This window comes from Arthrobacter sp. EPSL27 (assembly GCF_001512305.1).
GTDB lineage: Bacteria > Actinomycetota > Actinomycetes > Actinomycetales > Micrococcaceae > Arthrobacter.
This window is the reverse complement of the sequence record NZ_LNUT01000005.1, coordinates 1,048,975-1,500,934: the sequence shown is the minus strand read 5'-3', so window position 1 is coordinate 1,500,934 and position 451,960 is coordinate 1,048,975. Positions and strand designations below refer to the sequence as shown.

Below are 451,960 nucleotides of genomic sequence, written 5' to 3'. Positions count from 1 at the left end.
GTAGGCCAGCCCCAAGACCAGGCTGGCAAGGGCCAGGAAGCGCAAGGCAGTTCCTGCTTGGCGGAGGTAACCGGTGAGGGTGTTCATGCGGGCGCGCTCCTAGCCGATTCCGGGAATGAGGGAGATGATCAGGTCGATGATCTTGATGCCGATGAAGGGGGCCACGAGCCCGCCGAGGCCGTAGACCAGCAGGTTCCGGCCGAGGGCCCGGTTGGCGGACACGGCCCGGTATTTCACGCCGCGCAGGGCCAGCGGGACCAGGGCAATGATGATCAGGGCATTGAAGATCACGGCGGAAAGTATCGCCGAGGCGGGCGTGGCCAGGCCCATGATGTTCAGCAGCCCCAGGCCCGGGAAGGCCGCGGTGAACAGGGCCGGAACGATCGCGAAGTACTTCGCGACGTCGTTCGCTACGGAAAAGGTGGTCAGCGCCCCCCGGGTGATGAGCAGCTGCTTGCCGATGCCGACGATATTGATGAGTTTGGTGGGGTCGGAGTCAAGATCCACCATGTTGGCGGCGTCCTTCGCGGCCGGGGTGCCTGAGTTCATCGCGACGCCCACGTCCGCCGCGGCCAGTGCCGGGGCGTCATTGGTGCCGTCCCCGGTCATCGCCACGAGACGCCCCTCGGACTGCTCCTTCTTGATGACCGCGAGTTTGTCCTCGGGGGTTGCTTCGGCCAGGAAGTCATCGACCCCGGCCTCCGTGGCGATCGCCTTGGCGGTGATGGGGTTGTCGCCGGTGATCATCACCGTCCGGATGCCCATTTGCCGCAGCTCGGCGAAGCGGGCGTGCATGCCCGGTTTGACGACGTCGGCCAGGTGGACGGTGCCCAGGACCTCCGCGGTGCCGCCTGAGCCCACCTGCGCGACCAGCAGGGGCGTGCCGCCCTGGGCTGAGATTTCGTTCACGCGGTGCTCGACGTCCGCCGGGATATGGCCGCCGTAGTCGGCAACGAAGGCCGACACCGTGGACGCGGCACCTTTGCGGATCTGCTGCCCGTCGAGGTCAAGCCCGCTCATGCGCGTGCTGGCGCTGAAGGGCACCACGGTGACATCGCCGGAGCTGCGTTGGAGGGTGGCCAGGTCGGCCCCGGTGATTCCCTTGTCCGCGGCGAGGTCCACGATGGACCGGCCCTCGGGGGTTTCATCGGCCAGGCTGCAGATCCGGGCCGCTTCCATGAGCCGGCTCCCCTCCACCTGGCCGGCGGGGAAGAAATTGACGGCCCGGCGGTTGCCGTAGGTGATGGTGCCGGTCTTGTCCAGCAAAAGGGTGGTGATGTCCCCTGCGGTCTCGACGGCGCGGCCGGACGTGGCCAGGACGTTGTGCTGGACCAGGCGGTCCATGCCCGCGATGCCGATGGCCGGCACCAGGGCGCCGATGGTGGTGGGGATCAGGCAGACCAGCAGGGCCACCAGCACGATCGGGGACGGGGTGGCGCCGGCCAGCGCGGCGAACGGGGCCAGGGACATGGTGACGGCGAGGAACACGATGGTCAGGGACACCAGCAGCACGTGGAGCGCGATTTCGTTGGGGGTCTTCTGCCGGACGGCACCTTCGACCAGCTTGATCATCCGGTCGATGAACGTTTGTCCCGGCGCTGCCGTGATGCGGACGACGATCCGGTCCGAGAGGACCCGGGTGCCGCCGGTCACCGAGGACCGGTCCCCGCCTGATTCGCGGATTACCGGGGCTGACTCGCCGGTGATGGTTGATTCGTCGACACTGGCCAGGCCCTCGATGATTTCGCCGTCCGAGGGGATCACGTCGCCGGCTTCGCAGATAACGACGTCGCCCTGCCGCAGCTCGGTTCCGGGGACCTCCCGGGCGGTGCCGTCAGCCTGCCGGAGCCGGGCCTGGACACCCTGGCGGCTGGCCCGGAGGCTGTCGGCCTGGGCCTTGCCCCGGCCCTCGGCGATGGATTCGGACAGGGTGCCGAAGAGGACGGTGAGCCAGAGCCAGACGGTGACGGCGGCGCCGAACACCGAGGGCCGGTACACCGAGATCGCGGTGCACAGGGCGGCGCCCACCAGCACGGTGAACATGACCGGGGAGTGGATCATCTGCCGCGGGGAGAGTTTCCGGACCGCGAGCGGCAGCGCGGCGGCGACGGACCGGAGCGTCAGTTTGGCCGGTGCCTTGGTGTGGTGCTTGTGTTCGCCGGGGGTGCCGAGGGGGTTGCCGTCGGCGTAGGTGGCGGCGGCGGTGTCCGTACTGGACCGGGTCATGTCAGGAGTCCTTCTGCGAGGGGGCCGAGGGCGAGGGCCGGGAAATAGCTCAGGGCGGTCAGGATCACTGTCACGCCCAGCAGCAGGCCGCAGAACAGCGGGCCGTGCGTGGGGACGGTTCCGGCGGAGACGGGAATCTGTCCCTGCCGGGCGAGGGAGCCGGCGAGGGCTAGGACCAGGGCAATCGGAAGGAAGCGGCCCAGCAGCATGGCCAGGCCCATCATGACCGAGAGAAGCGGGCCCGAGGTGGTGATGCCGCCGAACGCGGAGCCGTTGTTGTTCGCCCCGGAGGTGAAGGCGTAGAGCACTTCACTGAAGTGGTGCGGCCCGGTTGCCGGGGCATTGGCCAGGATGCCCGGCAGCAGGACCGTGATGCCGGCCAGCGCGAGCACCAGGACCGGTGTCACCAGGATGTACAAGGCGGCGAGCTTCATTTCCGTGGGGCCGATCTTTTTGCCCAGGTATTCCGGGGTGCGCCCGACCATGAGGCCCGCGATGAAGACGGAGATGATGGACAGGATCAGCAGGCCATAGAGTCCGGAACCGGTTCCGCCGGGGGCCACCTCGCCGAGCATCATGTTCACCATGGCGACGCCGCCGGCCAGCGGCGGCAGGGAATCGTGGGCGGTGTTCACCGCGCCGGTGGAGGTCAGGGTGGTGGACGCGGCGAAGATCGCGCCGGGCACCGGTCCGAAGCGCTGTTCAAAGCCCTCGCCCAGCCCGCCGGCCGCCGCCGTCGCTGTTCCCTGGCCGGATGCCACGGCCCAGCCCATCAGCGAAACGGAGGCCAGCCACAGGGTGCCCATCACTGCGGCCACTGTGTAGCCCTGCTTCTGGTCGCCCACCATCCTGCCGAAGGCGTAGGGCAGAGCCGAGGGAATGAGCAGGAGCAGGAACACCTCGAAGAGGCTGATGAGGGCGTTGGGGTTCTCGAACGGGTGGGCGGAGTTGGCATTGAAGTACCCGCCGCCGTTGGTCCCGAGCACTTTGATGGCCTCCTGGGATGCGACCGGCCCGCCGGGGATGCTCTGGCTGATTCCCGCCGCCTGGTTGGTGACGCCGGTGGCCCAGAAGTTCTGCACCACCCCGCCCAGGACCAACACCACTGCCGCGACGAACGCGATCGGCAGCAGGATCCGGAATGATGTCCGGGCCAGGTCCACCCAAAAGTTGCCCAGCCGCTGCGTCCCGGTGCGGGCAATGCCGCGGATGAGGGCGACGGCGACGACGATGCCGACGGCGGCGGAGAGGAAGTTCTGTACCGCGAGCAGGCACATCTGTACAAAAATGCCGACCGTGGTTTCCGGGACGTAGGCCTGCCAGTTCGTGTTGGTGACAAAGGAGATGGCGGTGTTCATCGCCACCCACGGATCCACCCCCGGCAGGGAACCGCTGCCGGGCAGGATGCCCTGCAGCCGTTGGAGGGCGAAAACGGCCAGAATGGAGACAGCCGAGAATGCCAGGACGCTGCGCAGGTACACGGACCAGGTCTGTTCCGTGCCGGCGTCGATCCCGGCCAGCCGGTAGAACAGCCGCTCGGGCCGGCTGGATGTGGTTCCTTCGAAGACCCGGGCCAGGTAGATGCCGAAAGGCTTGTGCAGGGCCGCCAGGACGACGAGAAGTGCCGCCACCTGGACCACAAAGGACATGTAGTTGAAGGTCACGGTTCCCTCACCACTTCTCGGGGTGGATAAGGACCGCCAGGAGGTAGCCGAAGAGGCCCAGCCCGGCAATCAGCAGGGCGAGCCACATGACCGCGTCGGCGCTCATCTTCCGCCCTCCGTCCGGTCCCCGGCGCTGCCGACCATCCCGGCCAGGGCGTGGCCGATCCACATCACGAACCCCATGGCCGCCACAAGAATTCCGATAACAGCCACATCGGCCATTGCAGGTTCCTTTCGTCTGCGCCCCGTCTGCGGGGCTATATCCAGTCAAGTCCTCCGCTGGGACCAAAGCGCAGGGACTAACGGATCCTTAATGCCGGCGGGCCGGATCTTGACGAATTCTTGACACTGCACCAACGACAAACGCCCCTCCCGAGAAATTTCCCGGGAAAGGCGTTTGTGGTCTTGGGGAAAGCATGGCGGCCGGCTGGCCGGTGCTGCTGTCCGGAGTATTTAGAGCGGGCGGATGTTCTCAGCCTGCGGGCCCTTCGGGCCCTGGGTGACGTCGAACTCGACCTTCTGGTTCTCGTCCAGGGAGCGGTAGCCGCTGGTGGCGATTGCCGAGTAGTGGGCGAAAACGTCGGCCGACCCGTCATCCGGGGCAATGAAGCCAAAACCCTTTTCGGCGTTGAACCATTTAACTGTGCCTGTAGCCATGCCATATCCTTCTGAAATGCTGCTGATCTCCGGCGGCCCGGAGGCCAACGGCTGCGGAGACATTCGTCCGCTGTTGCCCAACCTACGGGGCGCGGGCCCGCGGTGCAAGAGTCCAGCGGGGGCATTTCGTCCTGTCCCGGGGCTATAGTCGGGGCACCATGACAACAATTTCGGTGGTGATCCCGACCAGGAACGACGCCGGCATGCTCGCCGTCTGCCTCGCCGCGCTCGCCGGCCAGACCCGCCCTGCGGACGAAATCGTTGTTGTGGACAACGCCAGCACGGACAACACCGCCGAGGTGTGCGCCGCCGCGGGCGTCCGCCGGATCGCCGCCGACCTTCCGGGCATCGCCGCCTCGACGGCCCGCGGGTTCGATGAGGCCCGCTCCGAGCTGATCGCCCGGCTGGACACCGACTCCGTCCCGCCGCCCGACTGGCTGGAACGGATCGTGGCCGTCCTTGAGGACGCGGGTCCGCTGTCCGCGGTGTCCGGCCCGGGCGACTTCTACGGCGAAAACCGCTTCGCCCGGTGGCTGGGCACGAAGGCCTACATTCCCGGGTATTTCTGGGCGGTGGGATGGCTGCTGGGGCATCCGCCGCTGTTCGGCTCGAATTTCGCCCTGCGCTCCGGCGTCTGGGACCGGATCCGGGACTCGGTCCACCGGGGTGTTCCGCCCGTCCACGACGATCTCGACATCTCGTACCAGATCCCGCCCGAGGTGACCGTGATCGCCGACCCCACGCTGCGCGTGCAGGTGTCCGCGCGGCCGCTGGCGAGCTGGTCCGCCGTCGGGCGCCGCCTGTCCATGGCGTGGACGACGTTCCGGATCGAATTCCGCGGGGAGAACCCTTTCCGCCGGCGCCGGCGGCGGCAGCAGTGGGCGCGGGACCACGCCGGCTAGAGGGAGCCGTACAGCGCGATCAGGTCCCGGCTCATCTGGTGCGGGGAGGTTTCGCTGGGGCTGTGCCCGCCCCGGTACACCGCGATCCGGGCGCCGATGGCCTGGGCGAAGCGGCGGTGCAGGGCCAGCGGCCAGAGATCGTGCTCGCCGACGGCGACGAACTTGGGCAGCGACGCCGCGGCCAGATCGGCCCTCGCATCCGGTGCGTGCTGCATCAGGCCGAAGATGTCGCGCACGGAACTCCGGCGCGTGAACCGGAACCGGTATTTCACAAACCTGATCCGGCCGGGCGGGACGTGGACCACGTTGCTGCGGATGCCCCAGATCATCAGCGCGGCCCCGACCCGGGGGCCGGCCCAGCCGCTGAACCGGCCGATGCGCTGAACCCCGCGGAAGGCCTGGCCCGGCTCCGGCGGGCAGCTGAGCAGGGTGAGGCTCCGGAACTTCTCCGGCCGGCGGAGGTAGGCGAGCTGGGCCACGATCGCGGCGAACGAATACCCGACGACGTGGACCGGCCCGTCCTCGGCGTCGAGCATCGCAATGAGGTCGTTGGTGAACAAGTCGTAGTCGTAGTGCTTGCGGGGCGGGACGAGGTTTTCCGGGCCGGCCGCGGCGGATTCGAACTGCCCGGCGATGTCGCAGCTCAGCACGAAGTATCCGGCGGCGGCGAGCTCGGGCAGCATCAGCACAAAGTCTTCCTTGGAACCGGTGGCCCCCGGGATCAGGAGGACCCGGGGGTTGCCCGGCGTGCCCATGGACAGCGTGGCAAGGGTTCCGCTGGGGGCATCGAAGGTGCCCCGCACGGCGCCGTCGGGCAGCGCGGCCCAGTCCACGTCGCCCAGGGCGGCGTCCCGCCGGGCGGCTTCATCGACCAGCGCGGATCCGAACCCAACAGGTTCCGGGTTGTCGTGTGCGTTGCTGTCGGCAAACACCATGGACTTAACATAGCCCGGCTCCGGCGGCGCCGGGCTGGGGCTGGCAGCCTCAGGCCACTTTCCGCACAAAGGCGTGCAGCCGCCGGTACACTTCCTGCGATTCCGGGTAGCGGAAGTTCTGCTGCCACGTGTGTTCGGTGTTCGGGCTGTCCCAGTCGTAGATCAGGCTGTCCACATGCACGGAATGCGCGCGCAGGCGGGCAATGAAGTTCAGGTTGGCGGCGTAGAAGAAGTCCCGCTCGGAGGTGGTGACAAAGACGGGCGGGAACCGGGAATCCAGCCACTCGATCGGGGAGAGGAAGGCCGCCCCGGTGCGGAGGTCTTCCAGCGGGTCCGTGCCGCGGCTTGGGCCTCCCCGGCTGCGCCGGCCGTAGCCAAGCCCCGGGAGCAGCATGCGGATGAAGTTCAGGCTCAGCACAAACCCTTTTTCGAAGAAGACGGAAAAGTCCACCACACTGCAGTGCTGGACCAGTCCCTTGACATGGGATGCGGGCATGGCCGGGGTGAGGCCGTGGTGCCGCGCCAGGTCCGGCTGGAAACTGGCCGCGGTGAGCAGGGCGGCGATCTGGCCGCCGGCGGAATCCCCGCCGAGCACCAGCCGGGTGGGGTCGCCGCCGTAGCCGGCTATGTTCTGCCGGACCCAGGCCAGCGCGGCGTTGGCGTCCGCCAGGACGTGGGCCATCTGGAAGCGGGGCGCCTTCCGGTAGTTCACATTCACCACCACCATGCCGCCCTCCGCCTGGCTGGCGCAGTACTTGGTCAGCGAGGACTTGTCCCCGGAGGTCCAGCCGCCGCCGTGGAAGTACACGTACACCGGCAGCGCTGCGGATCCGCCGTCGGTCCCGGCGGGGCGCTGCGGGGTGATGACATCGAGGCGGTGCGCCCGGATGCCGTCACCTACGAAATCGATGTCGTGGACGTAGTCGACGCCGGCGATCGGGTCGACGTTGAAGCGGGAGTTCTCACTGGCCTTCACCGAGTGCATCAGCACCCGCCAGGTCCATACCGGAACACGCTGCAGGAGGCTCCTGGCCCTGCGGGACAGCGCGCCGGAGCCGGCGGGCGGTGGTGTCCGCCGCTGGAAAAGCGGCATGTGATGCGCTGGCCGGCGGGCCAGGATGGTCATGGGTCCATTCTATCTGGCACACCTGTGCTACGGCTGTGCGGCGATGGTGCCCGCGGAACCGTCCACCGTGACCACCTGGCCGGTGCGCAGCCGCATGGTGGCGTCAGGGACGCCCACAACGGCGGGGATCCCGAACTCGCGCGCCACCACGGCCCCGTGGGAAATGACACCGCCCATCTCCATCACGAGGGCGCCAGCCGTCATGAACAGCGGCGTCCAGCCGGGGTCCGTCGAGGGGGCCACGAGGATTTCCCCGGGTTCCAGGTGTGCGCCCACCGGGTCGAGGATCACCCGTACCCTTCCGGTGGCGGTGCCGGCCGAGGCCGGGGTCCCGGCCAAGGCGCCGGCCGCCGGGGACTTCGCCATCATGGCGGCCTCGACGTCGGTGCCGTCGGACAGCAGCAGCCGGGGGATGCGCCGCCGTCGCAGTTCATTGGCATACAGCCGGCGGCGGCCGGCGATGATGTTGTGCAGGTCGGCGCCGCGCAGGCCGACGCGGATCTCGTCAAAGTCGAGGAAGAACACGTCGTCGGCGGCCGCCATGACGCCGGCCGCGGCCATGTCGGCACCGACCCGCAGCAGCTGGCGGTGCATTTCGCCAAGCACCATCACGATGTAGAACTTGGGCAGTTCGCGCAGTCCCGCCAGCTGCCGCACGCGGCGCAGGCTCAGCTCCAGGGCCCGGGCGCGCCACGGGCCCCGGACCCGCGCCTGCTCCACGAGGCTGCGGATCCGCTCTTCCGCATGTTCAGCGGCCCGGGCGAACTGCCGGTCGGGTGCCTGCTCCGGATCCTCGACGCGGAGGTAGTTGGAGATCATGCCGAGAATATGGTCGGGTTCCTCGGACCAGCGGGGCATGCCGAGGTCGATTTCCGCGACGGCGCGGTGGCCGTAGCGGGCCAGGAATCCGCGCACGCCGGACTGGGCCTGGGGCGGCAGCGTGCCGGCGAGGTAGGCTGCGGCCAACTCCTCGGGCGGCTTTGCCAGGAACTCCCCGCGCGAGACCGGGTCGTCGCCGATGGCGACGGACAGCTGCCAAAGTTCGAGGTCCATGTCGGTGGTGACGTTGTGGGGGAGCCCGCGCAGCACGGCTTCCAGTTCGCGGGGCGGCACAATGCCCCGCAGCAGCCGCCGGGCCACGGCCAGCATGATGTAGCCGGCGGACGGTCCCGGCAGGGTGGCCTGGATCAGCCCGTTGATGGTCCGGCCCAGGATCTGCTCGGTGTGGTCGAGCCGCCGGGCGGCGCTGGCCGGCTCGGCCAGGACCAAGCTGGCCTCGAGCTGGGTCCCGTAGTTCATGGCCCGGCGCAGCTCAGCGGCGGGCCGGAACACGGGACGGATGAGCGCGGGGATGAGGCCCGCCAGGAGGCCGAGGCTGGCGGTCTGTTCGGTGCTCCCCTTGCGGCGGGGCGGCGTGGGGGCGCTGCCTTTCCGGAGGGCATTGCGGATCGATGCCCGGACGGGGTGCTCGAGAACGCTGAATCTCGGGTCCTCCAGGAGCGCCGGCATCACGGCCCCGGACCTGCCGTCCGCCAGGGGGAGGACCCGCAGCAGGTACGCGCGGCCGGACTTGCTGCGGACCACGGCGGTCAGGTCCACGTACATCCGCAGGCCCGGGTTGGCGTACTTCCAGGGTCCCTTGCTGTTGCGCATCATCTCGAGGACGGTCAGCCCCAGCGGTGTGATCGGCCGGGTGAGGCCCTGGAACAGGGTGCCGCAGATGTACACCCGGGCGCCGGCCTCGGTACCGGCGGCGACGTCCCTGGGCTCGGGGAGCGGATACAGCGTGGTGATGGGACGTGACTGGGTGAGCCAGATCTTTCCGCCGGCGTCGATGGCCCATTCGATGTCCTGCGGTGCCCCGAAAAGGTGCTGGACGCCGTCCCCCAGTGCGGTGAGTTCCCGGAGCTGGGGGTCGGCCAGGCTGGGACCCCGTCCGGCGTCCGTCCCGCCAGGCGTCCTCTGCGTCACAACGGCTGTGGCGGTGTCCAGCACGAACTGGTCCGGGTTGACGGCGCCGGAGACCACGGCCTGGCCGGTGCCCTGGCTCGCGTTGATGACGGTTTCCGTCCGGGTGCCGGTGACGGGGTTCGCGGTGAACAAGACCCCGGCCGTGGCGGCGTCGACCATGGCCTGGACGACGACGGCGAGGCCGACGTCGCGGTTGCTGATGCCGTTGCCGGAGCGGTACGCCACCGCCCGCTCGCTCCACAGCGAGGCCCAGCAGCGCCGGACTGCCTCGACCACGGCGGCGGCGCCGACGACGTCGAGGTAGGAGTCCTGCTGGCCCGCGAAACTGGCGAACGGCAGGTCCTCCGCCGTGGCCGAGGACCGGACCGCCACCGGCACGTTGGCGCCCATGGTCTGGTAGGTTTTCCGGACCGCGGCATCCACGCCTGGCGGGATCGGTGCCTCCTCGATCAGGGTCCGGGCCCGCCGGGCGATCGGTCCCAGCGCCGCAGCGTCCGCCGCCGCGCGGGAATCCAACGAGTCGAGCTCGGCCGCGAGGTCAGCCAGGCCGGGCGGTGCCGCCAGCTGGTAGGCGACGGTTGTCAGGCAGAACCCGCGCGGCACCGGCAGCCCGGCCGCCACGAGCTTGCCGAGGTTCAGGGCTTTGCCGCCCACCAGCTGCAGGGGTACGGCGCCGGTCCCGCGGAGGTCCAGCACCAGTGGTTCTGCGGCACTGTCTGCAGAGTCCATGGCCCGGTCCTACGGGGTGTCCGCTGGAGCGCCGTCGTCCTCCCACATCACGTCCAGGTTCCGGAACACCGGCGGCCCGTCGCAGAGGGCGGCCATCCTGGCCGCGAACTCCGAGGTCTCAGGCCGGGCGGAGTTCTCCATGGCCGAGTCGTAGGAATCGAACTCGACGATGGTCAGGTACGTTCCGGGCCGGTCGCGGTCCGCGGTGGCAAGGATCCGGCGGAACGTGGGAGCGGTGCTTCCTTCGGTCCTGGACGGACGGCCCAGCGCTTCGATGTCCTCGATGCGGCTGGTCTGGAATTCGATGATCTGCACGAACCTGGCCATGACGGCTCCTCGACGGCGGCGGATGCTGATGGGCTTCACGCTAGACCTGGTGCCGTGGCAGTACAAGAGGCTTGCCGCCTGACCTGCCCCGCCGCCGTCGGGCCTGCCCTCAGGGGGTCAGCAGGACCTTGATGGCGCGGCGTTCGTCCATGGCGCGGTAGGCCTCGGCCGCGTCCTCAAGCGGCATCACGACGTCGAAAACCCGGCCCGGATTGATGGTGCCGGCGAGGACGTCGGCCAGCAGTTCCGGGATGTAGGTCCGCGCCGGAGCCATGCCGCCGCCGATCGAGATGTTCGTGTCGAAAAGGTAGCGCAGCGGGACTACATTGCCGCCGGTGGGGACGCCGACGAAGCCCAGCGCCCCGCCAGGGCGGGTGCTGTGCAGTGCCTGCTCCATGGATTCCTGGGTCCCCACGCACTCAAGGACGGAATCGGCCAGCACCCCGCCCAGCAGCTCGCGGACCTTGGCCACGCCGTCCTCCCCGCGCTCTTCGACGATGTCGGTGGCCCCGAATTCGCGGGCAATCGCCTGGCGGTCCGCGTGGCGGGACATCGCGATGATCCGCTCCGCACCGAGCCGCTTGGCGGCCAGGACCCCGCAGAGCCCGACGGCGCCGTCGCCCACCACCACAACGGTCCGGCCCGGGCCGGCCTTCGCGGCGAGGGCGGCGTGGTGGCCGGTGGCCATCACATCGGACAGGGTGAGCAGGCTCTTCCGGAGGACCTCATCCGGTGCCGTGACGCCGGGAACCTTGACCAGGGTGGAATCGGCCAGCGGGACGCGGACCGCCTGGCCCTGGCCGCCGTCGATCGCGTGGCCGGTGTCGTCCTTGCCGCCCCAGCCGGCCAGGTGGTCGCAGGCCACGGTGACGCCATTGAGGCACTGCGGGCAGGCCCCGCAGCTGACCACGAACGGCGCGATCACCAGGTCGCCCGCCGCCAGGCCAGTGACCCCGGAGCCGACGCTCTCCACGGTGCCGATGAATTCGTGGCCGATCGCTCGCGGTTCCTTCGTGGGCCGCACGCCGCGGTACGGCCACAGGTCCGAGCCGCAGACGCAGGACGCCGTGACCTTGACGACGGCGTCGGTGGGCAGCTGCACGGCGGGGTAGTCGCGGTCTTCGACCCGGATGTCGCCGGGGCCGTGAATGATGGTGGCGCGCATGGAAGCTCCTCAGGTTGTGGGCAGGCTTGGACCGAGTGTAATCCTCCGTGCCGGTGGGCCCTTGTGCTGGCCGCTGTCCCTGCCCTTGTATTGATCGCCAAGGGCACACGAACCTGCCGCGCCCGCCGCCGCGCGGGCGGCAGCCGCCTGAAAGGACCTGACATGACCTACGCGCTCCCCGTTGACAGCGCAGACCGGCCCATTACCGTCGTCGGCGGCGGAACCTTGGGCCGCCGCATTGCCCTGATGTTCTCGCTCCAGGGCGCCGAAGTGCGCGTCTACGACACCAGCATCGCCGTGGCCAGGGCCGCGCTGGAGTACGTCGCCACCCAGCGCCACCGCGCTGTGGAGGAACTCGGGGGCACCCCGGCGGTGCGGCTCGCGGCGAAGGACAACCTCGTGGACGCCCTGCGGGATTCGTGGCTGGTGGTCGAGTCCGTTCCGGACAAGCTAGGCCTCAAGCAGGCCATCTTTGCTGACCTGGACCAGCTGGCGGACCCGGATGCGGTGCTGGCCAGCAACTCCTCAGCGTACGCGTCCGCCGAATTCATTGGGGGAGTGGAGCATCCGGAGCGGGTCCTGAACATGCACTTCTACATGCCGCCGGACATGCGGTCGGTCGAGCTGATGTCCAGCGGCCACACCGACCCGCGGATCATGGAGCTGCTGATGGCCGAGCTGCCCAGGTATGCGCTGAAGCCTCACTTGGTGCGCCGGCAGAGTGCCGGCTTCATCTTCAACCGGATCTGGGCGGCCATCAAGCGCGAATCGCTCCTGGTGGTGGCCGAGGGCGTGGCCGAGCCGCGGGACGTGGACGCCCTGTTCGCGGACCTCTTCAAGTCCGAGGTCACCCCCTTCCGCTTTATGGACGAGGTGGGCCTGGACGTGGTCCTCGAGATTGAGAACCACTACTGCGAGCTGGCCGGGGTTGAGAACAAATCGGCCCCTCTGCTGGAGGACTACATCGCGAAGGGCTGGCTGGGGGTCAAGAGCGGCCGCGGTTTCTACAACGACTACGCCTGACCCTCCACCTAAAGCAACGCGGGGTCAGATGCAGCCCATAAACCCCTTCCGGATGGGCGGCATCTGACCCCGCGTTGGTTTGCATCAGAACCCCAGCGAAATACCGCCGTCCACGCGCAGTTCGATGCCCGTGACGTACGCGGATTCGTCGCTGGCCAGGAAGACGGCGGCGTTCGCCACGTCCCAGGCGGTGCCCATGTGGCCCATGGGGACCTGGGCGTGCCGTTTGCGGAGCATTTCCTCGCGCTGTCCGTCCGCGTAGGCTCCGGCGAGTTCGGCGGATTCCGTGACCATGGGGGTTTCCATGAGGCCCGGCAGGATCGCGTTGACGCGGACGTGCTTGGCGGCGTATTCGGCGGCGGTGGTGCGGCTCAGGTGGTTGAGGGCCGCCTTGGACGAGTAGTAGGTGGAGTACGGGACCCCCGTCCAGCGGATGCCTGCCAGCGAGGAGATGTTGATGATGGAGCCGCCGCCTTGGGCCACCATGTGCGGGATGACATGCTTCATGGTCAGGAACGGGCCTTTGAGGTTGATGGCGTGGACCCGGTCCCACTCAGCTTCGTCGAGTTCCACCACGCCGCCCACCCTGGCGATTCCGACGTTGTTGTCGAGGACGTCGATCCGGCCGAACTCGTCGATGATGCCCGCTACCGCGCGGCCCACCGCAGCGGAGTCGGTGACATCGAAAGCGAGGTGCCGCGCGGCGCCGCCCTCCTCCAGGATCAGCCGTTCGGTCTCCTTGGCAGCCGCCTCGTTGACGTCCGCGCACACCACCGTGGCGCCTTCGCGGGCGAAGGCGATGGCGGTGGCTTTTCCGTTGCCCATGCCGGGTGCGCTGGACCCCGCGCCCACGACGAGGGCAATTTTTCCTTGAAGTCTCGTAGACACTGCAGTTCTCCTAGATCTTGGTTTTTTGGTCGCGCCAGAAGGCTTCACGAATGGTTTTCTTGAGGACTTTTCCGTTGACGCTGCGGGGCAGCGCCGGGACGAGGTGCACCGTTTTGGGTGCCCGGATGCTGCCCAGCTCCTGTTTGCAAAGGGCAATGAGTTCCTGCTCCGTGACGGAGCTGTTCTCGTTGAGTTCGACGACGGCGGTCACCGCCTCGCCCCAGTCCGGGTGCGGCGACCCCACCACCGCGCAGTCCCGGACCGCCGGGTGGCCCCAGATCACTTGCTCCACTTCGCTTGGATAGACGTTGAAGCCGCCGGAAATGATGAGGTCCCGCCTCCGGTCCGTGAGATGGAGGTAGCCCTCATCGTCGAAGAACCCGATGTCGCCGGTGTGCAGCCAGCCGTCCCGGAGCGCCAGGGCAGTCTGCTCGGGATTTTTGTAATAGCCCTTCATGACGAGGTCGCCCCGGACACAGATTTCACCCGGTGTTCCGGGCGGGAGCGCCAGCCCGTCGTCGTCGCGCACTTCGACCTGGACCAAAGGATAGGGCCGCCCGCAGGATGACAACCGGGCGTCCGGAGCGATGGCGCCGTCGACGAAGTGCTCGTCGGGCCGGAGGAAGGTGACCGATGCGGGCGCCTCCATCTGGCCGTACAGCTCCATCATGACCGGGCCGATGGCGGTGAGCGCCTGCCGGAGTTTCTCCACGGACATCGGCGCGGCCCCGTAGATCAGGTAGCGCAGCGAGGACAGGTCGTGCGGGTATTCCTGCAGTACTTCCAGCAAGCGGTAAATGACGGTGGGCGGCAGGAAAAGGTCAGTGACCGCGTACTGTTCGATGGCCTCCAGCACGGCGTGCGGATTCGCTTTCGGGAGCACCACCACCGTGCCGCCCCGGGCTGTTGCGGCGAGGCTGAGCAGTCCGGCGGTGTGTGTCATCGGGGCGGCAGCGAGGTTGACCACCGTGTCTGCGGAGCCGTAGTGCGCGGCCATCATGAGGTGCGTCGCGAACGCGGACAGGCTCCTGTTGGTGTTCATGACGCCCTTCGGCAGGCCGGTGGTCCCGCCGGTCGGGGCCAGCGAAACAACGTCCTCCGGGGCCGGGTCCACGGCCGGCTTGGTGGCCGGGTGCGGGGCGATCCACTCCGCGAAGGAGGTGTCCGCCGGTCCGCTGCCGTCGGGTCCGAACCGGACCCAGTGCCGGACGGCGGGCAGGCTGTCGCGGAGCCGGCGGGCTTCCCCGGCCAGGCTGGAATGGTAGATCACCAGTTCCGCGTCGAAGGCCCCGAGCAACTGTGCGGTTTCGGCGGCCGGGCTGGCCGGGTTGGCCGGAATCCAGGTGTAGCCGGAGCGCCAGATGCCCAGGACGCAGATCCAGGCGAGGGGGTCATTGGGGGCAAGGACCGCAATCTTGGCCTGCGGAGTGAGACCGGAGGCCAGCAGCGCGTGGGCGATCCGGCAGGACAGTTCCCCGGCCTCGGTGAAGGTGTAGGCGGTGGCACCCTGGAGATACGCGATGCCGGTGGGGTTGGAACGCCAGCCGCGGTCGAAGAATCCGATGGCGCTCACTGCGGCAGTCCCGTCTTGTAGCTTTCTTTCAGTCCGAGGAAGACGGCCGTCGTGACCGCCGCGAGGATGGTCAGGTACCAGCCGAAGACGTCGATCATCTTCGCGTCGGCCAGCCAGGTGGCGACGTACGGTCCGGTGCCGCCGACCAGGGCCACACCCAGGGCGTAGGGCAGCCCGATTCCGGCGGCCCGGATCCGGGCGGGGAACAGTTCACACATCACAGCGGAGGTGATGGATGTGTAGCAGGCCAGCAGCGTCAGGGCCGCCATCTGGACCAGCAGCAGGCTCAGGAAGCTGTTCTGGAGGGAGTTCAGCAGCGGCAGCGTCAGCAGGGTGAATCCAATGCCGAACGTCAGCAGCAGGGGTTTGCGGCCGACCCGGTCCGAGAGGACGCCCATGACGGGCTGCAGGATCGCGAAGTAGGTCAACGAGATCAGCCCCACCAGGAGGCCGTCCTTCATGTCGAAGCCGACGGTGATGTGCGCATAGGTCGGCAGGTAGGACGTGAAGACGTAGAAGAAAAGCGTGGGTGCGGCGTTGATCGCGAAGACGAGGAGGCACTCCTTCGGATGGGTCCGCATGAACTCGAAGACGGAGGGCTTGGCCGCACGGGCGGCTGCTGCGTGGGTGGTGCCGGGTTCGGCGTCCTCGCTCACGAGCGTCTCCTCCGCGAACTGGCGGATGAACAGGCCGGCGGCGGCGCCGAGGGTGCCGATCGCGAACGGCACCCGCCAGCCCCATTCGCGCATGGCGTCGTCCGGCAGGCCCGCGACGAGCAGGGCAACCGAGCTGATCGCGGCAAGGTTGCCCAGCGTGGCACCGATGTACAGGAAGCTGGAGAAGAATCCCCGCCGGCCCTCCGGTGCGGATTCCACCAGGAATGTTGAGGAGGCGGCGAATTCTCCGCCGGTGGAAAGCCCCTGCAGGAGCCGGGCGACCACCAGAATCAGGGGAGAGAGCACCCCTACCTGCTCGTAAGTGGGAGCGATGGCCACCAGGAGGCTGCCCACGCCCATCAGCATTACGGTCGCGGTGAGCGCCTTCTTCCGGCCGAAGCGGTCTGCGACCATGCCGCCGAGGAAGCCTCCGAGGGGGCGCATAAAGAAGCCGACGGCGAAGATGGCCATGGCGCTGAGCAGCGGTACGATCGGGTCGCCCGTTTTGGGGAAAAACTGGGCGGAAAAGTACAGGGCCAGCATTGAGTAGACGTACCAGTCGAACCATTCGACGATGTTTCCGACGGTGGCGGCCGCCAGTTGGCGGGTCCTGCTGACAGGTGGTGCTGCGGTGATGACGCTCATCCGGTTGGCTCCCAGATCCGATGGTCCCGGACGATCAAGGGTGCGACGTCCGGACGGTCAGGTCACGGGTCAGCAGATCATCCGGCTGTGATGCAAACCACGTTACGGAGGCCCTGGTGCCCGGACTATGGAGCCAGCTCAAAGGGACGCAGACGGCGGTTGTGGATTCCTACAACGGCTCCGGCGTGCCGTCCTGGCACGCCTCGAAGGCCCAGCTGAGTTCCACGATGGTGTTGGTGGCGTCCAGGCGCGCCCCGGTGGCCTGCTCGAATTTCTGCAGGCGGTACCGCAGGGTGTTTTCGTGCACTGACATGGCCTTGGCTGCGGCCGAGATCCGGCGGTCATGGGCCAGGTAGCTGCGGACCGATTCCAGCACGATCCGGCCGAACTCGGCGTCTGCGGCGAAGGGCGCCAGGTAGCGCCGGCGCAGCACCGCCGTGACATCCGGGTCGCGGGCGGCGGTCCGCCAGGTGAGGTCCTCCAGGGAAAAGACGCCGCCGGACATCCGTTTCCAGGCGGCATCGAAGACCCGGTCGGCGCCCGCCTTGGACCGCGGCAGTTCCGCGAGCGGAAGGGCCGGGCCCAGCGCGACGGTGGCGTTGTTCCCTGGCAGTTCAGGCACCCCGGCTGCGAAGCCGAGGACGTCGCCGGCCCGTACGGTCAGCACGCCGTCGCCGGTCGGCATCTGGGCCGCCAGGGTGCGCAGCAGTTCATCGGGTGACACACCCTGCCGGGCCCGGGCGTGCACAGCGTGGAAGGCGCGTTGGGGATCGATGCCGAAGTCCGCCGAGCGCGTGCCCAGCTCCGAGCCGGCGAGCGATCCCGACAGCACAGCGCGCAGATACTCCTGGCGGAGCTCGTGGTCCCGCACGGCCTGCTGGACGCTGGATTCGCGGTAGGAATGGACCAGCGCTGCGGTATACGAGTCACTGACGCCCCACAGGACCCGGTGCGCCGCAAGGATTTCCCGGTCGCCAAGGCCCACATCGTGGGCTATATCGAGGAAACGGTCCTGGATCACGGCCATGGACAGCCGGTATCCCCGCAGGACATCCTCGATGCGCAGTCCTTGATGGAAGCGGACTTGGGCCACCCGGGCTTCCGGTGCGAGGTCCGAGGACGCGGGCACCATTCCCGACTTCACTGCGTGGATGGCCATCCGCAGGTTCTGCTCCACGGAGGAGCTGATGTCCGTCTCTGCCACGCCCCGGTAGCCGGGGACCTCGTCGAGGCACCGTTGAACGCTGGTGGCCTTGAGGTACTGGAGGTCTTGGAACAACAGGTCGGCGACATCTTCGATGCTTGATTCAGGCAATGTCCGCCTCGCACCAGACTTCGGTTCCGTCGGCTTTGTGGAGCATGGCGCGGTCGGCCGTGAACCAGTACCGGACCCAGAGAATCTGTCCGTCCGGGGTTGCCAGCTCAACTGACGCCACGGCCGGTTCACGGCCGGGCCGGCGCACCGTGACGGGTGCGCCGGCCGCCAAGCCGAGCCAGTTGGTCACCCAGACCATATCGGCGGGCTGCTTCTAGGCCGCTTCGAGGACGCTGACGTAGTTGGCGATGCCCACCCCGCCCATGTTCTGGACGGCGGCCCGGCGGGCCGTGGGCAGCTGCATGTCGCCGGCGGTGCCGGTGAGCTGCATCGCCGTGATGACGTGCTGGGAGACGCCGGTGGCGCCGACGGGGTGGCCCTTGGCCTTGAGCCCGCCGGAGACGTTGACGGGCAGTTTGCCGTCCTTGAAGACCCAGCCTTCCCGAACAGCGCGCGCCCCCTGCCCCGGCTCGGTCAGCCCCATGGCTTCGTACATGAGCAGTTCGGCGATGGTGAAGCAGTCGTGCACCTCGGCGAAGTCCAGGTCCTCCAGCCCGACGCCGGCCATCGCCAGCGCGCGCTGCCAGGAGGCCCTGGTCGCGGCGAACGCTGTGGGGTCGCGGCGCTCGGTGGGGAAGAAATCGTTGGCCTGGCCGAAGCCGGCAAGCCGGACCGGCGCAGTGGAACCCCCGGTCGGCGAGACGGACAGCACCACGGCCGCGGCGCCGTCGGACACGGGCGAGCAGTCGGTGCGGCGCAGCGGGTCGGCGACCATCGGGTTCTTGTCCGAGACCGTCTGGCAGAATTCCTCGCCGAGGTCCTTGCGGAGCTGGGCGTAGGGGTTGTCCACCCCGTTGCGGTGGTTCTTCGCCGCGATGCTGCCCAGCACGTCGGACAGGTTCCCGGCTGCGGCGCCGTAGCGCTTCTCGTAGTGCTTGGCGACCTCGGCGAAGAGGCCCGTGAAACCGGTGGTGGAGGCCTTGCCGGCCATGTCGTAGTCGGCGCCCAGCAGGGCCGCGCCCACGACGTCGGCCCCGGCCTGGGTCATCTTCTCCGCGCCGATGACCAGGACGGTCTTGGCGGTGCCGGCCAGCAGCGACTTGGTGCCCTGCTGGAAGGCGGCCGAGCCTGAGGCGCACGCGTTCTCCACGCGGGTGGACGGGACGTTGGCCAGCTGGTCCGAGACCTGCAGGGCCAGTGAGGACGGGAACGCCAGCGGCATCATGCCGGAGTTGAACTGGCCGAGGTAAATCTCGTCGATCTGGCCTGGCTCGATCCCGGCGTTGCCGATGGCCTCCGTGGCCACCTGCACGATCAGGGATTCCAGGGTCTCTTCCGTGAGTTTGCCGAAGCGGCTGTGGCCCCAGCCGGTCAGCAGGACATCCTTGCCGAACTGTTCCTTGAGGCTCATGCGCTGGCCCCTTCGAGTGTGCTGCCTTCCAGGGCGGGGGCTGCGTCGTTGCCGAGGGCGACGTCGAACTCCGCTTCGGTCTTTTCGCGGATCTCCTCCACGGTGACGCCCGGGGCGAGCCGGGTCAGCGTCAGCCGCCGGACGCCGCCTGTTTCTTGTTCAGGCTTGTCCAGGTCAAACACGGCAAGGTCGCTGATGATGCGGTCCACGCAGCTCAGCCCGGTCAGCGGCAGGGTGCATTCCTTGACGATCTTGGCGGTGCCGTCCTTGGCGTTGTGCTCGGTGAGGACCACGACGCGCGGGGTCCCGGCCACCAGGTCCATGGCGCCGCCCATGCCCTTGACCATCTTGCCGGGGATAGTCCAGTTGGCGAGGTCACCGTTGCCGGAGACCTGCATGGCGCCCAGGATGGCAACCTTCACGTGCCCGCCGCGGATCATGCCGAAGGACGTGGCCGAGTCGAAGATGCTGCCGCCGGGCAGGACCGTGACGGTCTGCTTGCCGGCGTTGATGAGGTCTGCGTCCTCCTCGCCCTCGTAGGGGAACGGGCCCATGCCGAGCAGGCCGTTTTCGCTCTGCAGGACGACGCGCACGCCGTCGCGCAGGTTGTTGGCGACCAGCGTGGGGATGCCGATGCCGAGGTTGACGTAATCGCCGTCGTTGAGTTCTTCGGCCGCGATGGCGGCCATTTCATTCCGGGTCCAAGCCATGGTGTTTCTCCTGAAAAGTGGTGGTGGCGGCGCTCAGGCCGGATTAGACGGTGACGGCGGATGCGGCAGTGTCAGCAGCCTCAGCGGCTGCCGCGCGGGGACGGACCGTCCGCTGTTCGATGTCCTTGACCCGGCTACTGGCCTGCACCAGGCGCTGGACGAAAACGCCCGGGGTGACAATGTGGTTGGGGTCCAGCTGCCCGGGCTCCACAATCACCTCTGCCTCAGCGACGGTCACGGCGCCGGCGGTGGCGACCACGGGGTTGAAGTTCTGCGCGGTGTAGCGGTAGATCAGGTTGCCGTCGGTGTCGGCGGTGTGGGCATGCACCAAAGCGACGTCGGCCTTGATGGCGCGCTCCTGGACGTACGTCTCGCCGTCGAACTCCGCCAGCGGCTTGCCTTCGGCGACGAGGGTGCCGACGCCGGTCTTGGTGTAGAACGCCGGGATGCCGGCGCCGCCGGCGCGGAGGCGCTCGGCCAGGGTGCCCTGCGGGGTGAACTCGACCTCGAGGTTGCCGGCGAGGTACTGCTCGGCGAAGAGCTTGTTTTCGCCCACGTAGGAAGCGATGACCTTGCGGACCTGGCCGCCTTCAATGAGAACGCCGAGCCCCTTCCCGTCGACGCCCATGTTGTTGGACACCACCGTGAGGTCCTTGACGCCGGAATCGCGGACGGCCTCGATCAGGTCAGCCGGGATGCCGCTGAGGCCAAAACCTCCGACGGCGAGCGTCATCCCGTCCCGCAGTACGTCCTGCAGCGCGGCCGCCGCTCCGGATTTCACCTTTGACATTGCATCTCCTCATTGAGCTCTTCTTGCTGTCCGGCTGGCAATCCACTTTGTGGACCGGCTCCCTGCTGAAGGAGCCTACGGGGCTAAATTGGAGGCTGTCAACGGGTGTTTCCGGCTCTTTGGGTGCCATTTTTACAGTGTGGACGCTAGGGTTGAGAGCATCCACATTATGGATACTTTGACGGGGTATGCGGCACTTTCGAGGGGTAACATGAGTTCAACACCGGTCCCGGGCGCACAGGTGGTCAGCCGCGTCGCGTCGCTGCTGCGCATCGTCGGGCGGACGCCTGCGGGGTCCCCGCTGGTGGAACTGGTGCGGGAATCCGGGCTGACCCGCCCCACCGTGCACCGGCTGCTGTCCTCGCTCGCCGCCGAGGGGCTGCTGGACCAGGACCGGCAGAGCGGCAACTGGGTGCTGGGGCCGGAGATCCTGCTGATGGGCTCCGTGGCCTCGGCGCGTTTCCCGCTGGAGGACATCGCCCGGCCGAGCCTGCGCCGGCTGGCCGAGGAAACCGGCGAAAGCGCGTTCTTCTCCATCCGGCGCGGCGCGGAAACGGTATGCCTGCTCCGCGAGGAGGGGAGCTTCCCGGTGCGGTCCTTTGTGCTGCACGAGGGTGTCCGCTTCCCGCTCGGCGTGGCGTCCGCGGGGACCGCCATCATGGCGTTCCTGCCCGCGGCGGAACAGGAGGAGCTGCTGGCGGACTGGGAAGCGCACGCGGGTTCCTTCGCGGCGGCCCACACCGTGCCGCTGGTCCGGGCCAACCTGGCCGCGACGCGGCAGGCCGGCTATTCGGTGAACCCGGGCCTGGTGCTGGAGGGCAGCTGGGGGATGGGGGCCGCCGTCTTCGACCAGCGCGGCCGCCCCGCGTGGGCGCTGTCGCTGACCGGGATTGAACCGCGCTTCAAGGGGGAACGGCAGGAGACACTCGGCCGCCTGCTCATGGAGGAAGCGCACCGGATCTCCACGCTGCTGCAGGGCCGCTAGTACCCCGCGAGGTGGCAGTTAACGCCCATGTTCCCGCGGGACATGGGCGTTAAGTGCCACCTCGACGGCGGTCCGGGGGCACTTTGCCACGGACACGCCGGGCTGCGCTGCCTGGGAAGGCCGTGCGGGGCTCAATGTGCCCCCGGAGCGCCGGCTACTTCCACCAGGTGTCGAAGATGGTGACCGGGACGGTGCGCTTGTGCCGGGTGCGGAGGTACTTCTGCTCGATGGATTCGGCCACGGCGTCCGGGACCTCGCGGCCCTCGAGGTAGTCGTCGATCTGGTCGTATGTCAGGCCCAGCTCGTCCTCGTCGGTGCGGCCGGGCTGGCCGTCCAGGAGGTCCGCCGTCGGGACCTTCTGCCAGACGCGGGCCGGGGCGCCGAGTTCGGCGAGCAGGGCCCGGTTCTGGCGTTTGTTGAGCCCGAACAGCGGCAGGATGTCCGCGCCGCCGTCACCGAACTTGGTGAAGAACCCGGTGACGGATTCCGCGCCGTGGTCGGTGCCGATTACCAGGTAGTTGTGCTCGCCGGCGAGGGCGTACTGCGCAATCATGCGGGTGCGGGCCTTGGTGTTGCCCTTGTGGAAGTCGGAGATTCCGTTGCCCACCGTCTTTTCGAACTCGTCCTCGAAGCCGTCCACGGCCGCGGAAATGTTGAACGTCCACTCGGTTTTCGCCTGGATGAAGTCCAGCGCGGCCTGGGCGTCCTGCTCATCGTGCTGCACGCCGTAGGGGAGGCGGACGGCGACGAAGTTGGCGTCCACGCCGTCGGCCGCGAGCTCCTCGACCGCCAGCTGGGCGAGCCGGCCGGCAAGGGAGGAATCCAGCCCGCCGGAGATTCCGAGGACAAAGCCCTTGGTGTGGGTGGCCAGAAGGTAGTCCTTCAGGAACGTGACGCGCTTGCGCACCTCCTCGGCGGGGTCGATCCGGGGCTGGACGCCCATTTCTTCGATGATCTTCGCCTGGAGTTCACGCATGACTCAAAGCCTAGCCAGCAGTGTCAACCGTGCTCAACTAAGTCCGTCGGCCGGCGTTGCGCGGGTCCCCGCCGCGCTTGTCCGAAACCGCCGCCCGCCGCCGAAACCGCCGCGCAAAACCCCTCCCGCGGGCGGCCTCCGCAGGCGTAGCGTATGGCCATGGAGAAGACCGGATGTGTGGTGGCCGGCGGCGGGCCGGCCGGGATGATGCTGGGACTGCTGCTGGCGCGGGCCGGCGTCCAGGTCACGGTGCTGGAGAAGCACGCGGACTTCTTCCGGGACTTCCGCGGGGACACCGTCCACGCCTCCACCATCCGGCTGATCGACGAGCTGGGCCTGGGCGAGGAGTTCCGCCGGCTCCCGCAGAGCCGGCTGAGCAACGTGGCTTTCCCGGTGCCCGGCGGTCCGCCCGTGACGATGGGCAACTTCGATGCGCTGCCCCCGCCGTACAACTACGTCGCCATGATGCCGCAGTGGGATTTCCTCAACTTCCTGGCCGACGCCGCCGCCCAGGAGCCCTGCTTCAGCCTGCGGATGGGCTGCAAGGCCACCTCGCTGGTGCGGAACGGCGGCCGGGTCAGGGGGGTCCACTACCGGACCGCCGACGGGGAGTCGGGGGAGATCCTGGCGGACGTGGTGGTCGCGACGGACGGGCGCCATTCCGCCCTGCGCAGCGCCGCCGGGCTGGCCCCGAAAGAGTACCCGGTGCCGTTCGACACCTGGTGGTTCCGGCTGCCGCGGCTCGCCTCCGAGCGCGGTGAGATCGCGGGAATTGTGCCGGCGTTCGGCCGCGGCGAGGCACTGCTGGCGCTCAACCGCACCGACTACTTCCAAATGGGCTACCTCGCGCCCAAAGGCACCGATGCCCGGATCCGGGCCGAGGGCGTTGAAGGCTTCCGGCGCCGGATCGCGGCACTCCGCCCTGATCTCACCGACCGGGTGGATGCCATCACGTCGCTGGAGGACCTGCACTGGCTGGACGTGCGCCTGGACCGGCTGCGCCGCTGGCACATCAACGGGATGCTCTGCATCGGGGACGCCGCCCACGCGATGTCCCCGGCCGGCGGCGTGGGGATCAACCTGGCAATCCAGGACGCCGTGGCCGCCGCGGACTGCCTGGCCCCGGCGTTGCTCCGCGGCCAGGTCACCCGAGCCGACCTGGCGAAAGTCGTCCGACGGCGGCGCCCGCCCACTGTCGTCGTGCAGACCGTGCAGCGGGTGATGCACCGGCTGCTGTTCGCACCGATCATGACCGGCACGCGGGCCGGGGCGCCGGCCGTCCTGCTGTTCCTGGCCCGGCACGTCCCGGCCGCCGGGAGGGTGGTCCCGCGCTTCGTCGCCTTCGGGCCGCGGCCCGAACACGCGCCCGCCTTCGCGCGCCGCGTCCCGTCCCCGCCATCGATTGCTCCGTAGCCGCCCTTTAGCGGCTCCAAAACGGCGGTATCGGAGCAATGGATGGGATATCAGCCGCGGGACGCCAGATACTCGATCAGTCCCTTGACCGTGGCCACCGCCGGGTAGTCCCGTTCCGGGATGTCGACGCCGGTGGCGGTGTCGATCGTCTCAATGAGCCGGAGGAAGTCCAGCGAGTCCAGCTCCAGGTCCTGCCGCAGCCGCGCGTCCTCGTCTACCTCGGCCAGGTCCACGTCCGGCGCCACCTTGCCGATCGCGGCCTGCACCGCGGACCGCGCGTCCTGTTCGTTCATGCTTCCTCCCGCATTCCGATCCGATTCCCGCTCCGGCCCAGGCTCACAGCTCCTCCGGTTTCTGCAGCAGCTCGTCAATGCGGGTCAGGTAGCGGCCCCCGCGCAGGCCGTCGCTGACCCGGTGATCGGCGGAGAGCGTCGCCGTCACGGCGGGGCGGACGCCCAGCATGCCGTCGTGCGCCCACGGCTGCTCCACCACCCGGCCCAGGCCCAGCATCGCGACCTGCGGCGGGTAGATCACACCGAAGACGCTGTCCACGCCCAAGTCCCCGAGGTTGGTCACCGTGATGGTGGGATCCGCCATTTCGGCCCGCTGCAGCCGCCCGGCGCGTGCCCGGCTCACCAGATCCCGCAACTGCTCCATCAGCACGTCCACGGCCAGGGTGTCCGCGTCGTGCAGCGCCGGGGCCACGATGCCGCCCTGCCGGAGGGACACCGCGACGCCGAGGTGCACGGATGCGCTGGGACGGAACCCGCCGTCGTCGTCGTAAAAGCCGTTGACCTCCGGCACGTCCCGGGCCGCGAGCGCAGCGGCCTTCAGCAGGAGCGCCGAGGCGACCAGCCGGGACGCCACCGGCCGCTGCGCGTTGACGGACTGCATCCAGGCGACAGCGGCCCGCAGGTCCAGGGTGGTGCTGAGGTAGTAATGCGGAATGGTCTTCTTCGACCGCGACATCAGGGCCCCCACCGCGCGGCGCAGGCTGGCGACGCGCTCGCGGGCTTCCGCGGTTTTACCCGCCGGCGGAGCCGCGGGCGGGGGTTGCTCCGGCGGGGGCGGCGGGGATACGACGGCGGCGGGTGCCGCGGCTTCCGGCCGGCCGCCCGCGGCTTGCTGCACGTCTGCCACGGTCACGGCGCCGTCCGGGCCGGTGCCGCTGACGGCGGACAGCTCGACGCCGAGTTCCGCGGCCAGCCGCCGCGCCCGAGGCGAGGACCGCACCCGCCCGGCGGACGGCCGCGCGGCGGCGGCGTGCTCCACGTCGGCCCGGGTGACCGCGCCGCCCTTGCCGGTGCCGTGGAGCCGGGCCGGATCCACGCCCAGCCGGTGCGCCAGATGCCGGACGGGCGGTGCGATGGGGGCAGCCTCCCCGGCAGGAGAGGGGCCCGGCGGCGGTGCTGCGGCCGACGGGCCCCTCTCCTGCCGGGGGGGCTGCCGCCCTCGCCTGTCTGTTTGCGGGCGTAAGTGTTGCCGGCTTTGGTGATGGGTCCTTGGTGGCGGGATTGGCCGGAGGAGTTCTCGCTGGGGACCAGCCCGAGGTAGGAGCCGATCGATGAACCGGTGAAGCGGGTCCAGTCACCGATTTCCACCGCGAGACCGAACGCGGTCGTGATCTGGATGCCACGCAGGCACATCAATGCCTCAATCACGGAGGTGTAGCGGCAGGCCGCGGCCGTGGCGGCGACCTGCTTGTCGATCCTCTTAAGGTGTCCGGCGAGGAGTTCAGCCTGCTCGACGTCGGTCTCGTAGGTGAACTGCAGTGCCGGTTCGGTAAAGCGTTGGCGATGCAGCCAGAGGCCGTGTTCCTTTGTCCACCTGGTCTCGTTGGGGTAGCGGATGCCGTGCCGCAGCAGGATAGCGTTCACGTGCTGGCGGGCGTGCGCGAGGTCTGTGGCCGAGCCCGAGCGCAGCCTGGACAGGTCTCGGAGGGCTTCTTCCTCCGGGTCCGGGATCCGGACCTCGGTGACTGAACCGACTGCGAGCATTTCGGCCAGCGCCCGGGCGTCACGCCGGTCGGTCTTGATCCGGTCCCCGGGTGCACGGAGCAGTTTCGAGGACGCCGCGATCACGCAGTCGATTCCCGCGGCCCGCAGGTACCGGGCCAGGACGAACCCGGTGGGGCCGGATTCGTAGACGACCTTGACCGGCGCCTCTAACCGGCGAATCCACTCCAGCACCATGGCCGGGTCAGCGCCCATGGTGTGCTTGTTGATTTCTCCGGTGTCCGGGTTCAGCGCGTGGCCTACGACGTTGACCGCGTGAACATCCAGACCAATGAAAGTATGCTCAAACATAGCCGGGACCTCCCAAACTTCGCATGTGGCACTACCATTGCATCCCCAAGAAGCCGCAAGGCCAAGGGATCCGTCAATGGCAACCCACGGACCCTGTGAAACAGAAGGCCCCGGCCTCTTGCCGTCATCTCGCCCCGTCCGGGACACAGGACATCACCGCCGGGATCAAGGCCCGCAGCGCCGCCCACGCAGACGGGCCACCGAATAGACCAAAGCCGGCGCTGCAGGGACCGCCCGGCGATAATGGCCGGTCCCGAACGCGGCAGGGCCCTGACCCCTCACGTCATATCGTCTAGCCGGAACCCCGTCGGCCGGAACCCCTCTGGCCGGAACCCTTAACCGCAGCCGCCGTCACTGTCCCTGGGCCCCCCCACCAGGCGACGGTGGCGGCGGCTGCTTCGCTGAGCGGGGTGGGCGTCAGGCCCAGGGCCGCTTCGCTGGCGCGCGAATCCAGTACGAAGGGGCGCTCAAACTGGTACAGCGTCTCGGCCAGTTCCCGCGTCCCGGGGGAGAACATGCCCATCGCGCGCAGCACCCAGCCTGGAACGGCCACGACGCGCGGCGCCGGGACACCGGCCGCCGCGGCGAACGCTGCGGCCATCTCCCGCTGGCTCAGCGCCGGGCCGGTGGGCGCGTGCCACACCCGGTTCCACCGGGAGGGCTCCTGCGCGGCCGCGATCATGGCGCGGGCCAGGTCGGGCACGTAGGTGAAGGAATGCGGCAGCCCGGCGTCGCCGATCACCATCAGAGTCTTGCCGGCCAAGACGGGCTTCACCATGCGCTCACCGGCATGTGCCGTCCGGACCCTGGGGCCGAAGAAATCCGACGCCGCCACGCTCACGGTGTCCGTCGCGGACGCCGCGCGGGCCTTGAGCAGCGCCGTCCGGATGCCCCGCTTGCCGCCCTGCGCCTCGCGCGGACCCTCCTCAGTCATGGGCCGGCCGGGCTCGCTGTAGGCGTACAGGCTCTCCGGAAAGACGACGACGGCGCCCGCCTCGCCCGCCGCGGCCAGCACGGTCTGCTCGGCGACGGGCAGCTCGGCAGCCCAGGCCTTGGCACTGTATTGCGAGCCGTGGATGCAGTGGAACACGGCTTTCGCGCCGCGGAACAGCTCCCCCAGGCGGGCAGGGTCCGAGACGTCCACGGCCGTTTTCTCCACGCGCGGGTGGTCGGGGCCGCTGCCGGAGCGGGTGAGGACCCGGGCCCGGTGGCCGGCCTCGGCAAGCTGTTCGGCGACACTCCAGCCCACCGGCCCGGCGCCGGTGACCACAAACAAGGCCGGGACCTCGGGGGATTCAAACTCTGGCACGGCGGTTCTTCCTTTCGTGGCGGGCCGGCATCGGCTAGCCCGGTAGTAGATTGCGAGAGCACTGCTCTCTGAATACAGAATGCGGCCGGCGGCGCCGGATGTCAAGAGCAGTGCTCACATTTGTTGACACTGCTCTTTTTGTGGCAAGCTGGAGCCGTGCCACAGACCCCCGCTTCTCCGTCCCCAAAGCCGCCCACGCCCCGTGAGCGGGCGCGGGCCAGGACCATTGAGGACATTGTGCGCCTTGGCCGGGAGCACCTGGCGGTCCACGGAGCCGCCGCCCTGTCCCTCCGCGCCGTTGCCCGGGACCTCGGCGTGGTCTCCTCGGCGGTGTACCGCTACGTGGAGAATCGTGAGGAGCTCCTGACCCTGCTGTTGATCGATGCCTACAACGAGCTTGGGGATGAGGTGGACGCTGCGGTGGGCGCCCTGCCCGAGGCGGACTTTGCCGGACGGTTCCGCGCGCTGGGCGAGGCGGTGCGGCGGTGGGCCCTGCGCGAGCCCGCCCGCTACGGCCTTCTCTTCGGCAGTCCCGTTCCCGGCTACCGCGCCCCGGCGGAGCGGACCACCGGGCCGGGCACGCGTGTGATCCGCGCCCTGATGGACATCCTCGACGGTGCCTACCGCGCCGGCCGGCTGGCGGCGCCCGATGACAGCGCGCCCGACGACCGGGCCGCCGTCGCCGCGCCCCTGGCCGCCGACCTGGCGGCCATCCGGACCGGCATGGGGCTCGCCGTTCCGGATGCACTGCTGGCCCGCGGCGCACTCGTCTGGACATCCCTGTTCGGTGCAATCAGTTTCGAGGTCTTCGGCCAGTATGGCGCGGACACCTTCGCGGCCCCGGATGATCTGTTCGCCCACCAACTGGCCCTGCTGGCGGGCCTCGCGGGACTCGCCCAGGCAGCATAGTTCCCCCGCTAGTTCCCCCGGCCAACCCCTGTTGCGGCCCGGCGCTGCTAGATAGACTGCCCCTGCGCCTGCCTGGGCGCGCCGAAGCTTCCAGGAAGGATCCAAACATGTCCGAAAACAGCGAGTTTGACCGCAAGGCAGCGGAGCCCGAGGCCGAGGCTGCCGAGGGCCAGTACGTCGAAGGCGACTACGGCACGGCAGGTGTCGCCGGTGAGAATCTGCCCGAGGCCGAAGAGGGGGAGTACCCCACCGGCGACTACGGAGCGGCAGGTGTCAGCGGCAGCACCGCCGTCGGCGCCGAAGAAGGGGATTACCCCGAGGGCGACTATGGCGCGTCGGGCGGGACCGCCGGGACGCCGTCGGCCGTCGAAGAGGGGGAGTATCCGGAAGGCGACTACGGCGCCGCCGGCACCGAGGGCTCCGGCACCCGGCACCCCGACCGCCGGGAGGGCACCCCGGGCGAGGCCGACCGCGACCGTCGCTGAATTTTCTTCGCGGTCAGCGAACGGGCCGGCAGTACGCAGGCCGGGTCGCGGGATGCGGCGGCCCGGCGTTGCCCCGGAATTCCGGGGTTAATAGTCGTTTCCGCGCCGGCGCGCTGCCGGCTTCAATCCAGAGTTGAGCGTAGGTCACTCAACTCTGGATTGACATTGAAACGTGCCTGAGTAAAGTTGAGTGCAGATCGCTCAATAACGTTCGGACCGGCTGATTCACGCATTGCGGTCCGCAGCTATCTCAGCAAGTTTCCACGGAAAGAAGGAAGCACCACATGTCACGTGCAGTAGGTATTGACCTCGGAACCACCAACTCTGTCGTCTCCGTTCTCGAAGGCGGCGAGCCCACCGTTATTGCCAACGCCGAGGGCGGCCGCACCACGCCGTCGGTCGTTGCTTTCTCCAAGTCCGGGGAAGTGCTGGTCGGCGAGATCGCCAAGCGCCAGGCCGTCAACAACATTGACCGCACCATCGCGTCCGTCAAGCGCCACATGGGTACCGACTGGACCGTCGGCATCGACGACAAGAAGTACACGGCGCAGGAAATCTCCGCCCGCATCCTCATGAAGCTGAAGAACGACGCCGAGTCCTACCTCGGCGAAAAGGTCACCGACGCCGTCGTCACCGTCCCGGCCTACTTCAACGACGCCCAGCGCCAGGCCACGAAGGAAGCCGGCGAGATCGCCGGCCTGAACGTCCTGCGCATCGTCAACGAGCCCACCGCGGCCGCCCTGGCCTACGGCCTGGACAAGGGCAAGGAAGACGAACTCATCCTCGTCTTTGACCTCGGCGGCGGAACCTTCGACGTCTCCCTCCTGGAGGTCGGCAAGGACGAAGACAACTTCTCCACCATCCAGGTCCGCGCCACCGCCGGCGACAACCACCTCGGCGGCGACGACTGGGACCAGCGCGTTGTTGACTACCTGCTGAACCAGCTCAAGGTCAAGGGCATCGACCTCTCCAAGGACAAGATCGCCCTGCAGCGCCTCCGCGAGGCATCGGAGCAGGCCAAGAAGGAACTGTCCTCCTCCTCCAGCACCAACGTCTCCCTCCAGTACCTGTCTGTCACCCCCGACGGCCCGGTCCACCTGGACGAGCAGCTGACCCGCGCCAAGTTCCAGGACCTCACCAAGGACCTGCTGGACCGCACCAAGAAGCCGTTCCAGGACGTCATCAAGGAAGCCGGCATCAAGCTCTCCGAGATCGACCACATCGTGCTCGTCGGCGGCTCCACCCGCATGCCGGCCGTCTACGACCTCGTCAAGGAACTGGCCGGCGGCAAGGAACCGAACAAGGGCGTCAACCCGGACGAGGTCGTCGCCGTCGGCGCCGCCCTGCAGGCCGGTGTGCTGAAGGGTGAGCGCAAGGACGTGCTCCTGATCGACGTCACCCCGCTGTCCCTGGGCATCGAAACCAAGGGTGGCATCATGACGCACCTGATCGAGCGCAACACGGCCATCCCCACCAAGCGGAGCGAGACCTTCACCACCGCGGATGACAACCAGCCGTCCGTGGCCATCCAGGTCTTCCAGGGCGAGCGTGAGTTCACCCGCGACAACAAGCCGCTGGGCACCTTCGAACTGACCGGCATTGCCCCGGCACCCCGCGGCGTCCCGCAGGTCGAGGTCACCTTCGACATCGACGCCAACGGCATTGTGCACGTGTCCGCCAAGGACAAGGGCACCGGCAAGGAACAGTCCATGACAATCACGGGCGGTTCCAGCCTCTCCAAGGAAGACATCGACCGCATGGTCCGGGACGCCGAGGAGCACGCAGCCGAGGACAAGGCCCGCCGCGAGGCAGCCGACACCCGCAACACGGCCGAGCAGCTCGCCTACTCCGTGGACAAGCTGATCGCCGACAACGCTGACAAGCTGCCGGAAGAGGTCAAGACCGAGGTCAAGGCCGACGTCGACGCCCTCAAGGCCGCCCTCGAAGGCACCGATGACGCCGCTGTGAAGACTGCGTTCGAGAAGCTCCAAGCTTCCCAGACGAAGCTCGGCGAAGCCATCTACGCCCAGGCCGGTTCCCCGGACGGCGCCGACGGCTCCACCGGCGTCCCCGCCGGTGACAAGGCAGCCGGCTCCGACGAGGACATCGTCGACGCCGAGATCGTTGACGAAGACGAGAAGAAGTAACCATGCCGCACCACGGTAACGAAGAAGAGCACGGTTCTTCCGAGAGCCGCCGCGACGCCAGCCAGGAGAACGAGCCGCAGAAGCCGATCATCCACGACAACCGCAAGGTTGATCCGAAGACCGGCCAGGCCCGCCACCCGGACCAGGAGCACGCCGAATCCGGGGATGCACTGTCCCAGGCGGAGGACATCCTCAACAGCGTTGAGGTGCCTGCGGAGGAATCCGTGGCCCAGGGTGCCAACGGGGCCGAAGCGGAGGAGCTCAGGAATGATCTCCGCCGCCTGCAGGCCGAGTACGTCAACTACCGCAAGCGCGTGGAACGCGACCGCGCCGTGGCAGGGGAGATGGCCGTCATCGGCGTCCTGAACTCCCTGCTCCCGGTGCTGGACGACGTCGACGCCGCCCGCCAGCACGGTGACCTCGCGGACGGACCGTTCGCCGCGATCGCCACCAAGCTCGAGGCTGCGCTGAAGACGTACGGCCTGGTGCGCATCGACGAGACCGGCGTGGAGTTCGACCCCACGATCCACGAGGCGCTCATCCAGCAGCCCGGCCAGGACATCGAGATCGACACCGTCAGCCAGGTCCTGCGCTCGGGCTACCGGGCAGGGGAGCGGGTCCTCCGCGCAGCACAGGTGATTGTGGCCGTACCGGCGTAGTCACCACCGCGCCTCCGCGGATGAGGGGGCCCCGCCCCTCCGCCGGGGGCCGAGGATCTACGATCCTCGGCCACCCGGCTCCGGCAGGCCCGATGCCACTCCCGGGCCCCCTCATCCGCTGCGGCGCTTCCGCGGTAATCTCGCCTTACGCATGTATTTTGAAAGGAAACGCCATTGGCTAGCCAAGATTGGGTGGACAAGGACTTTTACAAGATCCTTGGTGTCGCCAAGGACGCTTCCGACGCTGATATCAAGAAGGCTTACCGGAAGCTTGCCCGGCAGCACCACCCGGATACCAATGCGGGGAATGTTGCGTCGGAGAAGAAGTTCAAGGACATCTCCGAGGCGTACTCCGTGCTTTCCGATCCGGATGAGCGCCAGCAGTACGACGCCATCCGCGCCATGGGCGGGGGCGCCCGGTTTGCCCCCGGTGGCGGCGGGGCGGCCGGCGGGGCCGGGTTCGAGGACCTCTTCGGGGACCTGTTCACCGGCGGCGGAGGACGCCATTCCGGCGGCTACAGCACCTCCGGCGGCATTCCGCCGGAATTCGCCGACCTGTTCGGCGGGGCGGGCGGCTTCGGCGGGGGCCAGTCCTTCCAGCGCGGCCCGCAGAAGGGCGCGGACCGGACAGCGTCCACCTCCATTTCCTTTGCCGGGTCCATCCGCGGCACCACCATCGGCCTGCGCGAACCGGACGGCGAGGTCATCGACGTCCGCATCCCGGCCGGCATCAAAGACGGGCAGAAAGTCCGTGTCCGCGGCAAGGGCCAGTACGGCCCGGCCGGCAACGGGGACCTCATGGTCACCGTCTCGGTGAAGCCGCATGATTTCTACGTCCGCGACGGCGACAACCTGCGCATCCACGTCCCGGTCACCTTCCCGGAGGCAGCCCTGGGCGCCGACATCGAGGTCCCCACCATCGACGGCGACAAGGTCAGAGTGCGGGTCCCTGCCGGCACGCCGTCGGGCCGCACGCTCCGGGTCAAGGGCCGCGGCGTCAAGCACGCCAAGGCCACCGGCGACCTGCTGGTGACCATCGACGTCGCCGTCCCGCGGAAGCTGAACAAGGATGCGGAGGAAGCCGTCAAGGCCTTCGCCACGGCCACGGCCGGGGAAGATGTCCGCGCCGAACTGGCAGCCAAGGCCCGGCTCTAGGAACGGGTGCCTGGAATGGCCATCGATTACGAGCAGCCGATCTTCGTCATTTCCGTCGCCGCGGAACTGGCAGACATGCACCCCCAGACGCTGCGGCAGTACGACCGGCTGGGCATCGTCTCGCCCAGCCGCGCCCCCGGCAAGTCCCGGCGCTACTCGCAGCGGGACGTCAACATGCTCCGCGAGGTCCAGCGGCTGTCGCAGGAGGGTGTTTCCCTCGAGGGCATCAAGCGGATCCTCCAGCTGGAGAACCAGGTGGCCGCCCTCCAGCGGCGCGTCACCGAACTGACCGAGGAACTCAGCCGCCGTCCCCGCCCACTCGACTCCCGCATCTTCGCCGCCGGCGCCGCGGGCGACGTCGTCAGCCTGGCCCGCGGCCAGCGCCCCAGGGCCCGGTCCCAGGCCGTGGTTGTGTGGAGGCCGCGGAACGGCGACTGAGCCGTGCCCCCGCCGGGCAAGTAGTCGGCGGGCCCGGGGTGAGTACCCGCCCCCGCCTCCGCGTAGCGGCGGCCCGCAAAGACGGGTACAGCGTTTGCGTGACTTCGGACCCGCCCAGCCGTTTGAATTGTTCCGGCAGGAAATGCTGGCTCACAGCCAGTGCAACGACGGCAGCCGGGGGGCACCGCATGATTGTTCAATTTTCGCCGGGGGGAACGGCACCTGGACCCGCACTGATCGCGGGCAGGCCATGAATTCCGGACTGCAGCAACTGGCCATGTTCGCGGGCTCCCTCACGGGATCCATCCTGCTGACCCTGGGCCAGACCATCGTGGTCATCTGTGTCTGCTTCGACATGGTCCGCGCCCTGTCCGTGCCCAGGTCCCACAGCCGCTTCGTGGCGAACACCGTCTTCACCACCCTGGCCTGGCCCTCGATCCTCATTAGCGCGGTCAGCGTGCTGATCGACGCCGCCAGCGGAACCTGGCAGGACGTCGCTGCGGGGGTCTTCGTGATGGTGATGGTGATCTTCCGGTGGCGCCACGGCGGCGACGAGGACAGCTGGTGGAAGGGCAAGGGCAAGAAGCTGGCCGGCTGGTTCCGGCGCCAGGCTGCCTTCCGGCCCGCGCTGGCGCCGGCCGCAGCCTGAGCCTCAGTAGCTGGCGGGGGAACCGCCGCCCGGCTCAACCGCCGGGTCCGGCCGGACGTACTCGGCGGCAAGCGCCTCGGAGCCCCGCGCTAGCAGCGCCACATCGGCGCCCACCAGCACAAACGCCGCACCGGCGGCCAGGTACGCGCGGGCCGTTGCCGGGTTGAACGCGTTGACACCGGCCGGTTTTCCGGCCGCCGTGGCGGCGGCAAGGCACTGTTCGACGGCGGCGCGCACCTGGGGGTGTTCCTGCTGGCCCAGCAGGCCCATGGACGCGGCGAGGTCGGAGGGCCCCAGGAAGATGGCATCCACGCCGTCGACCGCCAGGATGTCCTCCACAGCGTCGACGGCCGCGGCCGATTCGATCTGGACCGTCACGCTGATGGTTTCGTTCGCGCGGGCGAGGTAGTCCGGGATCCGGTTCCAGCGCGCGGCGCGGGCCAGGGCGGAGCCCACACCCCGGACGCCGTGCGGCGGGTACCTGGTGGCGGCAACCGCGGCTTTGGCCTCGGCCGCCGAGTTCACCATGGGGACCAGCAGGTTTTGGACGCCGAGGTCCAGGTACTGCTTGATCAGGACGGTGTCGTTCACCGGGGGCCGCACCATCACGTGCACCGGGTAGCCGTGGACCGCCTGCAGCTGGGCCAGGATGGACTCCAGCCCGTTGGGGCTGTGCTCGGCGTCGACCAGCAGCCAGTCCAGCCCGGAGCCGGCGCAGAGTTCCGCCACCAGGGGGCTGCCCGAGCACACCCACATGCCGGCCAGGGCGCGGCCGGACGGGCCGGCCTGGCCGTGCAGGGCATCCCGGAACGTGGCGTCGGGCTCTACTCGAAGCGGCATGTGATGCTCCCCAGGGGTCCGTAGTCGGCGTGGACGGTATCGCCTTTGTACACCCAGAGCGGCCGCGTGAACGAGCCTGCCAGGATGATGTCGCCGGCCTTCATGCCGTCACCGTGGGCGGCGATCTTGTTGGCCAGCCAGTGCACCCCGTTGGCCGGGTGGTCCAGGACACCGGCGGCCACGCCTGTTTCCTCCACGGTCTGGTTCTTGTAGAGGATGGCGGAGACCCAGCGCAGGTCCACGGCGTCGGGCTTCACCGGGTTGCCGCCCACCACCATGGCGCCCATCGCGGCGTTGTCCGCGATGGTGTCCACGATGGTCCGGCCCTCCATCTCGATCCGGGAGTCCAGGATCTCGAGGGCCGGCACCACGTAGTCAGTGGCGTTCAGGACGTCGAAGATGGTGCAGCCGGGCCCGGCCAGGTCCTTCTTCAGCACAAACGCCAGTTCCACCTCCACCCGCGGGTGGGTGTACCGGTCCCACTCCACGGAGCACCCGGTCTCGAGCACCATGTCATCGAAGATGGCGCCGTAGTCCGGCTCGGTGATGCCCGTGGCGGCCTGCATGGCCTTGGAGGTGAGCCCGATCTTGCGGCCCACCAGCTTCCGGCCCGCGTCTTCGTTGCGCCGCCGCCAGAGCTGCTGCACGGCGTAGGAGTCCTCCACCGTCATGTCCGCGTAGCGGGCGGTCAGGCGGGGAACCGGGGTGCGGCTGCGGCCGGCCCCCAGCAGCTCGTCGGCGATGGCCTCGATCGTAGTGGCATCCAGCATGGCTACAGCTGCGCGCCGAGCTTGAAGCCGGTCTTTTCCCCGGCGTGGCCGTCCTCGTCCTTGCGGGTGTAGGAGAAGCCGTCGGCCCCCACGGTCACAGCCATCTCGGAGGCATCGGTCCGCTCAATGACAGGCTGCGGGTTGCCGTCGAGATCCAGCACCAGGGAGGCCTCGGTGTACCAGGACGGGACCACGGGGTTGCCCCACCAGTCGCGGCGCTGGTTGTCGTGCACGTCCCACGTGATGGTGGGGTTGTCCGGGTCGCCGGTGTAGTAGTCCTGCGTGTAGATCTCCACGCGGTGCCCGTCCGGGTCCAGGATGTACAGGTAGAAGGCGTTGGAGACGCCGTGCCGGCCGGGACCGCGTTCGATCCGGTCGCTGATGCGCAGGGCGCCCATCTTGTCGCAGATCTGGATGATGTTGTGCTTCTCGTGGGTGGCGAACGCGACGTGGTGCATGCGCGGGCCGTTGCCGCCGGTCAGGGCGGTGTCGTGCACGGTCTGCTTGCGGTGCATCCACGCGGCGTACGTGACGCCGTCGGAGTCCTGGATGTCCTCCGAGACGCGGAAGCCCAGGTCCTCCAGGTACTTCCGGCCGCGCGGGACGTCCGGAGTGACCTGGTTGAAGTGATCCAGGCGGACCAGCTCGCCCGCGGAGTACAGGTCGTAGCGCTGGGTGAGGCGTTCCACGTGCTCCACCTCGTAGAAGAACTCGTAGGGGAAGCCCAGCGGGTCCTCCACGCGGACGGCGTCGCCGATGCCCTTGGTGAAGCCGTCCTTGCGGCGCTCCACCCGGCAGCCCAGTTCCCGGTAGTACGTCTCGGCGGCGTCCACCTCGGCCGGGGACTTCACCCGGTACGCGAAGGCCGCGACGGCGGCGATGGGCCCCTTGCGGAGCACCAGGTTGTGGTGGATGAACTCCTCCAGGGAACGCAGGTAGATGGCGTCCTCGTCCTCCTCGGTGACGTGCAGGCCCAGGAGGTCCACGTAGAACTCGCGGGACTTGGCGAGGTCGGTGACCACAATCTCCATGTAGGCGCAGCGGACAATGTCCGGTGCCGGGACGGAAGGGGTGGGAACGAAGTTGGTCATGGGATTCTCTCTTCTTTGAAAGGGGTCTGGGGAAGGTCCGACGGCGGCCGGCGCGGCTCAGGCGCCGGGCTGTGTTCTAGGCGCCGAATTTGGGGGTGTGGCCGAACTTAGGAGTATGTACGGTGCCGAGCGTGATGTGGACGGCCTGCTGGTCGGTGTAGAAGTCGATCGAGCGGTAGCCGCCCTCGTGGCCCAGGCCGGAGGCCTTGACGCCGCCGAACGGGGTGCGCAGGTCGCGGACGTTGTGGCTGTTGAGCCACACCATGCCGGCCTCCACGTTCTGCGAGAAGTTGTGCGCGCGGGTCAGGTTTTGGGTCCAGATGTAGGCGGCAAGGCCGTACTTGGTGTTGTTCGCCAGGGCGAGGGCCTCGTCGTCGGAGTCGAACGGGGTGATGGCGACCACCGGGCCGAAGATCTCCTCCTGGAAGATCCGGGCGTCCGGGGCGACGTCGGCAAACACGGTCGGGGCGATGTAGTTGCCCTCCGGAAGGTGGTCAGGCCGTCCGCCGCCGGCCAGCAGCCGGCCCTCGGACTTGCCGATCTCCACGTAGGAGGCCACCTTGGCGTAGTGCTCCGGGTGGACCAGGGCGCCCACCTCGGTCTTGGGGTCGTGCGGGTCGCCGACCACGATGTCCTTGGCACGGGCGGCGTACTTCTCGCAGAATTCCTCGTACACGGCGCGTTCCACCAGGATCCGGGAGCCGGCGGTGCAACGCTCACCGTTGAGCGAGAAGACCCCGAACAGGGCGGAGTCGATCGCGGCGTCGAGGTCGGCGTCGGCGAACACAACGCAGGGGGACTTGCCGCCGAGCTCCATGGACAGGCCCTTGAGGTTGGCGGCGGCGTTGCGGAAGATCGTCTGGCCGGTGGTGGTCTCGCCGGTGAAGGAGATCAGCGGGACATCCGGGTGCTTCACCAGCGCGTCGCCGGCTTCCTCGCCCAGGCCGTTGACCAGGTTGAACACGCCGTCGGGCAGGCCCGCATCCTTGAAGATCTGCGCCCACAGCGAGGCCGACAGCGGGGTGAATTCCGCCGGCTTGAGCACCACCGTGTTGCCGGTGGCCAGCGCCGGGGCCAGCTTCCAGGACTCGAGCATGAACGGGGTGTTCCACGGCGTGATGAGGCCCGCGACGCCGATCGGCTTGCGGTTGACGTAGTTGATCTGGGAGCCGGGGACCTTCATGGCGTCGTCGAACTGGGCCACGATCAGGTCGGCGAAGAAGCGGAAGTTCTCGGCCGCGCGCAGGGCCTGGCCCTTGGCCTGGGTGATGGGCAGCCCGGTGTCGAAGGTCTCCAGTTCGGCGAGGCGGGCCTCCTGGGCTTCGACGGCGTCGGCGATCCTGTTCAGGACGCGGGCACGCTCGCGGGGCTTCATCTTCGGCCAGGGGCCGTTGGTGAACGCCTCGCAGGCGGCGGCGACGGCGAGGTCGATGTCTTCCTTCTGCCCGGCGGCGGCCGTGGCGTAGTTGGTGTTGGACACCGGATCGAGGACATCGAAGGTCTTGCCGCCAACGGAGTCAACGAACTTCCCGTTGATGTAGTGCTGGATGTGGGTGGGCAGGTCCTGGGGGACGTAGTGGGTGGCGGTTTCTGAGGCAGGGAACGTCATTGTTGTGTCTTCCTAACTGTGGCTTTGGGCGAGGTAAGCGTCCAGGGTGGCGGACCGGTGCAGGCGCGCGGCTTTCTCGATGGCGTCCGCGCCGGCGCCGGTTTCGATGAGGCCCAAGAGCGCCTCGTGTTCGTCGACGGACTGGTGGGCGCGGCCCGGGACGAAGCGGAACGTGGAGGACCGCAGCGCGGCCAGCCGGTTCCAGCCCCGGTGGACGAGGTCCAGGATGTGCGGGTTGGGGCAGTGTTCGAAGAGGATGCTGTGGAAGTCCTGGTTCAGGGCAGTGAACCGCACGGGGTCGAAGTGCTCCAGGCAGTTGCGCATCTCGGCGTTGACGGCGCGGGCACGGGCAATGTCCGCTGCCCCGACCAGCGGAGCCGACAGGGCCGTCGCAGCGCCTTCGATGATGCTCAGGGTCTGCATGGTGTACAGGTATTCGGTGGGGTCGATGCCGGCGACGGTGGCGCCGATGTTCCGCTCGAACGTGACCAGCCCCTCGGCTTCGAGCCGGCGGATGGCTTCGCGGACCGGCACCACGCTGACGCCCAGGTCCTCGGCGATTTTCGCCAGCACCAGCCGGTAGCCGGGGGAGTAGGTCCCGTCCACAATGCGTGCCTTGACGGCGGCATAGGCCTGCTCGGACTTGCTGGCCGGACGCGCGGCTGCTGCTGTCTCAGCCATGGGATTTAGCAGCTTCCCACTCTTCGTACTTGGTGCGCCATGCGGCGTTCAGCGGGTAGAGGCCGTCCACGCTGTGCCCCTGCTGCACCATCTCGGCGATGAAGGTCTCTTCGCGTTCCTGCGCGATGGAATCGTCCGCGAGCTCTTCCGCGAGGGCCGGGGGGATGACCAGGATGCCGTCGGAATCCGCCACGATGATGTCCCCGGGCTGCACGGTGGTGCCGCCGCAGGCGATGGTGATGTCCGTGTCCCACGGGATGTGCCGGCGGCCCAGGACGGCCGGGTGCGGATTGGCGTAGTAGGTGGGCATGTCCATCGCGGCCACGGCGGCGAAGTCGCGCACGCCGCCGTCGGTGATGACAGCGGCGGCGCCACGGACCTGCGCCCGGAGAGCCAGGATGTCGCCGATGGTGCCGGTGCCCTTTTCGCCGCGGGCCTCCATGACCAGGATCTCGCCCTCGTTGACGGAATCGATCGCCTTCTTCTGCGCGTTGAAGCCGCCGCCGTGGGTCTTGAAGAGGTCCTCGCGGTTGGGCACGTAGCGCAGGGTCCGGGCCAGGCCCACGATGCGTTTGTCCGGGCGGGTGGAGCTGAGGCCGTCGATGCTGACGTTGTTCAGGCCCCGCTTGCGCAGCTGGGAGGAGAGTGTGGCGGTGCAGACGCTTTCCAGCTTCGCCTTCAGTGCAGGGGAGAGGGCAGGCCCGACGGCGGCGGTCGAGTCCGCCGGGAGGCCCGCCGCTTCCCGGGAACCGTAGGCCTCTTCCCGCTGCAGGTCGTCGGTCTTGGGCCCGGCGCCGAAGTCCGCGAACGCCGTCGTGCCTTCCGTGACGGTGGTGACCAGCCGGCCGGTGGTGAGCGGCGCGCCGCCCGCGGCGTCCGGCGTCGTGCTGACTTCCACCTCGACGACGTCGCCCGGCGCGGCCACGGAGGCGCCGGCGGGCGTGCCGGTGAGGATGATGTCCCCCTCCTCGAGGGTGAGCAGCTGCGAGAGGTCCGCGATGAGCCGGGCGAACGGGAAGAGCAGGTCCTCGGTGGTGTCGTCCTGGACCAGTTCCTGGTTGTGCCAGGTGCGGATCCGGAGCCTGGCGGGGTCCACGGTGTCCGCGGCGATGAGTCCGGGGCCTACCGGGGTGAAGCCGTCGCCGCCTTTGGAGCGCAGGTTGGAGCCCTTGTCCGCGTAGCGGAGGTCGTACACGCCGAGGTCGTTGCTGGCGGTGACCCATTCGACGTGGCTCCAGGCGTCGTCGATGCCCACCCGGCGGGCGGGTTTGCCGATGATGAGGGCGATCTCGCCCTCATAGCCGAGGAGTTCGCAGCCGGCCGGGCGTTCCACGGAGGACGGAGCTGTAGCCGAGCCGGTGGCCAGGGAGGAGGATGGCTTCAGGAAGTACGAGGGCTGCTCCGGGGTGCGCCCGCGCTGCGCCGCACGGCTGGGGTAGTTGATGTGCACCGCGATGACTTTGCGGGCCGCGGCCAGAGTGCGGTCGGTGACGTGTTCCAAGAGCTACTCCTCATCGAGTACGAAATCGTATACGAAGACTATGGCCCGTGAGTGCGGGGCGCGTCAACCCCTGCTCCCGGCAGTACGAGCGGCTGCTAGCCGGCACCGCTTGTAACCTGCGTCATATCTGCCGTACAGTTTTTGGACAGCGCAGCATTTCTATAATCGAACGTCCTGTTCCATTATCGAACACAGTTGGACCCAAGACCACAGCTCCGGCCTCAGGCCGCCCACAACGAAGTGAGGAAAGCCCTTGCATTTCCACCACCACGGTTACGTATCCGGTGACCCGCGAGTCCAGCCGGCCGCCGGCGTCGGCATCAACCGTCCCGCGCAGCTCCCCGACGACGTGGACGTGCTCATTGTTGGCACCGGGCCGGCGGGCATGCTCACGGCGGCGCAGCTGTCCCAGTTCCCGGGCGTCACCACGCGGATCGTGGAGCGCCGCGGCGGCAGGCTGGCCATCGGCCAGGCCGACGGCATCCAGGCCCGGAGCGTCGAGACCTTCCAGGCATTCGGCTTCGCCGAGCGGATCATCGCCGAGGCCTACCGCATCACCGAGATGGCCTTCTGGAAGCCGGACCCCGCGGACCACTCCCGGATTGTCCGCGCCGCCCGCGCCGTGGACGACCCCGCCGGCATCTCCGAGTTCCCGCACCTGATCGTGAACCAGGCCCGGGTCCTGGACTATTTCGGCGAGTTCATGGCGAACTCGCCGGCCCGGATGGCGCCGGACTACGGCTATGAGTTCCGCGGCCTGGAGGTCACCGGCGAGGGGGACTACCCCGTCACCGTGACCCTGCTGCGCACGTCCGGCCCGGACGAAGGCCGGGAGGTCACCGTCAAGGCGAAGTACGTGGTGGGCGCGGACGGCGCCCGGAGCAAGGTGCGCGAGTCGATCGGCTGCACGTTGGCCGGCGACCAGGCCAACCACGCCTGGGGCGTCATGGACGTCCTGGCCAACACCGACTTCCCCGACATCCGCACCAAGTGCGCCATCCAGTCCGGTTCCGGCGGCAGCATCCTGCTGATCCCGCGGGAGGGCGGCCACCTCTTCCGGATGTACGTGGACCTCGGCGAGGTGGCACCGGGCGACGCCGGCGCCGTGCGCAGCACCACCATCGAGCAGATCATCGCCAAGGCGAACGCGATCATGCACCCCTACACGCTCGATGTGCGGAACGTCGCCTGGCACAGCGTGTACGAGGTGGGCCACCGCCTCACCGACCGGTTCGACGACGTCCTGCCGGAGGAGCGCGGCACCCGCACCCCGCGGGTGTTCATCACCGGCGACGCCTGCCACACGCACAGCGCCAAGGCCGGCCAGGGCATGAACGTCTCGATGCAGGACGGCTTCAACCTGGGCTGGAAGCTGGGCCATGTGCTGGAGGGCCGCAGCCCGGAGAGCCTGCTGGCCACCTACTCGGCGGAACGCCAGGTCATCGCCAAGAACCTCATCGACTTCGACAAAGAGTGGTCGACGCTGATGGCGAAGAAGCCCGAGGAGTTCAACAGCCCCTCCGAGCTCGAGGATTTCTACACCAGCACCGCAGAGTTCCCTGCCGGCTTCATGACCCAGTACGCCCCCTCCATGCTGGTCGCCGAGCCGGCGCACCAGGACCTGGCCGCCGGATTCCCCATCGGCAAGCGCTTCAAGTCCGCCCCCGTGGTGCGGGTCTGCGACACCAACCCGTTGCAGCTGGGCCACCAGGCCATGGCCGACGGGCGTTGGCGGATCTACGTCTTCGCCGACGCAGCCGCTGCCGGTGCGCCGTCGCCGGCCGCCGAATTCGCCGAGTGGCTTGCCGGCGCGCCGGACTCGCCGCTCGCCGCCACCCCCGAGGGTGCCGACGCCGACGCCTGGTTCGACGTGAAGGTCATCTACCAGCAGGACCACGCGTCCCTCGACATCGGGGCCGTGCCGGAGGTCTTCAAGCCGCAGGTGGGGCCGTTCCAGCTCAACTACCTGGAGAAGGTCTACGCCACCGATCCGGCGGCAGACATCTTCGAGCTGCGCGGCATCGACCGCGGCGGCGCGGTGGTGGTGGTGCGCCCGGACCAGTACGTGGCCAACGTCCTGCCCCTGACGGCCACGGCCGAGCTCGCCGCGTTCTTCGCACCCCTGCTGCGCACCGGCCACCGCGCCGCCGAGCTCCAGGACCACGCGGGCTAGGTCCCGGGGACCCGTGCCGTCGGGCCGCGGCTGCGACACGGCAGCGGCCCGGCGGCACGGCAAAGGCCCAGCGACACGGCAAAGGCCCTGTGACACGGAAACGGCCCAGCGCTGCGGGTACACCGCGGCGCCGGGCCGTTTGCGTGTCGCGGGACCGGACCCGCCGCGCACCGGGTCCGGTCAGCCGTTGATCACCTGCGGAACCCCCAGTGCCTTCAGGCCTTCGACGCCGAATTCCAGTCCGTAGCCCGACTGCTTGGCGCCGCCGAAGGGGATGCGCGGGTCCACGGCGCCGTGCTTGTTGATCCAGACAGTGCCGGCCTCGAGCCGGGCAGCGACTTTGCGGGCTTCCGCTGCGTCGGCGGACCAGACGGAGGCGCCGAGGCCGACGTCGAGCGCGTTCGCCATGGTGACCGCCTCGTCCACTGAGCTGTAACGGATGATCGGGAGTGCGGGGCCGAACTGTTCCTCCGCGACCAGCGGGTTGGTGTTGTCGATGTCGGCCACCAGGGTGGCGGGATAGAAGTGCCCGGGCTGGGCGGCGTCCGGGTCGCCGCCCACGAGAATCCTGGCCCCGGAATCCCGTGCCGCTTCCACCAGGCGGGACACGACGTCGTACTGCTGCCGGTTCTGCAGCGGGCCGAGGACGTTGTTCTCGTCCAGGCCGTTGCCCATCGGCATCGCGGCGGCGACCTCGGTGAGCGCGGCGCAGACGGCGTCGTAGATGTCCTCGTGCACGTAGAGGCGCTTGAGGGCGGCGCAGGTCTGGCCGGTGTTGATGAACGCGCCCCAGAACAGGCCTTCGGCGATGGTTGCGGGATCGGCGTCGGGCAGGACGATGCCGGCGTCGTTGCCGCCGAGTTCCAAGGTGAGGCGCTTGACGGTGTCGGCGGAGGATTTGATGATGGCTTTGCCGGTGGCGGTGGAGCCGGTGAACATGATCTTGCCGATGCCGGGGTGTCCGGCCAGGGCCTCACCGACGTCGCGGCCGCCGGAGACCACCGACAGGATGTCGTCGGGCAGTTCCTGGTTCAGGATGTGGACGAGGGCCAGGACGGACAGCGGGGTGTATTCCGAGGGTTTCACCACCACGGCGTTGCCCATCCGCAGGGCGGGGGCGAGCTGCCAGACTGTGATCATCATGGGCCAGTTCCAAGGGCCGATCGCGCCCACGACGCCGATGGGCCGGTAGTGCAGTTCGGCCCGGGTCTCGCCGTCGTCCACTACGGTTTCCGGGTCCAGCGCGGTGGTTGCGGCGACGCGGAGCCACGCGGCGCAGGCGCCAACCTCGAAGCGGGCGTTGGGACCGTTGAGCGGCTTGCCCTGCTCGCGGGAGAGCAGCCGGGCCAGTTCCTCGGCGGAGCGTTCGACGGCGTCGGCCGCCCGCAGGAGGGCAGCCGACCGGGCGTCGTGGCCCAGCGCGGCCCAGGCCGGCTGCGCGGCTGCGGCCGCGGCGACGGCCCGCTCAAGATCCTGGGCGGTGTGGACCGGCGCTTCGCCGACGGCGGTGCCGGTCGCGGGGTCGAGGATGGTCCGCGTTTCGCCGGACGCCGGGGCGATCGCGGCCAGGAGGGCATCGTAGGTTTCCATGGGTACTCCACATCGAGTAGTTGAGGCACTGGGGCATCTCCGAGTGTGCCCCGGGACCGGACCCGCGGTCTTGTCTTTGCGCGAAGTGCCGTTGACCCACTGCGAAGGATTACCCCTGCGCCGGATCCGTTGCGCTGGGGAACAACAACCGGTCACTGATCGACAAAGAGGTGACGGGTGTCACCTGCAAAGCTGAATGCCACGGTGCCAGGCGCCGCCCTATCCCAGACTCATGACCGTTAAGAAGGATCCGATGAGTATTTCAAATTCCACGTCCCGGACCGCAGTGTCCAGTCCCCGCACGGAGCACTCCACTGCGCTGCGCGCCGGCAGCGTTGGCGTGATGGGCATTCTGTTCTTTGTCCTGTCAGCCCAGGCGCCGCTGACCGGAATGGTCGGCGCAACACCGCTGGCCACGGCCCTGGGCAACGGCGCCGGCGCCCCCGGGGCGTATCTGGTGGTGGGGATTGTCATTGTGGTCTTTGCCGTCGGGTTCGTCGCGATGAGCCGGAAGATCCAGGCCAACGGCGCCTTCTACGCCTATGTGACGGCCGCCTTCGGGCGGAAGACCGGAGCGGGAGCCGCATGGCTCGCGCTCCTCGCGTACAGCACGGTCCAGGCCGCCATGTACGGGCTGTATGGCGCGGCGTTCTCGGGGCTCCTCGGATCCGCCGGGGTCATGGTTCCCTGGTGGCTGCTGGCTGTGGTCACCATGGCGGGCGTGCAGGTACTGGGATCCCTCAACATCGAACTCGGGGCAAGGGTCCTCGCGGTGCTCGTGGGGCTGGAGGTCGCCATCCTGCTGATGTTCGGCTTCACCGTGCTGTTGCGCGGCGGCGGCCCGGAGGGCATCAGCCTGGCGGCGTCGTTCTCTCCCGCGGCTATCGGGGCAGGGGCGCCCGGCGTGGCCATCATGTTCGCCGTCGCCTCCATGTTCGGCTTCGAATCCACGGCGATCTATTCTGCCGAAGCGAAGGACGCCCACCGCACGGTTGCCCGTGCCACGTACCTGTCCGTGGGTGTGATCGCCGTGTTCTTCTCCTTCATTTCGTGGATGCTGGTCAGCTACTACGGCCCGTCCCAGGTCATTGACGCCGCCGGCGCGGCCCTCGAATCGGGCGATTCGACCTCATTTGTGCTGACGCCGATGGTGGAGCTGTTCGGGCCGTGGGCTGGAACGGTCACCGGGGTCCTGCTGGTGACCTCCCTGCTGGCGGGCATCATCGCCTTCCACAACGGCATCAACCGCTACCTCCATTCGCTGGCACTGCGCGGCTCGATGCCCCGCAGCGTGGCCCGGACCAACCGGCACAAGGCCCCGGAAGTGGCCGCACGGATCCAGACCGGCATTGCGTTCCTGCTGGTGGCGCCCTTCGCTGTGCTGTCCCTGGACCCTGTCCTGACCCTCTTTTCCTGGTTCAGCGGGCTGGCCGTCGCGGCACTCCTGGTGCTGTACATGCTCTGCTCCCTGGCCGTCGTCGCATACTTCCGGCGCGAGAGGGTGCCGGGCCAGCTCTGGCAGACGGCGGTGGCGCCGGCGCTCGCCGCGGTGCTGCTGGGCTGGGTCCTGTCTCTGGTGGTCAGCAACTTCACCGCACTGATTGGCGGCAGCACCGAAACAGCGGTTGCCCTCCTGCTGGCAGTCCCCGTGGTGTTTGTTGCCGGTGTGCTCGTGGAAGTTGCCGTGGAGCGCAGGGCCGTGCGCACGGGCGCCGCCGTGTAGTTTACGGCCGCAGCCAGAAGGGGCGGTGCCGGATCTGTCCGGCACCGCCCCTTCTGCATTCTGCCGGCGCCTGAGGGCTCCGGGCCGGGTTCAGGCGCCGCGCCGCCAGTCGCTGGGGGAAACGTCGAAGGCATCGCGGAAGGAGCGGCTAAAGTGTGCGGCGTCCAGGAAGCCCCACCGGGCGGCCACAGCACCTACGGACTTCCCGGCGTGAAGCGGGTCCCGCAGTTCGCGGCGCGCCCCTTCCAGCCGCTGCGTCCTGATCCAGCTCGCCACCGTGGAGCCGGATTCATGGAAGACGTTGTGCAGGTGACGTGTGGAGATGAAATGGGCGGCCGCGATCGAAGCGGGCGAGAGCAGCGGATCGGCCAGGTGGGCGTCGATATATTCGCGGACCGAGGCCGCCAGCAGGGATTGTGGCCGCATGCGGTCGGCGGACATGTCCAGCTCCGAGTGGAGCATGGTGGAGACCAGATCGAGGGCATTGGCGGCCAGGCGGGACCCGCTGGGGCCGCTCAGCGCATCCAGGTTCTCCGCGAGGTGGGCAATGAACGGCCCCACGATCGCGGCGAGGCCGCCGTCGGACGCCATCCGTACGGCCGAAAGTTGTGCGATGCAGTCGGGTGGCAGGGACAAGGCGTCCCAGGGAAACATGACCACCATGAGCCGGGCGTCGCCCTCGAAGGCGAGCGTGTAGGGGCGGCTGGTGTCGTAGATGGAGAGATCTCCCGGCTGCAGGACGGCCTCGCGGTTGTCCTGGATGAGGAGCCCGGTGCCCTGCAGCTGCAGGTTGAGCTTGAAATAGCGCTGGTTCGACTGCGCAATCAGCGCCGGCGTGCGGTGGACCTCATGGCTGGTGGAGGAGACCTCGACGACGGCCACGCGGTCCAGCCGCCGGGCCCGCATGCGGCCGCGGAAGTTGTCCGTGTCGTCGCTCGAGGCTGCCAGCGGAACGAACGACTCCGCGACGAGGTGCTTCCAGTGGTCGAAAGATGTTGCCGTGCTGCTGCGGACGTCCTGTCCGGCCGGGCGGGGCGAGGGGTGGGCTGCAACTGCGGTCATAGAGAATCCTGACGCCGTCGTAATTCGAAAGGGCTGTGTCGTGGGACACAGTCCTTTCAGGGTAGCGCCGCACCCGGCGCATGTCATCTTTTTTCAACACTCGGCGAATAAAGGCCGAGAAGTGGGCGCTGGGCCTAGCGGGCCAGCAGGGTGAGGAAACCCTCTAGCTGGTCGGTCAGCCCCAGCTCCACCTGCCCTTCCGGGGCGAGCGCCGCCGCGACCTGCGCGCCGAGGAGCAGGTTGAGCAACTGCCCGGCCAGGGTGGCGTCGCCGACAGTGGTGGTGACAGCGCCGGCCTGGCGTGCCTCGGCAAGGAACTGCCGCATCGCGGCCAGCCACTGCTCCATTGAGTCCCGGTGGATCCGGGCCTTGTGGGGGTCGTTGATGGCCTTCTGCCAGAACGGGATGACAATCCGGGCTTCGTTGATCCGCTCCTCGTCGAGCGGCAGCACCTCGAGACAAAACACCCGCAGCGCCGCGAGTCCGGCCTGTCCGGCGGTGACCTCCCGGATGCGCTCGTTGGTGCGGTTGAAGACGTGCCCGAACGCAAAGGTCAGCAGGTCGTCCTTGGTGGGGAAGTATGGCTTGAGGGCGCCGTTTGCAAAGCCGGCCTCGAGGGCGATTTCCCGCATGGTGGCGCTTTCGATCCCCAGCCTGGCGATGGTCCGCCAGGTGGCGTCGACGAGCTCGAGCCGCCGCTGGTCGTGGTCGACGATCTTTGGCACGGTACTGCTCTCCAAATCATTTGCGCCGGACTCTTGTGGCACAGCTTACATTTCCGTATTCTCTACAACTATAGAAAATAAAGTTCCGACCCGCCGGGTCCCCGAACGAAGGCCGTCATCATGACCGCACCAACCGACATCCGCACGGAATCTAGTCCTTCCAGCGCGTACAGCCTCGCCGCGGGCACCGAAATCTCCGCAGTCCAGGCCATCCTGCGCACAGCGGGACTCCTCGGCGAGACCAAGCGAATCGCCTACCTGGGCCTGGTGGATCCCGCCAGGAATGCGCCGGCAGGCGCAGACGAACGCCGGTTCCGGGTCTTCGTCCATGACATCGCGGGAGGGCGGCCGGCTGACGTGACCGTCTCGGTGTCCAGCGGCACGGTGATTTCCGCCGTCGAACTCGACACGGCGGCGACCGGGGAGCTCCCTGTCCTGGAGGAGGAGTTCGAGGTGGTCGAGGCGCTTCTTGCCACGGACGAACGGTGGCTCAAGGCCCTGGCCAGCCGCGGCCTGGACGTCGGCAAGGTCCGGGTTGCCCCGCTGTCCGCCGGTGTCTTCGAATACCCGGAGGAGAGGGGACGCCGGATCCTCCGCGGCCTGGCCTTCGTGCAGGACTTCCCCGAGGACAGCGCCTGGGCTCACCCCGTGGACGGCCTTGTGGCGTACGTCGACGTCGTCAGCAGGGAAGTCACACAAGTGCTGGACACCGGCGTCTTCCCGATTCCGGCCGAGCACGGCAACTACACCGATCCGGAACTGACCGGCCCGCTGCGCACCACGCAGAAGCCCATCAACATCACCCAGCCCGACGGGCCCAGCTTCACAGTCACCGGCGGCAACCACGTTGAATGGGAGAAGTGGAGCGTGGACGTCGGCTTCGATGTCCGCGAAGGCGTGGTGCTGCACAACCTGGCCTTCCGGGACGGAGACCGCGTGCGTCCCATCATCAACCGCGCCTCCATCGCCGAGATGGTGGTCCCGTACGGGGACCCGTCGCCGGTCCGGTCATGGCAGAACTACTTCGACACCGGCGAATACCTGGTGGGCCAGTACGCCAACTCCCTGGAGCTGGGCTGCGACTGCCTCGGCGAGATTACCTACCTCAGCCCCGTCATCAGTGACGCCTTCGGCAACCCCCGGGAAATCCGCAACGGCATCTGCATGCACGAGGAGGACTGGGGCATCCTGGCCAAGCACAGCGACCTGTGGACGGGCATCAACTACACCCGCCGCAACCGCCGCCTGGTGATCTCCTTTTTCACCACCATCGGCAACTACGACTACGGCTTCTACTGGTACCTCTACCTCGACGGCACTATCGAATTCGAGGCCAAGGCCACCGGAGTGGTCTTCACCTCCGCCTTCCCGGAGGGCGGCTCGGACAACATCTCCCAGCTGGCCCCGGGTCTGGGCGCGCCGTTCCACCAGCACCTCTTCAGCGCGCGGCTGGACATGGCGGTCGACGGCTTCACCAACCGCGTCGAGGAGGAGGACGTGGTCCGCCAAGCGATGGGTGCGGGCAACGAGCGCGGCAACGCGTTCTCCCGGAAGCGGACAGTCCTGGCGCGCGAATCGGAAGCCGTCCGGGAAGCCGACGCGCGCAGCGGCAGGACCTGGATCATCTCCAACCCGGAATCACGCAACCGCCTGGGTGAACCAGTGGGCTACAAGCTGCACGCCCAGGGCCAGCCCACCCTGCTCGCCGACCCGGAGTCCTCCATCGCCCGGCGTGCCGCTTTTGCCACCAAGGACCTGTGGGTCACCCGGTTCGCGGAGGATGAGCGGTACCCCACCGGGGACTTCGTCAACCAGCACACCGGCGGGGCCGGACTGCCGGCCTACACCGCCCAGGACCGCGACATCGACGGACAGGACATCGTGGTGTGGCACACCTTCGGGCTGACGCACTTCCCCCGGGTCGAGGACTGGCCCATCATGCCCGTGGACACGGTGGGCTTCAAGCTCCGGCCCGAGGGGTTCTTCGACCGCAGCCCCGTGCTGGATGTGCCCGCGAGTGCACAGCCGGCCGGCGGCGGACACTGCCACAGCTAGGCCGATGCCGTGAGTGCCGCGGTCAGCGTGCGCGGCGGGGCCGCACCCGCCGTCCATTCCCGGATCTGCGCAGCGGTCACGGCAGCGTCGTGTCTGGCACACCTGTGGCTGGTCACCGGGAACCAGCACGGGATCTGGCTGAACCTGCTCATGCTGGCCATGGTTGCGGTGTGCCTCCCGTGCGCCGTGCATATCTGGCAGCACGGACGTGCCGCCGCCTTGCGCCGGGTAATGGCCTCGGCGCTGGCGATGACCGGGGTACATACGGTTCTGCTGCTCGGCGCCGGGGCGCAGGGTCACATGGGCCACGCTGCTGCTCCCGCATCAGCCGGGGCCGCGCCCTCGGGTGCCGGAGCGATGCTGGCAGTCATTGCGGTTGAACTTGCGACGGCGATGCTCGCCGCGACGCTCCTGGCCCGGCTCCGGGCCAGGAGCGTCCCCGCGGTCTGAGCGCCCCCTGGGCTGCCTCAGTTGGTGAACAGGCCGGCCAGGTCCTCGGCCGTGAGCGCTCCGCCGGACAGCGCGTCGCCCGACATGACGTCGGCGAACAGCTGGGACTTCCGGGCCTTGAGCGCCATGACCTTCTCCTCGATGGTGTCCTTCGCCACCAGCCGGTAGACCATCACGTTCCGGGCCTGCCCGATCCGGTGCGTGCGGTCCACCGCCTGCGCCTCCGAGGCCGGGTTCCACCACGGGTCCAGCAGGAACACGTAGTCCGCCTCGGTCAGGTTCAGGCCGAACCCGCCGGCCTTGAGGCTGATCAGGAAAACCGGGGCGGCGCCGTTCTTGAACTCATTGACGACGTCGGAGCGGTTCCGGGTGCCGCCGTCGAGGTAGCAGAACTCGATGTTCTCCTCGACAAGCCGCTCGCGGACCTTGCCCAGGAAGCCGGTGAACTGGCTGAAGATCAGGGCGCGGTGGCCTTCCGCCACGAGGTCCTCCAGTTGCTCGAAGAGGACATCGAGCTTGCTGGACCGGACGCCGGACAGCGAGGGGTCGATCAGTGACGGGTCCAGGCTGAGCTGCCGCAGCAGGGTGAGTGACTGGAAGATGGTGAAGCGGTTCTTGTTGACATCATCGATCAGGCCCAGGATCTTCTGGCGCTCCCGCTGCAGGTGCGTCTGGTAGACCTTCTGGTGCCGCGGGTTCAGCACCACTTCGAGGATCTGTTCCTGCTTCGGCGGCAGGTCGTGGATGACCTGCTCCTTGGTGCGCCGCATCATCAGCGGACGGACCCGGCGCCGGAGCTTGTCCAGCTGCGCCTTGTCACCGTTCTTCTCCACCGGTTTCTGGTAGTACTCGGCGAACCGTTTGGGGCTGGAGAAGAGGCCGGGCGCCACAATCGAGGTCAGGGCCCAGAACTCCATGAGGTTGTTCTCCAGCGGGGTGCCGGTGATGGCCAGTTTGAACGCCGCCGGAAGCTTCCGCGCGCACTGGTAGGCCTTGGACTGGTGGTTCTTGACGAACTGGGCCTCGTCCAGGACCAGGCCTGCCCATTCCTTGGATGCGTAGGCATCGTAGTCGATCCGGAACAAGGCGTACGAGGTGATGACGATGTCCGCGCCGGCCATCGCCTCGGCCGGGTCCGAACCGCTCTTGGCAAAGGTCTCGCCGATGGCCCGCACCGTGAGGCCGGGGGCGAACCGGGCGGTCTCGGCATCCCAGTTGCCCACCACACTCGTGGGGGCCACCACCAGGAACGGCGCATGGGGCGCAGTCCCGGGCACCGCGCCGTCCAAAGCAGCGCCGTCCGGGGTGGTGCCGGCGGGAGCACCGCCGTCGGGCGCTGCGGCCGGGTTCCGTGCCGCTTCCTTGGCGGCGCAGATCAGCGCGAGGGCCTGCACCGTCTTGCCCAGGCCCATGTCGTCGGCCAGCACCCCGCCGAGCCCGTGGCGGTAGAGGAAGCTGAGCCAGTTGAAGCCCTCCAGCTGGTAAGGGCGCAGCTCGGCGTTGAGCGTTGCCGGCAGCGGAAGGCCCTTCACGCCGCCTTCCAGCAGCCCGCCCACAGCCTCGCGCCAGGCCGCGGCCTGCTGGTCGACGATGCCGAGCTGGGCCAGTTCGTCCCAGAGGCCGGCCTGGAAGCGGCTGATCTGCAGCGGGGCGTCCTTGTTGTCCTGCAGCTCCCGGGCCTCCTCGATCAGGGCGCGGAGCTGGTGCAGTTCGGGCAGGTCAAGGGAAAAGTAGGCGCCGCTGGGGAGCAGCATCTTGGTCTGGCCGGCCGCCAGGGCCGAGAACACGGCCGCGAAGGACACCGGCTGGCCTTCCAGGGAAATCTGGATCCCCAGGTCGAACCAGTCCCGCTGTTCGGTGGCCTTGGTGGAGATGGACACCACCGGGGCCTCCTCGGCCTCCCGGTAGTCGGCAATCTCGCCGGAGGTGTCCACCGAGACGCCGGGGACCTTGCGGAGGTGGGGGAGCAGCTCCTCGGTGAAGGCCAAAGTATCGAGGCCGCTGAGTTCCGCCGTCGCCGCCAGCCGCGGGGTTCCCCAGCCGCCCGTGGCGGATTCGCCCAGCGCCGGCACCACGTCCCACGGCTGCCCCACGGCGTCCAGGATCCGGGCCTCGGCAGGGTCGTCCCGGTAGCCGTGGTCGCCGGGGTGGCGCCACAGCGGCTGGGCGGTGACGTGTGTGCCGGAGGTGTAATGCCACTCCCAGTGCAGCCGGACCCGGTGCCCGGCGCCGTAATTCGCCAGCAGGGACAGGGTGGGCACAGCCAGCTGGGGCAGTTCCACGGACTCGTCGGAGGCCGTGACGCGGGCGCTCTGCTTGAGTTTTGGGTAGAAACCGGTCAGGAAGCGGCTCTCGTCGCGGGCCGGAATGTGCAGCGTGGTCCCCGCCGTCACAAAACTCAGGAGCTCTTCGCTGAGGCCGCCCTCCAGCGGGGCCAGCGTGATGACGGAGTCTCCCGGTGCCACACCGGGCAGGGTGTCCGATCCGGACGTCAGGAAGATGCCGTGGGCCGGGCGGCCGATGGTCCCGACGGCGGCCGGGTCCACCACTTCCCCCTCGACCGTGATGGTGGGGGCGAGCGACAGCCCGCCGTCGCCGTCGCCCTCGGCCGGGACGGGTGTGGTCCGGTACCGGGTCAGGTTGAGTCCGACGGCGGCCGGCTGCTCCACGAGCCGCACGGGCTCGGAGCCACGGCTGTGGACCAGGGCGACGCCGACCTTCCGCGCCTCTGCCAGCAGGCTCCACAGGTTCTTGCCGGCGTAGGTGTTCAGGCCCAGCCACAGGCCGGTCCCGGCGTGCTGGCGGTTGGCCTGGGCGGTGTGCGAGCCGAGGAACTCCTGCATCCACTCGACGTGGGCCTGGTTGCACTCGCGCCGGTAGCTGAGGTAGCTCAGGGTGTTCCATGAGACGTCGCCGCGGATCCATTTGCCCTTGGCGCCCATGATGACGGGCCGGGCCTTCAGCTGGCGGACGCTGCGCAGCGGATCCCGGCGGCCGGTGTAGGAGAAGTGCGGGGCGGGTTCTTCGATCTCGAACTGGAGAGCCAGCGGGGTGCCGTTGGTGGACGGGGTGATGCCGGGCTGGGCGATGAGCGGGCTGAGGGCCTGTTCCCAGTCCGGGACCTCCGGCGCCGCGGCCTGCCGGGAGAGCCGGCTGACGTCGGCCGGGGCCAGCAGCTGGACCCGGATCGCCGGGTTGTCCTCGGCGGCAAACAGCAGCGCGGCCACGTGCTTGCAGTCCTTCCGGACCGGGCAGCTGCAGACGCCGACCGTGCAGCTCCAGCCGCCCGCCTTCCGGACCAGCTTCGCCGTCGTGGAGTACGGCGCGGGCGCCCCGCCGCGCACCTTGCCGAGCATGAGCCCGGTGGCGGCGTCAAAGGACATCCCGGACACGCGGCTTCCCATGGCGTACGCCAGTCCGGCCGCGAGGGAGCGGTCGTTGATCGCGGGAGTCTGTATTGCCAGTGCCGCACTCTCGTCCGGATGGGATGGCATGTGCGCACTACTTTCAGCAGTTGGTCATCTGATCCATCTTAGCGAGCCGGGGCGGCCACCCCGAACCTGCGACGACGGGACCAGGGCCGCAGCGCGTTCTCCGTCCGCTGAACCCACGCGAGAGAGGGGATCCCGGCTGGTGGCTGCGGGCTCTCTGCCTTCCGGTCAGGCTGCCAATGCTGTGTTGAAGAGGCGCCCGGCCAGCTGCAGCAGGGGTGCCGGTACGTCAGCGTCGTCGCCGTCGTGCCCGTGGCCGAGGAACACCACCGTCCCGCTGACGGTGTCCTCCAGCGGGACGCCTGCCTCGCGGATCAGCACCTCGGCCCGGGCATTCAGGGGCAGGGGAATGAAGTCCGCCTCGTCGTTCAGGAAGGCATGCCAGCCCGGGCCGGTGATGGCCCCGACGTTTCCTTCCACCAGGGTCTGCCGTGCGGGCAGGGATGTGTCGATCTCCTCAACCCGAATGGGGTGGCTAAGGCGGGGCGGAATAATCAGTGCATAACGTCTCTGGCGCATGACTGGGTCTTTCTGTGTCTGACCAACCAGCAATTTCTGCAGGCTGGAAAAATCGGTCGCACGGGAAATACCCGGCACCCGAAAAAGGAGTTATGTGGCGGCCCGGCGTTCACTGCTCTGCATTGCGCTAGGTGGCGGGAATTTAGGCAGAAGCCTGAATGGCGCGGGCGGACGGCCGCAGCTAGGAGTGGAGCGTCCGGCCGCCCGCGGATCTTTCCCCGCAGGGGCCGTGGGTCACCGCTGGTTTTTACGCGGCTTCACGAACAGAATGTCGCTGGATTCGCTTTTTGCCTTTTTGTCGGCTCTCTTTTCGAGAATCGACTTTCCCGTTTTCTTGACATTGCTGTTTCGGGGAGACTTTCCGGACAATGGAATCACGCCTTTCTAAACGCTATCTACCCATCACCATACCCACTTATATTTTTAAAGCCAGTCCATGAATTTTATTGCCGGTCTCCGTTCAGGGGTGGGGACGCGGGACACCCAAACTTCGCCGGACGTTCAGCTCGGGCTCGGCCGCAGCCCGGGCGGCGCAACGTACGTTGAAAGGGTTCGGAGCGGCACCCGCCTTCAGCAGTAAGGATCTTCTATGAGCAACGGCCTTTCCGCCAGCCTTCCCGCCGCCGGCTACGCGGCGGTCCTGCCGCTGGAGTGCATCAACGGCACCGACGCCGACGTCGTGGACGCGAACGTGGACGTGGTCAACACGATGTACGCGGAGCTGTTGGATGTCGGGGAGATCGCCCCGAACGCGCTGCGCAGCTACTACGTCGACTTCTACCTGACGCAGGCACTGAGCGGCGGGTTCGCCCAGTACGTGTTCAGCGCCCCCGAGCGCGAGGAGATCGACGAGTACGTCCGGGCCGGGCTGGAGGGGATGGGGGCCGCCGCGCACCTGGATCTCTTCAACCGCTCCGCGGCGGCCTTCGACTCGCTCTCCGAGGAAGAGGCGGACGCGTACCTTGACGGGGACGCGGAGCTGGACGGCGCCCCCAATGGCGGCGGTGGCGGCAGCACCGCCGCGGACGCCGTCCGGCTCCTGGACGAGCTCGACGGCGAGTTCGAAGCCCTGATGGGCACCGAAGACATCGTCGCGCTCAACGCCGCCTGGCTCCGGAGCCAGAGCGACCTCCTCGTCCTGGGCGAGGAGGAACTGGACCGCCACATCGCCGAGCGGGTGGCCCGGATCCCCAACCTGGCCGAACGCCAGGCCGAGGCAGACGAGGAGGTTCTGGCAGCCGTCGGATTTGAGGACCTGACCGACTGAGCCGAGGACCCGGCGTCGCCGGTCTCCCCTTCTAGCCGGCGGCGGTGATCATCTCGCCGGACGGTGCCACGAGATACCAGACGCCGCCGACGCCCTGGCCCGTGATGTCCCCGGCCGCGAGGTCCTTGGCGTAGTAGTACACCGGCATGCCGTTGATGGTCAGCTGTTTCTTGCCGTCGGGGGTGGCGATGGTGCCCACGGTGCCGGTGACGCCGTCGACCGTCGGGGTGTCAGCTGCGGCGAGGACCGGCGGCCACGCGTCGAGGCAGCCGCCGGTGCAGGCGCTGGTCCCGGAATCCTTGACGTCCTTCGTGTAGTAGTAAACGCTCATGCCCTTGCCGTCCACCACGATCTGGCCGGCGGAGGACTCGGCGACCTTGAGGTCCGCGGTGGCCGCGGCCGGGGCCGAACCCGGAGCCGACGTCGGCGGGGAAGCCGCTGCGCTGGTTGGGGCCGCCGTGGTCGAGTAAGCGGTGGTTCCGCCCGTGCCGGCACAGCCGGAGAGAAGGGCGGCGAGGGCCATAGCGGACAGGCCGACGCGGAGGTGCTTTTTCATCTGCTGCTCCTTGACTCGGATCCTTAAGCGGACCGGCCAATCGGCTCCGGCCGGCGCTAACCGTTACGACGCCGTCGGGGCCAGAATGGTTCACAGCGGGCCGGGTCGCGCCCCGGCGCCGGCCCGGATGAACTGTTCCGGCGATCTGCACGTCGTAGGGGCAGAAGCGCCGGAACCGACCGGCGCGGAAAGCGCAGCGCCAGGGACGACGCCAGGGAGGACGGCAATGCCGCTGGACGAAGACGTGGTGGCCGCGATCTACCGCGACCACGGGGCAGCCCTCAGGCGCTTCGTCCTGAGCGCCTGCCGGGATCCGCAACTGACGGAGGACATTGTGCAGGAGACCGTGCTGAAGGTCTGGCAGCAGGCGCCGCACATCACCGGAAGCCTGCGGAGCTATCTGTTCCGGACCGCCCGCAACATCATGATCGACAACTACCGCAAGGCCCAGCGGCGGCCCCAGGAAACAACGGACCGGGATTTGGCCGATCCGGCAGGCGGCGCCGAACGCGTCGACGAACTCCTCAACCGCGTCCTGATGGAAGAAGCGCTGCTGCGGCTCAGCGCCGAGCACCGGGATGTCCTGGTGGCCCTCCACTACCGCCGCTACACCGTGCAGGAGGCATCGGTCAGCTTGAACATCCCGAACGGAACAGTGAAGTCCCGGGCGTTCTACGCCGTACGGGCCCTGCGGACCATCCTCGACGAGATGGGGGTGCAGCGATGAGCGCCACGGACCCGCACCAGCTCCTCGGCGCCTACCTGCTGGGCGGCCTGGAACCGGCCGAGGCCGCCGCCTTTGAGGATCACCTGGGCCGCTGCGCTAACTGCCGGCGGGAGCTGGACGAGCTTGCCAGCCTGCCGGCACTGCTGGACGCGCTCCCAGTGCCCGACGCCGTTGCCCTCGCCACGGCGGCCGGGCGGGAACCGGCGGCGTCGGTTCCCGCGCCGGCTGCCGTGCCGCGGCGGCTGCTCGATGAGCTCTCCGCGCGGCGCCGGAAGATCCGGCTCCGGTGGACCGCGGCGCTGGCCGCGGGTGCCGCGGCGTGCCTCGCCCTGGGGATCCTGGCCGCGCCGTTGGTGAATCAGCCGCCCAAGCCGGATGCCAGCTACTCCGTCCAGGCCAGCAACGGGCTGCAGTTCACGGTGGGCATGGTGAAGAAGACCTGGGGCACCGAGCTCGCCGTCGACGGGCGGAGCCTCCCGGCGGACGGCACCCTCTCCCTCTGGGTGAAGGACAGCGACGGCGGCGAGGAACGCGCCTGCGCCTGGACGGCCACGCCCAGCGGCAGGGTACGGATCACCGGGGCCACGCCCGTGCAGCTGACCAACATCGCCAGCATCGAGATGCGGGACGGGCAGCAGCAGGCCATGGCCGTCATCACCGTCCCCCGCAGCTGACGGCAGGGTCCGGATGACGGTGCCGGAGCGCCTGAGGTGCGGGCCCTACATTTTGGCGAGTTTTGCCCGCACCATCATGAAAATGCCGTAGCAGATCAGGCCGATGCCGACGGCGGCCAGCATGTACATACCGAACGGCTGGTCGCGGAGGGCCTTCAGGCCGCCGTCGATCCCCGTCGATTCCTCGGGGTGCGCTTTGACGGTGGCGATGATGACCAGCAGCCCCACCAGCAGCAGGGCAACGCCTTTGGCCGCGTAGCCCACCACGCCCAGGACCGTCACCGCCGTCCGTGCCTTGGGCGACGCCGGGAGGCGGAGGTATTTGGCGAACGACTGGCGGAAGCCCCGGATGGCATACACAACCCCGGTGATCGCGATGGCCGCGCCGATGGCAATCAGGAGGGCGACGCCGCCGGGGGCCTTCATCATCGACGCCGTGAGGTTGCTCGTGGCGCTGCCCTGGTCCGAACCGGCACCGCTGGCGAAACTGAAGAAGGTGATGGCGAGCCCGGCGTACACGACGGCCTGGAGTGCGGCCTTGAGCTTTTTGGCCAGCTTCTTTTTGGCAGGCAGGTGCTCGAAATCGAAAATGGCGTCGCTGGTCTGCCAGATGGCGAGGGCCACGCACGCCGCGAACGAGGCCCACAGCAGCAGCGGGCCGGCCGGCTGGGTGGCGAGCTGCTGCACCGCCCCGCTGACGTCGGCCTTCCCTTCCCCGCCCATGGCGAGCCGGATGGCAACGACGCCGATGAGGAGGTGCAGGATCCCGCTCACGGCGAAACCGGCACGGGCCACGATCTCCAGGGCGCGGGAGTTGGTGATGTTTTCCGCGGCGTCCGTGGCGGATCTCAGTTCTTTTTTGATGGCGGGATTCCTCAGCTGGCTCGGTGGTTCGCCCGGGCTTCCGTTCCGCCCGGTTGGTGCATCTTCCGCAATCGTGCCACGCGGAGCCGCGCGGGAAAAGCACCCGCTGCGCCGGACCTGGAAAGGCGGCCGGACAAGGTCCCGCCGGAGCCGGAACCGCGCTACCGGCGGCGGTAGACCAGGTCGAAAATGAGCCGGCCCGCCTCGTGCGCTTTGCCCTCGAAGCTCGTCAGGATCCGGCCGTCGAACCGCGGCGCCCAGCCCCCGGTCTGGTCGATGCCCTCGTTGGGGCCGGTGTGTTCCGTGCTCACCGGCGCGCGGCCTTCCTTGACCGGGGCGCCGCCCACCAGGGATTCGACGCCGGATTCCCACACCTGGGTGAGGGGGCTGTCCGGGCCGCTGCGCTCGCCGTCGTGCAGGTTCTCAAAGTCGGTGGACCCGGACAGGACGTCCCGGACGTGGACGGCGTAGTTGGACCAGTCCGTCGCGATGCGCCAGATGCCCCCGGGCTTGAGGGCCCGCGATGCCAGCTCGGCGAAGGCCGGCTGGATGAGGCGGCGTTTGTGGTGCCGGGACTTGTGCCAGGGGTCGGGGAAGAAGACCCAAAGCTCTGTCACGGATCCGGCCGGCAGCATGGTGGCCAGCACCTCGGGGGCATTCGCCTCCACCACCCGGACGTTGGTCAGGCCTCGGCTGTTGATCTTGATCAGGGTGTTGGCCAGCCCCGGGGTGTAGACCTCCACGGCGAGGAAGTCCGTGTCCGGGTTCTCCTCGGCGGCGTGGCAGACGGCGTCGCCCAGGCCGGAACCGATTTCCACGATCAGCGGAGCCTTGCGGCCGAACTCGGCTTCGGCGTCGAAGACGTAGTCCGGGTGCACGGACGTGTTGGCGACGTGCCGGGGGACCTCCACGGCCCACCGGTCGGAGTGCTCCTCCCACGCAGCCTGCCGGCGGCCCTGCAGCCGGGTGCCGCGGCGCACAAAGCTGACCGGGCGGCCGCCGTAGGTGCCGAAGGAGGCCTGGCTGCCGGGGGTCACCGGGCGCGGCGGCTGTGGCGTTTCGGGGGATTCTGGGGTTTCGCTCATCCCTTCCAGAATAGTGGAGTTCCGCCGTCCGGCCGGGCGGGACCGGGTCAGCCGTTCCTGTCCGGGGGCCGTGGCAGACTGTCCGCATGACCGACGCAATACGCGAATACTGGGACACGCAGGCGAAGGATTTTGACCAGGAAGCCGACCACGGTCTGCGGGATCCGGCCGTCCGGCGGGCATGGGCGGACCTGATCCTGCCGCTCATTCCCGGGCCCGGCAGCGACGTGGCGGATCTGGGCTGCGGGACCGGCAGCCTGTCCCTCCTGCTGGCGGAGGCCGGCCACCGCGTCCGGGGCCTGGACCTCTCCGCCCGGATGGTGGAAGCGGCGCAGGCCAAAGCTGCCCGGGCTGCCGCTGCCGGCGGGTTTCCGCCCCAGGCGGCGGTGGACTTCCTGCAGGGTGACGCCTCGGAACCGCCGTACCCGCCGGCAAGCTGTGACGTGGTGCTGGCCCGGCACGTGGTGTGGGCGCTGCCGGATCAGGACGCGGCGCTGGGCCGCTGGGCCCGGCTCCTGCGCGGAACGGGAACCATGGTCCTGGTCGAGGGGCTGTGGGGTACCGGCGCCGGGATACCCGCCCAGGAGTGCCGGGACCTGGTGCTCCGGCACCGCCGCCATGCCGACGTCGTGCCGTTGACGGACCCGGCACTGTGGGGAAAGGAGATCAGCGACGAACGGTACCTGATCCTCAGCCGGAGCTGAGCGGACGCCCAGGGCGGCGGCGGGGGCTGTTGACAACTCCCGCGGCGCCCGGCCTGCCAGAATGGGTCCGTGACTGTACCGAAGAGCTCCCAGGACTCCACCGTCGGCGGCCTCAAGATCGAGGACGGCCGGGGCCTGCTGGTGGACGCCGAAATCGACGACGTCCCCGCGGCGGAACCCACCCGCGTGGCCGGCCGCCGCGCCCTGGCCTACCTGGGCGTCTGCCTGGTCCTGATCGGACTGAACCTCCGCACCGTGTTCTCCAGTTTCTCCGCGGTGCTTCCCGAGGTGACGGCCGACGCCGGGCTGCCCGGCTGGGCGGTGGTGGTCCTCACCACCGTGCCGGTGACGCTGCTGGGAGTCTTCGCGCCGCTGGCACCCGTACTGGCCCGCCGGTTCGGCGCCGAGCGGGTGCTGCTGGGCGCCATGGCGGTCCTGACCGCGGGGCTGCTGCTGCGCCCCCTCGAAGCGGGGGACGCCGGGCACCTCCCCGCGCTGCTGGCCGGGACAGCAGCATGCGGCGCCGCGATCTCGCTCTGCAACGTGCTGCTGCCCGGCCTGGTGAAACGCGACTTCCCGCACCGGCTGGGACTCATGGGCGGCCTCTACACCACGGCGATCTGCGCCTCCGCGGCCCTCGGCGCCGGATTCACGTATCCCGTTTTTGCCGCGACGGGCGACTGGACCGCGGCGCTGCGGTTCTGGGCGCTGCCCGCCGGCGTGGTCCTCCTGCTGTTCCTGCCGGTGGCCGTCCGGCAGCGCCACGGCCGCCAGCACGCGCTGCACGGCGGCGTGAACGTGTGGCGCTCGGCCATCGCCTGGCAGGTGACCATCTTTATGGTGCTGCAGGCCATGATGTCCTTCAGCGTCTTCGCCTGGCTGGCGCCGATCCTGCGCGAACGCGGCGTGGACGGCGGCACGGCCGGGCTGATCGTCTCCGTCTCGATCGTGCTGCAGATGCTGGGCTCCTTGTTTGCCCCGGCGCTCGCCACCCGGTTCCGGGACCAGCGCGGCATCAACACCGTGGTGGCGCTGATGACCGGCGCCGGCTTCGCGCTGAGCATCTTCGGCCCGCTGCAGCTCATCTGGCTGTGGACCGGGCTGCTGGGCCTGGGCCAGGGCAGCCTGACCGCCGTCGCGCTGACCATGATCATGGTCCGCACCCGCGACGGGCACACCGCCGCGCACCTGTCCGGCATGATGCAGGGCGTGGGCTACGGGGTGGGCTCCACCGGCACCCTGATGGTGGGGCAGCTGCACCAGGCCACGGGGTCCTTCGCGGCCGCCGGGGTGCTTTTCCTCGCCGTCGGGTCCCTGGCCGCGGTGTTCGGGTACCGCGCCGGGCGCGACCGCTACGTCGGCGGCTGACCCCGGGCACGCGGCACTCCAGTGCCCTACGGCCGCCGGACGTTCAGGTACCGGTCCACCAGATGGTCCGCAATGGCCAGGCACGACGTCGCCGCCGGTGAGGGCGCGTTCCGCAGCAGCGTCACGGGTCCTATCTGGTCCACGGCGAAATCGTCCAGCAGCGACCCGTCCCGGTCCCAGGCCTGCGCCCGGACGCCCGCCGCCGTCTTCGCCGTGAGGTCCGCCATGGCGAGTTCCGGGATGAAGCGCCTGGCCTTGCGGTAGTACAGGGTTTTGACCAACGACGCGCTGATCTCCTCCACCCCCATCCGCCAGTGTTTCTTCGCCAGCGGCCAGGCCCCGGGCCAGCGCAGCGACTCCCAGGTGTCCTTCGCCGACACCGCCCGCCACCCGTAGCCCTCGCGGGCCAGCGCCGGAACGGCATTGGGGCCCACGTGCACGTCGCCGTACACTCCGCGGGTGAAGTGCACGCCCAGGAACGGGAACCGCGGGTCCGGGACCGGGTAGATCATGCCCCGCACCAGGTCTGTCCGTTCCGGGCTGAGCGACCAGTATTCGCCCCGAAACGGCAGGATCTTCGGCGAGGGGTCAGCACCCACCAGGCGCGCCACGACGTCGGACTGCAGGCCGGCGCAGGCGATCACCCGGTCGAAGACGTGCTCCGACCCCGCCGCCACCACCAGCACAGTGCTCCCCGCCACGGCCATCGACACCACCTCCTGCCCCAGCAGGATGGTCCCGCCCGCGGCCCGGACGTCTTGGGCCAGCGCTTCGGTGATCGCCGCGAAATCGACGACGGCGGTGTGCGGCGAATGGACCGCTGCCACACCCGCCACGTGCGGCTCGATCTCGCGCAGCCGCGCGGCGCCGTCAAGCCGGGCCAGGCCGGGCACCCCGTTCGCCCGGGACCGGCGTTCGATCTCCGCGAGGGCCGGGAGCTCGGACTCGTCGACGGCGACCACCAGCTTCCCGGCTTCCCGGTAGGGCAGGTTCTTTTCCTGGCAGAACTCCCGCAGGGCTGACCGGCCGGCAACGCACAGGCGCGCCTTCAGTGACCCTTCCGCGTAGTACAGACCCGCATGCACGACGCCGGAGTTGTGGCCGGTCTGGTGGGCGGCCAGCCGGTGCTCCTTCTCGAAGACGGTGACCTCGCCGATCCCGGCCTGGGCCAGCGCCCGCGCCAGTGCGATTCCCACAATCCCGCCGCCAATGATGCCGATCCGTTCAGTCACGTCCTTGTGTCCTCTCGCCGTCTATGCCGCCGCGGTCTTCCGGGAAGTATAGAACCGCACGGTGCGGGTGCGCCCGGCCGCCGCCTGTGGCATGCTTCCCCTAAAGCCACCACCCCTCCAGAACTATCGATCAGGCCAGGCCCTTGCCCCGTACCGCCCCCGCCGCGACCCTCGAATCAGCCGGCATCTTCCACCGCGACTACGTCCTGGTGACGCTGGGCGCCTGCGCCCTGGTGTTCCTGGCCGCGTTCGAATCGCTGGCCGTCACCACCATCATGCCGGTGGTCAGCCGTGAGCTGGATGGCGCCGCCTTGTACGCCCTGGCGTTTGCCGGCCCGCTGGCCACCGGCGTTATCGGGATGGTGGCCGCCGGCAGCTGGTCCGACCGGCGCGGCCCGGTGGGGCCGCTGTACGCGTCCGTGGCCATGTTCGTGGTGGGCCTGCTGGTCGCGGGGACGGCGGAGACCATGCCGGCCCTCGTGGCGGGCCGGCTGGTGCAGGGCCTGGGCGGCGGGGCCATGACGGTGGCGCTGTATGTGGTGATCGCCCGGGTCTATCCGGCCGTGCTGCATCCGAAGATCTTCGCCGCGTTTTCCGCGGCCTGGGTGATCCCCTCGCTGGTGGGACCTTTTGCCGCCGGCATCGTGGCGCAGCTGCTCAGCTGGCACTGGGTGTTCCTGGGGGTCGTGGGCCTGGTGGTGCCGGCCCTGCTGATGATCGTGCCGGCCCTGCGCGGGCTGCACGGCACCCGCGACGGCGGAACAGGCGACGGCAAAACGAGCGATGGCGGAAACAACGCCGAAAGATACACTGCCGCGCCGGGGGACATGTCCGCCCCTGTACCGCGGAAAACCTCGGCCTCCGGCCGGCTGGCCTGGGCTGCGCTTGCGGCGCTCGCGGTGCTTGGCCTGAACCTGTCCGCCCGGCTCCCGGTGGCCGGCGGGTTCGTAGCCGTGGCCGCCGTCGTGGTGGCCCTCATCGCCGTCCGGCCACTGGTGCCGAGGGGGACCCTAACGGCCCGCCGGGGCCTCCCCAGCGTCATTCTTACGCGCGGCCTGGCCGCTGCGGCGTTCTTCGGCGCCGAGGTGTACCTGCCGTACCTCCTGGTGGAGCGGTACTCCTTCTCGCCCACCTTCGCCGGGCTGGCGCTCACGGGCGGCGCGGTGGCCTGGGCCGCTGGGTCCGCGGTCCAGGGCCGGCTGGGGCCGCGGCTGGATCACCGCCGCGCGGTCCGGACCGGAGCGGCCCTGGTCCTGGCCGCCGTCGTCCTGGTGCTCGTGACCACGCTCCTGGGCTGGCCCGCCGCCGTCGCGATTGCCGCGTGGATCCTCGCCGGAGCCGGCATGGGCCTGATGTATGCGCGCCTGAGCGTCATGACCCTGGCCCTGTCCACCAGGGACAACGAGGGTTTCAACAGCTCGGCGATGTCCATCTCGGATTCCCTGGGCGGGGCGCTGTCGCTCGCCACCACGGGAATCATCTTTGCGGCGTTCACGACGGCGGCGGCATCCTTCGCCGGTGTCTTCGCCCTGACGGCGCTGATCGGGGCCGCCGCCGTGGCGGTGGCCCCGCGGGTGGCCGGGCGCCGGTAAGGACCGGCGCCCGGCGCGTTGGTCAGCGAGCTGCGGTGACCGTCCCGGCGTCGCGCACTGCCTTCCACTCCGCGATCCGCGCCTGCTGCAGCGGCGTCTGGCGGTTGAAATACCAGGCGCCGCCGAGCAGCAGGAACCAGAGCGGCGCCACCAGTAGCGCCAGCCGGGTATCGTCGGCCTGGCCCAGCGCCACCAGCATAAAACCGAAGAACGCGAGCACCACGTAGGGCATAAAGCCCGAACCCGGCATCTTGAACTTCGACGCCGCGTGCAGCTCGGGCCGGCGGCGGCGGAACACGATGTAGCTGACCAGGATCATGGACCACACGAACATGGTCAGCACCGAGGCCACCGACGTGACGATGGTGAACGCGCCGATCACGGAATCGCCGGAGTAGAGCAGCACCAGCCCGGCCAGCAGGAAGATGCAGGAGAACAGCAGGGCGTTCTGCGGCACCTTGCGGATGCTCAGCTTGCCGAAGGCCTTCGGGGCGTTGCCGTCCTGGGCCAGGCCGTAGACCATGCGGGAGGTGGAGTAGATGCCGGAGTTGGCGCTGGAGGCCGCGGACGTCAGCACCACCAGGTTGATGACCACCGCGGCGATGCCGAGGCCGGCGAGGGTGAACATGCCGATGAACGGGCTGCTGCCGGGATCGATGCTGCGCCACGGGTTGACCGCCATGATGACCACCAGGGCGCCCACGTAGAACAGCAGCACCCGGATGGGGATGGAGTTGATGGCCCGCGGCAGGTTCTTTTCCGGGTTCTTGGTTTCAGCGGCCGCCGTGCCCACCAGTTCGATGCCGGCGAACGCGAAGATGGCGATCTGGAATCCGAGGATGAAGCCGAACATGCCGTGCGGGAACATGCCGCCGTCGTTCCAGATGTTGGAGAGGCTGGCCACCGCGCCGCTGGGGGAGGTGAAGTGCGTGGCGATCATAACGATGCCTGTGGCGATCAGGGCGAGGATGGCCACCACCTTGATGATGGCGAACCAGAATTCCGCCTCGCCAAAGGCCTTGACCGTGGGGAGGTTCAGCAGGATCAGCACCACCGGGGTGATGAGGGCCGGGATCCACAGCGGCGTGCCGGGGGCCAGTTTGTCCACGTACCCGGCGATCGCGACGATGTCGGCCACGCCCGTGACCACCCAGAAGAACCAGTAGGACCAGCCCGTGAAGAAGCCCGCCCAGGGGCCCAGCAGATCGCCGGCGAAGTCGCTGAAGGACTTGTAGCTGAGGTTCGAGAGCAGGAGTTCGCCCATGGCCCGCATAACGAAGAACAGCATGAAGCCGATGATCATGTAGACGAAAATGACGGACGGGCCGGCCAGGGAGATGGTTTTGCCGGAGCCCATGAACAGGCCGGTGCCGATGGCGCCGCCGATCGCCAGCAGCTGGATGTGCCGGTTGCCCAGGGCCCGGGCGAGGTGTGGTTCCTGGCCGTGGCTGCTGGCGGTGGATTCTGGTGCAGTGTTCGGGACAGCCGTGGTGGAGCGTTCAGACATGAGGCTTCTTCCTTGTTGCGGGCAGGCCGCCGGAGGACATTCCCGCGGCCCGCACGGATCCGTCGCAGGTGTGACGGAGCTAACACTTGGTGGGGTGGTTTAAGCGTAGGGGCGGGATCGGGGCAGATCCGCGGCGGCGGCTTCCGGCCGGCTGGTGGCGTCCGGCGCCCCTGCGGCGGGCGCGGCCTTGCCGTGACGCGGGAGGCGGCCCCTCACTGGCCGGCCCGCTGCGAAGTTTCCGGTTCGACACCTGTCGAGCATCCGCGGCCCATTTGTCGCCCTGTGTCCCATGTCATACGTAAAAACCCGCGGGGCCGTTCGCGAGGTCGACCGAAGCGCGCGGGGTCGCCGGAACGTTCCGTCGACCCCGCACGCTTCCGTCGCGTTCGAAGCCGGACGGGGTGCGGCAGGTGCCGCGCTCAGTGGGCGGCGAGGCGGGTGGCGCGCAGCACGGCGTCCGCCAGGGCGGCGGCCTCGCCGTCGGGCCCGGTGGCGCTGCGGTACCGGGTGTCGACGACGTCGAGCCGCCACTCGGGCGCTTCAATCCCCAGCTCGGCGGCCAGCTGTTCCGCCGTGTAGAACCGCTCAGTCCCGTGCTCGTGGTGCTTCCCCCATGGCGGCAGCCCCTCGGGGTGGTGGCCCACGATCAGCAGTGTGCCGCCGGTCCGCACCGCGGCGGCGGCCACCTGCAGCGCCTGCTGCCACGGCATCGCGGTGGAATGCAGGAACTGCGCCGTGACCAGATCGAAGAGCTCGCCAGGCACCCACGTGGCCAGATCCTGCTGCACCCACGTGATCTTCCCGCCCTGCCCGCGCTCCTCGGCATGCGCCTTGGCCCGCTCCAAAGCGACGCCGGAGACATCGACGGCGGTGACGGTCCAGCCGCGGCTGGCGAGCCAGATGGCGTCCGCACCCTCGCCGCAGCCCAGGTCGAGGGCCGTCCCGGGCGGCAGGGGCGCGGCCTCGGCGATCAGTTGCGGATTCGGCTCGCCGCTCCAGACCCGCTCCCGGCTTCGGTACATCTCGTCCCACATCTGGGCTGCGCCGTCGTCGCTGCCGGGCCCGGGGTGTGTCTGCTCAGTCATAAAAGTCCTCGCCGGTGGTGGGGTTGGGTTCCCTCATCATTGCAGGGCCCGGCACTCTGCAACAGGCGCGCGGCACCAGGCGCCCGGCGGCGCCCGAAACTGACACACGAAGATCACTCTGCCGAAACGCCCTTGAAACCTCGGTAGGGGAGGCTGGGGCCGGAAGCCGGAATGACACTGGGGTGGATCCGGGTCCACGGAAGGAGCAGGCCATGACCGTAGACGTTGGGCAGCAGGTGCAATCGTGTGAGGAGCTGTTGGTGGGGGACCAGATCGAGGCGTGGCACAACGGGAAACTCTTCCACCGGGGCAAGGTCATCCGCACGGTGGCGGACACTGACCTCTTCTGGATCCTGGACGAGCGGACCGGCACCAGGCGGCTGATCGACGCCGAGGTGCTGGTTGTCCGGCGGGTCCCGGTGCCTGCCGCAGCGGCCGGGCTGGGGGCATCCGGCGCGGACGTCAAGCGGGCGGCCGGACTGCCCGCGCAGGAGGCACGGAAGCCCGCAGCGGCGGGCCCGCACGTCCCGCTGTTCCACGCCCCCACCCTGGCTCCCTAGGCGCACTGGACCGGGAGGAAACCGGCCCGGGGCCGCCGGGATGATAGACTGGACAGACTTGATGTGCAGTGATGCCCACTTTGGTCTCCTTCAGAGACCGGCCCGGTTCACCAGCCGGACCGCCTGGCAGGTTCCCCCGGAATCCGCCAGGAAGTGGGATTTTTCATGTGAAGGGCACATCCTGCGTCGATGAACGCGTTCTATTTGGTCCCGGCCGCCGCCCACCCGGCAGCGGCGTGGTTGATCACCTGACTTTTCTTCGGCGAACCCCTGCGCCAACCGGTACGGGGGCCGATGTCTGCACGGACACCGCCTGAAAGACCTATAAAACTTATGACTACTTTTGCTGCCCTCGGCACGCCCAAGGCTCTCGCCGACACCCTCACCGCCCAGGGAATTGTTGAACCGTTCCCCATTCAGGTCAAGACCCTCCCGGACACCCTGGCCGGACGCGACGTCCTGGGCCGCGGCCGCACCGGCTCGGGCAAGACCATCGCCTTCGCCATCCCGCTCGTGGCACGCCTGGCCGAGCGCGAAGCCGGCTATTTCCGCAAGCCGGGCCGCCCCCTGGGCCTGGTCCTCGCACCGACCCGCGAGCTCGCCACCCAGATCAACGCCACCATTGAGCCGCTGGCCAAGGCCGCCGGCCTGACCACCACGGTGATTTACGGCGGCACCTCCCAGGCACGCCAGGAGAAGGCCCTGCGCGCCGGCGTCGACATCGTCATCGCCTGCCCCGGCCGCCTGGAGGACCTGATCCGCCAGCGCATCCTGACCCTTGAGGCCGTCGAGATCACCGTCCTGGACGAGGCCGACCACATGGCCGACCTCGGCTTCCTGCCGGTAGTCAAGAAGCTCATGGACATGACCCCCAGCCAGGGCCAGCGCCTCCTGTTCTCCGCCACCCTGGACAACGGCGTGGACAAGATCGTCCAGCGCTACCTGTCCAACCCGCTGACCCACTCCGTGGACGATCCGCAGGCCGCGGTGACCACCATGGAACACCACGTCCTGGTGGTCAACGACCAGACCGTCAAGAAGCAGCTGATCGTCGAGCTCGCCTCGGGCGCCGGCCGCCGCGTGCTCTTTATGCGCACCAAGCACCACGCCCGCAAGCTGGCCAAGACCCTCACCGACGCCGGCATCCCCGCCGTCGACCTGCACGGCAACCTGTCGCAGAACGCCCGTGACCGGAACCTCGCCGAGTTCTCCTCCGGCGACGTCCGGGTCCTGGTCGCCACCGACGTGGCCGCCCGCGGTGTCCACGTCGACGACGTCGAGCTGGTCATCCACGTGGATCCGCCCACGGAGCACAAGGCCTACCTGCACCGCTCGGGCCGCACCGCCCGCGCCGGTTCGGACGGCACCGTGGTGACGCTGACCCTCCCGGAGCAGCAGTCCGACGTCAAGAAGCTCATGAAGGCTGCCGGCGTTGACGTGAACTTCGAGCGCGTCACCGCCAACTCGCCGCTGGTCGCCGAACTGGTAGGCGAAATGGCCGACAAGATCGATCCGCGCACCCGCGCCGCACTGCTGGCCGCCAAGTTCAACCAGGGCGGCGGCACCTCCACCGGTGCCAACGCCGAGCGCAAGCGCGCCCGCCGCCAGGCTGCACCCACCGCGGGTGGCCGTGGCGGACGCGGCGGACGCGGACGGGTCTCCGCTGAGGCTCCCCGCACGGACCTCCCCCGCGCTGAACGCCGCGCTGCCGCTTACGAAGGCCAGGCCGCTGCCCGCAACGCAGCCGACCGTGCCGCGGAGCAGAACCAGGACCGGGCCGACGCCGAGCGCGCTGAGCGCCGCAACGCCCGGGGCCGCGGCCGTTCCACCGCCTACGCGCACCACAACGATGTCCCCTCCGCCGGCGGCCGCGCCTCGGCAGGACGCGGCTCCGACGGCCGCGCAGCAGACGCCCGGGGCGCTTCGGCTCCCCGCAGCGGCGCACCCCGCGGCGGTGCTCCCCGTACGGGCGGCGCCACCGGCGGCCAGCGCAGCGGGCGCCCGGCGACGGGCCAGCGTGCAGCTGCCGGCGCCACGGGCGGCCAGCGCGGCGGTGCCAAGTCCGGCGGCAGCGCACCGGTCTGGTCCTCCAACACCGGGGGCACCTCGGGCGGATCCTACGCAGGTGGCGGCAGCGGCCGTCCGGCACGCGGCAGCGGACCCCGCCGCGCGTCCGCTCCGGCGTCGAACGAACGCCGCGGCCGCTAAGCCCACGGTTTTCCGCTACACAAAGTAGCTCGCGCTACGCGAAATGCCGGACGCTACGGGAATACCGCGGCGACCGGCATTTCGCGCAGCGCAAATCACGAAGCGCAGCGCAAAAGCTACCAGCCGCGGGCGCGCCACTCCTCCAGGTGCGGCCGCTCCGCGCCCAGGGTGGTGGGCTTGCCGTGTCCCGGATGCACCACAGTGTCATCCGGATAGACGTCGAACAGCCGCTCGGTCACGTCGCTTAGCAGCTGGGCGAACCGGTCCGGGTCCTTCTGCGTGTTGCCCACCCCGCCCGGGAACAGCGAGTCGCCGGAAAAGATATGCGCCGGGCCCTCCGGGTCCTGGTACACCAGCGCGATCGACCCCGGGGTGTGGCCGCGCAGGTGCACTGCCGTCACGTCGAAGCCGTCGAAGTTGCCGACGTCCCCGTGATCCAGCAGCACATCCACCGGCACCGGCAGGTCCGGGGCATCATCCGTCCCGGCTGCCGTCTTCACCCCGGTCGCCTCCACCAGGGCCGGCAGCGCGCGGACGTGGTCCCAGTGCTGGTGGGTGGTGGCAATCAGCGCCAGGTTCGGCGTCGCGGACGTATCCACGGCGGCGTCGGCCAGCAGCCCCTGGATGGCGGCCAGATCATCGGCCGCATCAATCAGGAGCTGCGCACCGGAGGCTTTGCTGGTGAGCAGATACACGTTGTTGTCCATCTCGCTGACCGAAATCCGGCGGATGGTGATGTCACGTAACGAGTGAATGAGCGAGTCCATGGGCTTCAGTCTACGGACGGGCTATTCACGGCCCTGGGACACCCACCGCGGGTCCGCAGCCCGGGAGCCGACGACGGCGTCCGCCGCGGCGTCGAGCCGCTCCAGCTGCGCTGCGGTGAAGTCGAGGGCCAAAGCACCAAGGTTCTCGTCGATCCGTTCGGCCCTGCGGGTGCCGGGGATGGGGACCACGGGCAGTCCCAGCTTCCGGCCCTGCGCCAGCAGCCAGGCCAGGGCTACCTGGGCAGGAGTTGCAGCCTGCCCGGACACGGAGAGTTCAGCCGCGACGGCCTGCACGGCCGCCACCACTGCCTGGTTGGCGTCCAGCGCCGCCTCGGCGAAACGCGGGATGTTGCGGCGGAAGTCGTTGCTTCCCAGCTTCGACGCGTCCACGGTGCCGGTGAGGAATCCCCGGCCCAGCGGCGAATAGGGCACAAACCCCACGCCCAGATCGGCCGCGGCAGGAACCACGTTGCGTTCCACGTCGCGGCTCCAGATGGACCATTCGCTCTGGACTGCCGCGATCGGGTGGACACTGCTGGCTTCCTGCAGCTCCTCGGCCGTCACTTCAGACAGGCCGAGGTGCCGCACCTTGCCGGCCTGCACCAGCCCCGCCATGGCCTCCACGGTTTCCACTATCGGAACGCGGAGGTCACGGCGGTGCATGTAGTACAGGTCGATGGTGTCGGTGCCCAGCCGCTGCAGGCTCCGGTCCACGGCCTGCCGCACATAGTCGGCGTCGCCGCGGATGTCCGAGTAGCCGGTGGCCGGGGTGCCCACCAGGCCGAACTTGGTGGCCAGCTGGACCTCGCCGCGGCGGTCCTTGAGGAGCCGGGCGATCAGTTCTTCGTTGCTGCCGCCGCCGTAGATGTCCGCCGTGTCGATGAAGCTGACGCCGGAATCCACAGCGTGGTGCAGGGTCCGCAGGGCCTCAGCCGGGTCAACGTCGCCGTACACCGGGGTGAGGGCCATGCCCCCAAAACCCAGGGGACTGACTTCCAGGCCGTCGCCGAGCCGGACTGTCGCTGCATTCATGGGGGTCTCCATTCGCCGTTTTAGCCCCAACCCCGGTCCGCTCCGGGGTATTCCGACGCTCCTGCCCAGTTGCCGCCCGCGAGCCTGCAGCAACCACGGCGTGTCGCTGGGGGATTGACCCCCGGGGTGGAGTAACTGGGCAGGAGCGCCGGCGCTGCCTAGGACTTCCCCGCCGGGAGCAGTTTCAGGCCGGCCGCGCAGCCCACGATCCCGGCGATGAACAGTAGTTTGAGCGGGCTGGCGGGTTCGACGCCGGTCGCCATCGCCCAGCCCACCGTCAGCGCCGCGCCGATCCCCACCCAGACGGCGTAGGCGGTGCCGAGGGGGATGGTTTTGACGGCAAGTCCCAGCCCCACCATGCTCAGGGTGGCGGTGACCGCGAAGACGAGGGTGGGCAGGGGGCGGGTGAAGCCGTCGGAGAGGCCCAGGGCCGTGGCCCAGACCGCTTCCAGCACGGCGGAGGCGAGGAGGATGGTCCACGCCAGGGTGGCGGCCGGTGCCTTGGGGGTGCGGGTCGTTGCCATGGCTATGCCACCAGCTTCAGGCCGGCCACGCACACCACGATGCCGCCGAGCAGCAGGATCCGCGCCGCCGTCGGAGGCTCCACTTTGGTGGTCATGGCATAGGCGGAGGTGAGCACCACACCGACGCCCACCCAGACGGCGTAGGCGGTTCCCGTGGGGATCGACTGCATGGCGATGGCGAGTCCGCCGGTGCTGGCCAGCACGGAGATGAGGAAGACGGCGGCCGGGGCGATCCGGCGGCGGCCCGAAGCCTGCGCGGTCCGGTGCAGGGCTGCGGCCCAGACGGCTTCCAACGAGCCGGAAAGAATGAGAATTAACCACGACATGACAGCTCCTGTGGCCAGTCTTGTCGCGTGCCGGGTACTGAACCGTCGTCCGGAGGCCCGCCAGAAGGGGCCTTCATTCCAGCTTAGCAACGCCCCGTCGGAGGGTCGAACCCGCAAACAACCATCCACTGTTCCGTAACTGCCGTTTTGAGGGGTCAGAAGGGCCGTTACGGAGCAGTCGGTGAGGGAACGGCGCTGCTCCAGATCCGGAGCGCGCGGCCCACGGGGTAGGAGCTGCAGCCCTCCCCAGGCACGGCGAGGTCGCCCGCGGCGATCTCCGGGGCGGCCGAGGCGATGGCCCGGCCGTCGGCGTTCACCAGGGTGGCGCGGTCCCCGATCCGGCGCAGGCCCGGCACGGCGCCGCGCTCCAGCCGCTGCACGGTGACGTCCATCCCCACGATGCCCGCCACCGGGCCGTCCGGCCGGCAGAAGACCGGGTGCGTGAAGGTGAGGACGTACTCGTCCGTGCACAGGAAGTCCACGTACGGCCCGGTCACGTGGGCGCGCCCGGTTTCCACGGGGATGCGGAACCACTCGGATTTCACGTAGCGGCTGATGGAGTTGGGGCTGAAGTTGGCGAGGGCGTCCACGTGCTCCATCTCCTCGCCCTGCCACCAGGCGATGTAGCTGCGCTCCGGGCCCAGCAGCCCGGCATTGGCGAGGAAGCCCGCGCCGGCGGCGTAGCCGTCGGGAGCGCGCACCAGGTCCTCGACCACCGGCCGTATGAGCTGTCGACGGCGGTGCCGGTGACCTTGCCGGACAGCGCGGCCAGGGCCTCTCCCGCGTCCGCCGCCCACGCGGCCAGCCGGTCCTCGATCCCGGTGATGGCGGCGTCGATCTGCTCCGCGGCGTGGGCGGTGAGCGTGTCCGGGGCTGTTTCAGGCATCGGAGGTCCTTTGCTCGCAGGGAGGGGTCAGTAGCGTTTGGACTGCTCGTGCAGCAGCCAGTCGGTGGTGGCGGCCACCAGGGCTTTCACCGCGGTTTCCGCGGCGGCCGGCTGGTGGGATTCGACGGCGGCCGCCACCTCCTCGAGGAGCCCGGTGGTGGCCGTACGGTACCCGGGGTCGGCGCAGGGCAGGAGGGTGAGGGTGCCGAGGTCCGCCTGCAGCCGGATCAGCTCCCGGGCCAGCCGGGCCGAACGGGCGATGGCGGCCACCTCCAGGAGGAACTCGGAGAGGGCAAGCCGCCAGTGCAGCGGATCCTGGTCCGACGTCGGGATGAAGGACCGCAGCGTGGCCACGTCCGCGGCATCGGAGCGCCGGGCCGCGACGCTGGCGCAGGCGGCCGCGATGGCCTGGTAGTGCAGCCCCAGGTCGCTGATCTGCAGCCGGGTCAGTGCCCGCAGCTGGTCCAGGGCGCGGTCCCGGGACGGCAGGACGTCGTCCGCGATGAAGCTGCCGCCGCTGCGGCCCCGGACCGTGCGGATGATGCCCGAGCTCCGCAGCTGGGACAGGGCTTCGCGGGCGGTCACCGCGGAGACGCCCAGGGCGGCGGCGAGTTCCGTTTCGTTCGGCAGCCGCTGGCCGCTGGTGAGCAGCCCGGTTTCCACCGCCTGCTCGATCCGGCCGCAGACCTCGTCCACCAGGCCCCGGGATTTGATCGGGGTGAACACGGCCGCCAGGCTCCGGGAAGCGCCCTGCGGGGTCAGCAGCATCCGGGCCTCCCTGGCGGTCTGTGATCTGGTGTTCGGGCGGCGGGAGCGGCCGCCGTCGTCCGGTCCCTGCCATCCTATTCCCGGCATTTCCGGGGGTCTATACACAAAACCTATGGAGTAATAGTATTTGGCCCAGCAGCCTGTTGTGGCCTGGATCACACCCCGCTGTGTCGCAGCTACAACCATCCGGCAACGGAGTGAGGCGCACCCCATGACCGAAACGCTCGCCGCCGGCCGGCAGACGGAAACGGACGCGGTTCCGGCGATCCGCCTGCGGAAATTGACCAAGGAGTTCGGGGACACCGTCGCGGTCAACAACGTGGACCTGGACATCCGCCAGGGCGAATTCTTCTCCATGCTGGGGCCGTCGGGGTCCGGCAAAACCACGGTGCTGCGTCTGATCGCAGGCTTCGAGCTGCCCACCTCCGGGAGCATCGAGCTCGAGGGCAAGGACGTCACCGGCATGGCCCCCTTCGAGCGGGACCTCAACACCGTCTTCCAGGACTATGCCCTGTTCCCGCACATGTCCCTTATCGACAACGTGGCCTACGGCCTGCGCGTGCGCGGGGTGCCGAAGAAAGAACGCCAGGAACGGGCCCGGGAGGCCCTGGAGCGTGTGCAGCTGGGGAAGTTCGTCGGGCGCCGGCCCGCGCAGCTCTCCGGTGGCCAGCGCCAGCGCGTGGCCTTGGCCAGGGCGCTGGTGGTGCAGCCGAAAGTCCTGCTGCTGGACGAGCCGCTGGGTGCCCTGGACCTGAAACTCCGGCAGCAGATGCAGGTGGAACTCAAGGAACTGCAGCGCTCGCTCGGCATTACCTTCATCTTCGTCACCCACGACCAGGAGGAGGCACTGACCATGAGTGACCGGATCGGTGTCTTCAACAACGGCAGCCTGGAACAGATCGGCACCGCGCACGAGATCTACGAACGCCCCGCCGGCGCGTTTGTGGCCAACTTCGTCGGCACATCTAACATCTTCGACGCCGCCCACGCCCAGAAACTCTACGGCCGCGCGGAGCAGGTCTGCGTCCGGCCGGAACGGCTGCGCCTGTCCTGGACGGACGCGGCCCCGGAACCCCGGGCGGGCGTCACCTCCCGCCCCGGAACCGTCACCTCGCTCGTCTATGTGGGGCACGCCACCCAGGTGCGGGTGCAGCTCGACGACGGTCCCGCCGTCGTGGTCCTCACCCCGGAGTTGCTGACGGGCGGCGACGCGGACCTGCTGGACCGCCGCGTCACCGTGAGCTGGGACGACGCGGCCGCCGTCTGGCTGCCGTCCGGCGGTTCCTGACGCCGGCGCAGCGCCCAGCGGAGTCTGATTCACCCCTCCAACGAAAGGTAAGGATCATGGCATCAAGGAACAGGGCCGCCCGCGTTGTCGGGGTGGCCGCGGCGGCAGTCCTCGCACTGGCGGGCTGCGGCACCACCGGCGGGGGATCGGCCTCGCCGTCCGCGCAGCCGGTCAAGACGGAAATAGGCCAGGGGGAGGGGCAGCTCTCCATCCTCGCGTGGCCCGGCTACGTCGAGGACGGCAGCAACGATCCCGCTGTCAACTGGGTGGCGCCCTTCGAGGCCCAGACCGGGTGCAAGGTCAGCTTCAAGCCCTTCGGCACCTCGGACGAAGCGGTGACGCTGATGCGCACCGGCCAGTACGACGTCGTCTCCGCCTCGGGCGACGCGTCCCTGCGCCTGATTGCCGGCAACAATGTGGAGCCCGTCAACATGGACCTGCTGAAGAACTACGCCGACGTGTACCCGTTCCTCAAGGACAAGGCCTGGAACACCGTGGACGGCAAGAATTACGGCATGCCGCACGGCTGGGGCGCCAACCTCCTGATGTACTCCGTGGATGCCGTCACCCCGGCGCCCACGTCCTGGCGTGCCGTGTTCGACGACGCCGCGCAGCACAGCGGCAAGGTCACCGCGTACGACTCGCCGATCTACATCGCCGACGCCGCCGTGTACCTGATGGCCCACAAGCCGGAGCTCAACATCAAGAACCCCTACGCGCTGGACAAGGACCAGCTCGCGGCCGCGGTTGACCTGCTGAAGCAGCAGCGCCAGCACATCGGCGAGTACTGGAGCGACGTGGTCAAGGAAGTCCAGGCGTTTGCCAGCGGCAGCACGGTGGTCGGCACCACGTGGCAGGTGGGCGCCAACATCGCCACCGCGGACGGCGCCAACGTGCAGACGCTCCTCCCCGAAGAGGGCGCCACCGGCTGGTCGGACACGTGGATGATCAGCTCGCAGTCCAAGAACAAGAACTGCGCCTACCTCTGGCTGGACTACATCGCCAGCCCCGAGGCCAACGCGGCGGTGGCGGAGTACTTTGGTGAATCCCCGGCCAACCCCAAGGCCTGCGACCTGACCAAGGACAAGGCGCACTGCGAGACCTTCCACTCCGGTGACGAGGCCTACGCGCAGCAGATCTGGTACTGGACCACCCCGGTGGAGAAATGCCTGGACGGCCGGACGGACGTCAAGTGCACGGACTACGCGGAGTGGACGAAGGCCTGGACCGAGATCAAGGGCTGACATGACCCTCCAGACGCGGCACCCGGCCCCCGGCCCGGCCCCGGCGGCTGCCGCCGTGCCCCGGCCCAAGGCCCGCAGGTTCTCGGCGCTGCTGCACCGCTCGCCGAACCTGCGGCTGGCGGGGCTGGTCACCGCCCCCGCCGGCTGGCTGGTGCTCGTCTACATCGCCGCCCTGGCGGCCCTGCTGGTCACCGCGTTCTGGACCGTGGACACCTTCACCGGCAAGGTGTCCACGGAATGGACCACCGAGAACGTGGTGACGGTCCTGACCGACCCGGTCTACCAGCGGATCACCCTGCGCACGCTGTGGATCGCGATCGCCGTGACCCTGATCGACCTGGTCCTGGCGCTGCCCATGGCGTTCTTCATCGCCAAGGTGGCCAGCCCCCGCTGGCAGAAGCTGCTGGTGGTGGCCGTGCTGATGCCGCTGTGGGCCAGCTACCTGGTGAAGGCCTACGCCTGGCGGAACGTGCTCGCCGACGGCGGCCTGCTGGAGTGGCTGGGGACACCGGTGGGGCTGGAGTCGCCGGGGTACGGCGAAACCGCCGTGATCCTGACGCTGGCCTACATCTGGCTGCCGTTTATGATCCTGCCGATCTACGCGGGGTTCGAGCGGGTTCCCGATTCGCTGCTGGAGGCCTCCGGGGACCTGGGCGCGAAGCCGCTGGCCACCATGCGCCTGGTGATGTTCCCGCTGCTGGTCCCTTCCATCATTGCCGGAACCATCTTCACGTTCTCGCTCTCGCTGGGCGACTACATCACGGCCCAGATCGTCGGCGGCACCACGCAGATGCTCGGCACAGTGGTCTACGCGAACGTCGGGGCCGCGAACAACCTGCCCTTCGCGGCGGCCGTCTCGCTGGTCCCGATCGTGATCATCATGCTCTACCTATTCATCGTCCGGCGCTCCGGCGCCCTCAACAGCCTGTGAAGACTGTCAGCACCGATCAGGCGGCAGGAGCACCATGAGACTTTCCCGCAGCGCCAAAGTGGTTCTCGGCGTCATCACCGCACTGGTGTTCCTGTTCATCTACCTGCCGCTGCTGCTGGTGGTGGTGAACTCCTTCAACGCGGACCGGACCTTCGGCTGGCCGCCGAAGGGGTTCACCCTGGAATGGTGGGGGCGGGCCTTCGATTCACCCGGCGTCCGCGAGGCCGTGGTGTCCTCGCTCTGGGTGGCGGCGGTCTCGACCCTCATCTCCCTGGTGCTGGGGACACTCCTGGCGCTCGCCCTGCTGCGCTACAAGTTCTTCGGCCGGGACGTCATCAGCCTGCTGGTGATCCTGCCCATCGCACTGCCCGGCATCGTGACCGGCATCGCGCTGAACAACATGTTCACCACCATCCTTGGGGTCTCGCTGAGCATGTGGACCGTGGTGATCGCCCATGCCACGTTCTGCATGGTCACCGTGTTCAACAACGTCATTGCGCGGCTGCGCCGGATGCACGGCGGGCTGGAGGAGGCCTCGGCGGACCTGGGCGCCGGCGTGTTCACCACGTTCCGGCTGGTCACGTTCCCGCAGCTGCGCTCAGCACTCCTGGCCGGCGGCCTGCTGGCCTTCGCGCTGAGCTTCGACGAGATCATCGTGACCACTTTCACCATCGGCGCCGGGGACACCACCCTGCCGATCTGGATCCTGCAGAACCTCTTCCGGCCCAACCAGGCGCCGGTGGTCAACGTGGTCGCCGTCGTCCTGATCGTGGTGTCCATTGTGCCGATCTGGCTGGCCCAGCGCCTGTCCCAGGATTCGGTGGGCATCGGCGCCACCCGGGTGAAGGCGACTGAAGGCTAGTCCCCGACGGGGTCGATCGACACGACGGCCAGGAAGCCGCGGCCCAGGATCTCCGGGGTGCCGGCGTCGGAACCTACGACGGCGTCATAGCGCTCCAGTGCCGTCGGCTGCTCGTCGCCGCCGGTGCCCGCGGTTGCCTGGCCCTGCAGCAGGATCCCCAGCTGTCCCTCGAACACCGGGTGCGCCCGCTTCTTGGAGAGTTCGATGATGGAGGTGTACCCCTTGAACACGCCGGTGCGGGTGATGACGTTGAGGTCCCGGATGTTGCCGGTGGGCAGCGCTCCGGCGGCAGCGGCGTCGCCGGAGAACCGGTAGGGGCGGTACTTTTCGAGCGGGTGCTCGACGCCGTCGACGGTCAGCAGCAGCAGCTCGCCCTCCACCACGGTGAGGACGCGGTCCATTCCGGGGTACGCCGAGAAGTCGCCGGCCTTGGACACCTCGGCGATGCTCACCCGCCAGTCCCAGCCGCCGTCCGTCCCGGCCTGCGGGGAGGCGGAGCCGGGGTGCACGGCCACCTCGCGGGTCACCCCGCCGCCGTTGCGCCAGGGTTGGGCCTTCAGGTCGGCAAAGCGGATGATCTCCATGCCCCCACCCTATCCGCCGGGCCCGGCGGCGCCGAGGTGCGACGTTGCGCCCATGTCCCGCGCGAACATGGGCGTCATATGTCACCCCGGCGGGCCGGCAGGGCGCCGGCACGCCGGACTCCTTGCTACCGTCGAAGGCAGAAACGACGGAGACACCAACAGCCACCACAGCAGAAGGAGCGGGATGTTCGTCAAGGTATGCGGGCTCAGCACCCCGGAGTCGGTCCGGGCCGCGGCGGACGCCGGGGCGGACGCCGTCGGGTTCGTCCTGACCAGCAGCCCTCGCGAGGTGACGGCGGCGCAGGCACGGGAACTCCTGGCGTACGTCCCGGCCGGTCTTCCCGCCGTCGGCGTCTTCCGGCACGAGGCCGCGGCGGACGCCGTCGAACTGACCCGCGAGGCCGGGCTGGGTTGGGTGCAGCTCCACGGCGACCGGACGCCGGCGGATGTGCGCACTGTGCACGACGCCGGGCTGCGGCTGATCCGGGCCGTCACCATGTCCGCCGCGCCGGAGGCGTTCGCGGACTGGGGTGAGGACCTGCTCCTGATCGACGCCGCCGTTCCCGGCTCCGGCGAGGCCTGGGACTACGCCTCGGTCCGTGCCAAGGGGCTGGTTGGGCGCACCTGGCTCCTGGCCGGGGGCCTCGATCCGGCCAACGTCGCGGGCGCCGCCGCGCAGGCCGGCGCCTGGGGCGTGGACGTCTCCTCCGGCGTCGAGTCCTCCCGCGGGGTGAAGGACCTGGCCAAGATCCGGGACTTCGTGGCGGCGGCCAAGAACCCGGCGGCGGAAGGCTGACCTGCGACGCGCTGAGCGCTTCTGCTTCCTGACCGCCGGAATGCCGCCGCGGCTTAGGGTGTTGGCCCTGACATGAAGCGCATCGGATTTTTGTCCTTCGGGCACTGGGGCCCCGGGGAGGGCTCCCGCACCCGGACTGCCCGCGACGCCCTGCTGCAGGGCATCGAACTGGCCGTCGCCGCCGAGGAGCTGGGCGTGGACGGCGCGTTCTTCCGCGTGCACCACTTCGCCCGGCAGCAGGCCTCCCCGTTCCCGCTGCTGGCCGCCGTTGCCGCCCGGACCAGCCGGATCGAAATGGGAACCGGCGTGATCGACATGCGCTACGAAAACCCTCTCTACATGGCCGAGGAAGCCGCCGCGACGGACCTGATCAGCGGCGGGCGGCTGCAGCTCGGGATCAGCCGGGGTTCACCCGAACCCGCCCGCGACGGCGCCGCCGCGTTCGGCCACGTGCCGGCCGACGGGGAAACCGCCGCGGACATGGCCCGGCGGCACACCGCCGTGTTCCGCCGCGCCATCTCGGGCGCCGGAATGGCGGAGGCGGAGCCGCGCTACGCGGGCGGCGGGTCCGGGCTGCTGCCCGTCCAGCCGCATTCACCGGGCCTTGGCGAGCGGATCTGGTGGGGCGCCGGATCCCGGGCCACCGCCGTCTGGACCGCGGAACAGGGCATGAACCTGATGAGTTCCACGCTGCTCACCGAAGACACCGGCGTGCCCTTCGACCAGCTCCAGGCCGAGCAGATCAGCATGTTCCGGCAGGCGTGGGCCGACGCCGGTCACCAGCACCAGCCGCGCGTCTCGGTCAGCCGCAGCGTCCTGCCGATCGTGGACGACGAGGACCGGCGGTTCTTCGGCCTCAGCGCGTTGCGGGAAAAACGCGACCAGGTGGGGGTGATCGACGGGCTGGTGGCGCGCTTCGGCCGCAGCTACGTCGGCGCACCGGACGCCATCGCCGCGGACCTCGCCGCGGACGCGGCCGTCCAGGCCGCCGACACCCTGCTGCTCACCGTCCCCAACCAGCTGGGGGTCGACTTCAACGCCAAGCTGCTGGGCACCGTGGTCCGGCACATCGCCCCGGCCATCGGCTGGGCGCCGGCGGCGCGGCCGTAACCCGGCCGGCGGTTCCTCCCGACGGCGGGGTGCTGCCGCCGCCGGACGCCGGGAACCCTAGCCGGACCGGGCGGGCGTGGCTAGCATGGCTCCTTGGGGGAGTGCCCCGAAAGACCCGGCGGGCCCGGTCCGCCATCCACGCGAAGGAGACCGTTGTGACTCTGCCCGAAGGTTTGACCCCAGGCGTCTGGACGCTGGACATGTCCCACAGCGAGATCGGCTTCAGCGTCCGCCATGCAGGCATCAGCAAGGTCCGCGGCCGCTTCAACGAGGCCACGGCGGAGGCCCACGTCGGCAATTCCCTGGCCGAGTCCAGCCTGCATGCCAGCGTCAAGACTGCCAGCTTTGACTCCGGCGACGCCAACCGCGACGCCCACGTCCGCGGGGCGGACTTCTTCGACGTCGAGAAGTTTCCGGAGATGACCTTCCGTGCCACGGGCATCCGGGGAGACGGCGAGGACTACGTGCTTGCGGGCGACCTCACCATCCGCGGAGTCACCAAGCCGGTGGACCTCGAGGTCGAGTTCACCGGCGTCGCGGTGGACCCGTTCGGTGCCACCCGCGCCGGGTTCAGCGCGGAGGCCGAGATCAGCCGCAAGGAATTTGGCCTGACATGGAACGCCGCCCTCGAAGCCGGCGGGCTGCTGGTCAGCGACAAGGTCAAGATCAACGTCGACGCCGCCATGGTGAAGCAGGCGTAGCTAAAAGAGCAGGCAGCGGCCCGTCCAGCCTTGGGCTGGACGGGCCGCTGCCTGCGGTGACAGGTTGGCCTACCTGTTTCTTGCCATGGGCACCCCGATGCCTGGATCTATCTGATGGGGGCCCGCCGCGGACGGCCGGACGTCGAAGTCGAAGACAGCCGTCGGAATGTAGACCGTGGAACAGGAATTCGGGATGTCCACCACGCCGGACAGGCGTCCTTCGATGGGGACTGCACCCAGGATGATGTAGGCCTGCTCCTTGCTGTAGCCGAACTTGCTGAGGTAATCGATGGCGTGGAGGCAGGCCCGCTGGTAGGAAAGATGCGAGTCGAGGTAGCGCTGCTCGCCGTCAAGGGTTACGGACGTGCCGGAGAATGCCAGCCACTCACTGAACTGAGGGTCGACGTTACCGGGCATGAAGATGGCGTTCTCACTGACCCCGTAGGTTTCCATGCCGCCCTTAATGATCTCCACCCTGAGGTCGATGAATCCGCCCATCTCGATGGCACCGCAGAACGTGATCTCTCCATCGCCCTGCGAGAAGTGGAGGTCTCCCATGGAGAGATTGGCTCCGTCCACGAACACGGGATAGAAAATGCGGGTGCCCTTGGACATGTTCTTGATGTCCTGGTTACCGCCGTTCTCACGCGGAGGTGCGGTCCTGGCCGCTTCCGCCGCCACCCGGTCAAAGTCCGAGGAGGGAAGGTGGCCGAGGACTGCATGCGCGGCCTCGGGAGGCAGCGCCAGCGGGGGTACCCTGTTCGGATTCGTCGCGATCAGGTCTCCTTCGCGTTTGTTCCATTTGGCGAGGAGCTGAGCGGAGGGGGCCGTGCCCATCAGCCCGGGGTGGATCAGGCCCGTGAAAGAGACACCGGGTACGTGGCGGGATGTTGCGGTCTGCCCCGTGAAATCCCAGATGGCTTTGTAGGCGTCAGGGAACTGCTCGGTGAGGAAGCCTCCACCGTTGTTCGTGGCGAAAATGCCGGTATATCCCCAGCCTTGCCCAGCGAGAGGACCGGAGTCTTCCTGGGGAATCGGGCCGACGTCCAGAATGTCGACTACCAGCAGGTCCCCGGGTTTGGCTCCTTCGACGGCGAAGGGTCCGCTCAGTTTGTGCACGGTCAAAAGCGGCGCGTTGAGGATGTCCTCGGCGGAATCGTCGTTAACGATGGCCCCGTCGAACCATTCCCGGCAATCCACCCGGAAGGTATCTCCGGGTTTAATTGTCGCGACGGGCGGAATCTCAGGATGCCACCGGTTGTGCCCGATCTTTTCCTGGTCCTCAAATTTCTTGCTCGAGTCGAGGCTGAATATCTTCGCTGGCATTTCATCTCCTTGTTACTGGCGCCGTTTCCTGGTCGGTTAAGGACGCGGCAGCTTCTGGTGTAGCGGGTTGGATGAATACTGTTGGACGCGCCTGGGGGTGCCTGGGATCTGCGAGGTCACCACCTCAGGCTGATCGGCACTGCGATGGGTGGAGTCAATAAGCCGGAAGGCTGACGATCCGGTCTTGGACAGGTGCGGTGCGGTGAACAGTCGGCGCGACGGTTCCCCGCAGGAGGGGCAGGGCATGGTGGCCGGGGCGTCCCCGATCGGGTGCGATGCTTCGAAGCGTGAATTTTCGGGGCATCGGTACTCGTAGATGGCCATGAAGCTCCTGACTTTGTTCGGACGGCGAGATTAAGCGGCCGGTGCGACGCTCGCCGCCTGCCCGGGCTCTGCGCTGCTCCGCATCGACTTGCGGCCCAGGAAGTAGGCGCCCACCAGGGAGGCGACGGCAAGGGCCGCGACCCAAGCCGCGAGCGTGTTGTTGGTTTCGTAGCGGCCCAGGAGAAGGAGGAACGCGGGAATCGTGCCGGTGAGGTGGCTAATGAACACCGTGAACCACCCCGTCATCCTGGTAAGGGAGGACTTGTTCAGCCCCAGGAGCAGGAAGAACAGGGTCCAGAGGACAGCCCACACCCACCAGATGACGCCAAAAACGGGGTCGGCGGTAAGGGTGAACTGGAGGTACCCGATGACAACTGCGCAGACGGCGACGAACAGTGAAAACCATCCAAGGCCTTCACCGCTGATCCCTGTCATCTGCAGTATGCCCACATACAGATAGGTGAAACCGAAGAGGTAAAGTCCGGCGGCGCCGAAGATGACAGCAGGGTCGCCATTGGACTGCAGGATGATGAGGGTGGGGAATACCACTTGCATGGTGCCCACCAGGAAATTCAGGATTGCGGCCGATTTGCCCGGGATAATGCCCAGCAACATAAGGCCGTTGATAAATAAGACTGCCCCTACGTAAAGCAAACCCACGCTGCCCATGTAAGCTCCATCGCCGTATGAGTAACTCGTGCATTAGGAAATTTCCCGTCCAACTGCGGGCGGGAAAAACGCGGAATTCTAGGATGAAAGACACCCCTAGGCTAGTTGGCGCCCTATCAATGGACTAAGGACTTTGGACCTAGTTTGCCGCCCGGGGAAAGCCCCCAGGCCTGCCCGTGCAAGCTCAGGTCCTCAAAGGATCCTGCCCGTCATCAGGCCCGCCAAGGCAGCCGCCACGGACAACACCAGCGTGCCAAGTGCATTGATAAGGGCGAGTCCGCCCTGCTTCGCTTGGATGAGACGGACGGTTTCGACGTTGGCGGTGCTGAAGGTGGTGTACGCGCCGAGGAAGCCCGTGCCGAGAATCGTCTGCAGTTCAGCCGGCACCCGGTCCATCAGCACCCCGCCTGTTAGCAGGCCGAGCAGGAACGAGCCGCTGACATTGATGATCATGGTGGACACGGGCAGGGGAGTGAGGAACTTTGGCCGCACCAGACTGTCAAGAATGAACCTTGCGGCGGCGCCGGCGGCCCCGGCAAGAATCATCAGGAGTACGGTCACAGTTCCTCCTCGTCAAAATCGGGCCGTCTTGCCGGGTTCGGCGCCTCCGTCACGGAGCGGCGCTGGAGAGCCCGCTGATGGAAGGCTGCACCGCACCAGATTCCGGACCAGCTGGCAAGGGTGCCGCCGAATAGACTTGCCGCCAAATAAACAGCGACGCCAGCGCCGTTCCCGAGTGCCATCAGCCGGGTCATGTCGAGAGCCAGCGTGCTGTACGTGGTGAAAGCACCAAGGAAACCCGTCCCCGCCACCAGCCGGACGACGCGCCGCGTCCCGGTGTCCGGTCCGCCCCGATGCAGTGCCTCCAGCAGCACCCCGAGTGCCCAGGCCCCCGACAGGTTGACGGCCAGTGTGGCGACCGGCCAGCCGGACGGGACATGCAGCGCCTGCTCCACAACGTACCGAGAAAGCGCGCCCGCTCCTCCGCCCACCATGACAGCGGCGATGTAGGAGAGCCTTAAACCATAATGGCCTAACGCCATTCTGGACGGGGTCCCCTTCCCGGTCCCGGGCCCGTCCTCGGGGTCCAACGTGCCTGTACTCATCTGCCGTGACCTTTCTCCGTGTGGGCGGACCCAGAGTCGGCCAACTGGCAGCTGACCATTTAGAAGAGCAGCAGGACAAAGCCGCCCACGGTGGAAAGTAGCCCCACCCCGGTGAGGATCCAGCCCAGGGTCCAGGCGGCGTTGTCGTGCTTCGGCGGCGTCAGTCCCCAGCGGGACGGGTGGCACACGTCGTAGTAGAGGTCGACGTCGGACCCCACCACCAGGCCCTGCGACTCGGCCGCCGGCAGCAGCGAGCGGTGGTCGGCGTCGTGGTGGTCCGTCCAGCTGTACCCGGTGAACCCGCCGGCGCTGATCACCTTGGCGGTGGTCCCGGTCCACTCGCAGTGGCGGCGCCGGACCATCCAGCCCCAGGCCAGCAGCGGCACCCCCAGGATAAAGCCCACCCACGTCATCACTTCGAGAATGGGCCCCAGCAGGTCCACGACGCTTGTCACCCGGACGTCCCGCGGACCGTCAGCGGGAGATGCGCGAGCGGCGCAGGAAGAAGAGAACGCCCGCCCCCACCAGGACCAGGAGGCCCACGTAGAGCAGGAACTGCAGGGCCTTCACCGCAACGCCGAGAACCAGCAGGACAACGGCGACGATCAGGGCAATCTTCAGGAGTGCAGGCATGTACCCAGTATTAGGCCCTTTCCGGCGTTCTCAAAGCTCCCTGCCCGCGCCACCGTCACGGGACTTACTTCAGGAAATGTTCAGGGTGAACCCCTAGGCCGGATCGGGCCCCGGCGGGGGACAATGGAGCCATGAAGACACTGCTCAACCTCATCTGGCTGCTCTTCGGCGGGCTCTGGCTCGCGCTCGGATACTTTGTAGCCGGGATCATCTGCTGCCTGCTGGTCATCACCATCCCCTGGGGCCTGGCATCCTTCCGGATCGCGAACTACGCGCTGTGGCCGTTCGGGCGCACCGTGGTGGACCGGCCCGGCGGCACCGGCGTGTTTTCTCTGCTGGGGAACGTCATCTGGCTGCTTGTCGCTGGCATCTGGATCGCGATCGGCCATGTGGTGACCGCCTTTGCCATGGCTATCACCGTCATCGGCATCCCCCTGGCCATCGCCAACCTCAAGCTCATCCCGGTCTCGCTGATGCCGCTGGGCAAGCAGATCGTGCCGAGCGACCGGCCGTTCGTAACCACCTACAAGGCCTACCGCTAGACCGCATCAGAGGAGGACCGCCATGTCCGAGCATGCCAGCGCCCCAACGTCCGGCCCCGGCGGCGCCCCACCGGACGACGAGCTCATGCTGGTCATCACCCGCGAATTCCAGGCCCCCATAACCCGGGTGTGGTCCGCCCTCACCGACCCGGACCAGGCTCCGGCATGGTGGGGGCCGCGGGGCTTCCACGTTCCGCGCGAGAGCATCGACGCCGATCTGGAGATCGGCGGGCTATACCGGGCCTGCATGGTCCAGGACAGCACGGGGGAGGAGCGCTGGTGGAGCGGCGTCCACACGGACGTCGAACCGCCGGGCCTCCTCGTCTTCACCCACGCCTGGGACAAGCGCGACGGGACAAGAGGCTTCGAGACCGAGGTGACCCTCCGGCTGGACGAGATCGACGGCGGCACCCGGGTGACGTTTACCCAGGGTCCCTTCGACACGATCGACAGCCGCGACGCCCACGGCGTCGGCTGGCGCGAGTCCTTCGACCGCCTCGCCGAGCACCTCCGCCGCAGCTGATGGGCTCCGCGCCGCGGTTATCCCGTTAGCGTTTCAGTGCCGCGGATTCCCGCGTCTCGTAGCTGATGTTCTGCAGGTCCTCGTCCGCCTCATTAACCTGCAGGACGTAGCCGTCGGGGTCCGCGACGGTGAAGAATCGGCCGAACGTTTCGTCGATGATGACGGACGGGGCGAAGCCGGCCGAGGCCAGGCGCGCCGCAACGGTCTCCAGCTTTTCGTCGCTGGTGAACTGCAGCGACACCGCGCCGGCGTCGCGGTGGGTGCTGGGGGCTGCGGCGATATGCAGCCCCAGGCCGCCGCCGTCGCCGCGCATCTCGGCCCAGGTGCCGCTGGTGGCCGCAGCCTGCTCTGTGAGGCCGAGCATGGCGTAAAACCTGTTGGATGTCTCGATATCCCGCACGTAGCGGATGGGCGTGATTCTCATTTTTCCGGGCCTTCCTTGCTGTTGAGGACTTGCGTCAGAACTTGTTCCACATAGGCCGACAGGGACATGCCTTCTTCGATGGCGGCATGCTTGACCCGCTTTACCAGCGGCGCCGGCAGGTACACGTTAAACTGCGATTTCTCGACCATGGCTAGAATGCTAGCAATCTAGTGTCAGTCTGGATAGGGGTGGGACACGCCTATTCGAGTTCGTCCTGCAGGTTCCGCCTCGCCGCGTCGAGCCACAGTTCCCGGCCGCGCGGGGTGTGGAAGAGGGGCTTGAGCTGGAGCAGTTGGCGGACGACGGCGGCGCGTCCGGCGGCGAAGTCGTCGTCGCCGATGTGCGCGAAGTCCTGCCGGACTGCGGCCAGGTACCGGGCGTAGGCGTCCGGGGTTTCGCCGAGCACGGAGAGGTCGGCGTCGCTGAGCAGGGCCGCGGCTTCGTCGCCGGGATCCGGCCGGTGGTCGGCCGTCATCCGCACCAGGCGGGCCACCTCGTCCACCTCGGCCGCGGGGAGGCCGGCACGGGCCAGCCGGTCCTCGGCGAGCCGGGCCGACTCCTCCTCGTCCTGGCCCGCGATCCCGCGGTAGACGGCGTCGTGGAACCAGGCCGCGAGCAGCACCGTGCGGGGGAGGCCGGCAGGCTCCGTCAGCAGGTCCAGGGCCTCCAGCACCGCAAGCAGGTGGGTGCGGCCGTGGTAGTGCCGGTGTTCCTCGCCCCAGCGGTCCAGCAGGTCCAGGAACAGCGCATCATGGCCGGGCAGTGCGGCGTTCCAGCGGGTCAGCAGCGGAAGCTTCAGGGAACTGCTGCGCCGCCGGGCCGGGATCCGCAGGCCGCTGGCGATCAGTTTGCGGACCAGGACCCGCCCCTCAACCGGAACTGCCCCGGCCGCCACCAGCGCGCCGTACCGGGCTTCGGCGACGTCGTAATGGTCGCCGTCGAACGCCCGCTCCGGGATGCCGGCCGCCGCCGCGAAGGCATGCAGTTCCGCCAGTGAGGTGTCCGAGATCAGGTGCGAGAAATGCGTTCCGTGCGCCGGCCAGAGCGGAGGATCCAGGTAGAGGGCCATGGGGAAGTCTAAACCGGCGCCGGATCAGTCCTGGCTGGCGTCGGCGGCCGCGGTCTCGGACTGCTCCTCCGCCGGCGTCCGCTCGCCGCGCGGCTTGGAGCGCACGCCTTCGCCCTTTTCGTTCAGTTCGGTCTCATGTTCGGCCTCGGCGATGGCCGCGGCGGTGACGGGCTCCGCCGAGTTCCATGCCTTGATCGCGGCCCAGCCCACCGCGACGAGCGGGACGGCCAGGATCGCACCGATGATCCCGGCGAGGATGGTGCCGGCCGTGAGGGCGAGCAGGATGACGAGGGCGTGCACGTTGAGCGCCTGGCCCATCACCACGGGCTGGAGGAAGTTGCCCTCGAGCTGGTTCACCACGATCACCACGATGATGACGACCAGGGCCGCGACCGGACCGTTGGCCACCAGCGCAACCAGCGCGGCGAGGGCGCCGGCCAGGGTGGCGCCGATCAGCGGGATGAAGGCGCCGATGAACGTCAGCGCGGCCAGCGGAAGCGCCAGCGGCACCCCCATGATCACGAGCGCCAGTCCGATGAAGAACGCGTCCACGAAGGCCACGATCGAGGTTCCGCGCACGTAGCCGCCCAGCACGTTGAGGCTCCGCTCGCCGGCCAGGCGGGCCTTCACCAGCTTTTCGCCCTTGAAGGCCCGCAGCACAAACGCCCAGATGCGCTCGCCGTCCTTGAGGAAGAAGAACAGGATCACGGCCATCAGCAGGGCGCCGGTGATGAAGTTGCCGGCCGCGCTGAGCCCGGAGATGGCGCCCGCGCCCACCGTGCTGCTGGTGGCGAAGTCGATGGCGGCGTCACGGGCCTGCTGGATCTGCTGGTCATCGATGGGGAAGGGGCCGGTGCGGATGAAGTCGTAGACCCGGTCGAAGCCCTGCGTGGCCTTGCTGGCCAGCTCGTCGGACTGGCTCATGACGGCGAGGACGATCCCGGTGATCACGGCCCCGAACGCGACCAGGAGCACCACAAACGAGAGGGTGGTGGCCGCCGTGCTGGGCCAGCCCTTGCGGCGCAGCCAGTGGACAAAAGGCGCAATCGCGGCGGCGAGGATCAGCGCCAGCAGCGCCGGGATCACCACCAGCCGGACCTGGATCAGGCCATAGACCACCACCACTGTCAGCACCAGCAGCAGGAGCACCTGCGCGGTCCTGATGCTGGCTCGGCCCAGGCTGTCGCCCCAGGGGGATGTCTTCTCCGGACTGCCCATGCTGATGCTTCTCCCACTTTTCAATTGGTCACCTTACTGACCAACCGTCTCACAGCAGGGGCCGTTAGCCTGCGGGACGTGCCCGCGGGTCAGGACGCGGGCTGGATGTTCTGGTTGCCGCGGAAGGTGTTCTCCGGATCGAACTCCTTCTTCACCCGGGCCAGCCGGGCATAGTTCTCCTCCCCGAAGGCCGCCCGCACCCGGTCCTGGCCCTCGTCGCCGATGAAGTTCAGCCACACATCGCCGTTCGCGTACGGCGCGATGTCCTGGCGGAACCGTTTCACCCAGGCCTTGGCCTCCTGGCCGCCCTGGGGTGTTTCGCCGAGGCCGAAGGGGTGGGTCACCCAGCTGGCGTTCCGGTGCTGCAGCGGTGTGGCCGCCGCGGCCGGACCGCCCACGGCGCCGCCCCAGTGGGCAATCAGCTGCTGCGAACTCGGCCCGGGCAGGCTCCGGGCGGAATCGACGATCACGTCGAGGGCGTTGTCGGAGAGCTCATCATGGTAGTCCGCGCTCCAGTAGTTGTACTTGCCCGGCGGATCATCAAGCGAGCACTGGAAATCGGCGTAGTCGATGTCCTCCAGCAGGTCCAGGGCCGGCTTGAGCGCACGGTACGGGCCGGCGTGTTCGGCGCCTTCCGCGGCGTCGCCGGCGTAGAGGTAGACGACGGCGACAGCCATCTTGCCGACCATCGCCGCCGGCATGCCGGGCTCGGGCGGGACGGTCAGGTAGATGATGGCCCCGGTTTCCTCGTTGGGCGCCGCGAGCGCCACGTCACGGTAGGCGCGGCTGATCTCGGATGCGGCGTCGCCCGGCCACAGCATCAGCCCCGCGTGGACCTTGGGCCCCAGGGGGTGGAGGCCGAAAGTGAAGGATGTGGCGACGCCGAAGTTCCCGCCGCCGCCGTGCAGCGCCCAGAACAGCTCGGGGTTCTCCGTGGCGCGCGCGGTCACCTGCTCCCCGGACGCCGTCACCAGGTCCACGGAGATGAGGTGGTCACAGGCGAACCCGAAGGCGCGCTCCAGCCAGCCGGAGCCGCCGCCCAGCGTGAAGCCGGCCAGGCCCGTGGTGGACACGCGGCCGCCCGTGAGCGCGAGGCCGTGCTGCTGGGTGGCCAGGTCGAACTCGCCGCAGGTCAGGCCCGCCCCTGCGGTGACCGTGCGGGCGTCCGGGTCCACGGTGACGGATTTCATCGGCCGCACATCGACCACCAGGCCGCCGTCGTTCAGGGACATGCCGGCCACCGAGTGCCCGCCGGCGCGGACGGCGACGTCCAGGCCGTGCTCCCGGGCATACTTCAGGGCCTCGGCGACGCCGGCCGCGTCGCTGCAGGGGGCGATCACCGCCGGGCGGCGGTCGATCATGGCGTTGAACAGTGTCCGGGATTCGTCGTAGCCCGGGTCCTCAGGTTTGATCCACTTCACGGCGGTGCTCCTCGGCGACCGCGGCTCCACCCCTCGGGGAAATTTTAAGACCGGCAGGGCACCGGGGATAGGGCAGTACGGTCGCGGAAGCCGCCGGCGGATCATCAGGCTTTCCGAAAATGAGGGAACAAGCTGCTTGATGATCCGCAGATGCGGGCTAGAGTGGCTGCATGCCACATATCCGCGTCTCCGAGGCCGCCCGGTTCCTGGGCGTCAGTGACGACACCATCCGGCGCTGGACCGAGAACGGGAGCCTCACCCCGCACCGCGACGACGCCGGACGGCTGGCCGTCGACGGGCTGGAACTCGCGCGGCTTGCCCGCGGCCAGGCCCATCTTCCGGACGATCCGGCCAAGGCAGGCAGCTCGGCCCGCAACCGCTTCGTCGGCCTGGTCACCGGCATCACCGCGGACACCGTGATGGCGCAGGTGGAGCTGCAGTGCGGGCCGTTCCGGGTGGTGTCCCTGATGAGCAGCGAGGCCGTGCGGGAGCTGGGCCTGGAGCTCGGCTCGGTGGCGACCGCCGTCGTCAAGGCCACTACGGTGATCATCGAAACGCCGAAAGGCAAGGGGACCATATGAGCCCGGTGCGGAAGGCCTCCGCGCTGCTGCTGGCGGCCGCCCTGCCCCTGGCGCTCGCCGGCTGCGGCGGGGCTTCCGGCGGGGGAGCTGCGGGCGGCGGCACCACAGTCTCCGTGTTCGCCGCGGCGTCCCTGAAGGCCCCGTTCACGCAGCTCGCCGAGCAGTTCGAGGCGGACAACCCGGGCACCACCGTGACGCTCAGCTTCGCCGGCTCCTCCGACCTGGCCACCCAGATCAGCCAAGGTGCCCCCGCGGACGTGTTCGCCTCCGCGGACACAAAGAACATGGCCAAGCTGGGCGATGCCGGTCTGGTGGAAGGATCACCCCGGGCCTTCGCCACCAACGTCCTCACCATCGTTGTGCCCCCGGCCAACCCCGCATCGATCGGGTCCTTCGCGGATCTGGCCAACCCGGGGGTCAAGACCGTCATCTGCGCGGCGCAGGTCCCGTGCGGTGCCGCCGCCAAGACCCTGGAACAGGGCACCGGCACCACGCTGCAGCCCGTGAGTGAGGAATCGTCCGTCACCGACGTCCTCGGCAAGGTGGTCTCCGGGGAGGCCGACGCCGGTCTGGTCTACGTCACCGACGCCAAAGCCGCAGGGGACAAGGTGCGGGAGATCCGCTTCCCCGAAGCCGCAGAGGCCGTCAACACCTATCCCATCGCCGCGGTTCGGACCAGCAAGAACAAGGACGCCGCGGCCGCGTTCATTGCGGCCGTCACGGGATCCGAGGGCCAGCAGGTCCTCCGCGGCGCCGGCTTCGGAACCCCCTAGGGCCGCGTGGGACGCCCGAGAGGAAATGCCTACAGCGGGATTCCGCGCTGGGTGGTGGCGGTTGCCGCCGTCGGGGCGCTGCTGGTGCTGCTGCCGCTCGCTGCCATGGTGGCCCGGGTCAACTGGCCGCAGTTCATTCCGCTGGTCACGTCCGAGTCCTCCCTCACGGCGCTGGGGCTGAGCCTGCGCACCGCCACCGCGAGCACCGCCTTGTGTGTGCTGTTCGGTGTGCCGCTGGCCCTGGTGCTGGCCCGCGGCGACTTCCCCGGCCAGCGGCTGCTGCGGGCCTTCGTCCTGCTGCCGCTGGTGCTGCCGCCGGTGGTGGGCGGCCTCGCGCTGCTCTACGCGTTCGGCCGCCAGGGCCTGCTGGGCCGGAGTTTGGAAATCGCCGGCCTCCAGATCGCATTTTCGACGACGGCGGTGGTGCTGGCCCAGACGTTTGTGGCCCTGCCGTTCCTGGTGGTCAGCCTCGAGGGGGCGCTCCGCTCGGCAGGCAGCCGGTACGAGGCCGTCGCCGCGACCCTCGGGGCGCGCCCCACCACCGTGCTCCGCCGGGTCACGCTCCCGCTGGTCCTGCCCGGCCTCGCCTCGGGAGCCGTGCTCTCCTTCGCCCGGTGCCTGGGCGAGTTCGGTGCCACGCTCACCTTCGCCGGCAGCCTGCAGGGGGTCACCCGCACCCTGCCGCTGGAAATCTACCTGCAGCGCGAGGCCGACGCCGATGCCGCCGTCGCGCTGTCCCTGCTGCTGGTGGTGGTGGCGGTCGTCGTCGTCGGGCTCTCCTACCGCGGACCGGCACCCGCCGGGACCGGGAGCCGGCCGGCCCGCAGCGCCGGGGGACAGGGGACCGCATGACGTTCACTCTCGACGCCGTCCTGGCCGCCCGCCGCTTCGAGGTCTCGCTCAGCCTCGAGCCGGGCGAGACAGTTGCGGTGCTGGGACCCAACGGGGCGGGCAAATCCACCCTGCTTTCGGTGATCGCCGGGCTGGTCCGGCCGGACAGCGGCCGTGCCGAGGTGGACGGCCGCGTACTGTTCGAGCTTGGCGCCGGCATGCACACGTGGACCGCACCGCACCGCCGCGGTACCGCCCTGCTGGCCCAGGATCCGCTGCTGTTCCCGCACCTGAGCGTCCTGGAAAATGTCGCCTTCGGGCCCCGGAGTGCAGGCGTGCCCCGGAAGGAAGCCCGGGACCGGGCCCGGCACTGGCTGGCGGAGGTCGACGCCGGAGAGCTCGCCGGACGCAGGCCCGGGGAGCTCTCCGGCGGGCAGGCGCAGCGTGTGGCGGCCGCCCGGGCGCTGGCGGTGGATCCGGACGTGCTGCTGCTGGACGAGCCGTTGTCCGCGCTGGACATCCACGCGGCGCCGCTGCTGCGGCGCCTGCTCAAGAGGGTGCTGGCCGGGCGGCGGGCCGTGATTGTCACCCACGACGTCCTGGACGCGTACATGCTGGCGGACCGGGTGATTGTGCTGGAGGAGGGCCGGATCACCGAGGACGGGCCCACCCGGGACGTTCTCCGGCGGCCGCGAAGCCGCTTCGCCGCAGGCCTGGCCGGGCTGAACCTGGTGCCGGGCACTGTCACGGCAGGCGGCCTCCGGTCCGGCGACGGGCTCGATTTCGCCGGCCAGCACGACGACCCCCTGGCGCCCGGGCAGGCCGGGGTGGCCGCATTCCCGCCGTCGGCCGTGTCCGTGTTCCTGGACGAGGCGCACGGCAGCCCGCGGAACTCGTTCCGTGTCACGGTCACGGACCTGGAGCCGCACGGCGACCAGATCCGCGTCCGAGCCGGCGAGCTGTCCGCCGATGTCACCCCGGCAGCCTCCGCGGACCTTGGCCTGGCTCCCGGCCTTGAGGTCTACTTCGTGGTCAAGGCCGCAGCGGTATCCATCTATCCCGCGTAGGGGCGGATGCGGCCGGGGCCGTAGGGTGGAAGGGAACCCGCCCCCCCCAGCCAGGAGGATCTTCCGTGCAGTTCCAGTCAGCCCACGTCCAGCGACGCACCGCCTTGGTGGTGGGAGCAAGCGGCATCGCCGGTTCCGCCCTGGTGGACCTCCTCTCCGGCGCCGGATGGGACGTGCTGGCCATGTCCCGCGGCGGCGGCGCCGCCCGTCCCGGGGTGCGGCCGCTCAGCGCGGACCTTGGCTCGCCGGAGAGCCTGGCGGCTGCGCTGGCGGGGGAGAACCCCACACACGTGTTCTTCACTGCCTGGTCACGGCAGGCGACGGAGCGGGACAACATCGAGGTCAACGCGGCAATGCTGCGGAACCTGCTCGGCGCGCTGCGCGGCAGCCCGGTGGAACACGTCGCGCTGATGACCGGGCTGAAGCACTATTTGGGCCCGTTCGAGGCCTATGCCGCCGGGGAAATGCCGGACACCCCTTTCCACGAGGAGGAGCCGCGGCTGCCCGCGCCGAACTTCTACTATGCGCAGGAAGACGAACTGTGGGCCGCGGCGGAGCGGCAGGGCTTCACCTGGTCGGTGCACCGCGCCCACACGGTGATCGGCCATGCGGTGGGCAACGCCATGAACATGGGCCTCACGCTCGCCGTCCAGGCCTCACTCTGCAAGGAACTGGACCGGCCGTTTATCTTCCCCGGCTCGGAGACGCAGTGGAACTCCCTCACCGACATGACGGACAGCGGGCTGCTGGCGGAACACATGCTCTGGGCGGCCACCGCGGAGGGTGCGGGCAACCAGGCCTACAACATTGTCAACGGGGATGTGTTCCGCTGGCGCTGGATGTGGCCGCGGCTGGCGGCCTACTTCGGCGTCGAGCCGGTCGGTTTCGAGGGCGCGCCCCAGCCGCTGGAAGAGCAGATGAAGGACATGGAAGCAACGTGGGCCGGGCTGGCCGGCCGGCACGGGCTGGCCGAGCCGGATCTGTCCCGCGTCTCCTCGTGGTGGCACACCGACGGCGACCTGGGGCGCAACATCGAGGTGCTGGCCGACATGTCCAAGAGCCGGCTGGCCGGGTTCACCGGGTACCGCCGGACGCTGGACTCCTTCACGGAGCTCTTCGACCGCTTCCGGGCCGACCGGCTGATCCCCTAGCGCCGGCTGATCCCGTAGCCCGGGGCTAGTCTTTGCCGGCGCCGGCGGGGTCTGCCTGCCCGGTGGCGGCGGCCTTCCGGCGCACCGGGTGCTGGCTGACGATTGACACCCGGTTGAAGGCGTTCATGGCGATGGCGAGCCAGCTGACCGCGGCGAACTCGGCGTCGTTGAGGTGCTTGCGGGCCAGGCGGCCTTCGTGTTCCCGGGCGGCGGCGTCGGAGATGTTGGTGATCGCTTCGGCCAGGGTCAGGGCGGCGGCTTCCTTTTCGGTGAAGAGTCCGGTGTCCCGCCAGGCGGGAAGGACGGCCAGGCGCTGGGCGGTCTCGCCGTTTTTCACGGCGTCGCCCACGTGGAGGTCCAGGCAGTAGGCGCAGCCGTTGATCTGCGAGATGCGGACGTTCAGCAGCTCGATCAGGGTCTGGTCCAGGCCTGCTTCATCCGCGGCCTCCTTGGCTTTCAGGCCGAGCCCGTTGAGGGCGCGCCAGGCGGCCGGATGGGCCTTGTCAAGGAACACGGACCGGGTGGTGTGGGGCTGCGCTGCCGTCGTCTCATCCATGCTCCACAGCCTACCCACGGAAACGCCGGAAACCCTGCGTGACAAATCTGTCACACGTGTGACAAGATGCATGAACAGCGAAATTCCCTGCAGGAGCGGTCCCCCGGCCGCTCAACGGAGCTGGTCCGCAGACACCGGACCGGCACCCCACATCCGGCGGTCGGCTCCTTGGGGGAGCCGACCGCCGGACGGGTTTAATGCGGGCGGACCCCGGCGGGCCATCCAGGCCGACGAGCAGATCGCCGACTACATCCGCAAGACCCACAACACGGTGTACCACCCGGCCGGCACGGTGCGGATGGGCTCCGCCGAGGACCGGATGTCGCCGCTGGACCCCGAACTGCGGGTCAAGGGCGTCAGCGGACTGCGGGTGGCCGACGCCTCGGTCATGCCGGAGCTGACCACCGTCAACCCGAACATCACCACCATGATGATCGGCGAGCGGTGCGCCGAGCTGGTCCGGGAGGCCCGCGGGGCCTAACCCGCGCGGACATGCCCAGCTTTGCCCGCGGCCACCGGACATATTGGCATTATGTCCGGTGGCTGGGGCCAGCGGAGGGCATGTCCCGCGGTGGGGCTGCACGAGGGGAGGGCATGTCCAGTGGCGGCGGCTGCCGGAGAGCATGTCCCGGGTGGCATGTCCGGCGCTGACGGCTAGCGGAGGGCATGTCCCGTGGTGGTGTGGCACGCTCCGGCGATCGCTGCACCGGCGCGCGACATTGCGTCCGGGTCCCCGGCCACGATCACGCCGGCGAAGTTCCCGGCGTAGTCGCCCAGGTCCTCATGGACGGAGCCGACGACGGCGTACACAGGCCGGGTGCCGGACCTGGCCAGGATGGCGTCGATGATCTTGCCCTGCCCGGTCTGGGAGTCCAGGCGGCCCTCGCCGACCACCACCGCGCTGCAGCCTGCGACGTGGGCGTCAAAGTCCAGCAGGTCCAGCACGTAGTCGGCGCCGGAGACCAGTTCCGCCCCGTAACGCGCCCACATGCCGCCGGAGAATCCTCCGGCGGCCCCGGTGCGGTCCACGGCGCGGGGGTCCCGGCCGTGGTCGCGCAGGAAGTCCCGGGCCTGCTGCTCCAGCCGGCATGTCAGCTGTTCGACGGCGGCTGGCCCGGCGCCCTTTTGCAGGCCGAACACCCGCGCGGCGTCGCCGAAGCGGGTGGTGACGTCGCTCAGCACCACAACGTCGGCGCCCCGCAGCCCGCCAAGTTCATCGATCGCGGCGATAGCGCCTGAACCGCCGTCGGTGGTTGCGGACCCGCCGCACGCCACCAGGATCCGGCGGGCGCCCAGCCGGGCGGCCTCCGCCATCAGCACACCGGTGCCGCGGGTGCTGGCCATGACCGGATCCCGCCGCTGGGCAGTGGGCAGGTTCAGCCCGCTCGCGGCGGCCAGCTCGACGACGGCGGTGCCGTCCGCCGTCAGGCCGATCTCCGCCGCGACACCGTCGCCCCATGGCCCTACAGTGTCCAAGCCGACGCGCCGGGCGCCGAGTCCCCGGACCAGCACCTCAAAGGTCCCCTCGCCGCCGTCGGCCACGGGCAGCTCCGTGAACGCACCCCCGGCGGCGCGGATACCGGCGCCGATATGGCGGGATACCTCGACGGCGGTGTACGTCCCCTTGAAGCTGTCCGGGGCCACCAGGATGCTCACGGCTCAGAAACCGACCTGATCGCGGCCCTTGAGCTGCAGCATAGCGCGGGCCTCATCCGGGGTGGCAACCTCGAAGTTGAGGGCCTCGAGGATGGTCCGGATCCGGGAGACCTGTTCGGCGTTGGACTTGGCCAGCTGCCCGGGGCCGATCCACAGCGAGTCCTCCAGGCCGACCCTGACGTGCGAGCCCATGGCCGCGCCGATGGTGGCCAGCGGCATCTGGTTCTTGCCGGCGCCCAGGATGGACCATTCGTAGTCGTCACCGAAGAGCCTGTCGGCCGTGCGGCGCATGTGCAGCAGGTCCTCCGGGTGCGCGCCGATCCCGCCGAGCAGGCCGAAGACGGACTGGACGAACAGCGGGCCCCGGGCCAGGCCGCGGGAGTGGAAATGCGCCAGGTTGTTCAGGTGCGAGATGTCGTAGCACTCGAACTCGAAGCGGGTGCCGTTCGCGCTGCCGATCCCCAGGATGGTCTCGATGTCTTGGAAAGTGTTCTTGAAGACCAGGTCGCGGCTCTTTTCCAGGCCTTCCCGTTCCCACTCGTGGCCGAACTCGGTGAAGCGGTCCAGCATCGGGTAGAGACCGAAGTTCATCGACCCCATGTTGAGGGACGCGAGTTCCGGCTTGAACAGGGCCGCGGGTTGCATGCGTTCTTCGACGCTCATGTGCGGCGAGCCGCCGGTAGTGATGTTGATGACCGCGTCGGTGTTGCGCTTGAGCTTGTCCAGGATCGGGGCGAAATGCTCCGGGTCCTGCGACGGCCGGCCGTCCTTGGGGTCGCGGGCGTGCATGTGCACAATCGCGGCGCCCGCCTCGGCGGCGCCGATCGCGGCGTCGGCGATCTCGTCCGGGGAGACCGGAAGGTACGGGGACATGGACGGTGTGTGGATGGCGCCGGTGACGGCGCTGGTGATGATGACTTTGCGTGCAGCAGCCATGGGGTCGCTCCTTCGGGACTCAGTAAAGTTTTTCGGTGTTTCCGTCGACGGCCAGGGCCTGGCCGTTGACATTGCGGGCCATGTCGCTCGCGGCGAAGGCGGCCATGTTGGCGATGTCCTCGGCCTCGATCAACCGTCCCAGCGAGGACTGGTTGTGGTACAGCTCGGACACCCGGTCTTCGGGAAGGTCCAGCATCTGCGCCTTGGCGGCTATGACGGCGTCGATCCGGGGGCCGTTGACCGCGCCCGGGCAGATCGCGTTCACCCGGATCCGGTCCGGTCCGAGTTCGATTGCGAGGGTCTTGGTCAGCCCGATCACTGCCCACTTCGACGCCGAATAGGCGCTGCGGCCCGCCATGCCCAGCCGCCCGGCAGCGGAGGACAGGTTGACGATCGACGCGTCCCGGCCCTGGCGCAGCATGGGCAGGGCGTGCTTGATGCAGAAGAACTGCCCGTGGATATTGACGTCGAAGGTGGTCTTCCACGCGGCGGCGTCCAGCGATTCGAGGGGCCCGGTGGGGCCGGCGATGCCGGCGTTGTTGACCAGGATGTCCAGTCCGCCGAGTTCCGCCTGCACCGACGCCATGACGTCGCGGACCTGTTCCTCGTCGGAGACGTCGCTGAGGACGGCCGCGAAGCCGTTGACCCGGGCCTTTTCGACGGCGTCCGGGTCGATGTCCGTCACGAAGACGGTGGCGCCGAGGGTCTGGAACTTGGTGGCGATGGCCAGGCCGATGCCGTTGGCGCCGGCGGTGACCAGCACCCTTTTTGAGCTGAAGTCCATGAGAGTTTCCTTGCGTTTAGGGGGCCGTTCCTGCCGGCGCCGGCCTGAGGCGGGGCGCCGGCAGGAACGCCGGACGGTGTTGGCGCTTAGTGTGCGGCCGGGGCAAGCTCGGGCTTTTCCGCGCCGCGCTTGAGCATGAGGGAGAGCAGGGCGCCGACAATGCACATGCCGACGATGAACCAGAGCCCGGAGAGCTTGGAGCCGGTGGCGTCCTGCATCATGCCCATCACGTACGGACCGAGGAAGCCGCCGCAGAGACCGATGGTGTTGACGAACGCGATCCCGCCGGCGAGGGCGGCGCCGGTCAGGCGGGTGGCAGGGTAGGTGAAGAGGATCGGCTGCAGCGCAAAGAAGTTGAACGCGGCGAGGCAGAAGCCGATCATGCCGAGGACCGGGCCTCCGACGGCGCCGAGGGCGAAGCCGGAGACGATGCCGATCATGGTCCCGGTGACCAGCAAGCGGGAGCGCCGGCCGTCGGTGGCGAACCGGGGGATCAGCAGCGCGCCGGCGGCGGAGAAGATCCACGGAATGGCCGTCAGCAGGCCGATCTGCAACGGGTTGAGCTTGCCGTAGGTGCCGATGATGGACGGCAGGAAGTAGGACAGGGCGTAGACGGCGATCTGGTGGGTGAAGTAAATGCCGACGACGAGGAGGATCTGCTTGTCCCGGAGGATGTCGCGGAGGCGGTGGTTGCCGGACGCCTCGGCGCCCGCCTTTTCCTCGGCGGCGATGCGGGCTTCCAGATCGGCGGCTTCTTCGGGGGTGAGGAACGAGGCCTGCGTCGGCCGGTCCGGGAGCTTCTTCCAGACGACGTAGGCGAGGAGGCACGCGGGCAGGCCCTCGACGATGAACATCCACTGCCAGCCGTGCAGGCCGCCCAGGCCGTCCATGGTCAGCAGCAGCCCGCCGAGGGGCGCGCCGACGATGTTGGCGATAGAGACACCCAGCAGGAACATGCCGTTGGCCTTGGCCCGGTCCTTCACCACGAACCACTGGGTCAGGAAGTACATCACACCCGGAAAGAGCCCGGCCTCGGCGATGCCGAGCAGCATCCGCATGATGTAGAAGGACCACTCGCCCTGCACGAAGGCCATGCCGGCGGAAATAAGGCCCCACGTGATCATGATCCGCATGATCCAGAAGCGGGCGCCCACCTTGTGCATGATCAGGTTGGACGGAATCTCGGAGAGCGCGTAGGTCAGGAAGAACAGCCCGGCGCCGATGCCGTAGGCCGTGGCGGAGATGCCGAGGTCGATCTCCAGCCGGTCCTTGGCCATGCCGATGTTGGTGCGGTCCAGGAACGCCATAATGTAGGCGCCGATGAGCAGCGGCATGACTTTGCGCAGGATCACACCGTTAATTTCCCTGGGTGTGCGCATCTTCGTTGGTGCGGATACAACTGACATGGTCTTCGTCCTTGAATTGGTGGTCAGGAGGGTGGTGGGCAGCCCGGAGTCCGGGCAGCAGGGCAGGGGCCAGGGTGGCTGGCCGGGTGGAATGGGACGGTATGCGGGGTTAGCGGGAAGGCGGCGTGCAGCCGCAGGTCCGGCCGATATGGAGGCGGTGTCGGCACACTTTGGAGCTGTAACTGCCGGAGGGGGCTTCAATGCGTTTGAGCAGCAGCGCGAAGGCCTCGTGGGCCATTTCCTGCTGCGGCTGGACGATGCTGGTCAGGTTGATCAGCCCGGAGCGGCTGTGCGGGAGCCCGTCGCAGCCGGCGACGGCGACGTCCTCCGGGATCTTCAGCCCCTGGGCGAGGGCGTACTCCATGACGCCGATGGCCAGTTCGTCGCTGCCGCAGACCACGGCCTGGGGCGGGACTGCGGCGGAGAACAGCCGCTCCGCAGCCAGCCGGCCGCCTTCGTTGTTGACCCGGGTGCTGATTTTGCGGTCACCGCTGATGGTGATCCCAGCTGCGGCGGCGGTGCGGACAAATGCCTGCTCCCGTGCCAGCGACGCGGTGGAGAACCGCGGACCGATCACGGTGGCGATCTCAGTGAATCCGTGCCCCAGCATGTGCTGCATCAGCGTGGTCGCCGCGGCGTCGTCGTCGATCCCCACGAAGTCTGAATCGAGGAAGTCGGCCCGGCGGGAGAGGCATACGTACGGGATCCGGGCGGCCCGCAGGGTGCGGAGCGCGGTGGCGTCGTCCCGGAGCGATGCGGCCAGGATGACGCCGTCCACGTTGCGGTGCGCCAGGGTGGTGGTGACCTGGGCGAGCACATCCGGGTCGTCCTGGGTGGTGGCAACAAAGACTTCGTAGCCGGACTCAGCTGCTGCGGAGATGACTCCCTGGGCCCACCGCGGAAACATCGGGTTGATGATGTTGGGCAGGATCAGGCCGATCACCCGGGTCCGCTGCACGTCGGTGGACTGTGAGGACTTACGGGGCCTGAAGCCCAGTTCGTTCGCCACGTGGATGATGTGGCGTCGGGTTTCCGGCGAGACGCCGCCCTTGCCGTTGAGCACGTAGGACACCGCGGCGGGGGAGACCCCCGCGGCCCGGGCAACGGCGGCGGCCGATACCTGCGCAGCCGGGCGTTCGGCGGCAACACTCCTGGCATCTGCGCGCATACTGGCCCTCCTCCGCTTCGTTGTTGGTCGCTGTGACCTCAGTTACAGTAGGGAGGCCCGTTCGCGTTAAGCAACGTTAAGTGATTTCCCGCCTGCCCACGAACCGTCCGATGCGGCAGGCGCCGCAGGGACTCCGGCCCTAGACAGCTGTTTCGCCGTGGGCAAACATGGATCCGAACACCCCCGCCGGAAAGTTGAGTGGAGTACACTCAACTTTAAGATCAGCATGTTCCCGGAAGGAGCTCTCTTTGGACGCCAAATTCACCACCAAGAGCCAGGAGGCTCTCGCGGCTGCCGCCATGAACGCCTCGACGGCGGGGAACCCCCAGCTTGAACCCGCCCACCTGCTCAAGGCGCTGATGGACCAGCGCGAGGGCGTCGCCGTCGCGCTCCTGCGCGCCACCGGGGCGGACCCCGATTCGGTGAGCGTCCAGGCCAGCACCGCCATCAAAGCACTTCCGGCCACCTCCGGCAGTTCCGTGCAGCAGCCCCAGCTGTCCCGCACCGCCCTGCAGGCCATCAAGACCGCCCAGACCGAGGCCGAGCGGCTCGGCGACAGCTTTGTCTCCACCGAGCACCTCCTGCTGGGGCTCGCATCCGGCAGCGACGCCGTCGGCAAGCTGATGCGCGACGCCGGCGCCTCCCACGAGGCCCTGGTCGCCGCCCTGCCCGGCGTCCGCGGCGACCGCAAGGTGGACAACGCGGACCCCGAAAACTCCTTCCAGGCGCTGGAGAAGTACGGCACCGACCTCACTGCCATTGCCCGCTCCGGGAAACTGGACCCCGTGATCGGCCGCGACGCCGAGATCCGCCGCATCGTGCAGGTGCTCAGCCGCCGCACCAAGAACAACCCCGTCATCATCGGCGAGCCCGGCGTCGGCAAGACCGCCGTCGTCGAAGGGCTGGCCCAGCGGATCGTCGCCGGCGACGTCCCGGAAAGCCTGCGCGGCAAGACTTTGATCGCGCTGGACCTCGCCTCGATGGTGGCCGGCGCCAAGTACCGCGGCGAATTCGAGGAGCGGCTCAAGGCTGTTCTGGAGGAAATCAAGGGCTCCGAGGGCCAGATCGTCACCTTCATCGACGAGATCCACACCGTGGTGGGCGCCGGCGCGTCCGGGGACAGCTCCATGGACGCCGGCAACATGCTCAAGCCCATGCTGGCCCGCGGCGAGCTCCGGCTGATCGGCGCCACCACGCTGGACGAATACCGCGAAAACATCGAGAAGGACCCCGCCCTGGAGCGCCGCTTCCAGCAGGTCTTTGTCGGGGAACCGAGCGTGGAGGACACCATCGGCATCCTGCGCGGCCTCAAGGAACGCTACGAGGCCCACCACAAGGTGGCCATCGCCGACTCCGCGCTGGTCGCCGCCGCCACCCTCTCCAACCGCTACATCTCCGGCCGGCAGCTGCCGGACAAGGCGATCGACCTGGTGGACGAGGCCGCGTCACGGCTGCGCATGGAAATCGATTCCGCCCCGGAGGAGATCGACCAGCTGCGCCGTTCCGTGGACCGCCTCACCATGGAGGAGCTGGCCCTCGCCAACGAGACCGACCCCGCGTCGGTGGAACGGCTCGCCGCGATCCGCGCGGACATGGCGGACAAGAAGGAGGAACTGGCGGCGCTCAACGCCCGCTGGGAGGCCGAGAAGGCCGGCCTGAACCGGGTGGGTGACCTCAAGGCCCGCATCGACGAGCTGCGCTCCTCCGCCGAGAAGTTCCAGCGCGAGGGCGACCTCGAGGCCGCCTCACGGATCCTCTACGGCGAACTTCCCGCCCTGGAGCGGGAGCTCACCGCGGCCGCCGAAGCGGAATCGGCCCGGGTGGCCGGCGGCGGCGCCAAGCAGGACCTGATGGTCGCCGAGGAGGTCACCGCGGACGACATCGCCGAGGTGATCTCGGCCTGGACCGGCATCCCCGCCGGCCGGATGCTGCAGGGCGAGAGCCAGAAGCTGCTGGACATGGAACACGTCCTGGGCGAACGGCTGATCGGCCAGTCCAAAGCCGTCACCGCGGTCTCCGACGCCGTCCGCCGCGCCCGCGCCGGGGTCAGCGACCCCAACCGGCCCACCGGCTCCTTCCTGTTCCTCGGCCCCACCGGCGTCGGCAAGACCGAGCTTGCCAAGTCCCTCGCCGACTTCCTGTTCGACGACGAGCGCGCCATGGTGCGCATCGACATGTCCGAATACTCGGAGAAGCACTCCGTGGCCCGGCTGGTGGGCGCCCCTCCCGGCTACGTCGGCTACGAGGAGGGCGGCCAGCTCACCGAGGCCGTCCGCCGCCGCCCGTACTCCGTGCTGCTGCTGGATGAGGTGGAGAAGGCCCACCCCGAGGTCTTCGACATCCTCCTGCAGGTGCTCGACGACGGCCGCCTCACCGACGGCCAGGGCCGCACCGTGGACTTCCGCAACGTGATCCTGGTGCTCACCTCGAACCTGGGCAGCCAGTTCCTGGTGGACCCAGGCCTGGATGCCGAGGCCAAGAAGAAGGCCGTCATGGCCACGGTCCATGCCTCCTTCAAGCCGGAGTTCCTGAACCGGCTGGACGAGGTGGTGCTGTTCGACCCGCTGAGCGTCGAGGAACTGTCTCGGATCGTGGAGCTGCAGGTCAAGGAACTCGGGGAGCGCCTCAAGGGACGCCGGCTCAACCTCGAGGTCACCGAGGGTGCCCGCGCCTGGCTCGCCGTCACCGGCTTCGACCCGGCGTACGGCGCCCGGCCGCTGCGCCGCCTGGTGCAGCGCGAAATCGGCGACCGGCTGGCCAAGGCCATCCTGGCCGGCGAGATCGCCGACGGCGACACCGTGCTGGTGGATACCGCGCCCGATCTCACGGAGCTCACAATGGATGGTGTGCACGCCGGGGAGCGGCCCGACGGCGCCCCCACGGGCGGCGGGCTCTCCGTCCGCCGCAAGGTGTAGGCCCGCAGCCGGGGAGCCTCCCGTGCGATGAAAAAGGAACTGCCAGCCGGACGTGGTCCGGCTGGCAGTTCCTGTTTGGGGCTTACTTGGCCCGGGTGTCCCTAGGGGATCAGCGATTCCATAATGACGTTCCCGGAGTCCGCGGTGACGTAGCAGTCCACCCGGCGGTCGCCGTTGTCCCAGCTGGAGGAGCTGGGGTAGGCGTTGCGCTGTTTCAGCTCGTAGTTGGTGGCGGCGGCGGTCAGCTGCGCGCTGCGGCAGGTCTCGCGGCCTTTGTCCTTCAACGCATTCAACCCGGGGTAGCTGTCCGATTCCTGGTAGTGGTGCACCGCGATCAGCTGGGCCGAGTGCCCCGAGGAGCAGTCCACGATGGTGGACTGCGGGGCCTCCGGGTCGAAGTCCTTGAAGCAGTCGCCCGGCTGGAAGTCCAGCGCGCCCACGCCCTCCAGCGGGAGAGCGGCCCGGGGTGCGGGCGCGGACGACGTGGCGGCCGCGGCGGGGGATGCCTCCGCGACGGGCCGGTTGCTGCTGCCGCCCAGGGAGGTCAGCCACCAGATAAGGACACCCATGACGACGACGCCGGCCGCCGCGGCGCCCAGCTTCGCCAGGCTCTGGCTGCGCACCCAGCCGCCCAGCTGCGCCGTCTTGTCCGAGGCTGCCTTGCCGGCTCCGGCGAGGGCGCCGGCGGTTCCCGCGGCGGGCCGGGCTGCCGGCTCGGCGGTTGGTTCAGTGGCTGGCTCGGCGGGCTGGGCCGCTTCCGGGGGCGTGCGGGGTGCGGCAGCCGGTTCGGCCGCTGGCGGCGGTGTCACGGGCGCGGCGGCCGGCACGATCGGCGTCGCGGATGTAGGCGGCGTCGACGGTCGCGGCGGAATGGCAGAGGGGGCGGACCGTTCGCCGGGTCCGCCGGCAGGAGGAACCGCAGGCTTGCCGGCGTCGCCGTGCCTTTCGTTCTCTTCGGTCACTGGGAACTCACCACTTTCGTGCGTCTTGGCCGCGGCTGGACGCGCGGCGGCAGGACCCGTATCCGGAAGTCCACTTAGGAACTCTATCTAAGTTGCCGGGCGGGCTGCATGCCGCCGGGACGCCGTCGCGGGCCGCGGTGCGCGCCACACTGTCCACGGCGGCCGCCCCGGGGAGCAGTTGCAGCAGAAAGCATGTAATCTAGGTGTACGACAAATTGACCAAACATTCCGGGGCCTCACTAACGCCAATGGTGACCACCTCCGGTCCGAGTACAAAAGGGGGTCACGCCATGGGGCGCGGCCGTCAAAAGGCAAAAGCTACCAAGCAGGCTCGGGATATTAAGTACTATTCCCCGAACACTGACTACTCTGCGCTTCAGCGTGAGCTCAAGAGCTCAGAGCGTGCGCCGAGCCGTTTCTCGAATGAGCCGGTTGAGCCGGACTATTCGGCCTACGTGGACAAGTACGCGGACGATGTGGAAGAGGACGACGACGAGGTCCACACCCGTCGCATAGGTTAGTCGACACTTCTTTCCGGCATGCACTTCCGTCAGCGGATTGCCGACCACATGATTTCAGGCCCGTCGGCCACTCCCCGGAACGGGCGTGACCGGCGGGTTTTCTGCTGCCCGCGTCCGGGCTCCGCTCCACTATCCGGCACCGCCCCCACTATCCGGCACCGCCCCCACTTCCCGGAAGGATCTGCCATGACACTGCGCACGGGGTTCACTGAAGGCGAGGTCTGCTGGACGGACCTCCAGACCAGCGACGTCGAGGCGGCGAAAGCCTTCTACGCCGCGGTCTTCGGCTGGCGGTTCGAGGACCGTCCCACGCCGGACGGGCGCAGCTACGCGCAGGCGTTCCTGGGCGATGACCTGGTCACCGTGATCGCGCCCCAGAACCCGCACCAGCTGGCGGCCGGGGCCCAGCCGCAGTGGAACGTCTACTTCGCCGCGCCCGACGCCGGGGAGCTGGCCGAGAATCTGGTCCACGCCGGCGGGACCCTGGAGTTCGGCCCCGAGGCCGTGGCCGACACCGGGGTGATGGTCTTCTTCGCCCCGCCCGGCGGCGGCACCACGGGCGCCTGGCAGGCCGGCAGCCACTTCGGCACCGCGCGCGGCGGGGAAGCCGGTGCCCTCACCTGGGCCGAACTGCTGACGCCGGAGCCGCAGTCCGCCGTCGGATTCTTCCAGCACGTGTTCGGACACGGTGTGACTGAATACCCGCAGGACGACGGCGGCAAGTACTCCACGCTGATGGTGGACGGGGTGGAGGTGGCCGGGATTGCCGCGGTCCCGGCCGATGCCGAAGACACACTGAAACCGGGGTGGCAGGTGTACTTCGGGGTGCCCAGCGCCGCCGTTGCGGTCGCAGCGGCGGTGGCGGCCGGCGGCACCGTCCTCATCGAGGCGGACGACGCCGAGGAAGCAGGCACCATCGCCACCCTCGCGGACCCCCAGGGCGGAGTGTTCAGCGTCCTGGAGGTCTAACGGCGAGGGCCCCTGCCTGAGCTTGCGAAGGCTGGGAGCCGGTTGGGCCCACGCCGGCGAGGGCCCCTGCCTGAGCTTGCGAAGGCTGGGAGCCGGTGGGGACTAGGCGTAGGCGTTGACCATCCGGACGGCGCCGCCGTCGACGCCCTTGGCGCCTTGGACGTAGTCCGGGCCGGTCTTGATGATCGCGTCCGAGTCGTTCTCCACGGTGCCCATCACCCAGGCCGGCAGGCCGCGCTCGTTCAGGCGGTTCACCGCGGCGTCGGCCGCCTCGGGGGAAACGATCGCCACCATGCCCACACCGAGGTTCAGCGTGCGCTCCAGGTCGGCCAGCGGGACGTTGCCCAGCTCGGCGACCAGGCGGAAAATGGCGGGGAGCTGCCAGGTGGCGCGGTCCACGGTGGCCACCAAACCCTGCGGCAGGACGCGGGCCAGGTTGGCGGCGAGGCCTCCGCCGGTGACGTGGCTGAAGCCGTGCACGGCGCGGCCGGCCGCGGATCCGTCCACCGGGAAGGTGCGGGCCAGGTCCAGGCAGTCGGCAGCGTAGACGCGGGTCGGTTCCAGGAGTTCCTCGCCGAGGGTTCGGCTGAATTCGGACACGTGGCGGTCCAGGGCCCAGCCGGCGTGGTTGATGACGCGGCGCACCAGCGAGTAGCCGTTGGAGTGCAGCCCGGAGGAGGCCATACCGATCACCACGTCGCCGGCGCGGACGCGGTCCGGGCCCAGCAGGTCGGAGGCTTCGACAACACCGGTGGCGGCACCGGCGACGTCGTACTCGTGCTCGCCCAGGAGACCCGGGTGCTCGGCGGTTTCGCCGCCCACCAGGGCGGTGCCGGCAACGGAGCAGGCTGCTGCGATGCCGCGGACGATGTCCGCGATGCGCTCCGGGACAACCTTGCCGCAGGCAATGTAGTCGGTCATGTACAGCGGCTCGGCGCCCACCACCACGATGTCGTCGACCACCATGCCGACGAGGTCGAAGCCGATGGTGTCGTGGATGTCCATGGCCTGCGCAATGGCGACCTTGGTGCCGACGCCGTCGGTGGAGGTGGCCAGCAGCGGCCGTTTGTAGGTGAGCAGCTTGGAGACGTCGTACAGGCCGGCAAAGCCGCCGACGCCGCCGATCACCGACGAGTTGTGGGTCGCCTTGACGGCGTCCTTCATGAGTTCGACGGCGCGGTCGCCCGCTTCGACGTCGACGCCGGCGGAGGCGTAGGTGATGCCAACGGCGTTCTGGGCGGCGTTCATGTCAGCGGCCGGGGAGGCGGAAGTCATACTGGCTCTTTCTTGTCGGCTGTGGTGACGCGGTCGGCATCGGTGAGCAGTTCTTCGAATTCGGCGTCGGGTCCCGGATCGCAGCCCGTCGCCCCGGCCTTCGCGGCGGGGTCGGCGTCGGGGGCGGGAACGTCGTCGGAGGCGTCCGCAGCGGGGGCGGCGGCAGGTTTGGCGCCTGCCGTGCCGGCGGCGGGAAGTCCGCCGAGCTGTCCGACAGGGTCGGAACGTTCGAGCAGGTTCTTGCCCAGCTTGTCGGCGCCCGGGAGCTCGATCGGGTACTTGCCCGTGAAGCAGGCGGTGCAGAGGCGTTCGCGCGGCTGGCGGGTGGCGTCGATCATGCCGTCTTCGGAGATGTAGGCCAGCGAGTCGGCGCCGATCGCCTGGGAGATTTCCTCGATGGTGGCGCCGTTGGCGATCAGTTCGGCCCGGGACGCGAAGTCGATGCCGTAGAAGCACGGCCACTGCACGGGCGGCGAGGAGATTTTCACGTGCACGGACGCGGCGCCGGCTTCGCGGAGCATCCGGACGATCGCGCGCTGGGTGTTGCCGCGGACGATCGAGTCATCCACCACCACCACGCGCTTGCCGCGGATCACGGATTCCAGGGCGTTGAGCTTGAGCCGGATGCCCAGCTGGCGCAGGGTCTGCGACGGCTGGATGAATGTCCGGCCGACGTAGGCGTTCTTGACGAAGCCGTGCGCGAAGGGGATGCCGGATTCCTCGGCGTAGCCGACGGCGGCGGGGGTGCCGGATTCGGGGACCGGAATGACGAGGTCCGCTTCCTGGGTGTTCTCGCGGGCCAGCTGGCGGCCCATTTCCACCCGGGACTCGTACACGGAGCGGCCTGCGATGGAGGCGTCCGGGCGGGCGAGGTAGACGTATTCGAAGACGCAGCCGGCCGGCGTCGCCTCGGCGAAGCGCTGGGACCGGACCCCGTCCTCGTCGATCGCGATGAACTCGCCGGGTTCGATTTCCCGGATGAAGCTGGCGCCGACGGTGGCGAGGGCTGACTGCTCGGAGGCCACCACCCAGCCGCGTTCCAGCCGGCCCAGGCAGAGCGGGCGGATCCCGTAGGTGTCGCGGGCGGCGTAGAGGGTGCCCTCATCCATAAAGACGAAGCAGAAGCCGCCCTTGATCTTGGGCAGCAGGTCCATCGCGGTCTCTTCGAGCGACTTGCCCTCTTCGCCCTCCAGGAGGGCGGTGACCAGGGCGGTGTCCGAGGTGTTGCCCTGCTTCATTTCGCCGGTGAGCTGGCCGTCGTTGCGGTCCACGATCATGGCTTTGAGCTCGGCGGTGTTGGTCAGGTTGCCGTTGTGCGCCAGCGCCACGGTGCCGGTCGCAGTGGCGCCCAGGGTGGGCTGCGCGTTGGCCCAGTGGCTGGCGCCCGTGGTGGAGTACCGGCAGTGGCCCACGGCCAGGTGCCCGGTCAGGGTGTTCAGCGTGGTCTCGTCGAAGACCTGGGAGACAAGCCCCATGTCCTTGTAGACGTTGATCCGCTTGCCGTCGCTGGTGGCTATGCCAGCCGACTCCTGACCGCGGTGCTGCAGCGCGTACAGCCCGTAGTAGGTGAGTTTTGCCACCTCTTCGCCGGGAGCCCAGACTCCGAAGACGCCACATGCGTCCTGCGGGCCTTTTTCGCCAGAGAGAAGGTCATGAGAAAGTTTTCCATCGCCGCGTGCCACTGGTCGATTATCTCACGTTGTGCGCTAGGACTTTCCCGGCGCCCGGTTTATGACCTCAGGGGGTTCCGGACTGCGGCCGTTCAGGCCCCCGGCCGGTCCTCGGCGTCCGGCTCGGAATCCGGAACCGACTCGACGACGGCGCGCTTGGCCCGGCGCACGCTCATCCGGTCCAGGACCAGCGCGACGATGCCGCCCAGGATCACGCCGCCGGCGCCGCAGAGGATCATGAAGAAGCCGAACACCGCGCCGGAGTCGAAGCTCTCATCGCCCGGAAGTCCGTACGCGAGGAAGGCGGCGACTCCAAAGCCGACCAGCCCGCCCAGCACCAGGAACGGCACGTATTTCGGCGCCCGGCGCACAGTGATCTCGCGCCGTTCGGGGACGTGCTGCTCGTCTGGGGTGCCGGAGATTTCGGGGGTAGACATGCCGTTAAGCCTACTGCCCCTGGAGGCATTGCTACGGCCGATGCGGCGGGAGCACACTAGGGGTGGGGGAGGGCACGGACCAGCCAAGGAGCGCCATGTCAGCCTCAGCCGAGCAGATCGCCGAACAAGTCAGAAACGTCCAGCGCAGCACTTGGGACGAGTTCTCCGCCGGCTGGCGGAAATGGGACGCTGAACTTCTCGGCTGGCACGCCCCCTTCGGCGACGCCGTCATCGAGGAAGCCCGGCTCGGCCCGGACTACGTGGTCCTCGACGTTGCCGCCGGAACCGGAGAGCCGGGCCTCACCGCTGCCGTGCTTGTGCCGCACGGAAGCGTGGCCCTGCTGGACCTGTCCGCGGGGATGCTGCGGGTTGCCGTGGAGAAAGCTGCCGCACGCGGGCTGTCGAACGTGCATCCCGCCGTCGGGGACGCCGCCGCGCTGCCGTTTGTCGACGGATCGTTCGACGCCGTCCTGTGCCGGTTCGGGTTTATGTTCTTTCCCCGGATGTCCGCCGCGGTGGGAGAGATGGCGCGGGTGGCCAGGCCCGGCGCCCGGATCAGTGCCGCCGTCTGGGGCCGTGCCGCCGAGAACCCATGGGCCAGCCTGATCCTCGGCACCATCGCCCGACACACCGAGCTGCAGGTGCCGCCGTCGGGCACCCCCGGGCTGTTCCGCTGCGCCGCCCAGGGGTTCATGACCCGCATTTTCCGGGACGCCGGGCTGGTGGATGTGCGGGAGCGGAAGGTCAGCACGGACCTGGTCAAGGCGTCGCCGGAGCTGTACTGGGAGTTCATGACCGACATCGCCACCACCGCCGCGGTGGGCCTGGCGCGGGCGGACCAGGAATCCCGGGAGCTGATCCGCTCGGACGTCTTCCAGATGCTGAGCCGTTACGAGCACGACGGCGCCATCCGGCTGCGGTCCACGGCCACCATCGTGGCGGGCACCAAGCCGTAGCCGGAGGCGTCAGATGCCGAGGGCTTCCTTCAGCGCCGCGACGTGGCCCTGCGCCGTGACCTGGTACTGCGCCAGGCGGACGTTGCCCTCGGGGTCCAGGACCACGGTGGAGCGGACAATGCCTTCGGTGACCTCGCCGTTGACCAGCTTTTCGCCCCAGGCGCCGTACGCCAGCGCCACGGCGTGGTCCTCGTCGGACAGAAGCGGGAACGTGAGTGCGAAGTCTCCCGTGAACTCGGCCAGGGCCTCGGGGCCGTCGGGCGAGATGCCCAGCACCTCGTAGCCGGACCCCTGCAGCGAGGCCAGGCTGTCACGGAAGTCGCAGGCCTCGGTGGTGCAGCCGGGGGTGGCGGCCTTCGGGTAGAAGTACACAATGACGTTCTTGCCGCGGTAATCGGCCAGGGAAACCTTCTGGCCGGTGGCATCCGGGAGTGTGAACTCCGGGGCAGGGGTGCCGGGCTGCAGCTTGACGGTCAGGTTCGTGCTCATGGGGATCCTCCGGGGGTCTGTTGGGGTCGGTTTTGTGGCGCTGGGGGTCTGCTGAGGCACAACCACGGGTTCAGATGCTGTATTCCGCCGGACCGCGCACTTTGGTCCGGGGCCCGGGCATGAACTGGTAGCCGCCGCCGCGGACCGTGGCGATCGCATGCCGGCCGCGCCGCAGTTTGCGCCGCACCCGCCCCACGTACACGTCGATGGAACGGGAGGCCGCCGCGGAGGAGTCGAATGATTCGAGGAACAGCCGCAGCTCCTCCCGGCTGACCGTGCGCGAGCAGTTCTCCACGAGATAGCGCAGCAGCCTGAATTCGACGCCGGTCAGCGCCACCGGCCGGCCGTCCAGCTGCACCTCGCCGGCGGCCAGGTCCACGCACACCAGGGTGTCGGGACCTGCCGCCGGCGGGAGCAGGGTTCCGCCGCCAGCTTCCGGGGAGTCCTCCGGAAAGTCCGCGGCACCGGAAGCCACAGTCGGCTCCCGGGTTCCGCTGCCGGGTGTGGCTTCCGCCCCTCCTTGGGGGAGGGCCGGGGCAGCGGAGGTTGCAGCCCCGGCGGCGGGCCAAGCGTGGACTTCCGCCTCCGGGGCAATCTTCAGGGCGCGTGCCAGCAGCAGTTCCGCGGCGCGCGCCATCACGGCTTCGTCAATGTCCGGCCCGTGGCCCGGTGCAACCCAAACCGCCAGGCCGTGGGCCTTCAGCGCCGGGGCCGCGTTGGTGCGTGCCCCGGGACCCGGCAAACACATGCCGCGCGGGGAATGTACCTGGACAGCCATGGCGTTCCCCTAGACGCCGCCGCGGCGGATGAGCTTTCCGCCCGGGGTCCGGCCGTCGATCTCATGCCCGCGCAGGTATGTCTTGCGGACCACGCCGGAGAGCGCCTTGCCGTCGTACGGGGTGATGGGGTTCTTGTGCTTGAGCTTGGACACGTCCACCACAAAGGCTTCGTCCGGCGCGAAGACCGCGAAGTCGGCGTCGTACCCGACGGCCAGCTGGCCCTTGGTGGTGAGCCGGGCCAGGGCGGCGGGCTTCTCGGCCATCCAGGAGACCACCTGCTCCAGCGGGATGCCGCGGTGCCGGGCCTCGGTCCAGATCAGGGACAGGCCCAGCTGCAGCGAGGAGACCCCGCCCCACGCCACGGCGAAGTCGCCGTTGTCCAGGTCCTTGAGGTCAAGGGTGGACGGGGAGTGGTCGGAGACGATGCAGTCGATGGTTCCGTCCTCCAGCCCCTTCCACAGCAGCTCGCGGTTGGAGGCCTCACGGATGGGCGGGCAGCACTTGTAGGCGGTGGCGCCGTCGGGGATTTCCTCGGCCATCAGCGTGAGGTAGTGCGGGCAGGTCTCCACGGTGAGGCGGACGCCGTCGCGCTTGGCCGTCGCGATCATGGGGAGGGCGTCGGAGGAGGACAGGTGCAGGATGTGGGCGCGGGCACCGGTCCAGCGGGCGCGCTCGATGACCTCCGCGATGGCTTTGTTCTCGGCGCCGCGGGGCCGGGACGCCAGGAAGGTGGCGTAGTGGTCGCCGCCGGGGTGGGGCGCACGGTCGATCGCGTGGGAGTCCTCGGCGTGCACGATCATGAGGGAGTCGAAGGACTTGAGCTCGGCCATGTCCTCCTCCATCTCGTCCGCGTCCAGGTGCGGGAACTCGTCCACGCCGGAGTGCAGCAGGAAGCATTTGAACCCGAACACACCCTCGTCGTGCAGGGCGCGCAGCTCCGCCTTGTTGCCCGGCACGGCGCCGCCCCAGAACCCGACGTCCACGAACGCCTGGTCCTCGGCCACCTCGCGCTTGAGCTTGAGCCCTTCCACGGTGGTGGTGGGCGGGATGGAGTTCAGCGGCATGTCGATGATGGTGGTCACACCGCCGGCCGCGGCGGCCCGGGTGGCGGACGCGAAGCCCTCCCACTCGGTGCGGCCGGGCTCGTTGACGTGGACATGGGTGTCCACCAGGCCGGGGATGAGAGTCTCGTCGTCCGCGAGCTCGATCACCTCGCGGCCGGCAAGCCCGTTGCCGAGCGGCTCGAGGGCCACGATTTTGCCGCCGCGCACGCCCACCTCACGGGCCGCGATGCCGGCGGTGGTGAGGACGCGCCGGCCCCGGATGACCAGGTCAAAGCTTTCGTCAGACATTCAGGGGCTCCTTTGTGCCAGCAGTGTTTGCCGGGTGGTTGCCAGCCAGGGTGAGGCCGGCCAGGTCCGCGCCGATCAGCTTTCCCAGCTGTTCGAGCAGCGGCCCTGCCTGGGCTATACATAGTTCTACCTTGGCCTCCAGCGCGGTCAGCGGGTAGACCTGCCGGAAACCGGAATTGTTCTGTTGCTCCGGAGTGAGCGTGGTGCGGCCGCAGACGGCCACCGCCGGCACCCCGGCGCGCGCTGCAGCCCGCGCCACGCCAACCGGTGTTTTGCCGAGCAGGCTTTGTTCGTCCAGGCTGCCTTCTCCGGTGATCACCAGGTCCGCGCCGGCCAGCCGGTCGGCGAGCCCGGTGAATTCCAGCACGACGTCGATGCCCGGCCTGCGCGTCGCGGCCAGGACCGCGATGGCCGCATAGCCCACGCCGCCTGCCGCGCCGGCGCCGGGAGCCTCGGCCGCCTTCAGCGCGCGGGGGCCGATCTCGGCGGCGAGGACGTCCACAAAGCGGGTCAGGGCGGCGTCGAGGATGGCCACGTCCGCCGGGGTGGCGCCCTTCTGCGGGCCGAAGACCGCGGGGGCGCCGCCTGCTCCGAGCAGCGGGTTGTCCACGTCGCTGGCCAGGACGAAGCGGGCCTCGTCCAGCCGGGAATCAAAGCCCGAGAAGTCGATCCGGTCCAGGTCCGCGAGGGCGGCGCCGCCCGGCGGGAGTTCGCGGCCGGCGGCGTCCAGCAGCCGGGCGCCTAGCCCCTGCAGGACACCGGCGCCGCCGTCGGTGTTGGCGCTGCCGCCGACGCCGAGGATGATCTGCCGGCAGCCGGCGTCCAGTGCCGCCCGGATCAGCTCGCCGGTGCCGAGGCTGGTGGCACTCTTGGCGCTGGCGGAATCCGGCCGGCCGCCAGCGCCGCCGGAACTACCAGCGCCGCCGGAACTACCCGTGCCGCCCGGGAGTGCCGCCAGCCCGGAGGCCGCAGCCATCTCGATGACAGCCTCCCGCCCGCGGACCGCGAACTCCGCCCGGATCCGCTGCCCGGTGGGCCCGCTGACCAGGGCGCTGCGCCGGGCGAAGCCGGAGCCGACGGCGGCGTCGAGGGTTCCCTCGCCGCCGTCGGCCACGGGAATCCGGAGCACCTCCAGGTTGGAGCCGGTGGCCGCTTGGAGTCCTGCTTCGAGGCGCAGGGCCACCTCCGGGGCGGACAGCGAGCCCTTGAACTTGTCCGGAGCGATGACCACCCGCATCTCAGGCCTGCAGTGCCAGGATGGCGGTAGGGGCGTCCTCGCGGGTTTCGGCCAGCGCCTCGAACTCGTTGACGGCGTTGATTTCCACACCCATCGAGATGTTGGTGACCTTCTCCAGGATCACCTCGACCACCACGGGAACCTGGAACTCGCCGGCAAGCGCCTTGGCCTTGCCGAACGCGGACGCCAGGTCCTTGGGGTCCTCCACCCGGAGGGCCTTGCAGCCCAGTCCCTCGGCCACCTTGACGTGGTCCACGCCGTAGCCGCTGGCGTTCGCGGAGAGGTCCGTGGAGTTGATGTTCTCGAAGGCCAGGGAGACGTTCTGCTCCATGTTGAAGCCGCGCTGGGACTGGCGGATCAGGCCCAGGTACGAGTTGTTGACCACCACGTGGATGTACGGCAGGTTGAACTGCGCGCCGACGGCCAGCTCCTCGATCATGAACTGGAAGTCGTAGTCACCGGACAGGGCGACGACGGTCTGGTCCGGCTTGCCGCGCACGACGCCGAGGGCGGCCGGGGCGGTCCAGCCCAGCGGGCCGGCCTGGCCGGCGTTGATCCACTGCCGCGGTCCGAAGACGTGCAGCATCTGCGCGCCGGCGATCTGGGACAGGCCGATCGTGGACACGTACGTGGTGTCCTTGCCGAACGCCTTGTTCATCTCCTCGTACACGCGCTGCGGCTTGATGGGGATGTTCTCGAAGTGGGTCTTGCGGTGCATCGTGGCCTTGCGCTGCGCGCATTCGGCGGCCCAGCCGGAGTAGTCCGGCAGGGTTCCGGCGGCCTGGCGCTCCCGGGCCAGGTCCACCAGCCCCGTGAGGGCGGCACCGGCGTCGGAGGCGATGCCCAGGTCCGGGGAGAAGACGCGGCCGATCTGGGTGGGCTCGATGTCGATGTGCACGAACTTCCGGCCGGCGGTGTACGTGTCCAGGCCGCCGGTGTGGCGGTTGGCCCAGCGGTTGCCGATCCCGATGACGAAGTCGGACGCCAGCATGGTCTCGTTGCCGTAGCGGTGGCTGGTCTGCAGGCCCACCATGCCGGCCATGAGCGGGTGGTCGTCCGCGATCGCGCCCCAGCCCATCAGGGTGGGGATGACCGGAACGCCCAGCAGCTCGGCGAGCTCCACCAGCTGCGCGGACGCGCCGGCGTTGATGACGCCGCCGCCGGCCACGATCAGCGGGTGCTTGGCTGCGGTGAGCATGTCCAGTGCCTTCTCCAGCTGCCGGCGGCTGGCCGCGGGCTTCTCGACGGGCAGGGGCTCGTAGGTGTCGATGTCGAATTCGATCTCGGCCAGCTGCACGTCGATGGGCAGATCCAGCAGCACCGGGCCCGGGCGGCCGGAGCGCATCAGCTGGAACGCCTTCTGGAACGCGCCGGGGACCTGGCCGGGCTCCAGGATGGTCATGGCCATTTTGGTGACGGGCTTGGCTATGGATTCGATGTCCACGGCCTGGAAGTCTTCCTTGTGCAGCTTGGCCACGGGGGCCTGGCCGGTGATGCACAGCATGGGGATGGAATCGGCCCAGGCGGCGTAGAGGCCGGTGATCATGTCCGTGCCGGCGGGCCCGGAGGTGCCGATGCAGATGCCGATGTTCCCGTCCTGGGCCCGGCTGTAGCCGTCCGCCATGTGGCTGGCGCCTTCAACGTGGCGGGCCAGGGTGTGGCGGATGCCGCCGTGGTTCCGCATGGCGGAGTAGAAGGGGTTGATGGCCGCGCCTGGCAGGCCGAACGCCTCGGTGGCGCCCTCCTTTTCCAGGATGGCGATGGCAGCGTCTACGGTGCGCATCTTTGTCATGGGGTGCTCCTTGAAAGTCTGATTTTGGGTGTGCTGAAGGAAGGCCCGGCGGTCCGGGGGCACTTTGGCGTGCTTTTCGGCGGGAACGACGGCGGCTGGCCGGCGTTTCGTGTCAATGTGCCCCTCCCCGGAGGGAGTTGGGGGCGGGGCCTCGGGTGGGGAGGGGCTACTTCCGGCCGGAGAGCTGCAGGACCTGCTTGAAGAGTCCGGAGTGGTCCAGTGCGCCGTCGCCCTGGTTGACGGTGGCGGCGACAAGCTGGGCGGCGAGGGCGCCGAGGGGGACGGCGACGTTCGCCTCGCGGGCGGCGGAGGTGACGATGCCCAGGTCCTTGTGGTGCAGGGCCAGGCGGAAGCCGGGGTCGAAGTTGCGGTCCAGCATCTTCTGTCCCTTCTGGTCCAGGACCTTGGAGCCGGCCAGGCCGCCGCCGAGGACCTTGAGGGCCGCGTCCGTGTCCACCTCGTAGGCCTCGAGGAAGGCGATGGCCTCGGCCAGGACCTCGATGTTGACGGCGACAATCAGCTGGTTGGCTGCCTTGACGGTCTGGCCGGAGCCGGACGGGCCGACGTGGACGATGGTTTTGCCCACGGCGGTGAGGACATCCTGGGCGGCTTCGAAGTCCGCCGCGTCGCCGCCGACCATGATGGACAGGGCGGCGTCGATGGCGCCCTGTTCGCCTCCGGAGACCGGGGCATCGAGGGGGCGGATACCGGCGGCGGTGGCGTCGCCGGCGAGGCGCTTGGCGACGTCGGGCCGGATGCTGGACGCGTCGATCCACAGGGCGCCCCGCTTGGCGTTGGCGAAGACGCCGTCGGGGCCGCTCACCACGCCTTCGACATCGGGGGAGTCCGGCACCATGGTGATGACGACGTCGGCGTCCTTGACGGCCTCGGCGATGCTGGCGGCACCCTTGCCGCCTTCGGAGACGAGCTTGTCGATCTTGTCCTGGCTGCGGTTGAAGCCGGTGACGGTGTGGCTGGCGTTGACGAGGTTGATGGCCATGGGCAGGCCCATGATTCCGAGTCCGATGACTGCAACGTTGCTCATGAGGGTTCTCTTTCCTGAAGTCTGGGGGATGTTCTAGCGCGTGTGTGCTTTTTCGCGGATGGCCCAGGCGAAGGCGGTTTCCGCCGGTTCCTTGTATTCGAGGCCGATGTAGCCCTCGTAGCCCAGTTCGCGGCTGCGGGCGATCCACTCGCCGAGGGGAAGCTCACCGGTTCCGGGAGCCCCGCGGCCGGGGTTGTCGGCGATCTGGATGTGGCCGAAGTCTTTGGCGTGGTTCTCGATCACGGCGGCCACGTCGTCGCCGTTGACGGCGAGGTGGTAGAAGTCGGCGAGGAGTTTGATGTTCTCCGCGCCGGTTTCCTCCTTCACCCGGGCGATGACCTGCAGGGCGTCGTCCGCGGTGAGGAGCGGGTAGCGCGGGGCGCCGCTGACGGGTTCGAGCAGCACGGTCCCGCCGATGCCGGCGACGCCTGCGGCGGCGGCTGCGAGGTTGCGGACGGCCAGTTCGTCCTGGGCCTCCGGGGTCTGCCCGTCCTGCCGGTTGCCGTAGAGGGCGTTGAAGGCCTTGCAGCCCAGGCGCCCGCCGATGCCGGCGACGACGTCGATGTTGTCCTTGAACTCGGAGCAGCGGCCCTTCCAGGACACCAGGCCCCGGTCCCCGCCCGGCATGTCGCCGGCGTTGAAGTTGAGGCCGGTGAGCTGGACGCCGGCGTCGGTGATGGCCTGCTCGAAGCGGGTGACCTCGGCGTCGCCGGGGACGGACTCGGCGAACGGCCACCAGAACTCGACGGCGTCGAAACCGGCGGCCTTTGCCGCGGCGGGACGCTCGAGGAGGGGCAGTTCGGTCAGGAGGATGGAGCAGTTCACGGTGTAGGTCATGGCGGTGTCTTTCCGGTGAAGGCGGGAACTGGAACCCGGGCGGCGTTGCCCTGTGCGGTTTCCAGCTATTTCAAGTCATTCAACTTATTTCCGCTTTGTGGAATCTTAATTCTGCTTTATGAAAAGTCTAGGGAAGGTAGGGCAGGTGAGTCAAGGGGGTGACGGGCGGGGTGTGTCTATGACAGGGGATATCCCTAGCCCTTGGAGGGGTCCTTCCTGGCGGCCAGGCCCACGAGGGCGCCGACGGCAAGGCCAACCAGCAGGCCGGTGAAGGGCTTGTCGGCGCTGACCACGCCGATCACGAGGCCCAGGGCCGCGCCCACGAGCATGCCGATCCACAGGCGTTCGTATTTCACAGCCTCAGGCTAGCAACCGCTGCGCAAGGCACAAGGGGTCAGGGCACAAGGGGGCCAGCGCACAAGAGGGCGTGCACAAAGGGTCCGCCCCGCAGTGCGGAACGGACCCCGTGGTGCGGCCGGCTCTTAGGTGAGGCGGATCTGGCGGTTCATGTCCTTGTACAGCAGGTAGCGGAACTGGCCGGGACCACCGGCATAGCAGGCCTGCGGGCAGAAAGCGCGCAGCCACATGAAGTCGCCGGCCTCCACCTCAACCCAGTCGTTGTTGAGCAGGTACATAGCCTTGCCCTCCAGGACGTACAGGCCGTGCTCCATGACGTGGGTCTCCGGGAACGGAATGACCCCGCCCGGCTGGAACGTCACAATGTTCACCTGCATGTCATGGGCCAGATCGCTGGAATCAGTGAAGCGGGTGGTTTTCCAGGCGCCGTCGGTATCCGGCATCGCGGTGGGTTCCACCTCGGCATCACTGGTAACGAAGGACTTTGCCTCGTAACCCTCAAGCCGCTCGTAGGCCTTGCGGATCCATTGGAAGGAGACAATGTCATCCGAGACGTTCTCCAGACCCCATGTGGCACCGGCGGCCAGGTAGGCGTAGCCGCCTTCCTCAAGCTGGTGCAGTTCGCCGTCGAGGGTCAGGTTGACCTTGCCCTTGGTGACGAAGACAACTCCTTCAACACCTGCCTCGAACTCGGCCTTGGGGGCGCCGCCGCCGGGACCGATCTCAACGATCAGCTGCGAGAACGTGGTTGCAAACCCGGAGATCGGGCGGGCCAGGATCCAGGAGCGGGTGTTGGAGAAACCCGGCAGGGTGCTGGTCACGATGTCGGTCATGACGCCCTTGGGGATGACCGTGTAGGCCTCCGTGACGATGGCCCGTTCCGTGGTGAGGTGAGTCTGCGGCGGCAGTCCGCCCTGGGGGTAGTAGTACTTGCCCATCATTGGTCCTTACTTCGAAGTGGAGTGGGCCAGCCGGGGGTGGGCCAGCGCAGCAAGTTGGGGGAGTCCGACGCCGGCCATCGCCATTACTTCATCCGCGCCGACGGCGCCGCACTGGACGCCGCGCAGCACGAAGGCTGCCAGGGCGCGGGCCGTGGCCGGCTCGTCCATGACGCCCCCCGGGGTCTGTTCCACGTAGTTGCGGAGCCGGGCCGCGGCGGCGGGCAGGCCCTGCCGGTAGAAGGCGTAGGTGGCGGCGAAGCGGCTTGGCAGCTGGGCGGGGTGCAGGTCCCAGCCCTGGTAGTAGCCGCGCTCCAGCGAGCGGCGGACCAGCCGGCCGTGGAGCCGCCAGGCGTCCTGCACGCCGTCGCCGACGGGCATGACGTTGGTGGACCCGTCGGAGAGGCGGATGCCGGTGCCCGCGACGGCCAGCTGCATGACCTCTTTGGCGTAGTCCGCCACCGGGTGTTCCATGGACTGGTATTCCGCCGAGATCTGCAGCGACGCCGAATAGTCGTACGTGCCGTAGTGCAGCGCGCTGATCCGGCCGGGGACGGCGTGTGGCAGCTGCGCCACCGGGGACGTGCCGTCCGGGCCCAGGATCAGCTGCGGGGTTTCCACCTGCACCTCGAACCGCAGGCGCCCGGCTGGCAGGGAGTGGATTTCCTCCAGCCGGGACACTGCGTAGTCCATCGCCTGCACCTGGGCCACCGTGGTGACCTTGGGCAGGGTGAGCACCAGCCCCTCCGGCAGCTCGCCGGCCGCGGCCAGGCCGGAGACGAACAGGTCCAGGGTGCGCAGGCCGCGGGCGCGGGTGGGCGCCTCGAAGCACTTGAACCGGATCCCGATGAACGGCGGTGCGCTGCCGTCGGCCACCGCCGCGGCGACGGCGGCCGCTGCGGCGGAAGCGTCCGCGTCCTCCGCCTCGTCGCCCCGGTCGCCGTAGCCGTCCTCGAAGTCCAGCCGCAGGTCCTCGATGGGCTCGTTGCCGAGCTTTGCGGCCACGCGGGGCGCGACGGCGGCGGCCAGGTCAGCGTCCTGGCCAAGGAGCATGCCCAGCTGTTCCAGGCCGCCGTGGGCGTCGGCCGCGGCCAGCGCCTCGGCGCCCCAGCCGGCGGCGAAGCCGGGCGTGAAGCGGTCCGCCGGGACGTAGACGGTGTGCACCGGCTGGCGCGTGCCGTCGTCTCCCGGGTAGTTCCGCTCCAGCAGGAGGTCCGTGGCCGCCAGCCGGTCATCGATGTGCGCCAGGTCCGCGGCGGAGAGGGAGGGGGGTGCAGCCACGGCTCAGCCCACCAGTTCGTAGGCCGGCGTGGTGAGGAAGTCCGTGTAGTCCTCGGTGAGGCAGATGTCTGCAATGAGCTTGCTGGCGGGCAGGTAGTACTTCGCGAACGCGTCCTCTCCCACCTCGCCGCGGAGCTTCTCGGTTTCCTCTGCGAGGATGCCGGCCACCAGGTCCCGGGTCACGGTCCGCCCGGTGTCCGCGAGGACCACCTGGTTGCGGATCTGCTGCCAGACCTGCGAGCGGGAGATCTCCGCCGTCGCCGCGTCCTCCATCAGGTTGTGGATGGCGACGGCGCCGTTGCCGGAGATCCAGACCGCGGTGTAGGCGGTGGCCACGTACAGGTTCTGGCGGAGGCCCGCCTCGGTGACCGTGCCGCCGGCGGAGGCAATGTCCAGGAGCTGGTCCGCGGTGACGGAGACCTCCGGGCGCTGCCGGTCCACCTGGTTCGGGCGCTCGCCGAGGACGCCGTCGAACACTTCGCGGCACACCGGCACCAGGTCCGGGTGGGCCACCCAGGAGCCGTCGAAGCCGTCGTTCGCCTCGCGGGTCTTGTCCGCCCGCACCTTCTCGAACGCCTGGGCGGTGACCTCGGGTTCGCGGCGGTTGGGGATGACGGCGGCCATGCCGCCCATGGCGAAGGCGCCGCGGTGGTGGCAGGTCTTGACCAGCAGCTCGGTGTAGGCGCGCATAAACGGCGCCGTCATGGCCACGGTGGCGCGGTCCGGCAGCACAAAGCGCGCGCCGGCGTCGCGGAAGTACTTGATGATGCTGAACAGGTAGTCCCAGCGGCCGGCGTTCAGCCCGGAGGCGTGGTCGCGGAGTTCGTAAAGGATCTCGTCCATTTCGAAGGCTGCCGGGATGGTTTCGATGAGCACCGTGGCGCGGATGGTGCCCTGCGGGATCCCGAGGTAGTCCTGGGCGAAGACGAAGACGTCGTTCCAGAGCCGGGCCTCGAGGTGACTCTCCATCTTGGGCAGGTAGTAGTACGGCCCGTGGCCGTTCTCCAGCAGCTGCTTGGCGGTGTGGAAGAAGTGCAGGCCGAAGTCCACCAGGGCGCCCACGGTGTGCTCCTCGCCGATCAGCAGGTGCCGTTCGCTCATGTGCCAGCCGCGCGGGCGGGCCACCACGACGGCCAGCGGGGCGTCGGTTCGCAGCCTGTACTCCTTGCCGTCCGGGGCCGTGTAGGCCAGGGTCCCGGCCGCGGCGTCCCGGAGGTTCAGGATCGATTCGATCACGTTGGACCAGGTGGGGGTGCTGGCGTCCTCAAGGTCCGCAAGCCACACCTTGGCCCCGGAGTTCAGGGCGTTGATGGCCATCTTGGCCGGCGCGGCCGGTCCCGTCATCTCCACCCGGCGGTCCTGCAGGGCCGCCGGGGCCGGCGCCACGGTCCAGTCGCCCTCGCGGACGTCGCGGGTTTCCGGCAGGAAGTCGAGCCGGCCGGTGCGGGCCACCTCCTCGCGCTTGACCGCGCGGGCCTTGAGCAGCTCCCCGCGGGTGGCGGCGAACCGCTGGTGCAGTTCCTCAATGAAGGCCAGCGCCTCCGGGGTGAGGATCTCCTCCGCACGGTCGACGGGGCGGTGGGCTGAAATGGTGAGAGCCATGGTGGTCCTTTCCTGGTCTGTACAGCAGGCGGTGAATCAGGCGTGGGCGAGCGCGGGGGCCGGCGCCTGGGCGGCCGCGGCTACGGCAGCGGCGACGTCGGCGGCGACGTGCGGGTCGAAGACGCTGGGGATGATGTAGCTGGCGTTCAGCTCGTCGTCGGCCACGCGGTTGGCGATCGCCTCGGCGGCGGCCACCAGCATCCCGGGCGTGATGTCCGAGGCGCCCGCGTCCAGCAGTCCGCGGAAGAACCCTGGGAAGGCCAGCACGTTGTTGATCTGGTTGGGGAAGTCGCTGCGGCCGGTTGCCACGACAGCGGCGTGCCGGGACGCGACCACCGGGTCGATTTCCGGCGTGGGGTTGGCCATGGCGAACACAATAGCGTCCTTGGCCATCGATGCCACCTGCTCCTCGCCGATCACGTGCGGCGCGCTGACGCCGATGAACACGTCGGCTCCCTTGAGCGCCTCGTGCAGGGTGCCGGAGAAGCCCTGTTCGTTGGTGTTCTCGGCGATCCAGGTGCGGTGCTCGTCGTCGTACTGTTCGCCGAAGTGGATGGCGCCCGAGCGGCCGGCGGCGATGATGTTCCGGGCGCCCTGGGCCTTGAGCAGCTGGATGATGGCGGACCCGGCCGCGCCGACGCCCGAGACGACGATCCTGACCTCGGAGAGGTTCTTGCCCACAACGCGCAGGGCGTTGACCAGGGCGGCCAGGGTGACGATGGCGGTTCCGTGCTGGTCGTCGTGGAACACCGGGATGTCGAGTTCCTCGCGGAGCCGGTTTTCGATCTCGAAGCAGCGCGGGGCGGCGATGTCCTCGAGGTTGACGCCGCCGTAGACAGGGGCGAGGGCTTTGACGATCCGGATGATCTCCTCGGTGTCCTGGGTGTCCAGGCAGACCGGCCAGGCATCGACGTTGGCGAACTGCTTGAAAAGCGCCGCCTTGCCTTCCATGACCGGCAGCGCGGCGGCCGGGCCGATGTTGCCGAGGCCCAGCACGGCGGAGCCGTCGGTGACGACGGCGATCGTGTTGCGCTTGACGGTCAGGTTCCGGGCGGCGGCGGGGTCCTCGGCGATGGCCAGGCAGACGCGCGCCACACCGGGCGTGTAGGCGCGGGAGAGGTCGTCGCGGTTGCGCAGGGCCACCTTCGGGACCACCTCGAGCTTGCCGCCGAGGTGCATCAGGAAGGTGCGGTCGGAGACGTTGCGGACCGTGACGCCGTCGAGCGCGTTCAGTGCGTCCTTGACGCGGGCGGCGTGGTCATCGTCCGTGGTGTTGCAGGTGACGTCGACAACCAGGGTCTCGTGGTGGGACTCGGTGACGTCCAGGGCCGTGATGGCCGCTCCGGCGGCGCCGACGGCGGCGGCCAGTTCGCTGGTGGCGGTGAAGCTGGACGGTGCCTCCACGCGCAGGGTGATCGAATTTCCGGGGCTGGGATTCGCCATTGAATGTTCCTCCTGGTCGGCCCGCTGGCGGGCGTTCGCTCTCTAACTTATTTCGTATTATGGATATTATTATCTACTTTGTGGAAATACAAGCACCTACCACCAATGTGAACACTGCATCGACGGCGGCCGGGTGGTGCTGTATCTTGGGTCTTCTAAGCACTTTTTTCACCATGTGGATAAAAGTTGTCGCAAACGAACTCTCAGGAGACCCAAGCCATGGCGGAAAAAGCCACCGGAGGCGTGCAGTCCGTTGAACGCGTTTTCGAACTTCTGGAACTGATCACCGATGCCGGCGGCGACGTCACCCTCAGTGAACTGTCGTCCTCCACGGACCTGCCGCTGCCCACCATCCACCGGCTGCTGCGCACGCTGGTGACCCTGGGCTACATCCGGCAGCTGCCGAACCGCCGCTACGCGCTGGGCCCGCGCCTGATCCGGCTGGGCGAGGCCGCCAACAAGCAGCTGGGGGCGCTCGCCCGGCCGCAGCTGCAGTCCCTCGTGGAACGGCTCGGGGAAACCGCCAACATGGCGGTGCTGGACTCGGACATGGTGATGTACGTGGCGCAGGTCCCGTCCCTGCATTCGATGCGGATGATCACCGAGGTGGGCCGCCGCGGCTACATGCACGCCACCGGGATGGGCAAGGCCATCCTGGCCGAGCTGGACGACGAGACCGTGCGCGGCATTGTCACCCGGAAGGGTATGCCCACCCCCACGCCGAAGAGCATCGGTGACGTCGAGGCGCTCTTTGCGGACCTGAAGCTGATCCGGGACCGGGGCTACTCCATCGACGAGGAGGAGCAGGAGCTGGGTGTGCGCTGCTTCGCGATCGCCATCCCCAACGCGCCCACCCCGGCGGCGATCTCCGTATCCGGCCCGGTGTCCCGCGTGGACGAGGGCTTCGCGGACCGTGCGGTGCCGCTGCTGCGCGAGGCTGCGCTGGCCATTTCCCAGGACCTCAACAAGGGCTGACGCCCGGCCGTTCTGCGGTCCGCAAGCCACAACAGCGGCCCCTTCCCCGACCGGGGAAGGGGCCGCTGCCCTTACTGCGGCGGGGCCGCGCTCTGTCAGTGGTCGGATTTCGACGCCGACTCCACGGGGACTTCATTGCCGTCGCAGTCGATCAGCTTGCCGTTTTCGAAGCGGTCGCCGTCGGCCAGGCACTTGAGGTCCTGTTCCTTGACGATCCGTTCAGTGCCGGCCACAAACACCGACTGGTTGTCCGAGTTGCCGGCCTTGAGGTGGTTGAACAGCAGGTTCAGCACGATGGCCATCAGCGCGGCGGAGCTGATGCCGGAGTGGAAGATGGTGGCAAACCAGGACGGGAACTGGTCGTAGAACGCCGGGGCAGCAATCGGGATCATGCCGAAGCCGATGGACGCGGCCACCACGATTAGGTTCATGTTGTTCTTGTACTCCACCTTCGCCAGGGTCCGGATGCCGCTGGCGGCGACCGTGCCGAACAGGACCACGCCGGCGCCGCCGAGGACCGGGGTGGGCACCGCGGCGACCACCCGGCCGAGGACCGGCAGGAGGCCCAGGATGACCAGGATGAGGCCGCCGGCGCTGACCACAAAGCGGCTCTTGACGCCCGTGATGGCCACCAGCCCCACGTTCTGGGCGAAAGCGCTCTGGGTGAAGGAGTTGAAGAGCGGGGAGATGGCGCTGGAGAGCATGTCGGCCCGCAGGCCGTCGCCGATGCGCTTGGAGTCCACCTTGGTCCCGACTATCTCGCCGACGGCGATGATGTCCGCGGACGTCTCCGTCAGGGTCACCAGGATCACGATCAGCATCGAGATGATCGCCGCCACGTGGAACGTGGGCGGGCCGAAGGCGAACGGGGTGGGGAAGGCCACGATGTCGCCCTGGGTCACCTTGGAGAAGTCGGTCATGCCGGCGAAGAAGGCGATGACGGTGCCCAGCACCATGGCCAGCAGGATGGACAGCCGGGAGATGGTGGCGCTGCCCACCTTGCTCAGGAGCAGCACAATCGCCATGGTCACGGCCGCGAGGCCGATGTTGGCCACCGAGCCGTAGTTCGGTGCCGCCTTGTTGCCGCCCATGGCCCAGTTGGCGGCCACCGGCATCAGGGTCAGGCCGATCACGGTGATGACCGTTCCGGTGACCACCGGCGGGAAGAAGCGGATGATCTTGGAGAACAGGGGCGTGATCAGCAGGCCGATCACGGAGGCCGCGATCACCGAGCCGAAGACGGACTGGATGCCGCCGCCCTCGTCCACGATCGCCACCATGGTGGAGACGCCGGCGAAGGACACGCCCTGGACCAGCGGCAGCCGGGAGCCGAAGAACGGGATGCCGATGGTCTGGAGAATGGTGGCGAGGCCGCCCACAAAGAGGCAGGCCGCAATCAGGAGCCCGATTTCCTCCGACGGCATTCCGGCAGCCGCGCCGATGATCAGCGGGGGTGCGATGATGCCGCCGTACATCGTCAGGACGTGCTGCAGGCCGTAGGCGAAGGTGCTCCCGATCGGAAGCCGCTCGTCCTCGGGCCGGCCGGTGGTGGTGCTGCCGGAGCGGGACTTGACCGCCGACTGCTTCTTTTTCATGTTCATGGCAGACTTTCTTGGTTCATGGCAGACGTCTTTGTCTGGCTAACGGTGTCTGGCTAACAGATGTGGTTGGTGGGGCAGCCGCCGCCTGTTCCGCAGCCGGGCTGGTGCGGGGCCCCGGAACAGGCGGCGGTTCTTACAGTCGCGGCTCCGCAACGGCGGAGCCGGGAGGGTTTTCTAGCAGAAACCGGCGATGCCGGACCAGGCGATCTCGGCCGGTGCCGCGTTCTCGCGCTGGACCGTGGCCTCGATCAGGCCGTACGGGCGGTCGGCGGCGAAGAAGACCTCGTTCGGGTTGTCGAGGCCGAACGGCGAGAGGTCCACCAGGAAGTGGTGCTTGTTGGGCATCGAGAACTTGATTTCCTCGATGTCGCTGTGCGCCTCCAGGACCTTGGTGCCCATGTCGAACAGGGTCTGCTGCAGTGCGTGGGAGTACTTCTCGGTAAAGCCCTCCAGCAGGAGTGCCTTGACGTCGTCGTAGCTCTTGTTGAAGTCCAGGGAGTCGAAGTCCGTGCCGGTGCTGTAGCGCCAGCGGGCGGACACGTCGGTGGCCAGGATCCGGTCCGTGGTTTCCGGCAGGGTGGTGTACTTGTCCCGCGGATAGCCGACGAAGCCTGACTGGGTGGACTTGAGGACGGTCAGGTCCTTCAGCCCGGAGATGAGGTGCCGGTCGGCGCCGTCGCGGACCAGCACCGCGGTCCGGACCTCCTGGCCGTTGCGGACGAAGGAGTGGTCGTGCGCCGCGCCGTGGGCCTGGATGCGGTCCCAGCTGTAGGACTCCGCCTCCCACCGGCCGCCGGTCACCCAGTCAAAGCTGGAAGTGAAGTGGTCGCCGAGCCGGAGCAGGAAGGCCTCGGGGGAGCCGATGCCCTCCCTGGCGAACGCGTAGATGGTGTTCTTCTGCGTGTCCGTTGCCACGACGTGGCTGTTGTCGCCGTTGAGGTGGGCTGCGGCGAAGTCGCCGCGCAGCTGCGACGTGACGTTCAGGTCTTCGATCTCGTGGCGTGCCGTGTCGCGGGTGATCTTGACGACGCGGACTTCGGCCTTACCGTACTGGTTCTGTCCGAGGATGATCTTGTTGTTCATGGTGGGGTTCCCAACTTCCGGTATGTGGAATCAAATTCCCACATAGAAATTTCGTACGCGTTTCGCGTTCGTTTCTTTTCCCGCCGGCCCACAAAAAAGAGCCGACGTCAGTTGACGCCAGCTCATTACAACCCTGCCTGCTGCTCCCAGGTTACGTGACCTGCGCCACGAGTTAGCTTCAAGGCTAGCCCAGTCAAGCGGTGGTGTACATCACAATCTGAAAATTCCGATTGTGACCGGCGGCCGGGCGCGGCCGCGGCGCAGGCTCTTGACCGCCCGGCGCCGCGGCTCTAGCGTTTCCATACAGCAGAAAATAATTTTCAAATTACGGAAGTCGAGGAGTGTCATGCATCAGCAAACCCCAGGTGTCCAGGGCGGGGAGCCCGCGCAGGTCCCAGCCGAGCCCTACCATCCGCGCGGCGGCACGGATCCGGACTTCTACTTCCCGGCCGACCGCGGGCGCCGGCCCGGTCCCGTCTCGCGCTGGATGGGCCGGCTGGTGGCGGCCCGGTCTAACCGGCCACGAGCCTCCGCGCCGCGGCCGAGTGCTCGGCAATAAGCCCGGCCACGTCCAGCCCCGGGATCTGGCCGTCCACCACGCGCCACTGCCCGCCCACCATGACCCGGTCCGCCCGGTCCGCCGCGCACAGCAGCAGGGCCGCGACGGGGTCGTGGCTGCCGGAGAAGCGCAGGTCGTCCAGGGTGAAGAAGGCCAGGTCGGCCTGCGTGCCGGGGGCCAGCTGGCCCAGGTCCGGCCGGCCCAGCACCGCGGCGGAGCCCCGCGTGGCCCAGCCCAGGGCGCGCTCCACCGGAACCTGCGCGCCGTAGCGCAGCCGCTGCAGGTACAGTGCCTGCCGCGCCTCCAGAATCATGTTGGAGGCATCGTTCGACGCCGAGCCGTCCACGCCCAGCCCCACAGGGACCCCCGCGTCCTCCAGTTCCAGCACCCGCGCCGTCCCTGAGGCCAGCCGCATGTTGGAGGTGGGGCAGTGCGCGACGGCGGTGCCGGCGGCCCCCAGCGCAGCGATCTCGGCATCGGTGAAGTGGATTCCGTGGCCCAGCCAGGTCCGGCTGCCCAGCCACCCCACGCTGTCGAGGTAGTCCACGGTCCGCAGGCCGAACATCTCCCGGCAAAAGTCCTCCTCGTCCAAAGTTTCGGCGAGATGCGTGTGCAGCCGGACGTCATGCCGTTCCGCCAGTGTGGCGGTTTCCGCCATGATCTCCCGCGTCACCGAAAACGGTGAGCACGGGGCCAGCGCAATCTGGACCGTGGCGCCGTCGCCGCGCTGGTGGTAGTCCCGGATGAGGCGCTCGCTGTCCGCCAGGATCACCTCCGGCGGCTGCACCGTGGACTGCGGCGGCAGGCCGCCGTCGTCCTGGCCCAGGCTCATGGAGCCCCGGGTGAGGGTGGCGCGCATGCCGAGCGCCCGCACCGCCTGGACCTCGATGTCGATGGCGTCCTCCATGCCGTCCGGGAAGAGGTAGTGGTGGTCCGCCGCTGTGGTGCAGCCGGAGAGGAGGAGCTCCGCGAGCGCCACGGTGGCGGCCAGCTCCAGGTCCCGGGGCGTGAGCCGGGCCCAGACCGGGTAAAGGTTCTGCAGCCACGGGAAGAGCGGAGCGTTGGCCACCGGCCCCCAGGCCCGGGTGAGGGTCTGGTAGAAGTGGTGGTGGGTGTTGATGAGCCCCGGCAGCATCACGTGGCGGCCGGCGTCGAAGGTCTCCTGGCAGGGCGCCGCGGGCAGTTGCCCGGCCGCCAGCACTTCGACGATGACGCCGCCGCTCACCACCACTCCGCCGGAGGCGTCGAGGGTGTTGGCGGTAAAGGCGCCGAGGGGATTTTTGATCCAAAGCCGGGATTCGGGCGTGGGTGCGGGCATCATGGTGTCCTGTCTGGGAGCGGAATGGAATGCCAGCTCAGTGATGCCCTGTCTGCTGATCCAGGGTGCCGGCGCCGCGGCCGGTCGGGCCAGCCTAGGCAGGCCGCGGCTTCCGCGTCAATGGGCGCGCCGGGGGTGAGGACCCGGAAACATGAATTTCACATCACGAAATTAACTTTCCAAAAAGTGTGGCGCGGGCCACAGTGCGGTGCTACTCTCGATCTTGCCAAAGGCGGGCCCCCGGACTTCGGGGAAGCTATCTACCAGGCGCAACTTAACCTTCAAAAGCACATGCTGAAGCCTGGTAACCGTCGCAACTGGTCCTGTCTTTCCACCCCGGCGTACCGGCTTCCACCGCAAAAGGGAGTCGCATCATGAGCACCACTGTCACGGCCCAGGAACTTTTGGCCAGGTCCATCGAGTTGGCCACGGCCAACGTCCTCAACAGCGGGGGCCCGTTCGGCGCCGTCGTTGTCACCGCAGACGGGCAGACGTTCGACGGCGTCAACCGCGTCACCGCCACCAACGATCCCACCGCCCACGCGGAAGTCACGGCCATCCGCCGCGCGTGCAGCGAACTGGGCACCTTCGATCTTTCCGGCGCCACCCTCTACACCAGCTGCGAGCCGTGCCCCATGTGCCTGGCCTCTGCGCTGTGGGCACGCGTGGAGCGGGTGGTGTTCGCCGCGGACCGGCACGACGCCGCGTCCGTGGGCTTCGACGACGCCGTGTTCTACGAGTACTTCGAAAATGGCGAGCGCGATGCGCTGATGCCGGTGGCGAAACTGGAACTCGAGGACCCCCAGGCCCCGCCCATCCTCGAGCCGTTCACCACCTGGAACACGCTCGAATCCAGGATTGACTACTAGGTCCGGAGGCTGACATGACAATCCTGGACACCACTTCCGGCACCCCGCAGCACCCGGCAACGCCCGAGCCGCCGCAGGCGCCCAACTCCTTCCTGGACCGCTTCTTCGAGATCACCAAGCGCGGCTCCACCGTGGCCCGCGAGGTCCGCGGCGGCCTGGTCACGTTCTTCACCATGGCCTACATCGTCATCCTGAACCCCCTGATCCTTGGCGGTTTCAGCGCGGACAACGCCCCCACCGACGTCGCCGGGGGCTGGCTGTCCGCCGCGCAGGTGGGCGCCGTCACCGGCCTCACCGCCGGCGTCATGACCATCCTCTTCGGCCTGGTGGCCAACCTCCCGTTCGGGCTCGCCGCAGGGCTCGGCATCAACTCCTTCCTGGCGGTGGCCGTGATCCAGGAGGTCACGTGGGCCGAGGCCATGGGACTGGTGGTGATCAACGGCATCCTGATCGTCCTCTTCGGCGTCACCGGCGCCCGCACCGCGATCTTCCGCGCGGTGCCGAAGGAACTGAAAGCCGCCATCACCGTGGGCATCGGCCTGTTCATCGCCTTCATCGGCTTTGTGGACTCCGGCTTCGTCCGGGCCACCACGGCCGGGCCCCCGGTCCAGCTGGGCGACAACGGGTCCATCACCTCGGTGCCCACCATGGTGTTCATCGTCGGCCTGCTGGTCATGGGCGTGCTGGTGGCCCGCAAGGTCCAGGGCGGGCTGCTGATCGGCATCGTGGCCACCACGGTGCTGGCCGGAGTGGTCGAGGCGTTCCTGAAGATCGGCCCCGGCAGCGCGAGCAACCCCGGCGGCTGGCACCTCAACACCCCGGTCCTCTCCGGGCAGCTGGTGTCCGCCCCGGACCTGTCCCTGGTGGGACAGTTCGACATGTTCGGCGCCTTCGGCCGGATCGGCGGGCTGGCAGCGACCATGCTGGTCTTCACCCTGGTGTTCACCAACTTCTTTGATGCCATGGGCACCATGACCGGCCTGGCGAAAAGCGCCGGCGTGGCGCACAAGGACGGCACGTTCCCGCGGCTGAAGTCCGCCTTCGTGGTCGAGGGCCTGGGGGCGGTGGCCGGCGGCGCCACCTCAGGATCGTCCAACACGGTGTACATCGACTCCGCGGCCGGCATCGGCGAAGGCGCCCGCACCGGACTGGCCTCCGTGATCACCGGCCTGCTGTTCCTGGGCTCGATGTTCCTGACCCCGCTCACCTCCGTGGTGCCGCTGGAAGTTGCCGCAGCCGCCCTGGTGGTGGTGGGCGCCATGATGATGGCCCAGATCCGCGAGATCAAGTTCAGCAAGTTCTCCGTGGCGCTGCCGGCCTTCCTCACCATCGTCACCATGCCGCTGACCTACTCCATCGCCAACGGCATCGGCGTCGGGTTCATCTCCTGGGCCGTGATCAGCGCCTGCTCCGGGAAAGCCCGCAAGGTGCACCCGCTGATGTGGGTGGTCACCGCCGGCTTCCTGGTGTACTTCGCCCGCGGCTCCATCAACGCGCTGCTGGGCGCCTAGGAAACCCAGCGTCCCCGGTGCTTCCCCGGGGGGCTGGAGAGGAACAAGAATATGGACACCATCGCCGCGCAGGAAAAGGGGGTGCAGCAATGCTGGATCTGATGCCGTCGCTCAAGGACTGGCAGCCCGTCGTTGACGGCGTGCGCTGCGCCGTCGCCACGGTGGTCGGCGCCGCAGGGTCCGTCCCGCGGCCGCTGGGCACGTCCATGGTGGTCGCCGAAACCGGCGAGGTGTTGGGCAGCCTCTCCGGCGGCTGCGTCGAAGGGGCCGTGGTTGCGGCGGCCCTGGACGTGATGGCCGACGGCGGCACCCGCCGCGAGTTCTTCGGTTACAGCGACGCGGACGCGTTCGCCGTCGGGCTCACCTGCGGCGGGGAGCTGGAAGTCCACATCGAACCGCTGGGCTCTGCTGTGTGGATGGGCGCCGCTGAACCAATGGGCGCCGCCGGGGGCTCCGGGCTTGGACGCCTGGAGGTCCCGGCGGGTTCCGGCGCCGGCACCGCGCTCGCGCTGATCCGCAGGGTGGACGCCGGCGGCGCGGGCGCCGTGGTGGTCCAGGATCCGGCGCACTGGCGGGCGGAGGCGTCGGCGGACCTGGCGGCACTGCTGGGTCCGGCCGCCGCCGGTGCCGGGGCACTCGTCCAGGCCGCCGCCCAGCTGGAACCGCTGCTGCGCGGCGGCCGGAACGGGCTGGTCCGGTTTGCCCCGCCGGAGGGCTGCCTTTCCGGCACAGGCGTGCCACCACACCCAGGCCCGGAGCCCATCACCTTGCTGGTGGAGAGCCGGCTTCCCGCGCCCCGGATGCTGGTGTTCGGCGCCAACGACTTCGGCGCGGCCCTGGTGCCGGCCGCCCGGCTGCTGGGGTACCACGTGACCCTGTGCGACGCGCGGCCGGCCTTCACCAGCCAGGAGCGGTTCGCCGCCGCGGACCAGGTGGTCACCGCGTGGCCGCACCAGTACCTGGCCGCCGAGGCCGCCGCCGGACGGCTCGATCCCCGCACCGTCGTGTGTGTGCTCACCCACGACCCCAAGTTCGACATCCCGCTCCTGCAGGCAGCGCTGGGCCTGGACCTGGCGTACGTCGGGGCGATGGGATCGCGCCGCAGCCACGCCCAGCGGCTGGAGTCCCTGCACGCCGCGGGAGTCACCCCGGCGGACACCGGCCGGCTGCATTCACCCATCGGCCTGGACCTGGGCGCCGTCACCCCGGCCGAGGTGGCGGTCTCCATCACCGCAGAGCTGGTGGCCAGCCGGAACCGTACCGCCAGCGGCCAGCCCCTGAAACACGGGAGCGGGCCCATCCACCAGCGCGCGGGCCGCCCCCACCCGGCCGGCGGGCCCAGAACCGCGGTACCGGTACCGGCCGCGCCGCCGGCTGCGGCCCCGCACCACCGCAGCTTTCACCACGCCGCCGCGGGGCGCCCCGCCCCGCCGGCCCTGACCCCGCAACACCAGGAGATGCCATGGACATGAACACCATCGAGGCGGTGGTCCGCACCGCGGACCCGGCTGACTGGCAGCCCGGGGACGCCTGGCTGGCCGGCGGCACCGTGCTCTTTTCCTACGGCAGCTTCGCGTTCGGCCAGGAACCGCTGCGGCGGCTGCTGGACCTCGGCGCCACCGGCTGGCCGGCCATCACCGTGTCCGGATCCGGCATCGACCTCGCCGCTACCTGCACCATCGCCGAACTTTATGCGCTGCCGGACAGCGGCTCCGTGGCCGGCCTGGACTGGCCCGCGCTGCAACTGGTCCGGCCTTGCTGCGATTCGTTCGTGGCGTCCTTCAAGATCTGGAACATGTCCACCGTTGGCGGCAACCTCTGCACGTCCCTGCCGGCCGGACCCATGATTTCCCTCTGCGCGGCCCTCGACGGCGTGGCCACACTCCTCGGACCGGGCGGCGCCAGCCGCACCGTCCCGGTGGCGGAGTTCGTCACCGGCGACGCCCGGAACGCCCTGGCCCCCGGCGAGCTGCTCCGCAGTATCCACCTGCCCGCGCGGGCCCTGGCCTCCCGGGTGGCGTTCCGCCGCCTGTCGCTGAGCAACCTGGGCCGCTCCGGAGCGCTGCTGATCGGACGGCACGAGCGTGCGGAAGACGGTGCCGACGGCACCCTGGTGCTCACCGTCACCGCCGCCACCAAGCGGCCCGTGCAGCTGCGCCTCGCCGGCACCGGCGGCATTAGCGGCACCGGGATGCCGACGGCGGCCGACCTGGCCGCGGCACTCGACGCAGCCATCCCGGACGGGCTCTATCACGACGACATCCACGGCCTGCCCGCCTGGCGCAAGGACATGACCTACCGGCTCGCGGAGGAGATCCGCGCCGAACTGGCAGCCCCGGCAGACACCCCGCCGGCCCGCGTCTCGGGCGATTTCTGGCCCCCGGCGCCGGCAGCACCACAGGCTTCACCACAGCAGGAAGGGGCCTGACCATGGCCAACCAGATGGAAATCAACGGCGTTCCGGCGCAGGCCGAGCCCCGGCCCGGGCAGTGCCTGCGGACGTTCCTGCGCGAGCAGGGGAACATGGGCGTCAAAAAAGGGTGCGACGGCGGCGACTGCGGCGCGTGCACCGTGCACGTGGACGGCACGCCGGTGCACAGCTGCATCTACCCCGCCGTCCGTGCGGAGGGCCGGTCCGTCACCACCGTGGAAGGACTGGCCGGGACAACACCCGGCACGGACCTGCACCCGATGCAGCAGCAGTTCATGGAGCGCCAGGGCTTCCAGTGCGGGTTCTGCACCGCCGGCATGGTGATGACGGCGGCCACGTTCGACGACGAACAGAAGGCCAACCTGCCGCGGAACCTCAAGGGGAACCTGTGCCGCTGCACCGGCTATCGGGCCATCGCGGACGCGGTCTGCGGGGACGCCGCGCACGGGCACCCGGACCCCGCCGGGCACGGGTCCGGGATCGCGGGGGAGGGCCAGCCCGGCCCCCGCCCCGGCCAGCTGGGCGACGACGTCCCCGCGCCCGCCAGCCGGGCAGTGGTCACCGGCACGGCGCGCTACACTCTGGACGTCCCGGCGTCGGAGTATCCGGGGCTGCTGCACATGAAGCTCCTGCGCTCCCCGCACGCCCACGCCCGCGTCCTGTCCATCGACACCGCGGACGCCCTTCGGATTCCCGGCGTCGAGGCGGTCTTCACGCACCGGGACGCCCCCGCGCAGCTGTTCTCCACGGCACAGCACGAGCTCTACACCGACGATCCGGACGACACCCGGGTGCTCGATGACGTGGTCCGGTTCATCGGGCAGCGGGTGGCCGCCGTCGTCGCCGATTCCGTGGCCGCCGCGGAAGCCGGGGCACGGGCCCTGAAGGTGGAGTACCAGGTGCTGGACGCCGTCTTCACCCCGCAGGAGGCCATGCTGCCCGGCGCCCCCGCTCTCCACGGCGACAAGGACGCCGCCACAGCCCGCATCGGCCGGCCGGAGCAGAACGTCGTGGCCGAGCTGCACTCCGAACTGGGCGACGTCGCCGCGGCCTTCGCGGCAGCCGACTTCATCCACGAACAGACCTACCGCACCCAGCGGGTGCAGCACACGGCGCTGGAGACGCACGCCGCGATCGCCACGATCGACGACGACGGCCGGCTCCAGGTCCGCACGTCCAGCCAGGTGCCCTTCCTGGTCCGGCGCACCCTTGGCCGGCTCTTCGACCTGCCGGAGGACCGCATCAGGGTGGTCGCCGGTCGGGTGGGCGGCGGCTTCGGCGGCAAGCAGGAAGTCCTCACCGAGGACATCGTGGCCCTGGCCGCGCTGAAACTGCGGCGGCCCGTGCAGCTCGAGTTCACCCGGACCGAGCAGCTCACGGCCTCCACCACCCGGCACCCGTTCACCATCCAGCTCAAGGCCGCCGCCAGCAGCGCCGGAAAGCTGACCGCGCTGCAGCTGGAGGTGCTGACCAACGCCGGCGCCTACGGCAACCACTCCGTGGGGGTGATGTTCCACGGCTGCGGCGAATCCCTGGCCATCTACAACTGCGCCAACAAAAAAGTGGACGCGCACGCCGTGTACACCAACACGGTGCCGTCCGGCGCGTTCCGCGGGTACGGGCTCAGCCAGATGATCTTCGCGATCGAGTCCGCGGTGGACGAGCTCGCCGCCGGGATCGGCATGGACCCGATGGAGTTCCGCCGCCGCAACATGGTCCGCGAGGGCGACGACATGCTCTCCACCCACCCCGACCCGGAGGAGGACGTCCTCTACGGCAGCTACGGGCTGGACCAGTGCACCCGGCTGGTGCAGGACGCGCTGGCACGCGGCGCGGAACGCTATCGGAACGCCGGGCTGGCTGATCTCGGCCCGGACTGGGTCACCGGGGAAGGCTCGGCGCTGTCCATGATCGACACCGTCCCGCCGCGCGGCCACTTCGCGCATTCCAGGCTCCGGCTCCAGCCGGACGGGACCTACCGGGTGGATGTGGGCACCGCGGAGTTCGGCAACGGCACCACCACGGTGCACGCGCAGCTGGCCGCTACCGCCCTGTCCACCACCGCGGGCCGGATCACGGTGCGGCAGTCGGACACGGACCTGGTGGACCACGATTCCGGGGCGTTCGGCTCGGCCGGGACGGTGGTGGCCGGGAAGGCCACGCTGGCCGCTGCCGAGGACCTGGCGGTGCGGATCCGCGCGTTCGCCGCCGGGCTCCGGCAGGTCCAGGCTTCCGGGTGCGTGCTGGAGGATGACGCGGTCATCTGCGAGGGGACCCGGGTGCCGCTGGCGGAACTCCACAGCGCCGCCGAGGCGGCCGGCGTCGACCTTTCCGCCGAGGGGCACTGGGGCGGCACGCCGCGGTCTGTGGCGTTCAACGTGCACGGGTTCCGGGTGGCGGTGAACACCGGGACCGGGGAGCTGCGGATCCTGCAAAGCGTCCAGGCCGCCGACGCCGGCGTGGTGGTGAACCCGCGGCAGTGCCGCGGGCAGATCGAGGGCGGCATTGCGCAGGCGCTCGGCGCCGCGCTCTATGAGGAGGTCAAGGTGGACGACGCCGGCCGGGTCACCACCGACATCCTCCGGCAGTACCACATCCCGTCCTTCGCGGACGTGCCCCGCAGCGAGGTGTACTTCGCCGACACCAACGACAAGCTGGGCCCGCTGGGCGCGAAATCCATGAGCGAGAGCCCGTTCAACCCGGTGGCGCCGGCGCTGGCCAACGCCATCCGCAACGCCACGGGAATCCGGTTCGCGGACCTGCCCATCGCCCGGGACAAGATCTACCTGGGCCTGAAAGAAGCGGGCCTGGCCGCGGCCCGCTGAAACCAACGCGGGGTCAGCTACGGCCCAAGGAAGGCGCCCTCATGGACCGCGTCTGACCCCGCGTTGGTGCTACCGGCCTATAGTCGGATGATGGAACAGCGAATCTTGGGCAAAACCGGCCGGTCCGTCTCCGTCGTCGGACTGGGGACCTGGCAGCTTGGCGCGGACTGGGGAAAGGTGGACCCGGCGCAGGCCCGCGCGGTCCTGGCCGCCTGCGTGGACGCCGGCGTCACGTTCTTCGACACCGCGGACGTGTACGGCGACGGCCGCTGGATCGCGGCGCAGGACGGCGTCAGCACGGTGATCCCGGGTGCGCGCAGCGTGGACCAGGCCCGGGCCAACGCCGAGGCCGCCGGGGTCCGCGGGATCGACGCGACGTTCGACGTCGGGGTCCGGGAAATTTACGACAAGTACTTCCGCGCGTCCATCCACCCGCGCTGGTAGCCGCTTCTACACTCCAACGCGGCGGTCACTCCGGCGGATACCAGACCCGGGTGCCCTCCACGCGGGCGAACTTGGTCAGGGAATGGGGTTTGGCGGACGTGGCGGTCATGATGTCCAGGACCTCCACGTTCCGGACCAGGAGCGCGTCGCCGATCAGCGAGCGGTGGCAGCGCCAGGGGACGGCTTCGGCGCACATGATGGCCGCGTTGGCGGTCCGTCCGTGGTCCATCAGCTGCTCGACGGCGGCCGTGAAGTCTTCGGTCTGCATGTAGTCCGCGTATCCCCGGAAGGACGCGTTCCGCCAGGCGCCGTTGGGGCTGTCCTTCCGGGCATGCCGCAGCCCGCCGAGGGCCGCCATCCGCCGGTAGGTGATGCCGCGGGCGCGCACGCTCGCCGCCAGGGCGTCCGTGTTGAACTGGGGATTGTGCCGCGACTTCGGCACCGTGCGCACGTCAATCAGCCGTTTGATGCCGTGGGCCTCCAGGATGCCGATGAACTCGTCGATGGGGTGAGTGGAGTGGCCCACCGTGAAGATGGTCATGTCCGTCATGCCCCCATGCTAGGCCGGGGCGGGGGCCTGCGCCGCCGCCGGGGGCCGGGTCGTCCGGTGCCGGTAGTCTGGTGCACCGGCGGGCGGAGAAGGGGAAAGGAATGCGGTGACGTCATCCATTGACGCGTTTGTGGACCGGCTGGCTGCCGTGGACACGGGGCCTGCGTGCAACAACTTCTTCGACCACTCCGTGCCGGAGAACGCGCTGCGGCGGCGGAATCTGGGCATCTACCTGGGCGAGATGCAGGAGCGCGCCCCGACGGTCCTGCTGGTGGGGGAGGCGCCGGGGTTCCGGGGCATGCGGATCACTGGGGTTCCCTTCACCAACCGGACCATGTTCGAGGGCCCGGCGAACGCGCTGGGCCTGTTCGGGCCCGGCAAGGGCTACGTGCTGCCGGCGGATGCCGCCGGGGTGGCGGCCGAGCCCACCGCGACGGTGATGTGGCAGGTTCTGGCCGAACTGGGCGTCCTGCCCCTGCTCTGGAGCGCCTGCCCGTGGCACACCCACCAGCCCGGGCGGCCGCTGTCCAACCGCACGCCCAACGCCGCCGAAGCCGCTCTGGGTACGCCGTTCTGGCAGGCGCTCGCGGGCATGTTCCCCATCGAGACGGTGGTGGCGGTAGGGAATGTGGCGCACCGCAGCCTGCAGCGCAGCGGCGTGGACGCACCGAAAATCCGGCACCCCGCGCACGGAGGCAGGTCCGGCTTCAAGCAGGGCCTGGCGGGGCTGCTGCTCCCCGCCCGCTGACGCCGCGTTGCGTTTCCCCTTCCCGCATCGGGTCGGTCGGTCTCGACACGCTGAAGCGGGCGCTCCTAGGCTAGCTGAGGCAGAGGCAGAAGGGATGGCCGGCTGGGTCCAGGAAGACCCGGAAGGTCGTTCCCGGCTGGTGCTCGTGCTTGGTCGCGCCGAGCTCGAGCACTGCCGCCTCAGCCTCGTCGAGGTCATCGACGACGAGGTCGAGGTGCATCTGCTGCGGCACGTCTTGGCCGGGCCATTGCGGCGGCGTGAACGACTCCACCTTCTGGAAGTTGATTGAATCGCCGTACTCGGCGCGAACGGAGCTCCAGCCGTCGTCGCCCTGCTCGATATTCCAGTCGAGGAGGGCGCCGTAGAACTCCGCCAGGGTCTTGGGGTCCGGGCAGTCGAGAACGACGGCCGGGAAGCGTGCGATAGCCATGCCGCTCACTCTAGGCGTCGGAACGCCATAGAAACAGCAGATCGCGGCGGGGTTTTTAGGGCACCGCCGCGAACTGCCAACTCGACACCCCGCCGCCCGATGGCACTGGCACGGTCTTCGGGCACCCATTCCGGGTTGAGATGCTTCCCGAGGAAGGGTAAACCTGCCATCATTCAAGGAGGTCTCCTTGAATGAGTGATGGAAATGAACGGGCCAGCGGCGTTCCAGCCGGCCTATCCCGGGAGGTCTCAGATGGATTCTCTGACCCTGATTGGTGTCGTCCTTCTTACTGCGGTGCTTTGGATGACGTTTGTCTGCGGCATGCTTGCCCGTCTCGCTCGCTCTGAACGCCGCGCAGGGTTGAGAGCCCCGCGCACGGATTCGCATGTTATTGGGCGGAGGCATGGGACCGGAACCCCGAGGAGACCTAAACTGCGGCGGCGGACGACGCGGCAGGTCGTCATGCACCCTCCCAGGAAGCCACTACCCCAGTCGTCGCCCCGAAATCACGCTAGGCTCATGGCTGAAGTGCCGGAACGGGTTCCACCGATCAGGGATTCAAGATTCTTTCAAGGAAGGTCAATATGGGTGACGGAGAAAAAGCAGGGAAGCCGGTCCCAGACGAGCAGTTTGTTCACGGCGGCCAACACATCAAGGGACAGACCGACGACGTCTCGGCCAGGGACTCTTACCTTGCGGACATAGCCAACTCGATTGACCCGGACATGGGCACTCCGGAAGGGGGCTCTGACCCCGTGGAGCCGCAGACTCGGGAGTAACTGTGAGCTGATCCATCCGGGCCGGGAAAGGTGCACACCCAGCAAGTTTGGTTGAGGGGTGGCTTCAGTCGAGCAGGTGCAGCTGGTCCTTGGTGTCCAGGTCCTCGCCGCCGGAGAGGTCGCTGCAGTCCACCAGGTCGATGAGGTCCGGGTGGGCCTGCAGGAAGTGCCGGGCGCCGGCGTCGCCCGTTGCCGTCTCCGCAGCGCCGGCGCGGAGGCCGGCGTCCAGGAGCAGCGGGTGGCCCCGCCGGAGGATACCGTCCGGGCCGCGGTAAGCCGCAGCGGTCACCCGGCCGGGCCGGTGGGCCGCGATCAGCCGGGCCACCGTTTCCGGGGCCAGGCCGGGCTGGTCCACCAGGGCCATGAGCACGTGGTCCCCCGGGGCGGCCGCGGCGAGCCCCGCCCGGAACGAGCCGCCCATGCCGCCGGCCCAGTCCGGGTTCTCGATCACGCGGCACCGGCTGAGGTCGGCGGTGCCGCGGACCTCAGCCGCGCCGGCGCCGAGCACCGCCACCACCTCGCGGCAGCCGCCGTCGAGCAGCACGTCGGCCAGTACCTCAACGAGGGTGCGGCCGCGGAACGGCAGCAGCGCCTTGGGCCCGAGCCCCAGCCGCGTCCCCGCGCCCGCGGCGAGCAGCACCGCCGTCGTTGGTTGTGAGTCCGTCATGGACCCAGCCTATGCACCGGGTTGGCACTTCACGGCAGTCCCGGGCGGGAACACTGCCGCGAAGTGCGCACTCGGCGGGGTCAGGCGTCGCCGCCCGCGCCCCCGGTGGTGCCGGCCGTGACGTCCAGGAGCTTGTAGCGGTCCATGGCGTACGACGGCGCGCCCTCCTCCACCTCGCCCCTCGCCGCGAGCAGCTGCAGGGTCTTCACCACAATCGAGTGGGTGTCGTTCTTGAAGAAGCGGCGGGCGGCGGCGCGGGTGTCGGAGAACCCGAACCCGTCCGCACCGAGCGAGGCAAACTGGTGCGGCAGGAACTGGCGGATCTGGTCCGGCACCGCCTTCATGTAGTCGCTCACGGCCACGATCGGGCCCGTGGCCCCGGCCAGCTGCTGGGCGACGAACGGGACGCGGGCGGGCTGGCCGGGGTTGAGGAAGGCTTCCTCTTCGGCGGCCAGCCCGTCCCGGCGGAGCTCGTTCCAGGACGTGACGGACCAGACGTCGGCGGAGACGCCCCAGTCCTCGGCGAGGACGCGCTGGGCCTCGAGGGCCCAGGGGACGGAGACGCCGGAGGCCAGGATCTGGCTCTTGGGGCCTTCCAGGTCCGACGCCGACACCCGGTAGATGCCCTTCAGCACACCGTTGACGTCGAGGTTCTCAGGTTCGGCGGGCTGGAGGATGGGCTCGTTGTAGACCGTGAGGTAGTACATCAGGTTCCGGCCCGGGTCGTTGTCGGCCGGACCCGGACCGTACATCCGCTCCAGCCCGTCCCGGATGATGTGGCCCATTTCGTAGCCGTAGGCGGGGTCGTAGGTGACGACGGCGGGGTTGGTGGCGGCCAGGATGGGGGAGTGGCCGTCGGCGTGCTGCAGGCCTTCACCGGTGAGGGTGGTGCGGCCCGCGGTGGCGCCGATGATGAACCCGCGGGTCATCTGGTCCGCGGCGGCCCAGAAGGAATCGCCCGTGCGCTGGAAGCCGAACATCGAGTAGAAGACGTAGATCGGGATCAGCGGTTCGCCGTGCGTGGCGTAGGACGTGCCCGCCGCGGTGAACGCTGCCACCGCGCCGGCCTCGTTGATGCCCGGGTGGATCAGCTGGCCCTGGGCGGATTCCTTGTAGGCGAGCACCAGGTCCCGGTCCACCGAGAGATAGGCCTGGCCGTCGGGGTTGTAGATCTTCGCGGAGGGGAAGAACGCGTCCATGCCGAACGTGCGCGATTCATCCGGCACGATCGGGACAATGCGGTGGCCGAACTTCTTGTCCCGCAGCAGGTCCTTGAGCAGGCGCACAAACGCCATGGTGGTGGCGGCCTTCTGCTTCCCGGAGCCGCGGCGGGCCACCTCAAAGGTTTTCGGCTCAGGCAGCTCCACGGGGGCGTGGGCCGCCCGGCGTTCGGGGACGAAGCCGCCGAGGGCTTTACGGCGTTCCATGAGGTACTGGATTTCGGGGGCGTCCGGGCCGGGGTGGTAGTACGGGGGCCGGTAGGGGTCCGCTTCGAGCTGGTCATCGGTGATGGGGATGCGGAGGTGGTCACGGAAGGCTTTGAGGTCCGCGAGGGTGAGTTTCTTCATCTGGTGGGTCGCGTTGCGGCCCTCGAAGTGGGTGCCCAGGCCGTAGCCCTTGACCGTGTGGGCCAGGATGACGGTGGGTTTGCCCTTGAACTCGGTCGCGGCCTTGTACGCGGCATAGACCTTGTTGTAGTCGTGGCCGCCGCGCTTGAGGTTCCAGATCTGGTCATCGGTGAGGTCCTGGACCAGTTCCTTGGTCTGCGGGGTCTGCCCGAAGAAGTGCTCGCGGACGAACGCGCCGGACTCGGCCTTGTAGGTCTGGTAGTCCCCGTCGACGGTTTCGTTCATGATCTTCACGAGCGAGCCGTCCTCGTCCTTGGCGAGCAGGTCATCCCACTCCCGGCCCCAGACGACCTTGATCACGTTCCAGCCCGCGCCGCGGAAGAACGCCTCGAGTTCCTGCATGATCTTCCCGTTGCCCCGGACCGGTCCGTCCAGGCGCTGGAGGTTGCAGTTGATCACGAAGTTCAGGTTGTCGAGCTTGTCGTTCGCGGCCAGCTGGAGCAGGCCGCGGGACTCGGGCTCGTCCATTTCCCCGTCACCAAGGAACGCCCAGACCTGCTGGTCCGAGGTGTCCTTCAGGCCCCGGTTGTGCAGGTACCGGTTGGACTGGGCCTGGTAGATCGCGTTCATCGGACCGATGCCCATCGACACGGTCGGGAACTCCCAGAACTCCGGCATCAGCCGCGGGTGCGGGTACGAGGACAGCGCGTGGCCTTCCTTGGACTTCTCCTGCCGGAACCCGTCCAGGTCCTCCTCGGTCAACCGGCCTTCCATAAACGCCCGGGCGTACATGCCGGGGGAGGCGTGGCCCTGGAAAAAGACCTGGTCCCCGCCGCCGGGAGCGTCCTTGCCGCGGAAGAAGTGGTTGAACCCGACCTCATACAGGGTCGCAGCACCGGCATAGGTCGAGATGTGCCCGCCGACGCCGATATCCGAGCGCTGCGCCCGGTGCACCATGACCGCCGCGTTCCACCGCAGCCACGCCCGGTACTTCCGCTCAATCTCCTCGTCCCCGGGGAACGGCGCTTCCTGGTCCACCGGAATCGTGTTCACGTAATCCGTGGTGGTCACCATCGGAACACCCACACTCTGCGCACCCGCCCGCTGAAGCAGGCTCCGCATAATGTACTGGGCACGCTCCGTGCCCTGATCCTGAATCAAAGCATCCAGGGACTCCAGCCACTCGGCGGTCTCTTCCGGATCACGATCAGGCAGCTGGTTAGTCAACCCGCTGAGGATATGGGAGGTCTCTTCTCCTGCAGCCACGTCCAACCTCTCTTTCGTCGTTGAATGGCAGGTAGCGTTTTTCATTATGTGAGAAAACTTTTCTATAATTCGAGATTATCGAGGCCGGCGAAAGCCCGTCAAGGCAGGATGACGCATCCCCGTCGGCCGCGCAGTCACAATCGGTGCCTACGCTTGTCCGGCCTCCCCGGGGCACCGTTGTCTGCCGGCGTGGCCGCGGGTAGCTTGACAGGATGACTGACCGAGACGATTTTCTTCTGTGGGTCAAGACCACCCTGTATGGGGCCGAACTCGCCCTCCACAACGGCGACGCGGCACCGCGCCGGGCGATCTGGTCACGAAACGAGCCCGTCAGCGTCCTCGGCGCATGGCGCAATTCCTTCGGGCAAGCGGAACTGGAAGAACTCTTCAGCTACCTTGCCGAGAGTTTCTCCGACTGCACCTCTTACGCGTTCGAGCTCCAGGCGTACGACGTCGTGGGGGGCATGGCGTACACCGTAGGCCTGGAGCACACGGCCGCCTCCGTCGATGGAACGCCGCGCACCTACACTCTGCGCGCCACCCAGGTGTACCGGCGGGAAGACGGCGCGTGGAAGGTGGCCCACCGCCACGCTGACACGGTGGACGGCTGACCACCCGGACCACAGAACGAGCCCGGCAGCCAGGCGCACCGCTCAGGCGAGCAGCCGGCCCCAGCGCGGGTCCAGCAGCGGCGCGCCCGCCATGCTGAGGCAGTGCCACAGCGTCACCGCCACGGAGTCCAGCACGGGCACGCCCGTTGCCGCCTCGACCTCGGCGGTGATGTTGGCACCGTAGAGGTTGGTGCAGAGGTAAATGATGGCGTCCGGGCCGGACCCGGCAAGCTCCAAAGACCCGGGCCGCATCTCGGCGTCGGAGACCCGGGCAAAGGATTCGTTGTCGCTGAGGCCCAGGAACCGGTGGTCCACGGTCTTGATGCCCTCCCGGAGGTAGGACGCCATGATCTGTTCGTTGACGTCGCCGGTGTAGGGGGTGAAGAGCCCGATGCGGTCGGTGCCGAAGGCCCGGAACGCCTCCAGGTACGCCAGCGTGGAGGTGGTGGCCGGGATGCCGGTGGCGTCCGTGATCTCCGCGACCAGCCGGCGGTCGTGGTCGGCGCCGAGCCAGGATCCGGAGGTGCCGTTCCAGGCGATGACGTCCACGTCGGCCGTGGCGAGCAGTTCGGCGGCCTGACGCATGACGGCGGCGTCGAACTGCTTGTCCGAGGACTGGTCCAGGGCGATCCGGGTGACCGGGATCCGGGTGGAGTGGATGGTGACGTCGTCGCGGCTGCCGAGGATCCGGTAGCTCTGCGGTTCGAGGCAGGTGTTGGAGGACGGCACAATCATGCCGATGCGGGTGGGACGGGTTGCGGAAGGCATGGGTACTCCTAGCGGGCGGCCGGGGAGGCGCTGGCCTGGGCGGCGGGAATGAGGGCGGACGCGGTGGACTCCTGGTGTTCGCGGAACCCGAGGCGGGGCACGAACCGGCCCACGGGGCCGGGATCGTGGAACCCGCCCTGGTCCAGCACCACGCGTCCGGCGGAGACGACGACGGCGGGCCACCCGGTGAGGTTCCGGCCGTCGAACGGGGAGAAATCGGTGCCCATGTGGAGGGCGCCGCCGTCGACCGTGCGTTCCTCGGCCGGGTCGAAGACGACCAGGTCGGCATCGAACCCGGGCGCGATGGTGCCCTTGCCGGGCAGGGCGTTGATGCGGGCCGGGCCGGCGGAGAAGACTTCCACGAAGTCCTCCACGCGCGCCTCGGCGGAGGCGCCCATCAGGGCCGAGAACGTGACGGGCATCCGGGTTTCCACGCCCGGGAGCCCGTGCGGCATCTCGCGGATGTCGTCCGTGCGCTCCCGCTTCTGCGTGAGGTCGTAGCAGGAGTGGTCGGACGCGACGGTGTGGATGGCCCCGTCGGCCAGCCGTTCCCGGAGCGCGGCCACCGTCTCCGGGCTGCGCATGGGCGGGCAGCAGGCGTACCACTCCGGCACCCGCGATCCGTAGACGGTGTCGTCCAGGGTCAGGTAGTGCGGGCAGGTTTCGGAGTAGGCCTCCTGGCCGCGGCTGCGGGCCCCGCTGACCAGGTCGACGGCGCCGGGCGTGGACTGGTGCACAAAGTAGACGGGAGCGCCGGTGTACTCGGCCATGGCCAGGGTTTCCTTGACGGAGACTTCCTCGGCCAGTTCGGGGCGGGTGCGGTGCAGGTGTTCGACGCCGATCCGGCCGTCGTCCGCGTGCTGCGTGGTGCAGTCCGTGATGATGGGGTCGTGCTCGGCATGGATGTACGTGAGGCCGTCGAGGCGGACCATCTCGCGCATGACCTTCAGGATGGTGTCCCCGTCCGCCATGGTGGTGCCGCGGTTGGTGGTGTACATCTTGACGGACCGGACGCCCTCGGCGGCGAGCTGTTCCAGCTGCCAGGGCACGGTTTCGTCCCAGGTGATGACGGAGCCGTGCAGGGCGACGTCGCAGCGGGCGTCCCGGGCCAGTTCCTTCTTGTGCAGGACGGCCGCGAGCGGGGTTTCCCGGGCGTCGCGGGGGATGCCGAAGTCGATGATGGTGGTGGTGCCGCCCCACAGCGCTGCGGTGGAGGTGGTCTTGTAGTCGTCGAGGGTGCGGAACCGGCCGGTGACCTGGGCGACGTGGCAGTGCCCGTCGACCCCGCCGGGGATGATCAGCATGCCGGCGGCGTCGATGGTGCGGGTGGCGGCGGGGACGGGCCCGGCGGCGTTGGCGAGCCGTTCGATGCGGCCGTCCCGGACCACGATGTGGGCGTGCTGGCGGCCGAAGCTGTTGACCACGGTGCCATTGGCGATGACGAGTTCTGGGGTGTCGGACATCGGTGTCCTCCTAGAGAGAAGTAGCTGGTTGGCCGGCGTGGGCCGTGGTGTGTGCTGTGTTTTGCGTGGCGTTCTGCGCCGCGGTGAGGGCCGCGTCCAGGTGGGCGGAGAGGCCGCGGCGGGCCTTGGCCGGGGGCGCCGCGAAGGCGCCGGCGCGGTGCGGGCCGGAGTCGAGGGCCGCCACGGCTTCCGCCATCCGGATGCCGGCGGAGATGCCGTCCACCACCGGGACGCCGATCTGCCCGCGGAGCTCCCGGGCCAGGCCGGCGAGCGGCGCCCCGGCGAGGATCACGACGTCGGCCCCGTCCTCGGCGACGGCCTGGTGGCTGAGGGCCAGCAGGGTGGCCTTGAAATCCTGCTGCACGGAGGCGATGCCGTGAAGCGCCTCGTTGATGGAGCGGATGGAGGCGAGCCGCCCGCCGAGGCCGAAGCGTTCCACGCAGTCGCGGTACCAGGGCCGGATCCGGTCCGAGATGGCGATGATGGAGAACCGGTGGCCCTGCAGGGCGGCGGCGCAGAGGGCGGCCTCGGTGATCCCGATGACGGGGACGTCAGTGAGTTCCTTCAGCGCCGGCATCCCGGGGTCCCCGAAGGCGGCCACAACGACGGCGTCGATCCCGTGTTCAGGCCCCGCGTGCTCGGCGACGATCTCGGCGACGGCCCCCGCCGCGATCAGGGATTCGAAGCGGGTTTCGATGTACTCGACGCCGTACGCGGCGGTCCGGACCACGAGTTCGGTGCCGGGGGAGGCGGAGCGCAGTGCCTCCGCCTCGATCAGCGCGGTGACGTCGTCGCTGATGTTGGGGTTGATGACTAGGAGTTTCATAAGTTCTTCCGATGCAAGGCGGGTTCGGTCCGGCTGAAATCCTCCGGAAACTGTTCACGGTATTTGCCGATGTGCGACGCCGACTGGGCGGCGGCGCGCTCCGGGTCGCCGCTGGCGATGGCGGCGTAGAGGGCGCGGTGTTCCTCGATGAGTTCGGGCAGGTCGCTGACGTGGCGGAAGAGCCAGTGCATGCGGCCCTGGAGCGGTTCCAGCGCGGACTTGAGGAAGCCGTTGTCCGCGATCCGGGTGATGGCGTCGTGGAATTCGCTGTTGGCCCGGTGGGCCTCCATGACGGCGCCCTTGGCCAGGCAGCGGTCGGCCTCGTCCAGCATGGCCTGGAGGCCGCGGAGGTCCTCGGCGGTGGCGCGGGTGGCGGCCAGCCGGCAGGCCAGCACCTCGAGGGACTGCCGGACGTCGAACAGGTCCTCGACGTCCTTGGGGCTCAGGGTGCTGACCTCGGCGCCGCGGGCACCGCGGTCACTGATGAGCCCTTCCTGGCGCAGCATGCGCAGCGCTTCGCGGACGGGGAGGCGTGAGACGTTGAATTCGGCGGCGAGGTCGCGTTCCACCAGCCTGGTGCCGGGAACGTAGTGCCCTTCGAAGATCCTGTTGCGGAGGGTGTCCCGGACGGCCTCGCGGAGGGGGCGTTCTTTGTCCTGGGTGTCTTCTGCGGTGTGCATGGTTCTCCACTTTCGGTTCTTGTCTGGCATTGCGTTCCCGGCATCAGGAACAGGCGCGTGTGGCTAGCTTAGACAGGTAGCCGTTTGTTGTAGTTCAGGGTCAGGACGGAGGCTCCCATAACAATCGCGGATCCCACGAAGTACAGCAGCGCCCAGGTGTAGGAGCCGGTGGCGCCCACAATGAGGCCCACCGCGATCGGGGTCACGAAGCCGGAGATGTTGCCGCTGAAGTTCATCGCGCCGCCCAGGACGCCGGCGTTGGTGCGGCCGCCCAGGATGGACGGGATGCTCCAGAACAGGCCCACCCAGCGGAGGAAGAACATCACCACGGACAGGAGCACTACCGCCGTCGTCGGGTCCGCCACCACCGTGACGCCGATCAGGCCGCCGATCACCACCACGCTGGAGATGCCCAGGAGGGTGCGCATCACGCGGTTGGCGGAGGCGCCGGTGGACTGCCACTTGTCCGCGATGGTGCCGCCCAGGATCTCGCCGACGAAGCCGGCGCCGAAGATCACGAAGGTGGACCAGCCGATGGTCTTGAGGTCGAAGCCCTTGTCCTGCGCCAGGTAGAGCGGGCCCCAGGTCAGCAGGCCGTAGAAGACGCCGTTGAAGCCGAGCCAGCCGAAGCACATGGCCCAGAAGGAGCGGAATTTCAGGTAGGGCAGGAGGGCACGCTTGCCCTTGCTGCCATCGAGCTCGGCGGCGGCGTCTTCGGCCGCGTGGGAGGCCTCGATGTACTCGGCCTCGGCGTCATTGACCCCGCGGTGCTGGCGGGGGTTGTCGCGGACGTACCACCAGACGGCCAGGCCCATGAGGACCGTGGCGGCGCCGGCGATGATGAACGCGATGCGCCAGCTGCCGGTGGAGGCGATGAGGCCGGCGATGATGATGCCGCCGAGGCCCGCGCCCAGCGGAGCGCCGGCGTCGAGGATGGTGGCACCGCGTCCGCGCTCCGACTTGTGCATCCAGATGGCGTTGAGCTTGCCGCCGGCCGGCATAACGCCGGCTTCGGTGACGCCGATGCCCAGGCGGGCAATGAACATGCTGAGGAAGCCGCCGGCCATGCCGGAGGCCGCGGTGGCCGCGCCCCAGCCGACGCAGGACGCCGTCATGACTTTGCGGGGGCCGAACTTGTCAATGAGCAGGCCCACCGGGACCTGCATCAGGGCGTAGGTCCAGAAGAAGGCGGAGAGCAGGAGGCCCACCAGCTCGGGCGCCAGGTTGAATTCCTTCTGGATGATGGGGAGGGCTACCGAGATGGAGCCCCTGTCGATGTAGTTGACGGCGACCAGGACCAGCAGGAGCAGGAACATTTTCCAGCGGACGTTGGTGCGACGTTGCACGCCGTCCTTGCCGGTTTTGTCCTGCGGCAGCGGTACCGCGGTTTCGGTGTTAGGAAGTGACACAACTTCTCCTTTACAGAGAGGAAGAACTGCAGGCGGGGAAAAGACTTGGGTTTCGCGGGGGCGGGGCCAGTTGGTGGGGGTCCCCGGTCCGGTCCCGAAGCGCCGCTCGAATGGGGGTGCGGCGCGGGGATCATCTCGCGATCTTTTGGGATCCCAATTTGGGATCCCAAAATCAGAGTAGGAGTGACCCGCGCCACTGTCAAGGGATTGCGGCGGATTTGACCCACCTGCGCCAAATCACCGATTGTGACAAAGCAGCGCGGGGTCAGGCGCGGCCCATGGAGCCGCCCCGGATGGGCGATAGCTGCCCGCTATGGGCTGCGGGCACGCAAAAAGGGCCCGGTGCCCCGGGCCCTTCATGTGGTGGCGCGATGTACGGAGGTTCAGCTGCCCCGGTACGTGGAGTACGCGAACGGGCTCAGCAGCAGCGGCACGTGGTAGTGGGCCTCCGACTCCAGGATGCCGAAGGTGAGGATGACCTCGGGGAAGAACGTTTCGGTCCCGCTGTCGGCGAAGTACTTGCCCGTGTCGAAGGCCAGACGGTAGGTGCCCGTGGGCAGCCGATCCGGGCCCAGCTGCTTGATGCGGCCGTCCCCGTCCGTGGTGCCCTCGGCGATCTGGACCCAGCGCTCGCCGTCGAGCATGTGCAGGGTGACCGGGACGTCCGCCGCGGGCTTGCCGGAGCCGGTGTCGAGGATATGGGTGGTGACGTGGGACATGCTCATTGTTCAATCAGCCCTTCGAGTCGGAGCACCGCGATTTCCCGCAGCTGCTGCCCGATAATTTCCTGTTCTTTCTCCGGAGTGTGGCTGAGCCTCGTGTTGAGGGCCGCCAGGATCTCTTCGCGGCTGCGTCCGGCGGCGCGGATCAGGAACACTTGCCCGAACTTCTCCTCGTAGGCCCGGTTGCCGTCCGCCAGGGCCTGCGCGACGGCGGCATCGGCCTCGCCGAGTCCGGCCTGTTCCGCCTGGGACAGCTTGGCCTCCGTACTGTTTCCCTGGGCCCGCTCGCCGATCCGCGGGTGGTGCGCCAGGGCGGCGTCGATTTCGGCCGGGGCGAACGGGTTGGCCGTGCGGCGTCCGGCGTCGAGGAGCGCGTCGAGGCTGGGGTAGGGGCGGGCGTCGGCCAGGCCGTCAATCCAGCGCTGAATGTCCAGGCAGGGCCGGAGTGCGGCGGCGGCCTCGTCCCGGCCGGCCGCATTGAACTCTTTAAGGTGCATGAGGCGGATCCTCGTGTTTGATGCTGGCATCCACGGTGTAGGGCTATGCGGACAATGCATTCCGCATCATGGAACTGTTATTTCAGCATATGCAAAAAGTGAACCGTACCGGCCTGCCGGTGTCAACTCCCTGGCCCGCTTGATGACGTACCCGCGGGCCCGTTGGCGGCGTGGCCCTCCGCGCACCACGTTAGTGTGGGAAGCCTCCCTGTCCATGGATGAAAGGCAGTGTCATGAGAGATCCGAACGAACCAGGTGTCGACCCGGCCGGCCTTCGCGGGCCCGGCGACCCGGACGCCGTCGAGGCCCGCCAGCCGCACGCCGAACCGCACCAGGCAGGCAACATCCGCGAGGAACAGCTGACCCAGGCCGGGGGAACGGTGCCGGCCGCCTACGTGGGGTCCGGGGATCCGGACGCGGAGGACAAGCCCGAGGACGCCGCCGACGCGGGCACGTGGGACGACGAAATCTAGGCCCAGCTGAGCCGGCTGTCCGCGGCGGCAGCCGGCTCACAGCTTCCGCATAGCTGGCCTGGCTAGTGTGGACTGCCATGGAACAGACCACACCGCCCTCCGATTTGCGCGCCCCCGGCGCCCCCGGCGCCCGGCCTCCCCGCCGGATACGCGGCAGGTTGGCGATAACGGCAGCGGTGGCGCTGTGCGCAGTAGGGCTGGGGGCTGGCGTCAACGCCGTCGCGCACGCGCATACGACGGCGGCCGGCCAGCCGGCAGGCCAGGCGCCGGCCACCACACCACCGGCGTCCGCCGCGGCGCCCGCACCCTCCGCCATTGACGCGGAACTCGAGGCCGAGATCAATGCCGTGATCGACGCCAACAGCGACTACCAAGTGGGCGTCGCCGTCGTTGACGTGTCGGACGGCGCCGACCCAGCCGACGTCCACGAATACGGGGTGCAGGCGCCTTTTGTTGCGGCCAGCACCGCCAAAGTCCTGGCTGCCGAGGCCTACTACCACCAGGTCGAAACGGGGGAGGCTTCGCTGGACGACCCGCTGGGGGCGTACACCGCGGAGTTCCAGCTGCGGGCCATGATCCAGCAGAGCGACAACGACTCTTGGTCGCTGATCATGGACGCCGTGGGGCATGAGGAGCTGGCGGAGTACGCGGCGTCGATCGGCGTGGACTACGCCGCCACCAGCAACACGCTCACCCCCGCGGAGATGGCCCGCATCCTGGGCGGCCTGTACTCCGGGACGCTGCTGGAGCCCGCGGACACCGCCCAGCTGCTCTCCTACATGCAGGACACCAACAACGAGTCGCTCATCCCCGCCGCAGTCCCGGACGGCATCACCGTGTTCCATAAGTACGGGCTGCTGAACGGGGCGCTGCACGACGCCGGAATCCTCGCCAAGGACGGCAAGGCCTACGCCGTGGTGATCTACACCAAGGGCGCCGGCATGGAGAGCGTCCCCGCGCGGACTGAAGTCATCCACGACCTGACGTCCGCCGTCACGGGCGCATTGTTTTAGTCAGGCTGCGCCGCCCGGCGGTCCGGGGGCACTTTGGTGCCCTCCGGCGTCGCGATCCACGATGGCGGCGGCGTGTCCCGTGTCAATGTGCCCCCGGACGGCCGGTACCGGGGCCGGCACCGCCGCCAGCCGCCGTCGGGAGCCTGCAGCAGCAAGCGAGCCAGGGGACATGTCCCCTGGCTCGTGGTGCGCCGATGCGTGATCAGCGGTGGAGCCTGGCCACGTCACTCTTTTCCCAGCGGGTCCAATCGGACCAATGGTCGCTGTTGCCGCTGCGGACGCGGAAGGAAACCAGCTGGTAAACCTCCTCGCTGCCCCGGCGGTCCAGGTTCGGCACGCGGTCGTAGCTGTGAATCGTCACGGAGTCGTCACGGGGATCGAAGGACCTCCAGAACGTGGACTTCCCCAGGAAGTCGTCATTCCGGCCGCGGTCGTCTTCGAAGCGCAGCTGGCGGATCTCCACAGTCTTGTTGCCATTGCAGTCCACATAGATCCGGAAATCCACTCTGACTTTGCTTCTGTCCTTGTTGTCGTGCTTGATGGGCTTGAGCGGATCGACTGTGCAGCCGCGCTCGGAGGTTGAGGCAAAGGCTGGCCCGGCCGCTGCGACAGGTCCTCCGATGAGCCCCAGGGCGACGGCGGGAATCAGCGCGATCCTGGCCGCCCGGGAGCGGGTCTTTCTTGGTGGCTTGGTGATGGACATTGTCTTCGTTCTTCTGCCTGGAAACGCAATGTATAGCTCCGGACGGCGGCCGCCTGACCGCACCGCGGTGGCGCCGCGATCGAAGGCGGCGTGCCAGTCCAATGTGAAGTAGCCCGCCCGTACGGTGGGAGGCTCGAAGCCGGCGTCAACTCATATCGGTTGAGGGACCCGGTCCCTTAATCGTCGGACTGTTGCGGCTCCCGGGCAATAGGTCCCCGGGTGTCCGGGGTAGCCGGGCTGGCGGTCCGGGGGCACTTTGGTGTCCGCCGCCGTCGTAATGTAGGACGGCGGCGGCGTGTCCCGTGTCGATGTGCCCCCGGGCGGCCGGAGGGTGCCGCGAAAGCAGCCCCGGGCCGCTACTTGCCCAGGAACCCCAGCAGCGCCTCGTTGACCTCGGCGGCGTGGGTCCACAGCATGCCGTGCGGGGCGCCGTCGATCTCCACGTACTCGGCACTGGGCAGGGCCTTGGCGAACCGGCGGCCCGTGACGTCGATGGGCAGGATGTTGTCCGCGGTGCCGTGGACAATCAGCGCGGGGACGTCGATCTTGGGGATGTCGGCCCGGAAGTCGGTGAGCCAGGTGGGCTGCGCGGCCGCGGACGCGGTGGGGCCGCCCGAGGTGGCGAGGTTCCAGCCGGCGCGCATCACTTCCTCGGACAGCCGCGGCGTGCCCAGGAACGTGTCGCTGTTGTAGAAGTTCTTGAAGAAGTCGGTGAAGAACGCATACCGGTCCGCGGTGACGGCCTCCAGCAGGCCGTCGAACACGGACTGCGGGACGCCGTCGGGGTTGTCCTCCGTCTGCAGGACGTAGGGCTCCAGTGAGCCGAGGAACGCGGCCTTCGCCACCCGGGCCGAGCCGTAGGTGCCCAGGTAGCGGCCCACCTCGCCGGTGCCCATCGAGAAGCCCACCAGGACGGCGTCGTTCAGGTCCAGGGTGGTGAGCAGGGTGTTGAGGTCCGCGGCGAAGGTGTCGTAGTCATAGCCGTCGGTGGGCTTGCTGGACTTGCCGAACCCGCGGCGGTCGTACGTGATGACGCGGTAGCCGGCGCCCAGCAGGGCCGTGGTCTGCTTCTCCCAGGAGGATCCGTCCAGCGGGTAGCCGTGGATCAGCACCACCGGCTGCCCGGTGCCGTGGTCTTCGTAGTAGAGCTCGACGTCGGTGCTGTTTTCGGTTCCAACCTTGATGTAAGCCATGTCAGCGGTCCTCTCGGTACGGTGCGGAAGTCAGTGCGTGCGCGGCGCTGGTGCCACTGTACGGAACCAACGCCGGCAGGGAACAGGGTGTTCCCGCAGGTCCGCATTTTGCCGCGCATACCCCAGGGGGTATAGTAGGAAGGACGGACCTACCAACAAGGAGAACCAGATGTGCCGACAGGTTGCATGCAAGAAGTGCGGTAAGACCACTTGGGCCGGCTGCGGCCAGCACGTTGACCAGGTCATGCGCGGCGTCAAGAGCGCCGACCGCTGCAAGGGCCACGAGGGTGAAGCCAGCACCAAGACCGGCTTCTTCGCCAAGCTTTTCGGCCGCTAACCCGGTACTCCCTGCTGGACCGCGGAACCCCGTCGCACACCGTGCGGCGGGGTTCTGCGCGTTAACCCGCGGGCCGCTTAGCCCCGCAGCGCCGTCGCCACCACGTCGGTCAGCTGGTGGATCGCGGCCAGGCGTTCCTCGCTCTCGCCGTCCTCACCCCAGGTGTAGATGGTGAGCGCGTACGAGTGCTCGCCGCGGGTGAGGAGCGCGGCGTCGTGTACGTAGCCCTCCAGCTCGCCGTATTTGTGCTGCACGGTGATGTCCGGCCCGACGGCGGCCGGAATGAGCCGTTCGTTGTTGGTCTGCTGCATGTAGCCGAGCAGTTCCTGGGTGTGCTCCGCGTTTAGCAGGGTGCCGGCGGACAGTTGCGTGAGCACTGACGCCATCTCGGCGGCGGTCAGCAGGTTCTCTTCCGGGTCGTAGCTGATCCCGATCGAGGCGGCGTACTCAATCAGCTGCGGGTAGCCGATGTCCTGCATCAGCAGCAGCCAGGCGTCGTTGCTGCTCGCGTTGACCATCGCCTGGAGCTGGAACTGCGCGGTGTAGCTGCCCAGCGGCACGTCCAGCTCTTTCTCGCCGGTCTCCACCAGGTGGTAGTAAGCCGCCGCGGTGATGATTTTGGCGGTGCTGGCCGCGACGAATTCGGTGCCGTCGCCGTAGCTGCGCGGTTCGCCGCCGTGGGTGTCGGCGAGGACGACGCCGATACGGTAGGTGGCGTTTTCGGCCAGGATCCGGGCAATCCCGGCGTCAACGGTGTCAAGGTCGACGGCGGGCCGCGGGGGTTCCGCCGGCGGGGCCGCCGCCGCGGGCGGTTCCTCCCATTGGCTTTCGACGGCGGCCAGGAATCCGGTCCGCGGGTCCGGTCCCGTGCGGATCGCGGCGGCGGTGACCACGCCCAGCACCACAAGGACGGCGGCCGCCCAGACCAGGAGCAGTTTGCCCTGGGCGGTGACGGGCTGGGCGGCAGGACGGGGGGGTCCCGAGGGGTTCATGAAGCAGGGCCTTCCGGATGAAACTAGGGGGTTTCCTGCAATTTATGCCCGCCCGGGGGACATGTCCAAAGGCCGCGCGGTGCGCCGCGAAGGTGAGGGCAAACTCCCAGCTGGGCTTGCGCCGCCGTCGGGCGCGCCGCCCCCGCCGGCACCGTTAGGCTGGCAGCTATGCCGACGAATATCACCGTGAGCCTGCCGGACCCCACCCTGCGCGAGTACCTGACGCCCCGCCCGGAAGTGACCGTGCTCGAATGGGACCTGGCCGGCGAGCCGCCGGCGCCACGGATCGACATTGTGGTCCAGCCGTACATGGGCGGCACGGAGGTCCTGCGCGGGCTGGAACAGGTGGAGACCGGGCTGGTGCAGAGCCAGTCGATCGGCTACGACGGCGTCGCCGAGCAGCTGCCGGACGGGCGGGTGTTCGCCAACGCGGCCGGTGTGCACGAGACCTCCACGGCGGAGCTCACCCTTGCCCTGATCCTGGCCAGCCAGCGCGAGTTCCCGCGGCTGCTGGCGAACCAGCAGGAGGGGCGCTGGGAGACCCGGCCCACGGCCAGCCTGGCGGACCGGCGGGTGCTGATTGTGGGCTACGGCGGCGTGGGCAAGGCGATCGAGGACCGGCTGCTGCCGTTCGAGACCACCGTGACCCGGGTGGCCAGCCGCGCGCGGGAGGATGCCCGCGGCCACGTCCACGGCATCGGCGAGCTGCACAGCCTGCTCCCGGAACACGACATTGTGGTGGTGGGCGTGCCGCTGAGCGATGCCACCCGCCACCTGATCGACGACGCCTTCCTTGCGGCCATGCCCGACGGCGCGCTGCTGGTCAATGTGGCCCGCGGGCCGGTGGCGGACACCGACGCCCTGGTCAAGCACACCGGGGCGGGCCGGATCCGCGCCGCCCTGGACGTCACCGACCCCGAGCCACTGCCGCAGGACCACCCGCTGTGGCGGACCCCCGGCGTCATCATCAGCCCGCACGTGGGCGGCGCCAGCTCGGCCATGCGCCCGCGGATGGGGAAGCTGCTGCAGCGCCAGATCGACCTGATGCTGGCCGGCGAACCGCCGGTGAACGTGGTCCTGGGCGGGTAAGCGCCCGAACCGCGGGATGGGCTGAGACAGCTGCGCGCCGACAACACAGAAAAGGCGATGCCCAGGGAGGGCATCGCCTTTTCTGCCGTTTGCCTTGGCCGTTTACCCGATGAGGAGGGTGATAAGTCGCAGGGACGAAGCCACGATGGTGATCAGGCCGACGACTGCAAAGAAGTTCTGCCACCACTTGTTGCGGAGTTCGCCCATGACTGCCGTCTTGTTGCTCATGACGATCAGCAGGACGCCGAGCAGAGGCGCGATCAGCACGGTGAGGGACTGGGCGATGACAATCAGACCCACGGGTGAGGACTGGAATGAGAGGGTGATGATCAGTCCGAAGGCAAGGATCACACCCGTGACGATCCGGGCGGCGGGTGAGCCCGCCTTCGCTCCACGGCCCATGGCGTCGGAGAGCATGGTGCCGCCTGCTGTGGCGTTGGCGATCATCGAGGAGAACGCGGCGCCGGACAGGCCCAGCGCAAAGAGCATCGAGCCCACCGGCCCGGCGAGGGGTTCGAAGATGGAGGCCAGGGCGCCGATGGACGTCGCTTCGCCGCCGGTCTGGCCCAGCACGGAGGCTGCCACGAGGATGACCAGGGCGGTCATGATGCCGGGGGCGACGATCCCGGGAATGGTGTCGACAAGGGTGATGTCCCGGTAGTCGGCGCGGGTCCGCTTGTGTTCTTTGACGCCGTAGGAGGTGTAGAACGCGGCGTTGATCGAGAAGTTTGTGCCGACCAGCGCGACCACCAGGATCTCGCTCCCTGCGGGCAGCGAGGGAATGGCGCCTTCAAGGGCCCGGTACCAGTCGGGCTGGGCGACGACGGCGCTGGCCACGAACGCAACGGCCATGAGGGCGACGATGACCAGCAGGGCTTTTTCGACGATTCCGTAGACGTTGCGGAAGGCAAGGACGAGAGCGACCGCTGCTGTGCAAACGACGGTCCACAGGACAGGGGATCCCCCGAACACCAAGGACAGGCCGAGCCCGGAACCTACGGCGTTGCCGACCGAGAACATCAAGGTGATGCCAAAGACGCCGAGGCCGGCCAAGACGCCAAGCGGCCTGCCAAGGTGTTCCTTGATGGAAGTGATCAGGGACGTGGGTGTGGCGATGCCGAGCCGGACGCTCATGTCGGTGAAGAAGATCATGAGGATGGTGGAGACTGCGATGACCCAGACCAGGGTGTAGTCGTAGCGGCTGCCGGCCTGCACAGCGGTGGTGAGGTTGCCGGGGCCGAACTGCCAGGCGCCCACGACGAAGGCGGGGCCCATCAGGGCCAGGTAACCCAGGAAAGTGCGTTGTTTTTTCGTGGCGTCTTCGGCCTGGTGTCCTTGCTGGGTTGCCATCTGTTCTTCCCTGTGACCTGAGCGGCTGATGGTCTTATTCTGCTCGCGCATCGGCGAGTCCTCCTTCTACAGCGACATTGCTGGGGGCGTCGTTGGCCCGGGGTGGAGAGTAAAAAGCTGGGGCACAGGCGGCGGGCCAGGGGGCCCGCCGCCCGTGAGGACCCGTGATGGGTGGGGTCAGACGGCGGCGGTGGTGGTGACCTTGCCGATGTTTGCGGCGGCGAAGGCTTCCGCGATTTCGGTATCGGCGCCCTCGGTCAGGGGCAGGAGCGGGGTGCGCACTGTGGCGTGGTCCAGGATGCCCCGGTTCACGAGGCCCCACTTCAGGGCGACGGTGCCTTCCATGTGGGAGCCGCGGTGGTACACGTTCTTGGTGACCGGGAGCAGGCGCTCATGGATTGCGTGGGCGCGGGGGTAGTCCTGTGCTTTGCCGGCTTCGATGAGTTCGACGAGCAGCTCGGGGGCGATGTTGCCGTAGCCGACGAGGAGACCGTCGACATCGAACATTGTCGGCAGCAGGTACTCGTCGTGGCAGGACAGGATCTGCAGCTCCGGGTACGCGGCGCGCAGCGCAGGGATCTCCGTGTACCACCGGCGCATGTTCCGGACACCGTTCTTCGTGGCGAAGACGCCCTCCTGGCCGGCGATCTCCAGCTGAGTGTCGAGGTTGTAGCTCGCCTTGGTGTTGTCAGGGTACTGGAAGAGGATCAGCGGCAGGCCGGACTCTTCGTAGATCTCCTTGTAGCGCGACTGGGGTGCGCCGTCCTGGTATCCGAAGCGCAGCCACCCGTGGGAGGGGTAGACGAGACCGGCTGCCGCGCCGGCTTCGACGGCCTTCTTGGCCTCGAGGGCGGCGGTCTTGTTGCCCTCCTTGGTGATGCCGGCCACCACCGGTACACGGCCGTCGGTCGATGCCACGAACGCGCGGATCACGTCCAGCTGCTCCTCTTCGGTGAGGAACGTGCCTTCGCCGGCGTGCCCCAGGACGACGAGGCTCTTCACGCCCTCAATCGATCCGAGCCATGAACCCAGACGCTGGATTGCAGCGTAGTCGACAGCGCCATCTTCGGTGAACGGGGTGACAGGTGCGGGGCTGAGGCCGCGGAGATCGAGTGTCATAACAGCTACCTTCTTGTCTTCTTTGATGGTCGGTAGTCCCGCTAGCATGAGAACGTTTGCGGGAACGTTTTCATTCTGCAACGTGGTGCAGCTCACTGTCAAGAGAACGTTTTCATTCGAAGGGAATAGAGTGGTTCCAAGTACCACTCGCAGAGGAGCCCCGATGGAACCCGCAGCCGCCAATGTCACGCTGAGAGACGTCGCTGCCGCCAGCGGAGTGAGTGTTTCCACGGCCAGCCGTGCCCTCGACGAACGCGGCACAGCTTCCAGGTCCGCCGCCGCGGTCCATGTCCGCAAAGTGGCCGAGGAACTCGGTTACCGCAGGAACTCCTTCGCTTCCAGTCTCCGCCGCGGTGAAACCCGGACCCTGGGAGTCCTTGTGCCGCGGCTCAGCGATACCGTGATGGCCCTGATGTTTGAAGAACTCGAACGGGCAGCCGCCGACCGCGGCTATTTCGCGATGGTCGCTACCAGCGGGGACGAGCCGGACGATGAACGCCGGGCGGCCGAGACTCTGCTTGACCGTAATGTTGACGGACTCATCCTCGCGACAGCCCGCCTGGACGACGAGCTTCCCCGCCTCCTGCGGGAACGCCGGGTCACGCACGCGCTCGTTCTGCGCACCGACGGGAACAGCCCGTCCGCGCTGGGAGACGACGAGGTGGGCGGCTATCTGGCCGTCCGGCATCTGATCGACCTGGGGCATAGGGACATCGCAGTCGTGACGGGACCGTCGTTCACGTCCACAGCCGTCGGCCGCCTGGCCGGAGCCCGGCGGGCGCTGGACGAGGCAGGTCTCGGGCTGCCGGCGGAATGGGTGCAGGCCGGCGGCTACGGCATCGAAAACGGTCTCCTGACCGGGGAGCGCCTGCTCGGCGCGAGCCGCCGGCCGCAGGCAATATTCGCCGCCAACGACAATATTGCCTTGGGCGTCATCGCAGCGGCACACCGGCGCGGACTCACGGTCGGTTCCGATCTGGCGCTGGTCGGCTACAACGACACCCCGCTCTCGGCGATGTTGCCGACGCCCCTCACGTCCGTCCGGGTCCCTCTGGACCAGATCGCCAGGGCTGCCATCAGCCTTATCACCGAGCCGGACAAGGAGCCTCGAGTCCAAAAGTTCATGCCCACCCTCATTCCGCGGGAATCGAGCCGGCGCCCCAGAAGCGCCCCGGAGGATGCCGACTTAAGAAATGCCTGAGCTGCTTCTCGGTCCTGGAACCTCGTATGAGGCGGCGCTGGAGTGGGCCGCACGGATCGCGGCCGAGTGCCGTTGCGCGCAGACTCCTCCGGCGTTCGAGGTCGTCCACCCGGACGACGATCGAGCCTGTGGTCAACATCCTGTGGGATCAGGTTTTCTTGAGCTCCTCGGCAAGCATCACGATGATCCCGCTGGGACCGCGGACGTAGGAGAGCTTGTAGATGTCCTTGTAGGTCGCGACGCCGCGCAGTGGATAGCAGCCGTGCCGCGCGGCGATGTCTATGGCGTTGTCGATGCTGTCGACGGAGAACGCCACCCGGTGCATGCCGATTTCGTTGGGGCGGGTGGGCTCCGTCTCGATTGCCTCGGGGTGGAGGTACTCGAACAGCTCGAGCCGGCCCTGGCCGTCCGGCGTTTGCAGCATGGCGATCTTGGCGTGGTTGCCATCGACGCCGACGGCGATGTCCGTCCAATCGCCGCTGACCGTGTCCCGGCCTATCACGGTCAGTCCAAGGTCGGTGAAGAAAGCGATCGCGGCTTCGAGGTCGCGCACGGCGATGCCCACGTTCTCCAGTTTGATGCCCATGCGCTACAGGCTACCGAGACAGGGGACCCAATGCCGAGGTCCAAAGCCGCCAATTGGACCTGTAATACTCAGACGATGGCCGTCTCCTTTGAGTGCACAACGCACACAAGTCTCCCCAAATCAGAGTTGTTCGACCGCGCCCGCAGCATCGATGCCCATAAAGACTCCATGGCGAAGTCCCGTGAGGAAGCGATAGCCGGCGTGACAGCTGGCCTGATCTCCCTTGGCGAGGAGGTCACATGGCGGGCCTGGCACTTTGGCCTTCCGCTTCAAATGACCAGCCGCGTCACGGAAATGCAAGCGCCATACTATTTCGTGGATGAGCAGGTCAAAGGACCATTTCGGCGGTTCCGGCACAGGCACGAATTCACGGACAATGGGGCGGGCTCCACGATGATTGACCGAATCGAGTTCACGGCACCGTTCGGCCCGTTAGGGCGTTTGGCGGAAAAACTCGTGCTGGCCCGGTACCTAAAAAACCTGATCGAGGCGCGGGGGCGGCACCTCGCCGGCGGTAGGCCGGAATAGCCGGGTGAGGCCAGCCCGCACACGCAAGGGGGCTGGCCTCACCTCCCTAATGGTTGCCCAGTCGGGCGACCTCGAGGGCTTCTCGTACAGTCCTGGCCACGGCCGGTGCTTGCGCGAGGTCGGAGTGCACGCAGATGGACTGCGCGGTGACCGGCAGGAGTGTGCCGTCCACAGTCGTGACGGTCCCTTCCATCAAGGCCTGGAGTGTCCGGGAACGCACAGACTCCAACGGTCGTTCCTTGGGTTTCCGTTGCACGATGAGGTTCCCGTCTTTGCTGTAGTCGAGGTCGACGTAGAACTCGGGAACGAACGCTACCCCGCAGGCAGCGGCGGCCGTCTCGTGCGCCGTTCCTGCGAGCCCGTAGACGGGGACACCATACTGCCCGGCGACTTCACAGATTGCCCGCATAAGGTCCTCGTCGGTGGCGGCCATACCGAAGAGTGCCCCGTGGGGTTTGATGTGGTCCAGAGGCGTTCCGTGGGCCGCCAGGAAGCCCACAAGTGCGCCGACCTGATAACGCACCAGATCGCGGGCTTCCTCGGCGGTGATCGCCATCTTCCTGCGTCCGAAGCCGGTGATGTCCGGCAACCCGGGGTGGGCGCCGACCGTGACACCGGCCGCCGCCGCCGCCTGCACGGTGCGGTCCATAGTGCCGGGATCGCCAGCGTGCATGCCGCAGGCGACATTTACTGTGTCGACGATTTTTAGTATTTCCTCATCGTTGCCGAATGAGTGGATCCCGATGTCTTCACCCAGGTCCGAGTTGATGGTGATGGTGGTAGTCATGTCCTAGACCTCCGGCGCCGTACGTCCCTGCAGGGCCGCCTCGGAGGCCGCGGCGAGTGCCAGAAGTTCCCGCTCCCCATAGGGGACGGCCATGAACTCCAGGCCGACGGGCAGCCCCTCAGTAGTCTGCCCGGCCGGGATGGTGATCGCGGGGAACAGGAGCTGGGATGCGATGACGGTGTTGGTGGGGTACGTCAGGCAGGTCCAGCGGTCCGCAAAGATGTCCTCGCGTGTGGGTGCAGGAAGTTTGGCGTCCGGGAAGGCGATGGCGTCCAGCTTGTTCTTCGCCATGATGCCGATGACTTGTCGCTGGAACGCGGTCTGGGCGAGAAGGCGTTCCACGTAATGGGAATCATCGGTGGGCTGTTCCGGGCCAGCCACGATTGCCTCAAGGAGATCCAGCTTCTCGTGGTATTGCTTTGTCTCGATCAGGTGCCGCATGGAGGGAATCCCCACCGAGGGGCGGGCGCTGACGAAGTCGTTCATGTCGGACTGCGACCGCGTGGTGTAGAGCGAAGTGAAGCCCACCTGGTCCTCGAGGTTGTCGATTGTGATGTCGACGAGTTCGGCGCCGGCGGCGCCCAGGGACGCCAGCGCGTGTTCGATGGTGCTGTTGACGGCGGCTCCGTCAGGGTCGGAGTTGTCCCCAAACGCCTGGCGAAGGACCCCAAACCGCTTGCCGGTCAGAGTCGCGTCGTGGAGTGCGTCCGCGTAAGGACCGCCTTGACCTGCAATGACTGCAGCAGCGGTGTAATCATCGGCTTCGTCGAAGCCGACCATAACGTCGAGGATCCGCGCGGCGTCTTCGACGGTCCGGGTCATCGGCCCCGCGGTGTCCTGGGGTTTGACCAGGGAAGACATTCCGGCACGGCTGATCAGTCCGGGGGTGACGCGGAGCCCCACGAGGCCGCAGAAGGACGCGGGCAGGCGGATCGATCCTCCGGTGTCCTCGCCGATCCCCACGAGGGAGAGATTCGCCGCTACGGCCGCGGCGGTTCCGGAGGACGATCCTCCGGGATCGCGGGAGAGGTCGTAGGGGTTCTTCGTTACCCCACTGCGCGAGGAGGTCGAGAACCAGGACGTCGCGAAGTCCGGGAGCGTGGTCTTTCCCAGAATGATGGCACCGGCGTCACGGAGCTTGGCGATGGCGGTCGCGTCCTGCTCCGGCTGGTAGTCGCCGGAGGCGATGCTGCCGAACGTCGTGGGCAGGCCGGCGGTTTCGATCTGGTCCTTGACCACCACCGGGACACCGTGCAGCGGTCCCGTGAGCCGGCCGGTTTCGGCGAGTTCCTTGTCGAGCCGGCGGGCTTCGTCAACTGCTGTTTGCGAGACGGAAATCAGCGAGTTGAGTTCCGGGCCGGATCGGTCGATTCGTTCGATGCGGTCCAGGTAGGCCTTCACGAGGTCCTCGGAGGTGAATTCACCACTGAGGAAAGCCGCGTGGGCCTGGGCGACGGTCAGCTCTTCGATGGGGCGTTCAATGGCCATGGTTTCACTGTTCCTTACTGGTGGTGCGCAGGGAAGGGGGCGTGGGCTTCAGCCCGGGTTCGGCGGGCTGCGGCGCCCGTGGTGGGGGTAATCTCCGTTGAAGAATTCCATTGTCTAACATTCAACATACGAATTATTACCTTCGGGTTTGACGCTTGTAAAGGCTGTGTTTCCATTGATGGGAAGAAGGGGGCTACATGTCCGGATTCGAGCCCGTGCAGCTCGGGCGTAAAGATGCATCCGGGCAAATCGCCCGGCAGTTGAGGAACGCGATTTCGCAAGGAGTCTGGCAGCCCGGTGAACGCCTGCCGACCGAACAGGAACTTGCCGACACTTTCGACGTTGCCCGCGCAACGGCCCGCGAAGGGCTGAAGCTCCTGTCCGCGACAGGCCTCGTGGTGTCGGCGCGAGGCAGCAACGGCGGAACGTTTGTCGCCGTGCCGGACGCCGAGGAAGTCGCCGAACAGCTCAGCGACGCGATTCAACTCTGGTATCGCGCCGGAAACGTCACTGTCCAGGACGTCGATGAAGCCCGTTGGGTTCTTGAAATGCACTGCGTGGACCTGGCGGCCCGGCGCCGCACCGAAGATGACCTAGAGGCTATCCGCCGCCCGGTGGAGGCATCGAGGGACCTCAGTATCGACATGGCCAGCTGGCTGGACCTCGACCTCTTGTTCCACACGGCCATCACGAAAGCCGCGAAAAATAAGATCCTGGAGCTCGCCATGACCGCCGTGCATCTGGCCCGGCCGGCCACGAACTCGGTGTTCGTCTCGTTCCTGGACCGCAAAGCCGTGACCGACCAGCACGAGGCCATTTACCTGGCAATCGCCGCGGGCGACGCGCAGGGCGCGCAGGCGGCCTTCCAGCGACACGTCGGCTATCTCGATGCGACGCGAAAAGAAGCGCTGGATGAGACCGACGCTGCCGACGTCCTCGTGGCGACCCTGCCAGAGGTGCACCGAGGTTCATCTGAGAAACAGGGCAGCTGACAACCGCAACCCAGCGACCAGCAACGCTACGATCATGTGATGGCTCGACTTATCGCTCCGGACGCAAAATTCCACTCATCCTGGCTGGAGGGGTCTGAAGAGTTCGACGGCGCCCGCCGGGATGGTGGGGGCGCTGATGACTGGCCCCTGGAGGAACTCAGGGACTTTCAGTCATTCCGCCGCTTCGTCGCTTTCCTTCTCGAGGATGCGTGGCCTGGGACCCCACGGAAACCGGGGTACGTCCCTTGCACGTACCTGTGGATCGTTGACGGCGACACATTCCTAGGCTCGCTGGCCATCAGACACGAATTGACCGACTTCCTTCTCAACGAGGGCGGGCACATCGGCTACAGCGTGAGACCGTCGGCCCGGCGCCGCGGACACGCGTCAACTGCCCTGGCCGATGCCCTGCCGCTGGCCAGGGAACTTGGTATCTCCCGCGTTTTGATCACCTGCGATGAGGATAACCTCGGCTCCCGGGCGACGATTGAAAAGAACGGCGGCGTCTACGAGGACTCCCGCAACGGCAAGCGGCGATACTGGGCCAACACCGAACACTCGGGCGCACCCTAACCCCACCCGCAGGAGGGGTACCGTTGAGACGTTGCCGAACAGGTCGGCAGCCCATTCAGGAGGCGACGTGGTCGTAGCACCGGAGACCGTGGACGGCGGAAAAGGCAGCGTCGAACTGCGCGACGACGGCGTCGTGCACTTGCGGTGGCTGTCCGGGATCAGCATTGAGGTTGAGGACGCCAAAGCCGCGATGGCGAAAGTCAACGAGGTATGCCAGGGCGTGCCACACCCGATGCTGGTGGACATGGCAGCCGTTGCCTCGGTCAGCCGGGAAGCCAGGGGCATCTGGTCTATTCCCTGCGACGCCTCCCGCATCGCCCTGCTGGGGCGATCACCCGTAGACCGGGTACTGGCGAACTTCTTCCTCGGCGTCCATGTACCTCCCTGCCCCACCCGGTTCTTCAATTCCCGCAGCGAGGCAACGGACTGGCTCAATGCCGTCCGGTAATCCCGTTATTCCTTCCGGTGGGCCGCAGTCGGCGACAGGCCGGGTCCTCCGGCGCCAGCCCGCGTCGCGGGACGCATGAATCCAGTGGAAGGCTCTGAGGATCCCCGCCTGGAGCACTTGGTTGACGGCATTGTCCGGCTTGCCGCCGGAGAGCTGGACGCGCGCATCGAGCCCTCGGAACGAGGAGACGCCATTGACGCGGTCATTACCGGAGTCAACCTCTTGGCAGAGGAGCTCGGGCACATCTATACGGAGCTGGAGGAACGCGTGGCCGCCCGGACGGCCATGCTGCGCCGGACGCAGGTGGAGCTGGAGCACATGGCAAAGACCGACGCTCTTACCGGCTTGGCCAACAGGACCCTGCTCAACGAGCGGATTCAGGAGGCCATCCGGACCGGCACCGAGAGCGGTGGCGCACCGGCAGTCCTTGTCCTGGACCTCGATTCCTTCAAAGCCATCAACGACACCCTGGGCCACAGTGCCGGCGATGCCGTTCTGATCGAGGTTTCCCGCCGCCTTCGCTCCGTCGTCCGGGCTTCGGACACGGTCGCCAGGCTCGGAGGCGACGAATTCGCAGCGCTCATTACCGGAGCGGGCGCGGACGAAGTCATGCTCATTGCTCACCGGGTGTGGGAAGCCCTGCAGGAGAGCATCGACATCGGAACTGAAACGGTGTGGACCACCGCCAGCATCGGAATTTGCCTGCGCGACGGCGGCTACTCGGCAGAGGAAATGATGCGGGATGCCGATATTGCCATGTACCAGGCCAAAGCCCAAGGCCGGAACAAGGTACAGCTTTTCCACCCTGACATGCTCAACGCCGTTCAGGAACGGTCCCGGATCACCGCTGAACTGCGGACGGCAGCCGAGAGCGGCCAGCTGGCGTTGCTCTACCAGCCCGTGATTGAACTGGCCTCGGGCAAGGTCACCGGCGTCGAAGCCCTGATCCGGTGGCACCACCCCGTTCACGGAACCATCATGCCGGACAACTTCATCAGCATCGCCGAAGAGACAGGCCTGATCCTGGAGCTGGGGCGGTGGGTCCTGCACGAAGGGATAGCCCAACTGGGCCGGTGGAAACAACAGGCTCCTCAGCTGACGGACTTCCGCCTGCACATCAACCTTTCGGCTGCCGAGCTCCTCCGCAGCGATCTGGTCGGAGACGTCACCGGGACGCTGACCAGGAATGAGATCGAACCCTCCCGCCTGGTCCTGGAGATCACCGAGAGTGTCCTGATGTCCCGGAGGACGGTGGAACAGCAGGTGCTGGAGAAGCTCCGCGCCGTCGGGGTCGGACTGCAGATTGACGACTTCGGCACCGGCTACTCCTCCATCAGTTATCTCCGGGACCTCCCGGCGGACACCGTCAAGGTCGACCGTTCCCTGATCAACAACCTCGAAACGGACTCCCGCCAGCAGAAATTCGTCGCCGCCATCCTGCAGCTCATTTCAGCAGCGGAACTCGAGGCGATCGTCGAAGGCATCGAAACCGCCGGGCAGGCCGCCTCACTGCAGGCAATGGGCTGCCTGTACGGGCAGGGCTATTACTACGGACGCCCCGTTCCCGCCGCGGAGATACTTGCTCGAATCAGCCATTCGGAGCCCCAAATGTAAGGTGGTTTCATGTCGAAACTCTGGGACCGGATGCTGCTCGTCCCTACGGTTGTGCGCTTGGCCTCCCGCGCCCCCCGAAACCCGCATATCGCCTGGGAACAGTACTGGACCGGCATCCAAAACACCGGTCACGACGGCGACGTCCTCTGGGACTCAGACTCCCCGGCCGAACGCCGGCAGTACACGGACCTGGTCCTTGCGCACTTTGACCCGGCACTTCCCGTCATCGACGTCGGTTGCGGCAACGGTACGTACACCCGGTGGCTGGCCACGCTCTTTCCCAAGGTGATCGGCGTCGACGTCTCCGCCGGCGCCATTGCCAGGGCCACACGGGAAGCCCGGAACACCCCCAATTGCTCCTTCACCGTACTGGACGCCACACAGGAGGGTGCCGGGGACGTCCTCCTGAATAAGTGGGGACCCGCGAACGTCTTTGTCCGCGGGGTGTTTCACGTCCTGAAACCCAACAAACAGGCCGCGATGGTGGAAAACCTCAAGACGGTAGCCGGAACGACGGGGCGGGTGTTTCTGGCGGAAACCAACTTCCCCGGAAACAGCCTGGAGTACCTGGCGGAACTTGGTGCGACCAGTGAGCATGTGCCCGGCCAGCTGCAGCGGGCGCTGGAAAACCTGCCCCGCCCGGGACGCTTCGGCGCCCGTGAACGGCTGGCAGTCTTCCCCGAAACGGACTGGTGCATCCTCGCCGACGGGCCGGTCAACATCGAGGTTGTCGCCATGAACCCCGCCGGTCACCCGCAACGGGTGCCGGGCTACTTCGCCCTGGTGGCTCCCGCTGGTGCGGCGGGATCGGCTGGGCCGATTCAGCGCTGAATACGGGTCAATGCGATCTTCGCCCCTGAAGGGTCAGTGACGATGGCGACGTAGTGTCCGGGCGCACTTTCGACGGGCGGAAGAAGGACCTTTCCGCCCAGATCGACCACTTTTTCAAGGGCGGCGTCGAGATCCTCCGGCTCGAAATAAGGGACGATGTCGCCTGCTTTGAGCACCCCCACCACCGGTGCGAAACCGTTTTCAAGGTCCGGGAATCCTCCTTCGACGTTTTCCGTCCGGAAGCGTGTGTGGCCCCCGGCGCTCGTTTCGAAGCCGAGCACCCCCTCATAAAAAGCGGCCGAGCGGGCGGGGTCCAGGGCTGCGATATCCAAGAATCCAAGTGGAAGCATGTGAGAGAGCATAAGTCTGTCCATGCCACACTGTGGACAAGCTCTCTCTGGGTGTGTCCTTATTGAAGGGCTTGGCGCCAGCCGGACGGGCCGGCGCGCGAACATTTGGGGGTATTTGTGAAGCTCTTACTTACATCAGGCGGCGTGACGAACCTGAGCATCCATGCCGCGCTGGTGCAGCTTCTCGACAAGCCGGTCGACCAGTGCCACGCCCTGGTGATCCCGACAGCCCAGTGGGGCCACCCGATGTGCGGGCCGACGTCGGTGCGCGGCCTCCTGGCCGCCGGGCCCGGCTCCCGACATTTGTCCGGCCTCGGCTGGGCATCCCTGGGCGTCCTCGAGCTCACCGCGCTGCCCACCATCGGCGCGGATCGGTGGGTCCCGTGGGTCCGGGAAGCCGACGTGCTCCTGGTCGACGGCGGCGACGCGACGTACCTGTGCCACTGGATGCGGAAGTCCGGGCTGGCCGAGCTTTTGCCGTCGCTCCCCGACAAGGTGTGGGTAGGAGTGAGTGCCGGAAGCATGGTGATGACGCCCCGGATCGGGAAGTACTTCGTCGAGTGGCCGTCCGCGCCGGATGACCGGACCCTCGGGGTGGTGGACTTCTCGATCTTCCCGCACCTGGACGCCTTCCCGACCAACACGCCGGCCCACGCAGAGCGGTGGGCCGCTGATATCGGAGTTCCTTCCTATGCCATCGACGAGCAGACAGCGATCAAGGTCGTTGACGGCTCCGTCGAGGTGGTCTCCGAAGGGCAATGGACGAAGTTCGGGTGAATGCCAAGTCGGACCACGTCGGCTTAGGGCCGGTGCGCCGGACTCGAACGGCGACGCCGGCGCAGAGGATGACGGCGGCGCCTCCCAGGACTGTGGCCCAGGTGAGTTGTTCGTGGAGAAGGAGAACGGCCCAGAGAATGCTGAGGACAGGTTGGCTGAGTTGTACCTGGCTGACCTGTGCCATAGGGCCGATGGCGAGCCCGCGGTACCACGCGAAAAAGCCGAGGAACATGCTCACCACAGCCAGATAGACGAACGCGGCCCACTCGCTCGGGGTCCCATTGGGTGGCTGCTGCGCAACGGCCGTGACCGTCAGGCCGAGCATCAGCGGGGACGCGATCGCGAGTGCCCATGAGACGGTTTGCCATGCCCCGAGTTCGCGGGCGAGCAGGCCGCCTTCCGCGTATCCGATGGCAGCAGCCAGGACGGCCGCGAAGAGCAACAGGTCGGATGAGGTGGGGTGGGCGAGGCCACCGCCCTGCAGCGCGGCGAACCCGATCGCCACGGCGGTGCCGCCAGCCGCCACAATCCAGAACGAGATGGGGGGTCGTTCCTTGCCACGGACTGCCGCCATGACGGCAGTAGCAGCGGGCAGGAGCGCGATCACCACCGCGCCGTGACTGGCAGGCGCTGTCGTAAGGGCGAAGGAGGTCAGGAGCGGGAACCCGATGACGATACCGCCGGCGACGACGGCCAGCCGGATCCACTGGCCGCCGATAGGGAACCGTTGCCGAGTCAGAGCCAGTGCTGCGATAGCGAGGGCAGCGGCGATCACTGCCCGCCCCGATCCGATGAACAGAGGTGAGAGGCCGCCGACTGCTACACGGGTGAAGGGGACGGTGAAGGAGAACGCGAGAACGCCGAGCAAACCCCAGGCGAGTCCGGCCCGCGAAGTCAGTAGCACGGACAGCTTCTTGATGATAGCGCTATTATTAGGGTTCATGACCAACGATAGCAGTACGAGGATCGTGACAGCCCTGCGGGAGTGGATCGCGGGTGCTCCTGCCGGCGCGAAACTGCCGTCCACCCGCTCGTTGGTGTCCCGGTACCAGGCCAGCCCCGTCACCGTACAGAAAGCGCTGCGCACCCTGACCGGGTTGGGACTGATTGAGAGCAGGCCCGGAGTGGGTACCTTCATTCGGGCCGTCCGCACCGCCAAGCCCTCTGATTTCGGCTGGCAGACCGCCGCACTCGGATCCCCACGCAACCGATTCTCCACGTCGCCGGCCACGATGCGGCCCACACCCGTAGACGCGATCTCTCTCCATGGCGGATACCCCGACCGGGAGCTCCTGCCTGAACGCCTCGTCCGTGCTGCACTTGCGCGGGCAGGACGCAGTGACGCCGCGCTCACGCGTTCCCCTGTGGCCGGTCTGCCGGAGTTGCAGTCGTGGTTTGCCTCCGAACTGGCTACAGCCACCCCCGTTGGAGTGACTCCGCCCCTGGCCGGTGACGTGATCGTGCTGCCTGGCAGTCAAAGCGGGCTCAGCTCGATCTTCCGTGCCTTGGTCACCGATGGCCGGCCCCTGCTGATCGAGTCCCCTTCGTACTGGGGCGCGATCCTCGCCGCCGCACAGGCAGGTGTACGCCTGGTCCCGATCGCCTCCGGCCCTACGGGCCCTGACCCGGAGGACGTCGCCCAGGCTTTCGAAGAAACCGGTGCCCGAGCGTTCTATGTTCAACCGAACTACGCCAATCCCACCGGAACCCAGTGGTCGTCTGAGACCGGAGGTCAGATACTCGACGTGGCCAGGACCTACGGGGCGTTCCTCATTGAGGATGACTGGGCCCACGACTTCGGGATCACCACCGGCCCGGCACCGGTAGCGGCCCAGGATGACAACGGGCACGTCGTCTATATCCGGTCATTGACTAAGAGCGTGTCGCCAGCCCTCAGAGTAGCCGCGATCATCGCGCGCGGACCGGCACGGGAACGGATCATCGCGGACAGGGCCGCAACGTCCATGTACGTCAGCGGCGTCCTGCAGGCCGCTGCCCTGGACATCGTCACTCACCCCGGTTGGCAGACCCACCTCCGCGGGCTCCGTCATCAACTCCGATCCCGCCGAGATCTGCTCGTCGACAGCCTTAGCCAGCACGCGCCGCTCGCTCAATTCGCGGCGGTCCCACCCGGGGGGTTGAACCTCTGGGTCCGGCTCCCCGACACCACAGACCTGCCCTCCTTCACTCAAGAGTGCGAGGCAAATAACGTCCTGGTTGCACCCGGAAACGAATGGTTCCCCGCAGAGCCAACAGGACCTTTTGTACGCCTCAACTACTCCGGCCCCAACCCTGGCGCATACCCGGAAGCAGCCCGCGTTATCGGCCGAATACTGGAAAGAGGCAACAGCTAGAAACGCCCCGTGGCAGGCTAATCCCCATCGCGTTAAGACGCAGGTTGATTGAGGATCTGGTGCCCGGACTTCATAGCTTTATGTTCGTGGTGCGAGAATCGCGGCTCGGGTCCCGGCTAATAAGAGCCTGCCAAAATTGTTCGGTCTTCAGCGACACACTTCGGCAGGCAGCGGACAGGTACAGAGTATGAGTCATCTAACGAGGGCCCCTGATAGGGCGGACGCCTTCCGGTCGCTTTACGAATCCGCATACCCCGACCTTTTGAGGTTTGTTCAGCGGCGTACGGAACCGACAGGTGCGGAGGACGTTGTTGCAGAGGCTTTTCTCGTCGTTTGGAAACGCTTCTCCGAAGCACCAGGGAATGAAAGTGATGCCCGAGCCTGGGTTTTTGGGATCGCGCGGAATCTCCTTTTGAATGCCCGCCGTGGAGAACAACGGCGTCAGGCGCTCGGCGTTCGGCTGGCTGCAACAACAACTGAATTCTTCAGCGACTCGCATGCCGATCTGGTTGGTAATCGGGTAGATCTGAACCGCGCGTGGCAGCTTCTTTCGGAAGTTCACCAGGAGGCCATGGGACTCGCTGTGTTTGAGAACCTAGCCGCGCCGCAGGCAGCCAAGGTTCTGGGAATCTCCCCGGTGGCTTTCCGCCTGAGATTGAGTCGCGCCAGACGGGCGTTGCGGCTCCTCCTTGACCACCTCCCCCCTCATGCTTCCGAGACTTCGGCGGCATCACCTGAAAAGGCGGCAACGCTATGAAAAGTGATCAGCGAATCGACACACTTCTGCGCTCCATGGACGCCGCAGAACAAGGCTCAAGGCCGGACCCTGTGCGGGCAAAAGCGGACCTGGACCGCATACTCAGTGCTCACCAGGTCATTGGCTCCAACAGCACCATGCAAATCAGCCATGACCCCAGAAAACCCAGGACTCACCGCCGTCGACGCGCCATAGCTCTTGCAGGCCTAACAGCGGCAGTCACAGCTGGATTTGTCATCATGCCGGCACTCTCGGGTGGTGACCCTGCCTTCGCGACGTGGACGGCAGCACCCGGGACACTCACTGGCTCGGAACGCGACGACGCTGTCTCAGACTGCCGTAACTCGAAACAAAACGTAGGTGGAGGCATGTATTCCGCCGACCTTTCCGCGGCGGAAGTGGCCATTGCCGAGCGGCGGGGCGTCTGGGTTACGGTCGTCCTCAGCGGACGTGACGGTTTTGAAGCGACGTGCACCACCGATGCGTCGGCAGCCTGGTTCCGCAAAGGGATGATTGGCTCAATCGGTAAACCAACTAACGCCACGGCCCTTCCAGCCCGAGGTATCGCTGCTACTCAACTCGGAACTGGGACCATCGCGGACGAGCCCATCTCTATTGCATCAGGGCGCGTGGGAACCGATGTCACTGGCCTTTCCTACACCACCGCTGACAAGGTGAGCGTGGTCGCAACCGTGTCGAAGGGCCAATTCGCTTTTTGGCTTCCGGGGAACGAGCTGCAGAACGCGGTTGACCAGGGCGTGCCCGTGCACGTGACCTACAGCGATGGTTCCAGCGAAACCCAGTTGCTCAATTTCTGACCTCCTGGCGAAGCAGGGCTTCGGCGAAAGACAGTACCAGCCGGCGCCCTGTGCCCTGCTGAGGATCTTCAGACCTCATCCTCCAACCATGGACATCGGCAAGCCGCCCCCTTCAAAGGAGGGGACGATGCTGTCCAGCTGCCACCCATCCGCGGACGCCCGGAACGTGGCGAGCTGCGGAACCGCGTAGACCGAGGGGACGCTGCTGGGCCCGTTCGCCGCCGAGGCTTGGTGCTCCTCGGTCACTTCGTTGAAATGGACGCTCGCCGTCGACCCGGCCACCTCCACGGATTCCACCGTGATTTCCGTCGAAAAGTCCGTGTACCAAAAACCCTTTGATTTGAATCCGGCCTTTGACCGGGCCACCACTGGAAGGTCGCGCGCAAGCTTGGCCAGGTACGCCGCCGTCGCCTGCGTCTCGGCGAGCCGTGGAGCCGGGGGAGTGTCCAGGACGGTGCCGTTGCGGTCCTCAACAGCAGCCTGGATGATCGCCGTGAGTTCAGAGGATGAGGGGCTGGGCTCACTTGCTGCGGAGGATTCGACCGTCTCTGAACGGGCAGCAGGCTGACACCCGGAAAGAGCGAACCCAAGCACCAGCGCTATGGCGGCCCACATGTGGCGGTATGTCATCGTGTCCCCGTCGTCGATGTCCTCACAGCCTGCCCTGCCGGGATCATACGGTCAATGAGGCTGGTCATGCTGATGCCGTCACCCACGCGGCTCCGGCTGAGGGGCCCGCCCAAGGCCGAGCAGGGCAACGGCAGGGAACACCACTTCTCCGCCGCTGGTCATCGGCGCGACAAGGCGCAAGTATTCCTGCCGCATTGCGGACTGCATCGACGGCGACTGGCTGGTGACGATCTTGCCGATTCCACCGACGCCGCCCGCCGGGCCGGCCCACAGATCCTCAGCAGCGATGGCGAAGTCCCAAGCGAGTGTCTCCGTCTGCACCTCGTCCAGCCCGGCACCCACAAGCAGTTCACGCAATCCCTGCTCGGTGCGGCCAAAGTCCTTATCCGCGGGCAGTCGCTGCTGCGCCACGGCAACTGCCCCGCTGGCTTCCACCACGTCCGACCACAGCTCGTTTATGGCCGAGAGTTCGGAGGGCCAGATCGTCACAGCGACGACGCCACCCGGCCGGCAGACCCGCTTGAGGTCAGTCACGGCAGCTCGGGGGTCGCCCACGTGATTGACGACGAAATTTGCCATCACCGCGTCAAAAGTAGCCGGGGCAAGAGGCAGGGCCGGGACAGCCCCCACGAGCAGGTCTGCCTGCGGCGCCATTTCACGGGCCAAGGCGAGCATCCCGACGTCGGGATCGACGCCGGTCACCTCAGCACCCCGCCCAATGGCGAGGGCCGTGAGGTTCCCGGTTCCGCACCCCACGTCCGCCAAACGGCAACCTGCGAGTCTGCCTAAGACCGCTTCTGCCGCGTCCAGCAACGGCACAATTGCCCCGGCGCATAAGTGCGCAAAGCTCTGTGAGTACGGGCGGCCGACGCCGGCCCAATTGCCAGTGCCCCGTCGGTCGGCGCCAATGGTCGTCACGTGATATTCGCCCCCAGAGTATCCATCCGTTCCTCTAGGACAGTGTGGGCCATCACGGCTGAGACTGTTCCTCACGCCTTGAAGCGGCGCGTCGCGTGACGACGGCGGCCGTAGGGGATCGTTCAGCGGGCTCTGGACGGATGGGCCGGAACTACTCCAGCACTGCGACCATCTGTACGCGACGCCCGTACCTGGCAAGCTCGAGGCCGTCTTCAACATGGACCAGTTTGCGGTGGAAGTCAGTCGAAGGGGCCTCTTCCGCAAAACCGGCTCTCGAGTAGAAAGGCGCATTCCAGGGGACATCGGCATACGTACGCAGGGTCAACCGGGTATGCCCCCGTCCGCGGGCCTCTTCCTTCGCGGCGTCAACCAGCATGCGCCCATATCCGCGACGACCATATTCGGGTAAGACCGAAAGTTGCTCTAGATGGGCAATCTTGTCTGATTCAATGACGTGCACGAAACCCACGACAGCGCCTGTGTCGGTCGCTTCAGCGACCAGGATGTATCCGGGCTCTGACGCTCTCGAAGCGCCGGACGGGGCCGGCGGCCACTTCTCAGGAAGCAGCCAATCAATGAGAAGCCGATCGGCAGCGTTTTCGATCGTCTCGACTGCGGCGTAGTCGGCCGGTGTCGCGAAGCGGATTCGGGCGGTCACCAATGGATCATATGGTGACCGCACTTGATGGCGGCTCAACTGCAGACCGCCCGTAAGCCGGTTGTTCACCGGGCGTCTTGGGCCGGTAGACGTCTTACCGGACTCGACCCACCATTTAGCACGCGGCGTGGGCTCGTTTGCCCGGTTCTTGGCGCGGCCGCTAAAGGACCCTTCGGCGGGACACTTCCGGGCACACCATGATTCGCTGGGGTAGGTTTCTCTCATCGGGAGGACGCCCGGGCATGGAGGGGGACCATTGCAGACATCGAATAGGGGCCCGATCAGGGGACAGGCACCTGGCAGCTCGGGTCCTGCGACGGCGCCTCCGACCGTAACCCACCGGCCTGCATCGGCCCGACCGGTTGCTGCGGGCGTGTGGATGTGCGCCGCCGGGACTCTGACGTGGTTGTTGGCTGCCGGAGATCTCGATTCCGCGGCGCGCGCTGCACCTTGGCTGGCTCTTCTGTCCTGGGTTGCCTACGTGTCACAGTGGCGGCCCTGCCTACGTGTCGACAGCTCCGGATTTGAGGTGGTCAATGGTTGGAGCGACCACCGGATACCGTTTGGTGCCGCCACGGACATCGAGGTCCGGTTCACCGCGCTTATCTGGGCGGCCGGCAAAAAGTACGTGAGCTGGGGCGCGCCGACACCGCCGTCGGCATTCGGCTCCGGATTCCAGCACCAAGTGGACCTTAAGAGCCGTCCGTTCGCCGCACTTCCGAGTAACGAACGGATCAGCCAGCCGGAGACGAAGACCGGATGTGATGCCATCGTCGCCGCCTGGCAGGAAGCCCGCGCCGCCGGATTCAGCTCCACCCATGAGGCCGTTGTCTCTAGGTGGAACGCGCCTGTGATCATAGTTGGTTTGCTCGCGGCCGGCTCGGTGATCGCCGGAGCTTTGGTCTAACAGCCCCCTCAGACACGGCCGGATGGTCCCGGCGGGGTACGTCAACGGGAGGTGGTTAGCCCGCTCTCCGCAGGGTCGTCTTAAGGACGCGTCGAATAGACGTCAAGACAGGATGTAGCGGGGGGACTAGGCGACGCACAGAACTCCGGTGTTGCCGTCTTGGTCGGCGATCACGGTGAGCGATGGTGAGCCGCTGTCATCGACTACGGTCCCGCCCGCGGCGACGGCAGCGGCGATTCGCTGCTGGACGACTTCGGCCGCCACGTAGACCTCGACGTGGAACCGCTGGCTCGGCCGCTCTTGCCCCCGGCATTCCCAAACCACAGGTTCGGTACACGCCCGGTGGCGTCCCTGATTTCGTCACTGGGCGATCCGTGTCCTTGGGCCTCGGCGTCCCCGGTCAGCAGGGCAGCCCACACCGGCGCGATGGTCGCAGAGCGGGACGTATCGAGACCAAGTTCGACAACACTGACCGCGGCAGGGTTGGCGCCGATTTCGTGCTCGACGGCGATCTTACTGATCCGGTGCGCGAGGTCGACGTCCTGCCGGGTCACCCATTCGACGATGTGTTCCGTGCCCTCGCCGTCGCGGTAGACGGCGTCGGCGCTGACAATCTTGAGGTCAACGTAGCCTTTCCCGATCGACACGGTCGGGAAATGTCCAAGCGCATCTCCCGCCTCGCCTACCGCCGTGATGAATCGGGCACCGACGCCGAAGTCATCGACTAGATAGCGCGCGTGTAGTCCTTGGGCCAACTTGCGCCAGTCGGCCAGGCCGGCCTTGGCGATCTCTTCGTTGTTCAGCATGTCCATGTTCGGGCCCTCCACTTGTGGTTCAGTCTCAGCGCCGGAAACCACCAGCCACGAACTCCAGCCGCTACTGCCAACAGTAAAACCGATACCGAACCCGTCTTCAAGGGCAACCAGCGCCTGTAGCCATGCGGAGGATCCCTGCCCACGCGAGCATAGATGACGGGTGAAGTGGGTGGCGGATCTATCCCACCGTGTACTTAAAACCGCGGTGCGATCCAACGAATCCCAGTCGCTCGTAAAACCGGTGGGCGTCCTGACGTGCCTCGTCGGAAGTGAGTTGGACCAGCGACGCTGCCATCGCGGGGGCTGCACTGTCGGTGACCCAGCGCATCATGGCAGATCCGACACCTGCTGACCTGGTGTCACTGCGAACCCGGACGGCTTCAACCAGAAGCCGGGTAGACCCCCGCCGGGCCATGCCAGGGATGCGGGTGAGCTGCATGGTCGCTATGGATTCGTTTGCTTCGTTGACGACGACGAGGAGCTCGTTGGCTGGATCTGCGACTATCTCCGTCAACGCGGACTGGTAGGCGGCGGTGTCAGAGTTGTCGGCCTGATCTCCCCTCGCTGCGCTAATGGGGTCGTCCGCAAGCAGGCGCATCAGCGCGCTAAGGTCGTCGTCGATGGCTCTGCGCAGGGTGAACTCCCGGGCTTTTACTTGGAGGGGAACGGGTAAGTTCAGAGCACGAATCATCCACGTAGTCTCCCATCTCGCTGCAGGGCCTGGGCTGATCATCCACGGTCACGCCTCAAGTCGAACACTGGCACAGGCTGGAGGTTGGCATTCGTCAGCGCTGTGTGAGACCTCGGAGCACTTGTGGGCTGACAACCTCTGAACCGGGGCTTGGCCAACTCATGGCTAAGATCGGCGAAGAAGAAACTGCTGACTTGGGGGAGCACGAAACTGATCTTTGTTCCGATTCCGTCCCAGGCGGACGACGAATGACGCGGCGTGAAGCCTGGGGCGCGGCGCTTATTGCCCTGGGCGTTCTCGCCTTCTGGTGGGCAACGGCAATTTGGGCCGTTCCCGCCCAGGACTCCGCTGGCCGGCAGGTCGTGTTCTTCTACCAAGGTGTTTCCGGCTCCGCGATAACTGGATGGATTCAGCTGGTGAGTCTGCTGGGAGGCGCCGTGGGCTCGATCCTGCTTGCCTCCGCGCTGATCGGCCGCATCCGCAGACGACGGCTGAGGCGAAGCGTGGGCTGGGCAGCCTGCGCTGTCGCCATCCTCGCGGCGCCGTATTCGGCAGTGGTCGTTTTTTTCGCCTTTCTAGCCGCTATGGGTATCGGTGACGACGTCGAACTGACAGCCGCCACCGGCCAATCCGTACTCGTGACCCAGGACGGCTTCGATGGCGACGTCGTGGTGATCTATACCAAGTACGACCGGTTTCACTACGTCATGAACCGTCAAGCTGACGATCTGGCTGGTTTCCCGCGAGTCAAGGACCGGGACTGCCACCTTGTCGATCTGGACGGGCGCCTCCGGCTCACGTGTGGCGCAGACTCCGTGATCATCAACCCGACCTAGATGCTTCACTCATGGGCCCCGCGCTCCTGAGTTCATTCGCCGTTGGCTGTCGTCTCGATCCAATCGACTGCCTCGTCGGAAAGGTAAATACCCTCGGGTCCTTGCTCACCGAGCCACCAGGCGCCAGGTGTCGCAACGCCGCCGGCGGCCGCGATCTTGTCCACCACGTCCGGGGGAATGACGTCGCCATTGTTCGCAATCAGCCACGCCTGTGCCTCGGAGTCTAGATTCGGCCACCACTCGATTGTCTTCATCCCGTCATTGTTCACCCTGGTGCGCCCGATCGACAGTGGTTTTCATAGAGCGACGCTGCCAAACCGGGCCCCGCTCGGCGCCCGCCACGGGTCCGCCCTGAGAGGAACCCGTTCCCAACCCGGCCCCCGGACGTAAACTGACCTTCGGATTACTCGGCGGAACCCGTGGCTGGGAGTACGGATGCTCTGGAAACTGCTCGTCGAATACCTGCGGCCGCAGCGCGGGCTGCTGCTCGCCGTCGTCGTCTTCCAGCTGGCCGCCTCCATCGCCTCGCTGTACCTGCCCACCCTGAATGCGGACATCATCGACCAGGGCGTGGCGCGCGGGGACACGGACTACATCCTGCGCACCGGCGGGGTGATGCTGCTGGTCACGCTGCTGCAGATCGTCTGCACCATCGCCGCCGTGTACTTCGGTGCGAACGCCGCGATGGCGATGGGCCGGGACGTGCGCGGGGCGGTGTTCACCCGGGTGGCGGAATTCTCCGAGCAGGAAGTGTCCCGGTTCGGCGCGCCCAGCCTGATCACCCGCTCCACCAACGACGTCCAGCAGGTCCAGCAGCTGGTGCTCATGTCCGCCACGCTCATGGTCACCGCGCCCATGCTGAGCATCGGCGGCGTCATCATGGCCGTCCGGCAGGACCTGCAGCTGTCCTGGCTGATCGCCGTCAGCGTCCCCGTGCTGATGCTGGCGGTATGGCTCATCATCTCCCGGATGGTGCCGCTGTTCCGGCTGATGCAGACCCGGATCGACACGGTCAACCGGGTGCTCCGCGAACAGCTCACCGGCATCCGCGTGGTCCGCGCGTTCGTCCGCGAGGACATCGAAACCGCCCGGTTCGGCCGCGCCAACGAGGACGTCACGGACACCGCGCTGCGCGCCGGCCGGCTGATGGCGCTCGCGTTCCCCACCGTGATGCTGGTGCTGAACGTCTCCTCCGTGGCGGTGATCTGGTTCGGCGCGTTCCGGATCGAGGACGGGTCCATGCAGGTGGGCACCATGATCGCGTTCCTGAGTTACCTCATGCAGATCCTGATGTCCGTCATGATGGCCACGTTCATGGCCATCATGATCCCGCGCGCCGCCGTCTCCGCGGACCGGATCGGCGCGGTGCTGGGCACCGAGTCCAGCGTCCGGCCGCCCGCGCAGCCGGTCAGCCTCGCCGGCGCCGCCCGCGGCGAACTGGAAATGCGCGACGTCGGGTTCGCCTACCCGGGTGCTGAGGCGCCGGTCCTCTCCGATGTCAGCTTCACCGCCCGCGCCGGGCAGACGACGGCGATCATCGGCTCCACCGGGTCGGGCAAGACCACCCTGGTGAACCTCATGCCGCGGCTGTTCGACGCCACTTCCGGCACGGTGCTGATCGACGGTGTGGACGTCCGCCAGCTGCACCCGGACCTGCTCTGGGGGCACATCGGCCTGGTCCCGCAGAAGCCCTACCTGTTCTCCGGCACGGTCCGCAGCAACCTGCTCTACGGCAAACCCGACGCCACCGAGGACGAACTCTGGCGGGCGCTGGCCATCGCGCAGGCCGAGGACTTTGTCCGCGCCATGGAGGGCGGGCTGGACGCGCCCATCTCGCAGGGCGGCACCAACGTCTCCGGCGGACAGCGGCAGCGGATCGCCATTGCCCGGGCGCTGGTGAAACGGCCCGAGCTGTACATCTTTGACGACTCGTTTTCCTCGCTGGACACCGCCACGGACGCCCGGCTGCGGCAGGCGCTCAAGCAGCACACCGCCGGGGCCACCCTGGTGATCATCGCGCAGCGGGTCTCCAGCATTGTGGACGCGGACCAGATCCTGGTGCTCGACGACGGCAGGATCGTGGCGCACGGCACGCACCGGGAGCTGCTGGAGACCTCGGAGACGTACCGGGAGATTGTGAACTCCCAGCTGGCGGCGGAGGAGGCGGCATGAGCAAGGTCGAATCCCAGCGGCCGACGGCGGGCGGCGGCCCGGGTGCCGGCGGTACCGGCGGCGCCACCTCCGGTCCTTCGGCCTCCGGCCTGGCCGCCCCGGGCGCCGGCAGGGACGCCCCGCTGCGGATTCCGCGGCCGCGCGGCGGCCCCGGCCACGGCGGTCCGTTCGCCGGGATGAACGTCCCGGCCGAGAAGGCGCTGAACTTCGTCCCGTCCGCGAAACGGCTGCTGGGCGAACTCCGCCCCGAGCGGCTCTGGCTGACGCTGGTGCTGCTCCTCGCCGTCGTGAGCGTGACGTTCTCCGTGATCGGGCCGCGGCTGCTGGGGGAGGGCACCAACCTGATCTTCGCCGGCGTCGTGTCCCGGGACCTGCCCGCCGGGGTGAGCCAGGAGCAGCTGATCGCGCAGCTGCGGGCGGCGGGGGAAACCCAGAAGGCGGACATGCTCAGCGCCATGACGCTGACGCCCGGCGCCGGGATCGACTTCGCGGCGCTGGCCTCGGTGCTGCTGTGGGCGCTGGCGCTGTACGTGCTGGCGTCGGCGTTCATGTGGATGCAGGCGTACATCCTCAACGGCGTGGTGCAGCGCACCGTGTACCGGCTGCGCGAGCGGATCGAGGCGAAGATCAACCGGCTGCCGCTGCGCTATTTCGACACCGTGCAGCGCGGCGAGCTGCTCAGCCGGGTGACCAACGACGTCGACAATATTTCCCAGAGCCTGCAGCAGTCCATCAGCCAGGCGGTCACCTCGCTGCTGACCGTGGCCGGGGTGCTGGTGATGATGGTGATCCTCTCGCCGACGCTGGCGATCATCGCGCTGGTGACCATTCCGCTGACCCTGGTGACGACGGCGCTGATTGCCAAGCGCTCGCAGAAGCTGTTCGTGGCGCAGTGGAAGAACACCGGCGAGCTGAACGGCCAGATCGAGGAGACGTACACCGGGCACGCGCTGGTGAAGGTGTTCGGCCGGCAGGCCGAGGTGGAGGAGACGTTCCGGCAGAAGAACGCGGAGCTGTACCGGGCGAGCTTCGGCGCGCAGTTCATTTCCGGGCTGATCATGCCGGCCATGACGTTCATCGGGAACCTGGTCTATGTGGGGATCGCCGTGGTGGGCGGCCTGCAGGTGGCGTCCGGGGCGATGCAGCTGGGCGATGTGCAGGCGTTCATCCAGTACTCGCGGCAGTTCACCCAGCCGCTGGCCCAGCTGGGCTCGATGGCGAACCTGCTGCAGTCCGGGGTGGCGTCGGCCGAGCGGGTGTTCGAGCTGCTGGACACCGAGGAGCAGCTCACCGACCCGGATGTGCCGCTGAAGCCTGAGACGACGCGCGGGCGGCTGGTGTTCGAGGACGTGTCCTTCGCGTACTCGCCGGACAAGCCGCTGATCTCCTCGCTTTCTTTGGTGGCGGAGCCGGGGCAGACCGTGGCGATTGTGGGGCCCACCGGGGCGGGCAAGACCACCCTGGTGAACCTGATGATGCGCTTCTACGAGCTCGACGCCGGGCGGATCACGCTCGACGGCGTGGACGTGGCCCTGATGTCCCGGCACGAGCTGCGCTCGCGGATGGGCATGGTGCTGCAGGACACCTGGCTGTTCGGCGGGACCATCCGGGACAACATCGCCTACGGCCGGCCGGATGCGTCGGAGGCGGAGATCCTGGAGGCGGCGAGGGCGACGTACGTGGACCGGTTCGTGAAGTCGCTGCCGCAGGGCTACGACACGGTGCTCGACGACGAGGGCGGTAACGTCTCGGCGGGCGAGAAGCAGCTGCTGACCATCGCCCGGGCGTTCCTGGCCCGCCCGTCCGTGCTGATCCTGGACGAGGCCACGTCGTCTGTGGACACCCGGACCGAGGTGCTGGTGCAGAAAGCGATGAGCGCGTTGCGGTCCGACCGGACCTCGTTCGTCATTGCGCACCGCCTCTCCACCATCCGCGACGCCGACCTCATCCTGGTGATGGAGGCCGGCCGCATCGTGGAGCAGGGGACGCACGCGTCACTGCTGGAGGCCGGCGGGGCGTATGCGCGGCTGTACGAGGCCCAGTTCGCGGCCCCGGTGGCGGAAGTTTAGGACACGCAGCTAAAGGATCAACGAGTCCACTATCGAGAGGGCCGCCTTACATGTCGCCGCACGCCGAGGAAGGTGTCATCGGCTTTCCACCCGCGCGATCACGTTGGAGAGACCTTATGCCGGACCCTGGCGCTATCCGCGCCGGCCGCTCTATTTGGCGACCATTCATCTAGCATCAGGCTATGGCGCAACTATCGACGGACATGAGTGGCTTCGTCACGGCGCTCGTGCCCACGCTCTCCCGGAGCCTAGCCGAGGAGTTCAATGTCTTCCGGGTGATGCACCACGGCACCCACGAGAAGCAACTGTCCAACGTCTTCGCCTGGCTGCTTGCCACCGATGCGACTCACGCACTCGGCGATGCCTTCCAGCGCATCTTCCTCGAGAGAATCAACGCTGAGCTGCCGGCTGACAAGCAGTTGCCCTCCACCGGCTACCGCGTGGCCCAGGAAGTCGACACCAGAGGAGACGAGGAAGCCGCTGGCGGTCAGGCCGGCATGGACATCGCCGACCTCCTCCTCTCGCGAGAGGATGCCGCCGTCGTCGTCGAGAACTACGCGACGACCGATGGGCACGGTCACGACTACAACCGGTACCTCGCCCACGCTGTTGGGCCCGGGAGAGCGGCCGCAGTCGTTCTCCTCTGCCACCGCCGCGAGACCCACCGCCAGCAATATGGATGGGAACAGGCTGTTGTCGTCACCTATGCCGAGGTTCTAGGGGACCTCCACGCATACGTTAATCGCGATCCGTCGTGGCGTCAGCGACATCGTGAGCAGCTTTTCTTTATCCAGCAGATGATTGACCACTTCGTGGAAGGACCGGCGGCAGTGAACCTCGACGACCAGATCTCCTTCATCAAGGCCATGTGCGAGACCGGAGAGTCTGCACGTTACGGATATCGGCCGCAGGATCGTGCCGCCCAGGAGTTCGCCGATCTCATCGCCGAGCATGCGCGGCGGCAGCTGGAGGACAGCCGCAGGACCCTAGCCGCTGTTAAGGCCGGGCTGCGCAGCTTTGCACAGACGACGCTGACGGAGCAGGTGAACGAGACGGTAGAGAGCGGGCCGGTGACGAAGGTCGAGGCGAGGCTCGCCGGAAAATGGGAGTGGTGCGTCGCTATGCGCCGCGCTGATACGCAGCCGACGATCCTCCTCGTGTTCGGGCCCACTGCCGTCGTGGAAAACGAGCGGACGCCAGTGGTGGTGTCCGACCCTGACTACTCGCGAGTGTTCGTGACGCTTAGGACCGCGGGTCAGCAGGGCTTCGTGCGGATCGTGCAGACAGGCGTCAGCCTCGGTGAGGTCATCAACGGGCTGTCTCAGAACGATCACCGTCTGCGAGACGCCGTGCTGGCGGTGGCATCCGGAAGCTGACGGGGACTGGGGTATTTCGCAACCGACCCATCCATACCCGGCGTTGGGAGTTGAATCCAGGCCGCCTTTGTTGACCCAATTCCATGGGTCAGTCGCACCCTGTGGCTAGTTTGAAAAATACCCGCTATCGGCACGCAGTAAGTGAGTCACGGAGTCCCGTAACGACAAACTTCCGAGGCTTGTGTCTCATCGGTTTTCTGCCAGATGGCAATCGCTTAGTTCTCTGACCACGTTATCGATGCGACACGACACAGAGCGGCACTGCGGCCAACCATGCCTCTCGGTTTCAAGCAGCAATTCCCGCGCCTACACGCGGGGAAGTAAGCAAGCCGGCACCCAGCGTCGACGTTTAGGAGGCCACCGCAGCGAGGCTGATGCGGGGGCGGTCATGACCAGCAGGGACAACAGCGTGGCTCCCGCTGTGCGGCTGCAGGGAGCACAGCTCCCGAGTAAGCTGCTCGACATTGAACGCAGCACCTTTGCTTTTATCCGCCGTGGCCACGGGGCAAGTGCGATTTTGGGTCACACCTCTTGTCGCGCTGGACCAGCGCGGCGGCGCATTTCGGCGTGAAGGCCTTCTTTTGTCCTCTGTAAGCGCTGAGGGCGTCGCAGGTGAAAACGAGCAGGACGAAGCACTCAGCTGACACCTGACATCGTTGTCAGAGCTTTTTCGACTTTCTCTGAACTCTTGTTGGCTCGAGCTGTTTGCAGCTCTTCCAAAGCAATGTGACAGTGGTCATAGGCCATGGTGCCCACGGTCAAAGCGAAAGAGACCCCCAGCAGGAACACGGAAATCCAAACGGTTATCTCTATGATCGGCGTCGATATCGCACCTGAAGCCACCGTCAGGCACATGAACGTCGAAAGAGTCGCCCCGAAGACTGCTGCATATCTGACGCTCTGGAAGGCCAGCTTTGTCACCGCCTAAAAGACGGGTTTGTTTATCTTTCTGGTCCTGGGCATGACTCTACCTTCCAAAATCATGGCGATCATGAGCGTGGGAAAGACTTGAGCTACAAGGCCAGCAAAGGATTCCGAAATCAGCACTGACGAATTTTAGCCCAAAGTTGAGCGAGGATTTCAGCCCGCAAGGCCCTACGCATAGTGAACGACACCCTCACGACGCAATGCAGATCACGACCACGTTTGCACCGCCAACGCCCGGACGAACAGGCGGGGGACCCGATGAAGGAGTGAAGTACGGCATGATCCGCTTGGGACGACACTCGCGAAGCCTGAACTTATCCTAATGACGTCCTTTGCGTCTGGATGGTCGACTTTGAGGACTACGGCGGGCTCCTGACGGACCGAGTAGTAGATGGAGGAACGTCCTTCGATGTCGCCACGGGATATTTTGGAAGCACAACGTCGCGATTTGGCCACCCGGAATCTTCTTGTGCTGGTTACCTCCGAAGTACCCCCTTTGGCTGGGCTGGCAGGGCCGACCTCTTCGTGGTTCTTCTCGGCCGAGGGAGGGGGCTTCGTAGCTTCCAAGCTAATTAGCCGCTGTGGGGTTTGTAGCTAGATAAATGACTTTGGCTTGGCAGCAGATTCGGAGGCTCTCAGAGGAGACACCCGGCACGCTTCGATGGAGCGCGCCATAAGGCTTCGCGGCGGGGGAGGTTCAAGGACTGGCAATGCAGTTAGTAGCGTCAGATTCTGTTTTCAACGCGACCAACGCCGGTTATGAGACTTTAGTGGTCAGCGCCTGGTGCCCATCCGACCTCAAGTCAGATCTCCTGCACGCGACCTTGAGGTCTACCGAGATTTATCCGGTGGGGTCTCTTCGGCTGCCTGTGAGATCGGGCGGCGAAGTCGAGCCACGATGTCCTCAAGGTCGGAGTGAGGAACATCCGCTAAACGTAAAGCTCCGAAAATTAGCGTTCCAGGGTTTAGTAGCCGCTGAGTCGGCAGAGCGGATGAGGGTACTTCGATGCCATTTTCTAGGGTTTCGTAGCCCCCGTGAATAAAGTATCTGGACCCGAGGTCTAAGAGCTCCTTATGCAGTGACACGCTGTCCCAGTTATTGGCACCTTTTCCAAGTATGATCCCGGAAGTGTTCAGCTCCTCGAGGCTGGCCACCATCGAAAGAAGCTGGAGCTGCGTCCAAGTTAGAGCTTCGGCCGTTTTGATGAGCCAATGGGAGGCCGAGGGCGTCATGGCCGGATCGCAAGCAATGTATGCATAGGCATTTCCCAAATAGCGCAATTTGCGCTCCTCAGGATCTCGTTGGGCTGCCATGAGAACGGCTTCAAAGGTCTCTTGCGCTGGTGGAGGGAAACCACCGCGGGCCTCCCAGAATGAGTCCTGCCGGATGCTCATTCCATTACTGAGGTTGCGCTTCACAGCGGAGGTAGCGAAGACTACGGCCGATTCGACGCGGCGCCTGTCACGGGCACCTAAGACTCGAGACAGTACCGTGCGGCCTGTTTCTTCGAGGATGGGCCCGATGATCGCGCCTGTCATTGCCCCCTCGGGGCCAGCGATCGCCTGGCCGGCGATAGCGGCTGTCAGGGAACCGAATAGATTGCCGACTGGCGCGGCTATGCCCTCTGCGTTCGAGGCGGATCTGACCATGCTCTACTCGAACCCATTCTCATCAGCGATGTCGCCGGTGGCTATCCGCTCCGCGGTGGTCTCGTGAGCCGGGCTTTTGTCGGCCGCCAGAGATTGGGAAACGGTTCGCCACATTCCGCGTCCGCCATCGTCAAACCTGCGCAGCTCTCCGGTGCGGAGTGGCGTTCTGACAAGTGGCAGTCCGACATTTAGTCCCTGAGCCATTTCCTCGTCCCTGAGGAGGCGGCACTTCGGGTGTTCGGATGCTATCTGGGAAGTCATGGCTACTATCCTGCCCTAAGGCTGTTGTCAGCCGTCGCCACTATTTAAGCAGATGGTCAAGGTTGATCCGGAAGGTTTCGTGGCGCAGGCTAGGCCCTTATTGCTGCATCTGATGACGTACGCAGAGTACCGCTTGACGAAAGGTCCACGATCGGCAAACCGGTGAAGAAGCAGCGGGCTTGCCGTCGCTGTATCAGCGACCACGGAAACGCTCGCCAGCCGGTCCACCGGCAGCGACCCGACGCGAAGGGGAGCGGACGACGGCAGGTTCCCACCCGCCGTCGTCCGCTCCGCCCAGGCCGCTACCACGGCGGCCCGCAACCTACCTCAGTTCCAGAATCCCAGCGCGAACTCCGCGATCACCGTGGAGAGCAGGAACGAGGCCGTGATGGCCACCAGTCCCACCGGGATGATCTTCCAGCCGATGTTCTTCAGCAGCGGGATGTCCTTGCCCAGGGACAGGCCGGCCAGGGTCAGCATCACCGTGGCGATCGAGAGGAAGTCCACGGTCTTGACCGCGGCGGTCAGTGCCCCGGCGCCGAAGAACCACGGGCTGGAGATGTACGCGCCGATGGTGGTGATGAACACGATGGCGGAGATCTTCCTGGTGACCCTGGCCAGGCCGATGCTGACCAGGACCAGCGCCAGCAGGATGACGTAGCCCACCACGATGGACAGGCTGAGCCCCTTGGCTGCCACCGCAGCGGTGCCGATCCCCAGAACGGTCAGGACGGAGAGGGACAGCCACAGCGGCAGCTTGATCTCGGCGGAGGACTCGGCCACCCGCTCACGGAACCGCCGGTTTTCCTCCTCCTGCGCCGCCTCGCGCTCCACGTCCGCGGCACTGCGGGTTGACCCGGCGGCTCCGGCTGCAACCAGCTCGCGGCTCTCCTGCTTGCGGGTCAGGAACTTGTAGAACTTGTCTGCCAGCGGCAGCGCGAGGTAAATGCCAACATAGACGCCCAGGACGGTGGTGATGAGGTTGGATACGGCGGCCATGCCCAGGATCGCTTCCTGGTCCTCCGGGTAGGCGGCGGTGATGCTGGCGGCGGACGCGGCCATCATGGACCCTGACCCCACGCCGGCGCCCATGGCCAGCGCTAGCGGGTCGAAGATCTTCCAGTTGGCCACCAGCGATGTCAGCAGCGTGATGAACACGGCGCCAAACAGTGTGCCGAACACGTACATGGCCAGCACACCGCGGTACTGGTCTGAGTCCGGCCCGTACTTCTCGGACACCATGGCAAAGGACGGTTCACGGTCCAGCGAGAACGTGGCGCCCACGGTGGCCTTGCCCATCCGCAGAAGAACAGCCAGGGGCAACGCCAGCATGATGGTGCCCAGCAGATGGCCCACCTCCTGCAGCAGCAGCGCGGGGCCGGCCTTCAGCAGGGTCGGGAGGCTGGGGCCGATGTTGAACGCCAGCCGCGCCACAAGCAGCAGCACGGCCACGCCCACCAAAGCGGCGGCAACACGCTGCAGGTCGATGCCGAGCGGCTTGAATTTCTGGACTGACACCAGCAGGCCCAGGATCAGGCCCCACACCATGGGGAAGATGATGATGGCGCCGATGCCCAGGTCAATTTTGGCCTGGCCGATGAACTGCACGGCGAGGGCGATCACGAACGCCAAAGCGGCAATGGGGATGGTCAGCCGGGTGCCGGCCGTGTCGGTCCGGGCTGTGGTGACAGTGCTCATGATGCGCCTTCCTGGGTGAGAGTACGACGGCGGTACGCCGCGTGGGTGAAGCGTTGACGTTGGGTGGGGCTTGTGGCGGCCGCGGCGACGGTCCAGGCCAGCGCGGTGCCTGCCTCGAACATCACCCCGTACGCCGGGGGAGTGTCCGCCAGGGCCGCGAACGCGTGCGAATGAATGGGCACGTCCGCGCCGGGGATGCTCAGCCACGGATGCAGCGACGGGATGACCTGGGAAATATTGCCCATGTCCGTGGACCCGCCGCTGAGGCCGGCCGCCGGGGACGTGTCCTTGCCAAACACGTCCATGGCCGCGGTCCAGTGCGCGGCCAGGTCGTCGTCCTGGATCAGCGGCTCGTACAGCGGCTCGGTGTCCTCGAACGCCAGCGTGGTTCCGGTGGCGGTCGCCGCGCCTTCGAAGCAGCGCCGCACCCGTTCCAGCAGTGCCTCGAACTCAGGCATTGTGAAGGCCCGGCATTCGAACTCCACCACTGCCTTCTCCGGGATGATGTTGGTGACGTGCCCGGCCTCGGCCACGTAGCTGGCGATCCGGTGGTCGGAGGGGATCTGCTGGCGCAGCAGGCCGATCGCCACCTGGCTGAGGACGGCGGCGTCCGCGGCGTTCACGCCCAAGTGCGGTGCCGCCGCGGCATGGGCTGCCTTCCCGGTGAAGGTGGCCTTGTACCGGCCCACGGCCTGCGCGCTGGTGCCGGCCGGGTTGTAGGTGACCCCGTCCTGCACCGGGTGGACCATCAGAGCCAGGCCCACGCCGTCGAACGCGCCCCGCTCCAGCATCAGGGCCTTGCCGCCGCCGTGCTCCTCCGCGGGGGTGCCGATGGCCTTGAGGGTGATGCCCAGCTGGTCCACGTGCGGCAGCAGGGCCAGGGCGGCGGCGACGGACGCGCCGGCGATCAGGTTGTGCCCGCAGGCGTGCCCGATCCCCGGCAGCGCGTCGTACTCCACGCACAATGCGACCGTCAGATCGCCGTTTCCTGCCGAGGCGGTGAAAGCGGTAGGCAGGCCGCCGGTGCCGCGCTCCACCTCGAAGCCGGCCTCCGCCAGCAGGGCGGTGATGGCCTCCGCGGAGCGGACCTCCTCGAAGGAGACCTCCTTGAACCCGTGGATGTCCTTCGCCAGTGCCTCCACCCGGGGCTTCCAGCGCTCGACGCCGTCCGCCAGGGCAGCGCGCAGCTGATCTGCCGCTGTGGTTGTGTTAGTCGTATGCATGAATCTCCTAGTAGGACAGCGAGGGGAAGGGGGAGCCGGCGGAGCGAGTGGGCACCCACACGGCCTTGGTTTGCGTGTACTCGTCCAGGACGCCGGGGCCGGAGGAGCGGCCGTGGCCGGAATCCCCGAAACCTCCGAACGGGACCGCCACGTGGATGGTCTTGTACGCATTGATCCAGAACGTGCCGGCCTTGACCTCGCGGGCCACGTGATGGGCGCGGGACACATCCGAGGTCCACACTGCCCCGGCCAGGCCGAAGCTGGTGTTGTTGGCCCGGGCGATTGCCTCCGCCTCGGAATCGAACGCGTCCGCACCCACCACCGGGCCGAAGACCTCTGTGGTTTCCAGGCGGTTCTCCGGGGTGACGCCGTCCAGGAGGGTGGGCATCACCCAGTGCCCGCCTTTCAAGGCTGAGCCGCTCAGGGCTTCCGGCAACGCGGCTTCCGTGAGGCGGCGGCCGCCGTCGGACATGCCTGCTTCGATCAGGCCGCTGACCGTGGCGAACTGCTGCGGCGTGATGATCGGGCCCACCTCGGTGTCTGTGTCCAGCGGATCGCCCACCCGCAGCCGGGCAGCCTTGGCGGCCACCATCTGCACGAATTCCGCGTGCACGCTGCGCTCCACCAGGAGCCTGGAGCCGGCCACGCAGGACTGTCCGGCGCCCGAGAAGATGGCGGAGATGGCGCCTTCTGCGGCACGCTCCAGATCCGCGTCAGCGAACACGATGTTGGCGCTTTTGCCGCCGAGTTCCAGCAGGGCCGGGATGCCGGTCTGGGCCGCAGCGACCGCGACCCGGCGGCCGGTGGGGACGGAGCCGATGAAGCTGACCTTCCCCACGCGGCGGTCCGTGGTCAGCGCCGCGCCGACCGTCTGGCCCAGGCCTGCGGCCACATTGAACACGCCTGCCGGCAGGCCCGCCTCATGGGCGATCTGCGCAAGCCGGACCGAGGAGGCCGGAGTGAACTCGCTCGGCTTGATGATCACGGCGTTGCCAGCGGCAATCGGGGCGGCGGAGTTCCAGCCGGCCGTGAACAGGGGCGCGTTCCACGGGGTGATGGCGACGACGACGCCCCACGGCACGCGTTCGGTGTAGGTGTGCCAGTTGCCGGGCACGGGGATGGTCTGGCCCGTGAGCTTGTCCGCCCAGCCGGCGTAGTAGCCGAACATTTCCGCTACCTTGGCGGCTTCCGCCCGCGCGTCCCGGATGGGCTTGCCGGTGGTGGCTGATTCGAGGATGGCGAGTTCCTCGGCGTGCCGCTCCACGGCGCGGCTGACATTGCGGAGGATGGCGGCCCGCTCGAAGCCGTTCAGCCGTCCCCAGGCGGCGGCTCCCGCCGTCGCGCTTTGCAGGATGGCGTCGGCGCCCTCAGCGCCGGGGTCCGCGTAGGTGGCGAAAGGTTCGCCGGTTGCGGCGGCAGTGAGGGTGATGCTGTCACCGCCGCCGGTAGCGACGCGGCCGTCGACGAAGGCGCCGAGACCGGCCGGGAAGGCGGCGTCCAGGACTGACTTGGCGGTGGCTGCGGAGGACGATGTTGGTGCTGTGGTGATACTCAAGATATTGGTTCCTTTGGGGCGTCAGGCGGCCGGACGTTCAGGCTGCGGGATTGGAGGCGGGGGCGCCGGCGGGGGTGATGGCGGGGGCCACGGTGCGGGCGATCTCGGTGAAATCGGCGGTCGGCCCGAGCGCTGCCAAGGCATCCTGCCACTGGCTGGCGACGGCGGCCAGGAGTTCAGGCTTTTCCCCGATCTGTTCTGCGACGTCCACGGCGAGGGCGGCATCGCGGGCCATCAGGCCCATGGAGAAGCCGGAATCGTGGGTGCCGCTCAGCACCCAGTTGGGGTACATGTTGGCTGAGACCTTGCTGCCGCCGGAGGCGCCGCTGATGCTCGCCGCTGCGGTGGCGGGGTCGATGCCGTACGCCTTCGCTACGCCGAGGGCCTCGCCCACGGAAGCGAGGTTGGCCGCGGCCAGGACGTTGTTGAGGAGCTTGACCACGTTGCCGCTGCCCGGACCGCCGATATGGCTGTAGTTCCCGGAGGTAAGCGCGAGCAGCACGGGTTTGGCGGCTTTCAGGGCGGCATCCGTGGCGCCGACAAAGGCGCTGAGCGTGCCCGTGGCGGCGCCGTCCCGGCCGCCGGAGACGGGGGCGTCGACGAAGGCGGCGCCGTTGCTTTCCGCGAGCCGGGCCATGTGCTGGCTGGTGGCCGGTTCGGAGGTGGTGGTGTCAATGATGGCCACGGTTCCGGGGTCCGCCAGCAGCTGCGGCACTGTGGTTTCGACGATGCTGGCAGCGGGCAGGGACAGGACCGCATAGGGGGTGCCGGCGACGGCGGCCAGGCTGCCGGTGGTGGTGATGCCGGTTTTCTCGGCAGCTTTTCTCGCGGCTTCGGACGGGTCGAATCCTGTGACGCTCCAGCCCGCCCTGTGCAGGGTGGCGGCCATTGCGCCGCCCATGGCGCCGAGGCCGATCACGGCAACGCGGCGGTTTTTTGGCTCGTTCATAGTCGTACTCCTGGGGCCTAGGTGGTGGTGCTGTGTGGGTGTTGTGGGAGTTCTGCGGCAGTTAGTCGAGGTAGATGTCGAGGTCTTTCCAGAGCTGCTGGGTGCGGCGGATGGTGGCCCGGCTTCGCTCCGGGTGGGCGGCTTCCATGCCGGCCAGCAGACCGTAGACGAGGGAGTTCGCGGCGGTGACGGACTGGAAGAAGGAGATGCCTTCGGACGCCACCACCAGGAGGTGGTCTGCTGCGGTGGCCAGGCGGCCGCGGCGCAGGTCGCTGATGGCGATTACGGTGGCGCCCGCTTGCTTGGCGGCCTCGGCCGCGACGATGATCTGCTTCACCGAGCGCCACATGTTGATGACCACCATGACGTCTCCGGGTCCCAGGCTGTTGGTGCTCGACGCAAGATGGGGGCCGGCGCGGTTCTCCAAGGTGATGGGATAGCCCATGGTGGAGCCCAGATGCGCCATGACGCCGGCAGGACCGGCGAAGGAGCCGATGCCGACGACAGTGATGGACTTGGCTGCTGCCAGTGCGGAGATCGCCGCCTCGGCTTCCTCAGGGGTGTTGGAATCCAGTGTCAGGCGGAGGTTGTCGATGTCGTGGGTGATGGCCTCGTGGAGCGGGCTGCGCGTTTCACCGTGCACCGTGAGGGTGTCCTCGGTGGAGATCATCACCAGGTACCGGGAACGCAGTTCGCGCTGCAGATCCGGCCAGCCTCTGTACCCGAGGTGCTGCGCTGTGCGGACCACGGAGGAACTGTTCACGTCGGCGCGCTGGGCGATCTCGGCGATGTCCGCGTAGGAAGAGAGCTGCGGGTTGCGGGTGATGACCTCCACCACCCGGCTCTGGGCTTTGGTCAGCGGAAGGTCCGGCAGGGCGTCTCCGACCCAGGCGTGGGATCCGACCGGTCGCTCGCTGAAGTCTCCGGTACGGACATCGTCGGGGGCGGCATTGCTGTTCACGGGGAACCATTTCTGTAACGCAGATCACTCTGCAAGTAGGATTGCGTTAAACATACTCTGCAATTTCGCTTGCGGAAAGACTTCTGCGTTTCCGGAATGTAAAACCTGTTCCGGGGCCTCGGCAGCCGGGTTCAGGAAACCCCGCTAGACTCCCCGGCATGGGGGACGACGACACATCCGGGGAACGCAAAAGACCAAGGCGGGCACGGCTCTCTGCTGCCATCCTGCCTGTGGTGGGACTTGTCGCGGTGTTTGTGGGGTGCTTCGTCGCGTGGAGCAACGCGAACACTGAGACGATGGGCTGGTTTGCCTACGCCCCACTGAGCAATGAGGTCTTTACCGGCACCGGCATCGCTTTTGTAAGTCAAGGGACGCAGATCGGCCTGGCAGTGGCCATCGCCGGGCTGCTCGTTTTGGCGTTCTGGGCCGGCTACCGAATCGGCAGAAGAGCCACCCCGTAGAACCAGTTAGTCAGCGAGCCGCAGCCCTGGAGCTTCGAACGCCGCTTTCAGAATCCGCCCGCCGTAGTACAGACGAAACACAGCGCACCGCAGAGGCCCCCGCCCGTAGGCTGGTCAAATGCCTCGTTTTGCGCTTGATATTGACTCCGTTCCCCGCCCCGCCCGCGCCCAGGCCCTCCTGGATGCGGTGAACCAGCGGGTGGTCATTGCCGACGGGGCCATGGGGACCATGCTGCAGGACCGGGAACTGTCGCTCGAGGCCGACTTCCAGAACCTGGAGGGCTGCAACGAGATCCTCAACGACACCCGCCCGGACGTCATCGGGGACATCCACGATGCCTACTTTGCCGTGGGCATCGACGCCGTGGAAACCAACACCTTCGGCGCCAACTGGTCCAACCTGTCCGACTACGGCATCGATGACCGGATCGAGGAGCTTGCCCGCAAGGGTGCCCGGATCGCCCGCGACCGCGCCGAGGCGGCCGAAACAACAGACGGCCGCCTACGCTGGGTCCTCGGCTCCATGGGCCCGGGCACCAAGCTCCCCAGCCTGGGCCACACCAGCTACGACTACCTCAAGCAGACCTTCGCCCTGCAGGCCGGGGGCCTCATCGACGGGGGAGCGGACGCCTTCCTCATCGAGACCAGCCAGGATCTCCTGCAGACCAAAGCCGCGGTCAACGGCTGCAAGCAGGCCATCGTGACCCGCGGCGTCCGCCTGCCCATCTTCGTCGAGGTGACCGTCGAGACCACCGGCACCATGCTCATGGGCTCCGAAATCGGCGCCGCACTCACCGCGCTGGAGCCACTCGGCGTCGACGCCATCGGCCTGAACTGCGCCACCGGCCCGGACGAGATGAGCGAGCACCTCCGCCACCTCTCGAAACAGTCCTCCGTTGCCATCGCCTGCATGCCCAACGCCGGCCTGCCCATCCTCGGCGCCAACGGAGCGCACTACCCGCTGACCCCCACGGAACTCGCCACCGCGCACGAACAGTTCGTCCGCGAATTCGGCATCGGCCTGGTGGGCGGCTGCTGCGGTACGACGCCGGCGCACCTGGCCGCCGTCGTCGAGCGCCTTGCGCCCTTCCGTGCCAAAGCTGTGGTCACCGACGTGGGAACGCCGGCCCGCGTCCCCACCGAACGCGAGGCCGGTATCGCCTCCCTCTACCAGCACGTGAATTTCGACCAGGAGTCCGCGTACCTGGCGATCGGTGAGCGCACCAACGCGAACGGGTCCAAGGCGTTCCGCCAGGCCATGCTCGAGGAGCGCTGGGACGACTGCGTGGACATCGCCCGCGAGCAGATCCGCGTCGGAGCGCACCTGCTGGACGTCTGCATCGACTACGTGGGGCGCGACGGCGTCGCGGACATCAAGGAAGTGGTCTCGCGGTTCGCGTCGGCCTCCACCCTCCCGCTGGTGATCGACTCCACCGAGCCTCCCGTGCTGCAGGCCGGGCTCGAGCTCATCGGCGGCCGCCCGGTGGTCAACTCCGTCAACTACGAGGACGGCGACGGCCCGGACAGCCGCTTCGCGCGCATCATGCCGCTGGTGAAGGAGCACGGCACCGCCGTGATCGCGCTGACCATCGACGAGCAGGGCCAGGCCCGCACCACCGAGGGCAAGGTGGACATCGCCTCCCGCCTCATCGATGCCCTGGTGGGCGAATGGGGCATGCGCGTCGAGGACATCATTGTGGACGCCCTCACCTTCCCCATCGCCACCGGCCAGGAGGAGACCCGCCGCGACGGCATCGAGACCATCGAGGCCATCCGCCAGATCACCGCGAAGTATCCCGGCATCCACACCACGCTCGGCGTCTCCAACGTGTCCTTCGGCCTGAACCCGGCCGCGCGCATCGTCCTGAACTCGGTGTTCCTGCACGAGGCCGTGGAGGCGGGCCTCTCCAGCGGCATCATCGACGCCGCGAAGATCGTGCCGCTCGCGTCCCTGCCGGAGGAGCAGCGCAAGGTCGCCCTGGACCTCGTCTGGGACCGCCGCGACTACGACGCCGACGGCAACACCACGTACGATCCGCTGGCCATCATGCTGGACATGTTCGCCGGCGTCGACACCGCCGCGCTGAAGGACCAGCGCGCCGCCGAACTCGCGGCGCTGCCCACGGGCGCCCGCCTGGAGCGGCGGATCATCGACGGCGAGGGCAAGGGCCTGGAAGAGGACCTGGACCTGGCGCGCAGCGAGGGCATGACCCCGCTCGGCATCATCAACGACCACCTGCTCGAGGGCATGAAGGTGGTGGGCGAGCGCTTCGGCGCCGGCGAGATGCAGCTGCCGTTCGTGCTGCAGTCCGCCGAGGTGATGAAGAACGCCGTCGCCCTGCTGGAGCCGCACATGGAGAAATCCGACTCCTCCGGCAAGGGCACCATGGTGATCGCCACGGTGCGCGGGGACGTGCATGACATCGGCAAGAACCTGGTGGACATCATCCTCACCAACAACGGCTACAAAGTGGTCAATATCGGCATCAAGCAGGGCATCGCCGAGATCATGGCCGCCGCGGAGGAACACAACGCGGACGTGATCGGCATGTCCGGGCTGCTGGTGAAATCCACGGTGGTGATGAAGGAAAACCTGGCCGAGCTGCAGTCCCGCGGCCTGGCGAAGAAATGGCCTGTCATCCTCGGCGGCGCGGCCCTGACCCGTGCCTACGTGGAGCAGGACCTGGCAGAGCAGTTTGACGGCGTGGTCCGGTACGCCAAAGACGCCTTCGAGGGCCTGGCCCTCATGGAACCGCTGGTCCGCGTTGCCCGCGGTGCGTCCCCGGACGACGTCGGCCTGCCGGCCCTGAAGAAGCGCCTCCACAAGGGCGGCGCGAAGTTCACGGTCACCGAGCCGGAGGCCATGCCCGGCCGGTCCGACGTCGCCGCCGACAATCCCGTGCCCGCCCCGCCGTTCTGGGGCACGCGCATTGTGCGCGGCGTCTCGCTCCACGACTACGCCGCCTTCCTCGACGAGCGCGCCACGTTCATGGGCCAGTGGGGGCTCAAGCCGGGGCGCGGCGAGGACGGCGCCTCCTACGAGGAACTGGTGGAACGCGAGGGCCGGCCGCGGCTGCGGTACTGGCTGGACCGCATCCTGGCCGAGGGCATGCTGGACGCCTCCGTGGCGTACGGCTACTTCCCGGTGGTCTCCGAAGGGGAACAGGTGGTGGTGCTGCACCACGGGGAGGACCACGACGGCGTCCTGGGCACCGCAGGCCTGCTGGCCCCCGACGGCGGATCCGGCGGCCCGGTCGGCACCGACCGGCTGCGGTTCGACTTCCCGCGGCAGCGCCGCGACCGGCACCTGTGCCTGGCCGACTTCGTGAAGTCCCGCGAGTCGGGGCAGGTGGACGTCCTACCGGTGCAGCTGGTCACCGCCGGCTCGAAGATCGAGGAGTTCACGTCCAAGATGTTCGCCGCCAACCAGTACCGCGACTACTACGAGCTCAACGGCCTGGTGATGCAGCTGACCGAGGCCCTCGCCGAGTTCTGGCATGCGCGGATCCGCAAGGAGCTGGGCTTCGGGGCCGAGGAGCCGAAGGACACGGCAGGGTACTTCAAGCTGGACTACCGCGGTGCGCGGTTCTCGCTGGGCTACCCCGCGTGCCCGGACATGGAGGACCGCCGCAAGGTGACGGAACTGCTGAAGCCCGAGCGGATTGGCGTGGTCCTGAGCGACGAGCTGATGCTGCACCCCGAGCAGTCCACCGATGCGTTCGTGTTCCACCACCCGGAAGCGAAGTACTTCAAGGTGTGAGCAGCTGCCGGTCCCGGTCCTGAACTGATGGGTCGGGGACGGGGTGGGCCTCCGCGGCCTGCCCGCCGGAGCCGCCGGAGCTTCCGACGGCGGAGACCGGCTTGACCCGCCGGAGGGCGGCGAGAATGGCCCGTCCCACCACAGCGATGCCGATGATGGTGGTGACGGCACGCAGGGTGTCCCAGCCCGCCGTCGACGTCAGAAGCGAGTAGAGCAGGAAGCTGCTGAGATTGGTGGCCAGCGGCGCGCCGGGCACGTAGGAGATGCCGGTGCCCGTCCCCACCGCGAAGGGCCAGAACCACAGGTTGGTCAGCAGGCCGAACAGGTAGGACGCCACGGCGCCGTAGCCGCACAGCATCCACAGCTCGGCCTTGCCTCGCACCCGGCGGGGGAGCAGCCCGGCCCCGGCGCCCACCCACGCGCAGGCGAAAATCTGGAACGGCGTCCACGGCCCGATCCCGCCCCACACGGCGCTGGAGAGGGCAATCGTGGCGGCGCCCAGGAGCAGACCGAAGCGCGCACCGAAGGCGCGCCCGGCCAGGATCAGCAGGATAAAAACCGCCTCCACGCCCCCGACGCCGGTGCTCGCCACCCGCACCGCCGACCCGACGGCTGCCAGGACGCCGAGCAGCGCCACCGTGTGCGCCGAACGGACCGAGCCGTCCATGGACAGCACGACGGCAACCGCGGCCACGGGCGCCATGGCCAGCGCCGCGTAGGGGAGCGCCGCCGCGGCATCCGTGGGGAGCGCCGCGGCGAGCAGCGGCCAGCAGAAGGCGGCAAAGGCCAGGACGTTTGCGGCTGCGAGGACCACGAGCTCGGCGCCCCGCGGCATCCGGAGGCGGGGGATTCCTGTGGCGGCCGGAACCGACGGGTGGCGCTCGGCGAGTGCAGAGGCCCGAACCGAAAGTGGTGTGAACGGCGGTGCGGCGGGGACAGCAGCGCTGGCTTCCGCCGGGGCGGCGTCCGGCCCGGAGGCGGGGGCGACGCCGTCGCGCATCGGGAGGATCCGGGCACCCAGGCTGCGGGCAAAATCGAGGTCGTGGGTGGCGATCAGCACCGCCGCGCCGTCCTCCGCAGCGGCCCGCAGCGCCGCCGCGACCGCTGCGCGCGCCGCCGGATCGAGACCGCGGGTGGGCTCGTCGATCAGGAGCACCTGCGGGTCATCCGCGGTCTGCAGGGCGATGGCCAGGATCCGGCGTTCCCCGGCCGAGAGGTCCCGGGGATGCTCGTGCCCCATGGGCATCCGGACGTCCCCGCGCAGCCGCGCCAGGCGCGCCGCTGCCGACCCGGGCGCTGGCTGGCCGCCGTCCTTGCCCCGTACCCGACGCCGGTCTGCCGCGCGGAGCTCCGCCGCAATGGTGTCCCGGGTGAAGAGGTCGTCCGACGCGTCCGGCACGAGGGCCACCCGGCCGCCGTCGACCGTTCCGCCGTTCTCCGTTCCTTTACCGCGGGTTCCTTCTGCGTGTGTTCCTTCACCGAGCGCGAGCGCCACCAGGAGGGACGACTTCCCGGCGCCGTTCGGCCCCACCAGGGCCACGACTTCACCGCGCTGCAGGGTCAGTGAGGCGTCACGCACTAGCGGCCGGCCCTTGCGGTGCACCGCGAGGTTCGTCGCCGCCAGTACAGGCGCGAGGTCAGGATCTGGAGCCGGCGTCGAGTGCGCAAAAGCAGGGACCGGCGCGGACGGTGCGGCCCCCGGGACCAGGGCGCCGCCGTCGAGCGTCCACCAGGCGCCGGCAACGGGGACCAGCGGGTCCGCCCGGTGCTCCGCCACGACGACGCAGACATCCGCGTCGCGGGCGAGGGCGGTGAGCACGCCGATGACGCGGGTCCGGGCGGCGGTGTCCAGGTCGGCCAGAGGCTCGTCCACCAGGAGCAGGGCCGGGTGCTCCACCACCGCGGCGGCAATGGCCACGAGCGTCGCCTCACCTGCGGAGAGGGTGCTGATGTTCCGGTCCAGCAGGGCGGACACCCCGACCCGCTCGGCGACGTCGAGCACCCGGGCCCTGGCAGCAGCGGGCGCCGTACCGCGCAGCTCCAGGGCAAGCCCGATTTCGTCCCGGACCCGGGTGGTGGCGAAGGCGGCGCGGGGGTTCTGCAGGACGACGCCGATGAGGCCGGCGGTGTCGCGCGGCGGCGTGGCGACGCGGTCCGTCCCGGCGACGAGCACCGTGCCGGAGATATCGCCGCCGTCCACGTGCGAGAGGAGGCCCGCGATGCCCCGCAGGATGGTGGACTTGCCGGAGCCGGTGGGCCCGGTGATGACTGTGAGTGACCCGCGGGGCGGTGTGAACCCGGGGACGCGGATCCGGGTGCCGCCGATGCGGAACTGGGCGTCGCGGATGAGGACCGGGGCGCCGATACCCTGGCCGGGTTGGTGCGCCGCCCGGCTGCCGAAGCCGCGCAGCTCCAGGGCCGCGGCCACCCGGCCGGCGTGCTCAAGGGTGCGCTCCAGCACGGGCACCAGGACGCGGGGTCCGAAGCGTTCGCCCCGCAGCCGGAACGCCAGCCGGACGGAGGTGACGGCGTCGGACAGCGCGGGAAGCGCGGCCCAGGCCACCACGAGCATCCGGGCGATGCCCTGCGCGGGGCCGCGGCGGGCCAGATAAACGAAGCCACGGGACACGTCCACCCATGCGTTGAGCAGCCCGAACGCCAGGAACATCCCGGCGATGGGCAGGGCGGACAGCACCGCAGCCCACAGTCCGGGCGCCGTGACCGGGCCGAGGAGGACCACATGGGCGTATGGGGCGGGCAGCCGGAACGCCGGCAGGTCGAGCAAAACCGGGGCGCCGGTGGCGGCCCCATTGAAGAGGATGCGGTACATGACCCGCGCAGCGATGAACACGGCGGCGAGGGCCGCCGCGGCGCGTAACGGCGCGGGCCGGAAGGTCACGCTGCGGGCGCAGCCGGAGCGCCGTCGACGGTGTAGAGCAGTTCAAGGCTCTCGCCCGGGCCCACCTGCAGGGTGGCCAGGCCCTCCTGCGCGTAGGCCCAGTCGCCGGCGGCCGGCTTGACCCAGAGCGACCAGTAAGCGAAAGCGGCCGGCATCTTGCTGCAGTCTTCCCGGTACGTGCCGCCCTGGTGGGTGATGTCGAGGTCCGCGGCGGGCACACCGTTCACCCGGCACACCAGTTCGGTGGGGTATTCGGCTGTGCCGTCGGTTTTCACTTTGGCCTCGTCCAGCACCTTGGCGGCGGGGGTGGGCCCGTCCACGTCCACGCAGACGGATGTGTCGGCGGCGGCCTGCTTCAGGGCGCCCGAGTCGACGATGACCTTCACCCCGGCGCAGGGGCCGGCGGCGGCGCTGGACTCGGTGGCGGCACTCGATGAAGCCGGCGCGGAGGCGGTGGGCTGGGTTGCGGCCGGTGCGGAACAGGCGGCGAGGGCGAACAGGAGACCGGCGGCGGCGAGGGAGCCTGCGGCGGCGGTGCGGATCTGAGTCAAAGTCACCAGTCAAGGGTAGGACGTGGCCTGCCCGTATCCGGCGGCCGTCGCGTTGTATGACGTGAGGTCACGTGGCCCGCCACGGCCGCGAAATCGAAGCAGCCGGTCACCGGGCATCACTGCCGGTGACCGGCCGCCGCCAGTCCGCTAGGACCGTTGTTAACGCATTTGCCCCTACGGCACTAGGCGCCGGCGCGGCCCACCGGGGACCCCAGGGCTCGAGAGATCTCCTCCGCGGCGGCGATTGCCTGCGGCGCAAACTGCTCAATCGTGGAGCCGGGGTACTCAAGCTCAAGCGATGAGATCGACAGGCCATACATTACCCGGCCGAGGTGGTCCCGGATCGGAGTTGAGACGCACACCGTACCGCGCTCGTTCTCGCCGAGATCGAGCGCGTAACCGCGTTGACGCACGGTGGCCAGCTCTGTGCGCAGCTGTTCAGGATCCGTGATGGTCTTATCGGTGCGGGCCGGCAGACCGACCTCGGATATCAGCCGGTCCACCTGCTCGGGCGTCCAGCTCGCGATGACCGCCTTGCCCATGCCCGAGCAGTGCATCGGCATGGCCAGCCCTACGCGCGAAGCCATCCTGTAGGGCTTTGATGAGTCTTTGCGGATGACGTAGACCATCTCGAAATCGTTGGCGACGCCGACGTGAACCGTGCAGTTTACTTCGCGGACGAGCTTCTCGACGATGGGTTCGGCGATGAAGGAGATGTCGAGCCGGGAGATGGCCTTGCCGGCAATGCCGAGAAGACGGGAGCCGGGGTGGTAGCCGCGATCGCTATCGCCGGCCAGGAACTTCAACTCGGCCAGCGTCGCGAGAATGCGGTGCACCGTCGCCTTCGGCAGCCGGGTCTCCTCGACGATGTCGGTGAAGCGGTCGTAGAGGATTGCGGCTTCCAGCACCCGCAATGTCTTCTCACTCGCGCCCATCGACGGCGCCGGGCTCGTATCGAGCTCCGTGGGTTCCCTGGTCATGACCCGCATCATCTCATCTCACTTCAGCAATCGCGACGCCATCCATGTCGTCGAAGGCCTGGTTCTCCCCGGCCATCGCCCACACGAACGAGTAGTTAGAGGTCCCAACGCCGGAATGGATCGACCAAGACGGTGAGAGCACCAGACCCCCGTCGCCAACAAGCATATGACGGGTTTCGGACGGCTCCCCCATGAGGTGAACGACGCGGGCCTCCTCGGGTACATCGAAGTAGACGTAGAACTCTGTCCGGCGGTCGTGAGTGTGCGCCGGCATCGTGTTCCACATGCTGCCGGGGTGGAGCTGCGTGACGCCCATGACCACCTGGCAGCTGCGCACGCCGTCTTCGTGAATGTACTGGTTAATGGTCCTGCGATTAGAGGTCAGCGGATCCCCGAGCTCGCGGACGGTGCCCTGCCCGGGTGCGACCAGCGCCGTCGGGTAGGTGGCGTGCGCCGGGGCCGAGAAGCCGTAGAAGCGGGCGGGGGTCCCGGCGTCGTCCGACTCGAACACCACGTCCTTCACCCCGCGGCCCAGGTACAGGCACGCGCCGGTGGGCATGGCATGGCGCTCACCGTCTGCGTGGACGGCACCCGCCGCTCCTATGTTGACAATCCCGATCTCGCGATGATCGAGGAACTGCTCACTGCGAATTTCCGGCACGGTCTCGAGCCCGAGGGGAGCATGGGTCGGCACGGCGCCAACCGCCACCACCCGATCGTAGTGAGTAACAACGGTTCGTACGCTGCCGGGAACGAATAGATCCTCGATGAGGTAGCGGTCGCGCAACTGTTGCTGGGTGGCGCCTGGGATCTGCTCGGGGGATGTGGGGCCGTAGACGGCGGTCATGGTGTTCCTTCAGAAGGGGTTAGAGCAGACCCATGAGGCCGGGTAGCCACAGGGAAAGCTGGGGGACGAAAACGATGACGAACAGCAGCGCGATGAGCACCACAAGGAACGGCACCAGTTTGACGATCACGGGTTCCAGTTTGACCTTCGCGACCTGGGTTCCGACGAACAATACGGGCGCGGACGGCGGGGAGATCACCGCAATCGAGAGGTTGAAGACCATCACGATGCCGAAGTGCACCGGGTCGATGCCGTAGGAGACTGCGATGGGCAGGAAGATTGGCGTGAAAATCAGGATCGCCGGCGTGGGGTCGAGCGGAATGCCGATCAAGAGCAGCACCAGCATCATGATCAGCAGCACAACAACCTTCGAATCGGTCCACCCAAACAGTGAATCGGCGATCAGCTGCGGCAGGCGTGCATAGGTCATGACGTAGGACATGATCGTCGACACCGCAATCAGGAAGATGACGATCGCGCTGGTGCGTGTGGCGTCGAACAGGACCTTCGGTAGGTCTTTGAACGAAATGGTGCGGTAGAAGAAAGAGAGGAGCAGTGAATAGATGACGGCGACGGCGGAACCCTCCGTCGGCGTGAAGAAACCGGCGACAATACCGCCGATCGCCACAATAATGAGGCCCAGCGATGGTACCGCTCGGCCGAGTGTGACCAGAAAGACCGAGAACTTGGGCCAGGGCTCGCCCCGCAGTTCGGGGTGCCGCCGAGCGTAGCCGAAGCCGACGGCGGCACAGGCCAGGGCCCACAGGATGCCCGGGACGTACCCGGCGACGAACAACGCGCCAAGCGACGTGCCGCCGGCGGCGAGCGAGTAGACGATCAGCGTATTGCTCGGTGGGATCAGCATGCCGGCCGGGGCCGAGGCGATGTTTGCCGCTGCGCTGAAGGCGCGGTCATAGCCCGCCCGGCGCTGCATCGGAGCCATGGTGGAACCAACCGCGGCGGCGCTGGCGACGGCGGAACCGGACACAGAGCCGAAGATCGCGTTCGCTATCACGTTCGTTTGCACCAGCGGCGCCGGCGTGCGGCCCACGAGCACCCGCGCGAGGTTGATCAGCCGCTCGGCAATGCCGCCGTTGTTCATGATGACGCCGGCGAGAACGAAGAACGGGATGGCGAGCAGGGCGAACGAGTTGGTGCCGCCGATCATCTGCTGTGCGGCGGTGATGGCGCCGCGCTGGAAGTCCACGATGAGCAGCATGCACAGGGCGGACGGAAGCCCGATGGCGATGGAAACGGGAGCGCCGACTGCGAGCAGCAGCGCGAGGCCGCCGATGAGGATAAAGCTGATGGTGCCGGGATCAATCACAGTGCTGCCGCCTCAAGGTCCTCGTCGTTTTCCACGTGGCCGGCGTAGCGGCTCGAGAAGGTACCGACGATGTGGATGATCAGGTAAATGGTCAGCAGCACACCCGAAATGGGCAGGGCCAGGTAAAGCTGACCCTGCGTGAGGGGCAGCAGCGGATTCCGCTGCCCCCACGCAAGCATGGACTGCTGGATCCCGCCGTACACCATGACGTACAGCACGAACGCGAGCGTCGTGAGGTACGCGATGATGTCGGTGATGCGCTGAAGCGGCACGGGCAGCTTCGCCACCAGGAAGTCCATGATGACGTCGGCCTTCTCGCCGACGGCGATGGCGATTCCGATCAGGCTTACCCACACGAAGGTTTGCCGGGCGGCCTCCTCGGACCATGCGCTGGGCGCCCCTAGGACCAGCCGGGTAAAGACCTGCCAGGTAACCAGCAGCACCAGCAGCGCAGACAGGGCGACGCAGATCGCGCGGAGCGTGCCGTCCAGGCGCGCCCGGGCCGTAGTCATGTTCATTCGGGTCATCAGCCGCGAGCCGCCTCGATCGCGTCGTAAACCTTCTTTGCGAGATCGGACTTGACCAGGTCTTTATGCAGCGGGAGCGCGGCCTCACGGAAAGCCGTGACATCGGCGTCGCTGAACTTCGCGCCGGCCTTCTCGGCGGCGGTGACCGCTTCGTCGACGGCGGTGCCGAACAGCTTGAGCTCGGTGTCGACCGAGGTGGAGAACAGCTTCTCGAAGATCTTGCGGTCCTCTTCAGAGATGCGGTCCCACACGGACGGGCTTGTCACCAGGTAGTCGGGCATCATCAGGTGCTCAGTGCGTGAGTAAAAGGGTGCGATTTCATCGTGCGAGAGCGACGAGTAGATGAGCTCGTTGTTCTCCGCCCCGTCAAGCACGCCGGACTGGATTGCGGTGTAAACCTCGCCCTGCGCCATCGGCGTTCCGACGCCGCCCATCCGCTCCATCATGCGGACGTTGGTGTCCGAACCAATGACGCGGACTTTCTGGCCATTAAGGTCAGCAGGCTTGGTGACCGGGCCGGCGGTTGAATAAACGTTGCGGACGCCGCCGTGGTAGGCGGTGAGCACCTGGAGGTTGTCATCCTTCAGCGTGTCGTAGAGCGGCCCCGTGACCGCCGGGTCGTTAAGGACCTTCATCTGGTGCTCAGGCGATTCATACAGGTACGGCAGGTTGACCACGGAGAAGTCTGATTCGAAGTTTTCAAGCAGGCTGCCGGCGACGACGGCGAAGTCGATGGTGCCGGACTGCACCTGTTCAATCGTGGCGGCCTGGTCGCCAAGCGTCGCGTCCGTGTACAGCTGAAGCGAATACCGGCCGTCAGTCTGGGCCTTGAGTTCATCCGACATCTCCTGCAGCGCCTTCGCCTGAGGGTGGTTGGCGTCCTGGTTGAAGGCAACGCGGAGGACGGTACCGCCGCCTTGTCCTGAGGCACTCGAGCATGAAGCCAGTGACAATGCCGTCATCGCGGCTGCGCCCAGAACGGCGAGCATCCTTCTTCCCTGCATGGTTTTCTCCTCGTTGAGTAACTGTGAGTGGTGTGTGACTTGCGCCACCGGGGTGATCGAAGACTACTATAACCAAATAGAACTTAGTTGCACCAGATGGAACTTTAAGTGGAACATAGTTCCATAATCATTTTTTTCGGCGCGACGAAGGAGACGCAAGTGCGAGCAGCTAGATACATCGGCGGTCAAAAGATCGAGGTGGCCGGCGTTGAGGCCAGGCCCCCTGCGGCCGGCGAAGTGACGATCCGGGTCGCGTACAACGGAATTTGCGGCACGGACCTGCATATTGTGCAGGGTCATATGGATGCCCGGGTGGCCATGCCGGCGGTGATCGGCCACGAGATGAGCGGGGTCATCAGTGCGGTCGGTCCGGACGTGGACACGCTCAAGCTGGAGCAGCCGGTCACGGTCATGCCGCTGCGCTGGTGCGGAAAGTGCGCTTCCTGCCTTGCCGGCCATCAGCACATCTGCCAGCACCTCGACTTCGTGGGCATCGACTCGCCCGGCGCCCTTCAGGAGCAGTGGACTGTGCCGGCTTCCCTCGTGGTTCCGCTGCCTGACGGCGTCTCGCTCGAACACGCCGCACTCGTCGAGCCGCTGGCCGTCGCAGTGCACGATGTGCGGCGCTCGCGGCTCGTTCAAGGCGAGACCGCCGTCGTCATTGGCGGCGGGCCTATCGGCCAGCTCATCGCGATCGTGGCCCGCGCTGCAGGCGCCGAGGTCATCCTGGCGGAGCCCGACGGCGACCGCCGCGCATTCGCCGCAAAACAGGGCGCGATCGTCGTGGATCCCGTCGAGGGCGACCTCGCCGCCCTCGTCGAAGAGCACACCGGCGGCGCCGGAGCCGACGTCGTCTTTGAAGTCGCCGGCACTCGCGGGACCGCGCTCGACGCCACCCGGCACGCCCGCACCCGCGGCCGCGTGGTATTCGTCGCGATCCACCCCGAGCCGGTGCCCGTGGATCTCCATCGCATCTTCTGGCGCGAGCTGGAGGTGCTTGGGGCCCGTGTTTACGAGCGCGAGGATTTCGAGCGCGCCATCGCGCTTCTCGCCTCCGGAACCGTTCCGGCAGACGCCCTGATCACCCGCATCGTGCCCCTCGATAGCACTGCGGAAGCGTTCGATGCGCTGCTCTCAGCGTCCGCAATGAAGATTCTCGTAGACGTTCAGGGGGCCAGGGCATGACGGTCTCATTCGATCTCACAGGCACCACCGCCGTCGTCACCGGCGCCCGCCGCGGCATCGGCTTCGCGATGGCGGAGGGACTCGCGCAGGCGGGGGCTGACATCATCGCAGTGTCGGCCAGTCAGGAGGCGGACGGTGGCGCAATCGGGGCCCGCGTGCGCGAGCTGGGACGATCCTTCGAAGGCCACGCTGTTGACTTCCGTGACCGCGATGCCATCACCGCTTTCGGCGCGGCAGTACGGGATCGCGCCGACATCCTGGTGAACAACGCAGGGACCATCCGCCGATCGCCGGCCGCCGAGCATCCCCTTGAGTGGTGGGATGAAGTGCTGGATGTGAACCTGCGCAACCAGTTCGTACTCACGCAGGCCGTTGCAGCCGGCATGCTTGAGCGCGGCTACGGCCGCATCGTATTCACGGCAAGCCTTCTCAGCTTCCAGGGCGGCATCAACGTGCCGGGGTACACCGCAGCGAAGTCGGGCATTGCCGGTCTCGTGAAGGCCTTGAGTAACGAGTGGTCAGCACGCGGTGTCACGGTGAACGCGATCGCCCCCGGCTACATTGCCACCGACAACACCGCGGCGCTGCGCGCGGACGAGGAGCGCTCGCAGGCCATTCTCGACCGCATCCCGACAGGCCGGTGGGGTAGCGCCGAGGACCTCAAGGGCGCAACGGTGTTCCTTGCGAGCCCGTCGGCCGCCTATGTCACGGGCGTTACCCTGCCGGTTGACGGCGGATGGATGGCACGATGACGCTCGAGTTGAGCGGGGTTGTCCCGCTAGCGACCATCGACGACGCCCGGGCTGCCGATGTGCTCGCCGACGGCCTTGTCGCCGGTGGCCTGCCGGTGCTCGAGGTGGCGTTGCGTAACCAGTTTGGAATGGCCGCGATCGAGCGCATTGCCGCACGCGGCGACGTGCTTGTCGGAGCCGGAACTGTGCTTGACCGCGAGCAGCTGCAGCGCGCGCTCGACGCCGGTGCCGCGTTCGTCGTCGCGCCTGGCCTTGACGAGGAGATTGTCGAAGCCGCCCTGGCCGCGGGCGTTCCGGTGCTGCCGGGGGTGATGACGCCGAGCGATATCCAACGCGGCATCCGCCTCGGCCTTGACCAACTCAAGCTCTTCCCCGTCGGCGTCGCGGGCGGGCTCGCACTGCTCAACGCGCTGGCACCGGTCTTCCCCGGTGTGAGCTTCATGCCCAGCGGAGGGGTAAGCGCCGCGAATCTGGGCGAATATCTGGCGCACCCAGCTGTGTTCGCGGCCAGCGGCTCGTGGATTGCTGCACCCGCCCGCATCTCAGCGGGGGCCGAGGCCGTCGCCCAGGCTGCACGGGAAGCAGTCGCGCTTCAGGCCGAGACCGACCTGGGGGCCAAGCGATGAGCGTTGTCACACTCGGTGAATCTTTGGGGTTGCTTGTGGCCTCCCGGATCGGGCGGCTTGAGCTCGTGCCGACGATGGATCTGGGTTTTGGCGGAGCGGAGAGCAATGTTGCAATCGGCCTCGCACGCCTGGGCGTCCCAGTGACGTGGATGGGCCGGCTGGGCGACGACGCGCTTGGCCGCCTCATCGAGCGGGAACTGCGCGCCGAGGGCGTCACCTCCGCGGCGACCCACGATCCGACGGCACCCACCGCCCTCATGCTGAAGGAGCGCCCGGCGGAAGGTTCCAGCGCTGTTTCGTACTACCGTGCGGGCAGCGCAGGCTCCCGGCTGGGGCCCGAGCACCTCGACTTCGCCCGCATCCGGGAGGCTCGTATCCTGCACGTCACCGGCATCACGGCCGCGCTGGGTGCAGGTCCTCGCGCTGCGCTGGACGCCGCGATCGACGCCGCGGTCGACGGCGGCACCATCGTGTCGTTCGACGTGAACCACCGCTCGCGGCTCTGGGACCAGGCAGCGGCAGCCTCCGCGTACCGCGAAATTGCGGCCCGGGCCGACGTCGTCTTCGCAGGCGATAATGAGGCGGAACTACTCACCGGCGAACGCGAGCCGGAAGCGCAGGCAGCGGCAATCATCGAGCTGGGCCCAACGCAGGCGGTTGTGAAGCTCGGAGCCGAGGGTGCGTACGCTTTTGCCGATGGCTGCGCCGCGGAACAGCCCGCGTTCCCCGTACACGCCGTCGACACGGTCGGCGCCGGGGATGCATTCGTTGCTGGCTACCTGGCCGAACTCCTCGCCGGCGCGCCGCTCAGCGGGCGTCTCCGCACCGCCGCTGCCTGCGGCGCAGTCGCATGCACCGCGCCGGGCGACTGGGAAGCGGCGCCCGACCGTGCCGCGATCGCCCGGCTGTTGGGAGCCGGCGACCCCGTTCAACGCTGAGGCGCTGATGTCCCGGCACGAGCTGCGCTCCCGGATGGGCATGGTGCTGCAGGACACCCCGCGGTTGTACGAGGTGCAGTTCGCGGCTCTCGCCGCGGAGGTGTGATGGAATCTTCGGCTAGTGAAGCCTCTGACGGGCGCCCAATTGTGCTCCTGCACTTGGAGTGCACGGTGCGGGCCGGAAACGGCGGGTAACAACCTGGACCAGTGCGCTGGCCGTGTTGGGCGCAGGGCTCTGTAGGAGTCATACCGGTGGTCCAGGTGGCCCGTGCCGTGCCGCGGAGGACACAGCGATACATGCGGCCCTGTTGGAGTGCCCGGCTCTGTCTACACTTGAGTTGCGCCGGAGCAGACGCATGCATTCGACTCGGAGGGGAAGGATCATGACAGACCGCAGCGACTCAGAATCACCGGTAGAGCCTCCCGCGGAGATGAAACCAGACGTTGCGTCGCCAGACCAACGCGCCTCGTCCGGCTTCGAAGCCCAGACCGTAAGCTCCCGCAGCGCGGCCGACGTGCTGGAAGCGGTCAACGTCGCGGAGGCGGGCACCAGGGCGGAAGGGGACCACGCGCATCCGGAACAAGCCAAGAGCGGTGAGGCGCCCGTCGAGCAGGTTTACAACGACCCGGCAATGACGGGGGAGCAGCGAGTCGCTACCGGTGCTGCAACAACGACCGGCACAGGGCCGGGGCCGTCACCGGCCGAAGCCGGATCCGGCGGCGCTCAGTCCGTGGTCGGCGCGCGAGAGTGGGACCGACGTGCAGCGGGCGAGCCGCCGGCAGCCGGTGTGCCCTTCGAAACCGGAGCGGGTGGCTCAGGCCAGACGCAAGGCGACGCCTGACGCCTATTTCAGGCACGAGGACGGGGCCGGCAGGTCGAGACGCCGGCCCAGCAGGCTACTGCCCGTGCTCAACTTTCACTGGACGGGACTGCCAGCGGGACCAGTCCTCGCTGGTCGCTTCCGCGGCGGCCCGCAGCTGGGGAAGATGCTCTTTGACCAGCTTGTCGATGCTGGTTTCCTGTGCGTTGACGGTCACGTTCATGGAGGCGCGCACTGTGCCTGCCAGGTCAGTCACTCCAACTGAGACGGAGCGTACGCCGGGTGCCAGCTCCTCGTCTGCCAGAGCCCAGCCCTGTTCCCGCACTTCGGCGAGGATTTCCAGAACCCGGCTGTCGGGAATCTTTTTCCTCTCCGGCAGTCCGGACCGCGACGGTTCTTTTAGTACGTGCAGAGCAACCTCAGGTGGAAGCGCCGCCAGCAGGACCTTGCCCTGTGATGTCACCATGGCCGGAAAGCGGGTCCCGATGTCGACATTTAGCGTGATGAGCTTCGGGACGGCGACACGGGCAACGTAGACGATGTCTGAGCCGTCGAGCTGCGCCATGGAGGATGATTCCCCCGTCTGCTGCACGAGCCGCTCCAGGTGCGGCCGCGCCATATCCCACAACCCAAGGGACCCGACATATGCCATGCCGAGCTCCAGTACCTTGGGTGTCAGCGCGTGTACGCCGTCGCTCGCCCGCACGTAGCCGATCTCCTCGAGTGTCAGCAAGATCCGGCGCGCGGTTGGCCGCGCCAGGCCGGCAGCCTGCGCCACCTGCGTCAGGGTCATTTGCGGCAGTTCCGCTGAGAAGCAGCGTAGAACGTCGAGCCCTCGAGCCAGCGCCTCAATGAAATCGGGCCCTTGGCCGCGCTGTGACATGTTGTCCTCTCGATCCACGCCCAGCTGTGATGCTTGACACGTTTTCTTCTTGCGGCCATTCTATAAACATTCCCAAGCGGCGGACAAGTGTCCGCCTAGCGGACATATCGATTTACCCGCCAGCCGAAAGGACCCACCGTGATAAGCCCCCCAGCAGATCCCGGCGCATCGCCTCCCGCTCGTCCGCTCGACGGGGTCATCGTCGCAGACTTCTCCCGGATTCTGGCCGGCCCCTACGCAACGATGCTGCTTGCCGACCTGGGTGCGGAAGTCATCAAAGTTGAAAGCCCGGCCGGAGATGACACGCGCTCCTGGGTTCCGCCGGTCCGCGCCGACGGCGTCTCGACCTACTACGCGGCCATCAACCGCAACAAAAAATCCATCGTGCTCGACTTCAAGGACGAGGATGACCTGGCCGCCGCCCAAGCGCTGACCGCCCGTGCCGACGTCGTCATCGAAAACTTCAAACCAGGCGGGCTCAAGCGCTTCGGGCTGGACTACGACTCGGTGCGGGAGCGAAACGCTACGGTGGTCTACTGCTCCATCAGTGGCTTCGGAACGGCCGAGGGGGCATCGCTACCCGGCTATGATCTGATCGTTCAGGCCATGTCCGGCCTGATGAGCCTGACGGGTGATCCGGGCGGACCCGCATACCGTGCTGGGATCAGTGTCTTCGACGTGATGGCCGGACTGCATTCAGTCATCGGCATCCTCGCGGCCCTGAGGCACCGAGACAGCACCGGCGAAGGCCAGAGCATCGAGACCTCCCTCATGGCCTCCGCCATGAGTGGGCTGGTCAACCAAACCTCGGCATACGTGGCCGGTGGCGTGACCCCGCACCGGATGGGCAATGCGCACCCGAGTCTCTTCCCGTACGAACCGCTGCCCACCGCTGACGACGAGCTGATCATCACAGCTGGCAACAACACCCAGTTCCGCAAACTCTGCGCCGTACTGGGCATACCGCAGGTAGCCGAGGATCCCCGGTTTGCCGAGAACGCCGGCAGAACAGCGCTGAGAGAGGAACTGCGTCCCCTTCTGGTCGAACGCCTCAAAACACGTCCGGCTAGCTACTGGTTCGAAAAGCTGAACGAGGCGGGTGTCCCGAACGGCCCCATCAACTCAATCGGACAGGGCGTCGAATACGCCCGCAAGCTCGGCCTCAACCCGGTGGTCCAAGTTGGACCGGCATCGGCATCAGTGCCCGGGGTTCGCAATCCAATCAATTTCTCGGCAACACCACCGCGATACGACCTTGCCCCGCCCGCCCTGGGCGAACACAGCGACGAAGTGCGTGCATGGCTCGCTAGCGCTGTGAACGGCGGAACCCAGATGAATAAGGAACACGCATGACCGCCTCAGCAAGCCCCGACAACACGCAGTTTCCAACTTCGCTGGGAACCTCGACCGCCACCGAAATCCGGCTCCTGGGCCAGGACCTGGCCCAGGACCTGATGGGCAAGGTCAGCTTTGGAGAACTGGCATTCTGGCTTGTCGCCATGCGCCAGCCCAGCCCCGGCGAACTGCGCGTCTTCGAGTCGGTGCTCGTCGCCCTCGCGGACCATGGGTTCACCCCCACCGCCATCGCCGCCCGCCTCACCTACCTCAGCGCCCCGGATTCAATCCAGGGGGCAATGGCCGCAGGCCTGCTTGGCGGCGGCTCCCGCTTCCTGGGCGTGACCGAGGATTGCGCCCAATTTCTCGCCTGGACCCTCGCAGGACATCCCGGCGACCTCCCGGACACCGACGGTGGCTGGGACCAGATGGCCTTGGAAGCCATTCGGGCGCAGCGGGCGGCGGGTAAGTTCGTACCGGGTCTCGGCCACCCGAACCACAAGAACGGGGATCCCAGAACCCCGGTCCTGATTGGCATCGCTACAGAAGAAGGCCTCCGCGGACCGCACCTGCGTCTGTTTGAAGCCATCGGCCGGATGAGCGAGGCCGCCCTGGGGCGCCGTCTTCCGCTCAACGGTGCCGGCGTGTGCGGCGCAGCCCTCGCGGATCTCGGCCTGCCGCCGGAATTGCTTCGCGGATTCGCGCTTCTTGCCCGTGCTGCCGGGCTGCTGGGACAAATCGCCGAGGAACGGCGCAACCCCATCGCAAACGACATCTACATGACGGTGGACCGCAACGCCGTCTACGTTTCCCCCGACACCCAGCCTGCCTGAGCACCGACAAGGAGAGAAGACCATGGCTGATCTGACGGCCGTGCTGGCCAGCACTCATCATCCGTTCTACCTCAAAGCAACAACCGACCATTCCGAGCAGCGGATGCCTCACGCCGACGAATGGCAACGAAAAGTCGAGGCCTACCGCGAGACGCTCACCGCGGCCCGGCCCGATGTGCTGATTATGGTCGGCGCAGACCACTTCCACCAGTTCTTCCTGGACAACTACCCGACCTTTCTCATCGGGAAGCAGGAAAAATACGACGCGACCTTCTACAACGAGGAACGCGAGTTCGGCATTCCGAAGTACGTGCTCGACGGAGACATGGAACTGTCGAACTACATGCACCAGGGACTGCTGGACGCCGGCTTCGATTTCTCCTTCAGCCACGAACTCAAAATCGATCACTCCATCATCTGCCCAATCATCACGGTACGACCCGACGCGGACCTGCCCATCGTGCCGATTTACACGAACATCTTCGCTCCCCCGATGCCGTCTCCGAAGCGCTTCTGGGACCTTGGCAGGGCCATTCGCGGGATCATCGATGCCTACCCTTCCGACAAAAAGATCGCGGCCATTGGCACTGGCCACCTGTCGCTCGAACTCGGCGGCCCTAGGATGTTCGGTGACCATGGCCCTGATCCGGAGTTCGACGCCCGGGCCATCGAATGGCTCTCCACTGGCAACATCGACTCGGTCCTCGAGAACGTCACCCACGAATCAATGGCCTCGGCCGGCAACGCCACACACGGGTTCATGGACCTGATTCTCATGATGGGCATCGCCGGCCCCAGGGAGGCTGACTACGTCGACCAGCTGGATCTCTTCCACACCCGGGAGATGTTCATGACCTGGTACCCCAACAAAACTGAAGCGCTGGCGGCAGCTGCCGCGAGCGCGGCCGAGTCCTCCGGTGCCAGCCTCGGTCCGGTCTACGCCGCCAAGGATGGTGTGTCGGCATGAGCAAGTACTACGTCAACAAGTTCCTCTACTCCATCGACCGGGACCCTGAATGGGTAGCCAGGTACAAGGACGATCCGGCCGGCACCATTGACGCCTGGGAGAAGGAATGCGGCACTTGGCTCAACAGCGCCGAGAAGACGACATGGCTCTCCTTCACCGCCGAAGAGCGCCATGCCCTGGAAACCTACGACTACGAGTGGCTCTTCGCCTACGGGGCCCACTTCTTTCTCTATCTCACGCTCTTCATCGGCTTGTTTGATGAGGACTGGGCCCGCGAGCAGGGGCCTTTGTCCTACCAGCGCGAATGGGCCCGGCGGCTGGAGCCGTGGACCCATAAGGATTACCCCTCCGTAGCCCTCTAATCCACGCCGCCAAACGAGCCACCCGAACAGGAAGGAAGATAACGATGCTGGACACGGCCGTGCTCATATTCCGTTTCATTCTCGGCGCCATACTGTTTGCCCACGCGGCGCAGAAGTTGTTCGGCTGGTTCGGCGGCAACGGGCTGCGGCGCCAGGCCACGCTTTTCGAATCCCGTGGACTCAAGCCGGGCATTCCGATGGTCGCGATGGCCGGCACCTTGGAGTTGCTTGCCGCAGCGCTGCTGGCCGGCGGCCTGGCCACTCCGTTGGCCGCACTCATCGGCGCAGGCACCATGCTGGTAGCCGGCCTCACTATGCACCTGAACTCCGGCCGGTTTTGGAACTCGGCCGGAGGAGGTGAATACCCCTACGTCCTCGCCGCGGCGGCGGCGACCATAGGCATCGGCGGCTCCGGTCAGTATTCGCTCGACAGGATCCTTGCTTCAAGCTGGCCGCCACTGACGCCATGGCTGGAGCCTTCATGGATCCATGCCCTGGCCATACCCATTCTTGCGCTGGTGTCGGCCCTGCCGTTCGTGGCGCTGTTACGACGCGGACGGCACTAGCCCCCTCCCAACAATTCCCACCCGCACGAACGCGGGTAATGGCACAAAGGAGTGACATGAATACACCTACTGCTCTCCCGGCTCCGGGACAGCCAATCGTCTTCCGCAACGGCACCGTGTTGACGATGGACGGCTCCAGAAAGGTCCTCAACGGCGCCGACGTGCTCGTCATCGGTGAGGACATCGCAGGACTCGGCGAGCGCCTAGAGGTTCCCGAAGGGACCTTCGAAATCGACGCGGGCGGCGGTATCATCATGCCCGGCATGGTCGACACACATCGGCACATGTGGCAAACGGCCATGCGCGGATATGGCGCCGACTGGACGCTGACTCAATATTTTGTTTGGTATTACCTTGAACATGGCCGATCTTTCCGGCCCGAGGACATTGCAACGGGCAATCTTCTCTCGGCCTGGGACGCTCTCGACGCAGGTGTGACCACTAGTGTGGACTGGTCTCACGGCCTGAGCACCCTTGACCATGCCGAAGCCGCCCTTGACGCCCTCGAGAGCTCCGGCGGGCGCTTCGTTTTCGCCCCGGGGAACATTTTCGCCGGACCCTGGGAATGGTCCACCTCCGCAGACTTCAAGGATTTCGTCAACCGTCGCAACCGGCGAAGCGACATGCTGAAGTTCCAACTGGCCTTCGATGTCACGGGTGACCCAGCCTTTCCCGAAAAGGCCGCCTTCGAGGCAGCGAGGGAGCTGGGCCTGTCCGTGACTACGCATGCAGGCGTCTGGGGAGCCAGCAACGACGACGGCATCCGCCTTATGTACGAGCACGGCTTCATGGCTCCGGATAACGTCTACGTCCACGCCGCGACCCTGAGCGATGACTCCTACCAGCGGATCGCAGCAACAGGAGGATCTGTGTCGCTGTCCACCGAAAGCGAGCAAAGCTGCGGACAGGGTTATCCGCCCTCCTGGGTGCTGAGACAGCACAACATCCCGGTCTCATTGTCGATCGACACAAGCGTCTGGTTCAGCAGTGACCTCTTCACGGCTATGCGCACAACGCTTGGCGCCGACCGCTCCTACGAGCACATGCGTGCACACGAAGCTGGCAACACCGTCACGCACTCTGCCTTGCGCGCCGAGCACGTTGTGGACTGGGCGACCCGAGGCGGGGCGGCCGCCCTGGGCCTGGATCACGCCGTCGGGAGTATTGAACCGGGAAAGAAAGCTGACCTTGTTCTCCTGAAGAACGACTTCTCGCCGACATCCTTTCCTCTGATCAATCCCTACGGCCACGTTGCTCTCCAGGCCGGCCGGGGCGATGTTCACACGGTCCTGGTCAACGGACGGGTAGTGAAGAACCATCATCGGCTTGTTGGAGTCGATCTGGTCGCGCTGCGCGCGAAGATGGCCTCCACCGTGGAGCATCTGCAGTCCATGCTCGGGAAGGACGCCTGGGAACAGGGTATGAATCCGGATGTTCCGGAAACAAAGATCCTCGACAACCCCTACATGTACACGGACTACCGCAGCGCAACGACGCACAGCCAGCAACCGTAAAAACCCAGCAGTTCCGCACCGTCTATCCATTCCATTCGCACCCTCTTTAAGGAGAACTATGCCTTCCGACCTTGCGACCGGCTCACCGGCCCCGGACACTAAGAGCGCACAACGCCCGCTGGCGCCTGCGGCCATAGCCGTGGGCTTCACTGTGCTCTGCCTTTCGTGGATGCTCAACGCCATGGACCGGCAGGTCTTCTATCCGCTCCTGCCGGAGATCCGGGAGGACTTCGGCTTCACGCTGGAGCAGTCCGGGCTCCTGGCCACCGGATTCACCATCGGTTTGGCCGTCGCAGGCTTCCTCGCCGGCTTTGTCGTCGACCGGTTCGCCAGGAAAACCGTCATTGTCGGCAGTGTCCTGCTCTACTCCCTGGGGACCTTGGCTGTTCCTCTGGCGGCTGGATTCTTTGACATGGCTGGATACCGCATCATCTCTGGAGTCGGCGAAGGGGTGCAGGCAACGGCGCTGTACGCCCTGGTCGGGTCGTTCTTCTTCCATCGGCGGGCTTTTGCTGCCGGTTTCATTGGGGTTGCCTTCGGCGCCGGCATCTTCCTTGGTCCCATGGTGGGTGTGCCGTTCGCCGCCGCTTTTGGTAACTGGCGGGCTCCGTTCTTCCTCTTCGGTGGACTCGGCGTCCTGATGGCGGTGCTCATCCTGGTGACAGTTTCTCGCCGGATGTCGGAAACGAAGGCCGGCGGGGGATCCGCGTCCGAGCAATCGGACTTCAGCTACATGCCGGCCAGCCCCTACAACCGCAACACTCTCGGCTTCGGGATCGCATGCGTTGCCAGCGGAATCGTCTTCTACGGTTTCCTGGGTCTTTACCCGACGTTCCTCAGGGAAGAACTCGGCTTCGATGCCGGGCAGGCTGCACTGGCCGTCTCTATGTCCGGCATTGGAGCCATGCTGGCTCTGCTGGCCGGTTGGATGGGCGACAAATACAGCCAGAAATGGCTGCTCGTCGGATCATTTGCCGGAACCTCTGTGGTTGCGTTCCTGATGTATGTGGTCGTAACGGACGCCCTTGGCCAGTACATCTTGGCCTTCCTGATGGGAACACTTGCCAGCGGCTTTCTCTTTACCAACTGCTCCACCGCCATGCAACGCAGCGTACGGCCCGAGCATGTGGGCCGAGGACAGGGTCTGTTCATGCTGACTTACTACGTCGCAGCAGCGTTCTCCGGGCTATTGTTCGCCCGCTTGGTCGCTGTCGCTGACTGGGCCGGAGCCGGCATCTGGCAATTGTCAGTAGTGCCCCTCGCCGCCGCCGCAGCCCTGATGTTGGTGGACTCCAAAAAGATGATCCGCCGAGGATAGGAGCTGCAGAGGCCGCACAGCATTAGCTGAGGTGGTGCGAGAACTCGTTTTTCCGGCATGACGAAGGCCTCCTGGTGTGGAGCGGAGCCGTCCAAGGACGGTCGACACCCAGGAGGCCTTCGTATGCTGGAAAGCGATGCTCAGTTGGGTTCCTACTCGCGGTCGCTCACATTTCCCAGTCGGCTGCTTCCACATTTGCCTTTGAGGCCGAAATTAGAGATGTCCGGGAGCCCACTCCCGGCGCTGGCATCCGGTCGGCAGCGAAGGTGCCGGAGAACTCCTCTATGGCAGCGCGTCCCCTATGGAGCATGATGAGGACACGATCCTCATCGAATGCGCGGGAAGTGAGCATGCCTTGAGTTCGGTTCCGACTCGTCCGATTAATCGTGACGACGCATCAAAGCTCTTCGTTCGACTTCGCCGTAGGCATTGCGCCAGGTCAAACCTTTTCACCTGCTCCTGCACTGGGAGCTCAACCTTTAATTGCGGTGTTTCCCAGACCGGCAGGGCTGACAGCTGCATTCGCCGCCCTGACTCCTCTGAATCCAGGCAAGTCACCAGAGGTGAGCGGAAACGGGCCATCAATTTCGGCAGGGGCGTCCTAATTGATTCGTCCGAAAGCCGCCGAAGGTCCGTCCATTTGTCCATAGTCGGGCGTAAAACGACATAGGTCTATGCGTGTGCCGTGTTGGTGTGTAGCTACTGGGTTGCGCGGGTAATCCAGTCGGCCGTTACCTTAGCCCGCCCCGGCGGGGTGCGCTGGCAACCTTCAGCTTGCAGGGCGCGGTTAAGGCCCGCCATCCGGTATGGAAAACGCGCCCATTTCATTTCTGCCCCGTAACAAAGACACCAACGTCGATGGCTCTCCATAAATGCGCGTTCAGGAGCAGCCGGGCGTCGCCAGGGGGCCACTCTCGTTGGAACGGGCACCTAAACCAGCGGCCACGGGTAGCGCATGCCAGTGCGGTCAACCGGCAGCGCTCCCGCAACCAGCATCCGCTGCACGCGGCGCTGTAAGGCGGTGACTTCGTCGTCGTCGAGCAGTTCCGCCAGCTCAGCGGGGACGGCTTCGGCGAGCGGGGCGATGTCCGCCAGCAGGTCTTCCGGGATGGGCTCGCCGGCGAAGTCCCAGATCACGGTGCGGAGCTTGAAGGCCGCCGAGAAGCACAGCCCGTGGTCGATGCCCCAGATCCGGCCGCCGTCACCGCGCAGCACGTGGCCGCTCTTGCGGTCGGTGTTGTTGGCGACGAAGTCGAACAGGGCGATCCGGGCCAGCTCGGCGTGGGTCTCCGGGGCGTCCTCAAACAGGGTGAAGTAATGCTCCTGAAAGTCGCACGCGATGAACCACTGCAGCGACCCCGGGCCCATCGGAGCGTCCTCGCGGAGCACCGTCGGCGGGACGAACCCCCAGCCCAGCGCCTCGCTCAGCAGGTAGGCGGCGCGTTCGCGTTTGTAGAGCCCGGGCTCGAAATCGGAGAGCGGGCGTTCGCCGGCCTCCGGCTTGTACACCGCGTACCCCTCGTCCTCCCCGCAGGAAACCTGGACCAGGAACGTCTGGTTGCTGCTGCGCGGGAAGAGGCCCAGGGGCTCGATGCTGCCCTCGGTCAGCAGGGTCAGTTCGCGGCCGGGCACGGGCCCTCCCGCTTCACGAGCGTGGTCATGACGCCCGCAGCCCGCTGAGGGGTTCCGCCGTCGAGTTCACCATGTGCACCGCGGGATCCTGGCCCTCGATGAACGTGATGGCGGAGACCGAGCCCGGGCTGATCATGATCCGCTGGAACAGATCCAGCGGCGTGCCCAGGGCGTGGGCGACGGCGGCCTTGATGGGATCGGCGTGCGAGAAGCACACCACCACACCGCCGGCGTGGGCCGTGCACAGGGCCTCCATCGCTCCGACAATCCGGGCCTGCATCTCCGGGAAGCTCTCTCCGTCCGGGAAGCGGAACCGGGATGGGCTGTGCTGCACGGTCTGCCACTCCGGCAGGGCCGCCAGGTCCGCGATCGCGGAGCCGGTCCAGCCGCCGAAATCACACTCCAGCAGCCCGTCGTCGTGCTTCACCGGCAAGCCGGTGCGGGCCGCCGTCGGCTCCGCCGTCTCGCAGGCGCGCTCCAGCGGGGAGGAATACAGGGCGTCCACCGGCAGGCCGGCGAGCCGGTCAGCGACCCGTTCGGCCTGCTCGCGGCCGCGGTCGGAGAGGTGCAGCCCCGGCGCCCGGCCCGGCAGGACGGAGCCCGTGGTCGGCGTCTGGCCGTGGCGCACCAGGAGCAGGAGCGTGCCGTGGCGCGCGGGCGCCGGGGGAGGAGTGGATTCGTCTGCGGTTGCGGTAGCCATCAGCATCCAGCCTACGTCCGCACCAACGCGCAGTGCGCAGGAATCTCACAAAATCCCTCGATTCGCCGCCGGGTACAGGTCTACGGTGGAGGGGTGAATGATCGCCCCGAAATCTTCACCGTTGGTGAACTGCGTGCCTCCGGCCACGTCCACAAGGACCTGCGCCGCGAAATCCGCGACAACCTGCTGGCCGCGCTCGCCGCCGGCCGCGACCCCTGGCCCGGGATGTACGGCTTCAGCGGCACCGTCCTGCCGCAGCTGGAACGCGCCCTGCTGGCCGGGCACGACGTCGTCCTCCTCGGCGAACGCGGGCAGGGCAAGACCCGGCTGCTGCGCACCCTGGCCGGGCTGCTGGACGAGTGGTCGCCGGTGATCGAGGACTCCGAACTGAACGAACACCCCTACGAGCCCATCACCGAGCACTCCCGCGCACTGGCCCTCACCGAGGGGGACCGGCTCCGGGTGGCGTGGCGGCACCGGTCCGAACGGTACGTCGAAAAGCTCGCGACGCCGGACACCTCCGTCGCGGACCTGATCGGCGACGTCGACCCGATGCGGGTGGCCGAGGGCCGCCGCCTGGGCGACCCGGAAACCATCCACTACGGCCTGGTGCCGCGCTCCAACCGCGGCATCATCGCCATCAACGAACTCCCCGACCTCGCCGAGCGGATCCAGGTCTCCATGCTCAACGTGATGGAGGAACGCGACATCCAGATCCGCGGCTACGTGCTGCGGCTGCCGCTGGACGTCCTGGTGGTCGCGTCCGCCAATCCGGAGGACTACACCAACCGCGGCCGGATCATCACGCCGCTGCGGGACCGCTTCGGCGCCGAGATCCGCACGCACTACCCGATCGAGCTTGAGGACGAGGTGGCCGTCATCCGGCAGGAAGGCCACCTGGTGGCCGGCGTCCCGCCCGTCATCCTCGAGATCCTGGCCCGCTACACCCGGGCGCTGCGGCAGTCCCCGGCGATCAACCAGACCTCCGGGGTGTCCGCCCGGTTCGCGATCGCCGGCGCCGAAACCGTCGCCGCCGCGGCCCTGCGCCGGGCCAGCGTACGCGGCGAGGACGAGGCCGTGGCCCGGCTCATCGACCTCGACGCCGCCGTGGAGGTCCTCGCCGGAAAGATCGAGTTCGAGTCCGGCGAGGAAGGCCGGGAGCAGGACATCCTGGACCACCTGCTGCGGATGGCTACCGCCGAGGCCGTCCGGGCGCACTTCCACGGCCTCGACATGGGCGACCTCGTCGCCGCGCTGGATGGCCACACCACCGTCACCACTGGGGAGCTGGTCACCGCGCGGGAATTCCTGGAGGGGCTGCCGCCGCTCAACGGCTCCCGGCTTTATGACGACATCAGTGAGCGCCTCGGCGCGGAGAACGACGGGCAGCGCGCCGCCGCCGTCGAGCTGGCCCTGGAAGGGCTCTACCTCGCGCGGCGGATCTCCAAGGATTCCGACGACGAGGCCACGGTCTACGGCTGACGTCGGCCGACAGCACGGGAGGCTGCCATGAGCGTTCACCACCGGTCCCGGTACGGGCGGTATGCGGGCGGTCCAGACCCGCTGGCGCCGCCGGTGGACCTGGCCGAGGCGCTCGACGCCGTCGCCGAGGACGTGATGGCTGGCTACTCGCCCCGGCACGCCCTGCAGGAATACCTGCGCCGCGGCGGCCGCGACCGGGACGGCCTGGACCAGCTGGCCCGCCGGGTGCAGCAGCGGCGCAAGGACCTGCTGGGCAAGCACAAGCTGGACGGCACCCTCAACGAGGTCCAGAAACTGCTGGAGACCGCGGTGCTGGAGGAGCGGAAACAGCTGGCCCGTGATGTCCGGATGGACGACACGGACCGCGCGTTCCGGGAGATGCAGCTGCAGAACCTGCCCAGGTCCACGGCCGCGGCCGTCAACGAGCTCGCGTCCTATGACTGGCAGTCCAGCACCGCCCGGGAGGCCTACGAACAGATCAAGGACCTGCTGGGCCGCGAAGTCCTGGACCAGCGGTTCGCCGGCATGAAGCAGGCGCTGGAGGGTGCCACGGACGAGGACCGTGCCGCCGTCGCGCAGATGCTGGGCGACCTCAACGACCTCCTCGACAAGCACCGCCGCGGCGAGGACACGGATGCAGACTTCCAGGAGTTCATGGCCAAGCACGGCCAGTTCTTCCCGGAGAACCCGCAGTCGGTCGAGGAGCTGATCGACGCGCTCGCCCAGCGCGCGGCCGCCGCACAGCGGATGCTGCGTTCCATGTCCGCCGAGCAGCGCGAGGAACTGATGCAGCTCTCCGCCCAGGCATTCGGCTCGCCGGAGCTGATGGCACAGCTGGGCCAACTCGACGCAAACCTGCAGGCACTGCGCCCCGGCGAGGACTGGTCCGGCTCCGAACGTTTCGAGGGCGAGGAGGGGCTGGGGCTCGGCGACGGCACCGGGGTGCTGCAGGACCTCGCCGAACTGGACGAGCTCGCCGAGCAGCTGTCCCAGTCCTACAACGGCTCCCGCCTGGACGACCTGGATCTGGAGGCGCTGGCCCGCCAGCTGGGGCAGGACGCGGCCGTCTCCGCCCGAACGCTGGCGGAGATTGAAAAGGCCATGCACGACGGCGGCTTCCTCCAGCGGAACGCCGACGGGGACTTGAAGCTCTCGCCGCAGGCCATGCGCCGGCTGGGCCGGTCGCTGCTGCGGGACACCGCGAAGCAGCTCTCCGGCCGGCAGGGCCGACGGGACACCCGGGTGGCGGGGGCGGCGGGGGAGCAGACCGGCTCCAGCCGGCCGTGGGAGTTTGGCGACGCCGAGCCGTGGGACGTCACCCGCACCATCACCAACGCGATCCGCCGCACCATTGCCGACGGCGGCGACCCGCGCCGCGGCCTGCGCCTGGCCGTGGACGACATCGAGGTGACCGAAACGGAGGCCCGCACCCAGGCCGCCGTCGCGCTCTTGGTGGACGTGTCGTTTTCGATGGCCGCGGAGGGGCGCTGGGTGCCGATGAAACGCACCGCCCTCGCCCTGCACCACCTGGTGTCCACCAAGTTCCGCGGTGACCGGCTGCAGCTGATCAGCTTCGGCCGGTATGGGCAGTCGATGGACATCGGCGAGCTCACGGCCCTGCCGCCCTTCCGGGAGCAGGGCACCAACCTGCACCACGGTCTGCTGCTGGCCGGCCGGTTCTTCCGGCAGCACCCGTCCATGCAGCCGGTGCTGCTGGTGGTGACCGACGGCGAACCGACCGCACACCTGCTGGCCGACGGCGACTCGTGGTTCAACTATCCGCCTGATGCGGAGACCATCCGCATCACGGTGGCCGAGCTGGACCGGCTGGGGCGGGCCGGGGTGCAGGCCACCTTCTTCCGCCTGGGCAACGATCCCGGCCTGGAGCGCTTCATCCAGAAGCTGGCCCGCCGGATCGACGGCCGCGTGGTGGCGCCGGACACCGGGGACCTGGGCGCCGCCGTCGTCGGGGAGTACCTCCGGGCGCACTTCCGCGGCCGGCCGTTCGACGACGACTGGGCCGGATAGGCGGTCTGCGACCCTGTGAGTTCCGTAATCCAGGCGGACCTGGAGTTGAAACTGAGAGGCGGTTCTCCCATACTTCAGGGATGCGTCTTACTGAGCGAGACAACCAATCTTCAATGATCGCCCGGATTTCGGCCGTCGTTGGCGCCTTTCGGCCCGAGGAACCAGAGCTTTCCGCTTCCGAAATAGCCCGGCGGGTGGGCCTGCCGAAGGCGTCCATCGCGCGCATCGTCCGGGATCTGGCGGACTTCGATTTTCTAGAGCGGACCCCGGGCGGATACCGGGTCGGCATCAAGTGCTTCGAACTCGGCCAGTTGGCGCAAAAGCCCAAGGACCTTCGCCGGATGGCGCTGGCTACCATGGCCGATCTACGCCAGGCCACCGGGCTGACCGTCCAATTGGGGGTCCTCGACGGGTCGGACGTCGTGTACATCGAAATCCTCCGCGGAAAGCATGCCGATCTGGTGATTCCCTCAAGGGTCGGAGGAAGGGTAGCTTCATATGCCACGGCTGGAGGCAAGGCTCTCCTGGCATTCTCTGGCGACACGGTCCTTGAGCGGGCCCTCGCTGGTGGCGTGCGGAAGATCGGCCCCAACACGGTAGCAACAGAAGATGCGCTGCGCGCCGAACTGGCAACGGTGCGTGACCAAGGAATCGCCTATGAGCACGAAGAGTCCAGCGCCGGGCTGGCTTGCGCCGCGAGCCCGTTGCTGCGGGCAGACTCATCACCCATCGCCGCAATTTCCATCACTGCACCCGTGGGGACGATCGACATGAGGTTGGTTGGCCCCGCCGTCCAGGCGGCCACGCTGGGTTTGAACCGGCAGCTGCGAGCCAGCACTTTCCTCGGCCAGCTCTGACGGAAGGAAGGCCGTCCCGCGGGCGTGCGGGAGCCTGATGGGGCGTCTCTGTGAGCGAGACGGTCTTTTGACGCTCCGGGGTCGGGCCGCCCATAGTTTCGGGGACAGCCCGGAATGACGCGGATCACAACCTTCGTCCTGACGGGTTCAGACTATGAAGGAGTAACGGTGAAAGCTGCCGTCATGCATGCGCCCAATGAGCCGCTGAACGTGGTGGATCTTGCCCTCGACGCCCCGGGTCCCGGCGAGGTCCGGGTGAGGATCGAGGCGGCCGGTGTGTGCCACAGCGATGTGCATTACACGAACGGAGACCTCGGCTGCCGGACGCCGATCGTACTTGGCCACGAAGGCGCCGGCATCGTCGAAGAAATTGGCCCGGGCGTCAGTTCCGTCCGGCCGGGGGACAAAGTGGTTCTGACTTGGCGCCCGCGTTGTGGGCAGTGCGAGTTTTGTTCCAGCGGCAAACCGGCGCTCTGCGTTCAAGGCCGGGTGCACGGGGAGTCCAATGGGCTACTTCGAGGAGGCACCCGGCTCTCGCTCGACGATGAGCCGGTGCACCATCTGATGGGTGTCTCCTGCTTCGCCGAGGCATGCGTGGTATCGCAGGAATCAATAATCAAGATTCCCAATGACATCCCCTCGGAGATAGCGGCCATCGTCGGCTGCGCGGTCATCACGGGCATGGGTGTTGTCCTGAACCGGATGACGGGCGCCGCGGGCCAGGGAGTGCTGGTCATCGGTGCCGGGGGAGTCGGGCTTTCTGCCGTGATCGGCGCGGAACTCGTGGGCGCCTCGCCCATCATCGTGGCCGATATCGCGGACGACAAGCTCGATAAAGCCTTGGAACTCGGCGCTACTCACGTGATCAATTCCAGCACGGAAGATCTCGTAGCAGCGGTGAAGGCGATTACCGGCGACGGCGTCCAGTGGGTCATCGAAGCCATCGGGAAACAGGCCACCATCCAGCAGGCCATGGCCAGTTTGCGCACCGGGGGAACCACATTCGCCGTCGGGCTGGGTAATCCCAACGATGTGGTCAACGTCCCGCTCAACAACCTGGTGCAGTCCGAAAAGTCGTTGCAGGGCAGCCTGTACGGCTCGTCCAACACCGGGGTGCAGGTTCCGCAAATTCTAGAGCTATACCGCTCAGGAAGACTCCCGCTGGACAAGCTCCTTGGCGACACCTACCGGCTGGATCAAGTACAGGAAGCCCTCGCTGACCTCACTTCGGGGTCCGTCGGCCGCTCTGTCATCGTTCCGAACTAGCCGGTGTCTTCAACTGGCGGCTCTCTTTTTGATATTCAACAGTGGCGTTGGAATAGGAAATCATCTTGGAAACTCAAACAAAACTAGCACCTGCCCTAACCGTAACGAAGAAGGACAGGAGCAGGGCCCTGTGGGGCAGTGCGGTCGGCAGCACGATCGAATGGTACGACTATTTCCTGTACGGAACCATGTCCGGCATAGTCTTCGGCCCGCTGTTCTTTCCGTCAGAAGACGGCACGGTCAGCCAGCTTCTCTCGCTCGCAACCTTCGCCCTCGCCTTCCTGGTCCGCCCGCTCGGCGGGGTGATCTTCAGCCACATCGGTGACCGCATCGGGCGCAAGCAGACGCTCGTCGTCACGCTTACCCTCATGGGCGTTGCCACGGTTGCCATGGGTCTGCTGCCGACATACGCTGCCATCGGAGTGTGGGCGCCCATCCTTCTGACTGTCCTGCGCCTGATGCAGGGGCTCGCACTGGGCGGTGAATGGGGCGGGGGCCTGCTTCTGGCGGTTGAATACTCTCCCAAGGAAAGGCGCGGATTCTACGGCGCCGTTCCCCAGACTGGCGCTCTCCTTGGCCTGGCATTGGGCAACATCGCGACCGTTTTTGCAGACAGCATCTTCCCGCAAGAGCAGTTCCTGACTTTCGGCTGGCGCATCCCGTTCCTTCTGTCCGCTGTCCTGCTCGGTGTCGGCCTTTGGATCCGCCACCGCGTCGACGAGACGCCGTCGTTCCGCAAGGTCAAGGCAGAGGGCAGCGAGAAGCGCGTCCCCCTCATCGAGACGCTCCGGCACCACTGGCGGGCAGTTCTAATTGCCATGGGGGCCAAGGTTGTCGAGACCTCCACATTCTTCATCTTCGCCACCTTCACGGTTTCCTACGCCGTGTCGCTCGGATATGAGCGCAGCCAAGTCCTCACCACACTCCTCGTCACGGCGGTGCTCGGAGTTCCGTCGATGCTGGCCGCTGGTGCACTGTCCGACCGGATAGGCCGCAAGAAGGTGTTCCTCGCGGGGACCGTGGCCGTAATGGTGTTCATCCTGCCCTACCTCTGGCTGATCAATCAGCAGTCAGTCCTGCACTTGGCCATCGCATGCTTCTTCGGGTTCACGATTATTTGGCCCACCTATGGTGCACTTCTCGGGACGCTGATCGCTGAGAGCTTCACGCCGGACGTGCGGTACACCGGAGCCTCCCTCGGCTACCAGTTCGGCGCAACCATCGCCGGTGGCCCGGCCCCTCTGATCGCCACTGCCCTCATGGCCGCCTACAGCGGGAGTTTTGTTCCGGTGGGAATCTTCGTGATCGTCTGCGGCTGCGTCTCGCTTGTGGCAGTTTCGTTCTCAAAGGACCGGCACAACCAGGAACTGGACTAGCCCCTTCCGGGGCGGAGCCGTTGAGGGCTCCGCCCCGGATCCGCACCACTACCCACCCAATCGGCAACTGGCGACACCAGCACCGGCGCCCGGAGAAGAGCAGATCCTGTGACAGCAACCACCCACCCAGCAGCCGAGGTAATCAGGCGTGCCAAGGACAAACAGCCGACCTTCGGATTCTGGTCCGTCCTGGATGCGCCGGCGTCCAACGAACGGATCGCTCGGCTCGGATACGACTACGTGTGCCTGGACGCCCAGCACGGCCTGCTTGGATATGCAGGCATTCTGCAGAATCTGATGGCCATCGACGCCGGCCACGGGGCTGCCGGGGTCGTTCGGGTGGGGGCGAACGACGCAGCCGCCATTGGCCGGGCACTGGATGCCGGCGCCCGTGGAATTATCGTCCCGCTGGTCAACAATGCAGCGGAGGCCAGGGCCGCCGTCGCGGCAGCCCGCTACCCCCGTGCGGCCGGAACCGGGCAGCGCTCCTACGGCCCGATGCGGTCCGGGCTTCGGATTGGTCCGACGCCAGCCGAGGCGGACGAGGCCGTGCTCGTGCTCGTGATGGTGGAAACGGCAGAGGCACTCGCCAACCTCGACGACATCTGCGCAGTGGAAGACCTGGACGGCATTTACGTGGGACCCTACGATCTTTCGCTGGGACTCGGCGGAAAGTACCCACTCGACCCCGACGTCCAGGACTCGCTGGAGGACCGGCTGAAGCGCGCTCTCACTGCCGCCGAGGCTGCCGGGAAAATCGCCGGAATCCACACCCTGGATGCGGCCACCGCCCGGAGTCGTGCGCAGCAGGGCTTCACCTTCGTCACCGTCGCCACCGACCTCGTGGAACTGGAAAACGCCGCCGCCAGCCAGCTGGCCGAGGCGAAGGCCTAACCGCCCACCGGAAGAACGCCACCACGCACGAACCGGGCCCTGCGTGGCCACGCAACCAGATGACCTGCTGAATCAAGATCCTGAATTGGAGCCATACCCATGACCTTCCCGCAAACTAGACCGGAAGAACTCGAAAAGATCCTGGCCTCATCGGCCGCGGCCTCGGATGAATGGGCCGCGACGTCGCCCTCTGGCCGCGCGAAGGCACTGTCGGCAGTCGCCGATGCCTTGGACGAGGCCGCCCCGGACCTGATCCCGATCGCTCAGCGCGAGACCCACCTGGCAGAAGTACGGCTCCAGTCCGAGTTGAAGCGGACCACGTTCCAGTTGAGGCTCTTCGCAGAAGTCCTCGACGAGGGTTCCTACCTCGACGCGCGGATCGACCCTGCCGACGCGCAGTGGCCCATGGGCGCCCCGCGCCCCGATCTGCGGCGCGTTTTCATACCGCTGGGCCCCGTGGTTGTCTTCGCAGCGAGCAATTTTCCCTTCGCTTTCAGCACCGCGGGCGGAGACACCGCATCGGCCCTGGCAGCCGGGTGCTCAGTGGTCCTCAAGGTTCATTCCGGTCACCCTGACCTGTCGGAAGCCACCGGCCGGGTCATCACCGGCGCCCTAGCAGCGGCCGGTGCACCCTCCGGCCTCTTTTCCCTGGTTTTCGGAACGGACGCCGGCAGGAGCGCCCTCACCGATGCGCGCGTGAAGGCAGGGTCATTCACCGGGTCGATTTCCGCCGGCCGGGCGCTGCTGGACCTGGCCAACTCCCGTCCGGAGCCCATCCCGTTTTTCGCCGAGATGGGCAGCGTCAACCCCGTCTTCGTCACGCGCTCCGCTGCGGCGAACCGAGGGGAGGAGATAGCCCAGGGGTTCATCGGCTCGGTCGCGTCCAGTGCCGGCCAGCTCTGCACGAAGCCAGGCGTGTTGCTGGTGCCCGAGGACTCCGGAATTTTGGCTCACCTCAGCTCGCAGTCCTTGCCGGCTCCGGGCCCGCTCCTCAATGAACGCATCTTGACGGGCTTCATGGAGTCCCTCAAGCAAATGACGAACCACCCAGGCGTGAAAGTCCTCACTGAAGCGGCCGGTACAGCCGACCAACTGCCCACGTCCGCAATTCTCGCTACAACTGTCGAGGATCTCCTCCAGGACCCTGACACGCTGCTGGCCGAGTGCTTTGGCCCCGCATCCCTCGTGGTCACCTACCAGGATGAGGCTCAGCTCACCGCTGTGGCCCGTGTCCTGGAAGGGCAGCTGACGGCGACTGTTCACGGCGAGGCGGACGACGACGTGCAGGACCTAGTGCAGCACCTGGCCAAACGCGCTGGACGCCTGCTGTGGAACCAGTGGCCTACCGGCGTATCCGTCACCTACGCTCAGCAGCATGGCGGCCCGTACCCGGCGACCTCGGCTTCCCACAGTACGTCCGTGGGGACCGCCGCCATCACGCGTTTCCTCCGCCCGGTGGCATACCAGGGGTTCCCCCAGAACCTGCTGCCGGAGGCCATCCAAGACAAGAACTTGCTGGGCGTTCCCCATCGAATCAACGGCAGACTCGACGTGGGATAGTCAGTTCCACCGCTGCGGAAGTTCGCTTAAGAGCATCCGTATCCAGAACGGGGTAGGCGCCGGCGCAGTTTTCGTCGTGGGCGCCGTCCGCGCGGCATAACACCCCGAATGACCCTGGCCGTAGGTAAGGGGTGGACGCCGCGTTGCCGACTCCTCATGATGAAGCCATGACTTCCGGCGATCCTGCGGGCCACGGGCCGCGGCGGGCGACGGCGGACGACGCCGCCGTCGTCGCCCGGTTGCTTCATGATTTCAACACTGAGTTCTCGACGCCGACTCCCGGCGTTGGGGAGCTTCAAGCACGGTTGACCCAGCTCCTGGCGGGGGACGACGTAGTGGTCCTGCTGACCGGCGAGCCGGCGAGCGGGCTTGCGGTGCTGAGTTTCCGGCCCAACGTCTGGTACCAGGGGCCGGTCGCGATCCTCGACGAGCTTTACGTCCGCCCGGAGCTCCGCGGCCGCCGCCTCGGCAGTGCACTCCTGGACGCGGCCCTCGACCTGGTGCGCGGCCGGGGCGGTGAGCTCATGGAGATCAACGTGGACGGCGAGGACACCGACGCGCGCCGTTTCTACGAAGCACGCGGCTTCACCAACACCGAACCCAACCAGACGGATCCGATGCTTTACTACTATCGCGAGCTTTGAGAGGCAGGTCCTGGAAGGCTGGCTGAGGGAGCTACGGGCCTCAGCCCAGCAGGTCGTCCTGGTAGCACCAGCGCCAGTCCTCGCCCGGCTCGATACTCCGCATGACCGGGTGCCCGGTCGTTTCGAAGTGCCTGGAGGCATGGGTTCCGGTTGAGGAATCGCAGCACCCCACTTTGCCGCACGCCACGCACATCCGCAGGTGCACCGTCGTGGTGCCTTCCGTCCGGCAGCCCGCGCAGAAGGGGTCCACGGGGACCTCCGGAGACCGGGCCGACTCGAGGTGGGCGCATACCCCGCCCGGCCGCGCGATCCCTTCCCCGCCGCCCTCGCCGGAGGTGTCCACTTCGTCCAGCGCCAGGTCCAGCATGGATTCCTCAATATCCAGCTGGTCCAGTACTTCGCTGAGGACCTCGTGCGGGTACTCGCCGCCGCGCCTCATTTCCAGCACCTTGGCCCGTTCCGCTTCCAGCATGGCCAGCCGGAGCCGGGCGTAACGCGCGCTGGGAGTCGCTGTTTCCGCCGACGGGCGGCCGAGCCGTTCCCAGGCAGCGAGACCGCGCTCCTGGGTGCGCCGTTTCAGCATGGCCACCACCTCCGGTGGATCGTTCTCTGTCTGCAGTTCCTGCAGGCGGGCTACACCCGCGGCGGTGGCCAGCTGCACGAGCGAGGCCTGGTTCAGCGCGTCTTCGCGCGGGTCCGGGCCCTGGACTTTCAGGAACCGGACCAGCGCCGGAAGAGTGAACCCCTGCAGCGTCAGCGTGCCACCGACCACTACCAGGGCGGCGAGAATCAGGACCGAACGGTGCTCCAGATCCGCGGGCAGCACCAGCACGGCCGCCAAGGTGACCACTCCCCGCATCCCTGCCCAGGAGACAATCGCCGCGTACTGCCACGGAGGCGCCGGGTCCTTCCGCTGCACGGAGGGAATCAGGCGGGGCAGGTACGTTGCCGGGAAAACCCACACCGGCCGGAACACCAGCACCGCCAGCAGGATCAGAGCGCAGCCGGTCCAAATCCGCCCGGCACCCAGGGAATCGTCCTGGACGCCTTCGATGATGGTCCGCACCTGCAGCCCGATCAGCAGGAAGACCGAGTTTTCCAGTAGGAACTGCACCGTGTTCCAGTTGCTGCGCTGGCTCAGCCGGGCGGCGCCGTTGGGCATGGACGGCGCCTTGGTGCCCATCACCAATCCGGTAACGACGACGGCGAGGACGCCGGACGCGTGAATCGCCTCCGCGGGAAGGTAGGCAACGAGCGGCGCGACCAACGACGTCGAGGTGTTGATGGCGACGTTCCGGGTCCGCTTCCGGAGCTCGGTCAGCACGTACGCGGCTGCCATGCCCACCACCACCCCGCCCCCGGCCGCGAGCAGGAAGTCCGTGGCGATCCCCATCACGGACACCGACCCCGAGATGGCGGCGATGGAGGCCCGGAGGCAGATCAGGGCGGTGGCGTCGTTGACCAAGGATTCGCCCTCCAGAATGGTGACGATCCTGCGCGGCATCCCCACTTTCCTCGCGATGGCGGTCGCCGCGACGGCATCCGGCGGCGCCACAACCGCACCGAGGGCAATACAGGCAGCCAGGGGGATTTCCGGGAACAACCACCAGACCACAAAGCCCACGGCGAGTGTCCCGAAGATGACATAGCCCACCGACAGCAGTCCGATGGCGCGGAGGTTGGAGCTGAAATCGAAGAGCGATGTCCGCAGTGCCGCGGCGTACAGCAGAGGCGGCAGGAGTCCCACGAGGACCACCTCGGGGTTCAGCTCAATCACCGGGACGAAGGGGAGGAAGGAGCCGGCGACGCCGGCCAATACCAGCAGCAACGGAACGGATATGTTGAGTTTCCGGCCCAGCGCGCTGCCGGCGCAGACCACCGCGACGAAAACAAGGATTCCCAGCGCGATGTCCATTGGGACATTGTCTCAGCTGGAGGAAGAGGTGTCTGGGCCCGCGGGCCTTTTTCTGTGGCTTGCGGGTAAACCACGATGCCAATGCCAATGGTCCTCCCCGGTTCACCCGCCGGCCACCACCACGCCCTCCACCGTTCTCCCGCGACCAGCAGTCTTTTCACGCCCCCTTTTGCCCGGCGCCTTCCATGTGCCGGGCGGAGAATCCCCTGCACTCAAGGAGTACTCCGTGTTCGTGAAAAGCACGCTAGCCGCCTTCACCGTCTTGGCCTCCCTGGCCGGGACAGCAGCAGCCTCTGCCCCGGCGGAGGCAACCAAGCTGACTCCCGTCGTCGTCGGCCAGCCGCTCGCCCAGGCGCATGCGCACAACGACTATGAGCATGACCGCCCCCTGTTCGATGCGCTGGAGCATGGCTTCACCAGTGTGGAAGCGGACGTGTGGCTGGTGGACGGCGAGCTGCTGGTGGCCCACGACCGGGAGGATGCCCGGCCGGGCGTCACGCTCGAGAGCCTCTACCTCGACCCGCTCCAGGACCTGGTCCGCGGCCAAGGCCACAGCGTCTACCCGAAATGGGACGGCAGCCTGCAACTGCTCATCGACATCAAGAGCGACGGCGATTCCACCTACGCCGCCATCGAGCAGGAGCTGGCCGAGCACCGCGACATCATGAGCCGCTACAGCCACGGCACCACCAAGACCGGCCCGGTCACCGCGGTCATCAGCGGGAACCGCCCGCTCGCCACCATGCAGGCACAGGAGAAACGCTTCAGCTTCTACGATGGCCGCTCCGCAGACCTCACCTCCGGAAAGCCTGCCGGCCTGATGCCGCTGGTCAGCGACAACTGGACCAAGCTCTTCACCTGGCAGGGCGCGGGCCCCATGCCGGAGGCCGAGCGCGCCAAACTGCGCAACTACGTGGCCGAGGCGCACGCCAACGGCCACCGGGTCCGCTTCTGGGCCACCCCGGACATGCCCGGCATCGCGCGCGAAGCCGTCTGGAAAGAACTCTTCGACGCCGGCGTGGACCACATCAACACCGACCACCTCGCCGCGCTGCAGCAGTTCCTGACCGCCCGCGGCGCCTAACCGTGCACCTCAAGTCCCGGCCCGCTAAGACTAGGAATACCGGCATGCCTTCAAAGACCATCAAAACGACGACGGCGGCAGCCGTCCTGGCGCTCGGCCTCCTGGCAGCCCAGCCCGCCACCGCCGCCGACAACACCACGGGCGGCACCACGGGCGGCACCGCCGGCGGTGCCGCCGGCAACAAAGCGTTCACGTTCGGTGTGATCGGCGACATCCCGTACGGCGAGGCCGAAATCGCGAAGTTCCCCGCCCGCGTCCAGGACATCAACGCCGACAGCTCACTGAAGTTCGTCACCCACGTGGGAGACATCAAGAACGGATCGACGGTGTGCTCGGACGAGTACTTCGAGAACATCCGCGCACAGTTCGACACCCTCGAGCACCCGCTGGTCTACACCCCGGGCGACAACGAATGGGTGGACTGCCACCGCGCCAATAACGGCGCCTACAACCCGCTGGAACGGCTCGCCAAACTGCGGGAAGTCTTCTTCGACGACCCCGGAAAGACCTTGGGCGCCACCATGCCGGTCAAGACCCAGGCGGACCTCGGCCTGCCCGAAAACGCCCGCTTCACCCAGAGCCGGGTGGCGTTCTCCGTGCTGAACATCCAGGGCAGCAACAACTCGCTGCAGCCCTGGGCCGGCCTGGGCGAAACCTCAGCCACGCCCGAGCAGGCAGCCGAAGTGGAACACCGGACGGACGCAGTCCTGGCCCAGATCCGCGACACCTTCGCCGACGCCAAACGCCGCAACAACCGCGCCGTGGTCCTGATGACCCAGGCCGACATGTTCGACCCGTCCCTGCTCGCCGCCGCGGCCGCCAACCCGGGCACCGTGTCCGGCTTCCGCGACATCGTGCAGGCCATCGTCGAGGAAACCAACAGCTTCGATGCCCCGGTTTACCTCATCAACGGCGACAGCCACGTCTTCGCCGAGAACCAGCCGCTCGCGGAGGGATCACCCTGGCTGGACATCTACGGCGGGGGCGCCGCCGACGACCTGCAGCGCATCACCGTCGACGGATCAGCCAATGCCACCAACTACGTCAGGTTCACCGTCGCCGGCAACAGCGCCGACGGCGCGGACGTTCTGTCTTGGGAGAAGGTCCCCTTCAGCCAGTAGCGCTACGGGATTAGGGCTCCACGAGGACCAGAACGGTGTCCGGACGGACGCCGTCGTACTTCATCGCTTCGGCGGCCTCCTCGGACTCCATCATCCGCTGGAACGTTTCCATGTCGGGGACCTCGGCTATCAGCCCCACACGGTTGCTCTTGGCCGGGTCGACGAACGTCCGGACCGTCATGCCCAGCGGCCCCAGTATTTGTTCCCGTTTGGGTGAGCTGAGCCAGTGCTCAACATCGTCGACTTCGTGAAAGATCAATAAGGTTGGCATCGTTGCCTCTGCTTTCTGGGGTTGCGCCAGGAGCCGGGCTGGATAGGAGCCGCGTGGGACATCCTGATCTCGCTGAAGGTACCACGGCCCCGGATGCGGCGGTAGGAGCGATAATTCCAGGCCCCAGTGGCCGGCACCGCCAGCTTTAGTTGTCTCAGGTGGAGACGGGCACGATGTTGTGGTTGAGGCGGAACAGGTTGTCCGGGTCGAAGCGGTTCTTCAGCGCCACCAGCCGGTCATAGGTCTCCGGCCCGTAGGCCCGGCGTGCGGCCTCGACGGCGTCCTGGCCGGTTTCCGCGCCGAGGAAGTTGACGTATTCGCCGTGCTCGCCGAACGGCTGCATGAGGGCGTGGGCTTTCCGGGCGAAGGCGCTCAGCCGTTCGTCCTCCGCGGGGTCCTGCCAGAAGCCGTAGATGTTCAGCCAGTACTTGGCCGAGCGGTTGGGAAACGCTGTGGCCCGCTCCGGTACCCGCCCGAAGGCCCCTTCCATGTGGTGGACGTCGATCCCGGTCCCCATCCAGGTCACCTCAGAGGCGAATCCGACCAGGACGTCGACGGCGGCGTCGTCCAGCCGGGAGAACGACAGGTTCTTCCAGTACCCCCGCGAGCCTTTGGGAAACAGGCTGTCCATGGCGGACTGCCACTCCGGCCAGGCGGCGGGCGCGACTTCCTCCTCGTCCGGGGGCGCGGCGGTGCGAAGCTGCCCGATCAGCTCAAGCCCGGGCTGGTGGCCCTCCGAAGCCCAGGCGAAGCCGATGATCATCCACGGTTCGTCCCCCATCCCGAACTCGGGCGGGAGCACCAGGAAGGAGCTGATCGGGTTCATCTCCTCGGGCAGGTCCTGCGTCCACCGGCCGAACGCGCCCAGCGCACTCTTCCAGCGGGGCGGGCGGTAAAAGAAGTTCCCGCCCAGCACGGCTGCCGGCAGCGGCCGGGCGCGGAACGTGAAGGACGACACCACCCCGAAGTTCCCACCCCCGCCGCGCAGCCCCCAGAAAAGCTCGGGGTTCTCCTGTTCGCTGGCGTGCAGGTGCTCTCCGGTGGCGGTGACGACGTCGGCGGAGGCAAGGTTGTCCAGGCTCAGCCCGTTGGACCGGGTCAGCCAGCCCACCCCTCCGCCGAGGGTCAGTCCCGCGACGCCGGTGGCACTGATCACGCCCAGCGGCACGGCGAGGCCGTGCGCGGCGGTGGCCCGGTCGACGTCGGCCAGGGTGGCCCCGGGCCCGACCGTGACGAGCCGCTGCTCGACGTCGACCTCCACGCCGCGCAGCTGGCCCAGGTCCAGCACGAGGCCGCCGTCGACCGTGCCGTGGCCGGCAATGTTGTGCCCGCCACCGCGGACGGCGAGCGGCAGGCCGGTGTGCCGGGCGGTGTGCAGGACCGGATCGATGTCCCCTACGGCGCCGGCCCGGATGACGGCCCGAGGGCGCAGATCGATCATGCCGTTCCATACGGTCCGGGCCGCGTCGTACGCCGGGTCGTCGGGTTCGATCACCGCCCCTGCCAGGCGCCCGCGCAACTCTTCAAGGGCGCGGCCGACGTCGCTGCCCTGATCTTCCTGGTGCATGGTGCTCATTGATCTGCTGCTTCCGTGCCACGGGGTTCGCGCCCCTGGTTGGATACTGGGGGTCCAATAGTGGAATTGATCTCGCCGGAGTCGGCGCTGCAGGGTGATACTTCCAGCCGGCAGGGCACTGGAACGGTTCGCGGTGACCAAAGTATAGATTCGCCCGCGGCACCGGACAATGGTCCGCGGACACTGCCGGTGCTTGTCCCCACCGCTGGGCCGCCGGTCCTTTCAGCCCGCCCTAGGCACCCCGCACCCAGGCGAGTAGATTGCGAGTGGGCTGCCCGGCGGGGTTGCCGGTCGCGGTCCGCCGCCGGCGTTGCGGGACCGTTCAGCCGGCGGCCAACGAGACAGGAGGGTCGACATGGGGCGGCATGTAAAAGCCGGCGAACTGGAAATCTGGACGGAACAGGCCGGCGAGGGGCCGGATGTGCTGTTGATCGGCGGGCTGGGGGACACCGTGGAGTCCTGGCAGTTCCAGCTGGACGGGCTGGCGGAGCGCTACCGGATGACGGCGTTTGATAACCGGGGTGCCGGGCGCACGGCCATGCCGGAAGGCCAGCCCACCGTCGAAGCGATGGCGGACGACGCGGCCGGGGTGCTGCGCGGACTCGATATCTCCTCGGCACACGTTGCGGGGTTCTCCGGCGGCAGCATCATCGCGCAGGAACTCGCGCTCCGGCACCCGGAGCTGGTGCGGAGCCTGGTGCTGCAGAGCACGTGGTCCGCGATGGACCAGTACCTGAAGACGCTGGCCCGGTCCATCCACTGGCAGGCCGAGCTGGCACCGGACGAGCGCGCATTCCTGGAGTTCTTTTTCCTGCTCGTCTACACCCCGCGGGCACACAACAACGGAATGGTGGGCCAGATCATCGAGGGCGCTCTTGCCTTCCCGTATCAGCAGTCCACCGGGGATTTTCTGAGGTTCCTGGACGCGTTCATGGTCCACTCGACGGCAAGCCGACTGGGCCAGATCACCGCGCCCACCCTTGTCCTGGCCGGCGGGGTGGACCCGATGAGCCGGCCGGAACTCGGCGAGGACGTGGCGCGCCGCATCCCGGGTGCACAGTTCGAGGTGATGCCGGAGGAATCCCACCAGCCCTTCCAGGAGGTCCCGGACGAGTGGAATGCGCGCGTGGACCAGTTCTGGCAGGAGGCGGAGAGGCTGCACTCGGAGACTCGATGAAGCTGACCTGGTTGAAACCGCGGGCGCCGGCTGAGGGCCCACCCGTTCCGGCTCAGGCCGCGGGCGCCTTCCCCGGATCCTCGGCAGTTGTCCGCGCGTACGTCGCCGAGACGCGGCGGTAGACCGGGGTCAGGAAGGCCAGCAGGGCGGCGGCGAACATGATGATCCCGGCGGCCAGGAATACCAAGGCGATGCCGCGGGAGGTGCCCTCGCCCAGTAGCGGGGCCAGTTGGGAGGCGCCCTCTGGAGACCGGGCGTACGGGATGATCCAGAACTGGGCGATCGGCGCGATGAGGAACGCGGTGACCGGCGCCGCCGCCGACTCGAAGGCCATGGCGAATCCGAACACGCGGCCCTGCCGGTTCAGGGGCACCACCTGCTGGATGACCGTCTGCTCGGCGGCCTCGACAAAAGGCACCAGGACCAGGTAGAGCCAGATCCCGGCGATGTACAGCCATGCCCACTCGCGCAGCGTGAACACCGCACCCAGGGCGCCCATCAGGATTACCGCGATGAGCATGGTGCGCAGCGGATTGGAGCCGAGCCCGAACTTGCCGATCAATGCACCTCCCACGATGAATCCGGTGGCGCCCAGGGCGAAGTACGCTCCCCACAGTTCCACGGGGAACATTTCCAGGCCGTAGGGGTCCATCAGCGCCATGTAGACGCCGCCGATGAAGTTGTTGAACGTGGAGAACAGGATCAGCGCGAACAGCCCGGAAATGGCCAGCACCGCGGCGATCGAACCGCGCAGGTCGAAGCCGCCGTGCGCGTCCGTCGCTGCCGCGCGCACCTCCTCGGGCATGCGCAGCGTCAGCAGGTGCGCGAAGGCCAGCGCCGTGAGCGCCAGGGCCACCGCGATCGTCCAGCCCATGCCGAGCACCCCGACCGAGAGCCCCGAGAGCAGCGAGGTGACAATAAACATCAGGCCCTGCACCATTCCCACCAGCCCGTTGGCGTTGGCCCGCCGGTCCGGTTCGATAAGGATGGTGACCGTGGTGGAAAGGGCAATGTTGCGCATGTTTTCCACCACCGCGCCAACCAGGATGATCAGGGTGAAGATCCAGAACCAGGGCCGGGCAAGGTCCAGCAGCAGTGCAGACGGCGTCAGAAGGAACATAACCCCGGACAGCACGAACATCATCAGGGTAAAGGCGGCAGCGAAGCGCATCACCGCCAGCTTGCGGTAGCGGTCCACAAAGGTGCCGAAGCTGATGCTGGACAGCGCGATCAGGAGCATGTAGACACCGCCCACCACCCCGGTAGCGATCACGTTCCGCGTCTCCAGATAGACCCAGAAGGTCAGCGCGAACCAGAGGTAGCTGGTGGTGATGTTGGCAAGGGCCGTGTTCACCAGAATCCCGGCGAAAGTGCGGGACCGCTGTTCCGGACTGCGCCGCGAGGTGTCGACGGCGGTCCCGGACCGGCCCGGTTCCTGCTCGGTCATGCGTCCCAGTGTAATGACTGCAGGCCGTCCCGTCAGTGCCCGGGCCCTACGTGCTGAGGCTCCAATGAACGCGGATGGCCTCGGCGATCCGGGCCTCGGCGACGTCCACCCGGAACGCGACCGGCGCGGTCCCTGTTTCCTCGATGACCGCGTCCCGGTACACGCGGCCGCACGCGGGGCACAGGGTATGCAGGTCCTCATCGGCCGGCCAGGGGGCCAGTCCGGCCGGGACGGGGGTGTCCTCTCCGTTGTGCACAGGGATGCCCTCTGAGTTGCACTGGATCAGACCGTCTTTGCTGACGGTGTTGCCGCACACGCAGGTGATGGTGGTGACGTCATGGTCGACGACGTCGGCGGTTTCAGTGTCCATGAAAGGCTCCCCGGTGCTGGAAGAGGCGTAGTCCGCTTAGCTTATGCCTGTTGGGCCGTGCCGTCTCCCCGGAGCAGGCGCCTAGGCGCGGCCCTTGAGGATCAGGTTCCAGTAGACCTTGGGGAAGATGTCGCGGTCCACGACCCATGAGGCCCGGCTCTCCTTCCACGTCGGCACTTTCGGAATAGTCGGCTGGGGCCGGTACTGGTCATCGAACTCGGCGAAAACCACCGACGAGCGGGACACTGTGAAGGGGCACACGGAGTACCCGTCGTACTTCTGCGTCAGCGGCTTTCCGTCCCGGGCGGCCACCAGGTTCTTGGCCAGGACCTTGGTCTGCTTCCGCAGCGCACCGCCGGACTTGGAGTTGGTGGTGGCCGCGGCATCTCCCAGGGACCAGATGTTCGGAAATCGGACGTGCCGGAGGGTCTGCGGATCCACGTCCACAAATCCGCCCGGGTCGCCTGGCGCGGGCAGGTCCGTGTCCTTGAGCCAGTCCGGGGCGGACTGCGGCGGCACCGCATTGAGCACGTCGTAGTGCAGCTCCTCGGCCACCCCTGTGGCCGTCCGGATCAGCGCGTTCTGCGCGGGCGCATCCACCGACACCAGTTCACTGTTCAGCCGCAGCTCTATGCCGTACTCCGCGATCTTGCGGTTCAGCTCCTCGTCCACGCCGGGCACCCCGAATACGGTGGGGTAGGGCTGCACCATCACCACCCGGATGTCCTGGAGGACGCCCTGCTCCCGCCAGTAGTCGCACGCAAGGTACATCGGTTTCTGCGCGGCCCCGCCGCACTTGATGGGGCCGGAGGGCATGGTGAAGACGGCTGTCCCGGCCTTCAGCCCGCTGAGCAACCCCCATGCCTTGGCCGCCAGGGCGAACTCGTAGTGGGACGCACCGGCGGGGGAGTGGACAGCGTCCTCCAGGCCCGGGATCTTGTCCCAGTCCAGCTGCAGGCCGGGGCAGACCACCAGATGGCCGTACCGCAGCTGGCCGCCCGAGGCCAGCGACACCGAATTGTTTGCCGGGTCGATGCCCGCCGCGGTGTCCCGGATCCAGTTCACGCCCTCCGGCATGACGGCGTTCTGGGGCCGGACGGCTTCCGACGCCGTAGCCCTCCCGCCGGCGATGTGGGAGAACAGCGGCTGGTAATAATGGGTGTCCCCGGGCTCCACGACGGCCACATTCTTCACCCCATAGCGGCGGAGACGCGCAGCCAAGGAGATCCCGGCGTTGCCGCCGCCGACAATGAGGACTTCATAGTGCTGCCCGGCCACGGAGTTACTTCTTCTCAGTCAGGGCGGAGGCCTTATGCGCGGCCCGGGCGCCGGTCTTGTCGGACTCCACAACGTACTGCGGCTCGTCCTCACTGGCGCGGTGGGTGTTGCCGTCCAGCTCGAAGTCCTTGACCTTCTTCTCCACGATCTTGCCGTGGGTGGTGCCCTGTGGCGTGTTCCATTCCACGGGTGTGCCCTTGCTCAATGACTTGCTCAGTGACATCGGTGCTCCTTGGATAGCCGGCCCCGGCAGTCCGCGCATGGACGGCCTCCGGAGCCTCAATAGTAAGCATGATGATCTTTATTGCGTATCCTCCGCCTGTTTTCCATTGTGGTGGCTGCCCGGCTGCGCCACGATGTTCGTATGGACACTGAAACGCCGACGACGGCGGAGCTGAACCTTCCCCAGGCTTTCCTCCTTCTTGCCACGAACGACGACGACGGCACCCCTGAGGTGCCCATGTTCGCCCTCCGGACCACTCTGGCCGGCGCGATCCTGGCCGAGCTGGAGCTGATCGGCGCCATCGGGCTGCAGGGGAAGCACGTCAGGGCCACCGGCGAGGAGCCGCAGACCGAGCTGCAGCACGAGCTGGAGCTTATCCGCGGGAAATCCCGGCCGCACACGCCCAAGCGGTGGGTCTCCATGCTGGAGGGCCGCGCTGAGATGCAGCGGGTCTACGAGGGGATGGCGGCGCGGGGCATCGTGGAACACGTCGGCGAGAAGCACCTGGGCGTGTTCCGGAGCGTGCGCTACCCGGAGAAGGACCACGCCCCGGAGGCGGCGCTGCTGCAGAAGATTGAAGCGGCACTGGGCCCAACACTTTCGAACCCGGCGCCCTCGAAACCTGCGCCGTCGGAACCTGCGGCAGCCGACGCCACGGCGGCCGCCGCCGGTGCGCCGGACGCCACAACACCCGACGCCGGGGCGGTTCCCCCTGCCGAGGCTGCGGCCGGGGCGCCGGCTGCGGAGGCCCCGGATGCCAGGACCACCGCGCTGATCGCCCTGCTCCAGGCAGCCGGGCTGCTCGGCAGGCTGGTACCGCAGGCGGACAAGGTCCGGGCCAGCGAGCTGGCGAAGGACTACTGGCCTGCCCGTGCGGTGGAGGACGAGCTGCGCATGATCCGGCTGGCGGAGGAAGAGGAACCCGGCATCTGACGGTGCCGGGCATCGCTGAGGGCTGGCGCAACGATCCGCGGGCGCCCGCCCCCACCTTCCCAGGGGGTTGTCAGCCCGTGGCCAGGCTCCGCTTGAGGATCTTTCCGCTCGGCCCGAGGGGGAGCTCCTCGAGCAGCCGGATGACGCGCGGATACTTGTACGCGGCGAGCTGTGAGCTGGCGAACTCGATCAGCCCGGCCTCGGTGGCGGAGGCTCCCGCATCCAGCACGATCGCGGCCGCGACTTCCTGGCCGTGGACCTCGTGCGGGATCCCGTAGACGGCGGCGCTGACCACCTCCGGGTGGGTCAGCAGGATTTCCTCCACCTCGCGCGGGTAGACGTTGTAGCCGTTGCGGATGATCATGTCCTTTTTGCGGTCAACGATGGTGAGGTACCCGTCGTCGTCCTTCGTCCCCAGGTCCCCGGTGCGGAACCATCCGTCGACGATTGCCTCGGCGGTGGCTTCCGGCCGGTTCAGGTAGCCCTTCATCAGCAGGTGCCCGCGGATGACCAGCTCGCCCAGTTCGCCCGCGGGCAGCAGCTCGACGCTTTCGGCCGTTTCGGCGCGGGCGATCTCAATGTCGACACCCCAGATGGCCGTGCCGATGGTGCCGGGCCGGGGCGGGGTGCCGACGTGATTGAACGCAGCGACGGGGGAAGTTTCGGTCAGCCCGTATCCTTCGTGGATGTCGACGCCGAATACGTCCCGGAACTTGTCCATGACGGCCAGCGGGAGGGACGCCCCGCCGGAAATGCCGTAGCGGAGGGCGTCCGGCTGGACGTCCACGGTCTTGGCCGCTTCCAGCAGCGCCACGTACATGGTGGGCACCCCGAGGAAGACGTTCACGTGGTGCCTGGCCAACAGCTGGAGGGCTCCCTCGCCGCTGAAGCGGGGCATCAGCACGATGGTGACGCCCGCCCGCAGCCCGGCGTTGAGGACCACTGTCTGGCCGAAGGTGTGGAAGAGCGGGAGCCCGCCGAAGAGGACGTCGCCCGGTTTGAAGTCCATGACGGACGTCAGGATCACGGACGTCTGTTCCACCAGAGCGAAGTGCGTGCCGAGGGCGCCCTTGGGTTTGCCGGTGGTTCCGGATGTGTACAGGATGGTGGCGGTGTCCGAGGGCCGGCACGGGACATAGGTGGTGATCGGCTCGGCCGCGGCGGCTTCGGCTTCCAGCCGCGGCAGCGGGCCGCCGTCGTCCGGTGCCATCACGGTCAGGAGTTCGACGCCGGCACTGGCGGCGCCGGCGGCGCCTTCCGTCAGGAGCGGCGCGGCGCAGATCAGCATCCCGGCGCCGCTGTCCCGGAGCACGTAGTCGATCTCTCGTGCCTTGAGCAGGGCGTGCACCGGCACCACGATGGCGCCCAGCGACAGGATGGCGTAGTAGACCCGGGCGAAGTCCGGAACGTTGGGGATCAGCACGGCGACGGCGTCCCCTGGCCCGATGCCGCGTGCCCGCAGGGCCCCGGCGTAGGCGCAGGTCCCACGCCAGAGCTCGGCGTAACTGGTTTCCTCGTCCCCGACGATCAGGGCGGTGCGGTCCGGCGTCCGGCGCGCGGACTCGGCCAGGATGGCGGCGACGGAGATGGTGCCGAAGCCCTCTGCGGGGGTGGTGGTGTTCATGGCCTGCTTCTTCGTAGGGATGGTTATGCCTTCAGGATCAGGGCGTCGCCCTGGCCGCCGCCGCCGCAGAGCGCGACGACGCCGGTGCCCCCGCCGCGGCGCTTCAGCGCCAGCGCCTGATGCAGCACCAGGCGGGCGCCCGAGGCCCCGACCGGATGGCCGAGGGCGATGGCGCCGCCCTCGGCGTTGATGTCCTCCGGGTCGAGGCCCAGGTCCTGGGCGGACTGGAGGAGCACGGACGCGAAGGCTTCGTTGATCTCGACGAGGTCGAGTTCCTTCGCGGAGAGGCCTTCACGTTTGAGGGCGAGTTCAATGGCGCGGGCCGGCTGGGAATGCAGGGATCCGTCCGGTCCCGCTGTCTGGCCGTGGGCGCCGATTTCGGCAATCCACTCGAGCCCTGCCGCCTCGGCGGCTGCTTTGCTGGCGATCACCAGGGCGGCGGCGCCGTCAGAGAGCGGGGAGGAGGACCCTGCGGTGATGGTGGCCGTGTCCGCTTTGGAGAACGCGGGACGGAGCTGCGCCAGGGATTCGGCCGTGGTGTCCGGCCGGATACCTTCGTCGTGTTCAAGGGCCAGTGCGGGCCCCTTGCGTTGCGGCACCTCGATCGGGGCGATTTCCTCGGCGTAGACCCCGGCGGCGCGGGCCGCTTCGGCCCGCTGGTGGGAGCGGGCGGCCACGGCGTCCTGCGCTTCGCGGGTGATGCCGCGCTCGGCGTTCCCGGCGTCGGTGGCTTCGCCCATCAATTTGCCGCTGACCGGATCCTGCAGCCCGTCGTGGTTCAGCGAGTCGAGCATCGGAGCCTCCCCGATGACGACGCCGGCGCGGAGCCCGGGGACCAGGTGCGGGGCGTTGGTCATCGATTCCTGGCCGGCCGCAACGATGAAGTCCGCTTCCCCCGCGCGGATCATCCGGGCAGCGTCAATCACGGCGGTGAGCCCGGAGAGGCAGAGCTTGTTGATGGTCACGGTGGGCACGTCCCAGCCGATGCCCGCGGCCAGGCTTGCCTGCCGTGCCGGGCCCTGCCCGGCGCCGGCCTGGATGACCTGCCCGACAATGACCGCGTCGATCTGTTGCGGGGCGACGCCGGCCCGCTCCAGCGCTGAGCGGATGGCGTGCGCGCCGAGTTCGCTGGAGGAGAAGGGCGTGAGGCCGCCACGGAAGCGGCCGAAGGGGGTCCGGGCGCCGCTGAGGATGACGGGGACGTTGGCGTTCTGGTTCAAGAGAGGTCCTTTCGGGGTGGCCGGCGGGGGGACGGGGTGGATCACGCGAAGGCGGAGATGCCGGTGATGCCGCGCCCGATAATGAGCGCCTGCATGGTCTCGGTGCCTTCGTAGGTGTGGATGGCCTCGATGTCGGCCAGGTGCCGGGCGACGCGGTTTTCCAGCAGGATGCCGTTGCCGCCGAGGAGGTCACGGGCATTGGAGGCAATGCCGCGGGCAATGCGGGTACAGGTGTACTTCGCGAGCGAGGCCTGTTCGGGAGTGAGAGCGCCTGCTTCGTCCAGGCGGGTCATCTGGACCACCATCAGCTGCATGGTTGCCAGCTCGCTGAGCATCCGGGCCAGCCGCTCCTGCACGATCTGGGAGGCAGCCAGCGGCCGGCCGAACTGGACCCGCTGCTTGGCATACTGGACCGCGGTTTCGTAGCAGGCGGTGGCATGCCCGACGGCGGACCAGGCCACTCCCAGCCGGGTGGCCAGCAGCACCCGTGCGGTGTCCTTGAAGGTCCTGGCCCCCGGCAGGACGTTCTCCTGCGGGACGAAAACGTTCTCCAGCCGGATGTGGGCCTGCCAGATGGCCCGCAGGGCCAGCTTTCCCTCTATTTTGGTGGCCGAGTAGCCGGGTGAGTCCTGCGGGACCAGGTAGCCGTGAACCTGGCCGTCCTCGCCCCTGGCCCACACCACGCTTACCCCGCCGACAGAGCCGTTGCCGATCCACTTCTTTTCTCCGTTGAGCAGGAAGCCGCCGGCTGTGCCGGTGGCGGTGGATTCCAGCGCCACCGCGTCCGAGCCATGGGTGGGCTCCGTCAGTGCGAAGGCGGCGAATTCCTTGCCGGCGGCGACCGCCGGGAGCCAGCGCTCCTTCTGCCCGGCAGATCCGCACTCCGCGATGGAGCGCAGGGCCAGGCCGCCCTGGACGGCGATCATGGTTGCCACTGAGCCGTCGCCGCGGCTGATTTCCATGTTCACCAGGCCGGCAGCCATTCGGCTCATCGGGGGGAAACCGTCGACGGCGACACCGTCCCGCAGCAAATCCAGCTCGCCGAGGCGCCGGAGCAGGTGGACCGGGTAGTCGCCGCGCTCCCAGTAGCCGTTGATGACCGGAAGGACTTCATCCTGCACAAAGCCGCGGGCCCGGTCCCAGTAGGCGCGGTCGTCGTCGTCGATGCCGGCGAACACGGCGGCGGGGTCCGTGCCCAGGGCATCGGTCAGGACGTAGGCGGGTTCCACGGTGCCGGCGGGAAAGTGGCCTGCTGCTCCGTCAGCGGTGACCCCGGTAGCGGGCGACGTCGTCGTCATGTTCTGTCCTCTGTCTCGGCGCCGGGACCGGTTCGTCCGCGTGCTGTGGCTCACGCCACATCGATCAAGGATGCACTGAAACTGCGTTTCACGTCAAGAAACTCAGTTTCAAATGGTTGGTGTCAGTCCAGGGCGTCGCCGACCGCGCGCAGGATGGCGTCCTTGTCGGCGCCGCCGGCCAGGACCGTCACCACCACGGCCGGGGAGGCGGGCGCCGAGGGGCCGGTGCCGAGCAGTGCCGGCCGGAAGATCCCAGAGAGGGCGCGGAGTTCGTTCGCGAGCTCGGCTGACGTGTCCCGGTCCGCCGTCTCTGCGAGCTGGGCGGGTGCCGTGCGCAGCCACCGCCGGAGGAGCGCGTTGTGCACGGCAACCGCGGCGGCGGCGAAGGCGACGGCCGTGTATTCCCGCGTCCCGGCGTCGGGCAGTCGATCCAGCAGGTGCAGCACAAACGCCCGCTCGTACCGGTGGGAGGTGACCAGCTCCCGGTCCCGGAGCGCCGGCACAGCCTGCATCAGCTCGTAGCGGGCGCGGGATGTTTCCGGGTTCCGCAGGTGGTGGTTGAACACCAGCAGCGCGGCGTCCTCGATCGCTGCGGGCGGCTCCAGCATCGTTTCCGCCAGGCGGTCGGTCACCTGCCGCAGGATCCGCTCGTGGTCCGCGAAAACCACGTCCTCCTTGGACCCGAACTTCCGGAAGAAGGTGCTGCGGCTCATGCCCGCGGCATCTGCGAGGTCGTCAACCGACGTTGCGTCATAGCCCTGTTCGGCCAGCAGCCCGATAGCGGCGGCAGCGGGCCCGTCGGCGGCGTGGCGTGTCGGGTGCGAGATCATGCGCCGAAATGTAGCACAACCGGCGGGGCCGGCTTCTCCGGTCCGGCCTGCCTTAGGGACGGGCAGGATCCCTCCCCGCCTCGGCGGCGCCAGCGAGCCTCCCTTCAGGGGTATACCGGGAGGGGACCCTTTGATCCCGCGCGGCGGTCTACCCTTGAACGATGGATAACCGGGCTGAAGTGCGTGAGTTCCTGATGTCCCGCCGTGCACGGCTCACGCCGGAGGAAGCGGGCCTCGCGGCGGGCCCGAACCGTCGGGTGGCGGGGCTGCGGCGCAGCGAAGTCGCGCTGCTGGCCGACGTCAGCGTGGAGTATTACGCCAAGCTGGAGCGCGGCGCCATCGCCGGGGCGTCCGCGTCCGTGCTCGAATCCCTCGCCCGCGCCCTCCGGCTCGACGACACCGAACGGGCGCACCTCTTCGACCTTGCCCGCACAGCCGACGGCATCCCCACCTCCGGCCGGCCGCGCCGGCGCGCCACCGCCCAGTCCGGAGCGGCGCGGCCCAGCCTGCACTGGGCGCTGGACGCTTTCACCGAGGGCGTCGCCTTCGTCCGCGACCCGTACCAGAACGTCCTCGCGACAAACGCCCTGGGCCGAGCCTTCTACTCGCCGGTGATCGGCGACGGCGGCCGCACCCCCAACCTGGCCCGGTTCCAGTTCCTGGACCCGGCCTCCCGCGACTTCTACCCCGACTGGGAGCTGTTCGGCGAGATGTGCGTCGGCGTCATGCGCGCCGAAGCGGGCCGGGACCCGCACGACCGCACCATGCAGGACCTGGTCGGAGAGCTCTCGACACGCAGCGAGACATTCCGCGCCCTGTGGGGAGCGCACAATGTGCGCACCCACGGCACCGGAACCAAACGTTTCAACCACCCCGTGGCCGGCGAACTCACGCTGGCCTACGAGGAACTCGCCATCACCGCGGAGCCCGGCCTGGTGATGCTGGTCTACACCGCCGAGCCCGGCTCGCCCTCGGCGGAGCGGCTCCGCCTCCTGGCGAGCTGGGCCGCCAGCGGGGCCACGGCTGTCGAACGGCACTAAACCACCGGCTGACCGAGCCGGGGTGGTCGAAAAAGGTGTCGGCTACGGAGCTGCCTGCGTGCCAGAATCCTCACATGAATAAGGAACGCAGTGAACTGAAGAGCATCGGTTACGAGATCTTCATCGGCATCCTTTCGATCCTGTCGATCGTAAATCTCGTGCTCTTGTATGTTGTGCAGGACAGGTCGCTCGATACGGTGCTCACGGTGATGAATGGCATTTTCAGCGTGATATTCGTTGCCGACTTCCTCTACCGGATCATCACCGCGCCCTCGGCGGGCGCATATTTCTTCAGGCACTTTGGCTGGGCCGACCTGGTGGCCAGCGTGCCTTTGGCGCAGTTCAAGATCCTGCGCCTCTTCCGGATGGTCCGGGTCTACCGGCTGCTCCGCGGTGTCGGTACCCGCAGCGTCCGCCGTGCGCTCATCAGAGACCGGGCCGGTAGCTCCCTGTATGTGCTGCTGCTCATGGGAATTTTCGTGCTGGAATTCGGAAGCCTCATCATCCTCCGCGTCGAGCAGAACGCTCCGGGAGCGAACATCACCACCGCCTCGGACGCCATTTGGTACACGGTCGTCACGATCTCCACGGTGGGATACGGGGACCAATACCCGGTCACCGAAGCTGGCCGTCTGGTCGGGACAGCCGTCATCGTCGTCGGTGTCGGGATCTTCGGCACCTTCACCGGCTACCTGGCCAACTTCTTCCTGTCTCCCAGGAAGAAAGACTCCGCACCGCCCGTCTCTGCCACGGACACGAGCGCCTCCACGGTTGAAGGGCTTCGCCTGAGCCTCGAAGAGTCTGAGGCCAAGCTTGCCGAAATCAGAAAGCTGCTTGCCGGGCCAACACATTCCGGCTGATGGCGCAGCAGCAGGCCGGGTGCCAGACTTCAGCAATGGAGCCCATGGATTGCCTCATCATGTACGTGCCCACTGACGCTGCGCCCGCCGTGCGGCAGGCGATCGGCGACGCCGGCGCGGGCCGGCTGGGCAACTACTCGCACTGTTCGTTCAGCGCCGAGGGCACCGGGCGGTTTACGCCGCTGGCGGGCGCGACGCCGGCCATCGGCGCCGTCGGGTCCCCCGAGGAAGTTCCGGAGACCCGGATCGAGGCCATCTACCCGCGCTCCGGGCGCAACGCCGTCGTCGCCGCCGCCCTGGCAGCGCACCCCTACGAGACGCCGGCGTTCATGACCTTTCCCGTCGACACCAGCCTGCCGGAGGGAGCCGGCACGAGGCCTGAACCCTTCCCCGGGGGCAGGGGCTAGGGGGAGGGGTCGGCTTTGTGTTTCTCCGGCGCATCGCCGGTCACCGTGGCGCGGGCATCGCCGGCGTCGTGGCCGGCCTTCTTCTTGCCGAACGGCAGCACCTTCATCAGCGGCTGCACGATGGCCATGACCACAAGGCCCCAGGCGAGCCCGAGGACGGCCGAGCACAGGGTGTTCACAAGCCAGGCCAGCGAGCCGCCGACCACCGGGATCCCGGCGACGGGGTGCTCCAGGAGGTGGACCAGGTCGTAGGGTGCGTGCCAGCCGAGGTCGTAGGCGCCCTGCAGCATGATGTGGCCGCCCACCCACAGCATGGCGATCGTTCCGACGAAGGTGATGGCGGCCAGAACCTTGGGCATCCCCCGGACCAGCATTTCGCCGAAGCGCTTGGAGCCCGCGGAGTCCTTGGTGGTGAGGTGAATGCCAATGTCGTCCATCTTGACGATGAGGGCAACGGCGCCGTACACCAGCACAGTGATGGCGATCGCCACGGCGACGAGGATGAACGCCCGGACCCACAGGGACTCGTTTGCCACCTCGTTCATCGAGATGACCATGATCTCGCAGGACAGGATGAAGTCGGTGGTGATGGCGCCCTTGGTGACCCTGGCCTCGGCCTCCGGGCCCCGGTCCACCGCCGGCGAATCCTCCTCGGCCTCGTGGTGGCCGCGGAGCTTGTGCCAGACCTTCTCGGCGCCCTCGTAGCAGAGGTACGTGCCGCCCGCCATGAGAATGAACGGGATGGCCCCCGGGAGGAACGCGCTGATGAGCAGCAGTGCCGGCAGGATGATCAGCAGCTTGTTCCGGAGCGAGCCCCAGAAGATCTTCTTGATCATCGGCAGTTCGCGGGACGGGTCCGCCCCGGAGACGTACTGCGGGGTGACGGCGGCGTCGTCAATGACCACGCCAGCGGCCTTGGCTCCCGCCTTCGCCGCTCCGGCCGCGACGTCGTCCACCGAGGCGGCGGCGATCCTGGCCAGCGCCGCGACGTCGTCCAGCAGGGCTACAAGACCGCCGCTCACAGGTCGCTCCCGCAGTGCGTGAGGGCGGACGGCTGGGCGCGGTGGCCTCGGTCAAGGCGCGTGAATGGCATGTTCGGAATTATACGGTGGGGCCGCCGCCTAACGGCTGCTCACCTGCCCGAACCGCTTGGCGATGGGTGCCAGCACCAGCGGCCGGGCGGCGTACCACGCGGCTGCGGTGACGGCGATGGCGGCGGCGAAGAGCCAGAACCCCACCCAATTCACCTCGTCGGTGCCGGCGAACATGTGGTTCAGGTTGCGCAGCGCGCCGGTGGCAAACACCAGAAACACGTGGATGATGATGAACAGCACAAAGAACAGCATGGTGGGGAAGTGCAGCGCCCGCGCCGCCTCCACGGGGTAGATCCGGTTCAACGTCTTCGCGTCCTTCGGCCAGAACTCGCTCATGCGCGCGCCCGTGACCGCCGCCAGCGGGGCAGCGATGAACACCACCACGAAGTACATGAGCTGCTGGAGGCTGTTGTAGTTCACCCAGCCGTTCTCCACCGGCCAGTCCAGCGTCATGTACTGCAGGAGCGCGGAGAGCGCGTTCGGGAACACCTCCCAGCTCGTGGGCACAATCCGCATCCAGTGGCCGGAGGCAAACAGCAGCACCGCGAAAATGAGGCCGTTGGCCAGCCACAGAACATCGAGCGACTGGTGCAGCCACAGGGTGATGCTGATCTTCTTGCCGCCGCCCTTCGGCGTCCAGTACGCGGGCGGCTTCTGCTGCGTGCGCACCTGGTAGCCGGAGCGGATGATCAGCACCATCAGGAAGAAGTTCAGGAAGTGCGTCCACTGTGCCCACCACGGGAAGCCCGGCTCCGCGGTCTCGGGGAGGTGGTATTCGCCAGGGTACCGCTCAAGGAACTCCGGCACACCCGGCAGTGTGGTCACGCCGCGCGCGGCAAGGACCAGGATCGCTGCGGCGGCCACGGCGCCGAGTGCGAGGAGCACCACGCGCTTGATCCACTGGCCCAGGGTTCGGTTGCCGTAGAGCCTGGGTTCCGCTTTGGGTTTTGCGGGCGGTACGACGGCGGCGGGCCGGGCGGCGGGTGCTGCCGGCGGTGCCGGGGCGGCCGGCTCCTTCGCAGGCGCGGGGGCGGCCGGCTGCTCCGCAGGTGCCGGGGTGATGGTTGCTGCCGGCGCGGGTGATGCTGCGGGCGCGCTCGCGGCGGCCGGCTCCGCCTCGGGAACAGCCTCCTCCTTGGGAACAGCCTCCGCCGGGGTGGCGGCCGGGGCAGTCGCTTCGGGAGCCGCCGGGACGGCAGCGGCGGCCGGAGCAAAAGCTGCCGCTGGGGCGAGCCCGGCGGGCGGCCATGGTTCGCCGCCGGGGACGCGGGGAAGCCCGCGGCGCAGCGGAGTCGTTCCCGCCGTCGCCGTCGAGATGGCGGGCGCGGCAGAGGGTGCAACTGCAGGCGCCATCGCTGCCGTTGCTTCCGGAGTTTCGGCGGGAGTTGCGCTCGGCGCCGGTGGTGCGGCGGCTGCTGGCGCGGGCGCTGCCGCAACAGCGGAAGCTCCGGACAGGGGTGCTGCCGATACCGGGGCCGCGCCCGCGGGCGGCCACGGCTCGCCGCCGGGGACGCGCGGCAGGCCGCGGCGGAGCTGTCGCGGCGCGGCGGTGACCGGCCCTTCCTTGGCAAGAGGCGCCGTCGGGGTGGCCGGTCCTGCTGTTTCCGGAACGAGGTGTGCGGGGGCCTCACCCGCGGGCGGCCAGGGCTCGCCGCCCGGGACGCGCGGCAGGCCCCGCCGGATGGCCCGAGACAGAGTAGCCATCCTTACTTCTTCCGGGCCTCAAGGGCGCTGATCAGCTGGGGGACCACTTTGAACACGTCGCCCACCACACCGAAGTCGGCGATCTCGAAGATGGGTGCGTCCCCGTCCTTGTTGATGGCGACGATGGTCTTCGAGGTCTGCATGCCGGCCCGGTGCTGGATCGCACCGGAAATGCCGAGCGCGACATACAGCTGGGAGGACACGGATACCCCGGTCTGGCCCACCTGGTGCGCCGACGGGATGTAGCCGGCGTCCACCGCGGCGCGCGAGGCTCCCACGGCCGCCCCGAGGGTGTCGGCGAGCTGGCCCACGAGGGCAAACTGCTCCTCCGAGCCCAGGCCGCGGCCGCCCGCGACCACCTTGGCGGCACCGCGCAGCTCCGGCCGCGAGGAGGCCGCCACCACTTCCTCGAACGAGTCGATCCGGGCCGCCGGTTTCCCGGAGGGCGTCACGGCCAGGGTCTCGGATGCCTCCGGCTGGGCCGTGGCGCGCGCCTCGATGGAGCCCTGGCGGATTGTGATGACCGGCGCCCCGAAGGTGGCCGTTGCGGTCACGTTGTACGCGCCGCCGTAGACGGAGTGGTGCGCAACCACGCCCTCTTCATCGCGGGAGACGCCCACCGCGTCCACGCATACCGCTGCGCGTGCCCGGGCCGCGTACCGGCCGGCGAGGTCGCGGCCGTTCAGCGAATGCGACAGCAGGATTGCGTCCGGCCGCACCTGCTCCGCCGCGGCGGACAGTGCGTCCACGCCCGGCACTCCCAGCACGGACGGATCCGAGGTTTCAGCGATCAGGACGCGCGCGGCACCCAGGGCCGCGGCCTCCGCGGCGGCGGCACTCCCTGCGCCGGGCGCAGCCAGGACCAGGGCCACCGGCGTGCCGGCTGCGGCGGCAGCGCCGAAGAGGCCGGCAGCAGCCTTCTCAAGTTCGCCGGACCCCTGGGCTTCGACGACGACGAGGATTGCGTCACGAGGATAGTCAGTCATGATCGGTGTTCCTTACGCCAGTCGGTTTTCGATGAGGAAGTCGGCGAGTTTCTCGCCGGCGTCACCCTCGTCGAGGATCTTGATGCCCGCGGCCCGCGGAGGCTTCTCGGCGATGGTCAGCATGATGGAACGCGCAGCGTCCGGATCGTCGGCAGTGATCCCGAGGTTCGCCAGGGTGAGCACCTCGAGCGGCTTCTTCTTGGCGGCCATGATGCCTTTGAAGTTGGGGAAGCGGGGCCCGGGGAGCGCTTCGGTGATGGAGATGACGGCGGGCAGGTCCGCGGACACCTGCTGCACGCCGGATTCGACGGCCCTGGTGCCGGACACTGCGCCGTCGCTGATGTCCACGGCGCTGAGGCCCGTGGCGTGCGGCACGTCCAGCAGTTCCGCGAGCATCGCGGGAATCATGCCGCCGGATCCATCGGTGGAGACGTTGCCGGTGATCACCAGGTCGAACCCCATGCGGCGGACTGCTGCGGCGAGCGTGTCGGCGGTCAGCCCCAGATCGGCGCCCCGGAGTGCCTCGTCAGAGATGTGGGTGGCGCTTCCCGCGCCCATCGCCAGCGCCTTGCGGATGGTGGCCGTCGCACCCTCGGGCGCGACCGAAAGAACGGCGACGTCGGTGCCCTCGTGCGCGTCGGCATAGGTCAGGGCCAGTTCCAGGGCCCGTTCGCCGATCTCATCGATGACCGCGTCGCTGGCTGCGCGGTCTGCGAGGCCGGTTTCGAGGTTCAGTTTCCGGTCCCCGTAGGTGTCCGGGACTTCCTTGACTAGGACAACAATCTTCATTGATGGCTCTTCCTGTGGCGGGCACGTCTCGGTAGAGGCGCGCCGAATCTCACACGAGTCTACGAAAGTGTGGCCCGCTTGGCGGGCAGGGCGCGCATCGCGGGCGTGGCCGCCGGAGCCTGGCCGGGTTCCGGGGCGCGGCACCGCCGCCGCGCCCCGGAGGTGGTGTCAGGCCCGGGACCGCAGCACGGTGACCGAGCGGTCGCGGACAATCAGCGTGTCCGACTCAGCGGCCACCTGCTGCTCCGGATCGGTGGACAGGGCCAGCTCCCAGTCCTGCTGCGGCGCCCCCGGAACGGTGAACTCCACGCCGTTCTCCGCTGCGTTGAACAGCACGGCGAAGGCATCGGCGCCGTCGTGCTCAAGCACGAACGTGATGGCGCGGTGGTCCGCCGCCCAGTCCTCCTCGGTGAACCCTTCAGCGTCCGCCCGGAGGACCCCGACGGTGTCGGCGCTGCCGGCCTCCGGGGCGTGGCGGAACCAGTCCGGGCGCAGCGCCGGGTTGTCCCGCCGGAGCGCGATCAGGTCCTTCGTGAAGTCCAGCAGCCCGCCGTCGGTCTTGTTCCAGTCGAACCAGGAGATCTCGTCGTCCTGGCAGTAGGCGTTGTTGTTGCCGCCCTGGCTGCGGCCCATCTCGTCGCCGCCGAGGATCATGGGCACGCCGGCGGACAGCAACAAGGTGGTGAGGAAGTTCCGGCGCTGGCGGTCGCGGAGTTCGTTGACGCCGGGGTCATCGGTGGGGCCCTCGATGCCGTGGTTGGCCGAACGGTTGTCGCTTTCGCCGTCGTTGTTGTCCTCGCCGTTGGCCTCGTTGTGCTTCTCGTCGTAGGCCGTCAGGTCCGCCAGGGTGAAGCCGTCATGGGCGGTGATGAAGTTGACGCTGGAGACGGGCGCGCGGCGGCTGCCCTCGTAGACGTCCGGGCTGCCGAGGAAGCGCTGGGCGAAGTCGCCCAGGACGTTCTCGCCGCCGTGCCAGAAATCGCGGGCGTCGTCGCGGAACTTGCCGTTCCATTCGGACCAGTCGGCCGGGAATCCGCCCACCTGGTAGCCGGCGGTGTCCCAGGGCTCCGCGATCATCTTGACCGGCGCCAGTACCGGGTCCTGCTGGATGAGGGTGAGGAAGGCGCTGTGCAGCTCGGCGTCGCCGTCCTGCCTGGTCAGGGTGGTGGCCAGGTCGAAGCGGAAGCCGTCGACGTGCATTTCCGTCACCCAGTACCGCAGCGAGTCCATGATCAGTCCGAGGGCGGCCGGGTGGCCAACGTTGAGGCTGTTGCCCGTGCCCGTCGTGTCGAAGTACGCCGACTCCTCGCCTTCCACCAGCCGGTAGTAGGCGGCGTTGTCGATGCCCTTGAATGACAGGGTGGGGCCCATGTGGTTGCCCTCGGCCGTGTGGTTGTAGACGACGTCGAGGATGACCTCAAGCCCGGCCGCGTGCAGCGCCTTGACCATGGCCTTGAACTCGGCGACCTGGCCGCCGCCGTCGCCCGCGGAGCTGTAGTCGCCGTGCGGGGCGAAGAAGCCGATGCTGTTGTACCCCCAGTAGTTGCGCAGGCCCTTCTCCTCCAGGTGGCTGTCCTGGACGAACTGCTGCACCGGAAGAAGTTCGACGGCGGTCACGCCAAGATCCGTGAGGTGCTTGATGGCGGCCGGGTGAGCCATGCCGGCGTAGGTGCCGCGGATGTCCTCGGGGACGTCCGGGTGCTGCTCGGTGAAGCCCTTGACGTGGACCTCGTAGACCACGGTTTCCGCCAGCGGGGTGCGGGGCGCGACGTCGGGGGAGCCGGCGTCCCAGTCGAAGGACGGGTCCGTGACCACGCAGCGGGGCGTCGCGGGGGCCGAGTCCGTGGCGTCGAACGCGGCGGGGTCATTCAGGTCATGCGAAAACACGGCCTGGCCCCAGTCATAGCCGCCCTCCACGGCAGTGGCGTGCGGGTCCAGCAGCAGCTTGTTCACATTGTGGCGGAGCCCGGATTCGGGGTCCCAGGCGCCGTCGACCCGGATCCCGTAGCGGGTGCCGACTTCGACGCCGGGCACCACACCGTGGAAGACGTGCCCGGTGCGCTCCGGGAGTGACGTGCGGGTCTCGTTGCCCTCGCCGTCGAAGGCGCAGAATTCAACCGCGTCGGCGGTCTGCGAGTAGATGGCGACGTTGGCGCCGCCTTCGCGCAGCGTGACGCCCAGCGGGTACGGAAGGGAACGCGTGGCAGGAGCCGGAGTCATGCGATGCTCGTTTCTTTACAGGGTGGTCGAGTCCCTATAGTAAGCATGCTGACTAATGATCGACGACGCGGGCACCCTTGCGCGCGCATTTCCCGCCGCTACAGCAGGGGGTGGCGCTGGCCTTTCGGGTCCCGGGCTGCGGTGGTGGCGCGCTCGATGATCTCGTGGGCAATGGCGTAGACCTTGCGGTTGGTGTCCTGGCTCAGCTGGCTCATGAGCTCGTAGGCCTGGTCGGCGTCCACTCCGGTCCGTCCCATGAGGATTCCCTTGGCCTGTTCGATGGCCGCCCGGTTGAGGGCCGAAGCGGCCACCGCCTCGGTGGCGAGCTGGTGGCGGTCGGTGTGGATGGACTGCGTCAGGTCAACCACCACGCCCCAGACGCCGATGGGCGTGGTCCCGTCGAGGATGTAGTCCGCGGAAAACAGCAGTTTGTGCTGGTGGTCCTTGCGGTCGCGGATGGAGACGTAGATGGACGACGGGCCGCCCGTTTCGGCCACCCGGTCCCAGTAGGCCTGGACCTTGGGCCGGTCCTCCGGCTCGACGTGGGGGAGGACCGATTCCATGGACGGGACGATTTCGCCCGGTTCAAACCCGTACATGCGGTACAGGCCGTCCGACCAGCGGAATTCACCGTCGGCGAAGTAGTACTCAACCAGCCCCGTGGGGCAGTCGAGAAATTCTTCCGGGGGAACACTGCCCGCCACGGAACCGGGTTGCCTGCTCTGAGATGCCATTCAAGGGGCCGTTCGACGTGCTGCTGCCCCGGCTACCCCCTGCCAGGGCCTTACGGCACCAGAATATAGCAGGGATCATCCCCGGGCGGACGTCTCAGGGTCGGCTTGTATCCGGGGTGGTGTGCGAGGTCCTGCCGACTCCGCAATGTGATGCAGATCACTCAAATTCGACCGTGAGGAATGCGCGCCGGGCGCCGTCTTACCTATGACGGCGCTTCAAGGCGCCTTTCGCACAACGAACAGGAGTGAATGCCATGACCACGCAGACGCACACCCCCGCCGACGTTCAGGCCAAGACCGACGGCAAGACCGCAACGGCGAAGCCCACTCAGCCCGCCGGCAAGGACGGACGCGGCGCCACCACGGTGGTCGACGGCGTCGTGGCCAAGATCGCCGGCATCGCCATCCAGGAGATCGACGGTGTCCACGCCCTCGGCGGCGGTGCCGCCCGTGCCCTGGGCACCCTGCGCGAAAAGGTTGGCCAGAAGGACCTCACCCAGGGCGTCAGCGTCGAGGTCGGCCAGACCCAGGTGGCCGTCGACGTGACCCTGGTGGTCGAGTACCCGCACCCGCTCCAGCAGGTCGCGGACAACGCCCGCGACGCGGTCTACTCCGCCGTCGAGGACCTCGTGGGCATGGAGGTCACCGAGGTCAACATCAGCATCACCGACATCCACGTCCCCTCCGATGACGAGGACGCCGACGACGCCGAGCGCGAGCCGAGGGTCGCATGAGCCCCGCGGTAACCGGCATGGCCGCCGGGGCGGTCCTCGCCCTGGCGGCGCTGGCCTTCGGGTTCTGGGGACTGCTGCTGACCGGCCTGTTCATGGGCGCCGGGGCTGCGCTGGGACGGGCCGCCGAAGGCCGGCTGGACATCGCGGGAGTGATGGACGCCCTGCGCGGCAAGCGCTCGTCCTCATGACCCGCCCCGGCCACACCCGCATCACCCGGGCGGCCCTGCGGCACACCATCGAAGCCGTCGCCGCGCACGCCTTTCGTGTGCCGCGCCGGAACGTCACGGCGGACCTGGAGGACGACGCCGGCCGGCTCGCCGCCGCCGTCACCGTCCGGCTGGCGCTCCCGGCGCTGCTGGGCACCAGCCCGGAGTCCGGCCACGGCAGCCTCTTCGACCGGTCGCGGGCCGCCCGGGCAGCCATCGCCGCCCGTGGCCAGGAGCTCACCGGCCGGACCCTCGGCCGGATCGACATCCGGCTCAGCGGGTCGAAACCGGCACCCGCCGGCCGGGTGGACGGGACAACCGTGCCGTCCCCGGCGGCACCCATCAACCAGGAATCCACGCACCGGCAAAGGAGGGCGGCATGACACAGGAGCGATCGGTCCGGCGCCTGGTCCGGCGGGAAACCCACTCATCCCGGGCCGCGGCGTCCGCGCTGACGGCGGCGGTCATTGCCGTGGTGTTCCTCTGGCTGGCCCTCGAATCCTTGCTGGCGCTGCTGGGGCAGAACCCGGTGCTCGCCAGCCCCGGGCAGCTGGGCCAGTGGCTGGCAGGGCTGCCGGCCAACACCATCCCGGCCGGACTGGCCGCCGCCGGTGCAGGCCTGGCCATCCTGGGACTGGTCCTGCTCGGCGCCGCCCTGGCGGGCGGCCGCCGGCACCGGCGCGCCCTGCACAGCGACCGCAGCGCCGTTGTGGCGGATGACGAGGTCATCGCCGCCGCGGTGTCGCGGCGGGCGGGACTCGCCGCCGGGCTCAGCCCCGGGCAGGTGACCACCACGGTCTCCGGACGGTCTGTCCGGGTCCGGGTGCGCCCGACGTCGGGCCTGCCGGTGGACCGGGAAGCGGTCCAGGCAGCGGTCGACGGCGAACTGCGCGCCTACCAGCTGGACCGCCCGGTCTCGCCGACGGTCCAGATCATGAGGGAAGGAGCACTGGGACAGTGAGCAACACCAACAGGGCACTCAACCGCATCCTGCTGGCCCTTGCCGGGCTGGCGCTGCTGGCGGGCGGGGCGGCGCTCGCCGCCACCGGGCTCGTCCCGGTCGCCGCGGCAGCCTGGACGGACGCCGGCAACAGTCTTACGGGCCACCTCGGGGATGCCCTCGCCGCAGCACCGCTTCCCGGGCCGGCCCGCAGCTGGTGGGCCGTGGCCGGCGTCGCCGGGCTGGTCCTGGCCGCCGGGCTGTGCATCGCATGGCTCGCCTCGCAGGGCGGCGGCAGGACCCCGCGGCTTGCCCGCGAATCTGACGGGGACCGCGGCACCACCGTCGTGGACGCCGGACTCATCGGGGCGGCGGTGAGCCAGTCGCTGGAGGGCAACCGCCTGGTGCTGGGCTCCACGGTCTCGGCCTGGGGGAGCCGGCGCGGCACCGGGCTCCGGCTGCGGCTGCGGCTGCAGGCGCGCAAAGGAGCCTCTCCGCGGGAGCTGGCCGACACGGCCGAGGATCTGGTGCGCGGCATCGACGCCCTCCTGGGCCATCCGGTGCCGGTGCTGGTACGAATCACCGGCGGAGCCAAATCCGCGGTGGCCGGACCGGACCGCGCCCGGTAAGCCGCCTGCATTATCAACAGTCACAACACGCACAACAAGCAGAAAAGGAAACGAACGTCATGGGACTCGAGAACAAGGGCAACCCCACCGTCATCAACCACCTCGGCGCGGCCAAGGAGGCGGCCGGCAAGGTGACCGGCAACGAGGACCTCGAACGCCAGGGCCAGCGCGACCAGGCCCAGGCAAAGGTGCAGGAAGCCGGCGAGAAGGTCAAGGACGCGGCCGCCGGCATCGGCGACAACCTCAAAGACGCCGCCCGGAAGCTCAAGGACGGCCTCAGCAAGGACTAGGACGCGCGAAGGAGCCAGGGCGCGCGCCGCACCCCCGGCCTGATCCGGTGGCGGCGCCGCCCGGCCCGCCGCCACCGGCCCCTGAACCCCGCGATGAAAGCGACAGAGACGTGAATCCACCCCCGGCACCGCACCAGCTTGACCTGGTTCCGGATGCGCTGTTGGCGGGAAGGGCGGCCGACGGCGACACAGCGGCCTTTGAGGCCCTCGCCCGGCGCCACGGACCATTGATGCGGGCCAGCGCCCGCCGGCTCACCGGATCCCTGGCCGACGCCGACGACGTCGTGCAGGAATCGCTGATGCAGGCCTGGCGGCAGCTGGACACCCTCCGCGACCCGGCAGCGGTGAAGGGGTGGCTGCTGCGCATCACCGGAAGCCGCAGCGTCGACCACCTCCGCAGGCGTCGGCTGCACGCCGACGTCACCGAGGTGGAGGATACGGTGGATGCCGGAGCGGGGCGGCCCGGCAGCGCCGACCCCGAGTCGGCCGCCGTCAGCGGCTCACGGGTCGAGGCCCTGAAGGCGGCACTGGCTGCCCTCCCTGAGGAGCAGCGGCGATGTTGGGTGCTGAAGGAATTCAACGACCAGAGCTATGAGGACATTGCGCGGACCCTGAACATCAGCACCGCAAGCGTCCGAGGACGGCTGGCACGGGCGCGGATCACCCTGGCGCGCGAAATGGAGGCATGGCGATGAGCACACCCGGCGACACCCTCGGCTGCGGGCGCAGCCTGGCGGACCTGAGCGAATACCTGGACACCGGACGGACCTCCGATCCCGAGCATCTGGAGCAGTGTCCGGAGTGCCAGGCCGGCCTGGCCTCCTTGCGCAGGCTCTCTGCCCTGGGGCATGAACTGCTCGACGCCGACCTCACCGAGGCAGGCAGCGGCACCGACGACTGGATGCAGGCCATCCTGGGCAACCTGCGACTGGAGCTCCGTCCCGGCCGGAGCATCCCGGTCCGAGCCGATGACCCGGCGGATGTCCTCTCCGAAACGGAAGGCTCCGTCGCGGCGCTCATCCGGTCCATCGCGGACGGGCTGCCCGGCACCGCCGCGGGCAAGTGCCGGCTCTATGGGGACGTCACGGAGCCCGGCGCGCCGGTCACTGTCAGCGTCGAACTCGCCGTCGTGTACGGGCACCCCATGGAGGACCGCGCCGCCGCCCTGCGGTGGCAGCTGGCCGATGCCCTGGCCCGGCACACGGAACTGAACATCACGGCCATTGACGTCACCATCACCGATGTCCTGGAGCCTCCCGGCCCCCGGCCCGCCTCCGGCACCGCGCAGGCGGAGGACCCCCAGACCCCAGAGGAGAAGCCATGACCCAGCCTTCAGTACCCGGCGATGCCGTGGCCGCCGTGCCCTCCGGTGCAGAGTCTGGCGAGCAGCTGGCGGCTGAACTGCAGGAGGTCATCCGGGCGGTCGACGGCGTGACGGCCCTCTATCCGGCCCAGCCGCTGTGGCAGAGCATCGCCGGGGCCGTGGTCTCCGCCGTGACGGGGGAGCAGCCGGCCCTCGTGGCGCTCGCAGACTCCGGCGCCGGCCTCACGGTCAGGGCGCGGATCGGCGTGGACGCCACGCGGCCCGCGCCGGAGGTGGTCCGGGCCGCGGCGGGCGCTGTCCGGCAGTACCTCAGTCCGCGGCCCTGCGCCGTGCAGATTGTGGTGGCCCAGATTGTGGTGGCGCAGATCAGCGCCTGAGGCGCCGGGTTTAGCCCGGCAGCACACGGAAGCGCCTGTTTCGACGGCGCCGGGCGCCGTAGGCTATGGGCATCCATCACGCACCGAGGAGGCACCCATGCGCACGGCAACACCCACAGTGCAGGCCGTTCAGGTACGGCATCTTTCCGAGAATCTCATGTCCCAGCTCACGAAAGGGAGGGAGTGGGCCACCCCCGGGGTCGAGGCGGCACTGCAAAAAGCGATCGCAGGGCTCGATACCGGGGTTGAAGCTGCTTCCCCGAGGATCCAGGCCGGTCTGCGGCGGCTCGCTGACGAGCTCGCCGGCGGCGTCGAAACTCTGACTCCCCGTGTCCATGAGGGGCTGCACCGGGTGGCACCCAAAGTTGTCCCGGCGCCCGCCAAAGCGAAGTCGAGGCGGACGGCTTCCGGGAAAGCCTGGTTGATTGCCGCGGCGGTCGCAGTCGCAGTGACCGCGGGGGTGGCGGCCTGGCACTTCCTTCGGCCGGGAGATGAGGAGCCAGACTCATCCAGGATTGAGCGCTAGTCCAGGTTCACCGCGTCGCGGACTTCGCGACGCACCACCCTTTTGTTCTGGCTTGACGACTTTTCTCTTGTTTGCCGTGCTAAATCGAGCAGAGCCTGCGGGGCGTGGTGATTGCCGCTCATGTCGGTGAGGAGGGGCAGCTGTACCGGCAGGTAGCGCGCCGCGGCGCTTCGCCGATGCGTACGGAACAACTCAGGATTCGACGTCGGCCGCGGCAATCGCCCTGTCGGTGAGGATCGGCATCAGCCCGAGCAGCGCGAGGGTCAGCACTCCCATGATGCCGAACATGACCTGCAGGCCCAGCCACTGGGCCAGCAGGCCGCCCGCTGCCGCGCCGAGCGGCATGGTGCCCCACGCCAGCAGGCGGTAGGCACTGTTGACCCGGCCCAGAAGACGGTTGGGGGCAATGCGCTGGCGCAGGGATACGGTGATGACGTTCCACAGCACGATCAGCGCCCCGCCAACGAAGAAGAGTGGGCCAAGAATGTAGGGGTTGTTCGTGAGGGCCGGTGCGCCCACGAATAGTGCGCCGCCGAGGATCGTGAGGGCCAGGGACCTGGATCGGTCCAGCCTGGCTTCGACCCGTTCGGCGAGGAACGAGCCGGCGAAGGCGCCGAGGGCGGAGGTCGTCAAGAGAACGCCGAACCCCACCTCGGACAGTTTCATCGCCGATGCCGGGCCCACAGCGAACAGCACGAAGACCGCGAACGCCGCGTTGGACGCGAAGTTGAACACCCCTGTCATCACCGCGAGCGTCCGAAGAATCTTTTGGTTCCAGAGGAACCGCAATCCTTCACCGATGTCGAACCGCAGGGTGGTCTTCACCTCCCGCTCGGTCCGGAAGGCCCCCGGGACCAGGAACAGGGCACCGACGGCGGCCAGCCACAGTGCGGCCGGCGCGGCAAAGCCCGCGACGACGCCGATGGCCACCAGCAGCCCGCCCAGCGGGGGGCCGACGAACTGGTTTGCCGTGAGCTCTACGGCGTAGAGCCGGCCGTTGGCGCGTGACAGTTGGTCCCTGCGAACCAGCTGGGGCAGGATCGACTGCGCGGAGGTGTCGTACAGCGTTTCAGCCACACCCACCATCAGTGCGACAACGTACAGGGCCCAGATGGAGCCCAAATCCAGCAGGATGCCGGCCACCAGCAAAGCCGGCAGCACGGCGCGGCCGAGGTTCGCCCACATCATCAGCTTGCGCCGGTCCAGCCGGTCGGCCAGCGCCCCGGCGGTGAGGGCGAAGAGAAGCCACGGAAGCGTCGCTGCGACACTCAGTCCGGCGATCAGCGTGGGCGACTGCGTGAACTGGATGGCCAGCAGCGGCAGCGCGATCTTGAAGACGCCGTCCGCGAGGTTGGACAGCCCGGATGAGGTCCACAGCTTCCAGTAGGACGCACCCAGCGGGGCACCACTTTGTTCTTTCACCTGCGCGGCGGAACTGGTCATAGGTGAACCATTTCCTATTGATTGAGAAAATTCAAGGGGGTTGAATTAAGTACATCAGCTCGTAGGGTGGATGCATGACGGACGCAGCGCCGACGGGCGCGGACGAGAAAAAATCCGCCGCCAGCGCCCGGGAAATCAAGGCGCTGGCGCATCCGCTGCGCTTGAGGATCCTGCGCCTGTGCGGGCTCCACGAACTGACCAACAAGCAACTCGCCGACCGGCTGGGCCAGGACCCGGGCACGGTGCTGTATCACGTGCGGCAACTGCTCTCGGCTGGATTCCTCGAAGCCGCTGAGGTTCGCGCTGGGGAAAGCGGCGCGCTGGAGAAGCCCTACCGGTCCACGGGGCGGTCCTGGAATCTGGACACCGCCCTGGGCGAGGCGGGTCCCGGCGGACCGCTGGCGCCGGTCGAGGCGTTCCGGGAAGAGCTCGCGGAAGCAGGGCCGGATGCGCTCACCAGCCTCTCCCGCTTTGTCCTGCATCTTTCCGACCGGGACGCCGAAGACCTTATCCGGCGCATCGGTGCGGTTCTGGACGACTACACCGGCAGCGACCGGCAGCGGCGGGACCAGCCCGCCTACGGCGGCATCTTTGTCCTTCACCGGTCCCCGGACTAGGACGTTGTAGAACCGGCGTGCGGAAGGGCACTTGACAGTTGCAAAACGTTTTGGATACTGTGATCCACACAACAAGCAAAACGTTTTGCAAAGGACAGTCAATGGCGACGAAGATCGGCATCAGGGAAGTGGCCAAGGCCGCAGGGGTATCCGTCACCACGGTGTCCCACGCCCTCAATGACGCCACCAGTTCCCGCGTCAATGCCCAGACCCAGGAGCATGTGCGGGCTGTGGCCAGGGACCTGGGGTACGCCCCCAACCGGATGGCCAGCGGGCTCCGCAACCAGCGCTCGCAGATCCTGGGCCTGGTCAGCGACGAAATCACCACCACACCCTTCGCCGGGGCCATGATCCGCGGCGCCCAGGATGCCGCCTACGAGCGCGGCTACGTGCTGATGGTGGTCAACTCGGGCCTGGACCCGGAACTCGAAAACCGCGAAATCCGGACCCTGCAGCAGCACCAGGTGGACGGGATCGTCTACGCCCGGATGTACCACCAGGGAGTCAGCCTCCCGGAGGAACTGGGCACCCTCCCCACCGTCCTGCTCGACGCCGTCACGGCCGACCGGTCCATCTCGTCGGTGGTCCCGGACGAGGTGGCGGCGGCGGAAACAGCCGTGGGAACCCTCATTGCGGCCGGCCACACCCGGATCGGGATGCTGAACAACACCGACGACATCCCGGCCACCCATGGGCGGCTGCAAGGCTACCGGAACGCCCTGGAACGGCACGGCATCGGGTTCGACCCGGACCTGGTGACCACGGGGGTGGCCGAAACCCCCGCCGGGCGGGAAGCCGGACTGGAGCTGCTCCGGCGGCCGGACCGGCCAACCGGGCTGTTCTGTTTCAGCGACCGGGTGGCCATGGGCGCCTACCAGGCCGCTGCCGCGCTGGGGCTCCGCATCCCCGAGGACGTCTCCATCGTGGGAACGGACAACCTCGAACTGATCGCCGCGGCGCTCTGGCCGGGGCTCACCACCGTGGCGCTTCCGCACTATGAAATGGGGCGCTGGGCCGTCACCCGGCTCCTCGACGATATTGAAGGCCCCGCGGCGGCGCCCGTCCAGGCGGTGCTGTCCTGCCCGCTCATTGAGCGGGGGTCCGTCGGCCCGCCGCCGGGCTAGCCGCGCCAGCCCGGCACACCCACCTCCAGCGCAGACCCATCACCAGCACAGACCCATCCCGGATCCCGCAAAAAAGGGACGCAGCCGTTGCACCGGCCGCGTCCCCACGGACCCGGGCTGATCATCCGCGTACAAAACCAAGCAGAAAGACCCACCCATGAACAAGCGATTCACCCGGATCCTGGCCACCAGCATAACGGCGGCCGCCCTGATCGGCAGCCTCGGCGCCTGCGGCAAAGGCAGCGCCTCCGCCACGACCGAAGGCTCCAACGAAATCACCATGTGGACGCACAACGCCGGCAACCCGGAGGAGCTGGCTGCGATCCAGGGCGTTGTGGACTCCTACAACAGCAGCACCGGCGCCAAGGCCAAGATCAAGGTGCAGGCCTTCCCGCAGGACTCCTACAACGACTCCGTGGTCTCCGCCGCCGCAGCCGGCAAACTGCCCTGCATCGTGGACATCGACGGCCCCAACGTCCCCAACTGGGCGTGGGCCAAATACCTGACGCCGCTCAAGCTCTCCACCGACCTCTCCGCCCAGCTGCCCAGCACCGTGGCCACGTGGGAGGGCGAGACCTACGCGGTGGGCTACTACGACGTCGCGCTGGCCATGCTGGCCCGGGCCTCCGACCTTGAGGCCGCCGGCATCCGGGTGGCCACGGTGGAACAGCCCTGGACCAAGGACGAGTTCCAGGACGCGCTGACCAAGCTCAAGGCCCTCGGCAAGTGGGACTACCCGCTGGACATGGGCACCGCCGGCAGCGGCGAATGGCTGCCGTACGCCTACTCGCCGTTCCTGCAGTCCTTCGGCGCCGACCTCATCAACCGCGACGGCTTCCAGACGGCGGACGGCGTCCTCAACGGGGACAAGGCCGTGGCGTGGGCCGAATGGTTCCGCGGACTCGCGGACCAGGGCTTTATGGCCACCAAGAGCGGCAAGGACTCCACCCAGGACTTCCTGAACAACAAGAGCGGCCTGCTCTACACCGGGTCCTGGGCGGCGGACAAGGCCCGCGCGGCCCTGGGCGACGACCTGGTGGTCATGCCCACCGTGGACCTCGGCAACGGACCCAAGATCGGCGGGGCCTCCTGGCAGTGGGGCGTCACCGAAGGCTGCGCCAACACCGACGCCGCCATGGACTACCTCTCCTACTCGCTGCAGCCGGAGAACCTGGCCGCGGTGGCCAAGGCCACCGGCACCATCCCGGCCACGGATGCGGCCGCCGCACTGGTCCCCGCGTTCGCCGAGGGCGGCGCCAACCGGATCTTCATGGACTTCTCCCGGAACTACGCCGTGATGCGTCCCGAGACGCCCGCCTACCCCTTCATCGCCACCGAATACGGCAAGGCTGTCCAGGACGTCCTGGCCGGCGCCGACCCCCAGTCGGCCCTGGACAAGGCCGTCAAGGCCATCGACGCCAATATCAAGTCCAACGGCGGCTACAAGAACTAGCAGCCCTCCGCGGAGGACGGCGACGGCGGAACCCACCCGCCGTCGTCGTCCCCCCGGTGCTGCAGGTCAACGGAGAATCCCATGACAACCAGCCCTCTCGCCGCCCGTCCCCGCCCCGCCGCAGCGGCACCCGCGCCGCTGCCGTCCGCCCCGCGCCGCCGCCGGGCCGGTTTCCTGCGCGAACAGATCAGCGGCTGGGGCATGATCGCCCCCGCCGCGGTGCTGCTGCTGCTCTTTGTGTTCCTGCCGGCCATCCTGGGCTTCGGCCTGGCCTTCACCAACGCCCGGCTGATCTCGCCCCGCCCGGTGGAATTCGTCGGCACGGACAACTTCGCCCGGCTGTTCGCTGATCCCACCTTCTGGCGGGCCCTGCTGAACGTCACCTACTTCGCCGTGGTGGTGGTCCCGGTGCAGTCCGCGCTGGCCCTGGCCATGGCGCTGCTGATCAACAAGAAATTCCGCGGCGTGAACTTCTTCCGCACCGTCTACTTCCTGCCCGTGGTCACGTCCATGGTGGTGGTCTCCCTGCTGTGGCTGTTTATGTACCGCAAGGACGGCCTGATCAACGAGCTGCTGTCCACGTTCAGCTTCGGCCTCATCCAGGGCGCCGACTGGCTCAACGACCCCGCCACGGCCATGCCGGCCATCATTGCGCTGTCCATCTGGCAGGCCGCCGGATTCCACATGATCATCTGGCTCGCCGGCCTGCAGAGCATCTCCGGCGAACTGTACGAGGCCGCCCAGCTGGACGGCGCCAGCCGCTGGCACCAGTTCCGGTACGTCACGTGGCCGGGCCTGAAGCACACCCGCAGCTTGGTCCTGGTGACCATCACTATCCAGGCCTTGGGCCTCTTTGACCAGGTCAGCGTGATGACCCAGGGCGGGCCGCTGGATTCCACTACCACCATCATCTACGAGGCCGTCCGCTCCGGCTTCAAACAGCAGGAAACCTCCTACGCGTCCGCGATCTCCCTGGTTTTCTTCGTCCTGGTGCTGCTCATCTCAGCGGTGCAGCGCTACCTGACCCGAGAGAAGGACTGATGTGAAAAACTCCGTGCGCCTCAACTCAGCGGCCGCCATGCTGGTGCGGATCCTGTTCGCCGCCGTCGCCGCTTTCCCGATCGTGTTCATGCTGGTGTCCTCGCTCAAGCCGGACACCCAGATCTTCGGCGACATGTCCTCCGTGGCGGCGTTCCTGCCGGTTGGCAACATCTCGTTCGACAACTACGCGGCCGTGTTCGACCGGGTCCCGGCGGCCCGGTTCCTGGTCAACTCCATCGGCATCTCCGCCGTCACGGTGGTGCTGGGCATCTTCATCAACAGCCTCTGCGCCTTTGCCCTGTCCCGCATGGAAGTGCGCGGCAAGCGGGTGGTCTTCACCGTCATCCTGGCCACGCTGATCGTGCCGTTCCAGACCCTGGCCCTGCCCCTTGTCTGGTGGGTCAACCAGCTGCCTTACTTCGAACTCAACGGCTTCAGCCTGGAGATCTCCAAGGGCTGGCTGGATACCTATCAGGTGCAGATCATCCCGTTCATCGCCAACGCGTTCTCCATCTACCTGTACCACCAGTACTTCGAATCCATCCCCAAGGAACTGGATGAGGCCGCCCGCATCGACGGTGCCGGCTGGTTCAAGATCTACCGCCAGGTGGTCATGCCGCTGGCCGGCCCGGCCACCGCCACGGTGGCCATCCTGACGTTCCTGCCGGCCTGGAACTCCTACCTGTGGCCGCTCATGGTGGTCCAGTCCGAGGAACTCCGCCCGGTGATGATCGGCATCCAGTACTTCTTCCAGCTCAACGTCTCCTGGGGCGAAGTGATGGCCTACGCGTCCCTCATCACCGTTCCCGTGGTGGTCCTCTTTATCGCCTTCCAGCGCTCCTTCATCAACAGCATCGCCTCCAGCGGCGTCAAGGGCTGACGCCCGCCGCCCAGGCCCCCTTGAAAGCAGACAGCATCCCCATGACAACCACCACCGCGCTGGGCTGCCAGTACCGGCCGCAGCACCACTACACGGCCGACCGCAACTGGCTGAACGATCCCAACGGACTCCTCTACGCCAACGGCACCTACCACCTCTTCTACCAGCACAACCCGTCCGGAACCGTGTGGGGCAACATGTCCTGGGGGCACGCCACCTCCCCGGACCTGCTGCACTGGGACGAACAGCCCGTGGCCATCGCCTGCGACGAGCAGGAGGCCATCTTCTCCGGCTCCGCCGTGCTGGACCGGGACAACACCAGCGGCTTCGGCACGCCGGATAACCCGCCCCTGGTGGCCATCTACACCAGTGCCTACTCGCTGGCGTCCCCGCTGGCCGGCCGGCAGGCGCAGTCCCTGGCCTACAGCACCGACGGCGGCACCACGTGGACCAAGTACGTCGGGAACCCCGTGGCGGACCGCGGGTCCGCAGACTTCCGCGACCCCAAGGTCTTCTGGTACGACGGCGCCGCCGGCAGCTACTGGGTGATGGTGGCCGTGGAGGCGGTGGACCGCGAAGTTGTGCTCTACAAATCCGCCGACCTCAAGGCGTGGGAGTACCTCAGCACCTTCGGACCGGCGAACGCCACCGGGGGAGTCTGGGAATGCCCGGACCTGTTCGACCTGCCGGTGGACGGCGACGCCGGCAACACCCAGTGGGTGCTGGTGGTGAACCTCAACCCCGGCGGCATCGCCGGGGGCTCCGGCGGCCAGTACTTCCTGGGAACGTTCGACGGCGTCGCTTTCACGTCCGAGACCACGGTCACTGAGGGGCTCCAGGAGGATGACAGCCGCATGCCCGAATACGGGTGGCTGGACTGGGGGCGGGACTACTACGCGGCGGTTTCCTTCAGCAACGCCCCGGACGGGCGCCGGCGGATGATCGGCTGGATGAACAACTGGCAGTACGGCGCCGGCACGCCCACCAGCGGCTGGCGGAGCGCGATGTCCCTGGTGCGGGACGTCAGCCTGGCGACTCGCGGCAACCGCGTGGTGCTGGTGCAGGCCGCCGTGGATCCCTTCGACGGCGGAGCCCCGGTGTACAGCGACGCCGGCACAACCCTCGAGCCAGGAACGCACTGGCTGCCGGCCGAGGCCTCCGGCGACGTGCTGCGCATCGACGCCGAAATCGAACCCCGCGAAGCCAGAACGGTCGGGCTGCTGCTCCGGGCCGGCGGCGCCGAACAGACGGTCCTTTCCTACGAGCCCGGCACAGGTGTGCTGAGCCTGGACCGGACAGCGTCCGGCAACACCGGCTTCCACGAGACGTTCGCGTCGGTGGAAAGCGTGGCCGTGCCGCTGGAGGACGGCCGCCTGCGGCTGCGGATCTTCCTGGACCGCTGCTCGGTGGAGGTTTTCGCGCAGGACGGGCTGGCCACCATCACGGACCAGGTCTTCCCCGAGGAAGCCAGCACCTCGCTGGCTGTCTTCGCCGAGGGCGGTCCGGCCACCCTGGTGAGCCTCGATGTCGTCCGCTGATTATCGGTGATCCGGCGGCTGGATCCCGTGCCACCAAATTGAACCGCCCGCCCAGAGGGAAGGTCCCCCGCTTCCCGTGAGGGATGCGGGGGACCTTCCTTGGTGTTGACCTGTTCAGCGGTCCCTCCTGCGGAGGGCCTGCCGTTAGAGGATGGCGGTCATCTGGCTCCAGCCGCCGCCGAGGTCGATCCGCTTGAACCAGTCACCGGCACCGTTGTTCGGGTAGAGCCAGAGCTCCCCGGTGGTGTCCCGGGCGATGACGTCCGGCCGGTCGTCGCCGTTCATGTCGCCCGGAGCGGTGATGGCGTTCAGCGCGTTCCAGCCGCCGCCGAGGCTTTCCCGGGTGAACCATTCATTCTGGCCGTTGCCCGGGTAGTGCCACAGTTCGCCGCTGGAGTCGCGGGCGATCAGGTCCACGTTGCCGTCGGCGTCGAAGTCGCCGGGGGCCACGATGGAGCTCATGATGTTCCAGCCGGCGCCCAGGTCGACGCGGGTGAACCAGTCACCGGCACCGTTGTTCGGGTAGAGCCAGAGGCGTCCGCTGCTGTCCCGGGCGATGAGGTCCGGCCGGTCGTCCCCGTTGAAGTCACCCGGTGCAACGATGGAGGTCATCACGTTCCAGCCGCCGCCCAGGCTCTGCCGCTGCAGCCAGTCGCCGGTCCCGGTGCCCCGGTAGAGCCACAGCTGCCCGTTGGTGTCCCGGGCTATCACGTCCGCATCGCCGTCGCCATTGAAATCGCCGGCGCTGACGATCGAGGTCATCACGTTCCAGCCGCCGCCGAGGTTGATCCGGGTGAACCAGTCACCCGTCCCCGTGCCCGGGTACAGCCACAGCTGGCCGGACCCGTCCCGGGCGATCACATCGGTGTTGCCGTCATTGTTGAAGTCGTTCAGCCGCATCGATCCGCCGTCCGCGGGCGGATCGCCGCCGAGGGTGCGGTAGGAGAACCAGTAGCGCTTGGTGACGTTGTTGCTGGCCAGCACCACCAGGCCGGTCCTGTTGTTCACGCTCTGCTTGCTGGTGGTCACGTCGTTGATGTTGGCGGATGCGCCGTCCTGGATGATCGGCGTGCCCCGGCCCTCAGGGAAGACGGGGTTGTCCATGGATGCGGTCTTTTCGTAGATCGCGCCCGGTGTGCCGGAGAAGGCGCAGCCGCTGACGTCGCTGCTGGGCCCGGTGTGGAAGGCATGGATCTCGTTGTTCTCGGTGTCCAGGACGATCTGCGGGCGGGAAACACAGTCAGCCACCTTGGCGATCGTTGAGGTGGTGAAATTCCCCGTGCCGGGCCGGAACACCAGCAGCATGATCTCTGCCTGGTTGTCGTTGCCGGGGGCGTCGTTAAAACCAGTCTTGATGGCGGCGAAGACCCGGCCGGCGTTATCCGACTGGAGCGTCTTGACGTTGATGTGGTCGTCGGCGAGCTGGTTGCCCTTGACGGCGTCCTGCACCTTCCACGACGATGCGGCCGTAGCGTTGGTCCCGTCCGTGCGGGTGGCCCAGCGGACAGCACCGGTGAGCTGGTCACTCCACATGATGCCGATCTTGTCGCCGCCGTAGGCCACCACTGCCGAGATGTCGTCCGGTGCGAGGTTCGGGTTGCTCACGGGAAGCACGAACGGCGTGTTCCAGCCGGTTCCGCCGGCTCCGGAGCGGTTGACGTAGACGGTGTTGGTGTAACCGTCGGTCGCGTTGCCGGCGACCTGCGTCCAGGTGGCCCAGATGGCGCCGGTGCTGTCCTGGTCGATGGTCATCGACTCGCTGCTGTTGTTCATGATGGCGGTCGGAAAGCCGCTGTCCAGCTTGAACGTTCCGCCGGAGTAGCTGTAGCGGTAAAGCCTGGCCTGCTGGCCCGAAACCGACGGCACCGGGGTGGTGTCACCGGAAACCGCGGTGACGTGCGACGCGATGTAGAGGTGCGTGCCGTCCCACAGCGTGTCCGAGAGGGTGCTGGCACGGGTGTCGTTCGTGATGCCGGTGCTGACCCACTTCTTCGTGGCAACATCCAGCCGGTAGATCTGCCAGCCGGTGCCGGTGGTCCACATGTCCGCCCACCAGGAACCGTCATGCCACCACAGTTTGCTCTGCGGTTTGTCCGACGTCGGCGGGTTGCTCACCCCGGTAAAGCTGTTGCCGGCATAGCCGTAGTCCTGAGCAGCCGATGCGGGGCTGGTGACCCCCAGGACGCTTGCGGTCACTACTAGTGCCAGTACCAAGGTCTGGCTGAACCAGCGGACGGTACGTTTCATATTAATCGCCGTTTCCTTCACGCGTTGATCGCCTTTTCCATGGTTATTCTGCTGATTGGGTGCTACTGGCCACTTTCGTCGGCAGTGAAAAGATATTCTTCCGTTCTTGGAATTTTCTGCGTTCTTTCTTGGCGAAGAAAGAACTGCCATGGAATCCGCGATATTCCCCCTGGGCGCCCGGCTGAACGAGGCCCGAAAGTCCGCCCGCCCTGAACCCGCAACCGCCGTGGCACCCTCTGATATGGCTGCGGTGCACCCCAAAACTAAGACCTTGACAACCCGTCGGGGTACCTGACCAGTATCAGTACAAAAGTGATGAAACTCAACGAAATTTTTCCCACAAATTGGTGTCCGCGTAAACCAATTTCGGATGGCACGTGGTGCATAAGTAGGCTGCTCTTCAGGTCCAAGTAGCGGGGTGCGGACCATCCAAGTAATAGCCACCCGCGGCACGCCGTTCGGTCGCAGGCCGAACTAATTCCGGCGGATGCAGCCACCTCAGATCCGGCCGGCCCTATTCGCGGAGGCGGCAATTACGCCGGCGTCCGGGCACGCCGTGTATTTCGCTCCTGCGAAGTGCTGCGCTGTCCGCAGGCGGACGATGGCGGCCGGTCCGGTCGGGGCGCAATCGGGGGCCAAATCCCCGTTGTGGTGCCGGTGCACCTGGTCCACCATGAACCTATGGATGCTGAATCACCCCAGACAGTGGAGCTGAGCCTTCCCCAGGCCTTCCTCCTTTTGGCAACAAGCGACAAGGACGGCAAGCCTGAAGTGCCGGTCTTCGCGCTCAGGAGCGCTGTGGCAGGAGCGGTACTGGCCGAACTGGACCTGCTCGGCGCGATTGAGCTGCAGGGAAAACACGTCAAAGCGACCGGCGCCACCCCTGCTACGGACTTCCACCAGGAGCTGGAGCTCATCCGCGGCAAGTCCCGGCCGCACACTCCCAAGCAGTGGGTCTCCATCCTGGAAGGCCGCGCTGAAGTGCAGCGCATCTACGAGGGGATGGTGTCCCTGGGGATCGTGGAACATATCGGGGACAAACACCTCGGCCTGTTCAGGTCCACGCGGTATCCGGAGAAGAACCACGGCCCGGAAGCAGCGCTCCTGCAAAAGATCGAAGCGGCCCTCAGCGGAACGGCGTGGACTGCGGCAAAACCCGGGCCCGGGGAGCCGGAAACGGCTCCGCCCGAGGAAGCGCCCGTCGTCGACGCAACGCCCGAAGCGGCGGCCCCCACAACGGCGGCTGACGCCACCGCGTCCGACGCAGCGCCCGATGAGGTGAAGCCGGGGGAGGGTCCGGGTGCCGGCGCTCCCGATGCCAAGGCCGCCACCAACAACGCGCCGGATGCCAGGACCACGGCGCTGATCGCCCTGCTTCAGGCGGCCGGGCGGCTCGGCGGGCTGTTCCCGGGAGCGGATCCGGCCCGCGTCATGGCGCTGTCGACGGGCCATTGGCCGTCGCGTGCGGTGGACGACGAACTTCGTCTGACCCGGCTGGCGCAGGAAGAAGCCGCCACCTTGTGACGGTTCCGGTCAGAGCAGGCCGAGCTTGGTGAAGGCCGCCACCAGGCCTTCGTCCCGCGGCCGCGCCGCGAGGTGGTCCGCGATGGCCACCAGATCGGGGTGGGACCCCTCGATCGCGATGCCGACCCCGGCGAACGCGATCATGTCAAGGTCGTTGGCGCCGTCGCCGATCGCAACCGTGTCCTCGCGGGCGATGCCCAGGTGGGCGATGACGGCCGCGACGCCGTCGGCCTTGCTGATGCCGCGCTGGTAAAGCTCCCCGGCGTGCCGGCCCTCTTCGGCCACCGAATTGGCGACGACGGCGATCTCGCCGCCGATTTCCCTCACGAGGTGTTCCATGGAGACGGGGGACTCGAAGACCGAGACCTTGGCGAACGGCACGGATGCGCGGTCCTCAGTGGCCCGCAGGGCGTCAAGGATGGCGGACGAACCGACGGCGCCCTCGGGCGACTGCCGGAAGTGGGCATCGAGGATTTCCCGCAAGCGGCCCGCCGCGGCCGGGGGAACGTGCAGCGATTCCTGGGCCTCCAGGACGTACACGGCGTCGTTGACGTCCAGCGCCCGGACCGTCCGCGCGGCCAGGTCGGCCGGGAAGCGCCGGTCCACCAGCACCGTTCCTGCCACTTCTACGTACGCGCCGGCGCTGGCCACCAGGCCGTCGAACCCTGCGGCGAGGATGCTGTCCGGCAGCATTGACACCGGCCGCCCGGTGCACAGCAGCACCCGGTGGCCGGCATCCCGCGCCGCGCGGACGGCCCGCACATGGCCCTCGGGAACCACGCCATAGTCTGCATAAGTGCCGTCCACATCAAGGAAGACGGCCCGGACAGTTCCTGCGGTGCTTGGCGTTGCGCTCATGATTCCGGATTTTACCGACGGCGCCCCGCCCCGGCCGAACCGTGCCCCGCCGGTGGAACGGCCCCGGGTCTCAGCTGCCGCGCGGCGCAACTGCCGCTTCACGCCGGCCCGCAGGATCCCCGGTGCGCAGGCGTCTCCCGGGCGCCGCGGCCGGGAGGGTCAGGACGAACAGGCTGCCGGCAATCAGGGCGGCGCCGGCCCAGCCGAGAAGGGGAAGGCGTTCGCCCACCACCAGCACGGCGAGGACGGCCGCCACCACCGTCTCGGCGAGGGACAAGGTGGTGGCCGTGCTGGCGCGCACCCGGGCCAGGCCCCAGCCGAACAGCACGTAGCCCGCGAACATCGGCACGAGCGCCATGTACGCACCCACTGCGGCGTTCTGCCAGGACCCGACGAGGGGTGCGCCGGTGGCGGCGAGTACCGGCATGAGCAGCAGGCCGCCGGTTCCGAAGACGGCGCCCATCACGGCCCGCGAGGGCAGGCCTTCGTTGATCAGGCGGTGCGCGGCCCAGGAGTAGACGGCGTAGCTCAGCCCGGCCATCAGCCCCAAGGCGATGCCCGCCGGGGTGGACCATTCGCTGCCCGCCGCGGCGCCGGGGTGGCCGGCGTCGGCGATGCACAGCAGCGCGGCGCCGGTGACGCCGAGGGTTGCCCCCGCCGCCCACCGGCCCGTAAAGGGCCGCTTGTCCGCGACGCGTTCGATCACGGCGGAGGCAAGGGGCGCCGAACCGATGGACACCACGGTCCCCACCGCCACACCGGCCAGCTGCATGGAGGAGTAGAAGGCCAGCGGATACAGGGCGACGGACACGGCGCCCAGTCCCACCATGCGCCACCGCCCCCGCAGGAACGACCGATGGTCGGCCAGGGACCGGGTGGCGATCGCGGCCTGCAGCAGCCCGCCGAAGCCCATGGCCACTGCTCCGATCGCGAGCGGGCTCACGTCCGGGGCGAAGGTGGCTGCCGTGCCGGTGGTGCCCCAGAGGACAGAGGCGGCGAGGACGAACACCGCGCCCCACGCGGCGCCCTGGAATCCCGCCGGCCTCACAGGTCGCCGATCAGGCCGGCCGCGATCCGGCGGGCCTCCCGGAGGCAGGCGTCGTCTCCCTCCAGGCCGGCCCGGGCCATGGACCCTTCCAGGAGGAAAGCCAGGTGCCGGGCCAGGGACGCCGCCCGCTCGGGGGACTGCGGCAGAAGCCCTGTCACATGGCCGGCCAGCAGCGCTTCCACCTCTTCCTTGTGCCGCCGGACCGCTTCCCGTCCGGGATCGCCGGCGGGGAGCTCGGCTGCCGCATTCAGGAGGCCGCAGCCGCGGAAGCCCCGCTCGTAGGCGAAGCCGGCGTGGTCCGCGTAGGCGTCGAACACGGCCAGGACGCGGTCCGCGGGGGCGGAAGCGCCCTCCTCCCGTGCCCGGTACAGTTCCAGCCACTCCTCGTGGCGGGCGTGCAGGTACGCGGTCACCAGGTCGGCCTTCGATGAGAAGTTGTTGTAGAGGCTCTTCTTGGCCACGCCCGCCTCGGCGGTGATGGAGTCGATGCCCGTTCCCGCCAGGCCGTCGGCGTAGAAGCGCCGAGCCGCCGCCGCGAGCAGTGCCTCGCGGGCGGGCCTCCGGCGCGGGTTCGCGGGTGCATCCTGGCGCGGTGTCACGGCGGTCCTGACTCTTGACGGTAAGTAGGTAGGCCAGTCTACCTACCGCGCACGGCGTGCGAAAGGGTGAGCTGGCCGCTTGATCCGGAGTTAAACGAAAGGAGGACGACGGCGGGAGCTGACTCCCGCCGTCGTCCTCCGGCGTTTTCTGGCTGGCTGGGCCCGGGACCTACTGGTTCAGGCTGAGCGTAAAGGTGTTCGGGCCGCTGGCGTGGACGGCGATGTTGCTCTTGGCGGTGTTGTGGCGCTCCGACAGATCGTGGATCAGGGCGTCCAGCTCGTGGTGCATGGTGGCGCGGTCCCAGAGCTTGTGGGTAACGGAGTTGGGAGATTCAAACGTCATTGTTCAGTGCTTCCATTTCTAGATCCGGAGGTCCGGCTGCCGCACCGATGCGGAGCCGCCGAGGGCCAAACCAGGAACGCCTGAGACCTTGGGCAGCTCTGCGAGCTCACCGGTTTGGCCTCATTGCGTCCACCAGGATGGGTGCCCCTGATGTGCCGTGGCGCGCCGCGCCAGCGGATTCATCGGGGCTGCGCGGCGGAGACGTTGTCCCTGCCGTGCCTTTCCATAGTGCACAGCGCGGTGTGGGCGGCTCAAGCCAGATGTCAAAAATTGCGCGTGAGTCTCATCACAGGAGCGCCTTTGGGGCCGGCGGCGCACCCCGGACTGGCGCCTATGTCCCGGGCCGCCGGAAACGTGCCGCGGCAGAGTGCTTGCGGCTCAGGCCGCGTGCCGGAGCGGGCGCCACCGGCACCGGGCCGCCGGGCTCCGGCCCCGCGGCGGCAGCGGCACGCCCGTACTGCCCGGCCAGCGGCGCGGCGCTGAAACCGTGGGCCAGGACGCTGAGCAGGACGGTGGCCGTAATGACCGCCACCGCCTGGTCGGAGAGGGACCCCAGCGCTTCCAGCGCCAGCAGCGCGAAGACCAGCGACGCCAGTCCGCGCGGTCCGAACCACCCCACGAACAGGATGGTGCGCCGGTCCAGGCCGGCGCCCATCGAAGCCAGGGCCACCGGCAGCATGCGCACCACCGTGAGGCTGAGCACGGCGTACACCAGGGTGAGCGGAACGAAGTGGCCCAGCATCGTCGGAACCGCGATGGCCCCGAAAACCATCCAGACCAGCAACGACACCAGCCCGCCGACCTGCTCGACGAAGACCAGTTCGGCCGGCGCCCGCCGCCCGGCGCACGTTCCGAACGCCAGGCCGCCGCAGAACGCGGCGACGAATCCGTTGCCGCCCACGGCAAGGGCGGCGCTGTAGGCCAGCAGGCTCAGGGCAAGGACGCCGATCCCGGCGAAATCCTCGGCGCCCGTCCCGCGCCGACGGGCCACCCGCAGCAGCCACCCGCCGGCTGCGCCCGCCGCTGCGCCCACCCCGGCGCCGATCAGCAGTTCAACCGCCGCGCTCCCGGGGCCGGCAGCGCTTTCCAGCCCTGCGGCGGCGGCAGCACCGGTGATCGCCAGCATGACCACCGGCGTGGCGATCCCGTCGTTGAGGCCGCTCTCCACGGTGATCAGCTGCCGGATCCGCGAGGGCACGGCCGGATTAGTCACCACAGGGATCCCCAGCGCGGCGTCGGTCGGGGCCAGTGCCGCACCCACGAGGAGCGCCAGCCACAGCCCGAACTGGGGGAAGAACCAGGCCGCCAGGCCCCACCCGAACACAATCGTCAGCGGCAGGCCGATGCCCAGCAGCCGCACATAGCGGCCCACGTCCCGGCGCAGCTGCTGCAGGGGCAGGCGGGCGGCGTCGGAGAAGAGCACCCACACCAGGGTGATCTCAACAACGGGAGTGATGACGGGCGGCGGAGCGGAGCTGTCTACCAGTCCCGCCCACGCCAGGGCTGCGCCGACGCCGGTGAACACAATGGGTGCGGTCAGATCCGCCTTCTCCAGCCGCACTGACACCAGCGCCCACGCGAACAGGGCGGCGGTGACCAGGACTAGGACAATCAGGTCCATCGCGGATCCCTGCCCTTTATATCGCTGCCCGTTACGTCCGTGCCCGTTATTTCCGCGTCAGGTGTGCTGGCCTCGGCCATGCTCAATTTTAGGCGCGGCAGGCCAGCCGGGGCCCCGGCCCAAAGTCCCGGTGAAGCCGCCGGAAACCGTTACGGCAGGCGGGACGGCCGCAGCAGGCTGGGCGTGCCGGCGAGTGCCGGCTCCAGGGGAACGGGACTGACCAGGACAGCCGGCCCCCGGTGCAGCACGCCGTCGGAGAGCGGCTGGCAGCGCACCCCGCCCCGCCCGCGCATGGCGGCATGCGCCCCCGGCGCGAGCATCCGGTCCATCCACGCGCACGGGTGCGCGGGCCTCCCGGCATGGAACCGGACCAGAGCGCCGCCCGATTCGAGGGCGAAGTCGCCGCCCAGCAGCGGAGCCAGATGGGCGCCCCGGAGGACCACGTTGCGGCGGGCGAGGAGCGGGTCAAACGGCCCTGCGCCCAGTTCCGCGGACATCGCCTCGAGCGCCTCGACGGCGAGCAACGTGACCGCGGCGTCCATGTGCGCGGCCTTGCCGAAGAACCGGTCACCCACGATGCCCTTGCCGGCCACCACGTCCACCCGCTCCGCGTCCGCCGTCGGGACGTCCGCCGCGCCGTCGCGGGCACGCCCGAAGTAAGCATGGGCGGGCGAGACGAGCAGGTGCAGGATCTCGACGTCGTACCGGTAGTTTGCCGTCATGCCCCCAAACTATCCTCCCCGGAGCAGGCGGCGCAGCCGGGCGGTGAGCGTAACCTGAGGCTATGGACTCCGAGGTCCGGACCCTGCGTCTCACCACCGGCATCACGGTGCCCTGCCTGGTCCGCGGACGGGAAGACGCGCAGCCGCTGCTGCTGCTGCACGCCTGGGGCGAATCCCGCCGCAGCTTCGACCGCCTTGTGCCCCGGCTGACCGGCTTCCGGGTCTACGCTCCCGACCTCCGGGGCCAGGGCGACGCCGACAAACCGGCGGACGGCTATTCGCTCACCGAACAGGCCGGGGATGCCGCCGCGATCCTCGATGCCCTCGACGTGCCCCGGGCAGCCGTCCTCGGCTCCTCCAGCGGCGGCTACGTGGCACAGCAGCTCGCGGTCACGCACCCGGAGCGCGTCGCGGCGCTGGTCCTGGTGGGCTCTCCCCTGAGCCTGCGGGGACGGTGGTCCTTTATCGACGACGTCGGCCGCCTCACCGATCCCGTCAGCGAGGACTGGGTGCGCGACTCGCTGTCCTGGTTTCCTTTGCTGCATGCCGTGCCGCGGTGGTTCATCGAGGACCGGGTGCAGGACGGCGTCAAAATGCCCGCGCACGCCTGGAAAGGCATTCTGGCAGGCCTGTGTGCCGCCACACCGCCCACCGAATCGGGCAGCATCCGCGCCCCCGCCCTGATCCTGTGGGGAGCGCACGACGGCGTGCTGCCGCGGCGGCACCAGGAAGCCCTTGCCGCGCGGATCCCCGGCGCCGAGCTGAAGGTCTATCCCGCCGTCGGGCACCTGGTCCTGTGGGAGTGCCCCGACCAGGTGGCTGAGGATGCGGCTGCGTTTCTGAGATCGGCCGGCTGAGCCCCGCCGCGGTCAGCACCGGCTGTGGCGCAATCCAGTGGGTGGGAGCACAATGCGAAACATCAACAGAAAGAGGTGTGTAGGCCGTGGATGACTCCCATACCAACGAAGACGTGGTCCACCGGCTGGTCGGCTGCCTCAACGACCGGCGGGTTGAACTGATGGACGACCTGTTCCATGACGACGCGGTGATGCACTGGCCGCAATCCGGGGAAGTGGTGCGCGGCGCGGAGAACCGGAGGGCGATCTACGGCGCGTTCCCGCAGTTGCCCACCATCACGCCCCGCAGGCTGGTCAGCGGCGGGGACCTGGTGGTCCTCGAGGCGACCCTGGACTACGACGGCCCGAAGTACGAAACCGTCTTCATCTTCGAATTCCGGGACGGCAAAATCGCGAAGGAGACGGCGTACTGGAGCGAGGCCTTCGAGGCGCCCGCCTGGCGCGCCCAGTGGGTGGAGAAAACGTAGCAGGGTTCCGGGGATGCAATGATGGGCGCCATGAATATCGTCGAGTTTCTGGAAGCGCGCATCGCCGAGGAGGAAGCCGGCATCCGGGCCGGGTCGTTCGTTGTAGGCACCACCGAAATCCCGGAGGACGGCGGCGAAGCCAAGGGTTCCCTGGGGGAGCGGATGCAGGAAGAGTGCGCACAGAAACGGGCCATCATCGCCAGCTGGCAGGAAGCCGCCGACCTGGAGGGGATAGAGGATCCGGGCGAGGCCCAGGGGACTGTCGCCATTGCGCGCCGGGCCATGCTGACCATTCTCGCCGGATCGTACCGGGAGCACCCGGACTACGATCCGGGCTGGTCTCCGGACCTGCCCACTGACGTTCCTGGCGAAGCCGCCGGGGAGCCCGCGAAGCGGTAGGCACTAGCGGTAGACGCGGGCGGTAGCCCGGTTCTTATTCGGCGGTCGGGCGCTGCCGCTGCCGCTTGGTTGCGGAGCGACGTTCCTTGGCGGCGAGCCGGCGGCGGGTGGACCCCGCGGTGGGTTTGGTGGCCCGGCGGCGGGCGGGACCAGGGGCAAGGCCCTTAGCCACCAGGCCGGCGAGCTTGGCCAGGGCCAACTCCCGGTTGCGGAGCTGGGAGCGCCGCTCGGACGCCGTCACGGTGATCACCCCGGCTACCAGGCGGCCCTCGAGCCGTGTGGCCAGCAGCAGCCGCTGGGCATCCGACAGCACCGCCGAGTCCGCCACGCTCCATGAGAGCTCAACCCGGCTGTCCGAGGTGTTGACGTGCTGGCCGCCCGGCCCGGACGACCGCGAGAACCGCCACCCCAGTTCCGACGAAGGTATCGTGAGCGCGGGTGACACCTCCAGATCCATAACTACTAGCGTTGCACGATCGGGGCCGATCCGCTCGTGTAGAACTGAAACCATGACCCGAACCACGATGACCAGGCTGGCGGACGGCCGAGAGATCCTCTACTTCGACGACGCCGGCTCCGCCGAGCGGCCCGCCGCTTCCCTCGTGGACCACCGGGATCTGCCCGCCCGCCCCGACCCGGGCCAGCTGCGCTTCGACGCGCTCAGCCGCGAATGGGTGGCCATCGCCGCACACCGGCAGTCCCGCACGCACCTTCCGCCGGCGGACCAGTGCCCCATCTGCCCCACGACGCCGGCCAACCAGACCGAGATTCCGGCGCCGGACTACGACGTCGCCGTCTTCGAAAACCGGTTCCCCTCCCTCGGCCCCGACGTCAGCGAACTCCCGCCGGCCCCAGGCTGGGGAGCGAGCGCACCCGCCGTCGGCCGCTGCGAGGTGGTGGCCTTCACCCCGCAGCACACCGGAACCTTCGCCGACCTAGGCTGGCAGCGCGTCCGCACGGTGGTGGACGCCTGGGCCCACCGCACGGAGGCGCTCAGCGCGCTGCCCGGCATCCAGCAGGTCTTTCCCTTCGAGAACCGGGGCGCAGACATCGGAGTCACCCTGCACCACCCGCACGGGCAGATCTACGCCTACCCGTACGTCACGCCCCGCGGCGCGGTCCTGGCGGCCGCCGCCGCAGAATTCGCCGCGACGTCCGACGGCGGGGCGACCCTCACGTCCTCCCTGCTGCGGGCCGAACGGCACGACGGCAGCCGGATGGTGCTGGAAGGCGAACACTTCAGCGCCTACGTCCCCTTCGCGGCCCGCTGGCCGTTGGAAGTCCACCTCGTCCCGCACCGCCAGGTTCCGGACCTCGCCGCCCTGGACGGGGCGGAGCGCGATGAGCTCGCGGAGCTGTACCCGGAGCTGCTGAGGCGCTTCGACGCGCTCTACCCGACGACCACCCCGTACATTGCGGCCTGGCACCAGGCCCCGCTGGCGCCGGCACTGCGCCGGGACGGCCACCTGCACCTGCAGCTGACCTCGCCCCGCCGCGCCGCGGACAAGCTCAAATACCTGGCCGGGTCCGAAGCCGCCATGGGCGCCTTCATCAGCGACACCACCCCGGAATCCGTGGCCACCCGGCTTCGGGAAGTGGCCGGCGCGGCAGCCGCTGCGCGGGTGTCCTGACCGGCTACTGCCACACCCGCACGTAGTCCACCTTCACGCTGCTCGCCTCGCCGAACGCCTGGAGACCGGCCGCAGCGCCCACGTTCAGAAGCAGGTAGTGGGGGCTGTTGCCGTCACTCGTGACGTATGAGTGGACCAGCCGGCCGTCGTAGTAAACGTCGTTGGCCCCGTCTTTCCGGTGCACACCGTACGTGTGGTACGTCCCGGCCCGGCAGGCGGACAGCTTCTGGCTCTTCGACCACGCCGCCGAGTGGTAGACGCTCCACACTTCGCCGGCGAGGCCTTCTGCGATGTCGATCTCGCCGGTGTGGGGGAACTTCTGCCCCACAGTCCACCACGCCGGCCAGTTGGGGATCCCGGTCCTGCAGTTTCCCGGGAAAGCGATCCGCGCTTCGGCGTAGCCGCTGGTGAACGTGAAGCCGACGTGGCCGCGGACGCCGTCCTTGGGATTGGTGGAAAGCAGGGCGCCGGACTCTGCATCGCTGAGCTGGAGGACTGCTTCGCCGTTGGCAACCCTGATGTTCTTTGAACAGGTCTTGACGTTGTTCATCATGGATTTGGGGCTGCAGTCGTTGAACCAGTACGGGGTCCAGACTTTTTTGTTCAGGACGTCGAAGTTCTCGTCGAAGACCAGATTCCAGGAGCCGGGATCGCCGGGCGGGCCACTCCGCTGCTTGGTGCCCAGGACCGGGGTGACGTCCAGCAGATCAGCGTCAGCGGGAGAGGCCTCAGCGGGAGGAGCTTCGGCGGGCGGTGCCGCGGCCGCATCGGGGGCGGGCAGGTCCGCCGGGGCGCCGGCCGCGCTCTCCGGAGCGGGAGCGGCCACCGGCACGTCCGCTTCCAGGGCGACTGGTTTAGGTGGCACGGATTCCGATGCGGTGGTGCCCGGGTCGGAAGATGCCAGCGGAAGGGGGAGGACGGTCTGCGCTGCGCTGCCCGACAGCCCCGCCAGGATGAGAAGGGAGCAGAGCCAGGCCTTGGAGCGGCCTGTCGCGGTGAAAAGCACCCCCCGTGTCGGTGCGGGCTGCCGGTGCTGTGGCCCCCCGCCGGCCGGCGCCCACCCCGTGGTGTCTGGTTGCACGTTGGCCCTTCCGTCTACGACTCGACAAGCGGCCTGAGACCCGTCTGTTGGCTCAGGCTATAAGCGGGGGCGGCGCCAGGTCAGCAGTAACCGCTACCTGTCTCTTGGATTTCACCCCTCGGATCGGCCGCCCGGATTACTTGGTTCGCGGCCGTCCCGATCATCGCCAAACTGCTACGCTCCAGCTATCGGCCCTGCCGCCTACCAGCACCGTCCGGCGCCGGTAGGTGGAGCAGCAGCGGGGCTGCGACTGAGGAGACGCCATGACGGTTGCCGAAATCCAGGTGGACCAGCGGGTGATCGGGATTGATTCGCGCCGGTTCGCTTCGGTGGAGAAGGCGCTGGTGGAGCTGATCACCAACAGCGATGACAGCTACGCCCGGCTGGAGAAGACCGGGGACCCCGTGACCGGCGCCATCAGTGTCGGCTACGAACGGCACCACACCGGCGCCGTCCTGATGGTGACGGACCAGGCGGAGGGCATGTCCTTTGAAGCCGCTGCCCGCATCCTCACCTACGGCGGCGCGCACAGCCCCCTCTCCCGTGGCGAAGGCAACGGCCGCGGGTACTTCGGCCGCGGGCTGAAGCAGGCCATCTTCGGCCTGGGCCACGGTTGGATCGAGACCGTCAAGGACGGCCGTTTCACCCGGATCGACGTCTTCCGCGGGGAGAACGGCGGCTACCTTTACGACGACGGCGAGGAGGACCGCCGCGCGTTTCCCGCCGACTATGCCCGGCTCGGCATCCCCGGCGGCGCCGGGGACGGCACCCGGGTGACGATCGTCGTCGACAATCCCCATGTCACCATCACCCAGCACGCCACCCTCCTGGAGTCACTGTCCAACAACATCTATCTGCGGGACGTGCTGGAGCGCCGGGCCGTGGAGCTGGCGGCGGGCCGCAGCAGCGAGACCATCCGCTTCCACGAACCCCCGGCCATCCTCCTGCTCGGCCCGGAACAGCCGGGAAGCTTCAGCCACGAGGGGCAGGAGTTTCCCTTCACCCTCACCCTGAAACGGGCCAAGGACGTGGAGCTCACGCTCAAGGGCGACGAACGCACCAACGGCCTGGTGGTCCTCTCCGGAATGGCGGTGCTCGACTGCACACTGTTCGAGTACGAGAACCAGGTGGGGACCGAATACCTCTTCGGCACCGTGCGCTGCGCGGCGCTGACCGAGATGCTGGGCCGCGGCAAGGCCGTCATCAGCGACGAACGGGAGGGCCTGAACTTCAAAGACCCCTTCGTGGCGGCGTTCTCCCGGGCCGTCAGCACCATGATTGGCGGGGCCGTGCAGGCGGAGAAGGAGAAACTCGCGCATCTGGAACGGGCCACCACCTCCGGGCGCACCGCCGAGATGATCGAGCGGCTTCTGCAGCGCATGAGTGAGGCGGCCGTGGTGGACCTGGGTATCGAATCGTCCCCGGAAGCCGCCGGGGAAGCCCCTGCCGCGGAAGAACCGCAGGCCGCGCTGCGCTTCACCACCCCCTTCTATTACCGGAAGCCGGGCCGCCCGTTCCACGTCGCCCTGCTGGTCGATCCGGAACAACTGCCCGACGGCGCGCAGCTCACCTTCGCGCTCGACCTGCCGGAATCCATGCGGATCGAGCCGGAGCCCGTTGCCATATCCGTCGACTCCCTTGACGGCACCCGCCGGATCGAGTGGACGGTGACGGGGGACGCCGCGGGGGAGCGGGGCGAAATGACCGTCCGGGCCGGCGCGTACTGGGCCTGGTGCGAGATGGTGGTGGCCGAACAAGCCTCCGCGCGCAGCGATGCCCAGCCCCCGCATGCTGCCGTTATCCAGCCCGCCGCCCATCCGGCCGGCCATCCGGCGGCCCACCGGGTTCCCCGGGACCATGGCATGGACCTGTTCGTCGGCTACGAATTCCGGAACCTGCACAACGCCGCAGACCGGGCCGTGTACAGCGCTGCGGAGCGCAAGGTCATCATCAACACCGGCGCGCCCACCGTGCGGCTCTACGTCGACGGGCGCGGCCGCTTCCGTGATTCCGCGCGGCTGCTGCTCGCCGAACTGTTCATGGACGTGATTTCCGACGAGCTGGCGCGGCGCCGCCTCGAACAGCACGGGAACGCCGGGGACCTCGCGGCGTTCCACCGGGCCAAGCAGGACATCATCCGCCGGTTTGGCAGCGACATCCATTTGTCGTTCCTGAGCTGATCCACACCCCGCGGCGGCGCTCCAGCCGGTGCCGCTAGGGCTGCAGCGGCAGGAACAGGACCGTATAGATTCCCACCCCGGCAAGGACCACCACGCTGCCGGCGATGGCCGCCGTCCCCTTGACGTTCGCGGTCATTGCCGCGCCGCCGATGCCGCTGGCGTGATGGTGGTAGCGGCGCCGCTGCGTGAGTGCGATGCCGAGGGCGGCCAGCAGCGACGCCGCCATCAGGGTGCCGGTGAACCATCCGTGGAGGGGCATCCAGCGCAGGAAGATGCAGGCCGCCGTAACCAGCGTGAGGGCGGTCCGCCGCCAGGCGAGGTCCGTCCGTTCGGGCTGGAGCCCGGGATCGTTGTGCATCGCAGGCTGCCTGCTCCTCGCCACGGCTACGCCGGCCGCCAGATCACAAAACCAACCAGAACGGCGGCGACGAGGGCCCCGCCCACCGCCAGGATGGGGGCGATTACCGGCACCGGAAGCGACGTCTGGTGCCGCATGGCACGTTCCACGTTCACCCAACGGAAGAAGGACCCTCCGCCCGTCACCATCCCCAGCAGGAGCAGCAGCACGGCGACGGTCTTGCGGACGTCCGGCGTGAACAGGTCTGTTGTGAAGGCCTCGACGGCGATGCCGCCCGCCACCATGGCCAGCGACGTCCGGATCCAGGCCAAAAACGTGCGCTCGTTGGCCAGTGTGAACCGGGGATCCGGTTCGGTCCCGCCGTCCAGCACCCAGGCCGAGAACCCCCGGTGGCGGCGGTCCGGTGCCGGTTCCTCCGTGCCCGGTTCTGTCGCTGCCGGTTCTGTCGCTGCCGGTTCCGTTACTGCCGGTTCTGCCGCGGCGGCCTCCGGCCCGGAGCCGTCCGCGGCCTGCGGGAGCCCGGCGGGAGGCCCGCCGCGGTGCGGGGCATCAGGTGTCTCGTCGTGTGCAGTCATGATGTTCTCAGGATGCCACTCCGGGGAAAAATACCGCACATCATCGGGGTGGTCGCCACCGCTGGCGCGTTCCGAAAACCGCCGGCGCTGCGCCAAGTGGCCTGCGCTGCGCCAAAGCGCCGGCGCTGCCCGAGTACCGCGGCGTGGAGACTTTTGCGCAGCGCCAAACACCCCGCGCAGCGCTAGCCACGCCGCGCAGCGCCAGGCTCCCCACGCAGCGCCGGGCGCCCCGCGCAGCGCCCGGCACCTTGCGCAGTGCCAACTGCACCAACGCCGGTGCCGGGGGTCAGGTCCCGGGCACCCGCAGCACTTCGACGGAGGCCAGCAGGTACGGCACCGGGTCGGGATCGGTGCCCGCAGCCCAGCGCAGCCAGGCCTCAAAAGTCGCCGCCAGATAGGCGGCGCACAAGTAGCCGGCGGTGTCCTCGGGCACCCCGTGGTCCACCAGGAAGCGGCGCGCCAGCCCTTGCTGCGGCGCCAGCGAGGCATAGCTGCGGCTCGCAAGCTCGGGATGGTGGGCGATCAGGCGCAGCCGCCCCCGGGACACGGCAAGATCGGGGATTCCGGCCACCCCCGCAACGGCGGCGGCCCGCAGCCCCGCCAGGGCGTCGCCATCGGGGGCGTACTGACCGCCGGCAGCCTCCAGCACCAGCCCGGAGGCCCGGACCGCCGGCTCCATGCCGCCCCAGATGAGATCGGCTTTGCTGGCGAAATACCGGTACAGGCTCTTGCGCCCGATCCCGGCGGCGCTGGCGATGTCCTCCATCGACGTCTGCTCGTAGCCGTTCTCCGCGAAAAGCCGCAGGGCGATCCCCGCAATGGCATCGGGGTCGATGGTGGCCGGGCGGCCGGCGGTACGGGTGCCGGCAGGCTTGGGGTCTTGCGGAGACATCACCCCAGTATTCACCCTTTTATTATGACACAGCGTGTCATAAGCTGGGGCGACGTAGATCCGAACAGTCTGGAAGGACATCATGGGCAACGACGCTGCATGGCAGGAATCCATCACCCCGAACCGCTTCGCCGGCCAGACGGTCATCGTCACGGGCGCCGGATCGGGCATCGGCCTGGCAACGGCCCTGCGCGTGGCCAAGGAAGGCGGCAGGGTGATCGCCGCCGACATCAGTTCCGAGCGGCTGGACGCCCTGGTTTCCGGGAACCAGGGACTGGACCTCGTCCCCGTGGCCGGTGACATCTCCACCGAAGAGACCGTCGCCGCCGTCGTTGCTGCCGCTGGCGGCCGGGTGGACGCCCTCGCGAACGTCGCCGGCATCATGGACCACTTCGCTCCCGTCCACGAAGTCGACGACGACACGTGGGATCGGGTCTTCCGGATCAACGTGACCGCCCTGATGCGGCTGACCCGCGCGGTGGTCCCGTTGATGCTGGACGCCGGTGCGGGCTCGGTGGTGAACGTTGCCTCCGAAGCAGGCCTGCGGGGGTCGGCCGCCGGCGCCGCGTACACCGCGTCCAAGCACGCCGTCGTCGGCCTGACCAGGAACTCCGCCGTGATGTACGGGCCGAAGGGGTTGCGCTTCAACGCCGTCGCCCCCGGTGCCACCATCACCAATATTGAGGCCACCTGGGGCTCCCAGCTCGCCGCCGAACGCCTCGGCCCGCTGATGGGCGCGAACATCCCGGCCCCCGCCACCGCGGCGCAGCTGGCAGCCTCCATCACCTTCCTGCTCAGTGACGACGGCACCAACGTCAACGGTGCGGTCCTCGCGTCCGACGGCGGCTGGTCGGCTCTCTAGCCGGAGGCGCCGCAGCGGAGGACAACGGCGCGGAAAGCAGAAGGAGCGGACGACGGCGGGAAGGTTCCCGCCGTCGTCCGCTCGTTTGGTGCCAGGGTGTCAGCTGGCCGGTTTGAGGGCGGTGCGCCAGACGGCGACGGCTTTGGCGGTGTTGAAGGTCCAGGTGGCGGTGCCGGTGGCGCCTGCGGTGGCTTGGGTGGTGTCGGCTTGTTGGGCGATTTGTCCGTCGGTGGCTTCCCAGCGTTCGGTCCAGCCGGTGGGGGCGTTGGCTCCTGATGTTGAGCTGTCGAAGCCGACGCCGCCGATGAGGAGTGCGTTGTTGCTGGCGGTGGTGATGCTGGGGGCTGCGATGCTGCTGGCTGTGTAGGTGGTGTTGGTGGCGGTGGCGACGGTGCTGTCGAGCGGGGTGGTGTTGTTCACGCCGCGGTAGGCGGTGATGCCGCCGCCCCATTTGACGGCGGTGTTCAGGGTCCAGGTGTAGCTGGCGGGGTCGGAGGCGCCGACCACGCGGTAGTAGGCGAAGACGCGTGCGCCGCTGCTGATGGACAGGTTGTTCACGATGGGGGTCCAGCCCGAGGCGGTGGTGGCGGTGGGGTTCTTGTCTGCTGTGAAGGAGGCCACCAGGACGTCGCCGGCTGCGGTGCCGGCGGGTTTGTTCAGGGTCACGGAGGTGGTGGTCGCCGTGTTGTTGGTGGTGGTCGAGGCGACGGTGGTGATGGCCGCGGTGGTGGGCGGCGGAGTGGTGCCTGTGGTGACCGTGATGGTGCGGTTGGCTGATGTGGAGCCGCCGGCGTTGGTGGCGGTGAGGGTGGCGGTGTAGGTTCCGGCGGCGGTGTAGGTGTGGGAGGGGTTCTGGGCGGTGGAGGTTCCGCCGTCGCCGAAGTTCCACGCCCAGGAGGTCGGGGTGCCGGTGGAGGTGTCAGTGAAGTTTGTGGTCAGCGGGGCCGTGCCCGAGAGCGGGGACGCGGTGAACGACGCCACCGGCGCCGCCGGAGTGGTGCCTCCGGTGCCGGCGCCCGGTTTGAGGGCGGTGCGCCAGACGGCGACGGCTTTGGCGGTGTTGAAGGTCCAGGTGGCGGTGCCGGTGGCGCCTGCGGTGGCTTGGGTGGTGTCGGCTTGTTGGGCGATTTGTCCGTCGGTGGCTTCCCAGCGTTCGGTCCAGCCGGTGGGGGCGTTGGCTCCTGATGTTGAGCTGTCGAAGCCGACGCCGCCGATGAGGAGTGCGTTGTTGCTGGCGGTGGTGATGCTGGGGGCTGCGATGCTGCTGGCTGTGTAGGTGGTGTTGGTGGCGGTGGCGACGGTGCTGTCGAGCGGGGTGGTGTTGTTCACGCCGCGGTAGGCGGTGATGCCGCCGCCCCATTTGACGGCGGTGTTCAGGGTCCAGGTGTAGCTGGCGGGGTCGGAGGCGCCGACCACGCGGTAGTAGGCGAAGACGCGTGCGCCGCTGCTGATGGACAGGTTGTTCACGATGGGGGTCCAGCCCGAGGCGGTGGTGGCGGTGGGGTTCTTGTCTGCTGTGAAGGAGGCCACCAGGACGTCGCCGGCTGCGGTGCCGGCGGGTTTGTTCAGGGTCACGGAGGTGGTGGTCGCCGTGTTGTTGGTGGTGGTCGAGGCGACGGTGGTGATGGCCGCGGTGGTGGGCGGCGGAGTGGTGCCTGTGGTGACCGTGATGGTGCGGTTGGCTGATGTGGAGCCGCCGGCGTTGGTGGCGGTGAGGGTGGCGGTGTAGGTTCCGGCGGCGGTGTAGGTGTGGGAGGGGTTCTGGGCGGTGGAGGTTCCGCCGTCGCCGAAGTTCCACGCCCAGGAGGTCGGGGTGCCGGTGGAGGTGTCAGTGAAGTTTGTGGTCAGCGGGGCCGTGCCCGAGAGCGGGGACGCGGTGAACGACGCCACCGGCGCCGCCGGAGGAGGCGGGGGAGCGGTGCCCAGGGAGCGGTAAGCGAACCAGTAGCGCTTGGTGACATTGTTGCTGGCCAGCACCACCAGGCCGGTGGTGCTGTTTACGCTCTGCTTGCTGGTGGTCACGTCGTTCATGTTGGCGGATGCGCCGTCCTGGATCACCGGGGTGCCGCGTCCGGAGGGGAAGACAGGGTTGTCCATGGATGCGGTCTTTTCGTAGATCGCGCCCGGTGTGCCGGAGAAGGCGCAGCCGCTGACATCGGTCCCGGGTGCCGTGTGGAAGGCGTGCACCATGTTGTTCTGGGTGTCCAGGACGATCTGCGGGCGGGAAACACAATCGGCCACCGTGGCGATGGTGGACGTGGTGAAGGCGCCCGTGCCTGGCCGGAAGACCAGGAGCGAGAGCTGCGCCAGGCTTTGATTGCCGGCGGTGTCGTTGAGCCCTGTCTTGATCGCGGCGAAGACCCGGCCGGCGGTGTCGGACTGGAGTGTTTTGACGTTCAGGTGGTCATCGGCCAGGCCATTGCCACGGACTGCGTCCTGCACCCGCCACGACGACGTGGCGGTGGAGCTGGTGCCGTCCGTGCGGGTGGCCCAGCGGATGGCACCCAGGCGCTGGTCGCTCCACATCACCCCGATCTTGTTGCCGCCGTAGGCCACCACTGCCGAGATGTCGTCCGGGGCCGGATTCGGGTTGGTCACAGGAATCACGAAGGGCGTGTCCCAGCTGGTTCCGCCGGATGCGGAGCGGTTGACGTAGACGGTGTTGGTGAAGCCGCTGGTGGAGTTGCCGGCGACCTGCGTCCAGGTGGCCCAGATGGCGCCGGTGCTGTCCTGGTCGATGGTCATGGACTCGCTGCTGTTGTTCATGATGGTGGTCGGAAAACCGCTGTCCAGCTTGAACGTTCCGCCGGAGTAGCTGTAGCGGTAAAGCCTGGCCGGCTGCCCGGAGACGGAGGCCCGGGGTGCGGCGTCGGAAGACACGGCCACAACGTGGGAAGCGATGTACAGATGCGTGCCGTCCCAGAGCGTGTCCGCGAGCGTGCTGGCCCGGGTGTCATTGGTGATGCCGGTGCTGACCCAGGTCTTGGTGGCAACATCGAGCCGGTAGATCTGCCAGCCGGTGCCGGTGGTCCACATGTCCGCCCACCAGGAGCCGTCGTGCCACCAGAGCTTGCTCTGCGGCTTGTCCGACGTCGGCGCGTTGCTCACCCCCGTGTAGCTCACGCTGGGATAGCCGTAGTTCGCGGCAGCTGACGCGGTGCTGGTGATACCCAGGATGCTTCCCGTCACCACTACTGCCATTACCAGGGCCTGGCTAAGCCAGCGGACGGTACGTTTCATCTTGGACGCCGTTTCTTTTGCCGTTGATTGCCGTTTTTCCAGCGGGACTTTGGTGCGGTGCTTTTTCACGCGGAGGTTGCAGATCGCTCCCGACGAGACACATGTTAGCCACTAACCCTTTACTCGGGAAGTCCAATGTCCGCTATTTGCAAATATATTTCCGGGAATTTTGGTCCATGAAGTACAGTTTGAAGATTTCCCGAATGGCCCGGGGTCGCAGTCCAGGGCGCGCCCATAATCCCGTCCCCGGGGCGTGCAGCCTCCGCCGCCGGACCGGAAGGCGGGGCCGGCGGGAAGGTCTGGATCGCCCGGCATCAGGAGCGTAGGCTTCAGGTGTCGGAACGAAAGCCCTGAAAATCCCGGGATCTCAGGCATTGTGCCGCCGACCGAGTACACCGTTCCCCGCTGGCTGAGGCTGACCGAGTAGGCCGCCGCAAAGACCCAAGTAGGGCTGTCCGGGCGACGTGCTGAAGTGAACCCGCAACCAAGTAATAGCCACTCGTGACACAACATTGGGTGAACTTTAGGCTCTAGACAAGGCCACCATCGAATGGCAGCTGGGGTGTGGGGTTTCGCATAATTCCGACGACGGCGTTCCGCCTCGTCCTTTGGTTCTCATTCGCTGATGGTAAGAAATGTCGGCGTCCGAATTTGTCATGAAGTGGTGAGGCATTTGTCTATTCCTAATCTAGGCCCAAATTCGCTTCCCGCGATTAGTGATCCCTCTCCGCGGGCATCGGTCAGCGTAGTAATTCCCACACTGAACGAGGAAATGAACCTGCCCTGGGTTTTGCGGCGGATGCCCTCGTACGTTGATGAGGTGGTGATCGTCGACGGACGTTCCCACGACCACACCATCGACGTCGCGCGGGCACTGAGGGTCGACGTCGTGGTCGTGGCCGAGCCGAGGAAAGGCAAGGGAATCGCCGTCCGTGCCGGCTTCGCCGCCGCATCGGGGGACATCATCGTCATGCTGGATGCGGACGGGAGCATGGATCCGCAGGAAATCGGCTGGTTCGTTTCTCCCCTCCAGCACGACTACGACTTCGTCAAGGGATCGCGCTACGTCACCGGAGGCGGGTCAGAGGACCTCACCTGGCTGCGGAACACCGGCAACCGGGTCCTGACGGGGCTGGCGAACACCGTGCTGAGGAGCAACTACTCTGACCTTTGCTACGGATACATCGCGCTCCGCCGGGAATGTCTCGAGGTCCTCGAACTCGAATCCGACGGCTTCGAGATTGAAACCGAGCTGATAGTCCGCGCCGCCCGCGCCGGCCTCCGCATCGCTGAAGTGCCGAGCTTCGAGCTCGACCGCATCTCTGGAGCCTCAAACCTGCAGACGTTCCGAGACGGCTGGCGGGTGCTCCGCACACTGGCACGGGAATGCACCACCTGGGAAGCGCCCACCGCGGGCGCCAGGCCCGAGTCCCTCCGGCGGGTGAAGTACACGTATCCCAACGTCCGGGTTGCCCGCACACCCACCGATCCGTACAGCGTACTGACCTTGGCGGAAGGAGCCTAAGGTGCTCGACTTCAATTTCCGGCCGTCCGCTTCCGTCGTCATTTGTTCCTACACGGAGCAACGGTGGGACCTGCTGATGGACGTCATCGACTCCGTCCACGCCCAGACGCTGCAGCCCCGGCAGGTGATCGTTGTGGTGGACCACAACGAGGACCTGTACAAGCGGCTGGTGGCTGCCGTCCAGGACGTCACCCTGGTCGAAAGCACCGGCCTGCCGGGGCTGTCGGGGGCCCGCAACACCGGCGTGGGCCTGGCCACCTCGGAGATCGTGGCGTTCCTGGACGACGACGCCGTGGCTGCCCCGGACTGGCTCGAGAAGCTGACGGCGCTCTACGACGATTCCGACGTCCTGGGTGTCGGCGGCAAGGTTGAGCCCATCTGGGAGGGCGGCCGGCCCGGCCACTTCGGCCCGGAACTGGACTGGATTGTTGGCTGCAGCCACCGGGGCCTGCCGAAAGTCGCCTCGGAAGTGCGCAACGTGGTCGGCGCCAACATGTCGTTCCGGCTCCAGGTGCTCCAGCAAGTGGGCGGCTTCAACCTTTCCCTCGGCCGGCAAGGCACGAAACCGCTCGGGTGTGAAGAGACCGAGATCTGCATCCGGGCGGCCATCGGCTCCCCGGGTTCGCGGATCGTCTACGAACCGGCAGCCCTGGTGGGCCACCATGTTCCTGTCCAGCGGGGGACGTTCCGCTACATGCTCGAACGCTCCTGGTCGGAGGGAATCTCCAAAGCCCAGGTCAGCCACGTGGTGGGCCACAAACGCGCCTTGGGGCCGGAGCGGCGCTACGTGCGCAGCGTCCTGCCGCGGGCATTCTTCTCAGCGATTGCCAGCTGGAGCCGCGGGGCAGACCCGCAGGGATTGCAGCGGGCCGGTGCCTACGTGGCTGTTCTGGCCGTCACCGCCGCAGGCTACGTCCGCGGCCGCCGCCTGGCGCAAGGGTCCGGATCGCTCCTGACCGGCTCAACCCCTGTCCCTCACCGCCGCCTTCCCTGGAGGGAAGCCACGTGATTGAAGCCGGAAGCGAGATTTCAGTGGCAACCGAAGGCGCAGGACTGGATATAGCACCATCCATGGGAACGGAGGCCGTCCCCGACTGGCCCGGCGCCCTGTGGGTGGGTGCCGTCGATCTTGAGTCCCTCGCGGGTTACACCCACCTGAGGCTCCAGGACTCGGCCGGCTACCACCGTGCCCGCCTGCTGGTGCGCAGCGGATCGTCAGTCCGCGGTTTCATCGACGTCGATGCCCCGCATGGAGTCCTGGACCGCAGCGTCCTCGAAACGGCGGTGGAGGCACTGCCGCCGGCGGTTGCCGCCCAGACGTCGTCGACGCCGTCCATCACCGTGATCGTGTGCACCCGGGACCGCCCGGCCCTGCTGCGCGGGTCCCTGGCCGCCATTCTGCGCCTCGACTACCCGAATTTCGACGTGATCGTGGTGGACAACGGCGCCAGCACCGCCGAGACCCGGGACATGGTCCGGAACGAGTTCAACGACCCCCGGCTGACCCTGATCTCCGAGCCCCGGCCCGGTTTGTCCAACGCCCGGAACGCCGGCCTGCGCCATGCGCAAGGCGACATTGTTGCGTTCACGGACGACGATGTCGTCGTGGACGAGTTCTGGCTGCGGGGGATCGCCGCCGGCTTCGAACAGGCCCCCAATGTTGCCTGTGTGACCGGCCTGGTGCCGGCGGGGGAGCTGCGTTCCGCCGCCCAGGGATACTTCGACGAGCGTGTGAGCTGGTCCAAGATTGTGGCCCCGAAGGTCTTCACCATGGAGCATCCTCCGGCGGACCTTCCGACGTTCCCTTTTTGCGTCGGTGCCTTCGGCACAGGGGCGAACTTCGCACTCGATCGCCGGACGGCCCTGGCGCTGGGGTCGTTCGACCCGGCACTGGGGGTCGGAACGCGGACGGGCGGCGGCGAGGACATCGACATGTTCACCCGGGTCCTGATGGAGGGGCACGCGCTGGTGGTCCAGCCTTCCGCGATCGTCTGGCACCGCCACCGGGCCGAACTGGAAGACCTGATTGTGCAGGTCAGCGGATACGGCAAAGGACTGGGATCGTGGCTGACGAAAATTCTCCTGAACCCGCGTACGGCACGCCTGGCCATCGCCCGCGGCCCCCAGGGCGCGCTGCACTTCCTGAGGAACGCCCGCGGGCATTCCGTGGGGCAGGGTCCCGCCCCGGAGGAGACGGTTCCCCGGGACCCGCGGATTGCTAAGGCCCTGCGGGCTGAGCTCTTCTCCGTGGCGCGCGGACCGCTGAACTACCTTCTCGAGCGCCGGTCCGGGAGGGCAGGCAAGACGTAGAAGCGCTTTTCACTCTCCGGTTTCTGCCGATGATGGATCAAGGAAGTACCAGTCCTATGAGTCTCTTACTGCAAGACGAAACACCCACTCCCAAATCCCGGAAGTCGCCGGCCTTGGCGCTTCGGGCAGACAGGCCCTGGGATTTTGGTCTGGCGGTAGCCGGCGTCGTGCTGGCTGTCCTCATTCTGTTCGACCTGGGCGGCCCGGTGCTCGCACCCGTAACCCTCACCGGGTGCCTGGTGCTGCCAGGCTGGGTCCTGGTGAGACGTCTTCCCGACGCCGATCCCGCCGCACGCCTTGTCTGGACCGTCGTGATGAGCGCAGCCCTCTACACCGGCGTGGCCCTCATCATGGCGTGGACCCGGTTCTGGCATCCCCGGCCCGCGGCGGCTGCCATCCTGGTCGCGGCGTCAATCCTGATCGCGTTCTTCCCGCCCGGGATCGGTACCGGGCGGCATGCCATCTTCGGGCAGCCGGTCAGGCGCCGGCTGGACTGGCAGTCGGTACGGACCCTGGAGGTATTCCGGGGCCGGAGCCGCTCCACTTACGTGCCCTGGGCCGTTCTTGCGCTGGCCATGCTGGCCTGGGGTGTGGCGCTGTCCGTAACGGGGGAGAACCTCATCGGAGACAAGGGGCTGCTGACCACGTTCCCCCCGCTCTGGTACCTGGCCGCTGCCGCCGTCGTGGGGCTGTGCATCTGGGCGGTCGCGGCGCGGAAGATGGCGTCCAACATCTTCCTGGCGGCCGCCACCACCAGCCTGGTGGCCGTGCTCTACGCCTCCGCTGCCATGGTGGTCAGCGTCCCGCGCCTGCCCTGGTCCTACAAACACATCGCCGTCACGAACTACGTCGGCGCCCACGGCCAGGTGGACCCGCTGATCGACATCTACAACCGGTGGCCGGGGTTCTTCTCGGTCAGCGCCTTTATGGGCGAAGTCATCGGCTACCGCGATGCCGTGGACTATGCCTCCTGGGCAGAGTTCGGCTTCGCCCTGCTGGACGTGGTCATCCTTCTGGCCATCGCCCGCACCATCACAGCCAACCCGCGGATCTACTGGACCGCCACCCTGGTGTTCGCCTTCGGCAACTGGGTGAACCAGAACTACTACTCACCGCAGGCGTTCGCCTACACCTTCTATCTGACGATGTGCCTGATCGCGCTGACGTTCCTCCGCGGCACGCCCATCCGGCTGGCCACCATGCTGGAGGGAAAGCTGCAGGGACTGCAGCGGCGTTTCAGCCGGGGGCCCACGGCCCCGGAGCCCATGGCTGTCCACTCCTCCCGCGCGCTGGTCCTGCCAGCGGCGGCCGCGATCATCTTCCTGCAGGCCGTGACGGTTCCCAGCCACCAACTCACCCCGTACATGGCCATCCTGGCGCTGTTTCCGCTCTTTTTCCTCGGCTACTTCAGGCCCCGATGGGTCGGAGCGGTGCTGGTTGTCCTGGCCGTCGCCTACCTGCTGCCGAACCTCGACTATGTCGACAACAAATACGGGCTCTTCACCGGGTTCGATATCTTCAAGAACGCGAGTTACGACCTGCCGCGAGCCGGCGAAATGGAGGATTCGTCCCGCTGGCTGTCCCGCGCTCCGGATGCCCTCTCCATCATCGTCGGCCTGCTCGGGGTGGCCGGGTTCGTCCGGAACTTCCTCCGCGGCAACGTCCGGCAAACCCTGGTGGTCAGCTGGCTGGCCGTCGCGCCGTTGTTCTGGCTGGTGGGCCAGTCTTACGGCGGGGAAGCGAAGTTCCGGGTGTTCCTCTTCGCCCTGCCGTGGCTGGCGATCGGGGCGGCCTGGCTGTTCTGGGCAGGTCCCGTCCTGACCCGCAATGCGGCATTGGGGGCCACGGCGTCGCTGACGATTCTGGCCGTCCTGTTCACGATCGTGTATTTCCAGGCGGAATCGAAGTTCCGTGTCCCCAAGGAAGACGTGGTCGCCGCGCAATGGCTGGATGCCCGGGTGCAGGAGAAGGACGTCATTCTTGAGACCAATGCGTTCTTCCCGCTCCTGATCGGGCCGAACTACCCCAGTTTCCTGGAATGGGGCTCGGTCACTTCGCTGACCAAGTTCATCCAGGCATCCGACGGAAACGTGAACATGACGAGCGTGGAGGCCTACGCCACCAAGAACTGGAAGCCGGAGCGCATCTTTGTCGTCTTCTCGGACTCCCAGCGGGCGCAGGCGATCAAGGACAACCTGTTCGATCCAGAGATTCTCACCGCGCTGGAGCGGGAGGTCAGCGCAGGGGATAAGGCCGACCATGTATTCGACAACGGAGCCGTTCGGATCTACGAGATCAGAAAGACCGGCTAGCTTGGCCGGCGGGGCCGCAGTTCTGGCCAAAGTTGCCGTACTGGCCGTCGCAGCCGCCCTGGTGATCGCGGTGGGCGTGTACCTTGCGCGGGAGCCTGATCCCGCCCAGATGCCGGTGGGTGACCTTCCGGGCTGGAAGCAGACCGGCGCGCAGGACTTCACCGAGCCGGCCCGTGCGGGCGAGGTCGGCGACGTGTACGGCGCTGACATGCGTGGCTACCACGATCTGGAGGACACCTCAGGTGCGGGCATCTACACACCGGACTCCGTGCTGTCCGTCAGAAACGGCAAGCTCGACTACTTCCTGCACACGGCGGACGGGATTCCGCGGGTGGCGGCCCCCATCCCCTTCGGCTACCGCGGCCAGACCTACGGCCGGTACTCCATCCGGTTCCGGTCCGACACCCTCCCGGGCTACAAAATCGCGTTCCTGCTCTGGCCCACCAGCGATGACTGGATCGACGGCGAGATTGACTGGCCGGAGGGGGAACTGAACGGAAAGATGTACGGCGTTTCAGCCATCAAAGACTCCACCCTCAAGGGTCCGGCCCGGTTCGATCCGCCGACGAAGTACTACGCCCCGACTGACGCCACCGACTGGCACGTCGCCACGACGGAATGGACCCCCGGCAAGGTCAAGTGGTTCTGGGACGGGGCACTCGTCGGCGAGACCACCATGCCGGAAGGTGTCCCCACCACCGGCATGCGGTGGACACTGCAGGCCGAGACGAAGGACGGGGCTGACCAGGACCCGCCCAAACCGGAAACTTCGGGACACCTGGAAGTCGACTGGATCGTGCAATATGCCTACGCGCCTTAGCCCATGACTGCCTGCGACAGAAGGGAGGACCAGATGGACGGCACCAGCAGCGGCCAGCCCGACCCCGGGGAATGGGGCGGGGAGCAACCGGCCGTGCACCCCTCGATCGCGCAGGCGTTCCGGGCCCTTGACGGGGCGGGACTGCCCTGGGTGTTGCTGCGCGGGGAAGACGACCTTGCCCGCCCCGACGGCGACGTGGACCTCCTGGTCGCGGACGGGAGCGCCGAGCGGCTGGACGCGCTCCTGGCAGGCGCCGGTTTCCGGCGTGTGGTGGCGCGGGGACACGGCAGCCACCGGTTCTACTTCAGCTACGACGCCGCGGAGCACCTGTGGCTCAAACTGGATATCGTCTCGGAGATTTCCTTTGGCCCGTTCCAGCAGTGGCACACCCCCCTGGCCCGGGGCTGCCTGCAGCGGCGGATCCGCAACGGCCTGGTCTGGCTCCCGGCGACCACCGAGCAGGCGTGGCTCCAGCTCCTCCACATCATGTTGGACAAAGGCGGCGTCGTCCGGCCGGAGCGAAGGGAAACAGTCCGGGTGGCCGGGGCGCTGGCGTCCACCGACGATGTGATCGCCGCCTTCGTTGACCGGCAGGTGGGGCCCGGCACCGCTGCGGAGCTCCTGAAGCTGGCCCGGTCCGGCAGCTTTGAGGACTTTCCGGGCCCGGCGCTCCGCATGGCGGCGGCGCTGACCCGGAACGCACCCCTGCGCACGCGTGTGACGGCGGTACGGAACAGGGTGCTGCGCCTCATCAGCCCCACCGTCCAGGGGCGCGCCGGCCGGGGGATTGTGGTGGCCGCCGCCGGCCCCGACGCCGCGGCCCGGACGGTCCTGCTGCAGGGGCTGGGACAGAACTTTCCCGTTCCCAGCCGGTACCTGATGCTGGGCACGGGCCGGATTGGCAGGGCGCTGGCCGCCCGGTACCACTGCCTGCGGGGCCGGGTGGTTCTTCTGGACAGACCCGACGGCGCCACGCCGCGGCGCCCGGGCAGCGCCGGCGGACGGATCGGAACCGCCCTGGCGTCCGCGCTCACCCCGGAACCGGACCTGCTGTTGGTCCTGCATGCCCCGGCGGACCGGCCGCCCGGCGCGGGCGCTGCCCGAACGCGGGTCCTCGACGCCGCACAGCCCCCCGCGGCCATCCGGAGCGGGGCCACCGAGATCGTCTGGGGGCAGCTGGCCGGCTCCCCGCCGCCGGAAACAGGAGGGCACGGATGAATTTCATCGATTCCCTGCTGCGCGGGCACTACGAGGAGTGGCGCCTGGCGGAAACGGGGCTGGTCCCGGAGTGGGCCACCGTCCTGATCACGCCGCAGTTCACCACCTCCCGGCACGTCGTCGGACTGGTCTTCGCCGCCGGTGCCCGCCGTCCCAGCCTGGTGGTCAAAGTGCCGCGCTGCCCCGGCGACAACGAGGGAGTCCAACGCGAGGCGGACATGCTCCGCCAGCTCAGCGCGCGCAGCGGCGGGCAGGTGACGGGGATTCCCCGCGTCGTGGCAACCCTGGATGTGGGGGAGCGCACCGCCCTGGTGGAGACCGCGCTCACCGGGGCACCGCTGGATCCGCACCGGGTCGCCGCCGACCTGCCCGGCGCCGTCGCCCTCGGTGTGGACTTCGTGGACGCGCTGCCCTGCACCCGGACGGGACCGGACAACCGGGACTGGTACGAGCGGACGGTCGAACGCCCGCTGGAGGCCCTCGCCTCGCTGCTGCCCCGGGACACCGAGGTGCCGGCGCTGGTCCAGCGCACCCACCACCTGTTGAGCCCCCTCAAGCGCAGCCCGCTGCCGGCCGTCTTTGAACATGCCGACCTCAGCCACCCCAATCTGCTGGTGTGCCCGGACGGACGGCTCCAGGTCATGGACTGGGAAAGGGCGTCGCTGTACGGAGTGCCGGGGCACGACCTCGTCTTCTACCTCCAGTACCTCAGCGAGTCGGCTGACATGGCGTTCTCCCGGGTCGCGCAGCTGGCGGCGTTCGACAAGGCCTTCGGCCCCGGCGGGTGGGCGCTGGAGCCGCTCCGCGCACACCTGCTGCTCAGGGAAGTTGACCCCGACCTGCTCCCGCTGCTGGTCATCGCGACGTGGGCGCGGTCCGCCTCCACCCTGGCCTACCGCCTGGCCAGCGAAGACAGCCCGGAACCGGGGTCCGCCCAGCTGCGCACGGCCGTGCTGGAGGACCGGGACTTCTGGCTGTGGCGCCACGTGGTCGCCGCCGGGCTGAACTGAGCGGGCCGACCGGAGGGAACCGGCAGATGGCCTTGCCTACGCGTCGAATTCGGCGCCAGCCGGCGGCAGCGGATCAAGGCCCTGCTCCACCCGCTTCTGGGCCGCCACGACCTGGTTGACGTACCCTGTGAGCCGGTCCGCCGCGGCCCGGTAATCGTCGGGATCGGCCACCCTGACGATGGCTTGGACAAACAGCGTCCCGGTCTTCGCAGCGACCCGGAGGAAGTGTCCAGGGTCTGCGCCGTCCGCCCCGATGCTGGCCAGCACGGCGTAGGTGCCGTCCGCGTCCGTGAACGCCGAGGCACGCCTGTAGTTCGCCGTCGCGGTCCCGTCCACAACGGTCAGGCTGACAGGGGAACAATCCGGGAGTTTGAAGATGGTGGGGAAAGCAAGCGCCAGCACGTCGCCTCGGTCGGCGCTGACCACGAGATGGACGGGTTCCGCGCGGGTGCCGCTGAACGTCCCGGCCGCCGGCAAACCGTCTGACATCAGCATCGCCCACGCCAGGACGTCGGCGCAGCCGGACGGCGACACCTCGGCGGCGCCTGCTCCAAAGTGAAAGGACTGGGAAACGTCCCACAGGTCACCGCCGGTGAGGACATCTCCGATCTCCCCACCCGGCCCGGCCACGGAACCGGCCAGAGCTTCCACTTCCTCCTGGGAGAAGAGGCGCGCAGCGGGCGCGGGCGGAGCGCTCTTGCCCGGACCGGCGGCACCGGCGGCACCGGACGCACCGGAATCGCTTGCGGATCCGGTTTCCTCGCTGTCCGCCGGCGACGCCGGCGGCGCGGCGGACCCGGGGGCCAGCGGCGTGCAGGCTGTGAGCGGGCCCGAGGCTAAGGCGAATGCCAAGGCCGCAGCGACAGCACTTCGACGGAACTTCCCTGGCGCCACTGCGGTTCCCCCAAACCTAGAACAGAATTGTCCACATCCTATCCGCGCCGCAGGCACCGTCGAGGGCAGGCAGTTCCCGCAATTCGCCCCGCCGGGCACTTCACGAAATGATGTGTCCATGGAGAACACGGACCAGCAGCCATGGGTGAAGAACTACCAGCCGGGCGTCCCGGCCGAGATTGAGCTGCCCACGGAGTCGCTGGTCGCGATGCTGGAGCACTCCGTGGACGAGGCCGGCAAGGCTCCGGCGCTGGAGTTCTTCGGCCGCCGCACCAGCTACACCGAACTCGGCGAACAGGTCGACCGGGCCGCGGAGGGCCTGCGCCGCCTGGGCGTCCGCGCCGGTGACCGGGTGGCCCTCCTCCTGCCGAACTGCCCGCAGCACGTCGTGGCCTTCTACGCGGTGCTGCGCCTTGGCGCCGTCGTCGTCGAACACAACCCGCTGTACACGTCCCGGGAACTCCGCCACCAGTTCGAGGACCACCAGGCCCGCGTTGTCATCACCTGGGACAAGGCCGCGGCGGCCATCCGGAACTTCCCGTCCGACATTGAGATTGACCACGTTGTCTCCGTGAACCTCCTCGAGGCGTTCCCCGCCGCCAAACGCCTCGCCCTGCGCCTGCCGCTGAAGAAAGTGCGGGAGTCCCGCGACGCCCTCACCGCCCCGGCGCCGGGCACCATGCCGTGGAAGGACCTTCTGGGCCACGGCCGCATCGACCCCGGCCACCCCCGGCCCTCGGTCAATGATCTTGCCGCCATCCAGTACACTTCGGGAACCACCGGCCGTCCCAAAGGTGCCATGCTCACCCACTTCAACCTGTATTCCAACGCCCTGCAGGGCGAGGCGTGGATGCAGGGGGCGGAGTACCGCAAGGAGATTTTCTACGCGATCCTGCCGATGTTCCATGCGTTCGGCATGACCCTCTACCTCACCTACGGCATCCGCAAACAGGGCCTGCTGGTGCTCTTCCCGAAGTTTGATCCGGACCTGGTGCTGGGCGCCATGAAGAAGTCGCCGGCAACCGTCTACTGCGCGGTCCCGCCCATCTACGAGCGCACCGCCATGGCCGCGAAGGAGAAAGGCATCTCGCTGCGGTCCAGCAAATACTGCATTTCCGGCGCCATGAACCTGCCGGACCACGTGGTGGAACTCTGGGAGTCGGTCTCCGGCGGCCTTCTCGTGGAGGGCTACGGCATGACCGAGTCCTCGCCGGTGGCACTGGGCAACCCCTTCCACCCCACCCGGCGGAACGGCACCATCGGTGTGCCGTTCCCCTCGACCCGCATGAAGCTCGCCGACCTGGACGACCCCTCCGCCGAGGCCGCCCCGGGCCAGCCGGGGGAGCTGCTGCTGAAGGGCCCGCAGGTGTTCCAGGGGTACTGGAACAATCCCGAGGAAACAGCGAAGACCCTCACCCCCGACGGCTGGCTTCGCACCGGGGACGTCGTCACCGTGGACGACGACGGGTTCACCACCATCGTGGATCGGGCCAAAGAGCTCATCATCACGGGCGGGTTCAACGTCTCGCCCACCGAGGTGGAGTCGGTGCTGCGGCTGCACGCGGACGTCAAGGACGCCGCCGTCGTGGGCAAAACCCTGGAACGCGGCGGCGAGATGGTGGTCGCCGCCGTCGAGCTGGAACCCGGCACCACCTTGGACGAGGACGCCCTCCGCGCGCACTGCCGCGAGCACCTGGCCGGCTACAAAGTCCCCAAGCGGATCGTCGCCATACCGGACATGCCCCGCTCGATGCTTGGCAAGGTCCTCCGCAAGCAGGTCCGCGAACAGGTCCTCCCGGCGCTCTGACCCGCCGCGGCGAGTAGCACCACGTGGGCTGGTCCTGCGGCGCGAGTAGGCCTCCGGCGCCGGGGCCAGAGCCCGCTACTGGTGACACACCCTGTCCCGGATCGTAGGCTTCAGCTCAAGGTTCCGGCAGCGGCTGCCTGGTCACCGGTCAAGGAGGCTCACGCACATGGTTCAAACCGGCCGATCTGCCGTGCACCCGGCCGTGGCCAGGGCGTTCCGGGCGCTCGATGACTCGGGGCTGCCCTGGGTGCTGCTGCGCGGCGCGGATGATCTTGCCCGGCCGTCCGGCGATGTGGACATTCTGGTGGCCGGTGCCCTGCTGCCCGGACTCGACGGGCTGATGGCAGGAATCGGTCTGTGCCGCGTGCGCGCCACCGGGCACGGAAGCCACCGTTTCTATTTTGGCTATGACGACGACGGCGGCGGGCTGTGGCTGAAGCTGGACGTCGTCTCGGACATCTCCTTCGGGCCGTACCAGCAGTGGCGGACCCCGCTGGCTGCCGAATGCCTGGAGCGCCGGGTCCGGGACGGCGGCTGGTGGATGCCCGCCCCGGCCGACCAGGCCTGGCTGCAGCTGCTCCATCTCGCGCTGGACAAAGGGGAGATCCGGTCGCAGCGGCAGGACGCGGCCCGGACGGCCGCCGCCGTCGCGTCCGCCGGGGACCGGCTCGCCGCGTACCTGGACCAGCGCTCCGGAGCCGGCGCGGCCGCGGAGCTGCTGGACCTGGTCCGGTCCAACCGGTTCGACGACGTCCCCGCCCTGGCGGCCCGGCTGCGGTCCGGCTGGACCGCCGCGGCCCGGGTGCGCACGCCGCTGCGCGCGGTGTCCCACCGGGCGGCCCGCCAGCTCAGCCCGAGGCTCCCCGGCCGCGGCCTCGTGGTGGGCGTGATGGCCCCGGACGGTGCCGGCAAGACCACACTCCTCCACGGCCTGCGCGCGGACTTCCCCCTCCCCACGGCCTACGTCTACATGGGAATGTGGGGTGCCGGTCCCTGGGACGGGTGGCTGCACCGGGTCCCGGGCGGACGGACTGCCAAGAAGATGTTCCGGGTCCTCAAAGGCGGGGCGGCCGCCCGGTACCACCGCGCCCGCGGACGGGTGGTGCTGATGGACCGGGTGGCGTACGACGCCCTGCTGCCCGCCGCCGTCGATGATGCCGCGGCGGGGAGGCCCGCCCACAGCGCCGCCGGCAAGCCCAGGGTGGGGCTGTCCGACGCGCTGGCCGTGCGGCTCGGGGCGGCCCCGGACCTCCTGCTGGTCCTGGACGTGCCGGGGGAGGTGATGTTCGCGCGGAAGGGCGAGCACTCGGCGGAGATCCTGGAAAAGTGGCGGCAGGCATACCTGCGCCTGGCCGGGACACTGCCCGGCGCCCTGGTCCTCGACGCCGGCCAGTCACCGGAGGTGGTCCGGCGGCTGGCCACCCAGGCGGTGTGGCACCGGATCTGCCCCGACGCCGGAACGGACGACGCGGAAACCGCCGACGCCGGAACGGAGGACGCCGCGGCGCTCGCCCTCCACACGTGGCGGCTGCTGGACTGGCGTTTCCTGCTGCCCGTGCAGCCCCGCCGCGTGGGCTATGGCGGAGCGGTTGACCCGAAAACGGCCGCGGCGCTCCGCCTCCTGGACCCTGACGCCACGCGCGTGCAGGCGGGCCGCCCCGACGGACCGGAGACCTCGTTCGAGGTGGTGCTGCTCAGGGAGCCGGATCTGCCGCTCTTCGAGGACGCGGCGGCTGCGGTGCAGCCCGGCGGCTGGATGTGCGTCCAGGTGGAACGGTCGCTGCTGCGGCGGCAGGGTCCGCGGACGCTGGCGGGCTGGAAGCGCACGTTCGAGCGGCGCGGCTTCGAGGACGTCAACGTCTACTGGCACGCCACCACACTGGACAGCCCGGCCCGCCTCGTGCCCGTGGCGTCCCCCGCGGCGGTCCGGGACACGCTGTCCCAGCACGAGGGAGTCCGCTTCGGCCTGGCCAAGGCAGTCCTTGCGCGTGCGGCGCTGACGCTCCGGATGTTCGCTGTGGCTGTCCCGGCAGGGTCCGTCACGGGACGCCGGCCCGAGAGCTGAGCACCGCCGGGGTCCGGAGCACCCGGCACCCGGGCACCTCGACACCCCGGCACCCGGTACCCCGGCCCGCAGGCGGTCTCAGTGGCGGCGGAAGAGCTGCATCAGCTCATCGTGCAGGGGCCTGAATCCGAACCGGACAATCGCGTAGACCACTGCCACGGCCGTGGGGACCACCAGGAGCAGCGTGGTCACCCCGCCCAGGGCCGGAGCCGCCAGGATGCCCAGGCCCACCACCGCCACCGCAGCCCCGCACACCAGGCCGGGCGCCACCGCGCGGAGCAGTGCGCGTGCCCGGAGCTGGATGACCCGGGCAGCCACGAGCTGCATGCCGCAGGCGAACACCACGGCCGCGAGGAACTGTGCGCAGGCGATGCCCACGATTCCCCACTGGGTGGCGAACAGCAGGACCGGCAGCAGGACGGCCAGCCGGACCAGCGACACACCGATCGACAGGCCGGGCCGGCCGATGGCCTTGTAGACATCGTTGGCGCCGGCCCCCAGGGACCGGGCCGCTGCGTAGAGGGAGAGGAAGACGAGCGGCAGCACGGCGTCCATCCACTTCTCGCCGAAGACCAGGGGCACCAGGACAGGCGCCACCACCGCTAGCCCCACCCCCGTGGTGACCCCGTACAGGGACTGGATCCGGACGCTGGTCAGGTAGCCGGAGCGGAGCCTTTCCGGCTCGTTGCGCACCTGCGCGTACAGCGGGAACAGGACCGTGGACAGCACGAAGAAGACATTGATGATCAGCACCTCGGGGAGGCGGAAGGCCAGCGTGTAGTAGCCCAGCGCCTGCGCACCCAGGAACAGGCCGATGATGAGGTAGTCGATGTCGAAGATCAGCCGGGCCAGCAGGCTGCTGCCGGCGACCGGTGCGCCGTATTTCAGGTTCGCCTGCAGGGCCTCCGTGCCCACCCGCCAGATCTGCCACGGCGCATTCCTGCCCACCAGGACCCAGCACGTAACGGCGTAGGCCACGGACCCTGCCGCGGTTCCCACGGCCAGCGACCAGGCGCCGTGGCCGGTAAAGGCGAGGGAGAGGGTGACTGTGCCCATGGTGGCGGCGCGGATCACGGGGGCTGCGGTGAGTTTCTTGAACTGCAGGTCACGCCGCAGCAGGGCCTCGGGGACTGCACCCAGCGAGGTGGCCAGCACCGAGATGCCCAGGACCTGGACCAGGGGCGTCACGTCGGGGAGGTTGAAGAGGTCCGCGATCCACGGGGCGGCAAGGTAGGCGGCCAGGCCCAGGAGGGTGCCAAGGGCGGCGGAGATCAGCAGCGCGGACCTCGCGATCACTCCCGTGCGCGGCAGGTAGACCAGTGCCTGTGCCACGCCGGCGTCCGCAATGGTGTCCGCGTAGGCCATGAGGACCAGGGCCAGGGCCACCAGGCCGTATTCCTCGGGCGACAGCAGGCGCGCGAGCACGATGGTGGTGACCAGGACAATGATTCTCCCGCTCGCGAAAGCCAGTCCCTGCCAGATGGCGCCCCGGACTCCGGTGCGGGCGAGTTCCCCGGGAGCGTACGTCATGCCGGTGAGCTTCCCAGCGCCACTCCGGCGCTGCCCGGCCGGATCGCGCTGCGGAGTTCCTCCACGTATTCCTCGGCCACCGCCTTCCAAGTCCGGACGGCGGTGGCTTCCTGCTGTCCCTGCTCCGGCCGCGGCGCCGTCAACCGGTCCACGAGGTGCTGCACGAAACGTCCTGTGTCCCCTTCTACCGTCAGCAGAGGGTGCGGGTCCTGCTCCCGGGCGGCCACCGGCGTCGCCACGACGGGAAGGCCGGCCGCCAGCGCTTCACGGACCGAGTTCCTGATCCCCACGCCATGCTCGTCGGGGAAAGCGGCAACGTTGGCGGACTCGAAGACGTCCAAGACCGAAGGGACGTTTGCCAGGACCTCCACCCGCGGGCCGGCCAGGGCCAGGACCTCAGGTCCGGGACGGCGGCCGGCGAGGACAAAACGGGCTTCGGGCACCTGCTTCCAGACGAAGGGGGCGATGGTGCCGACCAGGACCTTCGCGGCGTCGATGTTCGGCCCGTAGTTCAGGCTGCCGACGAAGCAGGCCACGGGGCGGGCCTGGCGGGCGGCCGGGCGGCGGGCCGCCTCGGCCCCGTTGGGGATGCTCCGCACCGGGCGGCCCAGGCGCTGGGACCATTCCAGCGCGTCCTGCGCCCCCACGGTGAGAAGGCGGGCCCGTGCCGGCAGCCGCCGTTCGGCCCGCAGGGCCAGGCGCTCCCGCGCCCGGTACGCCGGCCGCAGGCGGCCCGCGATGGCGGTGTCCATCCCGGCCCTGATCGACCACGGGTCCACCGTCTGCAGCACCACCGGGCCGTGGACGTGGCGGGCGAGGAAGAGTGCGTGCGGGCCATGGATCAGGGTGGCATCGCTGTCCGCCGACAGCCTGGCCACGGTTGAGACAGCTTCGGCAGTGGCACGTTCATGTTTTCCGAGCCCCAGCAGCCCGCCGATGGACCGTACCAGCGCCGCATTGCGGCTCCGGGGCGCCAGGATGTGCACAGCTGCGCAGCGGCTGCGGATGTCTTCCGGGAGCCCCGCCGGTCCGGAGTACGTGAGGAGGGTGACGTCGACGTCGGCAGGCAGGTTCCGCAGCACCTCGTAGGAAATCATCGAGCTGCCGTCGCCGTGCACGGGGTCCCGGTTCGGCACACTTTCTGCAATATACAGAAGCCTCATTGCAGAAGTGTACTGGACCGGACCTGTGGACAGCCGGGGGCCGATCGGCCCTGTTTGCACCGGCCCGGCCAGCCAATATACCTGCCGGGACATGCACCCCGACGGCGGTCCCCGGCGGGAGGGGGAGGCCCCGCTGCGGGCGCCGTCCCTTGGCCGCCCCGGAGTTCGCTTTGCATACTGGAAGGAGGATCCGTACGGCCAGCCAGGGGGAGGGACACAATGGGCACCGAATCGGGCGGGGCGTTCCGGCGCCGGGTGGAGCGCGCAGCCGAACTCCGGGCGCTGAGGATGAGCGGGATGACGGTCCAGGAGGAAGAAGAGCTGGCCGCGGCCGAGGAGAAGGAACGGGAACTGCGCGCCAGGTTCGACGACGCGCAGCGGGCCGAGTACCTGATCCGCGACGCCATGGCCCAGGGGAAGTTCGACCACCTGAAGTACGCCGGCAAGCCCATCCCCGGGCTGGGGGAGAAGTACGACCCCGACTGGTGGGTCAAGGGCCTGATCCAGCGCGAAAACATCACCGGCATGGGACCGGCAGCGATCATGCTCCGCACCGAGGACGCCGGGCTGGACAGCCGGATCAGTGAACTGCACTCCGAGAAGCAGGTGCGCGAACTGCTGGAAGATTTCAATACGCGGGTGGTGAACGCCCGCCGGCAGCTTCAAGGCGGACCACCCGTGATCACCAAAACCCGTGATGTCGAGGCGGAGGTGCGGGCCTGGGCGGAGCGCCGTTCCGCGCTCGCGGCCGTCGCGGCGGAGCAGGAGGCGCGCCAGAAACCGGAAACCCGCCGCCGCTGGTGGCGGCGGATCTGGTCCGGTTCCTAGCCTGCTGCGCCCCTGCAGCGCGTCAATAGCTGCGCGTCAGTAGTCGGCGATCTGGGCCAGATTGCCGTAGTACTGCCCCTCGATGGGGCGGGACGGGTCACCGTCGAAGCCGAAGTCCTCGTGCTTCTGGTTGTATTCGGCCGTCAGCTCCAGGAACTGGGCCATCACTTCCTTGCCCGAGCCCTCGCAGGCCCCCTTGCTGATGCACAGGGCCAGCGAGCCGGCCACGGCGGGGCTGGCGAAACTGGTGCCATGGGCCACCCCGTATCCGCCCGGCGTCGTGGAGGTCACACAGACGCCCGGGGCCGCGATGGTGTGGTCCTGGTCCTCGGATTCGCTGGCGAAGTTGGAGAAGTACGCCGGCTGGTCATCCTTCTGGCCCCGCACCGACCAGTCCTCTGATCCGCAGAGCGGCTCAGCGAGACCTTCGGGCTTGCCGTCGAAGTCCGCGATCGCCGTCGCGGTCAGCACCTCGTCGTACGTGGCGGGAACGAACCCCGCGATGTCCTGGCCGGAGTTACCGGCAGCCACCGCGTAGGCGACACCGGCTTTGACGGAGCGGCACAAGGCGTAGTGCATCGGATCCGTGCCCTTGCCGCAGTTGGCGGTTTCCGTCCCCGGCCCGCCGATGCTGATGTTGGCCACCTGGATGTCGTTGTCCGGGTCGTCGTCGGTGCGCGTCGCCGTCACCCAGTCAATGGCGCAAATGAGCATGTCCTCCGTGATCACGCCGGCGTCATTCACCACGCGGATGGACCACAGCGGGGCGCCCGGGGCTGCGCCGATCACACCCAGATCGTTGTCCCTGGCGCCGATCACACCCGCCACCAGGGTGCCGTGCCCGACGTCGTCCGTCGGCGTCACCTCGGACGGTGAACCCGAGGAGCAGTCGACGCCGCCACGGACATTAAGGTCCGGATGGCTGGCATCGATGCCGCTGTCGATCACGGCCACGTTGACGTCGATGGAGTCCTGCTTCCACTGCTTCTTGCCGTCGGGAAGGCCCCCGCCCATCCTCAGCCACCAGAGCGGGGCGACCTGGGAGTCCGGTCCGGGGTCCGCAGGCTTCTCGAACTCCCGGGCCACGCTGACGAAATCAACGCCCGGATCTGCGGCGAGCCGGGCGGCAACGGATGGTGTCATGGTGGCGGCGTATCCGGTCACGGCGCTCCGGTACACCGTGGATACGGTGAGGCCATAGCTGCCCTGTTGCGTTGCGGCGGCGGTGCCGGCGTCAGCAACGCCGTCCTTCAGCACCACGATGTAGCGCTGTTCCTTCTCCGCGCCTGCAGAGGGAAGGGCTGCAGCGAGGCTGCCGCCCACCACCAGGCCCAACGCCGCGAGGCCGCCGATGAAGCCGCGCCAGCGGTGTTTCGAGGGGGGCGGAGGGGCTGCCTTGGCGGGATCCCGGCCCTGGCCCGCGGCTGCGGCCGCTTTGCGTGACGATCCCGTACGGCGGACGTGGCTGAACATACTGGCCTCCCTTAAGCGACTTCGCTAATGAGCGCCCCCCGCTCTTAGCTTAGGCCCGCGAATGGATAATTCACACGGACCTTGGAAAATTCTTGGAGGAAGAAACCGTCCCTAGGTGCGGAACCAGGCCTGGTCGAAATCGGGGTGGTCGTAATAGGGCAGGGCGAGCGCGGCCAGCGACTGCTCCATCCACTCCAGTGACTGCGGAATCCAGCCCGCGTCCTGGCCGGAGCCGCTGACCATCGCCGCCAGGGCCGACTGCCTGGCGGATTCCACGATGCGGATCAGGTGCCGTTTGGCCTCGCATTCGAGCAGCAGGCGCTGTTCATACCAGACGCCGGATTTTGAGAGGCTCCGGTCGCCAAGGAGGGCCCGTGCCGCGGCTTCGTCCTCGCCGATCCGCGCGGACAGGAAATCCACGATGTCCACACCGCGAGGATACGCGCGGTCACTGCCCGTCAACCAGCGCTGCCCGGCAACCAGCGCTGCCCGGCGGGAGAGACGTGCGCCTACCGCGCTGCCAGGTTTTCCGCCTCCTTCGGATCCACAAAATGGCAGGACCCTTCGTGCCGTTCCGGCAGGTCGCAGGTCCGGCCCGTCGGGAGGTGGACGTTGCCGCACCGGCCGGTGATGGCGACGTCCTCGCGGACGTGGGTGCTGCTCAGGTCCGGCCTGTTCTGGGAGTCCTCGTGGATCTGCGGGCCGGTGGAGAGGTTGTGGTCTGGACTGGTCATGTCTGCTGCTCCTTGAGAGGGTTGCCGTGCAGGGAGGGGTCAGTCCCGATGGGTCCGAAGAGCCAGTCTCACACCGCTGCGTTAACTGCGGGTTACCGTCCCGTTAGATCCCTGTCTCAGCCTCAGTGGACAACGGTACTTCCAGGAACCCGCCGTCGGCGTTCCATGCGCTCGCGGTCCCGAGGTGCCGGCTGAGCCGCTGCATCCGGTCCACGGCCTGCCGGGAGCCCTTGCCCGCCAGCCGGACCTGGAAGTCGGTGATCAAGGTGGGGTGCAGCCGCAGGGTCCGGGGCGTGCCGCCGTCCGCTTCGAGCAGGAAGATGAACGACTGGTCATTGCGTTCCACCGGGTCCACTGCGTAGTCGTCCACGAAGTCGCCGGCGCTGTAGATGATGGGCCTGTTCCGGAAGACCTCGATGCCGCGGAAGATGTGCGGGGAATGCCCGTAGATGACGTCGGCCCCTGCCTCCACGAGGGCCCTTGCCAGCGAGCGGTGTTCACCGGGCGCGCCCGAGCCCCAGTTGGGGCCCCAATGCGCCGACACGACCAGGATCTGGACCCGGGTTTTGGTCCGCCGCACCAGGTCCAGCAGGTCCGCCACCCTGCGGTCGGGATCCTCCACCGGAATGTAATAGACGCCGGGCCCGCCGTCCGCTTCCCAGTCCGGCTGGTTGTCGGTGAACGCAATGAGCCCGACGGCGGTCCCGCACACCCGGCGCACCGCGGGCCGGCGCGCGGCGTCCCCGTCCAGCCCGGCACCGGCGTGCAGGATGCCCGCCGCGTCGAGCACGGGAATCATCTCCCGGAAGGCGTCCGGCCCGTAGTCCAGGACGTGGTTGTTGGCCAGGGACACCATCCCGATGCCTGCGGCGCAGAGGCTCTTGACGTTCTTCGGGTCGGAACGGAAATGGAACACCTTCCCGGGTGCCGGCTCGCCGCCGTCGGCCAGGACGCATTCGAGGTTGGCGATTGTGAGATCCGCCTGGCCCAGTACGGACACCGTATCGCCCCAGACGTAGCCGGCCGGGGCGCGCCTCAGCCGCTGGTTCACCAGCCGCCCCAGCATGACGTCGCCCAGCAACGCAATCAGCATGGCAGTCCGCCCGCCGGCGCTTTTGAACAGCAGGCCGGGTCAGGACTCGTAGTTTTCCACCTGCTCCACGGGGCGGGGCTGGGCCTCATCCGGGTTCTCGCCGTACTGCGCCTTGGCCCGGCGCTGCCGCAGGAGGTCCCAGCACTGGTCCAGGTCCTCTTGGATCCGCTGCAGCCGGGCGTGGTCGGGTCCGTGCTCATAGTCCGGCGACGAGGACGGTGCCTTCTCGCGGAGATTTTGTTCCTCCTCGACCAGGGCCGAGATTTGATCCAGGATGCGTTGTTCGTCCATGACGGCCTTCTTCTTCGGTAGCAGTCTTTCGCGGGAGCAGTCCTCCCGCCAGCCTAGCGAGGCCGCCATGCCCTGGCCAGAGCCAATATGATCAGCTTGCTTATTATTTTCCGGCTTCCTAGAGTTGGTCGTGTACAGCATCAAACTCGTCAGAGGAGGACCTGTGTCCCAGCACAACATTGCCGGTAAGAAAGTTGCGTTCCTGCTCACCGACGGCGTGGAGCAGGTGGAGCTCACCAGCCCCTGGAACGCCGTCAAGGAGGCCGGTGGAGAGCCCACCCTCGTGGCCCCGAAGAGCGGGACGGTCCAGGGCTACGACGGCACGGACAAGGGCCAGACGTTCGACGTCGACCTGACCGCCGCCGAAGCCAATGCCGCCGATTTCCACGCCCTGGTCATCCCCGGCGGCGTGGTCAACGCGGACCACCTCCGCGCCGACAAGGACGCCCAGGCGTTCACCCGCGCGTTCTTCGAGCAGCACAAGCCGGTGGCGTCCATCTGCCACGGCCCCTGGCTGCTGATCGAGGCAGGGGTCCTGAACGGCCGGAGCCTCACCTCGTACCACACGCTCCAGACCGACCTGAAGAACGCCGGAGCCAACTGGAGCGACCAGGAAGTGGTGGTGGACCAGGGGCTGGTGACCAGCCGCAACCCCCACGACCTTCCCGCCTTCAACGACAAGCTGCTTGAGGAAATCGCAGAAGGCGAGCACGCAGGCCAGACGGCCTAAGAGCGGGCAGGGGGCCGGGCGGGGCGTGCGCTCCAGCCCGGCACCTACCCTGGACTCCTGATTTGGGGCAGGATGGCCATGTACACGTGCGCCGGCGGCCGCACCATGTCATCCGTCCATGGCATCCGCGCCGGCGTCCCTGCAGCAAGGAGTCCGGATATGACCACTCTCAACCCATACCTGAGCTTCCGCGACAACGCGAAGGAAGCCATGGCCTTTTACCAGTCGGTCTTCGGCGGCGAGCTCACCATGAGCACTTTCGGCGATTACAACGCCAGCGATGATGCCGCCGAGCAGGACAAAATTATGCACGCCATGCTGAGGACCGATGCGGGCATGGTCCTGATGGGCGCAGACACACCCAACAGCATGGAGTTCTCGCCCGGCAGCAGCATCTCCGTGTCCCTCAGCGGCTCGGACGAGGCCGAACTGCGCGGCTACTTCGACAAGCTCACCGACGGGGGCACTGTGACAGTGCCGATGGAGAAATCCCCGTGGGGCGACGTCTTTGGCATGTGCACGGACAAGTTCGGTACCGACTGGCTGGTCAACGTCGGCTCCGAACCGGGCCAGTCCTAGGCTGCAGGGGAGGCAGGCAATGAGCGAGAAGCTCCGTCTCACCCCCGAGGACGAGTTCCCGGAGGACCTCAGCAAGGTCGAAGACAAGGACCTGCAGGTCCTTGACAGCCAGGTCGAGCGCCAGCTGAACCATGAGTATCTGTCCGAGGGCGGACCCCACCCGGAGACCGAGTTCCGGCACTACGACCTCGATGAGGAGTTCACTGAACGGGACCAGGGCGGCGACTGAGGAGGCGAATCTGTCAGTATGCTTACTGGACGCTGACCGGCGGAGCAAAGTAAGCGCTGAACAGAAAAGAGCCACCATGACCAGGCCCGAACGCTTCGAGATCGAGGCGGGAGGCCATATCGGCCATGTTTTCGTCTCCAAGGCTGCCGCCGGCCCCAAGGCCGCCCGGGCCGCCGTCGTCCTGGTCCATGGCATCGGCGTCTCGCACCGCTACTACCGCAGGCTCCACGGCCTGCTGGCGGAAACCGGTGACACGTACTCGATCGACCTTCCCGGCTTCGGCGAGACCCCGCGGCCGGACCACACGCTGTCGGTCCCGGACCATGCAACGTACATCCTGGGCGCCCTCGAGCAGCTCGGGGTCCTGGACTTCGTCCTGGTGGGGCACTCGATGGGCGCCCAGTTTGCCGTGGAGACTGCCCTGCAGCAGCCCGGCCGGGTACCCCAGCTGGTGCTCATGGGCCCGGTGACCGATCCGCGGCGACGCACCGTCCTCCAGCAGGCCCTGGCCCTCGGCAAAGACAGCCTCTTCCACGAGAGCCCGTCCTCCAACGCCCTGGTCTTCACGGACTACCTGCGCTGCGGCCCGGGCTGGTACCTGAAGACCCTGCGCGTCATGATGGACTACCCCATCGAGGACCGGCTCGCCGGCGTTGCGGCGCCGGTCCTCGTGCTGCGCGGCGCCAGCGACCCTGTGGCCACGGCGGACTGGTGCCGCAGGCTGGCGGCCCGGGCTGTCCGGGCGACGCCGGTCGAGATTGAAGGGGCCGGTCACGTGGTGCAGCACAACCGCGCCGCTGAAGTGGCCGCAGCCATCCTGGACTTTGCCGCGGCCCACCCGGCGGCTCCGGAAACCCGGCAGGACCTCGGCGCGTGAGCGGGATCCTGCAGGCCGCCCGCTGGTGGGTCCAGGACTATCTCTACGCAGCCGGCCGGCAGGTCCTCGGCGCACTCTCGCGGACCCGGCCGGAGGAGTTCCTCGACGGACCCGGCCGGCCCGTCGTCGTGATTCCCGGCGTCTACGAGGACTGGCGCTTTATGCTGCCCCTGGTCCAGCGCCTGCACGGGGCCGGCCACCCGGTGCATGTGGTGGCGCTGCTGCGCCGGAACCGGCGCGCGGTGCCGAAGGCCGCGGACCTGATCGCGGCCTACATCCGGGACCATGACCTCAAGGACGCCGTGATCGTTGCGCACAGCAAAGGCGGCCTGATCGGAAAGTTCGTGATGATGCAGCTGGACCCCGAGCACCGCATCGCCGGCATGGTGGCGGTCTGCGCACCGTTCTCCGGTTCGCGGTACGCCTCGTTCATGCTGGTGCCGAGCCTCCGGGCTTTCTCGCCCCGGAGCGCCGTCACCCGGCAGCTCGCCCGCGAGGAACGCGTCAACGAGCACATCACCTCGGTCTACGGCCGTTTCGATCCCCACATCCCGGAAGGCAGTTCCCTCCCGGGGGCCCGGAACATCCAGCTGGACACCGCGGGCCACTTCCGGATCCTCGCGCAGGAGGACACCATCCGCACCATTCTGGATGTGGCGGCCGCGCCCTAGCCCGTCGGCCTAGACGTCGAAGTGCGTCCGGGCCGGGCCCTTGCCCAGCGATTCCACGACGCCGGCCGCCACGGCGTGCAGTTTGATGTTGCGCGCGCTGGAGGCCGCCTTGAGCAGTTCGAACGCCTCAGCCTGGCTGCAGCGGTTTTGCGCCATGATGATGCCCACCGCGACGTCGATACTGGTCCGGCTCTCCAGCGTGGCCTTCAGGTTCGCCGCCTTGTCGCTGTAGTGCGCGAACCGCACGGCCAGGCGCAGTGCCAGTGAGGTCTGGCTGACGAAGTCCCGGGCCAGCTCCATCGCCCGGCCATCGAACCGGCGGGGCCGGTGCGAGTACAGGTTGAGGGCCGCCCGGGTGTCGCCGTCGAGCAGGAACGGCAGGGCCAGGATGGAGCGAACGCCCTGTCCGCGGACCGTTTCGGCGAACTGCGGCCAGCGGGAGCACTCCTCGAGGTCCCGGACGTGGACGGTTTCCTGCTCCCGGGACGCTGTCACACAGGGGCCGTCGCCAAACGTGTACTGGATTTCGTCCATGGCCTGGGCGGCCGCGCTGCTGCTGGCCACCGTCGCGGCCTTGCGGTGCCGGAAGAGCGTGATCCCGCAAAGGATCTCGTCGCCGGGCTCCGACAGGCTGCGAGCGGAGACCCGCGCCAGTTCGCGCAGGAACTCCTCAACATCGGAGCTGCTGAGCACCAGTTCCTGCAGGTGCTGGTTGGTTGAAGTTGCCTCCGTGGAGGCTGCGGTTGATTCGCTAACCACTGTCTCGTCGTGCCGTTTCACTCAGGTCAATGCGACCCGGCCGGAGGCCTACCGTTGCGGAGAAAGGCAATAGTGGACGGCAGCCGGCCGGATCGAAGAACAATCCAACGGCCCGCTGCAGAACCGTACCGGAAAATTATATACAGCCGGTTCCGTCCTTCTGACCCAGAGTGCCACAACCCCGGCGCCCTCTTCACTGCGGCTCCACTGCGCCGCCTCTGCGGCTCTACCGAGCAGCCACGGGGGCCGGCCGGGGGCGGAACGAAAACGGGCATAAAGGCCCTCACCCCTTCCTGGTTCCTGGCAGATAGTGGGAGAGAGCGGCCAACTGGTCAATTTCCCAGCCTGCGGACTGCATGCCTGGACGGGTGCCACGGCCGAGATCTCCGATTGGAAAGCCGTACCGATGAGCATTTTCGAAGACAGGGTCGACGCCGGGAGGCATCTGGGGCGCAGGCTCTCGGACTTGCGGGGCCAGGACATCGTGGTCCTGGGCCTTCCCCGCGGCGGCGTCCCGGTGGCCTTCGAAGTGGCCGCAGCCCTCGACGCGCCGCTGGACGTGATCGTGGTCCGGAAACTGGGACTTCCCTACCAGCCCGAGCTGGCCATGGGCGCCATCGGGGAGGGCGGCGCCCGGGTGCTCGAAGAACGGGTCCTCGCCCATGCCCGGATCAGCGATGCGGAGCTGAAAGCTGTCGAGGACCGCGAACGCACCGTGCTGGAGAACCGGGTGGCACGGTTCCGGAAAGGCCGGACCCGCCAGGATCTGACGGGACGCATCGCGGTGATCGTCGACGACGGCATCGCCACCGGCTCCACGGCCAGGGTGGCCTGCCGGGTGGCCCGGCAGCTTGGTGCCGCGAGGGTCATCCTGGCAGTGCCGGTGGCCCCCGCCGATACCCTTGGCAGCCTGACCGAGCCCGACGAGGTGGTGTGCCTGGCCACCCCGCACCATTTCTCCGCGGTGGGTTACCACTACCGGGATTTCTCGCCCACCGAGGACGACGAGGTGGTGCAGCTGCTCGACGCCGCGGCCAAGCGCCTGCAGAATTCGCAGCCGGCCGCCCGAAAGACCGAACCGGCGGAAGAGTCCGCGGCCGAGTTCGAGGAGGAAGTCGAGATCCCGTCGCGCGGAATCCGGCTCCAGGGGCAGCTGCACCTGCCGGTCCCGGCCCGTGGCGTGGTGGTCTTCGCGCACGGCAGCGGGAGCAGCCGGCACAGCCCGCGGAACCGCTACGTGGCCGGCGTGCTCCAGCAGGCCGGCCTTGGAACCCTGCTCCTTGACCTGCTGACCCCCGCTGAGGAGCGGAACCGGGCCAACGTTTTCGACATCGAACTGCTGGCCCGCCGGCTGTCCGCTGCCACCGACTGGCTCTCCAGCCGGCGGGACACGGCGTCGTGCACCATTGGCTACTTCGGGGCGAGCACGGGCGCCGGGGCCGCGCTCTGGGCCGCCTCCGAACCGACCGCCCGGATCGACGCCGTGGTCTCCCGCGGCGGCCGCCCCGATCTGGCCGGCCCCCGGCTGTCCGCCGTGCGGGCGCCCACGCTCCTGATTGTGGGCAGCTACGACTACGAGGTGCTGGAGCTCAACCGCAAGGCGAAGTCCATGATGCGCTGCCCCAACCAGCTTGCCGTGGTGCAGGGTGCCACCCATCTCTTCGAGGAACCGGGTACGCTGGCGGCAGCTGCCATTCTCGCCCGGGACTGGTTTGTCGATTATCTTCTGCCGGCCACCGCTGGCCCCAAGGAGTAACTGCATGAGCTACACCCACACGGCCGTTGTCCCGCTGAGCTGGGAGGACGCCGTCGCGAAAACGCGCGAGGCGCTTGCCGGCCAGGGCTTCGGGATATTGTCCGAAATCGATGTGCGCGCCACATTTGCCGCCAAGCTCGGCGAGGAGGCCGCGGAAACGCTGGGGGACTACGTCATCCTCGGTGCCTGCAACCCGGGGCTCGCCAGCCGGGCGCTCGCGGCCGAGCCGGAACTCGGGGCGCTGCTGCCCTGCAACGTGGTGGTGCGCCGCGGACCGGGGGAGACGGCCACAACAGTCCAGGCCATCGATCCGCAAACCATGGTGCAGCTCAGCGGCACCCCCGCCGTCCGCGAGGTGGCGGACGACGCCGGCGCCCGGCTGCAGGCGGCCCTCGCCGTCCTCGCAGGTGACGCCTGACCCTTAGGCCCCGTGCACGTTGTGGTGGCCGCCGGTGCGGTGGCGGTAGGCGTAGACCAGCAGCGCCACCCCGGCGAGCACCAGGAGCACCGGAACGAAGAATTCGCTCGCGGTGAGCAGTGCCGTGGCCTGCAGGGCGAAAATCAGTCCCAACACGGCCAAGACCGCGGCTGGGATCAGCGGCCACTTCATCTTTGCCGGCACGGCATCCCCGGGGTCGCTGGGAACGCTGCCCAGCTGGGCCGGGCGGTGCTCCGGCCGGACGGGTATCAGTGACAACACCGCGAACGTGGCGGCCAGGCCCAGGAACAGGACCGCAGCCACCGCCATGCCCTGCCAGGCCGGCGGAAGGGCCACCACGAAGGACAGCGTCAGCATCACCCCGGCGGGGATCACCGCCCACCAGTTGGCGGGTTCGCGCACGTAGACCGCGGCGAACCCTGCGGCCATAAACAGGAACAGGAAGGCCCCGGCCCAGTGCGCCGCAGGGCCGGGCCAGAGCTGGGTGATCAGGATGACCGCGGCCAGTCCCCAGAACACCGAGCCGGGAATCGCTGCCCACCAGTTGTCGCGGCGGCGGAAGAACAGGACCAGGAAGGTGGTCCCGGCTGCGGCGAACATCAGCGGCCACACGAGGGCTGCGCTGTCGAGGATCCCCAGCAGATCAAGCAGCAGGAGCACACCGGCTGCCATCAGGGCGACACCGGCAATGATGCTGGTTTTGGCGGACTTCACCGTTGACCTCCCGGAATCCGGCGGGCGGCCGGCCACCGCCCTCAGTCATTAACGCTAGACCGGCAGGAGCCGGCCGACGTAGGGCACTAGGTCACGCACCCGCGCGGCCCTGGTGCGGCCCGTGCCCCTCGGCCCGGGACTTGATGCCCAGCAGCATCCGGCGTTCCATCAGGAACTGCAGGGGTTCCAGCGCCGGCCGGAGGAGCAGCCCCAGGGGCAGCGGCGCATAGTCGTACCGGGTCCGGGACAGCAGCCGCGTGGTGCGGGCACCGAGCGGCTGCAGGACAAACGTCCAGCCGCACTGCAGCCGGGGTCCGCCGGCAGCGGCTCCGGCCGGGACGGGGCCGCCGGTGCGCGGATCCATGGTGCCGCCAAGACCCAGCACGGACCCGGCTTCCAGCCGCCGGACCGGGATCGCGAGGCCGCGGCCCAGCGGAATGGCGTCGCCGACGTCGAGCTGCTGGAACTCAGGCAGGATCCGGTCGGCACTGACCATGCCGAGGCCCGCCGCGTTCTCCAGGACGTCGTAGCTGTACATTCCCCCGCGCCCTGAACCCAGCTGGACCAGCCAGGGCCACACGTCCGAGGCCGGTGCGTTGATGGTGACGGCGCGGGTGCTCTGCATCCGTGGCACCCGGACCAGCTCGTCTCCCGGGAGCGGCCCGGCGGCCTCCTGCGCGGTGGCACCCCAGCGGAGCAGCCGGGGCCGGGCGGCCAGGACGTAGCCGGCGGCGATGGCTGCAGCGGCAAGGGCCGCCGCGGGGCCGCGGAGGGAAGACGGCCGACGTGTCCGGCCCATGGTGCGGCCCGTTCCCTGCGGTGGTTCCGGGACCGGCCGGCGGTTCACCCGCGAGCCTGGGGATTGTCCGTACCTTCTCCGACCACCAGCACCGGGCAGTGGGCGTGGGCCACGCAGGCGCCGCTGACCGAGCCCATCACCTGCGGGAGGATACCGCCGCGGCCGCGGCGGCCCACCACCAGCAGTTGCGCATCGCGGCTCTCCTCCACCAGGACCTTGGCGGGGGACCCGAACTTCACGGTGCGGGTCAGTCCCTCCGGAACGGCGCCGCCGAAGGCGCGGTCCAGGGACTCATCGACAAGCCGTTTGGCCGTCTCCTCCAGCTGCGTGGTGGTGGGTGAGCTCTCTTCGGGCAGATGGGAGGCGAGGAAGTGGTCCGACGTGCCCAGGCACGTCACCACCTCCAGCGGCGCGCCCAGGCTTCCGGCCATGCGCCCGGCGAGCCGCAGCGCCGTCGTCGAGAAATCCGAACCGTCCACGCCCACGACTACCCGCTGGTCAGCGTTCATGGCCCCAGCCTGCCCGGGACAGCCGGCAGCGCCTAGGGCCAAAAGTCACGCGGCGCCGCGCCACCATTGCCCCGGGCCGTGCACTGCAGCCGCCCGCCCCCTAGGGTGGAACAAACCCCCGCCGTCGTAAGGAGTTCTGATGAGAGTCGCTGTTACCGGAGGAAACGGAAAACTGGGCCGCACTGTGGTCCGCCGGCTCAGGCAGGACGGCCACGAGGTGACCAGCCTGGACCGTACCGGCACGCGCGAGCCCGGGTTTGCCGAGGTGGACCTGCGCAACTACGGGCAGGTGGTGGATGTTTTCCTGGGCCTGGAGGACCGGCACTCCGGTCTTGATGCGGTGGTGCACCTGGCCGCGATCCCGGCCCCTGGCCTTGCCCCGGACGCCGCAACGTTCGAGAACAACATGCAGGCGACGTACAACGTGTTCCAGGCGGCCCGCCGGGCCGGGATCAAGAAGATTGTCTACGCCTCCAGTGAGACGGTGCTGGGACTGCCGTTCGACGTCGACCCGCCCTACATCCCGGTGGACGAGGAATACCCGGCCCGGCCGGAAAGCACGTACTCCCTGGTCAAGCACCTCGAGGAACAGATGGCGGTCCAGCTCACCCGCTGGGATCCGGAACTGAGCATTACCGGGCTGCGCTTCTCCAACGTCATGGACCCGGAGGACTACGAGGAATTCCCCGGCTTCGACGCCGACGCGCGGCTGCGCAAGTGGAACCTGTGGGGCTACATTGACGGCCGGGACGGCGCGCAAGCGGTGGCGCGCGCCCTGGAACACGGCACCCCGGGCTTCGAGGCCTTCATCATCGCCAACGCGGACACCGTGATGAGCCGCTCCAGCGCCAGCCTCGCCGCGGAGGTGTTCCCCGGCGTCCCGGTGACGAAGGAGCTCGGCGAGCACGAGACCCTGCTGTCGATCGACAAGGCCAAGCGGCTGCTTGGCTACGCGCCGGAGCACAGCTGGCGGAACTACCACCCGCTCCGCACCACTCCCACCGAAGACTGAGGAGGCGGTTATGCAGTACCGCACCCTTGGCACCAGCGGCGCAGTGGTGTCCGCCTATGCGCTGGGCACCATGACCTTCGGCGCCGAAGCCACTGAGGAAGAGTCCCACGCGATCCTCGACGGCTACGTCGCGGCGGGCGGCAACTTCATCGATACCGCTGACGTCTACAGCTCCGGGGCCTCGGAAGAGATCATCGGCCGCTGGCTTGCGGCACGCCCGGAGGCCGGCGGCCGTGTGCTGCTGGCCACCAAAGGCCGGTTCCCGATGGGCGCGGCGCCTAACGACGTCGGCAACTCGCGCCGGCACCTGAACCGCGCCCTTGACGATTCGCTGCGGCGCCTCGGCGTCGAGCAGATCGATTTGTACCAGCTGCACGCCTGGGACCCCGTCACGCCGCTGGAGGAGTCCCTCGGGTTTCTGCAGGACGCAGTCGCGGCCGGGAAAATCGCCTACTACGGCTTCTCGAACTTCCTGGGCTGGCAGCTGACCAAAGCCGTCCACGTGGCGCGAGCCCGCGGCTGGAACGGGCCGGTGACGCTGCAGCCGCAGTACAGCCTGCTGGTGCGGGAGATCGAGTCCGAGATAGTGCCGGCCGCGCTCGACGCCGGAATCGGCCTGCTGCCCTGGTCCCCGCTGGGCGGGGGCTGGCTTTCCGGGAAATATAAGCGGAACCAGCCGCCGGCCGGGGCGACCCGGCTGGGCGAAAATCCGGAGCGCGGCATGGAGGCCTGGGAAGCCCGTAATGCCGACCCGCGGACCTGGGACATCGTGGACGCGGTGCACGAGATCGCCCGGCACCACGAGGCCTCCGCGGCGCAGGTGGCCCTGGCGTGGCTGGCGGAACAGCCGGCCGTGTCCTCGGTGATTCTGGGTGTCCGCAGCACCGGGCAACTGGCCGACAACATGGCGGCCGCGGAACTGCAGCTCACGGAGGGTGAACTGATACGGCTGGACGAGGTGAGCCGGCCGCGCGTCGGCGTCTACCCGTACGGCCCCCTGGCCCGGGAGCAGCGGAGCCGGAAGCTCAGCGGCGGACGCTGAAAGCAAGGCGGGGTCACTTCGCGCCTATCCCACGGCCGGAGATGGGCGCGAAGTGACTCCGCGCCGGCTTTCCGGTGCGGCCGGCTGGTGGTGGCTGGACCAGATATCACCCATTTCCTCGGTGGACTGCTCCACAATCCGGCTCATCGCGGCGTGGGCTGCCGCTGCCTCGCCGCGCTGGATGGCACTGGCCACATCAACGTGCAGCTGCAGCGCCTCATGGTCCGGCAGGTGCGGCATCAGGCCATGCTCGGTGCGCCCGGTCAGGACCTCGGTGACCAGGCTGTGCAACTGCGAGAACATGGCATTTCCGGAAGCCTTGAGCACTGCGGCGTGGAATTCGATGTCCAGCCGGAGAAATTCGTCGTTGTCCCCGCGCTGGCCTGCCGCCCACAGCCGTGCCGCCTGGGACACCAGATCGCTGCCGGCATCCAGGGAGGCCCGCTCGGCGGCCAGCCGGGCGGCCTGGGGTTCCACCGCGCCGCGGAGTTCGTTCAGGGCCTGCAGCTGCTCCAGCCGCCGGGACGAGGCAAGCCGCCAGCGGATCACCTGGGGGTCGTAGGCGTTCCAGGAGTCTTCCGGCTGCACCACCGTGCCCAGCCGGCGGCGCGATTCCAGCATGCCCTTGGAGGAGAGCACCCGCGTGGCCTCCCGGACCACCGAGCGGGATACGCCGTGCTGCGCCTCGAGTTCGTCCAGCCGCAGGATCGAGTGCGGCGCCAGGGTCCCCTCGGCAATAGCGAGTCCCAGCTTCTGGACCAGCACGGAATGCAGGTCAGCCGAGGACTCCGCCTTTGGGGTTTTCATGAATAAATCATACTGGCGGTGCACAAGGGGTTGTTTAAGTATGCTTTATTTCTCTAAGATCGCTTCCAGAGCAGATGTAAAGATGCATTTGCGGCCGGCTGGACTGGAACGTCCGGCCCTGAAGAACCTAAGGGAGTCGTAATGAAGCGACGTTCGATCATGCAGTACGCGGCCGTTGCCGCAGCCCTGTCTCTGGGGCTCACCGCCTGCGGCGGTGGCAGCGGCAGCAGCGATGCCAAGGCCGCCGGCACCGTCCGGGTCACCCTGGCCAACCACGTCTGGACCGAGGGCATCAAGGCAGCCATCCCGGAATTCGAGAAGTCCAGCGGCCTCAAGGTTGAACTCACCCAGCTCGGTGAAGACCAGCTCTCGGACCAGTACAACGTCAAGCTCAACGCCGGCAGCGACGAGATCGACGTCATGATGTACCGCCCGCTGCAGGAGGGCAAGGCGTTCGCACAGAACGGCTACCTGGCAGACCTGACGTCCAAGGTCTCCTCGGACAGCACCTGGGACTGGAAGGACTACCAGGAGGGCCCGGTCAAGGCCACCACCGCTGACGGCAAGGTGGTGGGTGTCCCCATCATCACCGAACGCGAAGTGCTCTACTACCGCAAGGACCTGCTCCAGGCGGCGGGCCTTGAAGTGCCCAAGACCATGGAAGAGCTCGAGGCGGCAGCCAAGGCCATCAAGGCTTCCTCGCCGGACACCGCAGGGTTCGTCGCCCGCACCGGCAAGTCCGCCGCCGTCACCCAGTTCTCCAGCTTCCTGTACAGCTTCGGCGGCGACTTCACCGATGCCAGCGGCAAGTCCGCAGTCAACACGGACGAAGCCAAGGAGGCCTACGCTTTCTACGGCGGCCTGATCAAGAACTACGGCCCGGCCAACGTCAGCACCGACATGAGCTGGCCCGAGGCAATGGCCATCTTCACCCAGGGCAAGGCCGCTTTCTACACCGAGGCCGACTCGCTCTACAAGAACGCGACCGACCCGGCCAAGTCCAAGGTGGCCGACACCGTCGGCTTCGCCGCGCTGCCCGCCGGCCCTGCCGGCTCCAAGCCGTACAACATCCCGTCGTGGGGCCTGGCCGTCAACGAAGCCTCCGGCAACCAGGACAACGCCTGGAAGTTCATCCAGTGGGCCACCAGCAAGGAGCGCACCCTGGAAGCACAGAAGGCCGGCGTTCCCGGACCCCGCAGCTCCGTCTGGGCCGACCCCGCCGGCACGTCCACCTACCCGGCCGACCTGGCCGAGGCGATCGCCACCAGCGCCAAGAACGGCGTCGGACATGACCGTCCCCAGGTTGTCACGGTCGGCAAGGCCCGCGAAATCGTAGGCGGCCCGATCGTGGAAACCATCACCGGCGGCGACGCTTCCGCCGCCGCTGACACCGCCCACGACGCTTTCCAGAAGTTCCTGGACAGCGAAAAGAAGTAGCGCGGACAGCGCACCACGCGCCCTCCGCGCCCCCGGCCCGGGCGGGGCGGTAAACCAGCCGCCGCCCCGCCCGGCCAGCTCTTCACTTCACCCCCGACTCCTTAGGTGAACCATGTCTGTCTTGACTCCTCCCCGCAGCGCGCCGTCCCGGCCGCCCGCAGGCCGCAACGCCGGCTCCCGCGGCGCCCGCGAGAACTTCTCCGCCTGGGCCAACCGGCACCGCAAGTGGCTTTTCGCGGCCCCCGCGATGGTCTTCGTCGGCGTCCTGATCATCTTCCCGCTGGCCTGGACCCTCTACCTCAGCCTCACGGACTCGCAGGGCTCCGTGCGGGCCGCCTCCGACTTCGTCGGTTTTGAGAACTACGTGACGGTCCTGTCCGACGTCGAACGCTTCTGGCCCGCCGTAGGACGCACGCTGACCTTCACCGGGGTGGCGCTGGTCTGCGAAGTGGTCCTGGGCATGTGCATCGCGCTTCTGCTGTGGCGGCCGTTCCGCGGGGAAAAGTGGGTCCGGGTGGCGATCCTTCTCCCGCTCGTCGCCACCCCGGTGGCAGTGGGCATGATGTGGCGGCTGATCTTCGACCCCAACATCGGGTTCGTCAACCAGCTGCTCGGCATGGTCGGCATCCCGCCGCAGCCGTGGCTCTCCGGCCAGGACACCGCCCTGGGCACCACGATTTTCATGGACGTATGGCAGTGGACCCCCATGGTGGTGCTGATCCTGCTCGCCGGCCTGACCTCGCTGTCGGAGGAGCCTGACGAGGCAGCCCGCATGGACGGCGCCAACTCCTTCCAGCGCTTTTTCTACATCACGCTGCCGCTCATGATGCCGACCGTGATCGTTGCAATCCTGCTCCGGGGCATCGACGCCCTGAAGACCTTCGACATCCTCTACGCCACCAAAGGCAAGGGCGGCGGCTCGTTCCACGAGGTGGAGACCCTGAACGTCTACGCCTACGGACTGAGCTTCGACTACAACCAGTACGGGCTGTCCTCGGCCGTGCTGATCCTGTTCTTCATGATCATCATCGGCTCCATGTGGCTGCTGACCATGCGCAAGAAAGCGGCAAACAAATGACGGAACTGACCGCAAGCACGGAAACTCGAGAAGTCACCGGCCCCCGGACCGGCACGGCCGGCCCGGCGGCGCCGAACCCGCGGCGCCGCAAGCCCCTGGGCACCCGCGCCTACAAGGTGTTCCGCGTCGCCGCCCTGGTGGCCGTGGTGCTGTTCCTCGTGGCGCCCCTGGTCTGGATGCTCCTGGCATCCTTCAAGACCAACGTGGACATCTACGACACCGGCAAATCGTTCTTCTTCACCCCCACCGGGGAGAACTACGCGAACGTGCTGCAGCGCAACAACTACTTCGTGTTCATCTTCAACAGTTTCTGGGTGGCGTTCGTTTCCACGGCGCTGTCCCTGGTCCTCGGCGTCCCGGCGGCCTACGCCATGAGCCGCTTCACCATGCACCGCTCCGCCCTGGTGGTCCTGATGGCCCGTGTCATCCCCGGCGTCTCCCTGCTGGTGCCCTGGTACTACGTCTTCTCCAACCTGAAGATGGTGGGCGGCTTCGAGGTCCTGATCCTCAGCCACATGTTCGTCGCGCTGCCGCTGATCGTCTACATCATGATGAGCTACTTCGACTCGCTGCCCCTGGAGCTGGAGGAATCCGCGCAGGTGGACGGGCTCACCCCGATCGGCGCCTTCCGCCGCATCACCCTGCCGCTGTCCGTGGCGGGCATGGCCACGGCCGGCATCCTGTCCTTCATCTTCTCGTGGAACAACTTCATGTTCGCCCTGGTGCTCTCGGGCTCGAAGACCAAGACCCTCCCGGTCGCGATCTTCGACTTCGTCTCCTACGCCAGCATCGACTGGGGCGGACTCATGGCGGCCGCCACGGTGGTCACCGTTCCGATCATGATCATTGCGCTCTTCACGCAGAAGTACATCGTCTCCGGCATGACCGCCGGCGCAACCAAGGGCTAGGCCTCCTATGACACTCATCAGCAGGATCGAAACGTTCCTCATCGCCCCGCGCTGGCTCTTCGTCCGGATCGAAACCGACAGCGGGATCGTCGGCTGGGGCGAGGCCAGCTGCGAGGGCCGCAGCGAAACGGTCCGCACCGCCGTCGACCAGCTCTCCGAACTCCTCATCGGCAACGACGCGCTGCGGATCGAGGACCACTGGCAGGTCATGACCAAGGGCTCCTTCTACCGCGGCGGGCCTATCCTGGCCAGCGCCGTCTCCGGGCTGGACCAGGCCCTGTGGGACATCGCCGGCAAGCACTTCAACACCCCCGTCCACCAGCTCCTGGGCGGACATGTCCGCGACCGGATCCGGATGTACGGCTGGGTGGGCGGCGACGAGCCCAACGAGGTGGCCGACCAGATCAGCGCCCAGCTGGAGGTCGGGCTCACCGCCGTCAAGATGAACGCCAGCGGCCGCATGAGTCCGGTGGCCTCCGTCGCAGAGCTCGACGGCGTCGTCCGCCGCGTCGCCGCCGCCCGCGAGGTCCTCGGGGACCACCGAGATGTCGCCGTCGACTTCCACGGCCGCTTCAGCCTCGCCAACGCTCGAAGGGTGGCGCCGCTGCTGGAACCGTACCGGCCCTTCTTCCTCGAAGAGCCCGTGGTCCCGGAAAACACGCACCTGCTGCGCGAATTCACCTCGTCCACCACGACGCCGGTCTCCACCGGCGAGCGGCTCTACAGCCGGCAGGAATTCCTTCCCGCGCTGCAGGCCGGCATTGCAGTGGCGCAGCCGGACCTTTCGCACGCCGGCGGCATCACGGAGGTCCGCAAGATCGCCTCGCTCGCCGAAATCTACGAGGTGCAGCTCGCCCCGCACTGCCCGCTGGGCCCGCTGGCGCTGGCCGCCTGCCTGCAGGTGGGCTTCGCGACGCCCAACTTCCTGATCCAGGAACAGAGCATCGGCATCCACTACAACCAGGGCGCCGAAGTCCTGGACTACGTGGTGGACAAGTCGCCGCTGAAGTTCGTGGACGGGCACATCGAACGCCTGACCGGCCCGGGCCTGGGCATCGAAATCGACGAGGCCGTGGTCCGCGCCGCGGACAAGCGGGGCCACGCCTGGCGCGGGCCCGTCTGGCGGCACCCCGACGGAGCTTTCGCAGAATGGTGAACGACATGACGACAGAACTGACCCCCGAGCTTCTCCTCGCCGGAATCCGGGAGACCCGGCTCGTGGCAATCGTGCGCGGCACGGACGGCGGCGCGGCCGCGAAAGCGGCCCTCGCGGCGATGGAGGAGGGCTTCCGCTTCGTCGAAATCGCCCTCACCACGCCGGACGCCCTCACTGCGATCCGCACCGTCCGGGACACCGCCCCGGCGGGCTGCTTCGTCGGTGCGGGCACGGTGCTGACCGCCCAGGACGTGGACCTCGTGGCCCAAGCCGGCGGCCAGTTCATGGTCACTCCGGCGCTGGCCGAGTCCATCGATGCCTCCGCAGCACGGGGGATCCCGGTCCTGGCCGGAGCCCTGACACCCACCGAGGCGTACGAGGCGATGACCCGCGGCGCCACCGCGGTGAAGCTCTTCCCCGCGTCCATCGGCGGACCCGGCTACCTCAAGGCGCTCCGGGATCCCTTCCCGGGGATTCCCTTCATCGCCGTCGGCGGCGTGGGCATCGATGAGGCAACAGGGTACTGGCAGGCCGGGGCCGTGGCCGTCGGCCTGGGCGGACCGCTGTTCGGCGACTCCGCCTCCGGCGGGGACCTTGCCCCGATGCGTGCCCGGGCCGGCGCTTTTGTGGCGCTGGCAGCAGACTTCGCCCGCGCGGAGGCGGACGCCGCGGGGCACCCGCAGTGAGCGCCGACGTCCTCACCCTCGGGGAATCCATGGTGTCCCTGCGCTCCGCCGGGCCGCTGTCCGCCGGCGGAACACTGCACATGCATGTGGCCGGCGCGGAGTCCAACGTGGCGGTGGGGCTCGCACGGCTCGGCCACCGGGTGGCCTGGGCCGGCGTCGTCGGGTCCGACCCGCACGGCGAGTTCATCGTGCGGCAGCTCCGGGGCGAGGGCATCGGGGTGCAGCACCGTGAGGACGCCGCCCGCAGCACGGGGGTGATGTTCCTGGAGCAGCGCACCGCCGACGTCACCCGGGCGTTCTACTACCGTGCCGGTTCCGCCGGTTCCACGCTGGGCCGGGACGACGTCGACGCCGCCTTCCGCAGCGGCGCCCGGGTGCTGCACCTGACGGGCATCACCGCAGCCCTCAGCCAGGAGGCGCGGCGCGCCGTGGAGTACGCCGCCGCGCGGGCTGCCGGGGAAGGGCTGGAGGTCTCCCTCGACGTCAACTACCGCAGCAAGCTCTGGTCCCGCGACGAGGCCCGTGCCATCCTCACCCCGCTGGCTCTGCATGCCAGCATCATCATCGCCTCCGACGACGAACTCGGGTTGGTCGCCACCGGCGAAGGTGCAGTCACCGGCAGTGACGACGGCCCGGGGTGCAGCGGCGAAGCCGCCATGGCCGCCGAGCTCCTGGGCCGCGGCGTCCGCGACGTCGTGGTCAAACGCGGCGCCGCCGGTGCCGGCGTGTACACCGCGGCCGGCCGCTGGGAAGCACCGGCGGTGCCCGTCACCAGCATCGACACCGTCGGAGCCGGCGACGCCTTCACTGCCGGCTACCTGTCCGCCCTGCTCGACGGCGAGGACGCGGCCGGACGCCTGCACCGCGGTGCCCTCGCGGGTGCCTTCGCCGTCAGCACCACCGGGGACTGGGAGGGCCTGCCCCGCCGGGGAGAGCTCGCCCTGCTCGGCGCCACGCCCAGCGGAACCACCCAGCGCTAAGCACCGGCCGGAAGCTCCGGCCGCTTTCCCCTCAAGCCCACCACCGAAAGACTTGGACCACCCGTGAAAATCATTGCTGCTGAAGTCTTTGTGACCAGCCCGTCCCGGAACTTTGTGACCCTGCGGATCACCACTGAGGACGGCGTCACCGGCATCGGCGACGCGACCCTCAACGGGCGCGAGCTCGCCGTGGCCGCGTATTTGAAGGAGCACGTGGCGCAGTTGCTGATCGGGAAGGACCCGCACCGGATCGAGGATACGTGGCAGTTCCTGTACCGGTCCTCGTACTGGCGGCGGGGTCCGGTGACGATGGCTGCGATTGCTGCGGTGGACATGGCGTTGTGGGATATCAAGGGCAAGATGGCCGGGATGCCGGTGTACCAGTTGCTGGGCGGGGCGTCGCGGAACGGTTTGCGGGCCTACGGGCATGCCTCGGGCGCGGATCTGCCATCGTTGTTTGATTCGGTCCGGGAGCACCTGGAGCTGGGGTACAAATCGATCCGGATCCAGACGGCGGTGCCGGGGATCAAGGCTGTGTACGGGGTCGCGGCGCAGGCGCAGGCCTCGGGGGAGCGGTACGACTATGAGCCCGCCGGGCGGGGCGCGTTCCCGCTGGAGGAGGACTGGGATACCCGGGCGTACCTGCGGCACCTGCCCACGGTGTTTGAGGCGGTGCGGAATGAGTTCGGGTCGGAAATCCCGTTGCTGCATGACGGGCACCACCGGATGACGCCGATCCAGGCCGCGAAGCTGGGCAAGGCGCTGGAGCCTTATGACTTGTTCTGGCTGGAGGACTGCACGCCGGCGGAGAACCAGGAAGCGCTGCGCCTGGTCCGGCAGCACACCACCACCCCGCTGGCGATCGGGGAGATTTTCAACACCGTGTACGACTACCAGAGCATCATCAAGGAACAGCTGATCGATTACGTCCGTGCCGCGTCGACGCATTTCGGCGGGATCAGCCCGTTGAAGAAGGTCATGGACTTCGCCGCGCAGTACCAGATCAAGTCCGGGTTCCACGGACCCACCGATATTTCCCCGGTCGGGTTCGCCGCGCAGCTGCACGTGGGCCTGGCGATCCACAACTACGGGATCCAGGAGTACATGCAGCACTCGGATAAGACCAACGAGGTCTTCGAGCAGTCCATGACATTCGTGGACGGGTACCTGCACCCGGGTGACAAGCCGGGCATCGGCGTCGAATTCAACGAGGAAGCCGCTGCCGCGTTCCCGTACCAGCAGGCCTACCTGCCCTACAACCGCCTCGTCGACGGAACCGTCCACGACTGGTAACCCGCCACAACCGGTGACGGGCTACGGCTGCTCCACCGGCGTGTGACAAAAAGGTCCCGGGCGGGAGTCGATGCTCCGCCGCCCGGGACCTGGCTTTGTGTGCTGATTGAAGGAGCTGTGCGCTCCGTCAGGGCTCAGTCAATGAGCTCCCGGGTCATGCCGAACGGGACCTGGTCTGAGAGTGCCGCCGTGTAGTGGCCGGGCTTGTGGCGGGTGAGCAGGATGCCCTGCGTCCCGGTCTCCATGGCGATCTGCTGGAGCCCCCGTACGGCGTCTTCGAGCCGTTCGTCAAGGACCTGACGGCTTTCGACCTGGATATCAATGCACTCGGTTGTTGTGTTCATGGCTCTGTTCTTTCTTGGGTGGACTCGTCTTCCCCCAATAATTGAAGCGACAATAACGTCAGATTTATGGGCCCGTCAAATCCCCGCGCCGTACCTGAACGCTGTTTTCCGGACCTGCAATCCGCCCGGAACCGGCCCCGCGGCGCTGACCTGCGGTGACGCTCCCGCCGGATCGCCGCGGTGAGTGTGGGCGCTCCGGATCAGGCAGGGAACAGTGAAAGATGTTCGTGGACGCACCGGACGCTGCCATCCGCGGCGCGCCTGAACACGATCGTCTCCCGTTCGTCGCTCGTATGGCGTCCTCCTGCCGCGTCGGTCTGGACCGTCGTCACCACACGATGGGAGAAGACCGCGGCCGGCCCGAGGAGCTGGATGCGCTGATCCTGGCTGCTGCATGCGAGCACCTTCCAGCCCGATGCCAGCCACCCGTCCCAGAGGCCGCGGTAGGCGGACCGGGAGGCCGGGCTCTCCGTTTCCGGGTGGAAGATGAAGGTGGCATCCGGGCTGAAGGCGTCGAAGTAGGAATCAGTGTCGCAGAGCGCGAAAGCCGCTATCAGGGCCTCCGCCGCGTCCTGGACCTCCCGCAGGGTGAGGTCGACGTCCCCGGGAGCGGCGGCCGCCTTCGGCTGTGCGGCCGACACAGTCCGGGCGACGGCCCTGATGGGTGCCCCGTCGGCGTCAGGGATGCTCAGCGGAAAGAGGAAGATCTCGACCTCGGATCCCGAATCCAATGCGTCCTGAACCTGTTGGAGGCCCGCGAGGTTTTCCACGATGATGCAGCCGTTGCCAGCCAGAATGTCGTGGGCAGGGAAACCGTGGGCGGCCGCGGAAGCGGCTGAACCTGGATGGGGGCTGGGATCCACACTCAGGGCGTCCAGGCCCACGGCACGGTAGCCGCGGTCTACGATCAGCTGAGCGGCTCCGGCGTCGAGCCAGGGATGCTGCAGGTAGTCGCCGGTTCCCCATGCCTCGGCAAACCCGGTCCGCAGCAGGAGGAGCCGCGCGGGCATGCCGGGGCCCGGCGCAGAGGCCGGGGCAATCTCCGCGAGATGGCCCGCGGTAATGGGCTGCCCGCGTTTCACGCCGCGGACATCCACCATTTCGACGGTTCCGCTAAACACCTCGAGGGGCAGTTCGTCCAAGGAAGCCCAGCTGTCGCTGACATGACGGGGCGCGTCGACATGGGTACCCGAGTGGCTGCCGATGGCGAGGGAGAGCACGTTGGCGCCTTCTCCGGCCACCGTCAGGGCGGAACTGATAAGGACCTCGGGGTCCCCGGGGTAGACGGGCATGCCGGTGACCAGCGGAAAGCTGAGATCCATCCAGGTCACCGCTGGACCGCCATTTCCGCGTCGCGGTCACCTCGGCCGTGGTCCGTCGTGCCGATGTCATCCGTCGGCACAACGTTGCCTGCGGCGTCGCAGACCGGCGGCACGGCTGTGTTTTTCGACGGGATCCAGCGTGGGCCCGCGGCCGGGAACACGGCGCGCGGCTCGGGGAATGCCCACAGGAGGCTCAGGTAGAGCATGGCGGCCAGCACTACCGATGCCGGCAGGCTGATATCCAAGCCCCCGGCCAGATTTCCGAGCGGGCCCTGGAACTGGCCGGGAATGTTGACCATACTCAGGCCCGTCACGGCGCTGACCAGCCAGGCAACCATTCCGCGGGGGTTCCAGCCGTGGTTGAACCAGTACCGTCCACCGGTCTGGCGGCGGTTAAAGACCTGGAGGGCATCGGCGTCGTACCAGCCTCGTCGGGTGATGAAACCGATGATCATAACCACCATCCAGGGGGCAGTGCACGTGACGATCAAAGTGGCGAAGGTGGAGATGCTTTGCACCAGGTTGAATGCGAAGCGGCCGACAAAAATGAAGGCGATGGCCAGGACGCCGATGAACAGGGTGGCCTGCACGCGGTTGAAGCGCGGGAAGACACTGCTGAAGTCCAGCCCCGTACCGTAGAGAGAAGTTGCGCCCGTGGACATTCCTCCGATGAGGGCGATGGCGCAGAGCGGCACGAAATACCAGGCCGGAGATACAGCCAGCAGGCCGCCGACGTAGTTGGGGGCCGCGGGATCCATGAACTCCGGCGCCTTCGTGGCAATGATGGAAGCCGTGGCCAGTCCGAAGACGAATGGAACCAAGGTGGCCAGTTGGGCGAGGAGTGCGGCGCCCATCACCCGGCGCTTGGGGGTGCTGGAGGGGATGTAGCGTGCCCAGTCGCCCAGGAAAGCGCCAAAGGAGATCGGGTTGGACATCACGATCAAAGCGGCCCCGATGAAGGCTGGGACGAACCCTGCGATGCCCACGCCGTCGAATCCGGTTCCGAAGGCGCCCACAAAGTTCACGTTCAGGTCGCCAGCGAACGCTATGAAGCCAACGACAAAAAGCAGGGTGGCCGCCGTGACAGCGATCTTGTTGACGAGCAGCATGAACTTGAAGCCGTAGACGCAGACCGCGAGCACCAGAACCCCGAAGACCCCGTAGGCGATGGCGAACGAAGCCATTTCCTGCGGCAGGCCCACCAGCCGGTTCAGGCCGCCGACCAAGGCGTCGCCGGAACTCCAGACGGAAATGGAGAAAAACGCTGTGGCCGTCAGGAGTGACAGGAACGATCCGACAACCCGGCCGTGCACGCCCAGATGCGCGGAAGAGGATACAGCATTGTTGGTCCCGTTGGTGGGGCCGAAAACAGCCATCGGGGCCAGCAGGAGGGCGCCGACCACCAGCCCGGTGACGGTCGCGGCAAGGCCTTGCCAGAAGGAAAGGCCGAAAAGGATCGGAAAAGCACCCAGGAAGGCCGTAGCGAAGGTGTTGGCGCCTCCGAATGAGACCCGGAACAGGTCGAAGGGACTTGCGTTGCGGTCCTTCTCCGGGATCCGCTCGATGCCATAGGTCTCCACTTCGGTGACCTTGCCTCGCTTCGGTCCATCGGGGGCGGCAGTGCCGTGCTGTGCCTCGGACATAGTCTTCTCCATCCAGCTCATCAGAGTGAGTTGCTTAATAAGCATCACAAGTTGATTGGAAGGCTACATTGTGAATCGGCTCACAGCAAGGACGGGCTCCCCGCGCGGATTAGTGATGCCGCCAGGGCCGGCCTAGGTCACCACCATGAACTCTTCTGCCGGGTAACGAACTCCATTAACCTGCAGCTGCAGTGCGTGGCCGCCGGGATGGTGCACCCGTGTGGTCATCTGGCGGAAAGCATGACGCTTTGAAAACGTCCTGGACTCGCCGGGTGCGAGGACCGGCGTCCCGAGCTTGAACACCTTCTCCGCGAGGGTGCCGTTGGCCTTCCTGTAATGCACCGCGTAGTCGACGGCGAGCCGGGCCTCTGCGGGCCCGAGGTTGGAGATTTCAAAGTCGAAGCCGAGTTCCCCCGGCAGTTCGACGACGGTGCGCTCCAGTCGGGGCGGCGTGACGGCGATCGTGACCGGCGGGAACCCCAGGAGTTCCAGCGCACCGGGGTGGGCCTTCTTGAGCAGCGTGCGCAGCCCGTGCCGGACCACCTTGGGGGTGTTCTCATCCGGAGCGGCCATCCACCGCGCCGCGGTGGCGACCACCTCGTCAGGGGCATGGCGGGCCAGGTCGTTGAGGTGGTTGGCCACAGAGCGGCGGACGTCTTCCACCGGATCCCGGTACAGGGCGTAGAGGATGGGCAGCGTGGCGGCGGGCCGCCGGGTGATCTCCGGGACCCGGATCGCCCACGGCAGGTACGCGCGGGTGCCCTCGGTGGCCAGTCGGCGGACGTGCCAGTCCGGGTGGCTGGTCCAGCCCTGGATGACAGCCAGGGCGCGGTCCAGATCGGCGGCAAGGATGCGCCGGATGGCGAATTCAGCGGTGAGCCGCGGCGTCAGTTCGGCGAGCAGCGCCAGGCAGTCTTCGACGTCGTACTGCCCCGGTGAGGCAAGAGCCAGCGTGGATGCGGTCTCCGTGACAGGCCAGATCATCCAGCCGGTGAAGTCCGGATCAGCCAGCGAGCGGCGGAAGACGCCGGCCGTCTCCGTGTAGTCCGCGGGCAGGTCGGCCAGCAGGGCGTGGCTCAGGAGGTCGGTGCGTTCCCGCAGGCTCAGATCATCAAGCTGCGCGGCTGTGCTGGCAAGGTGGTCCAACCGGCACTCCGGTGCGGCTTTGGCGAGGATCCGCGCGAGGGATTCGACGACACGCGGGTTGATCAGTTCATTCATGGCGCCCATTGCCTCAGGCTACCGGGCGCCGTAGGAGGGCGGCCGCACCGGAACCGGGATATTCTTCACAAAGGAAGTGTGCTGGTACGGCGAGAAGGCGGATGCGGGAATGGCTGAAGATAGTACCGGGAAGTCGCCCGGCCGGTGGCGGGTTTTCCACGACAAGTTCGTGGTTGAGGAACGCTACATGGAGGCGCGGGACCGGAAGAACCTGTACCTGATCGCAATCGGACTCGTGATCGTCGGGGCCGTGCTGTTCTTCTCCATCCTTGCCAGCGTCCTGCAGCAGGGCGGCCTGACGGCGGGTGACGAACCCGTCCGTTCCTGGCTACTCACGCTCCGGTCCGAACCCCTCACGACCATCATGATCATCCTTGCGATCGTTTTCGGGCCCGTGGCGCTGCCGATCATCATCCTGGTGGTGACAGTTGCCTGGGGGCTGCTGGCCAAGCACGCTTGGCGGCCGATGCTCCTGGCTGGCGCCATGCTGACCGGTGTCATCCTCGCCCAGGTCATCGGGCGCGCCATCGACCGCCAGCGGCCGCCCGTGGACCTGATGCTCTTCGGCGCCGACTTCACCTTTTCCTTCCCGTCGGGCCACGTCCTGGGCGCGTGCGACTTCCTGCTGGTCAGCGCCTACCTGGTCTTCTCCCGCCACAGCAACCGCATGGCCGCCGTCGCCGGCTTTGCGCTGGCCGGCGTGGGGATCTTCTTCGCTGCTGTGAGCCGGCTCTACCTTGGCTATCACTGGCTGACCGACGCCTTCGCCTCCCTGTCCATCTCCTTCGTCATCCTGGGCGGCGTGATCGCCCTGGACACCTGGCGGACTGCCCGCATCCCCGGCGAGAAGATCACCGGGACGCTCTCGAAAGCCGACACCAGCCAGACCTAGGTTCCGGCCCGGGCCCGGGCCTGGACCTCGTACTGTCTTGTCTTGGGCCGGCGCGGGTGCCACAGTCGGGCCATGGCTACCGAAGAGGATGTCCGCCGCATGGCTCTGGCCCTGCCGGGCGTGGTGGAGCGCTCCAGCTGGGGCCGCCCCGCCTGGTTCGCGGCCACGCTCATGGCCCGGATCTGGGACGACGGGGTGCTCACGGTCAAGTCCGAGGAGCGCGAGGCTCTCGCCGGAACGGATCCGGACACATACTTCTGGACGGCGCACCACGAACGCTCGCCCCGGCTGGTCCTGGTGCGCCTGGACCGGATCGGCACCGAGGAACTGGGCGAACTCCTGATGGAATCCCACCGCATCGCCGGGGGCAAGGCCCCCGGGTGACTCTTGGGTCGGGGTGACTCCTGCCGCGGGTGCCTCCTTGCTCCGGACGCTAGGTCCGGCGCGAGCGGAGGCGCTGCAACTCGCTCCGGAGCCCGGCGTTGGCCTCTTCCAGTTCCAGCACTTTGGCCACCCCGGCGAGATTGAGCCCCTCTGCCAGGAGCTCGTTGATCCGCCGCAGCACGGCCAGGTCCGCGTTGCTGTACTGACGCGTTCCCCCGGCGGTGCGGTCCGGCGTCAGGAGACCCTTGCGCTCATAGAGCCTGATGTTCTGCTGCCCGGTCCCGACCAGCTGCGCCACCACGGAAATCGCGTAGACGCCCAGCTCCTGGCCACGATCTGCCACAGGTCCTCCCTCCTACTCTTCCGACCGCATCCCCCGGCGATTCCCCGAAAATCCTCTTGCATCATTCTGGCACTGGTGTTATAAAAAATCTATATCCACCACCACAGATAACCGGACGTGGATACACAAAAACTACAAAGCTCTCACGTGAAGGAGTGGGAAATGATGTTGATGCGTACGGACCCGTTCCGCGAACTGGACCGGCTGACCCAGCAGGTTCTGGGGACGGCGGCACGGCCTGCTGCGATGCCGATGGATGCGTGGCAGGAGGACGGCGAGTTCGTGGTCGCGTTCGATCTTCCCGGCGTCAATGTTGACTCGGTGGACCTTGATATTGAGCGCAACGTCCTGACGGTCCGGGCTGAGAGGCGCGATCCGACGCCGCCCAACGTAGAGCTGGTTGCCTCGGAGCGTCCGCGCGGCGTGTTCAGCCGCCAGTTGATCCTCGGCGACACCCTGGACACCGACAAGGTCAGGGCGCAATACTCCGACGGCGTACTGACCCTGCGCATCCCGGTGCACGAGCGCGCCAAGCCGCGGAAGATTGAAATCACGCACAACCAGGACAGGCTGCAGGAGATCGGGCAATAGCGGCGGCGGACGCCCGCCGTCCCGCCCGTCGCTGACAGCGGGGGACCCGTCGGCGCCGGCCGTTGCCGGCGTCCACGGGTCCCGCGCTGCCCCCACCGAATTGACCCCTGCCCCCACCGACTTGACCAGTGCAACAGGCCCCATTAAGCACAACCAAAGGAGGGTGGCCATGAGTGCATGGCGCCGCTACGATTCACATCTCATGCCGGTCTTCCACGAGCGCTTCGAGGCACGGTGGGGTGAGGGCACAGCCCCATTCCTCGACCCGGAAGCCCACGAGGCGCCACTTCCGCGGGCCCAGTGGATCAATGTCGATACCGGCGCAGCCCTCGCGGTGGTTCCCATCTGGACCGTCGATGACAACCAGCACCGCTCCTTCGGCGTGTTCTACCTGCCGCCCGCCGGCGACATCTGGGTGCTCCGGCCGGGATACACGAGCTATCTGGAACCAGCCGCGGACGACGCGGAACAGCTGCAGGCCCTGCGGAACGATGCCTTCAAAAAGGCCGTGGCGCACGCGAAGGAGTTCCTGTTCGGCCCGGAGGCCACGGCGTTCTAAACCCCGGGCGGGTGGCTTGTCGGTCAAGGACCGGCGTGCGCGCCGTCGTGGCGCAGGGCCTGCCGGAGGCCTAAAATCAGTCAACTGCCAAACTACATAAGGGACTCTCCTGATGAAAGCTTCCGCCAAGGACCTGGCTTCCCTCCTGCCGCCGCGTTTTACCCTCGGCGTAGCTACCGCAGCCTTCCAGATCGAAGGCGCTTTGGACGAGGACGGCCGCGGTCCCTCGGGCTGGGATGTGTTTGCTGCCAAACCCGGAGCCATCGTGGAGGACCACAGCCCCGTCGTGGCGTGCGACCACTACCACCGGATGCCCGAAGACGTCGCCCTGATGAAGGAACTGGGCATCGATTCGTACCGGTTCTCGCTGTCCTGGTCGCGGATTCAGCCCGGCGGCAGCGGCCCGGTCAACCCCGCCGGTCTTGATTTCTACGACCGCCTGATCGACCTCCTGCTGGCCAACGGCATCGCACCGATGGCCACCCTGTACCACTGGGACACGCCGCTGGAACTCGATGAAGCCGGCGGCTGGATGAACCGGGACACGGCCTACCGGCTGGGGGAGTTCGCCGCGATCGCCGCGGCCGCCTACGGAGACCGGGTGACGCGCTGGGTGACCGTCAACGAACCCGCCACCGTCAGCACCAACGGGTACATGCTGGGCATGCACGCGCCGGGCGAAGCGCTCATGCTGAAGGCCCTCCCCAGCGTCCACCACCAGCTCTTGGGCCACGGCCTGTCGCTCCAGGCGCTGCGGGCCGCCAACGTGCCCGGCGAAATCGGCATCACCAACGTCTATTCCCCGATGGTGCCCGCCTCGATCAACCCGCTGGACAAGCTCAGTGCCGGGCTCATGGACATGGCCCAGAACAGGCTCTACGCGGACCCGGTCCTGCTTGGCAAGTACCCCGACACCATCCGGGCCGCCACCTTCTTCTCCTCATTCAGCCCGTCCAGCGAGGACATGGAACTGATCTCGCAGCCGCTGGACTTCTACGGGCTCAATTACTACATGCCCACACGAGTGGCCTCCGGGCCCGGCGACGGCGCCGTGCCCAAGGGGATGGCCGAGGCCATGGGGGATGACCTGAGCGGCACTGCGCCCGGGGCCCCGTTCCACATTGCGTCCTTCCCGGACACGGAGATCACCGCGTACGGCTGGCCCATCAAACCGGAGTACATGGCCGTCGCCCTCGGAGAAATGTCCGAACGCTACCCCAACCTTCCCCCGGTCTACATCACCGAGGGCGGGGCCAGCTTCGAGGACCTTGAGATCCAGGACCCGGACGGCGGGCTCATCATCCCGGACGAGCGCCGGGTGCGCTATTTGGCGGACCACATTGCCACCGCCATTGAAGCGACCTCCCCCGGGGGCGCGGCCGAAGCGGTCGACCTGCGCGGCTACTACGTGTGGTCGCTGATGGACAACTTCGAATGGTCCGGCGGCTACAAGCAGCAGTTTGGCCTGCTGCACGTTGACCGCGAGACGCAGCACCGCACGAAAAAGGCCTCGTTCTACTGGCTCAAGGAAGTACTCGCCGCCCGGCACCGGGAGTCGGTGCCGGAGGCCCCGGCCGCCGGCGCCGCAGGAGTAAATTCCGACGCCGGGACGGTCCCTGGTGCCTTGCCAGTCCCCGACGCAGTGTCAGTCCCCGACGCCGGGCACCCCCAGCCGGCAGGTTAAAACTCCGCACACGTACTGGAGCGGGGAGGTCGTCCCTAGCGGTCTATTGCTTGGCGCAGGCCTCCCTCGGTTGCCCGGGGCTGGTGTCGCGCCTGCTCAAGCGGCGGTGAACTGGTACCAGTCGGGGAACGGATCCATGGGCGGTTCCATGCCGGGATCCCATCCGGGATCCTGGGGGTCCGTTTCCGGTTCAGATTCGTGGTCTGCGGTGAACTGAAACGAGTCAGCGAACGGGTCCGGAGGCGGTTCCATGTCGGCGCCCCATCCGGGGCCGGGAGGTAGTCCCGGTTCAATCAGGTCACCAGGGTCGCAGCCAGGGAACCTAGCCGCGAATTGTTCCCAGTCCGTACCGGGATCGGCAGCCCAGCCTTCATTCACGGGCGCGCCGGATTCCGGGATTTTTTCGGGGAGCGGGATGTTTTCCGGCCACTGGGGTGGTTCCCAGTCCTGTTGTTCGCTGGGGTAGGTCCGCCCGGTGGGTGAGGTCCAGCCCGGCGGGCTGGTCCTCGTGGCCCCGGCAGGCCTCCACGCGGTGGTGTGTTTGAGGCGGTGGTGTTTCCGGCACGGCTGGCCCAGGTTGCTGATCCCGGTGGTCCCGCCATCAGCCCACGCCAGCAAGTGGTCCGCTTCGTTGTCGAGCGAATGATTGTTGCAACTGGGGAACGAGCATTTGCCGTCGCGCAGCCCCAACCACTGCCGCAGGGCCTTCGTGACCCGGTAACTGGTCCGGCCGATCTCCAGCGGCGCCCCGTCCCGCGGATCCACCAGGACCCGGTGGAACGAATCCGCGCCGCCGGCCACCAGGCGCCGGGCCATGGACGGCGGAATCGGCCCGTACCCGCCCAGCATCGCCGGCTCCTCCGTCACCCCCAGAAGCGAGAACACCGGAACAGTAACCAGAACCTGCGCCCGCGGCACCGGCACACCCCCGGCAACGGCACTGCCGGCGCTGTTATCCCGGCTGCCGCCGATCCCGGTCCCGCCGTCTGAGTCACGCCCGTCGCCGTAGGCGATGCCGCCGCCGGTCCCGGTCCCCTCGGCGGGGGTCAGGCCAGGTATGTCGCCGGTGAGGAGGAGGGTGGCGGCGACGTCGGCGCGGAGCTGGGCGAGGGTCCGGGGCTCCTCGGGGCGTTGGAGGGCGCGGGCGTCCGCGGTGGTCCGGGCCCAGAGTGCGGACGCGGTGTCGGCCGGGAGGTAGGTGTTGAACCAGGCCATCCCGTCGCGGTCCGGGACGAACTCGACCCGCCGGTCCGCCGCGCACTTTTTGTGGCGGGTTTCGATGCTGACCGGGTGGTGGCGTTCCCGCCAGGTACGCGCCTTGGCGCGGAACCGGCCCGGGACAAGTTCTCCGGCCGGGCAGCCCCGGGCAGGGTCCGGTGCGGACGGGTCCAGGAAGTGCGCTTCCAGCGCCGCCGCCTCGGCCGCATCCAGATTCGCCGTCTCGTCCACCATGATCCGGGCGTGCTGCCACGAGAGGGTCCCGGCCTGCAGAGCTTTCAGGGTCAGCGGCAGCCTTTCCGTCAGCGCCACGCAGTCGGAAATCAGCGCCCCGGCGGTGCGTTCGGAGACGGTCATGGCACACGCGACCTCCGCGACCTCCGCCATCTCCTGCGCGCTGCTGGGCAGTTCCGGCGCCGCCAATGCCTTGGTCACGTCCAAATATTCCGCGGTGATCCGGGCCCGCAGCGCCGCGCTCCGCGCCTCCAGCCGCGCCAGCTCCGCGAAACCGTCCAGACAGGCATCCGCCCGTTCCCGCAACGGATCGGCACCCACCGGCACACCGCCCTCCGGCTGCGGATGGGCACCTGACAGCGGGCCGGACCCGCCGTCGGGCAAGCCGGAAGAAACCGCTCCAACAAGAGCATTCAGCGCAGCAGCGGACTCGGCGACGGCTCCCGCCGCCTCCCGGGTTTCCGTACTAAAAGCCGCGCTGCTTTCCATACCCCAACAATAAATCGAGGCTCAGACAATTTAGCGACCCGGCCGCCGTCGGACAGAACAGCGAGCTTCAGGCGGTCTAGAGAATTCCCAGGCCCTGCAGGCTTTTCGCCATTCCCGCACCGTCGGGGGAGTAGATCCACGGCACCTCGGACCCGGTGTGGTCGCCGGTCTCCGAGTGGCCGCCGGCAAGAACGGCTTCGCTGGCGGAGAGCTGCCGGATGCCGATGGCGGCGACCCGGTCGCCGTGCTGCTGGGCGAAGTGTGAATAGATGGCCTCGTCGTGCTGGCCGTTGTCGCCGAACAGCAGCCAGCGCATGTTCGGGAACTCCTCGGCGAGCAGTTCCAGGTTGCGGCGTTTGTGCTCCTGGCCGCTGCGGAACCAGCGGTCGTGGGTCAGGCCCCAGTCAGTGAGCAGCAGTGCGCCCTTGGGGTACATGTTGCGGGCGATAAAGCGTGCCAGCGTCGGGGCGGCGTTCCAAGGCCCGGTGGACAGGTAAATCACCGGGGCTTCCGGGTACTCCACCTTGATCCGGTCCAGCAGCACGGCCATTCCCGGCGTCGCCATCCGCGCGCGCTCGTTGAGCACAAAGGTGTTCCACAGCGCCAGGAAGGGCCGGGGGAGTGCGGTGACCATGATCGTGTCATCGATGTCGGACACGATCCCCAGCTTGGTGTCCGGGGAAATGACAAAAACCTCGGCCTTAGCGGCTTCGGTGCCTTCGGCGCGCAGGATGGCGGTATGCCAGCCCGGTTCCAGTTCCACCTCGACGACGGTGTCCACCAGTCCGCCGCGGTCCGCCTTCACCCGGGCGATCACCCCGCCGATCTCTATTTCCACCTCGGCGTACTGGATGGGCACGGACGTAAACGCCCGCCACCCGCGGATGTTCTGGTTGCCGTTCTGCGCGGCCTGCTCCGCCCGGCTGCCAGGGGTGGGCTTGCTGGTCAGCACCACCCGGCCAAGCACCCGGACCCAGGTTGTGGATCCGTAGCCCTGGTAAGCCACTGTTTTGGGGACGAAGTTCCAGCGGCGGGCGGTCTTTAGGCGGAAACCGTTGACGGTGTCCGAGACCCAGTGCGCCAGGCGGAACGCCCGGTTGCCGGTGACCGCTTGCTGCCCGGGTGGTTGCTGTGACGCCAATTCCATGCCCCCACTCTCCCACACACGCAAGCCCCGGCGGGGACTGTGTCCGGAATCGACGCCGTTCAGTCGCCGCCCACCAGGTGCTCCAACACCTGGGCATTACGCACGGCGTTCCCGCCGCCGTCGTTGTTGAAATACACGAAGACCTCCCGGCCGGACCAGCGCCACTCGCGGATCCGGTCCGCCCACCCTCGCAGCTCATCGTCCGAGTAGGAACCGCCGTAGAGGTGCTCCCAATCCGGGCCGTGCAGCCTCACGTAGAGAAAATCCGCGGTGGCGCGGAGCACGCACGGCAGTCCGGCGCCGCTCATGACGCAGTACGCGGCGCCGTGCCGTTCCAGCAGGGCATAGACCTCGGGTGCGTCCCAAGACGGGTGACGGAACTCCACACTGACGCGGACCCAGCCGGGCAGCGCCTCGAGGAAGTAGTCCAGCCGCGCGTCGTCCCGGGCGAAGTCCGGCGGAAGTTGCACCAGCAGCACCGCCCGCTTGTCGCCGAGCTCATGCCAGCACCGGGTGATCCGATCGATCCACACTTCCGGTGCGTACAGCTTCTTGCCGTGGGTCAGCCCGCGCGGGGCCTTGACGGACAGCAGGAACCCGGGCGGAAGGCGCCGGCGCCAGCTCGCGAAGGAGGCCTCGCGGGGCCAGCGGTAAAAGCTGGCATTGAGCTCCACCGTGGAGAAACGCGCGGCGTAGTGCGCCAGCCGGTCCCGGGCCGGCAGCCCGGGAGGGTACAGCACGTCCTCCCAGTGGTCGTAGCTCCAGCCGCTGGTGCCAATGTGCACGCCGCTGTTCATGCGGGCCGTCCCCGCTGCGGGCCCGGCCCGGGTGAGACCGCCCGTGCGGCGCCGGCCGGTGGGGTGGCGATGTTCCGCTGAAGCATGCTCTGGATCCTAGTCGGACGGAATCGTGTGTGGCACGCTAAGTCCCATGGCGCGCATTGAGGATTATGCGCTGGTCGGCGATCTGCACACGGGAGCCCTGATCAGCACCGAAGGCTCCATCGACTGGCTCTGCCTGCCCCGGTTCGATTCCCCGGCCTGCTTCAACGCCCTCCTGGACACGCCCAGGGCGGGGCGCTGGTTGCTGGCCCCGGAAGGCGGCGGGGAATGCACCCGCCGGCATTACCGCAAGGGCACCCTCATCCTCGAAACCGAATGGGAGACGCCGTCGGGCAAGGTCAAGGTCATCGACTTCATGCCGCCCCGCGACGGGGTGGCGGACCTCGTGCGGATTGTGGTGGGCGTCCGCGGGACGGTCCGGATGCGCGGCGAGCTGGTGCTGCGCTTCGACTACGGGCACATTGTCCCGTGGGTGCGCCACGACGCCTACGGGATCCACGCGATCGCCGGCCCGGATGCCGCGTATCTGGTGACCGAGGCGCCGCTGCGCGGCGAGCGGCTCAAGACCGTCAGCGACTTCACCGTCAGGGCGGGGGACCGGGTGCCGTTCGTGCTGACGTGGACGCCAAGCCACCTGGCCCGGCCCCGGAGGATCGACCCGGAACGGGTCCTGGAGTCCACCGAGGCCTTCTGGCAGCACTGGTCCTCCAAGTGCACGATTACCGGGCCCTACCGGGCGGATGTGCAGCGGTCGCTGATCACCCTGAAGGCGCTGACGTTCGCGCCCACCGGAGGCATCGTCGCGGCCGTGACGACGTCCCTGCCGGAGGAACTGGGCGGCCAACGGAACTGGGACTACCGCTTCTGCTGGCTCCGCGACGCCACCCTGACCCTCCAGGCGCTGCTCGCCGCGGGATACACGGAAGAGGCCGCATCGTGGCGTGACTGGCTGCTGCGGGCGGTGGCGGGGGACCCCAAGGACCTGCAGATCATGTACGGCATCCACGGCGAACGCCGGCTGCCCGAGGTGGAGCTGCCGTGGCTGCGGGGATACGAGAATTCCGCCCCCGTCCGGACCGGGAATGGCGCGGCGGGGCAGCTGCAGCTCGACGTCTGGGGCGAGGTGCTGGACTGCCTGTCGCTGACCCGGAACTCGCTGCTGACCAGCACCGACGAGTCCTGGGACGTGCAACTGGCTCTGATGGAGCACCTCGAGTCGGCCTGGGACCGTCCGGACAACGGGCTCTGGGAGATGCGCGGACCCCGGCGGCATTTCACCCACTCCAAGGTGATGGCCTGGGTGGCCGCGGACCGGATGGTCAAGGGCGTCCGGGATTTCGGCCTGCCCGGCCCCGCGGACCGCTGGGAAGAACTCCGCGAGACGATCCGTGCCGACGTGATGGCCAAAGGGTTCGACGCCGGCCGCAACACCTTCGTCCAGTCCTACGGCCGGCCCGAGCTCGACGCGAGCCTCCTGCTGATTCCCCGCGTCGGGTTCCTGCCCCCGGACGATCCGCGGGTGGTGGGCACCATCGACGCCGTCCAGCGCGAGCTCACCCATAACGGGTTCCTCCGCCGCTACAAGCCGGCGGAATGCGACGACGGACTCCCCGGCGAAGAAGGGGTATTCCTGGCGTGTTCGTTCTGGCTGGTTGAGGCGCTCCTCGGCGCCGGCCGGCGGCATGAGGCGCAGGAACTGTTCGACCGGCTGCTGGCGGTGCGCAACGACGTCGGGCTTCTCAGCGAGGAATGGAGCATCGAAGACGGGCGGCAGCTGGGGAACACCCCGCAGGCCTTCAGCCACTTCGCGCTGGTGATGAGTGCCCTGGAACTGCACGACGACGGTGTCCGCCGCAGCGACTCCCCTGTCTCCGGGCGCTGAGGGGGAGCGGCCGCCCGCGGGCCCCGGGTGTTCATCCAGACCCTAGATAAGTATACTTACTAATATCCCGCTCATTGGGGGGAGAGGACAAAGGAGTGTGCGATGGCAGGATATTTCGAGCTCGTGGACGCGCCCGACGGCGGCTACCGGATCCGCATGCTTGACGGCGGCGGAAGCCTGATGGCTGTCTCCGTCACCTTTCCCACCAAGAGGGCAGCCGTGGCCGGCATCGCCCAGGCGCGTGAAATCGCCGGCACCGGACTGATCCGCGACCGCAGCGCGGGCGGGCAGTCCGTGGTGCCGCCCTCACGTGTCACCCGGCGGACCGCAGGGGGCGCAGGCCGCTCCACCTCACTGGCCGGCGGGTCGCTGGCTGCCGGCAAACGCGCACGCGCCCACAACTAGGCTGCGCCCTTAGCTCGACTGGGATTCAGCACCCCGCTGTGGCGTCCGCCCGGGCCGACTGACATGCCGGGCAGTGCTGAGTAATCTGCCGGACCGCTTTGTCCCCGTCAGGCGGTGAACTTCCGCCACGTCTTGAGGAAGTCGGCCTCGGCCCGCGCAGCGATCCCTTCCTCCTTGGCGTGCAGCCGGCCGTAGGTGAAGCCGTTCTCGCCGCTGCGCAGCGACCGTGCGCCGAGCTCCACCAGCAGGGTCCGGGCCACCACGCTGTCCTGGAACTGGCCCAGGTCCGTCTGGATCCGGCGCGCCGCCTTGGCGGCCCGCCGGGCGTTCTTGGCGCCGCCTCCGCCGCCCAGGGATGCGGCCAGCTCGGCGGAATAGCGCAGCCGCTTGGCCGCCTTCCGGACTTCATGCAGCCCTTCGTCCCGGGTCGGTCGGTCCTCCTCCGCCGGCAGCGCCTCCACGGCCCGCCTCAGGCGGCCCTCATCCTTGGCGGCCAGCTTCCGGATGGTTTTCCGCGGGGGCCGGGACGCTTTCTCGGACAGGCTGCCGCCGTCGAGCCAGGTATCGAGGGCGGACAGCAGCTGCTTGTACCGCTGGCTGTTCAGCGCCTCCAGGGCGGCCTCAAAACCGGCGGCAGCGGCGGCATCGAGCTCCTCGTCGATCCGCGCGGGGGCCGGGCCGAGCACCAGCTCGTCGGGTTCCTCAGCCAGCAATTCCTTGAGGCGGGCCTGCACCACACCGGGGTCGCGGGCCGGGCCCAGTGCCCCTGAGAGCCAGCGCAGCTCGGACCGCAGCTCATCGGCGGAGCCCTTGGCGAACAAGGACCGGCCGGTCGCCAGCAGCGAGCGGAGCCGGCGGGCGGCGACGCGCATCTTGTGGATCGCTTCGGCGTCGTTTTTCCGGACCCCGGGTTCGTGCTGGCGCAGTTCTGCGGACTGCTCAGCGAGGTAGTCGAGCAGGGCCTCTCCAGCGGTGGTTGCCATGCTTCACTGTGCTGCACGGGGCTGCCCGGCGCAACCCCTCCGGCGGCCGGGGAGCGCGGACCGCCGGGCCCCGCCGAGATGTCATTTCACGGCAATGTTCGCGTGCAACACTGCCGTGAGGTGCCAACTCGGCATACGCTAGCCGGATGACACGACAGCATCTGCCCGGCCGAGTGGCCGTCGTCACCGGGGCGGGATCGGGAATCGGACGGGCGGTGGCGCGGCTCATGCTCGCCGACGGATACCGGGTGGTCCTGGCCGGCCGGCGGGAAGCGCAACTGCTGGAGACCGGGGCCGGGCATGCCCAGGCGTTCGCCGTTCCCTGCGATGTGACAGCGCCCGACGACGTCGAGCGGCTTTTCGCTGAAACTCTCCAGCGCTGGGGCCGCGTGGACGTGCTGTTCAACAACGCCGGGGTGTTCGGCCCCGCCGCCTCCGTGGACGAGATCAGCCTGGCGGACTGGGAGGCCACCCTGGCGGTCAACCTGACCGGGTCCATGCTGTGTGCCGCGGCCGCCGTCCGGGCCATGAAGGCCCAGTCGCCGCAGGGCGGGCGGATCATCAACAACGGCTCCATCTCGGCGCATGCGCCGCGGCCCCGGACGGTGGCCTATGCGGTGACCAAGCATGCCATGACCGGGCTGACCAAGAGCATTGACCTGGACGGCCGCGGCTTCGGCATCACGTGCGGTCAGATTGATATCGGCAACACGGCCACGGAGCTGATGGACACCATCGGCGTCGGCTCCGGGGCTGTCCAGGCCGACGGCAGCACCCGCGTGGAACCGACCTTCCCGGTCGAGGACGCCGCCCGGGCGGTGCTGCTGATGGCCGGCATGCCGTCCTCCGCGAGCGTCGGCTCCCTAGTGATCACGGCCGCCGGAATGCCGTTCATCGGTCGCGGCTAGTTTTACCGGCAGCAGCGTGGCCGCGCCTCCTAAACCGGGCCGCGCCTCCTAAAGCGGCAGCAGCCCTGACAGGTCGGCGCGCAGCCCGGAGGCCGCCACCCGTCCGGCGTCGACGGCTTCGGCCCAGCCCAGCCGGCCGCTGACCATTTCCAGCCACGTGCCGGCGTCGCACTCAATGACGTTCGGCGGGGTGCCGCGGGTATGCCGGGGGCCCTCCACACACTGCGTGACGCCGTACGGCGGGACGCGGACCTCCACGGAGTTCCCGGGTGCCCGGGCGGTGACCTCCTCCAGGGAGTAGCGCACCGCCGTCGCGAGCGTGGCGCGGGGGAGGGGCGCGGCGGCGGGGGCATCGGCCTGGCCGGGGTTGGCCTCCTGCCACGCAGCAAGGGCCGCGCGGCCCTCATCGAGCGCGATACGACGTCGTTGAACCACCACTGACTTGCCTCCCGGCTGTTTCAAAAGAGTTGCCGGCCCTCCGCTGGCCGGACCGATTCTGGAGCCAGCCTACCCCTGCCCCTTCAGACGGAGCCACGACCGATGCTCATTAGAAAGTTTTTCAACTATACGAAAAAACGATTAGCTTGAATATTAAGTAAACTGGATGTAGTTTTATGGCAGGTTCCCTCCCGGGATCGGGGCCCGGCGTCTTTTACGGCGGGGTGACGTGATGATCGGTTGGGGGAACCAGATGACGTCTTCAAGGCACCGCGGGTGGACTTTCATGCTGTTGGCGTCCGCGTTGGTTGCCGCACTGTCCGGAAGCCTGGCGACCGCACCGCAGGCTTCGGCGGACGAGGGGTGCGCGGCGGGAACCGCGATGAACGTCGTCGCGCACCAGGATGATGACCTGATTTTCCAGAACCCCATGCTTCTTTCGGCCATCCGTGACGGGTTGTGCGTGCGCACCGTCTACGTAACAGCCGGCGATGCCAATGACTCCGAGGACTACTGGAGTGCGCGGGAGGACGGGGTAAAGGCCGCCTACGCGCATCTCGCCGGGGTTCCGGACACCTGGTCTGTCTCGGACGCCGGGGTTGCGGGGCACCCGATTCCGGTGGCCACCCTGGACGGGGCGCCGCGGCTGTCGCTTACGTTTATGCGGCTGCCCGACGGGTACCGCGACGGGCGGGGCGGCTCCAACTACGGCAACCAGAGCCTGCAGAAGCTTTACACCGGCCTCATCGGCAATATTACGGCCGTCAACGGCTCCTCGTCATACACGCTGGCTGGACTCCAGGGCACCCTCCTGGCGCTGATAACCAGCTACCAGCCGGACCGGATTTCCACGCTGGACTTCGCCGGGACGTACGGCGACGGAGACCACAGCGATCACCACACTGTCGCCTACCTCGTGCACGCTGCCCACCAGCTGTACACAACGCCCCACACGATCACGGGCTACCAGGGCTATCCCAACAAAAAGCGCCCGTCTAACGTGGCCGACCCGGAACTGGCGGCCAAGACCGAAGCGTTTCTTGTGTACGCCCAGCACGATTCCAAGACCTGCACCACCGCCCTGGACTGTTCCACGAACTCGATCGGGGCGTGGCTATCCCGTTCCTATACGGTCGCAGTGCCTGCCGCCGTGCCGGTCGCCGCGAAAGAGGTGGCCGACGTTGAGGGGCCGGCCGCGGTCGCAGCGAACGTCGCGGCCACCGCGGCGGTGACGGCGAGTTCGGAGAACACCGCCTCGGGCCAGACCGCGGTCAAAGCCGTCGACGGCGTGATCGCCGGGCACCCCGTGGACGCCACCCGGGAATGGGCCACTCTCTCCGGGAAAGCCGGGAGTTACCTCAACCTCGCCTTCCCCGCCCCCGTTACCCTCAACAAGGTGGTCCTCTACGACCGGCCCAACACCAACGACCAGATCACCGGCGCCACCCTGACGTTCTCCGACGGCACCACCGTCCCGGTCCCGGCGCTGGAGAACACCGGCCAGGCCACCACCGTCACCTTCCCCGACCGCGCCACCACCAGCCTGCGCGTCACTGTCACCACCGTCAGCGGCACCACCCGGAACGTCGGCCTCGCCGAACTCCAGGCCTACCCCGGCACCGCCGCCACCCTCCCCTTCCCGGTCCCGGCACCTGCGAATGTGGCTGCCACCGCGGCGGTGAGTGCCAGCAGCGAGAACACTGCCACCGGCCAGGCCGCGGCCAAAGCCGTCGACGGCGTGATCGCCGGGCACCCCGTGGACGCGACCAAGGAATGGGCCACCGTGGGCGGGAAAGCTGGCAGTTACCTCAACCTCGCCTTCCCCGCCCCCGTCACTCTCAACAAGGTGGTGCTCTACGACCGGCCCAACACCAACGACCAGATCACCGGCGCCACCCTGACGTTCTCCGACGGCACGACCGTCCCGGTCCCGGCGCTGGAGAACACCGGCAAGGGCACCACCATCACCTTCTCCGACCGCGCCACCACCAGCCTGCGCGTCACCGTCACCACCGTCAGCGGCACCACCCGGAACGTCGGCCTCGCCGAACTCCAGGCCTACGCAAACTGACCGCCGCCGTCGAGCCCCCCTAAACAGCAACGCGGGGTCACCTACAGTCGGTCCCGGCGGACGGGACGGACCGTAAATGACCCCGCGTTGGGGTGTTGAGCCGGCGGCTCAGTCGAGCAGTGCCGAGACGGCCTGGCCAAGGCGGATTTTGCCCACCGGCCGGCCGCCGCCGAGTACGGGGGTCACGACTTTGTCCAGGACGCTGGCAACCTCGGGCACGTCCACCGCGCCTGCGGCTGCCAGCAGGGTCAGGCCGACGAGCGTGGTGGCGCGGATGTTGCCGTCGAGGATCTTGATCGCGACGGAGGCGCCCGCGGGGGTGGCCATTACCAGCACGCCTTCGGCGCCGATCTTGGCGAGGATGCCGAGGTCGTCCATGACGATGGTGTTGGACTCGCCCTTGCCCTGCACGGCCCACGGGTAGTCCAGCATTGAGGTCGCGATGGTGGCGGCGCGGGCGTTGGAGTTCTTGTCACCGGGAGCCTTGGCGAGCTTGGAGAAGGCCCGCGCGAGCCCGGTGAGGGATACCGCAGCCACCGGCGCCCCGCAGCCGTCGATGCCTAGGTGGGCGATGCTCTCGCCGCAGTATTCCTCGATGACGGAGCGGATGCGCTGCTGCAGCGGGTGGTTGGGTTCGAGGTAGCTGCGGGTGTCCCAGCCATTCTCGGTGCAGGCCCAGAGGAACGCGGCGTGCTTGCCGGAGCAGTTGAAGGCGAGCTTGGTCTGGCCGCGCTCGGTGCGGATCAGCCAGGTGCGCGCGGTCTCGTCCTCGGGCCAGGCGGCCGGGCACTGGAGTTGGTCCTCCTTGACGCCGGCGGCCTTCAGCATGCCTTCGACGACGTCCATGTGGTCGAGCGAGCCGACATGGCTGCCGCAGGCGATGGCAGCCTGGGCGCCGCGCAGGGGCACCCCGGACTGCATCGCGGCGAGAGCCTGGAGGGGTTTGAGCGTGGACCTGGCATAGATCGGCGTGGTGATGTCGCCCAGTTCGGTGACGACGCTGCCGTCCCCGGCGATCAGGACGGCGGAGCCGATGTGCCGGGACTCCACAAAGCCGCTGCGTTCAACGACTGCCAGTTCGACGGCGGAATCGACGGTGAAGGTGGCGTGCGCATTCAGGGGCATGCTGCAAGTCTATGGTGCCCGGCGGTGATAGCCGGTTATTCCACGGTCACCATCACCGACTGCCAGCCGGACGCGCCGTCGGGGACCGGATCCGCGCGCTGGTCCGTCTGGACCTCGCCGGTTCCGTCGGTGGCGCGGGCCTTGATGTAGTGCGGTCCCGGGGTGGCGTCCCAGTCGAAGGACCACTGGCGCCAGGTGATGACCGACGCCTCGTCGGCCAGTGTGGCCTCGGTCCAGGGGCCGTTGTCGATCTGCACCTCCACCTTGGTGATGCCGCGGGTCTGGGCCCAGGCGGTGCCGCCGATGGCGACGCGTCCGGCCGGGACCTTGGCGAAGGACTTCGGGACTTCCACCCGGGCCATGGTCTTGATGGGGCCGCGCTCTGACCAGCCGCGCTGCGTCCAGTAGGCCTTGCTGTCCGCGAACCGCGTGACTTCCAGGTCCACCACCCACTTGGTGGCCGACACGAAGCCGTAAAGGCCGGGAACCACCATCCGCACCGGGTAGCCGTGCTCCAGCGGGAGGGCCTCACCGTTCATCCCGATGGCCAGCATGGCGTCACGGTCGTCCTGCAGGACCTCCAGCGGGGTGGAGGCGCTGAAACCGTCGATTGAGGTGGAGAGCACCATGTCCGCGCCGTCCTTGGGCCGAGCCATGGCGAGCACGTCACGGATGGGCATGCCCAGCCATTTGGCGTTGCCGGCCAGGTTGCCGCCCACCGGGTTGGACACGCAGGTCAGGGAGACATGGGATTCAATCAGCTGCGCGTCCAGCAGGTCCTGGAAGCTCAGCCGGACCTCCTGCTCCACGAGGCCGTGGATCCGCAGCTCCCAGTCCTCGACGTTGATCTCCGGAACGCTGAGGGCGGTGTCGATGCGGTAGAAGTCGTTGTTGGGCGTGAGCCACGGCGTGACCCCGGGCGCAGCGGACTGCACGCCCGCGGGGACGGCGGCGGCAGGCTTCGCCGGAGCGGGGAGCTGCAGGGATTCGCGGGCCTGGGCGATGTTGCTACGGGCTGCGCTCAGCATGCGTCCGCCGGTGGCGGCGATGGCCGAGGCTGCGGCGGTGACGCCGGCCGCTGCGAAGAAGGTGCGGCGGCTGGTGGCGGGACGGTCCGGGTCCTTGGCAGCCAGGTCCGAATCCTGGTCCGGCCACTGCTGCATCCGCCACAGCCGCGAGATCAGGAAACGAAGTGCAATGAGCCCGGCCGCGGTGCCGACCAGGGTGGGAATGGCGTCCAGGGGCTTCACACCGGCCCGGGTCACCACGCTGGCGACGATCACGGCGCCCATGAGCAGCACGCCCGCAACGCCGAGGGCCCACTTGCGGTAGGCCACGATGCCGAGGACGCAGGCCAGCAGCAGGATGGTGACGGCCATGCCGACAAACAGGGCGAGCTTGTCGTTGGTGCCGAAGGTGGCGATCGCGAAATCCTTCAGCCAGGACGGCGTGAAATCGATGAAGGTCGAGCCGAGGGCGATCACCGGCGTCGCCCGCGCCGTAAAGAATGCGCCCAGCAGTTCCGCAACGGCCAGGACGACGCCGGCGGCCACCACCCCGGCGAGTGCGGCCAGGGCCGAGGGTCCGGACAGCCGCCTGCCGGGGGCGTGGTGGCCGGGTTGGTTCCGCGGGGCCGTCCCGGTGCCGGGCTGGTCCGCGCGGGGCGTCTGTGTGCTGGGCTTCTCCATACCCAGTCTTCGGCGCCGGACCCTCCGCGGATGGGCCGTCCTGCAGGCCAGTCACCGGGGGGACATGCGCATTCTTCGGGTCCGGTACCGGGGGACATGCCCATTCTTCAAGCCAGCCACCGGGGGACATGCCCATTCTTCGGGCCCGGCACCGGGGGACATGCCCATTCCTCGAGCCCGCGCGTGGACATACGGGCACTATGCCCAGCGGGTGCGGCCAGGGCGGGGCATGTCCCGCGGGGGTCACAGCTTAGGAGCCTGCCGGGTCCACAAAGTACCCTAGGGAACTGTGAAGGTACTTGTCATCGGCCCCGGCGGCCGCGAACACGCCATTGTCCGAGCCTTGCTTGCCGACCCGAACGTGTCCGAGGTCCACGCGGCCCCGGGGAACGCCGGCATCAGCAAACTGGTCCCCACACACGCCATTGACGCGAACAATCCCGACGCCGTCGCTGCCCTGGCAGCCAAGCTCGCCGTCGATCTTGTGGTGGTCGGCCCCGAGGCTCCGCTGGCCGCGGGCGTGTCCGACGCCGTCCGGGCCGTCGGGATCCCCGTGTTCGGCCCCAGCAAGGCCGCCGCGCAGCTGGAGGCCTCCAAGGCGTTCGCCAAGGAAGTGATGGCCGAAGCCGGCGTCCCCACCGCGATGGCCCGGGTGGCCAGCACCGCCGAGGAAGCCGCTGACGCGCTGGACACGTTCGGCGCCCCCTACGTGGTCAAGGACGACGGACTCGCCGCCGGCAAGGGCGTGGTGGTCACCCGCAACCGGGACGAGGCACTGGCCCACGCCCAGACCTGCTTCGACGCCGGCGGCACGGTGGTGATCGAGGAATTCCTCGACGGCCCGGAGGTCTCGATCTTCGTCCTCTGCGACGGCCGCAACACCGTGGCGCTGTCCCCGGCCCAGGACTTCAAACGCATCTACGACAACGACCAGGGCCCCAACACCGGAGGCATGGGCGCGTACACCCCGCTGGAGTGGGCCCCCGAAGGCCTCGTCCAGGAGGTCATCGACCGCGTCGCGCAGCCCACGGTCAACCAGATGGCCCACCGCGGCACCCCGTTCGTCGGCGTGCTGTTCGTCGGCCTGGCGCTGACCTCCCGCGGCACGCGTGTCATCGAGTTCAACGTCCGCTTCGGCGACCCGGAAACCCAGGCAGTCCTCGCCCGCCTCAAGACCCCCCTCGGCGGGCTGCTCATGGCCGCCGCCAAGGGGGAACTGGACAAGGTCCAGCCGCTGCGCTGGTCCAAGGAAACCGCCGTCGCCGTCGTCGTCGCCGCCGAAAACTACCCCGACGCGCCGCGCACCGGCGACCGCATCCGCGGCCTCAAGAAGGTCGAATCGATCGAAGGTGTCCACGTGATCCACGCCGGCACCAAGCTCGACGACGAAGGCAAAGTGGTGTCCGCCGGCGGACGGGTCCTCGCCGTGGTGGCGCTGGGCACCGACCTGGTGGAGGCCCGCGAGCGGGCGTACGACGGCGTCGAGCTGGTCCAGCTGGACGGCAGCCAGTTCCGCACCGACATCGGCGGCAAGGCGGCCCGCGGCGACATCAAGGTGCAGGCGCCCGGAGCCCCTGCCGCGACGAAAGCGCAGGCCTGAGCATGACGCAGCCCGAAACCCCCAATCCCGCCGCCGCGAAGGGCGGCCTGGATACCGCGACGCTGGACCTGTCCGGCTGGACGCACATCTACTCCGGCAAGGTCCGCGACCTCTATGTCCCGGCGGATCAGTCCATCACCGAGCGCATCGGCCAGGAGTGCGTCCTGGTGGTCGCCAGCGACCGCATCAGCGCCTTCGACCATGTCCTTGCCAGTGAAATCCCGGACAAGGGCCGCATCCTCACCCAGCTGAGCCTGTGGTGGTTCGAGCAGCTCGGCGTGGAGCACCATGTCCTGGCGTCCACCGTGGAGGCAGGGGTGCCCGCCGCCGTGGAGGGCCGGGCGATGATCTGCAAGAAGCTGGACATGTTCCCGGTCGAGTGCATCGCCCGCGGCTACCTCACGGGATCCGGCCTGCTGGAATACCGGGAGTCCGGCACGGTGTGCAGCATTCCGCTGCCGGCGGGCCTGGTGGACGGGTCCCGGCTCGAGGAGGCCATCTTCACGCCGTCCGCGAAGGCCGAGGTGGGCGAGCATGACGAGAACATCACGTACGACGCCGTCGTTGGGCTGGTGGGCGAGGACGTCGCGTCCCGCCTGCGCGAACTCACCCTGCTGATCTACACCAAGGCCGAGGAGATCGCCCGCGGCCGCGGGATCATCCTGGCGGATACGAAGGTGGAATTCGGTTTCGACGCCGCCACCGGCGTCATCACGCTCGGCGACGAGGTGCTCACCCCTGACTCCTCACGGTTCTGGGACGCCGCCACGTACGAGCCGGGCAAAGCACAGCCCTCCTACGACAAGCAGTATGTGCGCGACTGGCTGACCTCGGCCGAGTCCGGCTGGGACAAGTCCTCGGACACGCCGCCGCCGGCACTGCCGTCCGACGTCGTCGACCGCACCCGCGGCCGCTACGTCGAGGCGTTCGAGCTGCTCACCGGCCGGACGTTCCACTAACCGCCGGGGAGCAGGCCGCCTAGGTTCCGGAGGACGCGGCGGCCTGCGCCCGGCGCTGCGCCAGCCGGATTTCCAGCACGGCGTCCATCGCCTGCTGGACCCGGTCCGAGGCGCCGGCTGCGCTGAACTCGCGCTGGGCCTCTTCGAGGTAGACCAGGGCCTCGTCGGCTTCGCCCGCGGCCTTGAGTGCCTTGCCGAGCAGGAGGGCCACCTCGCCGGCGACATGCTTGGCGAGGGCGTCCTTTTCAGCGTGGATCTCGCGCAGCTTCTGCACGGCGGCCACAATGTCCCCGGTCAGGTAGAGCCAGCGCGCGCGGATGAACGCCACTTCGAGCTGGTCCGTTTTGTTGCCCCCGACGATGGAGAGCGCCAGTTCGGCGCGCTCGATCGACGACAGCGTCTCCGGCTCCACGATCCCGGAGGACAGGCGGACGGCGGCGGAGGCCTTGTTGAACCGCGCCCAGAGATCGATGTCGTTCGCGGGGGAGAGCAGCTGCGCCGCCCGCTCGTGGTACTTGATGCCCTCCTGGTAGTCGTGGCGCATAAAGGCCACGTTGCCGATCACCCAGGCCACCTCACCGGCGAGCTGGGTCATGGAGTGCTCGTCCATCTGCTCGTTCATGGCCTGGCAGTATTCCCACGCCTCATCCAGCCGGCCGCTCTCTGCCAGCGCGCCGATGAGGGCGCGCAGCGCGCCGATCACCAGGGTGGAGCCCTTCGGCAGTTCGGCGCAGAGCCGCACCGCTTCCTGCGCATGCCCGACGGCAACCGACAGCTGGCCCTGGCCGTGGCACACGGCGGCGAGCATCTGCCGGGCCCGGACGCCCAGGCCGGCCGATTCGGCGGCCATGGGGTGGTCCAGCAGCCGCTGGACCAGGTCCTGGCACTCTTTGAGCTGGCCCTGCTTCATGAGGCACTCGGCCTGCATGTAGCTCATGTTCCACCAGGCGCTGGTGTTCTTGGCTTCGAGGGCGATCTGGGCCGCGGCGGCGGCGTGGGTGGCGGCCAGGGCGTAGTCCCGCAGATCCCAGGCCTGCCGTGCGTACAGGCCCGCCAGCACGTATTCGGCGTCGCTGACGGACACCGGCTGGCTCCATGCCTCCAGGGCTTTGGGCGCGAGTTCCAGCCTGCGGGCCAGTTCCTCAATGACGTCGGCGGTCGGTTCGCGGCGTCCGGTCTCCAGCAGGGAGATGTAACTGGGCGAGTACAGGTCCCGGCCCAGTTCCGCTTGCGTCAGGCCGCGTTCGAGCCGTTCCGCTCGGAGTTTCTCCCCGAATCCGTTCCCCACGGGTTCCTCCTAATTCCGGACAGTCTTTGTACTAAATGCTTGACAGTCTCTGTGCAAGCCATTTTACAATGTATGTCAACAAGGGCTAGTGCTCGCTTTGTAATGTATCCGAATCGCGTTTCCGACTCGTATTGAGGAACCCACATGTTCAAGAAGATTGCAGCTTCTGTCGCCCTGGCGGGGGCGTTGGCTCTCTCCGCAACGGCTCCCGCAGTCCTGTCCGTAAGTGCCATCGGTAACTGGCCCGACCCCATGGGCAGCACTACCCTCTCAATCGGCAACTGGCCCGATCCCATGGGCTCCGGCAGCCTTTCTGCCATCGGCAACTGGCCGGACCCGATGACCTACTCCACGAACATCGGCAACTGGCCTGACCCGATGTAAAACCGACCCGATGTAACCCACAGCTTCCACGAAAGCCCCGGGGCACGCGCGAACCGTGTCCCGGGGCTTTCTGTTGCCCCAAAACCACTGGCTGCCCTTAGACCCCGCTGGCTGCTCTGATCCCGGCCGCGCCGCGTCCGTTCTGGCCGGAAACGCAGAAGAGGGCCTTCCGAATGGAAGACCCTCTTCTTGATTGGTCGGGATGACAGGATTTGAACCTGCGACCTCGTCGTCCCGAACGACGCGCGCTACCAAGCTGCGCCACATCCCGATCCGTTGCTTCAAAAGCAACTTCACAAGAGTATCGGATGGGGACCCGGATGTGAAATCGGGCCGGCGTCGTCCCTCAAAACACGCCGTAACGAAGGCCCCGGCAGGCTCAGACCAGCGAATCCCGCCAGGCGCCGTGCAGCTGCGCGAACCGGCCGCCGCCGCCGATCAGCTGTTCCGGGGTGCCGTCCTCGACCACGCGGCCGTCATGGACCACAAGCACCCGGTCGGCGGTCTCCACCGTGGAGAGGCGGTGCGCGATGATGAGGGCGGTCCGGCCGCCGTCGGCGCCCGCGCCCTGCAGCAGCCGTGCCAGGCCGTTCTGGACCAGCCGCTCGGACGGGATGTCCAGCGAGGACGTGGCCTCGTCCAGGATCAGCACGGCGGGCCGGGCCAGGAACGCCCGGGCGAAGCTGATCAGCTGCCGCTGCCCGGCGGAGACGCGGCCGCCGCGCTTGTTGACGTCCGTGTTGTAGCCCTCCGGCAGCTCCACGATGAAATCGTGCGCGCCCACGGCCCGGGCGGCGTCCTCGATCTCCTCCCGGGAGGCTCCCGGCCGGCCCAGAGCGATGTTGTCCGCGACGGAGCCGCTGAACAGGAACGCCTCCTGGGTGACCATCACAACGTTCCGGCGCAGGTCCGCCGTCGCAAGGTCCCGCAGGTCGACGCCGTCGAGCGTGAGGGACCCGGCGGAGACGTCGTAGAAGCGGGCGATCAGCTTGGCGAGGGTGGATTTGCCGGCGCCGGTCTGGCCCACCAGTGCCACGGTCTGGCCGGCGGGGACGTGCAGGTCCATGGCGGGGATGATGACCGGCCCGTCGCCGTAGCGGAATTCCACGCCCGCGAAATCGATGGTGCCCTTGACGTCGTGCAGGGCCACCGGGTTCTTGGGCGGGCGGACGGTGGGGACCTCCTCAAGCAGTCCGGAGACCTTTTCCAGTGCCGCCTGCGCGCTCTGGAAGGAGTTGTAGAACATGGCCATCTGGTCCACAGGCTGGAAGAAGCGTTTGGTGGACAGGATGAGGGCCAGCAGCACGCCGACGGCGAGCTCGCCGCTGAGCACGCGGAAGCCGCCGAACAGGAGGACGACGGCGACGCAGACGTTGCCGATCAGCACCAGGCCGGGCTGGAAGATGCCGTTGAGGTTGATGGAGCGGACGGTGACCTTGCGGTAGTCCTCGGAGAGTTCGGCGTAGCGCGCCGCGTTTTCGCGTTCCTTGCGGAAGGCCTTGACCGCGCGGATGCCGGTCATGGTCTCGACGAAGTGCACGATCAGCCGGGCCGAGACGACGCGGGATTCGCGGAACGCGATCTGCGAATGCTTCTGGTACCAGCGGGCCAGGAAGTACATCGGCACGCCGGCGGCCAGGACAAGGAGCCCGCTCCGCCAGTCGAGGGCGAACACGGTGACGGCGGTGAACACCATAAACAGCATCCCGGAGGCCAGCGAGCTCACCCCGGAGTCAAGAAGTTCGCGCAGCGCCTCGAGGTCCGAGGTCTGCCGGGCGATGATCCGGCCCGAGGTGTACTTTTCGTGGAATTCCAGGCTCAGCCGCTGCGTGTGCCGGAACACCCGTACCCGCAGGTCCAGCAGCATCGCCTGGCTCAGGCGCGCCGTCGACGTCACGTACAGGGCGGTGAGGCCCGCCGTCGCGACGGCGGCGGCCAGATAGGCGGCGCCGGTGAGCAGGAGGGGCAGGTTGTCGCCGGCCGTCAGCGCGGGGAGGGCCCGGTCGATGCCGAAGGCGATCAGCGCCGGGCCGGCGACGCGCGCCGCCTGGGACAGGACGACGGCGGCGATGGTCAGCCAGAACCGCCGGCGGACCGGGCGGATCAGGGACCGGAGCAGGGCCACGGAGCGGCGGCGGACGGTTTTGCTCTCGCTCTTGGACAGGTGCGCATTGTCCTCGTTCGCGGTGCCGAAGGTCGCGGTGCTCATCGGGAAACCTCCTCGGCGTTGAAATCTGACAGTTCCGAGTCGAGCAGTCCCGTGTCCAGGTCCCGCGGTTCGGGGTCGAGGCTGGCGATCACGTAGCGGTAGTGGCGGTTTTCCGCGAGCAGTTCGGCGTGGGTGCCGACGGCGGTGATGCGGCCGTCCTCCAGCAGCGCCACCCGGTCCGCCAGCGCCACGGTGGAAGGCCGGTGGGCCACGATCAGCGTGGTGGTGTCGGTGAGGACTTCCCGCAGCCTGGCCTCGACCAGTTCCTCGGTGTTGACGTCGAGGGCGGAGAGGGGATCGTCAAGGACCAGCACCCTGGGCCGGGCGGCGATGGCGCGGGCCAGGGCGATGCGCTGCCGCTGCCCGCCGGAGAGGCTGAGCCCCTCTTCGCCGATGAGGGTGTCCAGGCCGTCGGGGAGCGAATACGCAAAGTGGGCCTGGGCGACGTCGAGCGCCTCCTCGAGGGCCGCCTCGCGGCGTTCGTCGGACAGGCCCGCCGGGGCGCCGAGCAGGACGTTGTCGCGGACGGAGCTGGAGAACAGGGTGGTGTCCTCGAACGCGACGGCGACCACCCTGCGGAGGTCCTCGACGTCGAACTCGCGCAGGTCCACGCCGTCGATGGTGATGGCGCCGGCGGTGACGTCGTACAGGCGGGGAACCAGCTGCAGGAGGGCGCTCTTGCCGCTGCCGGTGACGCCCACCAGGGCCATGGTTTCGCCCGGCTTGATGTCCAGGCTGATGTCCTTGAGGATCGGCTTGTCCGGGGCGTCCTCGTAGGCGAAGGTGGCGTTGGTGAAGCTGAGGGCGCCTTTCAGCTCGGCGGGGCGGCGGGGCTGGCCGGGGCTGGTGATCGTGTTGGCCGAGTCCATCACCTCGAAGTGCCGGTCGACGGCGGTCTTGGCGGTGAGCGCCATGGCCAGCAGCATGCCGCAGAACTCCACCGGTGTGGCGATCACGGCGGCGGTGGCGAAGAACGCCACCAGGGCGCCGATGCTGAGTTCGCCGGTGGAGGCCAGCAGGATGCCCACCACCAGGCCGGCGCCGAGGGCCAGCTCGGGCAGGAGGGTCACCACCAGGCTGAATGTGGCAAGGTGCTTGGCCTTGGCAATCTCCGTCTGGCGGAGCTCCTCCGCCTGCTCGTTGAAGTTCTCCAGCGCCTCGCCGCTGCGGCCGAAGGCCTTGAGCACGCGGATCCCGTGCACCGACTCCTCCACCGTGGTGGCGAGGTCGCCGGCCTGGTCCTGGCTGCGGCGGGCCACCCGGCTGAAGCGGGTGCGGAACCGGAAGCCGTAGATCATGATGGGCACGGCGGCCGCGAGGAAGATCAGCGCCAGCTGCCAGCTCATGGAGAACATCACGGCGACGCCGATCACCACCGTCAGAGTGGTGACGACGAGCATGATCGCGCCGAAGGCCATCCAGCGGCGCAGGAAGTTCAGGTCCGTCATGGCTCGGGAAAGCAGCTGGCCCGAGCCCCAGCGGTCGTGGAAGGAAACGGTCAGGTCCTGCAGGTGGTCGTAGAGGCTCACCCGCATCCGGGTCTCCACCGTGGTGGCGGGGTTGATTACGAACTGCCGGCGCAGCGCGACCAGCCCGGCCTCCGCAACGCCCAGGCCCAGGATGATCAGGGAGGCGATCCAGACCGCGTCCGTGCTGCCGCCGGGCTGGAGGGATTCGTTGACCAGCACACGCAGCACCTGGGGGATGACCAGGGCCACCACGCTGGCGAGCAGGGCGCAGATCAGTCCCATTACCAGCCGCGGGATGATCGGCCTGACGTGGGGATAGAGACGGCTGATGGAGGAGAAAAAGGGGGTCTGCTTGGCCATGCCTGCTTCTTAAAACGCGGCCGCGCAATAACTAACGCGACTGGATGTAGTTTCCTGTAGCAACTACCCTAGGCCATCGAGTGACCGGGTTCACTTGAATTGGGGCAGCATCAGGATCTCGCCCAGTCATTACATTCCGCAATGGCTGCGGGCCCCCGCCGGGTGGACATGTCCCGTCGCGGACACGGAAAGAGGGCATAGGCCCACTATGTCCATCCCTGGGGTGCGGGGGAGGGCATGTCCCGTGGTGGCGGGTGGCCTAGGACCGCGCGGTGAGCGTGAGCAGGACGGCCTCGGGCTTGCAGGCGATCCGGACCGGGGCGAAGCGCGAGGTGCCGATGCCGCCGGAGACGTTCACCGGCGTCGTGCGCCCGTTGCTCTGCCAGTCGTGCAGGCCCTTGGCGCGCCAGGTGGGGAGGTCGCAGTTGGCCACAAGCGCGCCGAAGCCGGGAACACAGATCTGCCCGCCGTGGGTGTGCCCGGCCAGCAGGAGGTCGGCGCCGTCGTCGGTGAAATGGTCCAGAACGCGCTGGTACGGGGCGTGGATGACGGCGACCCGCAGGTGCGGCTTGGCGTCCTGGCCCTTGGTGCCGCGGGGCCAGCCGGCGTAGCGCTCCAGGCCCAGGTGGGGATCGTCGACGCCGGAAAAGTCCATGCGCAGCCCTTTGACCACCAGCGACTGGCAGCGGTTGGTCAGGTCCACCCAGCCGCCCATGCCGAAACCGGAGCGCAGTTTTGGCCAGTCCAGCTGAGCCGGTTCCTTGGGACGCGAGGACGGGCCCAGGAAGTAGGACGCCGGGTTCTTCATCCGCGGGGCGAAGTAGTCGTTCGAGCCCGGAACGAAGACGCCGGGGAACTTCATCAGCGGGCCGAGGGCCTCCAGCAGGGGATCCACGGCCTTCGTGTGGCTGAGGTTGTCGCCGGTGTTCACCACCAGGTCCGGCTTAAGGTCCGCCAGTGAGGACAGCCATTCGGCCTTCCGGTCCTGGCCCGGCACAAAGTGGATGTCGCTGAGGTGAAGGACCCGGATCGGGCCGAACCCGGCCGGCAGCACCGGCAGGGTCTCTTCGCGCAGGACGAACTGGTTCTTTTCCCATAGACCGTATCCGGTCATGGCGGCACCGGTCACGGCGCCGGCGGCGGCGGTGACGGCAAAGCCGCGCCCGATGCTCCGGGCGCGGCTTGCCAGCGACTCAAGCCCGGTCACGGCTTGGGCTCGTCTTGCTTCTTTTCCTGGCCAGGGGGAGCGGGCTCAGTGTTGCCCGGCTCGCTCGGCGCGGAACTGGAGGGTGCAGGAGTGGACTGGGTGGAAGGCCGCGGCGCGGGGGCCGGGCCGTTCACCAGGTTCGACGGCGGAGCCGGGAACGGGTCGGTGCCGTACGCCGGCGCCACCTGCAGCATGTAGTTCGAGAACTGCGGGCCGGCGATCATGTAACCGTCGATGGCCTTGTAGAACTTGCCGTTGAGGGTCAGGTTGCGGCCCGGCCGGTCCTGGCCGCCGAGTGCGTCGCCGAACCAGGAGGCCGTCGCCAGGCCGCTGGTGTAGCCCACAACCCAGGTGGAGTTGTTGGGGTCGTTGGTGCCGGTCTTGGCAGCAATAGGGAAGCTGGTGCGCGTCGAGATCCGCGGCTGGATCAGTGACCCGGAACCGCGGTTGAGGACTTCCTGCAGCGCCGAGTTCACGCCGCGGGCAACCTCCGGCTTGATGGCGTCCCGGCAGCTGGTGGCCTGTGCCGGCAGCTGGGCGCCGGTGGCGTCCGTGACGGACTCGATGGCGATCGGCTCGCAGTACTTGCCGTCGTTGGCGAACGTGGCGAACGCGCTGGCCATGGTCAGCGGCGACGTCTGGGTGGCGCCGAGCAGGTTCGACAGACGCGTCATGGGAACCGGCTCGTTGGTCTGGCCGGCGTGGATCCCGGCAGCGTCCACGATCTTCTGGATGCCGCAGAGGTCCACCTGCGCCGCCGTGGCGAAGGTCATGGTGTTGATCGAGTTCGCCAGGCCGTCGACGACGCTCATGTTCTTGTAGTAGCCGTCTTCGGCGTTCTGCAGGTCCTTGGCCGCGCCAAGGCGCTCCTCGGCGGTGTTGTACGCGCCGTCCACCGGGGTGGGGCAGGTGTTCTTCCACCGGTAGTTCAGCGGGTAGCGCCGCACGGCGCCGTTGAGGACGGTGTTCATGGACTTGCCCTCGTTGAGCCACTGGGCGAAGGTGAACGGCTTCATCGTGGAACCGGGCTGGAAGCCGCCCAGGCCGCCGAGGTCGTTGCCCTTGGCGTCCCGCATGTCCACGTTGAAGTTGATGACGTTGTTGAACTTGCCCTCGGCCTCAAGGAACTGCGTGTTCTGGGCCATGGAGATGATCTTGCCGGTGCCCGGCTGCACGGAGACCAGCGAGGCGCCCCACTTGTCGGGGTTGTCGCCGGCGGAGCCCTCCACCTGCGCTTGGGCCACGGCCTGGGCGTTCGGATCCAGGGTGGTCTTGATGGTCAGGCCGCCGCGGAAGACCTTCCGCTCACGCTCTTTCGCGTCGGCGCCGTAGGCCGGGTTGTTCAGGAGCAGGTGCAGCACGTAGTCGCAGAAGTAGGGGGCGGTTGCGGAGTACGCGCAGCCCTGGCGTGCCGGGGTGACCTTGGTTTCCACCGGGGTGGCGACGGCCGCATCGTAGTCGGCCTGCTGGATCTTGCCCTGGGAAAGCATGGACTGGAGCACCAGGTCGCGGCGGACCTTCGCGTTGTCCGGGTTGTTGATGGGGTCGTAGAACGACGGGCTGTTGACCAGGCCGGCCAGCAGTGCCGCCTGCGGCAGGGTCAGGTCCTTGGCGGTGGTGCTGAAGAAGAACTTGGACGCGGCCTCGATGCCGTAGGCGTCACGGTTGAAGAAGACGATGTTGAGGTAGCCCTCGAGGATCTCCTCCTTGGTGAACTTCTTCTCCAGGGCGATGGCGAGCTTCATTTCCCGCAGCTTGTCACCGACGCCCTTGTTCACACCGTTGAGGAGGACCTGGTCGCTCTTGCCCTCGGCCTCAAGGGAGGAGTTGATCACGTTGTTGACGTACTGCTGGGTAATGGTCGACGCGCCCTGGCGGTTGCCGCGGGCGGTGCTGACCAGGGCACGCATGATGCCGGTGGTGTCCACGCCGCCGTGCTCGTAGAAGCGGCTGTCCTCGATGGCGATCACGGCGTCCTTGACGTACGGCGACATCTGGTCAAGGGACACCCGGGTGCGGTTCTCCGCGAAGAGGTTGGCGATCACGCTGCCGTCGGAGGCCAGGATGGTGGTCGACTGGCTGGGCGGGTCCACCTGCAGTTCGGCCGGCAGGGTCTCGAAGAATTTGATCGATCCGCTGGCGGAGCTGCCGGTCACGGCAGCAGCAGGGACCAGCAGTCCCGCCACCAGGACGCCACAGATGGCGCTCACGCCCAGGAAAAGGAGGATCTTTCCGAGGGTGGTGGCCGTGTCAAATAAAGGGTTCTTACCAGTCGCCATGTTTTCCACTTTACCGGCAAGGACTAGGCTTTAGCTCATGACCAAATGGGAGTACGCCACGATTCCGCTCATTATTCACGCCACAAAGCAGATTTTGGACCAGTGGGGTGACGACGGCTGGGAGCTTGTGCAGGTGGTTCCGGGGCCTGACGGGAACGGCCTGGTTGCCTACCTGAAGAGGGAGAAGCAGTAGCCATGAGCACCCCCGCTTCTTCCGCTCCGGGCGCCGCAACGGCGTCCGGAACGCCGGGCTCCAGCACCGCCGGCGCGGGCGCGCCGTCCGCCGTCGAACAGCGCCTGGCCGAGCTTGGCCTGACCCTGCCGGAGGTAGCCGCGCCCGTCGCCGCCTACGTTCCCGCTGTGATTTCCGGCAACCACGTCTACACCTCCGGCCAGCTGCCGTTCATCGGCGGCAGCCTCGAGGCCACCGGCAAGGTGTCCTCCGGCACGGAAGGCGCCTCCGACGAGGCCACCGTGTCGCCGGAAGACGCCAAGCGCTACGCCGCCGTGTGCGCCGTCAACGCCCTGGCCGCCGTCAAGAGCGTCATCGGGGACCTGGACCGCATCACGCGGATCGTCAAGGTTGTGGGGTTCGTTGCCTCCGACCCGTCCTTCACCGGCCAGCCCGGTGTGATCAACGGCGCCTCCGAACTGCTGGGCCAGGTCCTGGGCGACGCCGGCCAGCACGCGCGGTCCGCCGTCGGTGTTGCCGTCCTTCCGCTCGACTCCCCGGTTGAAGTCGAACTGATCGCCGAATTCGCCTAGAAGGCCGGTCAGTTCCTTGCCTCAGTTAGCCCGACGACTGTTCGACCTCCCCCCGGATCTTGAGGGGGCAGCCCGCAGCTGGCTGGAACACGGCGAACGGACGCCCCGCGCGCCGCGGTTCGCTTCCTCCGTGGTGCTGCTCCGTGATTCGCCCACGGGCCTGGAGACCTGGCTGGGTTACCGGCCCGGCTCCTCGCCGCTGGGCGTCCTCGCCTTCCCGGGCGGGTCCCTGGAGGCGTCCGACGACGACGCCGTCGGCTGGCTGGGCCCCTCGCCGCAGCATTGGGCCGAGCAGATGGGGACCGCCGACGTCGGGCTGGCCCGCCGCCACGTGGTGGGCGCCATCCGCGAACTGTTCGAGGAAACCGGCGTCCTTCTCGCCGGGCCGGACCTGTCCACGACGGTGGAGGCGACGTCCACGCCCGAGTGGATGCGGGCCCGGGTGGCCGTGGCGGAGCAGGAGAAGTCGTTCACCGAGGTGCTCGCCAAGCGCGGGCTTTCGGTGCGGACGGACCTGCTGAAACCGCTGGTGAACTGGCTCAGCCCGGATTTCGCGCACCGCCGCTTCAACACCCGCTACTTCGCGGCCACGGTCCCGATGAACCAGCAGCCCTCATTGCTGGCCAGCAAGGGGATCTGGGGCCGTTGGGTGTGTGCCCGGAAGGTCATCGCCGAGCGGGAGACGTCCGCCCTTGGCGACGAGGTGGGCCAGGAGAACACCGTGGGCCTCAGGCTGGGGCAGCTGATGGTGCCCGGCTCGGAGATCATGCTCGAGAAGATGGCCTCCGCGAACGGCTGCATTGCCTACCTGAGCTACAAACGCAAGGCGCACGTCTACCAGCCGCGGCTCGTCGAGGAAAACGGTCAGATGATGCTGGAGGTCGAGGCCGCCAAGACCGTTGCCGGGGAACCCCAGCGCGAACGCTGACCCTGCCGGGAGCGGCACGCCGCCACCACTGGACATGCGCTCCGCGGGGATCATCCTGCCACTGGACATGCGCTCCGCGGGGACTATCCTGCCACTGGACATGCGCTCCTCCGGCCGCCGCCACTGGACATATTGGCGTTATGTCCACCCGCTGATTCTCAGGCTGGGCATGTCCCGCGGGGGTGGCGCGGATTAACGCCGAAGGCCGGCCCGTTCATCTGAACGGGCCGGCCTTCGGCGTTTGCTGTGGGTGAGGCTTAGCGGGAGCGCTGGCGGAGGCGCTGCATGTCGAGGATGACAACGGCGCGGGCCTCCAGGCGCAGCCAGCCGCGCTGCACGAATTCGGCGAGGGCCTTGTTGACCGTTTCGCGGGAGGCGCCGACCAGCTGGGCCAGTTCCTCCTGGGTGAGCTCGTGGGCCACCAGGACGCCGTCCGTGGCGGGGCGGCCGAAGCGGTCGGCCAGGTCCAGCAGCGCCTTGGCCACACGGCCCGGAACGTCGGAGAAGACCAGGTCGGACAGGGAGTCGTTGGTTCGGCGCAGTCGGCGGGCCAGGGCCTGCAGCAGCTGGGCCGATACCTCCGGGCGGGTGCGGAGCAGGGCGTTGAGGCTCTCGTTCTTCAGCCCGGCGAGGCGGGTTTCCGAGACGGCGGTTGCCGTGGCCGTACGCGGGCTCGGATCAAACAGGGCCATTTCGCCGAAGAGCTCGCCCGGGCCGAGGATCGCAAGCAGCGACTCGCGGCCGTCCGGGGACGTGCGTCCAAGCTTGACCTTGCCGGAGACGATGAAGTAGAGCTGGTCGCCCTGGTCGCCTTCCCGGAATACCGAGGCTCCGCGTGAGAGGTCCACCTCGGTGAGCTCGTCCGTCAGCAGACGGAACGCCTCGTCGTCGAGCGTGGCGAAAAGGGGTGCGCGGCGCAATACCTCGATATCCATAAAATCTCCTGACTAACTGTGTCGGCTGGGGCGCTCCAGCCATTGTTTCAGAATTTTCAGGCTTCTGTGACGTACTTGGCATCGAAACGCGCTGTACGTCGCTCCCGGGGCCGCGCGGGGGAGCTGGCGGTGGCCCGCTCCCGCCTCCGCCGGTGCACGGCAAACTGTCAGCGTGCGCCGGTAGAATTGGGGTTTACCCCCTTTAAGGAGCCTTGGTGTTCGGCTTGACCCTTTTGGACCTGGTGTTGATTGTGACGCTGCTGTCCTACCTGTTTCACGGCCTGCGCAACGGCTTTCTGGTGACGGTTGGCGGCATCGCGGGATTCGCCGCCGGTGCCGTTGCCGCCTTTGTGTCGGTCCCCGTCGTCAGCGGCCTGGTGGAGGACAGCGGCTGGCGCCTGACCGCCATCATCGCCACCGCCGTGCTGCTGATGCTCCTGGGCCACGGGCTGGGCACCGCAATCGGCCGCAGGGTCCGCAGCGTCGTCAAAATCAGCCCGCTGCGGTCCGTGGACCGGGTGGCCGGCGGAGGCGTCAACGTGGTGGTGTCCGCCCTGGTGATGTCGATGCTGGCCTTCAGCATCGGCGCGCTGGGTGTGCCCTTCGTCTCTCAGCCTCTGGCCGAGTCGAAGGTGATCCGCTTTATCGACGGCGTGACGCCCGTGCCCGTGAAGACCTCCATGGCCCAGCTCCGGTCGGCGGTGATCGGTGAGGGCATTCCCACCTTGTTCGAGGGCATCGGCGAGGGCCAGCCGGTGGCCATCCCCAACGCCAGCACTGACACCCCGGCTCTGAACCAGGCGGCGGCGTCGGTCCTGAAGATCGCCGGCACCGCGTACCAGTGCGGACAGAACCAGACCGGAACCGGGTTTGTGGTGTCGCCCGGCCGGGTGGTCACCAACGCCCACGTGGTGGCCGGCGTGCCGGAACCCGTTGTGGAGATCCCCGGCGGCGGCGCCCTGCCCGGCCGGGTGGTGTATTTCGACACCCAGCATGACCTCGCCGTCGTCGCCGTGGACGGCCTGCGCACCGCCCCGCTGGCACTCAGCGGCGACCTGGCCGCCGGCACCCCGGCCGCCTTTGCCGGGTACCCGCACGGCGGGCCGTTCCAGTCCAAACCTGCCACGGTGCAGGACATCGCGACGGTGCTGGTCCCGGACATCTACGGCAACAGCCCGCAGCCGGCCGACGTCTACCGCATTGCGGGGGACGTGCAGCCCGGCAACTCCGGCGGCCCGCTGCTGACCACCGACGGCCAGGTGGCAGGCGTGATCTTCGCCAAGGCCACGGGCGAGTCGGCGCTCGGCTACGCCGTCACCATGACGGACCTCGGTCCCGTCGCGGCGCAGGCTCCGGGCCTGTCCCGCGCCGTCTCGCCGGGCCAGTGCATCCAGAAATAAGCAGCAAGTACCGCCGCCGGCAGGCGAGGGAAACGCCGCGGCTGGCAGTACACGCCGGCATCCGCGGCTAGAGCCACTCCAGGCTCTGGCCGTGCGGGCCCGTGATCGCCACCGGCGTCCCGTTGTGCAGCAGCAGGAAACGGCCGCGGAGCCGTGCGTCGTCCATCTCCGGGACCACGCTGGAGCCGTCCGCCTGCATGACCACGGTGTGCCCCTCATTGGAGAGCCAGTGGCAGCCCCGGTCGGAAGCCAGCTGCGCCATGGTTCCGCGGAACCTGGCCCGCGCCGCCGCGTCGAGGTAGGCCAGGACGGCGCTGTGGAAGACCACCAGGGTGGCGTCCGGCGGCGCCTGCGCGGCCAGTGCCGTGAGCCGGTCGTTGAGGTCCCCGGCCACCAGCAGGGGAGGATCGGCCCGGGCCACCTCAAGGGCCCGGCGCAGCCGCTCGCGGCGGAATTCCTGCTCCGGCCAGATCAGCGCCTCCAGCCAGGCGACGTCGTCGGGATTCCGGACGTCGAGAGGGTTCAGGTCGATCCCGGCCCGCCACACCACCGCCGGAAGGCCGTCCGGGAGCGGTGCCGGGCCGGTAACGGTGCAGGCCAGGACCGGATAGCCGCCAGGGGCGGCGCCGGCCGGTGCCAGCCGGGTGGTCCCCGCACTGGTGGCGTACTCATAGCCGTAGCGGTCCGGATACAGGTTCAGCCCGGCCGATGCCCCGACCTCAATCAGGGCCAGCGGGCGCCCGCTTTCGGCCGCGATCTGCGCCAGGGAGGGCAGCAGGGTGGCGCAGCGGCCCGTCTCGTTGGTCTGGGTGGCGCGGGAGAGCACCGTCCGCGACACGTCAGCCCAGTGCGTATCCAGGAACGCCCGGAAGTCCGCATAGGGGCCAACCTGCGCGCCGAGGAAGCGGGCGGCCGCCAGCATCAGCAGGGGCTGGCGTTTGTTGTGCGGCCACTGGTCGATCCGCCGGAGCAGCTCCGGGTCGTCCGCGATGCCCACCGACCACTCGGCGTAGCAGGCTGAATTGCCGGGCGCGTCGACGGTGCCGAAGTGGCGGTACCACTGCGCTGTGTCCGGTTCAGCCGCGTTTGCCGCCGCGGCGGGATCGACGGCGGACATGTTCAGTCCCTGCTGGCCTGCAGCCCGGCGAGGTACTGGACGGCGAACCGGTAGCCCATGATCCCGGCACCCGCGATGACTGCCTTGCTGATGTCCGACAGGTAGGAGTGGTGCCGGAACTCCTCGCGGGCGTGGACGTTGGTGATGTGGACCTCGACGGCGGGCAGCTGCACCGCGGAGATGGCGTCCCGGATGGCCACCGATGTGTGCGTGTAGGCGCCGGCGTTGATGACGATGCCGAGGGCCTTGCCGCGGGCGGCGTGGATGGCGTCCACAAGGGCGCCCTCGTGGTTCGACTGGAAGCATTCGACGTCGAGGCCGTGGGCCGCGCCGGCGTCCTTGGCGAGCTGTTCGACGTCGGCCAGGGTGGCGGTGCCGTACTTCTCGGGTTCGCGGGTGCCGAGCAGGTTCAGGTTGGGCCCGTTGAGGACCAGGATGGTGCCGCGGCCGGCGCCGTCGGTGGTGGCTTCGCTCATGCCTGCCAATCTATCGCGATGTGCCGCGCGCCGCCGCCCCCCGGCACGCGGGCCTCACCGTGCCGCGAGCCGCTCGATCCGGCGCAGCGCCAGGGCGCACACCGGCAGGTACGCCGGAGCCCACCACGGAACCGTGAACGTCACCCGGCACCCGTTGCCCAGCGGAATGACCCGGTGGCCGGTCGCCGGGACCCCCGCAACAGACCACGCCCAGAACCGTCCGGGCTTAAACACAGTCACGGTGTACGGCAGCTTCACGCCCAGGACGGTGCGGACCGTGCCGCGGCTTCCGGGCGCAAGTCTCCGGGCCGCGGCAGGTTCCACGCCGGTGATCGACGGCCCCCACGCCGGCCATTGAGCGGTATCGGTGAGCAGGTCCCAGACGTCCTCCGCGGAGGCCGCGACCTGGCGCGAAACGCAAAATCTCACCGGGGCCGTCCGAGGACGGCGAGTGCGGCCCGGTGGCCGCTGACCAGGGCGCCCTGGATCGAGGCGGTCTCCCGGTGGTCGCCGCAGACGATCAGCCCGGACGGGCCCTCCACCGGCCGGGACCGCAGCGGCGGAGGCTGCACGGGCAGGGCCTGCTGGATTTCGTGCCTGGCCACCAGCTCCCACCCGGCCGTCGAGGAGCGGAAAAGGTCCCCGGCATGGCGGAGGACCTCCTCATCGGTTGGAACCGGCCGGCCCGGTCCCAGCAGCGCGGAGGTCTGGATCAGGTGCCGTCCGGCGGGCGCGTAGCTGGGTGCTGCGTTGGAAATCACGGCCGCGTTGACCAGCGGGCCGCGGGGCTGCGCGCGGCCGTCCACGTGGAGCATGTCCGACCCGCTGGGGGCCGTGGCGGCGGCGAACCAGTGCGTCAGCACGCCTTTCATGGCCGGCGCCCCGCCGCCGGCAAGCCTCGCGGCGTCGGCCGGATCCGTGGCGAGGACCACGTGGCGGGCCAGGAGGCTGGCGTCGGCGGCGGTGACCAGTGACCCGTTCCCGTGCGGAGTGACCGACTCCACCCGCGTCGAGGTGCGCACCGGGCTGGCCAGGGCTTTTCCCAGCTGCCGGGGGAGGGCCTGCATGCCGTCGCGCGGCAGTCCGGGCACCCCGGTCGCAAAGACGCGCACCAGTTCCAGGGCGAAGTCGTTGGAGGTGCTGCCCTCGTCCTCCAGCAGGACACCGGCGAGGAACTGGTCCAGCGCCCTGCGGAGGCCGCCGGAACATCCGGCCCGGTTCAAGGCCTCCCGCAGCGGACGGTCGGCGCCGGGCCGCCGCAGGCGGCCGGCAAACGCCGGGGCGGCCCAGCGCAGCAGCCCGGCGACAGAGCGGGGATCCAGCAGTCCGCTGCGCAGGGTCTGCAGGATCAGTCCCGGCTCGCGCACGGGGTGGGCGAGGACCTCGAGGGAGTTCTCCCCGCGGACCCGGATGCCGGCGCCGAACGGCTGCAGCGCCAGGGCGTCGACGTCGACGCACTCGCGCACTGCAGGGTAGGCGGGGTTCAGCACTTGGAACCCGCGGTCCACGAGGAAGCCGTCGATCCGGTCGGTCCGGATCCGGCCTCCGACATCGTCGGAGGCCTCCCACACCCGCACCTCGCGTCCGGCGGCCTCCAGGTCCCGCGCGCACTGCAGGCCGGCCAGGCCGGCGCCGACCACCAGAACGTCACATGTTTCCGTCATGGTGACATCATCCCGCGCCGGCCGGCCGGACCTGGCCTCCTACTTGCGCAGCGAGTGCGCGATCTGGGCCATAACGGTGTTGTCGGCCAGGGTGGTGGCGTCGCCCACCTCACGGCCTTCCGCCACGTCCTTGAGCAGGCGCCGCATGATCTTGCCGGAGCGGGTCTTGGGCAGCTCCGGGACCACCAGGATGGTGCGGGGCTTCGCGATCGGCCCGATCTCCTTGCCGACGTGGTTCCGCAGTTCCTGCACCATCGCGTCCCCGGTGTCCACGGCGTCGCCGCGCAGGATCACGAACGCGACGACGGCCTGGCCTGTGGTTTCGTCCGCGGCGCCCACGACGGCGGCCTCCGCGACGGCCGGGTGGGAGACGAGGGCGGATTCGATCTCGGCGGTGGAGAGGCGGTGGCCGGAAATGTTCATCACGTCATCCACGCGGCCCAGCAGCCAGATGTCGCCGTCGTCGTCCTTCTTGGCGCCGTCCCCGGCGAAGTACATGGTCTCGAACCGCGACCAGTAGGTCTCCTTGAAGCGTTCCGGGTCGCCCCAGATGCCGCGCAGCATGGCCGGCCACGGCTCGCGGATGACCAGGTAGCCGCCGGAGCCGTTCGGCACGGACTCGCCGAGCTCGTCCACAACGTCCACGGCGATGCCGGGCAGCGGCACCTGGGCGGAGCCGGGCTTGGTGGCCGTGACCCCGGGCAGCGGGGCGATCATCTGGGCGCCCGTCTCGGTCTGCCACCAGGTGTCCACGATGGGGGCCGGCGTGTCCTTCCGTTCGCCGTTCTTCCCGGCGTTGCCGCCGATTACCTCGCGGTACCACATCCACGCCTCGGGGTTGATGGGTTCGCCCACCGAGCCCAGGACGCGGATCGAGGAGAGGTCGGACTTCGCCGGGATCTCCTTGCCCCACTTCATGAACGTCCGGATCGCGGTGGGGGCGGTGTAGAGGATGGAGACCTTGTACTTCTCCACGATCTCCCACCAGCGGCCCTGGTGCGGGGAGTCCGGGGTGCCCTCGTACATCACCTGGGTGGCGCCGTTGATGAGCGGGGCGTAGGCGACGTAGGAGTGCCCGGTGATCCAGCCGACGTCGGCCGTGCACCAGTACACATCGGTTTCGGGCTTCAGGTCGAAGACGGCCTTGTGCGTGTAGGCGCCCTGGGTGAGGTAGCCGCCGGTGGTGTGCAGGATGCCCTTGGGTTTGCCCGTGGTGCCGGAGGTGTACAGGATGAACAGCGGGTGCTCGGAGTCATACCCGACGGCGGTGTGCTCGGCCGAGGCGGCCCCCACCGTGTCATCCCACCAGTGGTCGCGGCCCTCGTGCCAGTCGACGTCCTGGCCGTTGCGCTTGACGACCACCACGTTCTGGACGGAGTGCCCGTCATGGGACAGCGCTTCATCGACGGCCGGCTTCAAGGCGCTGGGCTTGCCGCGGCGGTAGGTGCCGTCGGCGGTGACCACGAGCTTGGCCTCGGCGTCATCGATCCTGGAGCGGAGCGCCTCGGCGGAGAACCCGCCGAAGACCACGGAGTGGATGGCGCCGATCCGGGCGCAGGCCAGCAGCGTGATGACGGCCTCGGGAATCATCGGCAGGTACACGGCCACACGGTCGCCCTTGGCCACGCCGAGGGACTCGAAGGCGTTCGCGGCCTTCTTCACCTCTTCGGTGAGCTGCGCGTAGGTGTAGGTGCGGGTGTCACCCGGTTCGCCCTCGAAGTAGATGGCCACCCGGTCGCCGTTGCCGGCCTCGACGTGCCGGTCCAGGGCGTTGTAGGCGGCGTTGATCTCGCCGCCGACGAACCACTTGGCGAAGGGCGGCGTGGACCAGTCCAGCGTCTGGGTGAAATCCTTGCTCCAGCTCAGGAGTTCGCGGGCCTGCTTCGCCCAGAAGGCGGGCCTGTCGGCGTCGGCCTCGGCGTAGTCCGCGGCGGTGACCACCGCGTTGGCGGCGAACTCGGGGGACGGGGCGAACTTGCGGTTCTCCTGCGACAGGTTTTCGAAGGCATCGCCCTCGGGGGCCTGCGTCGTCGTGGAGCCGGGGGTCTGCTGGGACATGGTGAACCTCATCATTCATCGATCCGTGCTGCGCGGCCCGTCCGATCCTCCCGGCGCCGTGCCGCGTGCGCGGCATCGGGCATCGGCTGGTCACGGACGTGCCGCAAAGAGCTGTTCCGAAATACACACTAACGCCTGGGGCCGCGGCAACGTGTGCCGCGTCACATGGGGAGCCGTGAGCGGTGTTTGTTAAGCGCCGAATGGCGGCGGTACTGGGCGCGGGGCTCTGGCGCGGCCGGTGTCCTTCGGCCAGACTGATGCCAGGATTCCTAGCTGACGGTGGGAAAAGCATGCAACGCAGAAAGCCCGTTCCGGCCGCCCTGGCCTGCACCCTCGCGGCCGGCCTGGTGCTGGGGGCGGCGGGATGCGCCGGGTCGAACAGCGTGGCCGACCGCAGCTACCGCGGCGTCGTGGCGCCGCCGTCGGTCACCCCAGGCGCCTCACCGGACCCGACCACGACGGCGGCCCCCGCGCCGCCGGGGCTGGGCACCCCGCTGGCAGGCTGGGTGGACAGGCCCCGCCGGTTCGGCGTCACCCTGTGGGGAAGTTCCAGCTGCCCGGCCGTCCCCACCCGGATGGAAGCGGAGGCCCGCGACCGCGTGTCCATCACCTTCGAGCCCGCCGGGCAGCAGGCCTGCACCGCAGACCTGGCGCCGACGAGCTACGAATTCACCGTCCCCGCCGGAGCGGGCACGGTTCCGCTGACGGTGGTCCTCACGGACGCCCAGGGCCGGGCGGCGGACACCTTCGTGCTGGACTGACCGGGCGGCGGGTGCCGGCCCGGGGCCCGGAAACCCGTCCCGATCCGTCCCCTCCCGCCCGGCTTGTCAGCTAGTGATCGGCCTGCCTCTTGACTAGGCTGAGATGAAGTTGTGACATCCGATGGAGGCGGGCGGACCGCAAGCGGACCCCGCCCTGCCTGCCGTTAGACGGTGCTGTCCAGAGCGCCGCCATGCTAAGGAGAACCGAATTGAACGAGCAAGTAAACGGGCAGCTGAAGCCGCCTGCCCAGAGCCAGTCGAACGCTGGAACGGACCGGGCGGCCGGCTTCGGGGACGCACCCCGTTTCACGGTGGACAAAGCCAGCAAGGCGCCCGGAAAGAAGAATGAGGCGGTCCTGGGCCCCTTCACCATCCGGGACCTCACCGTGTTCGGCTCGACGCTGATTCTCTTTGTCGCCTCGCTGATCCCGATGTTCGCCGTCCGCTACAACCTGTGGAACCTGGGCAGCCTGTTCTTCCTGGGCCTCGGAATCATCCTGCCGGTGATCGTGGCCGCCCTGTTCGTGGCCCGCCGCGTCAGCCCCGGCACCAAGATCCGGATCGGCTCCCTGTCCGTGGACCAGTTCGGCTCCGTGGTGGCGTCCTTCGCGGTAGCGTTCTTCTTCCTGTCCGTCGCAGGCGCGTATGTGCCCAGCATGCTGCTGGCCCTTGTCGGCGCGCTGGGGCTCCTCGCCGCCACCGTGCTGGGCCGGCTGATTCCCGTCTTTGCCGGTGACTTCCTTGACCGCGCCGAGGTGCCCGCCCACGTGGTGGCCCGCGAATCGGCGGTCCCGGTCCGCAAGCCCCGTGCCCCCAAGGCCCCGAAGGCGGCAACGGACCAGAACGCACCCAAGGCCGCCGGCACCAGCACGGTGGCCGGCTGGGCGAAGCGGATCACCCCGGGCGGACAGTCCGGCGCCGGCGCTGCCGCTGCAGCAGGTGCGGCGGGCGCGGCAGCCGCTGCCGGCTCACCGGCGGCCTCTGGCTCCGCAACCGCGACGCCGGCCGCCTCCCCGGAAACCCAGGTCTCCGGCGTCGTCCCGGCCGCGTCCGCCCAGGCCGCACCGGCGGCCGCCGAGCAGACCCCGGCCGCCGAACAGACCCAGGCCGCCGACGTCGTGCCTGCTGCCGCTGGATCAGCTACGCGTCAGGAACCGGCCGCGGCGGCCGAGGACACCCGGGCCGCGGAGGCTCCCGCCGCGGCGCACCACAGCGCGCCGACCACGGTGAACCCGCAGGTCCGCGAACAGGCGCCCATCGGCGCCACCGTTGATCCGGCCAGCCGGCCCGCGGAAGACGATGTCCAGCCCGTGTACGAGGCGTTCTGGTTCGCCGTCGCCCAGTCCCGGGTCGCCATCGACGAGCACAGCGGCGCCACGGCCTTCGTGATCGAACCCGGCGGATGGGTTCTGGCCCTGGAGGACCGGGGCCACGAATTCCTGGTCCAGCACACCGACGGCCGTGTGGGCGTGCTCCGGGACCTCAGCAACATCGAACGCGGTTAGTCCGCACCCGTGACCAGCGAGTCCAGCCTTCCGGCGCCCGCCGCAGCCGCGGCGGGCGCCGCCGTGCCTGAGGCCGCTGTGCCTGAGGCCGGCCGGAAGAACGGCCGTGCCAAGACGGCCGGCACACGCGCGACGGGGGAGACCCTGCTGGGCCTGAAACGGCGTGCCCGCCGGATCAACAGGGCGCTTGCAGAACAGTATCCGTATGCCCACGCGGAACTTGATTTCCGCAATCCGTTCGAGCTGGTGGTCGCCACGGTCCTCTCCGCGCAGACCACCGACGTGACCGTCAACCAGATCACGCCCCTGCTGTTCGCGCGCTACCCGGATGCGAAAAGCATGGCCGAGGCGGACCCGGCCGAGCTGGAGGCCATCATCAAACCCACTGGCTTCTTCCGGGCCAAGGCCAGGAACCTGATGGCGCTGGGGAACCGGCTGGTGGACGAGTACAACGGCGAGGTCCCCGGCCGGCTCGCCGATCTGGTGACCCTTCCCGGCGTCGGCCGGAAAACCGCCAACGTGGTGCTCGGAAATGCGTTCGGCGTCCCCGGGATCACGGTGGACACCCACTTCGGCCGCCTCGCGAAGCGCTTCGGCTGGACGGAATCGGGCGACCCGGTGAAAGTCGAGTCCGACGTCGGCGAATTGTTCGAGCCCAAGGACTGGACCATGCTCTCGCACCGGGTGGTGTTCCACGGCCGGCGCGTCTGCCACTCCCGCAAGCCTGCCTGCGGCGCCTGCGCGGTGGCAAACTGGTGCCCCAGCTACGGCATGGGGGAGACAGACCCGGAGAAGGCGAAGAAGCTGTTGAAATACGAACTTGCCCCCGGCCAGGAGGAGCTCCTCGGGAAGCTTCTCGCCGAGACGCACCGGGCCGCGGAAATCCGGATGCAGTCGCAGAGGAAACCGCAGTGACGGCCCGCCGGGACCTTATCGACCTGGTGGCGGCCGTTGAGGCGGGGACTGCCCCGTCGCCGGATCCGCGCTGGCGGGAACTCTCCGTCGCACCCGGGGAGCGGATCCGGCGTGCGGCGGTACTGATGCTGTTCGGTTCCCTGGACGACGTCCCCGCGGCCTCCGTCAAGGCCCTGGCCCCGGCCGACCTGGACGTCCTGCTGCTGCAGCGCGCGCAGACGCTGGATGACCATCCGGGGCAGGTGGCCTTCCCCGGCGGCGGCATCGACCCGGGGGAGTCCGTCACCGCCGCCGCACTCCGGGAAGCGGAAGAGGAAACCGGGCTGGACCCGGCCGGCGTCGAGGTCCTCGGGGTCATGCCGGAGCTGGCCCTGCCCCGCGGGAACTTCCTGGTGACGCCGGTGCTGGGCTGGTGGGCGTCGCAGTCGCCCGTGCGTGTGGTGGATTACGGCGAGTCAGCGCAGGTGTTCCGTGTTCCGGTCCGTGACCTGCTGGACCCGGACAACCGGGTGATGGCCACGGTGAGCCGGGCCGGCCAGTCGTTTCAGAGCCCCGCGTTTACGGTCAACAATGTGGTGGTGTGGGGCTTTACCGGGATGATCCTCAACCAGCTCTTCGAACAGCTGGGATGGGCGGTTCCTTGGGACCGCACCAACCTGCTCGACGTCGATACGTGGAGCAGGCTGGAGGGCTGAGGCACCGCCTGGGGCAGGAGCAGGCCGGGGCCCGGCGGGCGGTGTGCCTAGCTGGGGGCCAGCCGGGCGCCGGGCTGGCCGGAGGCCTTGTCCAGGGCGCGGGACTTGTCGAGTGCCTGGGACTTGTCCACCACGTATCCGGTGGCGGCGTTTTCCCGCACGGCGTTGATGCCCGCCGCGGCGCCCTTGATGGTGTTGAAGAGCGGTGACACGGCAACCACCGTTCCGTCCGATGCCGTCAGCTTAAAGAAATACTTCTTCTCACCGGCCATGGCGATTTCAAAAGTGCCAGCCAAAGTGCTGCCTCCCCAAAAAATATGCGTCGTTGCACGGCCGGCGGAGTTCGGTTCAGCCACCGGCCTTTCCGAGCGTAACCGGGGTCACATGCGGGGCACAACGCTACCGGCGGGTACGTTACGACGGGCGTCGGCGGCGGCTCACTTGGCAGTGTCGTAGGAGTCCACCACCGCCACGCTGACCGGAAACTCCACCGGGATCCGGCCGAACAGCAGCTCCTTGGCGGCGGCCGCGGCCTCTTCGATTGCCCGGACGCAGCCGGGCACCGCGGCGTCGGGGCAGTGCACCATGACCTCGTCGTGCAGGAAGAAAACCAGTTCCCCGGCGGGGGTGCCGTCCGCGCGTATGGCCCGGAGCCGCCGTCGCAGTTCTGCCAGCCAGCAGGCGGCCCAGTCCGCCGCGGAGCCCTGCACCACGAAGTTGCGGGTGAACCTGCCCCGCGAGCGGGCAAGGGCATCGGCCCGGCGCTGTTCCTCCGCGCTGGTGGCCCGCTGGCTGTGCCGCCAGCGCTCCGACGGCGGCGGGCTGCTGCGGCCCAGGCGTGAGGTGACGGTCCGGCCGGCCTCGCCTTCGCGGGCCGCGTGCTCCACGAAGCCGACGGCGCGCGGATACATGCGGGCCAGCTGCGGCATCAGGCGGCCGGACTCGCCCGTGGTGGCCCCGTAAATCGCGCCCAGCAGCGCCATCTTCGCCTTGGCGCGGTCGCCGCCAAAGCCCTGCGCGGCGATGCCCGCGTACAGGTCCTTGCCGCGCGCGGCCTCGGCCATGCTGGAGTCCTGCGCCAAGGCCACCAGCACCCGCGGCTCGAGCTGCGACGCGTCGGCAACGATCAGTTTGTGCCCCGGATCGGCGTGCACGGCGCCGCGGACCTGCCGCGGGATCTGGAGGGCGCCGCCGCCGCGGGACGCCCACCGGCCGGAGACCACCCCGCCCACCACATACTCCGGCCGGAACCGCCCGTTTTCCACCCAGGCGTCCAGCCAGGCCCAGCCGTTGGCGGCGTGCAGGCGGGAGAGTTTCTTGAAGGCCAGGAGCGGCTCGATCGCCGGGTGGCTGGACTCCTTCAGTTCCCACTGCCGGGTGGTCTTCACCTCGATGCCGTTGCGGTGCAGGGCCCGCATCAGGTCCTGCGGGGAATCAGGGTTCAGTGCGGGGGAGTTCAGCAGCTGCCGCAGCTCGGCGGTGAGGGCTTCGAGCCTGGCCGGCCGGTGGCCCAGGGGCGGGCGCGGGCCGAGGTGGCCGGCCAGGATCTGCTCATGCAGTTCCTCCCGCCAGGGCACACCCGTGTGCTGCATTTCCGCGGCGATCATGGCGCCGGCGGATTCGGCGGCGAGCAGGAGCTGGAGGCGCTGCCTCTTGCCGGGGGTGGCCCCGGCGCCGGACCCGTCGGCCTGGCCCAGTGCTTCCTGCTGGGCGGCGTATTCGGTGCGGAGGTCCTCGAGGGCGGGGCGGGACGGCTGCCGCCAGTCCGGATCATCGAACAGGGCGCCCTGGTCGGCCGGCGGGGGCGGCGGCTGGAGCCCCCGCGGAGGCTGCAGCTCGTCGTCCTGGGTCAGTTTCTCCGCGTTCTGCGCATAGGCGGTGTGGGCGGTGAACTCCGAATGGGCAAGGATGGCGCCGCTGAGCGTGAGGTCGTAGCAGCGTTCCAGCTCCACGCCGGCCGCCAGGAGGGCGGGGTACCAGTCCTGCGTGCGGTGCCAGATCCAGCGGGGCCGCCGTTGTTCCAGGTCCCGCACGACGGCGGGCAGCTCGGCGGCGTCGACCAGCTGAGGTGCCGCCGCGGCCGGATGCGGGGCGCCGTCGGCGGTGAGTTCCTGGAGGGCTGCGCCGTCGGCGTGGGCGGCGAGCAGCAGGAACATAAGGTCAATTCTGCCCTGCGGCGGCGGATCCCATGTCCGCGGGCTTGTCCACATAGCAGCGTGTGCGGGTTACGGCAGCGGCCGGGGGCCGGAAGAGTGTCTGCATGAGCAGGCACCAGCTACCACTTCCGGGACCCGACCCCGGGGTTCGTGCCGGGCCAGCTTCAGGGGGGTGGCTCCCGGACGGTGCGCCGGAGACGCTTCTGGTGACCGGGCTCCAGCCGCTGCGCGGCGAAGTGGAACGGATTGTGGCGGCAACCGGCGGCCGGCTGCGTACGGCCGCGAACATCAGGGAGGCCGCACCGTTCTGGGACGCCGCCGCGGCCGTGCTGCTCGGCAGCGACATCAACGAGCTGCCGCCCCGGGGACGCTCACCCGCCGTTCTCGTCGGACTCAGCGAGGACGGCGACCGCCTGTGGCAGCTGGCGGCGGCGGTCGGAGCCGAACGCGTCGCGGTGTTGCCCGATGCCGCGGCCTGGCTCGCCGAGCACCTCAGCCGCGGCCGCTCCTCCCCTCCTGGCGGGCTGGTCCTCGGGATCGTCGGCGGGTGCGGCGGCGCAGGGGCCAGCACGGCAGCCGTCTGGGTGGCCTCCGCGGCCGCCCGGGAGGGTGTGCGGGTCCTCCTCGTGGACGGAGACCCGTGGGGCGGCGGCCTGGAGCTGGCACTGGCCGCCGAAGAAACGGCGGGCCTCCGCTGGCCGGACCTGGCCGACGCCAGCGGCACCATCGACCCCCGCCAGCTGGCCGATTCCCTGCCGCTGGCCGGCGGGTTCCCATTCCTCTCCTGGCCCGGGACCAAAGAACGGCACAGCGGAGTCGCCCACGCCGTCGTGGACGGAGTGCTCGACGCCGCCCGCCGAGGCTACGAACTGGTGGTGGTGGACATCGGCCGCGGGCCGGAAACACTGCGGACGTACGCCTGGGACTGCGACCGGATCATCGTGGTGGTCCCCGCGATGCTGCGGGCGGCAGTGGCCACGGCCCGGCTCCTGCAGGACCTGCCGCCGGTGGAGACCGTACTCGCGGTCCGCGGAAAACGGGGTGCACCGCTGGATGCCGGGCTCATAGCGGATTCGGTCGGGCTGCCCCTCGCCGGGGTTGTGCCGGAGGTGCGGCGTGCCGCGGCGGACACGGAACTCGGACGGCTGCTGGACACCGGACGGCAGCGCAGTGTGCGGCGGTTCGCCGCGCAGGTGCTGGACCTCGCCCCGGGACCCGGCGCATGAGCGCCCATGCGGCGCCGGGGCCTCCGGACGCGGGCGCCCGCCCCGGCCTTCCCCGCTACCGGGTGCCGGCCCGGGCCGCCGTGGACACGCGGCTGCTGGAGTCCGTCCGGGAAGCGGTGATGTCCGATGCCGCGCCGGTGACGCCATCGCGGGTGGCGGCGGCAGTGCAGGCAAGCGGACGCCTGCTGGGCACAGCCGGAGCGCTGGCCGCCGTCGACGGGATCAGTGCGGAACTGAACGGTCTGGGACCCCTGCAGGCACTGGTCCGGGACCCGGCAGTGACAGACATCTTCGTCAACGGCCCGGGCACCGTCTGGCTGGACCGCGGCAACGGGCTTGAAAGGGCGCCCGTGACGTTCTCCGGCGAGCCGCAGGTCCGCGCGCTGGCGGCACGGCTGGTGGCAGCCGGCGGGCGGCGGCTCGATGACGGATCTCCCTGCGTTGATACCCGGCTCGACGGCGGCTTCCGTGTCCATGCCGTCCTGCCGCCCATCTCCACCACCGGGACACTGCTCAGCATCAGGATCCGGCGCGAACGCGTCTTCTCCATGGGCGAGCTGCGGCGGCACGGGATGTTCGGGGACCTGGTGCAGGCGGTGCTGGAACGGATGGTGGAGCACCGTCTGAGTCTCCTGATCAGCGGAGCCACAGGGTCCGGCAAGACCACGCTGCTCGCCACGCTTCTGGGCCTGTGTTCGCCGCGTGAGCGGCTGGTGCTGATCGAGGACGCCGCGGAGCTGAACCCGGTCCACCCGCACGTCGTCTCGCTGGAGGCCCGGCACGGCAACGTTGAGGGCGGCGGCGTGGTGGACCTGGGGGAGCTGGTGCGGCAGTCCCTCAGGATGCGGCCGGACAGGCTGGTGGTGGGGGAGTGCCGCGGTGCAGAGGTGCGGGAACTGCTGACAGCCATGAATACCGGCCACAGCGGTGGTGGCGGAACCATCCATGCCAACACCGCGGCGGACGTACCGGCCCGGCTCACGGCGCTGGGTGCGCTCGCCGGGATGGGGCAGGATGCGGTGCGGCTGCAGGCGGCCAGCGCCCTCGACGCGGTGGTCCACGTCGAGCGGCTGGACTCCGGACGCACGGTGTCCTGCATCGGGGTACTGGATAACGGCCCGGCGGGTTTGGTGGTCGGGTCCGCGCTGGACATCCGCGACGGAGCTGTCCGCCGCGGGCCCGCTTGGCCCCGCCTCGCCGCCCGCCTTGGACTGGACCCTGACGTCGTGAAATCCGCAGACGTGGAGCCCGCAGTCGTGGAGCCCGCAGACGTGGACCCGCCGTGACCGCCCTGATGGTGGGGGTCCTGGCGCTCGCCGTGCTGCTGGCCCTGTCGCCGGCGGGTGCGCGCCGCCGCCGGTTTGGCAGGGCGCTGGCTGCCGGAACCGGCGCGGCCGGCGCCGCCCCGCAGGCTCCGTCCGGCCGGGCGGTGCACTGGCGGCGCCGGGGAGCAACTGGCGTGCCGATGAACCTGCTGGTGCAGCAACTGGCGGCTCTGTTGAAGGGCGGCCGCACCCCCGGCCGGTTATGGGATGAACTGTGGCTTCTCCACGGGGGTGATTCCGCGGCATCGCCTTCCGCGGCACCGCCGACTTCCGGGGAGGCAATGCCGTCCGGGGCGGCCATATCGGGCGGGCCGGCTGCGCTGGCCCCGGGGTCCGTGCGGCTGCTGGCTGCCGCCCGGGCGGCCGCACTGCGCGGATCGCCCGTGGGCGCGGCCATCCGTTCCGCAGCCGTGTCCGGACCGCTCGCGGGGACCGCGGAGGGCGGCGCTGCGGCGCGGGAGGGCCGGGTCTGGTTTCAGCTCGCCGCGTGCTTTGATGTTGCCGAAGCCACAGGGTGCCCGCTGGCGGAGGTCCTGACGCGCTTCGCCGCGCAGCTGGAGGCCGAGGACGACGCCGAGGCCGCGCGGCAGACGGCGCTGGCAGGGCCGCGGGCCACGGTGCGGCTGCTGACGTGGCTGCCGTTTCTTGGCCTGGGCCTGGGCATGCTCCTCGGGGTGGACCCCCTCGACGTTCTGCTGGGCACCTCCTGGGGCGGGGCGGCGCTGGCGGCCGGCCTGGCGCTGACCACCGCGGGCCGGATCTGGTCGGCGCGGCTGGTCCGGGCGGCCGAGGGACTCCAGCAGTGACGGCAGATGCCACGGCCCTCGCGGTGGCGGCGGTGCTGGCCGTCGCCGCAGTGACCGCGTCCTCCGGCGGGGCGACGGCCAGGCGGCGCTTCAGGCGGGCGGCACGGGATGCGCCCGGGGCTGGAGAGCAGGGCCGCGCGGGAGATGATGACGGACCGGCCGGGCAAGCAGCCGGGTCCGCGGACGGAACCGGGCTGAGCGATGTGGCCATGATGCTGGAACTGATCGGTGCGATGCTCGACGCCGGAGCCGGACTCGGCCGGGCCCTGTCCCTGGCGGCCGGGCTGGCCACCCCCGAGATCCGGGGCCCGCTGCGGCCGGTGGTCGCGGCGCTGGCCATCGGTGCCGACTGGGACACGGCCTGGCGCAGCTCCGCCGACCGTTCGCCGGAACTGCTCGCCCTCCGCGACGCCCTAACCTTTGCCGCGCATACGGGAGCTCCGTCCTCCGCCATCCTGTACGCCCAGGCCGCGCGCCTGCGCCGGGAACGGTTCCGGACCGCGGAGAAGCAAGCCGCGGCCCTGGGAGTGAGGCTGGTTGTGCCGCTGGGATTGTGTTCCCTGCCGGCGTTCGTCTGCCTGGGCGTGGTCCCCGTGCTGCTGGCGATGCTGCCGCGCTGACGCTGCCGCTGATGGTGGTGCCAGGGAGGCCGGGCGCCGGTCCCTGTGTTCCTCCACAGGCCGCCTGGTCCCTGACTTTTCCACTTGGCGGCACCCGCACCTTCCGGGCTTCAGTGCCCGCCCGGAAGAGTGGAAACAGCCGGCGGTCCCGCCGGAATCCAATGAAAGGACGCTCCCATGTCAGCCCATCACCCTGCCCCCGGCCGCGCCGCCCGGCCCGTCACTGCCGACCCGGAGGACGCTGAAATCCTCGAAATCTTCCCGGGGGCCAGCACCGTTGAACCGATCCGGACGGGCAACCGGGCAAGGAACCGGACAAGGAGCCGTGTAAACACCCGGGCAAGGCTGTTCGGCTCCGAACGGGGGATGGCGACGGCCGAATATGCCATCGCCACACTGGCCGCGGTGGGGTTCGCGGGCATCCTCGTGTTCATCATGCGCAGTGACGAGGTGCGGGGCTTCCTCTTGAATCTCATCCGCACGGCGCTCGCCTTGCCATGAGTCCCGTGCGGCCGGCCCGCAGAACGTCCCGCGGTGCCGTGACGGCAGAGTTCGCCGTGGCGATGCCAGCCGTGGTGCTGCTGCTCGCCCTGCTGCTGGCAGGCTCCGCGGCGGGCGTCACCCAGCTGCGGCTGGAGGAGGCAGCCAGGGCCGGCGCGCGGGCCCTGGCCCGGGGCGAGGATCCGGCCGCCGTGGACGCAATCGTCCGCCGGCTCGCGGGCAGCGCAGCGGCGCCGGTGGTAACCTCCGACGGCGAGTGGTTCAGCGTCACTGTCTCGGGCAAGGTCCCGGGCGCCGTCGGGTCGCTTCTGCCGTGGACCCTCTCGGCCCGCGCCTGGGCCCGCAACGAATCCTCCGGACCCCCGGCTGCAGCCCGGGTTCCGCCAGCGCAAACCCGGTGGCTGGATCCCGCGGCGTGAGCCGGACACAAGCGCACGGGTCCGGCCCGGACGGGCAGCAGGGGAATTCCCACGCCCGGGCGGACCGGGAACGCGGCTCCGGTACCGTCCTGGCGCTGGGGCTGGCGGTGCTCGTGATCCTCGCGGCCGTGGTGGTGGTTGTGATGGGCCAGTCGGCGGCGTCGGCGTTCCGGGCGGCGGCGGCCGCAGATCTGGCGGCCCTCGCCGCCGCTGACGCTGCCCGGGGCCTCACCCCCGGAGATCCCTGCGGTGTCGCCGCCGATGTGGCAAGAAGGAACGGCGCCAGGGTGCTGAGCTGCGCGGAAGGGAGCGGCAGCACAGTGCAGGTCCGCACCGAGTTGGAGGTGCCCACACCGCTGGGCCGGGCCACCGGCCTGGCCAGGGCAGGGCCGCCGCCGTGAGCTGGGGCAGGCTCGCCGCCGTGAGCCGCGGCCGGCAGACAGGGCTAGGTCTGCAGCGGTGCGGCGGCGTGGTCGGACAGCCCGGTGTGCATCTGGTCCGTGGCGTCCTTCAGGAGCACATCGATGAGGGTGACGGCCGCGTCCTTGTCGAGCGGGTTGTTCTTGTTGCCGCACTTGGGCGACTGCACGCATGACGGGCAGCCCGACTCGCATTCGCAGGCCTTGATGGCATCGCGGGTCGCGGCGAGCCAGACCCGCGCCTTGTCGTAGCCCCGCTCGGCGAAGCCCGCCCCGCCGGGGTGGCCGTCGTACACAAAGATGGTAGGCACCCCGGTGTCGGCGTGGATGGCGGTGGAGACCCCGCCGATGTCCCAGCGGTCGCTGGAGGCAACGAGCGGCAGGAGGCCGATGGCTGCGTGCTCGGCAGCGTGCAGCGCGCCGGGGAACTGCGCCTCGATCAGCCCCGCACCCGTCAGCGAGCGGTTGTCCACCACAAACCAGACCGCTTTCGTAAACAGGTCCCTGGCGCCGAGCTGGAGGGGTTCCTCACCGAGGATCTCGTTGGAGATCAGGGCCTTGCGCTGGAAGGACACCACCTGCGTTGTCACTTTCACATCCCCGAAATGCACCGCCACGTCGCCCCACTGGGTGGTGCGCAGCGTCTCGAGCACCTCGATCTGGGTCACGTCCCGGGCCGTGGTGTAGTAATCCGGGTTGGCCCGTCGCACCATCACGCAGTGGTCGTCCTCGTTCAGGTCCTCCACCACGTAGCTCTCGCCCTGGTGGACATACACGGCACCGGTGTGGGCCTGGTAGTGGGTCTGCGGCGAGTCCATGGTCCCGAGCAGGGAACCTGTTTCCGCGTCCACGATGCTCACCGGCCCGCCGCCGTCGGCCCGCAGGTTCACCATGGCCGCGGCGCTTTGCGGGTGGGTCCAGAACCATCCGGCGGGGCGGCGGCGCAGGTAGCCCTGGGCCACCAGCCGGTCCAGCAGCTTCTCCGACGTCGCGCCGAACAGGTCCAGTTCCGCGTACCCCAGAGGCAGCTCGGCGGCGGCGGCGCACAGGTGGGGTCCCAGTACGTAGGGATTGGACGGGTCGAAAACCGTGGCCTCCACCGAGACATCGAAAATCGCCTCGGGATGGTTCACCAGGTAGGTGTCCAGCGGGTCGTCGCTCGCCACAAACGCTGCGATGGCATCCTGCCCGGCCCGGCCGGCCCGGCCGATCTGCTGGAACAGCGACGCCCGCGTGCCCGGCCACCCGGCCACCAGCACGGCGTCGAGGCCGGAGATGTCGATGCCCAGCTCCAGGGCCGACGTGCTGGAGACCCCCAGCAGCTCGCCGGACCGGAGCGCTTTCTCCAGGGCGCGGCGCTCCTCCGGCAGGTAACCGGAACGGTAGGCAGCCACCCGCTGCGGCAGGCTGGGATCCACCTCGACGAGGAGGCGCTTGGTGATGGAAGCGATGGTCTCGGCACCCCGCCGGGACTTGATGAAGGCGATGGTCCGGATCCGCGAGGACACCAGGTTTGCCAGCAGGTCGGAGGTTTCCGCGACGGCGGTGCGGCGCTCCTTGGCGCCGTTTTCACCCTTGAGCTCGGTAAGGGCCGGTTCCCAGAACGCGACCGTGGTGGCGCCGTGGGGCGAAGTGTCCTCTGCCACGGCACGGACCGGTGCGCCGATGAGCCGGCCGAACGAGGTTCCGGGCTCGGACGCAGTGGCGGACGCCGCAATAAACACCGGCCCCGAGCCGTCAGGGCTGTAGTACTCGCAGATGCGGCGCAGCCGGCGCATCAGATTGGCCACGTGGGAGCCGAAAACACCGCGGTAGCTGTGGGCCTCGTCCACAATCACGTAGCGGAGCCGGCGGAAGAACCGTGCCCACCACGCGTGGTTGGGCAGGATCCCGAAGTGCAGCATGTCCGGGTTGGCGAGGATGAAGTTGGCGTGGTCCCGGATCCACCGGCGGGACGCGGGGTCCGTGTCGCCGTCGTACGTCTCGGCCCGGACCGTGGGGAGCTTCAGCGCCCGGATGGCGGCCAACTGGTCCGCTGCCAGGGCCTTGGTGGGGGAGAGGTAGAGGGTGACGGCGCCGTCGTCGTGGATTTTGCCCGGATCGGCAAGGACCCGCAGCTCGGAGCGGTGGACCGCGTCCAGCGCCGGGAGCTGGTAGGCGAGCGACTTTCCCGAGGCCGTGCCGGTGGCGATGACCACGTGGCCGCCCGCGTGGGCGACGTCCGCGGCCTGGATCTGGTGGCGGTACGGCTCGTGGATCCCGAGCGACCCGTAGGCCTGCACCAGGTCAGGGTGCACCCACTCGGGCCAGGGGGCATGCACGGCCCGGCGGGCGGGGATGGTGCGCACATGGCGGAGCTGTTCCGGGTCCGGGCCGCGGCCCAGCAACGGAATCAGGGACTCATGTGGGTTCACCCGTCCATTCTTTCACCCGAGCTCAAATCGTCCGGGAGCCGGGGTGAACCGGGAAACCCGGTACCAGCCGGCCCGGTCAGCCGACTGACAGGTCGGAGCCCTCCGCGGAGGTCGAGAGCATCAGCACATGGCAGACCGGGGTCCAGCCCAGGTGCGAGTAAAGCTTCTGCCCGTCGAGGGAGGCGAGGAGCAGGCCGGTTTCCACGTCGTGCTCAAAAGCCTGGGCGGCGAGGGCCCGCATGATGAAGCTGCCCAGGCCGCGGCGCTGGAATCCCGGCTCCGTGACGATCTTGTCGAAGATTGCCGTGTGGTCCACCACGAACACCCGCCCGCTGGCTGCCACCTCGTCCCCGGCGTAGACCATGGCGTGGTGGACGCCGTCGGTCCGCGACGGCACCCACCGGAGGTCGTCATCCGGCAGCCAGGGATCCTCGGCGTCCTGGGTCTCCATGTCCACGATCATCATGGTCTGCGAAGCCGACGTGACGTTGAGGCCGTGCTGCTGGGCGAGGAAGGTGTACTTCGCGGTGTCGTTGGTCAGGACGGTGAGGATCCGGGCCGGTGCCTCCGCGGTGGCGGCGGCCAGGGCCGCGAACTCCGCCTCGGACGGATCGTGGGCGAAATACTCCCATTCGTGGGTGGTGTCCGCCCTGAACGCCGCCGGGAACCGGCCCTCCCGGCGGATCTCATAACCCCGGCAGCCGGCCCAGCCGGTGACCCAGATCTCCAGCAGGTGCGTGGTGTCTTCAACCATGGCCTCAAGACTCATGTGATGAGACTATTCCCGTCCCGCCGCAAGCAACAGGGGCCGGGTCGGGGAACCGGCCGTGCTTACGCAATTGTGACCGGACGGCCCGGGCGGCACCCGGTCGGAGGCGGCGCGGCCGGAGCCGGCCCGGACCGGGGCTGCGCAGCCCGTCCCGGCAGGCCGGCGGCCGGCCCCGCCCGGTACCCTTTAACCGTGGCTTTGAACAGAATTGTGCTCTTTTACGGCTTTACCCCGCTCGCCGACCCGGAGGCGATCCGGCTCTGGCAGCGCGCCCTGTGCGAAAAACTCGGGCTGACCGGACGCATCATCATCTCCAAGGACGGCATCAACGCGACCGTCGGCGGTGAACTGAACGCGGTCAAGCAGTACGTGAAGACCACGCGGGAATACAAGGGCTTCCACGGCATCGACGTGAAGTGGTCCGAGGGCAGCGCCGCGGACTTCCCCCGGCTGAGCGTCAAAGTCCGCGACGAGGTGGTGTCCTTCGGTGCCCCAGGCGAGCTCAAGGTCGACGCCGGCGGCGTCGTGGGCGGCGGGAAGCACCTCAAGCCGGAGGAGCTCCACGAGCTGGTGGAGTCGCGGAAGGCGTCGGGGGAGGATGTGGTCTTCTTCGACGGCCGCAACGGCTTCGAGGCCCAGATCGGCAAGTTCAAGGACGCGGTTGTCCCGGACGTCGCCACCACCCATGACTTCATCCGGGAGCTCGACTCCGGCAAGTATGACGGGCTCAAGGACAAGCCCGTGGTCACCTACTGCACCGGCGGCATCCGCTGCGAGGTGCTCTCCAGCCTCATGGTGAACCGCGGTTTCAAGGAGGTGTACCAGCTCGACGGCGGGATCGTCCGCTACGGCGAAACCTTCAAGGACCAGGGCCTCTGGGAGGGCTCCCTCTACGTGTTCGACAAGCGCATGCACCTGGAGTTCAGCGACGAAGCGAAGACCATCGGCGAATGCGTCCGCTGCTCGGCGCCCACCAGCAAGTTCGAGAACTGCTCCAACCTGTCCTGCCGCACGCTGACGCTGTACTGCCGGGACTGCGCCGCCAGCCCGGAGACGCTGCGCTGCCCGGACGGCTGCGCCGCCTGAGCCGGGAACGTCAGATCCGGCCCACCCGGTAGGCGAAGTTGGCACCCCTCCGGGCCTCGACCTTGATCTGCAGCATCACGCCGGCCGGCAGATAGACCACGTTCACCCGCGACGTCCCGCACCGTAGGTTCAGGTCCACCAGTTCAATGTCGCCGTGGCCGATGCTGAACGACACCCGCCGCGGGCTCCGGCAGGCCAGGGTCAGCGCGTAGCTGCCTGCGGGCAGGCTGGCGGTGCTCTCCTCATGGTCCTCCCCGGGCGCCAGGACGCCGTAGTTGGTGTGGAACACCTGCTCCCCGGTGTCGGGGAGCGCCTCCGCCGCCCACGCGTCCAGTTCTTCGCCGGAGACGGGCTGATTGAGCCTGGGGTCCGGCGTCAGCGCCGCATCGGTGAACGTCGGGGCAGCTGTTGGCTCGGTGGCGGTGGCGAAACCGTCGTCGTATTCGTACGCGCAGCCGGCCAGGCCGGTTCCCAGCGCCAGCCCAAGGACGATCGCCACGGCGGAAACCGCGCGGATCCGGGGAACGCCCGACGCCGGAAGAGTGGGCATACGCTGACTTTAAGCCCGCCGTTGCCCCGGCGCCAGAGTCGGGCGGCGGTCAACCGGAGCACCTGGGTCCGTCTACGTCCCCGGACCCGTGAAGCTGATGCGGATCCCCGCGACGGCGCCCGTTCCGGGCCTGGGAACACCGTCGCCGAACCGGATCAGGTGGGCCGAGACGGTCCCTGGCTCCAGGTCGACCAGCGCCTCGGTCAACGTGCCGCAGTCGATGCTGCGCTCCAGGAGTGAGCCGCCCCCGCGGGCCCCCTGGGTCACGGACAGGTGCGCGTCCGGTGCCCCGACGCAGGCTGCGGTGACCTTGTACTGGCCGGCCTTCCGCACGGGTCCGGACGTCGCGAATCCTGCGCCGGGGGTCTCGCCGATCCCGCCCGATCCGCCGAACAGGAAATCCTCCGCCCTGCCGTCGAGGACGGTACTGAGCTCCAGCAGATTGCGGTCTTCGGCGGCCACGACTTGCGGGTCCCTGGTGGGCAGCGGTGCCCTGGGAGGGTGCGACCGGGCGGAGGGGCTGGCTGCGGCCGGTTCCGGTCCGACGTCGTCCGCGTATTGGCACCCGGCCAGCCCGACGGCGGTCACCGCCAAGAGCGCGGCGGCTCGGCGCGTCCGGTGCATACCCCCAGTAGCAAACATGTTGCGAGCCTAACGGCCGGGGCCGCGGGCGCAAGTCACAAAGGCGCAAGTCACACGGGCGCTCGTCACGCGGGGGCGTGCCGGTCTGGCAGCTATTCGGCGGGCGCCAGCTGGTAGGCGTAAATCAGCGGGGCGTCGACGCTGGAGGCGCTGATGCGGAGCGTTCCGGCGGCAGGGACGTTGATGCGTGCGGTCTCGCGGCTTCCGTTGCACGCCGCTCCGGGCTCGCCCAGCCGGGCATCGTCCAGGGTGACCTCGAAGAATGCCTTGCCGCCGCCGTCGCAGGTAATGGTCAGGATATAGGTGCCGGGGGCAACCTCCGGCGCGGTTTTGACGATCGGATCGCGGTTGAGGATCTTTCCCGCATCCTCGAACACCACCCCGCCGGCGGAGGGAAGCGCTGTCGCCTTCCAGGCCGGCACGTCCGCGGATTCGACGGAACCGGCCGGGGAGCATGCCGTGGCGGCCAGGACGACGGCGGCACCCGCCGCGATGCTGCGGGCGCGCCGCCGAAGGGTTGCCGCGCGGGCGGGGTTCAGAGGGGAGAACATCCCTCCAACTTACCGCTGTTGCGGGGCGCTCCAGACCGGCGGAGTCAGGCGCCCGGCCCCGCGGTGAGCTCCAGCACCCGGCCCCGGTGCAGCGCGAGATAGACCCGGTCGCGCAGGATATTGGCCTCCCCGTCGGTCAGTGTCCGGTCCAGCGGCTGCAGGACCAGCCGCAGCAGGACATTCACCTCGGTGGGAGCGAGCCGGAGCCGGTGGACGGCAGCGGGCGGAAGCCCCGACGCCGGCGTGACGGACCTGACCTCCAGGGCTGCCAGCAGCTCGGAGTCCGGCCCGAGGGCGGTCCGTGCCCGGTCGCCCAGCAGTTCGACGTCGGCCTCTGCAGCGGAGCCGAGGACCAGGGACAGGTCGCGCCGGACCTCCGGCATGGCCGACACGGGACGGTAGGGGCCCAGGTCCAGCAGCTGGTCCTGGATGCCGGGCACTTCCGAGCGCAGGAGACGGATGTCCCGGATGCCTTTGCGCAGCATCAGGGCCCGGTCCAGGCCCAGCCCCAGGGCGAGGCCGGCCCAGCGGCGCGGATCCAGCCCGGAGCCGCGGAGGACCTGCGCGGCCACCAGGCCGCACTCGGCCAGTTCCAGCCATTCCCGGCTGCCGTCCGGCTGGGTCACCAGCACATCGAGCTGCCGGCCGGTGTCCGTGTAGCTGTGGGACGCCGGGGTGGCACGCCACTCCAGGCCCGGGTTGGCGGACGGGGGGAGAACGGCCTCCACCACGGCCGCCATCATCTGGTCCAGCTCAGCGGCGCCGAGCAGGCCGCGCGCTTTGAGCCGCCACAGGTCCGCCTGGTGCGGGGCGCCAACGTGCGTGCGGTCGATCGAATCCCGCCGGTACACCAGGCCCGGCAGCACGTGCAGCCGGTCGTAGTGCCCCATTTCCGGGCGGAGGGAGTCCAGGAGGGCCGGTACTCCCGCCGATGTGTGGCTCCGCAGCATCACCGTGGGGCTGACATGGCGGGAGTAGCGCGAATCTCGGGTGACGTCGTCGGGGGAGTAGCCCAGACGGTCGTAGTTGTCCGCGGTTGCCACGAGCGGGCTGAGCCGGTGGGTGTCCACGCCGATGCCCCAGAGATTTTCCAGGGCCGACGTGATCTCCGCCAGCAGCAGGGACATCGCGTGGGGACCCTGGGCGGGGTCGGACAAATCGCGGAGCGCCAAGGCGGTCTGCAGCTCGGCGGGGGTCAGATAGTTCTTCATCAGGGGTCCTTTGGTGTCAGTGCGGGAGGGGAGCTTCACCCTCAGCCGCTGCGCCGGACGGACCCCGGCGGCTGCAATTATGCGCGCGACAAGAAGCCCGTGCGGCCGGAAAGCGGCCGAGGGCTGGTAAATCGCTGCTGCATGCGCATACGGCCCATGGTACTGCAGGCGGCAGGCACCCGAGGGGGCCACGCTTGACCTTGACGCAACGTCAAGATTTACCATCGAAGTACGGCCCGCAAAGGGCTGGCGGCGGACGGAGGCAGGCACATGGAATGGTCCGTGCAGCAGACGGCCAGATACGCCGGCACCACCAGCCGGACCCTGCGCCACTACGACGACATCGGGCTGCTGAAACCCAGCCGCACCGGCGGGAACGGCTACCGGTTCTACGACCGGGATGCACTGGTTCGGCTGCAGCGCATCCTGCTCCTGCGGGACCTGGGGCTCAGCCTTCCAGCCATCGCAGAGGTCCTTGACCACGAGCCGGATGCCGCCCGGGCGCTGGGCCGCCACCTTGAGTGGCTGCGGCAGGAACAGGACCGGCTGGCACGGCAGATCGCCGCGGTCGAGCGGACGCTTGAAGGACTGGCAGAAGGAGGAGGAATCATGGCGGAAGAGATGTTCGACGGCTTCGACCACACCCACTACAAAGACGAGGTGGAGGAGCACTGGGGCAAGGAAGCCTACGCCACCAGCGACGCCTGGTGGCGCGGGATGGGCCCGGCCGAGAAGGATGCCTGGCAGCAGCGGTCCCGGGAGTTGGGCAGCGACTGGAACGCCGCCGCGGAATCCGGCGCCGCGGCGGACAGCGCCGAGGCGCAGGACCTGGCCCGGCGGCACGTCGCCTGGCTCACCGGAATCCCGGGCACCCCGGCCGCGGCGGCCAGCAGCAGCGACGTGAAGGGCTACGTCACCGGGCTCGCCGAGATGTACGTCGCTGATCCGCGGTTCGCCGCGAACTACGGCGGGCAAGCCGGAGCCGCGTTTGTCCGCGACGCCCTGCGGATCTACGCCGCCCGGCACCTCTAGGGCCGGCGCCTCCAGGGCTGGCGCCTCCAGGACCGGGGCCCGGGGCCGCGGCAGGCCGGGACTAAGCTTGTCCGGTGACTCCCTCAACGCATTTCACGGCCGGCAACACCCCCGATGCGCCCCGCAGCGACCTCCCCGGCCTCCTGGATTCGCTGGCCTCGGACCTGCGCGGCATCGGCTACACCGTTGACGGCGTCGCCGGGCTGCTCGGCCCGGCCGCCCACAGCGCCCTGGCCCGCGACCAGCTGGTCCCCGCGCTGATCGCGACCGAAAAAGCGGGCACGGCGGAGGGGGCGACGGCGGCGCGCGCCGCCGTCGTCCGCCTCTGGCTGCTGGCCGAAGCGCAGCCCGCTGCCACCCTTGACGCCGCCCTGCCCGGCCTCCGCACGGAGGGCCTGCTGGAACTGGGCCTGGTGGAGCCGTCCGATGACGGCCGGATCCAGGCGAAGGTGGACCTGCGGCCCTACGGCTGGGAGAAAAATGACGACGGCAGCGGCGGGGCGGAGCTCTGGGTGGCCAGCGATCTGGCTGCCCACCAGCGCCCCGGGGTGCTGCGCCACGACCACGTGCTGGGAATCGGCCAGGCCTCCACCACCCTGGTGCAGGTCACGGCCCGCCGGCACGTGGCAACGGCCCTGGACCTCGGCACCGGCTGCGGCATCCAGACCTTCCACCTGCTGCACCACGCCGAGCACGTCACGGCCACCGATATTTCCGCCCGCGCCCTCGCGTTTACCCGCTTCAACCTGCTGCTCAACGCCGGCGAGCTGCACCTGGACCCCGGGGCCCTGGAATCCCGCGTGAGCCTGCGCCTGGGCTCAATGCTGGACCCGGTGGCCGGCGAGGAGTTCGAGCTGGTGGTCTCCAATCCGCCGTTCGTGATCACGCCGCGCAGCCTCGGCGAAGCCGCCGCGGACCAGTTCACCTACCGCGACGGCGGCCTGCCGGGCGATGAGATCGTCGCGTCGCTGGTGCGGGCCCTGCCCGGGATACTCACCCCCGGCGGAACAGCCCAGCTCCTGGGCAACTGGGAGATCCCGGCGGGGGCTGACTGGGCGGAACGCCCGCAGAGCTGGGCCGGGCCGGACACCGACGTCTGGCTGATCCAGCGCGAGCAGGTCTCCCCGGAGCAGTATGCCGAGACCTGGCTGCAGGACGCCTCCACGGCCCGCGACCGGGCGCTCTATCAGCAGTCCTACGCCGCCTACCTGGACGATTTCGCGGCCCGCAACGTCGAGGGGATCGGCTTCGGGATGATCTGGCTGCGGCGGCCCGTGGGCCGGCCGGTGCTGCGGCGCTTCGAGGAGATCGCCTATCCGATCGAGCAGCCCGTCGGCCCGCACCTGGGCGCCGCCGTCGAACGTGTCGACTGGCTGGCCAGCCACGAGGTGGCGGACGCGCACCTGGTGGTGGCCGAGGACGTCACCGAGGAGCGGCACCAGCGCCCGGGGGCCGAACACCCCGGCGTCATCCTGCTGCGCCAGGGCGCCGGCCTCCGGCGGACCAACCTGTTGAGCACCGAACTGGCCGGCTTCGTCTCAGCGTGCGACGGCGACCTGACCGCCGGGCAGATCATCGGTGCCCTCGAGGCGCTGCTGGGCGGCGGCGAGGGCTGGGACGCCGGGGCCTTCCGCGCCGGGCTCCTCACCGAGGTGGGGAACCTGGTGCGCGACGGCTTCCTGCTGCCCGCCTGAGGCCGCCGGTACAGCAAGTCCCGCCGGGGAACCCGCCGTGCCCTCGCTGCCGAACCGCGGCAGGACGTACGCGGCGCAGGCCAGCGCCACCAGGACCCCGCACACCCCGGCGAGCAGGAAGCTGATGCGGATGGGCAGCAGCGCGCCGAGCAGTCCGCCCAGGGCCAGCGCCCCGATCGAGACGGCCCGGGTCAGGCCCCCGAGGATCGCCATCGCCTGGCCCCGCCCGCTTTCGGGGATCCGCAGGATGGCGATCGCCCCGAAGCAGGCGTTCAGCACGCCGCACGCCGTCCCCATGGCGGTGTAGGCCACAAACAGCAGCTCCACGCTGGGCACCAGGGCCATCATCCCCAGGAAGGCGGAGGTGAGGGCCATGGCGGCCAGCAGTGCGCGCAGCCGGGCCGGCGCCGTCCTGATCCGCCCGGCCAGCGAGGCACCCACGGCCATGCCGAGCCCAAACGACGCCGCCAGCAGTCCGTACTGGGTTTCGCTGGCGCCGAGTTCGTCGCGGGCCAGGAAGACTTCCAGGACGTTGGTCGCCTCGCCGACGGTGATGAAGAACAGGGCGCCCAGCACCAGGGCCCAGACCAGGCGGTCGCGGCGGAGCAGGCGCAGCCCGTCCAGCAGGGCGGGCTTGTCCTTGCCGGCCCGTTCTGCGGCGGTGCCGCGCCGGGTCCGGATCAGCAGGGCACCGGCGCCCATGGCCAGGTAGCAGCCGCTGGCCACGGCAAACACCAGGCCGGATCCGCCCCACCCGCTGAGGAGCCCGCCCGCGGCGGGACCCACCATGGTGGCGACCATTATGGTGGCCTGCATGGTGCCCAGCGCCCGCGGGGTCCGTTCCTCGCCCACGATCCTGGGCAGGAGCGCCTGCCAGGTGGGCCCGGCCACGGCCTGGGCGGTGTCGAGGAGGAAGGTCATGGCGAACAGCACCGGCAGGTAGTTGTCCAGGAACTGCATGCCCAGTCCCATCCCGGCGACCGCGGCGGCGCTGACCACGGAGGACGCCGTCGCCAGCGTCCGGGAATCGCGGGTGTCCGCCAGCCGGCCGGCCCACGGCGCCAGCAGCACCAGGGGGAGCGCCGAGCAGAACAGGTAGGCGGCCACCAGCCAGGGGCTGGCGATGGCGGTCTGCCCGGCCGCGGCGAGGTTCTGCAGGTGGAGCATGACGCTGATGATGACGGCGCCCATGCCGGCCGTGGCAGAAAAGCGGGCGCTGCTGGCGAGGAGGAAATCGCGGTTCCGCCAGAGGGGCTGCTCGGCCTGGGGCCTACCCGGCAAGGTGTGAAGGACCTGTTTCATAAAGGCAAGCTACGCGCCGCCGGGATGCAATGTCAAGCATTTCTTTCATAGTTTGGCGGTGCTCGATAGACTGGAGGGGTGAACGCAGAATCCTCCCCGGCGGAGCCGCCGGCAGCGCCGGCGGCCAAACGCCGGCAGCGCCCGGAAAAGAAAGTGGAAATCACCGACCCGAAGGCGATCCGGGCGCTGGCCCACGCCGCCCGGCTGGAGGTCATTTCCGAACTGTATTCAACCCAGGTGAGCCGGACGGCCACCGAGCTCGCGGCGCAGACCGGCCTCACGCCGAGTGCCATGAGCTACCACCTGCGCGCCCTGCAGAAGTGGGGCATCGTGGTGCCGGCCCCCACGGCCGGCGACGCCAGGGAGCGCCGCTGGAAAGCTGCGGGCACCGACTTCACCATCAATTCGGGCGGGGGAGTGGCCAGCCCCGAGTTCGCCGTCCTGGACCTCGAACTGGACGCCTACCGGCGGCGTGTCAACGCCTACGCCAAGGACCGCGACGAGCGGCGCCAGCGCGGCGAGGCCGGGGACTCCTCGTCCGTGGTGCTGGCCAGCAACCTGCTCTACCTGACCCCGGACCAGCGGGCTGAGCTGAACAACCGGCTCTTCGACCTGCTGCGGGATTACGAGCTGGAGGACCCGGACCACGTCCCCGAAGGCGCCGAGCGCATGGCCACCATGTGGTCGATGATCCCGGATGACCGCGGCAAGGCTCCGGCGTCGCCCTGAGCATTCCGGGCAGCCCGGAAGTCGCGTCCGGACGCCCCTGATTTCAGGCAGGATGCGCGGGAATCCGCAAAATATGGTGAACTAGGCGGGTATGGGCTCATCTGCCCGAGAAACCTTTTTCTGTAGGAGCACCGTGCCAAGCAAGGCCAAAACCGGTAAGAAACTCGTGATTGTGGAGTCTCCCGCCAAGAGCAAGACCATCGCCAAGTACCTCGGCGAGGGCTTCATCGTTGAGGCCTCCATTGGTCACATCCGCGACCTCCCGCAGCCGTCGGAACTCCCCGCGGAACTGAAGAAAACCCCGGTGGGCAAGTTCGCCGTCGACATCGACAACGACTTCAAGCCCTACTACGTGGTGTCCCCGGACAAGAAGAAAAAGGTCGCCGAACTCAAGGCCCAGCTCAAAGACGCTGACGCTCTTTATCTCGCAACCGATGGGGACCGCGAGGGCGAGGCCATCGCGTGGCACCTGCTGGAAGTGCTCAAGCCCAAGGTGCCGGTCTACCGGATGACCTTCGGTGAAATCACCAAGGAAGCGATCCACCGCGCCATGGACAACCTGCGCGACGTCGACCAGGACCTGGTGGACGCGCAGGAGACCCGCCGCGTGCTGGACCGCCTCTATGGCTACGAGATCTCCCCGGTGCTGTGGCGCAAGGTGGCCCGCGGCCTGTCCGCCGGCCGCGTGCAGTCCGTGGTGACCCGCATGGTGGTGGACCGCGAACGTGAGCGGATGGCCTTCAAGGCGGCCTCCTACTGGGACCTGACCGGCCAGTTCGGCGCGGACTCAGGCTCCTTCAAAGCGAAACTTGCCATGGTGGACGGCGCCAAGGTGGCCAGCGGCCGCGACTTCAACGACAACGGCGAGCTCACGTCCCGCAATGTGGTGCACCTCGACGAGGAACTCGCCACAGCCCTGGCCGCCGGCCTGCAGAACGCCGACTTCAAGGTCCGCTCGGTCGACACCAAGCCGTACACGCGGCGCCCGGCCGCGCCGTTCACCACTTCGACGCTGCAGCAGGAGGCCGGCCGCAAGCTGCGGTTCTCCTCGAAGAGCACCATGCAGGTGGCCCAGCGGCTGTACGAAAACGGCTACATCACCTATATGCGTACCGACTCCTCCGCGCTGAGCAACGAGGCCGTCACGGCCGCCCGGCGCCAGGCCTCGGAGCTGTACGGCCCCGAGTACGTCCCCGCGTCCCCGCGGGTCTACAGCGGCAAGGCCGCCAACGCGCAGGAGGCCCACGAGGCCATCCGCCCCGCCGGTGACTCCTTCCGCACCCCGGCGCAGGTGGCCCAGCAGCTTTCCGGTGACGAGTTCCGCCTGTACGAACTGATCTGGAAGCGCACCGTCGCCTCGCAGATGGCCGACGCGAAGGGCTCCACCGCCACGATCCGCCTCGGTGCGGTCACCTCCGGCGGCGCGGCCGACGGCCGGGACGCCGAGTTCTCGGCCTCCGGCACGGTCATCACCTTCCCCGGCTTCCTCGCCGCCTACGAAGAAGGCAAGGATGAGAGCCGCGGTGACGACGAGTCCGACGAGGCCCGCCGGCTGCCCAACGTGGCCAAGGACGATGCGCTCACCGCCTCGGACATCGTCGCCGTCGGGCACGAGACGTCCCCGCCGCCGCGCTACACCGAAGCGTCGCTGACCGCGGAGCTGGAAAAGCGGGGCATCGGGCGCCCGTCCACCTACGCCTCCACCATCTCCACCATCCAGGACCGCGGCTATGTCCGGAAACAGGGCTCCGCGCTGGTGCCGAGCTGGATCGCGTTCTCCGTGATCCGGCTGCTGGAGCAGCACTTCCACGACTACGTCGACTACGACTTCACGGCCGACATGGAAGCGGACCTGGACAAGATCGCCAACGGCCAGGAGGCCGGCCCCGCCTGGCTCAAGCACTTCTACTTCGGCGAGGATTCCGAACCCGGGCTGCTGAGCATCGTCAACAACCTCGGCGAGATCGACGCCCGCGAAATCAACTCCATCCCGATCACCGAGGGCATCACGCTGCGCGTCGGCAAGTTCGGGCCGTACTTGGAGAGTTCCGTTCCGACTGTGGATCCGAAGACCGGCGAAGTGGTGGAGTCCGCCCGCGCCAACGTCCCCGAGGACCTCGCGCCGGACGAGCTGACCGCGGCCAAGGCCGTGGAGCTGATGGAGACGGCGGCCCCGGAGGAGCGGGTGCTCGGCGAGGACCCGCACACCGGGCACACCGTCGTCGCCAAGAACGGCCGCTACGGCGCCTACGTCACCGAGGTCATTCCGGAAATGACCGAGGAACAGCTGGCCAGCCAGCCCGTGGAGTACTACAAGAACGGCAAGCCGAAGCCGCCGAAGAAACCTGTGAAGGCCAAGCCCCGCACCGGGTCGCTGTTCGCCTCGATGAGCGTGGACACCGTCACCTTGGATGAGGCCCTGCAGCTCATGAGCCTGCCCCGGGTGCTCGGCCAGGACGCCGAGGGCAACCCCATTACGGTGCAGAACGGCCGCTTCGGGCCCTACCTGAAGAAGGGCACGGACTCCCGGTCCATCGGCTCGGAAGAGGAAATCTTCACCATCACGCTGGAGCAGGCGCTGGAGATCTACTCCCAGCCGAAGCAGCGCGGCGCCCGCGCCGCCGTCCCGCCGCTGGCCGAGTTTGGCCCGGACCCGGTCTCGGAGAAGAACATCGTGGTGAAGGAAGGCCGGTTCGGCCCGTACATCACCGACGGCGTCACCAACATTACCGTGCCGCGCACCACCTCGCTGGAGGAGCTCACCCGCGAACAGGCCGTTGAGCTGCTCGCCGAGAAGCGTGCCAAGGGCCCGGTCAAGCGCAAGGCCCCGGCCCGCAAGGCGCCCGCCCGCAAGGCTGCAGCCAAGAAGTAATCAGGCGCGACGACGTCGCCGGATACGTTCGGAATCGCCGGAATTTTCCGGTGATTCCGCGGGTGTCCGGCGATTTCGCGTTTGCGGACCCGGGCGCAACGTGGTCGAGTAGAGACATGACTGAACAGCCCGATCACTTGGACCTCCAGCCGCTGAACGACCTTGAAGAGAAGCTTGCCCGGGGGGAGCAGCCGGACGCCAACCCCGTTGACGTCATCCTCGCCTTCCTCAACAACGAGGTGTACATCGTCAGCTCCGACGCGCTTGAGGGCGCCGATTCCCAGGTGGAACCGCTGGTGCTGGCCAACTCCGCCGGGAACCCCGTCCTGGCCGTGTTCTCCCACCCGAGCCGCGTCGCGGAGCAGTACCTGGAGGCCGCACCCAACGTGCTGGGCACCCAGGGTGCCGCGATCCTGGGCAACCTCGGCGACGAACTCGGCATGGTCATCAACCCGGGCGCAGCCTTCGGGTTCGAGATCGACCCGGAGGGCGTGGCGAACATCCGCCGCGACTTCAAGCCGGCCGACGAGGCCGACGCCGCCCCCGGCGACAGCCAGCCCTGAGCTGACAGTGCGGGCGCGGCCCGTTAGGCGGGCCGCGCTCCCGGGGGAATAATGTCACTATGCGTCTAGGCGTCCTTGATATTGGATCCAACACTGTCCACCTGCTGCTGGTGGATGCCCACCCGGGGGCGCAGCCTGTGCCGTTCGCCTCGCACAAACGCCCGCTGTCGCTGGTGCAGTTCCTCGAACCGGACGGCAGCATCAACGACGCCGGCCAGCACGAGCTCACCGAGTTCGTCCTCGAGGCCTGGGAGTTCGCCGCCAAGCACAAAGCCGAGGACCTGCTGGCGTTTTGTACCTCCGCGATCCGCGAGGCCACCAACGGCCCTGCCGTGCTGGCCCGGGTCAAGCATGAAACCACCGTGACGCTCCAGGAACTCACCGGCAGCGAAGAGGCCTCCATGACCTTCTTCGCCGTACGGCGCTGGTACGGGTGGGGCGCCGGTCCCATCCTGAACCTGGACATCGGCGGCGGTTCGTTTGAAATGGCCTACGGGGAGGACGAGCTCCCGGAACTGGCAACGTCCGTCCCGCTCGGCGCCAGCCGGCTCACCCGGGACTGGCTGGCCGAGGACCCGCCGTCGGCCAAGAGCGTCAAGGAGCTGCGCCGCTACATCCGGAGCACCCTCAAGCCCGTGGTGCGGGACTTCGAGAAGCTCGCCAAGGTCAACCATGTGGCCGGCACGTCGAAGACCTTCCGCTCGCTGGCCCGCATCGCCGGGGCCGCGCCCAGCGGCGCCGGACCCTACGTCAAGAGGGAACTCTTCGCCTCGGACCTGGGCCTGTGGGCGCAGCGCATCTCCGCCATGGAGGTCAAGGACCGCCTGAACCTGCCCGGAGTCTCCGAGGCACGCGCACCCCAGCTGCTGGCGGGGGCCCTCGTGGCGGAAGCCGCCCTGGAACTGTTCGAATTCCCCAGCATGGAGATCTGCCCCTGGGCGCTCCGCGAAGGACTGATTCTCCGCCGGCTGGACCAGCTGGTCTTCGAGGGTCCGCTGGACCCCGCGCCCCACGTGACCGGCACCGGGCAGCCCGCAGATCCGCAGACGCCCGACGGCGACGCGGCGGAGGACGCGGCGTCCGCGCCCGCCTGATCTGCTCCACCCGCCTGATCCCTGGGGCCTGACCCCGGCCTCACCGTCACGTCATCCCGGCGGCGGCCCGGGGCTTTAAACGACGTAGGCACCGGCCGTCTGCTGCGGGAAAATGGGGGGAAACCCGCTGCAGACCACCGGTGCCAGGCAGGCATCCGCATACCTGCCGCATCACTCGCACCCTCAATGAGGTAGTTACTACGTTAGGCACCAAGTTTGTGAGGACCCTGACCTGAAGATGTGAGCTGGCTGTGAATCGGGCCCGACTGCAATGATGGGGGCATGAGCAACCGAATCGCATTCCTGGGCTGTGGATCAATGAACGAGGCCATCATGGGCGGGCTGATCGCCGGCGGCGCCGACCCGGCGGACATCGTCGCCACGGTCCGCCGGGCCGAGCGGGCCGCCGAACTGGCCGAGAAGCACCACGGCATCACGGCCATCGCGGGCGAGGAAGAGCCGGACAACAACCGGCAGGCAGCCACCGGCTCCGGCGTCGTGATCCTGGGCGTCAAGCCGGTGGGCATCGCAGACCTGGCCCGTGAGGTCAGCGGCTCACTGGCGCCGGACACCATTGTCATCAGCGTCGCCGCCGCCGTCTCGCTGGAGCAGCTGGAAGCGGCCCTGCCGGCCGGCCAGCCCGTCATCCGGACCATGCCGAACACCCCGGCGAGGCTGGGACGCGGCGTGGTGTCCGTGTCGCCGGGCACGCACTGCTCCCCGGACCAGCTCCAACGGGCCAAGGACGTCCTGGCCCCCGCGGGCACCGTCGTCGAGATTCCCGAGCACCAGGTGGACGCGCTGTCCGCGGTCAGCGGCTCCGGTCCGGCGTACGCGTTCTACCTCGCCGAAGCGATGGCGGCGGCCGGCGTCGAACTGGGCCTGGACCCCGAGCTGTCCCTGCTGATCGCGCGGGAAACCGTCGCCGGGGCGGGCTTTATGCTGGCGGAGCCCGGTGCGGATCCGGCAGCCCTGCGCAAGGCCGTCACCAGCCCCAACGGCACCACCGAACGCGCCATCGCCACCTTCGATGCGCGGGGCCTCCCCGGGATCATTGCCGAAGGCGCCCGCGCCGCGGCGGACCGGGCCGCGGAGATCACCAAACAGCTGGCCTGAGCGCACCGGGGCGCACCCCATGACGGGGACCGGGCCGGGTGGCAGGATAGGACCCATGGAACTGCACATCACAGGGGACCCCGCGGCGGACAAACTGCTGGGCGACGACGCATTCGCCCTGCTCACCGGCATGCTGCTTGACCAGCAAGTGACCATGGAATCGGCCTTCGCCGGTCCTGAAAAGATCCGGACGCGCATCGGGTCCATGGACCCCGCAGAGATCGCCGGCTACGATCCGCAGGCGTTCGTCGAGGTGTTCCGGGAGAGCCCGGCCGTCCACCGGTTCCCCGGATCCATGGCCGGCCGGGTGCAGGCCCTCGCCGAGACGGTGCACCGTGACTGGAACGGGGACGCGGCGGCAATCTGGACGCAGGGGGACCCCGACGGGCCGGAGGTGCTGCGCCGGCTCAAGGCGCTGCCGGGTTTTGGCGAGCAGAAGGCGAAGATCTTCCTGGCCCTGCTGGGCAAGCAGTGCGGGCTCCAGGCCGAAGGGTGGCGCGAGGCCGCCGGGCATTACGGCCAGGAGGACGCGTTCCTGTCCGTCGCGGACATTGTGGATCCCGAGTCACTGGCCAAGGTGCGGGCCAGCAAACAGGCCGCCAAGGCCGCCGCGAAGGCGGCGAAGGCCAAGGCCTGACCCCGCGGCAGCCAGAACCAGCGGCGCCGGGAGCCCGACGCCGGGAGGAGCCCTAGTGCGGGGAGGTTGGGACCGTGACGGAACAACCGGCAGGACGGCTGCTGTCCCTCTGGGCTGCCACGGGCGGCGACGCCACGTACGCACCGGCGTCACCGGCAACACCACGGGCAAGGTCACCTCGCTGCACCGGCTTGCCTACACCGATCTGGCGGCCCGCCACTGCGAGGCCGTTGCCGCCGTCTACGGGGAGGCCAACGAGGCGGCCATTGAGCACATTGCGGGCGTTGTGGCGGCTGAGGGCATCGACTGCGGCTTCCGGCGGGTAGCCAACTACACCTACGCCGAATCCCCGGCCGCGCTGGCGCTGGTGCGGGAGGAAGCGGCACTGGCCGCGCGGCTGGGGCTGCCGGCATCCTTCACGACGGACGTGCCGCTGCCTTTCCCGGTGCTGGGCGCCGTCCGCTTCGACGGGCAGGCCCAGATCCACGCGCTCAGGTACGTGCAGGGCCTGGCCCGGGCCGTGCATGGGGACGGCAGCTTCGTTTTTGAGGAGTCGCCCGCCACCGGCTTCCGGGATGGTTCTCCGGCCGTGGTGGACTCGGAGCGGGGCTCCGTCCGGGCGAAGGACATCATTGTGGCGACCAACCTGCCGTTCGGGGACAACGGGTTCTTCGCCGAACGCTGCTACGCGCACCGCTCGTACATTGTGGCCGCACGCAGTGCGGCCGCCCCGCTGGACGCCACCTTCGTCAGCGTCGATGAGCCGATGCGCTCCATCCTGACGGTCGACGTCGGGGACGCCACCTACGTGCTGGCCGGCGGTGAAGGGCATCCGGCGGCCGAAAGCGCCGACTCCGCCGAGCGCTACGGGCGGCTTGCGGCTTTTGCCCGCGACCGTCTGGGCGCCGGGGACATCGCCTTCCGCTGGTCCACCCAGGACGCAATGCCTGCGGACGGGCTGCCCTACGTGGGCCTCCTGACGCCGGAGTCCCGGCATGTCCACGTGATCACCGGCCTGCGCAAGTGGGGCCTCACCAACGGGACGGCCGCCGCCCTGATCCTCCGGGACACACTGTGCGGCGGGGACAACCCCTGGGCCGCCGTGTTCGACAGCACCAGGAGCTCCCCGGCAGGGCTCGGGGTCGCCGCGCCTGCCGCCGCGGGCACTGCAGAGCAGCCGCCTGCGGAACCGGGGGAGGCAGTACCGGGCGACGTGGCGCCGGGGGAGGGGAAGGTGGTGGACGTCCAGGGTGCAAAGGTGGCCGTGTACGCCAGTCCCGGGGGACATGTCCAGTCGGTTTCCGCCGTCTGCACGCACCTGGGCTGCACCGTGGAGTTCAACCCGGCGGACGTGACCTGGGACTGCCCCTGCCACGGCTCCCGGTTCAGCACTGACGGCACCGTGATCCAGGGCCCGGCCACGAGGAACCTGCCCGCCGCCCCGGCGCCGGACGCCGGCTGAGGCGGTGTCCGCCGTCGGGCCCGCTACGGCCGGGCTGCGAACCGTTCCAGCAGATCCACGTGTCCGGAAACAATGAGCATGTCCCGTGAGGACACCTTGGTCTCCGGCCGGGCGTAGGTGAAGTCCTCGCCAGGGGACTTCACGCCCACAATGGTGACGCCGTACTTGGACCGGACCTTGGATTCGTCCAGGGTGAAGCCCACGGTCTCGCGCGGCGGGTACATCTTCACGATCGCGAAGTCGTCGTCGAATTCGATGAAGTCCAGCATGCGCCCGGACACCAGGTGCGCGGCGCGGACACCGGCGTCGGCCTCCGGGTAGATCACGTGGTTGGCGCCGATCCGGGTGAGGATCTTGCCGTGTGAGGGCGTGATGGCCTTGACCCAGAGGTGCTCGATGCCGAGGTCCACCAGGTTCACCGTGATCAGCACCGAGGATTCGATCGACGTGCCCACGCCTACGACGGCGGAGCTGAACTCCTGCGCGCCGAGCTGGCGGAGGGCGTCGATGTTGGTGGCGTCGGCCTCCACCACGTGGGTCAGGGTGCTGGACCACTTCTGCACCAGGTTCCGGTCGCGTTCGATCGCCAGGACCTCGCGGCCCTGCTTGACCAGCTGTTCAGCCGTGGATGCGCCGAAGCGGCCCAGCCCGATCACCAGGACGGGGGCGTTGTGGGCGGGCCGGTTAGCGGCCCCTGAGGAACTAGCCAATGATCGGTCTCTCTTCCGGGTAGTGGTACAGCTGGCTGCGCTGGCGCAAGGCCAGGGCGGCGGCGAGGGTGACGGTGCCGACGCGCCCGGCAAACATGAGGGCGGTGAGGACGTAAACGCCCGACGGCGGCAGCTCGGCGCTGAGGTTCGTGCTGAGGCCGACGGTGGCGAAGGCGGAAATGGTTTCGAAGAGCACCCGGTCCATGGACTCGTTGCTGATGTGGAGCAGCAGGAGGGCCGAGACTGCGACGAGGGTGGCGCCGGCGACGATGACCGAGATGGCCACGCGCATGGTGCCTTCGGGGATGGTGCGGCCGTAGACCTTCACGTCGGAGTCGCCGCGGGCCTCGGCGGCGATGGCCAGGAACATCACCGCAATGGTGGTCACCTTGATGCCGCCCGCCGTCGACGCCGAACCGCCGCCGGCGAACATCAGCGCGTCGGTCAGCAGCATGGTGGTGGAGTCCATCTGGTTCTGGTCCACCAGGTTGAAGCCGCCGGAGCGGGTCATCACGGAGGCGAAGAGCGAGTGGATGATCTTGTCGGCGTCGCTCATCCGGCCGATGGTGCGCACGTTCTCCCACTCCATCAGGCCCCACAGCACGGTCCCGGACACCAGCAGGATCAGCGAGACCTGGATGGTGAGCTTGGTGTGCAGGTTCCACTTCTTCCAGTTCAGCCCGTTCTGCTGGAGCACCATCACCACGGGGAATCCCAGGCTGCCCAGGAACACGCCCACCATCAGCGGGACGAGGATCCACAGATCGGTCTCGTAGGGGACGATGCCGTCCGAGTGCGGGGTGAAGCCGGCGTTGTTGAAGGAGGAAATGGCGTAGAACACCCCGTGCCAGACCGACTGGCCAAAGCTCTCGCCCAGCATGAGGAACCGCGGAATCAGCGCCACCGCCAGCGCGGCCTCGATCACCACGGAGGTCACGATGACGATCCGCAGCAGGGTGCCCACCTCGCCGAGGCGGCCGGCGTTCATGGCTTCCTGGGCGATCAGCTTGCCGCGGACACCCAGCTTCTTGCTCACCATGAGGGCCAGCAGCGAGGCCAGGGTCAGGGTGCCCAGGCCGCCGACAAAGATGCCGACCAGGATGACCAGCTGGCCGAAGAAGGACCAGTGCACCGCGGTGGACACCACGGTCAGGCCTGTGACGCAGACGGCCGACACCGCGGTGAACATGGCCTGGTGCAGCGGCGTGTAGTCACCCGTGGCGGAGGACACCGGCAGGGACAGCAGGGCGGTGAACACCAGGATCACCATGCCGAACGCGGACAGGGCCAGCCGGGCCGGGGACGTGTTGGCGATGTTGTCGATGAAGTCGCGCAGGCGTGTGAAGATCCACAGGCCTTCCCGCTCCGGAGTGCCGGGGTGCCAGTTGGCCGGGCGCCGTGACCTCGACTGGCTCTGCGTCATGTGCGACATTTCCTTGCTAGAAACTGTTTCCTTCAGTAGTAAACCACTAAACCCCGCGCAATGACCGGGGAGAGGGGTGCAGCGCTCGGGTAGCCTGTGATTGATGACATACCTGCCGGGGCTTGCACAGACCGCACTGCCGACGACGGTGGTGTGGGACCCTGCCATGACTGCCTACAACTTTGGCCACAGCCACCCCATGGCCCCGGAGCGGATGGAGCTCACTGCCCGGCTGGCCGGAAGCCTCGGACTGCTGGACCTGGACCACGTTACGGTCTCCGCTCCCGACGTCGCCAGCGACGCTGAGCTGTGCACCGTGCACAGCCCGGACTTCGTCGCGGCCGTGCGGCGGGTGAGCGCGGACCCCGGAACCCCGGACCTGGAACGGGGGCTGGGGACCGAGGATGACCCTGCCTTCGCCGGCATGCACGAGGCGAGCGCCCGCCTGGCCGGCGGTTCCCTCCTCGCCGCCGCCGCCATCCTGGACGGGAGCGCCGTGCGGGCGGTGAACTTCGGCGGCGGCATGCACCACGCGGCCCGCGAGCGCGCGAGCGGTTTCTGCATCTACAACGACGCCGCCCTCGCCATCCAGCGGCTGCTCGACGGCGGTGTGCAGCGGGTGGCGTACATCGACATCGACGCCCACCACGGCGACGGGACCCAGAGCATCTTCTGGGACGACCCGCGGGTCCTGACGATTTCCCTGCACGAGACCGGGCTGACCCTCTTCCCCGGCACGGGGTACGCCAATGAGATCGGCGGCCCCAACGCCCAGGGCACCGCCGTGAACGTGGCGCTCCCGGCCGGCACCGGGGACGGCGGGTGGCTCCGCGCCTTCCACGCCGTGGTGCCGCAGCTCGTGGCGGCCTTCAGCCCGGAGGTGATCGTCAGCCAGCACGGCTGCGACTCCCACCGGCTGGATCCGCTGACGCACCTCAACATCAGCGTCGACGGCCAGCGGGAGGCGGCCACGGCCATCGGGAACCTCGCCGCACGCTTCTGCGACAACCGCTGGATCTCCACCGGCGGCGGGGGCTACAACGTCATCACCGTGGTGCCCCGGGCCTGGAGCCACCTGATCGCCATCGCCGCGGGCCGGCCCGTGCCACTGCGCACGCCTGTGCCCGAGGACTGGCGCAGCTACGTCACCGACAAGTACGGGTCAAAGTACGGGGTGGCGCCGCCGGAAATGATGGGCGACGACGTCGACCTGTGGTGGCGCTCCTGGGAAGTCGGCTTCGACCCGAACGACGACGTGGACCGCACCGTGATGGCTACCCGCAAGGAGATCTTCCCGCTCTACGGACTGGACCCCTGGTTCGACTAAGCGGCGCCGCTAAGCCGTTCCGGTCGCCTGGGACATGGGCTTCTCGGTCTGGAACACGACGCCCGCCGCGCCGATGATCCAGCCCAGCAGCGAGAGCGAGAACGCCCCGATCAGGTCGGTGGAGGCGGTGCCCTTCACGAGCCACACCCCCAGCACCAGCATCCCGATCACGAGGTACACCATCAGCGCCGTGACGACCCGGCCGGAGAGCTTGGTGGTGATCCCGCCCGCGTCGAAGACACCTTCGCTGGCCTGTCCGGGGGACTTCCCGGCGCCGGCCTGTTCCTCCCGGCGCACCTCGGCCATGGTGAAGCCGAGGGCCGAGGCAGTCAGTGAGCTCAACGACGTCGACAGTGCCCCGGCCGCACAGACGACGGCGCCGTTCAGCCTGGGCGCGGCGCCCGGAACCTCCGGGATGAACACCCAGACCTGGAACAGCACGCTGCCCCAGACGATGACGAACAGCGCCAGGAACACGGCAGCGATGATGTTGAACAGCTGCTTTCGGAAGAAATCCCCCATGGCGGTCCACTCCTCTGCGTCGGTAGGCTGCGGCCTTACCTGCCGGGAAGGCGGTGCGTCCGTTCTAGCACCACGCCCGGGGCGGGGCAATGCCCGGCGGCTTCGGTGCGGGGGCGCAATTTGTGGATGCCATCCGGCGTATATGTCGCTAGTGTGGAGGGCATGGTGACAGACGACGTATTTGCCGTCATTGCTGAGGCAACCCGGCGTGACATTCTGGTATCCCTCCGCAACGGGGACAAAGCAGTGGGGGAACTGGTCCAGGAGCTCGACGCCAGCCAGCCCACCATTTCCAAGCACCTGAAAGTACTCCGCGAAGCGGACCTCGTGAGCATGCGCGCCCAGGGCCAGAAGCGCTACTACGCGCTCAACCCGAAACCGCTGGCCGGGGTGGCCAGCTGGCTGGAGACGTTCGACGTCGGGCAGGCCGCGGCCCCCGTACCGGCGCCTGCACCTGCCCCCGTACCCGCACCTGCTCCGGCCCACCACCGCGAACCGGAGCCGGCACCGGCCCGCGCCGCGGTACCCGAGCTGCAGCCCGTCCCGGACACCCTGGCAGCCGCCGCCACCACAGCGGCCCCGCAGCCTGCCGCGGCGCTGCAGCCTGCCGCAGCGCTTGCCGAACGGCCCGCCGGCAGCCCCTTGAGCCCCGCCGTCGTGATCCCGGTCGGCGCGGCGGGCGACGACAAAATGCCGCAACAGATCGGCCGCACAGTGGGACGGGCCGCCACCCGGGCCGCCGACCTCCTGGCCAGCCTGCCGAAGTTCGGGCGCAAAAAGTAGCCGCAACCCTCGCGGCGCACTGACGTCCAGCACCGCCGGAGTGTGGCCTGCGCCACGCCATTTCTGTCACACGGGACGTCCTCCGCCGCCCGAATGGAAATCCCATCCGGCCCGGTGCAACCATGGAAAGGCTTGTTTGGTGCGCCCAATGGTGGGCGCTGAGGTGGAGGAGATGCAATGGACGCACGGCTGGAAGCCATCCGGGACACAGTGCTGGCACGGAATCCCGGTGAGGCTGAGTTCCACCAGGCCGTCACCGAGGTCTTCGAAAGTCTGGGCCCGGTGCACGACCGGCACCCGGAGTTCCTTGAAGGCGCCGTCCTGGAGCGGCTCTGCGAACCCGAACGCCAGATCATCTTCCGTGTCCCGTGGGCGGACGACTCCGGCCGCTTCCAGATCAACCGCGGTTTCCGGGTGGAGTTCAACTCGGCCCTGGGCCCCTTCAAGGGTGGCCTGCGGTTCCACCCGTCGGTGAACCTGGGCATCGTGAAGTTCCTCGGCTTCGAACAGATCTTCAAGAACGCCCTGACCGGGATGCCGATCGGCGGCGGCAAAGGCGGCTCCGACTTTGACCCGCGCGGGCGGTCCGACGCCGAGATCATGCGTTTCTGCCAGGCGTTTATGACCGAGCTGTACCGCCACATCGGCGAGTACACGGACGTGCCGGCGGGGGATATCGGCGTCGGCGGCCGGGAGATTGGGTACCTCTTCGGGCAGTACAAGCGGATCACCAACCGCTACGAATCCGGCGTCCTGACCGGCAAGGGCATCTCCTGGGGCGGCTCGCTGGTGCGGCCCGAGGCCACCGGCTTCGGCACCGTGATCTTTGCCGAGGAAATGCTCAAAACCCGCGGCCTGTCCTTCGACGGCCAGCGCGTGGTGGTCTCCGGCTCCGGCAACGTCGCCATCAACGCCATCGCCAAGGCCCAGGCGCTCGGTGCCACCGTGGTGGCCTGCTCCGATTCTTCGGGCTACATCGTGGACGAGGCCGGGATCGACGTCGACCTGCTCCGCCAGATCAAGGAAGTCGAACGCGGGCGGCTCAAGGAATACCAGGCCCGCCGCTCCGCCGTCGACTATGTGGACGGCGGCTCCGTCTGGGATGTTGACGCCACCGTCGCCCTGCCGTGCGCCACGCAGAACGAGATCGACGGCGACGCGGCCGCCCGGCTGGTCCGCAACGGGCTGCTCGCGGTGGGGGAGGGCGCCAACATGCCATCCACCCCTGACGCCGTTGCGGTGTTCCAGGACGCGCGGATCCTGTTCGGCCCGGGAAAGGCCGCCAATGCCGGCGGTGTGGCAACGTCCGCGCTGGAAATGCAGCAGAACGCCAGCCGCGATTCCTGGTCGTTTGCGCACACCGAGGAACGGCTCACCGAGATTATGGTCGGCATCCACGACCGCTGTGCCGCCACCGCCGACGAGTACGGGGACCCGGGGAACTACGTGCTGGGCGCGAACATCGGTGGCTTCGTCAAGGTTGCCGACGCGATGCTCGCCCAGGGCCTTATCTAGGCCCCATATCTAGGCCCAGGAAGCGTTCCGCCGGCGCCGAGTTGGCAGTTCGCGGCAATGTCCTTCGGGAACACTGCCGCGAACTGCCAACTCGATTGGGTGCGGGCTACTTCTTGAGCAGCCGCACGTGGTCCGGGGTCAGGTCGGAGATCCGGCTGACGCCCAGCAGGGCCATGGTGCGGAGCATGTCCTTTTCCAGGATCTCGATGGCCCGGTCCACGCCCGCCCGCCCGCCGGCCATCAGCCCGTACAGGTAGGCGCGGCCGATCAGCGTGAAGTCGGCGCCCAGTGCCAGGGCGGCGATGATGTCCGCGCCGCTCATGATGCCGGTGTCCAGGATGACCGCCGCCTCGCTGTGGTCCGCCTTGAGCGCAGCCGAGACCTCCGGGAGCAGGTGGAACGGGATCGGCGCCCGGTCCAGCTGGCGGCCGCCGTGGTTGGAGAGCACCACGCCGTCGGCCCCGTGGTCCACCACCCGGCGGGCGTCCTCTACCGTCTGGATGCCCTTGACCACCAGCTTGCCCTTCCAGGTTTCCCGCAGCCAGTCGAGGTCATCGAACGTCAGGGTGGGGTCGAACATGGAGTTGATCAGGTCCGCGACCGTCCCGGTGTAGCGGGAGAGCGAGGCGAAGGTCAGCGGCTCGTGGGTGAGGAAGTTGAACCACCAGGCCGGCCGGTAGGACGCGTCCAGCACGGTCTTGAGGGTCAGCGCCGGCGGGATGGTCATGCCGTTGCGGACGTCGCGCAGCCGGGCCCCGGCGACGGCGGTGTCCACGGTGACCATCAGGGTGTCGTTGCCGGCGGCCGCGGCACGCTCGATCAGCTCCAGCGACCGGTCCCGGTCCGTCCACAAATACAGCTGGAACCAGTTCCGGCCGTCCGGCGCCGCCGCGGCCACGTCCTCGATGGAGGCCGTGCCCATGGTGGAGAGCGTGTAGGGGATGCCGGCGGCCGCGGCTGCCTGAGACCCGGCGTATTCGCCCTCGGACTGCATCATCCGGGTGAATCCCGTGGGGGCGATGCCGACCGGCAGCCGGGACGGCTTGCCGAGGATCTGCGTGCCGAGGTCCACGCGGGAGACATCGCGCAGGATGCCCGGCCGGAACTCGATGTCCAGGAAGGCCTCGCGGGCCCGGCGCAGCGTGATCTCAGCCTCGGCGGCGCCGTCGGTGTAGTCGAACGGTGCCTGCGGGGTGCGGCGCTTGGCCATGTCCCGGAGGTCCCAGATGGTGCTGGCCCGCCGTAGCCGGGCCGCGCGGCTGAACTCCGGCTTCTTGAACTGCATCAGCGGGGCCAGGTCCGAATACTTGGGGACGCGGCGCTTGAGGGCCGCCGGAATGAGGTCCGGCAGGGCTGCTGCGGGGCGGTTGTCCGCGCCGGTGTCTGCGGGCCGGGTGGGCGCCTCGGGGTTGCCGGGTTCGATCGTCTGCGTCATTGCTGCCTCCGGGCAGGTCTCGGGTCCTGGAACTTCCTGCACAACACCCTAGGGGGTGTGTGGTCCAACCACAGTCTAAGGGTGTGGTTGGACCACATCAAGTACCATTGGCCTATGCGTACGCACCAGCTCGTCCTGCAGTGGATCGAGGACCAGCTTTCCAGTGGCGAGCTCACCCTTGGCGGGCGGCTGCCGGCCGAGCGCTCCCTCGCGGAACAGCTACACGTCTCCCGCACCTCCGTCCGCGAGGCCATCCGGGTCATGGAAGCCATGGGCGTGGTCCGGGCCGGCGTCGGCTCGGGCCCGGACGCGGGCACCGTGGTCATCGCCGACCCGACGGCGGCGCTGGGTTCGGCGCTCCGCCTGCATGTCGCCACCTCGCACCTGCCCGTGAAGGACATTGTGGAGACGCGCGTGCTGCTGGAGTCCTGGGCCGCTTCCCGCGCACACCCGGACGCCCCGGCGCTGGCGGAGGCGGCCAGCCTGCTGGAGCAGATGGAGAACTGCTCCGGGACGGAGGAATTCCTCGCCCTGGATGTCCGATTCCACCTGGCCTTGGCCGACGCCGCCGGCAATGCGGTGGTCAGCGCCATGATGGGCTCCCTGCGCGAGGCCATCCAGGCCTATGCCGGGCGGATCACCGGCAGCCTTCCGGACTGGGACGCCACAGCCGCGCGGCTCCGTGCCGAACACCGGGGCATCCTGGCGGCCATCAAGGACGGCGACGGCGGCAGCGCTTCGCAGCTGGTGGCGGACCATATCGAGGGCTACTACGCGGAAGCCGGGCTGGGAGCCGGGGCCTGACCCGGGCGGCTGATCGCGGCGCGGGTCCGTCCCCGGGCCGGGCCAGGCCCGCCGGGAGTGGTCGCAATGTTACGGGCCGGATTTTGCCGGGCGGACCACCGCCGGGCTATGGTCAACCCATGACTAACCGTTGGTATGCGTATTTTTCGTTGGCTCTGGAGGGGCCCGCGTCTAGCTGACACGCATCCAACCTTCCTTCAGAGCCAACAGGGCAGAGATCATTCTCTGCCCTTCGCCATTTCCCGGCGGGCTCTGATCTGGGCCCGCTCCGCACCCCGGAACAGGACCCCCAATGAGCATCGAAGCAGCCCCCGAATCCCAGCAGTCCACCTCTAACCTGCGTGTCAGCGAGTTCACCCCGCTGCCCACCCCGCAGGACATGGCCGCCGAACTGCCGCTGGACACCCGCCTGGCCGACGTCGTCGCCCGCGGCCGGGACGAGGTCCGCGCCATCATGGACGGCGTCGACGACCGGCTGCTGGTCATTGTGGGTCCCTGCTCCATCCACGACCCCAAAGCCGGTCTGGAATACGCCCGCCGGCTGGTCAGCCAGGCCGAAAAGCACAAGGAAGACCTGCTGATCGTGATGCGGGCGTACTTCGAGAAGCCGCGCACCACGGTGGGCTGGAAGGGCCTGATCAACGATCCCCGGCTCGACGGCAGCCACGACATCGCGGCCGGCCTCCGCGCCGCCCGCCGCTTCCTGCAGCAGGTCACAGCCCTGGGCCTGCCCGCCGGCACTGAGTTCCTGGAACCCATCAGCCCGCAGTACATGGCGGACCTGGTCTCCTGGGGTGCCATCGGCGCGCGCACCACCGAAAGCCAGATCCACCGCCAGCTGGCGTCCGGGCTGTCCATGCCGATTGGGTTCAAGAACGGGACCGACGGCGACCTGCAGGTCGCGCTGGACGCGTGCAGCGCCGCGGGTGCCGCGCAGGCTTTCCTCGGCATCGACGGCGACGGCCGGGCCGCCCTGGTCTCCACCGCCGGGAACCCGGACACGCACATCATCCTGCGGGGCGGGCGCAAGGGCCCCAACTACTCCGCCGACGACGTTGCGGCCACCACGGCCAAGCTGGCCTCGAAGCAGCTCAACCCGCGGCTCATCGTTGACGCGAGCCACGCCAACAGCGGCAAGAACCACCACCGGCAGGCGGAAGTGGCCCTGGAAATCGGCGCGCAGCTGGAAAACGGCGGGGAGTCGTCGGCCGCCATCGCCGGCGTCATGCTGGAGAGCTTCCTGGTGGGCGGGGCACAGAACCTGGACGTGGCCGAGCACGCCGCCGGAACCGACGATCTGGTCTACGGCCAGAGCGTCACCGATGCGTGCATGGACTGGGACGTCACGGCGTCGGTCCTGGATCAGCTCGCTGCCTCCGCGCGCACGCGCCGGACCCGGGCCTAAGGACTCTGGCCGGAGGATTCAGCCGTTCCTCTTTCACACGGGCACCATCAGCCCCTACAGTATCTAGTACATGGTTGTTTGATGGCTCAGCATCGGCACACCGCCATGTCGTTCTGATAAGGCTGCCGTTCGCTTGAGCAAAGGAATAGGGACATGTCTCCGGAGGCTAACTTCTCCAACGCACGCTTCTTGACCGTGGCCGAAGTCGCGGAGGTCATGCGCGTGTCCAAAATGACCGTGTACCGCCTGGTCCATTCCGGAGAGATGCCCGCCGTGCGTTTCGGGCGCTCCTACCGGGTGCCGGAGGCCGCCGTCGAGCAGTACCTCAAGGGTGCTGTGGTGGACGGGAACTCGGAAACAGCCTGAGGTCCCCGCGTCTTCTGCGGCCGGAATCAGTGCCAGCAGGCGCCGGAACGGGCTCGCGGTCGTGGTGTGCCCCCGATAGGCGGTACCCTGTTAAGGAACGTTTTACGTCATTGTAAGAACCTGTCAGTTGTGCAGTCTGCTGCTAAGCCCGCGGACCCTTCCCAACAGGCAGGTACTGCATCTAGCCGGTAAGGAACTTTCGTGGGTTCAGTTATTAAGAAGCGTCGCAAGCGTATGGCCAAGAAGAAGCACCGCAAGCTGCTTCGCAAGACGCGCCACCAGCGTCGCAATAAGAAGTAGAGCTACCTCACTTCATGGAAATGCCCGTTGCCTTCCAGGCGGCGGGCATTTTCATTTCCGTCGTGCGCCAGGCGCGGGCTCACCGTCCCGACGCGGGTTCAGACTGGCGACGCGCGTAGGTACGACCGACGCGGGTTGACCTGGGCGCTACGCTTTCGAACCCACGCTACGCAGATACGCGTAGCGCCCGGCCGGAAGCGCAGCGTCCAGCAGGAAGCGCAGCGGGAATGGGCCGGCGCAGGCCTGGTCGACGCAGGTTCAGTCCGGTGCGGGGTTGGTGCGGTGAGGGCCCGGTCGGTCCGGGGTCAGACTGTGGGGCCGCGGAAGCGGGAGAACCCGCGCCACAGGCCGTAGATGGCGCCGCCGACCGTGGCGGCCTTGAGCCCCAGGGTGGCTGCGCGCCGGCCGGAGCGGAAATCGTAGACCGGCCAGTTGTGGTCGCGGGCGTGGCGGCGGAGGCCGGAATCGGGGTTGATGGCGACGGGGTGGCCCACCATGCTCAGCAGCGGAATATCGTTGCGTGAATCGCTGTACGCCCAGCACCGGGCCAGATCCAGCCCCTCGGACTCGGCCATCGCCTGGACCGCCACCGCCTTGGCCGGGCCGTGCAGGATCTCGCCCACCAGCCGGCCGGTGTAGGAGCCGTCCTCGATCTCACCCACGGTGCCGAGGGCTCCGGTGAGGCCCAGCCGGCTGGAGATGACGGTGGCCACCTCGATCGGCGTCGCCGTCACCAGCCACACCCTGCGGCCGACGCGGAGGTGCTGCTCGGCCAGAGCTTTGGCGCCGGGCCAGATCCGGGATTCGATCATCTCGTCGTACACCTCTTGGCCGAGGGCCTCGATGTCCTCAACGGTGAAACCGGAGGCCAGGCCCAGGGCGGTGTCGCGGACGGCGTGCACGTCATCCATCTTTTCCCCGCGCAGCACAAACATCAGCTGCTTCCAGGCGATCCCGATCGCCTGGGGGATGGTGAAGGCGCCGCGCTGGTGCATTTTCCGGGCCACATGGAACAGGCTGGCCCCCCGCATGAGGGTGTTGTCGACGTCGAAGAACGCGGCTTCGCCGTGCTGCGGGGCTGCAGCGGGCTCGGTGACCACGGCGGCGAACTTCTCTTCGGGCATGCCACGAGTCTAGTCAACGCCGGGGCAGGTTCCCGCCGCCCGGGCCGTGGCAGCGCCGCGGATGTTCCCGGCGCGTCGACGGCGGAGGCCCGGCCGGGCTACCGTGGACCCATGCCGCATCCCGACGTCGTCCTCATCACCAAAGCTGACTGCCACCTCTGCACGGCGGCGCGCGCCGCCGTCGAACGCGTCACCTCGGGACTGGGGATCAGCTGGCGGGAACAGTCCGTGGACGACGACGCTGACCTGCGGGAGCGCTTTGCGGAAGAGATCCCCGTGGTCCTGGTGGACGGCGTCCAGCGCGATTTCTGGAAGATCGACGAGGCCCGGCTGGAACGGACGCTGCGGCGGGCGCTGGGCCAGCAGGCCTGAAGCGGCGTGGCGGCTGGCAGCCGCTGCTTTGTTTGCTGAACTGCGGGGGCTCTAGAGTGGAAGTCACAACGCGACTCAATGGAGCAGATAGTGACTTCGCTGGATTCATCCCCTGACGCGCTGCCCGGGGGAACGGGGCCTGCTTCCAAGCAGATTCCGCCCGCGGCCGTGGCCCGGCTGACCATCTATCTGCGCGCCCTCACCACACTGCTCTCCGAAGGCATTGACCGGGTCTCCTCCGAATCGCTCGCCGAAGCCTCGGGCGTCAGCCCCTCCACGCTGCGCAAGGACCTCTCCTACGTCGGCTCCTACGGGACACGCGGTGTCGGCTACGAAGTTCAATACCTCAACCGGCATATTGCCGCCGCGCTGGGCCTGACGCACGACTGGAAGGTCGCGATCGTCGGTGCCGGCAACCTGGGCAAGGCTTTGGCCCGGTACGGCGGGTTCGAATCCCGCGGCTTCGAGATCGTCGCGATCTTCGATGCGGACCAGATGGTGGTAGGCAGCGAAGTGGGCTGGCTGCGGGTGAGCGACGCCGCCGACCTGGAGCCGGTGCTGCAGCGGACCGGAGCCAACATGGTAGTGCTGGCCCTGCCGGCCGCCGTCGCCCAGGACGTCTGCGACCGGGTGGTGGCCGCCGGCGTGCGCAGCATTCTGAGCTTTGCCCCGGTGATGCTGCAGGTGCCGCCCGGGGTCAACCTGCGCAAGGTGGACATGGCCACGGAACTGCAGATCCTGGCGTACCACGCACAAAGGGCGCAGGACCCGGAAGATGCCGACTAGCTTTCAGTCGGTTCCTCCGGCTCCCGCGCCCTCAGCGTCGGTACCAGGCTTTATCGTCCGGGCAGAACGGGCTGGTTAGTACCGGCCCGGCTGTCCGTAGGGGTTGGCGAACGGCTGGCGCTTGCTGAAGTACGGCGCCGCGGCCGGAAGGTACAGCATCACAATGCCGGCGATGCCGAGGAGGACCGCCAGGGTGCCGAGGCTCAGCGGGAAAATGCTGAAGATCGACAGGGCGGCAAAAACGGTGCCGAGGATCCGGGCCCAGTTCTTGCCCTTGCGCACGTTCAGGGCGACCAGCGCGTAAAGTCCGGAGCTGATCAGGGCGAACACGAGGATGCTGCCGACCAGGACGCCCCGCATGTCCTCGTAGCGGATGTCAGCGCCGCTGCCGGCCATCTGCTGCTCGAACATGTTCCGCATCTCCGGGGAGTCCAGCGTGCCGAGCGCCATCAGCAGGGAGAGGATCCACACCACTCCGGAGGCGACGATGAGCCAGAAGGCCGTGTTGACGAGCTTGGGCATGCCGGACGTGGCCTGCGGCTGCTCGGACGGGTACTGGGCGTAGGGCGACTGGCCATACGCGGGCTGCCCGAACGGCTGGGCCTGCTGGTTGTACTGCGGCGGGTTCTGGCCGTACTGCGGTGCCTGCTGGCCGTACTGGGGGTTCTGGCCATACTGCGGCGCCTGCTGGCCGTACTGAGGGTTCGAGCCATACTGCGGCGCGGACGGGGCCTGGCCGTACTGCGGCGGTGCCGACGGCGGATTCTGGCCGTACTGCGGAGCCGACGGCGGGTTCTCCCCGTACTGGGGGGCGTTCTGGCCGTAGCGGGGCTCCGGCTGTTCACCCGGCTTGGGGGAGTCCGGGTTCGACGGCGGGACTGGCGGGATGCTCATGGCGTTCCTTTGCGTGGCGGTCTGGTTCGGATACCGGAAACAGCGTCCTGCCCTGCCCCCAGCATGGTTTAAGTCCACCGTACCGCGCAGCGGCGCCCGGAGGGATCATTCCGGAGAGGTATTCTCGCGGCACCGCCGGGCTACGTGCCCAGGGTCAGAAACGGCCCCGCAGGGAAGCGAACCACGCCTGGGAGTTGGGCAGCCACATCAGCACCGTCGCCACGAGGCTGATGACGAAGCCCGGCCAGCTGCCGCCTCCCCGGCCGTCCGCCGCGCCGGCGTTGAGGGCAGCCAGCACCAGTGAGATTCCCGCGACGATCGTGAGCGCGAAGCGGGCCCATTCGCGGCCCTCCTTCATCTTCATGGCGAGGATGACCTGTGCTGCGGAGAGGGCGAGGGCCACCAGCACCAGCAGGAGCACCAGGAGCCCCATGCCGGGGACCACGGCCAGCAGCACAAAAGCCCCGAAGAGGCCGATCACGCCGCCCAGCAGGCCCAGCAACCCGCCGATGAGCCAGATCCAGTAAGCGACCTTCAGTTCGGTCGGCATCTGCGGCACGGTGAACATGCCGGAGAACCCGCCGCTGGGCATGGCGTCGTAGAAGTTCCGCGGCCGGTCCGCAGGCATTTCGAAGCGGAAACCGGTTTGCTGGCCCGGGGCCTGGTAGCCGGCCTGGTGGCCGGGCGGCGGCTGGTAGGCCTGCTGGCCCGGGGGCTGGTAGCCCGGAGGTACGGAACCTGCGGGCGGAACATTGCCCTGCCGAGGCGGCTGGGCACCGGGCTGCTGCTGCGGAGGTACCTCATTGGGGTTGCTCATGGCACTCACTTTAGACCGCGAAAGTGCCGGTATCGATGGAATCTGAGCGTGTTGCGGAGCATGTCGGGACGCCCCGGACGCGCCCGCCGCTCAAGCAAAACACCCCGTTCCGTCGCGGGGACGGAACGGGGTGCCTGCTGCGGGTCGGGGACCGGCTGGATGTTGCTGACTAGGCAGCGGGAGCGATGAAGGCCAGTTCGAGGTTGATGCCCACCTTGTCGCTGACCAGCACGCCGCCGGCTTCGAGGACGGCGTTCCAGGTCAGGCCGAAGTCCTTGCGGCTGATGGTGGTTTCGGCGGTGAGGCCGGCGCGGGTGTTGCCGAACGGATCGACGGCCACACCGTGGAGCTCGGTCTCGAGGGCCACCGGGCGGGTGACGCCCTTGATGGTGAGGTCGCCCTGGAGCTCGTATGCGTCGCCCTTGGGGACGATCGCGTTGGAGACGAAGGAGATTTCCGGGAACTTCTCGACGTCGAAGAAGTCTTCGCCGCGGACGTGGCCGTCGCGGTTGACGTCGCCGGAGTCGAAGCTGGCGGTCTTGATGGTGGCGTTGACCTTGGAGTCGGCCACGTTTTCGGCGAGGTCCAGGGTGGCCTCGGCGTCCTTGAACTGGCCGCGGACCTTGCTGATGCCTGCGTGGCGGACGGTGAAGCCGATCTCGCTGTGCGAGTTGTCCAGGGTCCAGGTTCCGGTGGTGACGTTGGCGGGGAGTGCCATGGTGTTTCTCCTTGAGTCGGGTGGGTACTGCCGGTGGTGATGCTCTGATCGTTAGTTGAAGCCACATTCGTTGAAGTCTCAACTAACTGCTTCACCCAGTATAAACATGCATTTGCATCTTTTATTCCAACTCCGGGGAACATTTTTCAAAACTCCTCAGTTCTACTTCTTGTAGAAGATTTCGTCATTGCCCCTGCCCTTTGAGAAACTGGTACACATGCCCCCAGCCACTGTTCATCTGCTCCGCCACGGCGAGGTCCACAATCCCGAAGGTGTCCTGTACGGCAGGCTGCCCGAATTCCACCTCTCCGAACTGGGCCGGGAGATGGCCCGGATGCTCGCGGAGCACTTCAGTGAACGGTCCGCGCAGGGCGCAAAGATCGTCCACCTGGCCGCCTCGCCGCTGACCCGCGCGCAGGAGACGGCGCAGCCCATTTCCGAGGCGCTCAACCTTGAGATCGCCACGGAAGCCCGCATCATCGAGGCCGCCAACTACTTCGAGGGCCTCCACGTCGACAAGGCGGAGATCCTCAAACTGAAGCACTGGCCCATGCTGCGCAACCCGTTCCGGCCGTCCTGGGGCGAGCCCTACAAGGACCAGGCCGCCCGCGTCATGGCCGCGGTGCAGGACGCCCGGCTCAGGGCCATCGAACTCGGGGGCGAGGGCGCTGAAGCCATCCTCGTCAGCCACCAGCTGCCCATCTGGGCCACGCGGCTCAGTGCCGAGGGCAAGCCCCTCTGGCACGATCCGCGCAAGCGGGAATGCACCCTCACCTCGGTCACGTCGCTGACGTTCGACGACGGCGGGAACCTCCTGCGCGTCGATTACAGCGAGCCTGCGGCCGCCCTACTCCCCGGTGCGTCCAGCACCCCCGGAGCCTGAGCATGAACAGCAACAACCCCAACGCATCAAACGTCTCCCGCCGCAGCTTCCTGACGGCGGGCGGCGGGGCCCTCGCCGTCGTGCTGGGGCTCTCCGGCTGCGCGAAGGAAGATGCCCTGGCGCAGCAGGCCCGGGCCGGTGACAACAAGAACTACGTGGCCGGCGACGGCTCCGTGACCGAATTCGCCGTCGGGGACCGCAAGAGCCCCGTGACCCTCCAGGGCACTCTGTTCGACGGCACCACCGTCACGGCCGAGGCGTTCCAGGGCAAGGTGACCGTGCTGAACTTCTGGTTCGCGGCGTGCGCGCCCTGCCGGGTCGAGGCGCCGTCGCTGGAGGCACTGCACCAGGAATTCAAGAGCCAGGGCGTGCAGTTCTTCGGCGTGAACCTCCGCGACGAAAAGGCCGCCGCTGAGGCGTTCGACAAGACCTTCAACCTGACCTACCCGAGCTTCAACGACAAGGACGGCGGCGTGCTCCTGGCCGTGTCCGGGCTGGTTCCTCCGGGGGCCGTGCCCACCACGCTGGTGCTCGACAAGCAGGGCCGCGTGGCGTCCCGCGTCCTCGGCGAGATCCAGAAGGGCACCCTCAAGTCCCTCATCGCCGCCGCCGTGGCCGAGTAGCGGAGCCGCCGCCGTGAACAGCCCCTTCGCCGAAGCCATCCTGAGCGGATCGCTGCTGCTTGCCATCCCCGTGGCACTGCTGGCCGGCCTGGTCTCCTTCCTGTCGCCCTGCGTGCTGCCCCTGGTACCCGGTTACCTGGGCTACGTCACGGGACTGACCGGCGTCGACCTCCAGAAGCAGAAGCGCGGCCGCATGCTGGCGGGCATCGGGCTGTTTGTCCTGGGCTTCTCGGTGATTTTTGTGCTGCTGGGCGGCGCGTTCGGGCAGCTGGGGACGCTGATCACCGGCTCCGAGAACGCCTGGATCACGCAGGTCCTGGGGATCCTGGTGATCATCATGGGCGTGGTGTTCATGGGCGGCTTCGGCTGGCTCCAGCGCGACGCCAAAATCCAGTCCAAGCCGCCGGCCGGGCTTTGGGGCGCCCCGCTGCTGGGCATCACGTTCGGCCTGGGCTGGGCGCCGTGCATCGGCCCCACCTACTCGGCCGTGCAGCTGCTAAGCCTCTCCGGCGGATCCTCGGCGGCCAAGGGGGCGTTCCTGGCGTTCGTCTACAGCCTGGGCCTGGGCATCCCCTTCCTGCTCATAGCCCTGGCCGTGCGCCGCGGGATCGGCGTGATGTCCTTCTTCCGCAAGCACCGGCTCGCCATCCAGCGCATCGGTGGCGGAATCCTGGTGGGGCTGGGCGTGCTGATGGCCACGGGCGTGTGGGGGACCTGGGTCTCTGAGCTGCAGTACTGGTTCCAAACCGATGTGAAATTGCCGATCTGATGAGCGAGCGAGTGAACGAAAAGAAGAACCTCCCAGCCAACGGCAGCAAGCGCACAGGCACTAAGGCAGCCACGCCGGCCAGCCCCGTGGCGGCGGCGAAGGCTGAAGCTGTCCTGCCCGCGCTTGGCCCGATGGGCATGCTCCGCTGGGCCTGGACCCAGCTGACCAGCATGCGCACGGCCCTGTTCCTGCTGCTGCTCCTCGCGGTGGCGGCCGTTCCGGGCTCGCTGTTCCCGCAGCGCCCGGCCAACCCCGCCAACGTCACGCAGTACATCAAGGACAACCCGGACTACGGCAAGATCCTCGATGCGCTCCAGCTCTACGATGTGTACTCGTCGGTGTGGTTCTCGGCGATCTACATCCTGCTGTTCATCTCGCTGATCGGCTGCGTCGTCCCGCGCGCCATCGCACACTACAAGGCCATGCGGTCGCAGCCGCCGCGCACCCCCGCCCGGCTGTCCCGGCTGCCCGAATACGGCACACTGGTGATCCCCGCCGACGCCGGGATCCCGGCGTCGAGCGCCATTTCCGACGCCGCCGGGCTGCTGAAGAAGCGCGGCTACCGCGTGGACGTCCGCGACGCCGACGGCGCCCGGCCGTCGCTCGGTGCCGAACGCGGCTACCTGCGCGAAGTGGGAAACCTGGTGTTCCACACCTCGCTGATCGGGGTGCTCGTCTCTGTCGCCATCGGCGGCCTGTTCGGATACAGCGGACAGCGCATCCTCGTGGAGGGCGACACGTTTGTGAACACCCTGGTCGGATACGACCAGTTCTCGCCCGGAACCAACTTCCAGAGCAGCCAGCTGCAGCCCTACTCGGTGCAGCTGGACAAGTTCCAGATCACCTTCGACCGGGAATCCCAGGGCAAGGTGGGCCAGCCCATCGACTTCAAGGCCGACGTCACCACGAAGGAATCCCCGGACGCACCCGCCCAGAAAGAGGTGCTGAAGGTCAACGACCCCCTCACCCTCGGCGGCACCAGCATGTACCTCACCGGCAACGGCTACGCCCCGGTGGTCACCATCCGCGACGGCGCCGGCAACGTCGCCCTGCAGGGCCCCGTGGTGGCAAAGCTGCAGGGCGACAATTACTACTCCTCCGTGGTCATCAAGGTCCCGGACGCCAAGCCGGACCAGCTCGGATTCCAAGGATTCTTCCTGCCCACGGCTTTGGTCACAGACCAAGGCGTGTCCTACAGCGGTGATCCCGAGCTGTTCAACCCGAGGCTGACCCTGAACTCGTTCTACGGCGACCTTGGACTGGACAGCGGCGCCCCGCAGAACGTCTTCGAGATGGACATCAAGAAACTCACGCCGCTCAACGCCCGCAACCTCGACGTCGGCGGTATCAGCCTGGCCCCGGGCACCAGCTACACGCTTCCCGACGGCAAGGGCTCCATCAGCTTCGACGGCGTCAAGCGCTACATCGGCGTCGACATCCACCACAACCCCGGCCAGCTGTACGCGCTGATCTTTGCGCTCCTGGCGGTGGCCGGCCTGGTCACGTCGCTGTACGTGAACCGCCGCCGCGTCTGGGTCCGCACCGGAACCCACGAGGACGGCCGCACCATGGTGGAGTACGGGCTGCTGGCCCGCGGCGAGGACCACCGGCTTGCGGGCGAGTCCGCCGCGATCCGGAAGCTGCTTGCCGGCGCCTGGAAGCTCGACGACGGTTCCCAGTCTGCTCCCAGCGGAACAGCGGATAATGGCCGGGCGGACGCCACGCTCCCCGGCAACCCCACAGCAGACTTCATCCCGTCATCAGCAGGCTCTTCCGAGTCAAAGAAGGATCAGTAATGCTCCCCATCAACGAAACCATGGGCCAGTACAGCGAGTTGTTTATGCTCCTCGCGGCCGGCACCTACACGGTGGCTTTCATCGCGTTTGCCTGGGACCTTGCCAAGAGCAGCAAGACGCTGCGCGCCGTTGACCTGAAGGCCGCCGAGCTCTCGGGTGCCGACGCCGCCCGCGTTCCCGTGGCTGCCGGCGTCGGGGCCTCCGCAGGTGCCGTTGACCGGGCTGAGGCGGACGTGGCCGGACCGGCGGGACGGGCCGAACGCCCGACGTCGGCCGGCGGCGCCGGGAATGCCGCAGGCATCGGGCTGACCGCCGACGGCGACATGCGCTACGCCGCCGAACGCCGCGTCCCCGCCCGGGTGGCCGTCGCGCTGACCGTGTTGGGCGCCGCCATTCACGCGGCCGGCGTCATCACGCGGGCCATCGGAGCCGGCCGGGTGCCGTGGGGCAACATGTACGAGTTCCTGACGACGGGCGCGTTCGTGGCCGTGGCCGTCTTCCTGCTGGTGCTGGTCCGCCGCGACCTGCGCTTCCTGGGCACGTTCGTGGTGGGGCTGGCGATCGTCATGCTGGTGGCCGCCTCCGTGGCGTACTGGACCCCGGTGGGTCACCTCGTTCCGGCGCTGCAGAGCTACTGGCTGATCATCCACGTCTCCATCGCCGTGCTGTCCTCGGCCCTGTTCACCCTGACCTTTGCGATGTCCGCCCTGCAGCTGGTCCAGTCGCACCGGCAGAAGACCATCGCGGCCGGCGGCGCCGACAAGCTGGGTTTCATGCGCCTGGTGCCCAACGCCCTGAGCCTGGAGAACCTTTCCTACCGGATCAACGCCATCGCGTTTGTCGGCTGGACGTTCACGCTGATGTTCGGCGCCATCTGGGCCGAGAAGGCCTGGGGCCGCTTCTGGGGCTGGGACACCAAGGAAGTCTGGACGTTCGTGATCTGGGTGGTCTACGCCGGCTACCTGCACGCCCGTGCCACCCGTGGCTGGACCGGAACCCGCGCCGCCTGGCTGTCGATTGTGGGCTACCTCTGCGTGGTCTTCAACTTCACCATCGTGAACCAGTTCTTCAACGGCCTGCACTCCTACTCGGGGCTGTAACCACCCTCGCCGGGAGTCCCCGCTCATCGATTTGCCACGAATGGCCGCTAAACCACCCCGTTTAGCGGCCATTTGCGGCAAACGGGTGGTGTGTGCCGGTCCGCGAGCCTCGTCGATTCGCCACGAGTGGCCGCTAAACCACCCCGCTTAGCGGCCATTCGTGGCAAATGGGTGGCCGTGGTCAGGCGGTGCCGTGTTGCGCTGTGAACTCCGGCCGGCTTTCGCGGTCCAGCCGCGCTCCGTCAGCGCCGCGCGTACCCGGATCACGGCCGAGGGCTCCCTTCCTGCTGGCCCGGGTTCCAGGTCCCGCTGCGTCAGCACGATAACCCGCCAGCCGGCATCCCGGGCGGCTTCATCCCGGAAGATGTCGCTGCGGCGCTGGGCCGGATCGGCGTGATGCCCGCCGTCGTACTGGATTGCGATCTTTTCCCGCTGGTAGGAAAGGTCCGGGTCCTCGATCCACCCTCCGGTCTGGTCGAGAAGGGGGACGTTGATGGCGGGCTCGGGCAGGCCATGGCGTACCAGGAGCAACCGGAGTTCGGTTTCCTTGGGGGAGTCCGTGTTGGCGCGCATCAGCGACCGGGCGCGCAGGGCACGCCGGTAGCCGGTCCGCCCCCGTTTCCCGGCGAGGAACGCATCCAGGGCATCGAGCGTGGTGAGCGGGCCGCGCCGGCGCACCAGGAAGTCCCCGGCGATCACCAGATCGTCGAGGCTGAGGATGCCGGTGAGGTCGAACCAGGTACGCAGCGGGGACGTGCAGCGCACCCAGGCTCCCGCCACGATTTCATCCGGTTCAAGCGATAGCTGGTGGCCCACGACGCCCCTGTACCGCACGGCCCGCCGCCCCGAAACGCTGGTCAGGTGGACCAGCGCCGGATTCACGAGCGCCAGCGGCAGCGGGAAGCCCCACAGCACCGCCGCGGACAGATGGCTCACCACAGCGCCCGTCACGGCGGTCAGGGCACGCAGCCGTTCCAGCAAGCTGTCAAGAGTGGGTACCGGGGCGCGCACGCCGTGGCACGGAGCGGCGAGGTCCCGGGCGCGGGTCCGACGACGGCTCAGCCCGGCCGCCCGGGCCTCGGCCACGGTGAAAGGTTGGTTTTTCAGCTGCGGGGGAAGCTCGCTGGGCAAGTGCATACGAGCATTCTGCGCCCGCCGGAAGGGCGCCCGGACGTTATCCACAGTGTGGAGGAGGAGTAGGGCCGGTCGCAGGCGGCCGCGAACAGGCGCGGCTTATGCCGGGAGTGGGACGGCGGTTACTTGACCTCGTCGGTGCCCTGCGTGTCGCCGCTGCCGCGGGGGTCGCCCGATTCGGTGTCCGGCTGGCCCTCGGCGGCCTTGCGTTCCTTGGCGTCGAGCTCGTCCTTGAGCTTCTTCAGCCTGTCGGCCTCGGCCTGCTTGCGGCGGCGGATCTCGAGGTTGCGCAGGAAGTCCGGGTCGTCGTCGGGCGCGATCGGATGGCTGTAGGTGGCGCTCGAGGGAGCTGTTCCGCGGGGGCGGCCGATGAGGAACCACAGAATGGCGCCGATCACCGGTAGGACAATCTGCACCACAATCCAGGCCGGTTTCGAGATGCCTTTGGTCTGGCGCGGGTCAGTGCGGATCAGGTCGATGAGTCCGTAGACAAATACGACGAGAACGGCGACAACAACCACTACACGGAGCATGTAATCAGTCTAGCCGTCGGGCGCCCGTCCGGCTTCTCCCAGTCACCGGTCTCTGCCGCCGGAGCCTTACCCCGAGTGCCGGCCCGGCTGCCGGCCCGGGCGGGAGGCCTGGCTGGAAGGCGGGGAGATGCACCCCTGGTGGGCCGGTGCGGCGCCGGACGGCTAAACTTGGAGCGTGGCTTTCCTGAAATACTCCCTGATCCGTCTGGCACTGTTTGTGCCGCTGTTTGCGCTGTTCGTCTGGCTCCAGCTCGGCTGGCTGCTCGCCGCCCTGTGCGCGGGCATGATGGCTTTCGCGATCAGCTTCCTGTTCTTCCAGAAGCAGCGGGACGCTGCCGCCGCGAACCTGCACCAGCGTTTCTCGGGCAAGGCCAAGCCGCTGCGCAGCGCCGGGGAGATTGATGACGCCGACGCCGAGGACCGCCTGGTCGACAAGCACCCGGACATCACCGTCCACACCGACAGCCGGCCCAAAGACTCCTAAGAGCTAATAGGGGCGCCGGGGGACTCCAAGCCCCAGGGCAGCCCCGAAACCCCTAGAACCCGTGGCTCAGCACCAGGCCGAGGGAGAACAGGACGGCGTAGCCGAGGTTGATCAGCCCCGTCTGCTTGAGCACCGGAATCAGGCTCTTGCGGCGGCGTCCGGAGATCATCAGCCAGGACGGCATCAGGCTGGCCGGGATCAGCAGCAGCACAATCAGCATCCACGGCCGGCTGGGGGCCAGCACGATCGGCAGCAGGATCGCGACGGCCAGCATCAGCACGTAGCTCTCCCGGGCATGCTTGTCGCCCAGCCGCACGGCCAGGGTCTTCTTCCCGGCTTTCCGGTCGGTGGGGATGTCGCGGACGTTGTTGGCCATCAGCAGCGCGCACGCGATGAGGCCCGTGCCGATGGCGCCGATGATCGCGGCGAGGCTGATCTGCCCCGCCTGCGTGTACGTGGTGCCGAGGGTGGCCACCAGGCCGAAGAACACAAAGACGAACAGGTCGCCCAGGCCCATATAGCCGTAGGGGTTTTTCCCGCCGGTGTAGCCCCACGCTGCGAGGACGCAGCCGATGCCCACCAGGATCAGCCACCACGTCTGCGAGAGGATCACCAGGGCCAGGCCGCACACCATCGCCAGCCCGAACGCGGCGAACGCTGCATACTTGACCTGCTCGGGCTTCGCGGCGCCGGAACCCACCAGCCGGAGCGGGCCCACACGGTCCTCGTCGGTGCCGCGGATGCCGTCTGAGTAGTCGTTGGCGTAGTTCACGCCGATCTGCAGCAGCAGCGCCACCAGCGCGGCCAGCACGGCGTTGAGCGGACGGAAGGAGTCCATCTCGTACGCGGCCGCGGTGCCGATCAGGACAGGCGCGATCGCGGCCGGCAGGGTGCGCAGTCGGGCGCCTTGGATCCATTGTGCGGCTGTGGCCACGTTCAGTACCTCGTGTTGGTTTGGCGAACTCCGGGGGTGCCCGGCGTCTCTATTTTCCCTGATGCAGCTCGGTGAGCCGAACCGTCATGGAAAGCCGGTCCGGTTTTCCGTTCGGCAGCATCAGCAGGTCCCCGGCAGCGAGGACGGTCTTCGGGGCCATGGCACCCAGCAACGGGGCCCAGGAGGCGCCCGCCATAAAGCCCTCAATGCCCTGCGGCGAGCTGTCGGCCAGCGCCACGTACGCGGCCAGGGCCTGGCCCCATTCCGCGGACGGGACCCCCGCGACGAAGGCGGCCCGGACGCCGTCGAGCCGTTCCAGCTCAGACTGCACATGCGCGGCGGAAACCTTGACGCCGCCGGTGATCACGACGTCGTCCGCCCGGCCCAGGACGGTCAGCTTGCCGTTCTCGTCCAGCTCGCCCAGGTCGTTGGTCCGGTACCAGCGCACGCCGCCGTCCTCCACGAACGCCTCCGCCGTCAGGTCCGGGGCCCCGAGGTAGCCGGCGGCGATGGTGGCGCCGCCCAGCAGGATGCGTCCGTCCTCGGCGAGCTTCACCTCGACGCCGTCGAGCGGCACGCCGTTGTAGACGCAGCCGCCGCAGGTCTCGGCGGAGCCGTAGGTGGTCACCACGCGGACGCCGGCGTCGCGGGCGGTATCGAGCAGGGCGGGGGAGGCCGGGCCGCCGCCCAGCAGGATTCCGTTGAAGCGGCGCAGGACAGCCAGCGTCTCGGCCGACGGCGCGTCGAGCAGCCGCTGCAGCTGGGTGGGCACCAGCGACGTGAAGCGCACCTTGTCGGTGAGCTCCAGCGCGGCCGCCGTGAACGCCTCCGGGGTGAAACCGGAGGACATGTCCATCGCCCACGGCCGGGTGCCAGCGAAGAGCGAGCGGACCAGCACCTGCACGCCGGCCACGTACTGCACCGGCAGGGCCAGCAGCCACTGGCCCTCGCCCTTGAGCGCCAGGGCGGTGGCCATGGAGGAGGCCGCCAGCGCGTCAAGGGGCAGTACGGTCGCCTTGGGCGTGCCCGTGGATCCGGAGGTCCGCACCACAACGGCGGCGTCCTCGACGCCGGTCTCCACCAGGGTCACCAGCGGCGAGCCGTCCTCCCCGGCGGAAAGTTCGACGGCGGGACCCTCGCCGCGGAGGGCAGCGGCCAGCGCCGCGAGGGCAGGCTCGATGTTCACAGCAGTCACGTGCGTCGCCTTAGAAGTAGTACGGGAACCTGGACCAGTCCGGATCGCGCTTCTCCAGGAAGGCATCCTTGCCTTCCACCGCCTCGTCCGTCATGTAGGCGAGCCGGGTGGCTTCGCCGGCGAAGACCTGCTGGCCGGCCAGGCCGTCGTCGGCCAGGTTGAAGGCGAACTTGAGCATCCGGAGGGCCTGCGGCGACTGCCGGGCGATGTCCGCGGCGTACTCCAGGGCCACCTCCTCGAGCCCGTCGTGGTCTACGGCCTCGTTGACGGCGCCCATCCGGACCATGTCCTCGGCGGAATATTCGCGGGCCAGGAAGAAGATCTCCCGCGCGGCCTTCTGGCCGATCTGGCGGGCCAGCAGCGCGGAGCCGTAGCCGGCGTCGAAACTTCCCACGGTGGCGTCGGTCTGCTTGAACTTGCCGTGCTCGCGGGAGGCGATGGTCAGGTCGGAGACGACGTGCAGCGAGTGCCCGCCGCCGGCGGCCCAGCCGTTGACGACAGCGATCACCACCTTGGGCATGGTGCGCATGAGCCGCTGGACTTCCAGGATGTGCAGCCGGCCGGCGCGGGCGGGGTCGATGGTTTCCTGCGTCTCACCCTCCGCGTACCGGTACCCGTCCCGGCCCCGGATCCGCTGGTCCCCGCCGGAGCAGAAGGAGTGGCCGCCGTCCTTGGCGGAGGGGCCGTTGCCGGTGAGCAGCACGGTGGCGACGTCCGGGGTCATCCGGGCATGGTCCATGGCGCGGTAAAGCTCGTCCACGGTGCCCGGGCGGAACGCGTTGCGCACCTCGGGCCGGTTGAAGGCGATGCGGACCGTGGGCAGGTCCCGCACCACGGTGCCGTCCGCGGACCGCTCCACCTGCCGGTGGTACGTCATGTCCTGGAAGTCGTCAAAGCCGGACACAGTGCGCCAGCGGGTGGGGTCAAAGACGTCCGATACCTTGGCGGGGATTTGGTTGCTCACAGTCCGAGTCTAGTAATCGGCTCAGCTGATGCAGAACTCGTTGCCTTCCGGGTCCGCCATGGTGTGCCAGGAATGCGGCCCCTCGTGAGCGGTCCAGAGGTAAGTCGCTCCGCGCGCTTCGAGGGCCGCGCGCACCTCGTCCTTGTCCGCGCCGGCCAGGTTCACGTCCCAGTGGACGCGGTTCTTGACGGTCTTCGCCTCCGGCGCCGTCTGGAACAGAATCCGGCGGGACGCTGGCTTGACGCCCAGGTCCTCGGGCGGGCGGATGGCGGCGCCGTCCCTCCAGACGAGGCGGCCCTGGTGCAGCTTGGTTTCCGCCTCCGTGGCGTACCCCTGCGCGATCATGGAGCGGATGAAGTCCTCGTCCTGCGGCTCCACGGCCCACTCGAGGGTTTCGGCCCACCAGTCGGCGAGCTCGTGCGGGTCCCGGCAGTCGACGGCGATCTGGATGTTCAGTGTCATGGGTAGAAACTACGACGTCGGGGCGCGCGGCGGTAGGGGGTGGGGCTTAGCACGCCCCTGCGCGAGTTGGCACTTCGCGGCAGTGTCTCCGCCCGGTACTGCCGTGAACTGCGCACTCGATGGCGGCTAGCCCTGCATCTGCTGGACCTGCTCCATGAGCTCCGGCGGGATGGCGTAGATGAAAATGACGGCCAGCAGGTTCTTCGAGGCGTGGACAAAGTACGCGAACATCACGTTCATGCCGGTCCAGACATATACGAACACCAGCACGGCGCCCATCGCGAGGTAGGGCATCAGCACGGGCAGGCTCAGGTCCTCCTGGCCCACGATATGCAGTGCCGCGAACAGCACTATGGACAGGCCGCAGCACACCCAGACGTTGACGCGTCGGCTCAGCTTGCCGATCAGCAGGTGCCGGAAGATGTACTCCTCCACGAAGGGGCCCACCACCACCAGGAGCGGCACCATCAGCCAGGCGGGGACCTGCTGCATCAGTGCCTGCAGGCCGGCCTGGTTGGCGGAGGTCTGGGGCTGCCCGGTGAGCGAGACGAACACCGCGGTCAGGATCATCATGGCCACCACGGCCAGGGGGACCATCAGCATGGTGAACCACGGCCGGGTGGCGAGGACCCTGAGGTCGCGGGCGGCCACACGGCGGACGGCGGCCAGCGCCAGGATCCCGATGGTGCCGTAGAACAGCAGGTTCACGGTGTAGGAGGCCACGGCCGGGTTGGGCGAGAGTTGCAGCATCAGCGGGACCAGCAGCCCGCCGGCTACCGCGAAGAAGGCGGCCACCGCCACGTAGAGGCTGGCGGTGACGAAGTCGAGCCGCGAAAACCGGTAAAGTTCCGGCCGCGGAGCGGGTGGTGTGCGGAGAGCGGTGCCCATGCCACCAGCCTAGCGCCGGTGTAGGAACAGCCGGCGGCACGTACAATATTCGGTATGCCTAAATTTTTGTTTCGGTGCGCCAAAGATGACACCCGAACCGCTGGCCGCCGCACCGCCGGAGCCGCCGTCGCACTTGTCTTTGCCCTCACCCTGGCCGCGTGCGGGGGGAGCGCCCCGGGCCCGGGGGTGGCGGCCGAGAAGCCTGTGGTGCTGACCACCTTCACCGTGCTGGCCGACGTGGCGCGGAACGTGGCCGGGGACAAGCTGCAGGTCGAGTCCATCACCAAGGCCGGCGCCGAAATCCACGGCTACGAGCCCACGCCGGGGGACATCCGCAAGGCCTCCAAAGCGGACCTCATCCTGGACAACGGCCTGAACCTGGAGGCGTGGTTTGCCCAGTTCGTTGAGGGCCTGGACGTCCCGCACGCCGTGGTGACCGACGGCGTGGACGTGCTGTCCATCAGCGAGGATTCCTACCAGGGCAAACCGAACCCGCACGCGTGGATGTCCCCGGCCAACGTGCAGATCTACGTGGACAACATGGTGAGGGCGTTCTCGCAGCTGGATCCGGGCAACGCCGCAGTTTTCGAGGCCAACGGCGCCGCCTACAAGGCCCAGCTGCAGGCGGTCCAGGACGAGATGGTGCAGAAGCTCGCGGCGGTCCCCGAGGCGCAGCGGGCGCTGGTGACCTGCGAGGGCGCGTTCTCCTACCTGGCCCGCGACGCCGGCCTCCGCGAGGTCTACATCTGGGCCGTCAACGCCGAACAGCAGGCCACCCCGCAGCAGATCACCCGGGCCATCGAGTTCGTCAAGGCCAACGGGGTGCCGGCGGTGTTCTGCGAATCAACAGTCTCGGACGCCCCGATGCGCCAGGTGGTGGAAGCAACCGGCGCCGAATTCGGAGGGGTGCTGTACGTGGACTCGCTCTCCGAAGCGGACGGTCCCGTCCCCACGTACCTGGACCTCATCCGCCACGATTCCAGACTCATCACCGAAGGCCTGACGGGAGCGGCATCATGAGCACTCCGGCCATCCTGGTGGAAAACGTCACCGTCCATTACGGCGAGGTGCTGGCGCTCGACGGCGCCTCCCTCGCCGTCGAGCCCGCCCGGATCTGCGGGCTGGTGGGCATGAACGGCTCCGGCAAATCCACGCTGTTCAAGGCGATCATGGGCATGGTGAAGCCCGACGCCGGTCGCGTTCTCATCAACGGCGAGCCGCCGGCCAAGGCACGCAAAAAGGGCGGCATCGGCTACGTCCCGCAGAGCGAGGACGTGGACTGGCAGTTCCCGCTGTCCGTCCGCGACGTGGTGATGATGGGCCGTTACGGGCACCAGGGCTTCACCCGCCGCCCCTCCAAGGCGGACCGCGCCGCCGTCGACCTTGCCCTGGACCGGGTGGAGCTCTCAGAGTTCGCCGGCCGGCAGATCGGCCAGCTCTCCGGCGGGCAGAAGAAGCGCGCGTTCGTCGCCCGCGGAATCGCCCAGGGCGCCACCATGATGCTCCTGGACGAGCCCTTCGCCGGGGTAGACAAGCGCTCCGAGGCCACCATCACGCGCCTGCTGAAGGAACTCGCCGCCGACGGCTGCACCATCCTGGTCTCCACCCACGACCTCCACGCGCTGCCCCAGCTCTGCGACGAGGCCGTGCTCCTTATGCGGAAGGTGCTGATGCACGGCCCGCCCGGGGTTGTGCTGCAGCCGGAGCACCTGGCCATGGCCTTCGGCCTCGACGTCCTCAACCGGGACGTCCCGGACGCCGCCGTTCCCGACGCCGGGGTTTCGGTTCCCGGGGTTTCGAACCGGCCGGGCAGGGGCTGAGCCATGGAGTTCCTGGGCCTCCTCCTGGAACCGCTGGGCTACGACTTTATGGTCCGTGCCCTCGCCACCACGGCGCTCGCGGCGATTGTGTGCGCGGTGCTGAGCTGCTGGCTGGTGCTGATCGGCTGGTCGCTGATGGGCGACGCCGTTTCCCACGCCGTGCTGCCCGGGGTGGTGCTCGCGTACATCGCCGGGGCGCCGTTCGCCCTGGGGGCGCTGGTGTTCGCGTTGATTGCCGTGACCCTGATCGGGGTGGTCCGCAGCACCAGCCGGGTGAAGGAGGACGCCGCGATCGGGATAGTCTTCACCTCGCTGTTCGCCTTGGGCCTGGTGCTCATCTCCGTCACGCCGAGCCAGACGGACCTCAACCACATCATCTTCGGCAACCTGCTGGGCGTCAGCGTCCCGGACCTCATCCAGGTCCTGGTCCTGGGGGTGGTGGCCTTCGCCATCCTGATCCTCAAGCGGCGGGACCTCACGCTGTACGCCTTCGACCCCACGCACGCCCACGCGATCGGGCTGTCCCCGAAGCGCCTGGGTGCCCTGCTGCTGGGCCTGCTGGCCCTGACCTCCGTGGTGGCGCTGCAGACCGTGGGTGTTGTGCTGGTGGTGGCGATGCTCATCATCCCCGGCGCCACGGCCTACCTGCTGACGGACCGGTTCTCCCGCATGCTGGTGATCGCCCCGGCCATCTCCGCGCTGTGCTCCATCGCCGGCATCTACCTCAGCTACTACCTCGACACTGCCTCCGGCGCGATGGTGGTGCTGACGCAGGGGGCAGCGTTCGCCGTCGTCTATCTTTTCAGCCCGCGGCAGGGCCTGATCGGCACCCGTTTGGCGAAATCGCGCCGCAAAAAGGCGGCCGCGGCCGCCCTCTGATGTTGCCCCGGTCACGCCGGGGTCCTGAATGCTAGTACGATAGATGAGCCGCGCGAGCTTCGACACTTGTGAGGTTCGGTACATGTCCTGGTCCCTCCCGGGGGCTTTGGCCCGAATTTTGTGTACTTGAATCCACGGTCCTTTCCCGGCCATACCTCGACCTACAAGGAACACCTGTGCCATCAACCACCCCCACAGAACTTAAGAGCCCTACGGCGCAACCCGCCGTCGTCGACTCGACTCTCAGCGCCGAGGGCTACAAAAAGTCCCTGAGCGGCCGCCAGGTCACCATGATCGCGATGGGCGGCGCAATCGGCGTCGGCCTCTTTATGGGTGCCGGCGGACGCCTGGCCTCCACCGGCCCGGCGCTGATCTTCTCCTACGCCATCGCCGGCGTCATCGCCTACCTGCTGATGCGCGCCCTGGGCGAACTCATCATGTACCGCCAGACCTCGGGCTCCTTCGTCAGCTACGCCGGCGAAATGTTCGGCAAGAAGGGCGCATATGTGTCCGGCTGGATGTACTTCATCAACTGGGCCATGACCGGTATTGCCGAGCTGATCGCGATCGGGCTGTACTTCCAGTTCTTCTTCCCCAACGTGCCGGTGGAACTGACCGCCATCGCGGCCCTGCTGCTGCTGGTGGGCGTGAACCTGCTGAGCGTCAAGGCGTTCGGTGAATTCGAGTTCTGGGCCTCCGTGCTCAAGGTCGGCGCCATTGTGATCTTCCTGGCCGTGGGCACCTTCATGGTGGTCACCAACGCCCAGGTGGGCGACGGCAACGCCTCGGTGAACAACCTCTTCGCAGCCGAAGGCGGCATGTTCCCCAAGGGTGCGCTGGTGATGATCCTGGTCCTCAACGCCGTGATCTTCGCGTACAACGGCATTGAACTGGTGGGCATCACCGCCGGCGAAATGCAGGACCCGGCCAAGGAAGTTCCCAAGGCCATCCGCGCCGTCGTCTTCCGCATCGTGGTGTTCTACGTCGGTTCCGTGACGCTCCTGGCGATGCTGCTGCCCTCCGACCAGTACGTGGCCGGCACCTCGCCGTTCGTCACCGTGTTCGGCCAGATGGGCCTCGCCTGGATGGGCGACGTGATGAACATGATCGTCATCACCGCCGCGCTGTCCTCCTGCAACTCGGGCCTGTACTCGATCGGCCGCATCTTCCGGACCATGGCCAACAATGGACATGCCCCCACGTGGCTGACCAAGATGTCCAAGAGCCACGTCCCGTACGCGGCGATCCTGGCCATCGGCGGCGTCTACCTCGTAGGCATCATGCTCAACATCTGGCTGGGCGGCTCCTACGCGTTCGACCTTGCGCTGAACTCCGCGTCGATCGGCGTGATCTTCACGTGGGGCGCCATCTTCGCCAGCCAGATCGCGCTGCGCAAGACCAAGGGCAAGGTCTCGTCCCTGCCGGCGCCGGGCGGCGTCTGGTCCAGCTGGGCCGGCCTCATCTCCTTGCTGGTCATCACGGTGCTGATCGGCTTCGACACCATGACCAGCAAGTCCGGCGATGTGTTCCACCTGGGCCTCTGGACCCTGGCCACCATCCCGTTCTTCGCGCTGCTGCTGTGGCTCGGCTGGCACAAGGTCAAGAACAACGAACCGAAGAACGTGCTCTTCAACTAGCAGTTCCCAGCACGCGCCAACGCGTACGACGGCGGGCCCCCGGGTGGGGTGCCCGCCGTTGTTGGTTTAAGCGGGGGCGGGCCCGGGCGCCGGTGGGCTGCGGGGTGGTGCATCGGTTTACCGAGAATGGCCGCTATCCGGGGTGGGTTAGCGGCCATTCGTGGCAAATGGGTGGGGCGTGGCGGGTGGTGGCGGCCATTCGTGGTGATCGGGTGGGGCTGGCTGGCGGTGGCGGCCATTTGCGGAGAATGGGGAGGCCCCGGCGCCCCCCAACCCGCCCGGACACACAAAAGCGGCGTCGGATATCCCCCAAAGGAAGATCCGACGCCGCCGTCTTACGTGAGGACTAGTCGCGCTTTACAGCGTCCTTGACGTTCTCGCCGACCTTCTTGGCGTCTGCGACTACCTGGTCCTTCTGGCCCTCGGCACGCAGTTCGTCATTGTTGGTGGCGTTGCCAGTAGCTTCCTTGGCCTTGCCGCCGAGGTGCTCTGCTTCGTTCTGAATCTTGTCTCCGATACCCATGGTGTAAACACCTTTCGTTTCCGGTTGAAATCCAACGTCTGTTCAGACTAACACAAAGCATGCTTACTATTTCAAGAGGTCTCGCAACGCAGAAGAGAAGAAATCTGCCGCGGACCCCGGATAGGCTCGATGCCATGGACCAGAAGATCACCCTGACCCAGCACATCAACGCCCCGGCGGAGACGGTGTGGGCCGTCATCTCCGACATTCCCGGCTCGGCCGCCACGCTGTCCGGCGTCGAGTCCATCCAGATGCTCAGTGACGGCCCCTACGGCGAGGGCACGCGCTGGAAAGAGACCCGCAGGATGATGGGCCGGTCGGAAACCGTGGAGATGTGGGTGTCCCAGGCGGACCCGCCCCGGAGCGCCACGGTCAAGGCACTGCAGGACGGCGCGGACTACACCTCGCGCATGTCACTGGCTGACCGCGACGGCGGCACCGACCTGACCATGACCTTCGGTGCCGACCTCGCCAGCCCCTCCCGGATGCAGAAGCTGGCCATGGCGCTGTTCGGCGGGCTGGGCCTGCGCATCACCCGCAAGGCCCTCGCCAAGGACCTGGCGGAAATCGCGGCTAAGGCCGAGTCGCTCTAGTGGCGCGCGGCGCAGCCTCCAAGGGGCCGAAGGTCACCGCCCCGCGGCTCACCCCCGTCCGGCTGGCCGAACTCCGGGACGACCCGGCCCCGGACTTCCAGCCGGGGGAGAGGTACGACGGCGTCCGGTACAGCCGCGCGTCGGCGGACGGACTGGACCTGGGCGGCGCAGACTTCGCCGAGTGCGACTTTCAGGGTGTCTCCTTCAACGAGACGCAGCTTCGGGGCGCCACGTTCCGGGACTGCATCCTGGCCGACATGTACGCGCCGGTGCTGACGGCAGCGCGGAGCAGCCTGCGCGACGTCGAGATCGGCAACCCCCGCTGGGGGTCCGCGGAGCTTTACGAGAGCGGCTGGCAGTCCGTCAGGATCGACGGCGGCAAGCTGGACTACGTGAATCTGCGCGGGTCCAAGCTTATGGACGTGCAGATCAGCGACTGCATCATCAACGAACTGGACTTGGGCTCCTGCACGGCCACCAGGGTGGCACTGAAAAACTGCACCATCGGCACTCTCGATGTTGCCGGGGCCAGGCTCAAGGACTTCGACATCCGGGGCACGGATTTCCGCGTCATCAGCGGACTCGAGAGCCTCGCCGGCCTGGTGATTGACGACTACCAGCTCGGCCAGCTGGCTCCGCTGATGGCAAGCCACCTCGGCGTCGTCGTCGCGTAACCCTGCGGTGCCGTGATTGACCCCCTTGCGGTGCCGTGTAATCTTTATAGAACGAACGGTCGGTAAATTGGCGGGCTCGCGGGGTGACCGGGGCTGACGCAGCCGGCGGCGGTTCGTTCGGTGTTTTCGATGACAGTGACGTTTATCGCGTGAAGGGTGTACCCATGGCATCAGCAGCAGGACCACAGGCATTTCTCGTAGGCGGTGCCCGCACTGCGGTGGGCCGCTACGGCGGGGCGCTCTCCGCCGTCCGCCCCGATGATCTTGCCGCCCTGGTGGTCCGCGAAGCCGTGGCCCGCGCCGGAGTGGACCCGGACGCGATCGACGAGGTCATCCTGGGCAACGCCAACGGAGCCGGCGAGGAAAACCGCAATGTGGCCCGCATGGCCACCCTCCTGGCCGGGTTGCCGCTGCACATCCCCGGCATCACCGTGAACCGGCTCTGCGCCTCCGGCCTCAGCGCCATCATCATGGCCAGCCAGATGATCAAGTCCGGCGCCGCGGACATCGTGATCGCCGGCGGCGTCGAATCGATGAGCCGCGCCCCCTGGGTCCAGGAGAAGCCGCAGACGGCGTTCGCCAAGCCGGGGCAGATCTTCGACACCTCCATCGGCTGGCGCTTCGCAAACCCGCTGTTCCAGAAGGGCGAACTCTCCCGCGGCGGCAAGATGACCTACTCCATGCCGGAAACGGCCGAGGAAGTGGCCCGCGTGGACGGGATCACCCGCGAGGACGCCGACGCCTTCGCCGTCCGGTCCCACGAACGCTCCCTCGCCGCGATCGCCGCCGGCCGCTTCACCGACGAGATCGTCCCGGTCACCGTCAAGACCCGCAAGGGCGAAACGGTCGTCGACACCGACGAGGGCCCCCGCGCCGGCACCACCATGGACGTGCTCTCCGGCCTCCGCCCGGTGGTCGCCGGCGGCTCGGTGGTTACCGCCGGCAACTCCTCCACCCTCAACGACGGCGCCTCCGCGATCATCGTCGCGTCCGAAGCCGCCATCGAGCGGCTGGGCCTCACCCCCCGCGCCCGCATCATCGACGGTGCCTCCGCCGGCTGCGAACCCGAGATCATGGGCATCGGCCCCGTCCCGGCCACCCAGAAGGTGCTCGCCCGGACCGGCCTCAGCGTCGGCGACCTCGGCGCCGTCGAACTTAACGAAGCGTTCGCCACCCAGTCCCTCGCCACCATGCGCCGGCTGGGCCTGGACCCGGAGATCGTCAACCGCGACGGCGGCGCCATCAGTCTGGGGCACCCCCTGGGTTCGTCCGGGTCCCGGATCGCCATCACCCTGCTGGGCCGGATGGAACGCGAGGACGCCAAGGTCGGCCTCGCCACCATGTGCATCGGCGTCGGCCAGGGCACCGCCATGCTGCTGGAGCGCGTGTAGTGGCGGCCGCCGCGACGGGCCTGGACCCGCAGGACTTCAGCACACTCCTGATCGAGGAACGCGACGACCGCCTGGTGGTCCTCCTCAACCGGCCCGAGGTCCGCAACGCGATCGACCAGCAGATGGTGGACGAGCTGCACGCCGTCTGCGCAGCGCTGGAGCAGACCCCGAAGGTGCTGATCCTTGCCGGGACGGAGGGTGTTTTTGCCTCCGGAGCGGACATCGGCCAGCTGCGGGAACGCCGCCGCGACGATGCCCTGCAGGGCATCAACTCCACGATCTTCGTCCGGATCGCCAAGCTTCCCATGCCCGTCATCGCGGCGCTCGACGGCTTCTGCCTGGGCGGCGGCGCCGAACTGGCCTACGCGGCGGACTTCCGGATCGGCACACCCTCAGTGCGGATCGGCAACCCCGAGACGGGCCTCGGCATCCTCGCCGCCGCCGGAGCCAGCTGGCGCCTCAAGGAACTCGTGGGGGAGCCGGTGGCCAAGGAAATCCTGCTGTCCGGTGCCGTGCTTCGCGCCGACCGCGCCCTGGCCGTGCACCTCATCACCGAAATCCACGAGCCGGACGAGCTGATGGGTGCGGCCCACGCGCTGGCCGACAGGATCGGCGGGCAGGACCCCCTCGCCGTCCGCATCACCAAGTCCGTGTTCCACGCCCCCGCCGAGGCACACCCCCTGATCGACCAGCTGGCGCAGGGAATCCTTTTCGAATCCCAGGCCAAGTTCGACCGCATGCAGGCCTTCCTGGACCGCAAGTCCGAGAAGAAGTCAGCCAAAGCGTCCGAGCAGGATTCCGACCGGAAGAAGAACTGAAAATGAGCAATCCCGAACGTTCCGCGAACCTCTCCGACGGCGGCCTCCCCGAATTTGTCGGGGTGCTTGGCGGCGGCCGCATGGGCGCCGGCATCGCGCACGCCTTCCTGATCAACGGCGCCAACGTCCTCGTGGTCGAACGCGACGAGCAGGCGGCCGAGGCCGCCCGCGAGCGGGTGGAGTCGGCGGCAGCCAAGAGCATCGAGCGTGGCGCCACTGACGCCAACCTTGACGAGATGGTCTCCCGGCTCACGGTGACGGTGGACTACGACGATTTCAAGGACCGCCAGCTGGTCATCGAGGCCGTCCCCGAGGACTGGGACCTGAAGGTCGCCTCCCTGCGGGGCATCGAGGAACGGCTGGCCGACGACGCCGCCCTTGCCTCCAACACGTCCTCCATCTCGGTCAACGCCCTGGCCCGCGAGCTGCAGCGCCCGCAGAACTTCCTCGGCCTGCACTTCTTCAACCCTGTGCCGGCGTCCACCCTGATCGAGGTGGTCCTGGGCGAGCAGACCTCGGAGCAGCTGGCCGGAACCGCCCGCGGCTGGGTCGAGGCACTGGGCAAGACCGCCGTCGTGGTCAATGACGCCCCCGGCTTCGCGTCCTCACGTCTGGGCGTCGCGATCGCCCTCGAGGCGATGCGCATGGTCGAGGAGGGCGTGGCATCCGCCGAGGACATCGACAACGCCATGGTGCTCGGCTACAAGCACCCCACCGGGCCGTTGCGGACCACGGACATCGTGGGACTGGACGTGCGGCTCGGCATTGCCGAGTACCTCGCCTCCACCCTCGGGGAGCGCTTCGCCCCGCCGCAGATCCTGCGCGACAAAGTGGCCCGCGGCGAACTCGGACGCAAGAGCGGCAAGGGCTTCTTCGACTGGACCAGCTAGTCGAGGATCCCGACGATGTAGCCGACAAAGAAGAGCAACACCAAGAGCACCACCACAGCGATCATGACGATCCAGAGGCACTGGAGGAATCCCCGGTCCTCGCGGGTCCGCGGCCCTTGCGGTCCCACCGAGGTCCCCTCCGCGGGCGGCGTTTCGCCGGGCGGGACGCCCCCGCCCGGCTCGAGACCGGTGAGCTTGTTCTCAAGAGGGTCCGGGTTTTGGGCTGTCACGGTAAGCTCCTGTTCTGCACTGCGGCGCTAGAGCGATGCCTTGGAGTCGAGTGTTTTTTTCATGCCGTCCATGGCAGGGCCGGCCAGGGAGTTGAACGCCGGCCGGACGAACGGTTCGGCAAGCTTGAGAAGGCCCTTGAGCTGGAACTCGGCTGTGTAATCCGCCTTGGATCCCGTCCCGGCCGGCGACACCTCGATCGTGTCGACGGAGATGACGGACTTGTTCTCACCGCGCAGCTTGATGCGGCTCGAGGTCAGTTCGATCACCTCGTAGGTCAGCGCCTGGCGCTTGCCCCGGAACTCGGCTTCGGCGTGGTAGCGGTGCCCGACGGCGACCGGTCCCGCGGTGAGCTTGTCCACGACGGGCGTTCCGGGATCCCACTCCGGCGTGTGCTCAAAGGCGGACAGGTAGTCGAAGGCCCTGACGGGATCGAGGGCGGAGTTGACGGTGCCGGTAACTGTGATCATGCCCCAGCCTAACCGGCATGTCCGATTCCAATACCGAAACAGGGACGGAATTTCGTTCAGCTGCCCTCATATCCTGCCGCCTAGGATGGTCCTGTGACTTCCCAGGACAGGCCCGCGATCGCCCCCATCACCCTGACCGGCCACTCCGTGGTCCTCGAGCCGCTGAGCATGGAACACCACGACGGCCTTGTGGAGGCTGCCTGCGACGGTGAACTGTGGCGGCTCTGGTACACCAGCGTCCCCGCACCGGACCAGATGGCCGCGGAGATCGACCGGCGGCTGGCCCTGCAGGACAGCGGTTCCATGCTGCCCTTCACCACGCGGCTGATCGATCCCGCCACCGGCGGCCCGGGCCGGGTGATCGGCATGACAACCTACATGAACATTGACGCGGTCACGCCCCGGGTGGAGATCGGCTCCACCTGGAACGCGGCGTCCGCGCACGGCAGCGGCAGCAACCCGGACTCGAAGCTCCTGCTCCTGCGGCACGCTTTCGAAACCCTGGGCTGCCCCGCCGTCGAATTCCGCACGCACTGGCTCAACCATCAGTCCCGGGAGGCGATCGCGCGGCTGGGCGCCAAGCAGGACGGCGTGCTCCGCAGCCATACCCGCAGCGCCGACGGGGCGCTGCGGGACACCGTGGTGTTCTCCATCCTCGAACACGAGTGGCCCATGGTCCGGAACGCCCTGGAGTTCCGGCTGGCCAAGCGGGCTCAGGGAGCCGAATAGACATCCTCCGCGTTCAGCGCGTCAAAGTACGCCTCGTAGCCCTCGGCATTCGGGTGGAAGTTGTCGGGGCTGGCCAGGTTGGTGAGGTCGAGGTTGATCCACGGCTCGCCGGTGGCCGAGTTGATGCCGTGGCCGGCGAAGGCGGCCCGTACGTCGACGTAGTCCGCGCCGGCCATGTCGGCGGCGGTCTCGATAGACCAGTTGAGCCCGTTCGCCAGATCAGTGGCCTGGTAAATGAACAAGGACATCGGATCGGTCTGGCCGGGGGCCACCGGATCGTAAAGGTAGGGGTAGCCCGTCACCACGATCTTGGCGTTCGGCGCTGCCGCCTGCACGCTGTTGATCATGGTGATGACGTCGTTGGTCAACTGGCCGCTGGTGATCAGGGCCGCCGCGTCGGCGCTGGCTTTGGCGCAGGCCGGGGCAGCGCTGGGATCGCCGATGGCGGTGCCGCAGGCGGTGACGATGGACCCGAACCCAAGGTTGTTGCCGCCGGCCGTGATGGTCACCAGCTCCGTGCTCTTATTCAGCCGCTCCAGCTGGGAGCCCACCACGTCTTGGGTGGTCTTGCCGCTGCAGGCGGCGTTCACCACCAGTTTGATGGCCTTTTCCTCGTCAGCGAGTTCGGAATAAGTGTTCTCGCTCCGGTAGCAGTCGTCCAGGTACGGCCCCGCGCCCTGGCCGGCGGCGAAGGAGTCCCCGAGGGCGATGTATTTGGTCTTGTCCACGGCCTGCGCCGGGACTGCGGCCAGTCCGGCCGCCATGGCCAGGGTGGCGAGGCCTGCCGCCAAGGCCGTGCGCCGGCGTCGAAGTTTCAGAGTTCCCATGGTGTTCCCCTCAGTAGCACGCTGGTCCAGCACCGGTGCCGTCCCGTGCTGCCCCGTGCCGTCCCAAGCGCTCCAGTGCGCTGGCGGGGCGCCCGTCTGGCGGCCGGTGGGCTGAAAAGAGCCCGGCGGCTACCGGGTTCACCGCCACCCTACGCGGACGTCCCGGCCCGGCACCATGCCAGGAGGCTCTATGTGGAAATCTTTTGCGAAACCTGACCGTGGATCGGCGCCGGGGGCGTGTGCTTAGCTGTCAACATGACGATTCCAGGCGGCACCGCCGGCCCCGCCGAGAGGAGCACCCTGCCCGGGCCCATGGACTGGGAGGGCGCGGTCAACGCCTGGCACATCGCCGGTGACGTATTCCGGATGGGGCGCCGCGAATGGCTCACCGAAACCGGGTGGCGGCAGGCGTACGACGGCGGCATCCGGACCGTCATTGACCTCCGCAACCCGGACGAGATCCGCCGCCGGGACACCGATCCGCAGGTGAGCGCGGAGACCCTGGCCGTGTTCGACGTCGTGCATACCCCCACCGAGGACCCCGCCAACCCCGAGTTCCGGCAGCTCTGCGTCCCCTACCTGAACGATCCGGCGGCGTATCCCGACAACGCGCGGCTCTTCCCGGACAAACTCGCCGCAGTGTTCAAGGCCGTGGCGGCGGCACGCGGCGGCGTCGTGATCCACTGCTCCGCCGGCCGGGACCGCAGCGGGATGATCGCCGCCATGCTCCAGGACCTTGCCGGCACGGGCGAGGCCGCCATTGTGCGGGGGTATGAGCGCGCCATGCGGGGCATCAACGAACACCACCGGGTGTCCGGGGTACCGCATCCGCACGAGAGGTACCTGCCCGAGGAGGTGCTGGCGCCCCTGCTGGAGACGCGGCAGGCAAGCCTCCTCCGGTTTGTGCGCGGGGTGAAGGCCGGCGAGTTCCTGCGCCGCAATGGCGTCACGGAGGCTGAACTGCGGGCGGTGCTGGCCAAACTGGGGCGCTAGAGTATCCGGGTGATCTCTCCCACATTTCAGCTGACAGTGCGGGCGGCGGCTGCTGTAGCCGTCGCGCTCGCGGGTTCCTTCTCCGCCGTTCCGGCGCTCGCCGACGCCGGGGGAGCGGACGCAGCTCCGGCCGTGGCCTCGCCGTCGGTTACGCCAAGCCCGGCTGAAGCCAGCCTGACGGCGTCGGCTGAACCGGGTGCGCCGGTTCCCGCGGTGACGCCGACGGCGGGAAGCCCGACGGTGGGAAGCCCGACGGCGGGCGCCCCGACGCCCGGTGCTCCCGCGGCGCCCCGCACGGCTCCGGAAATCAGCGACGCCGGACTCGCGGAGGCCCTCCGGCGCGACCTGGGCATGACGCTGGAAGAGTTCAACGCTGCCGGCCAGCTGGCCAGGACCGCCGCCGACGCCCTTCCGTCGCTGCGGGACCTTCCCGGCTACGTCGGGATCAGCCTGAAAGACAACAGGATCCTGGTCGAAGGCAGCGGTGCCGTGCTCCAGGCGCGCGTGGACGAACTCAACGGCGCCGAAGCATCGGCGGTGTTTGTGCTGGTGCCGCCGGCGGCCGGACCGTCAGCTGAACCCACCGCAGACCCTGTCCCTGCTGCCGCTCCTTCCGCGGCGGAGCGGGTGGCGGCCAGCACGGAGCAGCTGTTCCAAGCCTATGTCCGCGAGGTGGGGCCGGAGGAGCTGCAGGCTGTGGCCCACTCCAACGGCCGGTATGTCATCCGCACCGGCGGCACCAACGCGGCCGAAGCGGGCCCGTCCCGGTTCCCCGACCCGCAGGCCTCCCCGGCGCCGACCGCACCTGGGGCGGCAGCGACGGCGTCGACACCCCCGACGGCGCCTACCTCGGCCCCCGGCAAGATGTCCGCGGCGGACTTCGTGTCCCGCTACGCCAACGTGCAGTTGGAAGAGGGGCCCCCCGCCGCCACCGAGGCCGATCTCTTCGGCGGCGAAGGCTACGTGATTGATGCGTCCCCGTGGCGGACCATCTGCTCCACAGGGTTCAGCGCCTTCAGCCCGGCAGGTCTGCCCCTGGTGCTGACCGCGGGGCACTGTGCTGAGGACGGCACCGCCAGGGTGATCGGCGTCGAGCCCCCGGCGTCGTCCGTTGCCGGCGGCGTCACGGCGCCCCTGCCCGGCACGCTCGACCCGCTCGGCAAGTTCGGCTTCAGCCAGTTCGGTGGACTGTCCAACTCGTGGATCACAGGCACCGAGCAGAACCCCGGCAACGTGGGCACAGACATCGCCGTCATCGAAGGCCTCGACGGCGCGATCAACCCCCAGCCGGAAGCATCCACCTGGGCCAGTGCCGCGGACCCCGGCGCCACCGCCGTGAAGATCATCGGGACGGTCACGCCGTTCCAGGGCCAGGAAGTGTGCCGCTCCGGACGGACCACCGGTTGGTCCTGCGGACAGGTCGACGAAACCGGCATCTACGTGGTGGGCGGCCGCACCACCGCACCGGGGGACCTTCGGGCCTTCCGCGGCTTCCTCTCGAACAGCGTGCAGTCGGCCGGCGGCGACTCGGGCGGGCCGTGGATCAGCGGCAACTTCGCCGTGGGCACGCACACCGCGGGCGAGACGTCCGGCGAGAACTTCGCCATCGCCACCACCCTGGCGGACGCGCTGGGCTATATGCCGGACGTCCAGCTGCATCTCTTCCTCAACAAGCCCGAGCTCGCGGTGCCGGCGGGCGCGGCGGACCGGCCCGGGCAGCCGATCACGGGCCGGGTCCCCGCCGCTCCGGCGTCGGCCGTCGCGGCCAACTCGAAGGTCCGCATCACCGTCGACGGCGAGGCCCCGGTGGAGGTGCCGGTCGACGCCGACGGCAACTGGAGCTACCGGGCACCGGAGGCCAGCGGCCCGCTGACACTCACCGCGGAAACCGTGAACGGCTTCAGCCGGTCCGGCGCGGCCACCCTGGCCGTCACGGTCTCCGGCGCGGAGGAACCCGTGGTCACCCCGCCGGCCGAAGATGTGGCGCCGGTGGTCCCCGCCGCCGTGCCGCCGAAGGCAGAGCCCGCCGCGGTACCGCCGGCAGAACCCGCCGCCCCCGTACTTCCGGCCGCGTCCGGCCATCTGCCGGACACCGGCGCCGGAACGCTGCTCTCGACGGCGGGACTTGCCGCCGGGGCCATCCTGCTGGGCGCTGCCCTGCTGGCCGCGACCCGGCGCCGGGCCGTGCGCTGACCGGTGCCAACCCGGCAGGCTTGCGACGAACAGGCCAGCGCCCAAACGGAGGCTCCAGCCGGAACGACCGGCTGGAGCCTCCGTTTGGGGTGCCCCGGGCGGAACTGCAGCGCAGTGCCGGCGAACAAGATCCCGCCCGTGCGGGGTCAGGACAGGGCTTCAGTGTCCCGGCTCAGCGTCCCCGGCTCAATGCCCCGGCTCAGTGGCCGTGGCCGCGCCAGGGGCGCGAGTCGACCACCTGGACCGCCACGTCGAGGGTGCCGTCCGCCAGGCTGCCCCAGGCGTACACAATCGTGTTCTTGCCCTCCGTGACGGGGATATCCGCGGGCCCGATCACGGGGTCGGTGGTGCCGGCGGCCGCAACGGAGGCGGAGACCGTCCCGGCTCCCAGGGTCAGGATCTCCTGCTCGCCGTTCTTCAGGTCCTCGATGACCGGTGTGTCGCCGGCCAGGACGTCGACGGCGGGCGCTGCCGCAACGTGCCGGACGGTCAGCTTGCCCTCGCCCTCGGGGCTGGCCGAGAGCTTGTTCTTGAAGAGGGTGGCCGTCGGATCCCCGTCGGCGTCCAGATGGGCAACAGCGGTGTAGTTCCGGCCGTCCTTGAGGTGGACCTTGAACGGGCCGATCACCGGATTGTCCGCGCTGGTGGCGTCGGAGGCCGTGATGGCGATCTTGTAGGTGCCGCCGTCGAGCTCCAGCGGGCCAGCGAGGGTGCCGGGCTCGAAGTCGTCCAGCGTGAGCTCGCCCTCCACCCACACATCCACGGTGAGGCCGGGGACGCCGTGCAGGACGGACAGGTAGGCGTTGTCGTTGTGGTGGCGGCCGCCGTCGTGCTTTCCGCCGGCCTGGGCGGGGGCGGCGAAGGCGAGCGCTGCCACCATGGACACGGCACCGGCGGCATAAACGGTCTTGCGCATTTCAAACTCCTCATTGAGTTGCCCGGATTCGGGCGGTGATTTGCTGACACCGTTAATACCGGCCGAGGGTGCGCTTTGGATGCACGCAGCGGGGTGTTTGGGGGCGATTTCGGCGATACCGCGACCACCGCGGCCACCGAGTTCGCCGGAAACCGGCCGGATCGCCGTAACGTTCCGTCGACCGGGCCGCTTTCCGTCGGTTTCGACGGCGGGGCACCCGACGGCGGCCACCCGACGGCGCCGCCGCCGACGCCGGGCCTCAGCCCTTGCGGTCCAGCAGCAGGTTGGTGATCCGCAGGGTGCACAGCCGCTGGCCGGCCTCGTTGGTGATGACCACCTCGTGGGTGGTCACCGTCCCGCCGAGGTGGATGGGGGTGGCGGTGATGGTGATCAGCCCCTCGCGGGCGGACTTGTGGTGCGTGGCGGAGACGTCCACGCCGACGGCGGTCTTGCCCAGGGTGCTGGCGTGGATGACCGCGGCCCAGGAGCCCACGGCCTCGCCCACGGCCAGGGAGGCCCCGCCGTGGAGCAGCCCGAACGACTGCCGGTTGCCCTCCACCGGCATGGTGGCGACCACCTTCTCGACGGATTCCTCGACGATCTTCACGCCCATTTTCTCGTCAAGTTCGCCGAGGGTGATCTTCCACAGCTCGGTGTTCCGGGGCTCCGGCGTCATAGCGTCTCCTCTTCGGCCGGAAAGCCAAGGGGCCCGGGCCGGTCAGTGCCGCCGCAGCTAGTGTGCGGCAGGCCTCATTCATGTACTGTAGATATATTACCGAACGGACGGTCAGTAATGCTGGCCGTGTTGCTCTTGCCCCCGCTGGAAGGACCCGTCAACGATGACCACCACTGCAACCGCTCCGGAACCCACAGTAGACACTGTAGAGATCGTTCCCAGCTTCATCCGGGATTCCTGGTGGACTCCCGACGCAGGCTCCGCATCCGGCGCCGCGCCCGTCCTCGACGCCAGCACCGGTGAGCTCCTCGCCAAGGTGAGCACGGAGGGACTGGACCTCGCCGCCGTCGTGGATTACGGGCGCACCACCGGCCAGGCTGAACTCGGCAAGCTGACCTTCCACCAGCGCGCGCTCAAGCTCAAGGAACTGGCCCAGTACCTGAACGGCCGCCGCGACGAGTTCTACGCCCTCTCCGCCCAGACCGGCGCCACCAAGATCGACTCGATGGTGGACATCGACGGCGGCATCGGCGTGCTCTTCACGTTCGGCTCCAAGGGCCGCCGCGAGCTCCCCAATGCCCAGGTGATTGTGGACGGGCCCATGGAGGTGCTGTCCAAGGACGGTTCCTTCGCCGGCGAGCACATCTACACCCGCATTCCCGGCGTCGCCGTGCAGATCAACGCGTTCAACTTCCCGGTGTGGGGCATGCTGGAGAAGTTCGCCCCCGCCTTCATCGCCGGCGTCCCCACCATCGTCAAGCCCGCCACCCCCACCGGCTACGTCACCGCGGCCGTGGTCAAGGCGATTATCGAATCCGGCATCCTGCCCAAGGGCTCGCTGCAGCTGATCTCCGGCTCCGTCCGCACCCTGCTGGACCACCTGGACTACCGCGACCTCGTGGCCTTCACCGGCTCCGCGTCCACCGCCAACACGCTCAAGTCCCACGTCAACGTGGTCAAGGGCGGGGTCCGCTTCACCTCGGAAACCGACTCCCTGAACGCCTCCATCCTGGGCCCGGACGCCGTCAAGGGCACCCCGGAGTTCGACGCCTTCGTCAAGTCGCTGGTCACCGAGATGACCGCCAAGGCCGGCCAGAAGTGCACCGCCATCCGCCGTGCCATCGTGCCGCAGGAGCTGGTGCAGGATGTCATCACCGCCGTGGGCGAGCGCGTCCGCGAGCGCGTTGTCGTGGGCGACCCGCGCGCCGAGGGCGTCACCATGGGCGCCCTGGCCTCCCTGGAGCAGCTCGCCGACGTGCGCGCCGCCGTCCAGTCAATGCTCGACGCCGGCGGCGAACTCGCGTACGGCACCCTCGATTCGCCGAAGGTCACCAGCGCGGACGGAACTGTCGGCGTCGTCGACGGCGGCGCGTTTATGTCCCCGGTGCTGCTGAGCTGGACCGATCCGGAAGCCGAGGAGGTCCACTCGCTGGAGGCCTTCGGCCCGGTGTCGTCCGTGATCGGCTACACGGACCTGCCCGACGCCGTCCGCCTCGCCGCCCGCGGCGGCGGCTCGCTGGTGGCCTCGGTCTGCACCAACGATCCCGCGGTGGCCCGCGAGCTGGTGGCCGGCATCGCCGCGCACCACGGACGCGTGCACATGCTCAACCGCGAGGACGCCCGCACCTCCACCGGCCACGGCTCCCCGGTGCCGCACCTGGTCCACGGCGGCCCCGGCCGCGCCGGCGGCGGCGAGGAGCTCGGCGGCATCCGCTCCGTCCTGCACCACATGCAGCGCACCGCCATCCAGGGCTCGCCCAACATGCTCACCGCCGTCACGGGCGTCTGGCACACCGGGGCCGACCGCAACTTCACGGTCGAGACCGAAGGCCGGCACCCGTTCCGCAAGAACCTGGCCGAGCTGCACATCGGCGACGCGTTCCGGTCCGGGCTGCGCGAAGTGAGCCTGGAGGAGATCACCAAGTTCGCCAACTCCACCGGCGACACCTTCTACGCCCACACCAACCAGGCGGCCGCCGAAGCCAACCCGTTCTTCCCGGGCATCGTGGCGCACGGCTACCTGCTGCTGGCGTGGGGCGCCGGGCTGTTTGTCGAGCCCGCGCCGGGCCCCGTCCTGGCGAACTACGGCCTGGAGAGCCTGCGCTTCATCACGCCGGTGGCCGCGGGCGACTCCATCCGGGTCACACTGACCGCCAAGAAGATCACCCCGCGCGAGACCGACGAGTACGGCGAGGTGGCCTGGGACGCCGTCCTGACCAACCAGAACGACGAGATCGTGGCGACCTACGACGTCCTCACCCTCGTGGAGAAGTAGCCCGTTCTCCGACGCTCTCTCACTTCTGGCGGTTCCCGCGCGGACGCTCCCTCATCTCATGAGGGAGCGTCCGTCGTTAAGGCGCAGGACGTGAGGGAGCGTCAGTTGCGCTGTTGTCCGCAGGCTCTTTCAGCCCCGCTCCGGCGTAAAATTTTCAGCGTAGGAGGTGGCGCAATGACCCTAGTACTCAGCAAAGCCACAACAGTCCTGCCGGTCGATGATGCGGAACGTGCCCGGCGTTTCTATGCCGACACACTCGGACTCCCGCACCACGGGGTGGCAGACGACGGAAGTGAAATGTTCGGCAGCACGGGCGGCCCCATGCTGCAGTTGATGCCGGTCAAGGACGGCAAGCACTCGGAGCACACGGCCCTCAGCTTCGAGGTCTCCGGGATCGAGCGGACCGTCCGGGAGATGGAGTCCAAGGGCGTGCAGTTCCAGGACTACGACCTCCCGGACCTCAAAACCGAGAACCACATCTGCACCACCGCTTCGGAGAAGTGCGCCTGGTTCATGGACACGGAGCACAACATCCTCTGCCTCCACGAGGACACGACGTCG

Annotated in this window: 434 protein-coding genes, 1 tRNA gene, 5 pseudogenes and 1 riboswitch (2 of these 441 running past the window's edge); of the genes and pseudogenes, 213 read left to right on the top strand and 227 right to left on the bottom strand. The window is 68.3% G+C overall.

From position 1 onward, the window contains the following. The 5 genes from kdpC to AR539_RS17880 form a co-directional block, all read right to left on the bottom strand. A protein-coding gene (gene kdpC, locus AR539_RS17895) for a potassium-transporting ATPase subunit KdpC (RefSeq protein ID WP_066439791.1) crosses the window boundary here: on the bottom strand, positions 1-87 show its 5' portion. Its footprint begins 543 nt before the window's first position; only the first 87 of its 630 coding nucleotides appear in the window; the start codon lies at positions 85-87; its stop codon lies beyond the left edge, outside the window. 12 nt (positions 88-99) lie between these two features. Further along, on the bottom strand, positions 100-2,226 hold the full coding sequence (kdpB, locus tag AR539_RS17890; protein ID WP_066439788.1) for a potassium-transporting ATPase subunit KdpB: 2,127 nt from the start codon (positions 2,224-2,226) through the stop codon (positions 100-102). Then, entirely contained in the window at positions 2,223-3,875 is a 1,653-nt protein-coding gene (gene kdpA, locus AR539_RS17885) for a potassium-transporting ATPase subunit KdpA (RefSeq protein ID WP_066440172.1), read from the bottom strand. The genes kdpB and kdpA overlap by 4 nt, the downstream gene beginning before the upstream one ends. Positions 3,876-3,897: 22 nt before the next feature. Then, on the bottom strand, positions 3,898-3,996 hold the full coding sequence (locus AR539_RS19175) for a potassium-transporting ATPase subunit F (RefSeq protein ID WP_082699438.1): 99 nt from the start codon (positions 3,994-3,996) through the stop codon (positions 3,898-3,900). A gap of 347 nt (positions 3,997-4,343) precedes the next feature. Continuing rightward, on the bottom strand, positions 4,344-4,547 hold the full coding sequence (locus AR539_RS17880; RefSeq protein ID WP_009357211.1) for a cold-shock protein: 204 nt from the start codon (positions 4,545-4,547) through the stop codon (positions 4,344-4,346). 158 nt (positions 4,548-4,705) lie between these two features. Between AR539_RS17880 and AR539_RS17875 the strand changes: the two genes are divergently transcribed. Further along, entirely contained in the window at positions 4,706-5,449 is a 744-nt protein-coding gene (locus tag AR539_RS17875; protein ID WP_231728653.1) for a glycosyltransferase family 2 protein, read from the top strand. Here AR539_RS17875 and AR539_RS17870 read toward each other — a convergent pair. The 5 genes from AR539_RS17870 to AR539_RS17850 all read right to left on the bottom strand — a co-directional run bounded on the left by AR539_RS17870 (position 5,446) and on the right by AR539_RS17850 (position 11,702). Beyond that, positions 5,446-6,384: an alpha/beta fold hydrolase gene (locus tag AR539_RS17870; RefSeq protein ID WP_082699437.1), complete on the bottom strand. Its 939-nt coding sequence runs from the start codon at positions 6,382-6,384 to the stop codon at positions 5,446-5,448. The genes AR539_RS17875 and AR539_RS17870 overlap by 4 nt on opposite strands. A gap of 49 nt (positions 6,385-6,433) precedes the next feature. Next, the gene (locus AR539_RS17865) at positions 6,434-7,510 is read right to left on the bottom strand and encodes an alpha/beta hydrolase (RefSeq protein ID WP_231728652.1); all 1,077 of its coding nucleotides are present in this window, start codon (positions 7,508-7,510) and stop codon (positions 6,434-6,436) included. Between the two features lie 27 nt (positions 7,511-7,537). Next, positions 7,538-10,210, bottom strand: a complete 2,673-nt coding sequence (locus AR539_RS17860; RefSeq protein ID WP_066439787.1) for a PEP/pyruvate-binding domain-containing protein — start codon at positions 10,208-10,210, stop codon at positions 7,538-7,540. A 9-nt stretch (positions 10,211-10,219) separates the two neighbouring features. Further along, a complete protein-coding gene (locus tag AR539_RS17855; protein ID WP_066439785.1) occupies positions 10,220-10,537 on the bottom strand; it encodes a hypothetical protein in 318 nt (105 codons plus the stop codon). Between the two features lie 109 nt (positions 10,538-10,646). Continuing rightward, the gene (locus tag AR539_RS17850; RefSeq protein ID WP_066439782.1) at positions 10,647-11,702 is read right to left on the bottom strand and encodes a zinc-dependent alcohol dehydrogenase family protein; all 1,056 of its coding nucleotides are present in this window, start codon (positions 11,700-11,702) and stop codon (positions 10,647-10,649) included. Between the two features lie 162 nt (positions 11,703-11,864). On the opposite strand from AR539_RS17850, the gene AR539_RS17845 reads away from it, so the two are divergent. Then, positions 11,865-12,725: a 3-hydroxyacyl-CoA dehydrogenase family protein gene (locus AR539_RS17845; RefSeq protein WP_066439780.1), complete on the top strand. Its 861-nt coding sequence runs from the start codon at positions 11,865-11,867 to the stop codon at positions 12,723-12,725. Between the two features lie 84 nt (positions 12,726-12,809). On the opposite strand, the gene AR539_RS17840 is transcribed toward AR539_RS17845, so the two are convergent. The 8 genes from AR539_RS17840 to AR539_RS17805 form a co-directional block, all read right to left on the bottom strand. Further along, positions 12,810-13,613 (bottom strand): SDR family NAD(P)-dependent oxidoreductase, encoded by an 804-nt coding sequence (locus AR539_RS17840; protein ID WP_082699436.1) that lies wholly within the window; start codon positions 13,611-13,613, stop codon positions 12,810-12,812. Positions 13,614-13,623: 10 nt separating this feature from the next. Then, a complete protein-coding gene (locus AR539_RS17835) occupies positions 13,624-15,186 on the bottom strand; it encodes a class I adenylate-forming enzyme family protein (RefSeq protein ID WP_066439778.1) in 1,563 nt (520 codons plus the stop codon). Then, complete coding sequence (locus AR539_RS17830) at positions 15,183-16,487, bottom strand: MFS transporter (RefSeq protein WP_066439775.1); 1,305 nt, start codon at positions 16,485-16,487, stop codon at positions 15,183-15,185. The genes AR539_RS17835 and AR539_RS17830 overlap by 4 nt, the downstream gene beginning before the upstream one ends. Positions 16,488-16,656: 169 nt before the next feature. Next, positions 16,657-17,802, bottom strand: coding sequence for a PucR family transcriptional regulator (locus tag AR539_RS17825; protein WP_066439773.1), 1,146 nt, complete (start codon positions 17,800-17,802; stop codon positions 16,657-16,659). After that, entirely contained in the window at positions 17,795-17,992 is a 198-nt protein-coding gene (locus tag AR539_RS17820) for a hypothetical protein (RefSeq protein WP_157361053.1), read from the bottom strand. The genes AR539_RS17825 and AR539_RS17820 overlap by 8 nt, the downstream gene beginning before the upstream one ends. Positions 17,993-18,016: 24 nt before the next feature. Beyond that, a complete protein-coding gene (locus tag AR539_RS17815) occupies positions 18,017-19,213 on the bottom strand; it encodes an acetyl-CoA acetyltransferase (protein ID WP_066439769.1) in 1,197 nt (398 codons plus the stop codon). Continuing rightward, entirely contained in the window at positions 19,210-19,923 is a 714-nt protein-coding gene (locus AR539_RS17810; RefSeq protein WP_066439763.1) for a CoA transferase subunit B, read from the bottom strand. Before AR539_RS17810 ends, AR539_RS17815 begins: the two co-directional genes overlap by 4 nt. Before the next feature lie 43 nt (positions 19,924-19,966). Further along, positions 19,967-20,713 (bottom strand): CoA transferase subunit A, encoded by a 747-nt coding sequence (locus tag AR539_RS17805; protein WP_066439762.1) that lies wholly within the window; start codon positions 20,711-20,713, stop codon positions 19,967-19,969. Positions 20,714-20,924: 211 nt separating this feature from the next. Between AR539_RS17805 and AR539_RS17800 the strand changes: the two genes are divergently transcribed. Next, positions 20,925-21,698: an IclR family transcriptional regulator gene (locus tag AR539_RS17800; protein ID WP_066439759.1), complete on the top strand. Its 774-nt coding sequence runs from the start codon at positions 20,925-20,927 to the stop codon at positions 21,696-21,698. 154 nt (positions 21,699-21,852) lie between these two features. On the opposite strand, the gene nadE is transcribed toward AR539_RS17800, so the two are convergent. Next, positions 21,853-22,674 (bottom strand): ammonia-dependent NAD(+) synthetase, encoded by an 822-nt coding sequence (nadE, locus tag AR539_RS17795; RefSeq protein WP_066439757.1) that lies wholly within the window; start codon positions 22,672-22,674, stop codon positions 21,853-21,855. A 159-nt stretch (positions 22,675-22,833) separates the two neighbouring features. Between nadE and AR539_RS17790 the strand changes: the two genes are divergently transcribed. After that, entirely contained in the window at positions 22,834-24,087 is a 1,254-nt protein-coding gene (locus tag AR539_RS17790; protein ID WP_066440162.1) for an FAD-dependent oxidoreductase, read from the top strand. A gap of 50 nt (positions 24,088-24,137) precedes the next feature. Here the strand turns inward: AR539_RS17790 and AR539_RS17785 are convergent, their stop codons facing one another. From AR539_RS17785 to AR539_RS17775, 4 genes and pseudogenes are all read right to left on the bottom strand, one after another. Continuing rightward, the gene (locus tag AR539_RS17785; protein ID WP_066439755.1) at positions 24,138-24,380 is read right to left on the bottom strand and encodes an acyl carrier protein; all 243 of its coding nucleotides are present in this window, start codon (positions 24,378-24,380) and stop codon (positions 24,138-24,140) included. Positions 24,381-24,423: 43 nt separating this feature from the next. Next, a complete protein-coding gene (locus AR539_RS17780) occupies positions 24,424-25,320 on the bottom strand; it encodes a dihydrolipoamide acetyltransferase family protein (protein WP_231728669.1) in 897 nt (298 codons plus the stop codon). Positions 25,321-25,610: 290 nt separating this feature from the next. Then, positions 25,611-26,393: pseudogene (locus AR539_RS19770) on the bottom strand (IS110 family transposase); the annotation flags it as partial. Positions 26,394-26,685: 292 nt separating this feature from the next. Continuing rightward, positions 26,686-27,669 (bottom strand): NAD-dependent epimerase/dehydratase family protein, encoded by a 984-nt coding sequence (locus AR539_RS17775; RefSeq protein WP_082699467.1) that lies wholly within the window; start codon positions 27,667-27,669, stop codon positions 26,686-26,688. A 189-nt stretch (positions 27,670-27,858) separates the two neighbouring features. Here AR539_RS17775 and AR539_RS17770 point away from each other — a divergent pair, with 189 nt between their 5' ends. From AR539_RS17770 to AR539_RS17740, 7 genes are all read left to right on the top strand, one after another. Then, complete coding sequence (locus AR539_RS17770; RefSeq protein ID WP_066439753.1) at positions 27,859-28,611, top strand: TetR/AcrR family transcriptional regulator; 753 nt, start codon at positions 27,859-27,861, stop codon at positions 28,609-28,611. Positions 28,612-28,718: 107 nt separating this feature from the next. Then, positions 28,719-29,096, top strand: a complete 378-nt coding sequence (locus AR539_RS17765) for a hypothetical protein (protein WP_066439752.1) — start codon at positions 28,719-28,721, stop codon at positions 29,094-29,096. A gap of 284 nt (positions 29,097-29,380) precedes the next feature. Continuing rightward, positions 29,381-31,243, top strand: coding sequence for a molecular chaperone DnaK (gene dnaK, locus AR539_RS17760; protein WP_066439750.1), 1,863 nt, complete (start codon positions 29,381-29,383; stop codon positions 31,241-31,243). Between the two features lie 2 nt (positions 31,244-31,245). Then, positions 31,246-31,902: a nucleotide exchange factor GrpE gene (locus tag AR539_RS17755; protein ID WP_066439748.1), complete on the top strand. Its 657-nt coding sequence runs from the start codon at positions 31,246-31,248 to the stop codon at positions 31,900-31,902. 174 nt (positions 31,903-32,076) lie between these two features. Further along, positions 32,077-33,057, top strand: a complete 981-nt coding sequence (locus tag AR539_RS17750) for a DnaJ C-terminal domain-containing protein (RefSeq protein WP_197410666.1) — start codon at positions 32,077-32,079, stop codon at positions 33,055-33,057. 15 nt (positions 33,058-33,072) lie between these two features. Next, positions 33,073-33,495 (top strand): heat shock protein transcriptional repressor HspR, encoded by a 423-nt coding sequence (locus AR539_RS17745; RefSeq protein WP_066439740.1) that lies wholly within the window; start codon positions 33,073-33,075, stop codon positions 33,493-33,495. 250 nt (positions 33,496-33,745) lie between these two features. Then, complete coding sequence (locus AR539_RS17740) at positions 33,746-34,144, top strand: hypothetical protein (protein WP_197410665.1); 399 nt, start codon at positions 33,746-33,748, stop codon at positions 34,142-34,144. Positions 34,145-34,147: 3 nt separating this feature from the next. Here AR539_RS17740 and AR539_RS17735 read toward each other — a convergent pair whose 3' ends face one another. From AR539_RS17735 to AR539_RS17710, 6 genes are all read right to left on the bottom strand, one after another. After that, positions 34,148-34,984, bottom strand: coding sequence for an HpcH/HpaI aldolase family protein (locus tag AR539_RS17735; protein ID WP_197410664.1), 837 nt, complete (start codon positions 34,982-34,984; stop codon positions 34,148-34,150). Beyond that, positions 34,969-35,754 (bottom strand): 2-oxo-hept-4-ene-1,7-dioate hydratase, encoded by a 786-nt coding sequence (gene hpaH, locus AR539_RS17730; RefSeq protein ID WP_066439738.1) that lies wholly within the window; start codon positions 35,752-35,754, stop codon positions 34,969-34,971. Before hpaH ends, AR539_RS17735 begins: the two co-directional genes overlap by 16 nt. A gap of 2 nt (positions 35,755-35,756) precedes the next feature. Then, the gene (gene hpaD, locus AR539_RS17725; RefSeq protein ID WP_066439737.1) at positions 35,757-36,845 is read right to left on the bottom strand and encodes a 3,4-dihydroxyphenylacetate 2,3-dioxygenase; all 1,089 of its coding nucleotides are present in this window, start codon (positions 36,843-36,845) and stop codon (positions 35,757-35,759) included. Between the two features lie 76 nt (positions 36,846-36,921). Next, positions 36,922-38,454 (bottom strand): 5-carboxymethyl-2-hydroxymuconate semialdehyde dehydrogenase, encoded by a 1,533-nt coding sequence (hpaE, locus tag AR539_RS17720; protein ID WP_066439736.1) that lies wholly within the window; start codon positions 38,452-38,454, stop codon positions 36,922-36,924. 12 nt (positions 38,455-38,466) lie between these two features. Continuing rightward, positions 38,467-39,135 carry a GntR family transcriptional regulator gene (locus AR539_RS17715; protein ID WP_066439735.1) on the bottom strand — a complete coding sequence of 223 codons (669 nt, stop codon included), beginning with the start codon at positions 39,133-39,135 and terminating at the stop codon, positions 38,467-38,469. Further along, complete coding sequence (locus tag AR539_RS17710) at positions 39,128-40,636, bottom strand: fumarylacetoacetate hydrolase family protein (protein ID WP_066439734.1); 1,509 nt, start codon at positions 40,634-40,636, stop codon at positions 39,128-39,130. Before AR539_RS17710 ends, AR539_RS17715 begins: the two co-directional genes overlap by 8 nt. Positions 40,637-40,889: 253 nt before the next feature. On the opposite strand from AR539_RS17710, the gene AR539_RS17705 reads away from it, so the two are divergent. Next, the gene (locus AR539_RS17705) at positions 40,890-42,809 is read left to right on the top strand and encodes an FAD-binding monooxygenase (protein WP_066439733.1); all 1,920 of its coding nucleotides are present in this window, start codon (positions 40,890-40,892) and stop codon (positions 42,807-42,809) included. 180 nt (positions 42,810-42,989) lie between these two features. On the opposite strand, the gene AR539_RS17700 is transcribed toward AR539_RS17705, so the two are convergent. Next, positions 42,990-44,399: an aldehyde dehydrogenase family protein gene (locus AR539_RS17700; protein WP_066439732.1), complete on the bottom strand. Its 1,410-nt coding sequence runs from the start codon at positions 44,397-44,399 to the stop codon at positions 42,990-42,992. A 253-nt stretch (positions 44,400-44,652) separates the two neighbouring features. Here AR539_RS17700 and AR539_RS17695 point away from each other — a divergent pair, with 253 nt between their 5' ends. Then, complete coding sequence (locus tag AR539_RS17695; RefSeq protein ID WP_066439730.1) at positions 44,653-46,122, top strand: APC family permease; 1,470 nt, start codon at positions 44,653-44,655, stop codon at positions 46,120-46,122. Positions 46,123-46,212: 90 nt separating this feature from the next. On the opposite strand, the gene AR539_RS17690 is transcribed toward AR539_RS17695, so the two are convergent. Both AR539_RS17690 and AR539_RS17685 read right to left on the bottom strand, forming a co-directional pair. Beyond that, the gene (locus AR539_RS17690; protein ID WP_066439728.1) at positions 46,213-47,184 is read right to left on the bottom strand and encodes a helix-turn-helix domain-containing protein; all 972 of its coding nucleotides are present in this window, start codon (positions 47,182-47,184) and stop codon (positions 46,213-46,215) included. Positions 47,185-47,318: 134 nt separating this feature from the next. After that, positions 47,319-47,909 carry a TetR/AcrR family transcriptional regulator gene (locus AR539_RS17685; protein ID WP_066439725.1) on the bottom strand — a complete coding sequence of 197 codons (591 nt, stop codon included), beginning with the start codon at positions 47,907-47,909 and terminating at the stop codon, positions 47,319-47,321. Positions 47,910-48,029: 120 nt separating this feature from the next. On the opposite strand from AR539_RS17685, the gene AR539_RS17680 reads away from it, so the two are divergent. Then, positions 48,030-49,964 carry a primary-amine oxidase gene (locus AR539_RS17680; RefSeq protein ID WP_066439724.1) on the top strand — a complete coding sequence of 645 codons (1,935 nt, stop codon included), beginning with the start codon at positions 48,030-48,032 and terminating at the stop codon, positions 49,962-49,964. Between the two features lie 9 nt (positions 49,965-49,973). Next, on the top strand, positions 49,974-50,414 hold the full coding sequence (locus AR539_RS17675) for a hypothetical protein (protein ID WP_066439722.1): 441 nt from the start codon (positions 49,974-49,976) through the stop codon (positions 50,412-50,414). A 17-nt stretch (positions 50,415-50,431) separates the two neighbouring features. On the opposite strand, the gene AR539_RS17670 is transcribed toward AR539_RS17675, so the two are convergent. Next, positions 50,432-53,908 (bottom strand): DEAD/DEAH box helicase, encoded by a 3,477-nt coding sequence (locus tag AR539_RS17670; protein WP_066439720.1) that lies wholly within the window; start codon positions 53,906-53,908, stop codon positions 50,432-50,434. Positions 53,909-54,073: 165 nt separating this feature from the next. After that, on the bottom strand, positions 54,074-54,424 hold the full coding sequence (locus tag AR539_RS17665) for a DUF3846 domain-containing protein (protein ID WP_066439718.1): 351 nt from the start codon (positions 54,422-54,424) through the stop codon (positions 54,074-54,076). A 589-nt stretch (positions 54,425-55,013) separates the two neighbouring features. Here AR539_RS17665 and AR539_RS17660 point away from each other — a divergent pair. Further along, positions 55,014-55,691, top strand: coding sequence for a DMP19 family protein (locus AR539_RS17660; protein WP_066439716.1), 678 nt, complete (start codon positions 55,014-55,016; stop codon positions 55,689-55,691). Positions 55,692-55,722: 31 nt separating this feature from the next. Here the strand turns inward: AR539_RS17660 and AR539_RS17655 are convergent, their stop codons facing one another. Beyond that, positions 55,723-56,247, bottom strand: coding sequence for a COG4315 family predicted lipoprotein (locus AR539_RS17655; protein ID WP_066439714.1), 525 nt, complete (start codon positions 56,245-56,247; stop codon positions 55,723-55,725). 226 nt (positions 56,248-56,473) lie between these two features. Here AR539_RS17655 and AR539_RS17650 point away from each other — a divergent pair, with 226 nt between their 5' ends. Then, a complete protein-coding gene (locus AR539_RS17650; protein ID WP_066439712.1) occupies positions 56,474-56,974 on the top strand; it encodes a sigma-70 family RNA polymerase sigma factor in 501 nt (166 codons plus the stop codon). Next, entirely contained in the window at positions 56,971-57,648 is a 678-nt protein-coding gene (locus AR539_RS17645) for an anti-sigma factor family protein (protein ID WP_066439709.1), read from the top strand. The genes AR539_RS17650 and AR539_RS17645 overlap by 4 nt, the downstream gene beginning before the upstream one ends. 45 nt (positions 57,649-57,693) lie before the next feature. On the opposite strand, the gene AR539_RS17640 is transcribed toward AR539_RS17645, so the two are convergent. Together AR539_RS17640 and trmB are read right to left on the bottom strand one after the other, a co-directional pair. Beyond that, the gene (locus AR539_RS17640; protein WP_066440157.1) at positions 57,694-58,500 is read right to left on the bottom strand and encodes a DUF1206 domain-containing protein; all 807 of its coding nucleotides are present in this window, start codon (positions 58,498-58,500) and stop codon (positions 57,694-57,696) included. Between the two features lie 173 nt (positions 58,501-58,673). Beyond that, entirely contained in the window at positions 58,674-59,597 is a 924-nt protein-coding gene (trmB, locus tag AR539_RS17635; RefSeq protein WP_066439703.1) for a tRNA (guanosine(46)-N7)-methyltransferase TrmB, read from the bottom strand. 86 nt (positions 59,598-59,683) lie between these two features. Between trmB and AR539_RS17630 the strand changes: the two genes are divergently transcribed. Both AR539_RS17630 and AR539_RS17625 read left to right on the top strand, forming a co-directional pair. Beyond that, positions 59,684-60,301 carry a class I SAM-dependent methyltransferase gene (locus tag AR539_RS17630; RefSeq protein ID WP_066439700.1) on the top strand — a complete coding sequence of 206 codons (618 nt, stop codon included), beginning with the start codon at positions 59,684-59,686 and terminating at the stop codon, positions 60,299-60,301. A gap of 117 nt (positions 60,302-60,418) precedes the next feature. Then, positions 60,419-61,669, top strand: a complete 1,251-nt coding sequence (locus AR539_RS17625) for an MFS transporter (RefSeq protein WP_066440155.1) — start codon at positions 60,419-60,421, stop codon at positions 61,667-61,669. Between the two features lie 26 nt (positions 61,670-61,695). On the opposite strand, the gene lhgO is transcribed toward AR539_RS17625, so the two are convergent. Further along, on the bottom strand, positions 61,696-62,901 hold the full coding sequence (gene lhgO / locus AR539_RS17620) for an L-2-hydroxyglutarate oxidase (RefSeq protein WP_066439699.1): 1,206 nt from the start codon (positions 62,899-62,901) through the stop codon (positions 61,696-61,698). Between the two features lie 143 nt (positions 62,902-63,044). On the opposite strand from lhgO, the gene AR539_RS17615 reads away from it, so the two are divergent. Continuing rightward, positions 63,045-64,493, top strand: coding sequence for an MFS transporter (locus tag AR539_RS17615; RefSeq protein WP_066439698.1), 1,449 nt, complete (start codon positions 63,045-63,047; stop codon positions 64,491-64,493). Between the two features lie 22 nt (positions 64,494-64,515). On the opposite strand, the gene cycA is transcribed toward AR539_RS17615, so the two are convergent. Continuing rightward, the gene (gene cycA / locus AR539_RS17610; RefSeq protein WP_066439695.1) at positions 64,516-66,000 is read right to left on the bottom strand and encodes a D-serine/D-alanine/glycine transporter; all 1,485 of its coding nucleotides are present in this window, start codon (positions 65,998-66,000) and stop codon (positions 64,516-64,518) included. Between the two features lie 419 nt (positions 66,001-66,419). Beyond that, positions 66,420-67,085, bottom strand: a complete 666-nt coding sequence (locus AR539_RS17605; RefSeq protein ID WP_066439694.1) for a class I SAM-dependent methyltransferase — start codon at positions 67,083-67,085, stop codon at positions 66,420-66,422. Positions 67,086-67,297: 212 nt separating this feature from the next. Here AR539_RS17605 and AR539_RS19765 point away from each other — a divergent pair, with 212 nt between their 5' ends. Both AR539_RS19765 and AR539_RS17595 read left to right on the top strand, forming a co-directional pair. Beyond that, positions 67,298-67,645 (top strand): hypothetical protein, encoded by a 348-nt coding sequence (locus AR539_RS19765; protein ID WP_082699433.1) that lies wholly within the window; start codon positions 67,298-67,300, stop codon positions 67,643-67,645. Positions 67,646-67,978: 333 nt separating this feature from the next. Then, the gene (locus AR539_RS17595; RefSeq protein ID WP_157361050.1) at positions 67,979-69,853 is read left to right on the top strand and encodes a DEAD/DEAH box helicase; all 1,875 of its coding nucleotides are present in this window, start codon (positions 67,979-67,981) and stop codon (positions 69,851-69,853) included. Between the two features lie 116 nt (positions 69,854-69,969). Here the strand turns inward: AR539_RS17595 and AR539_RS17590 are convergent, their stop codons facing one another. From AR539_RS17590 to AR539_RS17565, 6 genes are all read right to left on the bottom strand, one after another. Continuing rightward, entirely contained in the window at positions 69,970-70,620 is a 651-nt protein-coding gene (locus AR539_RS17590; RefSeq protein WP_066439691.1) for an MBL fold metallo-hydrolase, read from the bottom strand. A 21-nt stretch (positions 70,621-70,641) separates the two neighbouring features. Next, complete coding sequence (locus AR539_RS17585) at positions 70,642-71,664, bottom strand: aldo/keto reductase (RefSeq protein ID WP_066439690.1); 1,023 nt, start codon at positions 71,662-71,664, stop codon at positions 70,642-70,644. 146 nt (positions 71,665-71,810) lie between these two features. Continuing rightward, positions 71,811-72,176: a DMT family transporter gene (locus AR539_RS17580; protein WP_066439689.1), complete on the bottom strand. Its 366-nt coding sequence runs from the start codon at positions 72,174-72,176 to the stop codon at positions 71,811-71,813. Between the two features lie 2 nt (positions 72,177-72,178). Beyond that, entirely contained in the window at positions 72,179-72,502 is a 324-nt protein-coding gene (locus AR539_RS17575) for a DMT family transporter (protein WP_066439688.1), read from the bottom strand. Between the two features lie 9 nt (positions 72,503-72,511). Continuing rightward, positions 72,512-72,578: riboswitch (guanidine-III (ykkC-III) riboswitch) on the bottom strand. A gap of 91 nt (positions 72,579-72,669) precedes the next feature. Next, positions 72,670-73,203: a cache domain-containing protein gene (locus AR539_RS17570; protein WP_197410663.1), complete on the bottom strand. Its 534-nt coding sequence runs from the start codon at positions 73,201-73,203 to the stop codon at positions 72,670-72,672. A 212-nt stretch (positions 73,204-73,415) separates the two neighbouring features. Continuing rightward, positions 73,416-74,156: a FadR/GntR family transcriptional regulator gene (locus AR539_RS17565; protein WP_066439682.1), complete on the bottom strand. Its 741-nt coding sequence runs from the start codon at positions 74,154-74,156 to the stop codon at positions 73,416-73,418. 211 nt (positions 74,157-74,367) lie between these two features. Between AR539_RS17565 and AR539_RS17560 the strand changes: the two genes are divergently transcribed. The 4 genes from AR539_RS17560 to AR539_RS17545 are packed head-to-tail and all read left to right on the top strand — an operon-like array spanning position 74,368 to position 78,481. Continuing rightward, positions 74,368-75,444: an ABC transporter ATP-binding protein gene (locus AR539_RS17560; RefSeq protein ID WP_066439681.1), complete on the top strand. Its 1,077-nt coding sequence runs from the start codon at positions 74,368-74,370 to the stop codon at positions 75,442-75,444. A 56-nt stretch (positions 75,445-75,500) separates the two neighbouring features. After that, positions 75,501-76,688 (top strand): ABC transporter substrate-binding protein, encoded by a 1,188-nt coding sequence (locus tag AR539_RS17555; protein WP_066439680.1) that lies wholly within the window; start codon positions 75,501-75,503, stop codon positions 76,686-76,688. Position 76,689: 1 nt separating this feature from the next. Further along, complete coding sequence (locus AR539_RS17550) at positions 76,690-77,619, top strand: ABC transporter permease (RefSeq protein ID WP_082699431.1); 930 nt, start codon at positions 76,690-76,692, stop codon at positions 77,617-77,619. A gap of 34 nt (positions 77,620-77,653) precedes the next feature. Next, the gene (locus tag AR539_RS17545; RefSeq protein WP_066439677.1) at positions 77,654-78,481 is read left to right on the top strand and encodes an ABC transporter permease; all 828 of its coding nucleotides are present in this window, start codon (positions 77,654-77,656) and stop codon (positions 78,479-78,481) included. Here AR539_RS17545 and AR539_RS17540 read toward each other — a convergent pair. Continuing rightward, complete coding sequence (locus AR539_RS17540; RefSeq protein ID WP_066439676.1) at positions 78,478-79,065, bottom strand: HutD/Ves family protein; 588 nt, start codon at positions 79,063-79,065, stop codon at positions 78,478-78,480. The genes AR539_RS17545 and AR539_RS17540 overlap by 4 nt on opposite strands. 184 nt (positions 79,066-79,249) lie before the next feature. Between AR539_RS17540 and AR539_RS17535 the strand changes: the two genes are divergently transcribed. The 3 genes from AR539_RS17535 (at position 79,250) to AR539_RS17525 (ending at position 81,672) form a co-directional block, all read left to right on the top strand. Continuing rightward, complete coding sequence (locus AR539_RS17535; protein ID WP_066439674.1) at positions 79,250-79,861, top strand: phosphoribosylanthranilate isomerase; 612 nt, start codon at positions 79,250-79,252, stop codon at positions 79,859-79,861. Between the two features lie 72 nt (positions 79,862-79,933). Next, positions 79,934-80,971: an LLM class flavin-dependent oxidoreductase gene (locus AR539_RS17530; RefSeq protein ID WP_066439667.1), complete on the top strand. Its 1,038-nt coding sequence runs from the start codon at positions 79,934-79,936 to the stop codon at positions 80,969-80,971. 155 nt (positions 80,972-81,126) lie between these two features. Further along, positions 81,127-81,672: a YceI family protein gene (locus AR539_RS17525; RefSeq protein WP_066439665.1), complete on the top strand. Its 546-nt coding sequence runs from the start codon at positions 81,127-81,129 to the stop codon at positions 81,670-81,672. A gap of 69 nt (positions 81,673-81,741) precedes the next feature. Here AR539_RS17525 and fmdA read toward each other — a convergent pair whose 3' ends face one another. The 7 genes from fmdA to AR539_RS19560 form a co-directional block, all read right to left on the bottom strand. Beyond that, complete coding sequence (gene fmdA, locus AR539_RS17520; protein WP_066439663.1) at positions 81,742-82,998, bottom strand: formamidase; 1,257 nt, start codon at positions 82,996-82,998, stop codon at positions 81,742-81,744. Positions 82,999-83,034: 36 nt separating this feature from the next. Next, positions 83,035-83,322, bottom strand: coding sequence for an FmdB family zinc ribbon protein (locus tag AR539_RS19160; protein WP_082699430.1), 288 nt, complete (start codon positions 83,320-83,322; stop codon positions 83,035-83,037). 30 nt (positions 83,323-83,352) lie between these two features. Then, positions 83,353-83,937: an AmiS/UreI family transporter gene (locus tag AR539_RS17515; protein ID WP_231728650.1), complete on the bottom strand. Its 585-nt coding sequence runs from the start codon at positions 83,935-83,937 to the stop codon at positions 83,353-83,355. A 246-nt stretch (positions 83,938-84,183) separates the two neighbouring features. Further along, complete coding sequence (crcB, locus tag AR539_RS17510; protein ID WP_066439658.1) at positions 84,184-84,552, bottom strand: fluoride efflux transporter CrcB; 369 nt, start codon at positions 84,550-84,552, stop codon at positions 84,184-84,186. After that, complete coding sequence (locus tag AR539_RS17505; protein WP_157361049.1) at positions 84,549-85,034, bottom strand: fluoride efflux transporter FluC; 486 nt, start codon at positions 85,032-85,034, stop codon at positions 84,549-84,551. The genes crcB and AR539_RS17505 overlap by 4 nt, the downstream gene beginning before the upstream one ends. A gap of 122 nt (positions 85,035-85,156) precedes the next feature. Further along, positions 85,157-85,552, bottom strand: coding sequence for a hypothetical protein (locus tag AR539_RS17500; RefSeq protein ID WP_157361048.1), 396 nt, complete (start codon positions 85,550-85,552; stop codon positions 85,157-85,159). 19 nt (positions 85,553-85,571) lie between these two features. Continuing rightward, on the bottom strand, positions 85,572-85,730 hold the full coding sequence (locus AR539_RS19560; protein WP_197410662.1) for a hypothetical protein: 159 nt from the start codon (positions 85,728-85,730) through the stop codon (positions 85,572-85,574). Positions 85,731-85,861: 131 nt separating this feature from the next. Here AR539_RS19560 and AR539_RS17495 point away from each other — a divergent pair, with 131 nt between their 5' ends. Further along, a complete protein-coding gene (locus tag AR539_RS17495; RefSeq protein WP_066439657.1) occupies positions 85,862-86,272 on the top strand; it encodes a YccF domain-containing protein in 411 nt (136 codons plus the stop codon). 22 nt (positions 86,273-86,294) lie between these two features. After that, on the top strand, positions 86,295-86,795 hold the full coding sequence (locus tag AR539_RS17490) for an SRPBCC family protein (RefSeq protein ID WP_066439656.1): 501 nt from the start codon (positions 86,295-86,297) through the stop codon (positions 86,793-86,795). 25 nt (positions 86,796-86,820) lie between these two features. Here AR539_RS17490 and AR539_RS17485 read toward each other — a convergent pair whose 3' ends face one another. The 5 genes from AR539_RS17485 to AR539_RS17465 all read right to left on the bottom strand — a co-directional run bounded on the left by AR539_RS17485 (position 86,821) and on the right by AR539_RS17465 (position 90,927). Then, positions 86,821-87,219, bottom strand: a complete 399-nt coding sequence (locus AR539_RS17485) for a VOC family protein (protein ID WP_066439654.1) — start codon at positions 87,217-87,219, stop codon at positions 86,821-86,823. After that, positions 87,216-87,368 (bottom strand): CopG family transcriptional regulator, encoded by a 153-nt coding sequence (locus tag AR539_RS17480; protein WP_066439652.1) that lies wholly within the window; start codon positions 87,366-87,368, stop codon positions 87,216-87,218. Before AR539_RS17480 ends, AR539_RS17485 begins: the two co-directional genes overlap by 4 nt. 50 nt (positions 87,369-87,418) lie before the next feature. After that, a complete protein-coding gene (locus AR539_RS17475) occupies positions 87,419-88,288 on the bottom strand; it encodes a DUF4031 domain-containing protein (RefSeq protein ID WP_066439651.1) in 870 nt (289 codons plus the stop codon). A 24-nt stretch (positions 88,289-88,312) separates the two neighbouring features. Then, positions 88,313-89,506: an AI-2E family transporter gene (locus tag AR539_RS17470; protein ID WP_082699429.1), complete on the bottom strand. Its 1,194-nt coding sequence runs from the start codon at positions 89,504-89,506 to the stop codon at positions 88,313-88,315. An 89-nt stretch (positions 89,507-89,595) separates the two neighbouring features. Beyond that, the gene (locus AR539_RS17465) at positions 89,596-90,927 is read right to left on the bottom strand and encodes an FAD-binding oxidoreductase (protein WP_066439647.1); all 1,332 of its coding nucleotides are present in this window, start codon (positions 90,925-90,927) and stop codon (positions 89,596-89,598) included. A gap of 170 nt (positions 90,928-91,097) precedes the next feature. On the opposite strand from AR539_RS17465, the gene AR539_RS17460 reads away from it, so the two are divergent. From AR539_RS17460 to AR539_RS17440, 5 genes are all read left to right on the top strand, one after another. Further along, complete coding sequence (locus AR539_RS17460; RefSeq protein ID WP_066439645.1) at positions 91,098-91,508, top strand: TOBE domain-containing protein; 411 nt, start codon at positions 91,098-91,100, stop codon at positions 91,506-91,508. Further along, entirely contained in the window at positions 91,505-92,281 is a 777-nt protein-coding gene (modA, locus tag AR539_RS17455; protein WP_066439640.1) for a molybdate ABC transporter substrate-binding protein, read from the top strand. Before AR539_RS17460 ends, modA begins: the two co-directional genes overlap by 4 nt. A gap of 6 nt (positions 92,282-92,287) precedes the next feature. Continuing rightward, positions 92,288-93,133: an ABC transporter permease gene (locus AR539_RS17450; RefSeq protein WP_066439639.1), complete on the top strand. Its 846-nt coding sequence runs from the start codon at positions 92,288-92,290 to the stop codon at positions 93,131-93,133. Beyond that, the gene (locus tag AR539_RS17445; RefSeq protein ID WP_066439638.1) at positions 93,130-94,179 is read left to right on the top strand and encodes a sulfate/molybdate ABC transporter ATP-binding protein; all 1,050 of its coding nucleotides are present in this window, start codon (positions 93,130-93,132) and stop codon (positions 94,177-94,179) included. Before AR539_RS17450 ends, AR539_RS17445 begins: the two co-directional genes overlap by 4 nt. A 65-nt stretch (positions 94,180-94,244) precedes the next feature. Further along, positions 94,245-95,330, top strand: coding sequence for an SDR family oxidoreductase (locus AR539_RS17440; RefSeq protein WP_066439636.1), 1,086 nt, complete (start codon positions 94,245-94,247; stop codon positions 95,328-95,330). A gap of 25 nt (positions 95,331-95,355) precedes the next feature. Here the strand turns inward: AR539_RS17440 and AR539_RS17435 are convergent, their stop codons facing one another. Next, positions 95,356-95,886, bottom strand: coding sequence for a carboxymuconolactone decarboxylase family protein (locus tag AR539_RS17435; protein WP_066439634.1), 531 nt, complete (start codon positions 95,884-95,886; stop codon positions 95,356-95,358). Positions 95,887-96,094: 208 nt separating this feature from the next. Here AR539_RS17435 and AR539_RS19935 point away from each other — a divergent pair. Next, positions 96,095-96,367: pseudogene (locus tag AR539_RS19935) on the top strand (GMC oxidoreductase); the annotation flags it as partial. A 173-nt stretch (positions 96,368-96,540) separates the two neighbouring features. On the opposite strand, the gene AR539_RS17425 reads toward AR539_RS19935, so the two are convergent. From AR539_RS17425 to AR539_RS17405, 5 genes are all read right to left on the bottom strand, one after another. Beyond that, complete coding sequence (locus AR539_RS17425) at positions 96,541-97,542, bottom strand: glycerate kinase family protein (RefSeq protein WP_066439630.1); 1,002 nt, start codon at positions 97,540-97,542, stop codon at positions 96,541-96,543. A gap of 3 nt (positions 97,543-97,545) precedes the next feature. Next, positions 97,546-98,478, bottom strand: coding sequence for a 3-keto-5-aminohexanoate cleavage protein (locus AR539_RS17420; RefSeq protein ID WP_066439628.1), 933 nt, complete (start codon positions 98,476-98,478; stop codon positions 97,546-97,548). Between the two features lie 19 nt (positions 98,479-98,497). Then, entirely contained in the window at positions 98,498-99,262 is a 765-nt protein-coding gene (locus AR539_RS17415; protein ID WP_066439627.1) for an SDR family oxidoreductase, read from the bottom strand. Between the two features lie 86 nt (positions 99,263-99,348). After that, positions 99,349-100,668 carry an MFS transporter gene (locus AR539_RS17410; RefSeq protein ID WP_231728649.1) on the bottom strand — a complete coding sequence of 440 codons (1,320 nt, stop codon included), beginning with the start codon at positions 100,666-100,668 and terminating at the stop codon, positions 99,349-99,351. A 109-nt stretch (positions 100,669-100,777) separates the two neighbouring features. Next, the gene (locus AR539_RS17405; RefSeq protein ID WP_066439626.1) at positions 100,778-101,836 is read right to left on the bottom strand and encodes a LacI family DNA-binding transcriptional regulator; all 1,059 of its coding nucleotides are present in this window, start codon (positions 101,834-101,836) and stop codon (positions 100,778-100,780) included. 248 nt (positions 101,837-102,084) lie between these two features. On the opposite strand from AR539_RS17405, the gene clpB reads away from it, so the two are divergent. After that, entirely contained in the window at positions 102,085-104,751 is a 2,667-nt protein-coding gene (gene clpB / locus AR539_RS17400) for an ATP-dependent chaperone ClpB (RefSeq protein ID WP_066439624.1), read from the top strand. A 101-nt stretch (positions 104,752-104,852) separates the two neighbouring features. Here clpB and AR539_RS17395 read toward each other — a convergent pair whose 3' ends face one another. Beyond that, the gene (locus tag AR539_RS17395; protein WP_066439623.1) at positions 104,853-105,713 is read right to left on the bottom strand and encodes a septum formation family protein; all 861 of its coding nucleotides are present in this window, start codon (positions 105,711-105,713) and stop codon (positions 104,853-104,855) included. Between the two features lie 290 nt (positions 105,714-106,003). Between AR539_RS17395 and AR539_RS17390 the strand changes: the two genes are divergently transcribed. Both AR539_RS17390 and AR539_RS17385 read left to right on the top strand, forming a co-directional pair. Further along, on the top strand, positions 106,004-106,234 hold the full coding sequence (locus AR539_RS17390) for a DUF3073 domain-containing protein (RefSeq protein ID WP_066439621.1): 231 nt from the start codon (positions 106,004-106,006) through the stop codon (positions 106,232-106,234). A gap of 186 nt (positions 106,235-106,420) precedes the next feature. Then, a complete protein-coding gene (locus AR539_RS17385) occupies positions 106,421-107,203 on the top strand; it encodes a VOC family protein (RefSeq protein ID WP_066439619.1) in 783 nt (260 codons plus the stop codon). A 102-nt stretch (positions 107,204-107,305) separates the two neighbouring features. On the opposite strand, the gene purM is transcribed toward AR539_RS17385, so the two are convergent. The 3 genes from purM to AR539_RS17370 all read right to left on the bottom strand — a co-directional run bounded on the left by purM (position 107,306) and on the right by AR539_RS17370 (position 110,585). Beyond that, entirely contained in the window at positions 107,306-108,478 is a 1,173-nt protein-coding gene (purM, locus tag AR539_RS17380) for a phosphoribosylformylglycinamidine cyclo-ligase (protein WP_066439617.1), read from the bottom strand. Continuing rightward, entirely contained in the window at positions 108,475-110,160 is a 1,686-nt protein-coding gene (purF, locus tag AR539_RS17375) for an amidophosphoribosyltransferase (RefSeq protein WP_066439615.1), read from the bottom strand. Before purF ends, purM begins: the two co-directional genes overlap by 4 nt. Positions 110,161-110,240: 80 nt before the next feature. After that, the gene (locus tag AR539_RS17370) at positions 110,241-110,585 is read right to left on the bottom strand and encodes a hypothetical protein (RefSeq protein WP_066439613.1); all 345 of its coding nucleotides are present in this window, start codon (positions 110,583-110,585) and stop codon (positions 110,241-110,243) included. A 95-nt stretch (positions 110,586-110,680) separates the two neighbouring features. Here AR539_RS17370 and AR539_RS17365 point away from each other — a divergent pair, with 95 nt between their 5' ends. Further along, on the top strand, positions 110,681-111,541 hold the full coding sequence (locus AR539_RS17365; protein ID WP_066439612.1) for a methyltransferase domain-containing protein: 861 nt from the start codon (positions 110,681-110,683) through the stop codon (positions 111,539-111,541). Between the two features lie 9 nt (positions 111,542-111,550). Here the strand turns inward: AR539_RS17365 and bcp are convergent, their stop codons facing one another. The 12 genes from bcp to AR539_RS17310 form a co-directional block, all read right to left on the bottom strand. Further along, positions 111,551-112,030, bottom strand: a complete 480-nt coding sequence (gene bcp / locus AR539_RS17360) for a thioredoxin-dependent thiol peroxidase (RefSeq protein WP_066439610.1) — start codon at positions 112,028-112,030, stop codon at positions 111,551-111,553. 70 nt (positions 112,031-112,100) lie between these two features. Next, a complete protein-coding gene (locus AR539_RS17355; protein ID WP_066439606.1) occupies positions 112,101-112,808 on the bottom strand; it encodes a winged helix-turn-helix domain-containing protein in 708 nt (235 codons plus the stop codon). Between the two features lie 9 nt (positions 112,809-112,817). Next, on the bottom strand, positions 112,818-114,161 hold the full coding sequence (gene allB, locus AR539_RS17350; RefSeq protein WP_066439604.1) for an allantoinase AllB: 1,344 nt from the start codon (positions 114,159-114,161) through the stop codon (positions 112,818-112,820). Continuing rightward, positions 114,154-115,398: a glycerate kinase gene (locus tag AR539_RS17345; protein WP_066439602.1), complete on the bottom strand. Its 1,245-nt coding sequence runs from the start codon at positions 115,396-115,398 to the stop codon at positions 114,154-114,156. Before AR539_RS17345 ends, allB begins: the two co-directional genes overlap by 8 nt. Before the next feature lies 1 nt (position 115,399). Further along, entirely contained in the window at positions 115,400-117,190 is a 1,791-nt protein-coding gene (gcl, locus tag AR539_RS17340; RefSeq protein WP_066439596.1) for a glyoxylate carboligase, read from the bottom strand. Between the two features lie 166 nt (positions 117,191-117,356). Then, entirely contained in the window at positions 117,357-118,265 is a 909-nt protein-coding gene (locus AR539_RS17335; protein ID WP_442854417.1) for a 2-hydroxy-3-oxopropionate reductase, read from the bottom strand. A gap of 3 nt (positions 118,266-118,268) precedes the next feature. After that, complete coding sequence (locus AR539_RS17330; RefSeq protein WP_066439592.1) at positions 118,269-119,072, bottom strand: hydroxypyruvate isomerase family protein; 804 nt, start codon at positions 119,070-119,072, stop codon at positions 118,269-118,271. Between the two features lie 194 nt (positions 119,073-119,266). Next, entirely contained in the window at positions 119,267-119,428 is a 162-nt protein-coding gene (locus AR539_RS19425; RefSeq protein ID WP_157361047.1) for a hypothetical protein, read from the bottom strand. A gap of 126 nt (positions 119,429-119,554) precedes the next feature. Continuing rightward, positions 119,555-120,367: a bifunctional allantoicase/(S)-ureidoglycine aminohydrolase gene (locus AR539_RS17325; protein ID WP_066440141.1), complete on the bottom strand. Its 813-nt coding sequence runs from the start codon at positions 120,365-120,367 to the stop codon at positions 119,555-119,557. A 9-nt stretch (positions 120,368-120,376) separates the two neighbouring features. Further along, positions 120,377-121,648 carry a DUF6986 family protein gene (locus AR539_RS17320; protein ID WP_066439590.1) on the bottom strand — a complete coding sequence of 424 codons (1,272 nt, stop codon included), beginning with the start codon at positions 121,646-121,648 and terminating at the stop codon, positions 120,377-120,379. A 3-nt stretch (positions 121,649-121,651) separates the two neighbouring features. Then, entirely contained in the window at positions 121,652-123,250 is a 1,599-nt protein-coding gene (aceB, locus tag AR539_RS17315; RefSeq protein ID WP_066439589.1) for a malate synthase A, read from the bottom strand. 36 nt (positions 123,251-123,286) lie between these two features. Then, positions 123,287-124,693: an NAD-dependent malic enzyme gene (locus AR539_RS17310; protein WP_066439586.1), complete on the bottom strand. Its 1,407-nt coding sequence runs from the start codon at positions 124,691-124,693 to the stop codon at positions 123,287-123,289. Between the two features lie 219 nt (positions 124,694-124,912). Between AR539_RS17310 and AR539_RS17305 the strand changes: the two genes are divergently transcribed. Beyond that, positions 124,913-125,668: an IclR family transcriptional regulator gene (locus tag AR539_RS17305; protein WP_066439584.1), complete on the top strand. Its 756-nt coding sequence runs from the start codon at positions 124,913-124,915 to the stop codon at positions 125,666-125,668. Between the two features lie 95 nt (positions 125,669-125,763). Here AR539_RS17305 and AR539_RS17300 read toward each other — a convergent pair whose 3' ends face one another. The 3 genes from AR539_RS17300 to AR539_RS17290 all read right to left on the bottom strand — a co-directional run bounded on the left by AR539_RS17300 (position 125,764) and on the right by AR539_RS17290 (position 130,229). Then, positions 125,764-127,269, bottom strand: coding sequence for a nucleobase:cation symporter-2 family protein (locus AR539_RS17300; protein ID WP_066439580.1), 1,506 nt, complete (start codon positions 127,267-127,269; stop codon positions 125,764-125,766). A 174-nt stretch (positions 127,270-127,443) separates the two neighbouring features. After that, positions 127,444-128,352 (bottom strand): factor-independent urate hydroxylase, encoded by a 909-nt coding sequence (gene pucL, locus AR539_RS17295; protein ID WP_066439578.1) that lies wholly within the window; start codon positions 128,350-128,352, stop codon positions 127,444-127,446. 512 nt (positions 128,353-128,864) lie between these two features. Further along, a complete protein-coding gene (locus tag AR539_RS17290) occupies positions 128,865-130,229 on the bottom strand; it encodes an 8-oxoguanine deaminase (RefSeq protein WP_442854416.1) in 1,365 nt (454 codons plus the stop codon). Between the two features lie 374 nt (positions 130,230-130,603). On the opposite strand from AR539_RS17290, the gene AR539_RS17285 reads away from it, so the two are divergent. The 6 genes and pseudogenes from AR539_RS17285 to AR539_RS19760 form a co-directional block, all read left to right on the top strand. Then, positions 130,604-131,098, top strand: coding sequence for a nucleoside deaminase (locus AR539_RS17285; RefSeq protein WP_066439574.1), 495 nt, complete (start codon positions 130,604-130,606; stop codon positions 131,096-131,098). 14 nt (positions 131,099-131,112) lie between these two features. Beyond that, positions 131,113-132,609, top strand: coding sequence for an NCS2 family permease (locus AR539_RS17280; RefSeq protein ID WP_066439573.1), 1,497 nt, complete (start codon positions 131,113-131,115; stop codon positions 132,607-132,609). Positions 132,610-132,698: 89 nt separating this feature from the next. After that, positions 132,699-134,081, top strand: coding sequence for an XdhC family protein (locus AR539_RS17275; RefSeq protein WP_082699428.1), 1,383 nt, complete (start codon positions 132,699-132,701; stop codon positions 134,079-134,081). Next, positions 134,072-135,037: an FAD binding domain-containing protein gene (locus tag AR539_RS17270; protein WP_066439571.1), complete on the top strand. Its 966-nt coding sequence runs from the start codon at positions 134,072-134,074 to the stop codon at positions 135,035-135,037. Before AR539_RS17275 ends, AR539_RS17270 begins: the two co-directional genes overlap by 10 nt. A 2-nt stretch (positions 135,038-135,039) precedes the next feature. Next, positions 135,040-137,865 (top strand): molybdopterin-dependent oxidoreductase, encoded by a 2,826-nt coding sequence (locus AR539_RS17265; protein WP_066439569.1) that lies wholly within the window; start codon positions 135,040-135,042, stop codon positions 137,863-137,865. Between the two features lie 90 nt (positions 137,866-137,955). Further along, positions 137,956-138,135 (top strand): annotated as a pseudogene (locus tag AR539_RS19760) (aldo/keto reductase); the annotation flags it as partial. Positions 138,136-138,334: 199 nt separating this feature from the next. On the opposite strand, the gene AR539_RS17255 reads toward AR539_RS19760, so the two are convergent. Beyond that, positions 138,335-138,859: a DUF488 domain-containing protein gene (locus tag AR539_RS17255; RefSeq protein ID WP_066439565.1), complete on the bottom strand. Its 525-nt coding sequence runs from the start codon at positions 138,857-138,859 to the stop codon at positions 138,335-138,337. 106 nt (positions 138,860-138,965) lie between these two features. On the opposite strand from AR539_RS17255, the gene AR539_RS17250 reads away from it, so the two are divergent. After that, positions 138,966-139,607, top strand: coding sequence for a uracil-DNA glycosylase (locus tag AR539_RS17250; protein ID WP_066439563.1), 642 nt, complete (start codon positions 138,966-138,968; stop codon positions 139,605-139,607). Positions 139,608-139,677: 70 nt separating this feature from the next. On the opposite strand, the gene AR539_RS17245 is transcribed toward AR539_RS17250, so the two are convergent. From AR539_RS17245 to aceE, 3 genes are all read right to left on the bottom strand, one after another. Further along, on the bottom strand, positions 139,678-140,037 hold the full coding sequence (locus AR539_RS17245) for a VOC family protein (protein WP_066439560.1): 360 nt from the start codon (positions 140,035-140,037) through the stop codon (positions 139,678-139,680). Between the two features lie 843 nt (positions 140,038-140,880). Beyond that, the gene (gene nboR, locus AR539_RS17235; protein ID WP_066439556.1) at positions 140,881-141,483 is read right to left on the bottom strand and encodes a nicotine blue oxidoreductase; all 603 of its coding nucleotides are present in this window, start codon (positions 141,481-141,483) and stop codon (positions 140,881-140,883) included. 80 nt (positions 141,484-141,563) lie between these two features. Then, on the bottom strand, positions 141,564-144,362 hold the full coding sequence (gene aceE, locus AR539_RS17230; RefSeq protein ID WP_231728648.1) for a pyruvate dehydrogenase (acetyl-transferring), homodimeric type: 2,799 nt from the start codon (positions 144,360-144,362) through the stop codon (positions 141,564-141,566). Positions 144,363-144,529: 167 nt separating this feature from the next. Here aceE and AR539_RS17225 point away from each other — a divergent pair, with 167 nt between their 5' ends. Further along, positions 144,530-144,928 carry a nuclear transport factor 2 family protein gene (locus tag AR539_RS17225; RefSeq protein WP_066439553.1) on the top strand — a complete coding sequence of 133 codons (399 nt, stop codon included), beginning with the start codon at positions 144,530-144,532 and terminating at the stop codon, positions 144,926-144,928. A gap of 42 nt (positions 144,929-144,970) precedes the next feature. Here AR539_RS17225 and AR539_RS17220 read toward each other — a convergent pair whose 3' ends face one another. From AR539_RS17220 to uraD, 7 genes are all read right to left on the bottom strand, one after another. Beyond that, positions 144,971-145,696 carry a maleate cis-trans isomerase family protein gene (locus AR539_RS17220; protein WP_066439552.1) on the bottom strand — a complete coding sequence of 242 codons (726 nt, stop codon included), beginning with the start codon at positions 145,694-145,696 and terminating at the stop codon, positions 144,971-144,973. An 8-nt stretch (positions 145,697-145,704) separates the two neighbouring features. Further along, complete coding sequence (locus AR539_RS17215) at positions 145,705-147,159, bottom strand: amidohydrolase family protein (protein WP_066439551.1); 1,455 nt, start codon at positions 147,157-147,159, stop codon at positions 145,705-145,707. Positions 147,160-147,169: 10 nt separating this feature from the next. Next, the gene (locus AR539_RS17210; protein WP_066439550.1) at positions 147,170-147,985 is read right to left on the bottom strand and encodes an aspartate/glutamate racemase family protein; all 816 of its coding nucleotides are present in this window, start codon (positions 147,983-147,985) and stop codon (positions 147,170-147,172) included. Next, positions 147,982-148,665 carry a GntR family transcriptional regulator gene (locus tag AR539_RS17205; protein ID WP_066439549.1) on the bottom strand — a complete coding sequence of 228 codons (684 nt, stop codon included), beginning with the start codon at positions 148,663-148,665 and terminating at the stop codon, positions 147,982-147,984. Before AR539_RS17205 ends, AR539_RS17210 begins: the two co-directional genes overlap by 4 nt. A 68-nt stretch (positions 148,666-148,733) precedes the next feature. Then, a complete protein-coding gene (locus tag AR539_RS17200) occupies positions 148,734-150,074 on the bottom strand; it encodes an MFS transporter (RefSeq protein WP_066439548.1) in 1,341 nt (446 codons plus the stop codon). Between the two features lie 383 nt (positions 150,075-150,457). Next, positions 150,458-150,799 (bottom strand): hydroxyisourate hydrolase, encoded by a 342-nt coding sequence (uraH, locus tag AR539_RS17195; protein WP_066439547.1) that lies wholly within the window; start codon positions 150,797-150,799, stop codon positions 150,458-150,460. After that, on the bottom strand, positions 150,796-151,293 hold the full coding sequence (gene uraD / locus AR539_RS17190) for a 2-oxo-4-hydroxy-4-carboxy-5-ureidoimidazoline decarboxylase (RefSeq protein ID WP_066439546.1): 498 nt from the start codon (positions 151,291-151,293) through the stop codon (positions 150,796-150,798). The genes uraH and uraD overlap by 4 nt, the downstream gene beginning before the upstream one ends. A gap of 233 nt (positions 151,294-151,526) precedes the next feature. On the opposite strand from uraD, the gene AR539_RS17185 reads away from it, so the two are divergent. Then, on the top strand, positions 151,527-151,766 hold the full coding sequence (locus AR539_RS17185; protein WP_066439544.1) for a hypothetical protein: 240 nt from the start codon (positions 151,527-151,529) through the stop codon (positions 151,764-151,766). Positions 151,767-151,843: 77 nt separating this feature from the next. Continuing rightward, on the top strand, positions 151,844-152,779 hold the full coding sequence (locus AR539_RS17180; protein WP_157361046.1) for a serine hydrolase: 936 nt from the start codon (positions 151,844-151,846) through the stop codon (positions 152,777-152,779). A gap of 202 nt (positions 152,780-152,981) precedes the next feature. Here the strand turns inward: AR539_RS17180 and AR539_RS17175 are convergent, their stop codons facing one another. Both AR539_RS17175 and AR539_RS17170 read right to left on the bottom strand, forming a co-directional pair. Beyond that, positions 152,982-153,482, bottom strand: a complete 501-nt coding sequence (locus tag AR539_RS17175) for a hypothetical protein (RefSeq protein WP_066439540.1) — start codon at positions 153,480-153,482, stop codon at positions 152,982-152,984. A 356-nt stretch (positions 153,483-153,838) separates the two neighbouring features. Beyond that, on the bottom strand, positions 153,839-154,675 hold the full coding sequence (locus tag AR539_RS17170) for an alpha/beta fold hydrolase (protein ID WP_066439538.1): 837 nt from the start codon (positions 154,673-154,675) through the stop codon (positions 153,839-153,841). 169 nt (positions 154,676-154,844) lie between these two features. Here AR539_RS17170 and AR539_RS19555 point away from each other — a divergent pair, with 169 nt between their 5' ends. Beyond that, entirely contained in the window at positions 154,845-155,012 is a 168-nt protein-coding gene (locus tag AR539_RS19555; RefSeq protein WP_197410661.1) for a hypothetical protein, read from the top strand. Positions 155,013-155,089: 77 nt separating this feature from the next. Here AR539_RS19555 and AR539_RS17165 read toward each other — a convergent pair whose 3' ends face one another. After that, positions 155,090-156,004, bottom strand: a complete 915-nt coding sequence (locus AR539_RS17165; RefSeq protein WP_066439537.1) for a serine hydrolase — start codon at positions 156,002-156,004, stop codon at positions 155,090-155,092. A 168-nt stretch (positions 156,005-156,172) separates the two neighbouring features. On the opposite strand from AR539_RS17165, the gene AR539_RS17160 reads away from it, so the two are divergent. Beyond that, positions 156,173-157,093, top strand: coding sequence for a 2-hydroxyacid dehydrogenase (locus AR539_RS17160; RefSeq protein ID WP_066439536.1), 921 nt, complete (start codon positions 156,173-156,175; stop codon positions 157,091-157,093). A 102-nt stretch (positions 157,094-157,195) separates the two neighbouring features. Here the strand turns inward: AR539_RS17160 and AR539_RS17155 are convergent, their stop codons facing one another. Continuing rightward, positions 157,196-158,443: an Nramp family divalent metal transporter gene (locus AR539_RS17155; protein WP_231728647.1), complete on the bottom strand. Its 1,248-nt coding sequence runs from the start codon at positions 158,441-158,443 to the stop codon at positions 157,196-157,198. A 177-nt stretch (positions 158,444-158,620) separates the two neighbouring features. Next, complete coding sequence (locus AR539_RS17150; protein WP_066439534.1) at positions 158,621-159,562, bottom strand: dihydrodipicolinate synthase family protein; 942 nt, start codon at positions 159,560-159,562, stop codon at positions 158,621-158,623. A gap of 163 nt (positions 159,563-159,725) precedes the next feature. On the opposite strand from AR539_RS17150, the gene AR539_RS17145 reads away from it, so the two are divergent. Further along, entirely contained in the window at positions 159,726-160,763 is a 1,038-nt protein-coding gene (locus AR539_RS17145; protein ID WP_066439533.1) for a LacI family DNA-binding transcriptional regulator, read from the top strand. Positions 160,764-160,911: 148 nt separating this feature from the next. Here the strand turns inward: AR539_RS17145 and AR539_RS17140 are convergent, their stop codons facing one another. Further along, a complete protein-coding gene (locus AR539_RS17140) occupies positions 160,912-161,349 on the bottom strand; it encodes a VOC family protein (protein WP_066439531.1) in 438 nt (145 codons plus the stop codon). A gap of 75 nt (positions 161,350-161,424) precedes the next feature. On the opposite strand from AR539_RS17140, the gene AR539_RS17135 reads away from it, so the two are divergent. Further along, entirely contained in the window at positions 161,425-161,877 is a 453-nt protein-coding gene (locus AR539_RS17135; RefSeq protein ID WP_066439529.1) for an SRPBCC family protein, read from the top strand. A 46-nt stretch (positions 161,878-161,923) separates the two neighbouring features. Here the strand turns inward: AR539_RS17135 and pxpA are convergent, their stop codons facing one another. Beyond that, complete coding sequence (gene pxpA, locus AR539_RS17130) at positions 161,924-162,664, bottom strand: 5-oxoprolinase subunit PxpA (protein ID WP_066439527.1); 741 nt, start codon at positions 162,662-162,664, stop codon at positions 161,924-161,926. 3 nt (positions 162,665-162,667) lie between these two features. Next, positions 162,668-164,152, bottom strand: a complete 1,485-nt coding sequence (locus AR539_RS17125; RefSeq protein WP_066439525.1) for an amidase — start codon at positions 164,150-164,152, stop codon at positions 162,668-162,670. Positions 164,153-164,349: 197 nt separating this feature from the next. Here AR539_RS17125 and AR539_RS17120 point away from each other — a divergent pair, with 197 nt between their 5' ends. The 5 genes from AR539_RS17120 (at position 164,350) to AR539_RS17100 (ending at position 168,610) form a co-directional block, all read left to right on the top strand. After that, positions 164,350-165,144, top strand: a complete 795-nt coding sequence (locus AR539_RS17120; RefSeq protein ID WP_066439524.1) for a FadR/GntR family transcriptional regulator — start codon at positions 164,350-164,352, stop codon at positions 165,142-165,144. Positions 165,145-165,183: 39 nt separating this feature from the next. Then, positions 165,184-165,717 (top strand): GNAT family N-acetyltransferase, encoded by a 534-nt coding sequence (locus tag AR539_RS17115; RefSeq protein WP_066440135.1) that lies wholly within the window; start codon positions 165,184-165,186, stop codon positions 165,715-165,717. 67 nt (positions 165,718-165,784) lie between these two features. After that, the gene (locus AR539_RS17110) at positions 165,785-166,165 is read left to right on the top strand and encodes a DUF7793 family protein (protein WP_066439523.1); all 381 of its coding nucleotides are present in this window, start codon (positions 165,785-165,787) and stop codon (positions 166,163-166,165) included. 75 nt (positions 166,166-166,240) lie between these two features. After that, positions 166,241-167,779 carry a putative bifunctional diguanylate cyclase/phosphodiesterase gene (locus AR539_RS17105; RefSeq protein WP_066439521.1) on the top strand — a complete coding sequence of 513 codons (1,539 nt, stop codon included), beginning with the start codon at positions 166,241-166,243 and terminating at the stop codon, positions 167,777-167,779. Between the two features lie 9 nt (positions 167,780-167,788). Then, positions 167,789-168,610: a class I SAM-dependent methyltransferase gene (locus AR539_RS17100; protein ID WP_066439519.1), complete on the top strand. Its 822-nt coding sequence runs from the start codon at positions 167,789-167,791 to the stop codon at positions 168,608-168,610. On the opposite strand, the gene AR539_RS17095 is transcribed toward AR539_RS17100, so the two are convergent. Continuing rightward, positions 168,601-168,960 carry a VOC family protein gene (locus tag AR539_RS17095; protein WP_157361045.1) on the bottom strand — a complete coding sequence of 120 codons (360 nt, stop codon included), beginning with the start codon at positions 168,958-168,960 and terminating at the stop codon, positions 168,601-168,603. The genes AR539_RS17100 and AR539_RS17095 overlap by 10 nt on opposite strands. Before the next feature lie 117 nt (positions 168,961-169,077). Between AR539_RS17095 and AR539_RS17090 the strand changes: the two genes are divergently transcribed. Further along, positions 169,078-169,737: a Type 1 glutamine amidotransferase-like domain-containing protein gene (locus AR539_RS17090; protein ID WP_066439514.1), complete on the top strand. Its 660-nt coding sequence runs from the start codon at positions 169,078-169,080 to the stop codon at positions 169,735-169,737. Here AR539_RS17090 and AR539_RS17085 read toward each other — a convergent pair. After that, a complete protein-coding gene (locus tag AR539_RS17085; RefSeq protein ID WP_082699425.1) occupies positions 169,676-170,680 on the bottom strand; it encodes a DMT family transporter in 1,005 nt (334 codons plus the stop codon). The genes AR539_RS17090 and AR539_RS17085 overlap by 62 nt on opposite strands. Here AR539_RS17085 and AR539_RS17080 point away from each other — a divergent pair. The 3 genes from AR539_RS17080 to AR539_RS19755 all read left to right on the top strand — a co-directional run bounded on the left by AR539_RS17080 (position 170,679) and on the right by AR539_RS19755 (position 173,666). Next, on the top strand, positions 170,679-172,091 hold the full coding sequence (locus AR539_RS17080; RefSeq protein ID WP_066440134.1) for an aminotransferase-like domain-containing protein: 1,413 nt from the start codon (positions 170,679-170,681) through the stop codon (positions 172,089-172,091). The genes AR539_RS17085 and AR539_RS17080 overlap by 2 nt on opposite strands. A 187-nt stretch (positions 172,092-172,278) precedes the next feature. Beyond that, positions 172,279-172,848 (top strand): RNA polymerase sigma factor, encoded by a 570-nt coding sequence (locus AR539_RS19150; protein ID WP_082699424.1) that lies wholly within the window; start codon positions 172,279-172,281, stop codon positions 172,846-172,848. 368 nt (positions 172,849-173,216) lie between these two features. Then, a complete protein-coding gene (locus tag AR539_RS19755; protein ID WP_231728646.1) occupies positions 173,217-173,666 on the top strand; it encodes a hypothetical protein in 450 nt (149 codons plus the stop codon). A 75-nt stretch (positions 173,667-173,741) separates the two neighbouring features. Here AR539_RS19755 and AR539_RS17070 read toward each other — a convergent pair whose 3' ends face one another. The 3 genes from AR539_RS17070 to AR539_RS17060 form a co-directional block, all read right to left on the bottom strand. Further along, a complete protein-coding gene (locus AR539_RS17070) occupies positions 173,742-174,296 on the bottom strand; it encodes a hypothetical protein (protein WP_157361044.1) in 555 nt (184 codons plus the stop codon). A gap of 78 nt (positions 174,297-174,374) precedes the next feature. Then, positions 174,375-175,433: a class I SAM-dependent methyltransferase gene (locus AR539_RS19750; RefSeq protein ID WP_082699423.1), complete on the bottom strand. Its 1,059-nt coding sequence runs from the start codon at positions 175,431-175,433 to the stop codon at positions 174,375-174,377. Continuing rightward, entirely contained in the window at positions 175,366-175,872 is a 507-nt protein-coding gene (locus AR539_RS17060; RefSeq protein ID WP_066440133.1) for a GNAT family N-acetyltransferase, read from the bottom strand. Before AR539_RS17060 ends, AR539_RS19750 begins: the two co-directional genes overlap by 68 nt. A 409-nt stretch (positions 175,873-176,281) precedes the next feature. On the opposite strand from AR539_RS17060, the gene AR539_RS17055 reads away from it, so the two are divergent. Beyond that, on the top strand, positions 176,282-176,779 hold the full coding sequence (locus AR539_RS17055) for a hypothetical protein (protein ID WP_197410660.1): 498 nt from the start codon (positions 176,282-176,284) through the stop codon (positions 176,777-176,779). A gap of 126 nt (positions 176,780-176,905) precedes the next feature. On the opposite strand, the gene AR539_RS19865 is transcribed toward AR539_RS17055, so the two are convergent. The 3 genes from AR539_RS19865 to AR539_RS17045 all read right to left on the bottom strand — a co-directional run bounded on the left by AR539_RS19865 (position 176,906) and on the right by AR539_RS17045 (position 178,285). Beyond that, positions 176,906-177,043: a hypothetical protein gene (locus AR539_RS19865; RefSeq protein WP_331457498.1), complete on the bottom strand. Its 138-nt coding sequence runs from the start codon at positions 177,041-177,043 to the stop codon at positions 176,906-176,908. Then, positions 176,983-177,606: a 4a-hydroxytetrahydrobiopterin dehydratase gene (locus AR539_RS17050; RefSeq protein WP_331457497.1), complete on the bottom strand. Its 624-nt coding sequence runs from the start codon at positions 177,604-177,606 to the stop codon at positions 176,983-176,985. The genes AR539_RS19865 and AR539_RS17050 overlap by 61 nt, the downstream gene beginning before the upstream one ends. Positions 177,607-177,772: 166 nt before the next feature. Continuing rightward, positions 177,773-178,285, bottom strand: coding sequence for a GNAT family N-acetyltransferase (locus AR539_RS17045; protein WP_066439502.1), 513 nt, complete (start codon positions 178,283-178,285; stop codon positions 177,773-177,775). 161 nt (positions 178,286-178,446) lie between these two features. Between AR539_RS17045 and AR539_RS17040 the strand changes: the two genes are divergently transcribed. After that, entirely contained in the window at positions 178,447-179,121 is a 675-nt protein-coding gene (locus AR539_RS17040) for a hypothetical protein (protein WP_157361042.1), read from the top strand. A gap of 32 nt (positions 179,122-179,153) precedes the next feature. Here AR539_RS17040 and AR539_RS17035 read toward each other — a convergent pair whose 3' ends face one another. Further along, a complete protein-coding gene (locus AR539_RS17035) occupies positions 179,154-179,375 on the bottom strand; it encodes a hypothetical protein (RefSeq protein WP_066440132.1) in 222 nt (73 codons plus the stop codon). Between the two features lie 181 nt (positions 179,376-179,556). Here AR539_RS17035 and AR539_RS17030 point away from each other — a divergent pair, with 181 nt between their 5' ends. The 3 genes from AR539_RS17030 to AR539_RS17020 all read left to right on the top strand — a co-directional run bounded on the left by AR539_RS17030 (position 179,557) and on the right by AR539_RS17020 (position 184,738). Next, positions 179,557-181,293, top strand: a complete 1,737-nt coding sequence (locus tag AR539_RS17030; protein ID WP_066439497.1) for an ABC transporter ATP-binding protein — start codon at positions 179,557-179,559, stop codon at positions 181,291-181,293. After that, a complete protein-coding gene (locus AR539_RS17025; RefSeq protein WP_082699421.1) occupies positions 181,290-183,362 on the top strand; it encodes an ABC transporter ATP-binding protein in 2,073 nt (690 codons plus the stop codon). Before AR539_RS17030 ends, AR539_RS17025 begins: the two co-directional genes overlap by 4 nt. Before the next feature lie 182 nt (positions 183,363-183,544). Continuing rightward, positions 183,545-184,738: a PD-(D/E)XK nuclease family protein gene (locus AR539_RS17020; protein ID WP_066439496.1), complete on the top strand. Its 1,194-nt coding sequence runs from the start codon at positions 183,545-183,547 to the stop codon at positions 184,736-184,738. Positions 184,739-185,374: 636 nt separating this feature from the next. Here AR539_RS17020 and AR539_RS19420 read toward each other — a convergent pair. The 7 genes and pseudogenes from AR539_RS19420 to AR539_RS16990 all read right to left on the bottom strand — a co-directional run bounded on the left by AR539_RS19420 (position 185,375) and on the right by AR539_RS16990 (position 193,962). Continuing rightward, positions 185,375-185,659: a hypothetical protein gene (locus AR539_RS19420; protein ID WP_157361041.1), complete on the bottom strand. Its 285-nt coding sequence runs from the start codon at positions 185,657-185,659 to the stop codon at positions 185,375-185,377. Positions 185,660-186,496: 837 nt separating this feature from the next. Further along, the gene (locus AR539_RS19415; protein ID WP_157361040.1) at positions 186,497-187,084 is read right to left on the bottom strand and encodes a hypothetical protein; all 588 of its coding nucleotides are present in this window, start codon (positions 187,082-187,084) and stop codon (positions 186,497-186,499) included. An 819-nt stretch (positions 187,085-187,903) separates the two neighbouring features. Beyond that, positions 187,904-189,274, bottom strand: coding sequence for a DUF3100 domain-containing protein (locus AR539_RS17010; RefSeq protein ID WP_066439492.1), 1,371 nt, complete (start codon positions 189,272-189,274; stop codon positions 187,904-187,906). Then, complete coding sequence (locus AR539_RS17005; RefSeq protein WP_066439491.1) at positions 189,271-190,497, bottom strand: amidohydrolase; 1,227 nt, start codon at positions 190,495-190,497, stop codon at positions 189,271-189,273. Before AR539_RS17005 ends, AR539_RS17010 begins: the two co-directional genes overlap by 4 nt. 7 nt (positions 190,498-190,504) lie before the next feature. Beyond that, positions 190,505-192,052: an aldehyde dehydrogenase family protein gene (locus AR539_RS17000; protein ID WP_066439489.1), complete on the bottom strand. Its 1,548-nt coding sequence runs from the start codon at positions 192,050-192,052 to the stop codon at positions 190,505-190,507. 37 nt (positions 192,053-192,089) lie between these two features. Beyond that, positions 192,090-193,007: pseudogene (locus AR539_RS16995) on the bottom strand (NAD(P)-dependent oxidoreductase); the annotation flags it as partial. Positions 193,008-193,062: 55 nt separating this feature from the next. Next, entirely contained in the window at positions 193,063-193,962 is a 900-nt protein-coding gene (locus tag AR539_RS16990) for a MurR/RpiR family transcriptional regulator (protein WP_066439483.1), read from the bottom strand. Between the two features lie 158 nt (positions 193,963-194,120). Between AR539_RS16990 and AR539_RS16985 the strand changes: the two genes are divergently transcribed. Together AR539_RS16985 and metH are read left to right on the top strand one after the other, a co-directional pair. Continuing rightward, positions 194,121-194,423 (top strand): hypothetical protein, encoded by a 303-nt coding sequence (locus tag AR539_RS16985; RefSeq protein ID WP_066439482.1) that lies wholly within the window; start codon positions 194,121-194,123, stop codon positions 194,421-194,423. A gap of 118 nt (positions 194,424-194,541) precedes the next feature. Continuing rightward, the gene (metH, locus tag AR539_RS16980; protein ID WP_066439481.1) at positions 194,542-198,183 is read left to right on the top strand and encodes a methionine synthase; all 3,642 of its coding nucleotides are present in this window, start codon (positions 194,542-194,544) and stop codon (positions 198,181-198,183) included. On the opposite strand, the gene AR539_RS16975 is transcribed toward metH, so the two are convergent. The 7 genes from AR539_RS16975 to AR539_RS16945 form a co-directional block, all read right to left on the bottom strand. Further along, a complete protein-coding gene (locus tag AR539_RS16975) occupies positions 198,173-201,082 on the bottom strand; it encodes an ATP-binding cassette domain-containing protein (protein WP_066439479.1) in 2,910 nt (969 codons plus the stop codon). The genes metH and AR539_RS16975 overlap by 11 nt on opposite strands. Then, the gene (locus tag AR539_RS16970) at positions 201,079-201,639 is read right to left on the bottom strand and encodes a hypothetical protein (RefSeq protein WP_066439477.1); all 561 of its coding nucleotides are present in this window, start codon (positions 201,637-201,639) and stop codon (positions 201,079-201,081) included. The genes AR539_RS16975 and AR539_RS16970 overlap by 4 nt, the downstream gene beginning before the upstream one ends. Positions 201,640-201,815: 176 nt before the next feature. Further along, entirely contained in the window at positions 201,816-202,613 is a 798-nt protein-coding gene (locus tag AR539_RS16965) for an IclR family transcriptional regulator (RefSeq protein ID WP_197410659.1), read from the bottom strand. A gap of 13 nt (positions 202,614-202,626) precedes the next feature. Further along, complete coding sequence (gene kduI, locus AR539_RS16960; protein ID WP_066439469.1) at positions 202,627-203,460, bottom strand: 5-dehydro-4-deoxy-D-glucuronate isomerase; 834 nt, start codon at positions 203,458-203,460, stop codon at positions 202,627-202,629. A 19-nt stretch (positions 203,461-203,479) separates the two neighbouring features. Beyond that, positions 203,480-204,787, bottom strand: coding sequence for a TRAP transporter large permease (locus AR539_RS16955; RefSeq protein WP_066439467.1), 1,308 nt, complete (start codon positions 204,785-204,787; stop codon positions 203,480-203,482). Further along, positions 204,784-205,305 (bottom strand): TRAP transporter small permease, encoded by a 522-nt coding sequence (locus AR539_RS16950; protein ID WP_197410658.1) that lies wholly within the window; start codon positions 205,303-205,305, stop codon positions 204,784-204,786. Before AR539_RS16950 ends, AR539_RS16955 begins: the two co-directional genes overlap by 4 nt. 8 nt (positions 205,306-205,313) lie before the next feature. Continuing rightward, positions 205,314-206,318 carry a TRAP transporter substrate-binding protein gene (locus tag AR539_RS16945; protein ID WP_082699420.1) on the bottom strand — a complete coding sequence of 335 codons (1,005 nt, stop codon included), beginning with the start codon at positions 206,316-206,318 and terminating at the stop codon, positions 205,314-205,316. Positions 206,319-206,477: 159 nt separating this feature from the next. Here AR539_RS16945 and AR539_RS16940 point away from each other — a divergent pair, with 159 nt between their 5' ends. From AR539_RS16940 to AR539_RS16925, 4 genes are read left to right on the top strand one after another with little or no spacing between them, the layout of a single operon-like run. Further along, positions 206,478-207,503: a zinc-dependent alcohol dehydrogenase gene (locus AR539_RS16940; protein ID WP_066440130.1), complete on the top strand. Its 1,026-nt coding sequence runs from the start codon at positions 206,478-206,480 to the stop codon at positions 207,501-207,503. Next, positions 207,500-208,255 (top strand): SDR family oxidoreductase, encoded by a 756-nt coding sequence (locus AR539_RS16935; protein ID WP_066439461.1) that lies wholly within the window; start codon positions 207,500-207,502, stop codon positions 208,253-208,255. The genes AR539_RS16940 and AR539_RS16935 overlap by 4 nt, the downstream gene beginning before the upstream one ends. Further along, positions 208,252-208,881, top strand: a complete 630-nt coding sequence (locus AR539_RS16930; protein ID WP_066439459.1) for a bifunctional 4-hydroxy-2-oxoglutarate aldolase/2-dehydro-3-deoxy-phosphogluconate aldolase — start codon at positions 208,252-208,254, stop codon at positions 208,879-208,881. Before AR539_RS16935 ends, AR539_RS16930 begins: the two co-directional genes overlap by 4 nt. Next, a complete protein-coding gene (locus tag AR539_RS16925; protein ID WP_066439457.1) occupies positions 208,878-209,819 on the top strand; it encodes a sugar kinase in 942 nt (313 codons plus the stop codon). Before AR539_RS16930 ends, AR539_RS16925 begins: the two co-directional genes overlap by 4 nt. 897 nt (positions 209,820-210,716) lie before the next feature. On the opposite strand, the gene AR539_RS16920 is transcribed toward AR539_RS16925, so the two are convergent. Beyond that, a complete protein-coding gene (locus tag AR539_RS16920) occupies positions 210,717-211,523 on the bottom strand; it encodes an IclR family transcriptional regulator domain-containing protein (protein ID WP_066440129.1) in 807 nt (268 codons plus the stop codon). A gap of 138 nt (positions 211,524-211,661) precedes the next feature. Here AR539_RS16920 and AR539_RS16915 point away from each other — a divergent pair, with 138 nt between their 5' ends. From AR539_RS16915 to AR539_RS16885, 7 genes are read left to right on the top strand one after another with little or no spacing between them, the layout of a single operon-like run. After that, a complete protein-coding gene (locus AR539_RS16915; RefSeq protein ID WP_231728644.1) occupies positions 211,662-212,876 on the top strand; it encodes a CaiB/BaiF CoA transferase family protein in 1,215 nt (404 codons plus the stop codon). Then, positions 212,873-213,691, top strand: a complete 819-nt coding sequence (locus AR539_RS16910; RefSeq protein ID WP_066439455.1) for a citryl-CoA lyase — start codon at positions 212,873-212,875, stop codon at positions 213,689-213,691. Before AR539_RS16915 ends, AR539_RS16910 begins: the two co-directional genes overlap by 4 nt. 22 nt (positions 213,692-213,713) lie before the next feature. Continuing rightward, positions 213,714-214,658: an extradiol ring-cleavage dioxygenase gene (locus AR539_RS16905; RefSeq protein WP_082699418.1), complete on the top strand. Its 945-nt coding sequence runs from the start codon at positions 213,714-213,716 to the stop codon at positions 214,656-214,658. Then, positions 214,655-215,020 (top strand): hypothetical protein, encoded by a 366-nt coding sequence (locus AR539_RS16900; protein WP_066439452.1) that lies wholly within the window; start codon positions 214,655-214,657, stop codon positions 215,018-215,020. Before AR539_RS16905 ends, AR539_RS16900 begins: the two co-directional genes overlap by 4 nt. 44 nt (positions 215,021-215,064) lie before the next feature. Next, positions 215,065-215,586 (top strand): DoxX family protein, encoded by a 522-nt coding sequence (locus AR539_RS16895; protein ID WP_066439450.1) that lies wholly within the window; start codon positions 215,065-215,067, stop codon positions 215,584-215,586. Positions 215,587-215,642: 56 nt separating this feature from the next. Then, a complete protein-coding gene (locus AR539_RS16890; RefSeq protein WP_066439448.1) occupies positions 215,643-217,100 on the top strand; it encodes an amidohydrolase family protein in 1,458 nt (485 codons plus the stop codon). Continuing rightward, positions 217,018-218,418, top strand: a complete 1,401-nt coding sequence (locus AR539_RS16885) for an MFS transporter (protein ID WP_331457496.1) — start codon at positions 217,018-217,020, stop codon at positions 218,416-218,418. Before AR539_RS16890 ends, AR539_RS16885 begins: the two co-directional genes overlap by 83 nt. A gap of 930 nt (positions 218,419-219,348) precedes the next feature. Here the strand turns inward: AR539_RS16885 and AR539_RS16880 are convergent. Together AR539_RS16880 and AR539_RS16875 are read right to left on the bottom strand one after the other, a co-directional pair. Then, the gene (locus tag AR539_RS16880) at positions 219,349-220,050 is read right to left on the bottom strand and encodes an SCO1664 family protein (protein ID WP_066439445.1); all 702 of its coding nucleotides are present in this window, start codon (positions 220,048-220,050) and stop codon (positions 219,349-219,351) included. Positions 220,051-220,075: 25 nt separating this feature from the next. Continuing rightward, entirely contained in the window at positions 220,076-220,750 is a 675-nt protein-coding gene (locus AR539_RS16875; RefSeq protein ID WP_066439443.1) for an MSMEG_4193 family putative phosphomutase, read from the bottom strand. Between the two features lie 93 nt (positions 220,751-220,843). Between AR539_RS16875 and AR539_RS16870 the strand changes: the two genes are divergently transcribed. The 8 genes from AR539_RS16870 (at position 220,844) to AR539_RS16835 (ending at position 230,857) form a co-directional block, all read left to right on the top strand. Then, positions 220,844-222,232 carry a sigma 54-interacting transcriptional regulator gene (locus AR539_RS16870; RefSeq protein ID WP_066439440.1) on the top strand — a complete coding sequence of 463 codons (1,389 nt, stop codon included), beginning with the start codon at positions 220,844-220,846 and terminating at the stop codon, positions 222,230-222,232. 27 nt (positions 222,233-222,259) lie between these two features. Further along, positions 222,260-224,260: a vWA domain-containing protein gene (locus AR539_RS16865; RefSeq protein WP_066439438.1), complete on the top strand. Its 2,001-nt coding sequence runs from the start codon at positions 222,260-222,262 to the stop codon at positions 224,258-224,260. A 113-nt stretch (positions 224,261-224,373) separates the two neighbouring features. Then, positions 224,374-225,117: an IclR family transcriptional regulator gene (locus AR539_RS16860; RefSeq protein WP_066439436.1), complete on the top strand. Its 744-nt coding sequence runs from the start codon at positions 224,374-224,376 to the stop codon at positions 225,115-225,117. Positions 225,118-225,285: 168 nt separating this feature from the next. Continuing rightward, on the top strand, positions 225,286-226,383 hold the full coding sequence (locus AR539_RS16855) for a zinc-binding dehydrogenase (protein ID WP_066439433.1): 1,098 nt from the start codon (positions 225,286-225,288) through the stop codon (positions 226,381-226,383). A gap of 65 nt (positions 226,384-226,448) precedes the next feature. Then, positions 226,449-227,759 (top strand): MFS transporter, encoded by a 1,311-nt coding sequence (locus AR539_RS16850; RefSeq protein ID WP_231728642.1) that lies wholly within the window; start codon positions 226,449-226,451, stop codon positions 227,757-227,759. A gap of 108 nt (positions 227,760-227,867) precedes the next feature. Next, positions 227,868-228,653 carry an HpcH/HpaI aldolase family protein gene (locus AR539_RS16845; RefSeq protein ID WP_066439429.1) on the top strand — a complete coding sequence of 262 codons (786 nt, stop codon included), beginning with the start codon at positions 227,868-227,870 and terminating at the stop codon, positions 228,651-228,653. A 99-nt stretch (positions 228,654-228,752) separates the two neighbouring features. After that, positions 228,753-230,213, top strand: coding sequence for an aldehyde dehydrogenase (NADP(+)) (locus AR539_RS16840; RefSeq protein ID WP_066439428.1), 1,461 nt, complete (start codon positions 228,753-228,755; stop codon positions 230,211-230,213). Positions 230,214-230,380: 167 nt separating this feature from the next. Further along, positions 230,381-230,857: a GNAT family N-acetyltransferase gene (locus AR539_RS16835; RefSeq protein WP_066439427.1), complete on the top strand. Its 477-nt coding sequence runs from the start codon at positions 230,381-230,383 to the stop codon at positions 230,855-230,857. Positions 230,858-230,897: 40 nt separating this feature from the next. Here AR539_RS16835 and AR539_RS16830 read toward each other — a convergent pair whose 3' ends face one another. Further along, the gene (locus AR539_RS16830) at positions 230,898-232,772 is read right to left on the bottom strand and encodes a Na+/H+ antiporter (RefSeq protein ID WP_066439425.1); all 1,875 of its coding nucleotides are present in this window, start codon (positions 232,770-232,772) and stop codon (positions 230,898-230,900) included. A gap of 226 nt (positions 232,773-232,998) precedes the next feature. On the opposite strand from AR539_RS16830, the gene AR539_RS16825 reads away from it, so the two are divergent. Both AR539_RS16825 and AR539_RS16820 read left to right on the top strand, forming a co-directional pair. Beyond that, positions 232,999-233,856 (top strand): phosphatidylinositol-specific phospholipase C/glycerophosphodiester phosphodiesterase family protein, encoded by an 858-nt coding sequence (locus tag AR539_RS16825; protein WP_066439423.1) that lies wholly within the window; start codon positions 232,999-233,001, stop codon positions 233,854-233,856. A gap of 44 nt (positions 233,857-233,900) precedes the next feature. Continuing rightward, positions 233,901-234,977 (top strand): metallophosphoesterase, encoded by a 1,077-nt coding sequence (locus AR539_RS16820; protein ID WP_066439421.1) that lies wholly within the window; start codon positions 233,901-233,903, stop codon positions 234,975-234,977. A gap of 10 nt (positions 234,978-234,987) precedes the next feature. Here AR539_RS16820 and AR539_RS16815 read toward each other — a convergent pair whose 3' ends face one another. Together AR539_RS16815 and AR539_RS16810 are read right to left on the bottom strand one after the other, a co-directional pair. Then, complete coding sequence (locus AR539_RS16815) at positions 234,988-235,248, bottom strand: hypothetical protein (RefSeq protein ID WP_066439419.1); 261 nt, start codon at positions 235,246-235,248, stop codon at positions 234,988-234,990. Positions 235,249-235,402: 154 nt separating this feature from the next. After that, positions 235,403-236,824, bottom strand: coding sequence for an FAD-binding oxidoreductase (locus AR539_RS16810; protein WP_066439417.1), 1,422 nt, complete (start codon positions 236,822-236,824; stop codon positions 235,403-235,405). Positions 236,825-237,179: 355 nt separating this feature from the next. Here AR539_RS16810 and AR539_RS16805 point away from each other — a divergent pair, with 355 nt between their 5' ends. Next, the gene (locus AR539_RS16805; RefSeq protein ID WP_066439415.1) at positions 237,180-238,001 is read left to right on the top strand and encodes an alpha/beta fold hydrolase; all 822 of its coding nucleotides are present in this window, start codon (positions 237,180-237,182) and stop codon (positions 237,999-238,001) included. A gap of 52 nt (positions 238,002-238,053) precedes the next feature. Here AR539_RS16805 and AR539_RS16800 read toward each other — a convergent pair whose 3' ends face one another. The 4 genes from AR539_RS16800 to AR539_RS16785 form a co-directional block, all read right to left on the bottom strand. Next, on the bottom strand, positions 238,054-239,448 hold the full coding sequence (locus tag AR539_RS16800; RefSeq protein ID WP_066439413.1) for an MFS transporter: 1,395 nt from the start codon (positions 239,446-239,448) through the stop codon (positions 238,054-238,056). A gap of 46 nt (positions 239,449-239,494) precedes the next feature. Beyond that, the gene (locus tag AR539_RS16795) at positions 239,495-239,818 is read right to left on the bottom strand and encodes a hypothetical protein (RefSeq protein ID WP_066439412.1); all 324 of its coding nucleotides are present in this window, start codon (positions 239,816-239,818) and stop codon (positions 239,495-239,497) included. A gap of 81 nt (positions 239,819-239,899) precedes the next feature. Then, a complete protein-coding gene (locus AR539_RS16790; protein WP_066439408.1) occupies positions 239,900-241,096 on the bottom strand; it encodes an NAD(P)/FAD-dependent oxidoreductase in 1,197 nt (398 codons plus the stop codon). Between the two features lie 4 nt (positions 241,097-241,100). After that, positions 241,101-241,319 carry a DUF2945 domain-containing protein gene (locus AR539_RS16785; RefSeq protein ID WP_066439407.1) on the bottom strand — a complete coding sequence of 73 codons (219 nt, stop codon included), beginning with the start codon at positions 241,317-241,319 and terminating at the stop codon, positions 241,101-241,103. A 141-nt stretch (positions 241,320-241,460) separates the two neighbouring features. Between AR539_RS16785 and AR539_RS16780 the strand changes: the two genes are divergently transcribed. Next, positions 241,461-242,252: a GOLPH3/VPS74 family protein gene (locus tag AR539_RS16780; protein WP_066440123.1), complete on the top strand. Its 792-nt coding sequence runs from the start codon at positions 241,461-241,463 to the stop codon at positions 242,250-242,252. Positions 242,253-242,322: 70 nt separating this feature from the next. On the opposite strand, the gene AR539_RS16775 is transcribed toward AR539_RS16780, so the two are convergent. The 4 genes from AR539_RS16775 to AR539_RS16760 form a co-directional block, all read right to left on the bottom strand. Then, complete coding sequence (locus tag AR539_RS16775) at positions 242,323-243,876, bottom strand: long-chain-fatty-acid--CoA ligase (RefSeq protein WP_066439406.1); 1,554 nt, start codon at positions 243,874-243,876, stop codon at positions 242,323-242,325. A 23-nt stretch (positions 243,877-243,899) separates the two neighbouring features. Further along, positions 243,900-245,096, bottom strand: a complete 1,197-nt coding sequence (locus AR539_RS16770) for an acetyl-CoA C-acetyltransferase (RefSeq protein ID WP_066439404.1) — start codon at positions 245,094-245,096, stop codon at positions 243,900-243,902. Between the two features lie 41 nt (positions 245,097-245,137). Further along, positions 245,138-246,394 (bottom strand): acyl-CoA dehydrogenase family protein, encoded by a 1,257-nt coding sequence (locus AR539_RS16765; RefSeq protein WP_066439402.1) that lies wholly within the window; start codon positions 246,392-246,394, stop codon positions 245,138-245,140. A 122-nt stretch (positions 246,395-246,516) separates the two neighbouring features. After that, on the bottom strand, positions 246,517-247,224 hold the full coding sequence (locus tag AR539_RS16760) for a TetR/AcrR family transcriptional regulator (protein ID WP_066439400.1): 708 nt from the start codon (positions 247,222-247,224) through the stop codon (positions 246,517-246,519). A 161-nt stretch (positions 247,225-247,385) separates the two neighbouring features. Between AR539_RS16760 and AR539_RS16755 the strand changes: the two genes are divergently transcribed. The 3 genes from AR539_RS16755 (at position 247,386) to AR539_RS16745 (ending at position 249,531) form a co-directional block, all read left to right on the top strand. Then, complete coding sequence (locus tag AR539_RS16755; protein ID WP_066439398.1) at positions 247,386-248,264, top strand: helix-turn-helix transcriptional regulator; 879 nt, start codon at positions 247,386-247,388, stop codon at positions 248,262-248,264. 74 nt (positions 248,265-248,338) lie between these two features. Then, entirely contained in the window at positions 248,339-249,124 is a 786-nt protein-coding gene (locus AR539_RS16750; protein ID WP_066439396.1) for an ion transporter, read from the top strand. Positions 249,125-249,159: 35 nt separating this feature from the next. Continuing rightward, the gene (locus AR539_RS16745) at positions 249,160-249,531 is read left to right on the top strand and encodes a hypothetical protein (RefSeq protein WP_066440118.1); all 372 of its coding nucleotides are present in this window, start codon (positions 249,160-249,162) and stop codon (positions 249,529-249,531) included. Here AR539_RS16745 and AR539_RS16740 read toward each other — a convergent pair. The 6 genes from AR539_RS16740 to AR539_RS16715 form a co-directional block, all read right to left on the bottom strand. After that, positions 249,528-250,553 carry a DUF808 domain-containing protein gene (locus AR539_RS16740; protein ID WP_066439394.1) on the bottom strand — a complete coding sequence of 342 codons (1,026 nt, stop codon included), beginning with the start codon at positions 250,551-250,553 and terminating at the stop codon, positions 249,528-249,530. The two genes, AR539_RS16745 and AR539_RS16740, sit on opposite strands and share 4 nt — an antisense overlap. 99 nt (positions 250,554-250,652) lie before the next feature. Then, the gene (locus tag AR539_RS16735; protein ID WP_066439393.1) at positions 250,653-252,329 is read right to left on the bottom strand and encodes a cytochrome b/b6 domain-containing protein; all 1,677 of its coding nucleotides are present in this window, start codon (positions 252,327-252,329) and stop codon (positions 250,653-250,655) included. Positions 252,330-252,331: 2 nt separating this feature from the next. After that, positions 252,332-253,315: an electron transfer flavoprotein subunit alpha/FixB family protein gene (locus AR539_RS16730; RefSeq protein ID WP_066439390.1), complete on the bottom strand. Its 984-nt coding sequence runs from the start codon at positions 253,313-253,315 to the stop codon at positions 252,332-252,334. A 12-nt stretch (positions 253,316-253,327) separates the two neighbouring features. Further along, positions 253,328-254,104 (bottom strand): electron transfer flavoprotein subunit beta/FixA family protein, encoded by a 777-nt coding sequence (locus tag AR539_RS16725; protein WP_066439388.1) that lies wholly within the window; start codon positions 254,102-254,104, stop codon positions 253,328-253,330. Between the two features lie 168 nt (positions 254,105-254,272). Next, positions 254,273-256,324, bottom strand: a complete 2,052-nt coding sequence (glgX, locus tag AR539_RS16720; protein WP_066439386.1) for a glycogen debranching protein GlgX — start codon at positions 256,322-256,324, stop codon at positions 254,273-254,275. Positions 256,325-256,422: 98 nt separating this feature from the next. After that, positions 256,423-257,058 (bottom strand): PAS and ANTAR domain-containing protein, encoded by a 636-nt coding sequence (locus tag AR539_RS16715; RefSeq protein ID WP_066439384.1) that lies wholly within the window; start codon positions 257,056-257,058, stop codon positions 256,423-256,425. Positions 257,059-257,312: 254 nt separating this feature from the next. On the opposite strand from AR539_RS16715, the gene AR539_RS16710 reads away from it, so the two are divergent. The 9 genes from AR539_RS16710 (at position 257,313) to AR539_RS16670 (ending at position 261,558) form a co-directional block, all read left to right on the top strand. Beyond that, positions 257,313-257,792 (top strand): Asp23/Gls24 family envelope stress response protein, encoded by a 480-nt coding sequence (locus AR539_RS16710; protein ID WP_066439382.1) that lies wholly within the window; start codon positions 257,313-257,315, stop codon positions 257,790-257,792. Further along, on the top strand, positions 257,789-257,980 hold the full coding sequence (locus AR539_RS16705; protein WP_066439381.1) for a DUF2273 domain-containing protein: 192 nt from the start codon (positions 257,789-257,791) through the stop codon (positions 257,978-257,980). Before AR539_RS16710 ends, AR539_RS16705 begins: the two co-directional genes overlap by 4 nt. After that, positions 257,977-258,381 (top strand): hypothetical protein, encoded by a 405-nt coding sequence (locus tag AR539_RS16700; RefSeq protein WP_197410656.1) that lies wholly within the window; start codon positions 257,977-257,979, stop codon positions 258,379-258,381. Before AR539_RS16705 ends, AR539_RS16700 begins: the two co-directional genes overlap by 4 nt. Further along, entirely contained in the window at positions 258,378-258,959 is a 582-nt protein-coding gene (locus AR539_RS16695) for a DUF6286 domain-containing protein (protein WP_066439380.1), read from the top strand. The genes AR539_RS16700 and AR539_RS16695 overlap by 4 nt, the downstream gene beginning before the upstream one ends. Then, the gene (locus AR539_RS16690) at positions 258,956-259,567 is read left to right on the top strand and encodes a hypothetical protein (protein ID WP_066439376.1); all 612 of its coding nucleotides are present in this window, start codon (positions 258,956-258,958) and stop codon (positions 259,565-259,567) included. The genes AR539_RS16695 and AR539_RS16690 overlap by 4 nt, the downstream gene beginning before the upstream one ends. A 59-nt stretch (positions 259,568-259,626) precedes the next feature. Next, the gene (locus tag AR539_RS16685) at positions 259,627-259,857 is read left to right on the top strand and encodes a CsbD family protein (protein ID WP_066439373.1); all 231 of its coding nucleotides are present in this window, start codon (positions 259,627-259,629) and stop codon (positions 259,855-259,857) included. Between the two features lie 110 nt (positions 259,858-259,967). Then, a complete protein-coding gene (locus AR539_RS16680) occupies positions 259,968-260,552 on the top strand; it encodes an RNA polymerase sigma factor (protein ID WP_066439371.1) in 585 nt (194 codons plus the stop codon). Then, complete coding sequence (locus AR539_RS16675) at positions 260,549-261,181, top strand: Asp23/Gls24 family envelope stress response protein (protein WP_066439368.1); 633 nt, start codon at positions 260,549-260,551, stop codon at positions 261,179-261,181. The genes AR539_RS16680 and AR539_RS16675 overlap by 4 nt, the downstream gene beginning before the upstream one ends. Continuing rightward, positions 261,178-261,558: a hypothetical protein gene (locus tag AR539_RS16670; RefSeq protein WP_066439366.1), complete on the top strand. Its 381-nt coding sequence runs from the start codon at positions 261,178-261,180 to the stop codon at positions 261,556-261,558. The genes AR539_RS16675 and AR539_RS16670 overlap by 4 nt, the downstream gene beginning before the upstream one ends. Before the next feature lie 718 nt (positions 261,559-262,276). Here AR539_RS16670 and AR539_RS16660 read toward each other — a convergent pair. Beyond that, the gene (locus AR539_RS16660) at positions 262,277-263,527 is read right to left on the bottom strand and encodes an MFS transporter (protein WP_066439364.1); all 1,251 of its coding nucleotides are present in this window, start codon (positions 263,525-263,527) and stop codon (positions 262,277-262,279) included. Positions 263,528-263,601: 74 nt separating this feature from the next. On the opposite strand from AR539_RS16660, the gene AR539_RS16655 reads away from it, so the two are divergent. The 6 genes from AR539_RS16655 (at position 263,602) to AR539_RS16630 (ending at position 270,180) form a co-directional block, all read left to right on the top strand. Beyond that, positions 263,602-264,144: an ArsR/SmtB family transcription factor gene (locus tag AR539_RS16655; RefSeq protein ID WP_066439361.1), complete on the top strand. Its 543-nt coding sequence runs from the start codon at positions 263,602-263,604 to the stop codon at positions 264,142-264,144. A gap of 101 nt (positions 264,145-264,245) precedes the next feature. Continuing rightward, positions 264,246-265,268 carry a LacI family DNA-binding transcriptional regulator gene (locus AR539_RS16650; protein ID WP_066439357.1) on the top strand — a complete coding sequence of 341 codons (1,023 nt, stop codon included), beginning with the start codon at positions 264,246-264,248 and terminating at the stop codon, positions 265,266-265,268. Between the two features lie 157 nt (positions 265,269-265,425). Next, positions 265,426-266,721 (top strand): sugar ABC transporter substrate-binding protein, encoded by a 1,296-nt coding sequence (locus AR539_RS16645; protein ID WP_066439354.1) that lies wholly within the window; start codon positions 265,426-265,428, stop codon positions 266,719-266,721. 81 nt (positions 266,722-266,802) lie between these two features. After that, positions 266,803-267,762 (top strand): carbohydrate ABC transporter permease, encoded by a 960-nt coding sequence (locus tag AR539_RS16640; protein ID WP_066439352.1) that lies wholly within the window; start codon positions 266,803-266,805, stop codon positions 267,760-267,762. Between the two features lies 1 nt (position 267,763). Beyond that, on the top strand, positions 267,764-268,642 hold the full coding sequence (locus tag AR539_RS16635; protein ID WP_066439350.1) for a carbohydrate ABC transporter permease: 879 nt from the start codon (positions 267,764-267,766) through the stop codon (positions 268,640-268,642). A gap of 41 nt (positions 268,643-268,683) precedes the next feature. Continuing rightward, complete coding sequence (locus AR539_RS16630) at positions 268,684-270,180, top strand: glycoside hydrolase family 32 protein (protein WP_066439348.1); 1,497 nt, start codon at positions 268,684-268,686, stop codon at positions 270,178-270,180. 144 nt (positions 270,181-270,324) lie between these two features. Here AR539_RS16630 and AR539_RS16625 read toward each other — a convergent pair whose 3' ends face one another. Continuing rightward, positions 270,325-272,427 carry an FG-GAP-like repeat-containing protein gene (locus tag AR539_RS16625; RefSeq protein ID WP_197410655.1) on the bottom strand — a complete coding sequence of 701 codons (2,103 nt, stop codon included), beginning with the start codon at positions 272,425-272,427 and terminating at the stop codon, positions 270,325-270,327. 681 nt (positions 272,428-273,108) lie between these two features. On the opposite strand from AR539_RS16625, the gene AR539_RS16620 reads away from it, so the two are divergent. Further along, positions 273,109-273,951: a GOLPH3/VPS74 family protein gene (locus AR539_RS16620; RefSeq protein ID WP_066439343.1), complete on the top strand. Its 843-nt coding sequence runs from the start codon at positions 273,109-273,111 to the stop codon at positions 273,949-273,951. A gap of 9 nt (positions 273,952-273,960) precedes the next feature. Here AR539_RS16620 and AR539_RS16615 read toward each other — a convergent pair whose 3' ends face one another. From AR539_RS16615 to AR539_RS16595, 6 genes are all read right to left on the bottom strand, one after another. Beyond that, positions 273,961-274,809, bottom strand: a complete 849-nt coding sequence (locus AR539_RS16615) for an HAD-IIB family hydrolase (RefSeq protein ID WP_066440116.1) — start codon at positions 274,807-274,809, stop codon at positions 273,961-273,963. Between the two features lie 70 nt (positions 274,810-274,879). Next, positions 274,880-275,857, bottom strand: coding sequence for a DMT family transporter (locus AR539_RS16610; protein ID WP_231728641.1), 978 nt, complete (start codon positions 275,855-275,857; stop codon positions 274,880-274,882). After that, positions 275,854-276,456, bottom strand: coding sequence for a TetR/AcrR family transcriptional regulator (locus AR539_RS16605; protein WP_066439341.1), 603 nt, complete (start codon positions 276,454-276,456; stop codon positions 275,854-275,856). Before AR539_RS16605 ends, AR539_RS16610 begins: the two co-directional genes overlap by 4 nt. A 169-nt stretch (positions 276,457-276,625) precedes the next feature. Continuing rightward, the gene (locus tag AR539_RS19545) at positions 276,626-276,799 is read right to left on the bottom strand and encodes a hypothetical protein (protein WP_197410654.1); all 174 of its coding nucleotides are present in this window, start codon (positions 276,797-276,799) and stop codon (positions 276,626-276,628) included. A 331-nt stretch (positions 276,800-277,130) separates the two neighbouring features. Beyond that, a complete protein-coding gene (locus AR539_RS16600) occupies positions 277,131-278,420 on the bottom strand; it encodes a cation:proton antiporter domain-containing protein (RefSeq protein ID WP_066439335.1) in 1,290 nt (429 codons plus the stop codon). A 149-nt stretch (positions 278,421-278,569) separates the two neighbouring features. Further along, positions 278,570-279,142, bottom strand: a complete 573-nt coding sequence (locus tag AR539_RS16595) for an MOSC domain-containing protein (RefSeq protein WP_066439333.1) — start codon at positions 279,140-279,142, stop codon at positions 278,570-278,572. 62 nt (positions 279,143-279,204) lie between these two features. Between AR539_RS16595 and AR539_RS16590 the strand changes: the two genes are divergently transcribed. The 3 genes from AR539_RS16590 (at position 279,205) to AR539_RS16580 (ending at position 280,865) form a co-directional block, all read left to right on the top strand. After that, positions 279,205-279,999 (top strand): alpha/beta fold hydrolase, encoded by a 795-nt coding sequence (locus AR539_RS16590; protein WP_066439331.1) that lies wholly within the window; start codon positions 279,205-279,207, stop codon positions 279,997-279,999. Positions 280,000-280,085: 86 nt separating this feature from the next. Then, a complete protein-coding gene (locus tag AR539_RS16585) occupies positions 280,086-280,466 on the top strand; it encodes a nuclear transport factor 2 family protein (RefSeq protein ID WP_066439325.1) in 381 nt (126 codons plus the stop codon). 30 nt (positions 280,467-280,496) lie between these two features. Continuing rightward, positions 280,497-280,865, top strand: a complete 369-nt coding sequence (locus tag AR539_RS16580; RefSeq protein ID WP_157361038.1) for a DUF6221 family protein — start codon at positions 280,497-280,499, stop codon at positions 280,863-280,865. Between the two features lie 34 nt (positions 280,866-280,899). On the opposite strand, the gene arfB is transcribed toward AR539_RS16580, so the two are convergent. Further along, on the bottom strand, positions 280,900-281,322 hold the full coding sequence (gene arfB / locus AR539_RS16575) for an alternative ribosome rescue aminoacyl-tRNA hydrolase ArfB (protein ID WP_066439321.1): 423 nt from the start codon (positions 281,320-281,322) through the stop codon (positions 280,900-280,902). 52 nt (positions 281,323-281,374) lie between these two features. Between arfB and galT the strand changes: the two genes are divergently transcribed. After that, on the top strand, positions 281,375-282,496 hold the full coding sequence (gene galT, locus AR539_RS16570; protein ID WP_066439319.1) for a galactose-1-phosphate uridylyltransferase: 1,122 nt from the start codon (positions 281,375-281,377) through the stop codon (positions 282,494-282,496). Between the two features lie 4 nt (positions 282,497-282,500). Here the strand turns inward: galT and AR539_RS16565 are convergent, their stop codons facing one another. Continuing rightward, positions 282,501-283,502 (bottom strand): glycoside hydrolase family 16 protein, encoded by a 1,002-nt coding sequence (locus AR539_RS16565; RefSeq protein WP_066439317.1) that lies wholly within the window; start codon positions 283,500-283,502, stop codon positions 282,501-282,503. Positions 283,503-283,840: 338 nt separating this feature from the next. Between AR539_RS16565 and AR539_RS16560 the strand changes: the two genes are divergently transcribed. Next, positions 283,841-285,757, top strand: a complete 1,917-nt coding sequence (locus AR539_RS16560; protein ID WP_066439315.1) for an ATP-binding protein — start codon at positions 283,841-283,843, stop codon at positions 285,755-285,757. A gap of 34 nt (positions 285,758-285,791) precedes the next feature. On the opposite strand, the gene AR539_RS16555 is transcribed toward AR539_RS16560, so the two are convergent. The 3 genes from AR539_RS16555 to AR539_RS16545 all read right to left on the bottom strand — a co-directional run bounded on the left by AR539_RS16555 (position 285,792) and on the right by AR539_RS16545 (position 287,582). Next, positions 285,792-286,115 (bottom strand): DUF202 domain-containing protein, encoded by a 324-nt coding sequence (locus AR539_RS16555; RefSeq protein WP_066439313.1) that lies wholly within the window; start codon positions 286,113-286,115, stop codon positions 285,792-285,794. A gap of 26 nt (positions 286,116-286,141) precedes the next feature. After that, the gene (locus AR539_RS19745; RefSeq protein ID WP_066440112.1) at positions 286,142-286,486 is read right to left on the bottom strand and encodes a YidH family protein; all 345 of its coding nucleotides are present in this window, start codon (positions 286,484-286,486) and stop codon (positions 286,142-286,144) included. A gap of 490 nt (positions 286,487-286,976) precedes the next feature. Then, complete coding sequence (locus AR539_RS16545) at positions 286,977-287,582, bottom strand: TetR/AcrR family transcriptional regulator (RefSeq protein ID WP_066439312.1); 606 nt, start codon at positions 287,580-287,582, stop codon at positions 286,977-286,979. A gap of 82 nt (positions 287,583-287,664) precedes the next feature. Here AR539_RS16545 and AR539_RS16540 point away from each other — a divergent pair, with 82 nt between their 5' ends. Beyond that, on the top strand, positions 287,665-288,444 hold the full coding sequence (locus AR539_RS16540; RefSeq protein ID WP_066439309.1) for an SDR family NAD(P)-dependent oxidoreductase: 780 nt from the start codon (positions 287,665-287,667) through the stop codon (positions 288,442-288,444). Between the two features lie 99 nt (positions 288,445-288,543). Here the strand turns inward: AR539_RS16540 and AR539_RS19540 are convergent, their stop codons facing one another. After that, positions 288,544-291,684: a PKD domain-containing protein gene (locus AR539_RS19540; protein WP_197410653.1), complete on the bottom strand. Its 3,141-nt coding sequence runs from the start codon at positions 291,682-291,684 to the stop codon at positions 288,544-288,546. A gap of 661 nt (positions 291,685-292,345) precedes the next feature. Between AR539_RS19540 and AR539_RS16530 the strand changes: the two genes are divergently transcribed. From AR539_RS16530 to AR539_RS16500, 7 genes are read left to right on the top strand one after another with little or no spacing between them, the layout of a single operon-like run. Continuing rightward, the gene (locus tag AR539_RS16530) at positions 292,346-293,209 is read left to right on the top strand and encodes a glycosyltransferase family 2 protein (protein WP_442854412.1); all 864 of its coding nucleotides are present in this window, start codon (positions 292,346-292,348) and stop codon (positions 293,207-293,209) included. A gap of 1 nt (position 293,210) precedes the next feature. Next, positions 293,211-294,218 (top strand): glycosyltransferase family 2 protein, encoded by a 1,008-nt coding sequence (locus AR539_RS16525; RefSeq protein ID WP_066439302.1) that lies wholly within the window; start codon positions 293,211-293,213, stop codon positions 294,216-294,218. Next, a complete protein-coding gene (locus AR539_RS16520) occupies positions 294,215-295,519 on the top strand; it encodes a glycosyltransferase family 2 protein (RefSeq protein ID WP_157361036.1) in 1,305 nt (434 codons plus the stop codon). The genes AR539_RS16525 and AR539_RS16520 overlap by 4 nt, the downstream gene beginning before the upstream one ends. A 56-nt stretch (positions 295,520-295,575) precedes the next feature. Next, positions 295,576-297,831 carry a hypothetical protein gene (locus tag AR539_RS16515; protein WP_157361035.1) on the top strand — a complete coding sequence of 752 codons (2,256 nt, stop codon included), beginning with the start codon at positions 295,576-295,578 and terminating at the stop codon, positions 297,829-297,831. 1 nt (position 297,832) lies between these two features. After that, positions 297,833-298,651, top strand: coding sequence for a glycoside hydrolase family 16 protein (locus AR539_RS16510; protein WP_066439297.1), 819 nt, complete (start codon positions 297,833-297,835; stop codon positions 298,649-298,651). A 33-nt stretch (positions 298,652-298,684) separates the two neighbouring features. Beyond that, a complete protein-coding gene (locus AR539_RS16505; protein WP_066439294.1) occupies positions 298,685-299,869 on the top strand; it encodes a hypothetical protein in 1,185 nt (394 codons plus the stop codon). Continuing rightward, entirely contained in the window at positions 299,866-300,879 is a 1,014-nt protein-coding gene (locus AR539_RS16500; protein WP_066439291.1) for an aminoglycoside phosphotransferase family protein, read from the top strand. The genes AR539_RS16505 and AR539_RS16500 overlap by 4 nt, the downstream gene beginning before the upstream one ends. Positions 300,880-300,915: 36 nt before the next feature. Here the strand turns inward: AR539_RS16500 and AR539_RS16495 are convergent, their stop codons facing one another. Beyond that, entirely contained in the window at positions 300,916-301,731 is an 816-nt protein-coding gene (locus AR539_RS16495) for a hypothetical protein (RefSeq protein WP_066439289.1), read from the bottom strand. 160 nt (positions 301,732-301,891) lie between these two features. Here AR539_RS16495 and AR539_RS16490 point away from each other — a divergent pair, with 160 nt between their 5' ends. Further along, positions 301,892-303,580: a long-chain-fatty-acid--CoA ligase gene (locus tag AR539_RS16490; RefSeq protein ID WP_066439287.1), complete on the top strand. Its 1,689-nt coding sequence runs from the start codon at positions 301,892-301,894 to the stop codon at positions 303,578-303,580. A gap of 166 nt (positions 303,581-303,746) precedes the next feature. Next, positions 303,747-305,645: a hypothetical protein gene (locus AR539_RS16485; RefSeq protein ID WP_157361034.1), complete on the top strand. Its 1,899-nt coding sequence runs from the start codon at positions 303,747-303,749 to the stop codon at positions 305,643-305,645. Between the two features lie 78 nt (positions 305,646-305,723). Here AR539_RS16485 and AR539_RS19825 read toward each other — a convergent pair whose 3' ends face one another. After that, the gene (locus AR539_RS19825; protein ID WP_066439282.1) at positions 305,724-307,175 is read right to left on the bottom strand and encodes a lipopolysaccharide biosynthesis protein; all 1,452 of its coding nucleotides are present in this window, start codon (positions 307,173-307,175) and stop codon (positions 305,724-305,726) included. Continuing rightward, positions 307,172-308,338: a glycosyltransferase gene (locus tag AR539_RS19820; RefSeq protein ID WP_197410652.1), complete on the bottom strand. Its 1,167-nt coding sequence runs from the start codon at positions 308,336-308,338 to the stop codon at positions 307,172-307,174. Before AR539_RS19820 ends, AR539_RS19825 begins: the two co-directional genes overlap by 4 nt. 219 nt (positions 308,339-308,557) lie before the next feature. On the opposite strand from AR539_RS19820, the gene AR539_RS16470 reads away from it, so the two are divergent. Further along, a complete protein-coding gene (locus AR539_RS16470; protein WP_066439278.1) occupies positions 308,558-309,166 on the top strand; it encodes a J-domain-containing protein in 609 nt (202 codons plus the stop codon). A 36-nt stretch (positions 309,167-309,202) separates the two neighbouring features. On the opposite strand, the gene AR539_RS16465 is transcribed toward AR539_RS16470, so the two are convergent. The 5 genes from AR539_RS16465 to AR539_RS16445 form a co-directional block, all read right to left on the bottom strand. After that, the gene (locus tag AR539_RS16465; protein WP_231728640.1) at positions 309,203-310,639 is read right to left on the bottom strand and encodes a S8 family serine peptidase; all 1,437 of its coding nucleotides are present in this window, start codon (positions 310,637-310,639) and stop codon (positions 309,203-309,205) included. A 111-nt stretch (positions 310,640-310,750) separates the two neighbouring features. Continuing rightward, positions 310,751-311,068, bottom strand: a complete 318-nt coding sequence (locus tag AR539_RS16460) for a DUF6221 family protein (protein ID WP_066439276.1) — start codon at positions 311,066-311,068, stop codon at positions 310,751-310,753. A gap of 80 nt (positions 311,069-311,148) precedes the next feature. After that, a complete protein-coding gene (locus tag AR539_RS16455; protein WP_066439274.1) occupies positions 311,149-311,373 on the bottom strand; it encodes a hypothetical protein in 225 nt (74 codons plus the stop codon). A 103-nt stretch (positions 311,374-311,476) separates the two neighbouring features. After that, positions 311,477-312,466, bottom strand: a complete 990-nt coding sequence (locus AR539_RS16450) for a CapA family protein (protein WP_066439273.1) — start codon at positions 312,464-312,466, stop codon at positions 311,477-311,479. A 39-nt stretch (positions 312,467-312,505) separates the two neighbouring features. Further along, positions 312,506-312,757 (bottom strand): DUF2630 family protein, encoded by a 252-nt coding sequence (locus AR539_RS16445; RefSeq protein WP_066439271.1) that lies wholly within the window; start codon positions 312,755-312,757, stop codon positions 312,506-312,508. A 163-nt stretch (positions 312,758-312,920) separates the two neighbouring features. Between AR539_RS16445 and AR539_RS16440 the strand changes: the two genes are divergently transcribed. The 5 genes from AR539_RS16440 to AR539_RS16420 all read left to right on the top strand — a co-directional run bounded on the left by AR539_RS16440 (position 312,921) and on the right by AR539_RS16420 (position 315,843). After that, positions 312,921-313,487, top strand: coding sequence for a type 1 glutamine amidotransferase domain-containing protein (locus AR539_RS16440; RefSeq protein ID WP_066439269.1), 567 nt, complete (start codon positions 312,921-312,923; stop codon positions 313,485-313,487). Between the two features lie 159 nt (positions 313,488-313,646). Next, positions 313,647-314,066, top strand: a complete 420-nt coding sequence (locus AR539_RS16435; protein WP_066439266.1) for a VOC family protein — start codon at positions 313,647-313,649, stop codon at positions 314,064-314,066. A gap of 19 nt (positions 314,067-314,085) precedes the next feature. Beyond that, positions 314,086-314,295, top strand: coding sequence for a hypothetical protein (locus tag AR539_RS16430; RefSeq protein WP_066439264.1), 210 nt, complete (start codon positions 314,086-314,088; stop codon positions 314,293-314,295). A gap of 76 nt (positions 314,296-314,371) precedes the next feature. Next, on the top strand, positions 314,372-315,172 hold the full coding sequence (locus tag AR539_RS16425; protein ID WP_066439260.1) for an alpha/beta fold hydrolase: 801 nt from the start codon (positions 314,372-314,374) through the stop codon (positions 315,170-315,172). After that, positions 315,169-315,843 carry an esterase/lipase family protein gene (locus AR539_RS16420; protein WP_066439258.1) on the top strand — a complete coding sequence of 225 codons (675 nt, stop codon included), beginning with the start codon at positions 315,169-315,171 and terminating at the stop codon, positions 315,841-315,843. The genes AR539_RS16425 and AR539_RS16420 overlap by 4 nt, the downstream gene beginning before the upstream one ends. A 9-nt stretch (positions 315,844-315,852) precedes the next feature. On the opposite strand, the gene AR539_RS16415 is transcribed toward AR539_RS16420, so the two are convergent. Further along, positions 315,853-316,602: a GAF and ANTAR domain-containing protein gene (locus tag AR539_RS16415; RefSeq protein WP_066439256.1), complete on the bottom strand. Its 750-nt coding sequence runs from the start codon at positions 316,600-316,602 to the stop codon at positions 315,853-315,855. Positions 316,603-317,008: 406 nt separating this feature from the next. Here AR539_RS16415 and AR539_RS16410 point away from each other — a divergent pair, with 406 nt between their 5' ends. Both AR539_RS16410 and AR539_RS16405 read left to right on the top strand, forming a co-directional pair. Continuing rightward, complete coding sequence (locus AR539_RS16410; RefSeq protein ID WP_066439254.1) at positions 317,009-318,358, top strand: phosphoribosyltransferase; 1,350 nt, start codon at positions 317,009-317,011, stop codon at positions 318,356-318,358. A 4-nt stretch (positions 318,359-318,362) separates the two neighbouring features. Next, a complete protein-coding gene (locus AR539_RS16405) occupies positions 318,363-318,776 on the top strand; it encodes a DUF302 domain-containing protein (protein WP_066439252.1) in 414 nt (137 codons plus the stop codon). 3 nt (positions 318,777-318,779) lie between these two features. Here AR539_RS16405 and AR539_RS16400 read toward each other — a convergent pair whose 3' ends face one another. From AR539_RS16400 to AR539_RS16390, 3 genes are all read right to left on the bottom strand, one after another. Further along, on the bottom strand, positions 318,780-319,511 hold the full coding sequence (locus tag AR539_RS16400) for a hypothetical protein (RefSeq protein ID WP_066439250.1): 732 nt from the start codon (positions 319,509-319,511) through the stop codon (positions 318,780-318,782). A 91-nt stretch (positions 319,512-319,602) separates the two neighbouring features. Then, complete coding sequence (locus tag AR539_RS16395; protein ID WP_082699462.1) at positions 319,603-320,310, bottom strand: hypothetical protein; 708 nt, start codon at positions 320,308-320,310, stop codon at positions 319,603-319,605. Positions 320,311-320,354: 44 nt separating this feature from the next. Beyond that, the gene (locus AR539_RS16390) at positions 320,355-320,819 is read right to left on the bottom strand and encodes a universal stress protein (RefSeq protein ID WP_066439247.1); all 465 of its coding nucleotides are present in this window, start codon (positions 320,817-320,819) and stop codon (positions 320,355-320,357) included. A 139-nt stretch (positions 320,820-320,958) separates the two neighbouring features. Between AR539_RS16390 and AR539_RS16385 the strand changes: the two genes are divergently transcribed. Both AR539_RS16385 and AR539_RS16380 read left to right on the top strand, forming a co-directional pair. Then, complete coding sequence (locus AR539_RS16385) at positions 320,959-321,831, top strand: NAD-dependent epimerase/dehydratase family protein (protein ID WP_066439246.1); 873 nt, start codon at positions 320,959-320,961, stop codon at positions 321,829-321,831. 10 nt (positions 321,832-321,841) lie between these two features. Beyond that, positions 321,842-322,873, top strand: a complete 1,032-nt coding sequence (locus tag AR539_RS16380; protein WP_066439245.1) for an aldo/keto reductase — start codon at positions 321,842-321,844, stop codon at positions 322,871-322,873. Positions 322,874-322,897: 24 nt separating this feature from the next. On the opposite strand, the gene AR539_RS16375 is transcribed toward AR539_RS16380, so the two are convergent. Then, on the bottom strand, positions 322,898-323,680 hold the full coding sequence (locus tag AR539_RS16375; RefSeq protein ID WP_066439244.1) for a FadR/GntR family transcriptional regulator: 783 nt from the start codon (positions 323,678-323,680) through the stop codon (positions 322,898-322,900). A 141-nt stretch (positions 323,681-323,821) separates the two neighbouring features. Between AR539_RS16375 and AR539_RS16370 the strand changes: the two genes are divergently transcribed. The 7 genes from AR539_RS16370 (at position 323,822) to manD (ending at position 331,218) form a co-directional block, all read left to right on the top strand. Continuing rightward, a complete protein-coding gene (locus AR539_RS16370; protein WP_066439242.1) occupies positions 323,822-325,117 on the top strand; it encodes an ABC transporter substrate-binding protein in 1,296 nt (431 codons plus the stop codon). Positions 325,118-325,229: 112 nt separating this feature from the next. Continuing rightward, a complete protein-coding gene (locus AR539_RS16365; RefSeq protein WP_231728639.1) occupies positions 325,230-326,195 on the top strand; it encodes a carbohydrate ABC transporter permease in 966 nt (321 codons plus the stop codon). Then, complete coding sequence (locus AR539_RS16360) at positions 326,192-327,103, top strand: carbohydrate ABC transporter permease (protein WP_082699411.1); 912 nt, start codon at positions 326,192-326,194, stop codon at positions 327,101-327,103. Before AR539_RS16365 ends, AR539_RS16360 begins: the two co-directional genes overlap by 4 nt. 7 nt (positions 327,104-327,110) lie before the next feature. Beyond that, positions 327,111-328,259 carry a galactonate dehydratase gene (dgoD, locus tag AR539_RS16355; protein ID WP_066439240.1) on the top strand — a complete coding sequence of 383 codons (1,149 nt, stop codon included), beginning with the start codon at positions 327,111-327,113 and terminating at the stop codon, positions 328,257-328,259. A 5-nt stretch (positions 328,260-328,264) separates the two neighbouring features. After that, on the top strand, positions 328,265-328,945 hold the full coding sequence (locus AR539_RS16350; RefSeq protein WP_066440108.1) for a bifunctional 4-hydroxy-2-oxoglutarate aldolase/2-dehydro-3-deoxy-phosphogluconate aldolase: 681 nt from the start codon (positions 328,265-328,267) through the stop codon (positions 328,943-328,945). Further along, positions 328,942-329,925 (top strand): sugar kinase, encoded by a 984-nt coding sequence (locus tag AR539_RS16345; protein WP_082699410.1) that lies wholly within the window; start codon positions 328,942-328,944, stop codon positions 329,923-329,925. The genes AR539_RS16350 and AR539_RS16345 overlap by 4 nt, the downstream gene beginning before the upstream one ends. 63 nt (positions 329,926-329,988) lie before the next feature. Continuing rightward, entirely contained in the window at positions 329,989-331,218 is a 1,230-nt protein-coding gene (gene manD, locus AR539_RS16340) for a D-mannonate dehydratase ManD (protein WP_066439238.1), read from the top strand. Between the two features lie 134 nt (positions 331,219-331,352). Here the strand turns inward: manD and AR539_RS16335 are convergent, their stop codons facing one another. The 4 genes from AR539_RS16335 to AR539_RS16320 form a co-directional block, all read right to left on the bottom strand. Further along, complete coding sequence (locus AR539_RS16335) at positions 331,353-331,562, bottom strand: hypothetical protein (protein WP_066439235.1); 210 nt, start codon at positions 331,560-331,562, stop codon at positions 331,353-331,355. A 200-nt stretch (positions 331,563-331,762) separates the two neighbouring features. Beyond that, positions 331,763-332,884 (bottom strand): cyclase family protein, encoded by a 1,122-nt coding sequence (locus AR539_RS19535; RefSeq protein ID WP_197410651.1) that lies wholly within the window; start codon positions 332,882-332,884, stop codon positions 331,763-331,765. Between the two features lie 5 nt (positions 332,885-332,889). Further along, positions 332,890-334,527 carry a purine-cytosine permease family protein gene (locus AR539_RS16325; protein WP_231728638.1) on the bottom strand — a complete coding sequence of 546 codons (1,638 nt, stop codon included), beginning with the start codon at positions 334,525-334,527 and terminating at the stop codon, positions 332,890-332,892. A gap of 132 nt (positions 334,528-334,659) precedes the next feature. Then, positions 334,660-335,757, bottom strand: coding sequence for a DNA alkylation repair protein (locus AR539_RS16320; protein WP_066439231.1), 1,098 nt, complete (start codon positions 335,755-335,757; stop codon positions 334,660-334,662). 100 nt (positions 335,758-335,857) lie between these two features. Between AR539_RS16320 and AR539_RS16315 the strand changes: the two genes are divergently transcribed. Further along, positions 335,858-336,640, top strand: a complete 783-nt coding sequence (locus AR539_RS16315) for a phosphatase PAP2 family protein (protein WP_066439228.1) — start codon at positions 335,858-335,860, stop codon at positions 336,638-336,640. Positions 336,641-336,712: 72 nt separating this feature from the next. Further along, positions 336,713-337,024, top strand: a complete 312-nt coding sequence (locus tag AR539_RS16310; protein ID WP_066439227.1) for an MmcQ/YjbR family DNA-binding protein — start codon at positions 336,713-336,715, stop codon at positions 337,022-337,024. 49 nt (positions 337,025-337,073) lie between these two features. On the opposite strand, the gene AR539_RS16305 is transcribed toward AR539_RS16310, so the two are convergent. Further along, positions 337,074-337,367, bottom strand: a complete 294-nt coding sequence (locus AR539_RS16305; protein ID WP_066439225.1) for a MerR family transcriptional regulator — start codon at positions 337,365-337,367, stop codon at positions 337,074-337,076. 165 nt (positions 337,368-337,532) lie between these two features. Here AR539_RS16305 and AR539_RS16300 point away from each other — a divergent pair, with 165 nt between their 5' ends. The 3 genes from AR539_RS16300 (at position 337,533) to AR539_RS16290 (ending at position 340,201) form a co-directional block, all read left to right on the top strand. Beyond that, complete coding sequence (locus tag AR539_RS16300; RefSeq protein ID WP_066440103.1) at positions 337,533-337,958, top strand: Hsp20/alpha crystallin family protein; 426 nt, start codon at positions 337,533-337,535, stop codon at positions 337,956-337,958. A gap of 169 nt (positions 337,959-338,127) precedes the next feature. After that, positions 338,128-338,517: a hypothetical protein gene (locus AR539_RS16295; protein ID WP_066439223.1), complete on the top strand. Its 390-nt coding sequence runs from the start codon at positions 338,128-338,130 to the stop codon at positions 338,515-338,517. 112 nt (positions 338,518-338,629) lie between these two features. After that, a complete protein-coding gene (locus AR539_RS16290) occupies positions 338,630-340,201 on the top strand; it encodes a GH1 family beta-glucosidase (protein ID WP_082699409.1) in 1,572 nt (523 codons plus the stop codon). A gap of 96 nt (positions 340,202-340,297) precedes the next feature. Here AR539_RS16290 and AR539_RS16285 read toward each other — a convergent pair whose 3' ends face one another. From AR539_RS16285 to AR539_RS16275, 3 genes are all read right to left on the bottom strand, one after another. Beyond that, on the bottom strand, positions 340,298-342,142 hold the full coding sequence (locus AR539_RS16285; protein WP_082699408.1) for an HNH endonuclease signature motif containing protein: 1,845 nt from the start codon (positions 342,140-342,142) through the stop codon (positions 340,298-340,300). Positions 342,143-342,218: 76 nt separating this feature from the next. Further along, positions 342,219-343,289: an App1 family protein gene (locus tag AR539_RS16280; RefSeq protein ID WP_066439222.1), complete on the bottom strand. Its 1,071-nt coding sequence runs from the start codon at positions 343,287-343,289 to the stop codon at positions 342,219-342,221. Positions 343,290-343,348: 59 nt separating this feature from the next. Beyond that, the gene (locus AR539_RS16275; RefSeq protein ID WP_066439219.1) at positions 343,349-344,086 is read right to left on the bottom strand and encodes a DUF72 domain-containing protein; all 738 of its coding nucleotides are present in this window, start codon (positions 344,084-344,086) and stop codon (positions 343,349-343,351) included. A gap of 133 nt (positions 344,087-344,219) precedes the next feature. Here AR539_RS16275 and AR539_RS16270 point away from each other — a divergent pair, with 133 nt between their 5' ends. Next, complete coding sequence (locus AR539_RS16270) at positions 344,220-346,013, top strand: glycoside hydrolase family 15 protein (RefSeq protein ID WP_066439217.1); 1,794 nt, start codon at positions 344,220-344,222, stop codon at positions 346,011-346,013. Positions 346,014-346,115: 102 nt separating this feature from the next. Further along, positions 346,116-346,418, top strand: a complete 303-nt coding sequence (locus AR539_RS16265) for a YegP family protein (RefSeq protein ID WP_066439214.1) — start codon at positions 346,116-346,118, stop codon at positions 346,416-346,418. Between the two features lie 107 nt (positions 346,419-346,525). Here the strand turns inward: AR539_RS16265 and AR539_RS16260 are convergent, their stop codons facing one another. After that, on the bottom strand, positions 346,526-347,401 hold the full coding sequence (locus tag AR539_RS16260; RefSeq protein WP_066439206.1) for a CHAD domain-containing protein: 876 nt from the start codon (positions 347,399-347,401) through the stop codon (positions 346,526-346,528). 146 nt (positions 347,402-347,547) lie between these two features. On the opposite strand from AR539_RS16260, the gene AR539_RS16255 reads away from it, so the two are divergent. Continuing rightward, positions 347,548-348,309 (top strand): SDR family oxidoreductase, encoded by a 762-nt coding sequence (locus tag AR539_RS16255; RefSeq protein WP_066439203.1) that lies wholly within the window; start codon positions 347,548-347,550, stop codon positions 348,307-348,309. Positions 348,310-348,357: 48 nt separating this feature from the next. Here the strand turns inward: AR539_RS16255 and AR539_RS16250 are convergent, their stop codons facing one another. Continuing rightward, on the bottom strand, positions 348,358-348,747 hold the full coding sequence (locus AR539_RS16250; RefSeq protein ID WP_066440101.1) for a sterol carrier family protein: 390 nt from the start codon (positions 348,745-348,747) through the stop codon (positions 348,358-348,360). Between the two features lie 286 nt (positions 348,748-349,033). Here AR539_RS16250 and AR539_RS16245 point away from each other — a divergent pair, with 286 nt between their 5' ends. Next, a complete protein-coding gene (locus tag AR539_RS16245; protein ID WP_066439201.1) occupies positions 349,034-350,818 on the top strand; it encodes a PIG-L family deacetylase in 1,785 nt (594 codons plus the stop codon). Between the two features lie 108 nt (positions 350,819-350,926). Here AR539_RS16245 and AR539_RS16240 read toward each other — a convergent pair whose 3' ends face one another. Continuing rightward, entirely contained in the window at positions 350,927-351,943 is a 1,017-nt protein-coding gene (locus tag AR539_RS16240; RefSeq protein ID WP_066439198.1) for an asparaginase, read from the bottom strand. Between the two features lie 35 nt (positions 351,944-351,978). After that, positions 351,979-353,631, bottom strand: coding sequence for a molybdopterin-dependent oxidoreductase (locus tag AR539_RS16235; protein ID WP_082699406.1), 1,653 nt, complete (start codon positions 353,629-353,631; stop codon positions 351,979-351,981). A gap of 289 nt (positions 353,632-353,920) precedes the next feature. Between AR539_RS16235 and purD the strand changes: the two genes are divergently transcribed. After that, entirely contained in the window at positions 353,921-355,231 is a 1,311-nt protein-coding gene (purD, locus tag AR539_RS16230) for a phosphoribosylamine--glycine ligase (RefSeq protein ID WP_066439195.1), read from the top strand. Positions 355,232-355,233: 2 nt separating this feature from the next. Further along, complete coding sequence (locus AR539_RS16225; RefSeq protein WP_066439192.1) at positions 355,234-356,190, top strand: phosphoribosylaminoimidazolesuccinocarboxamide synthase; 957 nt, start codon at positions 355,234-355,236, stop codon at positions 356,188-356,190. A gap of 19 nt (positions 356,191-356,209) precedes the next feature. On the opposite strand, the gene AR539_RS16220 is transcribed toward AR539_RS16225, so the two are convergent. Then, positions 356,210-357,478 carry a helix-turn-helix domain-containing protein gene (locus AR539_RS16220; protein ID WP_066439189.1) on the bottom strand — a complete coding sequence of 423 codons (1,269 nt, stop codon included), beginning with the start codon at positions 357,476-357,478 and terminating at the stop codon, positions 356,210-356,212. Between the two features lie 144 nt (positions 357,479-357,622). Between AR539_RS16220 and AR539_RS16215 the strand changes: the two genes are divergently transcribed. Beyond that, positions 357,623-357,862, top strand: coding sequence for a hypothetical protein (locus tag AR539_RS16215; protein ID WP_066439187.1), 240 nt, complete (start codon positions 357,623-357,625; stop codon positions 357,860-357,862). A 194-nt stretch (positions 357,863-358,056) separates the two neighbouring features. On the opposite strand, the gene AR539_RS16210 is transcribed toward AR539_RS16215, so the two are convergent. The 5 genes from AR539_RS16210 to AR539_RS16190 all read right to left on the bottom strand — a co-directional run bounded on the left by AR539_RS16210 (position 358,057) and on the right by AR539_RS16190 (position 365,386). After that, positions 358,057-358,133, bottom strand: a tRNA-Pro gene (locus tag AR539_RS16210). A gap of 108 nt (positions 358,134-358,241) precedes the next feature. Next, entirely contained in the window at positions 358,242-360,071 is a 1,830-nt protein-coding gene (locus AR539_RS16205) for an ABC transporter ATP-binding protein (protein ID WP_066439184.1), read from the bottom strand. Beyond that, a complete protein-coding gene (locus AR539_RS16200) occupies positions 360,068-361,900 on the bottom strand; it encodes an ABC transporter ATP-binding protein (RefSeq protein ID WP_066439181.1) in 1,833 nt (610 codons plus the stop codon). The genes AR539_RS16205 and AR539_RS16200 overlap by 4 nt, the downstream gene beginning before the upstream one ends. A gap of 259 nt (positions 361,901-362,159) precedes the next feature. Continuing rightward, positions 362,160-363,107 carry a metallophosphoesterase gene (locus tag AR539_RS16195; RefSeq protein ID WP_066439178.1) on the bottom strand — a complete coding sequence of 316 codons (948 nt, stop codon included), beginning with the start codon at positions 363,105-363,107 and terminating at the stop codon, positions 362,160-362,162. Next, positions 363,104-365,386, bottom strand: a complete 2,283-nt coding sequence (locus tag AR539_RS16190) for a transglycosylase domain-containing protein (protein WP_066439176.1) — start codon at positions 365,384-365,386, stop codon at positions 363,104-363,106. Before AR539_RS16190 ends, AR539_RS16195 begins: the two co-directional genes overlap by 4 nt. A 37-nt stretch (positions 365,387-365,423) precedes the next feature. Between AR539_RS16190 and AR539_RS19400 the strand changes: the two genes are divergently transcribed. From AR539_RS19400 to AR539_RS16180, 3 genes are read left to right on the top strand one after another with little or no spacing between them, the layout of a single operon-like run. Then, complete coding sequence (locus tag AR539_RS19400; protein ID WP_003797879.1) at positions 365,424-365,579, top strand: DUF4177 domain-containing protein; 156 nt, start codon at positions 365,424-365,426, stop codon at positions 365,577-365,579. A 2-nt stretch (positions 365,580-365,581) separates the two neighbouring features. Then, positions 365,582-366,151: a RidA family protein gene (locus AR539_RS16185; protein ID WP_066439173.1), complete on the top strand. Its 570-nt coding sequence runs from the start codon at positions 365,582-365,584 to the stop codon at positions 366,149-366,151. A gap of 16 nt (positions 366,152-366,167) precedes the next feature. Further along, the gene (locus tag AR539_RS16180; protein ID WP_066439171.1) at positions 366,168-367,079 is read left to right on the top strand and encodes an NUDIX hydrolase; all 912 of its coding nucleotides are present in this window, start codon (positions 366,168-366,170) and stop codon (positions 367,077-367,079) included. Positions 367,080-367,336: 257 nt separating this feature from the next. Here the strand turns inward: AR539_RS16180 and AR539_RS16175 are convergent, their stop codons facing one another. Beyond that, positions 367,337-368,014, bottom strand: a complete 678-nt coding sequence (locus AR539_RS16175; protein ID WP_011693220.1) for a Crp/Fnr family transcriptional regulator — start codon at positions 368,012-368,014, stop codon at positions 367,337-367,339. 215 nt (positions 368,015-368,229) lie between these two features. On the opposite strand from AR539_RS16175, the gene AR539_RS16170 reads away from it, so the two are divergent. After that, positions 368,230-369,414: a MarP family serine protease gene (locus AR539_RS16170; RefSeq protein WP_066439168.1), complete on the top strand. Its 1,185-nt coding sequence runs from the start codon at positions 368,230-368,232 to the stop codon at positions 369,412-369,414. Between the two features lie 67 nt (positions 369,415-369,481). Here the strand turns inward: AR539_RS16170 and AR539_RS16165 are convergent, their stop codons facing one another. From AR539_RS16165 to acs, 5 genes are read right to left on the bottom strand one after another with little or no spacing between them, the layout of a single operon-like run. After that, the gene (locus tag AR539_RS16165) at positions 369,482-370,531 is read right to left on the bottom strand and encodes a DUF2332 domain-containing protein (RefSeq protein WP_066439165.1); all 1,050 of its coding nucleotides are present in this window, start codon (positions 370,529-370,531) and stop codon (positions 369,482-369,484) included. A 2-nt stretch (positions 370,532-370,533) separates the two neighbouring features. Further along, positions 370,534-371,007, bottom strand: a complete 474-nt coding sequence (gene aroQ / locus AR539_RS16160) for a type II 3-dehydroquinate dehydratase (RefSeq protein ID WP_066439163.1) — start codon at positions 371,005-371,007, stop codon at positions 370,534-370,536. A 54-nt stretch (positions 371,008-371,061) separates the two neighbouring features. Beyond that, a complete protein-coding gene (locus AR539_RS16155) occupies positions 371,062-371,436 on the bottom strand; it encodes an SRPBCC family protein (protein ID WP_066439161.1) in 375 nt (124 codons plus the stop codon). After that, positions 371,433-372,671 (bottom strand): flavin monoamine oxidase family protein, encoded by a 1,239-nt coding sequence (locus tag AR539_RS16150; RefSeq protein WP_066439158.1) that lies wholly within the window; start codon positions 372,669-372,671, stop codon positions 371,433-371,435. Before AR539_RS16150 ends, AR539_RS16155 begins: the two co-directional genes overlap by 4 nt. Before the next feature lie 39 nt (positions 372,672-372,710). Continuing rightward, on the bottom strand, positions 372,711-374,729 hold the full coding sequence (gene acs, locus AR539_RS16145; protein ID WP_066440098.1) for an acetate--CoA ligase: 2,019 nt from the start codon (positions 374,727-374,729) through the stop codon (positions 372,711-372,713). Positions 374,730-375,019: 290 nt separating this feature from the next. Between acs and AR539_RS16140 the strand changes: the two genes are divergently transcribed. The 4 genes from AR539_RS16140 (at position 375,020) to AR539_RS16125 (ending at position 378,605) form a co-directional block, all read left to right on the top strand. Further along, on the top strand, positions 375,020-375,490 hold the full coding sequence (locus AR539_RS16140; RefSeq protein ID WP_066439155.1) for a hypothetical protein: 471 nt from the start codon (positions 375,020-375,022) through the stop codon (positions 375,488-375,490). Between the two features lie 209 nt (positions 375,491-375,699). Further along, the gene (locus AR539_RS16135) at positions 375,700-376,995 is read left to right on the top strand and encodes a hypothetical protein (RefSeq protein ID WP_066439151.1); all 1,296 of its coding nucleotides are present in this window, start codon (positions 375,700-375,702) and stop codon (positions 376,993-376,995) included. 144 nt (positions 376,996-377,139) lie between these two features. Next, a complete protein-coding gene (gene nth, locus AR539_RS16130; protein ID WP_066440096.1) occupies positions 377,140-377,910 on the top strand; it encodes an endonuclease III in 771 nt (256 codons plus the stop codon). Continuing rightward, a complete protein-coding gene (locus AR539_RS16125) occupies positions 377,907-378,605 on the top strand; it encodes an NUDIX hydrolase (protein ID WP_157361033.1) in 699 nt (232 codons plus the stop codon). The genes nth and AR539_RS16125 overlap by 4 nt, the downstream gene beginning before the upstream one ends. A gap of 47 nt (positions 378,606-378,652) precedes the next feature. On the opposite strand, the gene AR539_RS16120 is transcribed toward AR539_RS16125, so the two are convergent. After that, entirely contained in the window at positions 378,653-378,901 is a 249-nt protein-coding gene (locus AR539_RS16120) for a YegP family protein (RefSeq protein WP_066439145.1), read from the bottom strand. A gap of 141 nt (positions 378,902-379,042) precedes the next feature. Further along, on the bottom strand, positions 379,043-380,761 hold the full coding sequence (locus AR539_RS16115) for a bifunctional 3'-5' exonuclease/DNA polymerase (RefSeq protein ID WP_066439143.1): 1,719 nt from the start codon (positions 380,759-380,761) through the stop codon (positions 379,043-379,045). Between the two features lie 206 nt (positions 380,762-380,967). On the opposite strand from AR539_RS16115, the gene ssd reads away from it, so the two are divergent. The 7 genes from ssd (at position 380,968) to AR539_RS16080 (ending at position 386,059) form a co-directional block, all read left to right on the top strand. Continuing rightward, entirely contained in the window at positions 380,968-381,987 is a 1,020-nt protein-coding gene (ssd, locus tag AR539_RS16110; protein WP_231728637.1) for a septum site-determining protein Ssd, read from the top strand. After that, entirely contained in the window at positions 381,984-383,273 is a 1,290-nt protein-coding gene (locus AR539_RS16105; RefSeq protein WP_082699404.1) for a TadA family conjugal transfer-associated ATPase, read from the top strand. Before ssd ends, AR539_RS16105 begins: the two co-directional genes overlap by 4 nt. Then, on the top strand, positions 383,270-384,118 hold the full coding sequence (locus AR539_RS16100) for a hypothetical protein (RefSeq protein WP_066439140.1): 849 nt from the start codon (positions 383,270-383,272) through the stop codon (positions 384,116-384,118). The genes AR539_RS16105 and AR539_RS16100 overlap by 4 nt, the downstream gene beginning before the upstream one ends. After that, positions 384,115-384,738 carry a type II secretion system F family protein gene (locus AR539_RS16095; RefSeq protein WP_066439136.1) on the top strand — a complete coding sequence of 208 codons (624 nt, stop codon included), beginning with the start codon at positions 384,115-384,117 and terminating at the stop codon, positions 384,736-384,738. The genes AR539_RS16100 and AR539_RS16095 overlap by 4 nt, the downstream gene beginning before the upstream one ends. 177 nt (positions 384,739-384,915) lie before the next feature. Further along, the gene (locus tag AR539_RS16090) at positions 384,916-385,239 is read left to right on the top strand and encodes a DUF4244 domain-containing protein (protein ID WP_066439133.1); all 324 of its coding nucleotides are present in this window, start codon (positions 384,916-384,918) and stop codon (positions 385,237-385,239) included. Positions 385,240-385,277: 38 nt separating this feature from the next. Next, entirely contained in the window at positions 385,278-385,658 is a 381-nt protein-coding gene (locus tag AR539_RS16085; protein ID WP_231728636.1) for a TadE family type IV pilus minor pilin, read from the top strand. Then, a complete protein-coding gene (locus tag AR539_RS16080) occupies positions 385,655-386,059 on the top strand; it encodes an Rv3654c family TadE-like protein (RefSeq protein WP_082699403.1) in 405 nt (134 codons plus the stop codon). Before AR539_RS16085 ends, AR539_RS16080 begins: the two co-directional genes overlap by 4 nt. 44 nt (positions 386,060-386,103) lie before the next feature. Here the strand turns inward: AR539_RS16080 and AR539_RS16075 are convergent, their stop codons facing one another. Together AR539_RS16075 and AR539_RS16070 are read right to left on the bottom strand one after the other, a co-directional pair. Continuing rightward, entirely contained in the window at positions 386,104-388,491 is a 2,388-nt protein-coding gene (locus AR539_RS16075) for a DEAD/DEAH box helicase (protein WP_066439123.1), read from the bottom strand. 76 nt (positions 388,492-388,567) lie between these two features. After that, on the bottom strand, positions 388,568-389,260 hold the full coding sequence (locus tag AR539_RS16070) for a GNAT family N-acetyltransferase (RefSeq protein ID WP_066439120.1): 693 nt from the start codon (positions 389,258-389,260) through the stop codon (positions 388,568-388,570). Positions 389,261-389,452: 192 nt separating this feature from the next. Here AR539_RS16070 and trhO point away from each other — a divergent pair, with 192 nt between their 5' ends. After that, entirely contained in the window at positions 389,453-390,346 is an 894-nt protein-coding gene (gene trhO / locus AR539_RS16065) for an oxygen-dependent tRNA uridine(34) hydroxylase TrhO (RefSeq protein WP_066439118.1), read from the top strand. A gap of 10 nt (positions 390,347-390,356) precedes the next feature. Here the strand turns inward: trhO and AR539_RS16060 are convergent, their stop codons facing one another. The 4 genes from AR539_RS16060 to srmL form a co-directional block, all read right to left on the bottom strand. Next, positions 390,357-390,896, bottom strand: coding sequence for a DUF6023 family protein (locus AR539_RS16060; protein WP_082699402.1), 540 nt, complete (start codon positions 390,894-390,896; stop codon positions 390,357-390,359). A gap of 72 nt (positions 390,897-390,968) precedes the next feature. Beyond that, positions 390,969-391,538, bottom strand: a complete 570-nt coding sequence (locus AR539_RS16055) for a hypothetical protein (protein ID WP_157361032.1) — start codon at positions 391,536-391,538, stop codon at positions 390,969-390,971. A gap of 92 nt (positions 391,539-391,630) precedes the next feature. Further along, positions 391,631-392,089, bottom strand: a complete 459-nt coding sequence (locus AR539_RS16050; RefSeq protein WP_066439114.1) for a hypothetical protein — start codon at positions 392,087-392,089, stop codon at positions 391,631-391,633. Between the two features lie 44 nt (positions 392,090-392,133). Continuing rightward, positions 392,134-393,300 (bottom strand): PheS-related mystery ligase SrmL, encoded by a 1,167-nt coding sequence (srmL, locus tag AR539_RS16045; protein WP_066439111.1) that lies wholly within the window; start codon positions 393,298-393,300, stop codon positions 392,134-392,136. Positions 393,301-393,570: 270 nt separating this feature from the next. Here srmL and AR539_RS16040 point away from each other — a divergent pair, with 270 nt between their 5' ends. Further along, positions 393,571-394,332 (top strand): MerR family transcriptional regulator, encoded by a 762-nt coding sequence (locus tag AR539_RS16040; RefSeq protein ID WP_066439108.1) that lies wholly within the window; start codon positions 393,571-393,573, stop codon positions 394,330-394,332. 74 nt (positions 394,333-394,406) lie between these two features. Further along, positions 394,407-396,026 (top strand): DUF7059 domain-containing protein, encoded by a 1,620-nt coding sequence (locus AR539_RS19730; RefSeq protein ID WP_066439105.1) that lies wholly within the window; start codon positions 394,407-394,409, stop codon positions 396,024-396,026. Between the two features lie 36 nt (positions 396,027-396,062). Here the strand turns inward: AR539_RS19730 and AR539_RS19130 are convergent. Next, positions 396,063-397,217, bottom strand: a pseudogene (locus AR539_RS19130) (MFS transporter); the annotation flags it as partial. A 189-nt stretch (positions 397,218-397,406) separates the two neighbouring features. Between AR539_RS19130 and AR539_RS16030 the strand changes: the two are divergent. From AR539_RS16030 to AR539_RS16000, 7 genes are all read left to right on the top strand, one after another. Next, positions 397,407-398,057, top strand: a complete 651-nt coding sequence (locus tag AR539_RS16030) for an ArsR/SmtB family transcription factor (RefSeq protein ID WP_066439102.1) — start codon at positions 397,407-397,409, stop codon at positions 398,055-398,057. 133 nt (positions 398,058-398,190) lie between these two features. Next, positions 398,191-400,929: a type I DNA topoisomerase gene (gene topA, locus AR539_RS16025; protein WP_066439100.1), complete on the top strand. Its 2,739-nt coding sequence runs from the start codon at positions 398,191-398,193 to the stop codon at positions 400,927-400,929. A gap of 116 nt (positions 400,930-401,045) precedes the next feature. Then, positions 401,046-401,492: an SseB family protein gene (locus tag AR539_RS16020; RefSeq protein ID WP_066439098.1), complete on the top strand. Its 447-nt coding sequence runs from the start codon at positions 401,046-401,048 to the stop codon at positions 401,490-401,492. A gap of 59 nt (positions 401,493-401,551) precedes the next feature. Next, positions 401,552-402,586, top strand: coding sequence for a Ppx/GppA phosphatase family protein (locus AR539_RS16015; RefSeq protein WP_066439093.1), 1,035 nt, complete (start codon positions 401,552-401,554; stop codon positions 402,584-402,586). A 282-nt stretch (positions 402,587-402,868) separates the two neighbouring features. Continuing rightward, positions 402,869-403,702, top strand: a complete 834-nt coding sequence (proC, locus tag AR539_RS16010; RefSeq protein ID WP_066439090.1) for a pyrroline-5-carboxylate reductase — start codon at positions 402,869-402,871, stop codon at positions 403,700-403,702. Between the two features lie 55 nt (positions 403,703-403,757). Beyond that, positions 403,758-404,339, top strand: a complete 582-nt coding sequence (locus tag AR539_RS16005; protein ID WP_066439087.1) for an HhH-GPD-type base excision DNA repair protein — start codon at positions 403,758-403,760, stop codon at positions 404,337-404,339. A 55-nt stretch (positions 404,340-404,394) separates the two neighbouring features. Beyond that, the gene (locus AR539_RS16000) at positions 404,395-405,801 is read left to right on the top strand and encodes an FAD-dependent oxidoreductase (protein WP_082699400.1); all 1,407 of its coding nucleotides are present in this window, start codon (positions 404,395-404,397) and stop codon (positions 405,799-405,801) included. Positions 405,802-405,824: 23 nt separating this feature from the next. Here AR539_RS16000 and AR539_RS15995 read toward each other — a convergent pair whose 3' ends face one another. Further along, positions 405,825-406,511 (bottom strand): potassium channel family protein, encoded by a 687-nt coding sequence (locus AR539_RS15995; RefSeq protein WP_066439084.1) that lies wholly within the window; start codon positions 406,509-406,511, stop codon positions 405,825-405,827. Further along, a complete protein-coding gene (locus AR539_RS15990) occupies positions 406,504-407,934 on the bottom strand; it encodes a TrkH family potassium uptake protein (protein WP_066439081.1) in 1,431 nt (476 codons plus the stop codon). Before AR539_RS15990 ends, AR539_RS15995 begins: the two co-directional genes overlap by 8 nt. Before the next feature lie 103 nt (positions 407,935-408,037). Between AR539_RS15990 and AR539_RS15985 the strand changes: the two genes are divergently transcribed. Continuing rightward, entirely contained in the window at positions 408,038-409,261 is a 1,224-nt protein-coding gene (locus AR539_RS15985; protein WP_066439076.1) for an acetoin utilization protein AcuC, read from the top strand. A 9-nt stretch (positions 409,262-409,270) separates the two neighbouring features. Here AR539_RS15985 and AR539_RS15980 read toward each other — a convergent pair whose 3' ends face one another. Continuing rightward, a complete protein-coding gene (locus AR539_RS15980; protein WP_066439074.1) occupies positions 409,271-409,783 on the bottom strand; it encodes a hypothetical protein in 513 nt (170 codons plus the stop codon). Positions 409,784-409,945: 162 nt separating this feature from the next. On the opposite strand from AR539_RS15980, the gene AR539_RS15975 reads away from it, so the two are divergent. Further along, positions 409,946-410,566 (top strand): ArsR/SmtB family transcription factor, encoded by a 621-nt coding sequence (locus AR539_RS15975; RefSeq protein ID WP_066439072.1) that lies wholly within the window; start codon positions 409,946-409,948, stop codon positions 410,564-410,566. A gap of 177 nt (positions 410,567-410,743) precedes the next feature. After that, a complete protein-coding gene (gdhA, locus tag AR539_RS15970; protein WP_066439068.1) occupies positions 410,744-412,081 on the top strand; it encodes an NADP-specific glutamate dehydrogenase in 1,338 nt (445 codons plus the stop codon). A gap of 106 nt (positions 412,082-412,187) precedes the next feature. Here gdhA and AR539_RS15965 read toward each other — a convergent pair whose 3' ends face one another. Continuing rightward, a complete protein-coding gene (locus AR539_RS15965; protein ID WP_066439065.1) occupies positions 412,188-413,516 on the bottom strand; it encodes an alpha-hydroxy acid oxidase in 1,329 nt (442 codons plus the stop codon). 114 nt (positions 413,517-413,630) lie between these two features. Between AR539_RS15965 and AR539_RS15960 the strand changes: the two genes are divergently transcribed. The 4 genes from AR539_RS15960 (at position 413,631) to AR539_RS19125 (ending at position 416,391) form a co-directional block, all read left to right on the top strand. Beyond that, a complete protein-coding gene (locus AR539_RS15960; protein ID WP_066439062.1) occupies positions 413,631-414,320 on the top strand; it encodes a FadR/GntR family transcriptional regulator in 690 nt (229 codons plus the stop codon). Positions 414,321-414,612: 292 nt separating this feature from the next. Next, positions 414,613-415,725: a 3-deoxy-7-phosphoheptulonate synthase gene (locus AR539_RS15955; protein WP_066439052.1), complete on the top strand. Its 1,113-nt coding sequence runs from the start codon at positions 414,613-414,615 to the stop codon at positions 415,723-415,725. A gap of 153 nt (positions 415,726-415,878) precedes the next feature. Beyond that, a complete protein-coding gene (locus tag AR539_RS15950) occupies positions 415,879-416,091 on the top strand; it encodes a helix-turn-helix domain-containing protein (RefSeq protein WP_066439050.1) in 213 nt (70 codons plus the stop codon). 201 nt (positions 416,092-416,292) lie between these two features. Beyond that, positions 416,293-416,391, top strand: a complete 99-nt coding sequence (locus AR539_RS19125; protein WP_003792170.1) for a 30S ribosomal protein bS22 — start codon at positions 416,293-416,295, stop codon at positions 416,389-416,391. 305 nt (positions 416,392-416,696) lie between these two features. On the opposite strand, the gene AR539_RS15945 is transcribed toward AR539_RS19125, so the two are convergent. Then, complete coding sequence (locus AR539_RS15945; protein ID WP_066439048.1) at positions 416,697-417,515, bottom strand: HAD family hydrolase; 819 nt, start codon at positions 417,513-417,515, stop codon at positions 416,697-416,699. A gap of 111 nt (positions 417,516-417,626) precedes the next feature. Between AR539_RS15945 and AR539_RS15940 the strand changes: the two genes are divergently transcribed. Next, positions 417,627-417,887, top strand: a complete 261-nt coding sequence (locus AR539_RS15940) for a glutaredoxin family protein (protein ID WP_066439046.1) — start codon at positions 417,627-417,629, stop codon at positions 417,885-417,887. 90 nt (positions 417,888-417,977) lie between these two features. Further along, positions 417,978-418,673 (top strand): redox-sensing transcriptional repressor Rex, encoded by a 696-nt coding sequence (locus AR539_RS15935; protein WP_066440088.1) that lies wholly within the window; start codon positions 417,978-417,980, stop codon positions 418,671-418,673. A 75-nt stretch (positions 418,674-418,748) separates the two neighbouring features. On the opposite strand, the gene AR539_RS15930 is transcribed toward AR539_RS15935, so the two are convergent. From AR539_RS15930 to AR539_RS15920, 3 genes are all read right to left on the bottom strand, one after another. Beyond that, on the bottom strand, positions 418,749-419,567 hold the full coding sequence (locus AR539_RS15930; protein ID WP_066439043.1) for a hypothetical protein: 819 nt from the start codon (positions 419,565-419,567) through the stop codon (positions 418,749-418,751). Positions 419,568-419,721: 154 nt separating this feature from the next. Continuing rightward, on the bottom strand, positions 419,722-420,384 hold the full coding sequence (locus AR539_RS15925) for a hypothetical protein (protein WP_231728635.1): 663 nt from the start codon (positions 420,382-420,384) through the stop codon (positions 419,722-419,724). 169 nt (positions 420,385-420,553) lie between these two features. Beyond that, positions 420,554-421,102: a YceI family protein gene (locus AR539_RS15920; RefSeq protein WP_066439040.1), complete on the bottom strand. Its 549-nt coding sequence runs from the start codon at positions 421,100-421,102 to the stop codon at positions 420,554-420,556. Between the two features lie 217 nt (positions 421,103-421,319). On the opposite strand from AR539_RS15920, the gene AR539_RS15915 reads away from it, so the two are divergent. Genes AR539_RS15915 through ccsB form a run of 5 tightly spaced genes read left to right on the top strand, consistent with a single transcriptional unit; the run spans position 421,320 to position 426,273 of the window. Then, positions 421,320-421,985 (top strand): histidine phosphatase family protein, encoded by a 666-nt coding sequence (locus AR539_RS15915; RefSeq protein WP_066439038.1) that lies wholly within the window; start codon positions 421,320-421,322, stop codon positions 421,983-421,985. A 2-nt stretch (positions 421,986-421,987) separates the two neighbouring features. After that, entirely contained in the window at positions 421,988-422,608 is a 621-nt protein-coding gene (locus AR539_RS15910) for a TlpA family protein disulfide reductase (RefSeq protein WP_066439034.1), read from the top strand. 13 nt (positions 422,609-422,621) lie between these two features. Further along, positions 422,622-423,377 (top strand): cytochrome c biogenesis CcdA family protein, encoded by a 756-nt coding sequence (locus tag AR539_RS15905; protein WP_066439031.1) that lies wholly within the window; start codon positions 422,622-422,624, stop codon positions 423,375-423,377. Beyond that, complete coding sequence (resB, locus tag AR539_RS15900; RefSeq protein ID WP_066439028.1) at positions 423,377-425,173, top strand: cytochrome c biogenesis protein ResB; 1,797 nt, start codon at positions 423,377-423,379, stop codon at positions 425,171-425,173. The genes AR539_RS15905 and resB overlap by 1 nt, the downstream gene beginning before the upstream one ends. Continuing rightward, on the top strand, positions 425,173-426,273 hold the full coding sequence (gene ccsB / locus AR539_RS15895; protein WP_066439025.1) for a c-type cytochrome biogenesis protein CcsB: 1,101 nt from the start codon (positions 425,173-425,175) through the stop codon (positions 426,271-426,273). The genes resB and ccsB overlap by 1 nt, the downstream gene beginning before the upstream one ends. Positions 426,274-426,420: 147 nt before the next feature. Here the strand turns inward: ccsB and AR539_RS15890 are convergent, their stop codons facing one another. Then, a complete protein-coding gene (locus AR539_RS15890) occupies positions 426,421-427,410 on the bottom strand; it encodes a hypothetical protein (protein WP_066439023.1) in 990 nt (329 codons plus the stop codon). Between the two features lie 119 nt (positions 427,411-427,529). After that, positions 427,530-427,940 carry a PLD nuclease N-terminal domain-containing protein gene (locus AR539_RS15885; protein WP_066439021.1) on the bottom strand — a complete coding sequence of 137 codons (411 nt, stop codon included), beginning with the start codon at positions 427,938-427,940 and terminating at the stop codon, positions 427,530-427,532. Between the two features lie 175 nt (positions 427,941-428,115). On the opposite strand from AR539_RS15885, the gene AR539_RS15880 reads away from it, so the two are divergent. After that, entirely contained in the window at positions 428,116-428,424 is a 309-nt protein-coding gene (locus AR539_RS15880; RefSeq protein ID WP_066439016.1) for a DUF4229 domain-containing protein, read from the top strand. Positions 428,425-428,476: 52 nt separating this feature from the next. On the opposite strand, the gene AR539_RS15875 is transcribed toward AR539_RS15880, so the two are convergent. From AR539_RS15875 to AR539_RS15855, 5 genes are all read right to left on the bottom strand, one after another. Then, positions 428,477-429,358, bottom strand: coding sequence for a 1,4-dihydroxy-2-naphthoate polyprenyltransferase (locus AR539_RS15875; RefSeq protein ID WP_066439013.1), 882 nt, complete (start codon positions 429,356-429,358; stop codon positions 428,477-428,479). 49 nt (positions 429,359-429,407) lie between these two features. Then, positions 429,408-430,544 carry an AMP-binding protein gene (locus AR539_RS15870; RefSeq protein WP_066440086.1) on the bottom strand — a complete coding sequence of 379 codons (1,137 nt, stop codon included), beginning with the start codon at positions 430,542-430,544 and terminating at the stop codon, positions 429,408-429,410. Between the two features lie 19 nt (positions 430,545-430,563). Beyond that, positions 430,564-431,517 carry a 1,4-dihydroxy-2-naphthoyl-CoA synthase gene (locus tag AR539_RS15865; RefSeq protein WP_066439010.1) on the bottom strand — a complete coding sequence of 318 codons (954 nt, stop codon included), beginning with the start codon at positions 431,515-431,517 and terminating at the stop codon, positions 430,564-430,566. 21 nt (positions 431,518-431,538) lie between these two features. After that, on the bottom strand, positions 431,539-431,979 hold the full coding sequence (locus AR539_RS15860; protein ID WP_066439008.1) for a VOC family protein: 441 nt from the start codon (positions 431,977-431,979) through the stop codon (positions 431,539-431,541). Between the two features lie 126 nt (positions 431,980-432,105). After that, positions 432,106-432,867, bottom strand: coding sequence for a CPBP family intramembrane glutamic endopeptidase (locus AR539_RS15855; RefSeq protein ID WP_066439006.1), 762 nt, complete (start codon positions 432,865-432,867; stop codon positions 432,106-432,108). A 54-nt stretch (positions 432,868-432,921) separates the two neighbouring features. Between AR539_RS15855 and AR539_RS15850 the strand changes: the two genes are divergently transcribed. From AR539_RS15850 to AR539_RS15835, 4 genes are all read left to right on the top strand, one after another. Beyond that, positions 432,922-433,887, top strand: coding sequence for a metal ABC transporter substrate-binding protein (locus AR539_RS15850; protein ID WP_066439004.1), 966 nt, complete (start codon positions 432,922-432,924; stop codon positions 433,885-433,887). Then, positions 433,884-434,687, top strand: coding sequence for a metal ABC transporter ATP-binding protein (locus AR539_RS15845; RefSeq protein WP_066438998.1), 804 nt, complete (start codon positions 433,884-433,886; stop codon positions 434,685-434,687). Before AR539_RS15850 ends, AR539_RS15845 begins: the two co-directional genes overlap by 4 nt. A gap of 3 nt (positions 434,688-434,690) precedes the next feature. Further along, on the top strand, positions 434,691-435,566 hold the full coding sequence (locus AR539_RS15840) for a metal ABC transporter permease (protein WP_066438995.1): 876 nt from the start codon (positions 434,691-434,693) through the stop codon (positions 435,564-435,566). A 176-nt stretch (positions 435,567-435,742) separates the two neighbouring features. Next, positions 435,743-437,203 carry an amino acid permease gene (locus AR539_RS15835; RefSeq protein ID WP_066438993.1) on the top strand — a complete coding sequence of 487 codons (1,461 nt, stop codon included), beginning with the start codon at positions 435,743-435,745 and terminating at the stop codon, positions 437,201-437,203. A 346-nt stretch (positions 437,204-437,549) separates the two neighbouring features. Here AR539_RS15835 and AR539_RS15830 read toward each other — a convergent pair whose 3' ends face one another. Then, positions 437,550-437,726 carry a CsbD family protein gene (locus tag AR539_RS15830; RefSeq protein WP_066438991.1) on the bottom strand — a complete coding sequence of 59 codons (177 nt, stop codon included), beginning with the start codon at positions 437,724-437,726 and terminating at the stop codon, positions 437,550-437,552. A gap of 134 nt (positions 437,727-437,860) precedes the next feature. Between AR539_RS15830 and AR539_RS15825 the strand changes: the two genes are divergently transcribed. The 5 genes from AR539_RS15825 to AR539_RS15805 all read left to right on the top strand — a co-directional run bounded on the left by AR539_RS15825 (position 437,861) and on the right by AR539_RS15805 (position 442,092). Next, the gene (locus tag AR539_RS15825; RefSeq protein WP_066438989.1) at positions 437,861-438,319 is read left to right on the top strand and encodes an SRPBCC family protein; all 459 of its coding nucleotides are present in this window, start codon (positions 437,861-437,863) and stop codon (positions 438,317-438,319) included. Continuing rightward, complete coding sequence (locus AR539_RS15820) at positions 438,319-438,993, top strand: pentapeptide repeat-containing protein (protein WP_066438982.1); 675 nt, start codon at positions 438,319-438,321, stop codon at positions 438,991-438,993. The genes AR539_RS15825 and AR539_RS15820 overlap by 1 nt, the downstream gene beginning before the upstream one ends. A gap of 164 nt (positions 438,994-439,157) precedes the next feature. After that, complete coding sequence (locus tag AR539_RS15815; protein WP_066438978.1) at positions 439,158-440,384, top strand: thiolase family protein; 1,227 nt, start codon at positions 439,158-439,160, stop codon at positions 440,382-440,384. Further along, positions 440,384-441,202 (top strand): enoyl-CoA hydratase/isomerase family protein, encoded by an 819-nt coding sequence (locus tag AR539_RS15810; protein WP_082699399.1) that lies wholly within the window; start codon positions 440,384-440,386, stop codon positions 441,200-441,202. Before AR539_RS15815 ends, AR539_RS15810 begins: the two co-directional genes overlap by 1 nt. Before the next feature lie 2 nt (positions 441,203-441,204). Beyond that, a complete protein-coding gene (locus tag AR539_RS15805; RefSeq protein WP_066438975.1) occupies positions 441,205-442,092 on the top strand; it encodes a 3-hydroxyacyl-CoA dehydrogenase family protein in 888 nt (295 codons plus the stop codon). On the opposite strand, the gene AR539_RS15800 is transcribed toward AR539_RS15805, so the two are convergent. Then, a complete protein-coding gene (locus AR539_RS15800; RefSeq protein ID WP_066438973.1) occupies positions 442,089-442,322 on the bottom strand; it encodes a DUF6480 family protein in 234 nt (77 codons plus the stop codon). The genes AR539_RS15805 and AR539_RS15800 overlap by 4 nt on opposite strands. 27 nt (positions 442,323-442,349) lie before the next feature. After that, positions 442,350-442,790: an SRPBCC family protein gene (locus AR539_RS15795; RefSeq protein ID WP_066438966.1), complete on the bottom strand. Its 441-nt coding sequence runs from the start codon at positions 442,788-442,790 to the stop codon at positions 442,350-442,352. Positions 442,791-442,883: 93 nt separating this feature from the next. Here AR539_RS15795 and AR539_RS15790 point away from each other — a divergent pair, with 93 nt between their 5' ends. After that, the gene (locus AR539_RS15790; RefSeq protein ID WP_082699398.1) at positions 442,884-443,519 is read left to right on the top strand and encodes a GNAT family N-acetyltransferase; all 636 of its coding nucleotides are present in this window, start codon (positions 442,884-442,886) and stop codon (positions 443,517-443,519) included. Here AR539_RS15790 and AR539_RS15785 read toward each other — a convergent pair. Further along, the gene (locus AR539_RS15785) at positions 443,504-444,346 is read right to left on the bottom strand and encodes an SGNH/GDSL hydrolase family protein (RefSeq protein ID WP_082699397.1); all 843 of its coding nucleotides are present in this window, start codon (positions 444,344-444,346) and stop codon (positions 443,504-443,506) included. The genes AR539_RS15790 and AR539_RS15785 overlap by 16 nt on opposite strands. 312 nt (positions 444,347-444,658) lie before the next feature. Here AR539_RS15785 and AR539_RS15780 point away from each other — a divergent pair, with 312 nt between their 5' ends. Both AR539_RS15780 and AR539_RS15775 read left to right on the top strand, forming a co-directional pair. Further along, positions 444,659-445,339 (top strand): tyrosine-protein phosphatase, encoded by a 681-nt coding sequence (locus tag AR539_RS15780; protein ID WP_066440078.1) that lies wholly within the window; start codon positions 444,659-444,661, stop codon positions 445,337-445,339. Positions 445,340-445,348: 9 nt separating this feature from the next. Continuing rightward, positions 445,349-447,532 carry a S1 family peptidase gene (locus AR539_RS15775; protein WP_157361031.1) on the top strand — a complete coding sequence of 728 codons (2,184 nt, stop codon included), beginning with the start codon at positions 445,349-445,351 and terminating at the stop codon, positions 447,530-447,532. Between the two features lie 199 nt (positions 447,533-447,731). On the opposite strand, the gene AR539_RS15770 is transcribed toward AR539_RS15775, so the two are convergent. Further along, positions 447,732-448,448, bottom strand: a complete 717-nt coding sequence (locus AR539_RS15770) for a DUF4397 domain-containing protein (protein ID WP_066438956.1) — start codon at positions 448,446-448,448, stop codon at positions 447,732-447,734. Positions 448,449-448,707: 259 nt separating this feature from the next. Beyond that, positions 448,708-449,124, bottom strand: coding sequence for a PaaI family thioesterase (locus AR539_RS15765; protein WP_066438955.1), 417 nt, complete (start codon positions 449,122-449,124; stop codon positions 448,708-448,710). A 163-nt stretch (positions 449,125-449,287) separates the two neighbouring features. On the opposite strand from AR539_RS15765, the gene paaZ reads away from it, so the two are divergent. Continuing rightward, positions 449,288-451,399, top strand: coding sequence for a phenylacetic acid degradation bifunctional protein PaaZ (gene paaZ, locus AR539_RS15760; RefSeq protein ID WP_066438953.1), 2,112 nt, complete (start codon positions 449,288-449,290; stop codon positions 451,397-451,399). A gap of 174 nt (positions 451,400-451,573) precedes the next feature. Then, positions 451,574-451,960 carry the 5' portion of a VOC family protein gene (locus AR539_RS15755; protein WP_066438951.1) on the top strand. The gene runs 21 nt beyond the window's last position, so only the first 387 of its 408 coding nucleotides appear in the window; its start codon is at positions 451,574-451,576; its stop codon lies off the right edge, out of view.

Excerpts from the sequence above, each read along its gene's own strand:
- paaZ (WP_066438953.1), top strand. The coding sequence starts at position 449,288 with ATGACCACCACTGCAACCGCTCCGGAACCCACAGTAGACACTGTAGAG.
- AR539_RS16470 (WP_066439278.1), top strand. The coding sequence starts at position 308,558 with ATGGGCACCGAATCGGGCGGGGCGTTCCGGCGCCGGGTGGAGCGCGCA.
- dgoD (WP_066439240.1), top strand. The coding sequence starts at position 327,111 with ATGACACTCATCAGCAGGATCGAAACGTTCCTCATCGCCCCGCGCTGG.
- ccsB (WP_066439025.1), top strand. The coding sequence starts at position 425,173 with ATGCTCCCCATCAACGAAACCATGGGCCAGTACAGCGAGTTGTTTATG.
- AR539_RS16385 (WP_066439246.1), top strand. The coding sequence starts at position 320,959 with ATGAGAGTCGCTGTTACCGGAGGAAACGGAAAACTGGGCCGCACTGTG.
- AR539_RS17880 (WP_009357211.1), bottom strand. The coding sequence starts at position 4,547 with ATGGCTACAGGCACAGTTAAATGGTTCAACGCCGAAAAGGGTTTTGGC.
- AR539_RS16380 (WP_066439245.1), top strand. The coding sequence starts at position 321,842 with ATGCAGTACCGCACCCTTGGCACCAGCGGCGCAGTGGTGTCCGCCTAT.
- arfB (WP_066439321.1), bottom strand. The coding sequence starts at position 281,322 with ATGGATCTGGAGGTGTCACCCGCGCTCACGATACCTTCGTCGGAACTG.
- AR539_RS17185 (WP_066439544.1), top strand. The coding sequence starts at position 151,527 with ATGAGAGATCCGAACGAACCAGGTGTCGACCCGGCCGGCCTTCGCGGG.
- AR539_RS17025 (WP_082699421.1), top strand. The coding sequence starts at position 181,290 with ATGAGCAAGGTCGAATCCCAGCGGCCGACGGCGGGCGGCGGCCCGGGT.
- AR539_RS17595 (WP_157361050.1), top strand. The coding sequence starts at position 67,979 with ATGACTACTTTTGCTGCCCTCGGCACGCCCAAGGCTCTCGCCGACACC.
- AR539_RS19175 (WP_082699438.1), bottom strand. The coding sequence starts at position 3,996 with ATGAGCGCCGACGCGGTCATGTGGCTCGCCCTGCTGATTGCCGGGCTG.
- AR539_RS16700 (WP_197410656.1), top strand. The coding sequence starts at position 257,977 with ATGACCCGCCCCGGCCACACCCGCATCACCCGGGCGGCCCTGCGGCAC.
- AR539_RS16310 (WP_066439227.1), top strand. The coding sequence starts at position 336,713 with ATGGCTACCGAAGAGGATGTCCGCCGCATGGCTCTGGCCCTGCCGGGC.
- AR539_RS16015 (WP_066439093.1), top strand. The coding sequence starts at position 401,552 with ATGCGTCTAGGCGTCCTTGATATTGGATCCAACACTGTCCACCTGCTG.
- AR539_RS17660 (WP_066439716.1), top strand. The coding sequence starts at position 55,014 with ATGAGCAACGGCCTTTCCGCCAGCCTTCCCGCCGCCGGCTACGCGGCG.
- AR539_RS15945 (WP_066439048.1), bottom strand. The coding sequence starts at position 417,515 with ATGCCCGAAGAGAAGTTCGCCGCCGTGGTCACCGAGCCCGCTGCAGCC.
- AR539_RS16735 (WP_066439393.1), bottom strand. The coding sequence starts at position 252,329 with ATGGCTACTCTGTCTCGGGCCATCCGGCGGGGCCTGCCGCGCGTCCCG.
- AR539_RS17805 (WP_066439762.1), bottom strand. The coding sequence starts at position 20,713 with ATGTCAAAGGTGAAATCCGGAGCGGCGGCCGCGCTGCAGGACGTACTG.
- srmL (WP_066439111.1), bottom strand. The coding sequence starts at position 393,300 with ATGAAGAACTATCTGACCCCCGCCGAGCTGCAGACCGCCTTGGCGCTC.
- AR539_RS17545 (WP_066439677.1), top strand. The coding sequence starts at position 77,654 with ATGAGACTTTCCCGCAGCGCCAAAGTGGTTCTCGGCGTCATCACCGCA.
- AR539_RS19560 (WP_197410662.1), bottom strand. The coding sequence starts at position 85,730 with ATGCCTGCACTCCTGAAGATTGCCCTGATCGTCGCCGTTGTCCTGCTG.
- AR539_RS17330 (WP_066439592.1), bottom strand. The coding sequence starts at position 119,072 with ATGACCTACACCGTGAACTGCTCCATCCTCCTGACCGAACTGCCCCTC.
- AR539_RS15975 (WP_066439072.1), top strand. The coding sequence starts at position 409,946 with ATGGTGACAGACGACGTATTTGCCGTCATTGCTGAGGCAACCCGGCGT.
- allB (WP_066439604.1), bottom strand. The coding sequence starts at position 114,161 with ATGTCTGACGAAAGCTTTGACCTGGTCATCCGGGGCCGGCGCGTCCTC.
- AR539_RS17120 (WP_066439524.1), top strand. The coding sequence starts at position 164,350 with ATGTCCGGATTCGAGCCCGTGCAGCTCGGGCGTAAAGATGCATCCGGG.
- kduI (WP_066439469.1), bottom strand. The coding sequence starts at position 203,460 with ATGACCGCCGTCTACGGCCCCACATCCCCCGAGCAGATCCCAGGCGCC.
- AR539_RS16595 (WP_066439333.1), bottom strand. The coding sequence starts at position 279,142 with ATGACGGCAAACTACCGGTACGACGTCGAGATCCTGCACCTGCTCGTC.
- AR539_RS17580 (WP_066439689.1), bottom strand. The coding sequence starts at position 72,176 with ATGGCAACGACCCGCACCCCCAAGGCACCGGCCGCCACCCTGGCGTGG.
- AR539_RS16765 (WP_066439402.1), bottom strand. The coding sequence starts at position 246,394 with ATGACGACGACGTCGCCCGCTACCGGGGTCACCGCTGACGGAGCAGCA.
- AR539_RS16200 (WP_066439181.1), bottom strand. The coding sequence starts at position 361,900 with ATGGCCAAGCAGACCCCCTTTTTCTCCTCCATCAGCCGTCTCTATCCC.
- AR539_RS17865 (WP_231728652.1), bottom strand. The coding sequence starts at position 7,510 with ATGACCATCCTGGCCCGCCGGCCAGCGCATCACATGCCGCTTTTCCAG.
- AR539_RS17755 (WP_066439748.1), top strand. The coding sequence starts at position 31,246 with ATGCCGCACCACGGTAACGAAGAAGAGCACGGTTCTTCCGAGAGCCGC.
- AR539_RS16780 (WP_066440123.1), top strand. The coding sequence starts at position 241,461 with ATGGACACTGAAACGCCGACGACGGCGGAGCTGAACCTTCCCCAGGCT.
- AR539_RS17740 (WP_197410665.1), top strand. The coding sequence starts at position 33,746 with ATGAATTCCGGACTGCAGCAACTGGCCATGTTCGCGGGCTCCCTCACG.
- gdhA (WP_066439068.1), top strand. The coding sequence starts at position 410,744 with ATGGACGCACGGCTGGAAGCCATCCGGGACACAGTGCTGGCACGGAAT.
- AR539_RS15770 (WP_066438956.1), bottom strand. The coding sequence starts at position 448,448 with ATGCGCAAGACCGTTTATGCCGCCGGTGCCGTGTCCATGGTGGCAGCG.
- AR539_RS19150 (WP_082699424.1), top strand. The coding sequence starts at position 172,279 with ATGAGTCATCTAACGAGGGCCCCTGATAGGGCGGACGCCTTCCGGTCG.
- AR539_RS17680 (WP_066439724.1), top strand. The coding sequence starts at position 48,030 with ATGACCGCACCAACCGACATCCGCACGGAATCTAGTCCTTCCAGCGCG.
- AR539_RS16675 (WP_066439368.1), top strand. The coding sequence starts at position 260,549 with ATGAGCACACCCGGCGACACCCTCGGCTGCGGGCGCAGCCTGGCGGAC.
- AR539_RS16485 (WP_157361034.1), top strand. The coding sequence starts at position 303,747 with ATGGTTCAAACCGGCCGATCTGCCGTGCACCCGGCCGTGGCCAGGGCG.
- AR539_RS16715 (WP_066439384.1), bottom strand. The coding sequence starts at position 257,058 with ATGGCATCTCAGAGCAGGCAACCCGGTTCCGTGGCGGGCAGTGTTCCC.
- AR539_RS17505 (WP_157361049.1), bottom strand. The coding sequence starts at position 85,034 with ATGGCGTTAGGCCATTATGGTTTAAGGCTCTCCTACATCGCCGCTGTC.
- AR539_RS19765 (WP_082699433.1), top strand. The coding sequence starts at position 67,298 with ATGACCGTAGACGTTGGGCAGCAGGTGCAATCGTGTGAGGAGCTGTTG.
- AR539_RS16320 (WP_066439231.1), bottom strand. The coding sequence starts at position 335,757 with ATGGGCGCCATGAATGAACTGATCAACCCGCGTGTCGTCGAATCCCTC.
- AR539_RS17095 (WP_157361045.1), bottom strand. The coding sequence starts at position 168,960 with ATGCTTCCACTTGGATTCTTGGATATCGCAGCCCTGGACCCCGCCCGC.
- AR539_RS16920 (WP_066440129.1), bottom strand. The coding sequence starts at position 211,523 with ATGTCACAGCGCGGCCAAGGGCCCGATTTCATTGAGGCGCTGGCTCGA.
- AR539_RS19755 (WP_231728646.1), top strand. The coding sequence starts at position 173,217 with ATGTATTCCGCCGACCTTTCCGCGGCGGAAGTGGCCATTGCCGAGCGG.
- AR539_RS15925 (WP_231728635.1), bottom strand. The coding sequence starts at position 420,384 with ATGAGCAACCCCAATGAGGTACCTCCGCAGCAGCAGCCCGGTGCCCAG.
- AR539_RS16725 (WP_066439388.1), bottom strand. The coding sequence starts at position 254,104 with ATGAAGATTGTTGTCCTAGTCAAGGAAGTCCCGGACACCTACGGGGAC.
- AR539_RS16395 (WP_082699462.1), bottom strand. The coding sequence starts at position 320,310 with ATGGGCCGGACACGTCGGCCGTCTTCCCTCCGCGGCCCCGCGGCGGCC.
- AR539_RS16650 (WP_066439357.1), top strand. The coding sequence starts at position 264,246 with ATGGCGACGAAGATCGGCATCAGGGAAGTGGCCAAGGCCGCAGGGGTA.
- AR539_RS17830 (WP_066439775.1), bottom strand. The coding sequence starts at position 16,487 with ATGAGCGTCATCACCGCAGCACCACCTGTCAGCAGGACCCGCCAACTG.
- AR539_RS19820 (WP_197410652.1), bottom strand. The coding sequence starts at position 308,338 with ATGAGGCTTCTGTATATTGCAGAAAGTGTGCCGAACCGGGACCCCGTG.
- AR539_RS17790 (WP_066440162.1), top strand. The coding sequence starts at position 22,834 with ATGGAGAAGACCGGATGTGTGGTGGCCGGCGGCGGGCCGGCCGGGATG.
- AR539_RS17370 (WP_066439613.1), bottom strand. The coding sequence starts at position 110,585 with ATGTCTACCCCCGAAATCTCCGGCACCCCAGACGAGCAGCACGTCCCC.
- AR539_RS16165 (WP_066439165.1), bottom strand. The coding sequence starts at position 370,531 with ATGTCCGCCGTCGATCCCGCCGCGGCGGCAAACGCGGCTGAACCGGAC.
- AR539_RS16500 (WP_066439291.1), top strand. The coding sequence starts at position 299,866 with ATGAATTTCATCGATTCCCTGCTGCGCGGGCACTACGAGGAGTGGCGC.
- AR539_RS17045 (WP_066439502.1), bottom strand. The coding sequence starts at position 178,285 with ATGATTCGTGCTCTGAACTTACCCGTTCCCCTCCAAGTAAAAGCCCGG.
- AR539_RS15960 (WP_066439062.1), top strand. The coding sequence starts at position 413,631 with ATGCGTACGCACCAGCTCGTCCTGCAGTGGATCGAGGACCAGCTTTCC.
- pxpA (WP_066439527.1), bottom strand. The coding sequence starts at position 162,664 with ATGACTACCACCATCACCATCAACTCGGACCTGGGTGAAGACATCGGG.
- AR539_RS17080 (WP_066440134.1), top strand. The coding sequence starts at position 170,679 with ATGACCAACGATAGCAGTACGAGGATCGTGACAGCCCTGCGGGAGTGG.
- AR539_RS17585 (WP_066439690.1), bottom strand. The coding sequence starts at position 71,664 with ATGGAGACCCCCATGAATGCAGCGACAGTCCGGCTCGGCGACGGCCTG.
- AR539_RS16830 (WP_066439425.1), bottom strand. The coding sequence starts at position 232,772 with ATGGACATCGCGCTGGGAATCCTTGTTTTCGTCGCGGTGGTCTGCGCC.
- AR539_RS16205 (WP_066439184.1), bottom strand. The coding sequence starts at position 360,071 with ATGAGCACCGCGACCTTCGGCACCGCGAACGAGGACAATGCGCACCTG.
- AR539_RS19825 (WP_066439282.1), bottom strand. The coding sequence starts at position 307,175 with ATGACGTACGCTCCCGGGGAACTCGCCCGCACCGGAGTCCGGGGCGCC.
- galT (WP_066439319.1), top strand. The coding sequence starts at position 281,375 with ATGACCCGAACCACGATGACCAGGCTGGCGGACGGCCGAGAGATCCTC.
- AR539_RS16835 (WP_066439427.1), top strand. The coding sequence starts at position 230,381 with ATGACTTCCGGCGATCCTGCGGGCCACGGGCCGCGGCGGGCGACGGCG.
- AR539_RS17070 (WP_157361044.1), bottom strand. The coding sequence starts at position 174,296 with ATGACATACCGCCACATGTGGGCCGCCATAGCGCTGGTGCTTGGGTTC.
- AR539_RS17310 (WP_066439586.1), bottom strand. The coding sequence starts at position 124,693 with ATGGCGAATCCCAGCCCCGGAAATTCGATCACCCTGCGCGTGGAGGCA.
- AR539_RS16265 (WP_066439214.1), top strand. The coding sequence starts at position 346,116 with ATGGCAGGATATTTCGAGCTCGTGGACGCGCCCGACGGCGGCTACCGG.
- AR539_RS16705 (WP_066439381.1), top strand. The coding sequence starts at position 257,789 with ATGAGCCCCGCGGTAACCGGCATGGCCGCCGGGGCGGTCCTCGCCCTG.
- AR539_RS16785 (WP_066439407.1), bottom strand. The coding sequence starts at position 241,319 with ATGTCACTGAGCAAGTCATTGAGCAAGGGCACACCCGTGGAATGGAAC.
- AR539_RS17540 (WP_066439676.1), bottom strand. The coding sequence starts at position 79,065 with ATGGAGATCATCCGCTTTGCCGACCTGAAGGCCCAACCCTGGCGCAAC.
- AR539_RS17690 (WP_066439728.1), bottom strand. The coding sequence starts at position 47,184 with ATGACCGCAGTTGCAGCCCACCCCTCGCCCCGCCCGGCCGGACAGGAC.
- AR539_RS16930 (WP_066439459.1), top strand. The coding sequence starts at position 208,252 with ATGACGCTCGAGTTGAGCGGGGTTGTCCCGCTAGCGACCATCGACGAC.
- AR539_RS16425 (WP_066439260.1), top strand. The coding sequence starts at position 314,372 with ATGACCAGGCCCGAACGCTTCGAGATCGAGGCGGGAGGCCATATCGGC.
- AR539_RS16060 (WP_082699402.1), bottom strand. The coding sequence starts at position 390,896 with ATGCCCACTCTTCCGGCGTCGGGCGTTCCCCGGATCCGCGCGGTTTCC.
- AR539_RS15785 (WP_082699397.1), bottom strand. The coding sequence starts at position 444,346 with ATGGGAACTCTGAAACTTCGACGCCGGCGCACGGCCTTGGCGGCAGGC.
- AR539_RS17665 (WP_066439718.1), bottom strand. The coding sequence starts at position 54,424 with ATGCGCCAGAGACGTTATGCACTGATTATTCCGCCCCGCCTTAGCCAC.
- AR539_RS16115 (WP_066439143.1), bottom strand. The coding sequence starts at position 380,761 with ATGTTCCTGCTGCTCGCCGCCCACGCCGACGGCGCAGCCCTCCAGGAA.
- AR539_RS16965 (WP_197410659.1), bottom strand. The coding sequence starts at position 202,613 with ATGACCAGGGAACCCACGGAGCTCGATACGAGCCCGGCGCCGTCGATG.
- AR539_RS16985 (WP_066439482.1), top strand. The coding sequence starts at position 194,121 with ATGGGGGACGACGACACATCCGGGGAACGCAAAAGACCAAGGCGGGCA.
- AR539_RS16175 (WP_011693220.1), bottom strand. The coding sequence starts at position 368,014 with ATGGATATCGAGGTATTGCGCCGCGCACCCCTTTTCGCCACGCTCGAC.
- AR539_RS17800 (WP_066439759.1), top strand. The coding sequence starts at position 20,925 with ATGAGTTCAACACCGGTCCCGGGCGCACAGGTGGTCAGCCGCGTCGCG.
- AR539_RS16950 (WP_197410658.1), bottom strand. The coding sequence starts at position 205,305 with ATGAACATGACTACGGCCCGGGCGCGCCTGGACGGCACGCTCCGCGCG.
- nboR (WP_066439556.1), bottom strand. The coding sequence starts at position 141,483 with ATGACGGACTCACAACCAACGACGGCGGTGCTGCTCGCCGCGGGCGCG.
- AR539_RS17855 (WP_066439785.1), bottom strand. The coding sequence starts at position 10,537 with ATGGCCAGGTTCGTGCAGATCATCGAATTCCAGACCAGCCGCATCGAG.
- AR539_RS16260 (WP_066439206.1), bottom strand. The coding sequence starts at position 347,401 with ATGGCAACCACCGCTGGAGAGGCCCTGCTCGACTACCTCGCTGAGCAG.
- AR539_RS17100 (WP_066439519.1), top strand. The coding sequence starts at position 167,789 with ATGTCGAAACTCTGGGACCGGATGCTGCTCGTCCCTACGGTTGTGCGC.
- AR539_RS19535 (WP_197410651.1), bottom strand. The coding sequence starts at position 332,884 with ATGGATCTCAGCTTTCCGCTGGTCACCGGCATGCCCGTCTACCCCGGG.
- AR539_RS15845 (WP_066438998.1), top strand. The coding sequence starts at position 433,884 with ATGAGCACTCCGGCCATCCTGGTGGAAAACGTCACCGTCCATTACGGC.
- AR539_RS17290 (WP_442854416.1), bottom strand. The coding sequence starts at position 130,229 with ATGCCCGCACCCACGCCCGAATCCCGGCTTTGGATCAAAAATCCCCTC.
- AR539_RS16555 (WP_066439313.1), bottom strand. The coding sequence starts at position 286,115 with ATGCACAACGATCCCGGGCTCCAGCCCGAACGGACGGACCTCGCCTGG.
- uraH (WP_066439547.1), bottom strand. The coding sequence starts at position 150,799 with ATGAGCATGTCCCACGTCACCACCCATATCCTCGACACCGGCTCCGGC.
- AR539_RS16640 (WP_066439352.1), top strand. The coding sequence starts at position 266,803 with ATGACAACCAGCCCTCTCGCCGCCCGTCCCCGCCCCGCCGCAGCGGCA.
- AR539_RS15830 (WP_066438991.1), bottom strand. The coding sequence starts at position 437,726 with ATGGGTATCGGAGACAAGATTCAGAACGAAGCAGAGCACCTCGGCGGC.
- hpaE (WP_066439736.1), bottom strand. The coding sequence starts at position 38,454 with ATGACGTTCCCTGCCTCAGAAACCGCCACCCACTACGTCCCCCAGGAC.
- hpaD (WP_066439737.1), bottom strand. The coding sequence starts at position 36,845 with ATGACCAACTTCGTTCCCACCCCTTCCGTCCCGGCACCGGACATTGTC.
- AR539_RS17270 (WP_066439571.1), top strand. The coding sequence starts at position 134,072 with ATGGACATGAACACCATCGAGGCGGTGGTCCGCACCGCGGACCCGGCT.
- AR539_RS17285 (WP_066439574.1), top strand. The coding sequence starts at position 130,604 with ATGAGCACCACTGTCACGGCCCAGGAACTTTTGGCCAGGTCCATCGAG.
- AR539_RS16860 (WP_066439436.1), top strand. The coding sequence starts at position 224,374 with ATGATCGCCCGGATTTCGGCCGTCGTTGGCGCCTTTCGGCCCGAGGAA.
- AR539_RS15850 (WP_066439004.1), top strand. The coding sequence starts at position 432,922 with ATGCCTAAATTTTTGTTTCGGTGCGCCAAAGATGACACCCGAACCGCT.
- AR539_RS16450 (WP_066439273.1), bottom strand. The coding sequence starts at position 312,466 with ATGCTGATTGCGTTGCTGGGCGACGTCATGCTGGGGCGGCTGGTGAAC.
- cycA (WP_066439695.1), bottom strand. The coding sequence starts at position 66,000 with ATGTCTGAACGCTCCACCACGGCTGTCCCGAACACTGCACCAGAATCC.
- aceB (WP_066439589.1), bottom strand. The coding sequence starts at position 123,250 with ATGGCTCTCACCATTTCAGCCCACCGCCCCGTCGACCGTGCGGAGGAG.
- AR539_RS16435 (WP_066439266.1), top strand. The coding sequence starts at position 313,647 with ATGACCACTCTCAACCCATACCTGAGCTTCCGCGACAACGCGAAGGAA.
- AR539_RS16360 (WP_082699411.1), top strand. The coding sequence starts at position 326,192 with ATGACGGAACTGACCGCAAGCACGGAAACTCGAGAAGTCACCGGCCCC.
- AR539_RS15955 (WP_066439052.1), top strand. The coding sequence starts at position 414,613 with ATGAGCATCGAAGCAGCCCCCGAATCCCAGCAGTCCACCTCTAACCTG.
- AR539_RS16290 (WP_082699409.1), top strand. The coding sequence starts at position 338,630 with ATGAAAGCTTCCGCCAAGGACCTGGCTTCCCTCCTGCCGCCGCGTTTT.
- AR539_RS17115 (WP_066440135.1), top strand. The coding sequence starts at position 165,184 with ATGGCTCGACTTATCGCTCCGGACGCAAAATTCCACTCATCCTGGCTG.
- kdpB (WP_066439788.1), bottom strand. The coding sequence starts at position 2,226 with ATGACCCGGTCCAGTACGGACACCGCCGCCGCCACCTACGCCGACGGC.
- AR539_RS15940 (WP_066439046.1), top strand. The coding sequence starts at position 417,627 with ATGCCGCATCCCGACGTCGTCCTCATCACCAAAGCTGACTGCCACCTC.
- AR539_RS17670 (WP_066439720.1), bottom strand. The coding sequence starts at position 53,908 with ATGCCATCCCATCCGGACGAGAGTGCGGCACTGGCAATACAGACTCCC.
- AR539_RS17035 (WP_066440132.1), bottom strand. The coding sequence starts at position 179,375 with ATGAAGACAATCGAGTGGTGGCCGAATCTAGACTCCGAGGCACAGGCG.
- AR539_RS16105 (WP_082699404.1), top strand. The coding sequence starts at position 381,984 with ATGAGCGCCCATGCGGCGCCGGGGCCTCCGGACGCGGGCGCCCGCCCC.
- AR539_RS16945 (WP_082699420.1), bottom strand. The coding sequence starts at position 206,318 with ATGCAGGGAAGAAGGATGCTCGCCGTTCTGGGCGCAGCCGCGATGACG.
- AR539_RS17125 (WP_066439525.1), bottom strand. The coding sequence starts at position 164,152 with ATGGCCATTGAACGCCCCATCGAAGAGCTGACCGTCGCCCAGGCCCAC.
- AR539_RS17490 (WP_066439656.1), top strand. The coding sequence starts at position 86,295 with ATGTCCGAGCATGCCAGCGCCCCAACGTCCGGCCCCGGCGGCGCCCCA.
- AR539_RS17590 (WP_066439691.1), bottom strand. The coding sequence starts at position 70,620 with ATGGACTCGCTCATTCACTCGTTACGTGACATCACCATCCGCCGGATT.
- AR539_RS16255 (WP_066439203.1), top strand. The coding sequence starts at position 347,548 with ATGACACGACAGCATCTGCCCGGCCGAGTGGCCGTCGTCACCGGGGCG.
- AR539_RS16840 (WP_066439428.1), top strand. The coding sequence starts at position 228,753 with ATGACCTTCCCGCAAACTAGACCGGAAGAACTCGAAAAGATCCTGGCC.
- AR539_RS16745 (WP_066440118.1), top strand. The coding sequence starts at position 249,160 with ATGGAGCCCATGGATTGCCTCATCATGTACGTGCCCACTGACGCTGCG.
- AR539_RS16295 (WP_066439223.1), top strand. The coding sequence starts at position 338,128 with ATGAGTGCATGGCGCCGCTACGATTCACATCTCATGCCGGTCTTCCAC.
- glgX (WP_066439386.1), bottom strand. The coding sequence starts at position 256,324 with ATGACTCCGGCTCCTGCCACGCGTTCCCTTCCGTACCCGCTGGGCGTC.
- AR539_RS16580 (WP_157361038.1), top strand. The coding sequence starts at position 280,497 with ATGAATATCGTCGAGTTTCTGGAAGCGCGCATCGCCGAGGAGGAAGCC.
- AR539_RS16315 (WP_066439228.1), top strand. The coding sequence starts at position 335,858 with ATGGCTGAAGATAGTACCGGGAAGTCGCCCGGCCGGTGGCGGGTTTTC.
- AR539_RS17140 (WP_066439531.1), bottom strand. The coding sequence starts at position 161,349 with ATGGGCATCAAACTGGAGAACGTGGGCATCGCCGTGCGCGACCTCGAA.
- AR539_RS17255 (WP_066439565.1), bottom strand. The coding sequence starts at position 138,859 with ATGACGGACATGACCATCTTCACGGTGGGCCACTCCACTCACCCCATC.
- AR539_RS15815 (WP_066438978.1), top strand. The coding sequence starts at position 439,158 with ATGGCATCAGCAGCAGGACCACAGGCATTTCTCGTAGGCGGTGCCCGC.
- AR539_RS17480 (WP_066439652.1), bottom strand. The coding sequence starts at position 87,368 with ATGGTCGAGAAATCGCAGTTTAACGTGTACCTGCCGGCGCCGCTGGTA.
- AR539_RS16465 (WP_231728640.1), bottom strand. The coding sequence starts at position 310,639 with ATGTTCAGCCACGTCCGCCGTACGGGATCGTCACGCAAAGCGGCCGCA.
- AR539_RS17460 (WP_066439645.1), top strand. The coding sequence starts at position 91,098 with ATGCCACATATCCGCGTCTCCGAGGCCGCCCGGTTCCTGGGCGTCAGT.
- AR539_RS15795 (WP_066438966.1), bottom strand. The coding sequence starts at position 442,790 with ATGATCACAGTTACCGGCACCGTCAACTCCGCCCTCGATCCCGTCAGG.
- AR539_RS16645 (WP_066439354.1), top strand. The coding sequence starts at position 265,426 with ATGAACAAGCGATTCACCCGGATCCTGGCCACCAGCATAACGGCGGCC.
- AR539_RS16390 (WP_066439247.1), bottom strand. The coding sequence starts at position 320,819 with ATGAACGCTGACCAGCGGGTAGTCGTGGGCGTGGACGGTTCGGATTTC.
- AR539_RS17565 (WP_066439682.1), bottom strand. The coding sequence starts at position 74,156 with ATGCTGCTGACCCCGCAGGGCGCTTCCCGGAGCCTGGCGGCCGTGTTC.
- AR539_RS16710 (WP_066439382.1), top strand. The coding sequence starts at position 257,313 with ATGACCACGCAGACGCACACCCCCGCCGACGTTCAGGCCAAGACCGAC.
- AR539_RS16545 (WP_066439312.1), bottom strand. The coding sequence starts at position 287,582 with ATGTCTCCGCAAGACCCCAAGCCTGCCGGCACCCGTACCGCCGGCCGC.
- AR539_RS16755 (WP_066439398.1), top strand. The coding sequence starts at position 247,386 with ATGGATAACCGGGCTGAAGTGCGTGAGTTCCTGATGTCCCGCCGTGCA.
- AR539_RS16215 (WP_066439187.1), top strand. The coding sequence starts at position 357,623 with ATGTTCAAGAAGATTGCAGCTTCTGTCGCCCTGGCGGGGGCGTTGGCT.
- AR539_RS16810 (WP_066439417.1), bottom strand. The coding sequence starts at position 236,824 with ATGAGCACCATGCACCAGGAAGATCAGGGCAGCGACGTCGGCCGCGCC.
- AR539_RS17275 (WP_082699428.1), top strand. The coding sequence starts at position 132,699 with ATGCTGGATCTGATGCCGTCGCTCAAGGACTGGCAGCCCGTCGTTGAC.
- AR539_RS15910 (WP_066439034.1), top strand. The coding sequence starts at position 421,988 with ATGAACAGCAACAACCCCAACGCATCAAACGTCTCCCGCCGCAGCTTC.
- AR539_RS17305 (WP_066439584.1), top strand. The coding sequence starts at position 124,913 with ATGGCGGAAAAAGCCACCGGAGGCGTGCAGTCCGTTGAACGCGTTTTC.
- AR539_RS16350 (WP_066440108.1), top strand. The coding sequence starts at position 328,265 with ATGACGACAGAACTGACCCCCGAGCTTCTCCTCGCCGGAATCCGGGAG.
- AR539_RS15780 (WP_066440078.1), top strand. The coding sequence starts at position 444,659 with ATGGACTGGGAGGGCGCGGTCAACGCCTGGCACATCGCCGGTGACGTA.
- AR539_RS16685 (WP_066439373.1), top strand. The coding sequence starts at position 259,627 with ATGGGACTCGAGAACAAGGGCAACCCCACCGTCATCAACCACCTCGGC.
- AR539_RS16300 (WP_066440103.1), top strand. The coding sequence starts at position 337,533 with ATGTTGATGCGTACGGACCCGTTCCGCGAACTGGACCGGCTGACCCAG.
- AR539_RS16515 (WP_157361035.1), top strand. The coding sequence starts at position 295,576 with ATGAGTCTCTTACTGCAAGACGAAACACCCACTCCCAAATCCCGGAAG.
- pucL (WP_066439578.1), bottom strand. The coding sequence starts at position 128,352 with ATGAACAACAAGATCATCCTCGGACAGAACCAGTACGGTAAGGCCGAA.
- AR539_RS19750 (WP_082699423.1), bottom strand. The coding sequence starts at position 175,433 with ATGTTGAAGACGGCCTCGAGCTTGCCAGGTACGGGCGTCGCGTACAGA.
- AR539_RS17435 (WP_066439634.1), bottom strand. The coding sequence starts at position 95,886 with ATGGATGAGACGACGGCAGCGCAGCCCCACACCACCCGGTCCGTGTTC.
- AR539_RS16365 (WP_231728639.1), top strand. The coding sequence starts at position 325,230 with ATGTCTGTCTTGACTCCTCCCCGCAGCGCGCCGTCCCGGCCGCCCGCA.
- AR539_RS17485 (WP_066439654.1), bottom strand. The coding sequence starts at position 87,219 with ATGAGAATCACGCCCATCCGCTACGTGCGGGATATCGAGACATCCAAC.
- AR539_RS19160 (WP_082699430.1), bottom strand. The coding sequence starts at position 83,322 with ATGGCCATCTACGAGTACCGATGCCCCGAAAATTCACGCTTCGAAGCA.
- AR539_RS16050 (WP_066439114.1), bottom strand. The coding sequence starts at position 392,089 with ATGTTCTCCCCTCTGAACCCCGCCCGCGCGGCAACCCTTCGGCGGCGC.
- aceE (WP_231728648.1), bottom strand. The coding sequence starts at position 144,362 with ATGAAAAACGCTACCTGCCATTCAACGACGAAAGAGAGGTTGGACGTG.
- AR539_RS16895 (WP_066439450.1), top strand. The coding sequence starts at position 215,065 with ATGCTGGACACGGCCGTGCTCATATTCCGTTTCATTCTCGGCGCCATA.
- AR539_RS17405 (WP_066439626.1), bottom strand. The coding sequence starts at position 101,836 with ATGCGCGCAGATGCCAGGAGTGTTGCCGCCGAACGCCCGGCTGCGCAG.
- AR539_RS15840 (WP_066438995.1), top strand. The coding sequence starts at position 434,691 with ATGGAGTTCCTGGGCCTCCTCCTGGAACCGCTGGGCTACGACTTTATG.
- nadE (WP_066439757.1), bottom strand. The coding sequence starts at position 22,674 with ATGCGTGAACTCCAGGCGAAGATCATCGAAGAAATGGGCGTCCAGCCC.
- AR539_RS17355 (WP_066439606.1), bottom strand. The coding sequence starts at position 112,808 with ATGGCTGTCCAGGTACATTCCCCGCGCGGCATGTGTTTGCCGGGTCCC.
- AR539_RS17860 (WP_066439787.1), bottom strand. The coding sequence starts at position 10,210 with ATGGACTCTGCAGACAGTGCCGCAGAACCACTGGTGCTGGACCTCCGC.
- purM (WP_066439617.1), bottom strand. The coding sequence starts at position 108,478 with ATGACTTCCGCCTCCCCGGCCGCTGACATGAACGCCGCCCAGAACGCC.
- AR539_RS15890 (WP_066439023.1), bottom strand. The coding sequence starts at position 427,410 with ATGCACTTGCCCAGCGAGCTTCCCCCGCAGCTGAAAAACCAACCTTTC.
- AR539_RS15915 (WP_066439038.1), top strand. The coding sequence starts at position 421,320 with ATGCCCCCAGCCACTGTTCATCTGCTCCGCCACGGCGAGGTCCACAAT.
- AR539_RS15885 (WP_066439021.1), bottom strand. The coding sequence starts at position 427,940 with ATGCTCCGTGTAGTGGTTGTTGTCGCCGTTCTCGTCGTATTTGTCTAC.
- AR539_RS17010 (WP_066439492.1), bottom strand. The coding sequence starts at position 189,274 with ATGAGCACTGTCACCACAGCCCGGACCGACACGGCCGGCACCCGGCTG.
- modA (WP_066439640.1), top strand. The coding sequence starts at position 91,505 with ATGAGCCCGGTGCGGAAGGCCTCCGCGCTGCTGCTGGCGGCCGCCCTG.
- AR539_RS15950 (WP_066439050.1), top strand. The coding sequence starts at position 415,879 with ATGTCTCCGGAGGCTAACTTCTCCAACGCACGCTTCTTGACCGTGGCC.
- AR539_RS16695 (WP_066439380.1), top strand. The coding sequence starts at position 258,378 with ATGACACAGGAGCGATCGGTCCGGCGCCTGGTCCGGCGGGAAACCCAC.
- AR539_RS19540 (WP_197410653.1), bottom strand. The coding sequence starts at position 291,684 with ATGAAACGTACCGTCCGCTGGCTTAGCCAGGCCCTGGTAATGGCAGTA.
- AR539_RS16370 (WP_066439242.1), top strand. The coding sequence starts at position 323,822 with ATGAAGCGACGTTCGATCATGCAGTACGCGGCCGTTGCCGCAGCCCTG.
- AR539_RS17085 (WP_082699425.1), bottom strand. The coding sequence starts at position 170,680 with ATGAACCCTAATAATAGCGCTATCATCAAGAAGCTGTCCGTGCTACTG.
- gcl (WP_066439596.1), bottom strand. The coding sequence starts at position 117,190 with ATGACAAAGATGCGCACCGTAGACGCTGCCATCGCCATCCTGGAAAAG.
- metH (WP_066439481.1), top strand. The coding sequence starts at position 194,542 with ATGCCTCGTTTTGCGCTTGATATTGACTCCGTTCCCCGCCCCGCCCGC.
- AR539_RS17220 (WP_066439552.1), bottom strand. The coding sequence starts at position 145,696 with ATGCCTTCCGCAACCCGTCCCACCCGCATCGGCATGATTGTGCCGTCC.
- kdpA (WP_066440172.1), bottom strand. The coding sequence starts at position 3,875 with ATGTCCTTTGTGGTCCAGGTGGCGGCACTTCTCGTCGTCCTGGCGGCC.
- AR539_RS17875 (WP_231728653.1), top strand. The coding sequence starts at position 4,706 with ATGACAACAATTTCGGTGGTGATCCCGACCAGGAACGACGCCGGCATG.
- AR539_RS17475 (WP_066439651.1), bottom strand. The coding sequence starts at position 88,288 with ATGGCCCTCTACCTGGATCCTCCGCTCTGGCCGGCGCACGGAACGCAT.
- AR539_RS17630 (WP_066439700.1), top strand. The coding sequence starts at position 59,684 with ATGACCGACGCAATACGCGAATACTGGGACACGCAGGCGAAGGATTTT.
- AR539_RS17210 (WP_066439550.1), bottom strand. The coding sequence starts at position 147,985 with ATGAAACTCCTAGTCATCAACCCCAACATCAGCGACGACGTCACCGCG.
- resB (WP_066439028.1), top strand. The coding sequence starts at position 423,377 with ATGAGCGAGCGAGTGAACGAAAAGAAGAACCTCCCAGCCAACGGCAGC.
- AR539_RS15980 (WP_066439074.1), bottom strand. The coding sequence starts at position 409,783 with ATGGGGGATTTCTTCCGAAAGCAGCTGTTCAACATCATCGCTGCCGTG.
- AR539_RS17550 (WP_082699431.1), top strand. The coding sequence starts at position 76,690 with ATGACCCTCCAGACGCGGCACCCGGCCCCCGGCCCGGCCCCGGCGGCT.
- AR539_RS17145 (WP_066439533.1), top strand. The coding sequence starts at position 159,726 with ATGGAACCCGCAGCCGCCAATGTCACGCTGAGAGACGTCGCTGCCGCC.
- AR539_RS16140 (WP_066439155.1), top strand. The coding sequence starts at position 375,020 with ATGCAACGCAGAAAGCCCGTTCCGGCCGCCCTGGCCTGCACCCTCGCG.
- AR539_RS16660 (WP_066439364.1), bottom strand. The coding sequence starts at position 263,527 with ATGACCAGTTCCGCCGCGCAGGTGAAAGAACAAAGTGGTGCCCCGCTG.
- AR539_RS17845 (WP_066439780.1), top strand. The coding sequence starts at position 11,865 with ATGACCTACGCGCTCCCCGTTGACAGCGCAGACCGGCCCATTACCGTC.
- fmdA (WP_066439663.1), bottom strand. The coding sequence starts at position 82,998 with ATGCCAGCGAAGATATTCAGCCTCGACTCGAGCAAGAAATTTGAGGAC.
- proC (WP_066439090.1), top strand. The coding sequence starts at position 402,869 with ATGAGCAACCGAATCGCATTCCTGGGCTGTGGATCAATGAACGAGGCC.
- AR539_RS17575 (WP_066439688.1), bottom strand. The coding sequence starts at position 72,502 with ATGTCGTGGTTAATTCTCATTCTTTCCGGCTCGTTGGAAGCCGTCTGG.
- bcp (WP_066439610.1), bottom strand. The coding sequence starts at position 112,030 with ATGAGCACGAACCTGACCGTCAAGCTGCAGCCCGGCACCCCTGCCCCG.
- AR539_RS16655 (WP_066439361.1), top strand. The coding sequence starts at position 263,602 with ATGACGGACGCAGCGCCGACGGGCGCGGACGAGAAAAAATCCGCCGCC.
- uraD (WP_066439546.1), bottom strand. The coding sequence starts at position 151,293 with ATGCACCTTAAAGAGTTCAATGCGGCCGGCCGGGACGAGGCCGCCGCC.
- AR539_RS16630 (WP_066439348.1), top strand. The coding sequence starts at position 268,684 with ATGACAACCACCACCGCGCTGGGCTGCCAGTACCGGCCGCAGCACCAC.
- AR539_RS17165 (WP_066439537.1), bottom strand. The coding sequence starts at position 156,004 with ATGAACCCCTCGGGACCCCCCCGTCCTGCCGCCCAGCCCGTCACCGCC.
- AR539_RS16005 (WP_066439087.1), top strand. The coding sequence starts at position 403,758 with ATGGAACTGCACATCACAGGGGACCCCGCGGCGGACAAACTGCTGGGC.
- AR539_RS16285 (WP_082699408.1), bottom strand. The coding sequence starts at position 342,142 with ATGGAAAGCAGCGCGGCTTTTAGTACGGAAACCCGGGAGGCGGCGGGA.
- AR539_RS16185 (WP_066439173.1), top strand. The coding sequence starts at position 365,582 with ATGAGCACCCCCGCTTCTTCCGCTCCGGGCGCCGCAACGGCGTCCGGA.
- AR539_RS19400 (WP_003797879.1), top strand. The coding sequence starts at position 365,424 with ATGACCAAATGGGAGTACGCCACGATTCCGCTCATTATTCACGCCACA.
- AR539_RS17280 (WP_066439573.1), top strand. The coding sequence starts at position 131,113 with ATGACAATCCTGGACACCACTTCCGGCACCCCGCAGCACCCGGCAACG.
- AR539_RS17765 (WP_066439752.1), top strand. The coding sequence starts at position 28,719 with ATGTCCGAAAACAGCGAGTTTGACCGCAAGGCAGCGGAGCCCGAGGCC.
- AR539_RS17180 (WP_157361046.1), top strand. The coding sequence starts at position 151,844 with ATGGAACAGACCACACCGCCCTCCGATTTGCGCGCCCCCGGCGCCCCC.
- AR539_RS17495 (WP_066439657.1), top strand. The coding sequence starts at position 85,862 with ATGAAGACACTGCTCAACCTCATCTGGCTGCTCTTCGGCGGGCTCTGG.
- AR539_RS15825 (WP_066438989.1), top strand. The coding sequence starts at position 437,861 with ATGGACCAGAAGATCACCCTGACCCAGCACATCAACGCCCCGGCGGAG.
- AR539_RS16455 (WP_066439274.1), bottom strand. The coding sequence starts at position 311,373 with ATGACCAGTCCAGACCACAACCTCTCCACCGGCCCGCAGATCCACGAG.
- AR539_RS17870 (WP_082699437.1), bottom strand. The coding sequence starts at position 6,384 with ATGGTGTTTGCCGACAGCAACGCACACGACAACCCGGAACCTGTTGGG.
- AR539_RS17785 (WP_066439755.1), bottom strand. The coding sequence starts at position 24,380 with ATGAACGAACAGGACGCGCGGTCCGCGGTGCAGGCCGCGATCGGCAAG.
- AR539_RS17225 (WP_066439553.1), top strand. The coding sequence starts at position 144,530 with ATGACTGACCGAGACGATTTTCTTCTGTGGGTCAAGACCACCCTGTAT.
- AR539_RS17735 (WP_197410664.1), bottom strand. The coding sequence starts at position 34,984 with ATGCCGCTTCGAGTAGAGCCCGACGCCACGTTCCGGGATGCCCTGCAC.
- AR539_RS16925 (WP_066439457.1), top strand. The coding sequence starts at position 208,878 with ATGAGCGTTGTCACACTCGGTGAATCTTTGGGGTTGCTTGTGGCCTCC.
- AR539_RS16815 (WP_066439419.1), bottom strand. The coding sequence starts at position 235,248 with ATGCCAACCTTATTGATCTTTCACGAAGTCGACGATGTTGAGCACTGG.
- AR539_RS17470 (WP_082699429.1), bottom strand. The coding sequence starts at position 89,506 with ATGGGCAGTCCGGAGAAGACATCCCCCTGGGGCGACAGCCTGGGCCGA.
- AR539_RS16910 (WP_066439455.1), top strand. The coding sequence starts at position 212,873 with ATGACCGCCTCAGCAAGCCCCGACAACACGCAGTTTCCAACTTCGCTG.
- AR539_RS16890 (WP_066439448.1), top strand. The coding sequence starts at position 215,643 with ATGAATACACCTACTGCTCTCCCGGCTCCGGGACAGCCAATCGTCTTC.
- AR539_RS17020 (WP_066439496.1), top strand. The coding sequence starts at position 183,545 with ATGGCGCAACTATCGACGGACATGAGTGGCTTCGTCACGGCGCTCGTG.
- AR539_RS17560 (WP_066439681.1), top strand. The coding sequence starts at position 74,368 with ATGACCGAAACGCTCGCCGCCGGCCGGCAGACGGAAACGGACGCGGTT.
- AR539_RS17245 (WP_066439560.1), bottom strand. The coding sequence starts at position 140,037 with ATGGCTATCGCACGCTTCCCGGCCGTCGTTCTCGACTGCCCGGACCCC.
- AR539_RS16800 (WP_066439413.1), bottom strand. The coding sequence starts at position 239,448 with ATGACCGAGCAGGAACCGGGCCGGTCCGGGACCGCCGTCGACACCTCG.
- AR539_RS16865 (WP_066439438.1), top strand. The coding sequence starts at position 222,260 with ATGAGCGTTCACCACCGGTCCCGGTACGGGCGGTATGCGGGCGGTCCA.
- AR539_RS16505 (WP_066439294.1), top strand. The coding sequence starts at position 298,685 with ATGGACGGCACCAGCAGCGGCCAGCCCGACCCCGGGGAATGGGGCGGG.
- acs (WP_066440098.1), bottom strand. The coding sequence starts at position 374,729 with ATGTCCCAGCAGACCCCCGGCTCCACGACGACGCAGGCCCCCGAGGGC.
- AR539_RS17700 (WP_066439732.1), bottom strand. The coding sequence starts at position 44,399 with ATGGAAACCTACGATGCCCTCCTGGCCGCGATCGCCCCGGCGTCCGGC.
- AR539_RS17385 (WP_066439619.1), top strand. The coding sequence starts at position 106,421 with ATGACACTGCGCACGGGGTTCACTGAAGGCGAGGTCTGCTGGACGGAC.
- AR539_RS16090 (WP_066439133.1), top strand. The coding sequence starts at position 384,916 with ATGTCAGCCCATCACCCTGCCCCCGGCCGCGCCGCCCGGCCCGTCACT.
- AR539_RS17745 (WP_066439740.1), top strand. The coding sequence starts at position 33,073 with ATGGCCATCGATTACGAGCAGCCGATCTTCGTCATTTCCGTCGCCGCG.
- AR539_RS16670 (WP_066439366.1), top strand. The coding sequence starts at position 261,178 with ATGACCCAGCCTTCAGTACCCGGCGATGCCGTGGCCGCCGTGCCCTCC.
- AR539_RS19555 (WP_197410661.1), top strand. The coding sequence starts at position 154,845 with ATGTGCCGACAGGTTGCATGCAAGAAGTGCGGTAAGACCACTTGGGCC.
- AR539_RS17415 (WP_066439627.1), bottom strand. The coding sequence starts at position 99,262 with ATGGACTTCAGCTCAAAAAGGGTGCTGGTCACCGCCGGCGCCAACGGC.
- AR539_RS16805 (WP_066439415.1), top strand. The coding sequence starts at position 237,180 with ATGGGGCGGCATGTAAAAGCCGGCGAACTGGAAATCTGGACGGAACAG.
- AR539_RS16270 (WP_066439217.1), top strand. The coding sequence starts at position 344,220 with ATGGCGCGCATTGAGGATTATGCGCTGGTCGGCGATCTGCACACGGGA.
- AR539_RS15920 (WP_066439040.1), bottom strand. The coding sequence starts at position 421,102 with ATGGCACTCCCCGCCAACGTCACCACCGGAACCTGGACCCTGGACAAC.
- AR539_RS17135 (WP_066439529.1), top strand. The coding sequence starts at position 161,425 with ATGGCCGTCTCCTTTGAGTGCACAACGCACACAAGTCTCCCCAAATCA.
- AR539_RS17535 (WP_066439674.1), top strand. The coding sequence starts at position 79,250 with ATGTTCGTCAAGGTATGCGGGCTCAGCACCCCGGAGTCGGTCCGGGCC.
- AR539_RS17205 (WP_066439549.1), bottom strand. The coding sequence starts at position 148,665 with ATGCACACCGCAGAAGACACCCAGGACAAAGAACGCCCCCTCCGCGAG.
- AR539_RS17810 (WP_066439763.1), bottom strand. The coding sequence starts at position 19,923 with ATGGCTTGGACCCGGAATGAAATGGCCGCCATCGCGGCCGAAGAACTC.
- AR539_RS17155 (WP_231728647.1), bottom strand. The coding sequence starts at position 158,443 with ATGGCAACCCAGCAAGGACACCAGGCCGAAGACGCCACGAAAAAACAA.
- AR539_RS17170 (WP_066439538.1), bottom strand. The coding sequence starts at position 154,675 with ATGGCTTACATCAAGGTTGGAACCGAAAACAGCACCGACGTCGAGCTC.
- AR539_RS16020 (WP_066439098.1), top strand. The coding sequence starts at position 401,046 with ATGACTGAACAGCCCGATCACTTGGACCTCCAGCCGCTGAACGACCTT.
- aroQ (WP_066439163.1), bottom strand. The coding sequence starts at position 371,007 with ATGAGCGAAGCCACCACCGACGGCGCCGGCCGCGGCACCATCCTGGTC.
- AR539_RS16040 (WP_066439108.1), top strand. The coding sequence starts at position 393,571 with ATGGAATGGTCCGTGCAGCAGACGGCCAGATACGCCGGCACCACCAGC.
- AR539_RS17390 (WP_066439621.1), top strand. The coding sequence starts at position 106,004 with ATGGGGCGCGGCCGTCAAAAGGCAAAAGCTACCAAGCAGGCTCGGGAT.
- AR539_RS16885 (WP_331457496.1), top strand. The coding sequence starts at position 217,018 with ATGTTCCGGAAACAAAGATCCTCGACAACCCCTACATGTACACGGACT.
- AR539_RS19545 (WP_197410654.1), bottom strand. The coding sequence starts at position 276,799 with ATGACGTTTGAATCTCCCAACTCCGTTACCCACAAGCTCTGGGACCGC.
- AR539_RS16730 (WP_066439390.1), bottom strand. The coding sequence starts at position 253,315 with ATGACTGACTATCCTCGTGACGCAATCCTCGTCGTCGTCGAAGCCCAG.
- AR539_RS16190 (WP_066439176.1), bottom strand. The coding sequence starts at position 365,386 with ATGGCGACTGGTAAGAACCCTTTATTTGACACGGCCACCACCCTCGGA.
- AR539_RS17105 (WP_066439521.1), top strand. The coding sequence starts at position 166,241 with ATGAATCCAGTGGAAGGCTCTGAGGATCCCCGCCTGGAGCACTTGGTT.
- AR539_RS17410 (WP_231728649.1), bottom strand. The coding sequence starts at position 100,668 with ATGTCAGTTGTATCCGCACCAACGAAGATGCGCACACCCAGGGAAATT.
- AR539_RS17695 (WP_066439730.1), top strand. The coding sequence starts at position 44,653 with ATGAGTATTTCAAATTCCACGTCCCGGACCGCAGTGTCCAGTCCCCGC.
- AR539_RS17365 (WP_066439612.1), top strand. The coding sequence starts at position 110,681 with ATGTCAGCCTCAGCCGAGCAGATCGCCGAACAAGTCAGAAACGTCCAG.
- AR539_RS17850 (WP_066439782.1), bottom strand. The coding sequence starts at position 11,702 with ATGCGCGCCACCATCATTCACGGCCCCGGCGACATCCGGGTCGAAGAC.
- AR539_RS16280 (WP_066439222.1), bottom strand. The coding sequence starts at position 343,289 with ATGGAATTGGCGTCACAGCAACCACCCGGGCAGCAAGCGGTCACCGGC.
- AR539_RS17655 (WP_066439714.1), bottom strand. The coding sequence starts at position 56,247 with ATGAAAAAGCACCTCCGCGTCGGCCTGTCCGCTATGGCCCTCGCCGCC.
- AR539_RS16245 (WP_066439201.1), top strand. The coding sequence starts at position 349,034 with ATGCTGTTGGCGTCCGCGTTGGTTGCCGCACTGTCCGGAAGCCTGGCG.
- AR539_RS16760 (WP_066439400.1), bottom strand. The coding sequence starts at position 247,224 with ATGATCTCGCACCCGACACGCCACGCCGCCGACGGGCCCGCTGCCGCC.
- AR539_RS16325 (WP_231728638.1), bottom strand. The coding sequence starts at position 334,527 with ATGTCCGAGGCACAGCACGGCACTGCCGCCCCCGATGGACCGAAGCGA.
- AR539_RS16335 (WP_066439235.1), bottom strand. The coding sequence starts at position 331,562 with ATGAACACAACAACCGAGTGCATTGATATCCAGGTCGAAAGCCGTCAG.
- AR539_RS16405 (WP_066439252.1), top strand. The coding sequence starts at position 318,363 with ATGAGCTACACCCACACGGCCGTTGTCCCGCTGAGCTGGGAGGACGCC.
- AR539_RS16615 (WP_066440116.1), bottom strand. The coding sequence starts at position 274,809 with ATGAGCGCAACGCCAAGCACCGCAGGAACTGTCCGGGCCGTCTTCCTT.
- AR539_RS16275 (WP_066439219.1), bottom strand. The coding sequence starts at position 344,086 with ATGAACAGCGGCGTGCACATTGGCACCAGCGGCTGGAGCTACGACCAC.
- AR539_RS15965 (WP_066439065.1), bottom strand. The coding sequence starts at position 413,516 with ATGACGCAGACGATCGAACCCGGCAACCCCGAGGCGCCCACCCGGCCC.
- AR539_RS17325 (WP_066440141.1), bottom strand. The coding sequence starts at position 120,367 with ATGGGCAAGTACTACTACCCCCAGGGCGGACTGCCGCCGCAGACTCAC.
- AR539_RS16410 (WP_066439254.1), top strand. The coding sequence starts at position 317,009 with ATGAGCATTTTCGAAGACAGGGTCGACGCCGGGAGGCATCTGGGGCGC.
- AR539_RS16240 (WP_066439198.1), bottom strand. The coding sequence starts at position 351,943 with ATGCCCCTGAATGCGCACGCCACCTTCACCGTCGATTCCGCCGTCGAA.
- AR539_RS16055 (WP_157361032.1), bottom strand. The coding sequence starts at position 391,538 with ATGTTTGCTACTGGGGGTATGCACCGGACGCGCCGAGCCGCCGCGCTC.
- AR539_RS15805 (WP_066438975.1), top strand. The coding sequence starts at position 441,205 with ATGAGCAATCCCGAACGTTCCGCGAACCTCTCCGACGGCGGCCTCCCC.
- AR539_RS17645 (WP_066439709.1), top strand. The coding sequence starts at position 56,971 with ATGAGCGCCACGGACCCGCACCAGCTCCTCGGCGCCTACCTGCTGGGC.
- AR539_RS17605 (WP_066439694.1), bottom strand. The coding sequence starts at position 67,085 with ATGACTGAGCAGACACACCCCGGGCCCGGCAGCGACGACGGCGCAGCC.
- AR539_RS15860 (WP_066439008.1), bottom strand. The coding sequence starts at position 431,979 with ATGACACTGAACATCCAGATCGCCGTCGACTGCCGGGACCCGCACGAG.
- AR539_RS17150 (WP_066439534.1), bottom strand. The coding sequence starts at position 159,562 with ATGACACTCGATCTCCGCGGCCTCAGCCCCGCACCTGTCACCCCGTTC.
- AR539_RS17515 (WP_231728650.1), bottom strand. The coding sequence starts at position 83,937 with ATGTTGCTGGGCATTATCCCGGGCAAATCGGCCGCAATCCTGAATTTC.
- AR539_RS15855 (WP_066439006.1), bottom strand. The coding sequence starts at position 432,867 with ATGGGCACCGCTCTCCGCACACCACCCGCTCCGCGGCCGGAACTTTAC.
- AR539_RS15985 (WP_066439076.1), top strand. The coding sequence starts at position 408,038 with ATGACATACCTGCCGGGGCTTGCACAGACCGCACTGCCGACGACGGTG.
- AR539_RS16905 (WP_082699418.1), top strand. The coding sequence starts at position 213,714 with ATGGCTGATCTGACGGCCGTGCTGGCCAGCACTCATCATCCGTTCTAC.
- AR539_RS15990 (WP_066439081.1), bottom strand. The coding sequence starts at position 407,934 with ATGACGCAGAGCCAGTCGAGGTCACGGCGCCCGGCCAACTGGCACCCC.
- AR539_RS17445 (WP_066439638.1), top strand. The coding sequence starts at position 93,130 with ATGACGTTCACTCTCGACGCCGTCCTGGCCGCCCGCCGCTTCGAGGTC.
- AR539_RS16540 (WP_066439309.1), top strand. The coding sequence starts at position 287,665 with ATGGGCAACGACGCTGCATGGCAGGAATCCATCACCCCGAACCGCTTC.
- AR539_RS16430 (WP_066439264.1), top strand. The coding sequence starts at position 314,086 with ATGAGCGAGAAGCTCCGTCTCACCCCCGAGGACGAGTTCCCGGAGGAC.
- AR539_RS16875 (WP_066439443.1), bottom strand. The coding sequence starts at position 220,750 with ATGGCTACCGCAACCGCAGACGAATCCACTCCTCCCCCGGCGCCCGCG.
- AR539_RS16590 (WP_066439331.1), top strand. The coding sequence starts at position 279,205 with ATGGACTCCGAGGTCCGGACCCTGCGTCTCACCACCGGCATCACGGTG.
- AR539_RS16225 (WP_066439192.1), top strand. The coding sequence starts at position 355,234 with ATGACGCAGCCCGAAACCCCCAATCCCGCCGCCGCGAAGGGCGGCCTG.
- AR539_RS16490 (WP_066439287.1), top strand. The coding sequence starts at position 301,892 with ATGGAGAACACGGACCAGCAGCCATGGGTGAAGAACTACCAGCCGGGC.
- AR539_RS17160 (WP_066439536.1), top strand. The coding sequence starts at position 156,173 with ATGCCGACGAATATCACCGTGAGCCTGCCGGACCCCACCCTGCGCGAG.
- AR539_RS17815 (WP_066439769.1), bottom strand. The coding sequence starts at position 19,213 with ATGAGCCTCAAGGAACAGTTCGGCAAGGATGTCCTGCTGACCGGCTGG.
- AR539_RS16820 (WP_066439421.1), top strand. The coding sequence starts at position 233,901 with ATGCCTTCAAAGACCATCAAAACGACGACGGCGGCAGCCGTCCTGGCG.
- AR539_RS17175 (WP_066439540.1), bottom strand. The coding sequence starts at position 153,482 with ATGTCCATCACCAAGCCACCAAGAAAGACCCGCTCCCGGGCGGCCAGG.
- AR539_RS16775 (WP_066439406.1), bottom strand. The coding sequence starts at position 243,876 with ATGAACACCACCACCCCCGCAGAGGGCTTCGGCACCATCTCCGTCGCC.
- AR539_RS16150 (WP_066439158.1), bottom strand. The coding sequence starts at position 372,671 with ATGACGGAAACATGTGACGTTCTGGTGGTCGGCGCCGGCCTGGCCGGC.
- AR539_RS16620 (WP_066439343.1), top strand. The coding sequence starts at position 273,109 with ATGGATGCTGAATCACCCCAGACAGTGGAGCTGAGCCTTCCCCAGGCC.
- AR539_RS16560 (WP_066439315.1), top strand. The coding sequence starts at position 283,841 with ATGACGGTTGCCGAAATCCAGGTGGACCAGCGGGTGATCGGGATTGAT.
- dnaK (WP_066439750.1), top strand. The coding sequence starts at position 29,381 with ATGTCACGTGCAGTAGGTATTGACCTCGGAACCACCAACTCTGTCGTC.
- AR539_RS17715 (WP_066439735.1), bottom strand. The coding sequence starts at position 39,135 with ATGGCTGAGACAGCAGCAGCCGCGCGTCCGGCCAGCAAGTCCGAGCAG.
- AR539_RS16235 (WP_082699406.1), bottom strand. The coding sequence starts at position 353,631 with ATGGAGAAGCCCAGCACACAGACGCCCCGCGCGGACCAGCCCGGCACC.
- AR539_RS16600 (WP_066439335.1), bottom strand. The coding sequence starts at position 278,420 with ATGGACCTGATTGTCCTAGTCCTGGTCACCGCCGCCCTGTTCGCGTGG.
- AR539_RS16795 (WP_066439412.1), bottom strand. The coding sequence starts at position 239,818 with ATGGACACTGAAACCGCCGACGTCGTCGACCATGACGTCACCACCATC.
- hpaH (WP_066439738.1), bottom strand. The coding sequence starts at position 35,754 with ATGCTGGATGCCACTACGATCGAGGCCATCGCCGACGAGCTGCTGGGG.
- AR539_RS17040 (WP_157361042.1), top strand. The coding sequence starts at position 178,447 with ATGGCTAAGATCGGCGAAGAAGAAACTGCTGACTTGGGGGAGCACGAA.
- AR539_RS16375 (WP_066439244.1), bottom strand. The coding sequence starts at position 323,680 with ATGAAAACCCCAAAGGCGGAGTCCTCGGCTGACCTGCATTCCGTGCTG.
- AR539_RS17345 (WP_066439602.1), bottom strand. The coding sequence starts at position 115,398 with ATGCGGGTGGTCATCGCTCCGGACAAGTTCAAGGGCTCGCTGTCCGCC.
- AR539_RS16900 (WP_066439452.1), top strand. The coding sequence starts at position 214,655 with ATGAGCAAGTACTACGTCAACAAGTTCCTCTACTCCATCGACCGGGAC.
- AR539_RS17530 (WP_066439667.1), top strand. The coding sequence starts at position 79,934 with ATGAAGCGCATCGGATTTTTGTCCTTCGGGCACTGGGGCCCCGGGGAG.
- AR539_RS16070 (WP_066439120.1), bottom strand. The coding sequence starts at position 389,260 with ATGAGTCTTGAGGCCATGGTTGAAGACACCACGCACCTGCTGGAGATC.
- AR539_RS17265 (WP_066439569.1), top strand. The coding sequence starts at position 135,040 with ATGGCCAACCAGATGGAAATCAACGGCGTTCCGGCGCAGGCCGAGCCC.
- AR539_RS16935 (WP_066439461.1), top strand. The coding sequence starts at position 207,500 with ATGACGGTCTCATTCGATCTCACAGGCACCACCGCCGTCGTCACCGGC.
- AR539_RS15930 (WP_066439043.1), bottom strand. The coding sequence starts at position 419,567 with ATGAGCATCCCGCCAGTCCCGCCGTCGAACCCGGACTCCCCCAAGCCG.
- AR539_RS16445 (WP_066439271.1), bottom strand. The coding sequence starts at position 312,757 with ATGGACGAACAACGCATCCTGGATCAAATCTCGGCCCTGGTCGAGGAG.
- AR539_RS17420 (WP_066439628.1), bottom strand. The coding sequence starts at position 98,478 with ATGGCTGCTGCACGCAAAGTCATCATCACCAGCGCCGTCACCGGCGCC.
- trmB (WP_066439703.1), bottom strand. The coding sequence starts at position 59,597 with ATGAGCGAAACCCCAGAATCCCCCGAAACGCCACAGCCGCCGCGCCCG.
- AR539_RS17005 (WP_066439491.1), bottom strand. The coding sequence starts at position 190,497 with ATGCATACGACTAACACAACCACAGCGGCAGATCAGCTGCGCGCTGCC.
- AR539_RS17555 (WP_066439680.1), top strand. The coding sequence starts at position 75,501 with ATGGCATCAAGGAACAGGGCCGCCCGCGTTGTCGGGGTGGCCGCGGCG.
- AR539_RS17650 (WP_066439712.1), top strand. The coding sequence starts at position 56,474 with ATGCCGCTGGACGAAGACGTGGTGGCCGCGATCTACCGCGACCACGGG.
- AR539_RS15765 (WP_066438955.1), bottom strand. The coding sequence starts at position 449,124 with ATGACGCCGGAGCCCCGGAACACCGAGCTGTGGAAGATCACCCTCGGC.
- AR539_RS16750 (WP_066439396.1), top strand. The coding sequence starts at position 248,339 with ATGAATAAGGAACGCAGTGAACTGAAGAGCATCGGTTACGAGATCTTC.
- AR539_RS17030 (WP_066439497.1), top strand. The coding sequence starts at position 179,557 with ATGCTCTGGAAACTGCTCGTCGAATACCTGCGGCCGCAGCGCGGGCTG.
- AR539_RS16625 (WP_197410655.1), bottom strand. The coding sequence starts at position 272,427 with ATGAAACGTACCGTCCGCTGGTTCAGCCAGACCTTGGTACTGGCACTA.
- AR539_RS17300 (WP_066439580.1), bottom strand. The coding sequence starts at position 127,269 with ATGAACATGAAAAAGAAGCAGTCGGCGGTCAAGTCCCGCTCCGGCAGC.
- AR539_RS17215 (WP_066439551.1), bottom strand. The coding sequence starts at position 147,159 with ATGTCCGACACCCCAGAACTCGTCATCGCCAATGGCACCGTGGTCAAC.